The organism is Lysinibacillus sp. COL-1 (assembly GCF_059814265.1).
The window spans coordinates 1,843,359-2,304,731 of record NZ_JCAWSJ010000004.1; the positions used below are offsets into that span (position 1 = coordinate 1,843,359).

Annotated in this window: 452 protein-coding genes, 16 pseudogenes, 10 riboswitches and 4 other annotated features (1 of these 482 cut by a window edge); of the genes and pseudogenes, 308 read left to right on the top strand and 160 right to left on the bottom strand. The window is 37.1% G+C overall.

Annotated features, from left to right (window positions below):
• Positions 1–176: 176 nt before the first annotated feature.
• Positions 177–665, bottom strand: a complete 489-nt coding sequence (locus tag AC6BKE_RS17375) for an aminoglycoside phosphotransferase family protein (protein WP_499857422.1) — start codon at positions 663–665, stop codon at positions 177–179.
• 362 nt (positions 666–1,027) lie between these two features.
• Between AC6BKE_RS17375 and AC6BKE_RS17380 the strand changes: the two genes are divergently transcribed.
• Both AC6BKE_RS17380 and AC6BKE_RS17385 read left to right on the top strand, forming a co-directional pair.
• The gene (locus tag AC6BKE_RS17380) at positions 1,028–1,804 is read left to right on the top strand and encodes an N-acetylmuramoyl-L-alanine amidase (RefSeq protein ID WP_340808879.1); all 777 of its coding nucleotides are present in this window, start codon (positions 1,028–1,030) and stop codon (positions 1,802–1,804) included.
• A 106-nt stretch (positions 1,805–1,910) separates the two neighbouring features.
• Positions 1,911–2,195 (top strand): hypothetical protein, encoded by a 285-nt coding sequence (locus tag AC6BKE_RS17385; protein WP_036122715.1) that lies wholly within the window; start codon positions 1,911–1,913, stop codon positions 2,193–2,195.
• Between the two features lie 40 nt (positions 2,196–2,235).
• Here AC6BKE_RS17385 and AC6BKE_RS17390 read toward each other — a convergent pair whose 3' ends face one another.
• The 5 genes from AC6BKE_RS17390 to AC6BKE_RS17410 all read right to left on the bottom strand — a co-directional run bounded on the left by AC6BKE_RS17390 (position 2,236) and on the right by AC6BKE_RS17410 (position 5,132).
• Positions 2,236–2,826, bottom strand: coding sequence for a copper amine oxidase N-terminal domain-containing protein (locus tag AC6BKE_RS17390; protein ID WP_036122712.1), 591 nt, complete (start codon positions 2,824–2,826; stop codon positions 2,236–2,238).
• A 224-nt stretch (positions 2,827–3,050) separates the two neighbouring features.
• On the bottom strand, positions 3,051–3,392 hold the full coding sequence (locus tag AC6BKE_RS17395) for a DUF2975 domain-containing protein (RefSeq protein ID WP_342545113.1): 342 nt from the start codon (positions 3,390–3,392) through the stop codon (positions 3,051–3,053).
• 5 nt (positions 3,393–3,397) lie between these two features.
• Positions 3,398–3,556 (bottom strand): hypothetical protein, encoded by a 159-nt coding sequence (locus AC6BKE_RS17400; protein WP_342545115.1) that lies wholly within the window; start codon positions 3,554–3,556, stop codon positions 3,398–3,400.
• 96 nt (positions 3,557–3,652) lie between these two features.
• On the bottom strand, positions 3,653–4,360 hold the full coding sequence (locus tag AC6BKE_RS17405) for a DNA alkylation repair protein (protein ID WP_340810979.1): 708 nt from the start codon (positions 4,358–4,360) through the stop codon (positions 3,653–3,655).
• Between the two features lie 151 nt (positions 4,361–4,511).
• On the bottom strand, positions 4,512–5,132 hold the full coding sequence (locus AC6BKE_RS17410) for a hypothetical protein (RefSeq protein ID WP_101966777.1): 621 nt from the start codon (positions 5,130–5,132) through the stop codon (positions 4,512–4,514).
• Between the two features lie 430 nt (positions 5,133–5,562).
• On the opposite strand from AC6BKE_RS17410, the gene AC6BKE_RS17415 reads away from it, so the two are divergent.
• The 5 genes from AC6BKE_RS17415 (at position 5,563) to AC6BKE_RS17435 (ending at position 8,641) form a co-directional block, all read left to right on the top strand.
• Entirely contained in the window at positions 5,563–5,745 is a 183-nt protein-coding gene (locus AC6BKE_RS17415; protein ID WP_499858320.1) for a hypothetical protein, read from the top strand.
• Positions 5,746–5,974: 229 nt separating this feature from the next.
• Positions 5,975–6,193, top strand: coding sequence for a hypothetical protein (locus AC6BKE_RS17420; RefSeq protein ID WP_080717073.1), 219 nt, complete (start codon positions 5,975–5,977; stop codon positions 6,191–6,193).
• Positions 6,194–6,725: 532 nt separating this feature from the next.
• On the top strand, positions 6,726–7,763 hold the full coding sequence (locus tag AC6BKE_RS17425; RefSeq protein WP_499857425.1) for a threonine aldolase family protein: 1,038 nt from the start codon (positions 6,726–6,728) through the stop codon (positions 7,761–7,763).
• Between the two features lie 94 nt (positions 7,764–7,857).
• Positions 7,858–8,409: a DUF1697 domain-containing protein gene (locus AC6BKE_RS17430; protein WP_036122698.1), complete on the top strand. Its 552-nt coding sequence runs from the start codon at positions 7,858–7,860 to the stop codon at positions 8,407–8,409.
• Between the two features lie 22 nt (positions 8,410–8,431).
• Entirely contained in the window at positions 8,432–8,641 is a 210-nt protein-coding gene (locus AC6BKE_RS17435) for a hypothetical protein (RefSeq protein WP_342535634.1), read from the top strand.
• Between the two features lie 311 nt (positions 8,642–8,952).
• Here the strand turns inward: AC6BKE_RS17435 and AC6BKE_RS17440 are convergent.
• From AC6BKE_RS17440 to AC6BKE_RS17450, 3 genes and pseudogenes are all read right to left on the bottom strand, one after another.
• Positions 8,953–9,024: pseudogene (locus tag AC6BKE_RS17440) on the bottom strand (DinB family protein); the annotation flags it as partial.
• A 38-nt stretch (positions 9,025–9,062) separates the two neighbouring features.
• Positions 9,063–9,287, bottom strand: coding sequence for a hypothetical protein (locus AC6BKE_RS17445; protein ID WP_058843081.1), 225 nt, complete (start codon positions 9,285–9,287; stop codon positions 9,063–9,065).
• A gap of 97 nt (positions 9,288–9,384) precedes the next feature.
• A complete protein-coding gene (locus AC6BKE_RS17450) occupies positions 9,385–10,257 on the bottom strand; it encodes a DMT family transporter (RefSeq protein ID WP_499857427.1) in 873 nt (290 codons plus the stop codon).
• Between the two features lie 192 nt (positions 10,258–10,449).
• On the opposite strand from AC6BKE_RS17450, the gene AC6BKE_RS17455 reads away from it, so the two are divergent.
• Positions 10,450–10,662 (top strand): hypothetical protein, encoded by a 213-nt coding sequence (locus AC6BKE_RS17455; RefSeq protein WP_271913191.1) that lies wholly within the window; start codon positions 10,450–10,452, stop codon positions 10,660–10,662.
• Between the two features lie 266 nt (positions 10,663–10,928).
• On the opposite strand, the gene AC6BKE_RS17460 is transcribed toward AC6BKE_RS17455, so the two are convergent.
• The 5 genes from AC6BKE_RS17460 to AC6BKE_RS17480 all read right to left on the bottom strand — a co-directional run bounded on the left by AC6BKE_RS17460 (position 10,929) and on the right by AC6BKE_RS17480 (position 13,033).
• Entirely contained in the window at positions 10,929–11,378 is a 450-nt protein-coding gene (locus AC6BKE_RS17460) for a DinB family protein (protein ID WP_499857429.1), read from the bottom strand.
• Positions 11,379–11,525: 147 nt separating this feature from the next.
• Positions 11,526–12,089, bottom strand: a complete 564-nt coding sequence (locus AC6BKE_RS17465; protein ID WP_499857430.1) for a DUF7010 family protein — start codon at positions 12,087–12,089, stop codon at positions 11,526–11,528.
• A 115-nt stretch (positions 12,090–12,204) separates the two neighbouring features.
• Positions 12,205–12,393, bottom strand: a complete 189-nt coding sequence (locus tag AC6BKE_RS17470; RefSeq protein WP_271913197.1) for a hypothetical protein — start codon at positions 12,391–12,393, stop codon at positions 12,205–12,207.
• Positions 12,394–12,498: 105 nt separating this feature from the next.
• The gene (locus AC6BKE_RS17475) at positions 12,499–12,696 is read right to left on the bottom strand and encodes a hypothetical protein (RefSeq protein WP_271913198.1); all 198 of its coding nucleotides are present in this window, start codon (positions 12,694–12,696) and stop codon (positions 12,499–12,501) included.
• A gap of 133 nt (positions 12,697–12,829) precedes the next feature.
• Positions 12,830–13,033, bottom strand: coding sequence for a hypothetical protein (locus tag AC6BKE_RS17480; protein WP_271913199.1), 204 nt, complete (start codon positions 13,031–13,033; stop codon positions 12,830–12,832).
• Positions 13,034–13,203: 170 nt separating this feature from the next.
• Between AC6BKE_RS17480 and AC6BKE_RS17485 the strand changes: the two genes are divergently transcribed.
• Complete coding sequence (locus AC6BKE_RS17485; RefSeq protein ID WP_499857432.1) at positions 13,204–13,599, top strand: NUDIX hydrolase; 396 nt, start codon at positions 13,204–13,206, stop codon at positions 13,597–13,599.
• 408 nt (positions 13,600–14,007) lie between these two features.
• Here AC6BKE_RS17485 and AC6BKE_RS17490 read toward each other — a convergent pair whose 3' ends face one another.
• The gene (locus AC6BKE_RS17490) at positions 14,008–14,181 is read right to left on the bottom strand and encodes a hypothetical protein (protein ID WP_499857433.1); all 174 of its coding nucleotides are present in this window, start codon (positions 14,179–14,181) and stop codon (positions 14,008–14,010) included.
• Between the two features lie 111 nt (positions 14,182–14,292).
• Between AC6BKE_RS17490 and AC6BKE_RS17495 the strand changes: the two genes are divergently transcribed.
• Positions 14,293–14,667, top strand: coding sequence for a cytidine deaminase (locus AC6BKE_RS17495; protein ID WP_340810986.1), 375 nt, complete (start codon positions 14,293–14,295; stop codon positions 14,665–14,667).
• 112 nt (positions 14,668–14,779) lie between these two features.
• On the opposite strand, the gene AC6BKE_RS17500 is transcribed toward AC6BKE_RS17495, so the two are convergent.
• On the bottom strand, positions 14,780–15,964 hold the full coding sequence (locus AC6BKE_RS17500) for an MFS transporter (protein ID WP_499857435.1): 1,185 nt from the start codon (positions 15,962–15,964) through the stop codon (positions 14,780–14,782).
• A gap of 21 nt (positions 15,965–15,985) precedes the next feature.
• Positions 15,986–16,804, bottom strand: coding sequence for a MerR family transcriptional regulator (locus AC6BKE_RS17505; protein ID WP_340834097.1), 819 nt, complete (start codon positions 16,802–16,804; stop codon positions 15,986–15,988).
• Positions 16,805–17,250: 446 nt separating this feature from the next.
• On the opposite strand from AC6BKE_RS17505, the gene AC6BKE_RS17510 reads away from it, so the two are divergent.
• From AC6BKE_RS17510 to AC6BKE_RS17525, 4 genes are all read left to right on the top strand, one after another.
• The gene (locus tag AC6BKE_RS17510) at positions 17,251–17,706 is read left to right on the top strand and encodes a hypothetical protein (protein WP_271913207.1); all 456 of its coding nucleotides are present in this window, start codon (positions 17,251–17,253) and stop codon (positions 17,704–17,706) included.
• A gap of 118 nt (positions 17,707–17,824) precedes the next feature.
• Positions 17,825–18,088, top strand: coding sequence for a hypothetical protein (locus AC6BKE_RS17515; RefSeq protein ID WP_271913208.1), 264 nt, complete (start codon positions 17,825–17,827; stop codon positions 18,086–18,088).
• 132 nt (positions 18,089–18,220) lie between these two features.
• A complete protein-coding gene (locus AC6BKE_RS17520; protein ID WP_499857437.1) occupies positions 18,221–18,730 on the top strand; it encodes a MepB family protein in 510 nt (169 codons plus the stop codon).
• 156 nt (positions 18,731–18,886) lie between these two features.
• A complete protein-coding gene (locus AC6BKE_RS17525; protein ID WP_340810990.1) occupies positions 18,887–19,651 on the top strand; it encodes a class I SAM-dependent methyltransferase in 765 nt (254 codons plus the stop codon).
• A 504-nt stretch (positions 19,652–20,155) separates the two neighbouring features.
• Here AC6BKE_RS17525 and AC6BKE_RS17530 read toward each other — a convergent pair.
• Both AC6BKE_RS17530 and AC6BKE_RS17535 read right to left on the bottom strand, forming a co-directional pair.
• Positions 20,156–20,803 carry a pentapeptide repeat-containing protein gene (locus AC6BKE_RS17530; RefSeq protein ID WP_499857439.1) on the bottom strand — a complete coding sequence of 216 codons (648 nt, stop codon included), beginning with the start codon at positions 20,801–20,803 and terminating at the stop codon, positions 20,156–20,158.
• Between the two features lie 77 nt (positions 20,804–20,880).
• Positions 20,881–21,816: a bile acid:sodium symporter family protein gene (locus AC6BKE_RS17535; protein WP_036122672.1), complete on the bottom strand. Its 936-nt coding sequence runs from the start codon at positions 21,814–21,816 to the stop codon at positions 20,881–20,883.
• Between the two features lie 1,118 nt (positions 21,817–22,934).
• Here AC6BKE_RS17535 and AC6BKE_RS17540 point away from each other — a divergent pair.
• The 8 genes and pseudogenes from AC6BKE_RS17540 to AC6BKE_RS17575 all read left to right on the top strand — a co-directional run bounded on the left by AC6BKE_RS17540 (position 22,935) and on the right by AC6BKE_RS17575 (position 28,471).
• Positions 22,935–23,087: a hypothetical protein gene (locus AC6BKE_RS17540; RefSeq protein ID WP_244504817.1), complete on the top strand. Its 153-nt coding sequence runs from the start codon at positions 22,935–22,937 to the stop codon at positions 23,085–23,087.
• A 12-nt stretch (positions 23,088–23,099) separates the two neighbouring features.
• Positions 23,100–23,816 (top strand): annotated as a pseudogene (locus AC6BKE_RS17545) (tetratricopeptide repeat protein); the annotation flags it as partial.
• Between the two features lie 37 nt (positions 23,817–23,853).
• The gene (locus AC6BKE_RS17550; protein ID WP_089932270.1) at positions 23,854–24,303 is read left to right on the top strand and encodes a hypothetical protein; all 450 of its coding nucleotides are present in this window, start codon (positions 23,854–23,856) and stop codon (positions 24,301–24,303) included.
• Between the two features lie 19 nt (positions 24,304–24,322).
• Entirely contained in the window at positions 24,323–25,234 is a 912-nt protein-coding gene (locus AC6BKE_RS17555) for a tetratricopeptide repeat protein (protein WP_499857442.1), read from the top strand.
• The gene (locus tag AC6BKE_RS17560; protein WP_499857445.1) at positions 25,227–26,501 is read left to right on the top strand and encodes an ATP-binding protein; all 1,275 of its coding nucleotides are present in this window, start codon (positions 25,227–25,229) and stop codon (positions 26,499–26,501) included. The genes AC6BKE_RS17555 and AC6BKE_RS17560 overlap by 8 nt, the downstream gene beginning before the upstream one ends.
• A 479-nt stretch (positions 26,502–26,980) precedes the next feature.
• Positions 26,981–27,235 carry a hypothetical protein gene (locus AC6BKE_RS17565; RefSeq protein WP_340812693.1) on the top strand — a complete coding sequence of 85 codons (255 nt, stop codon included), beginning with the start codon at positions 26,981–26,983 and terminating at the stop codon, positions 27,233–27,235.
• Positions 27,236–27,436: 201 nt separating this feature from the next.
• Positions 27,437–27,832 carry a pyrimidine dimer DNA glycosylase/endonuclease V gene (locus AC6BKE_RS17570; RefSeq protein WP_499857449.1) on the top strand — a complete coding sequence of 132 codons (396 nt, stop codon included), beginning with the start codon at positions 27,437–27,439 and terminating at the stop codon, positions 27,830–27,832.
• Between the two features lie 15 nt (positions 27,833–27,847).
• The gene (locus tag AC6BKE_RS17575; protein ID WP_499857451.1) at positions 27,848–28,471 is read left to right on the top strand and encodes an HAD family hydrolase; all 624 of its coding nucleotides are present in this window, start codon (positions 27,848–27,850) and stop codon (positions 28,469–28,471) included.
• Between the two features lie 65 nt (positions 28,472–28,536).
• Here the strand turns inward: AC6BKE_RS17575 and AC6BKE_RS17580 are convergent, their stop codons facing one another.
• Positions 28,537–28,830: a hypothetical protein gene (locus AC6BKE_RS17580; protein ID WP_036122660.1), complete on the bottom strand. Its 294-nt coding sequence runs from the start codon at positions 28,828–28,830 to the stop codon at positions 28,537–28,539.
• A 207-nt stretch (positions 28,831–29,037) separates the two neighbouring features.
• Positions 29,038–29,676 carry a hypothetical protein gene (locus AC6BKE_RS17585; RefSeq protein ID WP_499857454.1) on the bottom strand — a complete coding sequence of 213 codons (639 nt, stop codon included), beginning with the start codon at positions 29,674–29,676 and terminating at the stop codon, positions 29,038–29,040.
• A gap of 226 nt (positions 29,677–29,902) precedes the next feature.
• Here AC6BKE_RS17585 and AC6BKE_RS17590 point away from each other — a divergent pair, with 226 nt between their 5' ends.
• Both AC6BKE_RS17590 and AC6BKE_RS17595 read left to right on the top strand, forming a co-directional pair.
• Positions 29,903–30,280: a hypothetical protein gene (locus tag AC6BKE_RS17590; RefSeq protein ID WP_499857456.1), complete on the top strand. Its 378-nt coding sequence runs from the start codon at positions 29,903–29,905 to the stop codon at positions 30,278–30,280.
• Positions 30,281–30,288: 8 nt separating this feature from the next.
• A complete protein-coding gene (locus AC6BKE_RS17595; protein WP_230593824.1) occupies positions 30,289–30,669 on the top strand; it encodes a gluzincin family metallopeptidase in 381 nt (126 codons plus the stop codon).
• Between the two features lie 35 nt (positions 30,670–30,704).
• Here AC6BKE_RS17595 and AC6BKE_RS17600 read toward each other — a convergent pair whose 3' ends face one another.
• Entirely contained in the window at positions 30,705–30,911 is a 207-nt protein-coding gene (locus AC6BKE_RS17600; RefSeq protein ID WP_499857459.1) for a hypothetical protein, read from the bottom strand.
• A gap of 195 nt (positions 30,912–31,106) precedes the next feature.
• Complete coding sequence (locus AC6BKE_RS17605; protein WP_082673667.1) at positions 31,107–31,256, bottom strand: YjcZ family sporulation protein; 150 nt, start codon at positions 31,254–31,256, stop codon at positions 31,107–31,109.
• Positions 31,257–31,520: 264 nt separating this feature from the next.
• Between AC6BKE_RS17605 and AC6BKE_RS17610 the strand changes: the two genes are divergently transcribed.
• The 8 genes from AC6BKE_RS17610 (at position 31,521) to AC6BKE_RS17645 (ending at position 36,560) form a co-directional block, all read left to right on the top strand.
• Positions 31,521–31,943, top strand: coding sequence for a hypothetical protein (locus AC6BKE_RS17610; RefSeq protein ID WP_340808892.1), 423 nt, complete (start codon positions 31,521–31,523; stop codon positions 31,941–31,943).
• A 171-nt stretch (positions 31,944–32,114) separates the two neighbouring features.
• Positions 32,115–32,252: a hypothetical protein gene (locus AC6BKE_RS17615; RefSeq protein ID WP_330494037.1), complete on the top strand. Its 138-nt coding sequence runs from the start codon at positions 32,115–32,117 to the stop codon at positions 32,250–32,252.
• Positions 32,253–32,357: 105 nt separating this feature from the next.
• The gene (locus tag AC6BKE_RS17620; RefSeq protein WP_340808893.1) at positions 32,358–32,738 is read left to right on the top strand and encodes a hypothetical protein; all 381 of its coding nucleotides are present in this window, start codon (positions 32,358–32,360) and stop codon (positions 32,736–32,738) included.
• A 1,319-nt stretch (positions 32,739–34,057) separates the two neighbouring features.
• Positions 34,058–34,345, top strand: coding sequence for an RNA polymerase alpha subunit C-terminal domain-containing protein (locus tag AC6BKE_RS17625; protein WP_036122636.1), 288 nt, complete (start codon positions 34,058–34,060; stop codon positions 34,343–34,345).
• Positions 34,346–34,363: 18 nt separating this feature from the next.
• Positions 34,364–34,924, top strand: a complete 561-nt coding sequence (locus tag AC6BKE_RS17630; RefSeq protein ID WP_089932263.1) for a DUF4256 domain-containing protein — start codon at positions 34,364–34,366, stop codon at positions 34,922–34,924.
• Positions 34,925–35,098: 174 nt separating this feature from the next.
• Positions 35,099–35,332: a DUF3953 domain-containing protein gene (locus AC6BKE_RS17635; protein ID WP_036122630.1), complete on the top strand. Its 234-nt coding sequence runs from the start codon at positions 35,099–35,101 to the stop codon at positions 35,330–35,332.
• A 473-nt stretch (positions 35,333–35,805) separates the two neighbouring features.
• Positions 35,806–36,003, top strand: coding sequence for a hypothetical protein (locus AC6BKE_RS17640; protein ID WP_036122627.1), 198 nt, complete (start codon positions 35,806–35,808; stop codon positions 36,001–36,003).
• Between the two features lie 125 nt (positions 36,004–36,128).
• Positions 36,129–36,560, top strand: coding sequence for a hypothetical protein (locus AC6BKE_RS17645; RefSeq protein WP_499857465.1), 432 nt, complete (start codon positions 36,129–36,131; stop codon positions 36,558–36,560).
• 200 nt (positions 36,561–36,760) lie between these two features.
• On the opposite strand, the gene AC6BKE_RS17650 is transcribed toward AC6BKE_RS17645, so the two are convergent.
• Positions 36,761–37,093 (bottom strand): hypothetical protein, encoded by a 333-nt coding sequence (locus tag AC6BKE_RS17650; protein ID WP_499857467.1) that lies wholly within the window; start codon positions 37,091–37,093, stop codon positions 36,761–36,763.
• 752 nt (positions 37,094–37,845) lie between these two features.
• Here AC6BKE_RS17650 and AC6BKE_RS17655 point away from each other — a divergent pair.
• The 11 genes and pseudogenes from AC6BKE_RS17655 (at position 37,846) to AC6BKE_RS17705 (ending at position 45,976) form a co-directional block, all read left to right on the top strand.
• Positions 37,846–39,093, top strand: a complete 1,248-nt coding sequence (locus AC6BKE_RS17655; RefSeq protein ID WP_499857469.1) for an AbrB/MazE/SpoVT family DNA-binding domain-containing protein — start codon at positions 37,846–37,848, stop codon at positions 39,091–39,093.
• On the top strand, positions 39,077–40,159 hold the full coding sequence (locus AC6BKE_RS17660) for a GTP pyrophosphokinase (protein ID WP_499857470.1): 1,083 nt from the start codon (positions 39,077–39,079) through the stop codon (positions 40,157–40,159). Before AC6BKE_RS17655 ends, AC6BKE_RS17660 begins: the two co-directional genes overlap by 17 nt.
• A 45-nt stretch (positions 40,160–40,204) precedes the next feature.
• On the top strand, positions 40,205–40,906 hold the full coding sequence (locus AC6BKE_RS17665; RefSeq protein WP_499857472.1) for a hypothetical protein: 702 nt from the start codon (positions 40,205–40,207) through the stop codon (positions 40,904–40,906).
• Positions 40,907–40,973: 67 nt separating this feature from the next.
• On the top strand, positions 40,974–41,465 hold the full coding sequence (locus AC6BKE_RS17670; protein ID WP_499857473.1) for a hypothetical protein: 492 nt from the start codon (positions 40,974–40,976) through the stop codon (positions 41,463–41,465).
• An 89-nt stretch (positions 41,466–41,554) separates the two neighbouring features.
• Positions 41,555–41,995: an ArpU family phage packaging/lysis transcriptional regulator gene (locus tag AC6BKE_RS17675; RefSeq protein WP_499857475.1), complete on the top strand. Its 441-nt coding sequence runs from the start codon at positions 41,555–41,557 to the stop codon at positions 41,993–41,995.
• A pseudogene (locus AC6BKE_RS17680) lies at positions 41,995–42,535 on the top strand (tyrosine-type recombinase/integrase). Before AC6BKE_RS17675 ends, AC6BKE_RS17680 begins: the two are co-directional and overlap by 1 nt.
• Positions 42,536–42,792: 257 nt before the next feature.
• On the top strand, positions 42,793–43,221 hold the full coding sequence (locus AC6BKE_RS17685; RefSeq protein ID WP_499857477.1) for a YomK family phage-derived protein: 429 nt from the start codon (positions 42,793–42,795) through the stop codon (positions 43,219–43,221).
• Between the two features lie 468 nt (positions 43,222–43,689).
• The gene (locus AC6BKE_RS17690) at positions 43,690–44,121 is read left to right on the top strand and encodes a BrxA/BrxB family bacilliredoxin (RefSeq protein ID WP_036122610.1); all 432 of its coding nucleotides are present in this window, start codon (positions 43,690–43,692) and stop codon (positions 44,119–44,121) included.
• Positions 44,109–44,897 carry a class I SAM-dependent methyltransferase gene (locus AC6BKE_RS17695; RefSeq protein ID WP_499857478.1) on the top strand — a complete coding sequence of 263 codons (789 nt, stop codon included), beginning with the start codon at positions 44,109–44,111 and terminating at the stop codon, positions 44,895–44,897. Before AC6BKE_RS17690 ends, AC6BKE_RS17695 begins: the two co-directional genes overlap by 13 nt.
• A gap of 312 nt (positions 44,898–45,209) precedes the next feature.
• Positions 45,210–45,434 carry a PF20097 family protein gene (locus AC6BKE_RS17700; protein ID WP_036122605.1) on the top strand — a complete coding sequence of 75 codons (225 nt, stop codon included), beginning with the start codon at positions 45,210–45,212 and terminating at the stop codon, positions 45,432–45,434.
• 215 nt (positions 45,435–45,649) lie between these two features.
• On the top strand, positions 45,650–45,976 hold the full coding sequence (locus AC6BKE_RS17705; protein ID WP_157492947.1) for a hypothetical protein: 327 nt from the start codon (positions 45,650–45,652) through the stop codon (positions 45,974–45,976).
• Positions 45,977–46,145: 169 nt separating this feature from the next.
• On the opposite strand, the gene AC6BKE_RS17710 is transcribed toward AC6BKE_RS17705, so the two are convergent.
• Complete coding sequence (locus AC6BKE_RS17710; protein WP_499857480.1) at positions 46,146–47,942, bottom strand: UvrD-helicase domain-containing protein; 1,797 nt, start codon at positions 47,940–47,942, stop codon at positions 46,146–46,148.
• A 714-nt stretch (positions 47,943–48,656) separates the two neighbouring features.
• Here AC6BKE_RS17710 and AC6BKE_RS17715 point away from each other — a divergent pair.
• From AC6BKE_RS17715 to AC6BKE_RS17805, 19 genes and pseudogenes are all read left to right on the top strand, one after another.
• Positions 48,657–49,460, top strand: a complete 804-nt coding sequence (locus AC6BKE_RS17715) for a nucleotidyl transferase AbiEii/AbiGii toxin family protein (RefSeq protein ID WP_058843099.1) — start codon at positions 48,657–48,659, stop codon at positions 49,458–49,460.
• Between the two features lie 470 nt (positions 49,461–49,930).
• The gene (locus tag AC6BKE_RS17720; protein WP_499857482.1) at positions 49,931–51,886 is read left to right on the top strand and encodes an AraC family transcriptional regulator; all 1,956 of its coding nucleotides are present in this window, start codon (positions 49,931–49,933) and stop codon (positions 51,884–51,886) included.
• Between the two features lie 577 nt (positions 51,887–52,463).
• Positions 52,464–53,051, top strand: a complete 588-nt coding sequence (locus AC6BKE_RS17725; RefSeq protein ID WP_271913249.1) for a hypothetical protein — start codon at positions 52,464–52,466, stop codon at positions 53,049–53,051.
• Between the two features lie 300 nt (positions 53,052–53,351).
• Positions 53,352–53,912, top strand: a complete 561-nt coding sequence (locus AC6BKE_RS17730) for a hypothetical protein (RefSeq protein ID WP_499857484.1) — start codon at positions 53,352–53,354, stop codon at positions 53,910–53,912.
• A gap of 840 nt (positions 53,913–54,752) precedes the next feature.
• Entirely contained in the window at positions 54,753–55,712 is a 960-nt protein-coding gene (locus tag AC6BKE_RS17735) for an ETX/MTX2 family pore-forming toxin (RefSeq protein WP_082673669.1), read from the top strand.
• A gap of 505 nt (positions 55,713–56,217) precedes the next feature.
• Positions 56,218–57,264: a Fic family protein gene (locus AC6BKE_RS17740; RefSeq protein ID WP_058843103.1), complete on the top strand. Its 1,047-nt coding sequence runs from the start codon at positions 56,218–56,220 to the stop codon at positions 57,262–57,264.
• Positions 57,265–57,975: 711 nt separating this feature from the next.
• On the top strand, positions 57,976–58,638 hold the full coding sequence (locus AC6BKE_RS17745; protein ID WP_058843104.1) for a response regulator transcription factor: 663 nt from the start codon (positions 57,976–57,978) through the stop codon (positions 58,636–58,638).
• Positions 58,631–60,076, top strand: a complete 1,446-nt coding sequence (locus AC6BKE_RS17750; RefSeq protein WP_499857487.1) for a sensor histidine kinase — start codon at positions 58,631–58,633, stop codon at positions 60,074–60,076. Before AC6BKE_RS17745 ends, AC6BKE_RS17750 begins: the two co-directional genes overlap by 8 nt.
• A gap of 85 nt (positions 60,077–60,161) precedes the next feature.
• Positions 60,162–61,898, top strand: coding sequence for a methyl-accepting chemotaxis protein (locus AC6BKE_RS17755; protein WP_089932230.1), 1,737 nt, complete (start codon positions 60,162–60,164; stop codon positions 61,896–61,898).
• Between the two features lie 232 nt (positions 61,899–62,130).
• Entirely contained in the window at positions 62,131–63,210 is a 1,080-nt protein-coding gene (locus AC6BKE_RS17760) for an EAL domain-containing protein (protein ID WP_499857489.1), read from the top strand.
• 643 nt (positions 63,211–63,853) lie between these two features.
• Positions 63,854–64,002: pseudogene (gene rpmG, locus AC6BKE_RS17765) on the top strand (50S ribosomal protein L33).
• A gap of 151 nt (positions 64,003–64,153) precedes the next feature.
• Positions 64,154–64,297 (top strand): annotated as a pseudogene (locus tag AC6BKE_RS17770) (GTP-binding protein); the annotation flags it as partial.
• 634 nt (positions 64,298–64,931) lie between these two features.
• Positions 64,932–66,533 carry a nickel ABC transporter substrate-binding protein gene (gene nikA, locus AC6BKE_RS17775; protein ID WP_036122534.1) on the top strand — a complete coding sequence of 534 codons (1,602 nt, stop codon included), beginning with the start codon at positions 64,932–64,934 and terminating at the stop codon, positions 66,531–66,533.
• Positions 66,534–66,538: 5 nt separating this feature from the next.
• Positions 66,539–67,477 carry a nickel ABC transporter permease gene (nikB, locus tag AC6BKE_RS17780; RefSeq protein WP_101966620.1) on the top strand — a complete coding sequence of 313 codons (939 nt, stop codon included), beginning with the start codon at positions 66,539–66,541 and terminating at the stop codon, positions 67,475–67,477.
• The gene (locus AC6BKE_RS17785) at positions 67,477–68,283 is read left to right on the top strand and encodes an ABC transporter permease (protein WP_036122528.1); all 807 of its coding nucleotides are present in this window, start codon (positions 67,477–67,479) and stop codon (positions 68,281–68,283) included. Before nikB (AC6BKE_RS17780) ends, AC6BKE_RS17785 begins: the two co-directional genes overlap by 1 nt.
• Positions 68,284–68,299: 16 nt before the next feature.
• Entirely contained in the window at positions 68,300–69,160 is an 861-nt protein-coding gene (locus AC6BKE_RS17790; RefSeq protein WP_340808911.1) for an ABC transporter ATP-binding protein, read from the top strand.
• Positions 69,157–69,972, top strand: coding sequence for an ABC transporter ATP-binding protein (locus tag AC6BKE_RS17795; RefSeq protein ID WP_340808912.1), 816 nt, complete (start codon positions 69,157–69,159; stop codon positions 69,970–69,972). Before AC6BKE_RS17790 ends, AC6BKE_RS17795 begins: the two co-directional genes overlap by 4 nt.
• Positions 69,969–71,174, top strand: a complete 1,206-nt coding sequence (gene cntE, locus AC6BKE_RS17800) for a staphylopine family metallophore export MFS transporter CntE (RefSeq protein ID WP_330494025.1) — start codon at positions 69,969–69,971, stop codon at positions 71,172–71,174. Before AC6BKE_RS17795 ends, cntE begins: the two co-directional genes overlap by 4 nt.
• Positions 71,175–71,625: 451 nt before the next feature.
• Positions 71,626–72,234 carry a YpjP family protein gene (locus AC6BKE_RS17805; RefSeq protein ID WP_036122522.1) on the top strand — a complete coding sequence of 203 codons (609 nt, stop codon included), beginning with the start codon at positions 71,626–71,628 and terminating at the stop codon, positions 72,232–72,234.
• Between the two features lie 198 nt (positions 72,235–72,432).
• On the opposite strand, the gene AC6BKE_RS17810 is transcribed toward AC6BKE_RS17805, so the two are convergent.
• Both AC6BKE_RS17810 and AC6BKE_RS17815 read right to left on the bottom strand, forming a co-directional pair.
• Entirely contained in the window at positions 72,433–72,882 is a 450-nt protein-coding gene (locus tag AC6BKE_RS17810) for a DinB family protein (protein ID WP_499857494.1), read from the bottom strand.
• 646 nt (positions 72,883–73,528) lie between these two features.
• Positions 73,529–74,272 carry a hypothetical protein gene (locus AC6BKE_RS17815; protein WP_499857496.1) on the bottom strand — a complete coding sequence of 248 codons (744 nt, stop codon included), beginning with the start codon at positions 74,270–74,272 and terminating at the stop codon, positions 73,529–73,531.
• 993 nt (positions 74,273–75,265) lie between these two features.
• Between AC6BKE_RS17815 and AC6BKE_RS17820 the strand changes: the two genes are divergently transcribed.
• The 3 genes from AC6BKE_RS17820 (at position 75,266) to AC6BKE_RS17830 (ending at position 77,250) form a co-directional block, all read left to right on the top strand.
• Complete coding sequence (locus AC6BKE_RS17820; RefSeq protein ID WP_499857498.1) at positions 75,266–75,790, top strand: carbon monoxide dehydrogenase; 525 nt, start codon at positions 75,266–75,268, stop codon at positions 75,788–75,790.
• A 424-nt stretch (positions 75,791–76,214) separates the two neighbouring features.
• Positions 76,215–76,565 carry a PadR family transcriptional regulator gene (locus AC6BKE_RS17825; protein WP_340811035.1) on the top strand — a complete coding sequence of 117 codons (351 nt, stop codon included), beginning with the start codon at positions 76,215–76,217 and terminating at the stop codon, positions 76,563–76,565.
• Entirely contained in the window at positions 76,552–77,250 is a 699-nt protein-coding gene (locus AC6BKE_RS17830) for a permease prefix domain 1-containing protein (protein ID WP_499857501.1), read from the top strand. The genes AC6BKE_RS17825 and AC6BKE_RS17830 overlap by 14 nt, the downstream gene beginning before the upstream one ends.
• 275 nt (positions 77,251–77,525) lie before the next feature.
• On the opposite strand, the gene AC6BKE_RS17835 is transcribed toward AC6BKE_RS17830, so the two are convergent.
• The 5 genes and pseudogenes from AC6BKE_RS17835 to AC6BKE_RS17855 form a co-directional block, all read right to left on the bottom strand.
• A complete protein-coding gene (locus AC6BKE_RS17835) occupies positions 77,526–77,999 on the bottom strand; it encodes a hypothetical protein (protein ID WP_499857502.1) in 474 nt (157 codons plus the stop codon).
• Complete coding sequence (locus AC6BKE_RS17840; RefSeq protein ID WP_499857503.1) at positions 77,965–79,656, bottom strand: site-specific integrase; 1,692 nt, start codon at positions 79,654–79,656, stop codon at positions 77,965–77,967. Before AC6BKE_RS17840 ends, AC6BKE_RS17835 begins: the two co-directional genes overlap by 35 nt.
• An 18-nt stretch (positions 79,657–79,674) precedes the next feature.
• The gene (locus tag AC6BKE_RS17845; protein ID WP_340811040.1) at positions 79,675–79,845 is read right to left on the bottom strand and encodes a hypothetical protein; all 171 of its coding nucleotides are present in this window, start codon (positions 79,843–79,845) and stop codon (positions 79,675–79,677) included.
• 332 nt (positions 79,846–80,177) lie between these two features.
• Positions 80,178–80,336, bottom strand: a pseudogene (locus AC6BKE_RS17850) (alpha/beta fold hydrolase); the annotation flags it as partial.
• Positions 80,337–80,888: 552 nt separating this feature from the next.
• On the bottom strand, positions 80,889–81,287 hold the full coding sequence (locus tag AC6BKE_RS17855; protein ID WP_036122512.1) for a hypothetical protein: 399 nt from the start codon (positions 81,285–81,287) through the stop codon (positions 80,889–80,891).
• Positions 81,288–81,953: 666 nt separating this feature from the next.
• On the opposite strand from AC6BKE_RS17855, the gene AC6BKE_RS17860 reads away from it, so the two are divergent.
• The 6 genes from AC6BKE_RS17860 (at position 81,954) to AC6BKE_RS17885 (ending at position 87,594) form a co-directional block, all read left to right on the top strand.
• Entirely contained in the window at positions 81,954–82,847 is an 894-nt protein-coding gene (locus AC6BKE_RS17860; protein ID WP_340808914.1) for a TetR/AcrR family transcriptional regulator, read from the top strand.
• Between the two features lie 133 nt (positions 82,848–82,980).
• Positions 82,981–83,313 (top strand): hypothetical protein, encoded by a 333-nt coding sequence (locus tag AC6BKE_RS17865; protein WP_499857504.1) that lies wholly within the window; start codon positions 82,981–82,983, stop codon positions 83,311–83,313.
• Positions 83,314–83,388: 75 nt separating this feature from the next.
• Complete coding sequence (locus AC6BKE_RS17870) at positions 83,389–83,835, top strand: HTH domain-containing protein (protein WP_499857505.1); 447 nt, start codon at positions 83,389–83,391, stop codon at positions 83,833–83,835.
• A 318-nt stretch (positions 83,836–84,153) separates the two neighbouring features.
• Positions 84,154–85,470, top strand: a complete 1,317-nt coding sequence (locus AC6BKE_RS17875; protein ID WP_499857507.1) for a spore germination protein — start codon at positions 84,154–84,156, stop codon at positions 85,468–85,470.
• Positions 85,467–86,558 carry a GerAB/ArcD/ProY family transporter gene (locus AC6BKE_RS17880; protein WP_499857508.1) on the top strand — a complete coding sequence of 364 codons (1,092 nt, stop codon included), beginning with the start codon at positions 85,467–85,469 and terminating at the stop codon, positions 86,556–86,558. The genes AC6BKE_RS17875 and AC6BKE_RS17880 overlap by 4 nt, the downstream gene beginning before the upstream one ends.
• Positions 86,536–87,594: a Ger(x)C family spore germination protein gene (locus AC6BKE_RS17885; RefSeq protein ID WP_340811043.1), complete on the top strand. Its 1,059-nt coding sequence runs from the start codon at positions 86,536–86,538 to the stop codon at positions 87,592–87,594. The genes AC6BKE_RS17880 and AC6BKE_RS17885 overlap by 23 nt, the downstream gene beginning before the upstream one ends.
• Before the next feature lie 65 nt (positions 87,595–87,659).
• On the opposite strand, the gene AC6BKE_RS17890 is transcribed toward AC6BKE_RS17885, so the two are convergent.
• From AC6BKE_RS17890 to AC6BKE_RS17900, 3 genes are all read right to left on the bottom strand, one after another.
• Positions 87,660–88,313, bottom strand: coding sequence for a FusB/FusC family EF-G-binding protein (locus tag AC6BKE_RS17890; RefSeq protein WP_499857509.1), 654 nt, complete (start codon positions 88,311–88,313; stop codon positions 87,660–87,662).
• Positions 88,314–88,556: 243 nt separating this feature from the next.
• Positions 88,557–89,741: a tyrosine-type recombinase/integrase gene (locus tag AC6BKE_RS17895; protein WP_499857510.1), complete on the bottom strand. Its 1,185-nt coding sequence runs from the start codon at positions 89,739–89,741 to the stop codon at positions 88,557–88,559.
• Positions 89,742–89,896: 155 nt separating this feature from the next.
• Entirely contained in the window at positions 89,897–90,382 is a 486-nt protein-coding gene (locus AC6BKE_RS17900; protein WP_499857512.1) for a helix-turn-helix domain-containing protein, read from the bottom strand.
• A 182-nt stretch (positions 90,383–90,564) separates the two neighbouring features.
• Between AC6BKE_RS17900 and AC6BKE_RS17905 the strand changes: the two genes are divergently transcribed.
• From AC6BKE_RS17905 to AC6BKE_RS17915, 3 genes are all read left to right on the top strand, one after another.
• Positions 90,565–90,738, top strand: coding sequence for a hypothetical protein (locus AC6BKE_RS17905; protein ID WP_499857514.1), 174 nt, complete (start codon positions 90,565–90,567; stop codon positions 90,736–90,738).
• 158 nt (positions 90,739–90,896) lie between these two features.
• Positions 90,897–91,112 carry a hypothetical protein gene (locus AC6BKE_RS17910; protein ID WP_197412982.1) on the top strand — a complete coding sequence of 72 codons (216 nt, stop codon included), beginning with the start codon at positions 90,897–90,899 and terminating at the stop codon, positions 91,110–91,112.
• 115 nt (positions 91,113–91,227) lie between these two features.
• Entirely contained in the window at positions 91,228–91,443 is a 216-nt protein-coding gene (locus tag AC6BKE_RS17915; protein ID WP_058843123.1) for a hypothetical protein, read from the top strand.
• Here the strand turns inward: AC6BKE_RS17915 and AC6BKE_RS17920 are convergent.
• Positions 91,429–91,776, bottom strand: a complete 348-nt coding sequence (locus AC6BKE_RS17920; RefSeq protein ID WP_499857517.1) for a hypothetical protein — start codon at positions 91,774–91,776, stop codon at positions 91,429–91,431. The genes AC6BKE_RS17915 and AC6BKE_RS17920 overlap by 15 nt on opposite strands.
• Positions 91,777–91,914: 138 nt before the next feature.
• Here AC6BKE_RS17920 and AC6BKE_RS17925 point away from each other — a divergent pair, with 138 nt between their 5' ends.
• The 48 genes and pseudogenes from AC6BKE_RS17925 (at position 91,915) to AC6BKE_RS18160 (ending at position 133,857) form a co-directional block, all read left to right on the top strand.
• Positions 91,915–92,286, top strand: coding sequence for a hypothetical protein (locus AC6BKE_RS17925; RefSeq protein ID WP_499857519.1), 372 nt, complete (start codon positions 91,915–91,917; stop codon positions 92,284–92,286).
• Between the two features lie 34 nt (positions 92,287–92,320).
• Complete coding sequence (locus AC6BKE_RS17930; RefSeq protein ID WP_499857521.1) at positions 92,321–92,671, top strand: hypothetical protein; 351 nt, start codon at positions 92,321–92,323, stop codon at positions 92,669–92,671.
• 289 nt (positions 92,672–92,960) lie between these two features.
• Positions 92,961–93,128 carry a DUF6906 family protein gene (locus tag AC6BKE_RS17935; protein ID WP_499857522.1) on the top strand — a complete coding sequence of 56 codons (168 nt, stop codon included), beginning with the start codon at positions 92,961–92,963 and terminating at the stop codon, positions 93,126–93,128.
• Positions 93,129–93,362: 234 nt separating this feature from the next.
• Positions 93,363–94,274 (top strand): rolling circle replication-associated protein, encoded by a 912-nt coding sequence (locus tag AC6BKE_RS17940; RefSeq protein WP_499857525.1) that lies wholly within the window; start codon positions 93,363–93,365, stop codon positions 94,272–94,274.
• A complete protein-coding gene (locus tag AC6BKE_RS17945) occupies positions 94,271–95,026 on the top strand; it encodes a ParA family protein (protein ID WP_499857527.1) in 756 nt (251 codons plus the stop codon). The genes AC6BKE_RS17940 and AC6BKE_RS17945 overlap by 4 nt, the downstream gene beginning before the upstream one ends.
• Before the next feature lie 44 nt (positions 95,027–95,070).
• The gene (locus AC6BKE_RS17950; RefSeq protein WP_499857528.1) at positions 95,071–96,039 is read left to right on the top strand and encodes a ParB/RepB/Spo0J family partition protein; all 969 of its coding nucleotides are present in this window, start codon (positions 95,071–95,073) and stop codon (positions 96,037–96,039) included.
• A 58-nt stretch (positions 96,040–96,097) separates the two neighbouring features.
• Positions 96,098–96,337, top strand: coding sequence for a hypothetical protein (locus tag AC6BKE_RS17955; RefSeq protein ID WP_499857529.1), 240 nt, complete (start codon positions 96,098–96,100; stop codon positions 96,335–96,337).
• Between the two features lie 32 nt (positions 96,338–96,369).
• On the top strand, positions 96,370–96,915 hold the full coding sequence (locus AC6BKE_RS17960; RefSeq protein ID WP_499857531.1) for a Holliday junction resolvase RecU: 546 nt from the start codon (positions 96,370–96,372) through the stop codon (positions 96,913–96,915).
• Positions 96,916–97,114: 199 nt separating this feature from the next.
• The gene (locus AC6BKE_RS17965; protein ID WP_499857533.1) at positions 97,115–97,426 is read left to right on the top strand and encodes a hypothetical protein; all 312 of its coding nucleotides are present in this window, start codon (positions 97,115–97,117) and stop codon (positions 97,424–97,426) included.
• A gap of 117 nt (positions 97,427–97,543) precedes the next feature.
• The gene (locus AC6BKE_RS17970) at positions 97,544–98,140 is read left to right on the top strand and encodes a hypothetical protein (RefSeq protein WP_499857534.1); all 597 of its coding nucleotides are present in this window, start codon (positions 97,544–97,546) and stop codon (positions 98,138–98,140) included.
• Between the two features lie 24 nt (positions 98,141–98,164).
• Positions 98,165–98,395 carry a hypothetical protein gene (locus AC6BKE_RS17975; protein WP_499857536.1) on the top strand — a complete coding sequence of 77 codons (231 nt, stop codon included), beginning with the start codon at positions 98,165–98,167 and terminating at the stop codon, positions 98,393–98,395.
• A complete protein-coding gene (locus tag AC6BKE_RS17980; protein ID WP_499857538.1) occupies positions 98,392–98,682 on the top strand; it encodes a hypothetical protein in 291 nt (96 codons plus the stop codon). The genes AC6BKE_RS17975 and AC6BKE_RS17980 overlap by 4 nt, the downstream gene beginning before the upstream one ends.
• 35 nt (positions 98,683–98,717) lie before the next feature.
• On the top strand, positions 98,718–99,092 hold the full coding sequence (locus tag AC6BKE_RS17985; protein ID WP_499857540.1) for a hypothetical protein: 375 nt from the start codon (positions 98,718–98,720) through the stop codon (positions 99,090–99,092).
• Between the two features lie 24 nt (positions 99,093–99,116).
• Positions 99,117–99,845 (top strand): hypothetical protein, encoded by a 729-nt coding sequence (locus tag AC6BKE_RS17990; RefSeq protein ID WP_499857542.1) that lies wholly within the window; start codon positions 99,117–99,119, stop codon positions 99,843–99,845.
• A 39-nt stretch (positions 99,846–99,884) separates the two neighbouring features.
• Entirely contained in the window at positions 99,885–100,079 is a 195-nt protein-coding gene (locus tag AC6BKE_RS17995; protein WP_499857543.1) for a hypothetical protein, read from the top strand.
• Positions 100,080–100,117: 38 nt separating this feature from the next.
• Positions 100,118–100,714, top strand: coding sequence for a hypothetical protein (locus AC6BKE_RS18000; protein WP_499857545.1), 597 nt, complete (start codon positions 100,118–100,120; stop codon positions 100,712–100,714).
• A gap of 360 nt (positions 100,715–101,074) precedes the next feature.
• The gene (locus AC6BKE_RS18005; protein WP_499857546.1) at positions 101,075–101,257 is read left to right on the top strand and encodes a hypothetical protein; all 183 of its coding nucleotides are present in this window, start codon (positions 101,075–101,077) and stop codon (positions 101,255–101,257) included.
• A 231-nt stretch (positions 101,258–101,488) separates the two neighbouring features.
• Positions 101,489–101,788, top strand: a pseudogene (locus tag AC6BKE_RS18010) (nucleoside triphosphate pyrophosphohydrolase family protein); the annotation flags it as partial.
• Positions 101,789–102,087: 299 nt separating this feature from the next.
• Positions 102,088–102,636 (top strand): hypothetical protein, encoded by a 549-nt coding sequence (locus tag AC6BKE_RS18015; protein ID WP_249645725.1) that lies wholly within the window; start codon positions 102,088–102,090, stop codon positions 102,634–102,636.
• 645 nt (positions 102,637–103,281) lie between these two features.
• Positions 103,282–103,542 (top strand): DUF2829 domain-containing protein, encoded by a 261-nt coding sequence (locus AC6BKE_RS18020; RefSeq protein WP_499858322.1) that lies wholly within the window; start codon positions 103,282–103,284, stop codon positions 103,540–103,542.
• The gene (locus tag AC6BKE_RS18025) at positions 103,542–103,766 is read left to right on the top strand and encodes an Acb2/Tad1 domain-containing protein (RefSeq protein ID WP_499857548.1); all 225 of its coding nucleotides are present in this window, start codon (positions 103,542–103,544) and stop codon (positions 103,764–103,766) included. Before AC6BKE_RS18020 ends, AC6BKE_RS18025 begins: the two co-directional genes overlap by 1 nt.
• A 37-nt stretch (positions 103,767–103,803) precedes the next feature.
• On the top strand, positions 103,804–104,274 hold the full coding sequence (locus AC6BKE_RS18030; protein ID WP_499857550.1) for a WDGH domain-containing protein: 471 nt from the start codon (positions 103,804–103,806) through the stop codon (positions 104,272–104,274).
• 270 nt (positions 104,275–104,544) lie between these two features.
• Complete coding sequence (locus tag AC6BKE_RS18035; RefSeq protein ID WP_499857551.1) at positions 104,545–105,132, top strand: helix-turn-helix domain-containing protein; 588 nt, start codon at positions 104,545–104,547, stop codon at positions 105,130–105,132.
• 6 nt (positions 105,133–105,138) lie between these two features.
• Entirely contained in the window at positions 105,139–106,500 is a 1,362-nt protein-coding gene (locus AC6BKE_RS18040) for a phage terminase large subunit (RefSeq protein WP_340808944.1), read from the top strand.
• Positions 106,501–106,532: 32 nt separating this feature from the next.
• On the top strand, positions 106,533–106,949 hold the full coding sequence (locus AC6BKE_RS18045) for a hypothetical protein (RefSeq protein WP_058843151.1): 417 nt from the start codon (positions 106,533–106,535) through the stop codon (positions 106,947–106,949).
• Positions 106,950–107,198: 249 nt separating this feature from the next.
• Positions 107,199–107,444: a hypothetical protein gene (locus tag AC6BKE_RS18050; protein WP_058843152.1), complete on the top strand. Its 246-nt coding sequence runs from the start codon at positions 107,199–107,201 to the stop codon at positions 107,442–107,444.
• Between the two features lie 3 nt (positions 107,445–107,447).
• Positions 107,448–109,520 carry a portal protein gene (locus AC6BKE_RS18055; protein WP_499857552.1) on the top strand — a complete coding sequence of 691 codons (2,073 nt, stop codon included), beginning with the start codon at positions 107,448–107,450 and terminating at the stop codon, positions 109,518–109,520.
• Positions 109,517–110,587 (top strand): hypothetical protein, encoded by a 1,071-nt coding sequence (locus tag AC6BKE_RS18060; protein WP_499857553.1) that lies wholly within the window; start codon positions 109,517–109,519, stop codon positions 110,585–110,587. Before AC6BKE_RS18055 ends, AC6BKE_RS18060 begins: the two co-directional genes overlap by 4 nt.
• 19 nt (positions 110,588–110,606) lie before the next feature.
• Positions 110,607–111,761, top strand: coding sequence for a phage major capsid protein (locus tag AC6BKE_RS18065; RefSeq protein ID WP_499857557.1), 1,155 nt, complete (start codon positions 110,607–110,609; stop codon positions 111,759–111,761).
• A gap of 142 nt (positions 111,762–111,903) precedes the next feature.
• A complete protein-coding gene (locus AC6BKE_RS18070) occupies positions 111,904–112,479 on the top strand; it encodes a recombinase family protein (protein ID WP_499857558.1) in 576 nt (191 codons plus the stop codon).
• Positions 112,480–112,539: 60 nt separating this feature from the next.
• Positions 112,540–112,956, top strand: a complete 417-nt coding sequence (locus AC6BKE_RS18075) for a hypothetical protein (protein WP_499857560.1) — start codon at positions 112,540–112,542, stop codon at positions 112,954–112,956.
• A 14-nt stretch (positions 112,957–112,970) separates the two neighbouring features.
• Positions 112,971–113,546 carry a phage adaptor protein gene (locus AC6BKE_RS18080; RefSeq protein WP_499857561.1) on the top strand — a complete coding sequence of 192 codons (576 nt, stop codon included), beginning with the start codon at positions 112,971–112,973 and terminating at the stop codon, positions 113,544–113,546.
• A gap of 9 nt (positions 113,547–113,555) precedes the next feature.
• The gene (locus tag AC6BKE_RS18085; RefSeq protein ID WP_499857563.1) at positions 113,556–116,366 is read left to right on the top strand and encodes a tail fiber protein; all 2,811 of its coding nucleotides are present in this window, start codon (positions 113,556–113,558) and stop codon (positions 116,364–116,366) included.
• Positions 116,367–116,549: 183 nt separating this feature from the next.
• Positions 116,550–118,091, top strand: coding sequence for a hypothetical protein (locus tag AC6BKE_RS18090; RefSeq protein WP_499857564.1), 1,542 nt, complete (start codon positions 116,550–116,552; stop codon positions 118,089–118,091).
• A gap of 45 nt (positions 118,092–118,136) precedes the next feature.
• Positions 118,137–118,394, top strand: a complete 258-nt coding sequence (locus tag AC6BKE_RS18095; protein WP_058843161.1) for a hypothetical protein — start codon at positions 118,137–118,139, stop codon at positions 118,392–118,394.
• A 1-nt stretch (position 118,395) separates the two neighbouring features.
• Positions 118,396–118,554, top strand: a complete 159-nt coding sequence (locus AC6BKE_RS18100; RefSeq protein WP_157492950.1) for a hypothetical protein — start codon at positions 118,396–118,398, stop codon at positions 118,552–118,554.
• Complete coding sequence (locus AC6BKE_RS18105) at positions 118,538–118,852, top strand: hypothetical protein (RefSeq protein ID WP_499857567.1); 315 nt, start codon at positions 118,538–118,540, stop codon at positions 118,850–118,852. The genes AC6BKE_RS18100 and AC6BKE_RS18105 overlap by 17 nt, the downstream gene beginning before the upstream one ends.
• On the top strand, positions 118,852–119,016 hold the full coding sequence (locus AC6BKE_RS18110; RefSeq protein ID WP_499857568.1) for a hypothetical protein: 165 nt from the start codon (positions 118,852–118,854) through the stop codon (positions 119,014–119,016). Before AC6BKE_RS18105 ends, AC6BKE_RS18110 begins: the two co-directional genes overlap by 1 nt.
• A gap of 301 nt (positions 119,017–119,317) precedes the next feature.
• Complete coding sequence (locus tag AC6BKE_RS18115; RefSeq protein WP_499857569.1) at positions 119,318–119,899, top strand: phage adaptor protein; 582 nt, start codon at positions 119,318–119,320, stop codon at positions 119,897–119,899.
• Positions 119,892–121,313: a hypothetical protein gene (locus tag AC6BKE_RS18120; RefSeq protein WP_499857571.1), complete on the top strand. Its 1,422-nt coding sequence runs from the start codon at positions 119,892–119,894 to the stop codon at positions 121,311–121,313. The genes AC6BKE_RS18115 and AC6BKE_RS18120 overlap by 8 nt, the downstream gene beginning before the upstream one ends.
• Position 121,314: 1 nt before the next feature.
• A complete protein-coding gene (locus AC6BKE_RS18125) occupies positions 121,315–122,361 on the top strand; it encodes a hypothetical protein (RefSeq protein ID WP_499857572.1) in 1,047 nt (348 codons plus the stop codon).
• Positions 122,362–122,375: 14 nt separating this feature from the next.
• Positions 122,376–122,819 carry a hypothetical protein gene (locus AC6BKE_RS18130; protein ID WP_499857573.1) on the top strand — a complete coding sequence of 148 codons (444 nt, stop codon included), beginning with the start codon at positions 122,376–122,378 and terminating at the stop codon, positions 122,817–122,819.
• A 71-nt stretch (positions 122,820–122,890) separates the two neighbouring features.
• Positions 122,891–124,546 (top strand): hypothetical protein, encoded by a 1,656-nt coding sequence (locus AC6BKE_RS18135; RefSeq protein ID WP_499857575.1) that lies wholly within the window; start codon positions 122,891–122,893, stop codon positions 124,544–124,546.
• A complete protein-coding gene (locus AC6BKE_RS18140) occupies positions 124,500–125,153 on the top strand; it encodes a VgrG-related protein (RefSeq protein WP_499857577.1) in 654 nt (217 codons plus the stop codon). The genes AC6BKE_RS18135 and AC6BKE_RS18140 overlap by 47 nt, the downstream gene beginning before the upstream one ends.
• 39 nt (positions 125,154–125,192) lie before the next feature.
• Positions 125,193–132,401, top strand: a complete 7,209-nt coding sequence (locus tag AC6BKE_RS18145) for an LPD38 domain-containing protein (protein ID WP_499857579.1) — start codon at positions 125,193–125,195, stop codon at positions 132,399–132,401.
• A 196-nt stretch (positions 132,402–132,597) separates the two neighbouring features.
• Positions 132,598–132,906 (top strand): hypothetical protein, encoded by a 309-nt coding sequence (locus AC6BKE_RS18150; RefSeq protein ID WP_499857580.1) that lies wholly within the window; start codon positions 132,598–132,600, stop codon positions 132,904–132,906.
• Entirely contained in the window at positions 132,896–133,162 is a 267-nt protein-coding gene (locus AC6BKE_RS18155) for a phage holin (RefSeq protein WP_499857581.1), read from the top strand. The genes AC6BKE_RS18150 and AC6BKE_RS18155 overlap by 11 nt, the downstream gene beginning before the upstream one ends.
• Positions 133,156–133,857, top strand: coding sequence for a peptidoglycan recognition protein family protein (locus AC6BKE_RS18160; RefSeq protein ID WP_499857583.1), 702 nt, complete (start codon positions 133,156–133,158; stop codon positions 133,855–133,857). Before AC6BKE_RS18155 ends, AC6BKE_RS18160 begins: the two co-directional genes overlap by 7 nt.
• Positions 133,858–133,958: 101 nt before the next feature.
• Here the strand turns inward: AC6BKE_RS18160 and AC6BKE_RS18165 are convergent, their stop codons facing one another.
• Complete coding sequence (locus tag AC6BKE_RS18165; RefSeq protein WP_089932755.1) at positions 133,959–134,162, bottom strand: hypothetical protein; 204 nt, start codon at positions 134,160–134,162, stop codon at positions 133,959–133,961.
• Between the two features lie 144 nt (positions 134,163–134,306).
• Between AC6BKE_RS18165 and AC6BKE_RS18170 the strand changes: the two genes are divergently transcribed.
• The 5 genes from AC6BKE_RS18170 to AC6BKE_RS18190 all read left to right on the top strand — a co-directional run bounded on the left by AC6BKE_RS18170 (position 134,307) and on the right by AC6BKE_RS18190 (position 138,370).
• Positions 134,307–134,645: a YolD-like family protein gene (locus AC6BKE_RS18170; RefSeq protein ID WP_499857584.1), complete on the top strand. Its 339-nt coding sequence runs from the start codon at positions 134,307–134,309 to the stop codon at positions 134,643–134,645.
• A gap of 180 nt (positions 134,646–134,825) precedes the next feature.
• Positions 134,826–135,113 (top strand): hypothetical protein, encoded by a 288-nt coding sequence (locus AC6BKE_RS18175; RefSeq protein ID WP_499857585.1) that lies wholly within the window; start codon positions 134,826–134,828, stop codon positions 135,111–135,113.
• Positions 135,114–135,203: 90 nt separating this feature from the next.
• Positions 135,204–135,584, top strand: coding sequence for a glycosyltransferase (locus tag AC6BKE_RS18180; protein WP_499857586.1), 381 nt, complete (start codon positions 135,204–135,206; stop codon positions 135,582–135,584).
• 13 nt (positions 135,585–135,597) lie between these two features.
• Positions 135,598–135,864, top strand: coding sequence for a hypothetical protein (locus AC6BKE_RS18185; RefSeq protein WP_499857588.1), 267 nt, complete (start codon positions 135,598–135,600; stop codon positions 135,862–135,864).
• Position 135,865: 1 nt separating this feature from the next.
• Positions 135,866–138,370 (top strand): type IV secretory system conjugative DNA transfer family protein, encoded by a 2,505-nt coding sequence (locus AC6BKE_RS18190; protein WP_499857589.1) that lies wholly within the window; start codon positions 135,866–135,868, stop codon positions 138,368–138,370.
• Between the two features lie 21 nt (positions 138,371–138,391).
• Here AC6BKE_RS18190 and AC6BKE_RS18195 read toward each other — a convergent pair whose 3' ends face one another.
• Positions 138,392–138,946: a hypothetical protein gene (locus AC6BKE_RS18195; protein ID WP_499857590.1), complete on the bottom strand. Its 555-nt coding sequence runs from the start codon at positions 138,944–138,946 to the stop codon at positions 138,392–138,394.
• A gap of 462 nt (positions 138,947–139,408) precedes the next feature.
• Here AC6BKE_RS18195 and AC6BKE_RS18200 point away from each other — a divergent pair, with 462 nt between their 5' ends.
• Positions 139,409–140,047: a class I SAM-dependent methyltransferase gene (locus AC6BKE_RS18200; RefSeq protein ID WP_499857591.1), complete on the top strand. Its 639-nt coding sequence runs from the start codon at positions 139,409–139,411 to the stop codon at positions 140,045–140,047.
• On the opposite strand, the gene AC6BKE_RS18205 is transcribed toward AC6BKE_RS18200, so the two are convergent.
• Positions 140,037–140,282: a hypothetical protein gene (locus tag AC6BKE_RS18205; protein ID WP_211663864.1), complete on the bottom strand. Its 246-nt coding sequence runs from the start codon at positions 140,280–140,282 to the stop codon at positions 140,037–140,039. The genes AC6BKE_RS18200 and AC6BKE_RS18205 overlap by 11 nt on opposite strands.
• Positions 140,283–140,672: 390 nt before the next feature.
• Here AC6BKE_RS18205 and AC6BKE_RS18210 point away from each other — a divergent pair, with 390 nt between their 5' ends.
• The 8 genes from AC6BKE_RS18210 to thrS all read left to right on the top strand — a co-directional run bounded on the left by AC6BKE_RS18210 (position 140,673) and on the right by thrS (position 146,848).
• Complete coding sequence (locus AC6BKE_RS18210) at positions 140,673–141,071, top strand: MarR family winged helix-turn-helix transcriptional regulator (protein ID WP_082673673.1); 399 nt, start codon at positions 140,673–140,675, stop codon at positions 141,069–141,071.
• The gene (locus AC6BKE_RS18215; protein WP_036122492.1) at positions 141,071–141,418 is read left to right on the top strand and encodes a DUF3147 family protein; all 348 of its coding nucleotides are present in this window, start codon (positions 141,071–141,073) and stop codon (positions 141,416–141,418) included. Before AC6BKE_RS18210 ends, AC6BKE_RS18215 begins: the two co-directional genes overlap by 1 nt.
• A gap of 15 nt (positions 141,419–141,433) precedes the next feature.
• Positions 141,434–141,919, top strand: coding sequence for a GNAT family N-acetyltransferase (locus AC6BKE_RS18220; RefSeq protein ID WP_342545163.1), 486 nt, complete (start codon positions 141,434–141,436; stop codon positions 141,917–141,919).
• Positions 141,920–141,967: 48 nt separating this feature from the next.
• Positions 141,968–142,432, top strand: coding sequence for a hypothetical protein (locus AC6BKE_RS18225; protein WP_058843179.1), 465 nt, complete (start codon positions 141,968–141,970; stop codon positions 142,430–142,432).
• 134 nt (positions 142,433–142,566) lie between these two features.
• Positions 142,567–143,073 carry a hypothetical protein gene (locus AC6BKE_RS18230; protein WP_058843180.1) on the top strand — a complete coding sequence of 169 codons (507 nt, stop codon included), beginning with the start codon at positions 142,567–142,569 and terminating at the stop codon, positions 143,071–143,073.
• 121 nt (positions 143,074–143,194) lie between these two features.
• Positions 143,195–143,791 (top strand): hypothetical protein, encoded by a 597-nt coding sequence (locus AC6BKE_RS18235; protein WP_499857593.1) that lies wholly within the window; start codon positions 143,195–143,197, stop codon positions 143,789–143,791.
• Positions 143,792–143,803: 12 nt separating this feature from the next.
• On the top strand, positions 143,804–144,163 hold the full coding sequence (locus AC6BKE_RS18240) for a hypothetical protein (RefSeq protein WP_058843181.1): 360 nt from the start codon (positions 143,804–143,806) through the stop codon (positions 144,161–144,163).
• 768 nt (positions 144,164–144,931) lie between these two features.
• On the top strand, positions 144,932–146,848 hold the full coding sequence (gene thrS, locus AC6BKE_RS18245; RefSeq protein WP_499857595.1) for a threonine--tRNA ligase: 1,917 nt from the start codon (positions 144,932–144,934) through the stop codon (positions 146,846–146,848).
• 129 nt (positions 146,849–146,977) lie between these two features.
• Here thrS and AC6BKE_RS18250 read toward each other — a convergent pair whose 3' ends face one another.
• Both AC6BKE_RS18250 and AC6BKE_RS18255 read right to left on the bottom strand, forming a co-directional pair.
• Positions 146,978–147,448, bottom strand: a complete 471-nt coding sequence (locus AC6BKE_RS18250) for a hypothetical protein (protein WP_058843184.1) — start codon at positions 147,446–147,448, stop codon at positions 146,978–146,980.
• 174 nt (positions 147,449–147,622) lie between these two features.
• On the bottom strand, positions 147,623–147,793 hold the full coding sequence (locus tag AC6BKE_RS18255; RefSeq protein ID WP_036122469.1) for an aspartyl-phosphate phosphatase Spo0E family protein: 171 nt from the start codon (positions 147,791–147,793) through the stop codon (positions 147,623–147,625).
• 902 nt (positions 147,794–148,695) lie between these two features.
• Between AC6BKE_RS18255 and AC6BKE_RS18260 the strand changes: the two genes are divergently transcribed.
• The 3 genes from AC6BKE_RS18260 to AC6BKE_RS18270 are packed head-to-tail and all read left to right on the top strand — an operon-like array spanning position 148,696 to position 150,196.
• Entirely contained in the window at positions 148,696–149,283 is a 588-nt protein-coding gene (locus AC6BKE_RS18260; protein ID WP_036122466.1) for an SMI1/KNR4 family protein, read from the top strand.
• Positions 149,280–149,768 (top strand): GNAT family N-acetyltransferase, encoded by a 489-nt coding sequence (locus AC6BKE_RS18265; RefSeq protein ID WP_051891650.1) that lies wholly within the window; start codon positions 149,280–149,282, stop codon positions 149,766–149,768. The genes AC6BKE_RS18260 and AC6BKE_RS18265 overlap by 4 nt, the downstream gene beginning before the upstream one ends.
• Positions 149,765–150,196 carry a GNAT family N-acetyltransferase gene (locus AC6BKE_RS18270; RefSeq protein WP_036122463.1) on the top strand — a complete coding sequence of 144 codons (432 nt, stop codon included), beginning with the start codon at positions 149,765–149,767 and terminating at the stop codon, positions 150,194–150,196. Before AC6BKE_RS18265 ends, AC6BKE_RS18270 begins: the two co-directional genes overlap by 4 nt.
• A 14-nt stretch (positions 150,197–150,210) precedes the next feature.
• On the opposite strand, the gene AC6BKE_RS18275 is transcribed toward AC6BKE_RS18270, so the two are convergent.
• Positions 150,211–150,948 carry a class I SAM-dependent DNA methyltransferase gene (locus AC6BKE_RS18275; RefSeq protein WP_036122460.1) on the bottom strand — a complete coding sequence of 246 codons (738 nt, stop codon included), beginning with the start codon at positions 150,946–150,948 and terminating at the stop codon, positions 150,211–150,213.
• Between the two features lie 531 nt (positions 150,949–151,479).
• Between AC6BKE_RS18275 and ccsB the strand changes: the two genes are divergently transcribed.
• Positions 151,480–152,649: a c-type cytochrome biogenesis protein CcsB gene (gene ccsB / locus AC6BKE_RS18280; protein ID WP_499857596.1), complete on the top strand. Its 1,170-nt coding sequence runs from the start codon at positions 151,480–151,482 to the stop codon at positions 152,647–152,649.
• A gap of 382 nt (positions 152,650–153,031) precedes the next feature.
• Here ccsB and AC6BKE_RS18285 read toward each other — a convergent pair whose 3' ends face one another.
• The 3 genes from AC6BKE_RS18285 to AC6BKE_RS18295 form a co-directional block, all read right to left on the bottom strand.
• Positions 153,032–153,232: a cold-shock protein gene (locus tag AC6BKE_RS18285; RefSeq protein WP_036122451.1), complete on the bottom strand. Its 201-nt coding sequence runs from the start codon at positions 153,230–153,232 to the stop codon at positions 153,032–153,034.
• A gap of 228 nt (positions 153,233–153,460) precedes the next feature.
• A complete protein-coding gene (locus AC6BKE_RS18290) occupies positions 153,461–154,087 on the bottom strand; it encodes a response regulator transcription factor (protein WP_036122449.1) in 627 nt (208 codons plus the stop codon).
• Positions 154,062–156,260 (bottom strand): ATP-binding protein, encoded by a 2,199-nt coding sequence (locus AC6BKE_RS18295; protein WP_089932200.1) that lies wholly within the window; start codon positions 156,258–156,260, stop codon positions 154,062–154,064. The genes AC6BKE_RS18290 and AC6BKE_RS18295 overlap by 26 nt, the downstream gene beginning before the upstream one ends.
• 189 nt (positions 156,261–156,449) lie before the next feature.
• Between AC6BKE_RS18295 and AC6BKE_RS18300 the strand changes: the two genes are divergently transcribed.
• The 12 genes from AC6BKE_RS18300 (at position 156,450) to AC6BKE_RS18355 (ending at position 167,080) form a co-directional block, all read left to right on the top strand.
• The gene (locus AC6BKE_RS18300) at positions 156,450–157,367 is read left to right on the top strand and encodes a hypothetical protein (protein WP_101966626.1); all 918 of its coding nucleotides are present in this window, start codon (positions 156,450–156,452) and stop codon (positions 157,365–157,367) included.
• An 89-nt stretch (positions 157,368–157,456) separates the two neighbouring features.
• A complete protein-coding gene (locus AC6BKE_RS18305) occupies positions 157,457–158,434 on the top strand; it encodes a thymidylate synthase (protein WP_036122437.1) in 978 nt (325 codons plus the stop codon).
• An 87-nt stretch (positions 158,435–158,521) separates the two neighbouring features.
• Positions 158,522–158,800, top strand: coding sequence for a hypothetical protein (locus AC6BKE_RS18310; protein WP_499857598.1), 279 nt, complete (start codon positions 158,522–158,524; stop codon positions 158,798–158,800).
• 45 nt (positions 158,801–158,845) lie between these two features.
• On the top strand, positions 158,846–159,052 hold the full coding sequence (locus AC6BKE_RS18315; protein WP_036122432.1) for a hypothetical protein: 207 nt from the start codon (positions 158,846–158,848) through the stop codon (positions 159,050–159,052).
• 107 nt (positions 159,053–159,159) lie between these two features.
• Positions 159,160–159,573 carry an Rrf2 family transcriptional regulator gene (locus AC6BKE_RS18320; RefSeq protein WP_101966627.1) on the top strand — a complete coding sequence of 138 codons (414 nt, stop codon included), beginning with the start codon at positions 159,160–159,162 and terminating at the stop codon, positions 159,571–159,573.
• 70 nt (positions 159,574–159,643) lie between these two features.
• Complete coding sequence (locus AC6BKE_RS18325; protein ID WP_036122408.1) at positions 159,644–160,273, top strand: NAD(P)-dependent oxidoreductase; 630 nt, start codon at positions 159,644–159,646, stop codon at positions 160,271–160,273.
• A 151-nt stretch (positions 160,274–160,424) separates the two neighbouring features.
• Positions 160,425–161,846, top strand: coding sequence for an aspartate ammonia-lyase (gene aspA / locus AC6BKE_RS18330; RefSeq protein WP_369802710.1), 1,422 nt, complete (start codon positions 160,425–160,427; stop codon positions 161,844–161,846).
• Positions 161,847–162,020: 174 nt separating this feature from the next.
• Positions 162,021–163,265 (top strand): methyl-accepting chemotaxis protein, encoded by a 1,245-nt coding sequence (locus AC6BKE_RS18335; RefSeq protein ID WP_499857600.1) that lies wholly within the window; start codon positions 162,021–162,023, stop codon positions 163,263–163,265.
• A gap of 605 nt (positions 163,266–163,870) precedes the next feature.
• Complete coding sequence (locus tag AC6BKE_RS18340; RefSeq protein ID WP_036122398.1) at positions 163,871–164,251, top strand: PH domain-containing protein; 381 nt, start codon at positions 163,871–163,873, stop codon at positions 164,249–164,251.
• A 217-nt stretch (positions 164,252–164,468) separates the two neighbouring features.
• Positions 164,469–164,942, top strand: a complete 474-nt coding sequence (locus AC6BKE_RS18345) for an 8-oxo-dGTP diphosphatase (protein WP_499857602.1) — start codon at positions 164,469–164,471, stop codon at positions 164,940–164,942.
• A 244-nt stretch (positions 164,943–165,186) separates the two neighbouring features.
• Complete coding sequence (locus tag AC6BKE_RS18350) at positions 165,187–165,624, top strand: GNAT family N-acetyltransferase (protein WP_499857603.1); 438 nt, start codon at positions 165,187–165,189, stop codon at positions 165,622–165,624.
• A gap of 321 nt (positions 165,625–165,945) precedes the next feature.
• Positions 165,946–166,129, top strand: a riboswitch (cobalamin riboswitch).
• Between the two features lie 228 nt (positions 166,130–166,357).
• Positions 166,358–167,080: a hypothetical protein gene (locus tag AC6BKE_RS18355; protein WP_499857605.1), complete on the top strand. Its 723-nt coding sequence runs from the start codon at positions 166,358–166,360 to the stop codon at positions 167,078–167,080.
• Positions 167,081–167,094: 14 nt separating this feature from the next.
• On the opposite strand, the gene AC6BKE_RS18360 is transcribed toward AC6BKE_RS18355, so the two are convergent.
• The gene (locus AC6BKE_RS18360) at positions 167,095–167,508 is read right to left on the bottom strand and encodes a hypothetical protein (protein WP_499857607.1); all 414 of its coding nucleotides are present in this window, start codon (positions 167,506–167,508) and stop codon (positions 167,095–167,097) included.
• Between the two features lie 76 nt (positions 167,509–167,584).
• Positions 167,585–169,522 (bottom strand): GTP-binding protein, encoded by a 1,938-nt coding sequence (locus AC6BKE_RS18365; RefSeq protein ID WP_499857608.1) that lies wholly within the window; start codon positions 169,520–169,522, stop codon positions 167,585–167,587.
• A 182-nt stretch (positions 169,523–169,704) separates the two neighbouring features.
• Positions 169,705–169,891: riboswitch (cobalamin riboswitch) on the top strand.
• A gap of 163 nt (positions 169,892–170,054) precedes the next feature.
• Here AC6BKE_RS18365 and AC6BKE_RS18370 point away from each other — a divergent pair.
• The 3 genes from AC6BKE_RS18370 (at position 170,055) to AC6BKE_RS18380 (ending at position 173,835) form a co-directional block, all read left to right on the top strand.
• Positions 170,055–171,047: an ABC transporter substrate-binding protein gene (locus tag AC6BKE_RS18370; RefSeq protein WP_036122387.1), complete on the top strand. Its 993-nt coding sequence runs from the start codon at positions 170,055–170,057 to the stop codon at positions 171,045–171,047.
• A 50-nt stretch (positions 171,048–171,097) separates the two neighbouring features.
• The gene (locus AC6BKE_RS18375; RefSeq protein ID WP_499857610.1) at positions 171,098–171,775 is read left to right on the top strand and encodes a precorrin-3B methylase; all 678 of its coding nucleotides are present in this window, start codon (positions 171,098–171,100) and stop codon (positions 171,773–171,775) included.
• A 71-nt stretch (positions 171,776–171,846) separates the two neighbouring features.
• A complete protein-coding gene (locus tag AC6BKE_RS18380; protein WP_499857611.1) occupies positions 171,847–173,835 on the top strand; it encodes a S9 family peptidase in 1,989 nt (662 codons plus the stop codon).
• A 97-nt stretch (positions 173,836–173,932) separates the two neighbouring features.
• On the opposite strand, the gene AC6BKE_RS18385 is transcribed toward AC6BKE_RS18380, so the two are convergent.
• Positions 173,933–175,129, bottom strand: coding sequence for a class I SAM-dependent rRNA methyltransferase (locus tag AC6BKE_RS18385; RefSeq protein WP_036126168.1), 1,197 nt, complete (start codon positions 175,127–175,129; stop codon positions 173,933–173,935).
• A 62-nt stretch (positions 175,130–175,191) separates the two neighbouring features.
• Complete coding sequence (locus AC6BKE_RS18390; RefSeq protein ID WP_499857613.1) at positions 175,192–176,109, bottom strand: alpha/beta hydrolase; 918 nt, start codon at positions 176,107–176,109, stop codon at positions 175,192–175,194.
• A gap of 161 nt (positions 176,110–176,270) precedes the next feature.
• Between AC6BKE_RS18390 and AC6BKE_RS18395 the strand changes: the two genes are divergently transcribed.
• On the top strand, positions 176,271–176,747 hold the full coding sequence (locus AC6BKE_RS18395) for a dihydrofolate reductase (protein ID WP_089932176.1): 477 nt from the start codon (positions 176,271–176,273) through the stop codon (positions 176,745–176,747).
• A 58-nt stretch (positions 176,748–176,805) separates the two neighbouring features.
• Positions 176,806–177,300, top strand: coding sequence for an HIT family protein (locus tag AC6BKE_RS18400; protein ID WP_499857615.1), 495 nt, complete (start codon positions 176,806–176,808; stop codon positions 177,298–177,300).
• A gap of 13 nt (positions 177,301–177,313) precedes the next feature.
• On the opposite strand, the gene trhA is transcribed toward AC6BKE_RS18400, so the two are convergent.
• A complete protein-coding gene (gene trhA, locus AC6BKE_RS18405) occupies positions 177,314–177,949 on the bottom strand; it encodes a PAQR family membrane homeostasis protein TrhA (protein WP_036126159.1) in 636 nt (211 codons plus the stop codon).
• Positions 177,950–178,224: 275 nt separating this feature from the next.
• Between trhA and AC6BKE_RS18410 the strand changes: the two genes are divergently transcribed.
• The 5 genes from AC6BKE_RS18410 to msrB all read left to right on the top strand — a co-directional run bounded on the left by AC6BKE_RS18410 (position 178,225) and on the right by msrB (position 181,984).
• Complete coding sequence (locus AC6BKE_RS18410; RefSeq protein WP_036126157.1) at positions 178,225–179,067, top strand: DegV family protein; 843 nt, start codon at positions 178,225–178,227, stop codon at positions 179,065–179,067.
• Between the two features lie 434 nt (positions 179,068–179,501).
• The gene (locus AC6BKE_RS18415; protein ID WP_230593921.1) at positions 179,502–180,431 is read left to right on the top strand and encodes a GDSL-type esterase/lipase family protein; all 930 of its coding nucleotides are present in this window, start codon (positions 179,502–179,504) and stop codon (positions 180,429–180,431) included.
• 4 nt (positions 180,432–180,435) lie between these two features.
• Entirely contained in the window at positions 180,436–181,017 is a 582-nt protein-coding gene (locus AC6BKE_RS18420) for a YpmS family protein (protein WP_499857617.1), read from the top strand.
• Positions 181,018–181,029: 12 nt separating this feature from the next.
• A complete protein-coding gene (msrA, locus tag AC6BKE_RS18425) occupies positions 181,030–181,563 on the top strand; it encodes a peptide-methionine (S)-S-oxide reductase MsrA (protein WP_499857618.1) in 534 nt (177 codons plus the stop codon).
• On the top strand, positions 181,556–181,984 hold the full coding sequence (gene msrB, locus AC6BKE_RS18430) for a peptide-methionine (R)-S-oxide reductase MsrB (RefSeq protein ID WP_036126147.1): 429 nt from the start codon (positions 181,556–181,558) through the stop codon (positions 181,982–181,984). The genes msrA (AC6BKE_RS18425) and msrB overlap by 8 nt, the downstream gene beginning before the upstream one ends.
• A 771-nt stretch (positions 181,985–182,755) precedes the next feature.
• Here msrB and AC6BKE_RS18435 read toward each other — a convergent pair.
• A complete protein-coding gene (locus AC6BKE_RS18435; protein WP_036126144.1) occupies positions 182,756–184,597 on the bottom strand; it encodes a methyl-accepting chemotaxis protein in 1,842 nt (613 codons plus the stop codon).
• 251 nt (positions 184,598–184,848) lie between these two features.
• Between AC6BKE_RS18435 and AC6BKE_RS18440 the strand changes: the two genes are divergently transcribed.
• Both AC6BKE_RS18440 and deoD read left to right on the top strand, forming a co-directional pair.
• Entirely contained in the window at positions 184,849–185,061 is a 213-nt protein-coding gene (locus AC6BKE_RS18440) for a YozE family protein (RefSeq protein WP_036126142.1), read from the top strand.
• Positions 185,062–185,274: 213 nt separating this feature from the next.
• Positions 185,275–185,982: a purine-nucleoside phosphorylase gene (deoD, locus tag AC6BKE_RS18445; protein WP_036126140.1), complete on the top strand. Its 708-nt coding sequence runs from the start codon at positions 185,275–185,277 to the stop codon at positions 185,980–185,982.
• Positions 185,983–186,403: 421 nt separating this feature from the next.
• Here the strand turns inward: deoD and AC6BKE_RS18450 are convergent, their stop codons facing one another.
• From AC6BKE_RS18450 to AC6BKE_RS18460, 3 genes and pseudogenes are all read right to left on the bottom strand, one after another.
• On the bottom strand, positions 186,404–186,643 hold the full coding sequence (locus AC6BKE_RS18450) for a hypothetical protein (protein ID WP_036126137.1): 240 nt from the start codon (positions 186,641–186,643) through the stop codon (positions 186,404–186,406).
• A 311-nt stretch (positions 186,644–186,954) separates the two neighbouring features.
• Positions 186,955–187,305, bottom strand: a complete 351-nt coding sequence (locus tag AC6BKE_RS18455; RefSeq protein WP_499857621.1) for a hypothetical protein — start codon at positions 187,303–187,305, stop codon at positions 186,955–186,957.
• Positions 187,306–187,611: 306 nt separating this feature from the next.
• Positions 187,612–188,559: pseudogene (locus AC6BKE_RS18460) on the bottom strand (beta-propeller fold lactonase family protein); the annotation flags it as partial.
• Between the two features lie 488 nt (positions 188,560–189,047).
• On the opposite strand from AC6BKE_RS18460, the gene AC6BKE_RS18465 reads away from it, so the two are divergent.
• From AC6BKE_RS18465 to AC6BKE_RS18485, 5 genes are all read left to right on the top strand, one after another.
• Complete coding sequence (locus AC6BKE_RS18465) at positions 189,048–190,646, top strand: helix-turn-helix domain-containing protein (protein ID WP_499857623.1); 1,599 nt, start codon at positions 189,048–189,050, stop codon at positions 190,644–190,646.
• A 118-nt stretch (positions 190,647–190,764) separates the two neighbouring features.
• A complete protein-coding gene (locus AC6BKE_RS18470; RefSeq protein WP_342535677.1) occupies positions 190,765–191,733 on the top strand; it encodes an ABC transporter substrate-binding protein in 969 nt (322 codons plus the stop codon).
• Positions 191,734–192,278: 545 nt separating this feature from the next.
• Positions 192,279–192,659 (top strand): GNAT family N-acetyltransferase, encoded by a 381-nt coding sequence (locus tag AC6BKE_RS18475; RefSeq protein WP_499857625.1) that lies wholly within the window; start codon positions 192,279–192,281, stop codon positions 192,657–192,659.
• Positions 192,660–192,766: 107 nt separating this feature from the next.
• Complete coding sequence (locus tag AC6BKE_RS18480; RefSeq protein WP_499857627.1) at positions 192,767–193,420, top strand: DUF2306 domain-containing protein; 654 nt, start codon at positions 192,767–192,769, stop codon at positions 193,418–193,420.
• Positions 193,421–193,652: 232 nt separating this feature from the next.
• Entirely contained in the window at positions 193,653–194,690 is a 1,038-nt protein-coding gene (locus AC6BKE_RS18485; RefSeq protein ID WP_499857629.1) for a serine hydrolase domain-containing protein, read from the top strand.
• Between the two features lie 436 nt (positions 194,691–195,126).
• Here AC6BKE_RS18485 and AC6BKE_RS18490 read toward each other — a convergent pair whose 3' ends face one another.
• A complete protein-coding gene (locus AC6BKE_RS18490) occupies positions 195,127–195,432 on the bottom strand; it encodes a hypothetical protein (RefSeq protein WP_089933644.1) in 306 nt (101 codons plus the stop codon).
• A 212-nt stretch (positions 195,433–195,644) separates the two neighbouring features.
• On the opposite strand from AC6BKE_RS18490, the gene AC6BKE_RS18495 reads away from it, so the two are divergent.
• Positions 195,645–196,169, top strand: coding sequence for a GNAT family N-acetyltransferase (locus tag AC6BKE_RS18495; protein ID WP_499857631.1), 525 nt, complete (start codon positions 195,645–195,647; stop codon positions 196,167–196,169).
• A 28-nt stretch (positions 196,170–196,197) separates the two neighbouring features.
• On the opposite strand, the gene AC6BKE_RS18500 is transcribed toward AC6BKE_RS18495, so the two are convergent.
• Positions 196,198–197,367, bottom strand: a complete 1,170-nt coding sequence (locus tag AC6BKE_RS18500) for a Ger(x)C family spore germination protein (RefSeq protein WP_342545187.1) — start codon at positions 197,365–197,367, stop codon at positions 196,198–196,200.
• A gap of 145 nt (positions 197,368–197,512) precedes the next feature.
• Here AC6BKE_RS18500 and AC6BKE_RS18505 point away from each other — a divergent pair, with 145 nt between their 5' ends.
• Entirely contained in the window at positions 197,513–198,307 is a 795-nt protein-coding gene (locus AC6BKE_RS18505; RefSeq protein ID WP_036126117.1) for a PhzF family phenazine biosynthesis protein, read from the top strand.
• A 326-nt stretch (positions 198,308–198,633) separates the two neighbouring features.
• Here AC6BKE_RS18505 and AC6BKE_RS18510 read toward each other — a convergent pair whose 3' ends face one another.
• Together AC6BKE_RS18510 and AC6BKE_RS18515 are read right to left on the bottom strand one after the other, a co-directional pair.
• Positions 198,634–200,010, bottom strand: a complete 1,377-nt coding sequence (locus AC6BKE_RS18510) for an MATE family efflux transporter (protein ID WP_058844454.1) — start codon at positions 200,008–200,010, stop codon at positions 198,634–198,636.
• A gap of 20 nt (positions 200,011–200,030) precedes the next feature.
• The gene (locus AC6BKE_RS18515) at positions 200,031–200,510 is read right to left on the bottom strand and encodes a DUF6530 family protein (protein WP_036126112.1); all 480 of its coding nucleotides are present in this window, start codon (positions 200,508–200,510) and stop codon (positions 200,031–200,033) included.
• Positions 200,511–200,799: 289 nt separating this feature from the next.
• Here AC6BKE_RS18515 and AC6BKE_RS18520 point away from each other — a divergent pair, with 289 nt between their 5' ends.
• Together AC6BKE_RS18520 and AC6BKE_RS18525 are read left to right on the top strand one after the other, a co-directional pair.
• Positions 200,800–201,102 carry a hypothetical protein gene (locus AC6BKE_RS18520; protein ID WP_139149525.1) on the top strand — a complete coding sequence of 101 codons (303 nt, stop codon included), beginning with the start codon at positions 200,800–200,802 and terminating at the stop codon, positions 201,100–201,102.
• Between the two features lie 454 nt (positions 201,103–201,556).
• Positions 201,557–201,895, top strand: a complete 339-nt coding sequence (locus tag AC6BKE_RS18525; protein WP_036126110.1) for a hypothetical protein — start codon at positions 201,557–201,559, stop codon at positions 201,893–201,895.
• Between the two features lie 326 nt (positions 201,896–202,221).
• On the opposite strand, the pseudogene AC6BKE_RS18530 reads toward AC6BKE_RS18525, so the two are convergent.
• Together AC6BKE_RS18530 and AC6BKE_RS18535 are read right to left on the bottom strand one after the other, a co-directional pair.
• Positions 202,222–202,317, bottom strand: a pseudogene (locus tag AC6BKE_RS18530) (flagellin); the annotation flags it as partial.
• Positions 202,318–202,663: 346 nt separating this feature from the next.
• Complete coding sequence (locus AC6BKE_RS18535) at positions 202,664–202,807, bottom strand: hypothetical protein (RefSeq protein ID WP_499857634.1); 144 nt, start codon at positions 202,805–202,807, stop codon at positions 202,664–202,666.
• A gap of 200 nt (positions 202,808–203,007) precedes the next feature.
• Between AC6BKE_RS18535 and AC6BKE_RS18540 the strand changes: the two genes are divergently transcribed.
• The 3 genes from AC6BKE_RS18540 (at position 203,008) to AC6BKE_RS18550 (ending at position 204,684) form a co-directional block, all read left to right on the top strand.
• Positions 203,008–203,445, top strand: coding sequence for a hypothetical protein (locus AC6BKE_RS18540; RefSeq protein WP_036126107.1), 438 nt, complete (start codon positions 203,008–203,010; stop codon positions 203,443–203,445).
• 90 nt (positions 203,446–203,535) lie between these two features.
• Complete coding sequence (locus AC6BKE_RS18545) at positions 203,536–204,051, top strand: matrixin family metalloprotease (RefSeq protein WP_271913334.1); 516 nt, start codon at positions 203,536–203,538, stop codon at positions 204,049–204,051.
• A gap of 51 nt (positions 204,052–204,102) precedes the next feature.
• Positions 204,103–204,684, top strand: a complete 582-nt coding sequence (locus AC6BKE_RS18550; protein WP_271913336.1) for a hypothetical protein — start codon at positions 204,103–204,105, stop codon at positions 204,682–204,684.
• 100 nt (positions 204,685–204,784) lie between these two features.
• Here the strand turns inward: AC6BKE_RS18550 and AC6BKE_RS18555 are convergent.
• Positions 204,785–206,132 (bottom strand): annotated as a pseudogene (locus tag AC6BKE_RS18555) (IS3 family transposase).
• A gap of 345 nt (positions 206,133–206,477) precedes the next feature.
• Here AC6BKE_RS18555 and AC6BKE_RS18560 point away from each other — a divergent pair.
• The gene (locus AC6BKE_RS18560; RefSeq protein ID WP_499857637.1) at positions 206,478–209,561 is read left to right on the top strand and encodes a hybrid sensor histidine kinase/response regulator; all 3,084 of its coding nucleotides are present in this window, start codon (positions 206,478–206,480) and stop codon (positions 209,559–209,561) included.
• A gap of 28 nt (positions 209,562–209,589) precedes the next feature.
• On the opposite strand, the gene AC6BKE_RS18565 is transcribed toward AC6BKE_RS18560, so the two are convergent.
• A complete protein-coding gene (locus AC6BKE_RS18565) occupies positions 209,590–210,471 on the bottom strand; it encodes a DMT family transporter (RefSeq protein WP_419185192.1) in 882 nt (293 codons plus the stop codon).
• A gap of 204 nt (positions 210,472–210,675) precedes the next feature.
• Between AC6BKE_RS18565 and AC6BKE_RS18570 the strand changes: the two genes are divergently transcribed.
• Positions 210,676–211,170 carry an Lrp/AsnC family transcriptional regulator gene (locus tag AC6BKE_RS18570; RefSeq protein WP_036126093.1) on the top strand — a complete coding sequence of 165 codons (495 nt, stop codon included), beginning with the start codon at positions 210,676–210,678 and terminating at the stop codon, positions 211,168–211,170.
• 135 nt (positions 211,171–211,305) lie between these two features.
• Here the strand turns inward: AC6BKE_RS18570 and AC6BKE_RS18575 are convergent, their stop codons facing one another.
• Both AC6BKE_RS18575 and AC6BKE_RS18580 read right to left on the bottom strand, forming a co-directional pair.
• The gene (locus tag AC6BKE_RS18575) at positions 211,306–211,479 is read right to left on the bottom strand and encodes a hypothetical protein (RefSeq protein WP_170829867.1); all 174 of its coding nucleotides are present in this window, start codon (positions 211,477–211,479) and stop codon (positions 211,306–211,308) included.
• An 84-nt stretch (positions 211,480–211,563) separates the two neighbouring features.
• Complete coding sequence (locus tag AC6BKE_RS18580) at positions 211,564–212,406, bottom strand: copper amine oxidase N-terminal domain-containing protein (protein WP_058844448.1); 843 nt, start codon at positions 212,404–212,406, stop codon at positions 211,564–211,566.
• Between the two features lie 134 nt (positions 212,407–212,540).
• Between AC6BKE_RS18580 and AC6BKE_RS18585 the strand changes: the two genes are divergently transcribed.
• The 3 genes and pseudogenes from AC6BKE_RS18585 (at position 212,541) to AC6BKE_RS18595 (ending at position 214,063) form a co-directional block, all read left to right on the top strand.
• Positions 212,541–212,705 carry a hypothetical protein gene (locus AC6BKE_RS18585; RefSeq protein ID WP_170829866.1) on the top strand — a complete coding sequence of 55 codons (165 nt, stop codon included), beginning with the start codon at positions 212,541–212,543 and terminating at the stop codon, positions 212,703–212,705.
• Positions 212,706–212,888: 183 nt separating this feature from the next.
• A pseudogene (locus tag AC6BKE_RS18590) lies at positions 212,889–213,119 on the top strand (GNAT family N-acetyltransferase); the annotation flags it as partial.
• Positions 213,120–213,124: 5 nt separating this feature from the next.
• Complete coding sequence (locus AC6BKE_RS18595) at positions 213,125–214,063, top strand: DUF2268 domain-containing putative Zn-dependent protease (protein WP_499857640.1); 939 nt, start codon at positions 213,125–213,127, stop codon at positions 214,061–214,063.
• Positions 214,064–214,086: 23 nt separating this feature from the next.
• On the opposite strand, the gene AC6BKE_RS18600 is transcribed toward AC6BKE_RS18595, so the two are convergent.
• Entirely contained in the window at positions 214,087–214,566 is a 480-nt protein-coding gene (locus tag AC6BKE_RS18600; RefSeq protein WP_036126081.1) for a DinB family protein, read from the bottom strand.
• A 90-nt stretch (positions 214,567–214,656) separates the two neighbouring features.
• Entirely contained in the window at positions 214,657–215,274 is a 618-nt protein-coding gene (locus AC6BKE_RS18605) for a LysE family translocator (protein ID WP_036126079.1), read from the bottom strand.
• Positions 215,275–215,422: 148 nt separating this feature from the next.
• On the opposite strand from AC6BKE_RS18605, the gene AC6BKE_RS18610 reads away from it, so the two are divergent.
• The 3 genes from AC6BKE_RS18610 (at position 215,423) to AC6BKE_RS18620 (ending at position 217,292) form a co-directional block, all read left to right on the top strand.
• Positions 215,423–215,662 carry a hypothetical protein gene (locus tag AC6BKE_RS18610; protein WP_499857641.1) on the top strand — a complete coding sequence of 80 codons (240 nt, stop codon included), beginning with the start codon at positions 215,423–215,425 and terminating at the stop codon, positions 215,660–215,662.
• 72 nt (positions 215,663–215,734) lie between these two features.
• Complete coding sequence (gene fabZ, locus AC6BKE_RS18615) at positions 215,735–216,160, top strand: 3-hydroxyacyl-ACP dehydratase FabZ (protein ID WP_058844444.1); 426 nt, start codon at positions 215,735–215,737, stop codon at positions 216,158–216,160.
• 388 nt (positions 216,161–216,548) lie between these two features.
• Entirely contained in the window at positions 216,549–217,292 is a 744-nt protein-coding gene (locus AC6BKE_RS18620) for a polysaccharide deacetylase family protein (protein ID WP_036126074.1), read from the top strand.
• A 42-nt stretch (positions 217,293–217,334) separates the two neighbouring features.
• Here AC6BKE_RS18620 and AC6BKE_RS18625 read toward each other — a convergent pair whose 3' ends face one another.
• On the bottom strand, positions 217,335–217,601 hold the full coding sequence (locus AC6BKE_RS18625; protein WP_036126072.1) for a hypothetical protein: 267 nt from the start codon (positions 217,599–217,601) through the stop codon (positions 217,335–217,337).
• A gap of 727 nt (positions 217,602–218,328) precedes the next feature.
• Here AC6BKE_RS18625 and AC6BKE_RS18630 point away from each other — a divergent pair.
• The 7 genes from AC6BKE_RS18630 to AC6BKE_RS18660 all read left to right on the top strand — a co-directional run bounded on the left by AC6BKE_RS18630 (position 218,329) and on the right by AC6BKE_RS18660 (position 228,795).
• Entirely contained in the window at positions 218,329–219,843 is a 1,515-nt protein-coding gene (locus AC6BKE_RS18630; RefSeq protein WP_249645691.1) for a lmo1851 family serine protease, read from the top strand.
• A 68-nt stretch (positions 219,844–219,911) separates the two neighbouring features.
• The gene (locus tag AC6BKE_RS18635; RefSeq protein WP_058844442.1) at positions 219,912–220,814 is read left to right on the top strand and encodes a CobW family GTP-binding protein; all 903 of its coding nucleotides are present in this window, start codon (positions 219,912–219,914) and stop codon (positions 220,812–220,814) included.
• A gap of 444 nt (positions 220,815–221,258) precedes the next feature.
• Complete coding sequence (locus AC6BKE_RS18640) at positions 221,259–221,945, top strand: CAP domain-containing protein (RefSeq protein ID WP_036126066.1); 687 nt, start codon at positions 221,259–221,261, stop codon at positions 221,943–221,945.
• A 251-nt stretch (positions 221,946–222,196) separates the two neighbouring features.
• On the top strand, positions 222,197–225,151 hold the full coding sequence (locus AC6BKE_RS18645) for an EAL domain-containing protein (protein ID WP_499857644.1): 2,955 nt from the start codon (positions 222,197–222,199) through the stop codon (positions 225,149–225,151).
• A gap of 119 nt (positions 225,152–225,270) precedes the next feature.
• Entirely contained in the window at positions 225,271–226,704 is a 1,434-nt protein-coding gene (locus tag AC6BKE_RS18650; protein WP_499857645.1) for a spore germination protein, read from the top strand.
• Complete coding sequence (locus AC6BKE_RS18655) at positions 226,701–227,729, top strand: GerAB/ArcD/ProY family transporter (RefSeq protein ID WP_340834217.1); 1,029 nt, start codon at positions 226,701–226,703, stop codon at positions 227,727–227,729. The genes AC6BKE_RS18650 and AC6BKE_RS18655 overlap by 4 nt, the downstream gene beginning before the upstream one ends.
• The gene (locus AC6BKE_RS18660; RefSeq protein WP_058844439.1) at positions 227,719–228,795 is read left to right on the top strand and encodes a Ger(x)C family spore germination protein; all 1,077 of its coding nucleotides are present in this window, start codon (positions 227,719–227,721) and stop codon (positions 228,793–228,795) included. The genes AC6BKE_RS18655 and AC6BKE_RS18660 overlap by 11 nt, the downstream gene beginning before the upstream one ends.
• Positions 228,796–228,837: 42 nt before the next feature.
• Here the strand turns inward: AC6BKE_RS18660 and AC6BKE_RS18665 are convergent, their stop codons facing one another.
• Complete coding sequence (locus AC6BKE_RS18665) at positions 228,838–230,184, bottom strand: MATE family efflux transporter (RefSeq protein WP_499857648.1); 1,347 nt, start codon at positions 230,182–230,184, stop codon at positions 228,838–228,840.
• Positions 230,185–230,356: 172 nt separating this feature from the next.
• Between AC6BKE_RS18665 and murG the strand changes: the two genes are divergently transcribed.
• Positions 230,357–231,433: an undecaprenyldiphospho-muramoylpentapeptide beta-N-acetylglucosaminyltransferase gene (murG, locus tag AC6BKE_RS18670; RefSeq protein ID WP_036126049.1), complete on the top strand. Its 1,077-nt coding sequence runs from the start codon at positions 230,357–230,359 to the stop codon at positions 231,431–231,433.
• A gap of 81 nt (positions 231,434–231,514) precedes the next feature.
• Here the strand turns inward: murG and AC6BKE_RS18675 are convergent, their stop codons facing one another.
• The gene (locus tag AC6BKE_RS18675; protein WP_089933612.1) at positions 231,515–232,063 is read right to left on the bottom strand and encodes a GNAT family N-acetyltransferase; all 549 of its coding nucleotides are present in this window, start codon (positions 232,061–232,063) and stop codon (positions 231,515–231,517) included.
• Between the two features lie 541 nt (positions 232,064–232,604).
• Between AC6BKE_RS18675 and AC6BKE_RS18680 the strand changes: the two genes are divergently transcribed.
• The 9 genes from AC6BKE_RS18680 to AC6BKE_RS18720 all read left to right on the top strand — a co-directional run bounded on the left by AC6BKE_RS18680 (position 232,605) and on the right by AC6BKE_RS18720 (position 244,821).
• The gene (locus AC6BKE_RS18680; RefSeq protein ID WP_036126045.1) at positions 232,605–234,632 is read left to right on the top strand and encodes a diguanylate cyclase domain-containing protein; all 2,028 of its coding nucleotides are present in this window, start codon (positions 232,605–232,607) and stop codon (positions 234,630–234,632) included.
• Between the two features lie 113 nt (positions 234,633–234,745).
• Positions 234,746–235,420, top strand: a complete 675-nt coding sequence (locus tag AC6BKE_RS18685; protein ID WP_058844437.1) for a response regulator transcription factor — start codon at positions 234,746–234,748, stop codon at positions 235,418–235,420.
• On the top strand, positions 235,417–236,802 hold the full coding sequence (locus AC6BKE_RS18690) for a HAMP domain-containing sensor histidine kinase (protein WP_036126039.1): 1,386 nt from the start codon (positions 235,417–235,419) through the stop codon (positions 236,800–236,802). The genes AC6BKE_RS18685 and AC6BKE_RS18690 overlap by 4 nt, the downstream gene beginning before the upstream one ends.
• Before the next feature lie 232 nt (positions 236,803–237,034).
• On the top strand, positions 237,035–239,860 hold the full coding sequence (locus tag AC6BKE_RS18695; protein ID WP_271913357.1) for a 2-oxoglutarate dehydrogenase E1 component: 2,826 nt from the start codon (positions 237,035–237,037) through the stop codon (positions 239,858–239,860).
• A gap of 94 nt (positions 239,861–239,954) precedes the next feature.
• Positions 239,955–241,214, top strand: coding sequence for a 2-oxoglutarate dehydrogenase complex dihydrolipoyllysine-residue succinyltransferase (gene odhB / locus AC6BKE_RS18700; protein ID WP_249645685.1), 1,260 nt, complete (start codon positions 239,955–239,957; stop codon positions 241,212–241,214).
• A 342-nt stretch (positions 241,215–241,556) separates the two neighbouring features.
• A riboswitch (Lysine riboswitch) is annotated at positions 241,557–241,743 on the top strand.
• Positions 241,744–241,861: 118 nt separating this feature from the next.
• Entirely contained in the window at positions 241,862–242,719 is an 858-nt protein-coding gene (locus AC6BKE_RS18705) for a transporter substrate-binding domain-containing protein (protein WP_499857651.1), read from the top strand.
• Positions 242,720–242,889: 170 nt separating this feature from the next.
• On the top strand, positions 242,890–243,615 hold the full coding sequence (locus tag AC6BKE_RS18710; RefSeq protein WP_036126030.1) for an amino acid ABC transporter permease: 726 nt from the start codon (positions 242,890–242,892) through the stop codon (positions 243,613–243,615).
• A 12-nt stretch (positions 243,616–243,627) separates the two neighbouring features.
• Entirely contained in the window at positions 243,628–244,359 is a 732-nt protein-coding gene (locus AC6BKE_RS18715) for an amino acid ABC transporter ATP-binding protein (protein WP_036126028.1), read from the top strand.
• 264 nt (positions 244,360–244,623) lie between these two features.
• Positions 244,624–244,821, top strand: coding sequence for a DUF6501 family protein (locus AC6BKE_RS18720; RefSeq protein ID WP_036126026.1), 198 nt, complete (start codon positions 244,624–244,626; stop codon positions 244,819–244,821).
• 47 nt (positions 244,822–244,868) lie between these two features.
• Here the strand turns inward: AC6BKE_RS18720 and AC6BKE_RS18725 are convergent, their stop codons facing one another.
• On the bottom strand, positions 244,869–245,936 hold the full coding sequence (locus AC6BKE_RS18725) for a toxic anion resistance protein (protein WP_342503808.1): 1,068 nt from the start codon (positions 245,934–245,936) through the stop codon (positions 244,869–244,871).
• On the bottom strand, positions 245,933–246,583 hold the full coding sequence (locus tag AC6BKE_RS18730; protein WP_036126015.1) for a 5-bromo-4-chloroindolyl phosphate hydrolysis family protein: 651 nt from the start codon (positions 246,581–246,583) through the stop codon (positions 245,933–245,935). Before AC6BKE_RS18730 ends, AC6BKE_RS18725 begins: the two co-directional genes overlap by 4 nt.
• A gap of 406 nt (positions 246,584–246,989) precedes the next feature.
• On the opposite strand from AC6BKE_RS18730, the gene AC6BKE_RS18735 reads away from it, so the two are divergent.
• Positions 246,990–247,199, top strand: coding sequence for a hypothetical protein (locus AC6BKE_RS18735; RefSeq protein ID WP_271913365.1), 210 nt, complete (start codon positions 246,990–246,992; stop codon positions 247,197–247,199).
• Positions 247,200–247,306: 107 nt separating this feature from the next.
• The gene (locus AC6BKE_RS18740) at positions 247,307–247,828 is read left to right on the top strand and encodes a hypothetical protein (protein WP_058844433.1); all 522 of its coding nucleotides are present in this window, start codon (positions 247,307–247,309) and stop codon (positions 247,826–247,828) included.
• Positions 247,829–247,980: 152 nt separating this feature from the next.
• Here AC6BKE_RS18740 and AC6BKE_RS18745 read toward each other — a convergent pair whose 3' ends face one another.
• Both AC6BKE_RS18745 and AC6BKE_RS18750 read right to left on the bottom strand, forming a co-directional pair.
• A complete protein-coding gene (locus tag AC6BKE_RS18745; protein ID WP_036126007.1) occupies positions 247,981–248,262 on the bottom strand; it encodes an acylphosphatase in 282 nt (93 codons plus the stop codon).
• 45 nt (positions 248,263–248,307) lie between these two features.
• The gene (locus AC6BKE_RS18750; RefSeq protein ID WP_036126005.1) at positions 248,308–250,035 is read right to left on the bottom strand and encodes a methyl-accepting chemotaxis protein; all 1,728 of its coding nucleotides are present in this window, start codon (positions 250,033–250,035) and stop codon (positions 248,308–248,310) included.
• Positions 250,036–250,123: 88 nt separating this feature from the next.
• Here AC6BKE_RS18750 and AC6BKE_RS18755 point away from each other — a divergent pair, with 88 nt between their 5' ends.
• The 3 genes from AC6BKE_RS18755 to AC6BKE_RS18765 all read left to right on the top strand — a co-directional run bounded on the left by AC6BKE_RS18755 (position 250,124) and on the right by AC6BKE_RS18765 (position 251,739).
• Positions 250,124–250,444 (top strand): DUF1033 family protein, encoded by a 321-nt coding sequence (locus AC6BKE_RS18755; RefSeq protein WP_230593917.1) that lies wholly within the window; start codon positions 250,124–250,126, stop codon positions 250,442–250,444.
• Positions 250,445–250,665: 221 nt separating this feature from the next.
• Entirely contained in the window at positions 250,666–250,866 is a 201-nt protein-coding gene (locus tag AC6BKE_RS18760) for a cold-shock protein (RefSeq protein WP_004230088.1), read from the top strand.
• Between the two features lie 381 nt (positions 250,867–251,247).
• On the top strand, positions 251,248–251,739 hold the full coding sequence (locus AC6BKE_RS18765; protein WP_058844432.1) for a YkvA family protein: 492 nt from the start codon (positions 251,248–251,250) through the stop codon (positions 251,737–251,739).
• Between the two features lie 52 nt (positions 251,740–251,791).
• On the opposite strand, the gene AC6BKE_RS18770 is transcribed toward AC6BKE_RS18765, so the two are convergent.
• Positions 251,792–252,616 carry a S1C family serine protease gene (locus tag AC6BKE_RS18770; protein WP_340808984.1) on the bottom strand — a complete coding sequence of 275 codons (825 nt, stop codon included), beginning with the start codon at positions 252,614–252,616 and terminating at the stop codon, positions 251,792–251,794.
• A gap of 58 nt (positions 252,617–252,674) precedes the next feature.
• Positions 252,675–253,301 (bottom strand): hypothetical protein, encoded by a 627-nt coding sequence (locus tag AC6BKE_RS18775; RefSeq protein ID WP_499857654.1) that lies wholly within the window; start codon positions 253,299–253,301, stop codon positions 252,675–252,677.
• Positions 253,302–253,470: 169 nt separating this feature from the next.
• Between AC6BKE_RS18775 and AC6BKE_RS18780 the strand changes: the two genes are divergently transcribed.
• The 3 genes from AC6BKE_RS18780 to fabF all read left to right on the top strand — a co-directional run bounded on the left by AC6BKE_RS18780 (position 253,471) and on the right by fabF (position 255,843).
• Complete coding sequence (locus AC6BKE_RS18780) at positions 253,471–253,941, top strand: DinB family protein (protein ID WP_499857655.1); 471 nt, start codon at positions 253,471–253,473, stop codon at positions 253,939–253,941.
• Between the two features lie 81 nt (positions 253,942–254,022).
• Entirely contained in the window at positions 254,023–254,580 is a 558-nt protein-coding gene (locus AC6BKE_RS18785; RefSeq protein WP_499857656.1) for a TetR/AcrR family transcriptional regulator, read from the top strand.
• Between the two features lie 27 nt (positions 254,581–254,607).
• Positions 254,608–255,843, top strand: coding sequence for a beta-ketoacyl-ACP synthase II (gene fabF, locus AC6BKE_RS18790; RefSeq protein ID WP_499857657.1), 1,236 nt, complete (start codon positions 254,608–254,610; stop codon positions 255,841–255,843).
• Between the two features lie 453 nt (positions 255,844–256,296).
• Here the strand turns inward: fabF and AC6BKE_RS18795 are convergent, their stop codons facing one another.
• Complete coding sequence (locus AC6BKE_RS18795; protein WP_036125988.1) at positions 256,297–257,901, bottom strand: ABC-F family ATP-binding cassette domain-containing protein; 1,605 nt, start codon at positions 257,899–257,901, stop codon at positions 256,297–256,299.
• A gap of 630 nt (positions 257,902–258,531) precedes the next feature.
• On the opposite strand from AC6BKE_RS18795, the gene AC6BKE_RS18800 reads away from it, so the two are divergent.
• Positions 258,532–260,418, top strand: coding sequence for an FAD-dependent oxidoreductase (locus tag AC6BKE_RS18800; protein WP_499857658.1), 1,887 nt, complete (start codon positions 258,532–258,534; stop codon positions 260,416–260,418).
• Between the two features lie 191 nt (positions 260,419–260,609).
• Here AC6BKE_RS18800 and AC6BKE_RS18805 read toward each other — a convergent pair whose 3' ends face one another.
• A complete protein-coding gene (locus AC6BKE_RS18805; RefSeq protein ID WP_499858323.1) occupies positions 260,610–261,776 on the bottom strand; it encodes an MFS transporter in 1,167 nt (388 codons plus the stop codon).
• A gap of 138 nt (positions 261,777–261,914) precedes the next feature.
• Positions 261,915–262,205: an ArsR/SmtB family transcription factor gene (locus tag AC6BKE_RS18810; protein WP_499858324.1), complete on the bottom strand. Its 291-nt coding sequence runs from the start codon at positions 262,203–262,205 to the stop codon at positions 261,915–261,917.
• Between the two features lie 76 nt (positions 262,206–262,281).
• Positions 262,282–262,500: a binding site (T-box leader), on the top strand.
• Between the two features lie 44 nt (positions 262,501–262,544).
• Between AC6BKE_RS18810 and argS the strand changes: the two genes are divergently transcribed.
• The 4 genes from argS to recQ all read left to right on the top strand — a co-directional run bounded on the left by argS (position 262,545) and on the right by recQ (position 268,683).
• Positions 262,545–264,218, top strand: coding sequence for an arginine--tRNA ligase (gene argS, locus AC6BKE_RS18815; protein WP_499857659.1), 1,674 nt, complete (start codon positions 262,545–262,547; stop codon positions 264,216–264,218).
• 151 nt (positions 264,219–264,369) lie between these two features.
• Positions 264,370–265,545: an MFS transporter gene (locus tag AC6BKE_RS18820; RefSeq protein ID WP_499857660.1), complete on the top strand. Its 1,176-nt coding sequence runs from the start codon at positions 264,370–264,372 to the stop codon at positions 265,543–265,545.
• 254 nt (positions 265,546–265,799) lie between these two features.
• Positions 265,800–266,903: a hypothetical protein gene (locus AC6BKE_RS18825; RefSeq protein ID WP_058844425.1), complete on the top strand. Its 1,104-nt coding sequence runs from the start codon at positions 265,800–265,802 to the stop codon at positions 266,901–266,903.
• A gap of 7 nt (positions 266,904–266,910) precedes the next feature.
• On the top strand, positions 266,911–268,683 hold the full coding sequence (recQ, locus tag AC6BKE_RS18830; protein WP_058844424.1) for a DNA helicase RecQ: 1,773 nt from the start codon (positions 266,911–266,913) through the stop codon (positions 268,681–268,683).
• A 54-nt stretch (positions 268,684–268,737) separates the two neighbouring features.
• On the opposite strand, the gene msrA (AC6BKE_RS18835) is transcribed toward recQ, so the two are convergent.
• Positions 268,738–269,259: a peptide-methionine (S)-S-oxide reductase MsrA gene (gene msrA / locus AC6BKE_RS18835; RefSeq protein WP_089933578.1), complete on the bottom strand. Its 522-nt coding sequence runs from the start codon at positions 269,257–269,259 to the stop codon at positions 268,738–268,740.
• A gap of 174 nt (positions 269,260–269,433) precedes the next feature.
• On the opposite strand from msrA (AC6BKE_RS18835), the gene AC6BKE_RS18840 reads away from it, so the two are divergent.
• The 3 genes from AC6BKE_RS18840 to AC6BKE_RS18850 all read left to right on the top strand — a co-directional run bounded on the left by AC6BKE_RS18840 (position 269,434) and on the right by AC6BKE_RS18850 (position 272,105).
• Positions 269,434–270,384: an LCP family protein gene (locus tag AC6BKE_RS18840; RefSeq protein ID WP_036126458.1), complete on the top strand. Its 951-nt coding sequence runs from the start codon at positions 269,434–269,436 to the stop codon at positions 270,382–270,384.
• Between the two features lie 64 nt (positions 270,385–270,448).
• Positions 270,449–271,648, top strand: a complete 1,200-nt coding sequence (locus AC6BKE_RS18845; RefSeq protein WP_141904389.1) for an AI-2E family transporter — start codon at positions 270,449–270,451, stop codon at positions 271,646–271,648.
• Between the two features lie 91 nt (positions 271,649–271,739).
• A complete protein-coding gene (locus AC6BKE_RS18850; RefSeq protein WP_340811108.1) occupies positions 271,740–272,105 on the top strand; it encodes a cupin domain-containing protein in 366 nt (121 codons plus the stop codon).
• A 71-nt stretch (positions 272,106–272,176) separates the two neighbouring features.
• Here AC6BKE_RS18850 and AC6BKE_RS18855 read toward each other — a convergent pair whose 3' ends face one another.
• Entirely contained in the window at positions 272,177–273,352 is a 1,176-nt protein-coding gene (locus AC6BKE_RS18855; protein WP_058844421.1) for an aminotransferase class I/II-fold pyridoxal phosphate-dependent enzyme, read from the bottom strand.
• An 825-nt stretch (positions 273,353–274,177) separates the two neighbouring features.
• Here AC6BKE_RS18855 and AC6BKE_RS18860 point away from each other — a divergent pair.
• Positions 274,178–274,993 (top strand): AAA family ATPase, encoded by an 816-nt coding sequence (locus tag AC6BKE_RS18860; protein ID WP_036126442.1) that lies wholly within the window; start codon positions 274,178–274,180, stop codon positions 274,991–274,993.
• 44 nt (positions 274,994–275,037) lie between these two features.
• On the opposite strand, the gene AC6BKE_RS18865 is transcribed toward AC6BKE_RS18860, so the two are convergent.
• Positions 275,038–275,832 carry an enoyl-CoA hydratase/isomerase family protein gene (locus AC6BKE_RS18865; protein ID WP_036126440.1) on the bottom strand — a complete coding sequence of 265 codons (795 nt, stop codon included), beginning with the start codon at positions 275,830–275,832 and terminating at the stop codon, positions 275,038–275,040.
• Positions 275,833–276,198: 366 nt separating this feature from the next.
• Between AC6BKE_RS18865 and AC6BKE_RS18870 the strand changes: the two genes are divergently transcribed.
• Positions 276,199–277,074, top strand: coding sequence for a tyrosine-type recombinase/integrase (locus AC6BKE_RS18870; RefSeq protein ID WP_036126431.1), 876 nt, complete (start codon positions 276,199–276,201; stop codon positions 277,072–277,074).
• A 43-nt stretch (positions 277,075–277,117) separates the two neighbouring features.
• Here the strand turns inward: AC6BKE_RS18870 and AC6BKE_RS18875 are convergent, their stop codons facing one another.
• The 3 genes from AC6BKE_RS18875 to AC6BKE_RS18885 all read right to left on the bottom strand — a co-directional run bounded on the left by AC6BKE_RS18875 (position 277,118) and on the right by AC6BKE_RS18885 (position 280,443).
• Positions 277,118–277,972 carry a transglutaminase family protein gene (locus AC6BKE_RS18875; protein WP_036126429.1) on the bottom strand — a complete coding sequence of 285 codons (855 nt, stop codon included), beginning with the start codon at positions 277,970–277,972 and terminating at the stop codon, positions 277,118–277,120.
• A gap of 61 nt (positions 277,973–278,033) precedes the next feature.
• A complete protein-coding gene (locus AC6BKE_RS18880; protein WP_342545210.1) occupies positions 278,034–278,999 on the bottom strand; it encodes an alpha-E domain-containing protein in 966 nt (321 codons plus the stop codon).
• Complete coding sequence (locus tag AC6BKE_RS18885; protein ID WP_499857661.1) at positions 278,953–280,443, bottom strand: circularly permuted type 2 ATP-grasp protein; 1,491 nt, start codon at positions 280,441–280,443, stop codon at positions 278,953–278,955. Before AC6BKE_RS18885 ends, AC6BKE_RS18880 begins: the two co-directional genes overlap by 47 nt.
• Before the next feature lie 76 nt (positions 280,444–280,519).
• Here AC6BKE_RS18885 and AC6BKE_RS18890 point away from each other — a divergent pair, with 76 nt between their 5' ends.
• From AC6BKE_RS18890 to proS, 7 genes are all read left to right on the top strand, one after another.
• Positions 280,520–280,933 (top strand): hypothetical protein, encoded by a 414-nt coding sequence (locus tag AC6BKE_RS18890; protein ID WP_036126425.1) that lies wholly within the window; start codon positions 280,520–280,522, stop codon positions 280,931–280,933.
• Positions 280,934–281,420: 487 nt separating this feature from the next.
• Positions 281,421–282,383 (top strand): tyrosine recombinase XerC, encoded by a 963-nt coding sequence (locus AC6BKE_RS18895; protein WP_499857662.1) that lies wholly within the window; start codon positions 281,421–281,423, stop codon positions 282,381–282,383.
• A gap of 54 nt (positions 282,384–282,437) precedes the next feature.
• A complete protein-coding gene (locus AC6BKE_RS18900; protein WP_499857663.1) occupies positions 282,438–282,935 on the top strand; it encodes a DinB family protein in 498 nt (165 codons plus the stop codon).
• A 175-nt stretch (positions 282,936–283,110) separates the two neighbouring features.
• Positions 283,111–283,260 (top strand): hypothetical protein, encoded by a 150-nt coding sequence (locus AC6BKE_RS18905; protein WP_036126419.1) that lies wholly within the window; start codon positions 283,111–283,113, stop codon positions 283,258–283,260.
• 217 nt (positions 283,261–283,477) lie between these two features.
• Positions 283,478–283,648, top strand: a complete 171-nt coding sequence (locus tag AC6BKE_RS18910; RefSeq protein WP_058844418.1) for a hypothetical protein — start codon at positions 283,478–283,480, stop codon at positions 283,646–283,648.
• 391 nt (positions 283,649–284,039) lie between these two features.
• Entirely contained in the window at positions 284,040–285,746 is a 1,707-nt protein-coding gene (locus AC6BKE_RS18915) for a putative bifunctional diguanylate cyclase/phosphodiesterase (protein ID WP_271913421.1), read from the top strand.
• A gap of 69 nt (positions 285,747–285,815) precedes the next feature.
• Positions 285,816–286,035, top strand: a binding site (T-box leader).
• 135 nt (positions 286,036–286,170) lie between these two features.
• Positions 286,171–287,607, top strand: coding sequence for a proline--tRNA ligase (gene proS / locus AC6BKE_RS18920; RefSeq protein WP_058844416.1), 1,437 nt, complete (start codon positions 286,171–286,173; stop codon positions 287,605–287,607).
• Between the two features lie 238 nt (positions 287,608–287,845).
• On the opposite strand, the gene AC6BKE_RS18925 is transcribed toward proS, so the two are convergent.
• On the bottom strand, positions 287,846–287,992 hold the full coding sequence (locus AC6BKE_RS18925) for an NUDIX domain-containing protein (RefSeq protein ID WP_499857664.1): 147 nt from the start codon (positions 287,990–287,992) through the stop codon (positions 287,846–287,848).
• 219 nt (positions 287,993–288,211) lie between these two features.
• On the opposite strand from AC6BKE_RS18925, the gene AC6BKE_RS18930 reads away from it, so the two are divergent.
• From AC6BKE_RS18930 to AC6BKE_RS18950, 5 genes are all read left to right on the top strand, one after another.
• Positions 288,212–288,898 carry a Dph6-related ATP pyrophosphatase gene (locus tag AC6BKE_RS18930; RefSeq protein WP_499857665.1) on the top strand — a complete coding sequence of 229 codons (687 nt, stop codon included), beginning with the start codon at positions 288,212–288,214 and terminating at the stop codon, positions 288,896–288,898.
• A 585-nt stretch (positions 288,899–289,483) separates the two neighbouring features.
• Positions 289,484–289,810, top strand: coding sequence for an ArsR/SmtB family transcription factor (locus tag AC6BKE_RS18935; protein WP_080717129.1), 327 nt, complete (start codon positions 289,484–289,486; stop codon positions 289,808–289,810).
• Positions 289,807–290,217, top strand: a complete 411-nt coding sequence (locus tag AC6BKE_RS18940; RefSeq protein ID WP_036126406.1) for an SRPBCC family protein — start codon at positions 289,807–289,809, stop codon at positions 290,215–290,217. Before AC6BKE_RS18935 ends, AC6BKE_RS18940 begins: the two co-directional genes overlap by 4 nt.
• Positions 290,218–290,321: 104 nt before the next feature.
• On the top strand, positions 290,322–293,489 hold the full coding sequence (locus tag AC6BKE_RS18945) for an ATP-binding cassette domain-containing protein (protein WP_036126403.1): 3,168 nt from the start codon (positions 290,322–290,324) through the stop codon (positions 293,487–293,489).
• A 163-nt stretch (positions 293,490–293,652) separates the two neighbouring features.
• Positions 293,653–294,606: a nucleoside hydrolase gene (locus AC6BKE_RS18950; protein ID WP_058844414.1), complete on the top strand. Its 954-nt coding sequence runs from the start codon at positions 293,653–293,655 to the stop codon at positions 294,604–294,606.
• A gap of 1 nt (position 294,607) precedes the next feature.
• Here the strand turns inward: AC6BKE_RS18950 and AC6BKE_RS18955 are convergent, their stop codons facing one another.
• Genes AC6BKE_RS18955 through AC6BKE_RS18965 form a run of 3 tightly spaced genes read right to left on the bottom strand, consistent with a single transcriptional unit; the run spans position 294,608 to position 298,377 of the window.
• Entirely contained in the window at positions 294,608–295,732 is a 1,125-nt protein-coding gene (locus tag AC6BKE_RS18955; RefSeq protein WP_036126396.1) for a Ger(x)C family spore germination protein, read from the bottom strand.
• Positions 295,719–296,840, bottom strand: a complete 1,122-nt coding sequence (locus AC6BKE_RS18960) for a GerAB/ArcD/ProY family transporter (protein ID WP_499857666.1) — start codon at positions 296,838–296,840, stop codon at positions 295,719–295,721. Before AC6BKE_RS18960 ends, AC6BKE_RS18955 begins: the two co-directional genes overlap by 14 nt.
• Positions 296,841–296,856: 16 nt before the next feature.
• Positions 296,857–298,377 (bottom strand): spore germination protein, encoded by a 1,521-nt coding sequence (locus AC6BKE_RS18965; protein ID WP_499857667.1) that lies wholly within the window; start codon positions 298,375–298,377, stop codon positions 296,857–296,859.
• A gap of 463 nt (positions 298,378–298,840) precedes the next feature.
• Here AC6BKE_RS18965 and AC6BKE_RS18970 point away from each other — a divergent pair, with 463 nt between their 5' ends.
• The 5 genes and pseudogenes from AC6BKE_RS18970 to AC6BKE_RS18990 all read left to right on the top strand — a co-directional run bounded on the left by AC6BKE_RS18970 (position 298,841) and on the right by AC6BKE_RS18990 (position 302,430).
• The gene (locus AC6BKE_RS18970; RefSeq protein WP_499857668.1) at positions 298,841–299,725 is read left to right on the top strand and encodes a GNAT family N-acetyltransferase; all 885 of its coding nucleotides are present in this window, start codon (positions 298,841–298,843) and stop codon (positions 299,723–299,725) included.
• A gap of 174 nt (positions 299,726–299,899) precedes the next feature.
• The gene (locus AC6BKE_RS18975; protein ID WP_101966653.1) at positions 299,900–300,442 is read left to right on the top strand and encodes a glycoside hydrolase family 73 protein; all 543 of its coding nucleotides are present in this window, start codon (positions 299,900–299,902) and stop codon (positions 300,440–300,442) included.
• Positions 300,443–300,454: 12 nt separating this feature from the next.
• Positions 300,455–300,800, top strand: a pseudogene (locus AC6BKE_RS18980) (response regulator transcription factor); the annotation flags it as partial.
• Positions 300,801–300,880: 80 nt separating this feature from the next.
• Positions 300,881–301,093: pseudogene (locus tag AC6BKE_RS18985) on the top strand (winged helix-turn-helix domain-containing protein); the annotation flags it as partial.
• Positions 301,090–302,430: a sensor histidine kinase gene (locus AC6BKE_RS18990; protein WP_499857669.1), complete on the top strand. Its 1,341-nt coding sequence runs from the start codon at positions 301,090–301,092 to the stop codon at positions 302,428–302,430. The pseudogene AC6BKE_RS18985 and the gene AC6BKE_RS18990, both read left to right, overlap by 4 nt.
• A gap of 467 nt (positions 302,431–302,897) precedes the next feature.
• On the opposite strand, the gene AC6BKE_RS18995 is transcribed toward AC6BKE_RS18990, so the two are convergent.
• Positions 302,898–304,100, bottom strand: coding sequence for an MFS transporter (locus tag AC6BKE_RS18995; RefSeq protein ID WP_342503787.1), 1,203 nt, complete (start codon positions 304,098–304,100; stop codon positions 302,898–302,900).
• Between the two features lie 142 nt (positions 304,101–304,242).
• Between AC6BKE_RS18995 and AC6BKE_RS19000 the strand changes: the two genes are divergently transcribed.
• Together AC6BKE_RS19000 and AC6BKE_RS19005 are read left to right on the top strand one after the other, a co-directional pair.
• A complete protein-coding gene (locus AC6BKE_RS19000; protein WP_036126370.1) occupies positions 304,243–304,797 on the top strand; it encodes a helix-turn-helix domain-containing protein in 555 nt (184 codons plus the stop codon).
• Between the two features lie 560 nt (positions 304,798–305,357).
• Positions 305,358–306,887, top strand: a complete 1,530-nt coding sequence (locus AC6BKE_RS19005; RefSeq protein ID WP_036126369.1) for a DHA2 family efflux MFS transporter permease subunit — start codon at positions 305,358–305,360, stop codon at positions 306,885–306,887.
• Positions 306,888–307,405: 518 nt separating this feature from the next.
• Here the strand turns inward: AC6BKE_RS19005 and AC6BKE_RS19010 are convergent.
• Entirely contained in the window at positions 307,406–308,320 is a 915-nt protein-coding gene (locus AC6BKE_RS19010) for a C40 family peptidase (protein ID WP_058844408.1), read from the bottom strand.
• Between the two features lie 414 nt (positions 308,321–308,734).
• On the opposite strand from AC6BKE_RS19010, the gene AC6BKE_RS19015 reads away from it, so the two are divergent.
• Together AC6BKE_RS19015 and AC6BKE_RS19020 are read left to right on the top strand one after the other, a co-directional pair.
• Complete coding sequence (locus AC6BKE_RS19015) at positions 308,735–309,058, top strand: DUF4304 domain-containing protein (protein WP_330493315.1); 324 nt, start codon at positions 308,735–308,737, stop codon at positions 309,056–309,058.
• A 5-nt stretch (positions 309,059–309,063) separates the two neighbouring features.
• Positions 309,064–309,282, top strand: a complete 219-nt coding sequence (locus AC6BKE_RS19020) for a hypothetical protein (RefSeq protein WP_342503786.1) — start codon at positions 309,064–309,066, stop codon at positions 309,280–309,282.
• A gap of 61 nt (positions 309,283–309,343) precedes the next feature.
• Here AC6BKE_RS19020 and AC6BKE_RS19025 read toward each other — a convergent pair whose 3' ends face one another.
• Positions 309,344–309,967 carry a YczE/YyaS/YitT family protein gene (locus AC6BKE_RS19025; protein WP_499857671.1) on the bottom strand — a complete coding sequence of 208 codons (624 nt, stop codon included), beginning with the start codon at positions 309,965–309,967 and terminating at the stop codon, positions 309,344–309,346.
• A 124-nt stretch (positions 309,968–310,091) separates the two neighbouring features.
• Here AC6BKE_RS19025 and paiA point away from each other — a divergent pair, with 124 nt between their 5' ends.
• Positions 310,092–310,610 carry a spermidine/spermine N(1)-acetyltransferase gene (gene paiA / locus AC6BKE_RS19030; protein ID WP_271913436.1) on the top strand — a complete coding sequence of 173 codons (519 nt, stop codon included), beginning with the start codon at positions 310,092–310,094 and terminating at the stop codon, positions 310,608–310,610.
• 48 nt (positions 310,611–310,658) lie between these two features.
• On the opposite strand, the gene AC6BKE_RS19035 is transcribed toward paiA, so the two are convergent.
• Positions 310,659–311,276, bottom strand: coding sequence for an FMN-binding negative transcriptional regulator (locus AC6BKE_RS19035; RefSeq protein ID WP_499857672.1), 618 nt, complete (start codon positions 311,274–311,276; stop codon positions 310,659–310,661).
• A gap of 168 nt (positions 311,277–311,444) precedes the next feature.
• On the opposite strand from AC6BKE_RS19035, the gene pdxR (AC6BKE_RS19040) reads away from it, so the two are divergent.
• Complete coding sequence (gene pdxR / locus AC6BKE_RS19040; RefSeq protein ID WP_499857673.1) at positions 311,445–312,860, top strand: MocR-like pyridoxine biosynthesis transcription factor PdxR; 1,416 nt, start codon at positions 311,445–311,447, stop codon at positions 312,858–312,860.
• 233 nt (positions 312,861–313,093) lie between these two features.
• On the opposite strand, the gene AC6BKE_RS19045 is transcribed toward pdxR (AC6BKE_RS19040), so the two are convergent.
• The 3 genes from AC6BKE_RS19045 to AC6BKE_RS19055 form a co-directional block, all read right to left on the bottom strand.
• On the bottom strand, positions 313,094–313,459 hold the full coding sequence (locus AC6BKE_RS19045) for a hypothetical protein (protein WP_036126354.1): 366 nt from the start codon (positions 313,457–313,459) through the stop codon (positions 313,094–313,096).
• Between the two features lie 229 nt (positions 313,460–313,688).
• Positions 313,689–314,426: a DUF3888 domain-containing protein gene (locus tag AC6BKE_RS19050; RefSeq protein WP_036126352.1), complete on the bottom strand. Its 738-nt coding sequence runs from the start codon at positions 314,424–314,426 to the stop codon at positions 313,689–313,691.
• Positions 314,427–314,588: 162 nt separating this feature from the next.
• A complete protein-coding gene (locus tag AC6BKE_RS19055) occupies positions 314,589–316,070 on the bottom strand; it encodes an Lsa family ABC-F type ribosomal protection protein (protein WP_342503785.1) in 1,482 nt (493 codons plus the stop codon).
• A 555-nt stretch (positions 316,071–316,625) separates the two neighbouring features.
• Positions 316,626–316,804: riboswitch (cobalamin riboswitch) on the top strand.
• Positions 316,805–316,983: 179 nt separating this feature from the next.
• On the opposite strand from AC6BKE_RS19055, the gene metE reads away from it, so the two are divergent.
• The 9 genes from metE to AC6BKE_RS19100 all read left to right on the top strand — a co-directional run bounded on the left by metE (position 316,984) and on the right by AC6BKE_RS19100 (position 326,415).
• Positions 316,984–319,281 (top strand): 5-methyltetrahydropteroyltriglutamate--homocysteine S-methyltransferase, encoded by a 2,298-nt coding sequence (gene metE / locus AC6BKE_RS19060; protein ID WP_036126347.1) that lies wholly within the window; start codon positions 316,984–316,986, stop codon positions 319,279–319,281.
• Between the two features lie 171 nt (positions 319,282–319,452).
• A riboswitch (cobalamin riboswitch) is annotated at positions 319,453–319,645 on the top strand.
• Positions 319,646–320,031: 386 nt separating this feature from the next.
• A complete protein-coding gene (gene nikA, locus AC6BKE_RS19065; protein WP_231745060.1) occupies positions 320,032–321,645 on the top strand; it encodes a nickel ABC transporter substrate-binding protein in 1,614 nt (537 codons plus the stop codon).
• A gap of 70 nt (positions 321,646–321,715) precedes the next feature.
• Entirely contained in the window at positions 321,716–322,669 is a 954-nt protein-coding gene (gene nikB / locus AC6BKE_RS19070; protein ID WP_036126343.1) for a nickel ABC transporter permease, read from the top strand.
• A gap of 1 nt (position 322,670) precedes the next feature.
• On the top strand, positions 322,671–323,483 hold the full coding sequence (locus tag AC6BKE_RS19075) for an ABC transporter permease subunit (RefSeq protein ID WP_499857675.1): 813 nt from the start codon (positions 322,671–322,673) through the stop codon (positions 323,481–323,483).
• Positions 323,480–324,268, top strand: a complete 789-nt coding sequence (locus AC6BKE_RS19080) for an ABC transporter ATP-binding protein (protein WP_499857677.1) — start codon at positions 323,480–323,482, stop codon at positions 324,266–324,268. The genes AC6BKE_RS19075 and AC6BKE_RS19080 overlap by 4 nt, the downstream gene beginning before the upstream one ends.
• Positions 324,269–324,278: 10 nt before the next feature.
• Positions 324,279–325,079, top strand: coding sequence for an ABC transporter ATP-binding protein (locus AC6BKE_RS19085; RefSeq protein WP_499857679.1), 801 nt, complete (start codon positions 324,279–324,281; stop codon positions 325,077–325,079).
• A gap of 279 nt (positions 325,080–325,358) precedes the next feature.
• On the top strand, positions 325,359–325,724 hold the full coding sequence (locus tag AC6BKE_RS19090; protein WP_141904351.1) for a DUF2089 domain-containing protein: 366 nt from the start codon (positions 325,359–325,361) through the stop codon (positions 325,722–325,724).
• A 13-nt stretch (positions 325,725–325,737) separates the two neighbouring features.
• On the top strand, positions 325,738–326,124 hold the full coding sequence (locus AC6BKE_RS19095; RefSeq protein WP_036126329.1) for an SHOCT-like domain-containing protein: 387 nt from the start codon (positions 325,738–325,740) through the stop codon (positions 326,122–326,124).
• Positions 326,125–326,133: 9 nt separating this feature from the next.
• Positions 326,134–326,415, top strand: a complete 282-nt coding sequence (locus tag AC6BKE_RS19100; protein WP_036126328.1) for a hypothetical protein — start codon at positions 326,134–326,136, stop codon at positions 326,413–326,415.
• A 55-nt stretch (positions 326,416–326,470) separates the two neighbouring features.
• Here the strand turns inward: AC6BKE_RS19100 and AC6BKE_RS19105 are convergent, their stop codons facing one another.
• Positions 326,471–326,956, bottom strand: a complete 486-nt coding sequence (locus AC6BKE_RS19105; protein WP_499857682.1) for an NUDIX hydrolase — start codon at positions 326,954–326,956, stop codon at positions 326,471–326,473.
• A 248-nt stretch (positions 326,957–327,204) separates the two neighbouring features.
• Positions 327,205–327,399, top strand: a riboswitch (cobalamin riboswitch).
• Positions 327,400–327,592: 193 nt separating this feature from the next.
• Between AC6BKE_RS19105 and mmgD the strand changes: the two genes are divergently transcribed.
• From mmgD to AC6BKE_RS19230, 25 genes and pseudogenes are all read left to right on the top strand, one after another.
• The gene (mmgD, locus tag AC6BKE_RS19110) at positions 327,593–328,714 is read left to right on the top strand and encodes a citrate synthase (protein ID WP_499857684.1); all 1,122 of its coding nucleotides are present in this window, start codon (positions 327,593–327,595) and stop codon (positions 328,712–328,714) included.
• 98 nt (positions 328,715–328,812) lie between these two features.
• A complete protein-coding gene (locus AC6BKE_RS19115; protein ID WP_499857686.1) occupies positions 328,813–330,246 on the top strand; it encodes a bifunctional 2-methylcitrate dehydratase/aconitate hydratase in 1,434 nt (477 codons plus the stop codon).
• Positions 330,247–330,420: 174 nt separating this feature from the next.
• Positions 330,421–331,335: a methylisocitrate lyase gene (gene prpB, locus AC6BKE_RS19120; protein ID WP_036126321.1), complete on the top strand. Its 915-nt coding sequence runs from the start codon at positions 330,421–330,423 to the stop codon at positions 331,333–331,335.
• 44 nt (positions 331,336–331,379) lie between these two features.
• Positions 331,380–333,047: an acyl-CoA dehydrogenase FadE gene (locus AC6BKE_RS19125; RefSeq protein WP_499857689.1), complete on the top strand. Its 1,668-nt coding sequence runs from the start codon at positions 331,380–331,382 to the stop codon at positions 333,045–333,047.
• Positions 333,048–333,063: 16 nt separating this feature from the next.
• A complete protein-coding gene (locus tag AC6BKE_RS19130) occupies positions 333,064–333,849 on the top strand; it encodes an enoyl-CoA hydratase-related protein (RefSeq protein ID WP_036126315.1) in 786 nt (261 codons plus the stop codon).
• Positions 333,850–333,863: 14 nt separating this feature from the next.
• The gene (locus AC6BKE_RS19135; protein WP_036126313.1) at positions 333,864–334,928 is read left to right on the top strand and encodes an enoyl-CoA hydratase/isomerase family protein; all 1,065 of its coding nucleotides are present in this window, start codon (positions 333,864–333,866) and stop codon (positions 334,926–334,928) included.
• A 135-nt stretch (positions 334,929–335,063) separates the two neighbouring features.
• Positions 335,064–335,251: riboswitch (cobalamin riboswitch) on the top strand.
• A 200-nt stretch (positions 335,252–335,451) separates the two neighbouring features.
• On the top strand, positions 335,452–335,652 hold the full coding sequence (locus tag AC6BKE_RS19140; protein ID WP_499857692.1) for a hypothetical protein: 201 nt from the start codon (positions 335,452–335,454) through the stop codon (positions 335,650–335,652).
• A 39-nt stretch (positions 335,653–335,691) separates the two neighbouring features.
• The gene (locus AC6BKE_RS19145) at positions 335,692–336,348 is read left to right on the top strand and encodes a hypothetical protein (protein WP_180957801.1); all 657 of its coding nucleotides are present in this window, start codon (positions 335,692–335,694) and stop codon (positions 336,346–336,348) included.
• A gap of 283 nt (positions 336,349–336,631) precedes the next feature.
• A riboswitch (cobalamin riboswitch) is annotated at positions 336,632–336,809 on the top strand.
• A gap of 114 nt (positions 336,810–336,923) precedes the next feature.
• Positions 336,924–337,148, top strand: a complete 225-nt coding sequence (locus tag AC6BKE_RS19150) for a glutaredoxin family protein (RefSeq protein ID WP_036126306.1) — start codon at positions 336,924–336,926, stop codon at positions 337,146–337,148.
• Positions 337,145–337,504, top strand: coding sequence for a class Ib ribonucleoside-diphosphate reductase assembly flavoprotein NrdI (gene nrdI, locus AC6BKE_RS19155; RefSeq protein ID WP_141904342.1), 360 nt, complete (start codon positions 337,145–337,147; stop codon positions 337,502–337,504). Before AC6BKE_RS19150 ends, nrdI begins: the two co-directional genes overlap by 4 nt.
• A complete protein-coding gene (gene nrdE / locus AC6BKE_RS19160; protein WP_340809014.1) occupies positions 337,501–339,594 on the top strand; it encodes a class 1b ribonucleoside-diphosphate reductase subunit alpha in 2,094 nt (697 codons plus the stop codon). The genes nrdI and nrdE overlap by 4 nt, the downstream gene beginning before the upstream one ends.
• A complete protein-coding gene (gene nrdF, locus AC6BKE_RS19165) occupies positions 339,582–340,550 on the top strand; it encodes a class 1b ribonucleoside-diphosphate reductase subunit beta (RefSeq protein WP_036126298.1) in 969 nt (322 codons plus the stop codon). Before nrdE ends, nrdF begins: the two co-directional genes overlap by 13 nt.
• A gap of 11 nt (positions 340,551–340,561) precedes the next feature.
• Positions 340,562–340,999, top strand: coding sequence for a dUTP diphosphatase (gene dut / locus AC6BKE_RS19170; protein WP_101966662.1), 438 nt, complete (start codon positions 340,562–340,564; stop codon positions 340,997–340,999).
• A gap of 380 nt (positions 341,000–341,379) precedes the next feature.
• On the top strand, positions 341,380–342,837 hold the full coding sequence (locus AC6BKE_RS19175) for a M1 family metallopeptidase (protein WP_499857697.1): 1,458 nt from the start codon (positions 341,380–341,382) through the stop codon (positions 342,835–342,837).
• Between the two features lie 201 nt (positions 342,838–343,038).
• Positions 343,039–343,713, top strand: a complete 675-nt coding sequence (locus AC6BKE_RS19180) for a copper amine oxidase N-terminal domain-containing protein (protein ID WP_080717127.1) — start codon at positions 343,039–343,041, stop codon at positions 343,711–343,713.
• Between the two features lie 514 nt (positions 343,714–344,227).
• Positions 344,228–345,352: an ABC transporter gene (locus AC6BKE_RS19185; protein WP_499857699.1), complete on the top strand. Its 1,125-nt coding sequence runs from the start codon at positions 344,228–344,230 to the stop codon at positions 345,350–345,352.
• 16 nt (positions 345,353–345,368) lie between these two features.
• On the top strand, positions 345,369–346,580 hold the full coding sequence (locus AC6BKE_RS19190) for an ABC transporter permease (RefSeq protein ID WP_499857701.1): 1,212 nt from the start codon (positions 345,369–345,371) through the stop codon (positions 346,578–346,580).
• Positions 346,581–346,591: 11 nt separating this feature from the next.
• Positions 346,592–347,518 (top strand): ABC transporter ATP-binding protein, encoded by a 927-nt coding sequence (locus tag AC6BKE_RS19195; protein ID WP_499857703.1) that lies wholly within the window; start codon positions 346,592–346,594, stop codon positions 347,516–347,518.
• Between the two features lie 258 nt (positions 347,519–347,776).
• Positions 347,777–348,286 (top strand): MepB family protein, encoded by a 510-nt coding sequence (locus tag AC6BKE_RS19200; RefSeq protein ID WP_499857705.1) that lies wholly within the window; start codon positions 347,777–347,779, stop codon positions 348,284–348,286.
• Positions 348,287–348,548: 262 nt separating this feature from the next.
• Positions 348,549–349,145 carry a hypothetical protein gene (locus AC6BKE_RS19205; RefSeq protein WP_499857707.1) on the top strand — a complete coding sequence of 199 codons (597 nt, stop codon included), beginning with the start codon at positions 348,549–348,551 and terminating at the stop codon, positions 349,143–349,145.
• 192 nt (positions 349,146–349,337) lie between these two features.
• Complete coding sequence (locus AC6BKE_RS19210; protein ID WP_271913478.1) at positions 349,338–349,949, top strand: hypothetical protein; 612 nt, start codon at positions 349,338–349,340, stop codon at positions 349,947–349,949.
• Positions 349,950–350,441: 492 nt separating this feature from the next.
• Positions 350,442–351,902, top strand: coding sequence for a serine hydrolase domain-containing protein (locus tag AC6BKE_RS19215; protein WP_058844397.1), 1,461 nt, complete (start codon positions 350,442–350,444; stop codon positions 351,900–351,902).
• A gap of 399 nt (positions 351,903–352,301) precedes the next feature.
• Positions 352,302–352,840: pseudogene (locus tag AC6BKE_RS19220) on the top strand (FadR/GntR family transcriptional regulator).
• Positions 352,841–352,861: 21 nt separating this feature from the next.
• The gene (accD, locus tag AC6BKE_RS19225) at positions 352,862–353,710 is read left to right on the top strand and encodes an acetyl-CoA carboxylase, carboxyltransferase subunit beta (protein WP_499857710.1); all 849 of its coding nucleotides are present in this window, start codon (positions 352,862–352,864) and stop codon (positions 353,708–353,710) included.
• On the top strand, positions 353,703–354,659 hold the full coding sequence (locus AC6BKE_RS19230) for an acetyl-CoA carboxylase carboxyltransferase subunit alpha (RefSeq protein WP_036126268.1): 957 nt from the start codon (positions 353,703–353,705) through the stop codon (positions 354,657–354,659). The genes accD and AC6BKE_RS19230 overlap by 8 nt, the downstream gene beginning before the upstream one ends.
• A gap of 644 nt (positions 354,660–355,303) precedes the next feature.
• Here the strand turns inward: AC6BKE_RS19230 and AC6BKE_RS19235 are convergent.
• The 3 genes from AC6BKE_RS19235 to AC6BKE_RS19245 form a co-directional block, all read right to left on the bottom strand.
• Complete coding sequence (locus tag AC6BKE_RS19235; RefSeq protein ID WP_499857713.1) at positions 355,304–359,536, bottom strand: ATP-binding protein; 4,233 nt, start codon at positions 359,534–359,536, stop codon at positions 355,304–355,306.
• A 225-nt stretch (positions 359,537–359,761) separates the two neighbouring features.
• Complete coding sequence (locus AC6BKE_RS19240; protein ID WP_340811141.1) at positions 359,762–361,648, bottom strand: site-specific DNA-methyltransferase; 1,887 nt, start codon at positions 361,646–361,648, stop codon at positions 359,762–359,764.
• Positions 361,649–361,939: 291 nt separating this feature from the next.
• On the bottom strand, positions 361,940–363,052 hold the full coding sequence (locus tag AC6BKE_RS19245; RefSeq protein ID WP_499857716.1) for a DUF5677 domain-containing protein: 1,113 nt from the start codon (positions 363,050–363,052) through the stop codon (positions 361,940–361,942).
• Between the two features lie 276 nt (positions 363,053–363,328).
• Here AC6BKE_RS19245 and AC6BKE_RS19250 point away from each other — a divergent pair, with 276 nt between their 5' ends.
• The gene (locus AC6BKE_RS19250; protein WP_340811143.1) at positions 363,329–364,969 is read left to right on the top strand and encodes a hypothetical protein; all 1,641 of its coding nucleotides are present in this window, start codon (positions 363,329–363,331) and stop codon (positions 364,967–364,969) included.
• A 408-nt stretch (positions 364,970–365,377) separates the two neighbouring features.
• Here AC6BKE_RS19250 and AC6BKE_RS19255 read toward each other — a convergent pair whose 3' ends face one another.
• The 4 genes and pseudogenes from AC6BKE_RS19255 to AC6BKE_RS19270 form a co-directional block, all read right to left on the bottom strand.
• Positions 365,378–366,187 carry a hypothetical protein gene (locus AC6BKE_RS19255; RefSeq protein ID WP_499857718.1) on the bottom strand — a complete coding sequence of 270 codons (810 nt, stop codon included), beginning with the start codon at positions 366,185–366,187 and terminating at the stop codon, positions 365,378–365,380.
• A 238-nt stretch (positions 366,188–366,425) separates the two neighbouring features.
• Complete coding sequence (locus AC6BKE_RS19260) at positions 366,426–366,962, bottom strand: Zn-binding domain-containing protein (RefSeq protein WP_499857720.1); 537 nt, start codon at positions 366,960–366,962, stop codon at positions 366,426–366,428.
• On the bottom strand, positions 366,931–367,314 hold the full coding sequence (locus tag AC6BKE_RS19265; RefSeq protein ID WP_340811146.1) for a hypothetical protein: 384 nt from the start codon (positions 367,312–367,314) through the stop codon (positions 366,931–366,933). Before AC6BKE_RS19265 ends, AC6BKE_RS19260 begins: the two co-directional genes overlap by 32 nt.
• Before the next feature lie 774 nt (positions 367,315–368,088).
• Positions 368,089–368,595 (bottom strand): annotated as a pseudogene (locus AC6BKE_RS19270) (flavoprotein); the annotation flags it as partial.
• A 341-nt stretch (positions 368,596–368,936) separates the two neighbouring features.
• Between AC6BKE_RS19270 and AC6BKE_RS19275 the strand changes: the two are divergent.
• Positions 368,937–369,083, top strand: coding sequence for a YrzI family small protein (locus AC6BKE_RS19275; RefSeq protein WP_080717122.1), 147 nt, complete (start codon positions 368,937–368,939; stop codon positions 369,081–369,083).
• A 580-nt stretch (positions 369,084–369,663) separates the two neighbouring features.
• On the top strand, positions 369,664–370,092 hold the full coding sequence (locus tag AC6BKE_RS19280; protein ID WP_036126241.1) for a HEAT repeat domain-containing protein: 429 nt from the start codon (positions 369,664–369,666) through the stop codon (positions 370,090–370,092).
• Positions 370,093–370,862: 770 nt separating this feature from the next.
• On the opposite strand, the gene AC6BKE_RS19285 is transcribed toward AC6BKE_RS19280, so the two are convergent.
• Positions 370,863–372,224: an amino acid permease gene (locus AC6BKE_RS19285; RefSeq protein WP_340811148.1), complete on the bottom strand. Its 1,362-nt coding sequence runs from the start codon at positions 372,222–372,224 to the stop codon at positions 370,863–370,865.
• Positions 372,225–372,302: 78 nt separating this feature from the next.
• Positions 372,303–372,554, bottom strand: a binding site (T-box leader).
• A 214-nt stretch (positions 372,555–372,768) separates the two neighbouring features.
• Between AC6BKE_RS19285 and AC6BKE_RS19290 the strand changes: the two genes are divergently transcribed.
• Positions 372,769–373,044, top strand: a complete 276-nt coding sequence (locus AC6BKE_RS19290; protein WP_058843557.1) for a YqhV family protein — start codon at positions 372,769–372,771, stop codon at positions 373,042–373,044.
• Positions 373,045–373,951: 907 nt separating this feature from the next.
• Here AC6BKE_RS19290 and AC6BKE_RS19295 read toward each other — a convergent pair.
• From AC6BKE_RS19295 to AC6BKE_RS19305, 3 genes are all read right to left on the bottom strand, one after another.
• On the bottom strand, positions 373,952–374,950 hold the full coding sequence (locus tag AC6BKE_RS19295) for an HAAS signaling domain-containing protein (protein WP_499857726.1): 999 nt from the start codon (positions 374,948–374,950) through the stop codon (positions 373,952–373,954).
• The gene (locus AC6BKE_RS19300; protein WP_036126229.1) at positions 374,937–375,287 is read right to left on the bottom strand and encodes a PadR family transcriptional regulator; all 351 of its coding nucleotides are present in this window, start codon (positions 375,285–375,287) and stop codon (positions 374,937–374,939) included. Before AC6BKE_RS19300 ends, AC6BKE_RS19295 begins: the two co-directional genes overlap by 14 nt.
• Before the next feature lie 385 nt (positions 375,288–375,672).
• Positions 375,673–377,754, bottom strand: coding sequence for a serine hydrolase domain-containing protein (locus AC6BKE_RS19305; RefSeq protein ID WP_036126227.1), 2,082 nt, complete (start codon positions 377,752–377,754; stop codon positions 375,673–375,675).
• Between the two features lie 574 nt (positions 377,755–378,328).
• Here AC6BKE_RS19305 and AC6BKE_RS19310 point away from each other — a divergent pair.
• Both AC6BKE_RS19310 and AC6BKE_RS19315 read left to right on the top strand, forming a co-directional pair.
• Positions 378,329–378,850, top strand: coding sequence for a YwhD family protein (locus AC6BKE_RS19310; protein ID WP_330493301.1), 522 nt, complete (start codon positions 378,329–378,331; stop codon positions 378,848–378,850).
• Complete coding sequence (locus tag AC6BKE_RS19315; protein WP_036126223.1) at positions 378,850–379,086, top strand: DUF362 domain-containing protein; 237 nt, start codon at positions 378,850–378,852, stop codon at positions 379,084–379,086. Before AC6BKE_RS19310 ends, AC6BKE_RS19315 begins: the two co-directional genes overlap by 1 nt.
• A 261-nt stretch (positions 379,087–379,347) precedes the next feature.
• Here the strand turns inward: AC6BKE_RS19315 and AC6BKE_RS19320 are convergent, their stop codons facing one another.
• The 4 genes from AC6BKE_RS19320 to AC6BKE_RS19335 all read right to left on the bottom strand — a co-directional run bounded on the left by AC6BKE_RS19320 (position 379,348) and on the right by AC6BKE_RS19335 (position 382,153).
• Positions 379,348–380,166 (bottom strand): SPL family radical SAM protein, encoded by an 819-nt coding sequence (locus tag AC6BKE_RS19320; RefSeq protein WP_499857730.1) that lies wholly within the window; start codon positions 380,164–380,166, stop codon positions 379,348–379,350.
• Between the two features lie 29 nt (positions 380,167–380,195).
• A complete protein-coding gene (gene adaB / locus AC6BKE_RS19325; RefSeq protein ID WP_499857732.1) occupies positions 380,196–380,729 on the bottom strand; it encodes a methylated-DNA--[protein]-cysteine S-methyltransferase in 534 nt (177 codons plus the stop codon).
• A complete protein-coding gene (locus AC6BKE_RS19330) occupies positions 380,713–381,351 on the bottom strand; it encodes a bifunctional transcriptional activator/DNA repair enzyme AdaA (protein WP_271913498.1) in 639 nt (212 codons plus the stop codon). Before AC6BKE_RS19330 ends, adaB begins: the two co-directional genes overlap by 17 nt.
• Positions 381,352–381,439: 88 nt before the next feature.
• Positions 381,440–382,153 (bottom strand): 2OG-Fe(II) oxygenase, encoded by a 714-nt coding sequence (locus AC6BKE_RS19335; RefSeq protein ID WP_036126214.1) that lies wholly within the window; start codon positions 382,151–382,153, stop codon positions 381,440–381,442.
• Between the two features lie 430 nt (positions 382,154–382,583).
• On the opposite strand from AC6BKE_RS19335, the gene AC6BKE_RS19340 reads away from it, so the two are divergent.
• From AC6BKE_RS19340 to AC6BKE_RS19350, 3 genes are all read left to right on the top strand, one after another.
• Positions 382,584–383,249 (top strand): hypothetical protein, encoded by a 666-nt coding sequence (locus AC6BKE_RS19340; RefSeq protein ID WP_036126212.1) that lies wholly within the window; start codon positions 382,584–382,586, stop codon positions 383,247–383,249.
• Between the two features lie 31 nt (positions 383,250–383,280).
• A complete protein-coding gene (locus AC6BKE_RS19345) occupies positions 383,281–383,814 on the top strand; it encodes a hypothetical protein (protein WP_342534852.1) in 534 nt (177 codons plus the stop codon).
• A 539-nt stretch (positions 383,815–384,353) separates the two neighbouring features.
• Positions 384,354–385,265 carry a DNA glycosylase gene (locus AC6BKE_RS19350; RefSeq protein ID WP_499857737.1) on the top strand — a complete coding sequence of 304 codons (912 nt, stop codon included), beginning with the start codon at positions 384,354–384,356 and terminating at the stop codon, positions 385,263–385,265.
• Positions 385,266–385,422: 157 nt separating this feature from the next.
• Here the strand turns inward: AC6BKE_RS19350 and AC6BKE_RS19355 are convergent, their stop codons facing one another.
• Genes AC6BKE_RS19355 through AC6BKE_RS19370 form a run of 4 tightly spaced genes read right to left on the bottom strand, consistent with a single transcriptional unit; the run spans position 385,423 to position 389,658 of the window.
• Positions 385,423–386,910, bottom strand: a complete 1,488-nt coding sequence (locus AC6BKE_RS19355) for a sodium:solute symporter family protein (protein ID WP_036126203.1) — start codon at positions 386,908–386,910, stop codon at positions 385,423–385,425.
• Between the two features lies 1 nt (position 386,911).
• On the bottom strand, positions 386,912–387,118 hold the full coding sequence (locus AC6BKE_RS19360; RefSeq protein ID WP_036126201.1) for a DUF3311 domain-containing protein: 207 nt from the start codon (positions 387,116–387,118) through the stop codon (positions 386,912–386,914).
• Positions 387,119–387,148: 30 nt separating this feature from the next.
• Complete coding sequence (locus AC6BKE_RS19365) at positions 387,149–388,438, bottom strand: amidohydrolase (RefSeq protein ID WP_499857740.1); 1,290 nt, start codon at positions 388,436–388,438, stop codon at positions 387,149–387,151.
• A gap of 29 nt (positions 388,439–388,467) precedes the next feature.
• A complete protein-coding gene (locus AC6BKE_RS19370; RefSeq protein WP_499858325.1) occupies positions 388,468–389,658 on the bottom strand; it encodes a MalY/PatB family protein in 1,191 nt (396 codons plus the stop codon).
• Between the two features lie 256 nt (positions 389,659–389,914).
• On the opposite strand from AC6BKE_RS19370, the gene AC6BKE_RS19375 reads away from it, so the two are divergent.
• Positions 389,915–390,382 carry a MarR family transcriptional regulator gene (locus AC6BKE_RS19375; protein WP_089932828.1) on the top strand — a complete coding sequence of 156 codons (468 nt, stop codon included), beginning with the start codon at positions 389,915–389,917 and terminating at the stop codon, positions 390,380–390,382.
• Between the two features lie 103 nt (positions 390,383–390,485).
• On the opposite strand, the pseudogene AC6BKE_RS19380 reads toward AC6BKE_RS19375, so the two are convergent.
• From AC6BKE_RS19380 to AC6BKE_RS19405, 6 genes and pseudogenes are all read right to left on the bottom strand, one after another.
• Positions 390,486–390,950, bottom strand: a pseudogene (locus AC6BKE_RS19380) (Type 1 glutamine amidotransferase-like domain-containing protein); the annotation flags it as partial.
• 750 nt (positions 390,951–391,700) lie between these two features.
• Positions 391,701–391,910, bottom strand: a complete 210-nt coding sequence (locus AC6BKE_RS19385) for a hypothetical protein (protein WP_230593923.1) — start codon at positions 391,908–391,910, stop codon at positions 391,701–391,703.
• Between the two features lie 187 nt (positions 391,911–392,097).
• On the bottom strand, positions 392,098–393,537 hold the full coding sequence (gene pdxR, locus AC6BKE_RS19390; RefSeq protein ID WP_089932825.1) for a MocR-like pyridoxine biosynthesis transcription factor PdxR: 1,440 nt from the start codon (positions 393,535–393,537) through the stop codon (positions 392,098–392,100).
• A gap of 133 nt (positions 393,538–393,670) precedes the next feature.
• Positions 393,671–394,963, bottom strand: coding sequence for a glutamate-1-semialdehyde 2,1-aminomutase (hemL, locus tag AC6BKE_RS19395; protein ID WP_499858327.1), 1,293 nt, complete (start codon positions 394,961–394,963; stop codon positions 393,671–393,673).
• Positions 394,964–395,145: 182 nt separating this feature from the next.
• Positions 395,146–395,688: a pyridoxamine 5'-phosphate oxidase family protein gene (locus AC6BKE_RS19400; protein WP_058843546.1), complete on the bottom strand. Its 543-nt coding sequence runs from the start codon at positions 395,686–395,688 to the stop codon at positions 395,146–395,148.
• A gap of 421 nt (positions 395,689–396,109) precedes the next feature.
• Entirely contained in the window at positions 396,110–399,223 is a 3,114-nt protein-coding gene (locus tag AC6BKE_RS19405; protein ID WP_499857744.1) for an MMPL family transporter, read from the bottom strand.
• A gap of 226 nt (positions 399,224–399,449) precedes the next feature.
• On the opposite strand from AC6BKE_RS19405, the gene AC6BKE_RS19410 reads away from it, so the two are divergent.
• Positions 399,450–400,031 (top strand): TetR/AcrR family transcriptional regulator, encoded by a 582-nt coding sequence (locus AC6BKE_RS19410; protein WP_036126188.1) that lies wholly within the window; start codon positions 399,450–399,452, stop codon positions 400,029–400,031.
• Positions 400,032–400,410: 379 nt separating this feature from the next.
• On the opposite strand, the gene AC6BKE_RS19415 is transcribed toward AC6BKE_RS19410, so the two are convergent.
• From AC6BKE_RS19415 to AC6BKE_RS19425, 3 genes are all read right to left on the bottom strand, one after another.
• On the bottom strand, positions 400,411–401,409 hold the full coding sequence (locus tag AC6BKE_RS19415; RefSeq protein ID WP_036126185.1) for an NADP-dependent oxidoreductase: 999 nt from the start codon (positions 401,407–401,409) through the stop codon (positions 400,411–400,413).
• Between the two features lie 31 nt (positions 401,410–401,440).
• Complete coding sequence (locus AC6BKE_RS19420) at positions 401,441–401,785, bottom strand: ArsR/SmtB family transcription factor (protein WP_036126183.1); 345 nt, start codon at positions 401,783–401,785, stop codon at positions 401,441–401,443.
• A 173-nt stretch (positions 401,786–401,958) separates the two neighbouring features.
• The gene (locus AC6BKE_RS19425; protein WP_271909944.1) at positions 401,959–402,555 is read right to left on the bottom strand and encodes an SCO family protein; all 597 of its coding nucleotides are present in this window, start codon (positions 402,553–402,555) and stop codon (positions 401,959–401,961) included.
• A 584-nt stretch (positions 402,556–403,139) separates the two neighbouring features.
• Here AC6BKE_RS19425 and AC6BKE_RS19430 point away from each other — a divergent pair.
• The 5 genes from AC6BKE_RS19430 to brfA all read left to right on the top strand — a co-directional run bounded on the left by AC6BKE_RS19430 (position 403,140) and on the right by brfA (position 407,675).
• Entirely contained in the window at positions 403,140–403,475 is a 336-nt protein-coding gene (locus AC6BKE_RS19430; RefSeq protein WP_058843543.1) for a DUF485 domain-containing protein, read from the top strand.
• The gene (locus tag AC6BKE_RS19435; RefSeq protein ID WP_101966697.1) at positions 403,476–405,029 is read left to right on the top strand and encodes a solute symporter family protein; all 1,554 of its coding nucleotides are present in this window, start codon (positions 403,476–403,478) and stop codon (positions 405,027–405,029) included.
• A gap of 481 nt (positions 405,030–405,510) precedes the next feature.
• Positions 405,511–405,849 (top strand): DUF485 domain-containing protein, encoded by a 339-nt coding sequence (locus tag AC6BKE_RS19440; protein WP_036125957.1) that lies wholly within the window; start codon positions 405,511–405,513, stop codon positions 405,847–405,849.
• Positions 405,850–405,857: 8 nt separating this feature from the next.
• Positions 405,858–407,402 carry a solute symporter family protein gene (locus tag AC6BKE_RS19445; RefSeq protein WP_058843561.1) on the top strand — a complete coding sequence of 515 codons (1,545 nt, stop codon included), beginning with the start codon at positions 405,858–405,860 and terminating at the stop codon, positions 407,400–407,402.
• Positions 407,403–407,498: 96 nt separating this feature from the next.
• Entirely contained in the window at positions 407,499–407,675 is a 177-nt protein-coding gene (gene brfA / locus AC6BKE_RS19450; RefSeq protein ID WP_170829828.1) for a ribosome rescue factor BrfA, read from the top strand.
• 23 nt (positions 407,676–407,698) lie between these two features.
• Here brfA and AC6BKE_RS19455 read toward each other — a convergent pair whose 3' ends face one another.
• From AC6BKE_RS19455 to parE, 7 genes are all read right to left on the bottom strand, one after another.
• Entirely contained in the window at positions 407,699–408,448 is a 750-nt protein-coding gene (locus AC6BKE_RS19455; RefSeq protein ID WP_141905741.1) for a TatD family hydrolase, read from the bottom strand.
• On the bottom strand, positions 408,438–409,187 hold the full coding sequence (locus tag AC6BKE_RS19460; protein ID WP_058843540.1) for an ABC transporter ATP-binding protein: 750 nt from the start codon (positions 409,185–409,187) through the stop codon (positions 408,438–408,440). Before AC6BKE_RS19460 ends, AC6BKE_RS19455 begins: the two co-directional genes overlap by 11 nt.
• Entirely contained in the window at positions 409,162–409,935 is a 774-nt protein-coding gene (locus AC6BKE_RS19465; protein ID WP_036125944.1) for an ABC transporter permease, read from the bottom strand. The genes AC6BKE_RS19460 and AC6BKE_RS19465 overlap by 26 nt, the downstream gene beginning before the upstream one ends.
• Positions 409,935–410,225: a thiamine-binding protein gene (locus AC6BKE_RS19470; protein WP_036125941.1), complete on the bottom strand. Its 291-nt coding sequence runs from the start codon at positions 410,223–410,225 to the stop codon at positions 409,935–409,937. Before AC6BKE_RS19470 ends, AC6BKE_RS19465 begins: the two co-directional genes overlap by 1 nt.
• A 1-nt stretch (position 410,226) precedes the next feature.
• Positions 410,227–411,222, bottom strand: a complete 996-nt coding sequence (locus AC6BKE_RS19475) for an ABC transporter substrate-binding protein (RefSeq protein WP_058843539.1) — start codon at positions 411,220–411,222, stop codon at positions 410,227–410,229.
• A gap of 153 nt (positions 411,223–411,375) precedes the next feature.
• A riboswitch (TPP riboswitch) is annotated at positions 411,376–411,486 on the bottom strand.
• 119 nt (positions 411,487–411,605) lie between these two features.
• On the bottom strand, positions 411,606–414,044 hold the full coding sequence (parC, locus tag AC6BKE_RS19480; protein WP_089932810.1) for a DNA topoisomerase IV subunit A: 2,439 nt from the start codon (positions 414,042–414,044) through the stop codon (positions 411,606–411,608).
• The gene (gene parE / locus AC6BKE_RS19485; protein ID WP_141905747.1) at positions 414,041–416,017 is read right to left on the bottom strand and encodes a DNA topoisomerase IV subunit B; all 1,977 of its coding nucleotides are present in this window, start codon (positions 416,015–416,017) and stop codon (positions 414,041–414,043) included. Before parE ends, parC begins: the two co-directional genes overlap by 4 nt.
• A gap of 559 nt (positions 416,018–416,576) precedes the next feature.
• Between parE and plsY the strand changes: the two genes are divergently transcribed.
• The 6 genes from plsY to AC6BKE_RS19515 all read left to right on the top strand — a co-directional run bounded on the left by plsY (position 416,577) and on the right by AC6BKE_RS19515 (position 421,825).
• A complete protein-coding gene (gene plsY, locus AC6BKE_RS19490; RefSeq protein ID WP_036117616.1) occupies positions 416,577–417,179 on the top strand; it encodes a glycerol-3-phosphate 1-O-acyltransferase PlsY in 603 nt (200 codons plus the stop codon).
• Positions 417,180–417,198: 19 nt separating this feature from the next.
• Positions 417,199–417,489: a HesB/YadR/YfhF family protein gene (locus AC6BKE_RS19495; protein ID WP_036117611.1), complete on the top strand. Its 291-nt coding sequence runs from the start codon at positions 417,199–417,201 to the stop codon at positions 417,487–417,489.
• Positions 417,490–417,641: 152 nt separating this feature from the next.
• Complete coding sequence (locus tag AC6BKE_RS19500; RefSeq protein ID WP_342534860.1) at positions 417,642–419,183, top strand: spore germination protein; 1,542 nt, start codon at positions 417,642–417,644, stop codon at positions 419,181–419,183.
• 25 nt (positions 419,184–419,208) lie between these two features.
• Positions 419,209–420,408: a Ger(x)C family spore germination protein gene (locus AC6BKE_RS19505; RefSeq protein ID WP_036117605.1), complete on the top strand. Its 1,200-nt coding sequence runs from the start codon at positions 419,209–419,211 to the stop codon at positions 420,406–420,408.
• Positions 420,409–420,412: 4 nt separating this feature from the next.
• Entirely contained in the window at positions 420,413–420,646 is a 234-nt protein-coding gene (locus AC6BKE_RS19510) for a hypothetical protein (protein ID WP_036117602.1), read from the top strand.
• 30 nt (positions 420,647–420,676) lie between these two features.
• Entirely contained in the window at positions 420,677–421,825 is a 1,149-nt protein-coding gene (locus tag AC6BKE_RS19515; protein ID WP_089932808.1) for a GerAB/ArcD/ProY family transporter, read from the top strand.
• Between the two features lie 40 nt (positions 421,826–421,865).
• Here AC6BKE_RS19515 and metA read toward each other — a convergent pair whose 3' ends face one another.
• Positions 421,866–422,801: a homoserine O-acetyltransferase MetA gene (gene metA, locus AC6BKE_RS19520; protein WP_036117598.1), complete on the bottom strand. Its 936-nt coding sequence runs from the start codon at positions 422,799–422,801 to the stop codon at positions 421,866–421,868.
• A 109-nt stretch (positions 422,802–422,910) separates the two neighbouring features.
• Positions 422,911–423,021, bottom strand: a riboswitch (SAM riboswitch).
• A gap of 149 nt (positions 423,022–423,170) precedes the next feature.
• On the opposite strand from metA, the gene AC6BKE_RS19525 reads away from it, so the two are divergent.
• Positions 423,171–423,596: a nucleotide excision repair endonuclease gene (locus AC6BKE_RS19525; protein ID WP_170829836.1), complete on the top strand. Its 426-nt coding sequence runs from the start codon at positions 423,171–423,173 to the stop codon at positions 423,594–423,596.
• Between the two features lie 52 nt (positions 423,597–423,648).
• Here the strand turns inward: AC6BKE_RS19525 and AC6BKE_RS19530 are convergent, their stop codons facing one another.
• Together AC6BKE_RS19530 and AC6BKE_RS19535 are read right to left on the bottom strand one after the other, a co-directional pair.
• Positions 423,649–424,035 carry a hypothetical protein gene (locus AC6BKE_RS19530; protein WP_499857749.1) on the bottom strand — a complete coding sequence of 129 codons (387 nt, stop codon included), beginning with the start codon at positions 424,033–424,035 and terminating at the stop codon, positions 423,649–423,651.
• A gap of 21 nt (positions 424,036–424,056) precedes the next feature.
• The gene (locus AC6BKE_RS19535) at positions 424,057–424,839 is read right to left on the bottom strand and encodes a TrmB family transcriptional regulator (RefSeq protein WP_089932801.1); all 783 of its coding nucleotides are present in this window, start codon (positions 424,837–424,839) and stop codon (positions 424,057–424,059) included.
• Positions 424,840–424,965: 126 nt separating this feature from the next.
• Here AC6BKE_RS19535 and AC6BKE_RS19540 point away from each other — a divergent pair, with 126 nt between their 5' ends.
• Complete coding sequence (locus tag AC6BKE_RS19540) at positions 424,966–425,736, top strand: TSUP family transporter (protein WP_089932798.1); 771 nt, start codon at positions 424,966–424,968, stop codon at positions 425,734–425,736.
• 42 nt (positions 425,737–425,778) lie between these two features.
• Here AC6BKE_RS19540 and panF read toward each other — a convergent pair whose 3' ends face one another.
• From panF to AC6BKE_RS19615, 15 genes are all read right to left on the bottom strand, one after another.
• Positions 425,779–427,224 (bottom strand): sodium/pantothenate symporter, encoded by a 1,446-nt coding sequence (gene panF, locus AC6BKE_RS19545; protein ID WP_141905757.1) that lies wholly within the window; start codon positions 427,222–427,224, stop codon positions 425,779–425,781.
• Entirely contained in the window at positions 427,224–427,487 is a 264-nt protein-coding gene (locus AC6BKE_RS19550) for a YhdT family protein (protein WP_036117582.1), read from the bottom strand. Before AC6BKE_RS19550 ends, panF begins: the two co-directional genes overlap by 1 nt.
• 311 nt (positions 427,488–427,798) lie before the next feature.
• On the bottom strand, positions 427,799–428,341 hold the full coding sequence (locus AC6BKE_RS19555; protein WP_342543883.1) for a short-chain dehydrogenase: 543 nt from the start codon (positions 428,339–428,341) through the stop codon (positions 427,799–427,801).
• Between the two features lie 48 nt (positions 428,342–428,389).
• A complete protein-coding gene (locus AC6BKE_RS19560) occupies positions 428,390–429,862 on the bottom strand; it encodes a class I adenylate-forming enzyme family protein (RefSeq protein ID WP_499857751.1) in 1,473 nt (490 codons plus the stop codon).
• Between the two features lie 13 nt (positions 429,863–429,875).
• The gene (gene fabG / locus AC6BKE_RS19565) at positions 429,876–430,607 is read right to left on the bottom strand and encodes a 3-oxoacyl-ACP reductase FabG (RefSeq protein WP_101966704.1); all 732 of its coding nucleotides are present in this window, start codon (positions 430,605–430,607) and stop codon (positions 429,876–429,878) included.
• On the bottom strand, positions 430,591–431,502 hold the full coding sequence (gene phaZ, locus AC6BKE_RS19570) for an intracellular short-chain-length polyhydroxyalkanoate depolymerase (RefSeq protein WP_058843536.1): 912 nt from the start codon (positions 431,500–431,502) through the stop codon (positions 430,591–430,593). The genes fabG and phaZ overlap by 17 nt, the downstream gene beginning before the upstream one ends.
• 12 nt (positions 431,503–431,514) lie before the next feature.
• Positions 431,515–432,519 (bottom strand): 3-oxoacyl-ACP synthase, encoded by a 1,005-nt coding sequence (locus AC6BKE_RS19575; RefSeq protein ID WP_058843535.1) that lies wholly within the window; start codon positions 432,517–432,519, stop codon positions 431,515–431,517.
• Positions 432,516–433,532 (bottom strand): branched-chain amino acid ABC transporter permease, encoded by a 1,017-nt coding sequence (locus tag AC6BKE_RS19580; RefSeq protein ID WP_340809053.1) that lies wholly within the window; start codon positions 433,530–433,532, stop codon positions 432,516–432,518. The genes AC6BKE_RS19575 and AC6BKE_RS19580 overlap by 4 nt, the downstream gene beginning before the upstream one ends.
• Positions 433,529–434,401, bottom strand: coding sequence for a branched-chain amino acid ABC transporter permease (locus tag AC6BKE_RS19585; RefSeq protein WP_058843533.1), 873 nt, complete (start codon positions 434,399–434,401; stop codon positions 433,529–433,531). Before AC6BKE_RS19585 ends, AC6BKE_RS19580 begins: the two co-directional genes overlap by 4 nt.
• Positions 434,402–434,416: 15 nt before the next feature.
• Positions 434,417–435,124 carry an ABC transporter ATP-binding protein gene (locus AC6BKE_RS19590; protein ID WP_058843532.1) on the bottom strand — a complete coding sequence of 236 codons (708 nt, stop codon included), beginning with the start codon at positions 435,122–435,124 and terminating at the stop codon, positions 434,417–434,419.
• Positions 435,099–435,875, bottom strand: coding sequence for an ABC transporter ATP-binding protein (locus AC6BKE_RS19595; RefSeq protein WP_058843531.1), 777 nt, complete (start codon positions 435,873–435,875; stop codon positions 435,099–435,101). Before AC6BKE_RS19595 ends, AC6BKE_RS19590 begins: the two co-directional genes overlap by 26 nt.
• A 61-nt stretch (positions 435,876–435,936) precedes the next feature.
• Positions 435,937–437,175: a substrate-binding domain-containing protein gene (locus AC6BKE_RS19600; protein ID WP_036117673.1), complete on the bottom strand. Its 1,239-nt coding sequence runs from the start codon at positions 437,173–437,175 to the stop codon at positions 435,937–435,939.
• 297 nt (positions 437,176–437,472) lie between these two features.
• Entirely contained in the window at positions 437,473–438,006 is a 534-nt protein-coding gene (locus tag AC6BKE_RS19605) for a GNAT family N-acetyltransferase (protein WP_058843530.1), read from the bottom strand.
• A 217-nt stretch (positions 438,007–438,223) separates the two neighbouring features.
• Complete coding sequence (locus AC6BKE_RS19610; RefSeq protein WP_499857752.1) at positions 438,224–441,409, bottom strand: winged helix-turn-helix domain-containing protein; 3,186 nt, start codon at positions 441,407–441,409, stop codon at positions 438,224–438,226.
• 162 nt (positions 441,410–441,571) lie between these two features.
• Positions 441,572–442,552: a diaminopimelate dehydrogenase gene (locus AC6BKE_RS19615; protein ID WP_036117665.1), complete on the bottom strand. Its 981-nt coding sequence runs from the start codon at positions 442,550–442,552 to the stop codon at positions 441,572–441,574.
• Positions 442,553–442,835: 283 nt separating this feature from the next.
• On the opposite strand from AC6BKE_RS19615, the gene AC6BKE_RS19620 reads away from it, so the two are divergent.
• The gene (locus AC6BKE_RS19620) at positions 442,836–443,153 is read left to right on the top strand and encodes a hypothetical protein (protein WP_036117662.1); all 318 of its coding nucleotides are present in this window, start codon (positions 442,836–442,838) and stop codon (positions 443,151–443,153) included.
• 80 nt (positions 443,154–443,233) lie between these two features.
• Here the strand turns inward: AC6BKE_RS19620 and yeiL are convergent, their stop codons facing one another.
• Entirely contained in the window at positions 443,234–443,896 is a 663-nt protein-coding gene (gene yeiL / locus AC6BKE_RS19625) for a transcriptional regulator YeiL (RefSeq protein ID WP_036117659.1), read from the bottom strand.
• 97 nt (positions 443,897–443,993) lie between these two features.
• On the opposite strand from yeiL, the gene AC6BKE_RS19630 reads away from it, so the two are divergent.
• From AC6BKE_RS19630 to AC6BKE_RS19645, 4 genes are all read left to right on the top strand, one after another.
• Positions 443,994–445,145, top strand: a complete 1,152-nt coding sequence (locus AC6BKE_RS19630) for an MFS transporter (RefSeq protein ID WP_036117657.1) — start codon at positions 443,994–443,996, stop codon at positions 445,143–445,145.
• Positions 445,146–445,472: 327 nt separating this feature from the next.
• Positions 445,473–445,853, top strand: coding sequence for a DUF7668 domain-containing protein (locus AC6BKE_RS19635; protein ID WP_340834375.1), 381 nt, complete (start codon positions 445,473–445,475; stop codon positions 445,851–445,853).
• A 24-nt stretch (positions 445,854–445,877) separates the two neighbouring features.
• Positions 445,878–446,186 carry a hypothetical protein gene (locus tag AC6BKE_RS19640; protein WP_036117651.1) on the top strand — a complete coding sequence of 103 codons (309 nt, stop codon included), beginning with the start codon at positions 445,878–445,880 and terminating at the stop codon, positions 446,184–446,186.
• Between the two features lie 366 nt (positions 446,187–446,552).
• The gene (locus AC6BKE_RS19645; RefSeq protein WP_036117648.1) at positions 446,553–447,062 is read left to right on the top strand and encodes a DinB family protein; all 510 of its coding nucleotides are present in this window, start codon (positions 446,553–446,555) and stop codon (positions 447,060–447,062) included.
• A 208-nt stretch (positions 447,063–447,270) separates the two neighbouring features.
• Here AC6BKE_RS19645 and AC6BKE_RS19650 read toward each other — a convergent pair whose 3' ends face one another.
• Together AC6BKE_RS19650 and AC6BKE_RS19655 are read right to left on the bottom strand one after the other, a co-directional pair.
• On the bottom strand, positions 447,271–447,558 hold the full coding sequence (locus tag AC6BKE_RS19650) for a hypothetical protein (protein WP_338651254.1): 288 nt from the start codon (positions 447,556–447,558) through the stop codon (positions 447,271–447,273).
• 156 nt (positions 447,559–447,714) lie between these two features.
• Positions 447,715–448,242: a GrpB family protein gene (locus AC6BKE_RS19655; protein ID WP_340834377.1), complete on the bottom strand. Its 528-nt coding sequence runs from the start codon at positions 448,240–448,242 to the stop codon at positions 447,715–447,717.
• 376 nt (positions 448,243–448,618) lie between these two features.
• Here AC6BKE_RS19655 and AC6BKE_RS19660 point away from each other — a divergent pair, with 376 nt between their 5' ends.
• The gene (locus AC6BKE_RS19660; RefSeq protein WP_036117640.1) at positions 448,619–449,089 is read left to right on the top strand and encodes a DUF2975 domain-containing protein; all 471 of its coding nucleotides are present in this window, start codon (positions 448,619–448,621) and stop codon (positions 449,087–449,089) included.
• Between the two features lie 202 nt (positions 449,090–449,291).
• Here the strand turns inward: AC6BKE_RS19660 and AC6BKE_RS19665 are convergent, their stop codons facing one another.
• Both AC6BKE_RS19665 and AC6BKE_RS19670 read right to left on the bottom strand, forming a co-directional pair.
• The gene (locus tag AC6BKE_RS19665) at positions 449,292–450,476 is read right to left on the bottom strand and encodes an oxalate decarboxylase family bicupin (RefSeq protein WP_499857753.1); all 1,185 of its coding nucleotides are present in this window, start codon (positions 450,474–450,476) and stop codon (positions 449,292–449,294) included.
• A gap of 225 nt (positions 450,477–450,701) precedes the next feature.
• On the bottom strand, positions 450,702–452,135 hold the full coding sequence (locus AC6BKE_RS19670) for an aminotransferase-like domain-containing protein (protein WP_340834381.1): 1,434 nt from the start codon (positions 452,133–452,135) through the stop codon (positions 450,702–450,704).
• A gap of 111 nt (positions 452,136–452,246) precedes the next feature.
• Here AC6BKE_RS19670 and AC6BKE_RS19675 point away from each other — a divergent pair, with 111 nt between their 5' ends.
• Complete coding sequence (locus AC6BKE_RS19675; protein WP_271909964.1) at positions 452,247–452,849, top strand: LysE/ArgO family amino acid transporter; 603 nt, start codon at positions 452,247–452,249, stop codon at positions 452,847–452,849.
• 598 nt (positions 452,850–453,447) lie between these two features.
• Here the strand turns inward: AC6BKE_RS19675 and ileS are convergent.
• From ileS to AC6BKE_RS19700, 5 genes are all read right to left on the bottom strand, one after another.
• Positions 453,448–456,540 carry an isoleucine--tRNA ligase gene (ileS, locus tag AC6BKE_RS19680; RefSeq protein ID WP_499857754.1) on the bottom strand — a complete coding sequence of 1,031 codons (3,093 nt, stop codon included), beginning with the start codon at positions 456,538–456,540 and terminating at the stop codon, positions 453,448–453,450.
• A gap of 60 nt (positions 456,541–456,600) precedes the next feature.
• Positions 456,601–456,839 (bottom strand) — a binding site (T-box leader).
• 249 nt (positions 456,840–457,088) lie between these two features.
• Positions 457,089–457,265: a DUF2785 domain-containing protein gene (locus tag AC6BKE_RS19685; protein ID WP_231744999.1), complete on the bottom strand. Its 177-nt coding sequence runs from the start codon at positions 457,263–457,265 to the stop codon at positions 457,089–457,091.
• Between the two features lie 258 nt (positions 457,266–457,523).
• Positions 457,524–457,664, bottom strand: coding sequence for a hypothetical protein (locus AC6BKE_RS19690; protein WP_231744998.1), 141 nt, complete (start codon positions 457,662–457,664; stop codon positions 457,524–457,526).
• 54 nt (positions 457,665–457,718) lie between these two features.
• On the bottom strand, positions 457,719–458,366 hold the full coding sequence (locus AC6BKE_RS19695) for a hypothetical protein (RefSeq protein ID WP_058843692.1): 648 nt from the start codon (positions 458,364–458,366) through the stop codon (positions 457,719–457,721).
• Positions 458,367–459,064: 698 nt separating this feature from the next.
• Entirely contained in the window at positions 459,065–459,508 is a 444-nt protein-coding gene (locus AC6BKE_RS19700; RefSeq protein ID WP_036120896.1) for an Lrp/AsnC family transcriptional regulator, read from the bottom strand.
• Positions 459,509–459,649: 141 nt separating this feature from the next.
• On the opposite strand from AC6BKE_RS19700, the gene AC6BKE_RS19705 reads away from it, so the two are divergent.
• The gene (locus AC6BKE_RS19705) at positions 459,650–460,234 is read left to right on the top strand and encodes a DJ-1/PfpI family protein (protein ID WP_499857755.1); all 585 of its coding nucleotides are present in this window, start codon (positions 459,650–459,652) and stop codon (positions 460,232–460,234) included.
• Between the two features lie 280 nt (positions 460,235–460,514).
• Here the strand turns inward: AC6BKE_RS19705 and AC6BKE_RS19710 are convergent, their stop codons facing one another.
• Positions 460,515–461,373: the 3' portion of a DUF6612 family protein gene (locus AC6BKE_RS19710; RefSeq protein WP_499857756.1), read on the bottom strand. 632 nt of this gene lie beyond the right edge of the window; the window shows 859 of its 1,491 coding nt (coding positions 633–1,491); its start codon lies off the right edge, out of view; it ends in the stop codon at positions 460,515–460,517.

Consider the following 461,373-nt stretch of genomic DNA (forward strand, 5'->3'; position numbering starts at 1 on the left):
GTCATTGCCGCATATAAGGCATAAAGCTGCCAAAATGTATCGTCTGGAGTAGCCGAAAAAAAGCCATTGATTTGCCCGATGCAGTAGGGGATGCTGTGACGTCTACTAAATAAGGCAAGATTATAAAAGTCATGATAAGGGTCACAGGTCGATGTTTTAGCAGTGGCAGATGCGCCTCAATAAAGCTTCATCATTTTGCTTCCTGTGGTATGTGATAGGAACCTTGAATAAGCAGAGAATTTCTTGCGCTGTGTCGCCTCCCAATTGAGCCTTGGCGGAGCACTCACTTGATGGATTTTTCTCAATTGTTGCCCAGCAGCAAGACCGAGATGGAATTGCTCAAAGTCAGTGAATTGCTGGATGACATCATCCGCGGGTATTCCTTCTAAAAAACGAACGACCGTTGCGGTTAAATGGGCTTCTTGCAGCACCTTATAGTCAATCGCTTTATGTGTTTTTACACCCTGTTTTTCTAATTCCTGTAGCAACATAAATTCATTTTTGCGTTTTTCACGATGCGCTACATTTGCTAATCGTACAAAATAGCGCGTTTCCCCCACAGTTACGAGATACTTAGTATCAGGAGAATAGCCTTTGTGGACTTTGGTTATTTGCGTAAAACCATCTAAGCTTGGTAATTGCTGAAATATATCTACTATACGCACATGTCATCCCCTCACTTTCAATATTTTAGAAGATACAAAATACTATAGGAAGCAATCTTTGTCAATGTCTTGGATAGTAGGAAGGGGTAAAAAAATCATATATAAAAAATAGTAAAAGAGCACAATTAACTAGAAATCATTGGTATGGGAGCATTTATTAACTATAAGTGAATGTCTTTGTATCATTCACACTCAGAAAGAGAGGTGAAATGATAGCAATAGTCGTATGCAAGAAAAGAACCTGTTAAGTCCCGTAAGGAATACCTCTGATTAATTATCGTTTTTCCCTGAACATCACAAATAGTAGAAATGGATAACATAGCTGTCATTCACAAAAAAATGATAGGAAAGGGTGGTGTAGTATGAGTTATGTTATTGAAAAACAGATCATGTCAGGGTTACCGAATCAAGCGCTCACGGCTATAAAATATGTGGTGGCGCATGAATCAGGTAATAGCAGCAATACTGGTCCAAACGCATTGGAAAACGAGATTGCCTATATGAATAGAAATAAAGCGAATACTTTTGTATCCCACTGGGTAGGCGGTGGAGGACGAATCGTACAAGTAGCCCCCGTGAATCGTGTGCAATATGGCTGTGGTCCAAAAGGAAATCCATATAGCTATGCCCAGGTGGAGCTGGCACGGACTGCTAATAAGGAACAGTTTAAAAAGGATTATGCAGCGTATATTTGGCTGTTACGTAAGCTTGCCATAGAGGCAGGAGTCCCAACTGTTTTAGATGGCAATGGTAACGGCATTAAGTCACATCGATGGATTACGGAAAATCTAGGAGGTACCACACACAAAGATCCTTTTGCCTATTTAAAAAGTATGGGGATTTCAGAAGCACAGTTCCAGCTAGATATTAAAAATGGACTTGAGGAGGGATTAACAGTGTCACAATATAATGAGCTGAAACAAGAAATTGCGACGTTAAAAAGCTTATTAGCTGAAAAAGCTAGCCTACAAGCAAGCAGGGAAGTAGGAGCATCTCATAAAGAGGCATGGGAATGGGCCGTTAACGAAGGAATTATCCGAGGTGACGGCAGTCAGAACATGAATCCGGCAGGCGCTCTCACGAGGGAACAAATGGCGACAATGCTTAAACGTTATTACGATAAATTTATAGCGAATTAACTGGGGAGGATAGAGCTTGCAGGCAAAAGCGAGCTTTATCCTTTTTCATTAAATAAAGGTTTTTTCAAAGTTTTGTCGAATGTAGTAGAAGAGAGGAGGGGTTTTGATGTTAACGAAAATAAAAAAAGTGAAATTCGAGCAAGAAAGAAAAAAACCATTGTACAAGGTGATAATGGAATGTCCAGAGGGGAAACAATTATATGTGAAGTTTGATTATACTTATAAAACGGAAAATTTCTGGCCTTTAGAAGTGAATTATAATAAAAAGAACTATGGTGCGAAACTAGCATGGTATACAAATGAAGTCGAGAATATGACAGTGGCATCATTTTTAGAAACCATTGCTGGGAAAATCAATAAGAAGTACGACTTTGACTTTAAGCAACAATAAAAAACAGCATCCTGAGGAATGCTGCTGTAAAGCCTATCCATTAATTGGTCGAGATATAAACAATCAATGCTACCTCATCAAATGTTACATTTGCACCAAGTGCTTGACTAACAAATCTTAGAGGAACCATCGTTGTTCCTTGATAAATTTCAGCTGGATGGCTGAGGGCGATAGTGGATGTAGTACCATTTGCATCAACATAAGCCATTTTATTCCCCACACCAAGCACAATTTTTTTACTGCCCTTTGTTGCCGTTACTTTTTTCGTTGCACTTTCATAAGCAACTGTTGCTCCAAGTGATTCAAAAATGGCCTTCATCGGCACTAATGTTGTGCCATTTTTCATATAAGCGCCAGGCGTGTAATGTTGCTTTACATTATTTAAATAGACAGCAACTTTTGTCAACACTGGGGCTGTAGTTGCTTTTGGTGTCGGTGTAGATTGGCTTTGACCACCTGAGGAGGACCCTCCATTATGATAATGGTAGCCTGAACATAGCCCTTTCGCTTTGGACTTGTCCGAGCAATTATGCCCACCATTGCCATCTAAACGCCCAGGATGCGCTTCCGCAATAGAGGCTGTAGCGAGAAATAATGTAAACATCGCCATTAATAAAACCAATTTCTTCATAAATACCCTCCTATTATTGAAATATGTAATTATTATACTGTTAAAAAGTAAATTTTGATATGTTTTTATAGTAAAATAGTTGTAAAAGTTGGAGGGAACTAGAGCAGTAGGCATGTGGCGTATAAAATGAAGCCCTTTTACGAAGAACTTTCGAAACAGCGGAAGTAGTAGGACATGTATAGGCGATAAATTGGCACTAACAATTAAAAGTTGTTAGTGCCAATTTATTTTGCTTCAGCGGGTGTTGAAACCCAATAAAACCATTTCTTATGGCAAATCAATATCCTGTGCCTCTGACGGATGGCAATGGTTTTCGAGCAACTCGAAAAAATGTAGATGCAGCGTAAGCGATTATGCCGAATCGTAATGCCAGTTATGTCTTCCTTGTCAGTAAACATGATGATAGATGCTGCAATGCCCAGTGCAAGAAAGAGAACAATCGTGAATGTACAATATTTGATAGTTCTCAAAGCCTTTACAGACGATGCCGAGAACGCTTTATGCTGGTTGATGTTGATTAAGAGACGATATAACGTAATGTAGTAGGGAACACATAGAGCAGACACATAGATTAAAAAAGATAGGACAAATAAGCAGATTCGAGATGTGCTACTGCGTCTCGATTAGCCATGTCAAGTAACGAAAATAGCCCTAAAGCTAAAGCAGGAATACCTAGCAAAATAATGACAATTTTTAAGAAATGGTTGCCCTTTGTTTCTGTTTCATTCAAAGCACCTCATTGGTTACCTTGATTTTAAAATTCATTGTTTTCTATCTAAAAAAGACATCCATCCTTGTGGGAGGGATGTCTTATTAGACACGATGTTTAACATCTTACATATTTTCGTTTAAAACCAAGTCTGCCTCGCTCTACTTCCTTTTGAATCGTTTCATAAGCATTTAGCGTAGTGTTTTTTTTGTTGTCTCTTTTCATTTCCACTGGACCAATTGCCTGTGCCGTTTCAATGGCTTGCTCATGAAGTGGTACATAGGAAATGGCCACTGTGTATAGAAAATTATTCATCGCAGATTTCGTGCGTGCTGGTGCATCATGAATTGTATTTTTTACCACTTCCAGCATGTTGGCTAATTTGCTCATAGAAAATTCGCTATCCTTGCGATTTCCTAAAAGCCAGCAATAGCAGCTCCAGCCCGCTGACATTCTTAGCTCCTCACCGCTGGCAATCCATGCATCCGCAACCTCCTGTGCAATAGGGGCTTCCGCTAACGTGACCGCTACAACATAATCAGACAGCATATAAAAATAAGCCGCATCCATCCAACGATCAAAATCTTCCACAGTCATTGCTTTGGGATCAGCAATAACGCCTGCAAAATACATCGCATCATAGTTACCTGTAGCATAAAGTTCTTCTGCTAGAGCTTGATTGATTTTGATTTTCTTCGCAATAGGCTTCATGGCTCCCGTTGCCACACCAAACAGTGGCTCCTGAGCACCATTTGACAGATACATTTTTTTCGTCCGTTCCTTGCCTAGAGCCTCTAGCTCCTGCATCACCATTTCTGCATTCATCCAGTAGCACTTCCTTTACCTTTAATAGACACAAGCCCATTATCCTATAACAAACACTCATTTGTCATGGAGGATACAGATAAAATCGCCTAATAATAATGATTTTATGTTAGATGAATGCCTTTTGGGAGATTTAGCTTGGTTGAAGAGGTTAGAGCCTATTCCATATAAACATAAATTGGGCTGCATCGGATTCTAGCGCAATTCGATGATCGTCCGTCGACTGATCTTCAGTCAGCAAGCGACCTTTTTGCACGTTTAAAATGGCATGTTTAATAGTGTCAGGGTGTTCTATTTCGTAGTGAGAGTTTTTCAGGAGGGTTAAGGCAGATTGGCATTTATATTTATCAATGCGCTCATTTTTACCTTTGAAATACAGCTTAATCAAGTAGGGGATATCGTCGATGATTAAACCAAGTTCAGGATTGGAACGCACCGTTAATGCATCACTATACCAATTAGCCTTACCTGGTTCAAACCACTGAACATTTTTATTTTTTAAAAATTTTAAATAGGCTTTTACGACATCCTGATAATTTTTCTGACGTGCAGGGAGGGCATTATCAATCATATCGAGTAAATAATTGTCAGGCAAACCCTGTTCATGGTATTTTTTTAAACCATCGCGTAATGCCTTCCAATAATCTTTAATTGGATGATAATCTCCCTGATATTTAATATCTTTCACAAACTTCGTCTTGGCTGTACTTCCCTTCATCGTGAAGTCTGTAAATTGGGTTAAGCCAATGGATGGCTTTGTGATAATCGTCATCATTCCATCGCCCTTCTTTCCTTATCAATGACATGTTATAGATTATATTGGAAAGGGGGACTGTATATGATTTTCTGGCGTGTTAAAAGTTATCAATGAAAAGAATTCTACTAGGCATCGCTTTCTCGTACAATTGACATCTTTACAATGAAAAAACAACATTCTATAAAAGAAATGTACCGCCAAGAACACCTTCTATCGATGCTCATTGAAGAACATGAAAGGAATAGTCAATTTGAGCAAACCACATGGATTCTTAATTGTGCTATACCAAGCAGCATAGCCTTGCGACCTACCATAAATTATATGAGCAACTGTATGACCATCTTTTGAACCAGCAGACAGTGAAATTAGTTTAGCTAGAAATAATCATTTCATACTGTACTGGGAATAGATCAAACCAAATAGGGCAATGTAAGACTACTTGGAGGTGATCATTTTGTCGAAGGGCAAGCAATATAAACGTCAGTCAGAGTTGGCAGAATTAGCGACAGATTTAAGTCCAGATGATTTAGATGTGCGTGAAGAAAATGCTTTAACACAAGAGCAAAAGAAAAATTCGAACGAAGGTACTCGGTCGGAAAAATCTGCAACACGTAAATCGCAATCATAATACTGACACCACAATCATCGTGATTGTGGTGTTATGTTATCCTTCATTTCACGGCCATTAGACCAATGCCAAAGAGAATCGATACCATCATTACATACAATACATAAGACCGATACCTTTCTACAAAACACATTAGCAATAAAAGAAATCCAGAAACAATCCATAGTATACTGTAAACAATAACAATAAATGGTATAATATATAAAATGGTTGAGAGGAGTTGATATAAATGACTTTATTTATCTTGTTTATTGGGATCATCGTTGTCGTCGGTATAGTCAGTATGCTCAATCAACCGTACAATAAATCGAGCGAGCAATCACACCATAGTCACCCAACAAACGATTTTCTAACAAATGATGCACAGATTTCCTCACAGGAAAGCCATCATTGTGCTGATTATAGCGCGTCCACTAGCGATTCCTCATGTGGCTCATCAGGAGAATGAACGAATGGTTTAGATAATTTGCTATATTTCCTTGTAATTCCGCTCAAAGGCAAAATCACAAGAAAACGCAGCCAAAAGCGTGTTATAAAATAACCGAATTGTCAGGAAGCGTCTCAAAATCGGAGCATAAGCATCCACCACGAAAAAGCTGGAAACCGGTAGTAAACTGGTCTCCAGCTTTATTCATATGTAAGGTTATCTTAAATGTCTTGTTTCTGCATCAATCATCTAGTTAGCCAAATTGACACTCGGAGCGATAGTACTAAAGGAGTACTTGATGTTTACACAGGACGCGGTATGAATGATAGAGGAGCCAGTAAATAATCAATATTCGGAGCATTTGTTTCTACAATCTCTATTAGTTGTGCAGAATCATCGGTGAATGCTGATAAAATGACGATTCATTTGGGTCGAACAAAGGGACACCACAATGAGAAGCATCACCCTATCATAAGAACAAACAAATGGCGAAGATGGGGCAATATGGCGTAAGATAGAGTAATAGATAGAGAGAATTTTGGAGGGACTCAATATGATACGATTCGAAAATGATTATGCAGAAGGCGCACATCCACAGATTTTGCAACGATTAGTGACGACAAATGAGGAGCAAACACCTGGCTATGGTATGGATAAGCATTCGGAAACAGCTAGAGCTTATATTAAAAAAGCGATTGCAGCAGAACAAGCAGATATTCACTTTTTAGTCGGTGGTACGCAAACGAATACAATTGTTATCTCGTCTATTTTGCGTCCTCATCAGGGAGTCGTTGCCGCGCATACGGGACATATTGCGGTGCATGAAACAGGTGCAATTGAGGCCACTGGTCATAAAGTGCTGACATTGCCGAGCGAGAATGGCAAAATAACGGCGGCACAGGTGAAAGCATGTTATGAGGCTCATTGGCAGGATAGCACGCATGAGCATATGGTGCAGCCGGGCTTAGTGTACATATCTCATCCTACAGAAAATGGCACGACGTATAGCAAGGCGGAATTAACGGCTTTAAGTGAGGTTTGTCGAGAATGTGGCTTACCGCTATTTTTAGATGGGGCGCGACTAGGATACGGGCTTGTAGCGCAAGAGAGCGATTTATCCTTAGCAGAGATTGCGAAGCTTTGTGATGTTTTTTATATTGGTGGCACGAAAATGGGCGCATTATTTGGCGAAGCGGTCGTAATAGTGAATCCTGCGTATCAAAGGGATTTTCGCTACATGATGAAGCAAAGAGGAGGGCTGCTTGCTAAGGGGCGTTTATTAGGCATTCAGTTTGAAACCCTATTTGAAGAAGACCTTTATATGGCTATTTCTCATCATGCTGTAGACATGGCGATGCTAATTCGACAGGCGTTTATCGACAAAGGCTTTGCATTGCGCTATGATTCGAAAACCAATCAGCAGTTTCCGATTTTACCAAACGACATGCTGACGGCTTTGGCTGAGAAATATTCCTTCTCTACTTGGGAAACCTTTGATGACAACTATACCGTTGTGCGCTTTTGCACAAGCTGGGCCACAAAAAAGGAACAAGTAGATCGCTTGATAGAGGACATTCACCAATTAGCCTAATCAGTGAACTGCACCTGGAATAAAAGGGTGCAGTTTTTTCCTATTATTCCTTAGAGGTTGCTATACTAGAGGATGAAAGGAAAGGTGGAATGGCATGACGAAATATATAGCATTTTTAAGAGGCATTAATGTAGGTGGACACAATAAATTGAAAATGGCTGAATTAAGAGAAGCGCTTATACCGCTGGGATTACAAAACATTCGGACATATATTCAAAGCGGCAATATCCTGTTTGAATCAAGTGAGTCTGAGGTATACCTACAACAGCAAATACAAGCAACCATTCAAACAGTTTTCCATATCACGAGTATCGTGATAATCAGAACAGCCGAAGAACTGCAATCAATCGTCCATAATTGTCCGTTTTCAGAGCAAGATATGGCTGAGGCAAGTACCACAGCTACAGGGGAAAGTCTCCATGTCGCCATGCTACCAGTTGCACCCACTGAAGTGAATGGTGCGAAGTTATTAGCCTACGAAAGTGAAAAAGAGCGTTGTCTCATCAAGGGCAGAGACGTTTATCTGTTATTTTACGAGAGCATCCGCAATGCCAAGCTGGGTCAACAGCTACACAAGCTGGAGATACCTGCAACGGTGCGCAATTGGAAAACGATGAACAAGCTTGTGACGATGATTGACCAGTAAGACGGATAATAGAGGTGTAAGATTGAGACGAGACCAAATAAGTTATTTTATCTATCCTTGTGCTTATTTCATTGTGAGAACGATCAATCAATGGAGAAAACAAGAATCGATTACATGGGGAGAAAATGTCATGACGATGATCGGCCTAATGTTCTTCATCTATCTGTTGATTCTCATGTGGAATTGGTCAAATAAGCCCTATCAATGGGGAAAGAAGGATAAAGAAACATAAAACAAGAGAGCCCTTTCATTTTCTTTTAAATGATTGCTCTCTTTTTTCAGCTCGTCAACATATAAAAAAACCTGCAGCGAAGTTAATCGCTACAGTTCAGAATTGGTTGATACCCTTTGAGTATTCTCATGTATTATAGCATAACTCTTTATTTCCTGTATAGAAATGTTTAAGTCTAAATCAATTTATGCAATTACTGCTTCATCATCACTTGAACGTTTTATAAAAATAGGACTCGATGTGCAGTAATCTCCTCCAAGCAATGCGACCAAAGATGTTATGGTTTGCTGAAGCGATTCAACCGTCAGCTAATCAAGCAATTTTTGTGTAGCAGCAGCTTCACATGTCCAAGAATGTAAAAAATGGTCCATTGTCTGAAACATAAAATCCTCCCCAAAATAGCATAGGATGTTTTATTTTGCTATGTGCCCAAAATAAAAGCAATATAAAGTACCGCATAAAGAGGCAAGGCAATCGAAAGCATGATATACATGGTCCATTCACCAATTGTTAGTGTTCTTTGCCATTTCGTTAATTTTAGCTGTCGACGATATACCATACTGGCAATTAATATGACTAACAAAGCGAGTTCCTTTAAGTTATCGAAAAAGGTAATCACAGTATCAGCTCCTTTAGGCTTTTGCAATATATGAGCCTACAATTGTCAACATGACTAGCTAAGGTAGCGTCCAGATGTCAACATAAAAAGTGCGTCTCTATATAAAATAGAAACGCACGTCCATTTATTCATCTCGAATGACGATAAAAACACCACTCAATATGAACAGGGAGCCTAGCCAAAAGGACAGTCCTATCGTCTCTCTTAATAAGAGCCAGCCTAAAAATGTGCCGACAATGGGCTGGAAGAAGAAAAATAAGCCGCCACTTGACGCATTCATTAATTGAAGCCCTTTATTCCACAATAAAAAGCCACCCGCTGTAGAAACAATGCCTAAGTAAAGCAAGCCGCCTGAAATCGTTGGCTGCAAAATAGTTGTTAGCGCCAAATCCTTTAATCTTGGCAGGATAAAAGGTGTCAACAAAATCACAGCTACTATAGATGAATAGGTTGTCACGACAATTTGTGAGTAGTGGCTAGGCACTTTTTTTACTAATGCCGACATGAAGGCCCATGTTAAAGCAGCGACTAGTAAGTAGAATCCACCTAATTGCTGTGTAATATCGATTTGGCCGTTGCCCACAATGATCCCAACACCAATGGTCGCGAGGACGATGGACAAGCATTTTTTAATCGTAATGTTTTCCTGCAAAATAAAACGAGCGAAGACAACCATAAAAGCAGGGGTTGTAGCAGTAATCATCGCTCCCATTTGAGCAGTGGAGAGCATTGTCCCCATTTCTTGCGTGACAATCGAAATCGTATTCCCGATGAGACCAACAAGAAAAATAATCAACCAATCTTTTTTAGCGATTGTCCAAGATTGCTTCATCACGATGCCGATAATACCGAGTGCAATCACCGCAATCAAATAACGAATCCAAACAAGCTCCAATGGTGGCACAACCTCCACCACTACTTTAACTACTACATACATGGCGCCCCAAATACTTGCAGCAAGCGATAAAAAGATGGCGCCGATACTTTTATTTCTCATGTTTTTTCCTCCGTTTTCATAGATACCTATGCCCTTAACGGAGAAAAAGCGCTTCTACCGTTAAGGAAGAAGGATTGCTGGTACGTCCTGTTCAAATAATGGAGCAAACATCATAATAATCCCACCATCCCCAAGTCATTTTTATTAAGTATAATAGACTATCCATCGTTTTCCTAGGGGAGGTGGATGATAATGGTATTACTTCAATACGCGATGGGAGAGAAGGATTTACCAATAATAAAGGAGGTTTACCAATCTGTTGGATGGAAGAAACATGATGAACAGATTATCAAACAAGTTTTCAATGTAAGTACATATCAAGTATTCACTATGGTGGATGGAAAAACAGTGGGCTTGGCCAGATGGAGTATTTTATGCCGCCATTTACAGTGTGGTTGTACATAAAGCTTATCAAGGCTCATTTACTCCTAGAGGATATGATCGTCCAATGAGGAGAGGTATCCTGTAATCAGTTAATCATTACAACAGAAAATGAACCGTATTTATGTAAAAATGGGCTTTGAAAAATATGAAGCTGGGTATGACCATCTATCTAAATCAGCAACTTGCTCAAGAATATCTGGAGTAAAAGGACGCTTTTTCCCACGAAATTTTTTCAAATTACTGTTCCTCCATTTAAAGAAGTTGTTCTTTTCCTTGCTTTCCCTTTATTAAAATAATGGCTTTGGCAATCCATTAAGGTGCGCGATAACGGAGATTTGCCCAATATGGTAAGCTTCATGCGAGTATACATGATGAAACAACCAGTTAAGTGTAGGTACGGAGGGTGGTGTCCAACCATCGGAAAATTTAGGAACTTCAACTAATTGATTGAGTTGCGAATTGTCCAATGTATGTAGAATATTATCCGTATAATTTCTAATTTCAATATAGCTATCTAGTATTTCCTTCGGCGAACAATCATCGTGAAGGTTTAACATACAGGGTTTTTTAAGTCCAATTTCATTCACCCAATAGTCTTCACTACTTGATAAATGCAAAATAACCCATGCTATATTATTTGGATAAAAATCTGACTTTTTAAACCAAAATGCCTCATCAAGTGTGTTTAGGTAAGGTATTAATGTTTTTCTAAGATCATTCCGATATGGAAACAGCAAATCCATCCATCCTTTCATTTATGAATACGTTTATTGTAAAGGGACAAACAAGGGGTAGAAAATGAATACTTTATTTCTCAGGTTGAAGGAGGTCTGGAATAATTAAACGATAGATAGTGTCCAAAAAAATCACCTAGAGAAAGGTGATTAAATCGGATTGACTTTAAGTTCTCTTGGAATCAAAAGAACGCCCATTCCATACACGATAGAGATTGCTAAAGGTACAAGTGTGTAAGCTTGATCGACAAAGAAGCCACCTAAAATCAGAGCAGAAAAACAAACGCCTAAAGTCACAAATAAATAAGCTTTACTTTTATAAATCCATATGTAAGGTAGAAAATGAGCGCCTGCAAGTAAACCAATTGTGAAGGGAAGGAATTCAGGTATGTTCATATACACAATGATAAATACAGGTATGTAAAAAGCTTGAGGAGCGGCAACGATTCCTCCTAACGTCCCTAAAGGGTTACCAGTAGCGTTTAAATTAACACCAAGAATTTTACTAATGAAGAAGCCGATGGGAAAAATAGCTCCTAAGCCAAATATCCAAATTAAACGTACAACTTCTATTGGCAAAACTAAGGGCATTAGGGTGAAAAGTAAAAAAACAACGGCACCAGAAAGTAAAATAGGGAATCCTTTTTTAACTTCAACGATCATTTCTCTTTGTAAATCTCCCAGCGTTTTATCCATCAACGCACCACCTTTCATGAAATAAATACAACCTATAATATACCAGTAATTATCTATTTTTACCATATATGATTTGACATGGAGTTTTTGAAAGGAAAAGATTGAACATAAAAAAGCCGATTAGCTCGCCTAATCAGCTTCTATTTTTTAGCTTTTTCTCCGTTTCCATACCGACACTGAAAGCCGCGAATACCATACCAAAGAAAAATATAATTTGAACGAATCTGTCTGCGGTCCAATGCCCTAAAAAATTCATGAAGACAAAGATCATAATGAAAATGGTTGAAACCACTTGTATATAGAAACGTAAATTAACAACCATTTGTACACCTCCAATTTATGTAAATCACATCACACTTTAAGGTTAACATGACTAAGGGTGTAAAACCATTATTATTGAATATTGGAAAGATAATGTTATGTAAAGTTATTTATCTTTTTGAGGTTTTACAAAGAATGAAATGAACATAACAGAAACCCCCATGGCAATGAATAGTACTGCAATAGATTTATTTGAAATAAATCTATTGTATTCTAGGGCACCAGTTAATCTCGCTGATCCGATTGAAAGCGATAAGATGCCTAAAACAAATATGATATGTCCAATTTTAGAATGTGTTTTCATTGCATAACAACTCCGGATATTTAGGTTAATAACTTACAAAATGATAACATTATTAGGGAATATTTAAAAATATGGTTCTGTTTGATTGCTGCACAATATAAGGAACATGCTTGAAAGATATTGATTGGTAAAACTATGAAACTTTTTCTTTTTTTGGTTTCACAAAGAAAGAAATGAACATGACAAAAAAGCCCATAGAAATGTATATTAGTGCAACAAATTTATTTGGAATAACTGAATCATATTCAAAGAAACCAGATAATCTTCCCACTCCGCTTATAAGCAAAGTAATGCCAAAAATAAATATGATCCATCCAAGTGTAGACATTGTTTTCATTGCATAACAACTCCTGATATATAGGTAATTACCTATATAAGGACAATATAATTGGGTAATATATGAAAATATGGAATGATGCATTTACTGCACAATCTGAGGATTACAGTAAATAAAAAGGAATTAATAGGACAATTAATTGTTAGGAAATTTGAAAGAAGGTTATAAGCATGAGAGATAGAAGTTCGGTTGTAATAATTGAAAATAAAATGGTTGCACTTATTAGAAGGGAAAGAGATGGTACCGTTTATTATGTTTTTCCAGGCGGTGGAATGGAGAATAATGAAAAACCTGAAGATACTGCAAGGAGAGAAGCATTAGAAGAATTAGGCGTAATCGTTAGGGTCAAGGATTGTATCGCAGAGGAAAAATTTAATGGCAATCAATATTTTTTCTTATCAGAAATAATTGGGGGTAAATTTGGAACAGGACAAGGTGAAGAATACTCAGACAGCAAAAAAGATAGTGGAACTTATCTACCGATATGGATAGAGATTGAAAAGTTGTTGACAATTGATATTAAACCAAAAGAAGTTGCTTTAAAGATTCAGTCTTTATTTCTATAGAGGTCTCTCTATCTATTCAGGATGGACCAATGATACTGTACAATATGCTATTTCTTTTCATATTTTTTACTATCCCATGCCCAATTTAAAAAAGCATAAACAAGTACTGCCCATAAAGAAAAGAAAAGAAAAGATTATTAAGAAAATCCCAATTACCTTTTTTCAAATAATCCGAAATAGATAAAAGTAAAAAAAGGGTAACGAAGTAAACAATATTTAAGTATTTTCTGAGAAATGTCATTAGAATCACCTTAATATGTATTTTGTGTAAATTATAACATAAAAATGCCTTAGTGATTTTGTGGCTTAATTAGTTGTTAGTCAAGAATTCTTTACTGAACACTTTAAGGAGATTATGCAAAAAAGAGATTTAAAATCAAAAAAAGAGCTGTCCAAAAGAACAGCTAATTATTTGGCAGCTTTAAAAAGAGTTTTTCCCTTATTGTAGAGAAATCTTTCCCACTTAGCTAACAACCCATTGCCATTCTCGCCATTTTCTATTGCTAACGCGTGATTTTTATGGAAATCTTTTACTCGTTTATGATGTTCTTTTTGCCATGGGTGCAAAGGTTGATGTTTCATTTTTTAGCCTCCTTTTCGTTACTTAAGTATATGATGGAGTCAGATAAATTAACAGTAAGCTAGATCATCTAGTTAAACAGAAAAAATTAGTTTAATAAGGGGATGGAAATGATGGAATTTGAAGAATTATATACTATAGCAAAAGGTGCTTTAAATCCAAAACAAATTTCAAAAAATCTTATGCAGGTTCTGTTGCTGCTGCCATTTTATGCGAAAATGGTAAGGTATAAAGGGGTGTGTTTCGATATGCCTTGCTCTATGGGATTTTGTGCAGAACACGAAGCGATAGCAGCGATGATTACGGATGGTGAATGTAAAATAAAAGGAATCATTGCAGTTTACAAGGATGGAACAATCATACCATCGTGCGGAAGATGTAGAGAGTTTATTTGTCAAATTCATGATGATGACTATCAATGCGAAGTAATGATAGGAGAGAATAAGATCTTGACGATAGGTGATTTACTTCCTATTCGTTGGGCATGAGGATGTTGATACAAAGGAAGGCATTGCAAAGAGCTGAAAGTGTGAATGGATTAGAAAAACTACCTTTATATTGAATATGCCGATTTTCAATATAAAGGTAGGATAAAAACATTTAATATTTTACTTTAGTCATAAAAGGAGTTTCAGTCCTACTATTCATTTTTTTGAATAGCAAGATAGCAAGGAATAAAGCCATGCTTACAATGCCAAAACCTACCCAATTCAAGTTTAGGACAGAGGTATGGCCGATGACAAATCCACCTAATGCAGACCCTAGCGCAAAACCGAATTGGATAAAGGAGGTATTTATACTTAGGGCTATGTCTGGATTTCGAGGTACTAGCGTGACAAGAAGGAGCTGCTGGGCTGGGGAAATACTCCATGTTGCTACCATAAAAATCATTAAAACTAAGATCAATACAAAGAGATTGATACCAGCTAATGCAAATAAGAGGAGCGTTGTTGCTTGTAGCAGCAAGCCAAAATAAATGGTGAAATGCGAACCCTTTGCATCAGCCAATTGCCCACCCATTCTTGATCCAAGGAAGCTACAGATTCCAGCCAGAAATAGAATGCCGCTAATTTCGGTTATAGAAAGAGTGGATGTGGCTTGCAAGAAAGGCGTTATATAAGTAAATAGGGTAGCGTAGCCACCTACATAAAATAAAGTAATAGCCAGTGCAGTTAGAATTTTTGAATCTTTTAAAATGGAAAGCTGCGACCGGAGGGTAACGGCTTCTTCTTCCCTGATTACTGGAACTTTTTTATAGAGGATAAGCAATGGAAGAATGGTTAATAAACCGATCAACATAAATAAAACTCTCCATCCAAACATTTCGCTAAAAAATGTGCCAATTGGAACACCCAGCACAAGCGAACTGCTTAGGCCCATCAAAATTATGCCGATAGCACGGCCTCTTCGTTCTTTTTCAACTAGTCGAGTAGCTACTGCCATGGCTACCACTGTAGCGATTCCTCCGCTAACCCCTTGAATAATTCGTATCCATAGTGCGAATTCAAACGTAGAGCTTATAAACATTAGCCCGTTGCTAACAATAAACACACTAACGGTAGCCATAAGCAACTTTTTGCGATCCATATTTATGGTGAGCGCAATGAGAATTGGAGCGAAAATGGCTGCGGCTAGGGCAAATAATGTCACTAATAACCCAGCTTCTGAAATTGTTACTCCAAAGTCTACTGCAATCATTTCAATAACGCCTGTAATAATGTACTCAACGGTTCCGATTAGAAAAACAACAAGCGATAGAACATAGATAATTAGATTATTTTTCAACTCAATTCACTCTTCTTTCAGCTATCTATTTGTAATAGGTATTTGTATTTCCATTAATTGGACGTTTTGTGTTGTAGATAATGGTAAATATATTTCTCTACCTGGTTCGTTTTCCTTGATCTGATAGTTATTTTTCACAATCCAGTTAGCTAAATCAACACAGGCCGTACAGGCAAAGTTAGAATCCGAACGAAAGGTCATTGTGGCCATCATCGGCTCTGGAGGAAGCGTCCGTAGTTGAAATGTATCAGGGAATGATGGAAGCTCCTTGGTTAAAAAATAACCGACTTCAAATTCAAACTCATCTTCTTTTTCCTCTATTTCTTTCCATAAAACGACCTGGGGACTTTGAGCCAAATGGCGCATTTCCTTTTTTAATAATTGATTAAATGTACGAAACAGGTCTGGAATATCTTCTTCTCTCCCACGTGCTTTCAATGAAAGGAACTGCTGAACACCTTCTGCCTTGATTCGGATTTCTTGATCTGATTCCACTTGTCCCTCTCGTTCTAAAAGCTGCATACGCTCTTCAATCCGTGCGAGCTTGGCTTGTTCCGTATCGATAATCAGTTGGATTTCACTTTTTTTCAGCTTAAACATCCCTTGAATATCCTTCAACGAAATATCATCGTGGAGCAAACGTATAATCTGTGGCAAGGTGAACCCCAATTCCTTATAGAGAAAGATTCGATTGAGCTCAAGTAACTGGTCTGCTGAATAGTATCGGTAGCCAGTGTCATCGTCCACCTTTCTCGGCTTTAAAAGGCCAATCTGATCATAATAGCGCAATGTTTTTAAGGATACTTTGCTTAGTCTAGAAAATTCACTGATTTTAAACACAATATCATCTCCAATCTAATAACTTAATGTAAGTATACAGTTTCCTGTGCAGGGGAAAGTCAAGTGTGCAAAAGGAACTTTTTAAACAACTTTAAGGAGCCTTACTTCAATAAAATGTAGTAAGGCTCTGTCCCTGTAAGCCGATTTTGCGAAAAGTCCAGTTTTCCTAAAGAACCTTCAACCCTTAGTAGCACATTCGCATCATTTTGAATCAATGTAAATCAATCAAACTACATTTTAAAAATCTTAAGTAATAGTGATTTCACAAGGAGACCATAATTTTTAACATAGGCTATCAAACGATGGTTTGGGGGGCTATATTTCATTCAAATAACGAAGCAAACTACTTTAGCGAAGAAAAATATTTAATACAAATTGACTGAACATGATATGATAAAATGGTTATTAATTCCATTGAGTGATTTTAATTTATATGGAGGGTATTTATGCATGATTTTTATTTAATAAAAAAGACTGAAACACAAGATGAAGAGTTTTTTGAATATTTTTGGAGAGACATAGAGCAATACAAAGATTTAATTGTTGCATACATTGGACTTGAAGACAACATCGTTGATTATATTTTTGATTCGCTTACATGGATTCCATGCAGGAACCCAAGCTTGCCTGGAATGCCTCAACACATAGGCTTTAATAACATTGGTGTCACCCTATTTGATGAACATTCGGCAACTTCCCTTATTTCGATTTTCACTGCTTGGTGTGATTTATTAAAAAATGGTCCAGAAGAAATCCTCAAAATGATTTATTACCATGATTACTCTGAGGATGAATTACTGCGTTTCGATAGAGACTATGCGATAGCCAAATTTGAAAAAATGAGTTCTATATCTAAACAACTGTCTGAGGGCAATTATTATATCTATCACATGGGGATATGAAAATCAAAAACTAATTTTTCTTTGAGCAGAAAGCGATGAGCGTTTATCCTGATTAACAATCATAAAGCAATAATCGTACCACACACGGCTTTGGGGATTTCGGAAGGTGATGTTGTTAATGGAAAACAAAGAAATAATACTTAAAATCTTAAATGAACTCAAAAATGGCAATATACCTGTTCATACAGATTACAATTTTAATATAGACATGTGGGCAGATCTTATTGAGTATATGCATGATAGAGCATATATTGCTGATGTTACAATTTATTGGTTTGACGATGATGATACATATAACGATGAAAGAGTTTACTCTGTCGATCTATCTAAAGTCATAATGACAACTTTTGGAGAAAGATTTTTAACAGAAGAAATGAATTAATTATGTCATATCCTTTTATATACAGCTTTGGTTAGTAAATCAAAATGAAGAGACTAATGGTTTAAAGCCATTACAGTAACAAGTCCGCAGATGATATACTGGTATTCGTCGTATAAGATAGGGAGTAAAACTATGAATGAATTTAATAAAGCGTTAACATATGTAAATGAATTACTTTATGAACCTCATCATTTGACTATAAAAAACATCCAAGAGGAAACTCAAAATGCTGATTACGGGGCTGGGATTTTTCAGTTGGATTCGAAATCTGTTAGATTTAGAGTCGCAAAAATAACGCCTACCACGGTAGGACAGTTTGTTTCCTTTTGGGAAAAGGATGCTGCTAATAAAAACCAAGCATTTTCATATGAGAACGCCACTGATTTACTGGTAATAAACACTTTTCATACTAATGGTGATTTTGGCCAATTTGTATTTCCAAAAGAAGTTCTTTTACAACAAAACATCCTTAAAACGGCTAATACAAAGGGGAAAATGGCTATTAGAGTTTACCCAAGTTGGGATACGCCCACCAGCAAACAGGCAATCGCAACTAAAAAGTGGCAATCACCGTATTTTGTTAAGGTGGACGCTACTACTCGTTTATCAATCCATGAGCTATTAAAATTATACGCCCTCTAAAATTAGATATTTTTAACTGTGTCATTCATTTCGAGGGGAAATGTTGTCGCTTCTTCTATAATCAGACGTCATCCTGTAGCATGGATAAATGTAGGTGTAGGATCATCGAATATTAAAAACTTATCAGCGCTCTACTTAGGAGGAATCTTACTGAAGATGAATGAACAAAGCATAAAAAATAAAAAGGCGTGGGAATATCGAGCATATGAATTTTGGCATAAAAGTAACGGCACTCCAAAGGATTTGGCTATTCATATATTAGAAAACCCTAGCGCATGTCTGAAAAAGCACAAACAATACTTTGAACATATTGAAGGAAAGAAGATTGCCAATATTTGCGGTTCAAATGGCAGAAAAGCAGTACCATTAGCATTATTAGGTGCTGAAGTAACCGTATTTGATATTTCAGCAGAAAACCAAAAATATGCCTTGGAATTAGCAGAGCATGCAAATACCTCTATTCATTATATTGTCACTGATATTGATGAAATTGACTTAACAAAGTATCGATGTCATTTTGATATGATCTATTTGGAAGGTGGCATATTGCACTATTTTAATGATATTGATAAATTTATGTTGATTCTGTTTTCTTTACTAAAAGATGGTGGGGAAATGATTCTCAGTGATTTTCATCCTTTAAGAAGATGTATAGTTAAAGGGCCTAACGCTGAATGCCAATATCAAATCCAACAAGGTTATTTTGACCAAGAATTACAAAATGGAGACGTAGCGTATAAGCATTTCTTTGATGAGCATGAACAACAGGACTTTCCTGATGTATCTATACGATTTTATACACTTAGTGAGATAATAAATGCTGTCATCACATCGGGTTTCAAATTAAAGAAATTTGATGAGCATCGTGGTTGGAAAAATGAAAATATCCCATGGGAATTTACGATTTTAGCTTTTAAATAAAGACAATCGAAGGAGAAGTAACCACGACAGCAGAAGGCTTAGCAGTCGGTTTCTTTCCGATTGGTCGCCTAATTAATAAGGATAGCAGGTGAATTGAATGAATGAACACTTTAGAGGATGGCCCTCAAATAGCAGGAAAGAATTCTAAAAGTGCAGGATAGAACTAAAAAAATAGCGGATAAAACGTTCAAAGTGGAGGATAGCCCTAAATAGAAGGATAGAATTCCGAAAGTGCAGGATAGAATTAAAAAAGTAGCGGATAAAACTAAAAAAGTAACGGATAGAATACTCAAAGTGGAGGATAGCCCTCAAATAGAAGGAAAGAATGCTAAAAGTGCAGGATAAAACTAAAGAAGTAGCGGATAGAACGCTCAAAGTGGAGGATAGCCCTCAAATAGGAGGAAAGACTTCTAAAAGTGCAGGATAGAACTGAAAAAGTAGTGAGCGCTATCCATGAATAAGGATAAGCGCTCCATTTTTTTCCTGAACTTTTAAGTATTTAAACTAGTATTTAACCTTCAATCCTAGTAATGAAGCAAAGCCAATCGCTTGTTCAGAAGATACTTCACAGCCATTTAAACTTTCAGGCGTTACTTGCAGTCTTTTAAATTGACATGTACTGATGTCTATCCCTTTTAAGGAAGTTTGAGAAAAATCAACATCATTTAAATCACTTTCATGAAACGCCACTTTATTTAGTAAACAATCATAATAATTTGCACCCTGTAGGGAGGTGTTATCAAATAATACTTGTTTGAAACGCACTTCAGGGAAATTGCATAAGTTTGCAATACAATTTTCAAATGAAACATTGCCAAGATTAGCTTCAGTAAAATTCAGCCCTAATAATTTACAGTTTTTAAAAGCCACTCTATGAATGATGCCTTCACTTAAGTTTGAGTTAGACAAATCACAGTTTTCAAAAATGACATCCGTTAGATCAATTTTTTTAAAGGTACAATTGATGAATGTGACATTTTTAAACATAACTTTAGATACAATGAATCGTTCAACTTCTTCGTGATCAATGACCGTATCAGCAATCATGCCATTTGTTAAATACGGTTCTTCATCATAAAAAATATCCTGAAAATTTGCCTTTTTAAGATTAGTAGGTATTTTTGGTGATGTAATTTGGAAACTGAATGACATATCAGCACACCCTTCAAATGTAAAATAAAAAGATTTTCTTATTTAGTATAAATGTAAATCTAAAATAAAAACACCGTCTATACAACGGAGCTTTTTGTCACCAACTTACTAAAAACAGAAGCTAGCACCTGTTGAAAGAGCATACCGAACACAACAGGCATAGCGACTTTACCTGGAAAGTATGTTGTGGCAACAATGACCCCGACAGCTATATTTCTCATACCGCCCGTAAAGACAAAGGTCGCCATTTGAGGAGCGTCTTTTAAAAGCGTCCGACCAATTAGATAAGCAAAAGCATAGCCTGACACAGCAAGCAAGAACACTAAAAGTATGACGAAAAATAGTTGTAAGTTTATATTTTTTAAATAGGGTGAGATTGCACTACTGTTAATCATGATGACCGCAAATAAACATAGCTTTGAAAAAGGAGCCAGCTTCTTGCCATACTTTTTAGGTATTTCGCCCTTGGAAAGCTCATTCACCAATATGCCTAAAATCGTAGGTAACACAATCATCAGCAATAAATTCACAATCAGTGAGGCTACATCCAATTCAATTTTTTCACCCGACACGATATAGAGTATGAAGGGAAGAATGAATGGAGCGAGTAACGTATCAATTAAAATAATCGATAAGCCTAACGGTAAATTGCCTCTACAAATATTAATCCAAATCACACTGGTTACACCTGTTGGGAGGGCGACAGCTAAGACAAAGCCAACCGTCAACAAATGGTCATCGAAAATAACGGTGGATAAAAAATAAGCCCATAAAGGCATCAAGAGATGAAGAAAAATGATGGAGAATAAAATGAGTGCAGGATGTTTGGTAAAAATCTTTACATCTTTAAATTTCATGGATAAGCTTCCTGAGAATGTCATGAATGCAAATAGCCATGACACAAGGAATAATAAATGATGTCCAACACTTTCTAAGAACACACCTACAATTAAACTTAATGGTGTCAGGAGCGCTATGTATTTTTGGAGAAATCTATTTAATTTTTCTAACATACAAAGACCTTCTTTTTTTTATCTGATTTTATCACATTATTATAATAGTAATCATGGAATAGTAGGAGTATTTGTAGTAAAAAAAGCAGAAGGAATACTGCCGATGACTAACGTTTATGGGGTAGGGGCGGCCCTGTCCATCAATTGGGGATTCACTGACAATAAAAAAGCCATTTCTTAAATAACAAATCTTTGCCTTTTTGACATCAAAATGTGGATGTGTTGATGAATTGGTTTGCCATGAAAAGTTGAAAAGCGAAGAGAAGAAGTATTGTGAACCGCATTTGGATAGCAAGGTAGGGGAAATATGAAGGGATTTCTTTTGCTATCTTTAGTAAATCTTCTAATTTGATAAAATCATTTGTTGCTTTTCTCTTTTGTTTTTTATCACACGCGTTCCCTAGCCCGATTTTATGATCCTCACGATGAAGCTCCAAGATATATAAACCACCATATGTTTTCCTTATTTCAATTCAATAAAGCAGGGATATCATTTTGCTCCATCTGATCTTATTGCCATTTAAGTATAGTAAAAAACACTGCAATCTTTTACACCTAAGTAGGAAATTATACATTTAAAGAAATAGTTTCCAATATTAATAAATAAATGTATAATACAAAATGTCGAAGGGATATGTAATAAACTAGAAGGAGGCTGATGTATGCTTGCATTCACTTTAAACATCAAGCTTAAATGGTAAGAAAGTTGGCAAGACAAAAAGCTTTATCATACATAATTTAGTCATCGTTGCCTTTATTGGAGGTCTACTTGCTGTTACGATCATTGGGTTTATAAATGCACACGCACTCAAACTAGATAAGCATTACATCAGACTACTGATAGTAATCAGTATAATCCTCAATACAGCTACTATCATCTGCTATGCTTGCCTTCCTTTGTCCGCAGAAATGGATGTACTTATCAATCGATTACTGGCTGGAGTAAGTTATTTTATCTTTTTCATTATTCTAAAGAGACCTTATAAAGAACATTTAGTATTTGTAGGGGACACACAATCCTTGTACTGGCGAGGGATTATCTATTGTTTACTTTCCATCTTTATAGATGGTTTTCTTAGAGAAGGTGTCCTAGCTTATTAAGGAAGGAATTCATGTGCATGAACAGTGAAAAGGAAAATACACCTATGGCTCTTATTGAACATTATTTTACGCTTGGAAAGTACACAAATGTTATTGCCTTAGTGGAACAGGGAATAGCTGATGATATGGAAAATAAGGAATTGTGGTATAAACTAGCTGTCAGTCATTAGGCCAAAGGTCAATATGAAGAAGCGTTAGAGCCATTTCATAAAGCATTTCAGTTAGGTTATGATAAGAGCGCAATTTACTATTTTTTAGGCGGCATCTATGTGGTAACAGAGCAGTGGCAAAAAGCAGAAGAAGCTTTTTTGGAAGCATTACATAATAATCCAAATGATGCGGATGTTTATTCAGCGTATGCTATTTTGATGAACATGACGGATCATAGAAAAAAAGGCAGTTTATTATTAGAAAAAGCTCTAGAATTAGATTCTAATAGCACAGTCGTTTTACACCACTATTTACTTACCGAAATGGCTGCAAAAAAGGAAAAGCACAATACTGCTTTAGCACTTTATATGAATTCAGCGGATAGTGAGTTCGCAAAGTTCATCCATCTAGGCTGGAGTGTTGCCTTTTATAATCGATTTAAGGAAGCTAGAGAATATTATCACCAAGCCTTTATAATAAAACCTGAGGATAAAGGAATTTTAGCAACTTTAGAGGAATTGGAAATTAAAACGCACCCACTTCTACTTCCCAATCGTATAGTAGAGCGATTAGGCGGGATTGGCTTTGTTTTAATGATGTGGATTATACTATGTATCCTTCTTGACACGTTTATTTTAAACGATAACTTTGTCAATCACCTTCTGGGCTTTTCTATTTTTTTAACACTTTATTATTTTATATCTATTCCCATTGTAAAAGGCTTAAGAAAATGGAAGAGTCCCAGATAGGGGAGACAAAAATTGTAAAGGATGAAGATAAGAGATAATGGAAAATATTTATCAACCTAGCTTAATAAGCGAAAATGAGGATCGAACACGAAGTTATAATGTAAACAATTTATTTTTCGTCGCTTTTTTAGGAGGAATTATTGCTATAACAGCATTAGGTATCCAAAATGCTAAGTGGCTAAAACTTGAGAAAAAATATATACGTATACTAACAATTCTTAGCGGTTTACTAATTACAGGAAAACTAATAATGGTATATGCCATCGGACAGGGAATCCTAGCGATTGATGAAAACTACATAAAGGTTTTTGGACGAATTATTGCAGTGGCAGGATTTTTTATTTTTTTCGCCTTTTTAAATAGGCCCTATAAAGATCATCTAGCTGTTGGTGGACAAACTGAGTCCTTATGGAAGCCTGGCTTTCTAGCATGTATGATTTCTGGGTTTATCGAATACCTCGCTATGGCATTCCTATTAGCGCTTTAAAAAGGAGTTTTACTACAGAATGATTGAACATGAAGATATAGAAATGAATGAAAACTATGAAGAAGCAGCATTTGAATTAATAGAACACTATTTTGAAATAGGAAAATATGCACAAACGATTGAACTTATTCATGGAGTATTAGATGAACATCTTGAAAACAGCCGACTATGGTATATATTAGGCTATAGTCATTATGCGATGGGAGATTATAATCGAGCTGAATTGCAATTAAAGGAAGCTCTGAATTTAGGTTTTTGTGAAGAATCGATTTTCCATCATCTCGGCTATATTTATATGAAAAAGGAGCATTGGAAGGAGGCCGAGGAAGCTTTTCTAGAAGCATTACGAGCCAATCCAGATAGTGCTGTAAACCATGCTTCTTATGCAGTTCTAATGAAAAAAATGGGGCATCGAAAAAAAGCGAAACAATTAATTACTAAAGCACGTGAGATGGATCCTGAAAATAGTATTGTATTACGTAACTATTTTATATTAGAGGAGATTAATAGCCCTAAAAAACAACGAGTGCTTGCATTGGAGCAATATATGAATTCAAGTGATAGTGAATTATCTAAACTATTACACTTAGGAATCCATGCTGCCTTTCATAACAAAGAAAAAGAAGCACAAGAATATTTTAGACAGGCATTTCTGCTTAACCCTGAGGATAAAGAATTGTATGAATTATTAGAGGAGTCTGAACTGTCGGTACACCCGCTATTAGCACCTAGTCGCCTCATTGAACATGTAGGAGGCACTGCTGTCATTTGGCTGATGGGAGTGGTCATTTACTTTTCATTACTAGGTTTAGGTTTTAATACGGCAGCGGTTCTATTTATAAAATGTTATATTGCATTAGCATTATATACATGGATTTCATTTCCTCTTGTAAAGGGATTAAAAAAAATAAGGGGCTACAAGTATGGGTAAAATAAAATGGTTACAACAAATGGTAGAGCAAAATCCTAATGATCCACAAGGGTATTTGTGGCTTGGCAAAGAACTTGCTGATCATCAGCGTTGGCTTGAAGCGGTTCAATCTTATTCTACTGGTCTCTCACATTGTACTGATGTGGCATTGCAGAAAGACATCATTCATGAGTTAACAAAGGCTAGTTCACAAATTCAACAGGGTGCTAGCCTTCCTAATGGCAATGAAGACCTAGCCGCATCACCTATTGAAGATGATTATGTGGCCACAATAGCTGAGGAGGAGCAAGATCATTTAGAGGGCTGTTCTGACATTCAGGTGGAAGATGGGAAATTAAAAAACCTTGAGCCGAAGTTTAAGGTAATTGAAGGCGACGTCTCAAAAAAAGTCAAGAAAAAAGTCAACGAAACAGTGACCTTTGCGGATGTTGCTGGTCTGGAGGATTTAAAGAAAACGATCAATTTACGTATTATTAGTCCATTTTATAACAAGGGATTGTTTGCAAAGTTCCGTAAAAAAGTCGGTGGTGGCGTTCTTCTTTATGGACCACCTGGCTGCGGGAAAACCTATATTGCGAAAGCGACAGCAGGAGAATGTAAGGCTAATTTTTATCCCGTTCATATTACAGATATTTTAGATCCCTATATAGGTGTAAGTGAACAAAATTTAAAAGCTATATTTGATAAAGCTCGTTTCCAAAAGCCCAGCATTCTGTTTTTTGATGAAGTTGATACAATCGGGATGAGCCGATCTCAAACAACCTCACACGTTCGAGGTATCATTGATACATTTCTTACGGAGATGGAGGGTGTGGATACTAACAATGATGAGGTTTTAGTGATGGCCGCTACCAATACACCTTGGGACGTTGATAGTGCTTTAAAAAGACCAGGTAGATTTGATCGACTCATTTTCGTTGCGCCACCAGATGAAAAAGCAAGAGAGCAAATTTTTAATTTAAAATTAAAGGGCAGATTCGTTGAAAATGTTGATACAGCCGTATTAGCAGCTAAAACGCCATTTTTTTCAGGTGCAGATATAGCAAATGTAGTGGAATTAGCTACTGAAAACGTGCTAGAAGAAATATTACTTTCAGGTAATGAAAGGCCCATTACTACCGATGATTTAGTAATGGCACTACAAGAACGTCAGCCTTCTACATTAGATTGGCTGCGTACAGCAAAAAATTATGTCAAATACGCAAACCAATCAGGGTTGTACAATGACGTGGAAAAATATCTCCGAGCCCATGCACGTTATATATAAATGGGCACTCGCTCATTTTTGAGAACATTTCAGTAAACATAAAGCTTCTTAATATAAACCTTCTAAACATTCATTGTTTGACAAAATATATGTTTAGAGGGTTTATTTACATATGAAAATATAATTTTCGGTCATGGATCAACCATTAAAGCCATACTTTACAGATGAAATAATTAATTTAATTATTATGAGGAACGTAAGCTTTATTGATATGTCTAAAGTGACGAAAGGCAACAAATATTCATAACTAGCTTTTAGTTTCCTTAAAATCTCGTAATTGTGTAATATATGTAAATAATAACATGTTGGTAATGGGCATGGTGAAGAGTTTACTGGCAAAAACAAGCAGAGAGGAACTAATCTATCAATAAAGATTGCTCAGTTGCTGCTATTGGATAGTAAACCAAAAGGAGTTGTGTTAAAGGTTTAATTTAAATCAACGTAGAGTTTCGTTGAATGAAAGAATTCGGGGTGGAGTTGTGAGCGGGATAGATAAACGAAATAGGCTAAACGAAGAACCATTTACTTATCAAATCACAAAAAAAGGGACAATTGTTATTTATTATGAAGGTAAACAAATTAAAATCGTGAAGGAGAACGAGGCTGAGCATCTTCTAGCAAAAATTCATAAAGTGGAGGGTCAAACAAAGGAAATCCAGTTATTGTTAGCTAAAATTACGGGTAATTTTAAGCGTGGTAACGAAAAATCGGGGAAAAATAAAAGAACATTTTGAATGGGGGAATAACTTTTTAATATAAGAATTATGCAAATTTAGTATGAACATTTTTAAGGAAGAAGGTATGGGAGTTAATTCGAAGTTAATAAATGCATATAGTTCGACTCGCCATTTGAATCCAATTCCTAGACCTTGCTAATGTAATATTCATAATAAAAACATATTGATAGGATTGATTAATGGGAAGAGGAGAGGCAAATGAGGTTATGGCATGTAGATTTAATCGAGTATTTACCGAAAGGGCAGCTACTTTCACAGTGGAGAGAGCTAAATAGCATATTTGTTAAAGAAGACCAGCATATTTTGATTAATTATGTCTACGAATACCCTAAAGAGGACCTGTATGTGTATACCGAAAAAGTCATGGAAGAAATGAAGAAGCGCGGTTATCAAATTAGAACATATGAAAAAATCAATCGTTACTTTGATGGCTTGGGGCCAGTAAAGGATAGGAAACCGTTTCAACAGCATCATGATAAGGAATATCTTGAAATTTGTTTTTATAATTTAAAAGAGAAATATATTCGTGGTCAGAAGGATTATGCAGAGGAACTATATCAGCAATTATGCATGTATGTAAATAACGTGCTTTAACTAGGAGGAACACTCATGTTGAGAGCGATTATTTTTGATGTAGACGGGACGATTTTGGATACTGAGCAAGCGATTTTACAGTCATTGCAAAGAACGTTACGGGAAGAAACGCAAAAAGAGTATTCATTTGAGGCACTACGATTTGCTTTAGGTATCCCAGGGAAAGATGCCTTACAGAGGCTCAAGGTCGATAACATAGAGGCTGTTCATCAGAAATGGTCTGCGGCGGTTCTTGATTTTTCACACGAGGTGGCCGTCTTTGAAAATCTAGAGGCAGTCATCCAGCAGTTAGCAAGAACATCGCTACAAATGGGCATTGTGACTTCTAAAACAGCTCAAGAGGTAGTGGATGAGTTTAATCCGTTTGGGTTAAGTGATTATTTCCAACATATTGTTAGTGCTAGTGATACGGAAAAGCACAAACCACATCCAGAGCCCCTTTTAAAATGTCTGGACACATTGCAGGTAGCTCCAGAAGATGCTATCTATATTGGCGACTCTATCTATGATTTCCAATGTGCTAAGCAAGCCGGAGCCAAATTTGCCCTTGCCCTCTGGGGAGCCAAAACCACTACTGGATTTGAGGAGGTAGATTACATTTTATATGAGCCAAAGGATATTTTGACACTCATTAGCTAAGAAAAAACACCCGAATTATGACAAAACACTTAAGGTATGGAGTGTTTTGTCATAATTCGGGATTTTCATTGCTTACAATTCTTTTGTTCCCGTCCCTTCGATTGCTTATGTAAAAATTGGAGAAACCTTTCTTGCGCTTGCTTATTCTTCATCATTCGCTTGACCCGAACATTACTTTGAAGGTATTTTCTGACATGTCGATTCGCAAAAAATAGGCTGCGGTATTGATCATGATGGTAAATGTCGTGAAACCAATCGCAGTGCTGTAGCCTTGCTATATTTTGATCAATTTTTCTTGTATGTAAAGTTGGTTGACCGACATAGGTATTTGATAAGAAATTAATAATAAATTCTAACATAAATCCACATCCCATAATGACGAATAAATTCTATCATAATGGATGTCGTTGAAGTGTGCAATAGCAAAAAAATAGAAGGGACACTCGATAGAAGTGCCCCTTAGTAACAAATCGGGAGGTGCCATGTTAAACGAATTCGCTTAACACTACTATTTATATGATAAGATTACTTGGTTTTATAGACCATCATCCTGAGTAAGCTAAAATTTACACTTCGTATCGAAGAATGGCTGTTATCCAGTCTTTTACTAAACGTTCCCGCTGTAGCAGTGAGCTATCTAAAGGAAGAGAAAGACTTTGCAACTCTTTGGGGAGCAAGTGTATTTTGTGACGAATCATTTCATTGTCAGGTGATTCTGTATCGATAAATAAAAGATAGCGTCCGATTAAATCTTCCTTGTACATAGATGGAAAATCAAGAGCTTTTAATACACGTGTAGAAAATTCTACACCATTTAGGTTCACTTCAAAATGTCCCCGCACATTAAATTCACAGCGAATATGTGTACCAGGCAATCGATGTAGCCCTTGGACAAAAGCAGCTAATGTGTTTTCACTGATGAAATAGGTTTCAAAATAGTATTGATTCTCTGTATGAAGATTTGAATTAGCATCATATGTATCATATCTTATTTCTAGTGTGTCTTCTGCTGCGTCAGGTTTTTCCGTAGTGAGGTAATGCCGAACAATTTTTTTAATGGTGTGATGATCTAAGTCACATCCATAGCTGAGAATAGTTACTTGTCTACGTTGTGCTTTGGCGAATAACCACATTTCCAAATGTGCATCACTATTTAAATCCCAGCCATAGCGTGGGTTGTAATGGATATATTTACTTTTGTTCATTGCGTCCTCCTTTTTGCCTTGTCTAATAATAGTATAAATAATTTTGTCTAATTTTCCTTATTTTTCTTTTTAAACTTTTGGATTTTAAGTCTCGTATAAACTGGAAAATACTTTTTTAGGAGGTAAACATGGCACAATCCTTCTATGTACTTTGCTATTAACAGCCTGTACAGCGGTAACCGTTCAACCTAAAGAGCAAATACAAGAAAAAAACGATGAAAATATTGTGGTGACAAAGGATGGCAAAATAACTTTTGAGATTAAGAATGATATCAACGTTCCAAAAGAAAAAGTAGCTATCTTAAAAGATGAAATCCTTAAGGCGTATGATAACATTCAGCAATCCATACATACTTCCTATGTGCCATCTGACAAGATAACTATTTATCTTAAAGAAGACGGTCAATCATGGGGCGTAGCATCAAAAATCGAGTTAACTGGCGTTAAAGAAGATATATATCCACTTGTCCATGAAATGACACATTCTTTACTTGGTTATGGCAATAATTTTGGATCTGACCATGGCTATTTTACGCAAGAGGGTTTTGCGAGTTATATGGAGGATCAATATGGAAAAAATAAATTATATTTGAAAAATACATGAAGCATTATATGGATTCAGACAAGTTAATTCCTATTAGTAAGTTAATTGATCCAAATCAAGATGATGCCTATTTTCGCCCAAAACTTTCAAATATAAAAGAGAATCAAATCCTTATGGAGCTGAGCTACACACATGCGGCTTCATTTACAAAATATTTAATTGATACCTACGGACTAGAAAAGTTTGAACAGATCTACAATGAGAAAGATTTAGCAAAAAAAGTAGAGGAAGTTTACGGAAAGAATAGCGGTGAGTTAGAAAAGGAGTGGTTAGCATTTATTCAAAATCAAAAAGGATTTACTCATGAGGAAAAATTTAAGTCGGGAAATTTTTATGATATGAATACAACTCTTATTCAATTAGATCTAAAATATTTTGAGAAAGAATAATTTTTTCTAAATCATCAAGCATACCCAAGTGCTCTTTATTTTGAGTTCCTGGGTTTTCTTTTGTATGAATGTGGATGAAATTGTCTATGTAATAAATGAACGCCCTGTAAAATGGACAGGACACCAATGATTCTTAATAATATATTTTTGAGCCATACCATATCGTCAACCGTAATGGCAATCAACATAGGACCAACCATAATCAATGCGATTCCTAGTAATGCTTTTATTACTCTCAACATGTAGGGTTCACCTCAATTTGCCATTTCAGTTAGGTGGGATATTGTTACAAAGCTAATTCTTCTTCATTATCGCACGTCTGTCTGAAATATAAAAGGGTCACTAGGCTGGTAAAGCGACCCTTATATAATGGTTAAAATGACTTTACACGGCTTTAGCAGCGTGTAAAAGGGTGTTCTAGGTGCTAGTTGGGATGATTAATACATGAAAGAAGCGCCAACGATAACTAATAAAATGAATAACACGACGATTAATACGAATGTTGATCCGTAATAGCCGCCACCGCCAGAGTCGCCGCCATAATAGCAGCTGTTGTTGATATTACCTACGTTTCCACTGTATCCCACTGAAAATCCCCCCTTTCTACAACATATAATATGTATCGATGCAGAAAGGGGAAATGGTATTTACCCTATGATTGCTTTTTTTCTTTTGATTCGCCAGAGATTCACATGACAATATAAAACATAAATAGAGGAAAAACCCTTTATTTGTCGAATGACTAATCATTGAAAGAGGGAGAATATGCAACGAAAAAAGTTAAAACAACGAATAATAAACGAATCCTCTGACTGTAAGGCTATTAGAATAGAAGGGAAGGTATAACAATAATGAAATGGTTCATGACGATAGCTGAATGGTTATTCTTTTTTTGTGTGCTGATTTGTCTATTGATTTTCAACATGATTCACTTTGGTAACCTTCTCTATGTGGATATGCCGTGGGAAGAGCCGATGACTGTGACACCCTCCTTTGCTCAGACAGCACTGTTGATCATAGGGATCGGTGTTGTTTGTTTCTTGTATATGAGATATTTAAGAGGCGACAACGTTCATAAAAGGACGAAAGCGGCAATCTGGGGAGGTTTATTTGCTTGTAATGCGTTGGGAGGTGGTTTTTTTATGTTTATACGACATGGACTGCCATTTAATCAGCTCGAAACTATGGAACTTTTATTATCGACTTTGATTAGTTTCATTCTAACCTTTCAGGCTGTTATGAAATATTACGCGTGTAATATGACCGAAAACTGATTGTGTAAAAAGTGAAAGAAAGTGATTAATGGTATTGAAATCGGCTACTGTTTAATTAACACCCCTGTTCTTCTTAAACTTATGGAGCAGAATACTTGAACTAGCAAGTAGCTTTGAAACGTATGTGGTAGTAAGAAAAGATAAACCAAGATATAAATGGAGGGAATAGGAATGGATTTAATCATTGGAATAGCTATTGTACTAATTGTGTTTTTCTCTTCAAGCATAATTAAAAAAAGGTTAAAATCGATTGAAAAACAAAACAATCGTGTAATAGAAATACTAGAAGAAATAAGAGATAGAAAATAAATTGATATTCCACTAATGGGGTGCGTTAGTTAAAGTATCATGAGATTGCCATAGGTAATGCTAATTTCTTTTTCAAACAACGCAACCGTTTTAAGGAGGAAGTGAATGACAATATCTATTCACGATGGTGTGATAGTTGGATACTCAGTAAATTTTCTAGAAAATGAATTGCTAGTACATATCGAAACAATGGCAGATGAAATTGTAACTGTTACATTCGAGAATTACTTAGCGCATGATTTCGACCATGTAATGGCAGGAAGTATTTTATTCGATATTGATGAAATGGATTTGAATACATTTTTCGTAGAGAACAGAGAGCAGTTTGAATCACATAAATTATACGCTTGGCCGATTGGTTACGAAGATACGAATGAACTTGAACAATACTTACAAAAAAATAATTATAAATGCTATGTTATTAGTGCGTCACTAGGATTATCAGGTTATGTATTCGCTAAAACGCAGAAAACCAAAAGAAATTAAGTTGCGTGAGAAAAGCTAGAGCTTGTGAACAATTCTACTTAAACGAACGGATGCTATTGTTAAAGAAAAAATTTTGATACAGTTTTACTATTAACCCCGTTCCTACTTTGAACGGGGGTATGCTTCTTTGAGGTTTTTACATATATACTTTTAGTAAGTCACATTCTACTGAGGATGTGGCCTTTTTTGAAGTCGACAAACTATGAAGTAATAAAATGCTAGATGTGTTTTCTTCCCTTTTTACTGTTGCAGTAAGGAGTTGAATCTTGTTGATAATAATAAGTGTGCTTATTATCATTGATAAGTGCACTTGCTAATTTGATGTATGGATTATGACTAAGGCAACACCAGAGTCAAATTGAGCGTTATATAGTAATGAAAAGGCGGGTTTGTACAGTTTTGTAAGAAGGTATTTTTCCATTAAAAGGAGATTGGTTAATAAATTATTCGCCAAAGACTAAGTTAAATGACCCAAAGGACAGTACGGATTTTTTATTATGGCAAGTGACACATTACAAAAGAACTCAACAAGGGCGGTTTGACATATGCACAGTTTATACTATTAGCTACATGTGATTACCTCCACACGCACGGAGAGCTCATAAATTAAAAAACTTGCTGAATTCACAAAGTTAAACATCATGATGATTTCAGATATTGCTAGGACGCTTGAAACTAAAGGCTTTAAACGTAGAAATAAGAATCCTTTAGATAAGTGTGAAATCTTACTTTCACCCACTGAGGAAGGAGCGAGTCTCATTAAACACCAAAGTTGATGACTAAAATTATTGGATGAAGCGTTGCTCACGGTGATGGCAAATGGTTGAGGCATTACATACAATTTTGATACCTTTCAGGAAGCATGTTATTTGGATATGTTATGATTAAATTTGTGAAGAGATGTAGCATAGTTAAATGAAACAGGAGGACAGAAGATGGATAACCAATATTTCGCAGGTTAGGGCACATTGGCGTTGATAAATGCTGGGCTTGCACAAGGGAAGAATAGATCGGGGTTAAATTGGTTTTTACTTTCTCTTGTATTAGGTCCATTGGCAACACTCATTTTGTTGTTTGTTGAAAAGAGGCAGTAATACAGTAAAAGCACTATTCTTATGCGAAATAGTGCCTTTTTTGAATCCCTCTATTCTGTTTTCAGAGCCAATGCTATTCAATTTTACTAAAGATATTACATTTTTATTTAAAATGGTGTCGAAACTGAGTATGCAATTAGAAAATGTTAAACATAGTATTGACAATCGAGTTAGAGTTGTAAAGTATGTTAGAATTAGATGCGGGATTTGATGGGAGGACTTAATTTGGCTGCAGAAAAAAAGTTAAAAGTTTGTGAAAAAGGACATACCTTTTACAAAAGCACGGATTGTCCAAGTTGCCCTACATGTGATCAAGAACATAAACCAACTAGTGGCTTCCTTTCAAAACTTAGTGCACCTGCAAGAAACGCTTTAGTACATGAAGGCATTGATACGTTGGAAAAGCTATCTACGTATACGGAAAAGGACATATTAAAAATACATGGTATTGGACCAGCCTCCTTACCCATTATGAAATCTTCATTGGAAGAAGAAGGCTTGTCATTCAAATAAGCGAGGGGGAAGACAAAGATGACAACGAAGGAATTATCACAAGAGCAACGCGAGGAACTAATCCATACTTTGCAAGTTCGTTTTGAGAAAAATACGCCTCGTCATGAAGGGCTTGACTGGGCTAATGTACAGGCTAAGCTAGAGACTAATATGGAAAAACTAGGGTCGCTCCATGAAATGGAAGCAACGGGCGGTGAACCAGATGTAGTTGGCTATGATGCAAATACAGACGAGTTCATTTTTTATGATTGTTCTGCGGAAAGCCCTAAAGGTCGCAGAAGTTTATGTTACGACCGTGAAGCATGGGAAGCCAGAAAAAATCACAAGCCAGAAAATACGGCGATGGATGTAGCCAAGGATATGGGCATTGAGCTTTTAACAGAAGAGCAATATCGACATCTACAAGAGCTTGGCAAATTCGATTTAAAAACATCGAGCTGGGTACAAACACCCGACAACATTCGAAAACTCGGCGGTGCTATCTTCTGCGACCGTCGCTATGACACGATCTTTATGTATCACAATGGAGCAGAATCCTACTACGCAGCAAGGGGCTTCCGTGGCTCATTACGAGTTTAAGAAATAAAGGCATGCGTTCGATATACGGTCGAGCACATGCCTTTTTCTATGGGAAAGAGGGTTCACCCTAGCCTCTAATGCTGAAAACATAAGGAAACAATATTACATAAGAAGCCTCTCGAACGTCTAGTTATCTTACATTGTATGATAAACTAAAAAAGGGGGTGGAAAGTAATGTTAAATTGTTTGAAAATTATTTTCTCAATCATTGGTATTTCTCTCGCTGCTTATGGACTAATCACACGTGACTTCCAACTGAATTACCTCATGATATTGTTCTTAGGTTTATTCTTGTTCACTTTAGGCATTCAAGAATGTCAAAAACAGAGAACCGTTTATGGGTGGTTGCTAATCGGGCTATTTTTATTTTCAATTTATGTGTCCATTCAAAGCTTTGTCTTGATTTAACGGAAGAAGTAAGGTTGTTCCAAGAATCAATTAGTTCGATTAAAGTAGGAATCACTTCTTCATTCAAATAATACATATCGTATAAATAAAACCTTCCTTAATCAAATCCTTCCAGTTTATATAATGGTTCTTCATCTGTATGAAGTTCTATTAAAATGTTGGCGTTTTGCAAGGCATTTTTAATTCGATGTTCACAGCATGTCGTATTTCTTGTCTATTCCCTTCACTATTTGCCCCTTTGTCCCGTCACCATTCATCAGGAAATGCAAACATTGTTACTCTGTTTTCATATTACACCCTACAAGTAATAACAAACTGAATAATAAGAACGTTTTAGTCCTTTTCCGTTTGATTATATACATAATGTTGAAATTTTGAATGGACTGACACGATCCTCAGCGTTAGCTAGAGCGTGTAACGAGATGGAATGATTTATGTTATAATTTACATTAATTACATAAAGAGGTGAGATAATGGGAAATGAAAAGTTAGTTTGCAAGGTTTGCGGTCGAGATACCTTTACAACTGGGCAGGTTGGTGGTACTACGAGTCAAGGTAATATAAGACCTATAGGAGCAATAATGGCGGTAGGGTCACCACTTTTGATGACTTTCTGTAAAAACTGTGGGGAAGTAGCTTCCTTTAAAGTGGTAAAACCAGAAAAATTTTAAATAATTGGTGAAAGGACCACTGAATGGAAAGTGACTCTTTTTATATAGTGAAAGTTTCAGATTACCAGATATAATCAGAGAGTCTCAATAAATTTTACTTTCACTAATGGGAGGGAGCAGGCTTAATGATTGAAATAATTTATGATACGAATTTACTCGAAGGTTCATGTTATATCGAGATTTTGCCAGATCAATACAGGGGCGAATGCTGGAATAGTTCTTCTATTTACTTTACCGAAGACAACTTCGGATACATTTTGCCTGCGATCGACAAGCATTACAAGAAATTCGATTATTTTGCTTTCAATGAAATAGAGGTGGGTATATGGGATCTAATCAATCAGGAATTGGAAAGAATGAAACAATTTTTAAATAGTAAGCCCAATCCTAATTCATTAAAAGATGGTATAGGATTTCTATACGGCTATTCAGAGCAGGAGTTCATAGAAAACTATGATACTAATGTCCAACAGCTAATTACTATGATAACGGAATTTCAATCTTGGATCATGCAAAAAAGATCAACAACCCAGTTCATTTCTGTTTTGGGGATCTAATCTATAAGACAGGTGTGAAACGACACCAATTCAAGCATCTCGCCGTTCATTTCTCCTGAAACCCGCACACTTGAGATTGAGTAATTAATTAATCGAGTCATATGTAGGCTATTCAAAGAGGGTTTGAAAATTAGAAATTTCACTTTGTAAATTTAAAAACACCCTCTAATTATTTGGAGGGTGTTTGAATGCTAATAAAATTAGATTGAATGTCGATAAGCGTTTAATGTTGAATTGTGCTTAGTGTTTGATAAAATTTTTTGGAGATTGTATTTCCCCCATGGTCCTAATGTTTTAGCACTAGAGCCTAACAAACCATCCTTAGCAGCACTTTTAAGTGTTTCAATCTGTTTAGCAGAGAGTCTAGAGGTTTTGCTTTCTTCAATAATTTTATTCACACTGTTAATTCTCTCTTGACCCTTCGTAGAGGTGTTATTAGCTTCATTGCCAGTCTGTTTTGTTAACCCATAATACTTAGATGAAGACCGACGTGCCATTAAATACTGCATGTTTGAAAATTGAGAAGAGATCATAATTGAATTTACTCCTTTCTATTAAATAATTTATGAATCCATTTTGTTATCGAACAAAATCTGGAATAATTTAGTGTCTGTACATATTTTATAGACAAATATGTACATTTATTGAATTGATTTGAGCCTGGGCGTTTTTGTTTTAATGAAAAAGTAATATCGATTGTATAAATTCCATTTTTAGGTGTATGACGACCTTAGATAAAATAACCATCCGTTACACAAAAAAATTCGCATTTCTCTCTAAAACTCATGGAATTGAATAATAAGTATGTCTTTGTGCATTCGTAAAATCTTGCTAAAATATGCTTTGCGAATACATATGAAAGAGGGTAAAAGCATGAATGCTTATGATGAATATAAGCGTTCATGCTTTTTTGATTCTTGATATATCAACGTTTGTAGGAGATTGTTGAAGTTGATTTTTGAAAAAAGTCATGGAAAGTAAACATTTATTTTTAATTCTTCCTTGAGATTAGTATTTTTTTAAAATTAGATTCAAAATTTTTATAAGGGCATTATTTTAAGATGGTCGATACTAAACAACAGTATGGACTATTATTTATTTATAATACAATTTTCTTGATAACGAAAGTCATTCAGAGCATTTGTAGTATGAGTCAAATAGCTCTAATATCATTTTAAATGACTAAAAAAAATGGAGAAAACACTTGACTTAAAACTTACTTTAACTTACTGTTATAAGTAAGTTATGGTAAGTTAAATAAAGTGAGTAAAAAGGAGAGAAGAATATGACTATTGTTAGTATCAAGGGTCAGATTGTATTACCTAAAAAAATTGTTGACACGTTAAATCTAAAAGAAGGTATGGATGTAAATTTTCATTTATCTGAGAATAATTCAGCTTGTACAATTATTTTTAATGAACCTTCTGGATATGATTATCAATCAAAAATTCTTGCTAGAAATCAAGTGACAATTCCTAAAGTAATTAGAGATAAAATGAAAATTGAACCTAATGACTCAATAGAGTTTACAATTTTAGAAAATAAACTAGAATTGAAATTAAAAAATAAATCGTGGGTTAATAAAGCAATTGAAATTTATGAGGCTAATTACGATTTTCTAGGTGTAATCGATTTAGGTAAATTTGAAAGACCACATTATATTGGTGAAAAAGATGAATGTAGATTTTGTGGTAGGAAAAAAGGAGAAGTGAAATTTAAAAAAATTGCACATGCTGTTCCTGAATTATTGGGGAATAAGGTTTTATTTTCTAATGATGAATGTGATGAATGTAACCTGTTATTTGCTAAATGGGAAAGTGAGTTAGGTAATTACCTTCATTTTTGGAGATCAGCAACAATGCAAGCTGGAAAAAGAGGTGTTCCAAAATTCAAAGATTCTTTGTTCCAAATGGGAGAATCTAATGATGGAAGTTTATTGATTAAAGATACTACAGCTAATAAACATTTATTTTTCGATAATCAAAATAAAACAGTTACAATTGAAGGAGTTCAAAAACCGTATATACCAAGTGGCGTCTATAAGTCTTTTGTTAAAATGGCTTTATCATTAATACCTAAAGTACAACTTAAAAACTTTGAAGAAACAATTGAATGGCTATTAGATGATAAGTCAGTAATAAAAACTCAATCAAAATTAATACTAATAGAACAATTTGTACCAGGGCCGAATCCTTATCCGAATATCCAAATATTGGCTTTTTCAAGAAAAGGTGATTCACTTAAAAATACACCTTATTATATATTTTTATTATGTTATTCTAATTATGTTTTTCAAATTTATGTGCCTTTCTGTAAACTCGATAAAGGTTTATTATTAGAAAACATGGAGTATACAGTATTCCCTTCTAATTACGCTTTTGTTCTTCCAGAGGGAACAATTAAACCATTTTTTAAAGATTTATCAAGTGATGAAAAGACTAAGGGAGAACCTATTGAATTAGAATTTACTTACGATGAGAAGATAGAAGTTTCGCCTGAATATTATAAAAATTTAAATGTTGATTTTAAATAAGAGAATTTTTTTAAGACCTAATTTTTGTGATTCGCAGGAGAGACTATATTTAGAATGTGAAAATAGTATTAAAAGGTTAATAGACTCTTTATTAAAAGCAGAGAATATATATGTTCATATTATTGAATCTAGAGTTAAAGAGTTAGAAAGTTTGAAGAAAAAAATTGAAAAAAAGAATAAATATAATTCTATCGCTGATATTACTGATATATTAGGGCTAAGATTGATAACATATTTTGAAAATGATGTAGATAGAATTGCAAAATTGTTAAAACAAGAATTTATTCTAGATGTAGTAAATTCTGTTGATAAACGAGAAAAAGATAATCCTGAAGAATTTGGTTATGCTTCATTACATTATATATTAAAGTTGAAAGAGCCTAGGTCTTCTTTGCCGGAATATAAACATCTAAATGAGATAAATTTTGAAATTCAAATTAGATCAATCCTTCAGCATGCTTGGGCTGAAATTGAGCATGATTTAGGATACAAAAGTAAAAAAGAAATTCCACAATCTATTAGACGTGACTTTTCAAGAGTTTCTGGTTTATTGGAATTAGCAGATATGGAATTCATTAGAATAAAAAAGTTTCTAATCCAACATGAGTCTAATATCGAGAATGAAATTGAAGAAAACAACCTAAACATCTTATTAGATAAAGTGACGTTGAATGAATACCTAGAGAAGTCCAAAATTGTAACTGAAATAATTGCTAATTTAAAGTCTGAAACTAGAGATAAATATAATTCAAACACGAGATACTACCACTTGGACTTTTTAGATTATTTAAGGATTAACACATTAGGGGATTTAGATAATTTACTAAAGGAAAATCAAACTGAAATTTTAAATTTTTTCAAAAGATGGAATAAAGGTAGAATAAAGACAGAAATTCGTTTAGATACACCAATACTATATTTAAATTATGTATTATTGTATCAAGGTTTTAATGGAACTGACTTTGAAAAGTATTTAGAAATAATCGCAATAGATGGTGAACATTTACCAGAAATAAAGAATATACTAAAAGAGATGAGGTCAGAAAACTTCAATCTATTTGATTAATTCTACTGTTGAATTAACAAAAACTTGGTGGAGTTATATAGTAAAATGATTAAAAAGAATACTCTTTTAAATTTACTTTACATAGGCTATTTTTATATTACTGTTTTTTCCGGAACTATGATATTTATGAATATTGAAGGAAAGATAAGGCTTTTATTTATTTTTATAGTATTAATATTAATAATTTTATATGTCATGTATATTTCTGAGAAGTTTGAAAAATTAGTAGATAAAACATTGTCTTTTTATGGAACTTTTATGCTTATAGCAGGTTTATCGATTTTCTCAGTATTTATTGGAACATGGCTTCTTCAATATATTTCAAAAACATTTGTTTACCTGGATCTTGACTCAAGTATAGAAGTTGATATAAAAAAAATTGCATACTATATGGTAAGTATAATAACCCTAATGTTTTATATTATATATAGGGTATTTAAAATTTTAATTAATATATTAGTTACAATAGAATTAAAAGGTAAGAAATTGATAGAAATTACAGATAAACATGAGAAATATTTTGCGGCACTCACAGTTTTTGCAGGATTTATTCCTATAATGACTAATATGATATTAATATCTATGCAAAATAAAGATAGTAATGGAATAGATAATCAAAATTCTGAAATTTTTTCTACTGCAGTTCTAATAAATGAAACGAATAATGCAATTTTATTAATTTTTTTGATGTGTCTAACACCTTATCTTTATTTTTTATTTAATGGAATACCTAAAAAGAAAGCATAATTGAAGAATATTGATATGGTGATATAAATTTTTGTGAAAAATTAAGATTAGAATGAAGGGTGAATCTATGGAAGAATGGTTTGAAGCATTTAGTAACCCAACTATTATGATACCTGCAGTAATATCTGCTTTTTTTACTTTATTGGGGGCATTTTGTGGTGTTTATTTAAGTAACAGATCTGCTAATAAATTATCAAGATTTAACAGAATGATGCATTTGAAACAGGAATTTCATGAGTTTAAAATTATAATAGAAGGTTTTGAGCTCCATATTCCTTATATTCATTCAAGCGATAAAATAGATAGTTTAACAAAAGCAAATCTGTCTAATATGATTGAAAAAATAAAAGATGAAAAGTATATTCCTCGTCTATTGGAAGAAAAAAAACCATCGATAATTGATATTCATGATATTGAAAATTTGATAGTATCGTTTAATACTCTAGAGCATTGTATTGTTGAAAATAAAGATGAAGTAATAACTTTTGGTGTCTATAATAAATATAAAAATGCAATAAATAATCTGAAAAGGTCATTAGATTTAACTTTTAGATTTTAGTTCTACCAGCTCACTGGAGGACAACACTGGATAGTAGCAAAACGCTGCCATCTTTTGTTGTCCTTTTTTATTTAAAGGAGTGAAAGATAGTGGATATTCTAAAAAATATTGATGGTAAGGCAACACAAAAAGCTATTGAAAATGTATTAAGACAATATCGTACTTATCAACTAACAACACCAGAGGATTTATTGCCAACAATTACACCAAAGTATACATTAGAAATGTCGTCTTTTAATGGAAGAATACATTCAAAAGTTGAAAATGCTGCTATTCGGAACGTAGAATATTACAAGCAAGCTGAAAGTTTTTTCGAACGATTTAATAGAGGTTTTTATAAGCTGAACCAAAGAGAGCGTCAGATTATCGTAATGGCATGTTTAGAAGAAGTTCCAATGTTTAATTATCAAATTTCAAAAGAACTTCATATCAGTGAACGAACTTTTTATCGTATAAAAGCACAAGCTTTGTATAAATTAGCATTAGCTTTACGAGTAGAGGTATACCAAGAGGAAGAGGTGACTACTTAATGAATTTTGTCCAGCCGATACGTGATTTAGAAAAGGTTCGAGATGTCAGAAGAACTCTGCAGGGCAATCCACGTGATGAGCTACTATTTTGTTTTGGAATATATACTGGTTTAAGGATTAGTGATATATTACGTTTAAAAGTTGGGGGTGTCCGTAATAAAAACGTTTTTAAAAGTGCAGAAAAAGAAAAAACTCAATAAGATGAAACGCATCCCCATTTTAAATGAATTACAAAAGATGATTGCTCCATATATCGAAGGAAAAGAAGAGCAAGAATATTTATTTAAATCACGACAAGGTAAAAATAAACCGATTACTAGGGTAAGGGCCTACGATATTTTACAATCAGCTACCCTAGCTGATTTGGACGAGATTGGCACAAATACTTTACGGAAGACATTTGGTTATCACGTTTATCAAGAGGAAAAGGACGTTGCATTATTGCAGGATATTTTTAATCATTCAGCACCATACATTACAATGAAATATATTGGAGTAAATCAAGATGCAATTGATAAAGCCCTATCAAAAATTAAATAAACGTTTGAAATTTTAAAATAGCATTGATAATGGTGCTATTTTTATTTTGCTCATTTTAGGAAATGGTACATTTCTTAAAGAGTCGTGCACTTTCATATACTAAAGACATATACAAAATAAGGACATGTAAAACTCATTTTCAAGATAGAGTGTAAAGTGTTTATAAATCTAGGTTTTTAAAGAGTTTCGCAGGTTAACAGAATATAAGATATGTTAAACTAGTAAAAGGTGTAATTTTAAAAAGGAGAAAGATTAGAATGGGAAATATAAATCTTGAAGATATAATTTTACTTGAAAAAGATCAAAAGTTTGTAGAGAATCTTTTGGTTTTTTTTGGCGCAAAGGAGAATAAGAGGACTATATTAGGAGAGCAATATATTAAAAATATTAAGATATATAAACGATTGAGTGAATATAAGAAAAATACGGTGAAAGCTAGATTAAATTACATAATTGATAACAATACACCATTACCATATTTAGTACCTTTAATAACGGCTTTCATTGCAATAGTTAATTTGATTCCTTTAATATTATTTGGAGAGGTAGATGTAGATAAAACACTGCAGTATTTTATAACATTCTTTATAAATTGTTTCGTATTACTTTATTTGTTAATACCATATAGAAAAGAGAAAAAGATAATTGCTAAGTCAAAATATTTATTAAATCTTATAAACATTTAGTGGCAGACTTTTGGCAGGAAGTTGGCACACTTTTTCAAAATAAACGTGCTATTATGGTAGTAGGCAATATTAATTGAACAACATAAAGACAGGCGATATGGCTCATGCTGCATCGTCTTTTTTGTTGTGTTCATAATTCTATAAAAACAAATTTAGGTTCTCCAAGAGTGAAGTGACCCCTAAAAGTTAGACACGGTTATTTCATTTAGGCAGCTTGGGTAAAATGAGTTCGGTACCCTTAATTAATTTTGAACTAGGTCATTTTTTATTGCAATCACAAACTACACATGATTTAGTTTCATTTTTTAGGTGTGTAACAGCCATTAACCAATACATCATTCGTTACACAAAAAAGTCACACTTCCCCCCGAAAACCCTCTAAGTTCAAACAAAAAGCATGTCTTTGTACATTCACACAAAACCTTGCTATAATAAGCTTTGCGAATACATAGGAAAGAGGGGAAAAGCATGAACGCTTATGATGAATATATGAAACAGGTTGTGAAGCCGATGCGTGAGGAGCTAGTGGAGGCTGGATTTACGGAGCTGACAACGGCTGATGCGGTGAATGAGTTTATGGCAGAGACGAAGGGGACTTCGTTAGTGGTCATTAACTCGGTATGTGGTTGTGCGGCAGGACTTGCTCGTCCAGCAGCACGTGAGGCAATTGCTGCGGTGAAGCCTGACCATCTTGTGACGGTGTTCGCAGGACAGGATCCAGAGGCGACTGCAGCAATGCGCGGTTATTTTGAAGAGGTGCCACCGAGCTCACCGTCTATGGCGATTTTAAAGGACGGGGAACTGGCTTACTTTATTCCGCGTGAACAAATTGAGGGATTCCCTGTGGAGCAAATTGTCTCTCATTTAACTGGCGTGTTAGAGCAAACATGCGAGAACTAAAAACGATTGTGACGACAGCGGGCAGACCAGACGAAGTATCGATGGCGCTCGCTGCTTTTGCGTGTCAAACATTAGGTGCTACATTTGAGCCACGGAAAAAGCGCTCTGTTCGTAAGATTTCACAGGAGTTGCAGGCACATGTGATGGTGGCGGGGAAGAATCGCTATGAATATTATGCCTATGGGGCACAGGAGCCCTTTTTCTTTCATCCGAATTCTGCAGCGTTTCGACTAAAGCGTGTTGCTCGTGGTGAGGCAGAGCCCTTTTTGGAAGCGGCACAGCTTCAACAGGGTGATTCGGTGTTGGATTGTACATTAGGTCTTGCGGCAGATGCTATGTTAGCGGCTTATATCGTGGGTGAGACAGGCCATGTAGTAGGGCTGGAAGCAAATCCAAATGTAGCGTTTATTGTCAGTCGGGGGACGCAAACCTATGATACGTCCGAGTTACCATTAACCGCCTGTATGCGACGAATCGAGGTAGTTCAAGCTGAAGCGATTGCTTATTTAAAAACCTTGCCAGACAAGGCTTTTGATGTGGTCTATATGGACCCGATGTTTGAAGAGGTCATCGAAGAGGCGAATAATTTTCTGGCGTTACGGCTCGCGGGTGAGCATGTTACATTAACGGATGAATGGGTCTATGAGGCCAAGCGTGTAGCGAAAAAGCGGGTGGTATTAAAGGCACATTTTCGTTCAGAGTGGTTTGCACAGTACGGTTTCCAGCAATTGACGAGAGTAACCGCGAAGTTTCATTATGGTGTGCTAGAAGTCTGACCGAGCTCCAATAGATATAGAATATATGACAAAAGATGTCCAACCGTTCGAAATGTCTGACTTGGGCATCTTTTGTCATTTTAATTTTTGCGGAAGTGAAGTAGTAGAGGACATTATAATGCATCAGAATATCTGAAATGTGTGAGTGCTACTGAATATTGCTCTCCATGATCCTCGGATAGAGCAAGCCTTTCAACAATTTTAGCTTGCGCAAATTTTCCATTAAGTTTTTTTGTTGAGATGGTTATTTATGAAGACTTAAAAAAGTTTATATTTATAATAGAATATATAAAAGCTTATGGAGGGATTGTTATGGAATTGAAGACATGTCCAAATTGTAATAGTCAGAACATTCATAAGGGTATTATTCGAGCTGGTCATGCTCCGCTCCACATGTTTCCAGAAGAATCATTTAACAAAAACGCACCGCTTAATTCTCATCTAGGAAATTCCTCTAAAATAACCTCATACTATTGTCAAGATTGCGGTTATATTTTAGGCGCATTTGTAGATGAACCGAACAAACTTATTAAATAAGTTAAGGTTAAGAATGAAACTTTTTATAAAAATCTTAGCTATAAAGAAAACGCCACTATTCGGGGCTTTTTGTTCATTTCACAAAAAATCTCATGATACTAAAATATACGAAATGAAGAACGGGAGAAATTAGCATTTCGTGATACTAGTTCACTAACTGACATTAGGCTTGATAATATGGGCAGTTCATTTGGGGGTATTTTTGGAAACAAACAGTGATGGTATCGCCATTCGTGGATTTACAAAATCATTGGCTGTTGGCAATTCTCGTCTTTGCCCTCAATATTTTTGGCTATTATTTAGTCGGCTGGCTGATTGGTGCAGGGTTTTATCGCTATGGCGGCTTGTTTGGTCTAGCTTTTATAATCATGGCTTTCGTTATTGTTTTGGTACAGGCTGTTTTAGTAAGGGCTGTACTTGGTTTGCCATTAAACTCAGCGATTGTATCGTTTGATGTGCCTGCTGTGATTGCAGCCATAGGGATTTTAACAGTCATCAGCCTTGATCCGTCAACTAACAAAAGGGTTGTCATTAAAATGTAGAGTGGAAATGGAGTATGCAATAATAAAATCAGTATGCTAGGTGACATGTCCTACCATACTGATTTTTTGTCATATATCATGATGTGTATGTTGTATATAAATTTCCAATGTTTATCTACTTATAAACTGGCTTTTTTACAGAAATCACAGGTATTTGAGATTGTTCGATTTACTGAACAGGCACTGTTTGTTGAAGTAGAACTTTCATTTCCTGTGCATAGGATTCTTGATGGAAGTTTTCAGCGTGAATGTACAATTGTTCAGAGGCTCTTGTGATACCTACATACATAGTTTTTCGATATTTTAATGCTTCTTCTTTTACAGAAGTAGAGATAAATCGATCTGTATCCAATAAAAATACGATCGGAGCTTCTAATCCTTTTGCTGATTGATAAGTTGTCACAATAATTTTATGCTCAGTGGATGCTTTTTTATTTAATGATTCCGCTTTTGCTTGTAACACCTTTGGAAGTGTTTGGATGAAAGTGTTAGCTCTCTGCCAGTCTTTACAGAGTACCATTATTTCATTTGGATTATAGCCAGCTTTATAAATCAATTCCTCAATTTTTATGGCTACCTCTTCAAGTTCTCCCTCAATCATCCCGATGCCATTTTCAACCGAATTTTCATACTCAATTTCCTTCATAGGGCAATAAAATTTTTCTACCTCGGCTTTTAATTTTTCATCTACACTTAAAAATTGTAGAGCTAAATCAATATGCTCATTGGCTGAACGATAGGCTTTTTTTAGTAATTTACTTCTGCCGCGCATGTCTAAAATAGGGTCAATTTCTGTCCAAGGTGTATCTGTTGAACGGTAGAGACCTTGTAAGCGATCGCCAGCTAAAAATAAATTAATGCTGTTTTTTTCTTCTTTTTTACTATCAATAGTTTTAAAAGTCTTACAGCTTTGAATGGCTAAACGAATCCAATCGTCTAAAAAATCTTGGTATTCATCAATTAAAATTGCATCATACTTCGGTTTAGCTTTTTGTAGGGACAAACTTGGCAAATCATAGTCCCACCATTTTTGCTGTTCATCACCAGGTAGTTTTGGGACAGAGACATGTGCTATATCTAGTGCAAACTTGTGGAAGGTACTGATTTCAATATTCTCAATATGTATATCTAAAAATGATAAATTTTCTGCTAAGCTTTTTACTTTTTGTTCTAGTTTTGTAGCTAAACTTCTATTGTATGTTAAAACGCGAATTTTCCAATCGGGGTTTTCTCTAATCAAATGAATTGCTCTTGCTAAAAGCATAACTGTTTTTCCACTGCCAGGTACTCCCGTCACCATATAATGACCGTATGAAATATTTTTAGCAAATCGTTCTTGCTCAGCATCTAATGCAGCAATTAGTTCCTGCGTGTGGTTTTCACTTGTAGAGAGAATTTGAATCTCTGGGAAGATAATTGCTCTGAGCATCTTTAAATACATAGGGCTTAAAGGCTTAATTTCTGAAAATAAGTCTGATATTTCTAAACCGTTAAAATCCTCCGATAATAGATAGTGTGCGGGTTTCTGATTAAAAACATCTGCTAAGCGATTTTCTTCAAAGGTAGCTCTTTTTAAATGAGGCAAAATAGCAAAGGAAGAGAGCTTCACATCTAGTTCACCTTGCGTGTTGTATAATCTATCATCCATTGAAAATAAGCCTTCCAGAGATTTATAATATTGACCAGCTTTAAATACTGGATTATCTAGTTTTTCCCCATTGATATTTTTAATTTCTAGACGAGTCCAAGAGGCAAGGTAGTCAATACTCCAGTCCTTCACTTCTAAAATACTTACTCCTCTTAAACAATCAATTAGAATAAAATCTGGAATAAGATTTTTAATCTTGGGTTGAATATAGAGATAGGCATCACTTTGTTGTGTTTTATATAAATTTTTAATCTTATTGAGCACACTGCGCTCGCCCTTAGTTAATGTAGGAAGATCATTTGGTATGATATGTAGCAAAATATATTAACCTCCAAATATTAGTGTGTTATACAATATTTATAATACACTATATATTGTAAAAAACAACAACTTTAGTCTTGTGGTAAAAAAGCATTATTATAAGCTAAAACATTGGTTATTTAAAATAAGATCCTTTCTAAAGAGGAATTTTTATGAGTCTTTAGGTATATGAATTAGAAAGAGTAAAGAGTGAAAAAAGAGTGTGAAATTGTATTTTGTATAAAATATTTTACTTATTTAATTCACTGTGCTATAATAAGAGACGTGCTATTTTAGGTAGCATATTTCTGTAATCTGGCATTCTGCTTTTTGTTTTTGTAGATACTTATTCACACTGGCGCATGCTTTGGGGCTGCAAGGACGCAAAAGATGGTAGGGTTTGCGTTGCTTAAGTTAGAAGGCACACAGTGGAATTTTACCGCGGTGATGAAACGAATCTGGTTTCAAGATAATATTCCCCAGACGATTGGGTTGAGACTTTTACAATTTACGAGAATGTTACCTATAAATACTAAAGGGGTAGTTTCGCAATAGCGAGGCTGCCCCTTGTCTAATTTTCCCAGCCTGTCGTCCCTAGCTACGACAGGCTTTTTTGGTATACATTACCGTTTACTCTATACCTTAAATAAGTGATAATAAAAGCATGAATTTTAGTAAGAATCTAAATTCCGACATGAAAAAACTGAAAAATCAAAAAGGTGAGGGATATTTATGGAAACAATGAGCACACAATCCACGAATGTGTTTACACAAATAACAGAAATGGCTGCAGCACGGCAAGAAAATAGGGAACAGCTAGTATCACTTTATTGTCAAGAAAGGCTCCTTTATCGTTTATCTGTCTCATCATATAACGATCAATTTTACTTAGCAGGGGATTTATTATTATTTGCATTAACAGAGGGATTGGTGAAGCCCACAAAAGAAATCACACTGCTAGCGAAGCCGAGTGCTCGTCAACAGGAAATAGTGAAACAAGCATTGAAAGAAATTTGTTCGATTGCAGTACCAGAGGATGGCATTGAGTGGAACGCAGAAAAAATAGAGAGTGCTTTAACAGAAGACGGTATTCATTTCACAATACCAGCTACACTAGGCCAAACAACAACATACATAGAAGTAAGAATAACCTATAAAGAAAGTGTGCCAGTGACACCGAAAACCATTATGTTTCCAACCTTACTAGCCAGCGAGGTGGCTGTGCTTTATACATATCCAACGGAATTCGTGATAGCACAAAAATTTATCGAAATGTATCAATATCCAGCCTTAGAGAAAACATCAAAAGCAATGTTGGAAGTTAATCAACTGTTGCAAACCCAAAACATAGAAGGACGTATCTTACAGGCGTATATAGAAGCATTATTTGAGCGCCATCATTTTACAATTGAGCTAAACACTACACTCGAATTAACAGGCGTACTAAAACAATTTTTCAGCCCAATTCATGAAGTGCTATTGGCTGAGCATGAATTTTTCCAGCAGTGGCACTTTGACAATCAGGCTTGGCAATAACGATAGAAACCCGCGGACATTATGTTGTTCGCGGGTTTCTACGTAGTATAAGTAGTTATATGGGAATAGAATAAACATTTTTAGTGATTATCTAACGCATCAATGCATTAAGAAGTAGACATTATAAACTAAAAAAGGAGAGCGGATTTATCTATTATGACTGATGAATTTTCTCTTCTAGAATCACAATGGAATTAGGTGAAGAATAGGATAAAGCTGGCTAGCTTATGTGTTCAAGAGATTGTTCAAACAGGCGAATTGCTGTGCAGCCGACAAAAAATATGTCTGAGGCGGGGAAAACTTTGCAAGAGGTATAGTTAGATAAAGTATTTTTGCTTGCCTTGACATCCTCAAATAGTATTTGTTATGTTGTAAATCTGAATGAGAATGATAATCATTGAAGCTGTATGATCTATGGGAAGGAGCAATCTAATGGACAGGATCAATAATGTTCATTTCGTGGCAATATTATGAATATAAGCGAAGAAATTCAACTGTGGAATCAAGTCGTCATTCGTGTACTGGACATTCGGGTAAAACGACTTGGGCGTGGTGACGAAATTCGTAATTATGTAACACCAGCAAGCACGTTTATGTTTGTGGCAAATGGACGGGCTGAGCTGTGGGTAAACGATGAAGTATGGCTATCCGAACGGTTTCATTTAATACATATCGGCAAGGGGCAGCGGATAACGGTTCAATCTACTGACTTTCTTGACATCTACATGATTTTATACAATGCTTCTTTGCCAGCTTCAGCATTGCGGGAGTTTCATATGATGATGCAAACAGACAATCCATTTATGAAAAGTTGGGCAGTGTCGCCATCCGAACCGCTCGTTATGTTGGAGAGGCTAGAAACAATGTTGAGCGATTGGCAACAAATAGATAATGGGCAGATAGACAAAGAGAAAGACATGAAGGATGTCCATGAATTAAGAAGATTGAAGGCTAAGGGGGAGTTCATCCGTTTCGTCCATGCAGCGTTACAGGAGCGGATGGAGCTTGCACACGCCCCAACGTTGGCTGAACAAGTTGTCCGCTATATCGCAAGGAATTATCGTGGAATGATTTCCATGGAGCAGTTGGCCCATCAAATGAATTACACCCCACAGTATGTTTCAAGGAAATTTAAAGAGCAGATGGGATGCAGCCCACTTGATTATACGATTCGATTACGCATAGACTTGGCACGAAATTTGCTGTGTGATACCGAAGCGACACTACAAGAAATAGCTGCTTATGTTGGTTATCCAGACACAGTCTATTTTAACCGTATGTTTAAGAAACAAACAGGTATAACTCCAGGGGAATATCGCAGGCAATACCAGTTTGTAGGTTCGAAAGATACTATGAATTGGACAGATTTGTCCATTGTTGCTCCACATCCAGCCATGTATCATTTAAACGGTAATGATATTCATTATCAATTAATGTTAGATGGAGGAAATGATATGGCAATGAGTAAAAAAAATATGTTAGCGATGACACTATTGTGTCTAACAATGGTTACATCGGCATGCGGGACATCATCAGAAGGGACAAAGGGAACTAGTGGCGCAGCCAAATCTGATCAAGTGAATGCAGAAGCACCTGCCAATATCGAAATGCGAACAATTAAGACCGCTCTCGGAGATGTGGAAGTGCCTGCGCATCCACAACGTGTAGCAGCATCGGCATTTTTAGGTACCGTGTTGGCACTAGACGTCCAACCAGTGGCGTCTGATTTTTTATTGATGGAAAGTCCGTATTTAGAAGGGATGCTTGACGGTGTCACTAATGTGGGAGATTCGCTTGAAGCACTGGTTGATTTGAAACCAGATTTAATCATTACAAATATTAATAAAGAAGAAACAGTGGACAAATATTCGCTCATCGCGCCAACAGTGGCTATGCCGTATAATAGCTTTGAAAGTATTCAGGAGGAAATGCGATATTTCGGTGATTTATTAGACAAAAAGGATGTCGCTGAACAATGGATTACCGATTTTGAGAGTCGCACAAGTAAGTTACATGATGAAGTTCAAGCTGTACTTGATGAGGGAGAGACCGTCTCTATCATGCAGGAGTATGATGGAAAGGTATTCTTATTCGGACCGAAGTCTGGACGAGGTGGTCGAATCATGTACGAAATATTGGGCACGAATCCGCCTGCTACGATTCCCGAACATATGCTAGCTGAATCATTTTATGAATTTTCACTGGAATTGCTTCCTGAATATACTGGAGATTATTTGGTTTTAACAACAGAATCGACATTGGAGGAACTACAGGCTGATCCGATTTGGGGTAACCTGCCTGCGATTCGCGATGGAAAAGTATTCTTGTGGACTGAAAGCCAGTCATGGTTCCGAGACCCAATTGCTGTAGAAGGGCAAATAGACAATTTAGCTAATTGGATTCTGGAAGCTGCCAAAACAAAATAAATATTGTAGCGTAAGAACTGACTTACTTAGGCTAAGTAGCTGAAAAATATTGTCTTCTTCATCATCTCGTTTTTCCTCTATTATTTACAATGAATTTAATCCCTTTACAGATTCCTAACAAGGCTCTAGAAAGCAACCGATTAAAAGTTGCTTTCTAGAGCCTTCCCTTGTCACAATTTCCTATGTATAGATACCTCGTCTGCTTTTTGCAAATTTCTTACGAACGTATGATGATAGGTAAAAATTAATAAATTGTGACAATTGATACTACCATCAATCATTTTATTGCATCCTTCTGCCCTAAATACAAAATAAACAATATATTTAGGGAAAGCAACGATTAAAAAACGATGAAAAACAATCCATATGTCTTTATAAAAGATAGTTTAAACCCTTTTTTGTGAAAATTAGTGACATTTAATATTATATGTACATTAGGTAATCTATGAACGCCCCCTAGCCAAAAGATAAAAAGTGTACACACTCATTGGTGATGGCACGTTGTATGGATACGGTTAACGTTCATAAATGGGATAGTATAATCAGAAGTTCTATAGTATAGGAGGTCAAATGAAAAATGAATATTAACAACGTAAAAGGAATGATGAATTACAATAATGTATTACATGGTACAAATAATAAGTCTAAGTTCAATAGTATCTCGAATCAATTTAATCATTTCAAAGATGCAGTAGAACTCTCTAGTACAGGGAAAACAGTGATGGAAACACTTGATAAGGGCACAGCAATCAAAACGACACTTTATGTAGATTCCTATACCTATAACCAAATTTTAAACTACACTACCAATAATCCTGAATGTCAATGGAGTGAAATGGGCTTTGATGGTGAAAAACGTTGGGTTGTTGTGAATGGACAACGTTTTGAGTGTCCATTAAGCGAAAAAGAAAAAGCAGCTAGAAAAAGGGCGCAACTTACACTTTTAGATTACATGGAGGAACATCGATTACAGAAGGAGAAGACTAGGCTAAAACATAAAAAATATGAGCAAATAGACATTGATTTTACTGGCACATCTAATGCTAGTATCCTTGGAATTGATCCTAAAATCGATCATTTATTGAGCAATGAAAAAGCAATAAACATGCTTAAAGATATTTCTAAATATACAAATGGAAAGATCTCTTTATCGTCTAATATATAATTTCTTTTTTAGACCGAATTGTAATTTAGGTAATCGTTGATAACTAATGACAGTTTTCTGTGGATGTCAATCAGAGCTAGTATACTTTAAAGCTTTTACAGTTTGGAACGCCTCTTTTAAAGGCGTATATATTCGCTTTTAACAATATAAAATGAACTAGTAACTATATGCATGAATCAATCAATGTAACAACTAGCTACTAATTTAGCTATAAGGTTCTTAAATACGAAGCATAAAATTTTCGATTCTATCCCATTCTTTGTGTATCAAAATAGTACTTAGAAAGGAAAGGAGATAAACGTGAATATAAATTCCCTTTCTATCGAAAATCTACTTCTCACACAAAAACTCCTTCAAGAATTGCCTGAAAATAAAACATTAAATTTATCAGAAAAACAAAAAGCTTCTTTCAAACAAATATTAACAGAAGCCCTTCTTAAGAGTTCAGATACAAAAAATTTATCTGATTTACAAAACCAACTGTTTTTAAAAAATCCTACATTATTTAATATGATCAATTTAAATAATCAGAGTGGTTTTCTAAATCTACTCGAAGCTCAATTAGATGAGGATCATTATCTATCCAAAGTGCAAAAACAACTATTAAAAAGTACTGATTTAACGAGCGAAGGATTTATCTCACCTTCTTCAAATATAGTTATTAACACGTTAGTAAATTCTAGATTAAAACCAAATAAAATGGCGGCTAAGTCTCATGTAGACAAGCATAATGCAGCTAAAGCAAAAGCATCATATCCACAACAAATCCCAATAATTTTAAGTACAAATATGGGTGAAATGTTCTCAAGAATTCAGCAAATTACATCTTGTTTTTGGTTTAGAAACCCGTTTTCTCTTTGAAGAAACTGAGGTTTAAATATCTTCTGTCGGTTGAAGAGGCGGTACACCACCGCCTTTTTCGAAGGTATTGGTTTTAACCTTTCTTAGCTTAGTAAGAGACGTTTAAGTTGAACAAAATAGACTTTAAAATTTGAATAATTGTTGTATGATAATAATCTGCTGATTCCAAAATAGCAACAAGTATTCGTCCTATTATCGATTGAATCGCTATTATATACCTCGTAAACTTATTCGATTTCTCACAATTAAGCTTTATTAGAGAATTTCCCTATATGAATCTCTTTTTTGAGAATCCTGCATCTTACTTCCCACTTAGCTACATTACTTCCTGCTACTGCACTCATTTTTTACCTCCTCTAACCACTATACCTTCGTTTGTTATACAAGATATACGTCCCAACCAACCAGCAACATATTTTTACTTTTATTCTTGGAAAATAATAAATTAATCCTTATCGTTCAAGTTGAATTCATTTTTTTGACATTTTAATATTTAAACGAATGGACTGATAAGAATTATGCGTATTTAGCTTCTATTTGTGCTGCGTTTATACAGAATAATAAGCGATTTTTTTAATTTCAGAGAAAAATCAAATCAATAAATTATGACAATTTATGCTAATTTTTATTGTTTTTTATATCCTTCTGCCATAAATACAAAATAAACAATATATTTAGGGATAGAAACTATTAAAAAAATAGTAAAATCAATCCATATGTCTTTATAAAAGATAGTTTTAACCCTTTTTTGTAAAAAATTGTGACATTCGATATTATATTTATATTAAATAATCTATTAATATTAGATATTTAATAAAAAAATATTAGGAGGGTTTCACAATGAAAAATAAAATAATACTGTATGGTGTAGTAACAAGTACTTTATTGGCAGGCGGTCCCTTTTCTAATAATGCAAGTGCTTCTGAAAATCAAGGACTGACGGGGAATAATATTGGAGTTGTTTCAAGCAACATAAAAGCGGCTGAACAAAGTCAAAATAAAAATAGTGCCTATCAAGATATTGATGAAAGAGTGAAAAAGATGTTGATCAGTGCTGCTTTTGATGGTACAGAATATAGATACCACCATATAAAAGATACCGAATTAAACGGTAATATTATAGAAGGGTCTATGATTGAAAACGCTCAAATTTTGACAATTGGAGAAAATATTTTAGAAAATAATCTAGGGCATGAGGTAACGTTATTTACTAGTGGATATGAGCATGAATTTAAGGAAATGACTAGTACAACCAATACTTCAGGTTGGACATTTGGATATAACTACAATGCAACCCTATCTGTAATGATGGTCTCAGCTTCGCAAAGTTTTAGTGTTGATTATAATATGTCCACTTCAAACACTACAGAGAAATCACAAGTTAGAAAGTTCACTGTGCCTCCACAAGGATTTCCTGTTCCAGCAGGGAAAAAATATAAAGTTGAGTATGTATTTGAAAAAATAACAATATCGGGCAGAAACAGACTGAATGCAGATTTATATGGGGACGCTACTTATTATTACAATAATTTACCGATGAGCCCTCAACTTTTATATTCTGCCATGAACTTTGCTTCAGATACTCAAGGATTTGAACGCGTAATTAGAGATAATGCAGAAGGAAATGATCGATTTGGAATTAGAGCGACGGGCGAAGGACGATTTAGCACAGAATTCGGTACACGTTTATATGCTAAAATAACAGATATTACAGATTCGAAAAAGCCCGTAACAATAGAAACAAAAAAAATTCCTGTTAATTTTGAAACCCTTTCTGTGGCTACTAAAATAATTGAATAAGAATAGGAGCATGCAATACCCTTAGCGTATTAAAAGTAAGGGTATTGCATTTTTATATTGCCTCTAAAAATTGGATAACATTTTACATTATCAAAATTTTTATAGCTATAGGTATGTTACAATGAATGGCAATCGAAACGATAGATTATCAATCAACTTTGTGAACAAAACGCTCTTGGAAAACACTAAATCAATCCTTATCGTTCAGGTTGACTTCATTTTTTGTGAAATTTACCCTGGGAGAAATACTTCGATATTCTTGCCTAAAGCATATGAATTATTTTTTGTGACATTTTAATATTTAAAGGAATGGACCGATAAGAATTATGCGTATTTATCTTCTAATTGCGCTACATTTATACAGTGAATGAACCAATATAGAATAATAAACGATGTTATTTTTAGTATTTTTGTTTAATTTAATGAAGATTCGCAATTGAAAATAATAATCTGTATGATTGTAACAAAGGAAAAGCAACATGATTTCCAAGAAAGGAGGAACCACATGAGAAATTTTTTCGAAGATCAATATATAAATAGTGGTGAGCAACAAATAATAAACTTAGTTAGTGAAATTAGTGAATATAAAGGAAAGTTGACCGCTTACCAAGAGCAAAGACCTGATATGTTCACTAGGCTTGCAAAAGCGATGCCACTACAATATATAAAAAACTATGTTTCGGTATATGAGGATATAAAAGTTTCCAATAAGCGCTTAAAAGAACTTATTTTAGAAGATATGATACCCCAATCGATCTCAGAAGATGCGATATTTTGTTATTATGAAACGCTGACACTTGTACATGAAAAATCTAGTGCTTTCTCTATTAGTCCAGATACTATACAAGAATTGCATTTTCAATTAGTTCATTTTATTACCTCTGACGGTGCAAAATGGCGTCAAAAGCCATTCTCTATCCCGGGAATTCCGGAGAAAGGGATGCACACGATTGTTTATCGTCCTCTTCCTCCTGAAAATATCCCAATGGCTGTAGAACAATTATGCAACCAGTACAATGTATTAAACCATAAAAAAGAGTTACCTACACTTATATTGATAGCTCGTTTTATATTCAATCTTTATTGTATAATCCCATTTAGTCAAGGTAATGGTAGATTAATGCTTATGTTAATGCAATTATTACTAGTAAAAAGCGGACATACATTTGTTAAATATGTTTGTTTAGATGAATATATCAAGAAAAGAGAGGCAGAATACTATGAAGCCGTCTATCAATCATCGGTAAATTGGTATTGTAATGGGCATAATATGAGCTTCTGGTTAAAAACATTCTTATCTATTATTTTAGAGGCTTATAAAAATCTACATAACAGAATACGGGATTCTATATGCAGACATACTAAGATAGAGCGAATTCAGAATTTTATTCTTAATCAAGAACAACCCTTTACAAAAGAATACATTCGAAGTATTTATCCTGATATAGCCGAAAGTACAATTAGTAAAGCTTTAACTGATTTACAAGTAGGTGGTGAAATTAAACTGATTTCAAAAGGGAGAAATGCGTGCTGGATGAAAGTCAAATCTTGAAGTCGGAGGGCTACTAAGTCAGAAAAAATAGTAGTAATGCGAAAAGGAATATTGGAATTACACCGGCCAAGTCACGTATCCATGCTCCTCGTTCGACCACTGTGCAAATGGTAGGAATGAAAACGAAATGTGCTAAAAACTAACTGAGAAAAATAACAAATTGTATTGGTTGTAAAACGTTGGTCATTTTATGTTATACCACCTCCTAATGATACTCCTCTTGTTTGATGCCATCTAATCTAAGTGGACACGTTTTAGTTTCTATTGACTCACATAAACTCCCTTATTATATCTCTAGATAAGAATTCCACGTTCTCCATATTGACGCCAAATAGGTCGAATTTAGTTGGACGATCAAGGTGATATGAAAATAAATTTTTTCAAACATACATTCAGTATTAGCAGAATCCACTCATTTCTAGCAGGGGGCAACATCTCCTTTTCTTTAATGATTATACGAAGATGAAAGAGTTCCATTTTATAAAAATTCCATGTCATGATGAAGAATACATTCCTCCAAAAAAATCAGCAGATTCAAGATTAAGCCTGTGGATATTTGGGGGAATTTTATTCTATGATGGAACTTATTTTTATGAAATCTAAGTATGACTATAATCGTAGGGTTCATTTATATTTTTTTAGAAAAAACGAGGTATCTTCACATAAACTACAGATTGCGTGGTTATAATGGCTAACTAGGGGGAGATCTTAATGAACTACAAGATTCTTGTAATAGAAGATGATTTAGAAATTCAAGAATTAATTAAGCAGTTTTTGAAGACACAAAATTATACTTTAGCGGTAGCGTCAGATGGAGTAGAGGGAATAAAGAAATTAAATACTCAACCCTTTGATTTAATTCTTCTTGATGTGATGATGCCAAATCTAAATGGATTTGAAGTAGCCAAAATGATTCGTAGTCAATCTAATATACCGATTATTTTCCTAACGGCATTAGAAGAAGAACAAGATCAAATGAAGGGCTTTGATCTTGGTATTGACGATTATATAACGAAGCCATTCTCATTTCATGTGTTGATTAGACGTGTACAAGCCATTCTCAGAAGAAGCAATTATAAAAATCGGGGTAACGATTTACATTTTAATGAACTTAATGTTGATTGTGACGGATACAAAGCTTATGTAAATAAAGAGGAAATATCTTTAACGACAAAGGAATTCGAGATTTTACAACTATTACTTCATAACGAAAAAAAAGTACTTACTAGAGAAATCATTGTAGAAAAAGTCTGGGGATATGATTATTCAGGAGAAACACGGATGATTGATACACATATAAAAAATTTAAGAAAAAAATTAAATATACCCTATATTAAAACAGTCAAGGGTATTGGATATAAAATTGATGAGTAGGATTGTAGACATCATGAAGATGAAAAAAATAACCTATAAACTTTTTATGATTACTTCTCTTATATTGCTATCTTTTGCAGTATTAATTTATTTAACATTATACTTCTTCCTTCCGACATTTTACGAACAATATAAAACAAACCAACTCCAATCAGGTATGATCGACATCATTAAAAAATCAGAAAAAATAAAATTAGAACATGCAAAAAATCTTTTGGACGAGTACTCCAAAGAAAATAATGCCATCATTTACCTACAAGAAAAGGACGGAAATATTATCTACTCGCCTTCGTTCATGATTCAGGGAAATTCGCCGCCACCAATTATTACTGAAAAAACAACACCATTACAAAATGAAGAAACAGTAAATGCATTTCATAAATCTTTCCCCATTCAATTTCTAGATGAAGGTAATTTAATCGTGAATGTATTTGCTACATTTCAACCTATCGATGAAGCTTCACAGGTCTTAGTACGTTTTCTCCCTTATATTAGCATCATAGTAGTGGGTATTGGATTGGGCAGTGCCTATCTATATTCAAGATTTATTACAAAACCACTCCTTTATATAAATGAGCGTGCGCAAAAGATGGCAAACCTTGATTTTTCCGAAAATATAGTAGTTCGTTCCAATGATGAGTTAGAGGAATTATCTAATAGCTTAAATGAAATGTCGAATAACTTGCAAAAGACAATGAATGATTTACAAATAGCAAATGAGCAATTAAAAGATGATATTGAAAGAGAAAGAAAAATCGAAACAAAACGTAGGGAGTTTTTCACTACAGTTGCACATGAATTAAAAACGCCACTCACTGTCATGAAAGGTTATATAGAAGGGATGATTTATAATATCGGACCTTATCAAAATCGTGACTACTATTTAGAAAAAAACCGTAAAATTATTGAAAGAACAGAACAACTCGTCCGTGAAATTTTAAGTATGTCCAAACTAGAACAAGATACATTTAAAATTCAAGCAAGAGAAATAAATCTCCTAGATTTAATTGAGACTATTACGAAGGACCTCGCTTTTTTTGCATCTCAGAAAAATATTAGAATCATTAACAAAATCCCACCAGATAATTACGTATTTACAGACAGTGATTTATTAGAAAAAGCATTAAAAAATATTATCCATAATGCAATTATGTATTCACCACAGGGAGAAACTGTATATTTAGCATTGACGGAGGATTCAAAACAAAACCAGATTCAAATCCAAATCATTAATACAGGTGTACAAATAAAAGCAGACGAACTACAACAATTGTTTCAGCCTTTTTATAGAATCGAAAAATCAAGAAATAGGAACACTGGTGGAAGTGGCTTAGGCTTATATATTGTCAAACAAATATTTCAATCACTCTCTATTAACTATTCAGTGAATAATATGGAGAATGGTATTCAATTTTTAGTGACATTTCCTGAAAGGTAAATAATTGTTACGAAGGGCAGCTCAAATTTTAGAACCGAATGAAACAGGAATCTTGATTCACTTGAAGATAGGAGATAGATAGATAATGAAGATCAGGGCAAAGTTAATTGTGATTACATTAAGCCTCTTATTCATTCCAAGCTTAATTATCGGCGTAAGCAGTTATTATTCTGCTAAAGAGCACTTGGATGATATGGGAGAAAAAATGCTAAAAAATAATGTTGAAATGGCACTTCAGTTAATTGATGCAATGAATTATGCCGTTCAAACGGGAGAAATATCGTTAGAGGATGCTCAAGAAAAAGTAAAACAACATTTAATTGGCGATTTACATAGTGATGGTACCCGTAAAATAACTACTCATGTTGATTTAGGTGAGGACGGCTATTTTGCTATTTACGGATTAGATGGTCAAAGAATAGCCCATCCTTTCTCAGAAGGGAAAAATGCTTGGGAGAGCGTTGATAGTAACGGAATTTATATGATACAAGATATGATAAAAGCAGCAGAAAAGGGTGGGGGTTTTACATATTACGCTAGAGCATTACCGAACCAACCTGATACAGAAGAAGACAAAATAGCCTATAGCGCTTTAGATCCGAACTGGGGTTGGGTGGTAAGTGCTAGTAGCTTCATGGCATCATTTAATCATGGCGTTCAGTTAATTCAACATACGATTATGATTACACTTGCTAGTAGTGTTGTTATAGGTTTAATCGTTATATTTTTATTTTCAAGACATTTAGCAATTCCAGTTCAGATGGTCACTGATAGTGTTCAAAAGATTGCTAATCAAGATTTAACCTTTAAGCATCTAAAAGTTCAAAATAAAGATGAGTTAGGTCATTTAGCGACAGGAATTAATACGATGACTACAAATTTAAGAGGTATGATTGAATCCGTTTCAAGTTCAGCCGAACATGTGGCAGCTACATCTGAACAACTCACTGCGAGTAGTGAACAAACAAGCATGGCCTCAGATGAAATTACTAAGGCTATTCAAGAAATTTCTACAGGGCAAGAAAAGCAACTGGCTGGTATGGAGGAAGCAAATCATTCAGTTTTACAGATATCATCAAGCATCACAGAAATTACGAAAAATATTAAAGAATTAAGCGATCTATCCATTGAAACTTCTAAGGTTTCTCTTTATGGTAATGAAGTCATTACACAGACAGTGGAACAAATGAATCAAATTAATAGCCAGAACATCGTGACGACTGAAGCAATGCAATTGCTTGAAAGTAAATCACAAGAGATTGGTGAGATTATTAATGTCATTACTAGCATTGCAGCTCAAACCAATTTACTAGCTTTAAACGCAGCAATTGAAGCAGCACGAGCAGGAGAACAAGGGAAAGGATTTGCTGTTGTTGCAGATGAAGTGAGGAAATTAGCAGAGGAATCAGGCAATGCAGCTAACAACATTTCTGCTTTAATAGGTGATATTCAAATGAATACACAAAATACAGTACAAACTGTCAATGAAGGAAAAATGGTAGTGGAAAAGGGGATAAATTATGTTGCGAATGCGGGGAAAACATTTGAAGAAATCGCATTTGATGTAGACCTGATTAACAATAAACTAGCATCTGTCTCTACAGAAATTCAAGATATTAGTGGGAATACAGACATTCTTGTAAATGAAATATGGAAAGTAAAAGATGTTAGCAATCAGTCATCAAGCTATACACAACAAGTCGTAGCAGCAGCGGAAGAGCAATCTGCTACGATGATTGAGATGACATTTGCATCCCGTTCTTTAGCAGAGATGTCGCAGGAGCTTCAAAATTTAGTATCGAACTTTAAAACGGATGAATAAATAACGGTTGTAAAGGCAGCCATTTAAACTAAATATAGTGAGCTAGCAAATTTCTTGAAGTGGTGATTTGTTAGCTCTTTTTTTGTGCAAGTAAAAGAGCTGAATTATCCACTTTTAACCAGTTATTAGTGCTCCACATAAACTTCACATTCAATACACGCCAACTACAGATTCACTTTATAAAATATATTATATGTATAGTAATTTTTTGATAATAATTGGAGGAATTAGGATGGAGACTGGGATAACAAAATTTGAATCAAATCGTAAGTTTGTATTGACGAGTATTGAAAATAAAAAATCTTTCGCATTAGTATATATTACAATCATAAGTTGGCATAATGTAGATACTTTTAATTGTATAGATGAGGTTAAGAGAGAATTAGCAATGTATCAAACAGAGGTTGAATGTTACAGAGTATTTGATAAGGAATATATAGTAGTCTGTAATGTTCAGTCGCAGGCTCTTTCCATTATTAATGATTTATCACATATTGATTATGTAAGGACACACTATCTATATGTACAAGATAGAAGGCTTCCAGCGTTAAATTACGTTAGACAAGTCTATTCGCAAAATAAGGATAGTAATGCTGTAAAAGCACCCATTTCACAGGAATGTTTACTATCGAAAGAGTTTGAAATCGTTTTCCAACCCATATTGCACAATGGTGGGCAATTATCCTTTGAAGCACTAAGCAGGTGGAAATGCGAAGAACTAGGTTCGATATCACCAGGTGTTTTTATTCCGATGTTAGATAATGAGAGTTTGATAAAGTTAACTAAGAATATTATTAATAAAGCTGTTGATTTGTTGAAAAGATATAATGAAATAGTTTATGTCTCGATTAATTTAACCGCTTCATTAATCAATGATATCACTTGGCTAATGGAGCATTTGGATGACATAAATTTTACGAACAATAAACGAATTGCTTTTGAATTAACGGAGGAAACCCTAATGGGAATCGAGGCGAGAGAAAATTTAAAAATTATTCGTGAACGTGGTCATATTTTATTAATTGATGATTTTGGTTCTGGCTATTCCAATTTTCAATATATTTCGCTGTTTCCTCTAGATGGGGTGAAATTAGATAGATTGTTTATTGAGGGCAACTCAAATAAAAAGGTAGTTGCATTGCTTACAAAATTTATCAAAACACTAGATTTAAAAGTGATTATAGAAGGAGTAGAAAGCGTTGAGCAGCTTAATTCCTTATCAGAGGCCGAATATGATTCAATACAGGGCTATTACGTATCTAAACCCCTCACTATAAATGAATTGATGCTATTTATGAATCTTACTAGATAGACAAACTATGAAGCAAAAAGGGAACTCCAGACAATCTCCAGTGTAGCTGCACATATAGGATTAACTTGTAAGACAAAATACACCTTAAAAGGAAATGAAATATTATAAAAAGAACATGAGATTGGTTGCTACAACTTTTGATACTATATTTTCTGCATTTGCAGCAAAGTCCCCAACTCAAATTATTGGAAGTAGTGAATTTGTGGTAGATCAAGTGAGTAACCAGCTAACGCTAATGAGATTTCAAAAGAGAAGGTACAAGTCATTTTTAACAAAGCAGAAGCAGAGACATTAACGAAAGAGGAAGCGATAAAACAACTAGGGCGCTTTTCTGAAATAAGAAAACTCCTTTCTCAAATAACGTAAACATTTCTAATATTTTTGTGTATTTATGATGAGAAAAGCGTAAGTTAATAAAATAACCTTTTTATTTATGAGGTTATTTTAAGGGATTTATCAAAATCTATATGGATTGTTAGCTTATCATTCAAATAAGTGACTGATCTAAAATTAATAAGAAACATCTATCAATTCCAATAAGAATTGATAAATTTTATGAAATATGAAATTAGATCCCTTGACGAAGTAATTATAATGAACTGCCATTCAAAGCGTAATCATTACTAATTATGAAGTGTTAGAAATGAGAGTCAATATTACTTTAGCATGTACAGAAACAGGTGATAAAAATTGTATTACGACTAAAAATAAACGAAATAACCCAGAACGATTAGAATTAAAAAAGTATTCTCCCCGACTAAAACGTGTACGTTTCGCCGAGAAACTAAATAATAAAGTAAAAACGCTTTTAGAAAGATTCGTCAGTAATTTTCGAGTCTTCTAAAAGTGTTTTTAATTTAAAAAAATACTTGCAATATGATTAGAAATATGATTAACTAAAATATGTTTCAAATCGTAATGATTACTATTTATTAGTTTTAACATGGATAAAATCACAGTTACATCATTAAGTGGTTATTTAGGGGCTGGTAAAACAACAATACTTAATAATTTGTTATCGAATACAAAAGATTTAAAAATGGCAGTCATTGTAAATGATATGAGTGAAATTAACATTGATGCCGATTACTTTTAGATAGCATTCATCTTACTTTTATATCCCTCATATCATTAAGCTTTGGAATCGTGTGAGATCCATGTAGAATCCTCTGTTATTAAGACTATGAACTGCTTCCCATTGTAAAATACCCATTTTAAAATAGAGTAATTTTTCTATATTTACATTTAGCTTAATAGTGAAATAACAGTCTAAGAGAGGTACATAAAAAGATTATGAAATAGAAATAAAATAAAGTTCCCAGTAGTATTGCGAGAAATGTTATGAAGGAATTTGGCCTAAAGGTAATACTTATTGAAAAGAGGCAGTCAAATCATGAATAGAAGATACTAATTGAAATGTCTAATGGGTTTATTTGTTAGTTTTTTGGAAGATTAATAAATGAAATACAGAAACATAAAGACTTTGGGTGTTTGGAGTAGAATGAAAATAAATAAAAAAATATTGATAATAGTAATCATTACTATTTATAATGGTGGAGCGACCTGTTCAAAGCGTAATCATTACTTTTTGTGAATTTGAAGGAGGGAGGAATAAATAACATTATTTATAAAAAGAAATCAGATTAGAAATTACTTCTTTTTGTGTGGATTGATTTTAGCATCAATTAAATGGAATAACGATGAATTTAAGGAGACTAAACATGTTAAAGAGAAAATATTTTTTATTTATCCCATTATTTGTTTTACTTTTTTTAGTAGCTTGTAGCGATGATACAGCACCCAATGCTGGTGAAGAAAGTAGTGTTAATAAAAATACATTGAAAATGTCTTGGCCGTCAGATATAGGAGAGGCGAACCCTCATTTATATTCACCAAACGAAATGTTTGCACAGGCGCTGCTATATGATCCATTAGTTGCTTATGGAAATGATGGGACAATATCTCCAGGATTAGCTGAGAATTGGGATATTTCTGAGGATGGTAAGGAATATACATTTCATTTGCGAGAAGGAGTAGTATATTCTGATGGTTCTATGTTAACAGCAGATAACGTTAAACGTAATTTTGAGACAGTTATCGGAAATAGTTTAGCGCATAGTTGGTTAGAGGTAGTAACAGTTATTGATGAAGTTGAAGTAATTGATGAGTTAACAATAAAGGTCTCATTAAAAGAATCATATTATCCGTTTTTACAGGAGTTGGCTTTAATTCGTCCATTACGTATGTTAGGTGACGCTGGATTTCCAGATAGTGGCAATACAGCAGATGGAATCAAGAAACCAATTGGTACAGGGCCATGGATTTTAAATGAAGCAGATGAAAATCATGCTGTATTTACGAGAAATGAAAATTATTGGGGAGAAAAACCCTCGATTGAAAAAGTAGAAGTGAAATATATTGCTGATTCACAGATGCGTATGATGGCTTTAGAAAATGGTGAAATTGATTTAATTTTCGGAAGTTCCCAACTTACTCCAATTGAGTTTACCACATTGAGACAGAATGACGAGTATTTGACTGAAGTTTCAGACCCTCTATCAACTCGTATATTATCTCTTAATACCACTTTTGGTGTAACTAAATATAAAGAGGTACGATTGGCGCTTCAACATGCACTAGATCGACAAACTATTATTGATCATATTTTAAGTGGTATGGAGCAAGAGGCACACTCTTTATTTTCACCAGGATTCCCATATAGTGATATTGAAATTGAAGAATATAATTTTGATGTAGAAAAATCTAAAAAAATTCTAGATAAAGCTGGCTGGATAGTTGATGGAAAAACTGGGATTCGTTCAAAGAATGGTGAAAAGCTTGAATTACTAATGGCTTACAATTCAAGCGACCAAATTCATAAAGCAATATACGAGTATTTACAAGGAGCTTGGAAAGAAGTTGGTGCGGATGTGAAATTGGTAGCCGAGGATAATCAAGTGTATTATGCACGAACAAAAGCAGGTGAATACAACATAGTAATGAATGATACTTGGGGCGCACCTTATGATCCTCATATGTATATACGTACTATGACAGGAGAGCAACAAATTGGTAACTATTCCATTATGGGAACAGATTCGAGTGACAAACTTATAGAGGAAATTACACGTGTTATTAGATCTACAGATGTAACTGAGCGGGCTTCATTATATGAAAGTATAATCCAAACAATTCAGCAAGAGGCTATCTTTATGCCAATTTCATATAAGCAAAATTATCTTGTGGCAAATGATGTATTCAAAAAAATCAAATTCTCTCCTCAACAATTTGAGGTACCAATTAATTTATATGAGATGAAGTGATAATAATGGCAAAGTACTTTTTAAACCGCTTTTTTAGTATGACTATAGCAATGATTGGTTTAACGTTAATTGCATTTTCACTCATGCGTATTATGCCTGGTGATCCGATAGAGTCATATTATATGGCAAACCATATTCCAGTAACAGATGAAATACTAGAGCAAGCAAGAGAGGAGCAAGGGTTGGATAAGCCCTTGCTCACACAATATGTAACATGGCTTGGTGGAGTATTAAAATTCGACTTTGGAACTTCATATATGAATGGAAACGCAGTTAGTGAGGAATTATTGTCCTATTTTGGTGTTACAACTCAGTTGGCGCTCGTAGCTTTTCTATTAATATTAGTTATTTCTATTCCACTTGGGATTTTTAGTGCAGTAAAAAAGGGCTCTGCTTTTGATAATCTAACAAGAATGACTATATTTTTCATTGCCTCGATGCCTAGTTTTTGGCTAGGTTTCGTTCTGATTTATGTTGTAGCTTTTAAGCTTAATCTTCTTCCACTTATGGGATGGGGAAATTTAGATGCAATCATTTTACCAGCATTAACTTTAGCTTTGGCCAATGTACCATTTTACATTCGTATGATTCGTACAAATATGATTGAGCAAATGGATAAGCCTTTTATAACGTTTGCACGTGCTAGAGGTATAAGTGAGTCAGTCATTATTCGTAAGCATATTTTTAAAGCTACATTGACACCATTTATAACTTCACTTGCGATGACATTAGGGGTACTTATTGGTGGGGCTGCAATAGTTGAAATTATTTTTTCTATACCCGGCATAGGCCGTTATATTGTTACTGCAATAACAGCGAGAGATTATAACGTAATGCAAGGTTTCATTATGATTATTGGTTTCTTCTACATTATCATTAATTTTTTAGCGGATATAATATGTGCGTTTATTGATCCGAGAATTCGATTAAAGGAGGAATTGTGATGAGAAAAAAATGGGCATTTTACTGTAGTACGTTTCTTGTAAGCATCCTATTTTTTGTTGCGATATTTGGGCCATTGCTTATGCCAAATGATCCTCATTTACCGAATATGGCCATGAAGCTACAAGGTTTTTCAATACAATATCCTCTTGGGACAGATCATTTAGGACGTTGCGTTTTATCAAGGTTAATCGAAGGTGCGAGAGTGTCGTTATTTGTTGCACTCATTGTACTACTAGTCACGCTACTAATTAGTATGGTCGTTGGTATAACTGCAGGCTATGTTGGAGGTTGGATTGATTTAGTCTTAATGCGTCTATGCGATATTTTGCTCGCAATTCCAAATTTTATTTTTGCGCTTATTATTGTTGGTGCACTTGGAGCAGGGATGGGAAATCTAGTAATTGCAATTGTCATTGTAATTTGGGTCGGCTTTGCACGAGTTATACGGAATATGGTTGTGAGTTTAAAAGAAACGAATTATGTGGTTTATGCCAAAATTTGCGGTGTCCCGACTTTGAAAATTATGTGGCGTCATATCGTACCGTTTGTATTTCCGCAAATGCTTCTACTAAAGCTAATCGGTTTAGGTTCAACGATATTAATGATTTCAGAGTTGTCTTTTTTAGGACTTGGGATAACGCCTCCAACAGCTGAATGGGGCATGATGATTAGTGAGAGTAAAACATACTTAATGATAAAACCTGAGTTAATGATCATTCCAGGTGTAATGCTTTCAATAACTGTATTAACTTTTAATGCATTTGGTGATTCGTTAAGAGATTTACTTAATCCAAAATCAGTGTGAGAAGAGGTGAAATAATATGTTAGAGATTAGAAATTTAACTGTATTTATCCATAATAAACAGGTGCTAAATCAAGTGAGCTTATCAGTTCCGAAAGGCAAGGTTGTTGGAATTATTGGGGAGAGTGGTAGCGGAAAATCTGTATTATGTTCGACGATTTTAAATCTTTACCGTAAAGAGCGATCTGCAAAGGGAAGTATTGAATTTGATGGAAAGAGTTTGCTTTCGATAGAGGAGAGAAAAATGCGTGAGGTGCGAGGAAAGGAAATTGGGCTCATTATGCAAAATCCAATGTCCATGTTTAATCCAATTGTGTCGATTGGTGGACATTTCATTGAAACGCTTCAAGCACATACAAAAATGTCTAAAAAGGAAGCAATTGAGAAAGCAAAGGAGCAGCTCGCACTTTTTCAATTAGGTAATGTAGAGATCTTAAACAAATATCCAAATGAACTAAGCGGAGGAATGCTTCAGCGTATCATGATTGCCATTGCAGCAAGCCTTGAGCCAAAGCTATTACTTGCTGATGAACCTACCACAGCACTAGATACTATGACACAACTTGAAATATTAAAGGAATTAAAAAAACTTCATGAGAAAACGGCAATGTCGATGTTGATTGTATCGCACGATTTAGGTGTTATTGCAAATTTAGCAGAAGAAATTGTTGTAATGAGAAGGGGGATTGTAGTTGAGCATGGTCCCACTACCCATATTTTATTGCATCCGATTCATCCTTACACTCAAACGCTTGTTGCAGCACGGGATGAGCATAGTAAGTTAGAAGAGCTTGCTGATAAGTATGAAGGTTCAGTATCAGGAGAGCTTGTCTTATATGATCAGAACCACTGGGTGAGAATGGAGGGGACAAACAGATGATCCAAGTACAGCAAGTATCTAAAAGCTATAGTCAATCACGATTTTTTAGGAAGAAAAATTCGATGGTAAAGGCAGTAGAAAATGTGTCGCTTAATATAAAAGAAGGCAGTTGCTTTACGTTGCTAGGACAAAGCGGTTCTGGAAAAAGTACGCTTGGTAAAATGATACTTGGAATTGAAAAGCCAGATGATGGTGTGATTTTATTTAATGGGATAAATGTACATAAAACAACTATAAATGAACGAAAACGATTGCAACAATCGTTACAAGTGGTATTTCAAGATTGTCATAGTGCAGTAAATCCTAAGCTCAAAATCAGAGACATTATTGTGGAACCAATACTAGTATATGAAAAGCTAGATATAAATCAAATAGAGGATCGTGTAGGAAAGTTACTAAAAATGGTTGGTCTGTCAGAAGAGGATATGATGAAATATCCTCAGCAATTCAGTGGCGGACAATTACAGCGAATTACAATTGCACGTGCGATTTCCACACAACCTCGATTGATTGTTTTAGATGAATCAGTAAATAGTTTGGATGTCTTGGTGCAAATTAGTATTTTAAAACTACTCAAACGATTACAGCACGAGTTAAAACTAACTTACTTTTTTATCACCCATGACATACATGTAGCTCGACTTTTGGCAGATGAAATCGCGATTATGCATAAAGGAAGAATTGTGGAACAACTACTGATAGATGAGTTAGAGAATGCAAAACATGTGGCCACAAAAATATTATTGGATTCACAACTTAAAATCGATTCTATTCACCACCAATTGGACCTAAAAGAGGAGTTGGAATTATGAAAGTAAGTCCATTATCTTTTAGCATGCTACAAAACTACGGCTTGGCAATTTTTTATTTTACGGCTAATTCTGTATTAACTGTCATATTCCCTTTGCAGGCAGCTAATCACGGAATGAAAGAGGCAGAAATCGGTCTGATGATGGGAATCTATATGTTTGTTTGTATGGTGTTACGTCCATGGGCTGGTCAAATGGTATCAAAATACAGTGTCCATACAGTAATGAAATATTTATTACTAGGGCATGTAGCAGCACTCCTTTTGTATGTATCGCTTGGTGTTGAAAGTCTTTATGTTGTGCGCATTTTGCAAGGAATCGTGACGGCATTTTTCTCCATGTCGATGCAAATGGGTATCACGGAGACTTTACGAGATGAAGATAGAGGACAAGGTATGGCAATGTATTCTTTATCAAGTGTCATGCCAGGGTTATATGGACCAGCATTAGCAATGGTTATCTGGGTTCAAGGAGATGTATCTTGGCTATTAATTTTTATTACCTGCTTAGCTTTTGCACCTCTTATGTTTTTCATTAGATCACCATTACCGAAAGTAAAAAAAGAAAATGTATCGTTCACCTTGGAGGATATGAGAAAAGGAATGAAATTAGCTCGTGCGCATAAAGGGTTAATCGTTTCTTCGGGGGTAATGCTTATAGGTGCAAGTATATTTGGGGCAATCTCGACATTTTTACCTCTGTACTTTTTAACTACAAATACAGGGAATGTTGGGCTTTATTTATTTCTGCAGGCTCTAGTTGTTGTAGGGAGTAGATTTATTTTTAGAAAATATATTCCATCTGATGGAAAGTGGCATCCAGGTTTCATAACCCTTATATTGAGTAGCTCTATTATTGGGACAACGATGCTAGCGGCACTTCCTCTTATCGGATCGTTTGTCTATATTAGTGTTTTATTTAATGGAATAGCAGCAGCGATGTTATATCCTACATTAACCACATACATTTCTTTTGCAATTCCGGAGTCACATAAACATGTATTATTAGGGTTATTTTTAGCATCGTATGACTTAGGTTTTTCTTTAGGTGGGATGGTAATGGGTATTATCGTACAATTTGGTTCATATCCAATGATGTTTTCTGCATGTTCAGTAATTGGTTTATTGGCAATTATATATAATTTAACTGCTAGTGGAGAATATACTAACTTAGAACATTGTGATGCTTTTCAAAGGTCCAAGTAAAGAAGTCAATGAGAATGTCCAAAATACCTTCATTTTTAGCGTGACTTCGCTTCAACATCATTATATTTAATTTAAGATTGATTAGGAACTGATATTTTTTAGGATGGTTGAAAGAATGAATGATCAGATGGGTGCTATTTAAGGGCCATACCTAGTAAAGAAAAATGAAAAACCCCAAAAGCTGCATATAACAGGCTTTTAGGGCTTTGTAGGGTACATATTACAAAATAAAAAAATTAGTCCGTGAAGCATAAAGATGATAAGTAACCTAACATTAATAAAAGACCAATACCCATTACGATGCTCATGATTTGTACCTCCTTTAAAAAACCGACACATTATTCATAAATATTGTACAATGAATTATAGAAATATGAAACCTTTTAATGGCGAGAACGTATATAATAATAGGAGAATTACCAATTTGTACATAAAGAGTAGGTGACAAAAAATGAAAACGTGGGTTAAAAAAAGTATAGTTATCATGGTTGCGTTTTTAACATTTGGTTTAATAACGCCTACACATGAAATTTGGGAAGCATTTGATCACAATCCTTCGAACCGTGCATCCATCGGCCCTGAACCGAGGACAAGCACTGCTGTTGCTGCTGAGCATGATGATTATCAAGACGAACAGATACAAATTCAAGAAGAAGAGATCGATTATAATGCCTTACTCCTAGATGCAGCAAGAGAGCAATCGTACATAAAATTTGGCACAAAAGTCGGTCCGAAAATTAGCAATGAATTCGACAGCATCATCTTCCCAAAAATGGAGGAAGCAATTGCGATGACAGTGGCTAATCTTGGCGATCAAAGCGCTGCATCATTAACAATCTCTGAAAAGCCAAGTGGTCATTATGGTGAAAAAATTTTCAATGTCATTAACAATGAAACCGGAGCAGATGTAATCCGTTTCCATGTGCGTACAGAAAAAAGACCACAGGAAGGCTACTACTATAACTTCCACTATCACAGTGCCGAGGACGAATTCATGGTACACCACAACCTTGGCGATATCTATTGGGAAAAAAACACACCACCGAAGTGGTTGTCATAAAAGATGTGAAACACTCGTTTACAATGCGAGTGTTTTTTTATTTGGAAACATTGATATATCAACGTTTGTAGTAAATGTTTTTGTCATATTCTTTTAGAGATATACAGAGTGGGGGAGGTAATGAAATATATGTACCCTAAAATCATCATTTTTTGATTTCCTTAGATTTAAATGAAATCTAAAGTGATGATTTCATCGTTAAAATAATGCCTTTTGAAATCCATTAATGCGGGCGATAAGCGAGATTTGTCCAACATGATATGCTTCATGCGTATACACATGATTAAACAGCCAATTTAGTGTAGGTACTGAAGGTGGCATCCATCCATCTGAAAATTTAAGAATTTCGACTAATTTATTGAGTTGCGAATCTTCTAATGTATGTAATATGTCATCAGTATAGTCTCTAATTTGAATATAGCTATATAATATATCTTTAGGTGAACAAGCATCGTTAAGATTTAAAATACAACTTTTTTTAAGTCCAATTTCATTCACCCAATAGTCTTCGCTACTTGATATATGAGAAATTATCCAAGCTAGATTATTTGGATAGAAATCTGGTTTCTTAAACCAAAATTCCTCATCAAGATTGTTTAGGTAAGGTATCAAAATTTTTCTAAGATCATTACGATATGGAAGCAGCAAATAAATACATCCTTTCACTTATTAATATGTTTATTATAAATGAATTGATAAGAAGGGTTTTTAGAAATTATAAAAATACTTTATTTCATAGTTCAAGAAGTATATGGCTGGAGAATTAAATATTTGGAATGATCAATCGAAAGAAAATGTGACATAGTGAGGTGTAAATAATTGGACGAAAGATTGACTGAGAAATCAGTAGGTGATTTTAAATACGACTGAAAAACTTTAAACATAAATCGAATGAATTCAATGATTATGATACTTTCTTTGCTTATTGCAAAGCTGTTAAAAGGTTGGGAGAATTAGAAGGTGCAAATGAGTCAAAACTAATTAAAGAATGGTGCAAAGATGATGGAGATGTCTCTGGTGGAGTTTCTCTATAGTAGAACCACCGTATGGTAGAACACCTTTAGACAGCGACGTCTCTAATTAAGTTACGCATTCTAGGAGGATTGTGTTGCCAATAGGAGTAAATGAATTTGAATAGTTTAATGTCGCACTTTGAGGATGAAGGATAGCAAATGGAACATTATTATAAAAACCAGTACTCTGTTTTATTGGCACTATTTAGAACTCTATATAAAAAAATCCCCACTAATACGTTTTAAACGTCCTTAGAAGGGATTTTACATTTATTAAATTATTAGTGGATTAGACATACCATAACATGAGAACCTAAACAACTAGCACAAGCAACAGCACCTACAACATTTCCACCAAATATTACTGACGCACATGCAGCACTACATATTTGTTTTGTTAGTTCAGGGGCATCATACCAATAGTTTTTTAAGCATTCCCATGAATCACTCCAATAACCTGCTTTAGCACTATTGGTTGATAAAAGGGAAACTTCTGAATTTTCATCGAAATAAACTTGTTTATCAATTACCTTATTTGTACTTGCTTCAAGAGTCATACCAAGCATGTCTTCGTTATTTAATGTTGCATAAGTAACATTGATTTCATCATTCTCTACATCTAGAGTTGATTTCATTATGATAAATTCACCGACTTCACCAGTTGTTTTATCATAAGTAGTCAGTAATCGTATATCAAAACTTTCATTGTTCTTTTTATAAGGAATCATCAAACCATCTTTATTCTTACCGTAATCCATATATTCAGTATTTTGCCAATCAAAGTCTTCTCTACTGTATTCACTATGTGTGAACTTCTCTGCAATATCTAAATCCTCTTTTACTTCATTTACGACTACTGAGTTATTAAGAAAACCATTCTTTTCAATTTGCAAAGGTGCTTGTTGTGAACAACTATTACAATCATTATGTTCATTTGTTTCTTTAGCCAAAGCACCTAAATTTACAGATAGGGGTTGAAATACTAAAAGCATAATCATTACAAAAAGGATTAATTTTTTCTTCATTTACTACTCCTCCTAACTTTAAATTTACTTTTTGAAAAATTTGTACCACGGCGTACCTATAAAGAAAACAGCAAACAATAGGATGAGAAAATCATAGGTTTGTATCCCATCTGAAAAAAGGATTAGTAATACGGCTATCAATGCCAATACTCTAAGTAGGACTGATTTTTTCATTTAAGACCCCCATTCTTTTCTGATATTTCGGGAACAGTTTATACACATAAACCATTCATAGAAAATTTTAACATTAAAAATGAATGTTTTCCATATAAATTCCAAATGTTTTTCTTTTATATTATGAAATTTATTCTCCTCTATTAAATATGTGTAACATAAAGTTTCTGTTTTACATAAGCAGGTAGTAAATTAGAATAGTAAAATTAAAAGTAGACAAGAAGAGTCAAAGTCTAGTTTTTTGAGAAAAGGAGTGTTTTATTAGAATTTAAGATTTAATAGAGTGATAGATGTCAAAGGATTATTAAAATAAAGTAGCTTGTTTCTACATGTGTAAACATCTCTGAAAAAAGTAGAAAAAAGAGCATACATACCAATTTGAAAAATTAAAGCAGTTGACTTTTCAGAGTATGTTTATGCTCAGAAAGGACAAAAATTAGCAGTTAATAATGAATCTACAGGTCAATTTAACTTTATTACTCAATTGGTAGATTCTAATAATAATAATATAGGAGATGAAGTATATTTCACTGATACTCAATATAGGACTGTACCAATTTCTGGTAATTACAGGGTGAAAGTATATTGTAGTGATACATCAATTAAGGAAAGATGTACTGGAAGAGGTTCAGTCTCCCAATAAATATAAAGAGTAAGGATCTAAGTTCGAGTGTTAGTGAACTTAGATCCTTTTTCAATTATATTTTGTAATACAGCTAAATAATTCATACTTTTATTGAAATACTAAATATCGAAGGGAGGTTTATTGAAAACAGTTCAGAGATTAATGCTTTATTTTATTAATTGGGGTGTAGCAAAATGGTTAAAATAGTTTGTAATATTTTATTTATAATTAGTTGCATTTTTATTTTTACCTTTAGTGTTAATGTTTATGCAAATACTCAATCGTCCTCTTTAGTGGATAAATATTCTGAAGGAGGATATAAATCCCTTGACAGTGCTGTTCATGCGTTTGAAAAATACTACAAAACTGAAGTAAAGTTACCAACAATTCCTTCTACCATTTCATTTACACACAAATTCGGTAAATTTTATGTAGATTCTGAATATAATCTGAATACCACTTTAAACTTAATTTTTGTAAATGAACATATAAAAGAGAATATATTTAAAATTGATATTCGGTCTTTAAAACATAAATTGGACTTTGAAGGTGAAAGTTATCCACTCAAAGATGGTAGTAAAGGAGTTTATTTTGAACATCAAATATATAAGTTCTTTGTCTTTGAAAAAAATAATTTGCAGTATATGTTTGGCATTCATAAAAAAGGTACCGATTCCATCAAACCAGAGTTACTTGTTGAAATGGCAAATTCAATTTAGCTTTAAATAAAAACCAGGGACTACTTGTTTTTATTAAAAGTAAGTTGCAAACGCTGATTTTATACAGAAAGAAACCAACTGTTTTGAAACAAAGTTTGATCAAAACAGTTGGATCTTTATTTATCTAGTTTGGTTTTTATAAAAAAGTTTGGTTATTTCGGGATGTGAATATTCAATTAAAGCTACCCGTTAGCCATCCATGTAGCGCAAAAACCAGCGCTACACCACAGAAAATGAAAGAGGATTACGTTCTTTCATGGGAGTTTAATAAGAACAGCAACGCTTCTTCCACAATCGCGCCCGATTGCATAATACGAATTCTTTATCTCGCATTATGCAATCAGAATTTTTATAATACCTATTTGAACGAATACCTTGCTATATTAGGTAATATATTTTATAACTAATTATGGAGGTGAAAAACTTGGAAATTAACAAAGAGGTTTTAAAAGGACATATTGATACAATAATCCTATCGTTATTGCGTAGCAGAGATATGTATGGATATGAATTAGCAAAATTTGTTCGTGAAAAAAGTGAAGACCAATTTGAATTAAAAGAAGGTACGCTTTATTTGTCTTTAAAGCGATTAGAAAAAAACAAATGGATTTCTTCATACTGGGGTGATGAACAGGGACCAGGCGGAAGAAGAAAATATTATAAACTTACACCTTTAGGTGAAGATGGTTTAGAAGAAAAGCGTGAGGAATGGAGATTTGTAAAAAAAATTATTGATACATTTATCGAAGGGGTAGATAAATTTGAAACAGATTGATAAATATGTTAATTCGGTTTATCAGAATGCAAGTGGAGATAAAAAAGCAATAGAAGAATTAAAGTTAGAGATGAAAAATCATCTTTTAGAAGCTGTAAGTGAATTAAAAGAGTCTGGGAGAACAGAGCAAGAAGCAATTAATATTGCAATTGAACGATTCGGCGAGGAAAAAGAAATGCGTTCTATTGTATCCCAGCTATTTAAAGTTCAAAAGGCATTTGCTAAATGGGTTCTTTATATTGGGATAGCCCTTTTACTTCTTTCAGCTGTTGTTTTTGCATACTTTTTAAATATTGGAAATGAAAGAACGTCGGAGCAATCAATAATATCATACGAAATTGGCGATTTGATTGAAGACGATACTAAATTAACTACATTAACAGAAGAGAAAATCAAAACATTACTAAGTAAAGCTAGTTATATAAAAAAGATGAATGTTTATCTAAATGAAGACAGAGAGACCTCTGTTTATAATTTAGATAAAGACATTAATCATACATTTTCTTTGGTATATAGTGACTTACATTATGGAAGTGATAATAGTTTTGTGGAAATTAAAGTTCTTGATTATCGTAATATTGGATTTCTTGCGATGCTTTTCGGACTTACATGCTTTGGAGTCCTTTTCTTTATTTGGGCTATAATAAATGTTTATCATAAAAGAAAAAGTCATAATGCTATTTGAAGGTTAAGAAAGTAATATTCCATAAATTTCAATAAAAAATAGCAACTGAGCGAATTCAGTTGTTATTTTTTATGTTATTCACATGTCAAAATGTTTGCTAAAAGCAATGAATTTAAGTGTGATTTTTTGTTTTCTCCCCATCAACTGAAACAGTTAAATATATCAATAAAAATGTATACCAACAAAATTAAGAATCCTACGGGAACATACGAACAAATTGTTTAGTAAGAAAAAGAATGGGCAGTCCACTTATTACGAATGCCCATATTTTAAAATTATTTGAACTGTTCAAAATGATTTGCGACCCATCGTTGATGATTTTCAGCCACATATTGTTCAACTGCTATTAAGCGATTCACTAACTCCTCTTTTGAAAGCTGCATATATTTCTTCTTAGCGTTATTTACATCACGTTCAGAAGAAATCCTTCTTAATGCTGTCTCGTCAAATTTAGAAGGTATTACTGTTTTTTTACGAGTATTCTTCACTTTGTACGTTCTGCTATGCTGTTTATAATATTCATGTAGTTCCTCATTACGCTTAATGGTATTCATATGGATGCCTTTACCGTTGTCATCAAAAGATTTGGAATGCTCGCTAATGTTATGATAGGTTACAGGAGTTCCTTGTGCGACAAGAAAGTCAATAGTTTGTATGCCAATAGAAACAGAACGCTTCTTACGTTGCTGATGTACTTTATCAAGCCACTGATGTTTATCTAAATGGATTCCTTTTGGTGATTGGTTCATAGCTACGTTCCTCTCTATATTGTTTAATTAAATCAATCTCTTTCAATTCAATCTTCGCTTGTTTTGCCATCTCTTTCGCTTTTCGAACTTCGACCCCTAATCCCATTTGTTTAAATCGCCTTTCCATATCTTTTGATAATTGAATGACTTCTAATAATTCATCCTCTTGATCTGGTTCGGGTATTTTTGCTTTGCAACCTAAACATTGCATTTTAGTAGGGCAAATGTAATCTGTAGCGCAAGTGCCACCCAATACTTTATTGAATACACCAACTTTTTCTGCATGGGCATCAAATTCTTTTTGTAGCTCTTGTGGACTTCTTAAATACACATCATCAATGTCTACATAACTTGAAATAACATCATGTAACTCACTTACTGATTCTGTTATTTGGGTAGGTGTAGGAGCTGAATAATACGCTGTTACGTTGAAATCCTTTTGATGCAACATTTTTGCGACAATATCAATCGGCATTTTTTGACGTTGAACAGCTTCTGTCGCAAATGCATGACGCAATAGGTGTGTTTTTATAGTTACAGCTTTTCCGTCCTGTATCTCAAACAATAATCCATGAAGTAAAAATCGAATGGAACTGTATAAAGCAAAAATGCTTAATGCTTTCCCTGCATATTGGAAATAATAAGGAATAGGTGTGGGAAATAAGTGCTTTCTATCATCTCTGTATGAGACACTTGGAATTTTATCACTGCCATAATGTGCTTTTAACATCCTTGATACCATTTGAATATGTTCCATCGTTTGTTTACTTATATAAAATTCTTCTAATGAATCTCTTCCTTTAGGAATAGTTCTATAGGAATAATGTAGCTTGTTGTTAATTTTCTTTACCTCAATACATTCTTTTGTATTACTAATTTGAAGTAATTCGTTCAGTCTTGCACCTGTTGTTGTTAAAATATCGATGGCTAATAACCCAAATGTACAAGCCACATAAAATGGCTCTACATCTATTAGTAAGCCTTCTGCTTTGCCCTTGTGTAAAGTGATAAAAGTTAAAGGGGTTAGTATGCCTTTATGCTTCGAATTAAACGGTTCTGTTTTTTGCTCGTTTTCAGACTCGTATCCCCATAAAAACAAGAAATTTAAAATCTTCTCGTGTTCTTCAACTGGTCTGTTGCTAAACCAAGCTCCTAATACATTCTGCTCAATTAATTCATTAAACCAAAACCCTTCTGGTACTGAATCGCTCTCTATTGATTCAGCAAGAATAAACTCAAGGAAATAAGCATTATTTTCATCAGAATAAGTTGATTTTTTATGTTTTGCTCGCTTTATAATAGTCTCTGAAAACTCCTTTTGATGGTTCAGTACAAAGGAAGGTTTATCCCATAAGTGAAAATAAAATACTTCTCCAATCCGTTTGGGTTCTGCATAAGAAAATTCAATAGGCAATGATATTGAATCGGCTTCTACAATCTTTATTTGTTGCTGAAATGCATCTCTTAGTCTTTTCATTTGATTCCATCGTAAATTCGCTTCGGCACGTATTGTTGGAAGATGGGGAACTATGGCATCAGTTTCATTTTTTCTAATATGTTGTGCTTCTTGAATTGCTAATTTGGTAAAGGAAAAGTCTCTTGAATCAAATGAAATAGGAGGAAGCAAAAATTGTTTATAATATAACTGTTCATCCAAAGTTAAATTATTCTCAATCTACTTTTGGGTATAATATAAATCCGCTCTATATGTACTTAATAATTCACTATTCATCCGATTTGATGCGTTAAAGCAAACTGTTAAAGGTAGAAAGGGGTGATTTTCTTTAAATACAAGTAGCTCATACTTACTTTCGATATGCTTTGGACAATACTCAAACCAATACAATAATTAACCTCCCTCAAAAAAACGAACGTTCTTATATTAATTTCCTTTTTAGTCATTGTACAGTGTTTAACTTTTTAATAAATGTAGATGGGAAAGATGGTCAAAATAAAATGCACATCACTAAATAATTTACAATTTAGTAATGTGCATTTTTATTAAATGTGTAACATTATAAATGAAACACTATTGAATAAGACTTCATGTACAATTACTTGTACTTAATCTTACAGAGTAGTACCTGGTTTTTTGAGGAATATCTACATCGTTTATTATCGAACATAACATTACTTCATTTGGTTATTTTTGGTATAAAACTATTCGTTTTAAGTAGAACCAAAAGGCTCAATCATTACAACTTTGTAAAATGGCGATAACTCTTCTACTAGCGGCTTAAAATCAAGTGCTGGTGTTCCTGTCCCAAAACCTGGTAGTAGCACGACTGTTTCTGTGCCTTGTCCTTGAATCAAAACATTCATATTTTTTCCATCCACTAATTTTTCTATCTTTTGAAAATTAATTCTTGATAGTCTTCAAAATGTTCAGTAATGGATAATGGATTAAACTACTATATGAATTTTGAGCGTCTAATTTGTAATAACAGTATACTTAGTCTTCATCTGGTTTGAGAATTAGTGTAAACGGAGGGGGAGGGAGGTTTACTTTAAATGCTGCATCATACCTAATGTTTAAATTCCGTTGAAGCTGCCTCTGTTGGAATTGTTAATGCTTAAGGTTTGTTAGCTGAATTTCAGGTTTGGCTACTTTAAATCAAGACACTTCACCACAATTTTTGCAAAACAACAAAATAAGTGGGGAGCCCGAAGCAATTAAAGATCTTATAGGTCTAACATTTCTATCACTAGATAATTTATCATGACCAAGCTAACCAGTTGCAAAAGAGTTACTACTACAAGCTCTACAGACTAATTTATTATTTTCCATAATATCACCTCATTGTGTAGTAGATGTAAATGATAACGTGAAAAAAGCTATAGCTTTTGCAAAGGCTACAGCTTGAAGTCTTACAAACTCATCGCATTCTCCTAACTTTCAAAACTACCTAAAACCATAAAATCTACAATAACGCCACTTACTGGATTTTCTGAACCTAATACACTAATTCCTAATACTGTGACACCACTAATATTTGTAATATTAGCAGAGACATATTTTCCAGTACTATTCTTTTCTCTCATTTGTACTCTTGGTCTTGCATTGATCGATGAATTTGTAGAATATACGCTTGCCACGGCATAGTCAATCGTTGATAATAGTGGATTGCCATTAGCTAATGCATTGTCTGTAAAATAAAACGTAGCTATACCATTTGCGTCTGATGTAGCTTGCCCATAAACAATGCGCCTTTCTTTTTTGGGATTCGACTCTCCCGCTTTAAACACATGCAATAATGTTGGTGCTAGTGTGATGAATTCAATACTCATAGCCTTACCCCTTGTTATATTTTGGCATTATTACTATACTATGAATTTTTTATTCGTTTATTACTTCTTCACTGTCCTTGATGATTCTTGTTTAGAGAGGAAGTTGAAAGAAATGATTGAGTGAACTACTTTGAACAGAATGTGCATTTAAAAATATTTAGTATTACAGGTGGTGAGCCAATGATGAGTAAAAAATCTGTCTAAAATTAAAAAGCTGTAGCGTTGTTACACGCTACAGCTCAAATCGGTTAATGCTCTTTGTTGGTTTAGTCATATAGCATTATAACATACTGGAGAGCAAAATGGTGTTAAAAGGATAACAGGTAGCTACTACAGATCATTTATGGGTGATAATAGTAGCTATATTCATGCAAAGATAGCCATGTACGAAATCAAGAGGGATGCAAGTGATCAAGTGTTAATTACAGCAGCCTATTTAGTGGTCAAAATTATAAAATGAAGGAATACAAGCAAGCGATTGCAGAGTACAACAGATGCATCCATGATTCCACTTGCTTAACTCATACTGTTGGAGTCAGTGCCTTGATTTCGCAGATTGTCTCCTAGTAGCATTCATGTTAGAGCTTATGCTAGATTTTGAGAAATTTTGTTTTACTAGTATAATTGGAATATATTCGTTATTGTGTTTTGAGATGGGAGAAATGTATGAAAGATCGTAAGCAAGTGGTCATCGAAGCAACATTGCAATTATTTACTGAAAAAGGGTATCAGCACACATCGGTTCAAGATATTTTAGATAAAGCCAATATTTCAAAGGGGACATTTTATAACTATTTTTCATCCAAAAATGAATGTCTTTCAGCTGTGCTCGAACAAAATCGTCTAGAAAGAAATGTTTTAAAAGAGGAAATTCTAGTCGGCAAGAAAATAGATGATATAGAAGTTTTAGTTGAACAATTAATCGCTTCCTTAAGGATTAAAGAAAAATATAACTTAATGCCTTTATTTCGAGAAATCTCTTTTTTGCATGATGAAGAGTTGCAAAAAATTCTTGCTGAACACCGTTTTTATGAAATCACATGGCTAAAAAATAGATTTTATGATATTTATGGGGAGGATGGAAAGCCCTATTATTATGAGTGTGCAATCATATTTTTTGGTACGTTCCAGTATATATCCTTTTATTGGAATTTAGCAACTAAGACAACAATTGATATAAAAAAGGTAGTCTACAGATCGATAAAGTATGTAGAAAGTTTTCTTCCAGAAATGATTGAGAGTGGAGAAATATTATTAGAGCCAAATGATATGTATTTGCTTGAAATGGATTCAGCGTACAAGCCGATCACAAACGATCAAATTCAAAAGAAACTAGAACTGTTTTATAAAAAAATATCGACGGTTGAGCTTCAGCAAAAATCAACGGAACTAACGACGTTACTTTTGGATGAAATGAATAGAGAAAAGCCGCGCATAAGCGTTTTAGAACTCATTATCCAACCATTTCGTAGTTCTTTTTCTGACACAATTTATAAATATGAAGCGGAAGAAATCGCTAATCTTTGCTGGCTTTATATGAAAAGTCCAAACAAAGCATAATGACCAGACCAGCTTTTTCTCATAAAGTTGGTCTTTTTCGTCTATCCATGGCCAAATTAATAGGGCGTTGCAATTACTAATTCAGGAAATATTATTTGCATTTTACATTACAGCTTTATGTAGAAAGGTCGTGATGAAAGTAAGGGGATTATGGTTAACCACAATAAAAGTATTGTTAGAATTAATAAGAATTGTTTTGATTTTTCTCATTTTTGGATGCTTGCTGTGGGGAGGCGTAAGGCTTATTTATACTACTTTACGAATAAATGTCGATGGTACTTACGGAGGCTGGCTAGGAGGAATCGCCATATATTTTTTATTGTTTGTCCTCTATCGTAATAAACTACAATTTTCAGGTTTTTATGATGACCCAAAGCAACAAAAACTACCTAGAAAAATAACTTACATTTTAGTTACTGGCTCTATTTTTCTATTAATACTTCCGCTGTTGCTCTCGATTAAATAGCGTCTTGATTTTATGCATTGCCCCACTTTTACGTGGTATATAATGGATATGACTAAAAGTAAAGGAGTTAGGACGATGCCAGAATTTAAGAATAGGGCAGAAGTATCTTTTATCACGAATATATCCCGATTTGATTACCTGAAAGAACAACTACAAGAAGTAGCTGGAAAATTTAATTTCAATCATCTTCAGCTTTCCAAAATAGTTGATTTACCGATAAATGAGCTGGAAAGTTTGCTAAATGGTAAGGGGAATATTACGACTGACCAGCAGGAAATAATAGAGCATAAATTAGCCAAGTTATGTTTTGGTTTTCAAGGTTTTGATGCAAAAGAAAGAGCAACATTGCTCTTGAATGATCTCGTTAAGGATTACATGTTTTCAACAGCAAGTATCGCAAAAATAATTCATGTAGAAGAAAAGGAACTCAACGATTTTAGACAAGCACAAGTAATGGATAGAGAGGCAGAATTGAAAATATGTGTGAATGTGATTCTGCTACATTTTGTTTTACATAACTAATAAGCCCACATCGCCTTTACACGGGAATTGCCAGAAGAGATATAGAAGGATATTATTATCCATTTCATTATGACGAAATGCAAAATGGTGTATTGACAGACAAACTTTGTATACAGATTAGCGGATGATATTTATAGATCGAAATCCTACCCGTTAGTCTCGCGATGACAACCACTCCTTGAAGAGTGGTTTTTTGTTGTTTCCGACATAATAGTTATAGGCGCTTTCTGTATATTGAATGTAGACATAAGTTTTTGTATAAAAATATCGTTTAACTCTCAAAATAAAAGAAAATTTGATTGATCGTGGGGTACTCTAATGGAGAATATGATGATGGAACTGAGCTCTAAGTTTGCAGATCATGATGATTTTTTCGTGGAGGAAGAGCTAATAGATCAAACAACCATCTATCTTATGGGATTTAAAACATTGATTGATTTTGCCAAGTCCAATCTATACATTCGGCAAATGGCTGCTTCATCTGCCTCAGTAGGGGAGCTTTTTACAAACCTTAGTGATCAACTTGATATGGATATTGAACAAATTGTCAATGCTGTGTTGGAGGGGAAATTGATCGTCTTATCTCAAGAAGGACGCCAAAATGCGATAGTTGATCCTATTTCCATCAATTTAACAAGAAGTATTGAAGAACCGAAAAATGAAAGCCCTATTCAAGCTTCTATGGATGCATTTGTTGAAGATATTCATGTAAATGTTGGACTTATTCGAAAAAGGCTGAAAACGGCAAGGCTCTCTCATTGTACCTTTCAAGTGGGCGAGCTAGAAAAACGTAATTTGTCCATGTTATATATCAATGGAAGAGCATCAAGTGATCTTATTGAAAAAGTCAATCAGCAGTTAAAAGAAATTGACACGGATATTGAATCCATTGATGATTTGAACAAGTATTTTGGTGTTCGGAGAGGGAGTCCTGTTAGTCATTTTTTCCCGACAGAAGTGCCGATACAAGCCATTCATGCATTAAAAAAGAATAGAATTGTCCTTTTTTTAGATAATTACCCTTTCGCCCTAGTTTTTCCACATCTATTGCCAGACATGTTTAGTATTGTGAATGATCGAAACTTCCCGTATGTGCTATCAGTTATGCTTCGCGTTCTTCGGGTCGTAGGCGCTATACTGACGCTAATTCTGCCTGCATTGTATGTCGCGTTAGTATCTGTCAATCCTGAGATATTCAAATTTGATCTTGCATTATTTGTGGCAAAAAGCAGAGAAGGGATTCCTGTTCCTGCTTTGCTTGAAACGATTATCATGGTCGTATTAATTGATTTAATATTGGAAGCGATTGTAAGACTGCCGAAAAGTATTGGACCGACCATTTCAATGGTAGGAGGCGTTATATTAGGCCAAGCAATGGTTGAAGCGAAATTAGTCAGTACCTTATTAGTAATTGTCATTACAGCCATTGTTATTTCAAGCTCGGTCGTAGCAGGTATTCAAAATTCGTTATACATTCGTTTATTAAAATATCCTATTTTAATTTTAGCATCTATTTTCGGCATTCTTGGTATATTTACTGGTTTAGCACTTACTGGCATTTATTTGGCGAGTTTAACTTCATTTAATATTCCGTATACGACATTTCGCTTGAAAAGAGAAGGAGATACTAAGTGACCCATAGGTTTCAAATTGGTATAGTTTTTTTTATTATCCATTTAAGCTTTGGTTTTCTGCTTTACCCTGATCTCATCTATTCGTTGACAGATGCGGGGCATTGGTTAGTCATTTTGTGTCAGGGTGTATTGCAATTAATGTTAATTTCACTCTACATTAAAGGTTTGAATTTTTTTCCTAATCAAGATATTATTGATATTTATTTAAAAATGGGACGGTTGGTTGCATTCATCATCCTGCTACCATTTGTCCTGAATTTAACGGTACTTGTTGCGCTTAATATCCGTACCTATACAGAGGTAATTAATTCTTTATTTTTATTACGAACACCGCATTGGCCAATAGCCTTATTGCTTTATTTTATATCGGCTTATACGGCAACAAAAGGCTTAGGGACAATATTGCGATCTTCCGTATTTATTTTTTTTATGATTACTCCTTTCATACTGTTTATCATTGTCTCTTCCATAGTAAATTTTGATTTTCATAATGGATTCCCAATACGAAATTCATCGTTTGAGTTCTTACTAGATATCCATTTTTACTATCTCATTGGATTTTCAGCATTTTTATTTTTAGGATTTATGGTTTCTAAAAAACCATTGGTATTTCGAGATATTTTTATAGCCTGGTTTTCTGTCATCATGGTTTACTTAGCCTTTGTTTATATACCACTTTTTATTTTTGGACAAGAAACAGTTGTTACCATGTCCTTACCCTTTGTAGTAGCGATGGACTCAGTTGATATTCGTTGGCTAGCTTTTAACCGCCAAACGATGTTCTTTGGTATTTCTTCAATTGGCTTTATGTTAATTTTTAATGCTGTGATGCTTTGGATGATTAGTCAAATTATGCAGAAATTATTCAGCAGGCTTCACGTAAAATCAGCATGGTGGATTATGATCTTTTCACTTATTGGATATACTGCAGGATTATTTATTCCGAATCAAGTTTGGACAAATACATTGATTTTGTTAAATAGAGGGGCTCAAGTTTATTTTATGCTTATGATCCCTGTAACGGTATATATCTATGGCATTGTGATAAAGAGAAAGGTGACGAACGATGAAAGAAAATCATCCTTGTAGCATGCTCATTATATGTATGTTTTTGCTATTACCTTTTCTTGGCGGATGCTGGGATGTGAAAGATATCGATAAAAGATTATTACCTTTGGTTATAGGTATTGCTAAGGAGAATGAGGACTATCATGTGACGCTGCAAATCCCCATTACACAAAAGGAAAATGAAGTATCAAGAATTGTAACAGGCAAAGCTGATACGGTTTTAAAGGTGCTAGGGGAAGTTCGTACAAACTCTGAAGAAGCAGTGGATTACTCCCATATAGAATTAATTGTCATTCAAAGCAACTTGGCGGCCGATCAAGCGGAATTAAGGGAGCTCATAAAATTTTTAATGGATTCGGAAGAAATCCCTTCGAGAGCATTGTTAACCATAACTGATGATAAAATCGACAAAGTCCTTTCCAACATTAACGATAAATTAGGGGTGAATGCGACTTCCATTTACAATTACTTTAACAAAGGGGCAGGGTGGGCACCTGAGATAACAAGCATTCATATTTGGGAAGTATACCGAAGTCTATTTTCTTATACAAAAGATATTACAGTTCCAGTTGTTCGTGCTGGAAATGATACAGTGTTAGTCTATGAAGGCTCTATGGTGTTGAAAAATGGTGAATTAATGGCAAGAATTAATTCAGATGAAAGCCAGCTAAGTAAGCTATTTCAAAACGCGAATGCAAAGGGGAAAATCGAAAGCCTTGATTTAGCGAGTATTATGGTGGTCAACAGTTCCCTTAAAAATAAAGCCTCTTTGAAGAACAATAAACCCGTTGTGGCAAGTCATTTAAAATTAAAAATCGATATTTTAGAGAGAAAAAAAGATGTGTCAAATGACCAAATTATGAAAGAGCTAACAAAGCTTATGGAAAAACGGTTTTATGATATGTTTGAACAAGCCCAAGCAAATGGGGTGGAGATTTTCGGATTTGGACAACTCTTTCGTGATCAGCTTTCCTATCAAGAACTAAGGAACTGGAGAGAAGGCTTCTATCCTCACTTGAAGGTGGATTTCCAGGTGAATGTGAGTGTAGACTCGTAGCTATCTTGTGGCATAAAGAAGGGCAGAAATGTTGCTTGCACAACACTTCTGCCCTTAATCAATCGCTATTTTTTCGTAATGCGCTCGAAAAATTCGACGGTTTTATTCATATCTGTAACATGTTCATTGCACGTCTTACTATCCGCACAAATGTAATTGCTATGGGAGGTAAATGTGCCAATGACCTGTCCTTTGATCGAGGTAGTAAACAAGCCAACATCTGCATGGCGATTACAGATGGCGCAAATGCCGCGTACAGTGCTGTTGGCAAATGTGCCTTTAATACCTGCTAACTGTCCATTTTGATCAAGGACAACGTATTTTCGATGTGTGCCGGGGTCATCCCATGCAAGATAACAAATTCGCTGGAAATCGAGTGCTTCTAGATTTGGTAGCTTTAGCTTTTTCTCCTTTTTAAATAAGGTTTTAAGCGTACTGGCTGTCACTGGCTTGAACGGGATGACATATGGCTTTAATTGTTCTAAAAAGGCATCCCCTTGCGCCGGATCTGTTATAGCAAAAAGTTGTTCAATCAGCTTTGTTTCCGTTGCTGATAACTCTAATTTTGTCGTTACCTCTGTATCCACAAGGCCCCGAACTGCTAGGATGACGTTTTTATCGTTCGTTGTCGTAAGAGCATGTAAAATTTTATTTAATTGCTGTTCTAGTAAATGATAATTAGCGACCGTTAAAAACGGCTGAATTGTTTGTTGTTCCATTTGAAATCTCTCCTGTTTAGTAGGCTATTTTATAAACTTTTGGCCTAAAGAGATCATTCAATTTTAGGTTATTTGTATAACTTAATCTAGACCTCTTTGACCTAAAGAAGACGTTCTAGAGCAAGCATTACAAGTGAATGCTATCATTTCGATCCCTCCTTTAATGGAAACGTTGATTTATATAGGTTTTATATGAGGTTTTATAATAGGTTGAATTAGACAGGTGACCAATAAGCGACCAATCTACATTAACTTGTTAAATATCTTCAAATCTTTGGCTTTATCTTCATCAGTCAGGTGACCGTAAGTGCCTATAGACATATTAACATGTGAATGTCCCAATTGCTCTTGTATTGTTTTGAAATTTACTCCCTTTACAATGGCATAAGAAGCGAAGGTGTGTCTCAAACCATGTAAGTTTATATATTTCAGTTTATTCAGTTTTACAAACTGTGACCATGCTCTGGATAACGAATTAGGCAGTACAGGATATCCGAAATTGTTGGTATACAATAAATCCATTTCGATTCCATCCTCAGTAAAAGCAGGACACCATTCATTTTTTCTTTTCTTATCTAATTTTTGTAATCTGTGATGAATGGCATATTCTTTAATTTCACACATGAACAATTCAGGTACGATAATTGTGCGAGATTTTTTATTTTTTGGTGGGCCAAATGAAAACACCTTGTTTTTCTCATCAAAGTGTAATTGTTTATTAATATAGAGTTTGTTATGATCGTAATTTATGGAATCATGCGTTAGCCCAGCTATTTCCGAGCGCCTTAAACCTAACATGAAAGCTAATTTGAATGCTATGCGATGTTTAGGGTTAGCATTGTGTAATTTATCAAGCAGCAATGCTAAATCTTTTTCGTCATAGTGTTTTAATTCACGCTCTTTTTTTTCAATTTGAGGTAACTGTATTGTATCCGTAGGATTTTCACCGATTAATTTCATATTTAATGCAAATGAAAATATGCTTTTCAATACAATATACTTGTTTTTGAAATTTTTATTGCCTGCATCTAATTCATGCTTGAAGTATTTTTCAATGTTAAGTGGCGTAATTTTATCTAAAATGTGTTTTTCAAAATACGGATAGATGGATTTATCAACGATCTTTTTATATTCTGTCTGGGTACGTGGGGCTAATTTACTCAAATGTAAATCTTCCCACAACTCTTTAATGAATCGTCCAACTGTCATCCCTTTAATAATGTTATTGTTCTTTTTCAAATTCTCGTGAGCTTGAATCTCAGCTTCTTTGATTGCATTTTTAATTGCTCTAGCAGACAAACTTTTTAATCGAACAGTTTTAAAAAGCCTTATACGTTCCCCAGTCGTTTCGTCATACCCTAGTTCGATAGTTATTTTGATACCTGGCTCTCCCTTTTTATTGGGAGGCAATTCAACGTAACTAGACATATTAATTCACCTCATATTAAACTTCATACTTTAAAACAAAAGAGCAAGACAAATGGCTTGCTCTTTTAATTAATTTGCAAATTAATTAAGTAGATATAAAAGAATCTTATCTAAGTATTCAAGTGTTGTGACAAATTATCATTTACTTACTTTTCTTATCCTATCAAGCCTTTTCTTAGCTCTTGTGAAGCTGATGACGTTCTCACTTTTTTCTCAGCTTCTAATTCTTTTCGATAGCTTTCTAATTCTGCCTCGATTTCATCCTCCACGGTTGTAGCAGCAGTTTCGGTATGCTTGCTAAATATCCCGCTGAATAAGCCCATAAGTTCGTTACGAGTTTCAGGTGGTAACTCCATATAACCTCTCATAATATCAATTTCTAAATCAGAAAGATTATATTTTTTCGCTTTTTCGTCTAAAGAAAATGTTTCTTCTTCTAAAAACACTTCACCTTCACCAGTGCGTAGCCATACCTCATTAACATTAAATTCACGGCAAATATCTGAAAGTATCCTGTCCGTTACTTCTCTAGCGCCATTTTCTAAAGAAGAAATATGCGTTTGGGATAACCTCATTCTATCGCCCATCTCTTTTTGATTTAAACCTAGGCTTTTTCTAAGGGATTTTAAGCGTTCATTCAATTGGCATCACCTCCTTATTTAAAATCATCGTACATCATGAATTAACTCATTGCAATATTTTTCGACAGAAATATGTTGACTAATAACTCAAAGAAATATATATTTAACTCAAAGAGATATGCAGAATAGAAAATACTGTATAGCGGTAGTAACTCTAATCACATTTGAAAGGAGTGAGACAAGTGGATGTAATCTATGACATCAAAGATGAAGCGGTTTTCGACAATTTAGCAACCAAATTGGAGGACATGACTGAGCAAGAAAAACAAGCTTTCATGATGTTGCTTCAGGGGTATCAAGCTGGTATTCGGGTGGGTCTGCGCATTGCAAAAGGGAATCAAGAAGAGCCAGCTTAGAAAAAATTTATGGCTGTTTTAAATTTCAGAGGATAAATAGTGCATGTCGAGTCTGTAGTAGAAGGAAATAATTTAGTTTAATCCTTAACAATAGTAACTATTAATTTCTTTGGTGCTATAGACAAGGCATGAACACATCAATTGATGGAGGGAAGAGCATGAGAACTGTTAGAGGCGTAAAAGCAATTGTGGAATACCTAGCAAGTGTTAATTGTCCGATGGGGAAATCAACGGTAGACAAGCTAATACGGACTAAGGAAATTCCGCACATGCGTTTTAGTGAACGGGTTATAGTTTTTAACCTAGATAAAATAGATGAATGGCTAAAAGGTGCAGATAATCAATCAGAATCAGACCAACAAAAGTTGGGTTGAACCTTATTACAAACAAGTGAATGCGCTGTGATACCAAGCCAGTGACGGTATAGTCGTAACTTATAGCTGATGTGACGGTAGCAATGTTAATCCATTTTGAAGGTGGTGAGAGTGAATGACTTTAAAAGAAATGTACGAAATAGGGAAAGTAGAACGGGCTGAGATGCAGGAAATGAATGAGCAATTCATGCAATATAGAAAAGCTCACTCATTGGGTGAAATGAGTGAGCAGGAATACGAAAACAAACGCAACGCACACATAAAGAAAGCAAGAGAGTTGATGATGCAGATTTCTAGAAAGGAAGCAGAAATGCGTCTAAACACCCACTAGAAAATCATCAAGTTTTCTTCCTATTTTTTTAAAAGAAGCATGCATTTTGTCAATGGTTTCTTCATCATCATAAGCACTAATCTTGTAAGTTATTAATTCGGTGTGAAAAAAATGGGTGGCACTATTTAGTGCAAGTAGTTCATCTTTTTCGAAAGTGTAATTTTCGGCTTCGAATTTAAATTTAGCTAATGTCGTGTTACTTCTGGTATGTCTTTCATCAGATTCGCTACAAGAATATAAATGGCAATTCTTGATAGCCCAATCAAGAGCGGTATTTACTAGTGTTTTATCGTAGTCATTCAAGTCTTTAAAGATGCTAGATGCGTTTATCACTGTATATCACCTCACTTTCTAGGTGAATTATACCAAATATTTGAAGTGTTGTGATACCTAACCGACGAAGGTATAGTCGTAACTTATAGCTGATATGACGGTAGCAACGTCAAACCATTCAAAAGGAGGTGAACCAATATGTCAAATGAAGTGACGCTTGAAGCAATTAAAGCATTTGTCAATAAAGTAAATGAGAGTCAACAAACAATGAAAAAACTATTTGAGTTAGAAATGAAAATGTATCTTTTTAGTACTACTTCTGAGTATCACAATTTGCGTGAAGTGTTAAATAAAGATGCTAAAGCTCTTGGCATATCTGCAATTCGTCAGAGCAAGCGTGGGCTGATGGTTGCTTTAACAACACAAATTTTTGACAGTTTAAATTTAGAAATCACTAATACAAAAGATTCGGGCATTTTTATATATTGTGAATCTGATGTAGGTGAGATGGTTTTGAATACTTATAGACTTCAATTAGCTAGACTTCAATCAGATATTAAAGGGATGTAAACATCGAAATCTATTTAACATTGGAGGAATGAAAATGCTCAATCAATTACAACAAGCATACAACAAAGGACTGAAAAATTTGGTATTCGTGGATTTTTCGAATAAGAATGTTGCTGGTGAAATGAAGAAATCCGAGTTGGAACTTGCAAATCAAAAGGCATGTTGTGAGGATGTCATGAATGCCATTGCATTATTAATACGTAAAGGTGATTTTGATTCCGTTCGTGAGCGATTGGGAGCTTTAGAAAAAAGCGTTGATTATATGGAGCGGTTGGAAAATCACATAAAAGAACAACATCGAAGTAGATTCTATGAAATTGCTAGTAGTTTAAGTGAGCAAGGTTGGTCTGCGAAAGTGGTGAAATCCAATGCGAATCAAAATTAGAGCATGGAGAAATATGACGGTGAAACAACGTATTAATTGTTTGAGGTATGTATCAAATAAAAAACTGCTCAATCGTTGGAGCGATCAAGCAGCTTAAATAATACATCTTGGTTTAGTCAATGGAAACAGTATATCAAGAAACGGTGCGAGTGTCCACTCGCTTCCGTCAAGCAGTCTATAAATCTATAAATTTCCCCTTTAGGTGCAATAAAAGATGCACTAAACATTTATAGGCTGCTTGATGGGACAAGTTATCAACCATCAAAAGAATAATGGAAGGAGCATTGTTATGAGAGTAAAACGTCCACGAAAATTCACTCGTGAGGAAAAAATGTATCTCAGCAGTATTCGGCTCAATTGTAATAACTGGCTGTTTGTGTCTGCGGACGAGCAGTATTGGCAAATCAAAAATAGAGAAAAGGGGCACATCAAAAAAGTGCCAGCACCGACAAAATAAAAAAGTTGCTAAACGCTGGAACGTTTAGCAACTTGGTAAAAATTGAAGCGCCCACGACAGCGCAACACGTTAATTGACTGATGAAAAGTGTATGTATAAAGCATACCACGCACATATAAAACAGTCAATTGACGTCCTTGTATGGAGTATTAAGTTTACGACCACGAAGAAAAAAGTGTAGTGACTCTAACAAACATACTAGGTGCTATACATGATTGACTGGGGGATAGGCATATGAAGAGTGCTCCGTTTAATGCGCTTAATAATAGAATCGACATAGAAGATTATGAAGAAATATTCACAGTAGATGAAGATGCAATTGAAGATCGTATAGAAAACCTACGTGATAAGCAAATAGTTAAGTGTCGAAGAAAGACAATTAAGAGCGGAAATATACTTGAATGTGAAATCTATCCTATTCGTTCTGATATGGGTAAGTGGGAGCGTGGAAAAAAGAAGCAAGATGGCAGAAGTAGATTGGCGCAAAAAAATTTGAATTTGAAAAATGCTGTAAAGCACTTTGTAAGATTAGTGAATAGAAATTTCACTTCTGAAGATATTACATTGCATCTTACGTATGACAATTTTAATTTGCCTGAAAGTTACGAGCAAGCAAAAAAAGATGTAACAAATTATATACGTCGTATCAAACGTTATATGCAAAAGATGGGATTAGGAGAGCTTAAATACATCTATGTTATAGAGTTTGCTGATACGGAAGGGAAAAAGGTAAGGGTACATGCCCACATTATCATGAATTTCAGTGACCGCACTATAGCAGAGGAATTATGGGCTAAGGGGCGTGCTAATTCACGGCAGTTGCAACCGAATGAAAGTGGATTAAAAGGGATTGCTCAATACATGATGAAGCAACAGCGCAAAGACAGTACAAAACGTTATACACCTTCTCGCAATTTGAAACAACCAATTATCACAATAGCAAACAACAAAGTAACAAGAAAACGTGCGGAACGAATTGCGCTAAATCAAAATACTGCTCATGAAATATTCGAAAAAATGTATCCAGGTTATCAATTTAATGAAATCAAAGTTAAATATAGTCCTTTTGTTTCAGGTGTCTATATATATGTGGAGATGATACGAATTGATAACCCAGTAAAAACTAAAAGGAGATTAGATATATGAAAATAATCAGCATTATCAACCTAAAGGGTGGAGTAGCTAAAACAGTTTCGGCTATTAATATCGCACATATATTGGTGTCTATGCATGAGAAGCGTGTATTGCTCATTGATAACGACAAGCAAGGTAACACTTCGAAGTTCTTTGGTTTGTATGATCCTGTAAGTGATGGATTATCAGAGTTATTAACAGTAAGGGGATTAGATGTGGATAATGTCATTCGTAAAACAGCCTATGAGGGGCTAGATATTATCACCGCAAATATGAATTTGCTACGTGCTAATAAAGAAATCTTGATGGACGTATCGCTACCACAGCAAACGAGATTACGTAAAAAGCTAGAGCAAGTGAAAGAACGATACGACTATGTGATTATCGACAATGCACCCGATTTAAATATGACTGTGGTTAATGCATTAGTAGCTTCTAATGATGTGCTCATACCAATCAAAATCGACCAATTTAGTTTCGATGGATTAGAGCAAATCTTAGAGCAAATCGAAGATGTAAGCGAGTTTAACGGGGATATTCGTTTTGCTGGGTGTTTTGTCACGATGTATCAGCGTAGCAGTGTTAACACGCAAGGAGCGGAGCTATTAGAGCAACAAGGTTATCCAGTGTTTGCTACACGGATTAGAAAGACTGTAAAAGTAGATGAAATGACCTTCACTGGAAAGCCGTTGTTAGAGTATGCGAAGCGGTCAACGGCTTGCGTGGATTATGTAGCCCTAGTGAATGAATACTTAAATATGTGACACATTCGGACACATTACACATCTTTTAAGAAAGGAGTGAGCAAATGTCGAAATTCAATCTATCACAACTTATGAGTAAGGAATCACAGAAGCAAAGTGTAGCGTTTAAGGTTGACCATATTCCACTCGAAAAGTTGTTTCCGTCAGAAATGAATAAGTACGTAGTAAAGGATGTAACAGAGCTTAAAGCTAGCATTGAACTTCAGGGGCTACAACAAAATTTAGTGGTACGTGAAGTTGAAGGTGGTTATGAGGTTATAAGTGGTCATAGACGTTTAAAAGCCATGCAAGAGCTTTATGAGGAAGGTAACGAGGAATTTAAACGTATACCTTGCAAAATCCAAAAATCAGTAGATGACATTCAAGCTGAATTGCAATTAATTATGGCTAATTCTACTGCTCGTGAATTAACAGATTACGAGAAAACATATCAAGCAGCCAGACTGAAAGAATTGCTAACTGAACTGAAGAAAAGCGGTGTTCCGTTCTCTGGAAGAAAGCGAGACATCATTGCACAACTTATGAACGTTTCCCCTACGCAAATTGCTCGAATGGACAGTATTAACAATAAGTTAATTCCTGAACTGAAGGAAGAATTTAGCAATGAAAAAATTAATTTTACCACAGCATATGAAACATCGAGACTGCCAGAAGAACAGCAACAAGAAGCGGTTAAGGAATTTAAGGAAGGTAAACCTTTAACGCCAACTATTGCAAAAGAGATGCAGCAAGAAATCATTGAGTCTGAGCAAAAGGAAAAACCGATGACCCATGAGTTAGACAGCTATACACCGCAATTTGAAGGGATAAAAGCTGGATTAAAAACTTTTATGTACGGTTTTAATAATCAAAGCTTTCGAGTGGGTGACAAGTTGAAAATAAATGAATTTGACTATGACAAACAAGTATATACAGGAAGTTTTGTCGAGGTTAGAGTCATCTATTTGCAAGAAGGTGGAGAGGATGACATACCAGAGGATTACATCATCATGAGTATTAAAAAAATTAGATAACAAAATGCGGTTCATTTATTGGACCGCATTCAATTGGTCTTGTAAGGAGCGTTAAGCCATGTCAATTGTGCAATTAAGTATGTTTGAATGCGATACAAATATTCAACGTAACGACTATGTTTATCGGCAATTAGAGGCGTTACAAACTGATGGCACGTTGCGCATTGGGGATATACAAGTAAGTCGTAATGAAAAGTTCTATGTCGTAGCTAAAGAAGCGGAATTTGAAGAAGTTTTTAACATTTATAAAATTCAAAAATGCTATGAATTTATCAATGAAAAATTAATGAATAAATAAATATAGAAAATCAAGTGAGGGGTTGAGATGTAATGAGGAAACAAAAGCAATCTTATTCACGCAGCCATGCGAACAGAGGAAAAGTCTTCGAAAATTTAATTGACGGGACAAACAATCAATATCGTAATAACAACTTTGCTGACGTCCGAAAAGTACCAACGCCAGTGAAGATTGCAGAAGTAAAAGGAAAAGATGTTGAGGGTAAATTTGGTAGTGCGACATGGGTAGATTATAGCGGTGTGTACAAAGGGCAAGCCATCATATTTGATGCAAAGGAAATCCGTCGTGGTACTAATTTCCCTTTGAAAAACTTAACTAAAAAGCAATATGAGCAATTACGTTCTTGGCATTTTAACGGTGGGAAATCATTTTTATTAATTTGCTTCTGGCTAGAAGGAAAAAATGAACCTGAAATTTATCTGCTTAAATTTGAGCAATTAGAAACTGCTTGGGTAGCTGCGGAACAAGGTGGTGCGAAATCCATACCACTTCAATTTTTCCGAGATCATTGCCCTCGAATCAGATCAGGGATATATACAGTTCATTATTTAGAAGCGGTAGGGGTTGATAATGGCTGAATATTGGAGCGCTAAACAAGGATGTTATATCAAGTGTCCAGTGAAGGACTGCAACCACATAGGCATTGTTATTACTGAAGCGCATTGTCGCATGGAACACGGAATGACTCGTGAAGAAATACGGAAAGAATATGGGTTGCCGCACAATGTATCCAGACGTAAAGCAAATTCAAAAAAATAAAAAGGGTGGGGCTAAATAATGTTAGAGGTTATAAACAAGCGTATAGTCGTAACTCGAAAAGCTCATACGTGTTTTGGCTGTGAAAATGAAATAGAAAAAGGTAAAAGTGCGGTTTACGTTAATGCCAAGGAAGATGAGCAGCGTATACAATTTCATTTGCATGAGGAATGCAACAAAATGATTATGAAAGATTTATGGTTTGCTGGTGGCGGTCTTTACCGTGGGTGTATTAAAGATGCTAAGAGATCAGAAGCTGTGAACGGGATTAAATTTTCTCCTGATGAAGGGCTGCCATTCCCAATGAAATTCAATAAAAGGGCGGAGGCGTGAGGATTGAAATTTAAAAAATGGTTCTTGTCGATGCCTCTAGAAAAAAGGTTGTATTTAATCAGTAATGCTATTAATGCTGTCGGAATTTTCAAAAGAAGCGGAAGGGGATGAAAATAAATGGAAACTACAGGAGAAACGATTGTTCACCAAATGCACTTTCACTATGAGCCTCTTGTATTAACTAAGTTGCTTATGGACATCCATATTGAGAAGTTTTTTGATTCTGAGGAAGGTAAGCGTAAATCAAAAGCTCATAGATTTGCTATCTTTGAATTTCTAAGAACAATGGAAGATGAAGAATTAGAATCCATTCTACATGTCTTTGTAAAAAAAGAAGGTTATGAAGAAATAACATTTAAAGACACTGAACATGATTTTAATTCGATATACGAAATTGTTTGTGGATTACAACGTTTTAAAGACTTAGAAAATCACTTCATCAAAAAAGGATATGCAGGGAAAGGTGTGTTCGATGAACAGGATAAGAAATTTTATCCTTGTAGCTTTGCAGGGCATTGGGCAACCATTACCGCAGTTATAGAAGCGCAATACCCTCACTTATTTAACGCATTCAGTGAGATGTCTATTTTTAATGACAAAGATAGTTTTGAAGGAGATAGTTTTGAAGGAATTACAAGAAAAGAGATTGATGACTTCATATTGTCCAACTTCATTTTGATTGGTGAGACAAGGCAAATATCGGATTACCTGTAAGTTATATATTCAGGAGGAAGTGTTATGGATAATCCTGTTTTAGTCTTTAAAGGCGAGAAAATCGAGGTAAGGAAAGTATTTAACTGTCTTTTTAAACACGAAATAACTGAGGAATTAATACGTGTTTGGTATCAAGATTTTGACGGCTACCTCGTTTATGAAAAATGTCTGGATAGTCTGCGGAAGAAAAGAAAAATTACATTTGGTGAATTATTCAGAGACTACGAAAGAGTTTGGGAGGATGAGTGTACGTGAAGATTGTTGTATCAAAGGAGCAATTTGAACAGGTACGCCAAGTTGAAAAGGTGCTAGGGATAAAAATAGCTTTAGCACCTGAAGAACAGCAACTACGTGTCGTTGATAATGTAGATGGACAGTGGGGGATTTATCAAGTGCTACGTTGTTATAGGGTCGCAATGAATTACTTTGCCGAAGTGAAATTGATTGAGCCAGCCAAATCAGAACAAGAAGCGGTTATGAAATTTATGGCGAATCAACACAAAATGGCGAAAGAAGGAAAATTAAAAGTCGTACTTTATTGAAAGATATTGTGCAGTAACTAGGAAGGGGAAAAGAGATGCCGAGTTTTACTTTAAAAGTTGTAAATGAACGCCTTGTTATCGATTTAAATAAAATGACGGACGACTATTCGGAATCGTATGGGTATGATGGCAAACCAAGTTATTACGACGTTGGCGAGCTTGCTACTACAGCGTCATTCGCAGAAGTAGAACTAACACCACAGCAATTAGATAAAATCATGGCTGAATATGAAAACGGCGGTGAATGTGGCTGGTGCGGAGAAATAGCGACGGAATTAAGTGGGCCGCATTTAATGGATTTTGTACCGGGTGAAAAAATGTGTCGTGGCTGTTGGGAACATGATCGTGATATGTATTTAGGTTCTGTTGGTACAGATATTGGAGAATTTAAGCCGATAGGGAGCAAATGAAAGAAAATGTGCAGAGGTGATACCGTGAAAGAATCAGATTTATTTGAACCGTTAAGAGAGTTCTTGTATCAAAAAATGGGTTGCCAGCAAGTATATGCTGAGGTCAGTGATATTGATGTGGTAGGCAAACATGGAAATGTTTATGTAGGTGTAGAGATGAAAACATCGCTCAATTTCAAAGTGATTGAGCAAGCAATAAGTCGCAAGGGTCTAGTTGATTATGTATTTATTCTTGTACCAGAGCCGAAAAATCAACATCATCGCAAATTTATCTTAGATTGGATCAAGGGATTAGGTATCGGGTTAATGTATTATACAGCCAATCGAAAAACCTTAGCAGAAATAAATGGTGTAAGAATAGTTCATTGGGGAAAGAGGCAGCGACCATCCGAATATTTTCATATTGCAGATCGTATCAACGATGAAATTCATTTGGTGAATATCGGTGGTTCTAAGGGTGGGGAAACAATAACGGAATATAAGCTCACAATTGAAAAAATAAAAGAATGTTTATATTTTCACCGTACAGGAATGACTATTGATGAGCTGTTGGATAACGTGCAAACCCATTACGCTAATCCTAAACCGTCCACAATGGCTACATTAAGAGCCAAATGGAATGAAGATTGGCTAGAAATTTTCACAACAGAGGATAAAAAACTAAAATATCGCATGAAAGAATCTTATCGTGAAGGATACTGGAAGGAACATAAAGAACGACGTGTAGAAATACGGGCTAAGAATCGTTCTTAATTTTTTCAGAAGGAATATTGCATAGGAAGGGTGAAATGAATGACGCAAACTCTATCAATAAATCACGGTGAATATGATTTTACTAGATTTGAACAAGCGGTAAAGACTCTACAAGAAGAATACGGTTATGAAGGTCTTGCTTGGGATATGGTTGTAGCAAGTGATGACTTTGAAATATTAGCGGATTTTTTAGAAGCGGATGGGTTACATGTTGAATTGGAAGGTGACTATTGAGTGTAGTGCCAATTTTACAGAATAAAGGGGAGATATAAATGGAACAGAGAGAATTACAATTGTACCAGCTAAAATTTAATACAGCACAAATGACAGTTGAAACAATCCGAGATATGTATACGACAACGCCGCCAGCTAATGAAGAATTAGAAGCGTTGCTGAAAGCTTATCATAATTTACATGGTAATGAATTTCTAGGTCTATGTTTTGGTTATGCACCAGATTCATGGTCAATTCATACGTGGAATGATGAAAACGACGATGCCATTCGTGATTTTGTCTATCAAATAGAACAAGATGAGATGTTTGGCACATATCATGATGCACGTGAGGAATTTTTATCAAAATGGGCAAATGGCGAATATGAGCCGAGTGCTTCATGGCATATTCCGAAAGCATTTGTTGAAGTCATTGAGCCATTCAACAACTTAGAACGTGCGAAAGAACAAATTGTCGAAGGACTAATAGCAATGGAACGGTTAGATGATAATAAAAACTTACACACATATGTAATAGAACGCGATTTAACTGATGACCAAGCAAAGCAATTACAGCAATTATTTTTAGCAGATGAAAATAATAATGCTGTTGAAATACGCAAAAGCGAACAGGGTAGATGGGAAGCTGTTTATTAAACACAATGAGGAACATATCAAATTTTTATATGTTCCTCAGCTGATATTTGCAATATTTTTACTAAATAAAGCCCTTAGGAGAGTATTCTCGCACAAAGAACTCCCAAGGACTCATCATAAAGCAAAGGAGTGTACTCCTTTATAAAAAAATATACTCTATTGCATTTATTTTATAAATAGTAAGGAAGGAGAGTTAAGAAATATGAGTATAAATGAAAAGTGTAAGAAGTGTGGGAAAAAAATGGTGGCTACAGGCGATATTTTTGTGCTTGCAGATGGATATGAAATTGAGGAATTTAAGTGTAAGCAATGTAAAATCACTTCGAATTAGAAAGACATTGTACAGGAAGGAGAATATTTATGGGGTGGCAATTAACATTTCATTTCGAAGATTTTCCAAAAATAAGCATGTGTGGTTTTGTTACAGCATTAAACGAAAAGGAAGCAATTGAAAAATTCAAATCAGATTACCCGAACTTAGCAAGCTGCATCATTACAAAAGTAATTCAATATGAGGAAGGGAGCAAGTTGTTTACGAGTTAAAACACTGCGGTGTTATCTTTTGTTTATAAAACGTAAACAAAGTCAGGAGGAATGATGAGTGAACGCAATACGTAAGGAAATAAGAAACCGTAGAGCATATAAACCATCCCAAAAATGCAGGGGTTGCAAAGTGTATAAGCAGTTAAGAAGCGTAGGGAAGGAATTAGAGCAGATTAGCAAGGCTCGTAGGTGTTCTAAGCAAAATAAAAGTAATAAAAAGGGAGAAAAACAATGAACTTAAACGATTATCAATCATTAGCGTCGAGAACAGCAGCATCACATGGTAATGAGCTAGTAAATTACGGTCTAGGCATAGCTGGTGAATCGGGTGAGGTAGCTGATTTAATCAAGAAAGCAATGTTTCATGGACATACTATTGATATAGGAGAAGTTAAAAAAGAGTTAGGAGATGTGTTATGGTATCTTGCTAATATTGCGAGAATAGCAGGATTGACATTGGATGAAGTTGCAGAAGCAAATATATCGAAATTACAAAGACGATACCCTGAGGGATTTAGTACAGAGGCAAGTATCAATAGGGAAGAGAAGAATGTTATAGAAACTGAAAATCCAACGAGAAAAGAAATGATAGATTACCTTAAAGTATTCGGGCGAGTAGTACCAGAATACTATGAGAAATTGGACGATGAGAAACTAAAAAGGGAATACGAAGAAACAAGAACGGCATAAAAAAGAGCAGCAGATACACACCTACTACTCAGCCAAATTATACAAGGTAATTATAGCATAAAAAAGAATGTGTTGTAGTTACCTTGATATGCAAACGAAAGATAAGTCGAAAATTTGAACACTTCATAGGAGGTAAAACTATGACAGAACAAAAGACAGCAGTTTTAACAACTGAGCATATTGAGGTGATTTCTAGGGCTGCGGCAGTAGTAGCAATCGAACAATACAAATTAGAAGCACAAAAAGAAGAAAAACAAAGACATGATCGTCGATTACGTAACGTAAAGCTGTTATTACGTAATTACCGTAGTTTCGTAAAACTTGTTGCTGACGTACAAAATGACATTGTGAAGTTAGACCGCAAACTCATTATTGATGAACTAGACACGGATGATTTCGCTGTAGAAGCAATAAAACGTTCTAAAAGACGAACACTAGCCATAATTAAATTTCTTGATCGGATGTTAAACGTTTATAAAGAGATGTGCGAAGAAGCGGTATTAGATGAAGAAGTGAGGCGGTATGATACCATCTATCATTTATACCTTGCTCCTGTTAAAAAAACACATGCAGAAATTGGTGAAATTCAGTTTTTAACTGAAAGAACTGTTTATAATGATGTTAAAAAAGCCTATGAGGACTTGACAGTATTGATTTTTGGGGTGGATGGTTTACGATTTCGACTCTGATATTTCTTTTCGAAAACACTTCATATTATTTTCATTATTAACAATGTATGATGATAGTGTAAGACTAATGTGTATATCTGGTAGCGGAGGAAATTAGTATTTTTATAACTGGAAGGGGTGGTTATCATGTGAATTATGAAAACGCCTTTTTTAAAAGAAAAACTTACTACTGTTAAAAGTGCACGGAAATGCACCTAAACACAAGCTATCGTTGCAAAATAACATGGTGTCGCTCTACCATGAGTCAGAAGTGAACATCAGAAGTGAACACTCGACAATTAAATATTTTACCGCAGTAGACAAGCCTTATCCCTAGCACGGTAAGGCTTTTTGTTATGTTTAAAATTAGAAGCGGAGGTAAATGAAATGAATTATGAAGTAACATATGTTGAAAATGGACGAGTGATTAAAGGGAAAGTAGAAGATGTTATAAGCGTAATTTACTCAGGTATAAGCGTTGAATTTTCAGGTGCAGAAGGTGCGATGTTAATTATAAATAATCGTGACTTCATGAGTGCTAAGGAAATTGTTTTGTGTGGTAAAGATGAAGGAGGACGTATGGGGACGACTCCTCCTACAGAAAACCATAAAATATGCAACTATGGTCAGTCAGATTCATGTTCTGGTGAAGCGGTGGAGGCTGGATTGGATTTTGGACAAGCGATTGAAGCTTTAAAAGTAGGTAGGAAAGTAGCTCGAAAAGGTTGGAATGGAAAAGGTATGTTTGTTTATCATGTGCCTGCTGCAACGTATCCGCCAGCTACAGAAGTTATGAAAAGTGCATTTGGCGGTGAGGAAGTGCCATATCGTGAGTATCTTGCATTAAAGACAGCACAAAACGATGTAGCCACATGGTCACCTAGTACATCAGATGCTTTAGCTGAAGATTGGGAGGTAGTTGAATAATGCCAGAGAAAAACAAATCTACTAACGAACAAATTGAAAATAATTATAAGTACCACGCTCCGAAAGAGGGACAACCAGAAAAGTATGAAGCAATTCGTGAAAAGGCGAAGGAACTAGCTTATTTGATTGATGATCTATGCCCGCACAGCAGAGAAAAATCAGTTGCAATGACTGAATTGGAAACTGCCATTATGTGGGCGAACGCTTCAATTGCACGAAATTAAAGCATATTGTGAGTGCTTTAGAAAGAAGGGATAAGAGGTGTTAAAAGAATTATTTTGTTCACATGACTACCGTTGGAATTCTAATACATTTGGTGATGCTATTAATGGTTGTAATGGTAAGAGAACCATTTTGAAATGTTCTAAATGTGGTAAATATAAAGCAATCGGTCAAATGTTAGTTCCAGCTCTAAATGCACCTGAGTACACGTCAGACGGCTATCATTCTTTTAAAGAGTTATATCTTCATCGGATGGTCTTATTTGCAGCTATATGCAAGAAAAATAAATCAATTTGTTGGAAGTCTAAAAAGCATCATGATGACACTATGTATGACAATTATTTTATTGTTGGAATAGATACTCCAAATGGTCAGTTTACGTATCATTATCATATTAAACATTGGAATATGTTTGATGTGAAAGAACTAGAATACGCACCTGTATGGGATGGTCATACCAGCGATGATGTTATACGTCTTTTACACTTAGTTGATTATTTTGAAGGTTAGTAAGCCATTCTATGCGAGTGGCTTTTCCTTTTTATTTTGAAAAGTGAGTATCGAGCAAGGCTTACCCCCTTTTCCTTGCAGTACGGTACTTGCTTTTGGGAATAAAATACTGTTTATCAATTCAGAAGCGGATTAACAGGAAATCAGAAAGAATGTGAGAGTAATTGAGACGGACGATGTATCACCTACACGTATCTCGATTGCTCTCATTGTTGTTTGATAGATAGAAATAAGAGCAAATAGCGCAAAGAGGGTGATGCCATTGGGAAAATGAATAAAGTTAAGACTAGGGGTAAATATACCGAATGGCTTACAAAAGAAGGTTTATTAAAGATAGAAAGTTGGGCTAGGAATGGCTTAACAGACGAACAAATTGCCCATAATATGGGAATTAGTCGTTCCACGTTGAATGAGTGGAAAAAGAAGTATTCGGACATATCGGACACCCTTAAAAGAGGTAAGGAAGTCGTTGATATAATGGTAGAAAATTCCTTATTGAAGCGAGCTTTAGGATATGAATACACTGAAAAAAAATTTGGACAAGTGGAAATGGCGGAGGAAGAACATCATTTAAGGCAGAAGGTTGCTGTTAATCAATACAAGCTAGATCACCCAGAAGCGACGTTAGAAGAAATAAAGCTTGTTGAAATGAGTGTATCTAAATTTAAAAGTGTATTGGTGGAGGAAAAAACCAAAGAAGTAGCACCTGATGTAACTGCTCAAATTTTCTGGTTAAAGAACCGCAAGCCTGACGATTGGCGAGATAAGCAGCAAAATGAACTTACGGGTGCTGGTGGCGGTCCAGTAGATGTATTGTTTAACATTCCTAGACCTCCTAAAAAGGGTGAGAAGGGGTGATGAAGGATGACGCAAACCATAACCATTGATTATGAACCAAATGAAAAACAAGCCCTGTTTCATGCGTCTGACGCCGACCAGCTCGTATACGGCGGTGCAAAGGGTGGCGGTAAATCATGCGCTATTGTCATGGAGGCATTAGCGTATGGTATCGAGTATCCGGGGGCTAAGATATATCTATTCCGTGAGACTTATGACGACTTAGAAGCCAATCTTATCAGTGAAATGAAAGCTAAATGGCCCAGCGAACTGTATAAGTACAACGAGTCAAAACATATAGCTACTCTTTATAATGGCACGAAAGTTATGTTTCGTTTTATAAGTAGTAAGAAAGATGCTGATAGGTATCAAGGGCGTTCAATGGACTTTGTAGGAGTAGATGAGTTAACGAAGTTTGATAAAGCTTGGATTCAAATACTCTTATCTTGTTTACGTTCACCAAAAGGATTTCCACCACGTTTTAGAGGTACTTGTAACCCTGGTGGTCGTGGTCATGCGTGGGTAAAAGAGGATTTTGTCCTTGGAACAAACTATGGTGAAAAAATTTTAATTGACCCAATTACAGGTGGAAAAATGCAGTTTATTCCTGCATCGGTATATGACAACGTTGTTTTAATGGCAAATGACCCTAATTACGTAAAGCGGCTAGAGCACTTGCCTGAAAATGAGCGTCGTGCTTTCTTGCATGGGGATTGGGACATATTCTCAGGACAATACTTTACGGAATGGATACGTGAAAAGCATGTCATTAAGCCGTTTGAAATACCTGACCACTGGCGTAAGTGGCGTGCAATGGACTGGGGCTTTAATGATAATTGTTCTATTGGTTGGTATGCAGTAGATGAAGAAGGGCATGTTTACAAATACCGTCAACTATACGTGCGTGAAATGCTAGCATCTGATATAGCTAAAAAGGTTGTTGAACTATCGCAAGGTGAAAAAATTAGATATACGGTAGCGGGGCATGATTGCTGGCAGAAGCGAGGTAATGACAATGCGCAAGGTGAGTCGATTGCTGAAACTTTTGCGCAAAATGGTGTACCGCTAGAAAAGGCAGATATTTCTCGTATCGTTGGATGGCAAAGGTTGAGGGAGTATCTTAAAGATGCGCCAGATGGAGAGCCTTGGTTTATGGTCTTTGAAAATTGTGCGGATACAATACGCACCATACCAATGATGATTTATGATGAAAAGAATGTAGAAGATTTGGATGATTCATTAGAAGATCATGCGGTAGATGAAACAAGGTACTCGCTTATGTCTAGACCAATAAAGTCTAAGACTGCACCAAGCAATGAAACTACAATAGGTAAACTTAAAAAACAAGCAATTAAAAAAAGTAAGCAGCACACTAAGCGATTGATTTAGTGTGCTGCTTTATGTTTTAAGGAGGAATTGGTTTGAAGGTTAATCAAGTACAACTATTCGAAAGAGGTTACATTAATCGCTGTTCAACGTATGCTTGCGGTGAAAGGGCAACTAAATACGTTGGTCGCCCTGATGCACCGTTAAATGTATCCTATGTGTTGTGTGATAAGTGTATAGATGAGTTAGTGCAATCAATTCGAGCGCAATATCCAGTCGAAACCGAAGCTGCAAGCCCTTCAGTAATTGAAGATGAGTTGGTTGAAATGGCGGATGATGCTACAAGCCCTTCTGTAAATACAGAAGGATTAGCAGAAGCGGTGGCTGATGCTCGTACACATGCGGAAGTAGATAAAGTCGTAGAAAAATACGGCTTGCAAGATATACCGACTAAGACAGAGGGCGCAACTGTCCAAGTACGCAAAGACGCAATCTTAAAAGTGTTGGGCTGATATGTTTTTCTGTAGGAAAAATACAAATATTTTATGCATGAAATATTGGGAAATAATTTTGTGTAAGGCTTCTGAAGCCCTACAAATCAACAATGTATAAAATAATGCATAATCAATAAAATTGGAGGTTATAGAAACGTTGATATAACAGCGTTTATAAAAATTCTAGCTTCCTGAAACTATTATTATGTAAACCTAAAACTAATATCATATTCAAAATTTGAATAAGAAAACAGAGGGATGATGCACATGATTAGCTCGATTGTGATTATTGTACTGTTACTTGTTATTTTGCTACAAGCGATTATCCATAGCAGGGAACGAAAGGACTTATACACTCGACTCATGGCTCGTGATCTCCACGAATATACGTACATTACAAAAAGCGGTGGAGATGATGAGGACAGTAACAAACCAAAGCGAGGCACTAACTTACTGCAAAAACGAATTAAAACTTCATACCGACGGTTATATGGAGAAGATAGGGAGGTGTGATGATTGGTAGTAGGTGCGATTAAAAAAATGGTTACAGGGATTAAAAACGTTGGTAGAAGTCATGAGGACAAGTACGATGACCAAATAGCGGAATTTGTTCAACAAGAATATGAGCGTCGTAAATCAGAACGATTGCCTTTTGAGCTTCAGTGGCGACTCAATACTGAATTTTTAAATGGTAATCAGTTTTTAGATATTGACCCTACATCTGTTTCTATTCAGGAAATCCCGAAACTATATTGGTATCAGGAAAGAGAAGTATTTAATCAGATGGCTACTATTTATGAAACGCGTGTGGCTCAATTATCAAGAACAATCCCGATGCTTAAAGTACGTCCAGCCTCACAGGAGGACGGCGACATTTCGGCTGCGAGGGTATCGTCGAGTTTATTGCAATCAACGTGGTATGACGGGAATATGGATGTCATATGGGATGATTTATGTGCTTGGACAGAGCTAACGGGTACAGCACTCATTAAGAATGCTTGGAATAAAGATAAAGGTCGAACGGTCATGATTATGAGAGTGCCGAAAGAGCAGCAAGAAAACAAGGTTTCAAATGGAGATACAGAACAAGCAAGCGAAATGCTTGAAGGTGAATATGAAGAAGTTGAATTGAAAGAGGGAGATATGGACGTCTGTATTGTATCGCCATACGAGTTTTTTCCTGACAATAACTATGCTGCTTCTTTACAAGCCTGTCATAGCATCATACACGCTAAAGCATATGACATAAGGGACATAGAAGAAATATGGGGCGTCCGAGTAGAACCTGAAAAAGTCGATGTTATGTCGCTACAACAAATGCAAGCAGGATTGGGAGGCGTTGGTTACAGTGTCGGTGGATACCGAGGGAAATCAATGCAATTAAAAAATCATGCAGTTGTAAAAGAATACTACGAACGCCCAACAAAGAAATATCCGAACGGGCGTTTTATTGTGGTTGCAAACAAGAAAGTGTTGTCTTTGAGCGAGTTGCCTTACAAGGTAGGTGACGATGAGAAGCGGGATTTCCCATTTGTTTTGGCACGATCAATTAAAAAGCCTGGTCAATTCTGGGGTGCATCTGTGCTTGAAAGAATTATACCCATACAGCGTAGATACAACGCATTACGTAATCGAAAAGCTGAGTATCTAAATCTTGTCGCTATTGGGCAATGGTACGAGCCTGAAGGGGCGTTGGATGAAGATGTTGAGTTAGATAATAGTCCGGGCAACATAATCCGTTATCGTCCAGCGAGTGGAAAACCAGAGCCTGTATCATTCCCTAACTTACCAGCATCATTCGAAAATGAGATACAGACACTTTTAAACGAATTTACAGCTATTTCGGGGGTGTCTGAGCTTTCTCGATATTCCCAAGCTCCAAGTGGAGTTAAGTCAGGTGTGGCACTTTCCATTGCCAATGAACAGGATAATACACGTATAAGCAATACCGCCGCAAATTTAGCTCAGTGTGTAAAACTCATGGGCAAACAGTGGTTGAGATTGTACCGTCAATTTGTTCAAGAACCACGAGTTTTACGTACAGTGGGACGTGATAAGGATGTGGAAGTGTCCGATTGGACCGTTTCGCAATTAAAATCCGATGACGTAATTATTGAAAATAGTTCAGCGCTTGCCGAAACACCAGCTCAACGTAGACAAATGGTGTTTGACATGCTTGGTGGAGGTTTGTTTAACAAGGAGGAAGCGTCCCCTATAAGCAACGAAGCCAGAGAGAAAATACTTGAAATGCTCGAATTTGGGAACTGGGAAGGTAGCATGTTGGAAGTGCACCGCTTGCAGGAGCAAAAAGCGAAGCGTGAAAACATGAGATTTAAGCAGGCTCAACCAACCTTGCTAAATGATTATGACGACGATGCACTACACATTGAAGTGCATAATCGTTTAAGAATGAGTGCGGAATATGAAGATTTATTAAATTCGCCGCAGGGCTTAGAGATTGACCAAATGGTAAGAGAACATATTGCTATGCACGAACAACGTATCGTGATGCGACAAATGCAACAGTTACAACAACAGATAGCCATGCAACAGCAGGCTCAACCAATTAATGGAGGTAAAGAAAAATGAAATGGAATTGGATGAAACAACCGTTTGAAACGTATATGACATTGGATTTACAGTATTTTGCTGATGGGGATGGACATCCGTTTGCGGCAGAACCAACACCGCAAGAGCCACATCCTTTTGCTGATGATAATAACAGCACATTTTCACGTTTTACAGAGCAACCTAATCCTTTGGTTAGTGATATTCAATCTCCTGAAACTCCTACATTGCAAGGGGGTGAACAACAGCAACAGATTGTAGGTGATGGACAAGAGCAACAAATACAACAACAGCAACCACAGGATGAAGTATTAAAGTTTGGTGAACGTGAAGTGAAAGTGTATGGTGACGATGTAAGAGAGTTGTACCAAGACTACACTCAATTAAATCAAAACCTCCAAGCGCAATCGCAAGAATTAGAACAAGCTCGTCAGTTATTGGGGCAATATCAGACATTGATGCAACAGCAACAGCCAATAGAGCAACAACAAGTCCCGCAACAACAAACGATTGATCCAACACGTATGCAACAACTTCATGAAGAATATCAGGAACGTATGTATGAAAATAAATTTGAAGCGGATAAATGGTGGAACGAACAGCCTGAAGTCCAAGAAATGGAACGTCAACGGATTGAGGCACTTGTTCAGCAACGTGTAAATGAAGTAGTTGGGCCAATACAACAGGAACGTGAAATTAACCAACAAGTAACAGATGCAAAAGCACGTTATCAAGATTTTGATGATTACACAGATACTATGCAGACATTATTGCAAGAAAATCCACAACTAGCAGAGTTGCCTAATGCAATTGATAATCTGTATTTTATGGCTAAAGGACGTGCAGCCCAACCATCTCCGCAACCAGAACAACTTTTGAATGATGCAAGCTTCCAACAACAAATCATTCAAAATGAACAAATTCGTAATATGGTATTACAAACCTATCAACAAACAAAGTTACAAACTCAACCCCCATTAGTTATGGCGCAACAGGTATCTCAAACTCCTACTAGTTTAGGAGAACATCGTCCACGCACAATAGCTGAGGGGTCAAAAGCGGCTAGAAAACACTTTGGAATGGAATAATTATAAGAGGTGAAGGAATATGACAAACATGAAACAAGCGCAAGAAGCATTAAAACTTTATTACTTACCGGGACTTCAATACCAACTAAATAACGCAAACCCGATTCTAGCAGTTATGGATCGTGACCAAAAATCTGTTGTGGGTTCAGAAATTCGAATGGCTCTTAGATATGGTCGCCATGGTGGCATTGGTAACCGTACAGATGATGGGGATTTGCCAACTCCACGTTCACGCCAAACAAAACAAGCCAAATGGGAAACAAAGAATATATTTGGGCACATTCAAATTTCTGATAAAACAATGCGAGCGTCCAGAGGTGATGGGGCTTTCATTTCTTTATTAGAGGCAGACTTAGAAGATGCGTTAACTGATGCGAAGGATGACATAGAACGTCAGCTATTTGGTGATAGTACAGGGAAAATGGCTACGTGTGGTGTAAATACGGCTTCTAATGAAATAGAGGTTGACGATACTAGGTTTTTTGCGGAGGGACAAATTGTTGACATTGTAACGGCTGCTACGGGTGTTGTGTTGGCAGATAATCGTGAAATCACAGTGGTTGACGATGCAAATAATACTATTACAATCACAGGTGCGCCAGTAACAACGGGTAATACAGATATTGTTACTCGTGCTGGAAACTTTGGATTAGAGTTAACGGGGTTAGATGCTATCTTTACTCCTGATAACGTGTTGTATGGTATCGACAGAACTAAAAATAAATGGTTTAATCCAACTGTTGTTAATAACGTGGGTACTATTAGTGAAGTGAAGATTCAAGAAGCGATTGATGAAGCGGATCGTCGAGCTGGTGGTAAAGTTAACTTGATGGCAACGACGTATGGTGTGCGTCGTGCATATCAAGAGTTGTTATTAGCTACTAAACGTACTACAGACACGATGAAGTTAAAAGGCGGCTATGATGTATTGCTTTATAATGATAAACCAATGACAGTTAGTAAATATGCTCCTGAAGGTATTCTTTACGGTTTAGATATGGATACATTTAAGTTGTATCACATTATGGATTGGAATTGGTTAGATGAAGATGGTGCAATTTTATCACGTGTACCAAATAAACCAGTTTGGTCAGCAATCTTAGCACGCTACATGGATTTGGGTATGAACAAGCCTGCTGGTTCATTTAAAATGAGTGGTATTACAGAAGCATAATTTTAAAAAGGAGAGGGGAAACCTTCTCTTTTTTCATAATATCATTGTCATAACTCAATAGTTTTGACAATGTACTTCCAACTTGATAAGATAGGGTTATAAATATTGTCATAACTTATTATCATAAGTGGAGGGAGTTAATATGACCAAATATGGTTATGGGCGGGTATCTACTGTTAACCAAGATTTAGAGGCGCAAATACAAGCTTTACAGCAAGAAGGTTGCGAAGAAATCTTAACGGAGAAATTTACTGGTACGACTACAGAACGTCCCATTTTCAATGATTTGTTATCACAGTTAAACGAAGGTGACACGTTAGTTGTAACAAAGCTAGACCGATTAGCACGTAATACACGTGAAGGTATTGAGGTAATTGAGAAATTATTTGCAAAGAACGTGAAAGTACACGTGCTGAATGTAGGGCTGCTAGAGAACACAACAATGGGTCGTTTCTTCCTTACTACGCTTTTAGCGGTTGCTGAAATGGAGCGGAATCTTATCATAGAGCGAACGCAAGAAGGTAAGGTAATTGCTAAACAGCGAGAAGATTTTAAAGAGGGTAGACCTAAGAAATTTACAAAGAAGCAGCTTGACCATGCGTTAAAGCTTCTGGAAACCAATAGCTACAAAGAAGTTGAAGCATTAACTAATATTTCTGTTGCGACTTTAGCAAGGGAACGTAGAAAAAGAAAAGAAACTGAAATGATAAACGATTGAGCTTAACATGTTCAATCGTTTTTATTTTGTACATAAACGACAAAGGGAAGGTGTTTCTAGATGAAAGAGACAAAAAGAAATCAGATACAGGCAGTATTATTCAAGGATCATGATTTAATTCTTGTTGAAAATGATGTATTCAATATATCTGGACGTATTGAGGAATATGACAAAGATATGTTTATTGTATTCAATCAAAGAAAAAAGGCTTTTGAAATCCATAGCCTTGAATATGCTCCTATGATTGCTTCTCCTAAAGACACATTCCAAACAACCATACCATATAAAGAATTAGACATTAGAACGCTACATCACGTTTACGATAATGACATTAAAGTACACGGACGAAAGATATTTGAACGTATTGAAAGACAAGAAGAACTCAATGAAAAACAAAAGAAACGAGATTATAAAAACTGGTTACGTGCTGTGGCGAGTGAAACAAAATCCATGTTTGCTAAAGATGCTTGGCTATAGGAGGGGGTGAGAAGATGAAGTTGAAGGATATTTTGCTGGATGTAAATTTAATGATTCCGAACAGCATTAGCGATGAAATTAAAGTGCGCTGGATCAATGAAACACAACGGCAATTGTATCGTGATTTCGGCTTTCCAGATACATCCTACGCCTTTGCTCAACAGCCTAATGTAGACATATACCCACTCCCTAATAATTGCTCTAGGGAGCGGATTTTAAGTGTGACAGTTGATGACTTAGAGTATGAATATGTTTCTATGACTGAAGATTTACAAGGTAGATGTTGGACAATAATTGACGATAACATATGGTTTTATCCTATGCCAGTACAAGAAAAGCAAGCGTTTATCGTGTATAAACCAGAACCACAAGATATGCGGCTGGACATGCAAGAAGAAGAACCAGAATTTCCGAAAGACTTTCATGAGATTCTAACTTATGGTGTAGCGTTTCGGGTGGCACGGTCATTGCAATTGCTGGATATAAGCGTGCAAGTACAGCAGCAAATGTATGCGTTGCAAGAAGAAGCGAAACGGAAGCTACGCCCGAATAATCGGAAAAGGGTTGTACAGACAAGATTATGGAGGTAGGTGAGAAGGATGACAAAGGTAGCTGCTGCAACAAGTAAATCAGCTCAAAGATTGCTAGAGTTCCAACAAAACAACGGATATTTAAATGATGTTCGTTTGGAGTCTTTTGGATTTTTCTTAGACGACTATGTTATCTATGGTGGAAATTTAACGTTTGATACGGTAGATGTTTATAAAATTTTACTGGATGAAAGTATTGTTTCATTGAATGACCAACTATGGAGAGCTTTTATAAAAGAGTTTCGTATCACAAAGTACAACACAACTTATTATGTAGGTTTTCTGGACGAAAAGGGTTATGTGTTTGGTGAGACAGAGCCATTTGAAAACTACATGCGACTATGGACTATTCCAGTAGATGCAAATGGAGTTGTGGGTGTACCTGTTGACCACAGAAATTTATATAGTTATTTGAAATTGAAAGCTAAATATGATGGTGTTTATTTGAATGTAGATGAAGTGCGTGAAGCAATCACAAATGCCAATAGTGCTGCTGATAAGGCTAATCAAGCTGCATCGGATGTTCAAAGTGCTGTAGATGCAGCACAAAGAGCTGCTGAGGAAGCTCAAGAGGCAGTTATTGAAACTGAAAGAGCTATCGAAAGTGTTAATTCATCATTAAATCAAATAGATCAAGCTATTGAAGATGTCAATGTAGTTATTAACGAATCTAACTTAGCCACAGAAAGTGCTCACCAAGCAGTACGAGATATTAATGTTGTTAAAGAAGAATTGAGTAGTACGGTGACTGAAAAATTGAATGAAGCGGATATTGCTATTGCCAATACAATTGAATCGGCAAATATTGCTGTCACGAACGCAGTTGAAGCTACGGAAGTTGCTATTGCCAATGCAGTTGAAGCGACAGATACAGCTAATCAAGCGTCAGAGGCAATAAAGGGTTGGGGCAATAAGCGGCAATGGAATAATACAACTGTGTATGAAAAAAATAATATTGTGACATTCAACGGCTCTACTTGGCAAGCAGTACGTGGGAATCAAGGAGTTGTACCGACAGAAGGGGAAGATTGGTCTTGTCTTGCTCAAAAAGGTATTGATGGTACTGGGGCGGTTAGTTCGGTAAATGGAAAGTATCCTGACGAAAATGGCAATGTCGAGTTAGAGCTTCAGCAAGATGCTGTTCAGAAGGTCAATGGTAAAAGTCCTGATGCAACAGGTGGAGTAACCTTAGATGCAACAGATGTTGGGGCATATACAAAAGGCGAAACAGAAACTCACATTCAGAATCTAAAAGATTTACTTGCGGAGTCAGGGTATGCAGCATCAGATTTAAAAAACATCACAGAAACTGAATACTCTCAAATGGCAATTAGTGGTCAGTTTTATGTCACTGCCGATAATACTGCATTCCTTCCAACGCAAGAACCATACTTTGGCAGTGTGTACCTAAATGAAAATGGCGTTAACACGTTGAAGTTGCTTGAAGTTGTTAAAATCTCATCAGGCATTACTTATACACGTGTTATCACTCATGACGGTACAACTAATACTGCTGATACAGGATGGATTGAGGGTGGAGGTGGTTCAAGTGGAAGTGGCGGCGGAATTACTAATGTAAACCCCATGAAGCTTACTACAACTACTGAAAATCAAAAGTCATGGAATATACCTAATGGTAACTATGACCCTTCTACAGACTCGCTATTAGTGTTTCACAATGGGGTGTATCTTCCAACTTTATCATGGTCAGTAACGGGTGTAGCACCAAACTATGTACTCAATATTCCTGATAACCCAATGGTAGCTATTACAGATAACAACGTATCTATTGCAATCTTTAGTAACATGCCGTTCGGACCTACTGAAACAATTACTGGTACGCGCATTACACCATTGACTATAGGCATGGATCGCTTAGAACAATCAGTACAAGATTTAATTAATAGTGGTGGTGCTGAGATTGCTAATAACTTAACTACTGATGACCCTACTAAAACGTTATCTGCTGCAATGGGTGTAGAAATAAAACGTCAGTTGGATGCGATACCTACAACATACTTTAGTTCTTCTTTGACGCTTGATGATGAAACTAAAGCAGCTACATCTAAAGCAGTAAAACAGTTGAATGATGAAAAATTAAATCTTACTGGTGGTACAATGTCGGGTGATTTAATCATTGATAAAGGGAATGCTACACTTTCTTTAACTGGTACAAGTATTAGTACAGGTAGGAAAACGTCAATTATACGTTCTAGGGTTAATTCGAGTAATAACCAAGTGGGTATGGAAATGTTGGTTGATGGTAACGCATCATTTAGAATACTAGGTGAGAAAGATGTACAGTTCCTAGATAACAATGGTGAATGGAGCAGCTTACAAAGTTTAAAGACATCTGTCGTTAATGGGAAAACATCTATTGCTGCTGCCATTACGACAAAAGGTGTACCAACAGCAGCAAATGCAACCTTTGATACAATGGCAACTAATATAGGTAAAATATCTACTGGTAAGAAATTTGTAGAAGGAACAATTGTTGCAACACCTAACGGTTTTACTTCTGAATATGCTAACGGTACGGCAGCAGGTACACATCCAAACGTTAATTTAACATTGCCATTTAGCCCATCGTTGGTATTTGTGACAGCATTTGGTTCTACCATATCACAAACAATATTCAGTAATACATCTGATGGGTTATTTACTGGTACAGCAAAACTATCAAGATTCTATACTAGTACATTAGAAGATACAACAAAGAACTTTAAAGCTGTTGCAACTTGGACAGCCCCTAACACCTATCAGTTAATTTTGCCAGTAGCATACTCTAACTTAACCTATACTTACAAGGCATATGAATAAAGGAGGCATTACATGTACACTCGTGGGAACAGAATTCACCTTGAAACTGAAACAGGTAATATTAAAAGCAGTAGAATATAAGCCAACAAAAGAAGAGAAAGAAATTGAGCGTCTAAGGGAAGAAAATGAACTGTATAAATTGCACAGCGAATTAGGCGGTATAATGTAAAGGAGGGTACACACATGGCATACGAGGGCAGTCAGTTAGCGATCAGGAATATGAATCCTGAATTGCAAGAAATGATTGAGCAGGGTGGTTTATATAAAAACATAGATCCTCTTGAAGCAACTAACGGACCTAATGATTACCCTACAGGAGAATCATTTTTTGCAGACACTAACCCCAATATTGAATCATGGCAAACAGCATTAAACGTAGATACAATATTCACTAGATTATTTGTAATCACACGTATTGATAAAAATAGATTACATGCTTTTCAGGATATTATTGTTGCATCAGATACAGAAACAAAACGTTTTACACGGTACAATTTGAATGACGTGTGGTTGGGTGCTAGGGAATCAGGCCGTAGTGCAATAAAGCCTTATGGTGTTGAAGTAATTAATGAAAATCATGCTATCAGACGCTTTGAGCCTTACAACGAATGGAAAAATAATACCTTACCAGAACTATTATATATAGTTTTTAATCATGATAGATTAGATATTGAAGGAGAGTTTAGGGTTAGAGCAACTACGCCTAAAGGTACAGGTGGCAAACTATTCGGTAGTTTTGAGTCAATGACCACAATACGCCAGTTCAATACTGATACTTCACCTTTTGCAACCAATACTGATAATGGAGTACTAAGGACATCAGATGGTTTTGCAAGTCAATTTTATTGTAGTGGTAGTATTGGTGTCACTCATATAGAACCATTTAACCTTAGACCATATATATCATTTGTCAAAATCTTAGCACCCAATGAGCTGAATATTGAGGTAGAACTATTTACAGCAAATGGTAAAGCTAATGAAATACTGGAAAGCGTTGAGTTTTTGCACGATGACACTACTTATACTACTCCGTGGTCACTACCTAGACAAAAATCAATTTTCGAAAGAGCAAAATCGGCATTAGTAGAGTCTGATAGAGGTTACACTGCTTATGTACATCCTCTCGGTAATGACTTAACTGCCGAACTTAGCAATTCAAGCAAGGCATTTAAAACTATACAAGCGGCTATTAATGCTTTGCCCAAATATAGTAATATTAATAATACTGTTACTGTCTTTCAAGGGACGTATGAAGAAACCGTTGTAGTGAATGGATTCACAGGCTCAGGCACACTTACTATAAACGGAGCAAATTCAACAAATGATGCAACTCTATTCAAAGTTAGAGGTTTTATTATGAGAGGTTGTTCATCAAGGATTAATATACGAGGGTTCCATTTAAATAACGCAGGTATAGCAGGGGTTCAGGCGTTTGACTCCCAATTAGTGGATGTTGGTATTTGTGACTTTAACGCAGGTTCAACAGGACAGAATGGTGTTCTTTGTTCTAGTAGTAAAGTTTACCTTTCATCGTCAGTTATAAGCAATAGGTCTCATGCTATAGTTTGCGAGTATATGGGTTCGGTGCTCTCTTATTCAAATACAGGCACAGGTAACATAAATGTATTGACGGCTACCACAGGTGGAACAATCGTAAAATATAGTACACAGCCATCTGGTACAAATTTAGAAAACGCAAGTTCTGGTGGTTTAATTAGGTCATAGGAGGAATGACTCCAAATTGATTAATAAAGGAGTGCTGATTTGCTCATGAAAACATTGCATTACGCAAATGAAACTTTCCAAGCTGAGGAAATTGTCAAAACTAAAGATAGCATCATCGGCTACAACGATGGCAATGAAGTTTTCTCACTCAGAGGTATATCGGATTTTAGTCATTTTACACTAGACGAAGGGCAAGTGTTCGATAAACCCAAATTGACAGATGTAGAAAACTTGAGATTGGAACTGGCTAGAAGTAATACACAAATGATGGAACATATAATTGCACTTACAGGGGTGAAATGACATGTTTACAAAAGAGAGTCAAATAGTTAAAGACTATGTGTTGCTAATAAAATTAGGTGAGAAAACGGTAGAAGATGTACCCGACTTCCACAACCTTAGAGCCTATGCAATTGAGGTATTAACAGAAGTAGAGGAGGAAAATTATGTACAATCGTGGTAATCGTATTTTTTATGACTCTGCGACTGGAATGAAATTATGGGAAACAGGAGAAGTATGGGAATCATCAGAGCCTATGGAACATCAAGAAATCGAAGGTGAAATTATGTATGTAGATTTGGAGGTTAAATCATATGACTCAATGAAATGTTTCATATCTTCAATAAATCGAGAAACAAAAGAACCTATTTTTGAATTTTATCCAGTTCCAGAACCGACAGAAGATCAGTTGCGTATTAAAGAGTTAGAAGATGATATTTTATTATTAAAAACAGACAGTGAAGTAGGAGGAATTTTATAATGAATGGAATTAATCAAGTTGTAGTACGAATTGCAGCAGAACGAATTATGCTAGGTGGTTTAAATCCAAAAACAAATGCTGTTTATGTGATTGATGATGTTACAAACGAAGATTACCGTGTCGCTGTTGAGGATTATATCCTAGCAAATACTGAAGGTATATAGTTTGACAAGTCAGGTGTCCTAAATTGAAGGATGCTTTTTATTTTACCTATTTAGAGGCGATTGAATTGATAAAGTGAATATTGAATGAATAATTATTCGTTCTAGCTTCCCAAAAGTACAATTATGTAAACTAAAACAACTATTAAAAAGCTGTTAAATCAACGTTTTGTAATGTAGTTTGAAGTAGTGTTTATACAATATTTTATACATGACTTTCAAACGTAGTATTTATGCATGGTTACTTAATGTAACTATAACAGAGCAATTGATTACAAATGTATAAAAGAATGGGGGTGTGATGGTGTTCACCTTGCAACAAATTATTAAAGAAGCGGATGTGCGTGTACCTAACCCTTTTGATATTGCGCAAAAAATTTCTTGGTTGAACGAGATCAATGTAGAATTTTTTGAAATTGTTCGTATACCCAAAGTGTTTCGTTTCATGATTACAGGTGGAACAGACACTTATTCATTACCACCTACGATACGCAGTCACGCTATAGAAAATGTTCGTAATCAATCAGTAATGTACGAATCCATCCAATATGAGAAAGTGCAACCAGGTCGTAATTATTGGAATTTCGATGATGACACGCAGCAATTAACGTTATTTCCGAGACCAACTGTAAATGCTGAAGCAATCATTAGTTACCGTAAAAAAACCGAGTCAATATATTTAACGAGTGATTTATCAGCAAAGCCAGATGCTCCAATAGAATTTCATTGGGCATATATCTTGGCTTTGTGTGAGCGCATTGCTAAGGCAATGAATGATGTGCCGTTAGCTAATAACTATGCTAATGACTATCGGGGGCAATTAAGTTTAGCGCAGGAAAGATACAAAAATCGTTCTGAAGTTACAGGGGGCGGTGTAAATGGTTAATCCTCAACGATTGTGGGGAGAGATACAAGGTATTCAATCACCTGAAATCATTCGTCAATTTGGGGGCATTAGCTCAGGAGATGCCTTTTCTTTGAATGATAACATCATGGTGAAGAATAAAAATATTAGTACCAAAGGTGTTCCAGCCGCTAAAGTCCGTTCGGGTTTTATTAAACTAGGAAATTTATCTGCACCAGTGACAGGGATTGGTTTGTATAAAGAAAATCAATTGAATGTAATATCAGGCGGTGTCTGGAAGTGGTGGAATGAATCGTCTTGGAGTGATTTAGTATCGGGGCTAAACAGTAGTGCGAAATGGAGTTTTACTAACTTTAAAGGGAATTTTTCAGATGTGGCATTGATTGCATCTAATGGTGTAGATGCAGTTAAAGTGTACGATGGCACAACGATAACTGATTTAGAAAATGCGCCAACAGGCTTAAATTTTGTGACAAGTCATGAGAACCGTTTATATGGAGCGGTAAGGAATGAATTGCATTACTCAGCTTTGAGAAAACCCACGGATTGGAATACAGTTGACCAGTCAGGACAAATTGTAATTGAAAACAAGGGTGGGGAGAATATAAGTTGTGTGGTAGGAGGGACGGGAAAAATTGTTGTATTTTTACCGCACTCCATGCATGAACTATATGGAACAGGCCCAATTAATTTTAGGTTGCAACTCATAACTGAAGAAATCGGATGCGTAAGTCATCAAAGTGCCGTCATGGTAGGAGGAATTTTATTTTTCCTTTCGCATGACGGTATTTATCGTTATGCAGGAGGGGCAATACCGAAAAAGGATTTTTCCCTAAAAGTGCAAGAAATCGTAAATCGTATAAATAAAAATGCTTGGTCTGCTGTAGCTGCTGGAACTGACGGAGAGCGATATTACATCAGTCTACCTCTAGATAACGCAACAGAACCGAGTATAACGCTAGAATATGATCCTGCATACGACATTTGGAATATTTGGGACGTGGGACATGTTCCAATGGTTTATGGCAGAAAACAAGAGAAGATGTGTATTGGTGTGAAAGATGCGGTATTGCAAATGGGTGGTACGGATGATGCTGGAATTGCAACACCGTACATGCTAGAGACAAAGCCCTTCTCATATGGCTCATTAGCTGCTCATGCTCGGTTGTATCGCTTGTGGATTGTTGCGGATGTGCCGATAGGAGCAACTATGAATATTTATATTTCTAACCAACAACAAGGCGATGTGGATTGGTCATTGGTTAAAACAATAAATGCTGATACAGCCATTGTAGCTATGCCGATTTATATTCCTGTTGACAAGAGTTTTTATGCGAATTGGATGCGAATAAAGATTGAGGGGCAAGGGCAAGTGGCCATTCATGAAATAGCTCGACAATCGAAAATGTTCCGTTTTGGAATAGGAGGGGGATAATATGCCTGTTCCTAATTTTTCCCCTGTTATTGGTACGAACTCTGAGGAAATACTGGATTCCTTAGAAAAGCAAAGGAAAGAATTGCAATGGCTGTTACAATCCTTAGATACTACAAATGTAAAAGAACTCAATGCAGAAGTGATTAATGCGGGGAGAATTTTGGCAAAACATCTAAGGGTTGGTTCAGACACAGAATTTGAAGAAGGTTATGATACTCGTGCGCTTTTTGAGGTAACGAACGATAGGATCACAGCGAGTGTAGAAGCAATAAATGGTGAGATAGCAACTTTGACAATTGAATCAAACCAGATTAAGACCAGTGTAGTCGATTTAGAAAATAACTTGTCATCTAAAATCACTCAAACAGCGAACAGCATTAGGAGTGAGGTTGAAGCGGAAGTTACAACCATTAACGGAAATATAGCGACAACTAATTATAACGTTTCGATGGTGAACCAAAAAGCGGATGAAATAAAGGCTACTGTATCGTCTCAATCGACATCAATATCCAATTTGGGCACACGGGTTACTAGCGCAGAATCTACAATAAGTCAGCAGTCTTGGCAGATAAGTCAAAAGGTATCGCAAACGGATTATAATGGCAACACTATCGCATCATTGATTAATCAGACGGCAACTAGCGTTAAAATTCAAGCGCAAAATATTGACCTCTATGGTGCTGTAATGATAAACGGTAGTATTGAAGGTTCTACTGATATTCGAGTAAATAGGGATGCGTATATAGGTAATAACTTGTACTTAGGCACATCTGGTTGGGGTGGTAAATCAGTTAACTTTGGTGGTGGTAACGGGATTTACTACAATGGAGAGCAAATGACTTTTTCAGCGCCTTATCTAAACTTTGATAGTGTTAATAGTACCTTAAATGGTTATAACACGATTTACGGCACATTGAACGTACCTTCAACAACTAATCTAACAGGTCTTGTTCGTGCTGAATCATCAGGGATTGGAATCTCCGTTTCTGGTGGTTATTTATATGTAAAAGTCTATGGTAGTACAGTAGGTTCTGTTAAATTAACTTAAAAGGAGCGTTTTTTATGGATGAATATATTATTCTAATGCTTAACGGTAGTGTTCCAGTAAGAGTTTCAGGAGTGAACTTAAAATCGCTAGAAATCATAATTAATAAACCAGAATCTTTTGCTGTTAGAATCGGTAAAAAGAGTATGGTTAAAAACCTAATTGCTGCGGTTGTGAAAAAAGAGGCAATTGCTGAAGCGGATGATCGTAACCTAAAAGTGGTAGTTAGGGATGCTGTTACGGATATATCTTTCTTTACTTCAGCCCAATCAGATGTAATTTTAGACTCGTTAACAAACGATATTAATAAAAAAGCTTTTGCTCTTGTTGGTGATGAAATATTAATTAATCGTGGTTGTTATCAATATGCTGAATTTAATGATAGGCTTACCGAAAGTGATGATAAAGAAGTTGAAAAATCATATAGTGTTGGTGGAGATGAAACGCAAGCGGATGCTTAGCGTTATTTTTTATTTTACAAGACGGATTAGGAAGGTTGGTGAGTGTGGTGGTAAATAGTAGCGCAGACCTAATGCAACAAAAATTAAAAGAAGCAGCACAAAGGCTTAAAGATTCTAAGGCGAAAGTAAATGCAAATCAGGGAACAGATATGGCGAATGGCGGATTAGCATCGAATAATCAAAATGCCATTAATAACAAACTACCTAATCAAAGTGTCCAATCGGTCACAAATACCCCGAGTGTCGATGAACGATGGCAGTCTAAGCAAACTGTACCAGATTATCTAGGGATGACAACAGATATGATACAGAAAGCATTATCAGGAGCTACCAGTGGTTCGCAATACTATGACCCTGACCAAGACCCTGTTTATAAATCTATGGTGGAATTAAGTCAGAAACAAGCGGATGCCGCAGGGTTGCAAGCTATGGAATTGCTCAATGAAAGAGGTATCTTAAATAGTGCTGTGACTACAGATCGTTTAGGACAAATAAAACAGGGTGCGTCAGATGCAGTATTAGCATCCATTCCGGGGCTTGCTGCAAACTTTAACAACAAGCAGTCACAAAGCGCAGCGTCATTACAGAATCTATTGAGTTCAGTAATCGGAGCTGGTCAATTCCAACAAACTTTTGCTGAAGATAATCTTCGATATGACAAAGGTTTTGATGAAGATAAACGTCGTTACGATAAGCAATTTGCTTTAGATGAAGCGGCGGTTACGGGTAAATATTTAACTCAGGGAACACAAGATGCGGTGCAAGCAATATTAAATGCCAAACAGATAGCAGAGAACCCGAGTGCATCATTAGAACAGCGTAAAAAAGCGAATGCAGACGCAAATGCAGCTCGTCAATTATTAGTTTCGCAAGGTGTCGATGTCAGTATGCTTGGTGCTGATTCTTCGTATCGCCAAGCGATGAATGCCTTAAATAGTCTTGGTGGTGCAGGGATGAATACTATGGAAAATCAGAAGATGAAAGCCAATAATGCTCTTGCGGTTGGAGAAATGACAGGTAGTTATACACCGACTGGTGCTCAATCTTTAGTAAATGAGTTGTTACGACTAAAACAAGAAAATGAAAAAGGTGGCATTACTAAAAGTGAGAAACTAGGTAACTCGACTAGAGCGCAACAACTTCGTTCTCAATTAAGTTCCATGGGTATTAATGCAGATACATTATTTGGTGCGAATGTAACTGCACAACAAGCGGCTGCTAACGCAAGTCGAATGAGTACGCAAACTGAAGCGGCACGTCAATTTAATAGCGAGCTAGGATTGAAGAAAGATCAATTAGCATTTGAACGGGATTCATTTGGGCGCAAAATGGATTTTGAGGAAAATTCATTTGATAGAAAAATGAACTTTGAGGAACAGCAAGCAATGATAGAAGCGGATTTAAAATCTAGAGGTTTAGATTTAGATGCAGCTCGCATTGAGATTGATCGCTTTGCTACACAATCAGAAGTACAGTACAAGCAACAATTAGCAGACCTCGAAATCAATGCTAAGACAGCAGAACAAAATACCAATGCAGCCATTGGTGAAGCGTTAAAAGCTAAAAATATAGGTGAGGCGATAGCTTTTATTGCTGAATCAGCTTCTACATGGTCACAAAATGGTGTCAATGTGAAATCGGTATTAGATTCGTTGGAATATAAATTCCCAGGAATCAAAGATGCTGCTACTTCTGGTTCAAGTAAGTCTGTTTACGGTACTCCCTAAGCAGTCCTCCACTTCGAGTGGAGGCTCTCATAGTGGTTTAGGTTCGCTTTCGGCAAAGTATGAATCTAGTGGAAATCCGGGTACTGTAGCACATACAAAAGGTGATATAGGTGGAGCTTCATATGGAACATATCAGTTAACGACTGCTAGTGGACATGCTCAAAAATTTGCTAATCAATATGGTGGTGCATTAAAAGGGTTAAAAGCGGGTACGGCAGCATTTGATAAAGCTTGGAAAGCTGAGGCATCTAAAAATCCCGAAAAATTCCAAGCGGCGCAACATGATTACGCAAAACAAACTCACTATGATCCTGCTGCTTCTAGATTCCAAAAAGCTACAGGTATAGACCCTAGTAAAGTTCCAGCAGCTATACAAGATATGATTTGGTCAATAGGTGTACAGCACGGTGCTGGTGGAGCGTTTACGATTTTCAAAAATGCAGGGGTTAAAAGTGGTATGTCTTGGGAAAACGTTTTGAAGCGAGTCTACAATGAACGTATGAAAGTGAATGTTTATTTCAAATCTTCACCACAAAATATAAAAAACAGTGTATTGAATCGCTTTAAAAAGGAGTTAAACGATGCTTTATCTATGTTAAAACGTTAGCAGATTGCTAGCGTTTTTTCTTTTGAAGGAGGAATAGGGATGGCATTTAGTTATGAAGAATGGAAAAAACGTGACCGACAACGTTTGAAGGCAACACCTACTATGCCTTCGATGGAAGAGTTTAATAGCACTCGTTCTAAGGCGCAATTGATTTCAAAGGGATTAGGTGATGCTACTTATGAAAATCATGCGGCTAAACAATTAGCGAAAGCAATGCAAAAAACAGCAGGAGAACAAGGTCGAGCAGCAAACACGAAAGCGTTGTTAGAGGATAATAAAAAAAGTTCATCTCAACAAAAACAATCAGTCTCTCAAAAGTCAACTGAGAAAACCGACAAAAAAGAAAAAAAGAAAACATTTTGGGAGAGCATGGTTGATGGGTGGAATGCAGCAAAGAAAGATACAACAGAAAAATTACCTAGTGATTCCATGTTGGGAGGAGCTCTTGTTCATGATAATAAAAACGAAACTCTTCCAGCGAAAATAGGAACAAATTTACGAGCTGGTACAGGCGATTTTATCGGTCAAATAGGCGGTGCTTTAGATTATTTGGGTATGGATACAGTTGGTAAAGGGGTTTCTGACTTTGGTAAAAATATAGCAGAAGGATATGGAGAAGCGTATAAAAATGGCAAGGAATTTACATGGAGTAACTTGCTTGACCCAGAATACTACGCAACAAATGTAACTAGACAGTTACCGCAGTTAGGAACAATGTTGCTTGGTGGTGGTGTTGGTATAGGTATTAAAGGAGCTACAGCTTTAACGAAACTACCTACGCTTGCTAGGACAATTGCGGGGGTTGCAGGTGGTACAGCGGCAATGACAACGCTAGAAAGTGCAATGGAAGCGGGTTCTGTCTATGAAGAAGCTAAAAATCGTGGGATGGATGAAAAGGCGGCAAAGGAAGCGGCAGATGAGACATTCAAAAAGAATTTAGCTTTAACGGGTAGTACAAGTGCGCTTGAACTAACGCTTGCTATGACTCCTTTAACGAAAGGTCTTTCTAAGGTTGGGCTTGGGCGTGTTGGGCAATTAGGTGCAACTACAGCAGGGGGAGCGATGACTGAAGGTGTCCAAGAAGGACTCCAAAATAAAATCTCAGCAGAAGCATTGGGAGATGAATTTAAATGGACTGACCCTAGCACAGTTGAAGCTATGGTAATAGGTGGTTTACTTGGTGGAGTAGGTACAGGTGGTATGTCGTTATTACATTCAGAAAGTGTAAAAGGGGCAAGTAATCCATCGGAAACCCAAAGTAATTCGCCAAATAGTAGCTCGTTAGATGATATTACCCAACGCACTATTAACTCCTTATCGCAAGAACGTAGAACGGAGTTTGACGAACTAGTAGATTCAGCAAGGCAAGGTGGGAAGTCATTTAAAGAAGCGCAATTAGAAGCTTTAGAAGAAATGGCTAGCAAGTATGAAGATGTTCAGGAATCGACGGGACAGAGCGCACGAGAGTATATGATTGATAAGGAACTGGAACGTCAATCTGGTACTTTAAATGGTGTGTCAGCTATGGAACGTAATTTAAAAGAACAAAAGCAAAGAAATACACTAGAATATACATTCGATGATAATTCACCGAGCTATAAATTTAATCCCCTTGCAATAGCTGAAAAAGGGCAATCAATTGAATTACCTGGCGTAAGGCAAGCATCGTTACAACAGCCGAATGTTAGTAATGAACAAGTGGCATCGCCCTTGCAGTTGTTGCAACAAGCTTTGGGGCAACCTCAATTAAGTAATCAGGCAGGGCTTACACAAGATGTTGCGGCTACTATGAATTCTCCATTACAAAATGAGCAGATTCAACCAAGCCTGCAACAAGGGATAAGTGAAAATTTGAATATTAACATGCCTGAGATGACTAGTCCTGTTAATAATCCTGCGCAAGAACAAAGTGATATTCAGGGGAAGGAAAGTGCTTCTAAACAACCAAGAGAGTTGTTTGAAAGCCTAGAAGCAGGAGATGAAATAAAGTTAAAAGGTACACGAGCAGACACTACTTACACTGTAGTAGAAGATGATGGAGGAAAACACATTCAAGTAGAAACTCCGAATGGTCGTACTATAAAGGTTGCACGTGCCTCTATTGAACAAGTGAACATGCGAAGAAGTGAAGCGAATGTGTTGGCTGATCCGATTGAAGAAATTGAATATGGTGACGAATTAGATAATGACAAGTATGAATCTCAACAACCTATGGATAAAGAAACAGTGGGGGACATTCAATTACCTCCAAATTTCAAAAAAGACCTAGTTGATTCTGTAAATGAGATGATTGAATCAGATGGTATGACTGTAGAAGAAGCTGTTAATGAATTGCGTAATGATGAATATTACCAAGAAAATGCGGATTGGTTAAAAGCATTTGATAAAGTAGTTGAGAAAACGTTCAATTATCGCAGTAAAGAAGTACATTCACCGCAAGACAATGAATCAACTATGCAGAAGGAAAGTGAAAACATTCTTTCGAATGAAGTTGAGGGAAATCAGGAAAAAGCTGAGCCTTTAGTTGAAAATCGAAATGAACGAGAGAAAGTAAATACGCAAGAGGTATCGCAATCTAAAGTGGTCGGTGAATCTGGTAAGGCGTATACGGAAGCGGGTACAGAGATTAAATTCCGTTATGAGGTTATAGATGCAAAACAATTAATAGCTTCACATGATACGGCTCTACGTACAAATCCTGATTATCCTGCTGAGTTACAACCACGAGACCGAAGTCGCCAAGCGTCAAAACAACAAGTAACAACGATGGCACAAAAGTTAAATCCTGAATTAGTAGTAGAGTCGGCTAAGGCTTCAGATGGTGCACCGATTGTATCCGAGGACTACACGGTTGAAAGTGGTAATGGTCGTGCAATAGCGATGCAAAAGATGTATCAGGAGAACTATGATACGGCAAATGATTACAAGTCTTATCTAGAGAGCCATGCAGAAAAATATGGTTTAGACAAGGCTTCAATTGAACAAATGGAACAACCCGTTCTGGTGCGTGTGCGTACAAATGAGGTAAATCGCCAAACGTTTGTTGAAGAAGCAAATGTTTCTAATGTTGCGGTTATGAGCGCAACTGAACAAGCTGTCTCAGATGCAAAAAAACTAACTAATAAAGTTATGTACTTGTTCAGTCCTTCAGAAAATGGTGATTTGAATGTAGCGAGTAATAGAGCTTTCATATCACAATTCATTCAATCTGTAGTGCCACAAAATGAACGAGGGTTATTAATGACTGCTGAAGGTAATCTTAGTCAGGATGGTTTGAGACGAGTACAAAACGCCATTCTAGCTAAAGCCTATGGTAATAACGATGCGTTGTTATTAATGATTGAATCGAACGATAACAATGTTAAAACATTAACGAATGCCATGTTACAAGCAGCTCCAACTATTGCTAATGTAAAAGAAAATATAGACGCTGGTACTTATTTCAATGAAGATGTATCACCCGATTTCGTAGCTGCTGTAGAAAAGTTTTCTGAGTTACGAAAAGAAGGTGTAACAGTCGAAAACTTTTTAAATCAAGCTTCTTTATTTAATGATGGTCTATCTAATGTGTCAAAAGAGTTGTTACAACTATTTGATAAGGGAGTTGTAATAGAAGGGAAAGCAAGAAAGAGCACTAAGGCATATAAGAGCTTGTTAGAATCATATGCAGATGTGTTAAGAAATTCGGGAAATCCTAATCAAATTAGTTTATTTGAAAAGAATGCACCTACTAAAGATGAATTATTTGAAGCGGCCATAAAGAAAGTGAGTGCTGAGACGGACGATGTACAAACCGATTTATTTGGTGGCGAGACCAGAAATAGTGAAGGAAATAATAAACCGAGTGGACGAAGCGCACAAAATTCAAATACAGAAACATTCGTTAACGCAAGGCAAGGGAAAAGAAAAGAAGATCAAGTAACACAAGGGGAAACTACACGAGTTGATATTCTTAAATACATTAAAGATAAATTCCAAGTGCGTTTAGATGTTGGGCAATTCCGTCAAAAAGCAAAGGGTATTTATAAAAATAAATTTTCTATTATCCGTACAAAAGATTATGGAGATTTTGAAGTTATTGCTCATGAATTGGGGCATCGTTTTGATATTCGACACGGATGGTCAAGCGATCCTGAATTAAAGCAAGAGTGGATTAATTTTGCTGAAGCCAATTTAGAACTTCCTGAATCTATGACGCCTTTGCAAAAAGCTAAAGAAGGTGTTGCGGAATATTTCCGTCAATACTTATATGCTGAAACGGAAGCGAATGTAGATTATCAGGAACTAAGTGACCAACTGCATCGAAAAGTCGCTGAAGGACTTGAAAAAAGTAAATGGTCAAAACCATTAGAAAGCCTGCAAGCTAAGATGATGGACTGGATGAATCGTGATGCTGAACAAGAGTTGCGAGGTGTTGTATCTTCCATTGGAGAAGGAAAGAATAAACGATTAACACCAAAACAATTTATTACAAAATGGTATGCCAGAGTGTTTGAAAAAGAGCATCCAATATACAATGCCTTAAAGCAGATAGAAAAGGAAACGGGAATAAAATTTGAAGGACGTAACAATGCATATGAAATGGCTGTATTGACACGTGGTACTGTAGCGAGGGCTGCAACGTTTATTAAAAGAGAAACATTTAATAGTGTCACAGGTGAACGTACAGGAGAGTCATTAGAAAGTATTCTAAAGGATGTTGATGATGTTGAATCATTTGGGCGTTATCTTGTGGCGAGACATGGATTGTACTTGATAGAGAAAAAAGGGAAAACCAAAACGCCATTAAGTCCAGACTTGATGAAACAGTATTTAGAGTCAGGCAGTCGATACGAAGCACAAGCTGAAAGGATTTATCAGTATCAACATGAATTATTGCAAGTGTTAGTAGACGGCCATCTAATTCCAGAAGAATTGCCAGGCAAGTTGAAAGAAGCCTATCCATACTATGTGCCGTTTTATCGAGTGATGACTGAAACGGGAGAAAAAGGTAAGGGAGGTTCTGGCGGAGGAAGTAGCCAACAATACACAAACCAGCAACAAGGGATAAAACGAATGACGGAAACGGGGTCAGCGAGGAATATCGTAAATCCTATCGAAAGCATTATACGTAATACGCACCTTTATTTCGGTTTAGCTGATAGAAACGCTGTTGGTCATGCAATGGGAGAGTTAGCGAATCCTGATAGTGAGTTTGCGGCAGAAGTAACAAGAGACATCATAGAAGAAATTCCTAGCAAAATGAAACTTTACGAGGGGCAAATTAAGCAAATTCAAAAGTCACTTTTAGATGCGGGCTTAGAAGCGGATATGCTAGAAGATTTGGACATGGAACAAACGTTTAAAGTGTTTGAACCAATGTTCAAACCTAGTGCTGCCAATAACGAAATCCTGGTTTGGAAAGAAGGTAAGCCAAGACTTTATAAAGTCCATGATGATATACTGTATAATTCTTTGATCGCATATGACAACCGTGCTATTTCTGAAGCAATGGGTATTTTCTTTAAACCGTTCGAAAAGTCTAACAACCTTATTCGGTCAGGGATTACAGCGAGTCCGTATTTTACTGTACGGACATTTTGGCGTTCTTTAGCTCAAATATTAGTAAAGACGGAGGCGACAGGGTTTAATTATGCTACTCACCCAGCACGTGTAGCAAAAGCATGGGGGTCTGTTTTGAAATCAGTATTTTCAGATGTAAATTCGAAAATTCCTGAAAGTAAGGCTGTTTCTGAATGGTGGAAATCTGGTGGTGCTCAATCTACTTTTATATCAGTAGAACAACAGTATTTAAACAAAGAGCTTGATAAAATTGCCTTGAACAAGAAAGCTTGGCACTATCTAAAAAGCATGAAACAAGGAACTAGGAAAGAACGACTGGCTTTAAATTGGTATATAGCAAAATCTACAGTCAGTTTACCATTTAAAGTATTACAAACTTTTAATGATACGTTAGACCAAGCATTGAAGTTAGCAGAGTATCAAGTTGTAAAGAAGCAAACAGGTAGTAAACAAAAAGCCGCACTTGCCTCACGTGAAGCAGATGTCGATTATAAACGTTTTGGAAGTGGTGTACGAGAATTTAATAAAATCACATTATTCTTTAATGTATCTTTGCAAGGTCCAGATAATATTGCGAGAACATTTGCTAAACATCCTACACGAACATCAATTCGTGCGTTGACACTAGTAACATTACCTACCTTGTTATTGTATGCCATGAACCGTGACGACGAAGAATATCAAGAATTAGATTCATGGGAAAAGGATATGAACTGGATGATACCTATGGGCGGAGGAGAATTTGTAAAAATACCAATACCTTTCGAATTAGGTGTATTATTCAAAACGATTCCTGAAAAACTATTTGGTGAATTTTTAGATTCATCAAGAGAAGAAGATAAACAAAGTTGGGATAAAATCTATGGGAATGCTCTTTCTACAATGACACCTAGTTTTTTACCAACGCTTGCAACGGTGTGGTATTCTTATGTATTTGAAAAAAATGCAAACTTCAAAAGAGATTTTGTACCGATGTCTTTACAAAAGCTTCAAAAGCCTGACCAATATAACGAAAATACATCCGAAATAATGAAGTTTCTAGGAAGGAAGTTAAATAAATCACCAATGACACTTGAAGAAACATTTAAAGCGCAATTTGGGCAAATGGGGCAAGGTTATTTGTGGGGACTAGACAAATTACTTATTACTGCGGGTGTTGTTGAAAAGCCAGATACAAAGGGCTTGAGAAGGAGCTATACAGAAAGATATCTAACTTCTAGCGTCAACGACGGTGGTACAAATTCTATAACGCAGTTTTACGAAGAACTAGATGAAAAAGAAAGGGATTATGCTTCAAATGGTATTAGGTATTCCCCTCCTGAAGATTTAAAGCTATATCGAAAAGTGCAAGATGATATGAAAACGTTAAGGAAATTGCGTGATGGAATGATGTATGATCGCTTAAAAGATGCAGACGGTCAATCTTTCTCGAAAGAAGTTAAAAAAGATCACATTGATACAATTAATTCTGCTCTCCGAGATATGACGAGAATTGCACGTGCTCAAAGTGACAATCCTAATAAGTCTGAAGAAGATATTAAAAAAGATTTAGACAAAGCTGTTTTAAATAAAGATAATCTGGACAAAGCAATAAGTATGCTAGAGGATTATGAAAAGTATTTAAAAGCAGTTGAAAAAGAACAACGTCAAGAAGCGAAAAAATTACAGAAGGAACAAAAATTTTAGCAATGAGTAATGCAATAACTTTCCATAATCATGACATAAAAAGCGTTATGGTTATGTTTATATAGATACTTTTAAACACTTTCGTTTACGAAGGTGTTTTTATTATGCGCTATCTGAGTAATAGGGGCAGGATGGAGAGTGGATTAAATCTTAAACTCTTGTGGCAACCAAAAAAGTAAAGGATTGGTGATGACGATTGACAGTAGAATTAGGTGTTGTATTAACAATTTTATCGCTTATTGTAGCAATACAAGGCTATCAGCTCAATAAAACAAAAAGCATTAAAGATGACGGAAGACAATCAGCAGAAGTAAGTGCACAGCTACATTACATCAGTAAAGGTGTAAGTGATATTCAATTGGATATGAAAGATATTCGTTTGGATATGAAAGCAAACGATGAGAAGGTACAAGATGTTGTGCAGCGTGTTACACGTGTAGAGGAATCAGCGAAATCAGCTCATAAACGATTAAACAAAATGGAGGGAATTACAGATGAAGATTAATTGGAAAGTACGTTTAAAACACAAGCCATTTTTAGTATCACTGTTCGCATTTTTATTATTACTCATTCAACAAGTAACGGCTGCATTTGGATACAGTTTACCTGAAGCGGTTGGTGAACAAGCCACTGCTATTTTTAATACCATTTTAAGCATTTTGATTTTGTTAGGTATTGTAATAGACCCGACGACTAGTGAGGTTAGTGATAGTGTGCAAGCTTTAAAATATGAAAAACCGAAGGATGATGAAAAATGGTGACAATTAGAAAACAACTAGTCTCGACAAATGTTGCTACAAAAGTGACGTCAGGGCGTAAAAACATTCGTAAGAAAGTGTGTATTCATGAAACTGACAATATAAAAAAAGGTAGTGGAGCAGACAACCACGCTCGACTTCAAGCTAACGGTAACAGTCGTCAAGCAAGTTGGCATTGGTCTGTGGATGACAGAGAAGCAATTCAGTCTTTTACACATGATTATCAATGTTGGGCAGCAGGTAGTACACAGGGGAACAATGAGGCTATCCATGTAGAAATGTGTGTAAATAGTGATGGTAATTATGTAAGAACTGTACAAAATACAGCAGCACTAGTTGCGAAAATTTTGAAAGACGAAAATCTTACAATCAAAGATGTTGTACAACATAACTATTACAGTGGGAAAAATTGTCCTCGTATTATGCGCTCGGGTAATGCTTCTGTTTCGTGGAACGATTTTTTACAAATGATTAAAATTATTATGGAAAATAATACTATTTCAAATAATAATGAAAAGGATGATAGTACAATGAAATTTACAAACTCGACAACAAAAGCAGCAGTCCGTGATTTAATAAAGCAAGCCGTGGACAAAAAAATAATTGATAAGTCATGGATAGATAAATTTGACGCTGGTACATTGACTGGTGGCGATTTCGAAGGTCTTAAAATTATCATTGCGCAACGAAGTAAATAATTATCATTGCTCAGGTACTCATTAATTTGAGCCTAGGCTTTTTTATTTTCACAAATTAATTACTTAATAAAATACAAATCAAAATAAATAAGCCAAGACAGCTACATGCCATCTTGGTTTATTTTCATTTCTAATAATACTTGTTTACGTTCTAACATTAATTCCATGAGCTCGTCTAAATCTTCCTCTAAGGCGTGGTTTCTTATAAAGCTACGTGCTCCAGATCGTGCGCTAAGGTATTTTGCACGTTCTTTATTCTTCGCTTGCCAACGCTTATTCGCCTCAGTCTGCGGATTCTTCTTCATTAAATCCTCCTTTTTTTATATACTACGAGGATCTTCAAAAGGAAGTGCCTGATTTTTTCCCATATTTTACATTTGATAAAACGTAAACATTTGTTCTATTATATATAAAAACAAACGTTCTGTTTTAGCAAAGGAGAGGGAACAATGTTAAATGATCGAGGATCAATGAAATGGACAGCAATGATGCTACCAGAGCATCTAACATTGTTGAAGGAGTGGAAAAAAGAGCAATTTTATGATAAAAAGCGTGAACTAACTGATTGGGAGCTTGAAGAAATCGAGCAAACCATCCAGCGAGCGTTTAAATTGAGGAAATATGTTAAATTAACGCTGTGGGACCATAATAAACTACATGACAAGGTAGTGTTGATAACAGGCACTGATACGCATAAAAGGGAGTTACTATTAGATACAGAGTTTTCAATAAAACGAATTTCATTTGATCGCATACAAAAAGCATCATTTGTAGACGCAGATGAATAAAAATGTTGATAAAAAACATTTGCAAATTGTTCGTTTGGACAGACATTATTATGAATATACGAGCATAAGCTATATAGCAGCAAGCGCTATTAGCTTTCATGACATGGCGGACTCAAAATCCCTCATTTTTTATGTATAATACGCTAATATCGCTCATATCGTTAGTGAGGAGTGGTAGTCATGGAAAAGAACAGATTTTCAAAACCTGTAGCCTTTAACCGTAACAATGAATCAGATAAGAAAATTTTAGACCACGTAAAGAGACGGAATTTTTCTGGCTATGTAAAAAAATTAATACTTGCAGACATAGCTCTAAAAGAAGCAACAAAGGTAACATCTGAAAAAAATAAAAACGAGCAAGTATCATCGCTTGAAACAGCAGAAGAAAAGCTTGCTCGTATGCAGGAACAATTAAAGAAACGCTCCAATAATGTTAGTGGCAATTCCGATAGCAGCTCCGATACCTAATCTAATTATAAAAGGCATTTTATCCGTCCTCTCAATGTTTTGATATTAGTTTTACCATGAGGTGAATAATAAATACGTGGAGGCGATTAGATGATTTTAAACCCTGCTTATGATTTTTTAAAAGAAGATTATAAGAATCCGAACTTGACTAAGGTGCTAGTTGAAATTGATGAAATCAAAAAGAAATCATCCTTTATAATGCCTAAATTAATTACATTATCAATTCCAATTACTTTTGTGACAACACCCATTACTGTGTTTGCTGCTACAACGGATAGTACATTCAAAAATGTGTATGATGCAGTGATGAACATTTTTGATGCGGGAGTAGTACTAGTAATCATTTTTGCAGGAGCTGCATGGACTCTTGGACATCGTTCAAAGGCTATTGAGTTATTGATTGGTGTATGTTGTGGCTACTTACTTGCTCGCCATGCTGTAGATATTAGAGACTTCCTAAAATCAATATAGAAGGGATGGAGTAATGAATTTTATCGACAAATGGATTGAAGAAGTAGATCGTAAATTAATTGCCTATATTAAAGAGTCGGTAATTGAAACGACTACCAGTGTAATAAGTACATCATGGGATTGGTTTATAGGGATTTTACCAGACTTAACTGGATATGCAACTTTAGCTACAGGTGCAGCAGTTATTGTTTGTACAGCAGCAGGGCAAGGTATGATAAAACCCTTAGGTGTGTATTCATGTGTATTAATTTCATCGCTTTGTATATTGGCAGGTGCTTAATATGACAATGTACTATCCAACTGTGATAAATGAGTATTTGCCTGCATTACGTGAGGAAACGTCTAAATCTATATTTACATTCAAAAATCTAAAAAATAAATTAAAAGTATCAAATTATTTTGAGTATGTGCGGAATAATATGATTGTATATCGCATTATTCCGCATGCAAATGTCACAAATAACAATAAACGCTTGTGGCGTGCCTTGTATAAAATGTATGAGATGTATGAAAAGCCCGGATCACGTATAGAAAGAGAAGGTTTCAAATTCAGATTCCGAGAAAAGGATTTGTTTTGGTTTGAAGTACTATTCAAACAGCGAAATGGCAAGAAGATTATAGAGTTTTATGTTGCGACAAGTGAATTTCAGGCTCAAAAATTGAAAAGAAAAATTGAAAATAAAATGAGTGTCACTTTTAATGAAGCAACTATGGAAGATATACATATACCGATTGAAAATACAATAGTCCAAGAATTAAGATACTTAAAGCATGACATATTTAGTTTAAATAGCAATTCCAACGATGTGAAAACACCAATATCAAACATATTAAACGTAATCGAAGAACTTCAATATGATGGGGATACAGCGCGTTTAAGTATCTGTAACGAGGTCGAGAACCGTAACAAGTGGGTGAAAAATGCTCAATGGACGTATGAAAAAGCAACTAAAGGAAAAGTACCTCAAAGAGCTACAGTGAATAGTAAACGTATTGGCAACGCATTTAAATCAGGTGCTAGTGCTCTTATTAATGAGATAAACGATTTAATCACAGACATCTTCCAAGCATTCAATAATTCTTTTTTTAAATCAGATAAAAAGATTGAAAAGAAAGATGTGATAACAAAAGCTCATTCTTTAGAGGATGAAATAGGTACGACACACCTGAACCGAGAAAAAGGTAACTTACCTGTTTTTCGTTCTCATATACGTGTAGCTTCTCACTCTGCCGATAGATTGACACGAGACAGCGTGGCTGAATCTATCTCGCTTGCTTTGCAAGATTTAGCAGAAACGAATGAGCTGCACAACGTGAAAGTATCAGCAAAGAAAAAACGAGCAAAAATCATTGATGAAATGAACTCTTTAAAGCTCAATACTACAACTCGTCATGATCCAAATGTTAATTTAGTGAGTACAGATGAAATGAGCAAACTGGCGATGATGATGCCCAATAAAGAGCTGCAAAGGAAGTATGCTGACGCTTTAAACACTAAAAAGCAGGTTGAAGTGGATATTTCTAAAGCTATGCAAGATCAAAACGGCATACATTTGGGAGTAGCAGAAGTTAAGGACTCTAAAATAGATGTTTTCATGCCAACAAATAATCCCGATGAGTTTTATCGTGGGTATACCTTTATTGGTGGTCAAGGTGCAGGAAAGGACACAGCTATAGTTAATTGGGTTGTTGAATGTAATTCGAAAAATAACGTTAGCTTCGTTATTCCAGATGCCATTAATGAATATGGTAGGGGTATGGCTGACAGCATACGTGATTCGATACCTCCTGATAAGATTATAGATATTGACCTTTCTGACGATGAATACAAAGTGCCAATGGATTTAACAGAGGTCATTAAGAAGCTTGGTCGTAATGGGGCATCTCGTTTTGCAGATGAAATGATTGACTTTATGCAAATTGATGGACTCACTCGATCACAAAAGTATTTAAAAGTAGCTGCTAAAGCGGCAGGAGGTTCACTATTTAAAATAATGCAAATAATTGAGGATGAAGATTTTAGGATAGATGTCATTGCGCAGCTCATTGAGTCAGGCAACCAACGCTTAGCGAAAGAGTTAATGACTTGGGGCACAAATGACACTTTGGGCAGTAAAGCAGATGCTATTTTAAATCGACTAGATCAATTTTTTGGAAATGATGTGCTTTATGATATTTTCGCTCAAGAACCTCTAGAGAGCGTAGATTTTGCTAAATGGATGCGTGAAGGTAAGGTCATAATACTACGTATCCCTAATCGCAAGTTAGGTGAGTTAGCAACCAAAACACTAGTACATTGGGTTACGCTTAAAACATTTATGACTCGTATGTTGATGTCGAAAGAAGAAAAGGAAAATGGTTGTTTTATGGTATTTAATGAGCCTGAACAGTATCAGACAGATGGATTAAGCAAGCTAATGGGACGTATAAGTACAGAAGGCAGGAAAGAGTGTTTAGGGAGCTTGTATGCATTTCATCATTGGAATAAACTATCACCATCTTTACAGGAAAACTTACAAGGTGGAGGCGTGCAACAATTTCTATTCATGAACGACCATATAAAAACTTTTGATTTAGCTAAACATCGATTTGAAGATACTATACCAATTGAGGAAGCGGTCAAGTTACCCGCACACCATGCAATTGTGAGTATTCGAGCAGCAGGAGAGTTACAATCGGCATTTATATGTAAAATGTCACCACCTAGTAAGAAACTATATAATAATTCTTATTTAACCAGAACGCATACAAAATTATATGGAAGGTTATGGAGTACACTGCAATAAAAATGGATCTTCTTCATGAATTTAATATATCTTTTTCCATTCATCAGTGAATGTTTTATCTCCAAAAAGTCTATCTAAATATACTTCTAATCCTTCTAAATCTAACATTTCATAAGCACCAAAATGAATATAAAAATATTCATAACTAAAATCGCTAACCTTTCTTTTAAACCTTCCTGAAAAGATTTTAACAAGTTCTTCAAAATCATCAGTTTTAACTTCTAAATAATCTTGAATAGCAGAGTAATGATACCAAGAAAGTTCATCATGAGATTTAAAACCGAAGTTTCTAACTAGAGATATATCTTGCATATTCAAAATATCTAGATAATATTTGAAAACTTTATTTCTAGTTTGAAGGTTAGGAGTTTTTATGACCATTAAAATAAAAGTAAAAAGAAAGATTTCGTTTCTTAAAAAGTCCTCCTTTTTAATTAACTTCTGTCTGAGTATGTACCTTTGCAACTTATTTGAGTTAGGTATTTTCTTGTAACCAAAAGATTTCCATATATGATAGGATTTAGTGTATTTCAATGACTCATCCATAATATTCTCAGTATAGTGAACTAATTCCATAGTGCAACACCACCTAAAAAGTATAAATTCGTGCATATTCAATAAAGGTAAGACCACTCTTTCTAAGAGTGGTCACTTAAAAATTGAGCGACCAAAAAGGCGACCAACTAGAAAGATTTAAATAGTTTCAAACAACCTATAACAAACAAAAAAATAAGAGAAAACTTAACATATATCAGAAATGTCAACCTAAAAAGTGTTAAAAACCTTCAAGTAACCACTAATGAGCATTACAAGTGAATGCGTTCATGTCGATTCCTCCTTGAAAGAAAACTACGATTATTATAACATCTTTTGACATTTTGATAAATGCTAAAGTTCTACTTATTTTCTGAATTGTTTGATAGGTAGAAAATTGGTATAATGGTCTAAATTGGTTGACAGAGGGGGACTTTTTATGAAACAGATGACTGCATGGAAAACAACGCTTACTTGGAGAATTTATCAATTGTAGGAGGCATTATGATACTCAATAAACAAGGCTTTGATTTATGGGCGGACGGGTATGATCAAACCGTGCAACTAAGTGAAGAAAATAATCAATATCCATTTGCAGGCTATAAAGCGATTTTAAATAAAATTTTTAATGAAGTAATGGAGGTTCCCGCTTCCACTGTTTTAGATATTGGCTTTGGGACAGGTGTATTAACAGCGAAGCTTTATGAACATGGGCACGCCATCAATGGCCTCGATTTCTCATCCAATATGATCGCCATTGCGAAGGAAAAAATGCCACAGGCCAACTTAATCGAGTGGGACTTAACGAAAGGCTTGCCACCAGCGCTATTACAGCAATCATACGATGCCATTGTTAGTACGTATGCACTTCACCATTTTACAGATGAGCAGAAGATTACGTATATTACACAATTACTACGGCAGCTAACGCCAATTGGTAAAATATTAATTGGCGATGTTGCCTTTGAAACAAGAGCGCAGCTGGAACAATGCCGTCAAGACAGCAAAGGTTACTGGGATGATGATGAATTTTATTTTGTCCATGAGGAGCTAAAAGCCTCGTTACAGGATATTTGTCAGCTTATATTTTATCCGCTATCGCATTGTGGTGGGGTTTTTGTGATAAAAGCTATTACGAGATAAAATGACAGTTCTTCTCCACATAAAAGGAGCTATCGAATGGATAGCTCCTTTTCCCTGTTAAGCAAACATCGACAAAATATATTTGCCAGATAGAATAGATAGCGAGTGCACTCATGACAGAGATGCCTGGTTTAAACCAGCTAAAGGCTAGCATAGTAAATAACAGCATGCCAACCGCTCCAAAAACGGTGTTTTGTAAGACGGTATGAAAGGTATCTTCCTTCCTATTTTTCATTTGCATGCCTATATTAATTATAAGCGTGAGTATTGGCAGGCTGTACAAAAATCAATACTTAGATTGGCTTAGCAGCAGCGCTAACACCATAATGGTGCCACCTACTAAAAAATAGAGAAAGTATAACATAGGATGCTTTCAATTAAATTCAGAAGAAAGTAATGATACTGTGGAAAATGCTTGTGTACAATTACCTCTTCATCCTATTTAGCAAAATATGCAGAAAGATAGGTGGGGACAAAAAATAGAGAGACTATTTCTGAGAAGGCGTGTCTCACTCAATCTATTCAAAAGAAATATCTGAAAATATAAACTTTAATAAGCTATCTTTTAATATATCGCTTTATACGATATAATCGCATAAAGCGATATATCAAAGGAGTTAGCATGATGATTAAAGAGATAAATGACTATTTTACAACGATATTCTATCATCTACATACAACACATGAGGATGTTATTTCCCATCAAAGCGTACGTATTTTACAGATGATTCAAAAGGAAGAGGAAGTCACGGTGCGTGATATTGCAGGATTATTAAATATTTCTCATAATACAGCATCAGAGCATGTGAAAAAGCTAGAGCGTCATGGGTGGGTGACGAAAGAACGAGGGCGTGACGACCAGCGTAAAGTGATACTTCATTTAACAGCACAAGGTCTACAGGTGCTGAAGAAAAACTCGGAGTTAGATGATGCTAAGCTACAGCAAGCCCTTCATCAGCTAACTGAACAAGAACAGCAAGCCATCCTCCAGGCATTTCGACGTCTAAGTGAGGTGGCAAAATAATGTATACATTTTTTAAAATCCTGAGCTCAGCAGCCATCATTGGTATTGTGACAGAGGTGGCACGAAGGTTTCCTACCTATGGCGGAATTATTGCCGCATTACCATTGGTCAGTATTTTAAGTATTATTTGGCTAACGGTGCAAAGTGAGCCAAGTGAGCATATTCAGCGCTTTACAGTGGGTGTCATCGTTGGTTTACCAGCAACGATGTGTATGCTTTTTGTTATTTATATGGCGATGAAATCCTCGATGCATATTGTACTCGCGATTGGTCTCGGTGTGCTGTCATGGGCTGTGTTCCTAAGCATACAAAAGGCCATTGCAGGTGTTTTTCATATTTCAATGTAAAAGGGGGAATTTTATATGACAATTATGGCTATTCATCAAGTGCCAAAACAAGAGGTAAACCAATTTTTTCAGGAGCATTGGGGTTCGAACGAGATGGTCATTTCCAGTGGTATCTATAACTGTAGTGAATTAGACGGCTTTGTTTTTGTAAATGAGCAACAAGCAATGATTGGTTTGATCACCTACATTATACGAGAAAGGGACTGTGAAATCATTTCATTAGATAGTACAGTCGAGGGCAAAGGCATTGGGACAGCTCTTGTGAAAGCCGTCGAACAGACAGCGGTGGAACAAAACTGTGCAAGCATTTCTTTAATTACCACAAATGATAATTTGCATGCCTTAAAGTTCTATCAAAAACGAGGGTATTGTTTAATAGAAATACTGCGTAATGCAGTTGAAAAAGCGAGGGTCTATAAGCCTTCTATCCCATTACTCGGCGATGACGGCATTCCGATACGAGATGAAATACGTTTACAAAAACAACTTGACTTCCAATAAGTCAGGTTGTTTTTTGTTATACTGTGGATGAGGAAAGAGAGGGAAAGCATGAAAAAAATACTATTTATTTTAGTACTGAGTGTGCTTGTGGTCGGAGCTGTTTTTATGATTTATCTCAAAAGTAATCCACCACTCGCCATCGAAAGCTATACAAGTAAGCAGGGGAATGAGGCAGTCAAAATCATTGCACTTGAGAATAAGGGCTTGCGTGATATCAAGCTAACACAGCTACTTGTCAATGACCGGCTTCCTGAGAGTACAGAGCTTGTCATTAGTAAGTCAGAACCATTCGAGGCGGAAACTAAGCTAGAGGGAAATGAGCATCTATCCTTTCATAAGTTATCACAGCGTACGATTTTACCTCGGCAATACATAGATCCACAAGCCATTGGCAAGGAGCCTCAGCATTATGCGGTTCAAGTCCAAGCTCCTGATATCAGGAAAATAACGATTCAATATGAATATTTAAAAATACCCTTTACGCTAACTGCCGAGCTACAAGCAAACAAATAACCAATTGCAGAGCAAATTTTGTCTTATCCTTTATGCCTGTGTCAATTCCTAAGATTGTTTGATGAAAAGCACCTATCCCTCCTAAATCATGGTAATCTTATAGTAACAGCAATTGTGATACTAGGAGGGACCTAATGGCATTTATCATTTGTAGTATAGTACTATTTATCTGTGTTATCACTGTGGCTTTAGTGTTTAGGAAAAAGTTTTCAAAAAATGATATTATGCTTGACGTGACAGCCACCTGTGAAGGGAGAAATGAAGACAATCAAGCAATTATGAAAATATATTTTACGTATTCCATTGGCCGTCTTGTCACAAGGAAACGAGATATCATAGGTAGTATTGAGTGGTCTGAAGGGTGGATGCCTGTCAGCTATAACTTAAAAGAGCATGGTGTTTATCGTGAGGAAAAACTTCTCTATGCAACGAACGAGCAGTCTTATTCTACCTTTGAAATCAATGCGATGAATGCTATTGATGAACAAGGTCGAGGAGAGGGCTATGTTGTCCTTGTACTGGAAAAGCCGAATCCTTCTCATATGTCCAGAGCAGGTGTTGTACTAGCTGTCACTGCCAATATGGTTACCTATCAATTAGCAGACTCGACCAGCTGGCACAATGATGTGGTAGTCCATTAGCTATCCAATTTATTGGATAGCTTTTTTGGTGCTTAAAAGTAAATTTAGGCCGTTTATGGAACCAAATGGTGGGAATATCGTATAGAAAGAGGAAGGACTTGTAGGGTGAAGGAGGATATGGATGTCCAAATGTTCAAGCAATAGCTATGACTTAAAGCTAGTCGCAATCGATGAGCAAATATGTGCACTTTTACAGCAACGTAAAGAGGTATGCAGTCATACCCCAGGTTTTCCCTCAGATGGAATCATTTCGGAATGGGCACAGCAATATGGTTTCGATCACACTTTTTTAGCTATGTTCTTTCACTTAATGAGAAGAGAAAAATACTATAATCCAAAAGTAGAACCAACAGGCTTCCGTCACTATATCCCTGTGTTACAAACGGTAGAAAAGGGAGGGCGATTGTATACGCTTTCTTCTATTCGTCAATATGAAAATGCCAGTATTGTGCAGTTATTAGTTGATTGGGATGAGCAGCAAGAACCAGAGCAAACGATTCAACAAAAATTAGAGCGAAAACATCTTGGTCTATTCATTGATGAGTCCTATGAATGCCAAATTAGAGGTACAAGAGGCTCGAATGGGCATGAAAGCAGTACATTTATTGTGACACCACCCTTGCCAGAAGATATCCAAGGATTTGATTTTGTTTTTACACAATACGAAGATGTTTTTGAAGAAAAACCTACAGGATGGGCTGTCACCATACATGGTTAGGAGGAATGTTCAATGAAAAAATGGCTTTTTCCATTGGTCATCGTAGTCATTCTAGTAGCGGCCTGTCAAAGCCCTGAGCAAGAGGTGCACTATATTGCCAAAAGTGAGCATTGGAAAGCGATCTATCACAGTAATGGTGATGAGGGTTTACGCTTATTTTATCTAGGGAATCATGATGATCTAGGACCCTTAGAAATCACGATTGAGGGGACAAAAGAATCCCAAAGTTTAAGCGATGTTCAGTTAAATAAAGATGGCTATTATTCCTTCACAAAGAAAGAAAGTGAGAAAATTTTTAAACGAGAGACAAAGCCAATGGTTCATGTGCAATGGCAATCTGATAGCGAGACTTTAGAAGTGAAAAATCATTAGGAGATAATAAAAATATGCGAATTGAACAACGCGAGGATGTAGTCATCATAAATGGATTGGAGATTAGTGGATCTATTCAAAAAAACAAAAAATGCACCACATGTCAAAGTCAGATTATTTATGATGACACGTTCGATAGTTATTTTTGTGCAAGCTGTAATGAGTGGCTTGAGGAGGCATGTGAAGATCCGCATTGCACCTACTGCGTCCAACGACCAGACTCCCCATTGTCAGACAATCGCTAAATTTTTTTATTTTCATGTTTGACAAAAAATCCATGATTCGTTATAGTAATTAACAATTTCATACAAAAATGAAATAAGCAATGATAAGGATAAGAGATTCGATTAACCATTTTCAGAGAGGGAAGTACTGGCTGCAAGCTTCCTAATGTTGTGATCCCATCTTACTACCTTGGAGCTGTGCTTGGAAACTTGCACCGTCTTTTGCTACGTTACAGCAAAGTCAATGAGCCACTAGCACATAAACTAGTGGGAATTTGGGTGGAACCACGGGTAATAAACACATACTCGTCCCTTCTTAGGGGCGGTTATGTGTTTTTTTATTTTGATTCAGCAAATATTTTTTGTATCGAAAGCATAGCGGCAGATATAGAAGGCCCTTTCCGAAGGGGAACGGAATCAAGATAAAAAGCCTCTGGCGGATGTCCTAGATTTTGAAGAGTAGCTTTTCGAGCTTGCTTGAAAAAAATCAGGACACAATTACCCTGAGGCGTAAATGATTTTATAACAAAAAGGAGTAGAGAACATGTCAAATCAAGATATTCACATTCAATTTCCAGATGGTCAACAGCAAACTTTTACAAAAGGCGTGACACTAACCGTTATTGCGCAAGCTATTCGTCCTGAGCTTCGCAAAAAGGCAGTAGCAGGAAGTGTTAATGGAACCATCGTTGATTTGACGCACCCGATTACAGCAGATGCTCAAATTTCATTGTACGATGCAAGCTCGAAGGAAGGGATCGAGGTTATTCGCCATTCAACAGCTCATCTATTAGCTCAGGCGATTAAACGACTTTACCCCCATGCCCAATTTGGGGTAGGACCAGTGATTGAAAATGGTTTTTATTATGATATAGAGATTGCAGATACGCTAACACCGAGTGATTTGCAGCGAATTGAGAAAAAGATGAAACAAATTGTGCAGGAAAATGTCCCGATTCACAGGCGCGAAGTGTCACGACAAGAAGCCAAACAATTATTTGTGCATGATGCGTTAAAGCTAGAACTGTTGGAGGCAATACCTGCGAATGAGACAGTAACGATTTATGAGCAAGGAGAGTTTTACGATTTATGTCGCGGCCCTCATGTTCCATCCACAGGTAAGTTGCAGCACTTTAAATTAATGCAAGTGTCAGGTGCGTATTGGCGTGGCGATAGCAACAATCAAATGCTCCAGCGTATTTATGGAGTAGCTTTTGCCACAAAAGAAGAATTGCACAATCATTTTGTATTTTTGGAGGAAGCGGAAAAACGGAATCATCGCAAGCTAGGCAAAGAACTATCGTTATTTATGTTTTCAGAGGAAGCACCTGGCATGCCTTTTTATTTAGCAAACGGTCAAATTTTACGCAATGAGCTGGAATCGTATTTGCGCAATCTACAAGCGAAGTATGACTATAGAGAAGTACGGACTCCACTGATGATGAACCAACGTCTCTGGGAGCAGTCGGGACATTGGGACCACTATAAGGATAATATGTATTTTACACAGGTCGATGATCAGAGCTTTGCCTTAAAGCCTATGAACTGCCCTGGTCATATGCTGATTTTTAAAAATTCCTTACACTCTTATAGAGATTTACCCATTCGTATGGCGGAATTTGGGCAAGTGCACCGACATGAATTTAGTGGAGCCTTGAATGGTCTATTACGTGTACGTTCATTTTGTCAGGATGATGCCCATATTTTCGTAACACCACAGCAAATTGAAGATGAAATTGCCTTGGCATTAAACATTATTGATGAAGTGTACAACGTCTTTGGCTTCGAGTATACGATTGAATTATCGACACGACCAGATGATTATATGGGTGACTTGGCTTTGTGGGATCAAGCGGAGGGGGCACTGGAAAATGTCCTCAAGAATTTAGGTATTGCCTATACGATTAATGAGGGCGATGGGGCATTCTATGGACCGAAGATTGACATCCATATTAAGGATGCCATCCAGCGCAGTCATCAGTGTGCAACGGTTCAGCTTGATTTCCAGCTACCGGAGAAATTTGATTTAACGTATATTAATGAAAATAATGAAAAAGTAAGACCTGTTGTTATTCATCGGGCAGTGTTTGGCTCGATTGACCGCTTCTTAGGTATTTTAATTGAACATTTCAGCGGAGCATTTCCGACTTGGCTTGCACCACAGCAAGTACTAGTGATTGGTGTAGCAGACGTGCATCAAGCTTATGCTAAGCAAGTAGTAGAAGCTTTACAACAGGAACAAATTCGTGTGCAATTAGATGATCGTCAAGAAAAGCTCGGTAAAAAGATACGCGAAGCCCAATTGCAAAAAATACCGTATATTATTGTTATTGGTGATCGAGAGGTTGCCAATCAAAGTGTAGCTGTACGTAGACATGGTCAGCAAGATTCCACTGACAAAACACTACAGCAGTTACGAGATGAAATAAAGACAGCCATCCAACAAAAAAGTTTATCTTAATAGTCAGCTATAGAAAAGAAAGCTTGCTTTGAATGAAGAACATTCGAAGCAAGCTTTTCAATTATTAAAATTATTTATTTCTATTTTTTGAAATGACTACTAGAATCTACATGATGTGCATACAATGAATTAAAGGTGCTTGGTACTTTCTTGAAAATGCGAATGTCCCAGTAAAATTTCCTGGGTTTCAGCGTCGATGACAAGAAATTTGCGATAGGTCTCATCGGTATTGTGCTGAAAGGATGCTAAAAAATAAACTTGTCGATTGGGATGAATAAAAGTATGTTGAGAGAGGTCTATTGTTTCCTGTTTACCATCTGTTTGTAAATAAAAGCTCTGTGTCGCATTTGCTACATCTTTAAAAGCCATCTTTTGACGAATATTCAATGAAGCATTGGTATATTCCTCATAAATTGCACGATTAAGCTGCTGATAAAATTCGTCCTCATCACGAAACGATTGAAATTGGTTGTTTGGATATTGATATAGTGTGTTTATTTCAGTTGGTGTGCAAAGTGTGGGTGTTGTATGGTCTACTGAATGTTGAGGTGGCAATATTATTTTGGAAACAACCATAAAAGTTAAGAAAAATACGTGCATCGTTCAACCTCCAAATGTTTTCTTATCAAAAACATCGCCTAGTTTTTCTTACTCTATACATAAAAACGCTGGCTAGAGGGAATGCATGTATCATCCTGGATAAAACCAGCCAAAGAAAGTTGGTCTGGCTTTATCACTATCTATTCTTTCTTCTATATATATGCCTCGTTATGATTAGGAAGCTTGTGCTTGTTTTAAATATCTATTAAGTAGGACATCCAATTCTTGACTGTAATCTACTACGGTAGGGTGGGTGAAACCAAGATCCTTTGCTTTTTTATACATAATTCTACGTTTGATCTCAATTTCCGCCTTCAAGAATTGTTTAAGTAATAAGTTTACCAAGATATTTTCCTCCTAATTTTTTTATCCATATTCTTGAAATACATTTTTTATGACCTCGATTCAACTTTCTCATTGTATATCACTTATATTAAAAAAAATGTCATATTGTGTATCATTTCTCAAATTCGTAATTTAGTCATAGATAAGAACCTTCATCCTATTTGATTTTAAAGAAAAAATTTATCTATAATAGATAAAATATACTAATAATTCCTCCCTTTATTGAATTGAATATGAGACTTAAAACCCTATCGGCGGAAAATGGTGGGGTTTTTAGCTTGCTGTAATTTAGAAAGTATTAAGAGAAAAAATGAGAAACTTTAAACCTTTTATACTATGCAAAAAGTTGCTGTTAGAGATCGAATTTTCCGATAATTCAGCGTGTTATTCATATCTTGTCACATTTTAGCAAATTCCCTTTGATGTTGTTTAGAAATGTGGACATTTCATTTTGTATGGTGAAATGTTGAGAATTTTTGAAATTAATGGAATAATAAATGAGAGGCTTGAGGTGATGAGGAGTATGGTGAAAAACACGTTTATATCGTATTTTTTCAAGTTTACTAGCCGTATGTAAAAGAGAGGAGCCTTCACAGGAACCGATCATTGTGTATGACATGCAGACGATATAGCTGTGTAGCGGATGTATCCTTGGACAATAGGGAGCGCTATGATGGGTTTCTAAATGATGGGAGAGTAAACCTTTTCACCAGAGGAAATATTGCTAATAATGTTCGAGTTTGTGGAAGAACCTCGTGTTGGTAACTTCCCGTCTACTGCGTTTTTGCACTCATCGGCACAATGCCTTCTTCATGAATACTTACATAATAGCAGGTAGCGTTTAGAGAATGGTAAATGTTTATGCTAAAATATGTCATAGATTACGAGAGAGAGGGATTACCATGCGTACCACTTATTTTAAAAATTTATTACAGCACTTACCTGAAGAAGAACAACAACAATTGCAACAGGCAAATGGTGCAACTGACGCCCATATTGAATCATTGCTAGAGATATTTCCGCTTTGCCCGCAATCATTGCTGGAGCTATTACGGGATGTCAATGGTACTTATTATTGTCGGCATGGTCAAGAAACAATCTGTGCCCTTGTGCTAGGCTCTGATTTAGGGGATTATCCGTATTATTTAAAGTCAGTGGAGCAAATCGTGGCAGACTATCATGACAAGCGTGAAACGATTTATGAACGTTATCAAGATTTTTTAGATTATGTCGAAGTGAATGACAAGATTAATATGCATGTGCCGATAAATGAACGTTTATGCTTTGCTGATTGCATGAATAATGGTGGAACCTCTAGCCTGTATATTGATTTTTCACCAAAGGAAGGCGGACAAGTTGGGCAAGTGGTCCGTTATGTGCATGATCCTGATAGTTTTGAGGTAATTGCCGCTTCCTTTGAAGATTATTTACAGCAACTTGTAGAGGGAGGTTATGAATTCACTGCTATTTACGAGGAGGAATTCGAATGACCATGCTGCTCATGTTCCATGAGGACAAAGCACAAACTTTAGTAGAACAATACACCCTAACAGAAGAACAGCTGCGTTATACAAATTCCCCAAAAGATAGCATTGAACTTGCGAAGCAGGATAATAGTCGACATGCCATTTTAGCGCTGGTCAGTAACAAGCTAGTCACTTTTTTTGTCTTACATGAAAAAGAAGGAGTGAAGCCTTATTCCTCCAATGAACAGGCGTTGTTAATTCGCTCCTTTTCTACGGATTATTATGAGCAGGGCAAAGGCTATGCTAAGAGGGCACTCCAATTATTACCTGATTTTGTTCGCAAGCATTTTCCACATATCAATGAGCTAGTACTAGGTGTAAATGTGCCAAATATAGCAGCTCAGAAACTTTATAAGAGGTGTGGTTTTGTGGATGAAGGCAGACAGGCAAAGGGGATTCGAGAGGAGCTAAAAGTAATGAGCTATTATATGAAGGAGACTCAAAATTGAGCCATATAAAAGAGGCAAGAATGGAGCATTTACAAGTACTTTGCACAATCGATCAAGAAGTGATTGGAGATGCATCCAGAACGGAAGAAATTCAGCAAGCAATCGAAGAGAAACGCTGTCTGCTATACCAATCCACCGATAATATTGCGGGGTTTCTGCTATTCACCAATGACTTTTTTGGCTATAGCTTTATTTCCTTAGTCATTGTTAAGCCGTCAGAGCGTAGAAAAGGCGTCGCGTCTGCCTTAATGAAGGCTTATATGCAAATGGCTAAAACGTCAAAAGTTTTCTCCTCTACAAATCAGTCCAATAAGCGGATGCAACAACTTTTTCACAATTTAGGCTTTGTCAAAAGTGGTGTTATCGACAACTTGGATGAGGGAGACCCAGAAATTATTTATATGAAACAAGCCTCACCACAAGCATAGGGTGAGGCTTTTGTTTATTTTTTGACTTTAATAAATAAAAAGGATGGTCTGCGTAGCTCCTTTTCAATAGAAGGAAGCTGTTGAATGGCCTCTTTGCTTGGGATAGGTTCAACGATTTTGTCAATGGATAACCCGTGCGTAATTAAGGTATTCATCATCGTTGCTATCGTGCGATGATATTTGACAACGCCATCCACCAACCATGTTTGCTGACGTAAGCCCTCTTCATGGTAATGATCCACTGCGTAATGCAAACGGTTATGGCTTTCGTCATAAATCCAATTATCTTCCATAGTGTGACGAGCCGTAGCAATAGGATGCTCCACAGAGAAAATAAATACCCCATTTGGCCGAAGCATTTGCGCAATTTGACTAATTACCTTATCGAAATCTTGGACATAATGAAGAGAAAGGGAGCTGGTTATACAATCAAAGCTATTTGAAGGCGCTTCATAATCCTCTATGGCTTGCAGCTGATAGTCAATGTGTGGATGAGCATGCTTCTGTTTGGCAATAGCTAACATATTGCTCGAAACGTCTAAGGCTGTCACATGCTTAGCGTGATGCTCCAGACAATATTGTGCGAATTCACCCATACCACAGCCAATATCAAGTATTTGTAAATTCGTTAATGGTGGTAGTAAGGACTTCATAGTGGGTTGCTCCAAAAGACCATTATAGTTATACGTTTTTTCTCGTAAAGCCTTGTATTGGTTGAAAAAAATAGGATTATCATAGATATTTTGTTTCATTAATAACCTCCATTTTGTGAAACATAACGTTATGTCAAGTGTGCGCATTACAATTGTCTCATGTGGCAATAAAAAGATATAGACTTTTATTACAATTTTTTGTAAGATGTAGATAGAGGCATATCATTTTTTGATAACAGTTAATTCCCATCTATTTACAAATTAGATGGTTTATTTTTTTAGAGAGCACTAATGAAAATTAATTGATGTCCATCCTAACTAAGTCGAGCAGTTTCTCCAAGTTTCCTACATCGTTTTTTTCTTCACTATCACTATTCTTTGCAGCAACCGAGTCACTACTTCTGTTTATAGTATCCACCAATGTCCATTTGCGAATGGGAGTGAAGTCCAGCATATGACAGGCTGATTTCATACCTTCTATGGATAGATTTGTTTTCCCTTAATGTCATAAAAATGTAACAATTCAAAAAAATAAATTGATTTAAAGGGAAAAGATGACACTTCTTGCAATCTATAACGTTCTTAATAGTTGGAAGCAAATTCCGAAATAGAGACGTTGGAGGGATTCGATTGAATCAAGAAAGCTTATTATCCATTAGTAGCAATGCTTTATTTATTGCCTTTATTCTCTTGCTTATAGCAATTGTGCCATTAGGGCTTGCTGTCAAATCAAAGAGGAAAATGTTCGGCAGGCTAGGTCTGCTTCTCACTTCTGTAGCCTTTGCCTTACAGCTTGTGTACTTTGTTGTGAGGTGGGTGGCGGTGGACCACGCACCCGTGAGTAATATGTATGAATTTATGACATTCTTTGGCATTATGCTCACAGGAAGTTATTTGATTATCCATTTTTTATATAAGCAGCTCGTCGTCGGCTTATTTACCATTCCTGTGTCATTAATCATCCTTGGCTATGGAAGCGTTTTCGCAAAGGAGGTCTCACCGCTTGTGCCATCCCTACAAAGTCACTGGTTAACCATTCATGTGATGACGGTAGCTTTTTCCAGTGCCATTTTATCGGTATCCTTTGCCACAGGTTTGATTTATTTACTAAGAACGTTGGATGTTTCTAAAAAATCCATCAGTACATATAGTTTAGAATTTGTCTTGTATTGTTTAGTTGTCGTGATTGGCTTTATTGGTGTATCAACGGTTTTCAGCGTTGCCGCAGAAGAGGTTCAAGTTCAATTTGACAATTCACAAGGACAGCCAGAAAAAGCCACCTACTCCATGATGCCCTTGATTGTTAACAAGGGTGCGGTCACAAAAAATGGTGAAGGAATAGGCATAGTAGAAATAACGAATAAAATAGATGCCAAGAAATTAAATTCAATTGTCTGGGCATTTATCGTCGGCACGATTTTATATGGTGTGATTCGATTGATTACAAGAAAATCGATCAGTGCCGTATTAAAACCATGGACAAGCCGTGTACAGCCACAATTAATGGACGAAATATCCTATCGCGCTGTCGTCATCGGCTTCCCATTATTTGCATTAGGTGGTCTTTTATTCGCCATGATCTGGGCCCAAATTGCCTGGAGTCGCTATTGGGGCTGGGACCCTAAAGAGGTTTGGGCATTGATTACATTTTTATTCTACGCAGCCTTTCTTCATTTCCGCCTATCCAAAGGCTGGGAAGGGGAGAAAACGGCTTGGTTAGCCATTATCGGCTTCGGCATTATTGTGTTCAACCAAGTGTTTGTCAATTTAGTGATTGCCGGCTTACATTCCTATGCGTAGGCAGGGGTGAGCTGAGTCTTTCATGTGATTTTATGGAGGGGTTATGGGTGACATGATTCTCGTTGTGGGAATGAAATGATCCTAGTTATGAGGGAATTGCTCTAAAGAGTGTGTCAAGTACTCAAAGCCACTCCAAAGTGTATGAAAAGCGCTTAGAAAACCCGCTCCATGGAACAGTGCTTATTTTATAAACTGGTGGTTTCATCGTTGGGCATTGTCGTTTTGTTTAGGGCACTGCCGGAGATACGGTGCTGTTTGCTAGGCAGTTTCCAATTGCCCATCAGGGAGAAATGTCTGTACCTTTGCAATCATAAGACAAACAAAAAAGAGACATCCGAAAATGGATGTCTCTTTTTATACGCACGTCTATGTTAAGTGAAGATTATAGTTTCACTACATTCGTTGCTTGAGGTCCGCGGCTGCCTTCTTCTACTCCGAATTCAACTTTTTGGCCCTCTTCTAAAGTTTTGAAGCCATCTGTTTGAATCGCTGAGAAATGTACGAATACATCATTGCCACCTTCAACTGCGATGAAGCCAAAACCTTTTTCTGCGTTAAACCATTTTACTGTACCTTGTGTCATGTAAACACCCTCCCAAAAAAATTCAACAATCAATTGCTTCCATCACATATAAAAACGTTTTCAAAAGCTCTTATACCAGTTGAATCTGCGTTTTTAATCATCGCAATGAAGTAATGTAATTATTAACTATATTATAGTACAGAATTGTTTGTATATCCAGTAAATTCCGTTTTTAGTAAGAAAAAATTTACATTTGTCATCTATTAGTAATATAACGATAGCGTCTCACTAATCTATCCATGCTTTTTCTTTGGCAACAATCACAGCCTCTGCGCGTGATTCTACACTTAGTTTCACAAATAGCTTTGATAAATAATTTTCTACAGTGCGCTGGGTGACACCGATAGCAGAGGCGATGGCTTTATTCGTACAGCCTTGGGCAACGAGCTGTAAAATTTCCTGTTCTTTGTCGCTCAGTAATACCTCCTGTTGAACATTAGGTAGGTTGGCTCGTTGCTGGACAAAGTCTAAGAAATCAGCTGCCAGTAATATTTCGCCTCTTAGCGCTGCCTGAATCGTTTGGATGACCTGCTCCTTTGTCGCCAATTTTGATAATAGACCATCAATCTTTTTTTCAATTAACAGCTCATAGTAATCAGAAAGCTCGTAGCCTGTATAAAGAATAATAAGTGCCTCAGGTTGCTTTTTCCTAATCATTTCTGATAGTTGAATGCCATTAATAGGCTTCATATTAATATCGATAAGAAATAATTGAAAACTTTCCGTCTCCATTCTTGGTAAAACGGCGGCACTATCCTGCTCCGTTTTGATTTGAACATTGGCTAAATCCTGTAGCAATGTTTTCGTACCATCTAAAACGACAGGATGGTCATCTATAATAAGTATGTTCATCATATGAATCACCGTCCTCTTGTATTTGTATAAAAATATGCATGCCTTCCTTGTGGCTCGATTGGATGGTGATGTCACCATTAAAAGCACGGACACGTTCACGAATGCCATTAATGCCCATTGAAGCAGAGGACTGAATTAAATCGTCAATGTCACAGCCAATTCCATTATCATCATATTGAAGGATAAAGCCCTGAGGCATCGCCTGTAATTTTAGTGAAACCTCGGTTGCCTCGGCATGCTTGATTGCATTATTGAAAAGCTCCTGAACGAGGCGATAAACCACAAGGTGGAGCGTGACATCCTGGAAGTGCACCCGGTCAATTTGAGCGTCTAATAAAAAGTCAGCACGTATTTTTACCTTTTGAATCAGTTTTTTTAATGCCATTTGTAAGCCAAAGGTATCCAGGAGTGGGGGACTTAAGTTCTCGCAATATTCCCGTAAGTCCTTTGTTGCATTTAATAGCTGTTCCCGAATAGCTAGTACGGTCTCCTTTTGAATAGTAGGAGAGCTAGCAAGAACATCGAGTTCTCTAGCTAAATGCAGTTGCTCCTGCAAAATGGTATCGTGTAATTCTTGTGCTAAAATACTCTTTTCCTTCTCAATAATATTCCATAGCAATTTATCGAGCCAAGGAAGCGGCGTATCACTGGTGTTTTTCATATGCTGAATTTCGCGTACTAAATCTTCAATTTGCTGTAAATTATTAATAAACATCGATACATACAGTGCCAGCAATTCTAACCAAAGAAGCTCTTCCTTTTGAAGGGCATGCCGTATTTCTAGTAAAATTTTTTCATCCCCAGCATCGTGCAACAACAATTGGGTATAGTTGCTACCAAACTTTGGAGAAGGGGTTTCTTCTGTTATCGTACAGATATGGAAGGCAGTTGTGCCTAGCTTCTCGGTAATTTCATATTTAAAACGATCCAATAACTCTTGTTGGTTTTTGGCTTTGCCCATACGTTGCACTGCTGCATATAGATTATGTACATAATTTCCAGTAGAAGAAAAGATAATTTTTCTATACTTAAAATCGATGCGTTCTTTAATATAGAAGCTAGCAATGATCACCATGAAAATTAGTAAAAATATACTTGTGACATGGACGATGGATAATTGACCTAAGAATAAGAGGGCAATCCCCGCAGTCGATAACAAAGCGCTGAAAAAGGCCAGTGTGGAATAATAGCGCAAACGTGATAATTGGTATTCAATATCAAATAATCGTTCGTTTACCTGAATGAACAGAAACGAGAACGGTATAAATAATAGAAATAACGCAGCAATTTCGGCATGTAGTAATGGCCTATGCCCTAAAATTTCAGGTGTGACGAAAAATAATAAAAAGGGTAAAAATGGTACAATAAAAGCAATGGCAATCAAGCGAATTTTCGCCAATTTCGTGCGTAAATAACTCGTTAATAAAATATAAATAGCATAAAGCACAAGAACCGCAAATAAGCTTAAGTTCAAGATAGGCATTATTTCACGTAAAGCTGGCACGTAGCTTTCAATAAGAGAACAGCCAGGAATGATAAACGGTAGAACATAAAGCCATTTGCTGTGAGGATAGGTCCATCTGATTTGTAAGTAACGGAAAAAATGCTGTAAAAAATGGATGAAGAGCACTAAACATAGCACAATACTAATGCCAATGGTAATCATTCCAATCAGATTGCCTCTTGCCGAAGCGCCAGTGCTTATATAGCCCATGGAGCAGGTTAATAAAAATAAGACCAATAAAAATGTCGGGATGTTATCTTGATTGCGTCGCCAGACATAAAGTGCAACGCTGAAAGCTAAAAGAAAATAAAAGATCGGAAAGAGAATTTGCAAATATAATTCTTCTGGCATATCACTGTGCTTCACAGCAATGCTTTCAATGGTCCCATCAGACTTTTGAATCGTTAAGGTATTGGCACTTCGAATGATGGCATATAACTGAACAAAGCGATTCTCCATGGCTGGTTGTCCATCAATGGCCACAACGATATCGCCTTTTTCAATATTTTTTTGCGCAGCCCAGTGAGGATAGTAGCTATCTATAATGACTGGTTGACCGTTTGTCGTATCGAGAGTGAGGCTAATAAAGGGTGTTTTGATAGTAACGCCTAATACATAAATGCCAAGTATTAAATATGTAAGAAAAATAAAATATGTCCATTTTTTCATTGGGAAACCTCAAATTTGTGTATGATAATAATCTCCTATATATTATCGCTAATTATTGATAAATTTGGAATACCGAAATAACGTGTTTCGGAAAACCACTATTGCCTTTTCGGAATAACGAAATAGTGTTTTCGGACATGGCTATGATACGGTGAATTTAATTATTGTGACGAACAGGGGGTCTATTGCGTGAAAAAAGGCATTTGTACATTTATTCTTTTTTTCCTCATCGCTATGATTACCATTCCATTGACCACGAAGGCCAAAATGGTGAATCAAGATAAAGTCGAGGTAGAAATCGGTCTCATTGGTAGTGATCATCATTTTGTCTATAAGATTCCGAAGCATTTACATAAGGATATGCCCTATACAGACATGAAAAACGGTATTCAAGCTTCCTTAGCTAGTCATTGGAACATTGAAGAGGCCCGTTACGAAGCCAATAAGTCGGATGTTGCCTATACCTTTTATATTCAGGATTTATTTCAAGAAAAGCGAGATGGCCAGCTAAAAGTAGCAATCCCATATCGTAATTTAGTAGGCATGTTTGGGGAGCAAGATCCCATTCAATTGCGTATTTTAGCGAGTAAATTATCGAGTTGGACTGTCAATACAAAGGACTGGACAGCGTTTGGCTTTATGGAGCCTTTTACTGTTTTAAGTGAGCGTGAATATGTTTATGAGGGAGCAGTTAATGATTTATTAAACCAGAGGGTTGGTCATTTTGATGGCACGATACAAAAAAGTCAATTGCTATTATACAGCATCATTTATTTTTGCTTTATGGCAGTCCAACTGCTTGCTTGCATGATTTTGTCTAGGCGTTTAAAAAGAAAAATCATCGAAAATCCAGACAATATGCACCAGTTCCGTAAACTTAATTATCTGTATCAATTGTTACCGATTTTGATTATAGTTGCCCAAATCGTATTCCTCGTGTTATCGGGCTTGATTACAGCATTCGGGCTTTACTTTAGCCCTGGCATTGATTTATTAGTCATCGTTGGACCGATTTTATTGAATATTATCTTACTGCCCACTTTTTTCGTCACAACCGAGAGTGAAATTTCACGGGAGCTCAATAACAATTCCTATCATTCGGGCTGATGACAGCTTTATTCAACATTTGACATACGAAAATCCGCCATGTAATGGTATAATGGTCAACAGCAAAAGTGAGGAGTTGTTGAACAAAAATGATGCATCCAGAAATGGCGTACTTAAATTTACTACAACATATATTAGAAAATGGCACGAAAAAAGAAGATCGGACAGGGACAGGTACATACAGTGTCTTTGGTTATCAAATGCGCTTTGATTTAAGCAAAGGTTTCCCACTTTTAACGACAAAGCGTGTCCCTTTTAAGCTGGTAGCGAGTGAATTATTGTGGTTCATTAAAGGGGATACGAATATCCGTTATTTATTGCAACATAATAATCATATATGGGATGAATGGGCATTTAAAAAATGGGTGGAATCAGATGCCTATACAGGACCTGATATGACCGATTTTGGCCGTCGCTGTTTAGTGGATGAGTCGTTTAATGCCTTGTATCAAAAAGAGCTGGCTTCATTTTGTGAGCGTGTCTTAACGGATGACGACTTTGCGCAGCAATACGGCGATCTCGGTAATGTCTATGGCAAGCAATGGCGTCATTGGACTACATCTGATGGCCAGAGCCTTGACCAGCTACAGGATGTTATTGATCAAATTAAGCATAATCCTGACTCACGACGTATGATTGTCAATGCGTGGAATCCTGAGGATGTTATCAATGCGGGGGCAAAGGGCAGTAAAGCGGCATTACCGCCATGTCATGTGATGTTCCAGTTCTATGTGGCGAATGGTAAATTAAGCTGTCAATTAATGCAACGAAGCTTAGATACATTATTAGGCTGTCCGTTCAATATTGCTTCTTACGCTTTATTAACGCATTTAATTGCACATGAGTGTGGACTAGAGGTTGGCGAATTTATTCACAGCATTGGGGATGCTCATATTTATGCGAATCATGTGGAACAAGTGAAAGAACAGTTATCACGGGAGCCAAAGGACCTACCGACATTGCACATCAATCCAACTAAAACATCGATCTTTGATATAGAGCTTGAGGATTTATCCATTGAAGGATATGATCCGCATCCAGCTATTAAAGCACCGATTGCCGTATAATCCTAGCAGCAGCCGTCTTGGTTGCTGTTTTTTTCGAACGAAGCACTAGGTCTAACGATTTGTTTTACTAAATAGGTAAGCAGTTGGATGACTGGACGAATAGTAGTTGATTATAGTAATTATGGGATTACTAGCATTATTTGGAGCGAGTCAGTCCATTATCGTGTAGAGGTGAAAGTTGTGAAAAATACAATAGTACTTCAAGCAGATGAATGTGAGCGGCAGCCGAGTCATCAACGGCAAAAACAGAGTGCTACACAACAGGTGTGTTCTTGTAACACGAAGAAATTATCACAGCAGCAAATTCACGAAATGATGCAAATCATCGAAGAAATTCGTTTGAAAGGCTATAAAGAAACACTATAAATGTAAGCGCCTTCTAAGCTATAATGACTATGGAGGTGTTTTTTTATGAATGTAATTTTTGTCGATTCATTTTCTGGAGAAGAGTTATTACATACGGTGTCACATGATGTGGCAGGTATATTGGCTGCAACTCAGGGAGAAAGTGTGACATTTCCAGTCGGTCATTTCAAATATGAATTTCATAACTTAGATTTTTATGATGACAATGGACAAATACGTCAGGAATTAGTGATATATGTGAAGAAAATATAAACGGCGTATTTGATGTAACATAACGGAGAAAATAAATACAGGTGACAAAAAGGGCTTGCTTTTTTTTGCACCTGTAACTATAATGGTTACAACAGGTGGTGATACATATGGTGAACAGTCGATTTTCGGTGGCGATCCATATTCTTTCTCTCATTGCTACAACATCTGATAAAAGCTTACTCACGTCCGACTATATGGCTGGGAGCGTGAATACTAATCCCGTTGTTGTAAGACGTATGATTGGCGTTCTAAAAAAGGCTGGCTTACTGTCATCACATTCGGGCATGGCTGGCTATGAGCTATTAGTCGAGCCAAAGGATTTAACACTTTTAGCTATTTATCAGGCGATGAATGGGCCAGAGCAGCTTTTTGCGATTCATGATGAGCCAAACCCAGCGTGTGCAGTAGGGCGGAAAATCCAACATACATTGGAAGGTGTCTATACATCTGTTTGGCAGGCAATGGAGGAGCAATTACAAGCACAGACGCTACAGGATGTGCTGGATCAACTTCGTGCTTAGACGGAGATGGTCTTTTTGTATCCAACCTGTAACTAAAATAGTTACAACTAAATTTGAGGAGGAATAAATAATGAAAATTGCCGTAATTGGTGCAACAGGGAAAGCAGGACAAAAAATAGTAGAGGAAGCGTTACAACGAGGTCATGACGTAACAGCTATCGTTCGTTCAGCAGCTAAAGTGACAGCCGCTATTCCAGTGCTTGAAAAAGATGTCTTGGATATAACAGCAGAAGATGTGAAGGGCTTTGATGTCGTTGTGAATGCATTTGGTGCGCCAGCAGGACAAGAACAGTTACATGTAAAAGTGGGCCGTCATTTGATTTCGATTTTCAAAGGGATTGCTACAAAATTAGTTGTTGTAGGTGGTGCAGGTAGTTTATTTGTGGACCCAGAGAAAAAAGTGCGTGTGATGGAAACACCAGATTTCCCAGCAATGTACTTAGCGACAGCGCAAAATCAAGGACAAAATCTAGAGGATTTACAACAATCCTCTATTACGTGGACATTTATCAGTCCATCAGCATTTTTTGATCCAGAAGGACCACGTACAGGTCACTACACAGCAGGTGTTGACCATTTATTAGTCAATGACGCGGGTGAAAGCTATGTCAGCTATGCTGATTATGCGGTTGCTGTCGTAGATGAATTAGAAAATCCACAGCATGTAAATAGCCGTTTTACAGTGACATCGAATAAATAATAAAGGCAACCGAGCGTAGGAAATGCGCTCGGTTTTTAGCGATTTCTTTGCTTTTTTGAAGGATTTTTTTCGTTTACAGAAAAATGACTGTTTACAATACGACTTTTATTAGCTACTATCAAGTGTGAGTATTACATAAAAGGAGACGACAATGATGTCAACACAACGTATAGAAAAAGATTTTTTAGGTGAGCGCGTATTACCAGCAGAGGCTTATTACGGAATTCAAACATTACGTGCAACGGAAAACTTCCCAATTACAGGCTACACAATTCACTCTTCACTTATTAAGGCGATGGGGATTGTGAAGAAAGCAGCGGCTTTAAGTAATATGGAAGTACACCTATTATCAAAAGAAATTGGTGAGGCAATTGTCGAAGCAGCACAAGAAGTAATTGATGGCAAATGGGATGCAGAATTTCTTGTAGACCCAATCCAAGGTGGAGCAGGTACATCCATCAATATGAATGCTAATGAAGTCATCGCCAACCGTGCCCTAGAAATTTTAGGGAAAGAAAAAGGTGACTATCACACAGTAAGCCCAAACAGTCATGTTAATATGTCCCAATCAACAAATGATGCGTTCCCAACAGCTATTCATATCGCTGTTTTAAATTTAATAGATGAATTATTAGTAACGATGGATTATATGCAATCGGTTTTCCATCAAAAAGCAGAGCAATTTGCACATGTCATTAAAATGGGTCGTACGCATTTACAGGATGCCGTGCCAATTCGCTTAGGACAAGAGTTTGAAGCTTATTGCCGCGTGATTAACCGTGATATCGTACGCATTCGTCAAACACGTCCAAATTTATATGATGTGAACATGGGTGCAACGGCTGTTGGAACAGGTTTAAATGCCTTCCCAGATTACATTAAATCCGTTGATGAGCATCTTGCTGAAATTTCTGGTTTACCATTAAAAGGTGCGACACATTTAGTGGATGCAACACAAAATACAGATGCTTATACAGAAGTATCAGGCGCTTTAAAAATCTGTATGATTAATATGTCTAAAATCGCTAATGACTTACGTTTAATGGCTTCAGGTCCTCGTGCAGGCTTAGGAGAAATCCTTTTACCAGCTCGTCAACCAGGATCTTCGATTATGCCAGGTAAAGTCAACCCAGTTATGCCAGAGGTACTGAACCAAGTTGCCTTCCAAGTGATTGGTAATGACCATACGATTTCACTAGCATCTGAAGCTGGACAATTAGAATTAAACGTAATGGAGCCTGTTTTAGTGTTTAACTTAATTCAGTCCATTAGCATTATGAATAATGTTTTCCGTGCGTTTACGGAAAATTGCTTAAAAGACATCGAAGCAAATGAAGAACGCATGAAAGAATATGTAGAGAAAAGTGTAGGGGTACTAACGGCTGTCAACCCACATATTGGCTATGAAGTAGCAGCACGTCTTGCGCGTGAAGCAATTCTAACAGGTCGTTCTATTCGTGAGCTTTGCATTGAAGAAGGTGTCTTAACAAACGAACAATTAGACTTAATATTAGATCCATATGAAATGACACACCCAGGTATTGCTGGCTCTAGTATCATGAATTTAAAATAATTCCAACATCAAGACTGTAGACATGCTTTACGAGCTGTCTATAGTCTTTTTTTATGCAGTCATCAATAGACTTGTGTCTTTGTTCTTATAAAAGAGAGCGTATCCTTATGATTTTTAGGATTTTTCAACTATAATAATGGTATGGAAGACATATTTTAGTTGGGGGAATTTGGAATGAGTTTGCGAAAAAAGAGTTTACTTGGCTTTGCAGTTTTAAATGTCTTAATGATTATTATTCTCTTTATTGATTTAGCCAATGTAACGACATTAGAATGGCTTTCGACTGTATTAACCATCGTAGGAATAGCCATTACATTAGCTTACACCGTATATGTTCATTACAAAGTGATACAGCCTATCAAACAATTAACAGAGGCTGCACAGGGTATTACGGCAGGCCAATTAGATACAGTTGTCATCGAGGTTCGTGACAAGAGTGAGATTTCTCAGCTAGCGCAATCCTTTTTAGAGATGCAGGAACAATTACGCACAATGACACAAAAAATTGCGCACAGCTCTACAGATTTATCAGCAAGCATCGAAGAATTATCCGCAAGTACGAATGAAATTACGGTAGCTGTGGAAGAAGTCGATCAACAAATGGAGAAAACGTCAGAGGGCTTGAAGCAAGCGGCACAATCTGCCAATGATAGTGCTAATGCTATGCAAGAAACGGTCGATGGAATCGGACGAATTACGGAAGCCACTCAGGATGTGTTTGATCATGCAAAAGATGCCAATGAGATTGCAGGAAATGGAGCGAATATTTTACATGTGGCGAAGGAACAAATGAAATTTATTTCTTCTTCAACCGAAAAAACGAGCGGACTCATGCAGCAATTATCCAATAAAATGACAGATATTAAATCGATGACTGAGATGATTACAGCTATTACGGACCAAACGAATTTATTGGCATTGAATGCCGCCATTGAAGCAGCTCGAGCTGGAGAACATGGGAAAGGCTTCGCAGTTGTGGCAGAGGAAGTGCGTCAATTAGCAGAGCAATCCAAGCATTCTGCTACACAAATCGTGGACTTAGTAGTGGGCATTGAAACTGACACGAAACAGGTAGCATCCTCAGTGGAGGAGGATTTAAAAAATGTTCAGCAGGGTGTCTATGTCATTGATGAAGCAACAAAATCCTTTGGCACGATTTCACAGCATGTTAGTCAAATGACGAGCCAGCTTGAAGATATTTCAACAACAGCTGAACAGCTTTCTAGCAGTGCCAATGAAGTAGCTTCCTCTGTGACAACGATTGCTAATGGTATGGGTAAGCTATCGCATTATACAGAGGCTGTTTTACATTCAATGGATGAGCAAACAGCCTCAATGCAAGCTGTCAATCATGTGACACAGGATTTAAGCGTACAAGCTGATAATTTACAAAAGCTAACAAATCAATTTCAGGTTTAAGCAAGAAAAACATATTTTCAAGGTTTTTTAGCCCTGAATAGTTATCTAAGAACAAGATGATTTTGCCTCCACAGATAGCTATGCACAAAGGTGGTTTCAGGCGATAGATAAGTAATTTGAAATGCACTTCCTGTCATTAGAATGGGAAGTGTTTTTTATTGGCGGACCAACGTAATTAATTTCTTAGTGAAATCCTTAGAGATCACGTAGATTGTATGCGTAACCTTAACCTACATTCAGCTACTGATTTGTCCTTTTTCACCTTACCAAAGGTGATAGCCATATTTGTTTCTAGCCGTATCCTCTATTTACACCATATTGACAACACCTTCATTTTTGACAGCTGTTGCCATCGCTTCTTGGAATAATATGAGTGATTCTTCATTCCCATACTCTTTAAAAAAATCGCTATTTACCTTACCAAAAGAGATGCTAACCTTAACTAGCTCGCCCTCTCTTCATCACAGCCTAAACAATAGCTAGTAGAGAGCCTATGATTACGTGCAATGCTTCGCCTTTATAGACTCAATAAAACCATTATTTCCTGTCGTAGCGCTATCTTCTTTGTAATACATTAAATAAATGACAATGAAAGGGGCCAGGAGATGGGCTTATTTGATGGATTAATCGGCAATGCGAGCGAGGTGAATTTAGAAAAATTACAGGAGGAGGTCCGTGATTTATTGATTCCAAACGAAACAATCAAAAATGCCTATAAAATTATAAGAGACACGTTTATTTTTACGAATAAACGATTAATCCTTATCGATAAGCAAGGGGTGACTGGCAAGAAAACCGAATATCATTCCATCCCCTATAAAAATATCGTTCATTTTTCAGTAGAAACAGCCGGGACATTTGATTTAGATGCAGAGCTCAAAATATGGGTGTCAGGCAGTTCGTTACCGATTCAAAAAAACTTCAACAAGGCGACGAATATTTACAAAGTGCAAAGTGTTTTAGCGCAGTATGTTTTGGGGACGTAATGTATGGTACTAAAAGCCCGCATTTATGCGAGGCTTTTTTGTTGTGCAAAGAAAGGATGATAAAGATGAGGAAATACCTTGTGAAGGGTGTAAGGGATTCCAGTTCCGATTACGAAACAGGCACATAATGTAGAGAAGGTGTTAAGAGATAATAAAGTTGTTTAACTAAGAAGGACACATATATGGTAATATTTATTTAAAAAAGATGGAGTGAATTATGAGTAATTCTATTAATTATAAAATATGGACGGTGTGTATGATTCAAAGTGAAGAGAAGGTTTTACTTCTGGATAGACAGCACGACCATTTCAAAGGTTTTATTCCACCGGGTGGTAAAGTTGAATTTCCTGAAAGTATTGTAGAAAGTGCTATCAGAGAAGTAAAAGAAGAAACGGGGTTAGAAGTTAGAAACCTTATTTATAAAGGGCTTTATGAATATGTTAATCCAGTCGCAAAAGATAGATATATGATATTTAATTACATAACAAAGGATTTCAAGGGTGAACTCTTGAAGGATGCTCCAGAGGGGAAAGCGGTTTGGGTAGATATAGAGAACGCATATAAACTTCCTATGCAGCCATCGATACGGAGAAGATTTCCTTTATTTTTTCAAGATGGAACATTTGAGATTCAAGTTGAATGGAACCACGAAGAAAATAAAGAAGGGAAAGTTACTATACGTCACACCTAAAACTTGTTATTGGACTGACAGGGGGCAATCGTTCAATAGAGCAGTCGCTTTTCAATAACATCGAGGTCAGTTCAATACATATATATGTGAAGAATAAATAATGGGGCTTAAATTTACCCACTTTGTTAAATAGTTTAACTTTCAATATCTAAATGGTAGAGAGGGATTAAGAATAGCTAGAGAAAATTCTAAAATAAAAGGTGCTTGACCGTCCTTTTGTTTATTTAACGAACGGTGCATATTGTTGAAGAAGAAATTTTATAATAGTGATTTATTAAAGAATAGGGAAGCGGCAGTAACCATGAACTACATAATCAGATTAGCGAATGAAAACGACTTATCGGGTTTATGGGATAGTAGAAATAATAAAGATCTATTCACGGATTATTTAAAGCAATTTGCAAAAAAGGAATTATATTTGGTAATTGCTGAACAAGACGCACTTATATTAGGTTTTGGAGTTCTTAAATTAAAAGGTACTTTGCTTCCTAAATTAAGTGACCTATATGTAAAAGAGGATTATCGTGGTAATGGTATAGGTTCAGACTTAATGAGGTATAGAGAAAATATTGCAAAGAGTTTAGGACATTCTGAAATATTTGTGAGTGTTGGCCCGATAGAAAATCCCAACATGATAAAGTTAATTAGCAAACACGGTTACGAACCTATCTCTTACCTATAATAAAACCTACACAAGAATTGATTTCAAGAAGTTGTTGAACTAACGGGGCTAGTTGAACAAGATTTAAACAACTTTAAAGAGCCTTCTTATAATATAATTTTTGTATTTTTTGATTAGAAATAACTTTATTATCATTTTACAGAAAGCAATTAAAGAGATGCTCAGTGTGACATGAGGAAAACCTAGTATTCTATGCATCCATTTTACATGGAATTATTTTGAAATAATTAGTATTTTCTAGCATAAATTGACTTTGGACATACAATACTTTACAATGATTAGCTAAGGAATAGAGAATTTTCGCAAATTTCCTTACCAACTGAATAGCGTGTAGTAATAGGTGTAAATTGCGTGCAATTTGCTTAAAAGGGAAGTCGGTGCGAATCCGACACTGTCCCGCAACTGTAAATGTGAGCGACTTTTCAGCAACCACTGTCAAATGATGGGAAGGAGAAAAGTGGCAATGACCATGAGTCAGGATACCTGCCTGTTACGAGTACACACCAGTAACCTACGAGGAATAGGAGGTGGCATGTTGACAAAACAGAATGCTCTGTTCGTCACGGTACGTCAAACGCCCAAAGTAAATGAAGGGGTTCGCAATCGGGCTCATTTACACATACTTAGGGTTTGTTTGGCATTGGGTGATGAACGAAGATAAGCGAAGGATTTCCTCAAAAATGGTAGGAAGTCCTTTTTGTTTTGACATTATGTACGCAAAGGGGATGCATGTATGACTTCTTTAGATATGACCATTTGTAAGCAGCCACGCACAGAAGTTGCCAAGAAAGCGAAAACAAGAATGGCGGTCGAATCATTGATTGACCAATTATTAGCAACGAAGCTGATCCGCAATGATCGCTTCTTTGAGCAAATTTTATATAATAAAGAAATTATTTGGATACAAAATGGGGATGTGGACGGGCATCTTTTTGCGAAGGCAGCGGTAACCGATCAACTGAAAACGAAGACCAATAGCTTTATGATGTATATGCCGACTAACCCGATTGTCTATGAGGTTAACGGGGAGCCATACCATTTAATTACACGCATTGATTCCACACGTGCCAAGCCCAATCTTGACCGTCTGTCACTGGAGCCAAAGCCTGTTTTAAGTGCAGCACGTGTCAATGATGTATTATGCTCGATTGTGATGCGTTTTTATGAAACATATATCCACGATTTAGCGCCTCAACATGATAAGTTAATAGCCTTTGTGCAGCAGGAATATGCCCAATTTATTGAAGCGGTTCAGGCATTAAATGATTACCATTTCAACTGGCATCCACGTGGCAACGGTCACGAGCTATTGCTGCAATTAATTGATCAACTGCAAATTTTAAAAAGTTATCCTGGTAAAGTGCTAGTTGATTTCACAAACACGCATGACTACGTGATTGTCGAGCCTGCATACCTTGTGCACAGTCCTACAAAGAAAGCAGTAGGTGCATTATAAACTCAAGCCCTCCATCAAACGGAGGGCTTGTTTTTATTTATTTGAAGGGTAGGGGGTAAATACTCTCGTTCGAGCAAGGAATACTCGCGGAAGGAGATGAAATACTCTCGTTCGAGCAGCGAATACTCGCGGAAGGAGATGAAATACTCTCGTTCGAGCAGCGAATACTCGCGGAAGGAGATGAAATACTCTCGTTCGAGCAGCGAATACTCGCGGAAGGAGATGAAATACTCTCGTTCGAGCAAGGAATACTCGCGGAAGGAGATGAAATACTCTCGTTCGAGCAGGGAATACTCGCGGAAGGAGATGAAATACTCTCGTTCGAGCAACGAATACTCGCGGAAGCAGATGAAATACTCTCGCTCGAGCGGGGAATACTTGCGGAAACAGATGAAATACTCTCGCTCCAGCAAGGAATACTCGCGCAAACAGGGTAAATACTCTCGCTCGAAGCAAGTAAACACCCGCGCAAGCAAACGGCTTCGCTCGAGCAGGATCACCTACTTACAGACAATGCATGGCTGCTTGTGCCTCGTGCCAAGGAACAGAATATCCTTTGCCCTTCGCACAAAAGATGCTGGAGGAGCTGTATTCTGGGTCGGCATTTTTATCGTAGCCAATCTGTGCAATAACTGCCTCTGCATTATGACACACATCATAGCCATCAAATTGGAGTGTGAGTGCGCCCTTACCATTGGTATAGGCCGCAAAGGTTGTGCTATAGCTCATTAGGGTGGCGACGGGCGCTCGTCCCGTTAGCACAACATCTGTTTCGGATAAGATGGGGTCATCGAATGTGCCAGCAGCTTGCTGTATGTCGCTCATCATGCGGCCGATAAAGTCGTTCGAAGCCTTCATTTTAAAGCGATAATAGGGTTCAAGCAGGATGTTCTGTGCTTGCTCAAGTCCTTGACGTAGCGCACGGAAACTAGCTTCTCGGAAATCGCCGCCCGATGTATGTTCATTATGTCCGCGACCTGTTAGCAGTGTAAAATGAACATCTGTCAGAGGGAAGCCTGTGAGTAAGCCATGGTGATCACGCTCAAACAGGTGCTTTTCAACAAGGCGTTGGTTGCCTACCGATAAATGATCCGCATGGCAGGCATTGCTAAATGTATTACCTACTCCTCGCGGATTGGGCTTCATTAGTAAATGAACTTCTGCATAATGCTTGAGGGGCTCAAAATGACCATAGCCTGTCACCGTCGTCACAATGGTTTCCATATATAAAATTTGGGGCTCGCCAAAGGAGACCGTTAATGAAAAACGCTTCATTAACACTTCTATCAGTACCTCCAACTGAATAACGCCCATAATGTGCACATGGATTTCCTGGAACTTTTCCTGCCAAACCACACGTAAGGAAGGCTCTTCTGCTTCTAGTAAACGGAAAATTTGTAACACTTCCTTGATATGCTGATGGCCCTCATATTGAACCTTTGCCTGTAGCGTTGGGACAAGCTCATAGGGCTGTGACAGCATAGTAGTGCCGATGCGGTCTCCAATATTGGCCTGACTAAGTCCTTTAACAGCAAAAATCTCTCCCGCTTCAACCTTTTGGACGGTATCAAAGCGACTGCCATTATAGAGGCGAATTTCAGTCACTTTTTCTGTCACTTCTTCAAACGAAAATTCATCCCGAACATGTAAAACGCCCTTGATAGCCTTCATAAATGTTAAACGCTGGTGGCCGTCATGACGAATTTTAAAAACCTCCCCCTCAAACGGTGCATTCACTTCAAAATGGGTGTCTGTTAATAGAGGGAGCTGGGCAAGCAATTCCTTGATGCCCTCATCCTTTAGGGCAGACCCTGTAAAGCAGAGGAAGGCACATTCCTTTTGAATCATGGTCTGTAGCTGAGTAAGACATTGCTCATGCTCCAATGACTCATTCAAAAAGGCATCGAGCAGCTCTTCATTACGCTCAGCCAACCATTCCATGATGCTGCTTGAAACATAATCAGTACGAAGCGGTTCATCGACGAACAGCACCTGCTGGGAACAATCCTTGCGGAGCTGTGTCATAACGGCCTCCACATTGGCTCCTTCGCGATCAATTTTATTGATAAAGAAGAATGTTGGGACATGGTATTTGCGTAAAAGCTGCCACACGGTTTCCGTATGACCCTGTACGCCCTCGACCGCACTAATGATAACAATGGCATAATCCATCACACGAATGGCGCGCTCCATCTCAGGGGAGAAGTCGACATGCCCTGGTGTATCAATCAACGTGTATGTATCGTCGCCTATGTTCATGCGACCTTGCTCGGCAAAAATGGTAATACCACGCTTGCGCTCTAGCTCATGATGATCGAGAAAGGTATCCTGATGATCCACTCGACCACGAGCTTGAATGCTTTGTGTATGAAAAAGTACTTGCTCAGAGAAGGTTGTTTTACCTGCATCCACATGCGCAAGTACACCAATTGTTTTGTACATAACATATCCTCGTTTCTATCTATAGCTATCTTTTCATTGTAACAGAATACTAGCCTATATATTTCTTGTAAAATAGTTCGTATTTTTGTCGAAATAGTGCTAATATAATGATGATTATATATTTAGCAATATACTACTGATTGAGCTACAAATTTTCTTCTGCTAGTCTATCAATAGTATTAACCATTATAGAACGTATTGGTGCAAATGGCATTTGTCATTTGCTTAAAAGGGAAATCGGTGCAATTCCGATGCTGTCCCGCAACTGTAAATGGGGAGTCTGTACAGCATGCCACTGTAGTTTAACTATGGGAAGGCGTATAGATGATGAACCTAAGCCAGGATACCTGCCAGTATGTGTTTTTTGACTAAGAACCACGAGGATGGGGATAGTGATAAAGGTAATGTACCGTTTTTTCACTATGCTACTCTCTTGGCGACAAGAGGGTTTTTTTATGCCCTTCCCACGAATCCTGGTAGCAAAGAAGTCTTTGATTTCTTTCTATAGATGAACAACAAAGGAGAAAAGGACATGAAGAAATGGAAAAGTTTATGGCTGGTGATGGTCATTGCCTTGGTCGCTGTTTTAGGGGCTTGTAATGCAAAGGACAAACCTGAATCAGCAGCGCAAGATGAGAAGGTTGAGCCATCTGAGGCAGCAACGGAAGTAACCATTGACAATAATGAAACAACTCAAACATATAAGGAAGCACCTACAAAAGCGATTAGTTTAAATCAGCATGTGACAGAGATTATGCTAGCGCTAGGCTTAGAGGATTCCATGGTAGGCACAGCTTACTTAGATGATAAAATCTACGAGCCCCTACAAGAAGCATACGATAAAGTGCCTGTGCTTTCTGATCAATACCCAACGAAGGAGCAAGTAATTGATGCCGAGGCTGATTTCTTATATGCAGGCTGGAAGAGTGGCTTTGGTGAAAAGGGTGTTGGAACACCGGAAGAGCTTGAGGAGTTAGGCATTCATACGTATTTACATACGGCTTCCAATATGACAAAGCCAACACTAGAGGATATTTTCACTGATATTCGTAATATCGCAAAAATTTTCCGTATTGAGGATCGTGGAGAAGCCTTAATTGAGCAAATGACGCAAGATGTGGAGGCAATTCAAGCTAAATTACCAAAAGATAGTGAGAAATTACGTGTTCTCGTATTTGATAGCGGTGAAAAGGATGTCTTTACAGCTGGTCAAAACTTTATGAATGAACTAGTGTCAATCGCTGGTGGTCAAAATATTTTTGGTGATGTGGAATCAGGCTGGACAACCGTGTCGAAGGAAGATGCGGTAGACCGTAATCCCGAGGTAGTTGTCGTGATTGATTATGGTGAAACAACGGCCGAACAAAAGATTCAATTCTTAAAAAATGATCCAGCATTAAAGGAGATGGAAGCTGTTAAAAATGATCGCTTTGTCATCCTGCCACTGTCAGCTGCGTCTGAAGGCGTTCGTGCGGCAGAGGCTATTGAAATTTTAGCGAAGGGCTTCTATCCTGATAACTTTTAAAATTCCGAGCTAGCATTGTGCTAGCTCCTTTTTCATAAGGAGCGATATCAATGAATGCATTTCAGAAAAACGTACCAGATCAAACATTTGAAACACTTAATCGTCATGGCGAATTTACACGCTTAGCTGTCAGCCCAGGTATTATTAATAAGCATTATACGCCTGCACAATTTCAAAAAATAGCAGAGATTGTTGGCGAAAAGGGGGCGATTAAGTATTCGGCCTCCTATAGTATTTTAGTGTCCATTCCAACGAGTGCTGTGACAGAGGCTATGCAAGCCTTACGAGAAGTGGGTCTTTATGTTGCACCATCAGGACCCATCATCGCGATGAAGGCCTGTGATTTTTGTGATGGTGAAAAGATGGAGGCTGCTCCGATAACCGAACAGCTTTATCATGCTTTAGAGGGGATCGAGGTACCTGCAAGAGTACGTGTTAACATCAATGGCTGTGCGTCAGCCTGCTACAATGCAGTCTATGATGATATTGGACTCGTTTATCAGCAGGAGAGCTTTGATGTTTACTTAGGTGCTGTACCGATGGGGGCAAAGGCGCAGGCGGGCACGTTATTTGCGAAAAAGGTAGGTGTCGAGCACATTGAAGATTTTTTGCTACAAATGATGAACCTTTATAAGGAACATGCTCGTCCGAATGAACCCTTTTTTAAATTTTATCGCAGAACAAAATCAACCGAATATTGGGAATTAGTAAAAAAATCAATTAACTAGCAGGAATATTACTTAGGGTGTCGAAGTATTGTAGTAGAGTACAGAAAATGACAATACAAAGGAGCAAGAACATGACATCGAAACAAGGGATTCAAACAGAAGATCTTTACCACTTGAAATCAGTAGCCGATCCACAGCTCTCACCTGACGGGACTGAGGTAGTTTATGTTGAGACACGTATTGATGAGAAGAAAAAAGATTATGTCTCGAATTTGTTTTACATAAACCTGAAGAACAAAACACCACAGCAATGGACATTTGGGGAGGATAGAATAAGTTCTCCTATATGGTCACCTGATGGTAGTCAAGTTGCGTTTTTATCCACTAGAACAGGCAAGTCGCAAATTTATATTCTTTCAAAAGCAGGCGGAGAGGCAAAGCAGGTGACATATTGTAAAAATGGTGTGACATCACCTGTGTGGTCACCATGCGGCAAGAAAATGGCCTTTTCTATCAAGCTAGGTAAAGATGAAACGATTTTGGATAAGGTAACGGATGAAAAGAAAGAAGAAAAAGAACTAAAGCCTCTAGAAATAGACAAGATGAAACATAAATCGGATGCTGCAGGTTTTTTGGATATGGAGCAGTTTAGTCAAATTGCGATCGTCCATTTAGAATCGGGCGAGTTAGAGCAAGTGACGAAAGGAAACAATCATGTCCATCTTGGTACATGGTCACCTGATGGTCAATATATGACGTACTTAGCTGATGTAGCAGAGGATACAGATTTTTCATTTAAGAGCGATATCTATTTATTAGATGTAGAAACAAAGCAAGCGCGTCCGTTAACAGAGGGAACAGGTATGTATTACCAAACGTCATGGTCTCCAAACAGTCGCTTCATCTCTTTCATAGGTAGTGAAAGAGAATTTGAAAATGCTACACAAGCAAAGCTATGGCTCTATGATTTGCAACAAAATCTGCTGACATGTGTAACAAGTGAATTTGACGCCCCTATTGGGGATTTTGCAATCGGCGATTTTCTTCAAGGTGTGGTGTCACCACGTGTTCAATGGTTGAATGATAATCATAGCTTCTACTTCCAAGTAACAGATCACGGTAATGCTGCGATTTATTTCGGAAATATAGATGGTGAAATCTATCCAGCTATTCACGATGATCAATATGTCTATGGTTTTTCACTTGATGCACAACATGATCAAGCAGTCGTAGCCATTAGTACAACGACGAATCCTGGCGATTTATTTTTCGTCAACCTAAAAACGGGTGAAAAAGAACAGCTGACGTCCATCAATGAAGAATTTTTAAAGACGAGAGCATTAGCTGTTCCAGAAGCCATTGAATTTGAGGGAGCAGAGGGCTGGAAGGTAAATGGTTGGATCATGAAGCCAGTTGGTTATGAGGAAGGGAAAAAATATCCTCTAGTGCTTGAAATTCATGGCGGGCCACATGCGATGTATGCCAATACTTATTTTAATGAGTTCCAAATTCTAGCTGCACAAGGATTTGCGGTGCTATATACGAACCCACGTGGCAGTCATGGCTATGGTCAAACGTTTGTTGATGCAGTGCGTGGTGATTATGGTGGCAATGATTATGAGGATCTAATGGCGGCTGTGGACTATGTGCTGGAGCACTATGATTTTATTGATGCAGACCGTCTCGGAGTGACAGGTGGGAGCTATGGCGGCTTTATGACCAACTGGATTGTTGGCCAGACGAATCGCTTTAAAGCAGCTGTGACGCAGCGCTCTATTTCGAACTGGATTAGCTTTTACGGTGTCAGTGATATTGGGTATTACTTTACAGATTGGCAAATTCTTGCGGGACTTGACGATATCGAAAAGCTTTGGCATCATTCACCGCTGAAATATGTCAATAATATCGAAACACCATTGCTCATTTTACACGCTGAAAAAGACTATCGCTGTCCAATTGAGCAGGCGGAGCAATTATTTATCGCCTTAAAGCATCGTAAAAAAGAAACAAAATTCGTGCGCTTCCCTGAGTCCAATCATGAACTGTCAAGGAGCGGAAAACCAACTTTAAGAATCAATCGACTTGAATATATTCGCGATTGGTTTGTGAACTATCTATAAGCAGTATTCAGGGGTGACTTAAGAAATGAATTTCTTAGGTCACTTTTTTATATAAAAAGACAGAATCATAAAGAAATGATTCTGTCTTGAATTCCTGTTAGTCCATTTTTTGAATAAAGACGACCTTCAAATAATTAAATTCAGGGTATTCACGTGAAACACGGAAATCCTTTGGTAAACCGTATTCCTCTACAATTTTATAGCGTGTACGGGTTTCTTTAAATGCTTGGTCAATAAAGCCTTTGAACTTTTTCATCCCAAAGCTAGCATTATTTGTGGAAGCGACAATGATGCCATTTTTAGCGGTAATAGCAATGGCATCCTTCAGTAATTTAGGGTAGTCCTTTGCTGTTGAAAATGTCATTTGCTTCGTACGGGCAAAGCTAGGTGGGTCTAATACAACAAGATCAAATTGTAAGGCGTGACGCTGCGCATATTTAAAATAATGGAAAACGTCCATTACTTTAATATCCTGTGCTTCATAATCAATTTGATTCACACTGAATTGCTCAATGGTTTTGGCAAGACTGCGTTTAGCTACATCCACACTTGTTGTTTTCATGGCGCCTCCTAGAGCAGCTGCCACTGAAAATGCTCCTGTATAGGAGAATGTATTAAGCATGTTTGTATGGTTTGCATAACGTTCACGAATAGCCAAACGTACCTCGCGTTGATCTAGGAAAATCCCCGTCATCGCTCCGTCGTTTAAATGAACTGCGTATGTCATACCATTTTCCTTCACCATGATTGGAAATTCACCAGGCGTGCCCGTCACAAAATCATCCTGTTCAATATACTGCCCTTTGCTATCAAAGCGTTTTTTCTCATAAATAGCTTGGTAGTTCACCGTCTCAGCAAGCGCCTCATACACGACATCTTTCAAGGAGTAAATGCCCTCACTATACCAGCTCACCATGTAGTAGCCATTAAAAAAGTCAATCGTGAGACCGCCGATGCCATCTCCTTCACCATTAAATACACGAAAGGCTGTTGTGTTTTCATTGTTGAAAAATGCTGCACGATTGTCGATGGCTTTTTTGAATTTTTTCATGAAAAAAGTCTTATCGATGGTTTCGTTCACATCAGTTGTTAGCACCCAGCCAATCCCTTTATTTTGAATACCGTAGTATCCTGTACCAATAAAACGATTATGGTGATCCATGAGCTTGAGAAGCGTACCTTGCTCAGCAGGTAGGCGTCTTGCATCGACCGCATCCTTTGAAATAAGTGGATAGCCTTTTTTTAATTGCTCGGAATAGGGCAGTTGTATTTGTAATGTCATTGTTTGTGTCATCATGTCATCCTTTAAAAAACGTTTTGCTCTATTATCGCACTGTTTGAGCTGGATAGCCAAACTTATTTCAAGAATTCCACAATTTTTGCTACCGTTTCGTTTGTGGCATCTTCAAAATAATTCATTTTACTGAAATAACTATGAATTAAACCTGGCATTGTGACATGTTCTACTGCAACGCCACTAGCTTTTAGTTTTTCTGCATAGCTTAGTCCTTCATCATAGAGAACATCGGCCTCAGCAGCTATGATGATTGTTTTAGGCATGTTACGAACATTCTCTAGCTGAAGAGGGGACACGAGCGGGTTTGTAAAGTTTGCTTCATCTGTATAATGCTGAGAGAACCACTGCATGCCCTGTGCATCTAAGCCGTAGTTTTCACCAAAAAGCTGATAGGATTCCGTTGTAAAGTCGACATTTGTCACGGGATAGATTAGTGCTTGAGCTTGTAACGCTGGACCACCCAATGTAGTAGTTAAGTAAGCAACAACGGTAGCTAAATTTCCACCTGCACTGTCCCCAGCAACAGTTAAGCGATTGACATCTCCACCAAAGGCTTTGATATGCTCAGCCACCCATACTAAGCTATCGTAGGCATCATATAAGGGAGTTGGGAAGGGGTATTCTGGTGCTAAACGATAGTCTACTGATACGACAATCGCCTGTGCTTGGTCTGCTAATAGCTGACAGCCTGCATCGACAGACTCTAAATTGCCGTAAACCCAGCCACCACCATGGTAATAAACAATGACAGGTAATGTTTTGTCAAGGACAGGCGTATAGAAACGAAGTGTAATGTCAGCTCCATCTCGCACCGTAATATTGTAATCTTTGATGGATGCTAGCTTTGGTCTGTGTGGTGATTGCCAAAGCGTAGCTGTGCGCATTGCTCTTGCTTCCTGTGGGTTAACTTGGTAATAAGGTGTGCCCGTATGCTGGGCTTCAATATAATGAACAGCTTCTTTTCTTAAAGTAGTCATCTTCATCATTCCTTTATCGTGACGTTGGATATCTCTATTATAAACTATTCATATAATTTTACTAGGATTTAATTTTATAAAAAGAAAATTCATTCATAAATGAGGTGAAATACGCTCATTATGTTTATAATAAAAAAGATGAAAGTATTTGGAGGGACAGTATGATTTCTTTAATTGTGGCACATGATGACAACCATGTCATTGGTTATAACAACGGGATGCCTTGGCATTTACCAGGAGATTTGCAGTATTTTAAAGAGAAAACAATGGGTAAGCCGATGATAATGGGACGTAAAACATTCGAATCCATTGGTCGTCCACTTCCAGGGCGTCGCAACATTGTCATTACGCGCGATGAGAACTACCAAGCGGATGGTATTGAAATCGTGACAAGCTTAGAGGAAGCATTAGCACAAGCTGGAGATGTATCTGAAATCATGATTATTGGTGGTGAGCAAATTTTCCGTTTAGTGATGGAGAAGGCAGATCGTTTATATATTACAAAAATTAATCATGCCTTCCAAGGAGATACCTATTTCCCAAGCTATGAGCAGGATTTTATTGAAATATCATCAGAAAAGCCTGAAACAGCACCAGAAGGCTATACATTCCAATATCAAATTTTTGAACGTAAATAGTGGTGAGACAAGCGCGGTTTTAGTAGACCGTGCTTATTCTGCGTTTAGGGGAGATTCGATGGGAAAAATAACATTATTGAGTGGAGAAATGGCTCATGTTGATTGTTTGAGCTGTGCAATCACAAGTGGACAAATTGAACCCAATGGAGGTGTTGTCGTTGAAACGGATTATTTTCACGCTCACCAGGATGTAGCGTACCCCATAAAGGGATTAGTCATTTTAGCTTCAAAACGTCATATTCATGGCTTCGATGAATTAGAAGAACATGAAAAAATGGACTATATTAACCTCTTAACAACAATTAGAAAGGCTCAAAGGGAAGTATTAGGTATAGAATATGTTTATTACTTTTACAATGAAGATACGACACACCACTTTCATACTTGGATGGTGCCTCGCTATGAGTGGATGAATGGATTTGGGCGTTCTGTTGAATCCCTGAGGCCAATTTTACTGCATGTTAGGCATAAATTGAATGATGAAGAGAATGACAAAGAGGTAAAGGAAGCCATTGCGCTTTTACGAGAATCCATAAAAAAACGCTCCTTATGAAGGGAGCCTTTTTTTATAAATAGAAATAGACACAAGCATACATAGAAGCACAGCCCGCCAGTACAAAAAGGTGCCAAATCGCATGGTTGTAGGGTAGGGAGCGCCATGCATAAAACATTGCTCCAATGGTATAGAATAGCCCACCTGCTAGCAGCAAAGCAAAGCCATAAAAACCTAAGTAGAGATAAACGGGCTTAATGGCGAAAATAATTAACCAGCCCATACCAATATAAAAAATCAAGGAAAGTACTTCGAAACGATTAATAAAGAAACATTTAAACAGTACACCGAGTACAGCGAGTGACCAAATAATACATAATAATGTCAAGCCTAGTGTGCCACCAACAGCAATTAATAAAAACGGCGTATAGGTGCCGGCAATTAAAATATAAATGGACGAGTGGTCCAAAATAGCAAAAAAGTGTTTATATTTTCCTGGCATACTGTGTAGCAATGTAGACATTAAAAACAAAATGATGACAGACGCACCAAAAATGCTAAAGGTTGTAATATGTAGTGCATTTCCTGTTTGGACGGCTGCTAACAATAAGACAACCAGTGCCGGAATACTAACAACGAAACCAATACCGTGTGTAATGGCATTCCATAGCTCTTCTTTCCATGATTTATAGTCAAATGAATCCACCATTTGAAACACTCCTTTCGTTCATGTATTTACTATACCCCAATAATTTATTCTTGAACATTTACATTTGTCATATATTTCATATCAAAAATGTCATAAGGCTGTCATATTCTTTGAGGGGCATTGATAGACAAGAGGTGGGCGAAAACGCTATAGTATCCAAGGTAGCGTTTACATGCAAGTTAGGACAGGGCATTACCTAATGACAAATGTCATGTTTACATAATGATTCATTAGTCTATATAATAAATTTTAATGAAGTAAAAGGATGTGTCGAAGTGGGACGAATTCATATAATAACGGACTCAACTTGTGATTTAACAAAAGAAGAAGTAGCACAACATGGCATACATATCGTGCCTTTAACGATTCAAATTGATGGTCAAACATATACAGATGGTGTGGATTTAGAGCCACAGTCTTTTTTAGGCTTAATGAAAAATGCGAAAAATTTACCGAAAAGTTCACAGCCAGCTCCAGGGAAATTTAAAGAATTATATGATGAGCTTGGAAAAGATGGGGATCGAATTATCTCCATCCATATGACAGGTGGTATGAGCGGAACAGTGGAATCGGCACGCCAAGCGGCACAAATGACAGACGCTGATGTAACGGTCATCGACTCACGCTTTATAGCGATTGGTCTCGCTATTCAACTACGTGAAGCCATCCGCATGCGTGATGAGGGCGCAACCGTAGAGGAGATTGTGGCACGTCTGGACAAAGTACGTGACAATACCTACCTATATGTTATTGTAGATACGCTTGAAAACCTAATTAAAGGTGGTCGAATTGGTAAAGGAAAGGGCTTTATCGGTTCACTTCTAAACATCAAAGTCATTGCCAACCTTGAAGGCGGCGTTTACAACCCTGTATCAAAAGTACGTAGCCATAAGCAGGTAGTCAATTACTTATTTAAACAATTTCAAGAAGACACAGCTGGAAAAACAGTCAAGGCAGTGGGCATTTCCCATGCAGATGGCCTATTAACGATGGGCAATCCATTAAAAGCCTTAATCGAAGAGACGGGTTTTAACGATGTAGAAATTGCATTCACATCCCCCATCATCTCGACACACACAGGCCCAGGAGCCATCGGTTTTATTTATTTTGCAGAATAATAGTGAGGAGCTACTACATAAGTAATTGTAGTGGCTTTTTTTCATGCTTAGATCATATTGGACACATTCGAGAGATGAGCGTTTTGTACGACTGCACTCTAAATAAGAGCGCTTTACCGCTAAAGAAGAGTAGCTTCGCATTTGCCTCAAGGCTGAGCGGCTTCGAATGAGGCATGAGCACATTTGCCTCAAAGCTGAACGTCTTGGAATCAGATGAGAGTACTGCCATCAAAGGTGAGCGACTTTACTCGAAATAAAAACACTTCACCACCAATCATGAACAAACACTAGCTATTCCTATTATAAAGCCACATTACCCAGTGAAGAAACTTGGCGGGAGCACAAAATTATGGAGAACTAAGGGTTAGTCACTTTTCATTGCGGCATGAACTATTCTATAATAGAAGTAATAGAAAGGGATGGAAGGTGGTCAAATGGACATTTGGCGATTTATGTTGTCGTGTTTGACCGTCTTAGTACTAAGTGGTTGTGCAATATCAATCGATGAACCGAATCCGCAAGCAGAACCTGACGGTGAGCAAGCAGGGACGGAGCAAGATATGACGCAGGATGAGCAACAAACAGAGGATGAGGAAAAACCCTCTAAGAATATGTTGACACAAATATTTGAACATTTTTTTGAGCCATCAGCAGAGGATTTATCGCAAATTGATGAAGAACAAGCAAAGCAACTACATTACTTGGCACTTGGAGATTCATTAACAGATGGTGTCGGTGATGAGTATAGTCAAGACGGTTATGTTGGAAGATTAGCAGATTCATTGCTCGCATGGCCCTCGATTTCAGATGTAGATGTTGATAATCGAGGCAAACGAGGTAGACGCAGTGATCAACTACTAAAATTAGTGAAAAAAGGGCATTATGATGAAGAGTTGCAAGAAGCACAGCTAATTTCCTTAACAATGGGTGGCAATGATGTCATGAAGGTCGTCAAGCAGGATTTATTTAACTTGAAGCGGGACGCTTTTGATAAGGAGCTGCGAGCATATAAAGAACGTTACAGCAAAATCGTAGAAGGCATTCGTGCAAAAAATCCGACAGTGCCCATACTACTCATTGGTTTTTATAATCCATTTTCAATTGTAACCAATGAGGCGAATGAATTTGATACAATTATCACAGAATGGAATAATGTGATTGAAGAAGTAGCAAGCAAGGATTCCAATGCTTGCTATGTATCAGTAGAAGATTTATTTGATTCAAATGAAGAGCTCGTCTATCATACAGATTTTTTCCACCCGAACGCAAAGGGATATGAAAAAATGACAGAGCGTATATTAGCAGCAATGGAGCAGTGTGGTATGGAAAAAAAGATTAACAAGGCAATAGGCTTCGAGGAGTGACAAAATGAATAAATGGAAAGTCGCGTTTTTCGCCTTAGCAGGCACAGTGCTTTTTGCAATCCTCCTCGTCGTTTTTTTAGCAACTAGACCAGTGGATGGCGTCAACGTTGCGAAGAGTTCAGCAGGTGAAAGTGAAAGCAAAGGGAATGTACTCGTTGTGCAAACAACAACAAAGGAATTAGAATCGATATCGAAAAAGTATTTAAAGGATGCAGCGAAGGGCTCACCTTTACCGCTTGATTTTACAATTGGCAATGATATTCAATTAAGAAGCACCCTAACGGCATTTTATACGGAAGTTCCGATTTCCATGAATTTTGAACCGATTGTAGATGACAAAGGCAATATTATTTTAAAGCAGACGAGAATGAATGTTGGACTACTGAAAATTCCACCAGAAACGACTATGAAAATTATGCGCGATTCGGTGAAATTTCCTTCATGGATTACGGTGCATCCGAATGAAGCGGAAATTTATATCGATTTATCCCGCATCAACATCGCTTCAGGATCACGTGTCCGTGCCAAAGAATTAGACTTACCAAATGATAAAATTCTATTGGAAATTATTGTTCCTGGTGAATAAGGAGTGAAAACAATGGCAAAGCAATACGCAACCTTTGCAGGGGGCTGTTTTTGGTGCATGGTCAAGCCCTTTGACGAAACACCTGGCATTGTCTCAGTGCTATCAGGCTATACAGGTGGACATGTTGTCAATCCTACCTATGAACAGGTATGCTCTGAAACGACAGGTCATGTAGAAGCTGTACAAATCGTTTTTGATGATGAATTATATAGCTACGAGCAATTACTAGCGATTTTTTGGACATTGATTGATCCAACTGATGCAGGAGGTCAATTTTTTGACCGTGGAGAGTCTTACACAACGGCCATTTTCTATCATAATGAGGAACAACGTGAGTTAGCAGAACGCTCGAAGGCAGATTTAGCAGCGTCTGGGAAATTTGATAAACCAATCATGGTAAAAATCCTGCCAGCCAGCACCTTTTATCCGGCGGAGGATTATCACCAGCATTATTATAAGAAAAATCCAATGCACTATGAGCGCTATTCGATTGGATCCGGTCGCAGAGCGTTCCAAGCGCATCACTGGGGGAATAAACATGAGTAAAGAACAACGTTTAAAAGAATTAACAGATATGCAATATTACGTCACACAGGAAAATGGCACTGAGCCCCCATTCCGCAATGAATACGATGATCATTTTGCAGAAGGCATCTATGTAGATATTGTCTCAGGGAAACCATTATTCAGCTCACTGGATAAATACAACTCAGGCTGTGGGTGGCCAGCTTTCACCAAGCCGATTGAAAAAGAGCAAGTAACCGAGCTTTTCGATACATCCCACGGCATGCGTCGTGTGGAGGTGCGCAGTAAAGAAGCCGATTCCCATCTAGGACATGTCTTCCCAGACGGTCCAAGTGAGCAAGGAGGCTTGCGCTACTGCATTAACTCAGCAGCGCTCCGATTCGTCCCCAAAGAAGATTTAGAAAAAGAAGGCTATGGCGAGTATCAATCGTTATTTAAATAATCCAATCCTAGCAAGGTAGCTCTTGCTAGGATTTTTTTGTTTTAATCTTAAGGTGATGAATTTCCTGATGAGGAGGAACTTGCAAAGTGGAAGGATAGACTTTGCAGATTGAAGGATAAAACGCTCAGATTGGTGGATAGAAGCAGCAAAGTAGAGGATAGAACCCATAAATCGATGGATAGAAGCAATAAAGTGGAGGAAAGCCCTGCAAAATGAGAGGAGAGTCAGCAGAGTGGAGGATAGAACGCTCAGATTGGTGGATAGAACCAGCAAAGTAGAGGATAGAACTCATAGATCGATGGATAGAAGCAATAAAGTGGAGGATAGCTCAGCAAAATGAGAGGAGACTCAGCAGATTGAAGGATAAAACGCTCAGATTGATGGATAGAACCAGCAAAGTAGAGGATAGAACTCTCAAATCGATGGATAGAACCAATAAAGTGAAGGATAGCCCAGCAAAATGAAGAGAGACTCAGCAGATTGAAGGATAGAACGCTCAGATTGGTGGATAGAACCAGCAAAGTGGAGGATAGCTCAGCAAAATGAGAGGAGAATCAGTAGATTGAAGGATAAAACGCTAAGATTGATGGATAGAACCAGCAGAGTAGAGGATAGAACTCATAAATTGATGGATAGAATCAACAAAACGAAGGATAGCCCACCATTTCAACAGAGAATCCTTTATTTGAATGATCGAATCTTCAAATTGAAAGGATAGCCCCTCAAAATGAAGGAGGAACCAGCAAAATGCTGGATCCTCCTTCGAGTGGCTTATACTTTAAATTCGCTCACTAGGTTACGTAAGCTATCTGCTTGTTGGGCGAGCTCGGTGGCTGCTGCGTTGATTTCCTGCATGGATGCGGAGCCCTGTGTTGCGGCTGCCGCTGAGGTTACCGTGTTGGCTGCTGATTGCTCGGCATAGGCATTGACATGCACGAAGTCACTTGCTACGGCATTGCTAGAGTCAAGTGTAGTCGCAATTTTATCTACCATAGCTGCGATAATCGTCGTTGTTTCCTCTGTATGCGTTAAAATATTGGCTAAGGATTGGTTCGTTTCATTTGTTACTTCCACGCCTCGGATAACAGTTGTCACTCCTTCATGATTTTGGGCAATGATTGACGTAACTTCCTGCTGGATGGACGTCACAATCGTTGTTACTTCTTTCGCTGCGCTTTGTGATTGCTCTGCAAGCTTGCGAACTTCATCTGCTACAACTGCGAAGCCTCGTCCATGTTCGCCAGCGCGTGCCGCTTCAATGGCCGCGTTTAATGCGAGAAGATTTGTTTGCTCAGAAATGGCTGTGATGGTGCCGATAATCGATGTGATGTCGGCAGATTTACGACCTAATGCTTCGACCGTGGACGTTGTGGAAGCCATCGTTTCTTCAATGGATTGCATAACAAGCGAGGATTGTTCCACAGAGCGGCTGCCTTCATCGGCTGCTTGCTGCATAGCGACAGAGGCACGATGGACGGCACTTGCTTGTTCATTTAATTGATGGACGGCATGCTCTAAGTCGCTCATCTTTTGCTGGGCACTATTCATACTTGAAATCGTATTGTCACTATCACTGGCAATATCAGCTGTGGCATCAGCAATATCCTGAATCGTTCGTGCATTTTCATCAGCTAACGACATCAGCTCCTGGCTACTGCTTGATACATGATCCGCTAATTCACTGACACGGCGAATTAAATTAGAAATTGACTCGATTAATGTATTCGTCGAGGCCGCAATGATTGAAAATTCATCACGATTACGTACTTTTACACGTCTTGTCAAATCGCCTCCTGCCTGTGCAATATCAAGGATGGAGTCATTAATAGCCTGTGTATTTCGTTTAAGTGATTTAAAGAGCATATAACCAAAAATGATGATTGCTAAAAAGCCAACAATTGACACGATAAAGAACGTAGTAATGGAAAGATTGACCTGTTGATTAAGCTTGTCTAATTTGGTTTTATTCGACTCGTCCATGACCACATTAATAGATTCAATATTGTTATCGATATGTGTTTTCATCGTTTCCCCGGTGGCACCCATCATGAGCTTACGGGCTTGTTCAAGTCCGAGTTCGTCGCGCATCGTCATGACTTTGTCTGAATAATCTAGGTAATTTTTATAATATTGCTCAATGGCCTGCATATGACTTAGCTCTACTTGTCGTTCTTGAAATTGTTCTTTTAAGGCAGACAGCTTTTTGTTAATAGTATCAATTTTCATATGATAAGAAGTAGAATAAATACCATTACCTGTAATTAAATAGGATTGTTCTAAATTTGTTAGTCGAGCAATTTCATACGCAAGCTGATTGACAGTTAACTGCTCTTGGACGTTTTTCTTCGTAAAGTCTTCCATTTGCTGCTGCAAATTTTGTATATTGACATAAGACAATATACCCATGATGCCGTTAATCACAATAAGCAGTGCAAACATAATAAGCACTTTGCCCCGAATTAAATGGTAAAAACGTTGTCGTTTTACTTTAATAGGAGGGGGATTGTTCCCGGGTTCTTCTTTTGTAGCAGCTTGCCTTTTCCTCAAAAAGCTAAGCATAAAGAGAGACGGGCGTTTTTTCGCTGTATTACGAGTTTTTTGAGTTTTTTTCATCGCCATCACCTTCCTATTTTTTTCAATAATCGATTTCAATTTTATCTTATTTTACTAGATATTTCTATTATTATTTCTAAAAATTTAAATTTTTCAGATAAAATACACCGTGACTAAAGTCAGTATTGTCCGAGAAAATAGTTCTAAAAGCATGAATAGGTAAAATATCTTAGTGGTGGGAATTATGACGAAAGCTATTTTTTTTGATACACTAGCGAAAAGCCATTGTTTTAAAAAGGGGAAATTGTTTCATGAAAAAAAGTTTTTATTTGTATGTATTAACATTCCGAGGAGGTGATTGGTCAGACCCTAAAGTTCGCTTTGCAGAGGAAATGTTTCAGGAGCATAATTTTCCAAAACAGAGCACAGACTTTCATGAGCTGTCCGACTATATTGAATCCTACGCTACGGAAAACTTAACAATCGAAACATTCGATACTTTATGGGCGCTTTATGAGGAATAAGCTTGCTTGTATGAAAAGATCGATGATGCTTCGGCGAATTGGCGTCCAGATTTTTCGGGCAAAAGAGTAGAAGTTAACCTAAGCGCTTTATGTTCTGAACTGCGTTGCTGAATCAAGATAAATATTTTTAGTTGCTAGACGTCTAGCATTGCGTAAATGACAGAAACACAGTATTATTTATAGTGATAACTGACAGAAAAGAGGGATTGTAGTATGAGTATTCATATTAATGCAAAAAAAGGTGAAATCGCTGACACAATTTTACTTCCAGGAGATCCATTGCGTGCAAAATACATTGCAGAAACATTTTTAGAAGATGTAATTTGCTACAATGAAGTACGTAATATGTTTGGTTATACAGGTACGTATAAAGGTAAACGTATTTCTGTACAAGGAACAGGTATGGGTGTGCCATCTATTTCTATCTATGCAACAGAATTAATGCAAGAATATGATGTGCAAAAATTAATTCGTGTAGGTACTTGTGGTGCAATTCAAAAGGATGTTAAAGTGCGTGACGTCATTTTAGCGCAAGGCGCAACATCAGACACACGTATGAACCAAATCATTTGGGGTGGTGCTATCGACTTCGCACCAATCGCTGACTTTGACTTATTATTAAAAGCTTACAACGCAGGTAAAGAGGCTGGTCTTAACTTACAAGTAGGGAATATCTTCACAGCAGATTTATTCTACTCAGACGAGCACCAAAACGAAAAACTAGCACAATATGGTGTGCTAGCTGTAGAAATGGAATCAGCAGCCCTTTACACATTAGCTGCCAAATTCGGCCGTAAAGCACTTGCAGTTCTAACAGTAAGTGATCATATTATCACAGGCGAAGTAACAACTTCTGAAGAACGTCAAACAACGTTCAATGACATGATCGTGGTAGCGTTAGACGCAGCGATTCAAGACTAAGCTTACCAAGGGTTTATTGAATTGGACTAAATTTCAAAGGACTAACCTTTAAAGACTTATATGAATGGCCTATTAGGTGACTGAGTAAATCAGAGCCTAATGGGCTTTTTAAATCGAAGTGATTTGAGGAAGCATTACATAAGGACTTGTCTGTAACGACTGCTATTTTAATTTTTGGATAGGTTGAAAGTCACTTCTGATTACACTTTCATTTTTATCGCTTTACTAATTAGTAAAATTCCTAAAATACATAAACTCCCAGATAAAGCATGAAGGATTATATTCCATCCTTCACTGACATTCTGGAAATATTTGATAGATAAAGCTACACCATATAAGCATAATAATATACCCCAAATTCCTCTAAACAATTTCATATAATTCCTTCATCCTTCTTTAATTTTTAATAATGGCTATTACTTTAATTACTCTTATTTTGATTCGTACTAAAAATACTGATAAACGATACTACGCACAGCAGGAACAGTAAAAATAATCTTAACCAATCCATGGAATGCCAAAATTCTCCACCACTAACAATAGAAGGACTTGTACCATACTCATCAACATAAATACCTAAATTCCAAAATAATTTAAGCGAAATAAGTAATGAGAAAAAACTTAGTAAAAATACAGCGATTGATAAAATCGGTTTCTTCATTTTAAATCCCCTTTTGAATAAAATTATTAACTAAATACCACCTAATTTTACCATAAATAACCGTTGTATCAATAAGCTGGTGTGCTTCTTCTTTTTCAAGTGCCACAGAACAGCATTGAGCGAATCGAGATACATTAAGATGGATAATTAGTTACGTAATTTGCTCTCTGCTGTTACATTAAAACCTTGCATTAATGGCTTTATTGGATTGACACAGCAAGCGGTTTATGGACTGATATGTGAGAGAGCCTGTGCGAGCATAACAAAAGGACTTGCCATTAGCAAGTCCTGTTTAAATAATAGAAAACTCATTATTGTAGACCAAATTCTTCTTTCATGCCTAATGTACCGTTATAAAAAATTAATTGAGCAGAACCGCCACTAGCTCCTTCATACCAATAGGTCTCTGTTGTAGCATTGGGTGTAGTCATATCTCCTCCAAATTCACCTATACCTAAAATGGATTCTACTTCCTCGAGAGACATTCCCTTCACAGTTGCCTTAACTGCGTTCACGATAAGATTTTGTGCTATTTCCACCCAAAATTGATTTGCTTCATCCAGTGCAGACTCTAAATAAAACTCGGATTCAAGTTCAGCAACAGCAACTTCTTCTTTATTAACAGCCTCTATTTTTTTTAAAAACCTATCAAAGAACCCCATTAATTGCACACCCTCTAATTTTATTGATAAATGATTTTAGTCATTCTGCTTATTTGCTAAATAAACATTTTGTCTATTATAGATGGTAACATAGAGGAACATAAAATAGTATATAAATGGTAAAAACGAATGAGACTTACTACTATTCCAAAACTAGATGAGCATTCAACGTTTTAGCATTCGCTCATTACATCATGATATAGGCAACCAACTCTAGACGACCATTTGATTAAGATGGTCGTCTAGAGTTGGTTGCTTTTTCTTTAATTTGACTTGCTACTTCTTGTTCGCCAAGGGTGTCAAAAGCTAGTTGCAGATGGTGCCCGTTTTTATACCAGTAGGACCGTTAAATCCAGGGATTGTAGCAATGACCATATTGGTCGCTATATCGATAACAGACACTGTATTGTCCACTTGGTTCGTGACATAGGCAAATGTTCCATCAGGCAAAATCGTCACTTGGTCAGGAGATGATCCTACAGGAATTGTAGCAATCACCGTATTAGTAGCTATATTGATAACCGAAACCGTATTGCTACCTTTATTGACAACGTAAATAAGTGTTCCATCTGGTGTAATGGCTGTTCCTACAGGTCCTGTGCCCACAGGGATTGTAGCAACTACTGTATTGGTTACAGCATTAATGACGGATACGGTGTTGCTATTTTCATTTGTCACGTAAGCAAACTGTCCACTCAATGTGAAAACAATGGATCTTGGGCGAATGCCGACAGGGATTGTAGCGACCACCGTATTAGTAGCTGTATTGATAACAGATACTGAATTTGAATTTTCGTTTGCAATATAAGCAAACGCGCCATTTGGAGTAAAAGCAATGCCTTGAGGCTGGAGCCCTACTGGGATAGTTGCGGTTACAGTATTAGTGGCTGTATTGATAACAGATACCGTGTTAGATCCATGATTGGATACATAAGCAAGTGTTCCATTCGGTGAAATGGCGACACCTAAAGGATTAACCCCTACTGGAATGGTAGCGATTGGTGTGTTTGTGGCAGTACTAAAGACCGTAACATTATCCGAGAAGAGCGCTGGAACATAACCAAATGCTCCGTTTGGTGTAATCGCTACTTCGAGAGGAGCAGATCCTACGGGTATGTTTGCGACTATCGTATTTGTCGCCGTATCAATCACAGATACTCTATTATCAGGCAATACTAGCTGACCAGCGTCTGTCACATATACGAGATAGTTACAACTTGGTGGTATCGGTAAAAATGGTGGTTTACATTTACAACGACAACAAGGACAGCAACAACGACAATGACAATTTGGATTTGATTTTAGCTTGAATTTTTTTAAAGATTGATGTTTTTTCTCCACACGAACACCCTTCCTAACATATAGTGATACTATATGCGTACAGAATTGGGCTTACTGTACGTTCACCTAATTCAAATACTTCTGAAAAATATGGTGGTTGTATAGGATGGTTTGATGAAAGTGATAAAGATAAACTTCCAAAATCAGCATTTTGCCTATTAGGTGAAGGAATTTCTTTCAGTATATTGGGCTTGTATTTCCTTCTAGCAGTATGCCCATCAATGCTTTCACCTTATTATTAATAACGGGTTTTGTTGAAAAATTCCAAATATCGAGAATATACCATATATAAGCAAAGCTGATTGATTTTAAAAGCCTTTTGGATTTTTTATGGTAGATTATAGTTTAGTTGTTTTAAAATAATATTCAGCACTATATATGACAGGGGAGGGTCTAGGAAGATGCTAACATATGAGCTTCTGGATTTAAGACTTCTAGCGGACGAGGGAACACTGAGTCCCGCTACGCTGACAGGGTTATTTCCAATGATTATCATTCCTACACAACCGATAGTTATTCGAACAGAGCAACGTACTTGTCGTATAGGAAAAGGGCAATTCGTCTTGCTTTTGTACCCAGAGAAGGACAGCCATATCGTCCCGAGCACTAGCGAAGGATTTGCGCCAGTTTACAGCATCTCATTTAATAGTTATCGATTGGCTAAACGTGAGAAAGAAGCGTTATTATATGTGATTGATACAGCCCATTTGCCTGCGCATGGGCAGGTCATGGAATTTCCTCGATATGCGGTAGGGCTGCTGAAAAATTTGATAGGGCAGTTTTCTCAAACGCAGAAACTAAATGCTGCCCCTAAGCTCCATTTGCTTCTGCACGAGTTCCTCGATACGATTTTTGAAAGAAAGAGTATTGATAACAGTTTTGTGACGAACGATCAAGCTATTCAGCAGGCTGTTACATATATCAAACAACATTTTGAAGCACCGCTAACACGTTCTTTTATGGCCAACATGACAGGCTTTAACGAAAGCTATTTCTCCTCGCTGTTTAAGAAGGAAACAGGGTGGAGCTTTGCTGAGTATGTGAATCAAATTCGGGTTGACCAAGCGAAGCTTATGCTACTTGGAACAAATGACAAATTGCAGGATATTGCGTTGAAAACAGGATTTGCAGACGGCTCGTATTTGGGAAAAACTTTCACCAAGTATGTTCATCTTTCACCTAGTAGCTTTCGCAAGAGGAAGCAGAGCAACCGTATCGTTAGTATACAATTTCTTGGGGCATTACTCGCATTGGGAATTCAGCCTCTCGCTACAACACGAGAGCTGCTTCAATCATCCCAGCTATTGCACAGACGATTGCCGAACATAGTAGAGATAGAATCTTTTGACCAAATAGAAGTGATACATCAACTAGCCCCGGAGTTAATCGTGGCACCAACCTATTTTTATAACTACCCTGAAGTAATGAAAGCACTCGAACAAATTGCTCCTGTTCTGACGATTCCATGGGGACAGTTAGACAAGCTTGAAGAGGTGCGACTGCTTGGGACACTCCTTGGGCGAACACAAGAGGCTGAAGATTGGATTGCGCAGCTACAGCAGTCCGCCATAGAGGCAAGAAAAGTCATCACACCATTTCTTCAGTCAGGCTCAACAGCAGGTATCTTTGAATTAAGTCACGATAACTTATGGCTGATCCCTTATCTATCGGTGCGCTCCGCCTACACTTTATACCAGCTATTAGGACTACGAGCTCCTCAGACCATTCAACAGGAGGTACTTCAACCTGGTAAACATCTGAAAGTTAAAGAGCAGGATTTGCCCCTGTATGCGGCCAATCATATGTTTTTGATCGTACCTACTGATGATACAGAATCTTTCCGCACCAAACTGATGCAGCGTTCCGTGTGGCAGCAGTTAGTGTATGAACAAGGCTGCCAATTACACTTACTTAAGCTTAATGAATTTTGGTTTGATGATGGTCTGTCTTTGGAGATTCAACTTGATGTAATAGTAAAATTGTTCACTAATCAAAGTTAAATCCAACAATTTTCCCTATGCAACATCCAATTTATAGGCGTTGTCCTTGTATAAGACTGCCTCTATAATGAATATATCATCGCGAATGATAATCATTATCAAACAAGGAGGTACAATCTTGTACTTACATAAGGTGTTAAAATCAATAGTATTTCTTGCTTTACTCGCTATACTGACGGCTTGTGGCAATGCCAATGACAGCGCCGATTCCAATACTAATAAGGACATTTCCAAAACAGCTGAAACAACAGAAGCAGCTACAAAAATAATCAAAACACAACGTGGTGATATTGAAATACCACGTCAAGCAAAGCGGATTGTAACAGACGGCTATTTACCAGAGTTACTTGTGTTAGGTATCAAGCCAATCGGCTCTACCCAATGGGATTTGGAGAACAAAGTAATTCAAGATCAGATTGATGGCATTGAAACCACTGGGGAAAGATCATTGGAGACAATCGTTCAGCTGAAACCGGATTTAATCATCACTTGGGTGGGTGATGAAAAGATTCTTCAGCAGTATGAGAAAATCGCACCTACGCTTGCGCTCCCTTATAGCTCTTCAGGTGATATTTATGAAATAATGCGTCTTTTGGGCGATGCTTTGGACAAAAAAGATGAAGCCGAGCAATGGATTAAGCATTTAGATAAGACCGCAGAGGAAGCACGAGCACAGCTTGCGAACATTATTAAACCCGACGATACTTTTGCACTTATGGGCGTTTTTGTAGTAGATAAAGGATTTTATATTTATGGTGACGGAGGCTATAGGGGTGGTGAAGCCATCTACAAACATCTTCAATTAAAGCCACCAGCGAAACAACAGAAGGAAATGATTGGGAAAGAGTCCTATCGACAAGTTTCGTACGAAGTCATTCCTGAATATGCTGGCGATTATATTTTCATCGATCAGGGAGATTTAATCTCAGAAGTATGGGGTGAGAGTGAGGGACTTTGGAAGTCACTAGACGCCGTGAAGAATGACCGAGTGTTCAAGCTGGACCCAGATTTATTCTGGGGCAATGATCCAATATCATTAGAGCTGCAAATCAAAGAAGTAGTAAAAATGTTAACTAATAAACAATGAGAATGACATACATCATTAAAGGCCGCTCGTGATGAGTGGTCTTTATTGTTGTTAGATAAAAAATAAATATACATTTATTTGTAAAAAAAATGAAGCTTTACGGTACAATGAAAAGAGGCTTACTAATAGCAACTCTTTTGGCAGTAAGTGCAATCTTTATTTATTGTAATAAATTATTTTATCCTCCTTTGCCAATCGACTCCCTCACATCAAAGGAAGCCATACAAAAATTAAATACATTTCCCTTTGATTTAGTGGCGCTCTTCGATGATAAGAATGTAACTTGGTACATCCCAGCAAAAATAAGAATGACAAACAATAGGTCCATCATACACCTTCTTTCTATTTTTACGATCATTGTAACAGGTATTTAGTAGTTAGATGGAGGTGCTTTTAATGGAGAGAGACGGTTGGTCAGGAGCTGAATTCATTAGATAAACAACGGTTTCGTATAGATAAAATAGGTGACTATTAAAATGGTAGAACATGATAGTAATTGACACATTATTCAATGACTACTGATAGAAATAGAGAGGTAGCGTTTTATGAAACAAATTCAATCAAGCAATATCCAACCCGAAGTGAAAGTACTATTATCCTATGCCACTTCAGACAAGAAAGTAGCTAGAGAGTACCAATTATATATGGAAAGTCCAGAAAGAGAGTTATATGGCTATAGCATCGAGCAAGACATGGTGGGGTGTATCGGAATCGCAAAGAGGGATGGAAATCACTGTGAAATTAAACATCTTGCTGTATCACCAACGAATCGTGGAAAAGGGATTGGACGTGAGCTGATTCGATATTTGAAAGAACACTATTCATTTTCTACGATTTATGCAGAAACGGACGAAGAAGCAGTCCATTTTTATAAAAATATTGGGTTTCACATTACAAGCTTAGGTGAAAAATACCCAGGTGTGTAGCGTTTTGCCTGCCTTTACAACTGCACTACTAATAGTCTGTAACGGCTATTTTTATGTCAGAGCGTAGTCAATTGCAATATTAGGTTTCAAAAGAAAGGAGCTACAGAATGAGAAAAAAATGGTGGTTTATTGTAAGTGGCTTGGCGATAATGATAGCGGGCTATTCGGTCGTTCAATATATCGTATTCCATGCACAACAGGCTGGGTTTGTTCAATTAAAGCTCATGCTTAGCGCTACATTGAATTCCTTTTGGTATAGTATGCTTTACATTCATATCATTTTTGGTGTATTAGCCCTCGTAATCGGCCCTTTTACATTGTCCTCCACCTTAAGAGAGAAAAATATGAAACGTCATAAACGATTAGGTAGCATCTACATGGTTAGTATTTTGTTCGGTGGTGTGGCAGGACTTTATTTAGCATTTCACGCAACTGGGGGATGGGTAGCACAGCTAGGCTTCGCTTTATTATCTATAGGCTGGCTCATCACAATGTTTCAAGCACTAGCTAACATTAAAAAAAGAAACATCCAAGGACATCAAAAATGGATGCTAAGAAATTATGCTTTAACCTTTGCGGCAGTGACATTGCGAATCTACCTCCCCTTATTTACTGTATTATTTGGCTTTGAAAATTTCCAGTATAGTTATGCCGTCATCGCGTGGTTATGTTGGGTGCCAAATTTATTCGTGATGGAATGGTATATTCAGCGCAAGCTTCATATTTTTATAGACAATCCACATGTAACAAAGACGACTTGATTTGCAATAGATTAAAGAGAATGTAAAGCATAGTGAATTCAATAATCACTAGTAATAATTTCTGTGCTTGTAAAGATAGGATACCAGCAATTGACCCTTTAGCCATTCCTCAGTATGCACAGCCTTCTCCTCATAATTATGCGAATATTCTCGACAAGGTAACAGTAGTAGAGTATTGTTTTAGTAAGAGAAGTTATTATTTAGTTACTTTGGAGAAATAAGGGGAATGACTATGCATACAAAATTGCAAAATATTATAGTGGACATACAACAGAATCTTGATTTTTCGGGAACAATTCTAGTGGAAAATCAAGAGAAGGCTGCCTTAGTCAATCAAAGCTTTGGCTATGCAAATCGCTCGGAGCAAATTGAAAATAACACAAAAACGCGTTTTGGTATTGCATCTGGCTGTAAACTTTTTACTGCAATTGCTATTTGTCAGCTTATCGAAAAAGGAAGGCTTTCTTTGGATAGTAAACTAAGTGACTGTTTAAACCATCATTTTAAGCATTTGGATGAGCAGATTACTATTGAACATCTGCTAACGCATACTTCAGGAATTGCAGATTATTTTGATGAGGAAGAAATGGAGAATTTTGAAGAATTATGGGTTGAAAATCCAATGTATCAACTTCGAACATTGCGTGATTTCTTACCTTTATTTCAGGATCGACCAATGAAGTATGGAGTAGGGGAGAAGTTTCATTACAACAATGCCGGGTATATTTTATTAGGCTTAGTTATTGAGCATATTTCTGGTATGAACTTTTCTGACTACATGCAAAAAAATGTATTTGATCCAGCGAATATGAAGGAATCGGGCTATTTCTCGTTAGATTCTCTACCATCTAATACCGCAATAGGATACATAGATAACCCGGATGGTACATGGAAAACAAATATCTACTCCTTACCTGTAAAAGGAGGTTCGGATGGAGGAGCATTTGTAACGGCGAAGGATATGTCAAGGCTGTGGCACGCGCTGATGAACTTTGACCTTTTAAGTGAAGCTGTCACAACACAACTGCTAACACCTCATGTTGAGATGAATGAAAGTGATAGTTACGGGTATGGTGTATGGATTAAGAAAAACAGTGACCAATCTATTTTAAAATATCATGTGATGGGATATGATCCAGGTGTGTGCTTCCATTCAGCTTATTATCCTGACTGCTCAACCAAAGTAGTTGTCTGTTCAAATAAATCGAGTGGAGCTATGAACATCATGAAGGGCATAGAAGCAGCATTATTATCAGCTCAAACCTTATAAAATAAATAGAGCCTATGTGGAAACGGCTCTAATGTTTAATAGCATTGGTCGAATATCGCCCTTGTGTGTAAGTGCTTTTTCTTCTCATTACCTATGAAGCTATTGACTGCTTGCGAGTGTATAACTAATACTCCAAACAATTAATATAAAGGTTATTATGACAATCCTCGATTCAGTCGTTGTCGTGTATTGTCCCTTACTGAATTTTTTGAGTAGCTTAATAAGGTAATAGCTAAACAAAAAAGCGTAGAGGGGCATTAAATAAAAATTACTAAAGAAAAAGAACATTTCCATAGCTGAACAACCTTTCTTATCTTTATTAAAAATTACAGGATTATTGTGCAAACTGATTAAAAAGGAGCTACTTTAATAAGTAGCCCCAAATTTGTTAATATTAGTATATTATTTTGTCTCTATTCCTGCAATCGCTACATTCTTATGGATCGCTATGTTTCTGTTTTTGGAATTTCTTTTGTTTGTAGGTAATATAAGATGTTTTCAATGAAGCGTAACTACCAATGGCTGCGTAGCCATAAAACCAGCCCATGAAAAGCCCAGCAAGAAGGTTGTGGCGATGGCTGATGAAAATGGAAATGAATAAGCCGACGATTAATGCAATGGTCGGAACCCAAAAAGGTTTGATATGACCCAATTTCTTAATTAGTTGCGTAACAATCATCACGACAGGGACTGCAATGACGGCATCCCAAAAATTTGTATGTATTAGCGGAAAATGCTCCATACCTCTCACCTCAAGTAGACTGACTTAGAACTTATTGTGGACATGAAGTAAGATTTTATGCAAAAGGAGATGAGGAGCGCTTGTAGGAATAGGCAACCAAAAGAACATGATAATTAGCTTTGTCCTTTTAAGTGTCATCAAATGGAAATAGAGATTGAAATAGTTCGTCGAAAAAAATTTGTTTAACAAATCCATGATTAAAGAGGTATGCTATGTTTCCTATATTACAAACTGAACGATTAGTATTAAGAGAATTAGGGAGTCCTGATGCACAAGCTCTTCTTGATTGCTTTTCGAATCCTGAAGTTTTGCGCCATTATGGGCAACAACCCTTAACGCGCTTAGTACAAGTGCAACAAATCATTAAAAATTTTGCAAACCATTTTACCGAAAAACGTGGTATTAAATGGGGTATTGCATTAAAAGAACAAGAAGGCATTATTGGTACACTTGGCTTTCAAGAGTGGTCAATGGAGCATCGAAGAGCAGAAATCAGCTACGCACTATTTCCTGACTATTGGGGAAAGGGCTATGCTCAGGAAGCTGTGAAAAGAGCCATTTCCTATGGTTTTGAAGAGATGGATTTAGTACGTATTGGTGCTATTGTTTTTACAGAAAATGAAGCTTCTCAGCTACTATTGCAAAAAATAGGTTTCGAACAAGAAGGATTATTAAAAAAATATATGCATCAAAACAATATGCCACATGATACATATATGTATTCACTCATAAAATAAAAATTTTTTTAAGACCAGATTCCCTAAGTTAGGGCTTCCGGTCTTTTTTTATAGTTTCTGTGAATGTTTTGCGACCTGGATTGATTTTAGCTACTTCCACATGAATTTTACTGATAGAATCCTCTGTTAATGGAATTTTTCCATCCTTTTCTAACCTTTTCCATGCTTTGACGTTGTCCCGATAAAGAGACTCTGATAATCGATAGATATCAACATCTAATTTTAAGCCTTCATTGAAGGTTTCATGGATTTCCTTTTTCACCTGTGTGATTATATGTTTTTCCAGCTCTTTTTCCGTTGTTTTTCCTTTAAAGCCATTAATGGTCGCATTGATTTTTAATTCGACTTCAAATGAAACATCTTCCTTTTTGATATGTGGTTTCACATCGACATGAATTTTTTCAATACTCACGGTTAATTCTTCCTGACCATTTGTTTTTAATTGGAAGGTAATCTCACCGCGATTTGTATAGTTATGCATCCATTGATTGCCTCTTGCTGCATTGTCTTGCAAAAATCCTTTAAAGCCATCTTTTGATAGGACACCAACCCCTGAAAAATAAGTTTCTTCTGTTCGATCCTCATCTGTTTGCCAATCTTCTTTAATGGACACATATGGGATGGTCACTTCATGGCTTGGTTCATTTAAACCAATGACGATATCTCTTATATTTTTGGGTTCAACAAAGGTTTCTTGTTCAGTTGGGTTAATCGGGTTACTTAATTTTGATGAGGACAAAGAATTTCTTAGGATGGGTGTGACAAGCAGCACTTCATCTACCGGATTTTTTGTACAGTACACCCAAATCTGGTACCTTGTATCGCGAAAACGTATCAATGTATCAATGACTGGAATAAAATGTTCATTTTCCATGGCCCGCTCTGAAAAGAGAAGAAACCTCATATGACCCCAAAATATTTCCTGATCGGAGGAGCGATACAATTTGTAAATCGCTTCTTCTACTGTTTTACCAGTGGCACGACCCACCTCCGCAGGAGCCACATCTGCACTGGGCTGAATCGATTTCGCAACATCGGCAAAATTAATCACCTGTAAATAGACAACATATTCATCGTTTTCATAGTCTACACCTACTGCATTAATATAGTACATTCTCTGTGGTTCAGTAATATCCCAGCATCCAGCGAGTAAGGTCGTCAATCCAATAATCATTAAAATTTTGAAATATGGTTTCATCGTTTCTCCACTCAAAAGCTCTACCATTGTATTTTATAATGTTAGCTTAGACAAAAGGTGGTTATTTTATAAAATGATTATTTGTTTGAGTGTGTATATTCAGCACTTGCTTGTTTGCGTTATGATGAGAGAAGAGGTGAATAAGATGACGACTATTTCCTATTCTATAATAAATACCTTTACAACAGAGCTATATAAAGGGAATCCAGCAGCAATATGTCTTGTAGATGCAGATGTTTCTGAAGAGACGATGCAAAAAATTGCACAGGAGGTACCTGTCCCGACAACAGTCTTTATTGAAAACAAACAGCTTGATTTTTCGATAAGATGGTTTACCCCAGAGACAGAAATCCCGATTTGTGGTCATGGCACCCTTGCTAGTGCTTTTTTGCTTTGGCAGCAGGGGATCGTGCCTAAGCATCAGACCATCACATTTCAATCAACAAATGGCCCTTTGCAGGCAAGATGGCAACAGGAGCGAGTGGAAATTGCCATCAAAACGTATCCAATTGATGAAATAGTGTGTCCTCCAGCATTGGAAGACTGGTTAGGAAGTAAACCGATCTATGTAGGGAGTACCGAATTGGATTATATCGTGGAACTAAGCAATGAAGACCTTATTGCACATTTCGAGCCAGATTTTTCTGCGATGGAACAATTTCCTGTTAGGGGGATATGTGTGACCAGTAAGTCGAGGGAAGAGGGCATTGATATAGTATCCCGCTTTTTTTCTCCAGCACAAGGAATTGACGAAGATCATGTTAATGGGTCTAGTCATGGCGCACTTGGGCCATACTGGTGTGAAAAACTATTGAAAAACCAGCTAGTAAGCAAGCAACTTTCCAAACGGGGCGGTATTTTATACGTAACACCCCAACGCGAAACAGTAGCGATAGCGGGTTCAGCCGTTCTCGTGTTGAATGGAAGATTAAGCATTTAAAAGCCGCTTAGATAAGAGAGATGAATGAAAGTTTACAAAAGGATTGTTATTTGCATCCTATTCATAAATACCAACGCCTTTTTGATGTTTGTCAATTTTTATCAACTGACGATGGTTTGCACTATTTGCAGGAAAGAACTAAAAAAATTTTAAATTGGTTGTAACTTTTCGCAATGCTATACGACTACTCTATTAGTAGAATACAAAAAACTAAAGCAAAATAGTAACATTCACTTTTCACAAAATGACCAGGGCTCAATTTCTGAGTGCCTGGTTATTTTGTTAGATACAAAAAGGACATGCATTTTTTGCATGTCCCGTGTCATTTATTCGCTAAGCATCGCTTTTAATGTTCGCTTTTGCCAGCCTAGCTTGAAGTAGGCATATTGCATAATGAAATGGACGCAGAAGGTAATTGGATAGGCTAACCAAACACCGTTTAATGCGAGTGACGTATGGTGGGACAAGAAGTACGCTAATGGCACTTGCACGACCCAAATCGTTATGACTAAGAAGATGGTCGGCCATAGTACGACACCAGTGGCACGCATCGTAGCGGAAACGGTTTGCGTATGTCCAAATATTAAATAGCTCCAAAAGGCGATATATAAATAATTTTTGGCAATGAGCACAGTATCATGTGAATCGATAAAGAAAGCCAAAATTGGCTCTGCAAATAGATACATGATGAGAATGATTGCGCCACCTAAAAGATAGTTAATACGCACACCCATTTGACGAATTTTTTTAATCATTTCTGTAGAATTCGCTCCTAAAGCCTGTGCTACGAAAACGGATGTAGCAATAGCAATACTCATCGCAGGCACTTGTGCATAGCTAGCTACCTGATTGACAACGCCATAAGCAGCAGTGGCATCAGATCCATAGGCATTGACAAAACCAATAACGGCAATTTCTGCAACTGAGATGGCAACCATACTAATACTTGATGGAATCGCTAGTTTTAATAATGATGTTAAAATATCTTTCTTTAATTTAAAATGCTGTAAGATGGATTTATCAAAACGTAGTAAATGCTTTGTTTTATGCAAATAAGCTAATAATAAAATCATGGTCACTAAGTTTGATAACACAGAAGCATAGGCAGCACCATTTAAACCAAACGCGGGTAATCCGAACCAGCCGAATACCAGCGGTGGGAGGAAGGCAATATTTAACACCACACTAATTACTAAAAAGAGAAAGGGTGTTTTCGAATCACCGACGCCGCGCATAAAGGTTGTATACACTAAATACCAAAACATAATGGGTAATGTGAAAAATAAAATTTGTGCATAGCTAATACTCATGTCTAAAATATTTGCTGGTGTTTGCATAAAGCGTAAAATCCATTCAATGAAAAAGCCGCCAAAGAGCGCCACGATAATCGATAAAATCGTAGTAAAGGCAAGGGTTACCCCAACTACCTCTTTCATCTTTTCATGATGACCAGCCCCAAACGTTTGCCCAACTAAAATAGAGCTTCCCGAACCTATGCCAATTGCGAAGGCCATTAAAAAGAAGAAAAACGGGAAAAATGCGGAAATGGCAGCGAGTGCATCGACACCTAAATTGCGCCCGACGATAAACATCGCAAATACTTGGCCGACAGATTGCAGTACATTCGCTAGCATCACCGGGATTAAGAAATTAAAAAAGGCCTTTCGTAGTTTTTTATCATCCTGTAACATTTGTTCATTCATCGTTAAAATCCTCTTGAGTTTTAATAACCCATTTCTTTTAAGATTCGTGATAGTGAGCGAAGGCGTTCACCGATTAGCTCACCATCATTATTTAATGCTTGCTGAAAAAGCTGAATATCCTCTTTAATTTGTTCATTTTCTGTGCATACTTCCACAGTCATAGCATCACCTTGTAAGCCTACTCGATTAATAACAGGGTTTGCTTCATCATATAAGTGCTCGTAGCGGTATGCATCCTTAAAATAAAGTTGTGTCTCACATACTAGAATAGCGAGGTCAAGCACACGATGGAGGGGTAGTTCTTCCGACTGACGTGACCATTTGCCACCTGTATGTCGCCAAACCTTCGCAGAAATATCAACCTTTCCTCGATCATTCCATTGTGCCAACCCAAGTGAAAGTCCTTGTGTATCAGTTTGATAAGCTGTACGCCCATCGATATTGGCATAGTTTTCAGCAACGATTACAGGTTTATGTTTTAAATGTGTTGGAATTTTCATTGTTAAGCACTCCTTGTTATTTGAATTTAGTAATTTAGTAAATTACTGCTTTAGTAAATTTAGCATTCACCTAAACAGAAGTCAATAGAAATGGCAGTGTAACTTTTTCTGCTAGGCTAAGTCTAATATGTAAGATGATGGAAAGGGTGATGTGATGAAGGGCTATCTGCGGAAGTTTTTGTTTTGTATAGTATGTCTCGTAATAATACCTGTGAACACTGTCGCAACAACTTGGGTCTATCCTTTCGTAGTTTGGGATGGTTATATATATGAGGTAACGGAGGAGAAAGTGCACGCAGTTGAGAATGAAATAGGAAAGGTAACGAAGTATTCAGATATGGAGCAACATGGAGGCAATTTTTCAAATGCATATCCAAAAGGAACCAAGTACTTTGCGATAAAGGGAACCGATACAAAGGTCGCCATCGCGGTACAAGTTGACAAAGGAGCATACCTTAAAGCGGTGAATGATGGAGAATATACGTATCAACGTAAAGCAAACATTGCCTTATATCTTTATAAAGCATTAGGAATCCTCGCCCTGTTCATCGTTATTTATCTATTGTTCACGAGTTTACGCAAGAAGCGTTAAGCTAGCAAATTCGTACTTTATGTAGGGATGTTGCTTCTCTATACAAGAAAACGATTATTGCTACTTTGCTTGTTTTTTGCGGTATCGTATTTTTGAAGGAGTTTAACTTTAAACGGTTCAAAGAATAACAGAAGTATGATAAACGTGAAGGGTTAATTTTTTTCAAAATTCCTTCAAAAACCTGTAACCTTTGCAAAGCTGACACGACTACTGTAATAGTAGAATACAAAAACTACAGCAAACTAGTAAGTTTCACTTTTCACAAAAAGACCAGGACTCTGTTTTTCGAGAGTTTCTGGTCTTTTTGTGTGCTGGAAATAACACCGTTTTATAGTTTATGTTCTTAAAAAAGGGATTTCTTAATCTCTTATTGACAATATATTTATAAAAATGAAACTTTTCCTAGTAAACATGCGTAAAACTAGTAAAAGAACAAGGAAGGGAGCTCTTAAAAATGCGTTGGAAACACTTTATTATGATGGTTATTGCCTGGATTGTGGAGATAGCGTTAACCTATTGGATTGCCACAATGTTCTCTGTTCGATTTATAGAAGTGATGTTTTTCACTGGTGTTGCCTTTACGTTAGGCACATTCTATTTTTCCAGCAGTGGTGGAGCCATGTCTAGGCTTTATGCATCTCAGGTCAGTGCACAAACAGGAATCATTCATGAGCGAGAACGATTCCAGGTAAAACTTGGTCCCATGTTTAAAGCCTCGTTCATATTTTTCCTCATTGGTTTGGTGTTCTTTATTTTACTTGTAACAGGCATCATTCCACCTCAAAGCATGTAATATCTTGTGTAGGTTTGATTTAACTGCTCTTATACCTTTAAAGCTTCAAATAAAAAGTCGGCTATTCCTTATCGGAGTAGCTGCTTTTTATTATGCACAATTTTTCTTAAAAACTTATTCTATTCCATTTTTACTATAGTTTTATGTGAGGTGTTAAAAGGGGAGTTCAAAATTACAAATTCCTGACTGAGGTAATACTTGGTTAGATTAGAATATGTAGTTCAACATTTAGTGTAATTATCAATTGAATGTAAAAAAATCCTTACATTCTACCTCAACAATTATAAAATATTATTTGGAACTTGATTTGCTTGAGTTAATAACAATTATGATGCTTTTGTTATGATATTATTTTTAATGAAGAGCATCATTTCTTTAGCCATATCAGTATCACGTATTTGTGATTCAGCAGCTTGAAAATTTTCAGATGTGTTGAAGTTAGTATTTAAAAGCCGCTTCTAAGCGATTTTTGGATAGTAACTAGTTTTGAATGTTCGTTCGATAAAATTTCTGTGGAATTATCGAGGGAATTTAGGGAGGTGGTTATTGCATTTAAACGAAATTAAACAGCTTTATTATGCATTTTCAGTATCACTAAGTGATACACCTGTAAGATAAATTTAATCCCAAATCCGTATTCTTGAAAATCTTGTCATTCTTAAGTAATCCAGCTTTGGACCGTATGTACTGATCACGATATACGACACTTAGAAAAATTCCCCTTAATCTTCTTCTATACCGAGAATGTGGCGTCTAAAATCTTTTTTTCTAATTTTCGTTTACAATTCTAGTTCTAACATTATTCAGAATTGCTACCCCAACAGCTAAAACTGTAGCAGCAGTACTTAATCTACCAATAATCTTTTCATCATTTTCCTTTAGGTCATTAAAAGAATCAATAAGCCCGTTCATATCAACATTTTTCCATAGTATGAATATCCATGAAGCAGAAATAACTAAATTACCAAATCACAAACCTTATCTCGTTCAGTCGGCTCCTTGCTTCTTCATATGCATTTAAATTACAAAAAAATAATTATATGGTAAAATAAGTTGATAAACGGAATATAAGACTTTTTCTTAATTTCAGAATACTAGTTTGGAGGGTTTATATGAAAGGCATAAAGATAAGTATAATTACTTTATTTATTATCGTATTTGTGTTGATTATCATGTTACTTAATGCTGGTCCCCCTAAGCCAATTGTATTGTCAGGAAATAATAAGATAACAATAGTACAAGGTTCTTATTGTTGGAAAAAAATAACTGGCACTGAATGTGTTGATAAAATTTCACCACCAGAAATTCTTGATAATAATAAAATTGTCCCTTTTTCAGTATCCCCTCAAAGTAAAATAAAAATCAATTTTAAGAAACAACCTGAAAAAGTAGAAGTTGAGAAATGGATGAATAACGATGAAAGCGAAAAAGTAATAGTGGAAGATAATAGTATTTCTGTACCGAACGAAAAAGGCAAGTATATATATATTATCTCTGGAAGATGGGACAAAGGGAGTTCTTCTTATATCTTTAGTATAAAAGTAAAATGATACCAAATTACCCTTTATATTGTATTTTATTATGTTTATAATTTATGTGTGTTTGTTCCATGAATGTAAAAATAAAGGGGAGTTGGTAAAATGAAGTGGAAATTTAAAGGCTTTTTAATTATGCTATTACTTTGTGTTGTATCTCTACCAATTACAGCTGATGCTTATCAATTACTAGGATTTAAAAAGAAGGATAATTTAGATTTGTATTACAATATTAGTCAAGAGCTAATTGATATGGGTTATAAGCAAGATATTCTAAGAGGATTTACTGCGTGGCATTCAACTAATAAAGTTAAGTTTACTAAAGAGGTCTCGGTTAGTGGAAATGTTAATGTTGATTATGTAAATAGTAATTATGGTGATGCATATGCTACTCATCGTAATGGTTCCTCTACTTTATCAAACATAACAATGTATAAATCATGGAAGGGATTAGATCAAACTCGTAGAAGGGAAACTGCAGTTCATGAAGTAGGGCATGCTTTAGGTCTTGATCACACTCAAACAAAGAATAATTCCATATCTGTTATGAGGACAAAGGGTTTTAATGATAAAGACTGGCCGTTACAAGACGACATTGATGGTATAAAAGCTTTGTATTAATTACATACGGCTATTACTCACACAAAAATTGTCGACAAAGGGGCAGGTAGTATGAAAAATAGAAAGTTTCAAGTGTTTAGCTTTTTTTTAGTGTGTTTTTGTTTAATATTCTTTATAAGCATTAAAGATAATAAAAAAATAGAGACTATTAATTTTGAAGGTAAAACTCTAGGTTTTGATAATTTAGAAGAGATGGAAGAAGCATCACCTGTAATTGTTCTTGGTACAAAAACAAAAGAAAATGATACTGAAGTTTTTAGATCAGACATTAATAACGATGTAATTGGTGGATATACTAAATCAAGTTTTTTAATTTCAGAAGTTTATAAAAATAACGATAATAAAGAAGATATAAAAACAAATTCTCAAATTACTGTGTCAGAAATGGCTTTTTATGATAAAGAAACAAATGCTATGTATACTGTGAATGATTATGAGAACATGGAGTTTGATAAAGAATATTTACTATTTTTGGTTCCAGTAGATGATGGTATGTATGCCCCTAGAGGTGTAACTACTGGTAAAGTGCCAATGTTTGGATCTAACTCTTCTCTTAACTCTTTAAATACTGTAGATAGTGATAATTCTGATCTAGCCATTATGAGAGATGCACAGCTTAAGTATAAAAAATAATAAAATTTCGTGGTCTACTAAAATGTAGCGTATTTATATCATTTAAAAATAAGCAGCCTATGAGTGAAGTGACCCCTAAAAGTTAGACACGGTTATTTCATTAGGCAGCGGTTAGGGCATGGGTTCGATATTGTATCGGACTCATGCCTTTTAATTTTGCCTTAATCCTTTTTGTATTGTAATACGTTATATACTTTTCTAATTCAGTTTTAAAATGGTCTACACTTTCAAATTTTTTGAAGTATAAAAACTCAGACTTCATAATCCCGAAGAAATTCTCCATTACAGAGTTGTCGTAACAGTTTTCTTTACGAGACATACTTTGGAGAATACCCCTTGATTGAAACGCATGACAATATTGCTTCATTTGATAGTGCCAGCCTTGATCTGAATACATGAGAAGCTGATGGCCTTCTGGTAGACGCTCCAAAGCTTTATCTAACATCTCTGAAACAAGTGAATAAGTTGGTCTAGAGCCAATTGTGTACGTAATAATTTCACCATTAAATAAATCTAAAACAGGTGATAAATATAATTTTTCGCCGAATAATTTAAACTCCGTAATATCGGTTACCCATTTTTCATTCGGTGGGTCCGCTGTAAATTGGCGGTCTAAATGATTAGGCGCAATTTTACCGACTGTTCCTTTATAGGATTTATATTTTTTCATACGCACAAGGCACTTTAATCCAAGTTCTTTCATGATGCGTTGGATCTTCTTGTGATTCACGTTCTTACCACGATTAGCTAGCTCATCACGAATACGACGATAGCCATAACGTCCTTCATGTTCATCGTAAATTGAATTGATTTCTACTTTTAAATCGGCATCTGGATCTATTCGGTTCATTTTCTTTACTAAATCATAATACGTGCTACGTGGAATACCAGCGAGTTTCACAAGCGCCTTCATCGAATATTTATGCCTTAACTCAAAGACTACTTTTGCTTTGTCTTGTTTCATGATTTTTCCTTGTTTTGAACTAAGGCATTCAACTTTTTTAAATACTCGTTTTCCATTTCAAATTGTTTAATACGTGCTTCTAGTGCCTCGACAGATCCTTCAGCCAGGATTGTTTCGTCGATTGTTTTTTCATCGATGGACGCCCCTTTTGTCTTGATTCAAGGGCATCTAAACCGCCAACCTCCATTTGTTTTTGCCAAGTATACACTATTGTATAACTTGAGATTTTAAAAAGAGCTGCGGTATCCATTAATGACGAACCAGATTGAACCATGTAATTTAATACGTCTAGTTTAAATGGTACAGAATAATTTGTATAGGTATTCCTAAACCCTTCATCTCCATGTAATTCATATAACTTTAACCAATATTGAAATTGTGCTCTTGTTACTCCCATCTGTTTTGCATACTCTTGTTGAGAAAAAATCTTTGAATTAAAGCCTTGAATAATCTTTAACTTTATCTCGCTCGTAAATTTAGTCATAAAAAAACTACACCTCCAATTGTTAAATGCTGTGTCTAACAATTGGGGTGCAGTTCATTCCTTATCGGAGTAGCTGCTTTTTTTATGGCAAAAAGTTCAAAAAACCCGACTTTACTTACAGGCATTGGATAGGAAGGGTTGTGGAAGTATATGAAATGTTTTGGCGAAATGGCTCAACCAAATCAGAGCCTGTTGTTCGATTAGGACTATATTAAGAATTTGTTCAGAATTTGTAGAGATGTGCTTGGTAGAATTGGAAGGTTGTAAGATCATTACTCGATCAAGACCTAGGAGGTGGCGTTCGCAAAGGAGAAATACTATGTTGCCCTTTGACGAGATTCACTTATGAAAAAGAAAAAAATAGCGATCATTATTCTCTTATTTTTTATTTTGTTAACGAGCACACGCATATTGTGGTTGCATTTATTTACTCAGCCAGACCAACCCTACGCAGAAAAAGGGCAAATCGATGTACGGGATTTTGATTTTCAACAGAATGCTTTGACGCTGGATGGTGAATGGGCATTTTATTCTTCTCACTGGTTGATGGATAGTAATCAACCACCTTTCCCCCCCACGTACATACAGGTTCCAGATGGTTGGGATCAAATTTTTCAAGAAGGTAAGCTGACGCCATATGGCTATGGCTCCTATCATTTGAAAATACAGGTTAATCCAGAAGAAACAAAAACATTTAGCATAAGGGTGCCTAGCATTCGTAGTGCAGCAGAAATATATGTAAATGATCGTTTAGTTGCGAAGGCTGGTGAGCTAGGTGAAAATCGAGCGCAAACGATGGCCAAAAATGTTCCATTTACAGCTTCTTTTGACACAAAGGGCCAAAGTGAAATCGACATTGTTGTGCAAGTGGCTAACTTTCAAGATCCTCGTAATGGGGGAATTGTGCGGTCTATAAAATTTGGATATGAAGATGTTATCTATCGCGAAACACAATTGTCTATTACCATGCAGCTATTAGTGGCAGTCGTTTTACTTTTACATGCCCTTTACTCGATCATCCTATATTTAGTTGGAAATAAGGAAAGACCTTTACTGTTCTTTTCACTCTTAACCGTCAGTATCATGTTTTATTATCTATTAGGGAGTGACGATAAGCTTCTCTCATTTTGGTTTCCAATCAATTATGATTGGGGGTTTATATTGGTTCACCTTTCGATGATTGGCATTGGCTATTCCCTGCTACAATGTATCGATCCATGGCTACCGCGCCATTTTCACCGTTATCAGCAGGGATTTGCCCTTGTATGTGCCTGTGCAGCTGTGTTGGCTATTGTACTACCAACACGATATGTAGTGTCGATACAAAGTGTTTATATTGTCATTTTAGGCGTTCCCATTGTGATCACCATGATGATGATGCTAGGAAAGGCGCTCAAAGATATCCGTCAGCATGTTTTTCTACTTTTAGCAATCCTTGCATTTATTAATAGTATTCTTTGGGATATTTTGCTACTGATTTCAGGAATCAAGGTGATTTCATATCCCTTTGATTTGATAATGACCATTGCTTGTTTAGCGACATTGTGGTTTAAAGATTACGCAAAAGTGCATGCGGATACAAAAGACCTTGCCCAAAAATTGCAAGAGACAGATAAACTAAAGGATGAATTTCTGGCAAGCACCTCCCATGAATTACGCAATCCGCTTCATAGTATTATCAATATGTCCAAGGCTGTTTTAGAGCGTGAGTCTCATGCACTTAGTCATAAAAGCGTCCATGATTTAGAAACGGTGCTGTCTGTTGGGCAACGAATGTCGCATTTATTGAACGATTTACTTGATGTGATGAGCCTAAAGGATAATACTCAAAAATTGCATCTGACCACGGTTTCCATTCATACCATCGTGGCTGGCGTCTTCGATATGCTACGTTTTATGATTGAAGGAAAGCCAGTTCAGTTTGTTCAGCAAATTCCAGCAGACTTTCAAAAAGTATTGGCAGATGAAAATCGGGTAATCCAAATTATTTTTAATTTGGTACATAATGCCGTGAAATTTACTAATGAAGGTACTATTACGATTTCGGGCTATACCGAGGCTAGCATGGCGAAGATTGTGGTGGCAGATACGGGCATTGGCATAGATGAGGAAACCATGCAGCGATTATTTGAGCCATATGAGCAAGGTACTGTCAGTAAGACGATAGTAGAGGGCGGATTTGGGCTAGGGCTTAGTATTTGTAAGCGACTGGTTGAACTACAAAGGGGAACATTGGACGTACAATCAGTGGTGGGACAAGGCACCACCTTTACCTTCACATTACCACTATCTGACGAAGCGGAAGCTCAAGAGGTAACGCTTGCACAGCAGACTCATCAAAAACAGGAAAGCCCTGAGGTACAGCAAGATGGAATGAACGATGTAGGAGATGCGTGGAATCAACCACGAATTTTAGTAGTGGATGATGAGCCCATCAATTTAAGAGTGGTGGAAACCCTCTTGGCGAATGAGCAGTATGATGTCGTCACGGTGACAAGTGGTTTGCAGGCACTTGAATATATACGGTCCCAGGAATGGGATTTAGTGATTTCAGACGTAATGATGCCGAAAATGAATGGCTATGAATTAGTACGAATCATCCGTAAGCAATTCTTCATGACGGATTTACCCGTACTATTACTAACTGCACGTAGTCAGCCACATGATATTGAAAATGGCTTTTCAGCGGGGGCCAATGATTATGTCGTCAAGCCTGTTGATGCCTTAGAGCTTCGATCTCGCGTTGAGGCATTAACAAAGGTGAAGCGATCTATTCAAGAACGACATCGTATGGAGGCAGCGTGGCTTCAGGCACAAATCGAGCCCCATTTTCTCTTTAATACATTAAATGCTATCTTAACGTTAAGTGAATTGGACAGTGAGCGGACAGCTAAATTAGTAGAGGCATTAAGTGATTTTTTAAGAGAATCCTATAATTTTCAAAACGTAGAAGCGCTTGTTCCATTAGAAAATGAACTTCGGTTAATTCAAGCCTACCTCTATATTCAGCAGGAACGTTTTGGTGAACGTATTCGCGTCGTATGGGACTTAGATACAGCGACGAATGTATGGATTCCATCGCTAACCATTCAACCGCTAGTTGAAAATGCATTAAAGCATGGTATTTTAAAGCGTGTTGAAGGAGGAACCGTTCACATTCGTATCATTAATTGTGGTACTCATATCGAAATTAGTGTCTCAGATGATGGCGTTGGTATGGACGAAGAGCAATTGGCGAAGCTACTACAGCCGAACAAACGTCCATCCAGAAGTATTGGCTTATCGAATACCCATAGACGTCTGCAACAGCATTACGGTCAAGGCTTACACATAACAAGCAAGCTGCATGAAGGAACTGCTGTTTCATTTGTTGTATTACCAAAGAAAACAACTAATCAATTAGATGCCTTCTCCCTCAGCGAATACTGAGAGGGGGGAAGGCATCTTGCATCTTATGTTAATGACAAACTTGATTCTGTGGCATTTTGGTTTTAAAGTGCGTAAATAAATAACAGCCCATAATAACGATCAGTCCTCCAATGCCTTGAAGCCAACTCAGCTTTTCTCCGATAAAGAAGAACGCGAGCAGGGCAGTGAAAATTGGATTGAAGTTTAGGAAAATGCCAGAGGTTGTGGCTCCTAATTGCTGTACGCCTATATTCCAAAAGACCATACAAACGACAGTAGAGATAATCCCTGTATACAGAAGAGAAAGGATGAAAGATGGATTGATATTAGAGAAGGTGAATTCCGTACTGGTGAACGGGACAAGAGTAAGAACACCGAACACTCCCGCATACAATGTGGCCATTAATGGAGAGGTTGTTTTCATAGCCCACTTACTACAAACCGAGTAAAGTCCCCAGACACAAACCGCAGCTACCATCCATAAATCCCCTGTATTCAATTGAAAATCCAGTAACTGCTGCAAATCTCCTTTCGAAAGGACGAGAACCACCCCCATGAAAGAAAGAGTCATAGCCAAAAGCTGCAAGCCATTTATTTTTTCTTTGAGAAAAGCAAATGAAAAAAGGGCTATGGACATCGTATTCATCGTTGAAATAAGGCCTGCATTCGTGGATGTTGTTCGCTCCAACGCTAAAAATTGAAAAATATTAAACAGGGCGACACCTGTAATACCCATGAACAATAACGGCACAAGAGCTGCTTTTGCAGGGACTAGCTTCTTTTCTTTCCACCAGACTAATGGTATAAGGACAATCACCGCAATGAACCATCTTGCCATCGTTAAAGTCATCGGAGAGGCATGTGCCACAAGCGTCTTGGCCACAACAAAATTGCCTCCCCAAAGTAAGCTTGTGACGAGCATTAAGCCCATATAAAATTTGACCAAGGTATGTAACCCTCCTATGATTTTATGTATATTAAGAATCATAGCATTATTGAGGTTTTAGCTGTATAATATTTTGTATAATTGTACTAATTTGAAATAATTAAAATAAATTTAATAAATTTCAGAAGAATATTCTGAAATAGAGTCTAATATGTACTTGCCGAATAACAATCAAAAGGAGAGATAACAATGGAGGAGATTAAAAATAAAGCATTAGACAGTGTGGATCTTCAAATTTTAGCGATTTTGCAGAGAGAGGTGCAACTTAGTAATGCAGAATTGGCTAGACGAGTAAACTTGTCTCCACCAGCAACTCATACAAGGGTCAAACGCCTTGAAACAGAAGGATATATCGATCAGCAAGTGGCTATTTTAAATCAAGAAAAGCTAGGATTTGATTTACTGTGCTATGTCTTTATGAGCACTAATATTCACCAAGCGAAGGAAATCGAGGAATTGGAGGACAGCTTAAAAACGATGACCGAAATCATGGAATGTCATTGTTTAACAGGTGCATATGATTATTTGTTAAAGGTTGTCATTCGAGATCGCAAAGAATTAGATCAATTCATCCGCAAATTAAATAAGCTAGGGGTTTCTAGAATTCAAACGAACTTATCCTTGAGGGAAATTAAATATTCTACTGTGTTACCTATAGAAGAAAACAGCAAGTGTGAGTTTTAGGCTCAAACTTGCTGTTTTTTTTAGTTTTCAGGATGACCTATTAAAGGTTTTCTACGATACTTGTGGCATACTTTTTCAGGTTAGACAACGATAGAATTTTATAGAAGCGTGTTTGGATGCTCTCTACTTTTCTCGTTATTCATCCTTTGCTGGGAGTTGGTCATATCCCAAAGTATTCAGGTTTTCTTGTGGCTGCGCATTGACGGTTTGTTCTTTAGCTTCCGCTTCTTCGCTAGGCGGAGCTTCTTCCGCAGAACAGGCAGCTAAGAGGGAAAATAGCACGCAACTTAATAACAGTAGCTTCTGCATGAGGCAAACCTCCATATATTCGATGTTGATATGAATATTTTGTCCATTTTCATGCAGAATATGTTGAACATCGCTTACAAAAAATTATGCTACTGTATTACTAATAATGGTACTAAAGCCATTAGTGGCAGCATTGTTTATAAGCTGTTTTATAGATTGAACTGCTTGATCTGTGAAAATATACCAGCTATCTTCAAACACATCATGCAGTAGATGATGGGGATGACCTTGTAATAGTTCATCAGGGAATGCAGTATTTAATGAATAAATATCAAATTGTTTGACTGTGTTCGTATCATCGCTCATAAAACGATATTGCCCACGTTTAGAATAGGAACCAGGTATGTCTAAATTAATTTGCCATGAATATTCTTTAGGTGCCTCTACTTTGTTTCCTTTTTGCTGGAAAACTTGATAAAGCGCTTTATGATAAGCATTGCCTTTAATGTCTTGAATAACACCACCCATTGTCATTTGATATTCATAGCGGAGGGCTTTTATTTTTTTATTGTCAAGTAGTAGTGGTTCAGAAGTGATACTGACTGTACCTTGATTGTATTGGACCTGACTGCCAAATGTTTCCGCAATAAAGCGAATCGGTACATAGGTACGATTATTTTTCATGTATGGCTGTACATCCAATTGCTCTGTTTTGTCATTTTTCATGACAGTCTTGTTGTTGAGATTTAATACAATCAATGTTTTATTCATGGCAAGGGTAATTTGTGAATCCTTCCAATGCACTTGCGCACCTAGATTTTCACTGATTACACGCAATGGCACCATGATTCGATTGCTTCTTTGCTCGGGTGCTGTATCAGATTTTACTATTACGTCATCTATTTTAATTTGTGTAGTGGCAGCATCAGCCGGAAAAGCCACAAAAAACATAGATGTTAACAATAGTCCAGTGAAGACTTTTTTCATGGTAGTCAACCTCCTATATTCGAGTTTTTAGCATCTTCAATATTTTACCATAGTTATTGGCTATTGGTCGCTAATTTTTTACAGCTATATTCCGTAATTGTTCTCGAATACTAACGGTGAAGGGAGGTTTTTAAATGAAATTATTGACCTGGGGTATTGTTGGTGCAGCACTGTTTGCTGCCATGAAAGGTTATGGGAAATCAAATCAAGGACAGAAGGATAGCTCTCAACAAACGACGACGCCTGTACAATTGGTCGCCAATGCGAATCCACTGACAGCCAATACACCGAAACAGTAAAACGAAGAGAAGCTTATAGATTACTTTGATCTATAAGCTTTCTATAATTTTACATAAATATCATATCATTGGTATAATAGATTGGGAGAAAAGGGGTGTATAGATGCTTGATTTTACAAACTATCATGACGATTTAGAAGAAATTCTGCAATTATTTAACGAAACCGTACATACTTTTATGTCCATAAGGATTTTCAAAGACAGGGGATTGCAGCAGCCTTAGTAGATTTACTAGAAGCGGACGCAAAAAAGCTTGGTCTTACCCATATCTACACAGATGCTAGTCTTACAGCGAGACCCTTCTTTGAACGAAAAGGAGACCAAATCATTCAAAGACAAACTGTCGAGCGTCAAGGCATATCGTTCATGAATGTTAGCATGGGTAAATTATTTATTGATGAAAAGGACGGATGAAAAGGATGCATTATGTAAAGGGTTTTGCCGTATTAATGATGCTATGCTTCATGCTGAGTGCCTGTGCACAAACAGAAAAGCCTTCCCATGAAAAACCAGATGTAGAAAGTATCACGGTTTCATTCGAACATCCAGAAACGAAGCAACCATTTAAAATAGTTCATGCTTTTGAGCTTTTTCAAAACTATACGGAAAAGGTAGAAAGTAATCCAGATCGTTCACCATTGGACATCTATCGAGAAGAGGTCATTGATCCCGTTTATAGTGCATGTTTTGAGAATGGTGAATATATAAACATGGCTGAGACGGTGTTAAATAGCACGACCAAACAATTGAAAGAAAATCAATTATTAAGCGAAAAAATTGATAGGGAAGCAACAGAAAAGAGTATTAAGGAAGGTCTGTTCAAATCTTCTGAACTCCTTCCCACTAAAAATGAAACGACGGTATGTGTTTTTCCAGCCACAGATGTAAACGCGAATATGGTAACGATTGGTGCAGGTAAAATAACAACCCTCTATAATAAATATTATACAAATGAATTTATTAGGGCTGTAATTGCCCATGAATATCATCATAGTGTTGCAACTGAAAAACGCCCGCGTAGTGAAGGGACAGTGCTAGATCATCTCATATTTGAAGGAAGGGCAGTGATGTTTGAAAAATTAGTTTATCCTGATTTAAATTTTACGCGAATAGATTTGGATTACAACAAAGTTTATTGGTCTGATGTTGCAGCGGATTTGGAAAAGCATAACTTGATTCGTGCCCTAGAAATAATTAGAGGTGGAAATGGTCTACCCTTTAGTTATGGCTACAGCGAAGGCTATAAAATGGTTAAATCTTATCTCGATTTGCATCCCAATGTATCGATAGATGAGTGGACTGCCTTAAGTCCGAAAGAAATTTTTGAAAAAGGAAAGTATCTCGAAAATTATCAATAAACAAATAAGCAACAGACCCTGTATTAAACTCGGTCTGTTACTTCGTTTAGGCATCGATGAATGGTGACAATTGCTTGTAAATGCATACCTTCATGAAAGATGGTACGTAGGAGTACTTGTTCAATGGTCTGCATACCCATGTCGATAGGTGGGAATTTCTCAGCCAATCGATGACCGTATCGTTCCTTTATCTGTGAAGGCTGCTGAGCCAAGTACTTTTTTAACTCCTCGAATGTGGGCGTTTTTTCGTCAAAATGCTTAGGCGACGTACCAAAGCTAAACCATTTCATGAGAGCTACTAATGCTGTATCCTTTTCTTTTGTTAACGCCTCTAGCCATAAATATTGATCGAGATAAAGATGGCCCATATTCCAGCGAATATTATTATGAAAACCAGCTGGAATGATATTTGCCTTTTCTTCTGACACATGCTCTAGCAAATGGAGTAACTCGCTACGGTAATGTGCTAACTGCTGAAATAAATTTTCTTGACGTTCATTCAAGTTCACCCCTCCTTTTTAGTATGTATTGGCTAAAATTCTCCATTTTCCTGCAAAAAAAAAGAAGAACACTCTTTGGTGTTCCTCTCCAGATTATCTACTTTGTGTCTGTAGTGCTAAACGGACACCGAGACCGATATAGACAAAGCCGACAGTTTTTTCAAGCCAACGTGAGCTACCACTTGTTTTCGTAAAGATTTTTTCACCAATGAAGCTTGTAATAATTGCTAGTAGTATTGTATACAAAGCACTCATCACAACAAAGGTGATGCCTAGTGTTAGCAATTGGCTTGTGACAGATTGCTCGTTGTGCTGTACAAATTGTGGTAAGAAGGCAAGGAAAAATAAAGCTGTCTTCGGATTTAAAATTTCTGCTAAAAAGCCTTGGCGGAATGATGTACTAGCAGGGCTTTGTTCCACAGTTGGTTGTTCAATTTTTTTTGGTTTTGTGAGGAGCATCTGAATACCTAAATAAACAAGGTAGGCCACCCCAATATATTTCACTACCTCAAAGGCTGTGGCTGATTTCATCAAAATAGCAGAAAGACCTAAAACAGCCGCTAACGTATGAACTAAATCTCCAAGACCGATGCCTAAAGCGGTATAAATACCATTCTTTTTGCCACTTTTTAATGTTTGTGTAATCGTGATAATAACAGCAGGACCTGGGATTAAAAATAATAAAAGTACTATTGCGATAAAAGATAACATGCGAAACCTTCCTATTCTAATAAACTAATCAATCTAAGGTGAATGCATGAAATATTATATTCCAGCGACTATAGGGCTGTCGATAAAGAAATATTGAAAAAGGAATGAAAAAAAATTCAGAAAATAATTTAGTGAGGAGATGATCGGCATGAAATGGTCCTATTGTCTACAACTATTCATATTTATCCCAATCATGGTGACGAGTGTGTATGGTCTTATTACAAAAGATTTTTCATTCTTACCAGTTACTTTCATGTTATTAGGTTGTACATTTTTACTCATTGGTATGAGAGCGTGGCAAAGAGCCAAACGATCTGCCATTAGTATTCTTTCTTTTGGTACGGCCATTTTTCTATTTGTCATTGTCGGACAGTCATTTTTTAACTAACTTCATTTTTATTACTAAGTACTAATATTTAGTGTTAGAATAAGGTTATAAAAATGCTGTGGAGGAATCAATATGTTAACAAGTCAACAATTGCAAGAAATATTACCACATCGCTATCCGTTTCTTTTAGTAGATCGTATTTTGGAATTAGAGGAGGGAAAGCGTGCAGTCGGATTGAAAAATGTGACAATCCATGAGGAGTTCTTTCAGGGACATTTTCCACATTATCCTGTCATGCCAGGTGTGCTCATTGTGGAAGCGTTAGCGCAAGTCAGTGCAGTCATTATGCTGACAAAGGCAGGGAATGAGGGGCGGTTAGGCTTGCTTGCGGGCATTGATCATTGTCGCTTTAAAAAACAAGTAAAGCCTGGTGATCAGCTACGGCTTGAGGTAGTAATCAACCGTGTGAAAGGGACAGTCGGTAAAGGAAGTGGGGTTGCCACAGTGAATGGAGAAATCGTTTGTGAAACAAACCTTGTTTTTGCTTTTGGCCAGTAAAAGGAGGTCCTTTTATAAATGATAGTTTCATGCATAGTGTTTTTGTCTTGACTTTGCTTGATGACGTACTACATACCCATCTTATCCTCATGATTCAACTGAAGACTCCCTTCTCTATAGGGGCAATGAATACTTTTTGGCGGGTGAGCGCCACGTGGTAATAATGGTGAAAGCATGTCACAGGATGTAACGATCGGCAAAAGTGAAGCGTCTGCGACAAATACACCATGGTGTGATTGAATGTTGTGGACAAGCTTCAACAAAAAAATTATATGAGCCTGGAAAACATACGTTATGATAAATTTTAATGAAATAAAGCTAAACATAAGCATTTTTTTATGAAATCCACAAATAATAAAGTACGAAAATTATTTGGGGACGTGAAAATGTGAAAAAATTTTTACTGTTTTTACTACCACTTTGTTTGATCACGGTGTCGTTTTTTTATGTCAAAGTAAGTTCTTCTGAAAATAAAGGGAGAAAGTATTATGAAGAAGCAGGACAAATTCTTTGGGAAATCCAAACAGAGGAAAAAATCATTGCCTTAACGTTTGATGATGGTCCACATCGTACCTATACAGCGGATGTTCTTGATGTATTAGAGAAATACAATGCGAAAGCTACTTTTTTTATTGTTGGTCAAAATGCAGAAAAAAATCCTGAATTGATAGCAAGAATGTATGAAGAAGGGCATGAATTGGCCAATCATACCTTTACACACCCTTTAAAAACAAATGTACCTAATTTAATGAAGGAAATTCAACAAACAGATGAGGTAATTGCAGGAATTACGGGCTATCAGCCAACCTTATTTCGCCCCGTTGAAGGGCAATATACCGATGCCATGATAGAGGCGATTGCCAAAAAAGGCTATAAAGTCGTTATGTGGTCTTGGCATTTGGATACGCTCGATTGGAAGAATCCTGGGGTCAATCGCATCGTTAATACGGTTTTAAAAGGTGTAAAGGCTGGCAATATCGTGCTGTTTCATGATGGTGGCGGAAACCGAGCCCAAACCGTCAAAGCATTGGAGCAAATATTGCCAGAGCTTGAAAAGCAGGGCTACCAGTTTGTGACGGTTTCTGAATTGATGGAACTACAAAGGACTCATCAGAAGATAAAAAAACAGTAGTGTGGTAGGTATTTGGCTTCCACACTACTCTTTATGTAAAGGTTATTTTAACATTTTTTTGATTTGCTTTAGTTCAGCAATTAAATAATCGATTTGTTTCTGCATGTTATCGACTTTGGCTGTTTGATCACCATTATTTGTTGGAGAAGAATCGTTCTTCGCATTTTGTAGTGCCTCTAGGGCTAGACCAGCTGCGATGGTCTGAATGCCATCCCCTAAAGTTGAAATGGCTGTGCCGATATAGGCTAACTTTGCAATATAAATATCCATTGAATCATTGTTCTGGTTCTGTTTATTATTTCTTCCCATTTTCCTGCCTCCTTACAATTGTCATTACTTGCATCATATGCGACAACAATGGAAAAGGCGATTCACGAGGCATTTGAATGATTCGCTAAAATGGTAATGTTAGCTCAGCAAAATTATTGGAGGAAAATAGCATGGCAAATGTAGAGCTTGTTGAAATGGATAGTGCGTTGCTAGAGAGAATGGGCAGGAGCGATTAGCAAACTTTCAATCTTCCTATGTAGACGTTGCGACGGAAACATTCAAATGGCTGCACGAAAGTTAGGATTGTAGCCTAAGTTGATCGAGCTTCAAGAGATGAGCTAATGGAAAAAGCGCCTACACTGTATGGTAATTTTTCAGTCGTATATAAAGGGCAACTGCTTTCCTTCCGTCGATTAACTGTTCATATGGTCTATAAAAAAGGTGAAAAAGAATGAATAGTTGCTAAGGAGCTGCAACTTTTTTCGTCACTTGTACGTTATATTCTTATAGCATTTCTATGATTCTTTGAGTTTTTGGTTGACTGCAACTAGGAAATGAGTAAAATTAAAAGGCAGTACCATTATATACCTAAACTTAACAGTATGATGAGTAAATAGGTGCTAGGATGCTAGATAGGATGAAGCATGATAGGTTAAGGTTTGTCATGAAGTTTTGGCAGTCTTTTTCTTTTCGTCTTCTGGATAACCTGTTAAGATGGTAGTAGTGTGACAACAAGTTAGTGTATATGAGAGTGGTGACAATCAAGATGGATGAACAGAAAAATGAAAGTACAGAACAGCAGCAGGAGCCGACTCCAGCAGAAGTAAAGCCGGCAGGACAATTTATACAACTGAAACCGTTTAAATTTATCATGCTAATGTTCTTTACAATCCTTATTACGGCAGGGTTAACGATTTTTGCGTTAACGTTTGGTGATAAGAAAGTAGTAGAAGTGAAAGTTCCGACTGAACGTGAGGAATTTACAAAATTATATGAAGCATTTGATTTACTGAAAAATAACTATTACCAAGATATTGATGATGGAAAAGTAGTCGATGGTGCTATTAATGGTATGTTCGATGCATTAGGCGATCCTTATTCTGATTTCATGGTAAAGGAAGAAGCAGATCAATTTAATTCTGGTTTATCTTCTAGCTTCCAAGGAATTGGAGCGGAAATCCAAGAGCGTAATGGTTATATTACAGTTGTGTCACCTATCAAAAATTCTCCTGCAGAAAAGGCAGGCTTATTACCAAAAGATATCATCTTAACGGTTGATGGGAAAAGCATTCAAGGCTTGAGTGCAACAGAAGCGGTTGCTTTAATTCGCGGTGAGAAAGGAACACCAGTGAAATTAACGGTGAAACGCGGCGAAAACACAGAGGCTATTCACATGACCATTGTTCGTGATGAAATCCCAGTAGAAACAGTTTATGGGGAAATGCTCGATGGCAATATTGCCCATATTCAAATTACATCATTTAGTGAACAAACAACGAAAGAGCTTGAAAAAATCCTTGCTGAGTATGAAGGCAAAGGAATGAAAGGCATTGTTTTAGATTTACGTCAAAATCCTGGTGGCTATTTAACGGCTGCTGTCGATATTTCTAATTTCTTTGTACCAGAAGGAAAAGCGATTGTTCAGGTACAAGAAAAAGATGCAGAGCCTCAGATTACTAATGCCATTGCAGGTAAAAAATATAACCTACCAATTACAGTACTTGTCGATAGTGGTAGTGCCTCTGCCTCTGAGATTTTAGCAGGTGCATTAAAAGAATCTGTAGGTGCCAAAGTTGTAGGTGAAACATCCTTCGGTAAAGGGACTGTCCAAAATGTAACACCATTAAAAGACGGCTCTAATCTGAAATTTACAACAGGTAAATGGTTAACACCGAATGGGAACTGGATTAACGAAAAAGGCATTGAACCTGATGTCAAAGTTGGTTATCCATCGTATGCTACTTTACCTTACTTGAATGCCTCTTTAGAAATGAAGACAGGCTTACAGTCGGACTCTGTAAAAGCAGCGGAGGAGATGCTTCAAGTGCTAGGGTATGAGCCTGGTGAAATAGATGGTATTTTCGATGACAATACTGCACGTGCTGTAGAAAAACTACAAGCAGCGAATAACCTTGAAGAAACAGGTATTTTAACAGGCAATACAACGTATGCGTTAATGGATGCTTTACGTGCAAAAATGAAAGCCGATGATCCTCAGTTATTAAAAGCGAAAGAGCTTCTTTCAGGAACAGCCGAAAAAACAGAGGACACAACAAACTAACAATGTAGCTGTCGCAACGGTCGTCTTTCACGGCATTTGCGACAGCTTTTTTTATAGGAGGAAAAATGATGAAAGATGTATACCTATTTAGTGGCTTTTTAGGGAGTGGCAAAACATCCATGCTTACGGATGTCATTCGCCAATTAAAAGAAAAGAATCTAAAACCTGCAGTTATTATGAATGAGCTAGGAAAGCTGCCATTTGATTCACAGGCAGTGGAGAAAGATATCCCGCTCAAGGAGATGCTAGAGGGCTGTATTTGCTGTTCAGGTGCTGAAAAAACGGAGGCACAAATTCAATCTCTTCTATTAGATAGTGATTTTGATGTATTAATTATTGAAACAACGGGAGCTGCTCATCCTGTGGAAGCATTAGATGCTGTGTATTCACCACTTTTTGCAGATCAGTTAAATGTCAAAGGCATTATCACAGTGGCTGATTCCAAGCTCTGGCTGCACCGTGATACGTTAACACCGCAAGTACGCTCTTTATTTATGGAGCAAATTCGACATGCGCACTTATTATTAGCAAATAAAACAGATTTATTAACAGAGGCAGAGCAAGGACAAGTGGTCTACGAACTCCAAGGCTTAAATCCACATGCCTTTATTTTGCAAACAACGAATGGGCGAGTCCCACTTCACTTACTTGAAGGCTTAAAGGCAACGGCACAGGTTGATAAAGCTGACATTGTCAAAGCGCCAATAGCCTCCATGCAGCTTGGCTCACGCTTAGTGGAATTCACAGATAGCGAATTTACACAGGAGCAATTTGAAGATTGGATTCGTACATTACCAGAAACGATTTATCGTATGAAGGGCTATGTGCCGATTGAGGGCATTAAAAATCCGATGCTGTTTCAATATGCTTATGGAATGGTCCAATGGCTCCCTGAGTATATCAAAATGCCAGCAAAACTTGTCATTATTGGAGAAAATGTCAGTTCTTTACCTATCATTGGGGGACAATGAATAAATTTGATAATCTGCGAAATGTTGCATATGTACGTCATATGTAGCTTTACGCAGGTTATTTTATTTTTATGTAAATGAATTGTAATGCCTTTGTAACATAACTGTAATATTGAATAGCAATAAACACGCGACACTAGCTATCTCTAGGCCTATTCCATAATTGAAGGTAAGAAAATAGGCTGAGAATCTAGTGCATAAAACCATCATTTTTTATTCATTTTAAATGCGTATTTTCGAAAATAGTAACGAGTTTAAGAGGGGTGTCAACCCTCTTTCAAACGTAAGTATTTCATAGATTGGCGAAAACTAGTAAAAAATAGTGCAAAAAAAACGCGATTTTTCGCGCATTTCTTTCTTCGTTGGAGACGTTAGCAAATGTTGGTAAGATTTTTATGAAAATCATCCTTTACGATTAGTTGCAGAGAAGGAGGAATTGCAAACATGAAAAAAACACTCACTGCAATTTGTGCAACAATTCTTTTAGCAGCTCCAATTCAAATAGCTTCAGCTGCTGCTAATACAACAGAAGGGGATTCTGTACAGCAATCAACGAACTGTAAAGTTTATTATTATAAATGGTCAAACAATCATAAGTGGAATATCAAATTACCACAGGCATCTACACCATCTAAAGAGGTGCCAACAACAAATAATAATACACAACCAACGCCAAATAATAATCAATCATCACAAAACGAAAAACCAGCAACACCACCAGCTACTTCAACACCATCAACAACAACTTCAGATGTGAACGCATTTGAACAGGAAGTAGTAAAATTAACAAACGCTGAGCGTACAAAAGCTGGTTTATCACCACTTCAAACAGATGCGAAATTAATGGCTGCAGCTCGTGAAAAATCACAAGATATGCAAACAAACAAGTATTTCTCACATACAAGTCCAACATTCGGTTCACCATTTGATCGTATGAAAGCTTTAGGCATCACTTATAAAGGTGCTGGAGAAAACATTGCTCAAGGTCAACGTTCACCACAAGAAGTAGTACAAGCGTGGATGGACTCACCAGGTCACCGTGCGAACATTTTAAATGGTAAATTTACGCACATCGGTGTAGGTTACGTGAAATCAGGTAACTACTGGACACAACAATTTATTCAAAAATAATCACTGCTTACACAAAAGATACCTGATAAGTCTCTAATGGCTTATCGGGTATCTTTTTTTATTTGCAAAAGTTAAATGCTAATGGACTGTTTAATTATTGAGCAAATCACAGGCTTCATCACTCATACATCAACCTTTATCGTCCAACTTTTAAATTTTATCGTCTAACCATCAAAATGATAGTTTTTAAACTATGTTTTTGGGGAATTACTAAATTAGTAGTAGGTAAAAAGTAGGGAAGGGTGAGGTTGATGAAAAAGCCGAATTTATTAAAGCAATTTTTTGCAAGAGAAGAAAGTACACAGGCAATAGCGCTGGCTACAGTTCAAGATCATCGTTTATTCTCATATGCCATGTCCTTTGCGAAGTATCACCCTGATATGATGATTGTCTTTGCAGCGGATGGAGAAATTATTTATGTAAATCAAGAGGCACTCTATCAACTATTACACTATCGACCAAGCCATGCAGAGGATTTTAAGCGAATTTTGACGGTCCCTGATTATAAGCGGCTAAAAAGAGCATTCAACCAAACATTGCGGGGGAAATCGGTCAAAATTGATATAGAAAGGCTACAGCATCAAGGTCAACAGCTAAGCCTTGTACTAACATTTATACCGATTAAAAATGGTGAGGATCAGGCAGAGGGGCTTTATTTAATTATTGAAGATATGTCTACCTATTCTGCGATGAAGCATCAATTATTGCTTCATGAAAAGCATTTAAATTATGCTCAGCATATTGCCGCAGTAGGGAGCTGGGAATACTTTATTCAGCATGACAAGCTGTATTGCTCCGATAATTTTTATCAAATTTTTGGCTTTAGCCGTTCAGAAAACGACGGTATTGATCGAGCTTTCCAATTTATCCATCCAGATGACCATGAAAAGACCTACGATGCATTTAACAATGCCCGAAAAGGCATCAACTTGAATAGTGAATTTCGAATATATCATGGTGAAACTCATGATTTGCGTTATGTACAAGCAGCGGCAGAAGTAACTTGGAAGGATAATAAGCCCTTTAAGATGGTTGGGGTTGTAAAGGATCAGACAGCTTTTAAACTGCTTGAGCAGGCATTAAATGATACACTCGCCAACTATCATTATATTTTTAATCATTTAGATGCGGGGATTTGGATGCGAGATTCCATTCGGGGAACAATGCTTTTTGCCTCAAAAGGGCTAGAGGGAATTTTAGGCATTCCACTAGCGAAGCTTTACGAAGACGCCGAAGTATGGATTAACATGATTCACCCTGCACATCGCGAGGAGGTACTAGCGTACACCGATTATCTTGCTATCGGCAAGAGCTACCAAGTGATTTATCGTATTTTTACAGGTGAAAACCAAACAAAATGGTTGCTTGAGCAAATTGTACCAAGACTCGATGAGGAGGGAGAAGTAAATCAAATTTTTGGCTTAGTAACGGATATTACAAAGGAGGTTGAACGAGAAAAGAAGCTCAATTATTTAGTGTACTATGATGAATTGACAGGCTTACCAAATCAATTGAGCTTGCATGATAAAGTGGACACACTCTGTTCGGCAGGCGAGCCATTTGCCCTTCTCTATATTTCCATTAATCGTTTTCATGTGTTAAATAATGCATTAGGTTCACAAATCGGTGATGAGCTTCTTCGAGTGGTGACCCAGCATTTTGCCAAGCTTCTCGATGATACTAGTTACTTGGCACGCCTAGACCATCAGCATTTTATTTTGGTCATGAAAAAATATGTGAGTAAACAGCATATTTACGCATTGGCTAATCGTTTACTGAAAATCTTTGATACCGCTCTGACGATTAAAGACTATCAATTGCATCTCTCTGCTAGCATTGGCATTGTTTTTTATCCTGAGGAAGGTGGATCGAGAAATATCTTATTAGAAAATGCTTACTCTGCTTTGTGCTATGCGAAGCAACAAGGGCGCAATCGCTTTCATATTTATGCCTTTACAGAAGATATTACTTCCTATAAGCAATATGTGCTAGATCGTGATATGCGTCAAGCGATGTTAAATGAAGAATTTGAGCTATATTTTCAGCCATTGGTAGAGCCACAAAAAGGCAATATTTATGGGGCAGAGGCGTTAATTCGTTGGCATCATAAAGAATGGGGGCTTGTGTCACCTGGTGAATTTATCCCTTTAGCGGAAGAAAATCATATGATCCATATTATTACAGATTGGGTCATTAAAAAAGCATGTGCTTTCTTGCGGAAATGGAAGCAAGATGGGCATGTACTGCGTACGATTAACATCAAAATTTCACCTATTCGTTTGATGAAAAGGGGCTTTGTCCCATTTCTTCAAGAGCAATTGCAGCTCAATGAAATCCCTGCTCACTATTTACAATTAGAAATTACAGAAAGGACCATTTTAAAAAATAGCGCAAGTGTTATGACGGTATTAAAGGAATTGCAAGAACTTGGTGTCAAAATTGCTATTGGTGATTTTGGAACAGGCTATTCATCGTTAGAATCATTGCGCACGTTTCAGCCAACAACGCTTCATATCTATGAGGCGTTTATTCGGCAAATTCGCCATGATCATCCTATTGAAAATGGGCTTATCTCAACAACGATCTATTTAGCAAAAATGCTAGGCATTCAAGTAGTGGCAAAAGGGGTCGAAAGCTATGATCAATATATTTTTTTAAAGCAGCATGAATGTCATTATCTACAAGGAAGCATCTATTCAAAAGCAGTTCCTGCGAAGGCTTTTGAAAAAATGCTAGCTAAAGGCTTCTTAGAACCGCCGAAAGCGATTGTCCATCACAAGCCAGCTGTGGAGCGTCGCAAGTATTTTCGCTTTCATTTCCCAGCCTATGTGAAGGGCTCTATGACCATTATTGAAATGAACCAGCAAAAGCTTGCTATCGGTCATACGCCAATCGTGATTGAAAATATTAGCTTAGGGGGAATGAAGATTCGCTCTACACTGAAGCTACCAATCAATCAAACGATGAAGTTTCAATTTAACTTTGTGTTGATGAACCAGTCATTTACTATAGAAGGTACATTTAGATGGACATTAGAGGAAAAGTATCAAATTTATTCATACGGAGTAGCCTTCAATCTAACGCAGGAAAATGAGGGGAAATTAGCGCCTATCATCAATCGTATGACAGCTTTGCATAATCAGCATGAAAAAATAGAGGGGACGCCCTTTATCTATGAAGATATTGAAGCTTATTTTAAAAAATAATCCATTTAAAGATGCCCCTCTGTTTTAACGGGCATCTTTTTTATGGCTATGAATCCCCCTATGCAAGCGTTTGAAAATGGAGAAAAATGTTTATACTCTCCAATAGAGGGGGGCGTTTTATGGATAAAGTGGAGTATATGATGAAAAGCCTACAAAAAGCATTCTACCATTCCTCGGATTTGACAGTCAGACAAGTAGATTGGCATGAAGGGGATACGGCTATTTTATGCTTTTACGCTTCTCTAGTTGATGCGAAGGAAGTACAAAAAGTACTGGATACCATTTATGCCCGTTTAGATACAGATAAACCTTTTTGGAGTGAAACGTTAATTACGACATTGCAAGATTTTTCCTTACCGCAAGCGATTGAAAGAGTCTGTCAAGGGGAAACGATCGTGATATTGCCTGAAAGGGGAGAGATGCTGACACTTAGCATCATAAATGAGGTGCGTCGAAATCTCGAAGAGCCGATCAACGAACATATTCTTCGAGGCTCGCATGAGGGCTTGATTGAGCGTGCAGACACCAATTTAGCTTTGATACGAAAGCGAGTGAATAATCCCGCACTTGTCGTAAAATCTTTTTCGATTGGCCATCAAACGAAAACAAAGGCCTATTATCTGTATATGGATGGGGTCATACAGCCTGAGACCTTACAGGAGGTTGAAAAGCGGATTGCAGCGATTCAGATCGACTATTTTTATAGTATTGGTCAATTAAGCGATGCGTTAGAGGATTCGGTGTTATCGCCCTTTCCACAATTGTTAAATACAGAGCATCCAGATCGTGTAGTAGCCAATTTAGTGGAGGGCAAGGTCGTGGTCATGACAAATATTTCACCATCTGCCTTAGTTGGTCCCGTGACCTTTTTCTCTTTCTATCAAACACCCGATGATTATAATGGTCGGGTTGTTGTTGGCTCCTTTTATAAAATCGTCCGCTTACTGTCGTTTATAACCGCGGTTTTTTTACCAGCTTTTTATATTGCAGTAGTTAGCTTTCATTTTGAGGTACTGCCACTAGAACTGAGTAATCAAGTGAAAAACGATGTGAATGAAATCCCTTATCGACCACTAATCGAAGCGCTCATTCTTGAAATCATTATGGAGCTTATTCGAGAATCGAGTATACGTTTGCCGCAATCTGTAGGGCAAACAATTGGAATCGTTGGGGGGCTAGTAATAGGAGATGCCATCGTTAATGCAGGGTTAGTGTCTAATTTAATGGTCATTGTCGTTGCCTTAACGGCTATTTCAAGCTATGTCGTTCCATCCGTTGAATTGAATAGTACCATACGTATGTTACGCTTTCCGTTTATGGTCCTAGCCTCATTGTTTGGGTTTTTAGGGATTGTCATAGGGGTTGTTATTTTACTCATTCATCTAATCAGTTTAACTTCTATTAAACAGCCGTATTTTTCACCCATCGTACCTTTTCAGCCAAAAGCGGTGTATAAAATTTTTTTACGCTGGCCATTCATTAAACCGACTGTGCAAGTTACTTCCTTTGACCCACCAGAGGATGAACAGCTAAAAAATGAGGATACGCCATGAAGTTTTCGCTATCTAAGGCTCAATTTTTTTTAGTACTATTTATTATTCAAACAGGTGTCGTCTATATTGCCTTCCAAACCCCTTTAATCATTTACAGTCAACATAATGCTTGGCTCGTTTTTATTTTAGCAAGTGTCATTCATTATGGTCTGTTGCTCCTGTTTGAACGCTATTATGCCTACTTTTATTTAAATCGATTTTTTCGCTGGGTCTATCAGCTTTATTGGATTTTATTAGCGGCTGTACTGATTGCCTATATGGGATATGTTTTGGCCACATGGGTATTACCACAAACCCCTGAATGGCTCGTTGTTGTACTGATTGTCGCACTATCCTTGTATGCCAACCTAGTAAGACCAGAAACGGTCATTAACATCGGTGTCATGCTCATACCAATCATTTTCCTTTTTGTGCTTTTTTTAATGCTGGCGATTCCCGATTTAACATGGAGTAATCTATTTCCTATTGAATGGAATCATATGAGACAAATCATGGGGGGCTTGATTCATAGTACCTATGCTTTTTTTGGCATTGAAATGTACCTTCTTTATCGACCATTTCTAAAACAAGATACACAGGTGAAAGGGCGGCCTTTATTCATCTACCAACTGGTCATTTTTGTATTTTATTTGATTTCCGTGCTTTTTACGCAAATGTTCTTTGCCTTAGATGAAATCAAGTTGATCCCAGAGCCGATTATGTATATTTTAAAATCACAGGAAGTGACATTTGTTAAACGACTTGATATTTTCTTCGTCTATATTTGGCTATCATGGTCTATTGTCACGGTCATGATTTTTGGTCTGTCCTTTCGAGTGCTGTATCTTTCAAAAAAAAGGAAGCATCCGAAATGGAGTATTATTATCTACCATCTTTTACTGGCAATACTACCGCTCTTTATGATGCAATTTCAGCGCATTGAGTTTATTAAAAATTCTTTGCACTATGTATTATTCTTTTTTACTTTTCTACTACCGCTCATCATTATCTGTTGGAATAAATGGAGGGGAAAACGTGTATCGTAAAGGGAGTATAATCATCTTATCTATAGTGCTTTTAGCGGGATGTTGGGATGAACGCCTTTATAAAAATGCGTCTGTCGTAACACTCGTTGGTGTGGAAGGCTATGTTGGGGAGTACAAAGGCTATTATGCTTATCCGAATACAACAGCACAGCAAAATGAAGTGATTGAAGCGGAAGGGATTTCACCGAAAGATGTACGCAATAACGCCAATTTGAAAGTCGAGCAAACGCTTGATCTATCGGAGCTATCAACGCTCCTAATAGCGGATCAAACAGTGAGAGAGCCCATTTATGATATTTTGGATATTTATTTTCGCGATCCTCAAAATCCGATATCCATCAAAGTGGCGATAACAGAAGGGGATGTCAAACCATACGTCGACTTAACGAAGGATTTAGCTGGAAGCGCAGGCGTTTATTATGAACGCTTTATCGAAAGTACAGAGGAAAATACCTTTTTTCCGAAATTAGATTTACAAACGATTGGCTCGATGTTATTTGAACAAACAATCGATATCACGCTACCGTATATTCGGCTAGGTGAGGATAAAAAGCACGTTGTTGCGGCTGGTTTAGCTTTATTTTCTGGTCAAACCTTTACGGGCACAGTATTAACGCCAAAACAATCCCTCATCATGCTCATTTTAATGAATCAAACTAATAAGCAAGCACGTATGAGTTATATGTGGAAGCATGACGGGAAAGAAATGCCGATTACGGCAGATGTTATCCATGTGAAGCGTAAATGGATAGTGGATGAGGAACTGAGACGAATAACGATGGATTACCAACTCGAGGTCGGAATTGAAGAATTCGCCCAAGATCATTTGTATAAAGAAACCATTTTTAAGGATGTTCAACAATTGATTCAAAAGCATTTGCAGGCGGAGTTTGAGGAGGTCTTACGTATACTTCAAAATCAAAAGTCTGATACATTAGGAATTGGTCGCTATATTCGTGCCTATCACCCGAAGATGTTTAAGGACGACTGGCATGCGGAATATACATCCTTACAGCTCGTGCCGTCTGTTCAAGTGAAAATCATTCGTACAGGTGTATTACGCTAAAAAATCGCCTTTCTCAAGAGGGAGAAAAGCGATTTTTTGTCGTTAGACGGTAACTCTTTTTTGAACAATTAGCAGACGGATAAGCAGGGTGATTGCGCCCATTGTTAAACCAGCAACAAGTCCAATCCAATATCCAAATGGACCAAAATCAGTATGCGTAGCAAGGATATAGCCCACGGGCAAGCCAATGATCCAATACGAGATAATTGCCATCATAAATGTGATCATAACATCCTTATAGCCACGTAATGCCCCTTGTACGGGTGCTTGAATCGCATCCGAGAGCTGAAAAATGGCTGCATAAACTAAAAATTGTACAGCATACTCAAGTACTATAGGATCTGTTGAATACATATGAGCTACAGGCTCACGTAAAATAAATAAGATACAAGCAGAAATAAAACTAAATAAAATGGCTGTGCCGACACATAGATAACTATAAATACGAGCATCCCGCATGCGACCAGCACCAATTTCAAAGCCTACTAATATGGTAACACCCATGGAAATACTAAGCGGCACCATATAGAGCAGGGAGGTGAAATTTAAGGCAATTTGATGAGCAGCAATAATTTCTGTACTAAAATTACTCATCATCATGGTAACGGCAGAAAAAATGCTTGTTTCTGCAAATAAGGAGATGCCAATTGGCACACCAATCAGTAAAATTTCCTTCCATCGAAGCCATTCCAGCTTCGGCCAATGGTGGAACAAACGGAAACGTTCGAACGGTACTCGTTTGGCGATAATCCATACAGTAATCAAGAAAATGAGCCAGTACGTAATTGCTGTTGCGACACCTGCACCAATCCCGCCAAGCTCTGGTGCGCCGAATTTACCGAAAATAAAAATGTAGTTAAGGACGATATTAATCGGCGTTGTCAATAATGTAATAATCATTGTGACACGTGTCTGCCCAAGGGCATCAATGAAACAACGCATGACAAAAAATAAGAATAAAGGTAAAAGACCAGCACACATCGCATAGATGTAGCCTTTTGCAATGCTATGTACAGCAGATTCTAAATTCATCTTGCTAAGTATCCAATCGATGCCAAAAAAGAGCCCTGTGAAGATGAAGATTGCCAGCAAAATGGCTACATAAATACCTTGCTGAACGGCCTTTTTGGCATCCATCTCTTGTTTCGCTCCGACTAGCTGTGAGACAATCGGTGTAATGGCAAGGAGAATACCCGACAGTCCTGTATAAATCGGCATCCAAATGGAGGAGCCGATTGAGACACCTGCTAAATCGGCCGTCCCATAGCGACTGGACATTAAAATATCAAAAAATGAAATAAGATAAATGGCTACTTGTGTTACTAAGATGGGAACAATCATTTTTAAAAGTAGTGCATATTTTTCCTTAATTGTGGATGTTTGGTACATATTTGATACTTCCTTCGTGAACATAATGAACAAGTATAGCATATGTAAAGAGAGAAAAGCTTGAAATTTTCGTGCTTCATCTATATCTTTTCTTCAGCATATAGTAAAATAGAACACTGTAAACAAAAAGTAGTGCGGACTACAATGGTTTTTAAGGAATAGGAGAATTAATGTGAAACAACAAACTATCATTTTAACCGGTGGTGGGACAGCTGGCCATGTATCGTTAAATCAAGCGATACTCCCGTCTTTACTTGAACTTGGTTATGATGTCCACTATATTGGTTCAGAACAAGGTATTGAAAAAGAATTAATAGGCGAGGCTTTCCCCGATGTTCCGTTTTATGGCATTGCGAGTGGTAAATTGCGTCGTTATTTCTCAATGAAAAATTTTACAGACCCATTTAAAGTGCTTGCTGGAATGATGCAGGCTTTTCGTATTATTAAAAAAGTAAAGCCACAGGTTGTCTTTTCAAAGGGTGGCTTTGTTTCAGTACCTGTTGTTATGGCAGCAAAACTGGCAGGTGTGCCTGTTGTTATACATGAATCTGATGTGACACCTGGTCTTGCCAATAAAATTGCCCTGCCTTTTGCCTCTCATGTGTTCACGATTTTTGAAGAAACACTAAAGCATTTACCACAAGAAAAGGCAACTTGCACAGGCTCCATTATTCGTCCGGAGTTGTTTGAGGGCGAACGGGCAAAAGGGTTATCATTCTGTGGCTTTTCAACATTAAAGCCTGTTTTACTAGTGATGGGCGGAAGTTTAGGCTCTGTTGTTCTAAATGAGGCATTGCGTCAAAACTTACCAGAGCTTTTAAAGCAATTTCATATTATTCATTTGTGTGGGAAAGGGAACTATGACCAAGCACTAGAGACAATGCCTGGCTACAAGCAATTTGAGTATGTGACAACAGAGTTACCTGATCTATTGCATGCAGCAGATTTTATCGTGTCACGAGCAGGCTCTAACTCCATTTTCGAATTTTTGGCACTACACAAGCCGATGCTATTAGTGCCGCTATCCGCACAAAAAAGTCGTGGGGATCAAATTTTAAATGCCAACTTGTTTAAAAAACAGGGCTATGCGGAAGTGCTGCAGGAAGAAGAATTAACAAAGGAATCTTTTATGAAGTCGGTTCATACATTAACAGAGTGTAAGGCAGAAATGGTCGAGAAGATGTCCAAAACGCAAAAACCAAAAACACCAGACGAAATGGCAACATTAATTTTGCACTACAAAAAATAAAGGCTCTTTGAAAAAAGAAAAGAAGCTATGAGGCAGGTCAAAGATGACAAAACCTTATAGCTTCTTATTATATATGACACATTACATGGCTTGCTCTTCGCCTTCTTGCATTTGATGTGCTGTTATTAAGTAGAATAAATCTTTTTGAATTTTGAATAAATTAAATTGAGCTTCACCGCTATTGACCTGTTCTAATAAAGTCGGATGACTTTCATTAGCACTCACCACATAAGGTAGCTTTAATGCGGCACGCTGTGATTTTAAATTTTCAACTCGTATACGGAGAAATACCGTATGGAAATTATAATCAAAAAATAACTCATTCAAAAATAGCATTTTTGCCTTTTGATTATAGCCTTTACCCTGGTAAGGGAGTCCAATCCACGTTCCTAAAAAGCCTGCACCGTCCTCCACATCGTGAATACTAATGGTGCCGATTGGTTGACCCCAATCATCAGTAATGGTCCTCGAGATAGCGAGTCCTCTCGCTTCCTCTTCAATCAGTTGTTTTGTCATAAACCAATACTCATCAGCGGATGTGGCTTTCTGACGGACAAAAGGGAATACAGAAGGGTGTGATAATAGCTCATAAAGCTCTGTACATTCATGCAGGTCTCGATGTTTAAGCATACGAAACGCCTCCTTTACTAGGGTAGTTAAAACAATTCCGTTGAAGCATAAAGAAGAAAACTAAAATTCGTACTGGAATTAAAACCCAAAGAACTAGACGTTATAACTATGATATTCCATAATCTCCCGCTGTCTTACTGATTTCGACCATACCGAAAAAAGGCTAGTTTTTTAAATATAATATAACACGAAAGCTGTTTGATGCAATCATTTTGCTCGAAAAAAACAAAATTTGAGTTTAGTAGTCAGTAAATTCTGACAAAAGAAGAGGCGTTGGCGAAAATATTGTTGTTTTTTAGCATTAAGTCTATCCTATCAATTTTATCTAATATTAATCATTTATACACTTCTTTAGTAGGATTTAAATGTTTCTACAATAGGTAATATATCAAAAAATATCCTAAAAAGGATATAATTTATCTTATTCTGTAAGGGTAATTTTTGATTTTTATGTTATAATAGTAGTATTATATAAAATCGAACAAAACATACATACTAGCATTTTTATCATGATTGCAATGGCTTTTCTGGAGGTGACAGCATGGAGTATCTTTTAAGCGAAGATTTTTTTAATTCATTATTTATTGGCAAAGATTTTGCTTTTCTCATGAAAAAAGTAGAGGATGATTATCAATATATTCGCTTAAACCAAGCAGCTCGTGACCTGTTATCAAATGAGGCGATTGGAAAAATGATTTCAAGCGTTACCTCAGAGCGCATTTTTTCGATCATTCAGAAAAACTACGATCAAGCGATTAGGGAGCATAATCAGGTTGACTATGTAGATTATGCGTATTTTCAGTCGGAGGTTCATAAATACGAAACGTCTGTCAGACCGTTGAAATATAATAATGAAGACTATATATTAGCCATCACAAAGGAAATCCTCTATGACCGCAATATTGAGGATAAATTTTTATTTATGCGGTCCATGTTTGACCATGCCTTTTTCTCCACGGTCATTTTATCGGCCGAAGGTATGGTATACGAAGTGAATTCTTGCTTTATGGAAGATTTCCAATTAGATAATGAAACTGTCAAGCAAAAATTGTTTGTTGATTTACCGATCATCCCGAAAGAAGAGGTTGAACACATTGAAGCTTGTTTACAAAAAGCAGCGAGAGGGGAAAACCTTGATAAAAAGCTGATCAAGCTGTTTACGTCAGAAGGTCAGGAGCGCATGTATTTAATGTCCCTATCGCCTGTAATGCAGGATGATAATTCGTTTGCTATCTTTCTAATCATGCAGGATTTTACTCAATTTACTTTACAAAAAGCAGAATTACGTTCGAAGTCTCATGGTTTAGAAGTTTTTAAGTCTGCCTTAAATTCAGCTACAGCCATTGCTGTATTGGACCATAAAGGCTATATTACGGAAGCAAGCGATATGTTTTTACAGGCTTCTGGCTACACTGCGGAGGAATTAATAGGTCAGCCCTATTCATTAATGGAGCCAAGGTTCAATGCGCAAAACTTTTTACAATTAATCGAAGGCAAGCTGGATACAATGGAGATTTGGCGAGGAGAACTGTGCTATCGCACAAAATATCATGCCGATTATTGGGTGGAGGCAACCATTGTGCCGTTAAAAAATGAGTTCGGTAAAATCGAACAAATTTTAACCATTAACTATAATATTACAGATAAGAAAAAAATGTTCACAGAATTAAAAAATATTGAACGTACTTTCCGACTCATTACGGAAAATACAAATGATTTAATCGTGATTACGAATGAAGATGGCATTATTCTTTATGCGTCTCCATCCTATGGGATTTATTTAGGGTATGAAAATGAAGAGCTACTTGGGCAGTTTTACAGTGATATTTTAGATCAAGAAAGTAAAAACGAATGGCAAACATTTTTAAACAATTTTACAGGTCAGCCAGAAACACAGTTTGAGCTTTTACTAAAGGCGAAGGACGGTACACCGATTTGGACAGAGGGCAATGTCACGGTTGTACATGACCCTGAACGTGAAAAGGTTTCACAAATTATGATGGTGTCTCGAGAAATTACTCATCGTAAAGAAAGAGAAAATGATTTGCTCTATTTAGCCTATCATGATGCGTTAACACAGCTACCTAATCGACGTTATTTACAAAAAGAGTTTCCGAAAATACTGGCTAAAGCAGCTGAAAATCAAACCTGTGTCGCCATGCTCTATCTAGATGGTGATGATTTTAAAGAAGTCAACGATCGTTTTGGTCATGACACAGGGGATGCGTTTATTCAGCGCTTTGGTAATGCCTTAAATCAAACGGTTCGAAGTCATGACATGGTCATTCGAATTGGTGGCGATGAATTTATCGTCATCCTAACAGGTTTAACAAGAGAAGCTGATAAAAGGCATGACCAAATTATGCATATTATTCGTCGAATCCGCGATGAACTAGCAGAAGGCTGGATGATTGAAGACCATCATTTTACTCCTACAGCCTCAATCGGTATTGCCTATTATCCAGATCATGCACAAACTTTGGATGAGTTAATGGATTTAGCCGACCGAGCTTTATATCGATCAAAAGAGTTGGGAAAAAATAATCTTTCCATTTCGGGAATACAATAAAAAAGTCTGTCCACAAGGTTTCCCTTGTGAGACAGACTTTTTGTTTGATGTTATGCTAGAACGTGAGAGGGATAAATATCCTATATCGTTATTTTAGAATAGAAGGTGATACAATGCCTAAGAAGATATTGTTGGTAGAAGATGAGAAGCATATTGCGCGTTTTGTTGAACTAGAATTACAGCATGAGGGCTATGAGGTGAAAACAGCCTTTGATGGACGGGATGGACTGGCTTTGGCCACTACGGAAAATTTTGATGTTCTCTTATTGGATGTGATGCTGCCAGGCATTAATGGCATTGAAATTTGCCGCCGTATCCGAACGCAGTCACAGGTGCCAATTATTTTATTAACGGCGAGAGATGCTGTAATGGACCGTGTAGCGGGCTTAGATGCAGGAGCCGATGACTATATCGTCAAGCCTTTTGCTATTGAAGAGCTGCTTGCTAGAATACGGACGATTTTACGTCGTGTCACACCAGAGCCTACTAGCAGCGAATCTTTATGTTTACGAGATATTGAAATAGATGTGGCAGCCTATGAAGTTTTTGTTCAAGGGAATAAACTTGACCTAACAAAGACAGAATATGATTTACTAAAACTATTAATCGAGCACAAAAATAGAGTGTGTACGAGGGAGCATATTTTAACGTCAGTTTGGGGCTATGATACGGATATCGAGACCAATGTAGTAGACGTTTATATCAGACATTTACGCACAAAGCTCCCTGGTGATATGAACGCTTATATAGAAACTGTTCGTGGTGTTGGGTATGTGATGCGTGAATGAATAAATTAAAAAATTATGTACGTCACCAATCTTTACAGAAAAAATGGATGCTGACATCAAGTAGTGTCATCTTTATTAGCTTTACAATTATTTGTATAGTCGTTTATCTTTCGCTTCATACATGGCTCTTAAACGATGAGGAAGGTAAGGTCAAACGTACAAGTGACGATATTATCTCCTTTTTAGAATCACAAGGTCCTAATGTTACCATTCAGCAAATACAACAAAATACAGGTTTGCTCAAATCCATTGCCGATCGCGATGAAACGGTCAGAATATTTAATAGAGATGGAGTGGATATTTTACGTATCAATGATACTTCAGCTGCTGCACCGCTACAATCGATGCAAGAAGTTCTGGAAATGACCATCGATAAGAAGGATGTACTCGTCATCAATGAACCGATACGGATCGGCTTTTTTCAAGGCTATATCCAAGTTATTCATCCTTTGACTAGCTTTCAATCCCTTATGCATTACCTTCTGACAGCGATGCTAATAGCGGGGATAGGGGCATTGATACTATCAGGCTCCATTGGCTATTATTTGGCCAATTATTTAATGAAGCCATTACATGAATTGCGTGCATCCATGAAGACGGTGGTAGACCAAGGATTTAATCAGCCTATCCAGCTAACCTATACATCACAGGATGAGATTGGTGATCTGTTAAAAATGTACAATGCGATGATGAATGAGCTGCAAATTTCCTTTACCCAGCAGCAACAATTTGTCGCAGATGCTTCCCATGAACTGCGAACACCGATTCAAGCCATTGAAGGGCATCTCTCCTTGTTAAAAAGATGGGGCAAAGATGATCCAGCCATTTTAGAAGAATCCATTGATACTTCACTAACGGAAATTGCTCGGATGCGTAAAATGATTGAGGAATTATTAGAGCTTGCACGACGTGAGGAAAAAGATGAGGCAAGTGAGGCAAATGCACTAGTAGTAATAGAAGCCGTCATGGAGGAGCTACAGCTTGTCCATCCACAAGCACGAATATCGCTGTCGAAAAATGGCGAAATCGGTCCGTTATTTATTACCGAAAATGCACTAAGTCAAATCGTTCGTAATATAATAGAGAATGCAATTCGTTATTGTGAAAAAATTCCTGAGATTGAAATTTCTCTTACAACTGCTGGAAAAATTGCATGTTTAGAAATTGCTGATAATGGTATAGGAATAGCAGAAGAGAATATGCCGTTTATCTTTGATCGATTTTATCGAGTGGATGAAGCAAGAAATCGTCAAATTGGTGGAACTGGCTTAGGACTTAGCATTTCGAAGATGTTACTTGAAAAATACAATGCGACAGTAGAAGTCAAGAGTGAGGTTAATATTGGAACCGTTTTCTCGCTAAGAATACCGCTAAAATATTAAGAAAAATTCACGCTTTATTTCATTATTCTATCCTTTGCGAAAAAAATTGCTTAATTTGCTAAAAAGAGTTGTATTTTTTGTGAAGAGTAGTAAGATTGAGATGGAAAAAACGTTCTTTAAAATATGGAAAAGTAGTGTGAAACTTTCTTTTAAAGAACGGCTAAATATTATATAATTAATTGTAATTTAATTAATGGAACTGCCGAAAGGCAAAATTTGGAGGTCATTTTTCATGTCGAACAACGTTACAACTGTAAGTTCTCCATGGTCAGCTTTCTCTGGTCCTAACCTAGGATATGTGATGGAGCAATACGACTTATTCTTACAGTCTCCTGAAGAAGTAGAACCGGAGTTAGTTTCTTTATTCCAACAATTTGGTGCACCAGTAGTAGTAGAAGGTGAAGTAGCTGTAGTTAGTCATACAGCAGCGGCTCCTGCTGGCGATTACAAAAAAGTGTTAGCCGCTGTGAAATTAGCAGACGCAATCCGTTCACACGGTCATTTAGCGGCAGATATTTATCCTCTGAAAAACCGTGAACTACAAACAGCTCAAATTGAAGAAAGCGCGTTCAACTTAAGCGCTGCGGATTTAGCTGAAATTCCTGCAGCAATCTTCTTCAAAGATGTGCCAGCAAACGTGAAAAATGGTAAGGATGCAATCGACTATCTAAAAGCTGTTTATACAGATAAAGTGGCATTTGAATACGGTCACGTAGTAGCTACAGAAGAACGTGATTGGATTCAAGCGCAAATTGAATCAGGCTTATTTAAACAAGCATTATCTTCTGAAGAGAAGAAAGCCTTATTAGATCGTTTAACTCGCGTTGAAAATTTCGAAAAATTTATTCATAAAACTTTTGTAGGGCAAAAGCGTTTCTCTGGTGAGGGCTTAGATACGCAAATCGTTCTATTTGATGAAATCGTTAAAACAGCAGAAGCCAAAAATGTAGAAAATGTACGTATTGGTATGGCACACCGTGGTCGTTTAAATGTTTTAACACACATCTTAAACAAACCTTATGACATGATGTTCTCTGACTTTGCACATGTTTCAAATGAGTTATTTATGCCTGAGCATGGCCGCCTTGAAATTACAAAAGGTTGGACAGGTGATGTGAAATACCATATGGGTGCTTCTTACAACCGTGAATCGGGTATGAATGTTAAATTGGCTTACAACCCATCTCACTTAGAAGTTGGCAATCCAGTTGTACTTGGAGCTACTCGTGCAACACAAGATGATACGTCTAAACCAGGCCAAGCGGTACACGACCGTACTAAAGGCTTAGGTATTTTAGTGCACGGTGATGCTGCATTCCCAGGTCAAGGGATTGTGACTGAGGTTTTAAACTTTGCTAAAACAGAAGGCTTTACAACAGGTGGTACAATCCACATTATCGCGAACAATATGATCGGTTTCACAACTGAGCATTATGATTCTCGTTCTTCTGTGTACTCTTCTGACCCAGCAAAAGGTTACGAGGTACCAGTAATCCATGTCAACGCAGATAGCCCAGAGGCAGTAGCGCAAGTGGGTCGTTTTGCTGCTAACTACCGTCAAAAATTCGGCAAAGATATTATTGTAGACTTAGTTGGTTACCGTCGCCATGGTCATAATGAAACAGATGACCCAACTGTGACAAACCCAGAAACATACAAATTGGTTTCTAAACATGAAACAGTGCGTGCTTTATATGGAGCACAATTAGTGGCTGAAGGTCTTCTATCTGCTGAAGATGTAGCTGCCTTAGATACAGCAATCTATGCAGAAATGCAAGCAGCCTATGACCATGTAAGAGAAATGGCAGATAAAGATGATCATCAGCATTTAGAAATGCCAGCAGAATTAAAAGTAGAGTTCCCACAAATTGATACAGCAGTTGGTGCGGAACGTTTAGAAAAAATCAATGAAGAGCTTTTAGTGTTTGAAGAAAACTTCGAGCCACAGAAAAAGCTTGGCAAAATTTTAGAAAAACGTCGTGATGCCTATGCATCAGCAAAAATTGACTGGGGCCATGCAGAAACGTTAGCATATGCGACAATTATCCAAGACGGCACACCAGTACGTTTTACAGGTCAAGATGCTCAACGTGGTACATTCTCTCAACGTCACTTAGTACTTCACGATAAAAACAATGGGAATGTCTTCACACCGCTTCATCATATTTCTGGTGCGAGTGCATCCTTCTCAGTACACAACTCTCCACTGACTGAAGCGGGAGTAGTAGGCTTTGAGTATGGTTACAACCTAGAAAATAGTCATGTTTTAACAGTGTGGGAAGCACAATTCGGTGACTTTGCGAACATGGCACAAGTGATGTTTGATAACTTTATTTCAGGGGCACGCTCTAAATGGGGCCAAAAATCTGGATTAGTGATCCTTTTACCACATGGTTATGAAGGTCAAGGTCCAGAGCACTCTTCAAGCCGTATGGAACGCTATTTACAAATGTCAGCTGAAAACAACTGGTTTGTAGCGAACTGTTCAAATGCAGGTAACTACTATCATTTATTACGCCGTCAAGCAGCGTTATTAGGTACAGAAGGGGTACGTCCACTTGTAGTCGTATCACCAAAATCACTATTACGTCACCCATTAGCGGCGGCGAATGCTGAACAATTGGCAAATGGTTCATTCCAAGAAGTGATTGAACAACCAGGTTTAGGCGCTAAACCAGAAGCTGTAGAGCGTATCGTTTTAGGAACTGGTAAAGTGATGATCGACTTAGCGGATCGCGTAAAAGACGGAGAAGGCTTCGATCATTTACACATTATTCGTGTAGAACAACTTTACCCATTCCCAAAAGAGCAAGTTGCTGGTATTATTGCTAAGTATCCAAATGTGAAAGAAATTGTTTGGGTACAAGAAGAACCTAAAAACCAAGGCTCATGGAATTATGCATTAGAAACATTATATGAACTTTCAGAAGGTAAAAAACTTCGCTATGTAGGTCGTCCTGCAATGAGCTCAACTTCTGAAGGGGATGCAGATTCTCATAAAGCAGCACAAGCAGCATTAATTGAAGCGGCAGTTGCTGAGCCAGTGAAGGTTAAATAATCACATATAAATTTTTGAAAAAACCGGGCTACTTGCCCTCAAGCAGTAGCCCTTTTATGTGCGTCATGCACGTTAATCAAAGGAGGAAATGAAAGTGGCTGAAATTAAAGTCCCTGAATTAGCAGAATCGATTACAGAAGGTAGTATCGCACAGTGGGTAAAAAAAGTGGGCGATCGCGTTGAAAAAGGTGAATTCATCGTTGAACTTGAAACAGATAAAGTAAACGCTGAAATCATTTCTGAAGAAGCAGGTGTATTAACACAAATTTTAGCTGAAGAAGGCGATACTGTACTAGTTGGTCAAGTTATCGCAGTAGTAGAAGCAGGCGAAGGCGCAGCACCTGCACCTGCAGCGGCTCCAGCTGAAGCAGCTCCGGCTCCAGCAGCGCCACAAGCAGCATCTGCACCAGTAGCAGCGGCTCCAGTTGTAGAAGAAACTTCTGGTGAGCGAGTAATCGCCTCTCCAGCAGCACGTCGTCTTGCTCGTGAAAAAGGTATCAACCTTGCAGCAGTATCTCCAGTAGATCCACAAGGACGTGTACGTGTACAAGATGTAGCAGCTCATGGTACAGCTCCAGCTGTAGCACCAGTAGCAGCACCTACATCAGTAGCAACTTCAGGTGGCCCAGTAGTATTTACACCAGCAGCTAATTCTGACCGTGTAACAGTTGAAAAAATGAGCCGTCGTCGCCAAACAATTGCTAAACGTTTATTAGAAGTGAAACAATCAACAGCAATGTTAACAACATTTAACGAAATTGACATGACAAATATCATGGCACTTCGTAAACGTAAACAAGAAGAGTTTGTAAAAGCAAACGACATCAAACTTGGTTTCATGTCATTCTTCACAAAAGCTGTTGTTGCGGCACTAAAAAAATACCCATACGTAAACGCTCAAATCTCTGGTGATGAAATTCATTTAAATAACTTCTTTGATATCGGTATTGCTGTATCAACTGAAGAAGGTTTAGTTGTACCAGTTGTACGCGATGCAAACAGCAAAAACTTTGCAGAAATCGAAAAAGATATCGCTAACTTAGCGACAAAAGCTCGTGATAAAAAATTAGGCTTAAATGACATGGCTGGTGGATCATTCACAATTACAAATGGTGGTGTATTCGGTTCATTAATGTCAACTCCTATTATGAACGGTACGCAAGCTGGTATTTTAGGTATGCACTCAATTGTTAACCGTCCAGTTGCAGTAAATGGTGAAGTTCAAATCCGTCCAATGATGTATGTAGCACTTTCTTACGATCACCGTATCATCGATGGAAAAGATTCTGTAGGATTCTTAAAAACAGTTAAAGAATTAATCGAAAATCCTGAAGATTTACTATTAAATTCATAATGCGATTCAACCCTGCGAACAATGTTCAGCAGGGTTTTTTTATGCATGACGAAAGATTTTGACCGATTCTATGTTTGAAAGAGTACTAATGTTATATCGTTTAGAGGAGCAAAAAAGACATAAACACAACTTTTCTCACATAGAGCACATACTCTATAATAAAAATTTGTTTTAATTTTCAGAAATATCGATAGAAGCTTAACGATTTAAAATGAATAGAGAACGAACAATATCCTAATATTGTCATTAGTCAGAAAAATGTTAAAACTGTCTTGACGAGTGTACTAGTTTTATAGTAGTATCTAAATATCAATTAAATAAACAAACCTCACTAACGTTTACCAGTGAGGTAGAGGCGCGGTATTTATTAGTTCATTGTTGAGTTCAAGCAAGCGAAGACGCAATGAAGAAGGAAATATCGCCGAAGTATAAAAGGAGCTCGTACTTTTATGCTGGGTCTGCAGTGAATAAGTGCAGGACTGTCCTAGTAAATGGATTTCCAGATTTACTAGGTTGTGCTATCTCGGAAAATGGAAATTATAGTGAGGATTTGGGCAACTGTCATACAAGGTAAGACCTAAGTTCAATATACTTAGGTCTTTTTTATTACAGTTGTCTTATTTTTTTACAGAAAAGGGGAGTTTTTTATGAAAAGAAAATGGTTGTTAGTAATGATCTCTATCATGACAGCAATTGTGCTAGCTGCATGTGGCACTAGCGACAAAAATGATGGCGGTTCAGGTGATGCTGGTGCTGACAAGGAAGCAAGTGGCGGTGAATTCCGAATCGGAATGGAGGCTGGCTATCCACCATTTAACTGGACACAGCAAGGTGATGCTAATGGTGCAGTGAAAATTGCTGATAATGCAGAGTATGCAGGCGGCTACGATGTCCAAATGGCAAAAAAAATTGCTGAAGGCTTAGGCAAAGAGCTAGTCATTGTCAAAATGGAATGGGACGGATTAGTACCAGCGCTACAATCTAACAAAATTGATGCGATTATCGCGGGTATGTCACCAACTGAAGAGCGTAAGAAAACGATTGATTTTACAGAAAACTACTATACTTCTGATTTCGTTATGGTTATTAAGAAAGGTAGCAAGTATGAAAATGCAAAATCGATTCAAGATTTCTCTGGTGCTAAAATTACTTCACAATTAAATACATCGAACTACAACGTTATTGATCAAATTAACGGTGTAGAAAAACAAACAGCAATGGAAAGCTTCCCCGCAATGCGTGTCGCTTTAGAGGCTGGCAAAATTGATGGCTATGTAGCAGAACGTCCAGAAGGTATTTCCGCTGCTGCTGCCAACGATAAGTTCACATATGTCGCATTTGAAGAAGGCTTTGATACGGATCTTTCCAATACTTCGATTGCTGTAGGCTTACGTAAAGACGATGCAAACCGTGAAAAAATCAATGAAATCCTAAAAGGTATTTCGGAAGACGATCGTCAAGCGATTATGGAAGAAGCGATTTCTCAACAACCAGCAGCACAATAATGACAAGGCACGGGCTAGTTGCTGGTCCGTGCATGATCATTTCATCATTATCAAAATGAGAACCTCTCTACATAATGATAATGTCCTAGCGTAACAAATCATAGAATAGTAGAAATAGCTAGGACACGAAGGAAATAAGCAAGCAACATGACATTGTTAGGAGGAACATCATGAGTCTTGAATGGATACTTTCAATTATTGAAAACAACTGGCAAATGTTTTTACGAGGTGCGTATTATACGTTACTGATTTCGATTATTAGTACAATTATTGGTGCATTCATCGGATTTTTCATTGGAATTATGCATACGATTCCAGTTCGTAAAAAAGGTTTAAAATTTTATAGCTTAAAGCTTATTAATTTTATCCTGACATGCTATGTTGAATTTTTCCGTGGTACACCAATGATTGTACAGGCTATGGTAGTCTACTACGGACTAGATATTGCATTTGGTATCGATATGCATTTTATTACAGCAGGTATTTTAGTCGTTTCCCTTAACACAGGGGCCTATATGGCAGAAATTGTTCGAGGTGGTATTGTCTCGATTGATAATGGTCAATACGAGGCAGCGTCGGCAATTGGTATGAATCACTTCCAAATCATGCTGCATGTTGTTTTACCACAAGTAGCACGCAATGTCTTGCCGGCGACAGGTAACCAATTAATTATGAATATTAAGGATACAGCCGTATTAAATGTCATTGGGGTAACGGAATTATTCTTCCAAACAAAATCAATTTCAGGTAACAACTTCCGTTATTTTGAATCATTCTTTGTTGCATGTATTCTTTATTTTATCATGACATTTACCGCATCTCGCATCCTTCTCTATGTTGAAAAACGTCTAGATGGACCTGATGCCTATCAAAAAGAACAAAAAGAAGCTGTATAGGGGGACGCACAAATGGCAGTGATTAAGATTGAACATTTAAGTAAATCATTTGGACGTAACCAAGTGTTAAAAGATGTAAATTTCCAAGTAGAAAAAGGCGAAGTCGTTTGTTTAATTGGCTCTTCTGGTTCGGGTAAATCGACATTACTTCGTTGCATCAATTTATTAGAAACGCCAAGTGGTGGTCAAATTATTTATAAAGGGGAAGACATTTTAGATGATAAGCACAATATTCAAGAATATCGTACACATCTAGGAATGGTATTCCAGCAATTCAATTTATTTAACAATCACAATGTGTTAAACAATTGCACAGTGGGCCAAATCAAAGTATTGAAGCGATCAAAGAAAGAAGCAGAAGAAACGGCGCTTAAATATTTGAATATCGTTGGTATGGATCAATATGTGAACGCCAAGCCTCGTCAGCTTTCAGGGGGGCAAAAGCAGCGTGTGGCTATCGCTCGAGCATTGTCAATGAATCCAGATGTCATGCTATTTGATGAACCGACTTCGGCATTAGACCCAGAAATGGTCGGTGAGGTATTAAAGGTGATGCGACAGTTAGCCACTGAGGGGAATACAATGTTAATCGTGACACATGAGATGGAGTTTGCCAAAGAGGTGGCAGATCGTGTCGTCTTTATGGATAAAGGCATCATTGTCGAGGAAGGCCCGCCATCACAAGTATTAGTAAACCCTCAGCATGAACGGACAAAAGAATTTTTAAAGCGGACATTAAAATAAGCATAGAAAAAGTGAGTCCGATTTATTGGACTCACTTATTTTCTAGAATTCCATTCTGCATAAAGAACAAAGCAGATTGCAAATGCTACAGCAATAATAAAAAACCATTGCGGTACACCACCAAAACTCATCATAACACCTCAAATAGTCATTTTTTTTGGATAGAATAGCTATAGTCTTTCTTTTTTCTCCACAAAAGCCCAAAAATATTATAAAATAAGCAATAGACATTAGCTTCGGCTAGTAAAGAGAGGTAGAGAGAATATGTTACATTTAAAATGGAAAGATGCGCCAACACTACGAACGATAACTTGCAAACATACAAATGCATCAAAATACTTAGTGTCCAATGTATTAACAGTAGGGAAAGAATATGAAGTAAAAAATGAAACAGAAGAGTTCATTTTTATCATCGATAATACAGGTAATGTCGGTGGCTACTATAAAGATTATTTTGAATAACATAAAACAGGGTGGTTCAGATTATATGCTGAGCCACCCCTTTTTTGTTAATCGCGCTGATAGCCTCTGGCACCTGCCACATCTTGTAGCTGTTGTTTTTCTTGTTCAGTTGCTGTATGCAGGGCAAACACATCTTTAATCGCGGTTTGCAGTTCTCGCTGCGTTTCTTTAAATTTCGAAACCTGTTGTTCAAACGATGGACTAGAGAAGCGATCATGTGCCTGAGCTAATCGTTCTTCTAGCTGTGCATAGTGATGATCCATATGCATAGAAAGCATCATCGCCAGCTGATTTTTCCAAAGAGGAATCAAAGTGACAATCGAAAATTCAATTTTTTCCGCTAACATTTGATTCGCCTGTTGAATCATGCGTATTTGAGGAGCCGTTTGCAGCGCTACTTGCTGTGATACTTGTAAATCATAAATACGTTGATCCAACCTTTCAATTTGTGCGGCAAAGTCATTGAGCTGCTGAATAGCAAGCGGTTGTTTCGTTGCTTGAACACTCGTTATTTGTGTGGGTAACTCAACCTCAATGGCTTGCTGTTTTTTCATTTGACCTGCTGCAATGGCAGTAGCCAGCTCCTCAAAAAATCCACGATTATGAGCATAAAGCGCTTCTAAGTTTTCGACATCCTTGATCAACTGAAGCTGTGCACGCTCTAGCTGAACGCCAATACGTTCCACCTGAATACTAATACGCTCAAATTCTGTTAATGTTTGCTTCACAGTCGGCTCTGTTTTTCCAAAGATTTTTTTGAAAAAGGTTTGTTTCTTTGGTTCTAAAGCCGTCGGGTCTATTCGATCTAACGTGTGCATTAAGGAATCAAGCATTTGACCGATTTTTGAGACGTCCTTTTGCTTCACTTGCGCAAGCATGCGATCAGCAAATTGAGACAGGGCTCGCTGTGAATCTTGCCCAAGGGACAGCAATGATTCAAAATCTGTCAAATCAATTTGACTAGCATAAAGTAAGGCACGACTTTGTGCAAGAGGCGATAGCGTTTCATAAGTCGCCATCGCCTCATTTTGTGGAGTTGTTTCTAAATAGGATTGGACTAGTGGAGAAAGCCCTGGTATGGTATTCAGTTGAAATGCGTGTTCATTTGCTGTCATTTATCGTCCCCTCGCCAATCCAATTGTTCTCTACGTCTAAGATTAGAACGATTTGCGAATTCAATCTCCATTTGTAGGGTATCAATATCATTAGCAAGCGCGTCCTTTAAATCAATTTGAATCGTATCATTTAAATCAGTTAGCGTTTCACGTGTTTTTGATAATGTTAATTGAATTTCTTTATCCTTCACAGGCTGCTTCGAAAGCATTGTATACTTATCCGTTAATTCCACAGCAGAAGGTAAGTGTGCATAGAAAAAGGGCTCTACATTATAAAATTTTCGTGGGTCTGTCTTCACAATTTTGACGATATTTTTAGAAATACGCGTCATTTCAAGTAATTGTTTAAAAGCAGATACAGAACGTACGCGTAAATAGTTTTGACTTAATGTTTGAATATGCTTATTAGCTGCTGATAATTGTGTTTCAATATGCTTGAATTCTTCTTTTGTAATACCTGCTATTTGCATGACTTTCTTTTTTTGTCTATGTTTCAGCAACGCTGTACTCGTCGCGTAGGAACCCGCAAACAGTAAACCACCAAGGAAGAATCCAGGATTTGCCGCAATTGCTGCGATAGAAACGGTCGTAAGCGAAATAAGAAAGCTGGCAGAATGTCTAGAAAAAAACTGTCCGACACTAAGCATTGTTTCATCCTCCTTGCTTTTCAATATGTCTATCTTCTTATACGAAATAATCGACATAAAGTTTCATTGAAAATGATCCCTTACATAAATTTTACTGCTATTTGTTAACTTTCTCAATGATAATACATAGAATAAGTGAATTGTTTCTCCAAATGCGTCGATTTTGTCCTCCTAATGAACGATTGTGGCATTGGCATGAGCGATTCAACGGTCATTTCCCCATATCAGTACTAATAACCATTCAAGCGTTAACTAAAACAGTAGCATCCATTCATAAATAGGATGACCCAACCCCAAAAACATTATGAATGGGAACAAAATGATAGGTCTTAGCTCAAGGGCACGTCTTTTTTAAATTGAAACTTTACCCAAATAAATTCGTAAAATAGTTAAAGGGGGAAAGAGCATGACAAAAATTTATATGATGTCGATTACTAAAAATATAGATGAACAAGTATGGGAGCAAAAGGTGATAGAAAAGATCTTTGAGAAAAAATCAAAGCTAAAAGCGTATTTATGCAAAGAGGGATATTTGAAGGAATCCAAAAATCAATATGTGAAAATCAATGAAGCATCTATCTATGTTGCGACGATTCAAAAAATAAAAATTAAATAATCGTCAGAAGTCTGAACGTGGCTTTTTGTTGCCTTTTATAGTTCTTACAATAATGCGGTGTAGTATTAATTTAATAGAAGTAGGAAGAAAGGTATGGAGATTATTTGATGAAGAAAGATATTCAAGAGTTGCTTGATGATCACAATTTATTTGCGAGACAAATTGCTAATGTAAGGTTATCGAATTTATCATTTGATGTATATGAATTTAGAGATAACTATGTTATGCAAGTCGATTTAATATTTGCAGAAAAAAGTCAATTTGATACTATTCAAGAGGCATTTTCAGCGATCTTTAAAAAGGAATTGTTTGATGGAGAGGAGTGGGAAGTTAATGATGACCCAGACCCTTCAGATGAACAATGGATAACGGCGTTAGAAATGGGCTGGATTAATGAGTATTACCCCAAAAAATACAGTTATATGGAGTTAGTGAACAAAGATGATTTTATCAGTAGATTTAAAAATGAGTTAGCATACCTTAATGCTCAAGAGGCCATTGTAAAAGAACTTTTAACTAGATTGAATAATGTCGAAATTATTCAAATAAAAAAGGGACATACATATGATTATATATTTGGAAAATCTGATAGTCATTATTTTTTATTTGAATGGGGAATATATGATTAGTATGTTGTTGACTATTACGAACATTAAATAACGCTCAAATGAAAAGATGTTCCTAGTTTTGGGGAATGTTTCAAATCAATATAGGGCGAAAAGGGAATGCTTTCTTTACTCTTTTTGACGTCCCGTATAACAGTACAAAAAAAAGAGCCAGACTAAACAATGTCTGACTCCATACGTACATATCCTTTTAACTCATCGTACAATTCTAATGAAAATGAATTGGAATCTGCTTGAGGGCTGACGCCTTTTTGGACAAAAAGGAGGAATTCATTAAGCGCTTTTTCAGAGCCTTCCACTTCCACTTCAATTTGCTCTGCGTCATTCAATCGGCAGTAGCCTTTTAACCCTAATTCAATAGCTTTTTGTTTGATGAAAAAACGGTAGCCTGTGCCGTAAACATCACCAAAAAATTTGATACTTGCTCGTTTGTTCAAGGGAATACCTCCTAGCTAATGGGGGAGAGGGATGAGCCTCTCCGTTTATTGCATGACACGTTCTTTTTCTAAATAGGCAATTAAGTTATTAATATAATAAAGAACATGCTTAGATGCCTCATCTACTTCCTTTAAATGGACATCGGCTTGCTCGATATGGCCAGCTTTATGGGCTTCTGCAGCAAGCTTCGCTGATTCATGGACACGTAAATGATAGCCATCCAACTCATGATAGTCCTGTAAATGGCCGAAACGTTCTACTGTCCGTGGCGCTGTGTACCATTTGCCAAGTCGGCAATCTCGATGAGAAGAAACATCGCTTGGTTCCACTTTTTCTAGGCCAAGGAACATATTATAAATGCGCCATTTCCATAAAATATGATCAGCCTTCGATAATTGTAAAAGAGCAATAGATGAAAGCTGCACATTATTGTTGGCAATAATATCATTACGGAAACGGTTAATTTCTTTCCCTAATAAATGAATGTCACTGGATGTATTATGGCTATAATCACGAATATCTTCCTGCAAACTTGAAATTTCAATCATTCTCGCAGAGACTTCATCAATTGCAGCTGCTTGTTGTTGTGAAATGGCTGCTGTATTTGTAACATCTAAATTAATGCCTTCAATCGCATGCACAATGGCATTTAATAATGGTAATGAATCTTTTGCCTCGACAGTAGCTTCTTTAATGATGGCTGTCGTTTCTGTAATGGAATGAGACACATCATTGGAATAACTCTTTAAATGATGAACATTCGCAGATACTTCGCTTAGAGCAGAGACCGTGTTTTCAGCTAGCTTTCGTACTTCTTGTGCTACGACCGCAAAGCCTTTTCCATGTTCACCTGCACGTGCGGCTTCGATGGAGGCATTGAGAGCAAGTAAATTCGTCTGATCTGCAATTTGGTTGATTAACGTGACAACCTGCTCAATATCATTTACCCGCTTTTGCAATTCTGAAAATGATTCTACGATAGAAGTAAACGTTTCTTCCGTTTTAAAAATTTCTGATAAGGCATGCTCAATCGCATTTTTCCCTTGCGTTGCATGGTCAACAGATTCAGTCGTTTTCTCAGATATATGAGAAGACATACGCGCTACCTCATTAATAGAAGCGGCAATCTGTTCTGTTGCAGCAGTGGAGGATTGAATTTCCTCATTTTGTTTATCTAAGCTAAAGACCAAATCTTTCATGTACATAATTTTGGCATTAACATCCATTAAAGAGGATACTTCGCCCACTACATTTTCAATAATGCGTTCCGTCAAGACTTCCACTAATAATTCTTGATCGACATTGACAGCGGATTGGAATGATTTCATAAATTGAAATGCCTTATTCGGCTTGATACCAAAATTGTGTAAAATATATGTCGTAATATAAAATGCGAATTGATTAAATACGACAATTAGTTTACCAGGCTCATATTGATGCTTGCGAAATAGATTGAAAAATTTGACAGTTTCGTCTACATAATTATCATCACGTGTTGCTAAGAAAAATTGTGTTAAGTATTGATTGATATTTTCTTCACTAATGGTTAATTGAGAGGTAGGGGATATCTCGCTTAAATAATGATGAAAAATGGCATTCATGGAGGGGGTAATATCTTTTAGCTTTTGATAGAGTGTCCTCAAATGCTCCTCATCCTGTGAATGAAAATGGTTGAATGCCAGTGTTTGATGGAATCGGCCTGTTGCATGCAAATCCGTACCACGTTTTAGAAGTTCTTCTAACTCTGCTTTAGGTCGAATACTTGAAAACATAAAAATTCCTCCCAAAAAGTATGTATAATAAGGTAATAATAGCATAATTCAGGTGGTTTTAATAGACATTTCAGATGTGTTTGCTAAAATGAAATTATCTAATGACAGCAAGGAATGGGCAAATATGTATACAATTATTTACATGAAAGCGGACTACGAGCCTTGGTGGAAATTTGAAGGCTGGGAAGCTTTTATTCAAACACAAGATACATTTGAAACGAAGGAGCTTTTTGAAAGTGCATTACAGCAAAAATTAGCACACTTTCGTTCCTCTTATGACAATGAAATGACGAAAGAAGGGCAGTATTGGGCTTTTTGGTCTGATGACGAAAGCTTCTATTGTGAGGCTTGTGATGACGATGCACAAGTTTATCATGGCATTATTGCTTGTAAAATCGGAGAGTTGTAAAAAGATTTTGAAATAAAGTAAAAAAACAATTTCTTTATTTGACAAAATTATGAATGGCGGTTATACTTAGGTTAACAATTTAATTGCTTCACCGGAAACATGAATTCACATATTACAAAAAGTGATCGCGTTAGTTCGGTACTCTTTGTAATATGTGAATTTTTTTCATTCCTTGAAGAAATTACATATTGTTCACTTTTATTTTTTGGAGGTTTTCTTAAATGAAACAAGGTACAGTAAAATGGTTTAACTCAGAAAAAGGTTTTGGATTCATCGAAGTTGAAGGTGAAAACGACGTATTCGTACACTTCTCAGCTATCCAAGGCGAAGGTTTCAAAACACTTGACGAAGGTCAAAAAGTGGAATTCGAAGTTGTAGATGGCAACCGCGGACCACAAGCTGCTAACGTAACTAAACTTTAATTCTCAGTAATTAAAAAATACTTTCGTTAAACCCAGACATCCTATGCAAATAGGATGTCTTTTTTTGTAGCATTTAAAAGTTTAAGGGATTACAAATCATTATTTAGGTTATATATAGAGTAGTGGATAGAATGAGCAAAGTGAAGGATAGCCCGCAAAATTGGAGAGCATCTGAGCAAAGCGGTGGATAGGATAGCAAAAGTAGCGGATAGACTGCGTAAAGCGAAGGATAGCTTTATGAAAGTAGTGGATAGACCACATAAAGTGAAGGATAGCCTGCAAAATTGAAGGGCAACCGAGCTAGTAGAGAAAAGACTGCACTTAATAGTAGCGAATACCATGGAAAAAATTCTAGATTGTTTGTAATAATGAAGGAGGTAGATGGATTTGCAGAATGTAGAAAAATTGCCTGAGGAACAGGAGCAGCAAGATTTTTATCAGAAGTTGCGTATGAAATTAGTAGCTTTTCTTGGATCGAAGAAGGGGAAAAAGAATAAATTTACGTCTTATTTAATGTTTGTGCCTGATTTATTTCATTTATTAATTAAAACAGTAACCGATGCGGGTGTAGATAAGAAAAGTCGAGCTTTAATAGGGGCTTCTATTGCGTATTTTGTGCTACCGATTGATCTGATGCCAGAGGGATTATTAGGCTTTGGTGGCTACTTAGATGATGTGGTGCTGGCGACTTTTGTGATTAATACGATCATCAATAAATTGGGGCCAGAAGTAGTGGAAAAGCATTGGACGGGGGATGATAAGCTGTTACATGTGCTACAAAAAGTTGCAGAAGTGAGTGATGAGGTAGTCAGTAAGATTCCTGTGAAATCGCCAATCGCTCAGTTTGTAAAGCAAGAAAGTAAGGATAAATAATAATATTATGTAAACTCTATTCCCCCAAAAAATGAACCTGCTTACCACAAGTTCATTTTTTATGTTGCGCTTCTAATAAATGATGGAGCTGTTGAACGGGTACGAACAGGCCGACACGACCAATCGGCTCATGTTTCATCGTCGCAAAGATAATGCCAATGACCTTCCCCTGTTGGTCGATTACAGGGCTACCACTATTCCCTCGATAAACCGGGGCTTTCAGCATCATAACGGGCTCCTGCCAATCCTCTAATTGAATGGATTCTAGTAGTGTCCCTTCATTCGCAATACCTGTAAAGGCGAGAGGGTTACCAATAAAATAAATATGTTCATCCGCAGAAAAAGGTGGATCTTCTGCTAGTGGGAGATAGGGGAGTTGCTCGGCCTCCACTTGTACTAGAGCTAAATCTACTGCTGGATAACTTTCGATTAACGTTGCCTCCATCAATCCCTCGTCTGGAAATACAACAGATAATGAAGTGGCATCTTCTACTACGTGGGCATTGGTGACAATAAGCCCGTCAGGAGAAATGGCAAAACCAGTGCCTTTACTAGAGCCAGTCGAGATTTCAACGACTGCCTTTTTATAGGTTTGTATATCCTCTTGTGCCGAGAGCCGGGTTGAAACTTTGATGAATTCAATCGCTGGAATGGAATAAATTTGAAAAACCAAGGCGAATGTATTGAAAAACAGGACCATTGCCATGCTCCACACCATCCAGCGCACAAGAGGTTTTTGTTTTTTGGGTTTTTTTCCATGAAGCCGTTCTTCTCGTTCTCGTGCTAATGCTTTTTGTTGTTCTTCGAGTACGAGCTCAATGAATTCTTCTTCCGTCAATTCTTCTTGCTTGGATGTTGCATTATGTATGTCACTCATATAAGACCCCCTAAGCTAAAATAACAGGTGCCCAAGCTGGACGCCTGTTATCATCAAACTATTCTATCTTTTGCAAGGTGGATGTTACAACAAATGGTTCATCTTGATCTGTCTCCATCGTATCCTCTATGCGAATTAGGCCTATATCTTTCACAAAATATTTGGTCGTCGTCATTTGATCTTTAGAGCGGGTTAGCTGGATCACATCTTGATAAATGTTTGTTCCTGTATCAACAGTGGCGGTCGTTGATTGAATGGTCCAGCCTTGAAAACTTGTCCCAACTTGTAATGGCTTTTGAAGAATTGTTTCCAGTACAGGATAAGAAGCTGCCTCTGCTGCACTTGGCAAACTTGGATTGCTGTCAACTGGTTCCCGATAGACAAGGTCAATATTTGTATCCGTTATGCGATAGATTTTTAAGAGAGTCACACCACCATTATCCTCTGTTTGTGCAATATGCTGTGGATCGAGATAGGTTGTACGCAGTGTGAAGCTAGCAAACTCATTTCCTTCTCCTTGAAAGTAGGCCGTAGACCCATCAGCTGGAAAATAGGAGAGAAGCGATGTTTGTTTCTGCTCAACAGGCTGTTTGTCCTCCGCAGTTGGCGTGGGCTCTACTTTTCCTTCTTCATTACAACCGGTGAGTAAAAATGCAAGAGAAAATACTAGGACAAAGTGTCTCATAGGCATACTCCTTCGCTATTTTCTTTCATTATACGTGAATGCGAGACGTTATACGAGTGATATGAGGTTAATATAAATAATTATATTATGTAAACTATAATCAGAAACTTGTCTCCCATGGGAAAATTAACTATGATAGAAATGAAGTTGAAAAGTGGGGGGCAAAGATATGTATAGACAAATTGATGATTTTTTACAGGAATGGTCGAATGCATCTAAAGGAACACTGCAAGTATTACAGGCTCTAACAGATGATAAGCTAAATCAAAATATTGTGGAGGGCCACAGTACACTTGGCTGGCTAGGCTGGCATTTAGTTGGGGCTGCAGGCTATTTTAGTTATCTGGCAGGCTTAAAGGTGCCAATGATTCGACAAGAAGATCCCGTACCAACGACAGCTGCTGACATTGTGACTGCCTATGAAAATATTGCCAATGATATTAAAGAGGAAGTGGCAAAGCTTTCTAACGAAGATTTACTAGAGGTAGTCAATGGCTTTACAGCGCCAATGCCAAAAGGGGCTTTATTACGTGTATTGATCGACCATCAAACACATCATCGTGGACAAATGACGGTTCTGCTACGTCAAGCTGGTTTACCAGTACCTGGTGTGATGGGACCAACAAAAGAAATGCAATAATTATGCAAGCGGCAGATAAATCATTTATCTGCTGTATTTCTAAAAATTGACACTTACCTACTAGTAAGTTAGTATAAAACCATGACAAATAGAAAAACGCAAATTATAGAATTATCATTGAAGCATATTCAGGAAAAAGGTTTCACATCATTTAGTTATGACCATTTAGCTAAAGAGCTTGGCGTTACGAAGGCAAGTATTCATTATCATTTTGAAAAGAAAGGAGACTTAGGGGTTGCGGTTTGCGAAAGGATTCAACAAGGGCTAAAAGGGACGTATAAAACGATTCAAGATTCCGCTATACCAGTGGAGGAAAAACCGTTCGCTTTTATTTTGCAACGAGTAAAATGCCTAGAAAAAGAGGGTGTTTGTCCTATTTCAGCTTTACAGGCAGATTATCAAGAATTACCACAACGGATGCAAGACAAGCTACAACAGCTTAGTCAAATGGAAATCGATGTTTTTGTAGCCCTATTGAAGGAAGCCAAACAACAGGGTGCACTCCAAGCGACGGATGATTTAGAGTCTCTAGCCATATTGCTTATTTCTAGTACAAAGGGTGCGTTACAATATAAACGCGTTTTAGGAGAAGCGTTTTTTGTAAAAATGCTGGAGCAATTAAAGGCGTTATTAAAATAATTTTCTAAATAAGAAGGAGAGATGTGCATGGTACGAAGAGTCGTTGTGACTGGATATGGTGTTATATCTCCATTAGGGAATACAGTTTCAGCCCTATGGGAGAATATAAAAACTGGGAAATCAGGAATTCAAAAAATTCAAGGAAAGCAATTCAGCGGTATTAATACGCAAATTGCAGGGACGATTACAGATTTTGACGCAACACAGTATATGGATAAAAAAGAAATCAGTAAGTATGATTTATTTGTGCAATATGCAGTTGCCGCTTCTCAACAAGCTTTAGAGCAAGCCAATTTAAATATGGAGCAGATCGATAAGGAGCGTCTAGGTGTTTATGTTGGCTCAGGCATTGGTGGTATTGAGACGATTTTAGAGAATCATCAGGCAATGCTCGATAATGGGCCTAGAAGGGTGTCCCCATTCATGGTGCCAATGATGATTAGCAATATGGCCGCGGGAATACTAGCGATACAAACAGGCTTTAAAGGGCCAAGCTTTTCACCTGTCTCAGCCTGTGCAACAGGAAACCAAGCGATTGGAGAAGCCTTCTTAGCTATACGACATGGCTATGCGGATGGCATTTTAGCAGGTGGAGCAGAGGCGCCCATCAATCCACTTAGCTTTGCAGGTTTCTCACGAATGAAAGCAATGTCTACCAGAAATGATGAGCCAGCAAAAGCAAGCCGTCCCTTCGACAGTGAGCGAGATGGCTTTGTCATGTCAGAAGGAGCTGGCATCGTATTCTTAGAGGAATATGAACATGCCAAACAAAGGGGCGCAACGATTCTTGGTGAGATTGTAGGCTATGGTGTCACAACAGATGCTTACCACATTACAGCACCTGATTATACGGGCGCTGCCAATGCGATGAAATTAGCCTTAAAAATGGGCGATATAGATGTATCGACTGTCGATTACATTAATGCGCATGGTACTAGTACACCAGAGGGCGATAAATCCGAAACAAAGGCAATTAAAAGTGTCTTTGGCGAACATGCCTATCACTTAAAGGTGAGCTCTACAAAATCGATGACAGGGCATCTCTTTGGAGCGGCTGGGGGCATCGAAGCCATTGTTACATTGAAAAGTATAATGGAAGGCATCATTCCGCCAACCATTAATTACGAAACACCAGATCCAGAGTGTGATTTAAACTATGTGCCGAACAAGGCACTGCAACAACCTGTCAATATTGCGTTATCCAATGGTTTTGGCTTTGGAGGTCATAATGCCGTACTAGCGTTTAAAAAGGTGGAGGAATAAAAATCGAGTAATCGTGGATGAAAAGAATGGTAGGAGCATCCAGCTTCTTACCATTCTTTTATTTTTGCCCCTCCTAAGAAATCGTTTCAATAAGCCTTTCTTATAATAAATAAATCAATCAAAAGCTATATTATGGTAATTGGAAAAGGTAGAGAATTATCAGCAGGACAAGCAAATCTCTATGTCGTGGGGGAGTGGTTGTATCAGGGCTTTTCAAGGTTTCGATCAAAACTAGTTATTATCATCTAGACAAAAAATTCTTTCAATCTTTCTTAATCAAATGTCCTTTACCACTGCCTCTAATGCTGTTTTATTTCCGTGGACATCCGAAATAATTGCAATTTTGCCCCTCCTAAATCATCTTTTGTATCTTAATAGCATTCTATAAATTATGACAGCATCCGCTACAAAAAAATCCTCTACCTAATGCTGGTAGAGGATTTTTGGTAGAAATTAGCTTAAGCCTTGGCTGTCTTTCCACTCTAAGAATTCATCATATGTTAATTGTTTATCTAAAATTGAGCCGTCTTCACGGATTTCGATGACACGGTTGGCGATTGTTTGGATAAACTGATGGTCATGTGATGTGAAAATCATGGCACCTTTGAAACGAATTAAGCCTTCGTTCAATGCTTGAATGGATTCAAGGTCAAGGTGGTTCGTTGGTTCATCAAGTAAAATCACGTTTGCTGTCGCAAGCATCATTTTTGATAACATACAACGAACTTTTTCGCCTCCTGATAGAACAGCAGGGGATTTTTTCACTTCTTCACCAGAGAATAGCATACGTCCTAAGAATCCACGTAGGAAGCTTTCTGTTTCATCGTCTGGAGAATATTGACGTAGCCATTCCACTAATGTTTTCTCAGAACCTTCAAAGTACTTGTCATGATCGTTTTCGAAGTAGCTTTGAGATGTTGTGACACCCCATTTAAATGATCCAGCATCTGCTTCTTTTTCTTCCATTAAGATATCAAGAAGGGCTGTTTTCGCCATTGGGCTACCAAGTAAAACGATTTTGTCTTCTTTGTTCATAGAGAAGCGAATGTCTTTGAATAATGTTGCGCCTTCATGACTTGCTGTCAAATCTTCTACTGTCAGTACATCATTACCGATTTCACGACCGATTTGGAAGTTGATAAATGGATATTTACGGCTTGATGGCTTAATATCATCGAGCTCAATTTTATCCAGCATTTTTTTACGAGATGTTGCTTGTTTTGATTTAGAAGCATTCGCAGAGAAGCGTGCGATAAACGCTTGTAATTCTTTAATTTTTTCTTCTTTTTTCGAATTTTGATCTTGCGCCATTTTTTGCGCTAATTGAGAAGATTCATACCAAAAATCATAGTTACCTACGTATAATTGGATTTTAGAGAAGTCCAAATCCGCAATATGTGTACATACTTTGTTTAAGAAGTGACGGTCATGGGATACTACGATGACTGTATTTTCAAAGTTAATCAGGAATTCCTCTAACCATTGAATCGCCTTTAAGTCAAGGTGGTTGGTAGGCTCATCGAGTAAAAGGACATCAGGCTGACCAAATAGTGCCTGTGCAAGTAAAACTTTGACTTTGTCAGAACCTTCAAGATCGCCCATTAGCATGTAATGAAGATCATCTGAGATACCTAAACCGTTTAATAATGTTGCAGCTTCTGATTCAGCTTCCCAACCGTTTAGCTCGGCAAATTCACCTTCTAGCTCAGCTGCACGCATGCCATCTTCATCTGAGAAGTCTTCCTTCGCATAGATAGCGTCTTTTTCTGTTTTTACGTCATAGAGGCGTTTATTCCCCATAATAACTGTGTCGAGCACTGTATGCTCATCGTATTCAAAGTGGTTTTGTTTTAGGACAGATAAACGTTCGTCCTTGCCCATGGATACGTTACCTTCTTGGGCTTCAATTTCACCAGAAAGGATTTTTAAAAATGTTGATTTACCAGCACCATTTGCCCCAATTAAACCGTAGCAATTTCCTGGTGTGAATTTTATATTTACGTCTTCAAATAGTTTACGATCGCCATAGCGAAGACCTACATTACTAACTTGAATCATGCAAGTTCCTCCTTTTTTCACAATGGCTCTAGTATAGCATGAAATATGTTCCATAGTCTATAAACATTATTAAATCAAGGTTTGGCGTTCTTTCAATAGTTGTTGTTAAACAAAAACTGAATAAAGATACATTTTTAAAATTTTTCTTGCTGTAACTTTCTTTTTGGATGAGACGTCTACATTGTAGTGTGATTAACTGTTTTTGCAAAAGAATAGAAAAATGACATCATTTACCACATGGATATTATTTGCTTCTTCACAAAGCTATCAACTAAAATAATGCTGATTGTTTACATTCAAGGAAACAGCGTCCTGATCATCACTGGTGTGTAGGCACGTCATCCCCGATTTGATTGCTAGCCGATCGTTCCTTTCAATCATCCCAGTTTTCGCAACTAGCATTGTCTAACAGATGGACAAAAAACATCCAATCCTCAAAAAATGATTACATTCATGAGTTTAGGTGAATCCTTTCAAACCAAAGAATTCCGTAGATGAGGCGTTTTAGTTAGCTTTACAGACATGCTTTCATATGGATGCACAGAAAATAGGACATTCAGCTCTTCCAAGAGGCGGAAATGATGATAAAATAAACATGTTTGTGGAAATATTAGTTATCGGAGGTACTTTATGGGTAAGGGCTTATTATGGACAGCCACTTGTGTAATAGTAGTTTTACTTGGGTTTGGAAGCTACTATTTTATAAAAGAAATGACGAACTCTATGGCATACAATAAATTAGTGGATGAGTATAAAAAGCCAGAGCCAATCAAAAATATAGAGACAGAGTATGATGTCATTGTCATTGGTGGTGAACCTGAGGGAGTAGCTGCGGCAGTGGCTGCGGCACGAAATGGTGCTAAAACTTTATTGGTAGAAAAACGACAAGAGTTAGGTGGATTATTTACATACGGTATGTTGAATTTCCTTGATATTCCGCGTGATGGTCGTAACAACTCAATTAGTGAAGGTATTTTTAAGGAATGGCATGAGCTGGTGACAGGGAAAGATGCGTTTGGCATTGTTGGTGCTAAGGCTGCCTTTAAAAAACTGATCGATGAAGAACCTAATTTAACCTTGTCGGTGCAAACCGAGGTCGTGAAAGCGAATGTTCATCAACAACAATTAACGTCAGTGGAATTAAAAAATGAGTACGGTACATATGTAGTGACAGGGAAATCATTTATAGATGCCACGCAGGATGCTGATTTTGCGGCCATGTCCAACGTTCCTTTCTTTGTGGGAGGAGAAGATATTGGCATAAAAGATAAACGCATGGCTGTGACATTAATGTTGCATTTGAAAAATGTCGATTGGGATGAAGTAAAAAAAGCGGCTAAATCCGATGTGTTTGGCGGTGCTAATTTGAATCATACCGTGATGTGGGGCTTTACAAAGCTCCATGATGAATACAAGCCTTTGCAAGAGGGTACAAGATTAAGAGGGTTAAACTTAGCTCGTGTAGATGATGAATATTTTATTAATGCATTACAGATTTTTGGTATTGATGGCTTAAATGATAACTCGAAACAAGCTGCTATTGTCGCAGGAAAGAAAGAAACGTTACACATTCTAGAATATTTACAAGCGAATTTTCCAGGGTTTGAAAAGGCTGAAATTATTAGCTATCCAGAGGAACTTTATGTAAGAGAAACGAGACATATTTGGGCGGAATATCAATTAACGATGGCTGACCTGTGGAAAAATAGTGACCAATGGGATAGCATTGGGATTGCTTCTTATCCAGTCGATGTGCAAGCACAAACGCCGCATGATTATGGGTATGTCATTGCAGCGCCAAAGCAGTATGCTATTCCTTTCCGTTCATTAGTACCGAAGGACATTGATGGCTTATTGGTGGTTGGACGCTCTGCAGGGTATTCATCACTGGCGGCAGGTAGTGCGCGCATTGTTCCGACAGGGATGGTGACAGGTGAAGCGGCTGGGACTGCGGCTGCACTAGTCACGGAAGAGGATGTAACCTTTAGAGATATGAGCAAGGATAAACAGTTCATTGCTACGTTAAGAAAACAGCTCGACAAACAGGGAGCCTATGTTGATTCATTTTCTATGGAGTACCCATATCAAGGGAAATGGTATGATGAAGCTATTCAAACACTCATTAACTATGGCCTAGTGGTGGGTGGTTATGATAATGATTTAAAAGTGGACAGCCAGGCGACAAAAATAAAGTTTGCTAAAATGTTAAAAGAGAGTATGCTACGAGCTGGTGGAGAAAGTGCAGCAGGTATGAGTGATCAGCTCGAAACTGTCATCAATAAAGTTTATAATAATGGCGAAGAAGCCATTGAACGTGATGAGATGGCTCAATATTTGGCTGATGTCCTCATTGGTGAATCCAATGCGACTAGCTGGGATACATTAATGGAAAAAGGAATTGTCACTGAAAAAGTAGCAAAGAAAATTTCAGACAATAAGAAATTAAAATTAAAAGAGATGTACGCCATCATGGCTGATGTCATTCATTATGTAGAAAAGAAGCATTCCTCTTCTTGAGGAATGTTTCAGACTGTAGACAAGCTCGAAAAATTTGAGCGTTTGCCTACAGTTTTTTTATTTTACAATAATATAAAGCCGTTGATTTCCACTATGGGCAGCCTCACTCAGTCAGAGATCTCCTTTTGTTTCAAGCAACCTTTACATATAGTGTTAAACGGAAGTATTAAATTTGATCCTTTTGATTTAATCTATAGCTCATAAATGTTAACACTGAGGCTATGAGCGCTAAGATTCCACCAGCCCACGAAAGTTTGTCTAGACTGCCAGAAGCTACGACAAATCCTCCTATTGCAGAACCTAATGCCAATCCCCACATTAACAGCTACAGGGGTTAATGAGGATGCAAAGTCTTTTGCAGAGGGAGAATATCTTTCAGCTAAATCCATGAAGTAGAGTTGGACAGTTGCATTAACAGCATATAGCATGACAGCCATTAACATAATAGTCAGTAGCCCTAACCATATAGAGGACATCGTAAAATACAGAGTAAATAAGATAATGGCCTGAATAATGAACGTATAGCGCAATTTACCTAAACCGTTATGCTGAGCAATCTTGCCAGCTAAAAGATTACTAAAGATTGAAAAGAAGCCATAGATTAAGAGAACAATACCTATGTATTTCGTTTCAATACCAAGTTTTTGTTGTAAAATTGGCGTAATAAAAGTATAGATTGTGTATGTTCCAGCAATCGTAAAAACAGGAATGAAGAATGCTAGAATGATTTTAGGTTGCTTAAATAAACTTAATTGCTCTGATAGTGAACTTTTTGTTGCTTTGATATTTCGAGGTAGCACAAACATGCTGATGATAAAGGCAATCCCGCCTAAAGCTGCCGTTAACCAAAATGTCATGTGCCAATTACTCCATTGTCCAACCATTGTTCCTAGAGGTACACCCATGACGTTGGCAATGGTAAAGCCCGCAAATATGAAAGCAATGATAGAGGATCTTTTTTCTTTTGGCATACTATCATTCGCTATGGACATGGCGAATGCTGTAAGTACGCCGCTGACAACAGCCGTAACAACTCTGGAAGTTATTAAAATACCATAGGAACTAGAGAGGGCACTTACAATATTTCCAAGTATAAAGAGGGAAATCAATACTAACATGAGTGGATATTTTGCAAATCTACTAACAAAACCGGTTAAGATGGGTGTACCAATCGCATAGGCGATAGCAAATCCAGAAATCAAGGAACCAGCTGTGGCAATTGGTATACTTAAATCTGTAGAGACCTCCGTTAATAATCCTACAATAACAAATTCACTTGTTCCCATGACAAACGTTAATAAGGTTAATGTGAAGGCTAAAATTTTATGTTTATTGCTAAATGCATTTTCTTTATTCATAATCAAAAAACATCACTCCTTTATATCAATATATCGAGAAATTTCGATATATTGTGCAAATGTATACGAAACCTAATAACTATAACGTATCTATTTATCGTGAATAATCGATATGGCATTTTAAACAGAAACCCAATTTTAATCATTTTGGGTATCTGATACAAGAAACGAGGCAATTTGATGAATCGTTTCTTCTTTTAATTTATAATATGTCCATTGACCAGGACGAAAAGATTCGAGAAGTCCAGCCTTTTGCATCATATTTAAGTAGTGAGAAACGGTTGATTGAGAAGTTTTAGCTTTCTCCTGAATATCACCAACACATACGCCTCCTTCGATACTCACTTTTGGGAAATGTTTCTCAGGTTCCTTCAGCCACTGTAAGATGTTTAGCCTAGTCTCGTTTGATAACGCTTTGAAAATTTCAATTGCTAAATACCGTCATTATATTTTAAAAATGGTTGACGCCAATAAGGAAGTCCTGTAATATATGTCAAAATCATAGAAAAATTCGATGAAGAAGAGAGTAATTGATGGACAACTGGCAAGCGAGTTAGGGTTGGTGTGAGCCTAATGCAGAACCCATGAATGAAGCGCACTTTGGAGAAGATTCTCGAACAAGTAGTAGAGAATAGCGGGGCGTCACCTCGTTAACAATGGAAAGTGGTCATATTAAATGGCAACTAGAGTGGTACCACGGGATTATAATGCTCTCGTCTCTAATTTTAGAGACGGGGGCTTTTTTATTTGGACAGGAGGAGGATTAAGATGAATAAACAAATCGCTGAAAGTATGGCAGAAGTAGTAAATCATCAATTAACAGCAGATGATATTGCGTCATTATTAGAAAAACCAAAAAGCTCGGAGCTAGGGGACGTGGCATTTCCTTGTTTTACCTTAGCAAAAAGATGGAAAAAGTCACCACAAACTATTGCAGCGGATATAGCAAGTCAATTAAACAATGACAATATCCAGCGTGTGCAAGCTGTTGGAGGCTATGTCAATATTTTTCTAGATCAACAAAAAGTGACGCAACAAGTGCTAAGCAACATCATGCAAGCAAAACAATCATATGGAACTAATCAAACGGGGATGGGAGCTGTCGTCCTAGATTTTTCATCTCCTAATATTGCGAAGCCATTCTCGATGGGGCATTTACGTTCAACAGTCATTGGGAATGCTTTAGCAAATATTGCAGAAAAAAATGGTTATCAAGCGATTCGCATCAATCATTTAGGGGACTGGGGTACACAGTTCGGTAAGCTTATTGTGGCTTATCAATATTGGGGTGATAAGCAAGCCATTACAGCGTCTCCAATTGAGGAGCTATTAAAGATTTATGTGCAGTTTCATGAAGAGGCAGAGCAAGACCCAGCACTGATTGAACAGGCACGTGCCGCCTTTAAAGCGTTGGAGGATGGCGATGCAGAGGCACTGGCATTATGGCAATGGTTCCGAGATGTATCATTAGTAGAATTTCAATCAATATACGAGTTGCTAGGAATTCACTTTGATGCTTTTACAGGAGAAGCCTTTTACAATGACAAAATGATGCCTGTTGTGACAGAACTACAAGAAAAAGGGCTCCTAGTGGAATCAGATGGGGCGTATGTTGTGGAGATGGAGGAAATGCCCCCATGCTTAATGACGAAAACAGATGGAGCCACGCTTTATGCGACACGCGATTTAGCTGCTGCCCTGTATCGCCAACAGCATTACCAGCCAGAAAAGATTTTCTACGTTGTTGGCAATGAGCAATCCCTCCATTTTAAACAACTTTTTCAAGTCATCGAAAAAATGGGCTATGCTTGGGCCAAAAATCTACAGCACGTCCCATTTGGGATGATGCTCAAGGATGGCAAAAAAATGTCGACCCGTAAAGGCAAAGTGGTGTTATTAGCAGATGTGCTAGCAGAGGCCATTGCGACGGCGAAGCGTAATATCGAAGAGAAAAATCCCCATCTTCCTAACAAGGAGCGAGTAGCCCAGCAAGTTGGGGTTGGCGCAGTTATATTTAATGATTTGAAATACCATCGCCTCAATGATATTGAATTTTCGATCGAGCAAATGATGAATTTTGAAGGTGAAACAGGTCCTTATGTACAGTATACGTATGCCCGTCTTTGCTCCATTTTAGAAAAAGCAAACGCCCCAGCTGAAGTGATGACCTTCCAGCCATTAGGAGAGCAGGCTTGGCCAATTGTTTTATTACTGGAGCAGTTTCCGAAAGTGGTAGCTACGTCTTTTGATCAGGCTGACCCGTCCCAAATAGCGAAATATGCCTTACAATTGGCCCGTTTATTGAATAAATATTATGCCCAACAGAAAATATTAGCGGATGATGAATATCAAGCGTCACGTCTAGCACTTTGTTCATGTGTTGCGATTGTCTTAAAAGAATCATTCGCCTTATTAGGCATTGAATTACCTGAAAATATGTGACATCTACTGAATCAAGATAAAAAACAGCCATTTTCAAGAAACTGTCCCAAGATTGACCGTTTATCGAAAACATGGTAAAAGGAGAGAGGAATAAATAAACAAACTCTTTCAGCAATGAATGTTGAGTGGCAGTAGAGAGGATATTGAATAAATGGCAAAAAAACAATGGACCCTTTCACTTATACTAGTGGTCATCAGTATATTTTTTGTTGCACTCAATATGAGACCTGCAGTAACAGGGATTGGCCCACTTTATAATGTACTGATGACATCCTTACATGTCTCCAATACAAGTATGAGTTTTCTGACATCCATCCCCGTTTTTTGTATGGGTTTATTTGCACCTTTGGCTGTACCGCTTCAGCGAAAGGTTGGCACGAAATCCGCCATAACATTTTTAGTGGCTATTCTCGTCCTTGCCAATGGACTACGCCTTTTACAAGAAAGCTACGCTTTGCTCATTGTGACAAGCTTTGCAGCAGGCTTAGCTATTGCGATGATTGGTCCTATTTTAAATGCCTTTATTAAGAAAAAGTTTCCACAGCGTTTTACGACTGTGATTGGCATTTATTCCTTCGGCATTGGCGTAGGTGCTACATTAAGTGCGGCCTTAACGGTGACATTTTATCAAATTTTCGGCAATAGCTGGACCGTCGCTCTGGGGATATGGGCTCTACTTGCATTAGGGGCGCTAGTTATTTGGTTATGGGCCATACCATCACAGCAAAATGAACAAGTTCTAAAGATAACGACGACTGAACATGCTCGTAATCCTTGGACATCTGGACGTGCTTGGGCGATCTTACTGTACTTTGGCTTACAAACCTCGCTGTTTTTTTCGATGATGGCGTGGCTTACACCGCTGTTGCAGGATAAAGGCTTATCACTAGAGACAGCAAGTGCTATGCTGACGTTTATGTCTATTGTGCAAATGATCGGCAATATTGCAGTGCCGATGCTCATGGAAAAATGGTCAAGTCGAATGGTATGGATACTGGCACTAGGCTTTGTAGGATTAATTGGTTTCACGCTATTATGGCTTACGTCAGGCGTCTATTTATGGCTTGCTGTTTTATTAATCGGCATTGTTCTAAGTGGTCTATTTCCAATTGGCTTATTGTTACCGCTGGATGAAGCCAAAAATGATCTGGAGGCTAATAGCTGGTCATCCATGGTGCTATCAGGTGGCTTTATGCTGAGTGCAATTATTCCCATTATGATCGGGGTTTGCTATGATATCACAGGCAATCATACATGGACTTATATCATCTTTTTACTGTTGATGGTGGGCATTATCGTATCGACAGGACTGTTAAGAAAAAAATAATCGAAGAAGACATGTGAAGCAATGCGCATGTCTTTTTTAGTGAAAATTATTTTTAGGTCCAGTTATCCTCCAATCCTCATAGCAAATTTCGTATTTCATAAATAATAATAGGTAGAATGAAATATATTTAGCGGTGTTGTCGCATTTCCCTAACATTATTATAGAAATAATAATATTATGTAAACTTGAAACATCACAAATCCTTGATTATGATAGATAATAGAGAATGTTGAATAGAAAGTTTTGGTGAAGGTATGTATAAAAAAATGCTCGTGTTAGGAGCGACGGCTTTCCTCGTTACAGGCTGTGACAGTCAAATAGGCACAGGCTGGTTTCAAAGTAAAAATGCGGAGGTTCAAACAGAGGGGGCAGTGACTAAGCAAGAGGAAAAAATTGTCCCAGAGGTCAAAGTCATCGGAGAGTATGGTGTTGGGGCAGGCATTATTATCAAGCAGCAGGATAATCAGCTGTATATTTTAACAAATGGTGCATTAGTTGCTTCCAAACCGACGGCCCTTGTTCAATTTGGTCAAGACAAGCTAATGGCAGCAAATGTACATGTCATGTCAACAGCTCATAATCTAGCACTTCTACAAGTAACGTATAAAGCGAATGTGCATGTGCCAAAAACGTATGAAGGTGAGCTGAATCAGCTAGCCGTTTATGTGAATGGCTTGCCCTACACGATTCAGAAATATCAAGATAAGGTAGCGGCCTATTATATAGATGTGAAACAAGCTATGCCTTTAGGAAGTCCTGTGATGGAGGCTGAAAATGGAGCCATTGTTGGACTATATTTTAATCGTCAACAGCAAGGAGAGTCCCAGCCATACATATTGCCGATGAAGGAAATCCAATCATTCGTGGATAAATGGATTGAGGATGGCATGAAAGCCAGTGTACGATTGTCCCAATCCAAAAATTTATATCCCTATATAGAACAAGGTGACAAAGAAGCTGTACAGCAAGCAATTGAGCAATATGGTGAGAATGTGTTTGCGTATAATACAGATGAAATCAAGCTGTTTTTAGATACGTTCCATAAGCATTTAAAGGCGGCTGTGGCCATTCAGGATGCGAGTGTCATGAAACCAATTGTCGGAACAGAGGATTTACAAGAGACCTTGAATAGCATGGTTGCTTATTATGCTTCCAAACAAGCAAAGATCCATTTCTCTAATACCGATATTCAAGCTATTCGTATAGAAGGCCAGCATCTTATTCTACGTGCTAAAACGGAATATGTTTTGACGAATGCTGCAGGGCAGGAGGCACTTGCCCATTCCATCATACTGTATGAAATCGAAAAAAATGAACAGGGCGAGTACATGCTACTTCGTCTAACAAACGAGGAGTGAACTTTGCATGGAGCAAGCAAGACAAATGCTACAGCATCATTTTGGCTATGAAGCCTTTCGCCAAGGACAAGCCCAAATTATAGAACAAACATTACGAGGGCAGTCGAGCCTGTGTGTCATGCCAACTGGTGGAGGGAAATCCATTTGCTATCAAATTCCTGCATTAATGCTAGATGGGTTAACTATTGTCATTTCCCCCCTTATATCTCTGATGCAAGATCAGGTGGAGGCTTTACGTGCGGCGAACATTCCTGCCGCCTATATTAACAGTACGTTGTCGGCACAGGAAGTAGATGAAACGATGCAACTAGCGAGCGCAGGTTATTTAAAACTTCTCTATATTGCGCCTGAGCGATTGGAAAGTGTATCCTTTCTGCAAGCACTATCCTATTTACCTGTGCCGTTAATAGCGGTAGATGAGGCACACTGTATCTCGCAATGGGGGCATGACTTTAGACCAAGCTATCGCTCCATTCAAAAGCTGTTTACACTATGGTCACAAAAGCCCACGGTTTTAGCGCTGACAGCCACTGCGACACCAGCTGTCTGTGATGATATCCGCCAATTACTAACAATTGATGAGCAAGCGACAGTCATGACAGGCTTTTCACGTGAAAATTTGGCGCTGTCCGTACTAATTGGTGAAAATAAAGAACGTTATGTAAAAAATTATGTACAACAAAATAAACAGGAAGTCGGCATTATTTACGCAGCCACTCGAAAAGCAGTAGACGCGATTTATGACATGCTGAGTCGCTCTGGTGAAGCGGTTGCGAAATATCATGCGGGTCTGTCAGAGGACTTGCGAATAGCTGAGCAGGAGCGGTTTTTAAAAGATGAAGCACGTATTATGGTAGCAACGAATGCTTTTGGTATGGGGATTGATAAAAGTAATGTGCGCTTTGTGTTGCATTATCAAATGCCTCGTAATATGGAGAGTTATTACCAAGAAGCGGGTCGTGCAGGACGTGATGGTCTGCCGAGTGCCTGTATTTTATTATATGCTTCTGGGGACGTCCAAACACAGCGTTTTCTAATTGAACAAACACAGGATGAAGCACGTATAGCCCAAGAATTAGCCAAGCTCCAAACGATGGTCGATTATTGCCATACAGAGGGCTGCTTACAAAATGCGATTTTATCCTATTTTGCTGAAGAGCCAGAGGAGCCTTGTGGGCGCTGTAGTAATTGCAATGATGGGCGAGCAGTGACAGACGTGACTGAGGATGCACAAAAGGTGTTAGCCTGTGTGGTACGCATGGGACAAAAATTCGGCAAGACCATGGTGGCTCAGGTGTTGATTGGCTCCAAAAATCAAAAAATAACGGAATTTGGCTTTGCACGTTTATCGACCTATGGCATCTTAAAAGGAAAATATGCCTCAAAGGATGTTTCGAACTTTATTGAATTTTTAATTGCGGAAGGTTTACTTGCTGTGAAGCATGGGACATTCCCAACCATATATGTATCAGCGAATGGCAAGGAAGTACTTCTTGGCAATCGACAGGTTATGCGCAAGGAAGCTGTAGCAGTGAAGAAGCTGGTGGACAACGATCCTTTATTCGAACATTTACGCGTATTGCGCAAAGAGATTGCAGATGAAGAAAAGGTGCCACCATTTGTAGTGTTCTCTGACAAAACATTGCGTGATTTATGTGATAAGAAGCCAGCCGTACTGGAGGATTTACGACAGGTGAGCGGTATTGGTGAGGTGAAATTTGACAAGTACGGTAAGCGATTCTTTGACGCATTACAATCGTTTTTAGAAGCTTCCGTGTAATAGTGCTTATTACGTAGAAAGAGGTGTCTCTCCATTGTGAGACACCTCTTTTCATTATTGTTCCCAGTGCTTTGTTATGAATGTATCACGGCCAGAATTGGCACGATCTTGCTGATAGTGTTCCGTCTCTTTTTTATAATAATCTTGGTGATAGTCTTCTGCTGGATAGAAGCGTTCAGCATCGCGAATTTTGGTTACAATAGGTTTATCAAAGCGTCCACTATTGGCAAGCTTTTCTTTTGAGGCCTCTGCGATTTGCTTTTGCTCATCTGTGTAGGTAAAAATAGCTGTTGTATAGGATTCTCCACGATCATGGAACTGTCCATAAGCATCCGTTGGGTCAATTTGCATCCAGTAAATATCCAGGAGCTGCTCATAACTAAAAATAGCAGGATCGAATTCAATTTCGACCACTTCTAAATGGCCCGAAGATCCTTCCTTAACATCTTCATAGGTTGGGTTTTCTAAATGGCCGCCCATATAGCCAGAAGTCACTTTATGTATACCGTCCCACTCGACGAATGGCTTCACCATGCACCAAAAACATCCGCCAGCAAATGTAGCTTTTTCGATCATTTACATCATCCTTTCTTTTGTGAAAATATTATAGCATTGTTTTGCTCGAAACTGAGTAATTAGGTGTAAAATAATGATGAGATAGAAAAACATGGAATAGCTGATTGCCAAAATGAAACTTTCTAGCTAATCAATCGTTACATTAACTATATCAAAATAGAGGAGTTAGTTGTTATGGAAGAGCAAGATTATACGAGACGCTCCCAACGTCCTAAAAAACGTAAATTACGTAAAGGGAGAGCAATTTTTACACTATTATTACTGTGTATCATTGTCATCGTCGGATATGCTGTCATGCAATATCGCAGCGGGCTTGAGCTGGCGAATGATACGAAAGTAGCGCAGGAGGATTTTTCTGGAGATACAATCAAAGGGGATATTGAGAACTATTTAATTTTAGGAGTCGATACACGTGGCGAGGAAAAATCTCGTACAGATACGATGATGGTATTATCCTGGAATAAAGCAAACAATGATATTAAGCTTGTGTCCTTTATGCGTGATATTTACGCAGATATCCCAGGCTATCAATCCTATAAACTTAATACAGCTTACTACCTAGACGGTGTACAGCTATTAAAGGATACATTGACAAATATGTTTGGCTTACCGATTCATCATTATGCCCTAATTGATTTTAAAAACTTTGAATCATTAGTGGACATTTTAGCGCCAAATGGTGTGGAAATGGATGTAGAAAAGGATATGTCTGAAAATATTGGGGTAGAGTTAAAGCAAGGTGTTCATCATTTAAATGGACAGGAGCTATTAGGCTATGCTCGTTTCCGTCACGATGCTGAAGGAGATTTCGGTCGTGTTGCCCGTCAGCAAAAAGTCATTGAGGCTTTAAAAACAGAGCTATTAACGCCTACGAACATGTTAAATTTACCAAAATTTGTTGGAGCTGCACAGGGCTATATAACAACCGATTATTCATCTGCTGAGGAAATGCAGCAAGTGCTTAAATTGCTATCTAAAGGTAAGGTCAACATTGAAAAAGCAACGATTCCCATCGAAGGTAGCTATCAATTCCAAAACTTTAGTCATGCAGGCGATTCCATCGTCATTGATGTGGAGCAAAACAAAGCCTTTTTAAGTGAATTTTTAGGTATTTCACTGGAGTGATGTTTCGCAAAAACCAACATTATCCTGTAATATAAAGGTAGAGTATTTGGATTGGGGTGGATATATGGAAAAAGAAAGACCAAAAGAGCGTTCAAGCCTATTAGCAACCAAGTTTATTCGTTTTTTAGGTGGTAGAAACCTATTATTTATGCTGGTGATTTTATTACTAGTTGCATGTGTTATTTTTATGTTTAATCAGGTTTCCTTTATCTTTACCCCGTTACAAGTATTATTTGAAGTAGTGATTTTACCAGGGGTACTAGCCGTCATAGGCTACTATTTATTGCGTCCATTGTTGGCGATCTTGGTCAGATGGCGAATCCCAAGAATTTGGGGGATTTTAATACTATACATTGCGGTTATTGGTGTCATTACACTACTCGTTGTGTTGGTTTATCCATTTTTACGCGACCAGTTCACGAACTTAGCACAGGAATTCCCAGAGTATTTCATGAAGTTTACACAAAATATCGTTGCATTCTTGAACAATTCACGTTTTAACGATTATTTAGATAAAATTAATTTTGATTACAATGAAGTGGTTAAAAACTTCACTACAGATATGGTGAAAACTGTAAGGGAAACAGCTGCAAATGTAGCGCAAGGTGTGGCCACAGGTATTACGGGCTTCCTTTCAACCTTAACAGGTATTGTGCTATCACTTGTAACGGTGCCATTCATTTTATTTTACTTATTAAAAGAGGGCGAAAAATTACCGAAATTTATGCTGAAAGTGTGCCCACCACGTATGCGTAAAGAAGTCACTGAAATTTTCCATGACATGGACAAGCAAATTAGTTCATACATACAGGGGCAAATTTTAGTATCTATGTGTATTGGAGCAATGGTGACCATTGGCTTTTTAATCATTGGCATGAAATATGCTTTATTGCTTGGATTCCTAGCGATGATTACAAGTGTAGTTCCTTATTTGGGGCCAGTCATTGCCATTACACCAGCCGTTATTATTGCCCTTGTCACATCTCCATTGATGTTGATTAAGCTGGCGATTGTATGGACGATTGTTCAATTAATCGAAGGAAAATTCATTTCTCCTCAAATCATGGGGAAATCACTCAGTATTCACCCAATTACGATCATTTTCGTCTTATTAACGGCAGGCTCATTATTCGGTGTTCCTGGTGTTATTTTAGGGATTCCAGGCTATGCGATCTTTAAGGTGCTGGTGACCCATTTATTCAAGCTCTTTAAACAGCGTTACAACCGTTACGAAGATGATGTTCATCAAAAATATGATGTGTGATAAAAACAGCTACTGCCGTTTGACAGTAGCTGTTTTTTTAATGTGTGTTATCCTTATTAGTAGATTCATCAAAAGGATGGGGGAAAAGGGCATGACATACATACCGATTAATTTTCAAGAAAAATTAACTAAGTTTCAAGAGCATTGGTCTCCGAAAGTGATTGCTGAAATGAATGATTATCAATTTAAATTAGTTAAAGTACAAGGGGATTTTGTTTGGCATAAACATGATGATACGGATGAAGTGTTTATCGTCATTGAAGGGCAGCTAATCATCGAATTCAGAGATGGAGAAGTGCGTTTAAATGAAGGAGAGATGTTTGTCGTACCACGCCATGTTGAACATAAACCTTATGCGGCTTCTGAGTGTAAAATTCTACTTGTAGAGCCGATGGGGGTTGTCAATACAGGCGAAGCACAATCAGAGCTAACTGCTGAAAATGATGTGTGGATTTAACATTCCTGAATAGTCATAGTAAAACCCTTCTAACAGACAAGGTTAGAAGGGTTTATTATTTTTCAAAAGCACTAGCTTTGTGCCAGTAATTGCACTTGTGCTAAGCGATCAACAGCTTCTTGAAGAAGTTCCTTTGGTTGCACCAATGCTAAACGTAAATAGCCTTGTCCAGCCGTACCAAATACGGTGCCAGGAACGGTTACAACGCCAACTTGTTCAATTAATTGAAAGGCTAGTTCTGTACAGTCCATATCGAACGGATATTTTGCCCATACGAACATTCCACCATCAGATGGTGCGGCTTCCCAGCCTAATGCTTGTAAGCCGTTCATCAGGGTTTTATGACGTTCTGAGAATGTGGCACGTAAGCTTTCCGTAATTTCTTCTGCGTTATCAAGTGCGACGACAGCTGCATCTTGAATAGGCTCAAAAATACCGAAGTCTAAATTTGATTTTAATTGCTTAATAACGGCGATCATTTCAGCATTTCCTGCGATATAGGCAATACGCGTTCCTGCAAGACTAAAGCTTTTGGAGAGGGAGTTAATCTCCATGCCGACTTCTTTTGCACCTGGTGCTGCAAGGAAACTAATCGGACCGTCACCTGTAAAATAAAACTCGGAGTATGCCGCATCATGAAGGACGATAATATTATATTTTTTGGCAAAGGCAATGACTTTTTCAAAATACGCTAAGGACGGCATCGCTGGTACAGGATTCCCTGGTAAGTTTAAAATCAATAGCTTTGCTCTCTCAGCAATTTCTTCTGGGACAGCGTCTAAGTCAGGTAAATAACCATTATCGGCCGTTTGAGGCATGTAATAAGGTGTTGCCCCTGCTAAGTGAATTCCTGCATCATAGGCAACATAGGCTGGGTTTGTGGATAACACGATGTCTCCTGGGTCACAAAAGGCTATCGGTAAATGGACAAGGCCTTCTTGAGAGCCAATAGTTTGAATAATTTCCGTAGCGGGATCTAAATCGACATGGCTACGACGCTTATAGTAGCGACTAACGGCTTCATAAAAACGCTGTGTGCCTGTCAGTGTGTAGCCGTAAGATTCAGCTAACCCTGCGCGATAAGAAAGATGCTCACGTATTTTGGCATGTGGAGGAAGATCAGGGCTTCCTAAGCTTAAGTCAATCAAGGTCATGCCCTTTGCTTGCTGCTCACGGGCAAAATTTTTCAAATCTCCGAAAATTGCTGGTGTAAATAATGACATTTTTTTAGATGGTACGATTTTCAAAACTAGTACACTCCTTATCGTTGTATAAAGTGCAACGTCAATCCGTAGATGATTCTCTTGTCTACGCTAATTGTTTGTTTGCACAAATCGGGCTTTAACAGACCATTGTTTGCTTACGGGCCTGTTTATGCGAGATAACAGAATAGTAGTACACATTTTATCATACTAAAGCACAGAAATGGGCAGATATTCTGAAAAAAGAAAATATTTATATAATGTAGAGGATGTGTGCATAGGCTAGCGAAAATAGATTGTCTGATGTTGGGATAAGCGACTATAAATACCTTCAAAGAGAAAATTGTATTATACTGAGTATAAAGTTTTTCAGGTGGGGAGAGCATGCATCTTAACGATTGAATAGCTGACTCAGTAGTGAACGATATGTTGCAAGATTTCACTATTGTCTGCGCCGTAACAGAAACAACCTCCTTTTTACAAGATCGGACATAGACTTTGCTTACAGCTATACATACTGAATAGTATTAAAGGATAGCCATCGTATTGATGTTCCCCTATTATTGACAGTGGCAATGCTGGATGAGTATGGGCAAAACAAGCTGCCTATGCAAGTGTACGACGAGGCAGTCTTTACAAAACATGCTGAATCGTTCAGCATTACGATTTTCAATTGTCTACAGCCAAGATAGGGAGGTATTAAAAAAGCTATATGCCAGCGGACTAGCGGGCATTGTATGTAAAAACCTACGCAGCTGCTGACTATGATACTATGCGGAATACCATAGTTGCGGCATGCACACTATTTCGAAGCATGTATGAATGATACTACCTGATACGCAAACCATTTAGTAAGGGAGGGAGAGGGCAGTGAAGGTATATTCGTTAAGTGGACCAAGCGGCACAGGCAAAAGTACGAGTGCCCTTGCCTTTGCTCATAAATTAGGAGTGGAGGCTATCATTGATGATGGTCTTCTCATTGTCAATGGAATAAGAGTTGCTGGCATTTCTGCCAAATTCGAAAAAAATACAATTACCGCTGTACGACGTGCCATTTTTACGGAACAGGAACATCGTGAGGCTGTCAAAAAAGCGTTAGCAAGTCATAAGGTGCAGTCCATTTTACTGATTGGGACATCCACTAAAATGACGAATAGTATTGCTAAGCAGCTAGATCTTGGACCCATTGAACATTATTACGATGTGGAGGATGTTCGTTCCTTTAAGGAAATTCAAAAAGCTCGTTTTATTCGTCAAACGCAGGGCAAGCATGTGATGCCAATTCCTTATCGACAAGTGGAGCAAAACTTTTTTAAACGATTGGTACAAAAGGGCATGGAGATTTTTTCATCAAAGCGCGAAAAAATCGGGGAAACAACGATAGTGCGACCTGATTTTCAACGGGAGTACATTGAAATTAGCAAGCATGTTTATGTTCAGCTACTGACGTATTGCTGTAGTCAACAAGCAATTGTACAAAAGGTGGAACAGGCCCAATTTTTGTTAGGAGATCAGGCTCAAGCTATTCTGACCATACAAGTAAAGCTACCGATAGATTATCCATTAGCAGCGCGTTTACTAGAGCTACAGCAGGCGGTGCAGAAGGCGTTTTATTTACAATTTGGCTATGAATTAGATGCGATTCATGTTCATGTCAAGACGGCTATACAAAAGAAAAAGTCGTGAAAAACAGGTACTCCCAACGCACTTTGCGACGAGAGTACCTGTTTTTATTTTGGTTGACGGCTGAACTGTGGCTGACGTTTTTCCACAAAGGCACGACAGCCTTCGGCGAAATCGCTGCCTACAAACGGTGAAGAGCCTTGCCATAATGTCGGCACACTATCGAGACATTCTTGAACGGATTGCTTCACAGCAAGCAAGGACTCTGGTGACATGCCTGCCACAAGCTTGCCCATGCGAATCATATATTTATTTAAATCCTTTTCGGCTACTAAGTAGTTAAGCATCCCAAGCTTGAAGGCTTCCTCCGCTTTAAACATGCGTCCTGTAAAGACTAAGTCCTTTGTGGTCGCAGGGCCAACGAGCTGTACTAAACGTTGCGCAAATTTATTGTTTATGGTGATGCCTAATTTTCCGACAGGAATGCCGAGCTTGGCTTTGTCTGAGCCAATGCGGATATCACAAGCTAATGCCAATTCTAAACCAGCCCCCATCGCAGGCCCGTTGATGACGCCGATTGTTGGAATCGGAAGGCGCTCAATTGTGGAAATGGTTTTTTCCATATGTACAAACGCCTCCTCGGCTTGTTCAAGTGAGATGGCATTGAATTCTTTAATATCAGAGCCTGCGGTAAAGCTTTGACCAGAGCCTCGTAAAATGAGTACTTTATTTTTCGGATTGTCTAATACTTGTAGTGCAATCTTTGCTAATTGATCCCACATGTTTGCGGTTAACGCATTTTTTGCCTGTGGTCGGTGAATCGTAATTATCGCTAGTCCAGCTGTTTCTTGATAAATGATTTTTGCATCTTCTGCTTCCAATCGTGTCGTCTTTACTTGCATAGTGGAAAGCCTCCTACGTATTAATGTCTATCTTTATTATATAACACAATCAACTATAAACATGAAATGATATGAATTTTCACATAAAATTGCGTTGTTATACAAGAATGTAGGGAATAGTTAGCATTTATTGTTCTATAACAGAGGAGCGGAATTTACTATTGTAAGAAAGCAAAAGATATGAGAAACTACTGTAGGAACATATGTTTCTTATGCACGTAAGGGGCATTTGAAGACTGGAAGCGGCTTGTGTATCGATATTACAGATTATCCGACACTAAATTATTATAAAATGAATTGAAACACACGCACCCAAAATATAGTAAAATAAAATAACATGACGCACAGCAAACAAGGAGGGGCTATATGGTCACACTCAAGGAAGCATGGAATAGTTACATCTTACTGCTGCAATCATTGAAAAAAAGTGCTGCCACAAAAAAGCAGTACAACATAGATGGACAGCAATTTTTAACGTTCGCCCATGAACACCAATACTTGTATGTGGATCATCAATTAAAAAATCTATTACAGCTTTATTGTGACTATCTCAAGGAAACCTACTGCAATATCAATACATTTAACCATAAAATAGCGACATTGAGAGGCTTTGTAGACTTTATTTTTTTACGAGAATGGGTGACACCTTTTGATTATCAGCCCATTTTACAGCCGAAAAAAAGGCAAAAAGAGGTGCTGCAAGTACTGACCAATACGCAGATTATGCAAATTGCCAACGTTTGGCCAACCTATTTTCAATATGCAAAAACAGAGGAGCATGCTTGGCTGGCTAGACGCAATGGCTGTATAGTCCAAATGTTGATGGAAACAGGTTGTAAGCCTGCAGAGCTTGTGCGAATGAAATGGACTCATTTTAACGAAGAAAAGGCAACCCTTTTTATTGCGAATCGAAATGGCCGTCGAGAAATAAAATGTTCTCCTGTACTAATGGACATGCTAGCTCAGTATAAACTAGCGACAACAGTTTTACATGGGCAAGAGGTAGGGGAATGGGTTTGGGTAAGTGAGGCAAGTATTGTGAAGCCAATTTCAACGAAGACGGTGGAGCGTATTTTTCAAACGATGTCACAAGATATAGGAAAAAACATAAGAGCAACCGATTTGCGATATACCGTTATGCAACGGGCTTTTCAGCAGGAAAAAACGCTGGAGCATATCCAACAAGAAATGGGCTATGTGAGGAAATGGGTGCTGACAGAAAGACAGCAACGCTTCGAATAAAAGCGTGCAGTAATCGCGATTTATCACCATTACTGCACGCCTATTATAAATGATTCAATGCTTTGACACTCACTTTGACCGTTAAATCATGCTTGCCTCCACTATAAACACCTTCAACAGGGCTAATATCACTATAATCGCGACCTATACATAAAATAATATGATTTTCTAAAACTTCTACATTATTTGTTGGATCAAGACCAATCCAGCCAATACCTGGTATCATGACTTCCACCCAGGCATGTGTAGCACTATCACCAATGAGGGCTGAATTTTCATCCACATATAAGTAACCACTGACATACCGAGCGGGAATGCCTTTAGCTCGCAAAACAGCTAGCATGACATGGGTGAAATCCTGACAAACACCCCGTTTTAATGCAAATGCCTCACTTGCTGTTGTCGTTACAACTGTCGCTGTAGGATCATACTCAAAGCTAGCATATAAATATTGCATTAAATTAAGTGAAAAGAGCACTGGATTTTCAGCATGACCAATCGCATGATAAACTTCCTCTAATTGCTGATCGGTCATAAAAGTAAAATGAGTTGCTTTTAAATACGGTAAATAATGCTCATAAAATAGCTGTGAATGGAAAATGGTCTGCATTTCGGGCGAATATTGAATACGATGAATAAATGGTGCACGCTGAATACTAACAATCGAAGATGTATGAATTTCGAGTATTTGATGCTGCTCCGGTATATAAAAAGAACCAACTGTATTACCCCAAATATCCGTATGCTCACGGGTCAATGAGGAGGGCGTAATGGCAATTCGATACGATAATAATCGCTGCCGCTCATCACTGCGAGGCTTTAAACGAATCGTATTCAAGCTTTGATCGACTTCAGACTCATATTGAAAAATATTGGTATGCTGAATTTCAAATTTCATCGTGTCCGCTTCCTTCTGCTTACTGACTTGCCTGTTGAAAGGGAGCTGTGGTGGGTTCCTTTCAAGGTTGTATGCTGGGTTCATATAAATGATAAACTGTCGAAAAGGTATCACTAAAAGCTATACATTGCGACAGTCTTTCCTCCATTATAGTCATCGTTTCTTCAAGAGTCATTTGCCAAAAATCAAGATGATTGATTGCTAGGATGAGGCTACGAATGCTTGTATGCAGTGTTAAAAATCTTGAGGATAAAGAATCATGTTCAATCGCCGTAATAGCTTCCTCTATTTTCTTTAGACAAAACATCACAGAACATGGGAAATGCTCATCCTGTACTAAATAGCGAATAACCGCAAGTAAATTCGTCTGGCAATGTTTCCGCATATAAGACTCTCTTGCTGCTGTAAGCGCCAATAAAAAGCTACCATCATCCTCTAACAGGGATAGGCCCGACAGCTTCTGTTGTTCCACTATACTTAACGTCATCCGCAACGTTTTTTCTGCTCGTTCAAGCCATTTGCCAACCTGCATGAAATAAAAGGGAAGATCACGATCCATCGTGCTCTCGATTAACCCGTTCTCCATCCATAGAGTTTTTCTTACTTCCTGTAAAAATGCTTGAAGTTCAATAAGTGGGATTGGGCGTTCTCTTGTCAGTATGGCCTGTTGCTTCGTTAAATAAAAGGCATTTTGTATTTCCCATAGCTCAGTTGGTATACTATCACGCGTAACCCGTGCATTTTCTCGTATGGCACGTAATGTAACGTGGAGGGCATTGCCATTTTTCTCGGAAAAAAGTAGATAGTCAATCAATGGGTTGACACGTATGGCTGAGTAATTCGCTAAATATCCCTCCTTAGAGGCACAAATAGCTAAGACAGCCTCCCAATGATCAAGATAAGCATGTTCTTGCCCCGATTGCTCCAACATATTCAACAGCTGTACCTGTAATATATGTGCATTTGATTGTGTGCGTTCACTATACCGTGCCATCCAGTACAGCGCGTCGGCTACTCGACTTAGCATGCTGCAACTCCTCCTTTAGTATCCACGTATCCTTAGCACCACCGCCTTGTGAGGAATTTACGACAAGTGATCCTTCTTGTAGTGCCACTCGAGATAAACCGCCAGGCAACACATAACAATCCTCACCCTTCGTGACATAAACTCGTAAATCGACATGACAAGGATAGAATCGTCCATTTTGAAAGGCAGGGGCTCTAGACAATTTAATCGTTGGTTGTGCAATATATTGAAATGGCTGCTTGCTAATTTTTTGCTTAAACAAAGCAATCTCTTCCTCACTAGCATGCGGGCCAATCAACATATCATAGCCGCCAGAGGCACTCACATTCTTAATGACTAGCTCTTGAATATGTTCTAGCACCCATGCTCGTTGCTTATCATCTCCTAAATGATAGGTTTTCACATTCGGTAAAATAGGCTCCTCCTGCAAGTAATACCGAATCATCTCTGGTACATAGGCATACATTGCTTTATCATCAGCAACCCCGTTGCCAACAGCATTTAAGATGGTGACATGCCCCGCTTGATAGGCAGCCATTAAATGAGGAACACCCAATAAAGAATCCTCACGAAAGACAACAGGATCTAAAAAATCATCATCAATACGACGATAAATAATATCTATTTGCTGTAGACCATAAATAGTTTTCATATATACTTTCAAATCCTGTACCACTAAATCACGACCCTCTACGAGCTGTATATTTAAATGCTGGGCTAAAAAGACATGATCGTAATAAGCTGAATTGTACATGCCAGCTGTTAGTAGCACGGCTTTAGGCTCTCTCTCTGCTTGCATGGAAGGTGGGCGGTGCACAAGAAGTGCTTTTTTCATATAAGCGATGTGTTTATCAAGTGGTTGGATGGTATGCTTAGAGAAAAATTCAGGATACACTTCCTTCATGACATCACGATTTTCAAAGACATAGGAAATGCCAGAAGGGTTGCGTAAATTATCTTCCAATACATGATAATCACCCTTTTCATCCCGTATTAAATCAATGCCTGCTAAAAATATATGATTCGCAATCGGTACTTGGAAACCCATCATTGTTGCCGTAAAATACGGATTATTTTCAACAAGCTGTCTTGGAATAAAACCGTCTCGAATAATCCTTTGTTGCCCATAAACATCCTGCAAAAATAAATTGAGGGCTTGCACACGCTGTTTGACGCCTGCCTCAATCATGGCCCACTTCGTTTGAGGAATAATAATGGGGACACAATCAAAGGGCATTGTACGCTCAGTTCCATCTTGCGCTCCATAGACCGTAAAGGTAATTCCTTGTCTGAGAAAGCTTGCTTGTGCTTGTCGATACTTTTCTTCAAGTTGCTCCTGAGAAAAAAAGGATAGCTTATGATGAAAAGATTGATAATGAGGCTTCGGCTGATTGCCATCAAACATTTCATCGAAAAACAGACTAGAATCATATAAATTCATCATATGGATCGCCTCCGAATTCAAGTAGTAGTGAAAACATGTTACACTGTGAATAAATACATATAAGGAGCTAACAATCATGACCATCATTAATTTAATGCAAGCTTATGAATTAGATAAACTATCTAAATTAAATTTTTCAGAAGAAGAGATCTTACGCGCTTTACGTACGGGGGATGTATCAGCTTGGCAAGAACAAGTACCAAACTATGAATTTAATGAGACAATGGCTCTTTATAAAGAAGGGGAACAACAATTCTTAGAAGCGTACCATGGCCATTATCGAATCAAGTATGTAACATTGCCAGGCATCCAACGTTTATTGCAACTTCGCTTTCAATTAGAAGAAGGGAAGGATTACCAACTGTTAGAAACAGGTATCCAGCATTTAACGTGTAATGAGGAGACAGTCGCAAGACTTCAGCAAATGTTATCGACAAACTGGTCACTAACAAAACAGGCAGACGGTGCTTATTCAGTTTTTGTAAAATAATACCATTCTCGTTGTGAGACGAATCGACATGGGTAGTGACCCATCTTCTATTTTTTCGAAGCTTCTCACAGGGCAAGCAAATTGCGACTCCTCGTAATGGCTGCTGACTCTTTGTTTTCAAGTAAATAAACAATACTCAAGCTACCAAGTAGAAGTTACTTGATATTAATCACACCGATATTGCCATAAGACATAGCCCTTTTTGACGGTTTAGTAGAAGGTGGGCAAGACCAGCATTTAAGCTGAATCAAGATGAAGTATACTAGATTTTAATATTCATTTAACGTGAACTTTATGACTATTTTCCTGCAACTGTCACAAAAGATTTAAAAGGAAATCCTCTTTTTTAAAAAAGGGGATTTTTTTATTGCTTAAAAAGAACATTTGTTCTATATCATGAAAAAGGGCATTTTTTTCAATAAAGTTCCCAAATTTATATTTGGGAACGTTTTTTCGTGGTAAAATAGAGCAAATAGAGGTGATTAGCATGCAAAATACCAAGCAACCGAAATTCATGAAGGATTTTCTAGTTTATTTGACGACCATCAAAGGAAAATCACAGCGCACAAGAAAAGAATATGAATATGACCTAACCTTATTTTTCCGTTTCCATAAAGCAATCCAGGAGGATCTGGATATAGAAAATTTAGTAGCCATTGATATTGCCACTATTACAATAGAAGAAATTCGTGATATTACATTAGAGGATCTTTATTACTTTATGGAGTACTGTGAAGTACAGCGAGGAAATTCTGCTGCTTCGAGGGCACGAAAAGTGGCGACATTAAAATCCTTTTTCAAATACTTAAAAGGAAAACGTCGACTTATTGAGGAAAATCCAGCAGAAGAATTAGAAACACCAAAAATTGGCCGAAAAAGACCAATTTATATGAATCTTCAAGAGGCTACTCAATTTATCGATGGAATACCGATAAATCAGGCATCACCAAGAAATTACTGTATGATGATGTTTTTCTTGAATTTAGGAATACGTGTGACGGAGCTTTGCCAGCTCAATAAAACATCTATTCAAGGACGTTATTTAACGGTTGTCGGGAAGGGCAATAAGGAGCGTACTGTCTACTTAAACGATAGCTGTTTGCAGGCACTCGCAGATTATGAAAATAGTGGGAAAACGCCTTATAAGGGGGACGGGGATGAGCCTCTTTTCGTCTCACAAAAAGGAACACGCTTTACGCGCCAAACTGTTGCCAAAATCGTGAAGCGCATTAATCAACAATCAGGTCTTCAAAAGGAACGACTTACACCACATAAGTTGCGTCATACATCTGCGACTATGATGTATAAAGCAGGTGCAGATATTCGGAGCTTACAGCATATCTTAGGACATTCAAGTGTAGCGACGACTCAAATTTATACGCATATAGAGGACGAGCAGCTACAACATGTTTTAGAAAATAATCCCTTTAATATTGTGCGCGAGAGATGATTTTTACCCCTCTCTGTCGAATATAGTAGTATGCCAAATGAAGGGGGTTAACTTATGATGTTAGTAGCAAAAGAACAATTCGACGCAACAAGGGCGCAATTACTTCAAACGATTCAAAACTTAGACAATACAACCTTTAATGACAAACCAGATGCACAAAGCTGGAGTGTAGCACAAATCTGTCATCATCTTGTGTTAGTAGAGGAAGCAGCCAAAAAAGCCATTACATGGGGATTACAAGCCCAAGAACAATCATCACCTGCAAGAAAAAATGTTCAGCTTGTTGTTTTGGATAGAACAAAAAAATTTCAAGCACCAACTATTGTGGAGCCAATAGATCAGCCTTTTACCGTTCAGGAGATGCTAGATTTACTAGCCACAACAAGAATGAATTTTCTCGCTTTTTTACAAACAATTGAAGAACCTGAAATTTTAACAAAATATGCTGTGAAGCACCCAGCCTTAGGTACATTGCCACTCGATCAATGGATTGAAATGGTGTATTTACACGAGCAGCGTCATATCGAGCAAATACAAGAAATAATGAAATAAACATATGGCAAGTAAGTATAGAGGGATTTGAGCACACAAGTGTGAGCCAAATTCCTTTTATTGTTATATGCTTTTTCTATCATAACCTCTTGACGTGCTACATAATCTGTTATATATTAAATAAAAATAATAACAACTGTTATAAAACAGTTTTCAAATCAAGGAGGAATTTTTAATGACAAAGTATCGAGACGGCTATGAATTTTATTGTGAAATGTGTGAGCGTTATGGGTTAGAGCCAATTTCTTTCCGCTATTATGTATTACAGTTATCACAGCAACAACTGTCTGCTTATAACATGCAAGCAAAACAATTAGGCATTTAAAGGACGTGGTTATGACGGAAGCCGACGTGAATATTTTATGAAAAGCCCAGCCATACTAAATACAATGGTTCGGGCTTTTGCGATTTTTAAAAGAAATTTCAGATAATTTATTGACAAGCATCATACTCTGTTATATATTTTTAGAAAATAATATTACTGTTATATAACAAAAATCAAAAACCACATTTAGTAGCAATCATGAAAGGAAGTTAGAAGGGTGACAGATTATCGAGAGGGTTATGAATTTTACCGCCAAGTATGTGAGGAGCACGGACTAGAGCCTATTAATTTTCACTATTATATTTTAAATTTATCGCAAGAGCAGTTACATGCATATAACCAATATGCAAAATCATCAGAAGAGTCAATCGAATATGAGGTTTCTTAACTTGTAAAATACCTTATTACCTCTGTGGGTTCGTAAGGTATTTTTGCTTTCACAAAAAATTTACATAGCTGCATTCTCTTTATCTAGCATAATTGAAATTTGTATTTAATAGATAAATAGCCTAAAGAAAGCACTTTCAATAGTACAAAAGTATCAAAAAACTTTACAATTAGGTAAATTTAGGGTGTTTATAACCGCTATTTTTTGGCTATTTTCTCATAAATCCTCAAATAGGGCTTTAGATGTTTTTGATATTTGGGTTGAATTAACTGCTTTTCTAAGACTATAATATAATTACATAAAAAAGGGCGATATACCACAACTTTATACCTCGCTGTAAGATAAAGCAAAAGTACCAAACCCTTCATATTTTAATGAACGGAGAATGAAAATGATGAATATCACGCCTAATAGCATTAATCAAATGAACTATAGTCTAAAAGAATTACAAGATATCTTTTCCGCCATGAATAGTTCCATCATTGTAGCGATTACCGATCGTACCGGGAAAATTACGTTTGTTAATGATCATTTTTGCAAAATTTCGAAGTATACGCGTGAAGAATTATTAGGTCAAGATCACCGTTTACTTAACTCAGGCTTCCATCCTAAATCTTTCTTTAGAGAGATGTGGAGAACAATAGGTAATGGTGATATGTGGAATGGCGAGGTGTGCAATCGTGCGAAAGATGGCAGTTTATATTGGGTAAAGACAACGATTTTCCCATTCCTTGATGAAAAGGGAAAGCCTTATCAATATATCGCCATTCGCGTCGATATTACAGCGCAAAAGGACATAAAAAAAATTACCCATATTGCCTATCACGATGAATTAACAGGACTGCCAAATCGTCGTAAACTAGAACAGCGTTTAGAAAATGAATTCCATCAATCTCGACGTACAGGAGATAAATTTGCGTTATTTTTCATTGATGTGAATCGATTCAAACACATTAACGACGGGCTTGGTCATATTATCGGCGATATGTTTTTAGTGGAAATGTCGAATCGTCTACGAAATGTTGATTATACATCTAATTCATTCTATCGCCACAATAGTGATGAATTTGTCATGATTTTAAATGACGTCAGTCGCATTGACGAAATGGCCAAAGAAATCATTAATGTCTTCAATGAAAGTTTCATCGTCGATACCTATGAATTTTATGCAAGCATCAGTATCGGCATTAGTATATTCCCAGATCATGCAAACTCTGTAGAAGAATTATTGAAAAATGCGGATATTGCCATGTATGCAGCAAAATCTACGCGTGGAAATCAGTACCGTTTATACCGTGACAATATGGATGAAGCCAACGATAAATGGCTTCTATTAGAAACAAAATTACACCAAGCATTAAAACAGGACCGCTTAGAATTACATTACCAGCCTAAAATTGATTTAAAAACAGATACGGTCATTGGCATGGAAGCCTTGCTACGCTGGTATGATCCTGAATTAGGTCATATTCCACCAGATCGTTTTATTCCATTTGCAGAAGAATGTGGGCTTATTAATGATATCGGTGTTTGGGTATTACATAAAGCCTGTGCTCAAGCTCGTTTTTGGAATGAAGCACATAATTTAACATTGCGCGTAGCCGTCAATATTTCTCCGATTCATATTAGTACAAGTAGCTTTGTGGACATGGTGTGTGAAGTCATTGCAGAAACAGGCATTGACCCACACTTATTAGAAATTGAAATTACGGAAATGAGTATGCTTGATTATACGGAAGATTTAATTGATACCATCAAGCAATTACGGGCATTGGGCATTACGATTTCATTAGACGATTTCGGGACAGGCTATTCATCGTTAAACTACTTAAAAAAATTCCCTGTGGATGTCCTTAAAATTGACCGTGCCTTTGTCCGTGACATTGTGCCTGAAAAATCAGGGATTGCGATGATTTCAGCTATGATTTCCTTAGCACATGCTTTAAATCTTCAAGTAGTTGCTGAAGGTGTCGAGGAAGAAGCTGAATTGAACGTACTTCGTGAGCATGGCTGTGAGTATGTGCAGGGTTATTATTTCAGTAAGCCATTGTCTGTAGATGATTTTACAGATTTAATCGTTAATTCTGTGACAAAATAGACCAGTTATGAATTGCTATTCCTGAATGATTTTGCTAAAGTGGGATAAAGCCAAACAGTTCATACAATATTCAATTTGATGATGTGGCCAAGTAAGTAAGAATTGTGAGACAGAAAATATAGCAATTGCTGAGAGCTATATCACCGCTTCTTTACTGAACACCTACCACGGAGATGTTATGCAAACATAACCGAGTCGTTTTCGTTACCAAACGTGAGAGGGTTTTAAGTTCTACTTAAAGCTAAATCAAGGTGGTACCACGTCTATCCAGCACAAAGACGTCCTTATTCAGAGGACAGCTTTGTGCTTTTTTCATTCAGCTTGATAGTAACAGCTCGCTGAAACAAGCTAAACGCCCTGGTAGATGGCACTGTTTTTCTTACACCAAGGCAACAATGATTTAACAAAAATTGGAGGAGATCACATGTCAAAACAATTAGAAGATTTTTCGAAATGGTATATTGAGACTATCCAAAAAGCTGATTTAATGGATTATACACCTGTTCGTGGCTGTATTGCCTTTAAACCTGATGGCTATGAGATTTGGGAGCATATTCAAGAGGAAATGGATCGTCGCTTTAAAGAGACAGGGCATCGTAATGCCTATTTCCCAATGCTTATTCCTGAATCTTTCTTCCAAAAAGAAAAGGATCATATCGAAGGATTCTCACCTGAGCTACCTTGGGTAACAGAGGCAGCAGGGGAACAATTAGAAGAACGTCTGGCACTACGTCCAACGTCTGAAACGATGATTGGCCATCTTTACTCCAATTGGATTAAAAGCTACCGTGACCTACCCGTTTTGATTAATCAATGGGCAAACGTCTTCCGTTGGGAAAAGAAAACTCTTCCTTTTATTCGCACATCTGAATTTTTATGGCAAGAAGGACATACAGCGCACGTCGATGAAGAGGATGCTCGTCAAGAAACGATGCAAATGCTTGAAATCTATAAAGAAGTTGTAGAACAAGTACTAGCAATTCCAGTTTATGACGGACAAAAAACACCTTCTGAACGTTTTGCAGGTGCTGTCGATACGTATTCGATTGAGGCGATGATGAAAAATGGCAAGGCTGTGCAAGCTGGTACATCTCATTATTTAGGCACGAAATTTGCAGAAGCCTTTAACATTAAGTATTTAAATAAAGCGAACCAGCATGAGTATGTACACACAACATCTTGGGGTACATCTACGCGCTTAATCGGCTCGGTAATTATGGTGCATGGTGATGAGCAGGGGCTTGTTTTACCTCCTCGCATCGCGCCAACTCAAGTTGTTTTAATTCCAGTGGGACCATGGAAAAAGAACCCTCAAATTATGGAGCATCTAGATGAAATTTTTGTCGCTTTAAAAGCGAAGGGCATTCGCGTACGCCTTGACGATTCGGACCAATCACCAGGCTTTAAGTTCAATGAATGGGAGCTAAAAGGGGTGCCAGTTCGCATTGAATTAGGACCTCGTGATCTTGACAACAATCAAGCTTTACTTAAAGCCCGTGATGAAGAGGAAAAACGAACAATTGATTTAGCTACGATTATCACAGCCATTGAAGAAGAATTAACAACCATGCAAGCGCGCTTACTCGAAAAAGCACGTCAGTTCCGTGAAGCAAACACACATACAATGATTGATTCATTACCACAATTACAACAGCATATTGAAGCAGCCAAAGCAAACGGTACAATTCCTGGCTGGGTACTAGCTGGTTGGTGTGGAGAAGATGCATGCGAGGAAAAAGTGAAGGAAGAAACAAAATATACATCTCGTAATATGCCGTTTAATCCACCAACAACAAAAACAACATGTATTGGCTGTGGAAATGAAGCTAAACATACGGTTTGGTTTGCACAAGCCTATTAATAACGACTACAACAGCCTCCTATTTAATTAGGAGGCTGTTGTTATGAGGTGGTGATCGATTACATCCTTTGCTTTCGGGAAGTAGTCCAATTTTAAGCTTTCGCCATCCATCTGTCTGATCAGTTAAAAAGACTGCCGTTACGCCCCCATTAGGATATTTAAAATAGTCCTGATAACCTGATAATATCGTTAAAAACTGAAGATTGTTTGCATGCAATTCTGTCTTTTCATACAGCTCTCACTTCGCTGTTTCTTCAAGGGTTTCCCCTGGCTCCATTACTCCTCCAGGTAATCCCCACATTTCGATATCAGCACGAAATTGAAGTAGAACTTCTCTCGTTTGATTTAAGACAATTACTGTAGAACCTACTAAAATAACAGGCATTGTCCCAATTAGTTGTCTTAATTATGGTTACATAATCACTCATAGCGCCCCTCCAACATAGTTAGCCAGATTTTTATTCTACTTATGATAAAATGAAGGGGTGTTATATCTTGAAAATTTCCTGAAGAAATGGGGATATAGCGATTAAAAATGATGCTACTATGACTCAATTTTTTGATAAGGATGCTAACAGACTATTTTTGACAAGGAGATAAGGGAATGACAGATACAACAGGCTGGAAACAGAATGCACAAAATCGTCCATTTATTGCCTCATTTAGTGGTGGAAAGGACAGTACTTTAGCTTTATATAAAGCATCCCAGGTAGGTCAGGCTGTAGGACTGCTTGTGATGCTAGAGGAGGAAGGGAAACGTTCGAGGTCACACGGCATGCCACCTGAGCTTATCCAGGCGCAGGCTGACTCGATCGGATTGCCTGTCTTTACGGCTGCAGCTAGTTGGGCAGACTACGAAAGTGTCTTTATGCACCTTTTAGAAAAGGCAAAACAGCAGGGGGCAGAAGTGTTAGTGACAGGTGACTTAGATATGCCTGCACATGGCTGCTGGCATGATAAGGTCACAAAAAATGCTGGGTTACAGCTAGGCATGCCATTATGGGAAATGGACCATCGCGAAGCAGTCGATGAATTTATTAACTTAGGATTTATCACGATGATTGTCACGGTCAACTTATCCTTAGGAATGACTGAGGATGATTTAGGGCGAATACTTACCCCTGAATATGTATTAGAACTAGAAGCTCGTAAGATTGACCCGTGCGGGGAGGGAGGAGAATTCCATACAACCGTCATTGATGGCCCTCTTTTTCAGCAGCCAATAGCTGTGCGCAAATGTCCAATTATAAGAGATGGAGACTATGCATTTTTACCTTTAGAACTAGCGTAAATCCACAGCCTTTCTTGTGATGATCATGGTTTTTCCTTTTAATGTATATGGTCGTGTGTAATAAAATGATTACAGAGGAAAAATACATTAAATGGGGATGAATTACTATTAGTATTAAGTGCTTTGTCAAATCCTTATCGTTGAAAAATGATTGCCACTCTTCATCAAGAAAAGCAATATGTTAGCTGGCTAGCGCGAGAGTTAGGGAAGCTAAATTGATTAATGGTTATCACGAAATTTCTGAAAGTGGCAAAGCATTGAAAAAATACTGAAACAAGTTGATTAGACAAATGAGCGTTTCTTAAATAAACGATTTCGAGTAATAGAGAAAACAATGAGTCAACATATAGGCTTACTACATACTCTGGTTTTCATGGCTCTCATAATAAATTTAAAGAAATAGATACTAATAATGAACGAAAAGTACAAAGGCTCTCACCTCTGTACTTTTTTTGCATTTTGGCTGTTTCTTCTTTATAGGTATAGAATCCATCTCATTTTGTCCAAAATAATCATTGACCGGACACTAAATGGTGTCATATAATTAAGACACCATTTAGTGTCCTATTAGAAAGGGTGGTGGTTTTGAATAATAATCATCAAGAGCGTGACGTTTATGTAGCCATTGCTGACCCTACAAGACGAAAGTTGATTCGTTTACTGGCAGAGACAGATGAGTTACCGCTTCACGAATTAACCGCTCAATTTGACATGGGGCGTACCGCTGTTTCGAAACATTTAGCCATCCTGAAAGATGCAGGTCTTGTCGTTGCTCGCAAGGAAGGTAGAGAGACAAGGTATCGGCTGAATGCGGCCCCGTTGAAAGAAATACAGGATTGGGTATCGTTTTATGAAGGATTTTGGAAAGAAAGAATCGCTAAATTACATCTATTATTGGAGGAAAAAAAATGAAACCAGATGTATCATTAGATTTTACATTTACAAGTTCAATCGAGCAGGTTTGGCATGCTTTAACCGATTCAGATACGCTAGCAAAATGGATTTGGAATAATGACTTCCAACCAATCGTTGGGCATAAATTTCAATTCCGTGCTGAACCAAATGAATGGTGGGACGGCATTGTAGACTGTGAGGTACTTGTAGTAGAAGAGCCTCATACATTATCTTACACTTGGACAAGTGCTGGTGAAACAACGACTGTTACATGGACATTAACACAAGATTCAGATGGCACGACTCAGCTTCATCTTGATCAAAGTGGCTTTAGCGAAGAAACAAAAGCTCGTCAAGGGGCAATCGAAGGGGCAACATATGCTTGGACGAATATGAGCACACAGCTTGAAAAAGTACTAGCCTAATACAAATCAAACGATAACAAGGAGAGCGCAATTCCGTAGCAAGAATTGTGTTCTTTCATTTTCACTCAAATTTTTTAATTTACTAGACATGGAAGGATAACTAAATGAAGATCAATCAACTAATTGCCAACAATATCAACCGTTTAGATGTCGTCTTACCAGAACATCAATCATTGGGTATAGCCGGTTTGTCTGGCTCAGGGAAAACGACATTTTGTCAAACGATTGGGGAAGAATCCAAAAAACGTCTCGTTTCTTTATTACCTAAGGCGGAGTATCAATATTTATTTCCAAACATTATGGAAACGAACTTCAGTGCCATCAAAATGGAGGATATGCCCCTCGTACTTTTTTTAGGAAAATCCTCTATCTCCAGCAACCCACGTTCAACGATTGGTACTCATACGGGTGTTTTTAAAGAAATTCGTAATCGACTGGCGGATGAATTTCAACTTTCTCCAGAGATGTTTTCCTTTAACAATGCATTAGGCTGGTGTCCTGCATGTAAAGGACGTGGCACGACGAAAAATGTAGAATGTAAAAAATGCTCAGGTAAACGCTATAGTCCTGAAGTGGAGCAACATAAAATAGCTTTATGGAATGAATCATACAGTATTTCTGATATTCACAATTTCAGTATCGAAACGATCTATTCCTTATCAAAAGAATTAAATATAAGTGAAGAGAAGCAACATATTCTTCAAAATATTATCCAGATGAATATTGGCTATTTAACATTAAATCGTATTATGGGGACATTGTCGGGCGGAGAATTAACAAGACTTTACTTAGCAGAATTCATGGCTACTAGCGAAAACACGGTCATTATTGTCGACGAAATTTCTGTTGGTCTTGACCATGACACATTACTAAAAATCTTAGAGCAAATCCAACAGTTGGGCACTAAAAACCAAATTTGGCTTATTGATCATTCAGATACGGTGCTAGACACGGCAAATAAGCACCTATTCTTTGGACCAGGGAGTGGGAAATACGGCGGTAAAATCGTGGAAGAATCTCCTCGACCACAGCCTATCTATTCAGAACGAAACCCATCAAAGCCAACATCCTTTTATCAATTCCGAGACTTATATTGCCGCAATATACAAATGGACGAAATAACCATTCCGCAAAACCGACTTATTACTTTTACTGGGGAGTCTGGCTGTGGGAAATCAACGCTTGTGAATGAGTGTATCGCTAAAGATTTTGTCAAACGCTATCCAAAGGACAAACTAGTGATGGTCGGGCAGGATCGGAATCAGTCCATTACTAGTCGATCAACTGTCGCAACTTTCCTCGATATTAAAAAGAAACTAACCAAATATAGCGAGGACATTGATGCTATTTTCCAACGCTCGATTGAAGACATTATTGATGAACTTCCTCATGAAGATATCGCCCATAAACGTTTAAGCTTACTAATTAAACTAGGGCTAGGCTATTTGACACTGGAAAGAAAAACACAATCGCTGTCGACTGGTGAATTCCAATGTGTGCATTTAGTATCGGAGTTATTTGCGAATTCGCGAAATCCACATACACTGTTTATTTTTGATGAGCCTTCTAAAGGATTATCTCAAAACATTTTAAACCAGTTTATTGATAGTGTAAGGGACATCCTTGAGGATGAAGCTATCTCTATCATCATGATTGAGCATAATACCTATATGTTAGAGAGCTCTGATTTCATTGTAGACTTTGGTAAAAGACAGCAGGAGCCTGTGACACATCTTGAGGTAGTTTGTCATGAGGACTATTATAATCAGGTTAACTATACAAAAACGGCTCCATTACAAATCGCGTCTACGCTCGCATCAAGAAATGGTATTCAATACTTAGAAGACCAACCTATCAGCTATTTTAAAAAGGCTGAAAATATTTATAAAGGTGGCATTTTAAAAAGCCTATCTTCAATGGCACGTCTCATTTACGGTGACTACGAATCCAATAAAATAGCGCCTGTTATTGCGATCGACTTGGAAAGACATTTATATAGTCAGTATAGTTTTCTGTATGAAATGGGTGGTCTGATTAATCATATTGTCGCTGCACACCCAACGAATAAGGATACAAGAAGCTTCGATTTCTATAGCCAAGACAATCATTGTCCAAGCTGTTCAGGGAGATTGGAAATTTCCAAATTCGATTTTGATCTAGTCGTACAAGATAAAAACGTGCCATTTTGGGATGGCTTATTACACCCAGATATTATGGAGGTCTTAAAATACTATCAACATGCGAAGCTGGAATTTCTTTTTGAAGAAATTAAAAATGAACTTGGTCAAGACATTAGTAAAAGTTACAATGCTATGACTGAGGAAGAAAAGCATACATTTTTATATGGGTATTGGGATAAGTCCTTTTATGATAAGGCAACAAAATCTTCGAAGAAATGGGAAGGTTTTAACTTTATCATTGGTCGCTATATCGTCATTTCAAAATCCTTTATTAAGGAGCAAATGAAGGAAACAAGAGAGATGATGCCTTGCCCAATTTGTCATGGCACTGTGCTTAACCACCAGAAAAAATTACAATTTGGGGACACAGATATTCGTGACTTGATTCGTCAACCTCTTGATGTGGTAATAAAAACTGTAGGGAACTTACCACAACTTGAAAAATTGAAAGCCATTGTAGGGGGTGACATGTCACTTCTACAAGATGTCTCCTTATTGCCAAGAGAAATACAAGTAGCGTTGAAAATGCTGGAATTAGAGCTAGCAAGCTTTGTTGGCTATGAAATGGTCCTACAAAATGCACTTCCATTCTGGGACAAAATCCAAGATTATATAAAGAACATCAGCCTAAAAAACCAAGTAACCATCTGTGATTTTGCCAATATTTACGAGACAAGAGAAAATATCATCGACCAGTATTTTACGAATGGAAAATACAAAAAATTAACGTATGTTTATGAAGCATTTGGCTATAAAAAAATTGTCACTCAAATCAATAAAGTAAAAGCTAGTCATAGTTGTCCATTCTGCAAAGGGAAAAAGGTGCTTTCAGAGGATGGATTGCATGATGGGGTCCATAAATTAACCGTTCCATGTGTCAACTGTGGTGCAAGTGGTATAAACGATGAAGGTCGCCAGCAAATTGTTGATGGCATTGATGTGGAAACGTGGCTAACTGGTACTGTCAGTGATGTAGTAATAGAAGGCTCTCATCTTGAGGCAGTTGCCAATATTCCTATTTTCAATCGCATTCGTGAGCTGAATAAACAGGAAATGATGGCGGTTTATCAGTTCTTACAGCATAATAATTAAAGCTAATATGTTAGAAAGCCCATTTGCACTGAGCAGATGGGCTACTTTCATTTGACTAGAATCACACACTAATTTTTCCAAAAACATTCAAATCTGTATCGTCTTTGAGCTTTTCATCGTACTATAGGAATAGCCAGATTGGCAGGAAAAGGGAGGATATTCTTTGGTAAAAAAAGTGCTGTTATTTGGGGATATTGGCATTGATGATACCGTAGCATTAATTTATGCCAGGCTCAATCAGGAAATAGAAATTGTTGGGTTAGTGGCAGACTACGGCAATGTATCGCGAGAAGATGCGGTATCCAATATTTATTATGTCATGAGATTGTTTAACTTCCCTCAAGGGATTCCCGTTATTTTAGGAGCAGAAGTACCTTTAACTGGTGAACAGCCGACTTACTATCCAGAAATACACGGCGAACGGGGATTAGGACCCATTATTCCAAATGATGATCATGAATTAAAAATTGAAAACTTTTTTGAAATCGTCAATATTATAGAAAGATATAAAAATGATGAACTAACAATTGTTAATATTGGGCGATTGACCTCGCTCGCAACAATGTTTATCCTCTACAAAGAGCTTATGAAACATGTCAAGGAATTTTATATTATGGGTGGAGCGTTTTGGGTTCCTGGCAATGTCACAACAGTGGCAGAGGCAAATTTTCATGGTGATCCGTTTGCGGTTAATATCGTGCTTACCTATGCAAAGAATGTCACAATCATTCCCTTGAATGCTACACAAAAGGCGATTGTCACGCCAGGTATGGTAGACTATATTGATTCATTTGGACAAACAAAAATCCTCAAGCCATTAATGGAATACTATACTCGCTTTTATCAAGAACGGGACCCCTCACTTTTAGGGAGCCCTGTGCATGATGCGTTAACGCTGATGGCTATAATGGAGCCTGACATGTTTATATATGAGTCCTATCCCGTAACTGTTGTCGATAAATTAGAAGGCCCTGCAAGAGGGCAAAGCATTGCTGAAACACGGCCTTATGAAAGTATAAACAATGGCGAGAAAAAACATCGTATTGCCTTTGATATCCAATACGAGAAATTTTTCCACCACTTTTTGACGATCATGACAGGGCAACCATTGCAGTAGCTTATTCAAAAACACCGTTCCGTAAAATCACAAAATCAACATGGACATTTACTTTCATATCTTTATACATCTTATGCCATTTTTCTTTAGTGAGTTCAGAATGTCTCACAGAGCTTCGGTATTTTTCACCGAAACCAAAAATATCGGATTCGACTTCCTGACTATGGGCAATCACTCTTGATACTTCCTTCGACAATTTTTTCTCAATCGCTTTTTCTAGTGCCGATACACTTTTTGGGTCACCTTGGTTAATATCTGGGTACACTTCTAATACTCTTGACTTGATTTTGATGTTTAGGTCAAATGTTGGTTTATCCGCATCGATTAATTGTATTTCTCTTTTCGAATGAATCGCATCAAAGGCTACTGTGATTTTGTTGGCTTTTTTTTGAAGGATCTTGGATGGAACATCTTCGTTGTCCAGTATAGTTTCATATAGTCCCACTTTGAATGTGTCTCGAACGATTTTTACGTAAAAGCTATCTTTAACTGGTAGGGTGCTGACCATTTTACTTCCTTTAAAAAGAGCGACACCACTTAACTCCACTAGCTCATCATCTCTTTTTAATATGGGCATAGCTAAATCTTTGCCAATTGAATAATAATCGTGGGCAATTTGATGAAGCGTGGACGAAATCATATATTCCTGCTTGACGTTTTGTTCGATGAGCCTAAAAATATGCTGCCCAATGTCCTCGATATTTTTGTATTCGTATTTCAGTAATGGTGCTGCTTCGCCTTCCACAACTGCCATAAAGATTCCATTGCTGACACTTGCATTTTCTAGATTTGTATCAAGATAATAACGAAGATCATCTTTCGCAAGTTCTTCACCGAACAAAATTACCCTCATTTGACCAACCATGATTTTTTTCGAAAGCTTGCGATTGGCTTCCATTCGATTCCCTTTACTTGTATCGTTTTCCGTTGTTAGAACTTCCACATTGCTTTGGAATTCAGGATTTACTTCACGTATGACGGCTGTCGTTGCAATTTTTTCTTCTTTTCCTATATCGTAGCCGACTAAAGTGGTTAATCCTACTTTATCCAAAATATTCGTTTGGGCACATCCATATAAAAAAACAATCGATAGAAGAACCAACCATTTTCCTTTAAGCTTGTTCATTCTTTTTCACCTTCTTTGATGTGAGGTTCTTCTTCAGTAGGGCGATTGGCCATAGCACAAGAGGGTAGACAAAGATCACAAAAAATGCCACTTGTCCAAACACCGTGTTGATTGTATTGATCTGTGTGCGTGTTTGAATAAGTAATGTTCCAATGAAAACAAAGAACGAAAGTATCCAGACAAAAGTCGTTCCACTTATATTGACTAATCGAATTGCTCCCCGATAGGCCGCCCATAAATACAGACAAAGATTAGGTAAAATAATCAACATCCAAAAACAAACGGCTACAAATTCAAAGCGTTCCATGAAAGGGAAGCTAATAAAGCTAAACAATGTCAAGGTTGCCCAAATTGTTTTCAGTAGTTTGCCTTCACTGTAGTAGGTGATAGACACCAGCATGACGGCTAAATAGATGACCGTTGAAGCCAATAACCCTAAATGGACAGGTTTTCTAACATTTTCCTTGTCTTTCACAAAGGGATAAATCACGTTCAAAATTTCAAAGCCAATGATGGTAAAAGTCATCGAATGGGCACCCTTTAAAATCGAGCGAAAGTCGTTTTCTAAAATAGGAAAGAGACTTTCTGCTGAGGAATACTTCAAAGGGAAGGCTAACATCGGCATAATCCATAACGATAGGATGATACTAAAAAAAGACACCCCAACAATTACTCGAAGCCCACCCGTAAAGGCATAAATAATAATGATTAATAACGTAGCAGATAGAAACCATGTCCCAATACTTGGGAAAATCCATGCTTGTATAACTTCTATATAGTTTCGCAAAACGGAAAAGAATGCTACAGAACAATAGATGACATACATAACATTAAAAAAATTGCCAATCCATTTGCCAAAAATATCGATTTGAATTCCATATAAATCATTGGAGCCATAGATTTCTAAAGTTTTAATCATACAAAATGTGACGATATGTGTAGCAATACCAGCCAGTAGAACTGAAATCCATGCATCTTGTCTTGCATCCTGATAGATAATGCGTTGAAATCCCTGTATACCAACCCCAATTTGTGCACCGTGTACCACAAAAAAAAGCAAATAAGCATTGATCATATCTTTAGGGCTAAGTTGTATAGGTTTTGCCATTTATCTCACCTTCAGTTCAACTTTTTTCCGGTGTTACAGGCTCAGGCTCGAATTTATAATCATCCTTCGGTCTTGTTAAAGCAGGTCTTTTTGCTGTTAAGGGAATGGGCATTCTGATAATACTATCCCGCATTTCCTTCAATCTTGGTGGGTAGAAAGGAGACATATATGGTGCCCCCAAGCTTGTCTGGCGTAACAGATGAATAAGAATAAAGCAAAAAGCCAGCATGATGCCATAAAAACCCCAAAATCCTGCAAGTATAATAATAGGGAAGCGAATAAGACGAACCACATTGCCCATCATATAACTCGGTGAGGTAAATGATGCTAAAGCACTTAGTGCAATAATAATCAGTAAAATATTACTTGTTATACCTGCCTGTACAGCTGCTGTCCCGATAACGATACCGCCAACGATACCAATCGTTTGTCCAATTTTAGTTGGCAATCTGGCTCCAGCTTCTCTCAATAATTCAATGATAATTTCCAGCAGTAAAGCTTCAAATATCGGTGGGAACGGAACCAAAGCCCTCGATTCACTTAATGGTACGAGGAAGGCTTGCGGAATTACCTCGTAATGAAAGGTCAAAGCTGCCACGTAAAAAGGTGTTAAATAAACGGACAAAAAAAAGGCAGTAAGTCGCAATAAACGGAGAAAAGTAGCAATTTGCCATCTTAAATTTTGATCTTCCTGACTTTGGAAAAACTCAGTAAAGGCTTGGGGGCCAATGATGGCCATTGAGCTACCATCTACAAGAACGCCCACCTTGCCATCTAAAACCGCATCACAAAATCTGTCAGGTCTTTCTGTCAGCAGCATCTGTGGGAAGACTGATAATGAATTATCATCAATCATTTCTGCTAGAACCGCACTATCGAGCAATTCATCGATCGTAAGGTCTGTAATTCGCTGGCGTAACGTCTGGACCATTTGATCATTAGCAATCCCATGCATATATAGGAGTGAAACAGACGTATTGGTGCGCGCGCCAACTTTTATTTTTTCATTGCAAAGATTCGGACTTACTATGTAGCGACGAATTAAGGAAATATTCGTTGAAAGACTCTCATTGAAACCAACCTGTGTACCAATTACTTGTGATTCATTTTCAGGAGCTGACAAAGCTCTAGATTCTCGGCTAGCGATATTGGCTAAAATCACTTGTGAGCTACCGTCTACATGAATCACAACAGATCCATTGACCATTGACGCTACAGTTTCCTTTAATAAACTGGCTTGACTTACTTCAGCAATAGAAATAGCCATCACAATGTCCTCTGGTGTTTCATGTGGCTTGTTCTGTAAACAGGCGATAATATCATTATTCAAAGTTTGATCATCAATTAAGTTATCGATATAAATAAGGGTCAAGTTTGGAGGAAGTGATTTAATAATTAAATCAGCTGGATCATTTGTTGCATTTTTGATTGATTGAATAAAATGTTCTGTTGTATGTGCAACCCTCACAAGATTTTCTTTAGGTGCCTCTTTGATGGAAGGTGGCTGTTGTTTATTGAAAGGTAGTTTAAATTTCATGATGAATTGTAGGCTCCCTTCATTGCTAACTTCTTTTATAGAATTGTCTTGAAAGGGGTATTCTATACTTATTTCCTTCATTTTCATCATCAAGTAGACAGTACTTAACAAAAAGTGGTAGTATAATAGTATTCTTAAAAACAGAAGGGAGATCAGCCGTTTATGCTAAAACTAATTATCGCAAATTAAATTCCAATGAATTTAATAAAGGGGCTATTCTATAATTTTTTGTGAATTATAGGGTTTATTTAGTATGGCCCTCTTGCGATAACGAAGAGCAGCATAATCCTGTCTGATCCATGTAAACAGAGATCATTGGTAGTTACTTAAGTGGCTAGCATTATTTTCTGTATATAACAAAGGACTTTATGAGTTTGTTCTCATAAGGTCTTTTTTCTGTTTTTTGGAGGTGAGTATTCCCACAATAATGAGCTAATAAAACATAAAATCGGAGGGAATAGACGTGATAAAATATGAGTTAATGAGTAATTATCGTCATGATGAAAAATTGAAGGCCAGCTTTAATGATTTAGCCATCGAAACATTCGGCTTAGATTTTAGAGGCTGGTACAACAAAGGCTATTGGAATGATCGATATATTCCGTATTCTTTTGTTCAGGGAGGAAAAGTGATTGCCAATGCCTCTATTCATAAAATGTCTGTACTAATAAATGGTCAACAATTAAAAGGGATTCAAATTGGTACGGTGATGACCGATGAAAAGTATCGCCATCAAGGTTTGGCTAAGCAGTTAATGCAGCATATTCTCAAGGAATACGAAGATGCCTGTGATTTTATGTATCTTTTTGCCAATGATACGGTACTAGATTTTTATCCAAAGTTTGGCTTTACACGAATTCATGAAAGCGAATTTAGCTTAGACCTCACGGAAAAGCCTATTCCACTGAGGGAGGATGCCATCGTCCGACAGTTGACAATTGAACAGGATCTAACACTCCTTGAAAACTATGCGAAAAATCGTCATATCCTTTCAAATATTGTAGATGTTGAACAAAACGAGAGTTTATTAATGTTTTATTTCACCCTAGTATTCCAACATGCCATTTACTATTTAGAAGATTTAGCAACCATTGTGTTAATGGAGGAAGAGGACGGGATATTAAATATTTACGATATCATCTCCCAGCAGGCAATCAATGTGGAGGCTGTGTTAGCAAGCATTGTGAAGCAAACAACGAAAAAGGTGGTATTTTATTTCACCCCTAACTTTGCGATGGACGGCATGACGGCAACCATCACACCAAATGATGACGATGCCTTATTCATCCTATCGAAAAAGCCACTCCTACAAGGTAACTTTATGTTCCCTTTAACATCCCATTGTTAGTCTGGACATGAGTGCTTTTAACAAAAATTCATCAAAGCAAAAATAACATGAATGCTAGCCCGTATCTTCAAAGGTGCGGGCTTTTTTTAGCCATTTATGATATTTTGTCAAATGGCTGTAACATTGTTGTTTTACGATACAAGCATCACATGAATGGAATTGAGGTTAAACACTATGAAAAAAATAATCATCATCTTATTTGCAGTAATGATAAGCTTGTACGTAGCCAAACTATGTGGGCAGGACAATAACGATGAAATGAAATTTGTCGACGACATTGCGCCAATCGCTGTTGCATTACATCAACAAAACGGAGAGATATTGCCTAGTATAACAATCGCGCAGGCTATTTTAGAATCCAATTTTGGACGGAGTGAATTGGCTGTCAATGCTAATAATTTGTTTGGGATAAAGGGACGGTATCAAGGGAAGTCCATCAAAATGCCGACAATGGAATATCAAAACAATAAAAGCTATACAACCGAAGCTGAATTTCGAGCCTATCCTGATTGGAAAAGTGCATTAAAGGACCATCGTCAGCTATTATTAAATGGAACGAGCTGGAATGCCCATCAATATGATGAGGTGCTGAAGGCAACCAATTATCAAGAGGCAGCCTATGCCTTGAAAAAAAGCAATTACTCGACAGACCCTTTATATCCTGAAAAATTAATTGCGATTATCGAACAATATCATTTAGGAAAATATGATCAATAGGAGTTCTATAAAATGAATATACTCATTGCTGATGATGAATTAGATATGTTAAAGATTTTACAAAGCTATTTTCAAAGGGAGGGATTCACTGTCTTTACTGCTACAAATGGGGAGGAAGCACTTGCGATATTTTATCAACAAAAAATTGATTTAGCGATTTTAGATTGGATGATGCCTAAAATAGATGGCATTACAGTTTGTCGTGAGATGAAAAAAACACAAAAAATCAAGGTTTTAATGCTTACAGCAAGGGACACTGGTGAGGATGAATTTCAAGCGCTAGCAGATGGAGCTGATGATTATGTCCATAAACCATTTTATCCAAAAGTACTCATTATGAGGGTGAAAAAATTGCTGCACATAGAGTCTGTCCAGCAACTAAAGGAAGTATCCTTCGATATCGCCAGCAAACGCGTTTGGCGAGCAGGGACAGAAATTGAGTTAACCAAAACAGAATTCGAGCTGTTACGCGTTTTTAGCCAGAATCGCAGACAAATCTTAACGAGAGATCAGCTCTTAGATTTAGTGTGGGGACTGGAATATGTCGGAGATCCTCGTACCGTCGATACACATATTCGACGATTACGAGAAAAAATAGGAGAGGACATTATCCAAACACATAGAGGTGTTGGCTATAGTACAAGCGAATGAAGCAAAAAATCGGCACTAAATTAACCATTTATATCACATTCGTTGTGATTGTCACGTTTACGATTTCGCTTGTCGTCAGCCAATTTTTTCTGCCTAAATATTATCTCTATCAGTTAAATAAAAAAGTAGCAGACGCTTATGAAACGTATCAGACCAAGGATGAACCTAGCCTAGTGGAACGACAATTTGATGTCACAATCATCACTGTGCCTCTTGAAGGCTCCATCGATAATCTGAACGAAAATTTAAGACTACAGCTGGCGAGAGAACAGATCGCTCTTAATAAATTTTGGGTTTCAGAAGAAGTGCTACAAGACATAGCTGGAGAAAAAATAGTAGGCAAACTGTATGATCAAGGAAAACAAAAATCGAGCTTTCTTGTACATTATGCCAAAGAGGGAAATCAGCTTATAATGATTGGGGCCTCTATGGCTCATTTTACGGATATTGCTTCTTTTATCAATCGCTTTAATTTCGTCTTTTTAATTGCCAGTATTTTAGTAATTATCATGGTGACAGCCCTCTTATCTCGCAAGCTGACCAATCCATTAAATGAGCTACAACAAGTGGCACAGGAAATTGGCGCACTAAATTTTCAGCAGGCAAACATTCAAACAGGTGATGAAATCGAAGAATTAGCCAAAAGTATTAATAAAATGAGTCAAACACTGGAATCAGCCCAACAGCAATTAACGCAACGCAATCTGGATTTGAAGCAATTTATGGTAGGCTTAACACATGAGTTAAAGACGCCTCTTGCCTTAATCAACGTATATGCAAGTGGAATGGAAGATGGGATGGATGATGGAACCTATTTAACCGTTATTCATCAGCAAATAGATCGAATGGAAAAAATCATCACAGATATGCTTTATTTCGCTAGAACTGAAGAAAACGATTCGAAAGTATCCAGCTTTGATGTTATTCAGCTACTGCAACAAATCATTCATAGCTATCAGCCGGTGCAGGGAGATAAACAAATTTTTCTTCAATCAGAACTAACCGAATTCATGCTAAACACCGAGCAAGAGAAAGTCCATTTTATTGTAGAGAATTTGATCAGTAATGCTGTCAAATATACCTCTGGTCGTGACATATTCATCTGCTTCGATTCACATGGGAGGCTAGAAATTACGAATGATACTACACTGCCAGATATCTCTAAAATATGGCAGCCATTTTATGTAGGGGAAAGCTCTCGAAACAAGCATATTTCAGGAACTGGTCTCGGTCTCGCCACAGTGAAAAGTCTTGCTGAACAATTAGGCTACAAGACTAAATCCACATTAGCCGATGGGAAAATCACCTTTACAATTAATTTTTGGCAGAGGGGATAGTGCCTTACTCTTTACAATGATGTAGATGGGGACTATTTCCTCCAATAGAGGAGCTAGACAATGGATTTTCTTTACATGTAGAGGTATTTGCAACAGAGTAAAGTGGGGGTAGCCATTATCTATGCTGATTGAAACTCAATAAAAGTGGTATCTTTTTAGCAAAGGTTGCACAAATAAAATGAAGGTGTTCATCCCTCATTTTATCGATGGCTGTTGTGACTAATACTTCTTCACATTGAAAATAAGAGCGTATTCTTCTCCTAATGATGTGCTATTTTATTCATTACTACTTACTAGTAAGAAAGACAAAAAGCCACTTTAGATTGGAGTAGAGCAAGCATCACTCTTAGGGGATTAGCATCATAGATGAAGTAGCTTATCGGATGCTGACGGAACAGAAATCAAATTAACATCATCTTTCAACATGAAAAGGGGGAGGTCACATGAAGTGACTCCCCTTTTGTTTATTAGGAAAGTATACGAATAGTTGAATCGGTTTTTGTTCTCACTTTTAACGTTAGCAGCATGAGAACAAACATTACCACTAATAGGGCGAAAAGGGCAACGTCAAATGTATTAGTGACATCTTTTATGACCCCAACAAGCATCGGAATAATTCCACTAATAATATAGCCACCAAATTGAATCATGGCTGTCCATTCGCTTGCAGCTTTTGGTGTAGTCGTTGCATCTAAAGGCAGAATCATAGCTAATGGGAATAAACCACCAGCACCTATCCCCGTTAATGCGGCACAGAGAATTGGAGAAGTCCCGCCAATTATTAATAATAGGATGCCGATAAAGGAGCTGAAAGCACATAGTAGCATCCAAGGTTTTCTCTTCACACTATTATTAATGATAATTGGAATAATAAAGCTACAAATCATTTGCATAACAGAAAAAATAGTAACCGTTGTTGCGGCATATGCATCACTATAACCCATGTCCTGTACTTTTGGCGCAAGCCATGTTGCCAAGGAATAATAAACACCTGATTGTAAACCAAACATCACCATCAAAAGCCAAACATAACGATTTCCCCAAGGTAGTCGGCTTTTTTGACTGACAGCTTGCTCTGCTATGTTTTGTGATTGATGTGATTTTTTTATAATAGGAATCCAAACGATGATTCCTACTAGTGCAAACAAAGACCAGATCGCTAAAGCGATGTTCCAAGATTGGTGAAAAGCATGCATAACAGGCACGACTAAGCCAGCACTTAAAGATGCACCAATCCCCATGCCAGCTGAATACACACCAATCATCGAGGATGAGGATTTAGGAAAATGCTTTTTAATATAACCAGAAATTAGTGGACCTGTAATGGCAATGCCTATTCCGCTAAAGACAGCTGTCAATAATAAAAGAAAAGGGAAAGTCGCTACTAAACGTAATGCAGTTGATACGCCAATTAATAAAATGGATAACGCAATCGTCAGCTCAATGCCCCACCGTGCACTTAACTTTCCAGCCAGTGGTGCAAAAAGCCCCATACAAAAAACGGGTAAAGCCGTTAGTAAACTGACGACAACACTCGACATCTGTAAATCGGCCTGGATATTTTTCAGCACGGGTGAGATGGATGTAATGGAAGCTCGTAGATTCATAGAGAGTATGAATAAAGAAAAAACGCTCCAAATAATATATAGATTTTTTGATTTTGCTATCATTGAAAGCACACCTCTTTTTGTCAATATAGATGATTATTTGATATACTATAATTAACTTTTTATTTTAAAAATAAACTATAATTTATCGACTTGTATACTATAATATACTTAATATACAAAGTCAATGAAAGGGGTGCGCATAATGAATGAGGAAAATATTGACTTATCTGGTCAAGTCGGGGTTAATCTAAGAGAAATTCGAAAAAACAAAAGGATGAGTTTAGAGGAGCTAGCGAATGTCAGCAATGTTAGTAAATTGACATTAGGGAAAATTGAAAGAGGGGAAACAAATCCAACCGTCAATATCCTTTGGAAAATATGTAGAGGGCTCAATATTCCACTCGTTTCTTTATTAACATTTGAAGAACATACAGAAGTCCATCGATTCGGCTCGGAGTATCAATTTGCAGGGCATAATAACGACTGGTTTGTCGAACCATTATTTAAAACACATGGATCAGAGTGGTATAGAGGCTGTATCGAGCCAAATAGTAAGTACAGTGAATGTCACTTAGCAGGGTCTGAAGAAATTGTACTTGTGTTAAATGGACAATTAGAGCTGAAGGTCGGAGAAAAATGCCATCAGTTAAACCAATGGGATGTCATTAAATTTAAAGGTGAAGAACTTCACACTTACATCAATCGCTCAAATGAAAAAGTACATTTAATGCTGTCGTTAACGTATACAACGCCCTAATTATCCCACAAAAACTAGGCAGAAACCTGACTCTAAAAAGGTTGATGTAAAAAATAGAAAGAACCCACTTTTAATAAAGAGGTTATACAAATACACAACAAGTATCATTAATTTTCTCAGTTATACCTGTTCTAAAGCAACCCCTTATCAGTATCGCCACAACCATTTACGAATGAACGGGGGAAGGCTTAATAAAAATATAATGAAAAAAGTCGCATTCCTATAGTTTAGGAATCGACTTTTTTGTGAAAATAATTATGTAAAACACATTGAAATAAAGCATGTCTTATGATAAATTTATATAGATAGACATTGTATATTTATTATACAGCGCATTATCCCTATTTTAATTATATAATACATTCTATTCTTTCGTCAACACTTTTAATAGTCTTTTTTTTTGAGGGGTGGTTTTGATGAAATCAACAGGGGCAAAACAGCAGATTGGGGGAAAAATGAACGAAGCAGTTCAAATCTTTTAAGGACTTAAAGGTAATCGAAAGGCTTCCTAAACATGTGAATGAAATTGAAAAAGATAAAGAAAGTAGGACTGATACTATATGTCAGAGAAAACCATTTCAGTTGAGACAAAAACGCCATACGGCATGATTGCCATTTTATTTATTGGGGCTTTTGTTGCTATATTAAATGAAACTTTACTAAACATTGCGCTTCCAGCCATTATGATTGAATTCGATGTGAATGCAACGGCAGTACAGTGGCTTTCAACAGGTTATATGTTAATTAACGGTATTTTAATTCCCGCCAGCGCGTTCTTCATTCAACGCTTTACGGATAAAAAATTATTTATTACCGCGATGGCCTTGTTCACATTGGGTACATTTTTAGCTAGTATTGCACCTGCATTTGGTGTGTTACTAGGGGCGCGAATGATTCAAGCTGCAGGATCAGCGATTATGATGCCTCTATTAATGAATGTTATGCTGACTGCATTTCCGGTCGAAAAACGAGGCGCTGCAATGGGGATGTTCGGTCTCGTAATGATTACAGCTCCAGCTATTGGACCGACTCTTTCGGGGTGGCTAATTGAGCATTACAGTTGGAGAATGTTATTTGATCTTGTACTACCAATTGCCATTCTAACATTAATTTTCGCAGCCTTTAAATTAAAGAATGTGACGCCACAACGTCCTATTAAGCTCGATGTAATTTCACTTATTTTATCAAGTATTGGATTTGGTGGCTTGCTTTATGGCTTTAGTTCTGCTGGAGAAAAAGGATGGGATAATGCCCTTGTATACGGAACGATCATTATTGGAACGCTCGCTTTAATTACCTTTATCCTTCGTCAGCTACGACTGGAGGAACCAATGCTTGAGTTTCGTATTTTCAAATATCCAATGTTTGCCTTATCATCAGCCATCTCCATTGTCATTTCGGTGGCAATGTTTTCAGCTATGATTTTAATGCCGATTTACGTTCAAACAATCCGTGGTATTTCACCAATGGATTCAGGTCTACTCATGCTACCTGGTGCGATTGTGATGGGGATCATGTCACCTATTACAGGGAAGCTTTTTGATAAATATGGGGCAAGAAGCTTGGCCGTATTTGGCTTGATTATCACCATTGTGACGACGTATTACTTTAGCAAAATTAGTATGGATACGGCTTATTCTACACTAGTGGTGCTGTATACATTACGTATGTTTGGGATGTCCATGGTAATGATGCCAGTAATGACAAATGGTTTGAATCAGCTACCAGCGCATAATAATCCACATGGAACAGCGATGAACAACACATTACAACAAGTTTCAGGCGCAATAGGTTCAGCAGTATTGATTACGATTATGAACAATAAAACAACTGTCAAAGCAGAGGAATTAGCTGCAAGTGCGATGAACAATATGAGTGCTAATGCAACTCAAACAACGTCACAGTCTGCTGCGGAATTAAAGCAACAATTGATGAACGAAGCCATGCTACATGGTATAACTTATACATTTTTCCTGTCAACATTGATTGCAGCGATTGCACTCGTCCTTGCCTTCTTTATTAAGCGAGTTAAACCTAGTCATGAAAATCATGCTAGTGGGGAAGTTAACGAAAAAATAGTGGAAGAATAAATAAACGGGCGTTGCTAAGCTTAAGCAACGCCCATTTTTATTTGGATAAAGAGGATTTATAAAAAAATTATCGATACAACTCAATAATTTGGCCGGCTATCTATTCAGAGCTAAAATGACTCCCATCTTTGAGCAACTCCTAGTACAGAAGAAGCAAGAATATCCATTGATAATGTTATTTCTTTAGGATTCGCAAACTCTCTCTATCACGATCAAGTCCGTTAACATCATATAAACTTTTCTTTTGAAGCAAGGGTGTCAATCTGCAAAGTCAGCGTTATTTTTACCGACAAATCGTTGGAAATATCGTACACTACTTGTTTTAATAGATCGTTCATATCTATAAAATGCAAATAAAAAGTGGCTCGATTTAGCTCTGTACGTTCGGCTAATATAGCGTTTATCTTAATCTATTTATATAATTTTGATGTGAATATAATTAGTGCGGCTTTGGAGGTGGGGAGCTACAGAACAAAAAAGGCGTCTCATCCATAGATGAAACACCTCTTTGAAGTTAGTTATTGAGCTAATCGTTGGATAAAAGCATCTAATTGTACGAGTGTAACATTGTCATTCACCCCAAATACATTGTCACCTTTACCAACTGTAACTTTATTGGAAGCGAGGATGGATACATAATTGTTTGCCCAATGCGCACTTGGAACATCGACAAATTGTTCTGCCGCTCCTTGTTGTTTTAAATGAAATGCTTCCACTAAAACTTTCGATAATTGACCGCGTGTCATAGGAGAACCTGGATTGAATTTGCCATTTTCATCCCCCGTAAAAACGCCGATTTTTTTAAGTGCCTCAGCAGCACCCGCATATTTAGACGATGGTTTTACATCAGGAAAACTTGAATTGGTGCTACTAGTATCTAATTGTAATTGCTTAGCCAGTTTAAGAGCTACTTCTCCACGTGAAGCATAAACGCTAAAGTCGATTTCAGCATCTTTTACTTCTCCAAACTCATTTTCAGTGAAGTTCGCCACGCGTTTTGCCCCTACGTAACGAGATCCCCAGTAATAAGGGTCATTGATGTTATCAATTTTAACACCAGAACTTGTAGTAGCTGAAATAAAACTGTTGTCACCTATGTATATGCCGACATGGGAGATACCACTTCCCGAAGTATTAAAAAATACTAGGTCACCAGTCTTCAATTGATCTTTAGCAATCGAAGTACCTTGCTGATATTGAGCTTTGGATGTACGTTCTAGTGAAATCCCTAGCTTTGAAAAAACAATTTGTGTAAATGCAGAGCAATCCACACCTGTCTTAATATTTGTGCCCCCGTATTGATAAGGAACACCTATATATGCTTTTGCTGTATTTGTTATATCTGCTATTGTTGCCGCTTTCGCTTCATGAACACCTATGCCTGTGAAGAACATAAATGAGGCGAAAATGGGTAGTAACCATTTTTTCTTCAATTAAATCTTACTCCTTTCAAAAAACTTTCGCTTTTGAACTAAAGTAAGAATAGCATGAAAGAGACAAGCGTTATTTTTCAATAATATTACCGATTACCCCTAAACAGCTAAATTGAAACCTTAATTTTAACTGTGTAAAACTTCTGCAATAATCACGGGTAATTTTACCAGAAATATATGAAATTATTGGATGTGTAGGGATATAAGTGCTATTTTATATATTTCATCTATATTAAAAAACCAAAAACCATTGAACAAAATATAAAAACATAGAATTATAACAAATGATTTGGGAAGAATTAGTCGATAATCAAGAGGTGAAAAAATCCATTCAAAGAGAGGGACATCATTTTAACAGGAAATGAAATTAATCTGTGAACCTCATTACTTAATAACCTGATAGGAGGGATTCTATTGCAGCAGATTTTTAATAAGTTAATAAAACAGAACATCAAGCCATTTCTTTCGATGCTTGGCTACAACAAGAAAAGTTTGAATTTCTATAAAACAACCGACAATCTTATCTATATGTTCAATTTCCAAAAATTCGCTAATAATGTCATGTTTTATATGAATTGCGGTATTTACGCAACCGAGTTGGCACACGTTCAATCGAAAGAGATTCTGACAGCATCAAAAGAAGCAGAATGTCACTTCCGAGCAAGAATTGAATCAATTGTCGAAGGTACATTTAATCTCGATTTTCCATCCATCCTACTACGAATATGGATGGTCTAAGAAAAATGCTACTTCGTGGGATGAAAGAGGCTCATCATTTCTTTGAATCGATGACTAATGCCAGATCCATTATAAACTATTACACGTCTGGCCCATTTCTACATTTAAATGATGTAACAGCAGCTAAGCGTTATTATCATGAATGGCAGAAAAAGCATGGAACTGAACAGCGATGGGCCATTTTCGAAAAAAATATAAGGCTATCTTCAATCAATTTGGTGTGAAACTTGATGAAGAGTAGCTATCATAAAACTAGAATTCCTTCTTCATCGAATAGCCGGTTTTTTATTTCAGTTTCCCATTTTGATCATTTACAGTCGTATTCAGTAGAGTATCTAGTATTCTTCCAGTAATGGGCATAAAGAAATGCAGGATAAAGCCACCTAAGCAAACCGTTAATAATGTACCGACACCGATTGCTCCTTTACACAACATCGCCAACACTAAGAAAAAGAGGTAAATAACCGTTCTTGAGAAAAAAATCGATTTGTTTGTTAGCTCTTTTATAATTAAGGTTAGTCGGTCTACAGGAATTGGCGCAAAATTTGTATGTAAATAGGTTGCCGTTCCTAATCCTGTCACAACTAGCCCTATGCCAAAATAAACCACCTGATTATACCATAGTATTGCTAAATCATTTAATAGCAGTAACCACATATCAATTCCTATACCTGTGATAAATGCTGTGATCAGCCCTACTATTTCAGGCTTTTGTCTAGCTAATATGGAATTACTACCGACTAATAGGATAGCCAAAATGATTTCCCAGCTTCCTACAGTTAGACCTACATGATTAGACAATCCGACTAAAACCGCATCAAAAGGGGAAGTCCCAAGGTTGGAATGAATTGTTAGAGAAATACCTAGCGTTAAAATGAAAATGCCTACTACATAAAAGATATATTTCAAACGAAAGCCCTCTTTTCATTTTTATTGCAAATACAATAAAATTACGTTAAATTGACTATATACTCTTTTTGTTGCATTTGCAATATAAAATCTAGAAAGAGTTCACGATAAGGGAGTGGAAGCAATGACCGTTAAATTAGAGGAATGTAGTCTAGCAAACTTAAAAAAGCTTCAAGAAATAAGCATCGAAACATTCAATGACACGTTTAAAGACCAAAACTCGCCTGATAATATGAAAGCTTATTTAGAGCGTGCATTTCATGATCATCAGCTAGAGCAGGAATTGACCAATGTCGATTCAGCCTTCTATTTTATCTATGATGATGAAGAAGTAGCTGGCTATTTAAAAGTAAATGTCAATGAGGCACAATCCGAACAAATGGGGGATGAGTCACTCGAGGTGGAGAGAATTTATATTCGACATAAATTTCAAGGCAAAGGGCTCGGTAAATACCTCATCAATAAAGCAATGGAAGTAGCTATTGCACACAACAAAATAAGCATTTGGCTAGGCGTTTGGGAGAAAAATGACCATGCTATCGGTTTTTATAAGAAACTTGGCTTTGTTCAAACAGGTGCTCATTCTTTTTATATGGGGGATGAAGAACAAATGGATCTCATCATGACCAAAACGCTCGAATAAAGTGATAATGGCAGAAACGTTGATAAAACAACATTTCTGCCATTTTTATTAGTCATTTCTATTTTTCTTCATGGCATCTGCCAATGCATCAGCTTGAGGTTGTTGTTCTTTATAAAGCTCGCTAATAATATTGGCATAATCATTAGCATTACGATTTTGGCTTAATTTATAGGCAGCCTGCACTTCGTCTATCTTTATTTTAAATCCTTTAATCCCTTTTATTTCTTGCTGTAAAAGCTCAGGCGATAGTTTATCCCACAAAACAGAGTTTTCACGGAATTTCTCATATTTTTCTAGTAAGCTAGTCAAATCTTGCTTTAACTCTTTTCCGTTCATAAGGCTTGCTTTTCCGTATATATGGACAGCTTGATAATTCCAAGTTGGCACATTTTCATGCTCATACCAAGAGGAAGAAATATAGGCATGAGGCCCATTAAATATGACGAGAAGGTCATTCACGTCCTCAAAGGTCTTCCATAAAGGATTTCCATAAGCTAAATGACCTGTCAGGTAATAGTCATCCTGAATTTTATTCAGCAGTACAGGGATATGGGCTGCTATTGGTTTACCTTTTCTAATTGAAACAATTGTCGCAAAGGCATTGTTTTGAATAAAATCTTTGATTTCTTCAAAATCTGTTATTTTGTAGTACTTTGGAACATACATGCAAACCTCTCCTTATCTCATCAAATCATTGTGAGCTTTTTGAATAAACAAACTATTGTGATTACACGTCTTTACATTTTCCCCTCTACAATGTAGATTTTATTATAATCAATCACTGGTACCTCTTAAAAGTGCCAGTAAAGCTATTTTCAAAGGAGCCAATAAGCCATGCTCGAAATGACACCTAACTTGCATAATGAAGAACCACTTTATCTTCAGTTATATAGCTATATAAAAGCTGAAATTCAAAATGGAAATATTTTAGCTCAAACCAAATTGCCGTCTCAGCGCAGCTTAGCTAAACATTTACAGATTAGTCGCAACACGGTTGATGCAGCTTACCAGCAGCTCCTTGCAGAGGGCTATGTAATTAGTAAAGAACGAGAGGGGCTTTATGTTGTAGAACTCGAAAGGGGCTATTTTCAAACAAGTTCTAATCATTTTGAGCCGCAGTTAGCAACGCCGCAAGAACAACAACTACCTTCAATTAGGTACAACTTTAATTATGGAGATATCAATTTAAAAGATTTCCCCTATAAAATATGGCGTACATTAACACTGCAAAGCCTGAATGAAGAGCAGGCTCATCTGCTTTTATATGGAGATCCGCAAGGGGAGCTTGAATTAAGGAATTACATTGCAAGCTATCTTTATGAAGCAAGAGGGGTACAATGCCAAGGAGACCAAATTGTCATTGGTGCAGGTTTGCAATTTCTAATGGGCATCGTATGTAATTTAATTGGAAGAAATGAGCTTTTTGCTATGGAAGATCCAGGGTATTATCGCGTTCGTTACTTGTTTAAGGATCATGGTATAAAGGTGAAACCTATCCCTCTCGACGAACATGGCATTCATATCAGCCAGTTAAGAAATAGTAGGGTCAAGGCTGTTTATGTCACCCCTTCCCATCAATTCCCCATCGGAACGGTCATGCCGATTTCAAGAAGACTAGCATTATTAGAATGGGCCAAGGATGAAAATGCTTATATTATTGAGGATGATTATGATGGGGAGTTTCGATATGCAGGTAAACCTATACCTGCTCTACAAGGATTAGATTCGAATGACCGCGTCATCTATATGGGCACTTTTTCAAAATCATTGATTCCTTCCATCAAGCTAAGCTATATGGTTTTACCAAGGGAATTAACCCTTTTATTTAATAACAACAACTACTATGTTCAAACTGTATCGAGACTTCATCAGCATACCTTACAGTTATTTATGGAAAGTGGGCATTGGGAGAGACATTTGAATAAAACACGAAATGGCTATAAAAGAAGATATGAGGCTTTACTAAAGTCCATTCATCAAATATTAGGGGATAACGTGAAAATACATGGGGCTAGTAGTGGCTTACATATTCTACTCGAACCAAATAATAAAATGTCTGAAGAAGAACTAATTGAAACAGCAAAACGGGTAGGTGTAAAAGTATACCCAACCTCTATTTTTTACGCCAATCCTTCCGTCATACAGCACGCAAAAGTTTTGCTTGGATTTGCAAATTTAGGGGTAGAAGAGATTGACAAGGGGATTAAGCTATTAAAACATGCTTGGTTTGATAGCCCCAGCATGTCGTGACTGTCTTTGAAAGCTCTATTTCTATAGATTAGTGGAAGTGGAGAGGGACTTATGCATGTAACAGCAAAAGTTATGTTAAATCATATTATTGCGGAATCAGCATATTTTATTGGCATTGCACAAACCATCTTTTTTCAACATAAATGGTAATACTTGGCGAGTTAAAAAATGGAGTTTGGTAGAAGAAACTCTTACCAAATTCCATTTTTTATAACGCTATCTCTGTCACAATATTAACTATTCGGAATTTTCTCTTTATACTTTAAGGAAAGAAGGCTTAAAGAATAATTCTTAAGTGTATCTGTGTTAATAAAATCATTTAGAATACCTTCAATGGAACTACAATGCTGATTAATTAAATTGATTTCTTCTATATAATTTGAATCAATCGAAGCTTCTCTTAACGTTTTAAACACTACTTTCTGTTCATTAAACAAATAGACCAATTCAAACCTAGCATTCAGTATCAAAATAGTAATCTCTGGAAAAACAATTCGATCTTTTAAAACTTCAAGAATGCAATCGACAGACTTTACGCCTTCTATCGCATGCAAAGATGAAAAAACACCATGTAATAATTCTTCAAAATCAACCTTCATTTAAATCCTCCATCAATCATAAATCCTTTCTGATCATAACACTTTCTCAGAAAAATTTTAATGCTTAATATTTTCCTTCAATAATGTGGAATGGACTCATGCAAACGATAAAGATAATAAAGATTTAGCATTAAGGAGTTCCCACAAATGGGATGATAGAAAAAATGTTAATTATAAAATTATTTAACAAAAGAAGAAGAATCGGAAAAATTAAATTTCCCATTCTTCTTTATATATACCAGGGTAATTGATGCTGCATTTTCTTACCTGGCTTACTTGCTTTATTTATTACGGTCCATGTGCCGTCTTTCTTTTGCAGCTGATAGCTTACATTGGTCCCATCTGCCCTTTTAAAGAGCATATAGCCTGTATTGTCTTTGATAAAGGTGACAGGGTCAACTACATTTTTATAGGGTATCTTTCGCTCAGGAAATAAAATATTGTTTGCTATTTCATCTGCAATCGTAGCAAGAGGCTTCATTTCATTATTTATTTCAGCCTTGTATTGCAATTGATTGTATCGATAGGAAATGAACGAGGCTAAATTCAAATTAAAGCTCTGCTGTATGTCTAAAAGTGTTGTGCGATAGAATGCATCTATTGCTTTTTCTACATTATCTGCCTCATGTTTATAGTGAAGGGTGTTCACATCAGTTGGACTGATTTCAAACGTAATGATTTCCTTGCTATACGGTGGGGAATGGGCATGTTCAAAAGTAGTAACTTGAACGTTAACCCTAAAGCTAAACTGACTTTCCCTAATAACGTTCAAAATGTTCGCATCATACAAGCCATACTGCTTAGGATAGCCGTAGTAATGGTCAATTTCCTTTTCTATAAATGGATTAAGGATTGTTATCAATGTATCAGTGATGAGTTTCTCATCAGCTTGTTCGCTTTGTGCATAAATCTTACTGGGCATAATCAAAATAGTGACTATAGTCATTAAAGTAGCGATTTTTTTCATGGGATTGCTAGCCTTTCTATAAAATATTTCTTTATAGTGTGCGTCGATCACAGAAAATTATTAAACGTTTTATAGTTAAAGATAAAAATAATAAAGGTGTCACTTGGTTTCATTAAAAAGAAGAATCCATTTTGAAAATGGACTCTTCTCTAAATGATTCCTTTATGACAAAGCTATTGTTTTCGTTGCCACGGTTTGTTGAAAGGCTTGGTCATGCTCCACAAAAATCATTGTAGGATTAAAACTTTGAATAAGCTCTTCAATCTGCATGCGCGAATAAATATCAATAAAATTTAAGGGTTCATCCCAAATATAGAGATGTGCTTTTTCACACAAACTTTTGGCAATCAACAGCTTTTTCTTTTGCCCACCTGAATAATGTGAGATGTCTTTATCAAATTGAATCCGCTCAAAGTCCATCTTTCGCAGAATAGATTTAAATAACGTCTCATCTATAGCATGCTCTTCAATAAAATCCGATAATGCTCCCTTCAAATGAGCAGTATCCTGTTGAACATAGGAGATAATAAGGCCAGCAGCTAAATGTATAGAGCCTGTATGCTGTATAGGCTTGCCAAGAAGCAGCTGTAGGATACTACTTTTTCCGCTTCCATTTTTGCCATCGAGAACAATGCGATCACCTTGCGCCACTTTGAAGCTAATAGGCTGATTCACAAAGTTGTCGTCATACTGAATTGATACATCCGTTACAACAACCATGTCTTTTGATGGAAATGCTAATGGTTGTACTTTTAAAGATTCCGTTTTTTCAACATTTTTTAGCAGTTTTGATTTTTCATCAATCGCTTTTTGCTGCCTAGATTCCAAGTTCTTTGCTCGCTTCATCATCTTGGCTGCTTTATGTCCAACAAAGCCTTTATCTAGCTTAGAACCCGAATTCGTAGTTCCATTTTTGGAAGCCTCAACTTGATTAGACCAACCTACCGAACGCTTGGAAGACTGCGTTAAACGGTCGATATCTTTTTGCAGACGTTGATTAGTTGCTTCTTCATGTTCCTGCTGTCGATCAAAATTTAACTTCCAAGTTGAGTAGTTACCACTTTGAACATCAATATTGGCTCTATTGATCGATAAAATATGATCAACACAGCCATCTAAAAAGGCTCTGTCATGCGAAATTAAAATAAATCCTTTTTTCTTGCGTAGATAATCAGAGACCGTCTTTCGTGCATCTGTATCGAGATGATTGGTTGGCTCATCAATTAATAGAAACTGTCCCTCTGTTAAAAAGAGCGCTGCAAGCAACACCTTTGTTTGCTCTCCATTAGATAATGTTTGAAAAGGGCGATACATGACCTCAGCATCGACATCTAGATAGGCTATTTCACGAATATATTCCCAATCTTCTGCCAGAGGGCAAATTTCTTCAAAAATTTCGTACGTATATTTATTTGGGTCTGAAACAGGATAGGGGAAATAAGTAAATTCTACTGAAGAAATGATGTTCCCACTATACTCATAATTCCCTAATAGCAAATTAAAAAATGTTGTCTTCCCACGACCATTCCTACCGATAAATCCAAGTTTCCAATCTGTATCAATCTGAAAGTTGACACCCTCAAAAATATAATCAAAGCTGCTTGGGTAAGAAAACGTTAAGTCTTGTACTTGTATCATTGACATGATAATTCCTCCTTTGTATAGCAAATCATTTTTCTTTTATACAAAGTCGGTACATCCATCTATGCTAAATTTCTCCGTATAAGTTGATGGATGCTAACGACTTATACGGAGCATCACATGCGTCACAATAGGTTCAGAATCGCTCATTTTTTTCTCTCCTTTATTAGGTAGATGAAAGATACAGAATAAACTATGAGAGCAAGAAAAAATCCCCCCAATTGGATATTGGAAGGATTAGTCTCTCACTGAATAAACTTTATTTGCCAATGACATCATGACAAATAAACGCAAACTGATTGTTAAAAATGGATAGACTAATCCTATATTTTGTCGTTTGAAGTGATTCATTTCAAATAAAAATATAGATTAGTTCATCATTGTCCATTCATCAGTCCTCTCATAATTGTATTTTTATAGTAACAAATTTTTTTATGGAATACAATGTAGCCTTATCTTCTTAAACCAATCCCTACAATAATTATAGAAATAATTTAGATAATCGTATAAAAATTATTTCTACTATTCTGAAAGATATGTTATAGTAGGAGCATAATTGAATAATGTGTAAGAATTGGTGCCAAATGAAAGTTTGGCTTAAAAGGGAAGTCGGTGCAAATCCGACGCTGTCCCGCAACTGTTATTCGGAGCAAATCACAAAGGCCACTGGGAAACCGGGAAGGCTGTGAGGCGTGTTGATGAGAAGCCAGGAGACCTGCCAATTTCTAGTACACACCAAATACCTACGTGGAAATAGGTGGTGAAAAGTGACCAAATCGGCACTGTGCGATAACAAATGATTTATGCGAAAGTAGATACTTTTTTCGTATTGTTTTAGCATTAAAAATTTCAACTAGCAGCCATTCTCCTCCTTGGAAAATGGCTTTTTATTTTTTTCTGAAAAGGAGATATAAAAATGACCTATACAAGCACACTCATTGGTTACCCGTATATCGGGGAAGATCGCGAATGGAAAAAAGCATTAGAAGCATTTTGGCGCAACGAGCTTTCTGAAGAGGATTTTGAGGATAGTTTAAAAAAAATCCGTTTAGCTAGAATTGACAAGCAGCTACAGCTTGGCATCGACATGGTGACAGTTGGCGATTTTACGTATTACGATAGAATGTTAGATACAGCATTAATGTTTGGTCTCATCCCAAAACGCTTTAACTGGCAGGGAGGGAAAGTAGATTTATCTACCTACTACAGCGTAGCAAGAGGGAATAAAACAGCTGTAGCTAGTGAGATGACAAAATGGTTTAATACAAACTATCACTATATTGTTCCTGAATACGAGGGACAGGCCTTGAAACTAACAGAAAATAAAGTGTTGGCCGATTTCTTAGAGGCGAAAGAAACGTATGGTATTATTGCAAAGCCAACATTGATTGGTCCCTATACATTCTGCAAGTTAACAAAAGGCTATAGCAAATTCACACAGGTTGAATACTTATTAGCTCTAATACCGCTCTATACGCAAGTATTAAAAGAATTAGTGGAGGCAGGTGCAAATTGGATTCAACTAGAAGAGCCATCACTTGTCACATCCCTTGATCCGGAAGACATCAAGCTTGTGCAAGAGATTTACGACCAGTTAGCCGTTGCGGTTCCAGAAGCGAAAATCATGCTGCAAACTTATTTTGAAGCATTATGCGGCTATGAAACATTGATGACATTGCCTGTAGAAGGATTTGGCCTAGACTTTGTTCATGGCTATAAAGGAAATATGGCGTCACTTCGTCAATATGGTTTCCCTCAGGACAAAGTATTGGCAGTCGGGGTTGTTAATGGACGTGATATTTGGCGTTCCAACTTAGCGGAGGTCAATGCTACAATTCAGGCAATTGAGCATTTAAGTAATGCAGCAGAGCTATGGATTCAACCATCCAGCAATCTACAACATGTACCGATCACAACTGCTCTTGAAAATGAGATTGACCCTGTTCTGAAGCATGCTTTAGCCTTCGCAGATGAAAAGATTGTAGAAATCACGGAGCTAACTAAATGTAGACGAGATACAGAGGGTATCTTACAGCATAATTTTTCTGAAAGTATGAAGGCAATTGAGGCTCTAAAAAACCATCCAATCCGTCAAAACAAGTTGATTCATCAAGCAGTTCAAACTGTGACAACGCAAGATTTTGAACGACATAGTGAATTTGCTCAGCGTCAAAAAATGCAGCAGCAAGCGTTAGCGTTACCGCTATTCCCAACAACAACAATCGGAAGCTTCCCACAATCCGATGAGGTGAAAAGGAATCGTAATGCTTGGCGTAAAAAACAATTATCGAATGAAGCCTACGAGGCATTTATAGAGCAGGAAACAAAACGCTGGATTACGATACAAGAGGAACTAGATATCGATGTACTCGTTCACGGTGAATTTGAGCGTACAGACATGGTCGAATACTTTGGTGAAAAGCTGACTGGCTTTGCCTTTACAAAAAAAGCATGGGTCGTTTCCTATGGCTCACGCTGTGTTAAGCCACCGATCATTTATGGAGATGTAGCGTGGTCTTCAGCAATAACTGTAAAAGAGTCAGCCTATGCTCAAAGCTTAACAAAGCGCTTTGTAAAAGGTATGCTGACAGGACCAGTGACGATATTAAATTGGTCCTTTGTACGAGACGATCTGTCACGTAAAGATGTCGCTTATCAAATTGCATTAGCACTTCGCAAAGAGGTTGAGGCACTCGAAAACGCAGGTATTTCAATTATTCAAGTGGATGAGCCAGCTCTAAGAGAAGGTTTACCGCTACGAAAAGAAGAATGGGGAGCTTACTTAGAATGGGCTGTTAATTCCTTTAAGCTGGCTACAGCTAGTGTCAAAGATGAAACACAAATCCATACACATATGTGCTACTGCGAATTTAACGATTTCATCGAACCGATTAGTGCACTTGATGCAGACGTGATTTCCATTGAAACATCAAGAAGTCACGGGGAGCTCATTACATCACTGCAAGGGCAACCTTATCAAAAGGGCATTGGCTTAGGCGTTTATGATATTCATAGTCCTCGTGTGCCAAGCAATGAAGAAATGCTAACTATTATGAGAGATAGTTTACAGGTGTTAGATCCCCATCAATTTTGGGTGAACCCAGATTGTGGTTTAAAAACAAGAAAAGAAACTGAAACTGTTGCAGCTTTAGCTAATATGGTTGCTGCAACGAAAACATTACGCCAGGAAGTACAACAATCTATCTCGAGATAACGACATCATTTTATAAATCTACTACAACTACTACATCTTCTCTCCGAAATACAACAAAGACCAGGAAAAAAATGGACCTGGTCTTTTGTTGTTTCATTCTTTTAAGATTTTTATTATATTCAGAAAATAAAATTGACGTGAACAATCGAGCATGTTATGTTTATAACGAATTTCATAGCGATCATTACAAGTTTGAGTGAAAAAGACTTTCATTCAATTAAAAGGAAAATGGGTGTAAATCCCATGCTGTCCCGCAGCTGTAAATGAGGAGTTTTGTTTCAAATACCACTAAGTGATTACTTGGGAAGGTGAAGCAAAATCATGATTCATGAGCCAGAATGCCTGCTTGTAAGGAGATTCATTGATGATCTACGAAAGATAGGGAGATGGATGGAGGCTTACTCATTGTAAGTTTTTCTGTCCTTATTCTTTTTTAGAATAAGGTTTTTTTAGTTTGATTCAGCAAATGTTTTTGTAGTAGCACATACAGAAGACTTCTTTTTCTGAAGAAGATAAATAGTCAATGGCTGTTTAAATGCCCTCTGAACGTCAAGAAGCACCACGTCCTGTGGCAATGTCGGTGTGTCTAAAGCCTCTAGCTGATATCACAAACTTTGAAAAGGTGTCTGCACAATGCAAATCAACTTCTACTCGTTAGCTCGAAAAATTTGAACGCATTGTTGATACCTTCTTTCCATCTATCTATAACTAGATTCATTTGTACCACGAATAGAGATAGGAGACAGAAAAATGAGATTGACTAAGTATGTACTTCCCTTCATCCTTGTGTTAACTTTCAGCGTACTTGCTGGTTGTACAAGCACAGATCAAGAAAAGGGAGAGACAGGAACACAGCAAACAAATGAAAAAATGATAACAATTGGGTGGCCATTAGATGTCGGCCCATTGAACCCCCATACATATTTACCCAATCAAATGACCGCACAAGCGATGGTCTATGAATCCTTGGTGGAATACAACGACGATGGAACTGTTAGTCCAAAGCTAGCAGAAAGCTGGGACATATCAGAAGATAAAACTACTTATACTTTTCATTTAAGAAAAGGTGTTAAGTATTCAGACGGAACTGCGTTTAATGCAGATAATGTGATTCGTAATTTCAATGCAGTATTAGCGGATCGGGAAATGCATTCTTGGATGGGTATGGTCAACCATATGAAAGAGGTTGTGAAAGTGGATGATTTTACAATTCGCTTGCAATTAGATGAACCTTATTATCCTGTCTTAAACGAGCTTGCCTTTGTAAGACCATTCCGTTTTTTAGGGGATAATGGATTCCCAGCCGGAGATGCGACACAAGATTCGATCAAGGCACCTATTGGAACAGGTCCATGGGTATTAACCGAGTACAAAAAAGATGAATATGCTTTATTTAGTCGCAACGAAAACTATTGGGGAGAAAAGCCTCTCGTAAAACAAATTAAAGTTAAAATTATCCCAGATTCAGAATCGATTTCATTAGCATTTGAAAACGAGGAATTAGATTTAATTTATGGTCGTGGCATCATTAGTTTAGATAACTATACGTATTTAAAAGATAGCAGTAAATACAAAACCGCTACCTCTGAGCCTTTGTCTACGAAAGCGTTACTCTTCAATACTCAGTCGGGACCGTTAGCCGAATTAAAGGTTCGTCAGGCCATTCAATATGCTATCAATAAGGAACAAATGGTTGACAGTATTACACATGGTACAGAAAAAGTGGCTAACACATTATTTTGGGATGCCATTCCTTATGCCAATATAGAGTTAGCGCCAATCTTATATAATCCTGAAAAAGCGCAGCAACTACTAGATGAGGCAGGGTGGACGTTACAGAAGGGCGAAAAAATTCGTTCGAAAAACGGGCAACCATTATCATTAGATTTAATCTACATCGCAACAGATGCAATCCAAAAGCCAATGGCGGAATTAATGCAAGGTGAACTAGCAAAAATAGGGGTACAGTTGAATTTAGAAGGTGCAGATGTGATGGTCGGTCTTCAAAAATTAATGGATGATCAGGTGGATATTAATTTCTGGCGTACAAACGGACCACCAACCGACCCACATAGCTTTGCAAATGAGTCAGCTACGCCAAATGCTAGTGGTGTTTATGAGGCAAAATTAGGCTTACCTAACGCCACAGACATCGATACGAAAATCCATCAATTATTAGTGGGAACAGATGAAGAGGAACGAGTGCAGCTTTACACGGATATTTTATCCATATTCCATGATCAAGCACTTTTCTATCCTATCTCTTACGAAACAAATAATGTAATTTATCAACCATATATGAAGGATTTTGCTCCACGTGCATCTGAATATGATATTCCCTATGCACAAATGGATAAAGAGTAATAAAAAAGAGAGAGTATGTCTTGCAAAGACAGCTCTCTCTTTATCATAGGAGTGAGTAGGAAGTGACAGCATGTATGAATCGACATGGATGTTTTGTTTAAAAAGAATTTTGACTTTGCCGTTTGTCTTACTAGGAGTTTCCATCCTAACCTTTGTATTTATTCGTTTTGTACCGATAGAGCCTGCTGAGGTCATCCTACGATTGGCAAGAGTTGCTCCAACCGAGGAAGCTGTTCAGGCATTACGCGAAGAACTAGGGACGGACAAACCTTTCGTTCTTCAATATTTGCTATGGGGAAAAGGCGTTTTACAGCTAGATTTTGGTACATCCTTTGTGAGTAAATTACCAGTAGCACATGAGCTATTCGCGAAATTACCTGCAACAATTGAATTAGCTCTTGCCGCATTTGTCCTCATTTTAGTATTCAGTATACCATTAGGGATTATGAGTGCATTGTCTAAGTATGCCATCATCGATAAAATCATTAGATTCTTTAGCATATTGAGCGTATCCATTCCAACATTTTGGTTAGGTTTCCTACTGCTCTATCTATTTAGCTTAAAATTAGGGCTCTTTCCGACAAACGGAAAGGGCACACTCGCTCATTTAGTTTTACCAGCCTTCGCACTGGCATTGCCAACCATTGGTCTGTTCATCCAGTTTATTCGTTCCACTATCCAGGAAGAATTACAGCAGCAATATGTTCAATATGCGCAGCTAAGAGGATTAAAAAATTCTGTAATCCTCAAACGTCATGTGTTACGAAATGCTGCCATACCTTTGACTTCCTTATTAGGTATGACGCTCGGTAGTTTACTAGGTGGAGCTGTAATTGTGGAGCAAGTTTTTAGTTGGCCAGGACTCGGTAGGTATTTAATCGAATCCATTACGAACAGGGATTACCCCGTTGTACAATGCTATGTATTGATTATTGCTGTGATCTATGTGTTGACCAATCTATGCACAGATGTATTGCATCGTCTATTGGACCCTCATCTGATGATGAAGGACAGGAGAGATTGACATGAAGCGATTACGAAAAAGAAGAGATCCTATTCTAGGGTTATTTAGCTTATCCCTCCTTGTAATCATTGTCTTACTGGGATTGTTTGCACCCATTTTAATGCCACATGATCCGTTAGCTGTCGATATAACTAAGAAATTTTTAGCCCCTTCCTGGGATTACCCATTCGGTACAGATCACTTAGGAAGATGCGTCTTTTCTCGCATGCTTTTAGGTATTCGCTATTCATTAGGATCAGCACTCTTCATTCAAGTCGTTGCTATTGTTTTAGCTGTCCTACTTGGTGCCTTTGTAGCGTTGAAAAGAGGTATAATCGATGTGGTATTTATTCGAATATGTGATGTTTTATTAGCTTTTCCGACACTGGTACTTGCATTTGGACTTTTAGGTGTATTAGGCCCTAGCTTAAAAAATGTTTTAATAGCCCTTATTTTTACACAGCTTATTTATTACTCCAGAATGGTTCGAAGTTTATGTATTGGGATGAATGAAAAAGACTTTATTCAAGCTGCTAGGATTACTGGCACTACAGGCATTAAATTAATCATTCGCCATTATATCCCTAACATACTGCCAGCTATTGTCACGATTGTGGCGTTAGATATCGGGAAAGTCATTTTAGAAATCGCTGGCTTTTCCTTTATAGGTCTGGGCGTGCAGTCGCCGATTCCAGAATGGGGCATGATGGTAAATGAAGGGAAACAATATATCCGTCAGCATCCCGATTTAATGCTTTATCCTGGGCTTGCCATTGTCCTAGTGGTGTTATTGTTTAATCATTTAGCCAATCGTTTAAAGAAGTTTGATTCGTGAAAGGTGAAGTTATGGAGAAGGTTTTAGAAGTGAAAGATTTAAACGTCAAAATTGGGGAGAAAAATGTATTAACCACTATCAATCTGACAGCCTATAAAGGGCGTGTCTTAGGAATCATAGGAGAAAGTGGTAGTGGCAAGACCATGCTTTGCCATGCCATCATGCAAACATTACCATCTATCGCACAGGTGACACAAGGGGAAGTTCTTTATCAGCAGGAAAATTTAATGAATGTTTCGGCTACTCAATTAAGAGCATATCGTGGGCGGCATCTTTCGATGATTTTGCAAAATCCATCCGCTGCCTTCGATCGTATCCAAACGATTGAAAGCCATTTCAGAGAAACATTAAAGGCACACTTTAAGCTGACCAAAAAAGAAATGAGACAAATAGCTCTTGATGCCTTACATAAAGTGCATTTACCAAATCCAGAGCAGCTTTTACACTATTATCCTTTTCAGTTGAGTGGTGGCATGCTACAGCGAGTGATGATTGCCTTATCATTGGCGCTACAAGCCTCCCTCTATATTGCTGATGAACCAACGACAGCTCTTGATACGATCAATCAAAAACAAGTATTAACACTATTTGATCGTATTCGCGTAGAAACAGAAGCTGCCATACTTCTTGTTACACATGATTTAGGTGTTATTGCTGAACTAGCTGACGATGTGGCTGTTATGTATCAAGGAAAAATCATTGAGCAAACGAATGTCTATGATTTCTTTGATGCACCTCAGCATGCCTATACAAAGAAACTATTACAAGCAAGAATGCTATTTTAGAGGTGAAAAAATGACGCTGCTAGACGTGAAAAATATTGATATGCATTACGCTCAAAGACCATTTCTATTCCAGCGTAAGCAGGAAGTTCCCGTATTACAGAAGGTGTCATTCTCACTTCAGGAGGGGGAATGTCTAGGAATAGTCGGTCAAAGTGGTTCAGGAAAAAGCACATTAGGTCGTATTATTTTAGGAATCGAACGACCAACAAACGGGGAGTTGCTCTTTCAAGGTGTCAATTTATACGAAGCACCAAGCAAGCATAAAAAAAGAATACGTAGAGATTTACAGGCAGTTTTTCAAAATAGCTATCATTCATTTAATCCGAAACAGACGATTTTTGAAATACTCGAAGAACCGTTTCTGAATTTCGAAGATTTTAGCAAAACAGAGCGACAACATAAAGTAAGAGAATTACTAGACTGTGTAGAGTTAGAGAGGGCAATGGCTCAAAACTATCCTTCGCAGCTTAGTGGGGGACAACAGCAACGAGTCAACATCGCTAGAGCTCTTGCGCTAAAGCCAAAATTAATTGTCTTAGATGAAGCGATTAGCAGTCTTGATATGATTTTACAAAAAAAGATTATACAGTTACTACAAACACTTCAAAAAGAGCGACAGCTTGCTTACATTTTCATTTCGCATGATTTACAGGCAACACGTTTTATGTCAGACCGTATCCTTGTCATGCAGCATGGTCGGCTAGTGGAGGAGATTGGAAAGGATGGAGCATATCAGCATCCCGCTTCACAACAATTATATCATGCTATTTTGCCTTCACACCCGCGAGAAAGAAAACATAAAACGAAATGATCATAATATAGAAAACACGTATACAATGGTCATGGAGGTATGGGCTGGGGAAAGGTAATGATAGGGGCCAGTTGGATTACCTCATTTGCTCCAAACATTAGTAAGAGTCATCTATTAAAGAAACGCCATTTTGCATTAGAATGGCGTTTTTCTTTTTATTAATAATATTAATTAACAAATTAACTTTATTGATATTTTCATTGAATAAATTAATTTTATTATTTACTTTTTTAAATTATTTGGTATATAATCAATTTAACTTAAAGGAAGGAGTTCACTATGGCTTATCAAGTAATCACAAATTGTCCTGTCTGCAGTAAAACATTGAAAATTACGAAGTTACAGTGTTCTCATTGTCAAACGACGATTGAAAATGAGTTTGAATTGTCGAAGCTAGCATCCTTATCACAGGATCAGCTTCATTTTGTGGAAGTATTTTTAACATGTCGAGGGAATATTAAGGAAGTAGAAAAGGAACTGGGCATTTCGTACCCAACTGTGCGAGGCAAGCTAAATGACATTATCTCATCCCTTGGTTATGTCCAAAAGAAGAAAAATGAAGTAGACGAGAAAAAAATTGTAAGCATGTTGGAAAATGGCGAAATAACAACTGATGAGGCCATAAAACTCTTAAAAGACGAATAGGGAGGAATGCTACATGAAAGAGGAAATTACTAAAGTGTTAACCATGATTCAAGAGGGAAAAATTGATGCTGATAAAGGGTCAGAGCTGATTCAAGTGTTACAAGAGAAAGAGGAGTCAGGTAATAAATTTCTGGAAAAAACGAAGTATTTAGATAAAACGTTAAAGGTTCGTGTGGTGTCCACTGAAAATGATAATGTCACTGTGAATTTGCCTATAAAACTTGTCAAGGCTGTGTTAATGGCTGGACACAGTATCGCTGCGAGTATTCCGCAATCGGAAAAATACGTGAAAGATATCGATATCAATCTTCTTCTTGAAGCCATCGAAAATGAATTAGATGGACAAATTGTGGACATAAAATCGGCAAACGGAGATACCGTTTCAGTTTTCATTGAGTAGAGGCGACTTATGATGCATGTAAAAGTGAAAGCAAAAGACGTTCGTTTTACCGTTCCTGTTCCATATGCTGTGCTAACCATTGTTCTTTCCATTTTGACTTCAAAATGGATTCAGCAAAGTGTCAACAAATGGACAAAGGCATACTTCGACAGAAAAAAAATCGACTTTTCCTTTCCATTCATTGACAAAGAAATGCTCAAGCCTATTATCAAGGAACTACAAAATTATAAAGGGCTCGTGCTAGTAGATGTCAAGGCACAAGACGGTACAGAGGTTAAGGTTAGACTGTAATAACCTAATAGTTAAGATGGGAGCATGTTTTCATAAAAAGCATGCTCTTTGTTATTTAAAGAGAATTCTTTGCAAAAGAACTATCTAAATTCCACAATTTGTCCTCTAGATTGTCTAAGAGTGTTTTTGTTCTTTTCTCAAGATGATCTGGTAGCTCATTTTTACTGAAATAGGTAAGATTCAAACTCTCACCATCCCTCATCTCTAATACACCACTGACATTTTTCGCACTATAAAGATGAATAACTGTATAGATTTCATCTCCATTTGGATATTGAAAATAATAATTTGGCCCTGAAAAAACACCAATCAAGTCCAATTCATTCGCTACCAGTCCTGTTTCTTCATGAAGTTCACGGGTAGCAGCTTCTTCTAGCGTTTCATTCAGTTCCATTGAGCCACCAGGTAATCCCCAATCCAACGTATCTGAACGATGTTGAAAGAGAATTTTCTTGTCATCGTTGACTACAAGAATTGTCGCCCCGATACTGATAATCGGTCTACTGCCGATGTATTTCCTTAATTCTGAAATATAGCCCATATTGGCTCCTCCTCTATATTATAAAATAACTATTCGCCTTTCTTATTATAAAGACCTCTATTTCACTTGTAATCCTTGAAAATGGAGTTATTGGTATAGATGAACAATCTTTTTTTGTACAAAATAATGCTCAAAAATGCAGAATAGTCAATCAAAAATGAAAAATAGCTTTTTATAATCAGTCTTTTCTGAATTTTACCTATATTGATTGTTTTGAAAACTCTATGTTAAGGTAAATAGACAAATTGAATATGCTAAATTTTGGTGGTTCAAATGGAGTCCATTCCATTTGATTAAAAGGGAAGTTGGTGAGAGTCCAACACTGTCCCGCAACTGTATTTAGGAGCTCGATAACAAGGCCACTGTTTTGTTTGTCAAAATGGGAAGGTGTTATTGAAGTGTTGATTATAAGTCAGGAGACCTGCCACAAAATAAGCATCAATTGACCTACGAGGATAGGGAGGTGTTAGCTACTGCATGATTTTTGTGAATTCCTATAAATTCACTGTTATTTGGTCTGTCATGCTTTTGTAGATTAACAACTTCTAAAAAGGGGTAGAAGTTGTTTTTTTGTTGTTCTTTCGTGTTGGAATGGTAACGCTTACAAGAATAATTAAACAAAGGGGCTGTCATTGAATGGAGTTAACTTATTCACCAGGTCTTGATGGGATCATTGCTGCTGAAACAAAATTATCTTTTTTAGACACTGTAGGAAGTCAAATTGTTATTCGAGGCTACGACTTGATTGAATTATCACAAAGATATTCGTATTTAGACATTGTCTACTTGCTACTGCATGGCGAAATTCCTACTGCCGAGCAACAGGCTGACTTACAGGACAAATTAAAAGCACATTATCAGGTTCCGCAAGAGATCTTCCAAATCTTCAAGCTCTTGCCTAATGAAACACATGCGATGGATGGACTGAGAACTGGAATTTCTGTTTTAGCAGGCTTTGATCAGCACATCAATGATCGTTCTACTGAAATGAACTTGACGCGAGCTTATAGACTTTTAGGCGGTATGCCTAACATCGTAGCCAATAGCTATCGTGTCTTAAACGGACAAGATGTTGTGGAGCCAGATAGTCAGCTTTCCTATAGCGCCAATTTTTATTACATGATTACTGGTAGAAAACCAACGGCGTTAGAAGAAGAAATTTTTGATCAGTCTCTCGTTTTATATAGTGAGCATGAGATGCCAAATTCGACGTTTACAGCTCGTGTTATCGCCTCTACACAATCTGATTTGTACGGTGCTTTAACTGGAGCTGTCGCATCATTGAAAGGAAATTTACATGGAGGGGCCAACGAGGCAGTCATGTACATGCTTCTAGAAGCCAAAACAGTAGCAGGCTTTGAAGCCTTGCTGAAAAATAAACTGCAAAATAAAGAAAAGATTATGGGCTTTGGTCACCGTGTTTATATGAAAAAGATGGACCCAAGAGCACAAATTATGAAAGAGGCTTTGCATAAATTATGTTTGGCACAAGGGGATGATCGCTTATATCACATGTGTGAAGCTGGTGAGAAGGTGATGGCACAAGAAAAGAGCTTGTACCCAAATTTAGATTATTATGCAGCACCAGTATACTACATGCTTGGCTTGCCAATTGAAATCTATACACCTATCTTTTTTGGCTCACGAACGATTGGCTTATGTGCTCACGTCATTGAGCAGCATGACAATAACCGATTATTTAGACCTCGTGTCCATTATATTGGCGAGCGTCATAACCTTGAAGAATTGTCGGTATAATCAAGTTTTAACAACTCGCCATAGAGCTGATGGGCATTCTGACCAATGCCTATCAGCATACTAGTATATCAAATTCATGCCTTGAAAGGAAGATATAGATGATTAAAACAAATGACATATCTAAGACAGATCAATTACTTACAGATATTGCGGATTACGTAGTAAATACAACTATTACAAGTGAAGAAGCATACGAAACGGCACGCTATGTATTATTAGATACATTAGGGTGTGGCATTTTGGCCTTACAATATCCTGAATGCACGAAACTTCTTGGCCCAGTAGTACCAGGCACAGTCGTTCCCAATGGTACACGAGTTCCAGGCACTTCCTATGTTCTTGATCCTGTAAAAGGTGCCTTTAATATCGGTTGTATGATTCGTTGGCTGGATTACAACGACACTTGGCTTGCGGCTGAATGGGGACACCCTTCCGATAATTTAGGGGGCATATTAGCTGTGGCTGATTATTTGAGTCGCGTGCGTGTTGCTGAAGGGAAAGAGCCACTTAAAATGAAAGACGTATTAGAAATGATGATACAGGCCCATGAAATACAAGGTATTCTCGCATTAGAAAATAGCTTAAATCGTGTTGGGTTAGACCATGTACTGTTTGTCAAAATTGCGACAACAGCTGTTGTGACAAAGGCATTAGGTGGCACTCATCAGGAAATTGTCAACGCCTTATCAAATGCTTGGATTGATAATTCGAGCCTACGAACATATCGCCATGCACCGAATACGGGTTCTAGAAAATCATGGGCTGCTGGTGATGCAACAAGCAGGGCAGTACACTTAGCCATGATGGCTGTGAAAGGCGAAATGGGCTATGCAACGGCCTTATCTGCACCTGGCTGGGGCTTCCAAGATGTTCTCTTTAATAAGCAAGAATTAAAGCTTGCTAGACCACTAGCATCTTATGTGATGGAAAATGTTCTATTTAAAGTTTCTTATCCAGCTGAATTCCATGCACAAACAGCTGCCGAATGTGCCGTTCATTTACACAATGAAGTGAAAAATCGTTTACAGGACATTGAACGCATTCAAATTACGACCCATGAATCCGCTATACGAATTATCGATAAGGAAGGACCTCTTAATAACCCAGCTGATCGTGATCACTGTCTTCAATACATTACAGCAATAGGGCTTATCTATGGTGATATTACAGCAGACCACTATGAAGATGAAGTGGCTGCAGATCCACGTATCGATAATTTAAGAAATAAAATGGTGGTTGTGGAAAAACCCCAATATACAATTGATTACCTAGATCCTGAGAAACGTTCGATTGCCAATGCTGTTCAAGTTTATTACAAAGATGGCACATCATCTGAGCTTATTGAATGTGAATATCCTTTAGGACACCGTTTCCGTCGTGAGGAAGCATTCCCTCAAATCATCCATAAGTTCCAGCAAAACATTAGCACCCATTATTCTCAAAAACAACACAGCAAGATTAATGAAGTTTGTGCTGATCAAGCACTTCTTGAAAATAGTGCTGTTCATGAATTCGTTAATTTATTTGTTTAACTTCTTTCAGGAAATTAAAGCCTCTGGCGAATGTCACGAATCGGGAAGGAGTTAATAAAGGATGTTAGCCTAAAATCCTCCCATCCTTGCGATAACGGCTAACTGACCTGCATCACAGCCGCTTTCGGACGTAAATATGCCGAGGCATCATTGATTATTAGGAGGTTTTTATAGATGGCGTGGATTGTAAATGAAGCAATAGCACAAAAACAATTGGCTGAACAATTTCGAACACTCATTACTCGTTCAACGATTTTACAAATCCCAGGAGCTCATGATGCAATGGCTGGCTTAATGGCTAAAAAAGTTGGCTTTGAGGCATTATATCTTTCTGGCGCTGCCTACACTGCCAGTAGAGGCTTACCTGATTTAGGCATGATTTATTCAAATGAAGTTGCACAGCGTGCGAGCGAAATTATTCGTGCGACTAATTTACCGCTGCTAGTGGATATCGATACTGGCTTTGGTGGTGTCTTAAATGTTGCCCGCACAGCTCGTGAAATGGTAGAGGCTGGAGTAGCTGCTGTACAGCTAGAGGATCAAAATCTTCCAAAAAAATGTGGTCATTTGAATGGGAAAACACTCGTTGCTCAAGAGGAAATGATACAAAAAATAAAAATGATTAAACAAATAGCTCCTACGTTAGTAATTGTTGCCCGCACAGATGCAAGGTCTGTAGAAGGTTTAGAGCAGGCTATTTTAAGAGCTAAAGCTTATGTGGCAGCTGGGGCAGATGCCATTTTTCCAGAGGCTCTCCAAACAGAAAAGGAATTTAAACATTTTGCTAGTGAGCTAGATGCTCCGTTATTAGCCAATATGACTGAATTTGGACAAACACCGTATTATACGGCTAAGGAATTTGAAAAGATGGGCTATTCGATGGTTATATATCCCGTTACATCGATGAGAGTAGCAGCCAAAGCCTATGAGCAAGTGTTTGGCTTAATAAAAAAGACAGGGACTCAAAAAGAAGCTATTGAGGATATGCAAACAAGAAGTGAATTATATGAAACCATCTCCTATTACAAATTTGAAGATTTAGATAGTGAGCTGGCGAAAACCATCTTACCTAAAGAGGAAATAAAGTAGGAGAAAAGTTTACTTTTCTCCTCTTTCTTTCAAGGAGGACTAGCATGGATACATTAGAAAACAAAAGGACCATTTTTACACCTGAGGACTTTCAGGAGGAGGAAGGGCTCATAGCAAAAACCGCAGAGCTGTTCATCAAACAAGATGTTGCCACTAATATGGCAGCTATTGAGCAGCATCAATATGACATCACTCGGCGGTTATTTCAAAAAGCTGGTGATCTTGGTTTACTAGCCATCGAAATACCCGAGGCCTATGGAGGGCTAGAACTTAATAAAAAAATTTCCGGGTTAGTTGCAGAAAGAATGGGCTATGGCAGCTCATTCAGTGTATCTTACAATATTCACGCAGGAGTCGGCACATTGCCCTATGTCTATTTTGGCGATGCGTCCCAAAAGCTGAAATACCTACCAAAGCTGGCTTCAGGTGAATGGATTGGTGCTTACGCTCTGACGGAGCCAGACGCAGGCTCAGATGCACTACATCCCAAAACAAATGCCATTTTAAACGAGGACGGCTCTGCATGGGTAATAAATGGTGAAAAGCAATGGATTACCAATGCACAGCTAGCAGATCTCTTTGTTGTTTTTGCGAAAACGAGTGAAGGCATGACTGCATTCATTGTAGAACGTACATTTAGCGGTGTATCTATTGGACAAGAAGAGGAGAAAATGGGCATTAAAGGATCCTCGACAGCTACGCTTATTTTACAGGATGTTGTCGTGCCGAGGGAAAATGTTCTTGGCGAGGTTGGAAAAGGCCATAAAGTAGCGATGAATATATTGAACATGGCACGCCTAAAGCTAGCTTTCTCCAACATCGGCACTTCCAAGCAGGCACTTCAGTTAGCTGTAACGTATGGTAGGGAACGGAAGCAATTTCACCAGCCAATCGTTCATTTTACCATGATACAGGAAAAACTTGCGGATATGGCAACCTCCATCTATGGGGCGGAAAGTGCTGCATACAGGACAGCAGGAGAAATAGATGATGCGATGGAAGTTACGGATAAAGAGTCAATGGTTCAAAAAATAGCTGATTTCGCTCTGGAATGCGCACTCAATAAAGTCAATTGCTCAGAAGTGCTTGGGAAAATTGTAGATGAAGCTGTACAAATCCATGGTGGCTATGGCTATATGCAAGACTACGAGGTTGAACGCTTATATCGTGACGCTAGAATTAGCCGTATTTTTGAAGGAACAAATGAAATCAACCGTTTAACAATGGCGAAGCTACTATATAAGAAGTATTCACAAGCAACCTCTACCGAAAATGCTCCAGTAGCATATCAACCAGCAGAAAAGAATCAGCAATACATCCGTCTTGCCAAGTACTTAATGCAAATAGCCATCGCTGTCATTGCTGACGCACAGATTCAATTGGAGCAAGAGCAGGAATATATGCGTCTGCTAGCTGATATAGTAAAAGATATTTATGTTATGGAAGCTTCTTTACTGCGGACGGAAAAGAACGCATGTGACAATATGAAACATTTGATGACAGATATTCTTTGTCAAGAAGGCTATCGTAAAATAGAAAAAAGGACAATCGACATTATTTGTGCTGCTGAAACAAATGAACAAAAGCGAAAAACAAGGTTAGATCATATTCAGCGCTTAAACATCCCACTCCATCAGAATCTCTTTATGAAAAAGCGAGAGATTGCAAGAGGGATCATCAACAATCCAAAATCGATCAGTTCATTATCATAAACAGGAGGGAAAAATCATGGTTGATACATTTGCCAATGTTAGTAAAGAAGATTCCATCACGCTTATTCATTTAAATCATCCACCAGCAAATACGTTGTCATCAGCTTCTATTGAACATCTTCGTGTCATTTTTAAAGAATTAGCTGAGGATGAAGAGACGAGAGCCATCATTGTGACCGGCTCTGGACGATTTTTTGCTGCGGGAGCAGATATAAAGGAATTTGTTGCTGCCTTTGGGCAACAGGATAGAGCATTACAAATGGCTGAGGCAGGCCAAGCGCTATGTGATGAAATTGAAGCCATGAAAAAGCCTGTTATTGCTGCTATTAATGGGCCAGCCCTTGGAGGAGGACTAGAGCTAGCGTTAGGCTGTCATTTCAGGATTGCTTCAAGTAATGCCATTGTTGGTTTACCAGAATTAAAGCTTGGCTTACTGCCGACATTCGGAGGCACTCAACGACTGAGCAGAATAACAACGCAAGCAAAGGCTCTACAATTAATTTTAACAAGCAAGCAATTAAGTGCTGATGAAGCACTACAACTAGGTATTATTCAAGTGGTGACGGAGCCAGATGAGCTTCTGCCAACTGCCAAAGCCCTTGCTCAGTCTTTTGTTGAGGGCAAAAGTATGACAAGTGTATCCCGTACAATTGAATGTATAATTCAAGGTGGGAAGGATCATCTCCAAAAAGGGTTGGAATTAGAACGAACACGCTTTGCTGAGTTATTTTTAACAGCGGATGCTAGAGAAGGCGTTCAAGCGTTTATAGACAAAAGACAGCCCAACTTTAAACATTTGTAAGGGAGGAAACTACTATGACAAATGAAGTAATATTTTCCGTCAGTGAGGGTGGCGCAGCAAGCATTACGCTGAATCGTCCTCAAGCTTTAAACTCACTTTCTATAGAAATGCTAAAGCCCATTGGTGAGAAACTAAAGGAATGGCAGGCGAATGATCAAATTCACTTGATTATTCTAAGAGGTGCTGGCGAAAAGGGCTTTTGTGCTGGGGGTGATATTAAAACACTCTATAAAGCTCGCTCCAGTCAGGAAGCTTTCCAAAATGCCGAAATCTTTTTTGAGGAAGAATATCACATAGATAGGGCAATCTATCACTACCCAAAGCCTATCATTGCTTGCCTTGATGGCATTGTCATGGGAGGTGGGGTTGGTTTAACGTATGGGGCTAGCCACCGAATTGTGACAGAGCGAACAAAATGGGCTATGCCAGAAATGAATATTGGCTTCTTTCCTGATGTTGGAGCTGCCTATTTTCTAAATAAAGCGCCTGGCTATGTAGGATATTACTTAGCTTTAACAGCTTCGATCATCCAAGCTGCAGATGTTCTCTTTGCTAATGGTGCAGATAGCTATATGACGAGCGATCATTTACACGCATTCCTCACACGCATTGAACAAACGAACTGGCATACAGTGGAAACTAGCACAGCTCTAAAGCAATTAATAGAGGACTATTCAAGTACACCAACAGCAAACAGTGAGCTTGCCAGCCTTCAAAATGAAATCGATCAACATTTCTCAAAACATACAGTGGAGAAGATAGTCGAATCCTTAGACAATGACCCAAGCAAATTTGCACAAGAAACAAAGCAGTTGCTTCTATCTAAATCTCCATCATCCTTAAAAATTACATTAAAGCAGCTGATAGATGCTCAACATAAAACGGTAGAAGAATGCTTTGCGACTGATTTAATCTTGGCAAAAAACTTTTTAAATCATGAGGATTTCTATGAAGGGGTTAGGTCTGTCGTCATTGATAAGGATCGAAATCCTCAGTATATCTATCAAACATTCGCTGATTTTACAGATGATATACTTGAAAAATTCTTTCAAGACAGTAGTGAAACCGTAAAGAAGTAAGAACAATGACATCTTCGCTCAATAAATGCTGAAACCATCTACTTGTTAAGAGGTAGGTGGTTTCTTAAGTGTTGTTCTGTAGATTTTCATAGGGTTTTGTCAGAGAACGTAGAATGATATGTTATACTATAAAAAACGGAATAAAAGGATAAAGGTACAAATTCAATAGAATTTGTTTAAAAGGGAAGAACGGTGAAAAGCCGTCGCTGTCCCGCAACTGTAATTGGGAGCACATTTTAAAAACCACTGTTATGTATGTAATGGGAAGGGAAAAATGTGTGATGATCATAAGCCAGGAGACCTGCCTTTATCTAGTACAGCCAAAACCTACGCGGATAGGGGGTGTTGAGTGTGACGAATTACCTTCATCATACTCATAGTGCGACAACCAAAAAAAGAGTCTTTATTCAATATAGACGACTTATTTTATATTGGTTGAAGAACTATGAAGTATGTCAGTCATAGCTAGCATCTTCCCATTAGGGCAAGATGTTTTTTTTATGAATAAATAGGGGTGAACAAGATGACATCACATTCAATTTCATTTTATATAAATCAGTTAAAGCAGCAAATTATGAACAACCTTTCTGGTGAGCATATTAGGCCATTACAGCTTTATATTAGGAAGTTAATAGAAGAAAACCCAAATGATTATACATCTATTAATGATGCCTATTTAACGATCAAGCATGAATTAATCGAGACATGTCATGATAGTAGATAAAAAATCTGAAGTGAAGTGAATAATTAAATGGAATGCAAAATGAACAAATCTGAAGACATAATGGACAACATAGATATGAATCAAAAAGTTTTATATAGAAAATTGGATCATTTTGAAATGGAAAGAGGCTTGGTATTAGAAAGTTTAGACATTTTTCTAAGATGGAATCAACAAACACAATACCTTTCTGAAGACAAGCTTCAAAAGCTTTGGATGAAACTGGTAAGGAAGTATAAATTCTCTCTCGATGAATGGGAAAGAACTGCTGGTCATACAAATATCCATGCTTATCTAGTGAAGGAGCAAGGACATGGGTTACAAAAGTTGATGCGCTTTTACAAAGATCGCCACGGCATAAAATGGTTGGAAAATGCATTTCATTATGGAATGTCATTGCTCATTGAAGTTGGAAAAATGCCTGGATTAGAAATGTTTTTCCTAACAAATTTAATATGTTACAGATGGGAAAAGGATTATTTAGAGGATGCAGATGTTCAACAGTTTTTTTGTCATTCAATAAATGGTAAAGTGAAGGAGGTCTATGAAAGTTTCAGGGCTTTCGATCAAGAACAGAATCTGTTAACCGCAACTACTCTCTATAAACTTTTATCAAAATATAATCCTCATTTTCAAGTGAATTCGGCAGCAACGCCTGAATTTTATAAGGAATTGTCCTTATTTGTCGAAATCGAGTAATCCATACGTTCGACATGTCAAACAGTCTATTATTCTTTAGAATATAGGCTGTTTCTATGTGAAATACGCTAGTATATTTAATGCTCATAGATCCGTAGTAACAGAAAATCTCGTACATAGTTTAGATACACAATGAATTAAGATATAAATAATAGATGGAGAAATTCCTTCGAAAGTTATGATTAAAAATAATGAATAATCAAAAAATAAAGAAGTTTAGAATCTAGATTTACTTTTTATATGAAGGATGGTACACTTAAAACTATTGAACAACAACTATATATTGTGTTCGTTTTATATAGGTGCTACTATATGTAGTTTAAAAGGGAAGTTCGGTACAATTCCGACGCTGTCCCCGCAACTGTGAAGCTGACAATGATTACAACCACTGTGCATTCGCATGGGAAGGGAATCAGAGGATGAAGCAAAGCCAGGAGACCTGCCTCTATAAAACAATTAATCATTTCTTCGGGGATTAAGAAATGGGAACGTCAGTATTTTTGGTATGGTAACGTTTCCATTTAGCTATCTCTCTAGAGGAGATAGCTTTTTATTATATGAAAAGAGGGATTTCTATGAAACTTTATACGAAAACAATCTGTCCAAAATGCCTTTGGGTAAAATCTGAATTACAACGTGCAGGACTTGAGGCAGAAATCGTCAACATTGATCACGATGAACAAGCTAAACAAACAATAATCGATGCAGGTTTTTTAAGTGTGCCTGTTTTAGAAATGAATAATACATTTATAGGAGATGTTAAGGACATAGTTTCTCATATTGAGATGATTGTTCTATGATCGTTTACGCAAGTCGTACAGGAAATGTCCGGAATATTGTTTCCAAATTAAGGGCAGAGTCTGTTGAGCTCTCTGAGGAATTACAATTGAATAAGCCTTATCTTTTAATTACTTATACTGATGGCTTAGGTGATATCCCTGCAAAAGTGGAACGTTTTTTAGAAAAAAACAGAGATTTTTGTAAAGGTGTAGTTGCCAGTGGGAATAGTAACTTTGGGCACAACGTATTTGGGGCTGCTGGCGAGAAAATCGCTGCTACCTATCATGTACCCTTAGTAAGAAAATTAGATTTACGAGGCAATCAAACAGATTATGAAGCCATACAAACGTTTTATGAAACGAGGGTAATAAGATGAAAACCTATTTAAAGCTAAATAATGACGTACTGAATCGTTATAGTTCAACTGGGCTACTTGAATTAGAAAAGGATCGTGAAGCTACACGCCGCTACTTTTTAGAGTATGTCAACGTGCGTTTACGTTACTTTATTGATATTGAAGAAAAAATCCGTTATTTAGTTGATGAGGGCTACTACGAGAAAGCATTTATCGACATGTATGAAATGGAATTTATTAAGAAGCTGTACAAAAAAGCATATGATTATAATTTCCGCTTCCCATCCTTTATGAGTGCAAGTAAATTTTACGATAGCTATGCTATGAAAAGTCGTGATGGAGAAGAGATTTTAGAAAAATATGAGGACCGTATTGTCATTATCGCCTTGTATTTAGCACAAGGGAATACGGTGCTAGCAGAACGTTCTGTCGAAGCAATGATGGAAGCTTATCAGCCTGCTACACCAACAGCATTAAATAGTGGTAAAAAAGCACGTGGTGAATTAGTGAGCTGCTTTAAATTATCGATGGATGATTCCATGAATAGCATTGCTGAAAATATTGGTTATTGCTTAGAGCTATCAAGACTTGGCGGTGGGGTTGGAGTTAACTTAACTGATTTACGCCCTTTAGGTGACCCTATTAAAGAGATTCTAAATCGTGCCAGTGGTGTCATCCCAGTTGCTAAACTGTTAGAAAATTCTTTCAGTTATTCCAATCAACTAGGGCAGCGAAATGGCTCTGGTGTTGTCTATTTAAATATTTTCCATGCAGACATTGAAAATTTTATTTCATCTAAAAAACCGAATGCCGATGATAAAATTCGCCTCGCAACATTATCAACAGGAATAATTATACCAAGTATTTTCTTCGAACTTATGAAACGTGATAAAGATATTGTCTTGTTCAGCCCATATGATATTTTCAAAGAATATGGCAAACGCATGTCTGAGATTTCCATTTCAGATATGTACTATGAGCTACTTGATAACCCTAAAATTCGTAAAATTAAACGTTTGAATGCACGTAGGCTGTATACAGAAGTGAAAAAAGCACAATTTGAATCGGGCTATCCGTTTGAAATTTTTGATGATAATGTCAATGAAGTGCATCCTTTAAAAAACATCGGTCGCGTAAAAATGTCCAATCTATGTACCGAAATCCTGCAAGTTCAAGAAACAAGCATTATTACAGATCAAGATCAACCGAATGACTATGGATTAGATGTATCCTGTAACTTAGGATCGATTGATATTCATGCAGCAAGTAAGGTCAATGATTTCGAAGCCTTAATCGATACGGCTATGCACCTATTAACAAATGTGTCGCAAATGACGCACATTAAAAATGTACCGTCTGTTGCAAAAGCCAATCAATTAATGCATTCAGTAGGACTTGGTTGTATGAACCTCCACGGCCATCTTGTGACGGAGGGCATTTTATATGGCTCTAAAGAATCGATTGATTTCATGGATCGTTTTATGGAAGCAATGAACTTTTATTCACTCAAATCATCGATGGAAATGGCTAAAGAAAAAGCTGCAACTTTTTATCGATTTGAGGACAGTGATTATGCATCAGGTAGCTACTTTGACCAATATGTCAATAAAATCGACGAAGAACTATCACCCGTTGTGTTAAAAGCACTTGGCAATGTTCCAATCATTACGAAAAACATGTGGGAAACGCTTAAGCAAGATGTGATGCAATATGGTCTATTCCATTCCTATCGTTTGGCTATTGCACCAACTGGCAGTATTTCCTACATACGTAGCTGTACGGCTTCTATTGCGCCATGTACTGAGCGTGTAGAGGTTCGTGATTATGCAGATAGTAGAACGATTTATCCAATGCCTCATTTAACAAATGATAACAGTCATTTATATGTAGAGGCATATGATGTTAATCCGTATGATTTAATTGATTTGTACGCTGCTTCTCAAAAACACGTTGACCAAGGTATTTCCATGACGCTTTATGTAACAGATAATTGGACAACTGAACAATTAGCTAAAGTATACATTTATGCATGGGTAAAGGGCATTAAGTCCGTTTACTATGTTCGTCAACGATTACAAAGCTTAGAGGAGTGTGTAGCATGTCAAATATAATTTATGAGGCGGTCAATTGGAATAAGGCAACGAGTGAACTTGCCCAAATATTTTGGGACCAGCAATGGAAGCAAATTTGGTTTCCTGAGGAAATTGCGGTCAGTAAAGATATCAAACAGTGGAAAAGCTTTGAGCATCAAGACACGTATAAAAAAGTGTTCGCGGGATTAACGTTACTGGATACAGTTCAGACCAATATAGGGATGAATCGTGTGGCCGCTTATACAGACGATTTACAAGAGAAGGCTGTCCTAACCGTTTTTGATGCATTTGAGGCAATCCATGCCAAATCCTATTCTTATATTTTTACAACGCTTTGTACAAACGAAGAAATAGATGAGTTATTTGAATGGGTCAAAAAAAATGAATTTCTACAATATAAGGCCAATAAAATTGCGGATATTTATAATAGTATCGAAGAAAACGATCCAGAAAGCTTATGGAAAGCGATGTTCTCCTCCGTTATGCTCGAATCTTTCCTTTTCTATTCGGGCTTTTTCTACCCGCTGTACTTAGGAGGACAAGGCTTCCTACGAAACAGTGCTGAGATTATTTCACTTATTTTACGCGACGAATCCATCCATGGTGTCGCAGTTGGATTTTTTGCTCAAAATCTATTCAAGCAATTTTCAAAAGAAAAACAAGAAGAGCTAAATTTATGGGGCTATGAGCTATTATTAGATTTATATCAGAATGAAATGAAATATACAGATGATATTTATGCGGAAACAGGATTATCACCTGAAGTGAGAGCCTATGTACGATATAATGCTAATAAAGCCTTAATGAATGTTGGTTTTGAAGCAATGTTTCCAGAAGAAGAAGTCAATCCGATTGTGATGAACGGTATTCGTAATGAAGGCTCCACATACGATTTCTTTTCACAAAAGGGAGCTACCTATGCTAAAGCAAAAGTAGCGCCAATTACAGATGACACATTTAATTTTAATCGTTAGGATGGAGAACAATGAACGTAGAAGTAAAAATCAAAAGAGTACACGCGGATGCAATACTACCAATGCAAGCCAATCCTGGTGATGCGGGCATGGATCTCTACTCCATTGAAGCAGTAGAAATACCAGCAGGCGTAGCCAAACTTATTAAAACAGGTATACAGATTGAATTACCTAAAGGAACGGAAGCCCAAATTCGACCAAGAAGTGGACTAGCATTAAAGCATAGTATAACCGTACTGAATAGCCCAGGCACAATTGATGAAGGCTACAGAGGGGAAATCGGCGTTATTTTAATCAACCACGGTCAAGAACCGTTTATCGTCGAAAAATCTATGCGTATCGCCCAAATGGTCATTCAATTTGTCCCATCCATTCAATTAGTAGAAGTAGATGAATTATCACAAACGATCCGAGGAGCATCTGGATTTGGAGCAAGTGGTACTAAATAGAATTGATTAGTTTAAAAAGATGACAAAGAAATCCTGTGTGTATATACATGCAGGATTTTTTTGTTGTCAGTAAGGATAGTCTGTTTAAAGCTTAGCAGAACTACACATGAAAGCAATGGACATTAAAAAAGATGACGTCGGTTACTTACCAAAGTCATCCCATTACGGCATAATCAACAACTACATCTAAAAATATAAACAGCTTTTAATTTTCATCTGTCTACCTAATAGGCAGCATATCACCACGAATATGTGCTCTTCTTTCTTTGTTCATCTTGGTAATTAACTAGATTCCAGATGAAAGATCGAAAGTATATGGTTTAAATTGGGATAATAATATAAAATTTATATATATACCATTTTTATTGTAGCTAATAGTGTTGGGATTGGGGGCGGAAATTATAAAGAAGAAATTATGGAGTACAGGTTTATTACTAGTATGTATTTTTCTCGTTGCTTGTGAGTTCAATCAACAGGAAGGGAAAGAAGCGTCTACTATTGCTCAAAAGGTGAATACAGAAGAATTTATACCAAAGGCGATAAGCCCTGGTAATTTTAGTGAATACGATATGGCACTTAAGATGGATAATGACGGGAAATTTCAGCTAGAATCAACCGTTGTCGTTAAAAACCTCTCTACCGATGATTGGGAACAATTGATATTTTATTTTATACCTAATATGTTTACAAAAGCTGTCTCACCCGAACTGGAGCATCCATCGACCATTGCGTTCCATAACATTACCATTGATGGAAAAACGGCAGCTTATACTCTTGAAAAAGATTCACTCAACATTCAGCTTCAAGAAAAATTGAAACCTCATCAAGAAATGAAAGTTTATTTTTCCTATGAGTTCACTCTGCCTGAAGAGGGCTTAAGATTTACGAAGAGTAATGGTAATTATCATTTAGCTCAATTTTATCCGATGCTTGCCACATATAGAAACCATCAATGGAACAAAGAAGATTATCGTTTTAGAGGAGAGACGTATCATACTACATTCAGCAATTTCAAATTAACCTATGACATTCCTCAGGAGTACACGTTGGTGTCTTCATTTGATCAAGAGGCATTTCCAAGCCCAAACAAAGGGTTACTTGAAGTTGAGAACGTGAAGGAAATATTTGTTGCTCTAGTAAAAGATCCAATACTAGTGGAAAAAGACGAAGACATCGCCATTAGAGTATTTGGATTTGAGGAAAATAAAAAGGAATTATATCAAGAAATAGCAGACGAGGCTTCAGCTGTCATAAATTATTTTGAAGAAATAATGGGGCCGTATCCTCTCAAACAACTAGATATTATCATAGATGGAATGGGCATGGAGTACCCAGGAATTGTAACAGCCCATACGATTTACAACAGTGGTCCTAGTAGTTCTGAGCAGATTAAAAGTACAGTGGTTCATGAAATTGCCCATCAATGGTTTTACGGGGTCATTACCAATGATCCTTTTCATCATGCCTGGTTAGATGAAGGCTTCGCGGTATTTGCTACAAATCTATTCAACTTTAAAAAATTGAATCTGAGCAAACCCTATACGATTTACAGCATTGATCCAGACCTAGTGCTTCCAGTCAATTTACCACTTGATCAATACCAATCTGATATGAGTGCATATGTCTATGGAAAATCGCCTGCAATGCTCTTGAATTTGTTTGATGATAATGAAGAAATCAAAGACATTGAACAATTTTTAAAAAGTTACTATCAATTTTATAACTATAAAGAAATCGATTCCACAGAATTCGCGCGATTCACAAAATACTATTTTGATTTAAAGGACGATTCTATATTTGAGGGGTGGTTAGATCTAGATAACACTAAAAATGAATGATTTAGCAATAGGTTCTCCACGAAAGAAAAGGGATATTGTGCAAGCAGTATCTCTTTTTTATGTTCAAAATATAACAGCTTCACGATCAGGATTTAACCACCTTTTAGAGAAAAAAACATAAATTGAAAATTAAGTATTCTCTTAACGCTAATAATAAACTATACTTACAATTAATTATAATTATAGAACAGGAGAATTGTCATGCTAAAACGGTTATTTTTTGTAAGTTTTGTATTTTATCTATGCTCTTTGATTTATGTAGAGGATAGTAGCTATGTCCATGCAATTAACAAAGATGTAGTATTTTTTGATAGTGGTACTGCTATAAATGGTAGGACGATGTTACCAATGAGAAATATATTTGAATCATTAGATGCAACTGTTGCCTGGGATTCCTCAACCCAAACCATAACAGCAAGTAAAGGGAATACAACTATTCAATTAAAGGTAAATTCGTATAAAGCAATTGTTAATGGGAAGGAGACTTTTCTAGACAACCCACCTACCATTATGAACTCAACTACAATGGTACCCGTAAGGTTTGTTAGTGAGTCTTTAAAACTACCTGTTGAATGGGATTCAACACTAAGAGTAGTTAATATAATCACAGAAGGGAAAAATATTTTTATTTATGTTAATGATCCTACAATAAATACAGATAAGAATTCTAAAATTAATAACTATAATCAATTGGTTGATTTACATAATAACCTTTTATTTGTACTACAAAACTTGGAATATGAAAAATCGTTGTATCCTAATTATTCACAAGATTACCGTAATATATTAGAGAAACAGTTAACATTGTCTAAGCTAAAATTAAAGGTAATGCAAAGAATGGAAGTAATATTAACGGAAATTATAAGACAAGGATAGACAGACAATTATTCAATCAAACGGATCCTCAACTGACATAAAAGAAGGGTTGAGCATTTGGCTTTGTTATTAGATATGTAATAAAGCGTTAGAAGTTTATAAGGGGAAACTAACTCTCCATTCGCTGGCTATGAATTTTAACGCTAATTTGTTAGATTGAAGTGTGATAAGAATTCATTTTGATTAACCATTTCTGCAAAATGGACTCAATAAAGAGCATAGACTTATCAATGATTTGAGTGAAGAATGCAGCTATTTCTTAGTCATTGATTCAACTTAAAGTAAGAACTAATTATTAGCGAATATTACATTGGAAAGGCTACTTTAATATAAAATCCATGAAATTTTTTGACCATTTGAGGACTGTAAATAACAGTCCTCTTCTTTTTGTCGCTTACACGCGTACCAAACTTGAATAATAGTAAGAAGTTTTAAAAGTTAAAAAAATTTAAAAATTGAAAAAATATCCACAATATCTTATCATAGTAATAGCTAACATTGAGAAGGGAGGAGGATGCCGGTGTTACGTGCATTAAAAGTAGGACTAGTAATTGAGCGAGCCAATCGGAAAAATTTAGTTGCGTTAGTCGCTGTTGTCATTATTGTTTTCGGCTTTATGTTTTATTTAAAGGCACAGGCCGTTGGTAATCAAATCGTTGAAAAAAAGGGTGACTATTATTCCATCCAGGCTGTACTATCAAAATTTCAAGTGAAAGATGCTTCAGAATCAGGGGATGGCAGCGATTTATATAAAAATTTAACTAAACAAAAAAGCAAAATTGCTTTACAAATAGCAACATTAACAATGGATAGACAATCTATGTATTATGAGGCTTCACTTCAACTCGCTAAATTAAGGCAAGAGGCATTCGAATTAGAAGGATACGAAAATATTGCCGAGTTATTACCCTCTAAATTACAAAATTCGATGGACTACCTTTATTTTAAATGGATGATAGATGAGGGAAAGGATACACGATCTGATCTATTTCAATACATACCGTTTTTATTATTTTTATTTAGTCACGTAGGTGCAGGCTGGTACATATTTATTAGCTTCCATACGAGCTCTATTTTACTGGATGACTTTGAGCATTCTAGTTTAATTCAAGGCTTTCCTGTGCGGTTTGATACCTATATTTTATCTAAATGTCTTATTTCTTTGTTATCCATAGTGACAAGTATTTTACTCATTTTTATTTGTGCAAGTCCGTTATGGATACTAAATGGACTTGGTAACCCACTAGAACCTGTCGGGATTTATCTAGGAAATGCCACATTAATATCTACGCTTCAATATATCGCAATAAGTGTTGGCTATATGTTCTTCATTTCAATTTTTGTCATGCTGTTGTCCATTATTTTAAATGTGCTACTGAAAAATATGTATTTAACATTATTTGTACACTTTATTGTATTCTTTTTACCTATGATTTTTCCATCTCTTATTAGTTTATTCCCCTATAATCCTTTTAATTTCATGAACTTTAATGATATTTTACGAGGGGTACCGGTAGATTTAGCAGAGCCTGTTGCTATTACGATGAATCTAGGCTTAATCATCCTATGTTTAAGTATTATTTTAATGTTGTTTGTAATTAAAACATTCTTCTCAACAGGAAAAATCAATAGGGCATAGGGGAGGGAAAATAAGCATGTGGAGTTATTTTAAATTTGAATTCAAGCAATTTTTTTTGAATAAGAAAAACTTAGCAATCTACTTTTTACTTGCTTTTGCAACCTTTTTTTATGTATTTAAAATAGCACCAGCTTACGATCCGATTGAAAGTGTAGACTCTGAGGAGATTGAGGCGCGCTATTTAACACGTCAGGAATTTTTAGATCATATGGAAGGAAGAAAATTACATGGTCTGCATCCTGCCGTTATTTTTGCTATTGAAATATTTAGCGAGATTAACCCTATAGATAAAGCAAGATTAGATGCATTAGAAAAGGGCAATTTAAAAAAATATGCAGATTTAACGCGTGATTGGTACTACTTTACCAATGCGATTACCTATAAAAGTGATTCATTTTCATATAACTCAAAGTATTTTATAAAAAATAATGAGTATGCAGAAGATGATGCCTTTTATGCTTATTTAGAGCATGCAGTCCGTTATGATGCATATTCGAAAGCAGATTATGAATTATCAACGGAAATATTTGAACAACGCACGGCACTACAAACGCTCGAACGCTTATTAAAGGGTATACTGCCCATTATATTGATTGTCTGTGTGCTACTTTTAGCAATTGATATGGTTGCCAAAGATAGACGCCATCCATCCATTTTGAAGGGGTTTCCGATTAATGATTGGAAAAAGCTCCTGGTGAAAATGGTCGTTGTGCTACTAGGTAGTGCCGTATTATTTATACCGCTTATTGTTGGCTTCTTTATTGTAGGACTACAATCTGGCTTTGGGAATTTCCATTTGCCCTCTCCAGTATATGCGCCGCATCTCGACTGGCGTATGGAAGGTAAATTTGAAATGATGACTTTAGGTACGTTTTTAGGACAATCGCTGGCTTTGCTTTTTACCTGGTTCATCGTCATCATCAGCATTGTACTATTATGCAGTATGCTATTCCGCAATGAGATGGTCAATTTCGCTGTTGGCATACTTCTTATTTTTGGTGAAAATTTTTATTTCAGCCGTTACGTTGGCTTTTTCTGGGACGTTCAAAATTATCCAACATCCTATATTCAAGTCGGACAAATTATTTCAAAACAGCGGAATTTTTATTATATGAATGATCATTTAGATTTTACTTTAGGATTACAGTTATTACTTGGACTAGCTGCCATTGTCATTTTTTTCATCATACTGACGGCATCGAACAGGCGATATAAGCTAATTAAATAGGGGTGGTAAAGATGATTGATATTCAAAATATTACCGTGCGATTTGGAGACATGAACGTGTTAAATAATATTTCCATGACCTTTAAGCAAGGGCAAATGATTGGGCTTGTTGCACCAAATGGAACAGGAAAATCCACATTTATGAATGTGTTGATGAATTATGTGAAACCGTTGAATGGCAAGATCGTTTTTAAAGATGGACTATGCTACTCAAATAAACAAAATGAAGTGAAAATCCACACATTCGTGTCAATGATGCCAGACCAAAGTGACTTGTATAATCATTTAAGTGGGCGAGAGCATTTAAAAATGTTTGCTACGATGTGGAAATCGGATTTAAAACTGATTGACGAAACAATCGAAGCATTAAATATGGGGCATTATGTGAATAAAAAGACAGGTACCTATTCTCTTGGGATGCGCCAGCGTCTATGCTTTGCCATGCAAATTGTTACAAATACAGACATTATGATGATGGACGAAGTGATGAATGGGCTTGATCCAAATAATGTGGAAATTATTTCGAAAATATTATTAAAGAAAAAGGCGGAAGGGAAAATTATTATTATTGCCTCCCATTTACTTGATAATTTAGAGAAATATGCAGACCGAATTTTCTTATTTAACGAGGGAAAACTAATAGATACCAATCAAATAATCGAAGATTTTAGTCAAGCACATATTAAAACGATTCGCATAAAAAATATGGAAAGTAATACGAAAAAACAGCTTCATGAGCTATATCCAAATATCAAACTTCAAACACTGACAAATGACATGACACTCATCCATTTACTAAGTTCTGAAGCCAGCTTATTAAGTTCACTTACGTCTTTTTTAGTTGAGAGAAACGTAGTAGATTTTGCTTTTGGGAAAGTTACATTAAATGATTTGTATGCAATGTATTATCACGAAGAAAGCAATGTGACAGCTAGTTAAAGAGGAACAATCACTTTTATTGTTAAATTAGTTCTTGCCGTAAAATATAATGATTATTTACGGAGCAGCTTTTGACTTACTCTAGTTTCCAAAAACATAGTATTTACTACCTTTTCAGTTAAGATTACATCCTCAGATAATTATTTATTGTTTGGTCATCATTGTTAAAATAATGTGAGACATATGATTGAAAAATTACGGTGACAGGTCCACAGGTGATATACTGGTATATCTTAGGATAAGAAAAGGGGTAAAACTATGAATAAATTTAATAAGACATTAGCATATATAAATGAATTACTTTATGAACCTAATAATTCAACAATAAAAGATATCCATGAAGAAACTCAAAACTCAGATTATGGGGCTGGGCTATTTCAGTTAAATTCTAAATCGGTTAGATTTAGAGTCGCAAAAATAACACCTAACAAAATAGGACAGTTTGTTTCCTTTTGGGAAAAGGATGAAACTAATAAAAACCAAGCATTCTCATATGATAATGCCACTGATTTATTGGTAATAAACACTTTTAATGATAATGGTGATTTTGGCCAATTCGTTTTTCCAAAAGAAGTTCTTTTAAAACAAAACATCCTTAAAACCGTTAATACAAAGGGTAAAATGGCAATTAGAGTTTATCCTAGTTGGGATACTCCCACTAGTCAACAAGCGCTAGCAACACAAAAATGGCAATTACCCTATTTTATTAAAATTGACGATGCTAGTAGTTTGTCAATACATGAGCTATTAAAATTATACTCCAACTAATTTTCTTAAACAAATGAATAAGCAACAGATTTATTACAGAAATTGCGCTATTCATATTTACTGAACAGTTTGAGGGAAGCAATAAATAAGGTATCAACTACTGATTACGATTATCAAGATTTTGAAAAGGATCTATTTAAAATAAGAGCCTTTCTACGATAAGCAAACACAGGGACGATTATTCAATTAACGCAGTCTCTTCTTATATTACCAGGGCAGTTTAGTTATTCTTTAATATTACGTGAAGCAAGGATGTGATTGAATGTTTCAAGATGGATTTCCCAAACATTTAAATGAGGATGTGACGACAGTGGTTGGAATGATTCCTCATAAAACTTATAATCATGTCACGATTGCTGTGTCTGAGGATACTATCCACTATTTTCAAAATAATACCGTGATTAGATTTCCTTATCGTACCTACTACATTGATAGTTCAGATGAAGTTATAGAAAAACTAAGTCTACAACAAAAAATGATTTTGCATTGTATATATTCAAGAAGTTGTGATGGATTTGTACGTCAAAAGCATATTTATTCGTTGCTACAGATGGATTACGAAGACTGGGCTATTCCTTATATCGTCAAAATATGTGATGAATATGTCGTAGAGATAATAGAATTAGCCTATGATATTTTAAAAGAGCAGGATACAGAACGGATTAAGAGATTTTGTCTTGAAAATATTGTGCCATTTTGCAAAAGCTATAATCGAATGATTAGCTATTGGAACGAATTTTACCGATATAGATACAATCATTTTCAAACATACATTGGCAGGAAGTTATTTAGAGATTGTTTTGGTTACTCTAAAACAATGGAGCGCAGGGCAAAGAGAATTGTGGAGCACTTAACCTAAAGTAACTGGGGCTTTAATTGAATAAGACTCATTTCATTTTACTAACGGGCCAGATTGTTGAGGAACATTTTCAACAAAATTGATATTATTGTTGAACTATCGAGTAAGGTTGTGAAAATTATTACTTAAACTAACTGCTCAGGATAGTTAAAGTATATTTAGGGCACGTTACTTCAAAAAGGAGTAATCTAAATGAAAAACCCATTCTTAATTAGTTCATTTGTGTTTATATTTTTGTTCAGCTTTTCTATGTATTTAGGAAGTCCAGTTTATTCACAAACTACACCTTCAGATAAAAATGAGTATTTACATCCTGCAAATAAGGAAAAAGTTATTGATGAAACTGTAGATGAATTTTATCTTGCATTAAGAGACCTAAAATATCCTATACATCAGGAGGTTTTTCAAAGATATAAGCAGAAGTCAAAGCAGCAGCAAAGGCATTTGGATACTGCTCTTTTTAAAGAAATGCCTGATGCATCTGTAAATGTTAGAAAAAAAATATTGTTCAATGAGGTAGAAAAATTAAATTATATTACTTTTGATGGAAATATTCTTCGTACCTACCCTAATATAGATATTAACTACCATCAGACAGTTAGCCCCGATAGGCAAGTTTATTTCTTTTATTCCTTTAAAGACACTGAAAAAGAATTTAAAGGTAATTATGCAATTTATGATGTGGAAACAAAAGAAATGGTGGCAGGTGGAAGTACTTATATGCCAAAGCTCAATCTTACAATGAACACTTATGATAAAGAAAGTTTAGAGAAAGTTGCAAAAGGGATGTATTCGTCTAGTTGAACTAACTGTAGCGATAGTGCAACTTCCTATAAGCAATTTTAGACATACTTTAGTTATTTCATTAAAGGCGCAATTCTGCAGCAAGAATTGTGCTTTGTGTAGAATTGAAATAAAGTTACGATGTTTTAAAAAAAGATACGATGTTTATAAATTATCAAGACCTAATTTTAAAAAAGATAGAAAAATTAAAGGGGCTGGGACAAAAGAAAAAATGTTAGACCATTTACAAGTTTGGTCTAACATTTTTTTGCGTTATTAGAACACATATACTTTAATAAATCACAAAAATAACATTCATTTTTTGCTTTTTCTCAATAAAATGAGTTATGTCCCAGCCTCTTTCTTCTTTTACTAAAGCACCCGTTAGTTTAAGTGTAACTCTTCACAATTACTTGATATTATATAGTTAAGTAGAAATATAAATTAGAATTTAGTTTATAGTTATAAAAATAAGTTTTTTATACTCTTATAATTCTTCAAAAAGGAGAGTTTATGAAAAAGACTATTGTTTTTGTATTAACGATACTTATATTATTCTCGGGATTCGCAACACAAAGTTATGCGTTGTCAGATTCGAAATCTGTGGCAATACAAGCGTTGCTAGATGATGCCTCTCGTACATCAGGTGTGCCTGGAATGTCAATCTCAATACTTGCTAATGATGAAGTGTTCTACTTTTCTTCTGGGTATGCAGATCTTGAAAAGGGGTTGTCTGCAAGTGAAAATACACTCTATGAGTTGGCCTCGGTGAGTAAAGCTTTTACTGGTATGGGGATTCTGCTATTGGAAGAGCAAGGGCTGCTATCAATGACTGACCCTATCCAAAAATATTTACCTTGGTTTACGTTAAAGTATCAAGGTAAACCTGTTGATATGCAAAGCCTTACACTAAATAACTTCCTTCACCATACCAGCGGCTTAACAAATATTAGACATACTCAAAATATTCCACAAGGCAATACGCCTGATATGTTGCAAAAGACTGTGGAAACGCTGGTAGATGCTGAATTGGCGTTCTCTCCCGGTGAACAATATAACTATGGAACCGTTAATTATGACGTATTGGGTTTGGTTATTGAGATTGTATCACGACAAAGCTATGAAGACTTTATGAGGGAACAGGTATTTCTACCCTTAGGTCTTCACCAGACGTATGTTTATAAAGAAGATGCTCAAGCCACTGGACAGTTAGCACAGGGCTACCGTTCTTCCTTTTTCATAACAACTCCATTTAACGCTCCGGATTATGCTGGGAATAAACCTGCCGGCTATATCATTTCTAATACAAAAGATATGGCGCGTTGGATGGGCATACAGATGGGTATCGTGCAGGACATACCCGAAATATTTCACAGGGTTATCGAAAAATCACATAGGGGTGATATGTCTGTTTCGGCTGTCAACGATATGTATTATGCGGCAGGTTGGTCGGTAAACGCCGAACAAACGTTTATAGAACACACTGGGGGTAATCCGAATTTTAGAACCGAAGTAGCTATACTGCCAAATGAACGAACAGCCATCTGCTTACTGAGCAACGGCGCAAATACCAATATAAACCTGGTACTAAAAGTTAAAGATATATTAGACGGCAATCTAACTCAGTCATATGAGATAAGCGGCACACAGCTTTTGGACATCATTTTGTCGTCTACCACAATTATTCTTTGCCTATTGGCCGTTCTGTTATTTCTCTTAGGATTAAGAAAAAGGAAAACGAATGAGCAGCAGCCAATTACAAAAAAGAGAACAATCGTAACAATTATTTTCCTAATCGCTACGATTGCCCAGTGTATAATGTTTTTTGCCTTCGATTGGTCAACGATACTTATTTGGCAAACATATAGTGTTCTTACAGCTTTGATTTCGTCAACATTATTAACAGCAAGCATTACTTGGTATATACTCACCGATAAGATGCCTCGCTCCGAAAATAAGTATAATGTTAAGTAATTAAATTCCACTTTATCAATATTCTTAATTAAAAAAACATAAGACACCTCGGTGTCTACAGTCTGAAACTGCATAAATTTTTATGCAGTTTTTTCTTTACTTTCAAATAATTATTTTGTAAGATAAAGCCAACTTCAAAAGTGGCCAGACCACTTTTGAATTCATTCAGTAAGAGACGCCATCATCTGAAGATGTTGGATTTTGTTTCTTTTTAGTAGGTACCCAAACACCTACTGAATGAAGATAAAGCCTTTGGATACATTGTTTATCTGCGCGAAAGGAAAGCGACAGCAATAATTATTCCAAGGCAAATAGATTGACCGAGGAGTTGATCGTATGGATAAAAAAACCGAACAAAAGAAAGTGTTTTTAGATATCGTCCAATAATTACGACAACTTATTAAAATAGAAAAAACACAGGCTGGTGAAAAGTCACCTTCCGAAAGAGTCTTTTCAGAACGTCTAGGTGTCAGGCGATCCTCTGAGAGAGAGGCATTGCGAAGTTTAGAGTTATTAGGTCTTATTGAAACGAGACATGGGGAAGGTATGTTTCTAGCTTCTACATAAAAGCATCAGCTCGTAGAAATATTGTCGATGTTTATATTAGAAGACATGAAAAGGAAGCCATTCGCATTATAAGTTGTACAGAAACTCTGCAAACACTACCAGTGTGGGGCAGTTTTTTTGTAAAGCTAGAGATAGAAAGTACGATTAATTGTCGGGATGTTTTACGAGAAATAATCATCACGTCAGGAAATCGTCTTTCACTAAAAGTCTAGTTTCAGTTAGCAGTTTATGCTGATGACCGTTTAAATCGAAACTCAACAGAAGAAGAAAAATTAATCATTCAAACTATGTTGAAATCGATGCAGCTTGGCTATGAAAAAGAAGCATTAAAAGCTTACCAACAGTGGATGAATGCTGAACAAGGCATTTAGACAACAAAGGGGGAGTAAAACATGGTAATACGTAGCTTATTTAGTAAAAAGAAAGAGGACGGACAGGAAAAGGGATTTCCAGAAGGACTTATGACAAAATGTCCAGAATGCCGTCACATTCAGTTAACAAAGGAATTAGAAAAAAATCATAAAGTGTGTACAAAATGCGACCATCATTTCAAAATGACTGCACAGGAGCGCGTAGCATATTTCTTAGATGAAGGTTCATTTGTTTCAATGGATGATCATTTACAAACAAGTAATCCACTTAATTTCCCTGATTATGTAGAAAAAATTTCAGTGGCTAAACAACAAACGGGATTAAGCGAAGCTGTACTAACTGGGTTAGGAACTCTTGATGGAGAAGAAATTGTTGTAGCCATTATGGATTCTCATTTCCGTATGGGCTCAATGGGCTCCGTTGTAGGAGAAAAAATCACACGTGCCGTTGAAAAAGCTATTGAATTACGTGTACCGGTTATTATCTTTACTGCTAGTGGTGGAGCGCGCATGCAAGAAGGTATTCTATCATTAATGCAAATGGTAAAAACGAGTGTGGCATTAAAACGTCATAGTGAAGAAGGACTATTATTTATTTCGATCATGACGCACCCTACATACGGTGGCGTTTCAGCAAGCTTTGCTTCTGTTGGAGATATTAATATTGCAGAACCGAAAGCATTGATTGGCTTTGCTGGTCGCCGTGTAATCGAAGAAACATTAAGAGAAAAATTACCAAATGATTTCCAAAAGTCAGAGTTTTTACTAGCGCATGGTCAGCTTGATGCAGTTTTCCATAGGAAGGATTTACGAAACCAAGTAGCAATACTTGTAAAAATGCATACAAAAGGCGGTGTGCAACATGTCTAAAAATTTAGCTTTTGAAGAACCAGTAGTACAATTACGAGAAAAAATTGATGAATTAAAAACGATTGCTACAGAGGCAAATGTAGACATGACAGGCGAAATCGAAAAGCTTGAAACACGTCTAACACAGCTAGAACAATCTATTTATGCCAATATGAAGCCATGGGATCGTGTACAGGTTGCTAGACATCCAGAACGACCAACAACTTTACAATATATAGAAGCTATGTGTGAAAACTTTATTGAGTTACATGGAGATCGTACATTTGGTGATGATGCAGCTATTCTTGGAGGAATTGCTCTCTTTGAAGGACAGCCCGTAACAATTGTTGGACATCAGCGCGGAAAATCAACTAAAGAAAATATTAGACGAAATTTTGGTATGCCACACCCTGAAGGATATCGTAAGGCATTACGCTTAATGAAGCAAGCTGAGAAATTTAAGCGCCCAATTATTTGTTTTATTGATACAAAAGGAGCCTATCCGGGTAAGGCAGCCGAGGAACGCGGCCCAAGTGAAGCCATTGCTAGAACTCTCTCTGAAATGGCGATTCTAACAGTACCAGTTATTAGTATTGTTATTGGGGAAGGCGGAAGTGGAGGTGCCATTGCATTGGGGGTAGCTAATCGCGTCTTTATGTTAGAGAACTCAACGTATTCGGTTATCTCGCCTGAAGGGGCTGCATCGATCTTATGGCGAGATGGTAGCCTAGGGAAGCAAGCTGCAGAAGCAATGCGGATAACAGCACCTGACTTAAAAGAGCTTGACGTTATTGATGGAATAATCCCTGAAATAACGGGTGGAGCACACCGCAATGTTGTGAAGCAAGCATTTTATATAAAAGAATGTATAAGCGTCACACTAAAAGCATTGAATTCCCTAAATGGCGAACAATTAATTGAAGATCGCTATGAGAAATTCAGAAAGATTGGACAATATACAGAAGCTTAAATTCATTTTTAGGTTTTTGGACATGTGAATTTGTTCGTAAAGAGAGAAAAATTGTTTCTTAAATTAATTAATATCCCAATGAATGATGGAAGAAAAAAGAGTTGTAGTTTGTAATATAGTTTGAGAAAAATAATTTCGCATTTAAATAAAACCCACGCATTTTGATCAAACTTTTATCAAAATGCGTGGGTTTCTTCTATAAAATCAACGTTTGCAACAAACTTTTAATCAAACTTTATTCCAAACCAACATGAGCTAATATTATGTACAAGTCATTTCGTCTCACTATTATTAGTATACTTTTCAATGAAATATAACTTCCTATAATTTATATTATGTAAACTAAAATTATTTGGCGTGGAGGAGGGCTTAGATACGTCAACTACCCATAATATCTGTACTTTTCGATTAGGGTGATTGTGACGGAATTCCTCCTAAGTTAGTCCAACGTCGCACTAATTGGATTTAGATCGTCCTAGATATTGAAAAAGTTGTCATGTTGGAGACAAATCCATGGATGATAACCCTCGTCATGGTCGTATGTGGAACGGAAACCCTCTATTAAATAAAATGAATTAATTTGGTTTAAGAATACAATATAATTGAAGAGTGCAATAATAGTAATTATCACACTCTTCAACTGCTTAAAATCTATCTTTCATTTCGAATTTTTGATATTGATCTAAAATCGTGTGTTTTATATCTGCTCCATTACCAGTCCAACATATAAACCACTCTTCTTTTCTACTTCGCTCAGACATCTTCTCCATATAGAAATCCCATACCACTGATAGTTTATTTTCCCTTAAATACTTTTCTATATAATCAGCTCTAAATAACAAGTTACTTTCATATCCCATATACTGAGCATCAAAGGCAACTAAATTTTTCTCACTGTCTTTCCAAATTCCCTCAGATATTTGAAATAAATTAAAAAAATTCACTAAATTAGCATTTGGCAAAAGATAGCTACAAGAATTTCTTTCTCCAGAATCAGGATTGATATCTGTTTCCCACAGATATTCCCATATTGCATCTTCACAATCTACATCTTCAAATTCATTTTTATAAAACATATCTGAGAAGGATGGATGCCAATAGTATTCAAATGCAAATATACTATACGTATTTGCCCAAGAAACACTTATATCTCCTTTATTTTGTAATTTCAAAGCAATATATTTTTCTTTATCATTAATAGGTACAAAAACTGCTTTTGACTTTATGAAAAATTCATCTTTGTCTACAAATTTCTTTCCATTTTCTCTTTTTTGGAGAAGCATTTGTGCTAAAGAGATATATTTATTTCCCTCGTACTCAATAAATATAAAATCATCTAGATTATTAAACTCATCTTCACTTTGCGCCCATTTTTTATTTGGTTCATATGGTAAAAAAGATTTAATTAAATCTTTTTTACTGATATCTTTTGTGGGGTACTCCAATAAACTAGGATCAATGTTTCTTAGGAAGGGATCCCAGGGACCGTTATACCTCTTGTAATATTCTTTTTCAACTCCAAGGAAGTGGTCTTCTTCTTTTAAAGTTTCTTCGTTTTCTTCGACAACCGCTTCTATGTCTTCTCCTGATTTAATTTTGAATATGTTATCCATAAATGAATACATTTTTTTATTTTGCAACTCCTTATATTTTTGATATTCAGGAGTATACATCTTTATTTCTTTGAATATAGGATAGTTATCTGTTAATTTGGCTATTAGCTCATATAGCGCAATCCATTGATATTTTTTACCAATACGCTCCACTATATTTTCATGTCTATTATAATTTCTTAAATTCCTATCATAATATCCATGTTTTTTTTCATCATACCCATAGTCAAGAGTCCTCATTGTAGCAATATTACTTAAATCTTGGTCGTCAAATTGATTTTTCCAATCAGATAATGCACTCCCAAAAACATACCTTCCAAAATCTCCATAACCCCCTGTTCCTCTTCCGTATTCAGTTGTCATAGATCTTATTATCGCATGAAATCCACTAAACTCTTCCCCTGTGACTTGCTGCATTTCTATTAACTTTTCATCGACTTCTTGTAAAGAATATATTTTTTTATACCAGTTACTAGAATATGGTGGATTAATCTTTTTATATTCTTCAAGCTCAATAATTCCTTTATTAGCAGCAAATAAAATAATACTTCTCGCATAATCTCTAATTAAAACATTCGGATAGACTTCATCTTGATCGAATATTTTAGCATAAATAATATCAATTATTTTTTCTAATTGTGGTACTTCATTAGACCTTAGAATTGCTCCATATGCACTTGCAAATAGTCTTTCCAATATATATGGGTCATTAACATCAATAAACCTATTAATATTCTTTAAAATAATCGATGGTTCATTAATATATAGTTTTACTAAAGCCTTCGTAGAAGTATCTCTTAGCTTACGGTCTGTACTTGTAAACAACCAAGTAATGGTCAAAGACAGCAATTCAAAATTCTCATACTTGAAGTGTTGAAAACTTAAATTTTGTTTTAGAATAATTTCTACCAATCTCGTAGGCACTTCTGGATTATTATTTATAGATATAGTCCAACCTCCGTCCCTTGTACACATTGCTAAAGGATAGATGTAATTATTTAAGAACTCGGCATTTAATGGTGATTCTAAAATATAAGACTGTTTTAATAAGCTTTCATAAACTAAACTTTGTAAATCTTCGTTTTCTTGTCTTAGACATAAATCAATCCAATAAAGAGTTCTTTTATTTATTTTTTGAACATTTCTCCATGATATTCCTCGAGCAAAGGATTCTACTGCATTAAAAGTTATAGATTCACTATCAACTAAATCAAATAATTCCATGTTTAACTTTTCAGGAACAATTATTGATAGACTCTCATTAACTCCATAAAAATAAGGATTATCAGATGACAATATCTCGTCAAATAGTTCTTTACCTTCTTGCTGATACTTTTCTAATAAAACTAAGGATATATATATATCTGCAAATCTTTCATAAGTAAAATATACTAAACTTTCACCACGATACCCTGAATTTATTGATAAAATATTTTCTTCTTCTAACCCTAAAATTATCTCTCTATAACCAGATGTATAAGGACTCGCTGTTCTTTGCAACACTTCGGAAAGTTCACTCAATTCTATATAATGACTTTCACTTTCAATAAATCTCGCAGCAATTTCCTTCAATATTTTATCAACCAAATTTAAAGAGTTTGTGTACGGAAACCTTTTATCAAGTGACAATCTGCTATTAATCTTTTCCACATATCTTTCTAATACCTCGACTATACTCCAACCTCTATATCCAACATATTCTTCTTGGATTGCTTCACAATAAATTTGTAAGAATAAAGGGTTATAGCACTCATTCTCTAAAGATGGGAATATTAATGGATTTATTCTATAGTAATTAAAAAAAGGCTCTAATGCTTCTAAACTTAAATCTTTAAACCCCTTGTGTTCTAATTTATGTAACGGAAAGTCTTCCTCAATATTTTCAGGTAATACGCTTCGAATATAATTACTTCTAACAGATAAGGCTACAGCAATATTGTCAAATTCATTAATGGAATTTAAAAAGTTTAACAAATAATTTTTCCAAAAATGTTTACCTTCACCCTCATTTAAAGCATCTATTATTATTACAGTTCTTTTATTTTTATCATTAAATTCTTTAAGAAAAGACTCTTTAGAACCTTTATATTCAATCAAATCAAATAATTGTTTGAAGGGATGATCGTGCGTATTTAAATGTTGGCCTAAAAATAAAAAAACACTGTGACCTGCTTCTTGCAATCTTTTAGCGTTATCGGCTAATAAATGTGATTTACCTATTCCCGCATCTCCATAAATTAACAAATAAGGCTCGTTAATTAAAATTGGTTTTACCAAGTCTATATAATCATTTAATTCGCTTTCAAATCTATTTATTGTTTGGATTGAATTAATTAACTCTTCCCTAACATTCTTTTTTTCTTCTTCATATAGCTTGTATCTTACACCATTTAATTCTGCCATAAAGCCATTAATCTCTTCAGAAAGACATTTCAACCTACTATGCAAATAGAATTCTTTATCTTCACAGTCAATCTCTTTTAAATAATTTATAACCTTTTCAATAAACTTTGTATCATCGTATCCTAAAACTTCTTTATGCTTATTGAAAGCTTTACTGAATTCCATAATACTCATTTGCAATTTATCTAAAAACCTACTGAAATGCTGAAAAACTTGATTATTACTTACTAAAGAATTAAATATTGCATTAAAATCCGTTTCTACATTTGCCTCGGAATTATACCGTTTTCCTAAATCCAATATGTTTTGATCTAATATTTTCTCTAGATGTTCATCCGTGTATTTTTCTAAATAGGCTCTTTCTTGAATTTCTAATAAATTTCTTTCGAAATATTCCTGTAAACTCTTATTACCTTCTGCAATACTATTTTGAATATTAGATAAAATACTCATTTCATTTGATTTAAAACTTTTATCTCGGTACTCTTCAAGATATGTAATTAAATCATAAAGATATTGCTCTACAACAGGATGATTTTCTATTTCTTTTAACTTCATAGAGTTTCTATAATGATTTATTTCATCTATTGCTAGCTTAGATAATTGCTCTACAAATGCAGCTTTAGAAACAGAGTTATACGTAGCTCCAAATACATAGTTAAATATTAAAAGCCCATTCTTTTCATCATTTAAAAAATTTTGAAATGTATTTGAATCCACAAATGTACCTTCATAATCCTTTTGAAACGTTTTTATCTTCTTAAATCTCCATTTTATCTTCAGTTTGTCTAATAATGTTACACTTGCTAAACTCACTAAATTCCTAAATAAAGGTTTTATCATAAATGAAATATTAACCATTTTTAATCCCCTTTTAGTAATAAACTTATCATTGAATAAACTTATTAAAAGTATCAAAATACAGTTTTTTTGAATTGCAGCTTTAAAGAATACAAAATAACTTAAAAAACATGAATTAACCGTTTTTCAATTAGCAATTTGTTAACGCTCATTTTTCTATGTAACGTTTATTCCACTTGGAATTGCGAATAATCTTAATTGTTTATTGATGTTGTTTAAGTACGATTACCCATTATAATATTTTAGTAATTCAATAATCTTTTGTTTTGTAATTTCTTTTCCTTCTTTTATGCGTTCTGGTGTAACGATGTTTGGATGTGCTGAATCATTTCTAAGCTTCACGACAATATCTAATTTTAGTAAAAAGTCATTATTAAAAATGCTGTCCTCAAAATGTTTCTCCAGGTAATTTTTAAAGTCACGATATATTCTTCCTTCTCTTAGCAAGGAGCTTGCATCCTTAAATACCCTTTTCAAAACATATTCCATTGTTCCTAGCTCAAAGCGCCATTCAGTCTCATCATTTTTCAATTCTGTTGTAAAACGTTTAAGTGCCACTGCAAATCTCTTTGTTTGTATCTCATTAAAGTCTTTTTTGAATTTGGTTTGGACATTTGTTCCACATAATATTAAATATTTAATATATCCACTAAACATCTTTGTAAACAATTCTTTTTCCAACGTTTTACAATATGGCATAATAGCAGTAGATAAATCAAAGTCACTTGTCTCTTTATATTCTTGAAACAGAAGCTCTGCAGTGGGAAGAAATCTTTTAGATTCATCTTCTAGCTTATCCCAATAGGGTTTTATCCAATCTTGAACAAGAGGAATATAATATTCAATATCAGACTTTTCTATGAGTTGATTTATTTTTTCTTGTATTTTTTCAGTGATTGCTTCTTCATTAATACCTTCTAAATTTAGTTGATTTTTTATATCAACAACTGAAGTATTTAAAGTTATGAGCCTTGATTTTATATCATTTATATCTTCTATATTCTTCAGTAATTTTTTATACTCAATTACAGCCGTGTTACCTTTTATTTCAGAAACTTCATCATAGTCTTTTAGAAACTCTCTATAATTTTCTACTTCTTTAGAAAATGGATTTATCGTTACCCAATTTCTTTTCAAATTATGAGCTACTACTGGCAATTTTTGATCAGGATCATATGGTGCAAAGATCCAATCATTTTCATTTGTGACCATAGTAACTAAGTCAATAAAGTTTTCGGCCATCAAAGTAAAGGAACACTTCTCCTTAATATTAAAAAAACTACTCCAATTAGCTTTCCAAACTGAGGATTTTTCTCTTGGATTCTCCTTCAAGTAACTTTTTAAATATGCATTCTCTCCCTTAATTACTATCCGATTATCTTTAAATAATTCATTTAATTTATCTTGATTATATCTCCATTTTAAATTGCCGTTTGGCCTGATTCCTCTCCAAGTAAAATCAAATCGGCCCCTAGAATCCATAGGAAATACACGCATTAATGGGTCTAATCTATATCTATCTTTCTCATCTTTTAAGTTATATTGTTCTTTATAAGACTCAAATTTTTCGTAGACTTTATTTAATGTATAATCATTAGATTTTGAGTAAAAATATAACAATTCATGATTTATGGCTGGAGTCTTAATAAGCATCGGCCTCTTCCGCTTTTCAAGAGTTATTTGCATAACATATGAATTTGAGAAAACCTGATCCAACATGAGCTTATAATCTATTACTGAGTTTATAGGTGCTTTAAACACCAAAATTCCACAATCGTCTAGAATCCTTAAAGCGTTTTCTAATATTTTTGCAATAAAAGCTCCATATAAATCTAGCTCATTTTTTTGTCTCAAAGCTCTTCTATTTAAACGCTCTTCTTTTATTTCTTCAATGGAAATGTCTCTCTCTTTACACTTTTTTAGTTGAGCAAGATACCTTTTAATTTCTAAATTAGAATCTTCTTTTACCGTTTCTAAGCTATAGATGAAATCGTCCTTTCCTGTGAACCATGGTACATCTAAATATACAAAATTAAATTGGTTATCATTTATAGCTTCCATAATACTTATAACATCTTTATTGTAAATTAATGTATTCTTATTAAATTGCAACTGTATTTCTCTCCTTTCAATCAATAATTTTAATATCTCTTTTAAGTGAATCTTTACTAGAAGTTTATAAAATACAACTTAGAAAAGTCCTTAATGTATGCTGCCAATATTATAACATCATTTACCAACATTTTACTTTATTAGTAAATAACAATCCCCCAATCTAGTTACAGATAATTTTTGCTTACAAACAACAAAGAAAGCACTCCACTTCTTAGGATAATAAGACTGGAATACTTAAATCTGCTCCCCTGAAGTCTTTTGGAAAGCTAAATTCAATTTAATCACCTTTTATACGTTATTTTCCTCACTAAAACTTAACTCATCATTAATTATTTCTTCTTCTACTCTTTCAAATTCTTCGAACGCCTCATTCATAAATTTCCCAAGCGTTTTTATATATATTAAATTGTCAATTGAAGGTGTTGCATTAAGGTATGTTACTATAGTTTCGTACAATGTAAATATTTCCAGTTGCCCAGGGATTCTTAACCCTAAATTACTAGGCCCAAAAATATACGGTGGTGATTCTAGACCTTCTATATCTATTGTACCTAAACTATCAAACGTACCTAATGGACTTGAATGAATCTGATAATTTGCTTTCTGATAAAAAGATAGTGTTTCTTCATGATTCCTAACATGAATTTCTAAATCTTTAAAGTAAATGCGTCTGCTAAGACTATCAAATATTGGTCTTGCCCACTCGTAGTCAAATTTAAAACTATCTCCATATTTTTTTAAAAGATTTTTATAATTCTTTTTTAAATCTTTAAAGTAATTATCATTTGAATTGTTATACCATCTGCATTCTTTATATTCTTCAACTATTGATGCATCATTAAACCGAGTTAAAAGTTCATTCATAATTTTATCGTTATCGTAGTATTTTAAAAATATAAACAGAATAATTTTGGTTTCATGAGCTGTTCTCCAACGAGAAAGTGCTGCGTCAGCAAAACCTCCTTCTAAAAGATAATGTATTTCCTTTGCTAAAAGTATTTGTTTTGCAAGTAATTTCATGAATGTATAATATTTCAAAGAATGTTCAGATGTATTTTCATCTAATATCTTGATTTCATTTGATTTATTAATATCATTAGTACAAATCTCTTCCGTGATAATAATTAAACTATTAAATAATGCTAATGGCCTTATCCAACGCTGTTTAATACGTGATCTAAATTCAGTATGTATTAACCTTTCTAATTCCAAGGGTTCATACATATTGTCTTTCAAGATTTGATAAAAATTCTCTGCAATATTATTAAATAAGTCATCATCAAGTGAATTATGAATGGCTTGTGTCAAGATTTCTTCAGAAAGAGATTCGCCCTTTTCTTTATAATCCTCAATTATTTTTCCTAATGCCTTATTGAATAAACGCTCAAAAGATAGATTCATTCTATTACCCCCTCAATAAATGTTGATATATCAATGAGTTCTCGTATGTTTGAAATATCGCCTAGATTTATTCCTTATTTTATAAGTATTAGCCCTTAAAAAGAAGGATATCCTTTCCATTATAGCGAACTGTAATAGTAGATTCAAAATGTAAGCTATCATGAAAATATAACATCTAAGTTTTAGTAATATTTTATAAGCTACATGTACTAATGAATAAGTCTGAACAGGCTCGAATCCTGTAAAGCACACATATCAATATGGAGGGATTAAAAAATGAGGCAATTTAACAAGACCCAATCAGTAGCAGTAATTGGACCAGCACGAACAGGTAAAAGCTCATTAATAGCAATGTTTTCGGCAAATGAACGTGAAATTAGAAAAAGTATCTCGGGTGATGGTCTTGACAAGACAAAAAGTCTTATGCGCTTAGTGGTACATCGTGAGTTGGATAAAGAAAAAACTAAAGTACACCTTTCCATAATAAATGATTATGAAAATTTAGAAGTATTAGATCCTGAACTCTATAGACGAATTCAAGAAGCAGAGGAAGTAATCAAGAGTCCTATGAGTTTACAAGACAAGGTAAAATATTTAGTAGATGTCGAGGGGCTAAAATGGAGCCTTACTACTGAAATGTCTGAATGGGCGAAAAAAGTCATCCATGAGGACGTTTCTGAACTAGTAATATTTGATACAGAAGGAGTTGGACTAGATAATAATCCATACATTCCTATCGTAGATAATTATCTTCTTATAGTTTCGAGTAAGAATCGTTTGGAATTAATGAATTGTTTAAAAACGTTAGAAGATTATCTGATTTCTAGTAAAGTTACTTACCTTTTTGCAACTGCAGATGCAGAATATATAAATGATGTAGAATTTTTGGATTATAAACGCGATGAAGTAGATAATATTATGAACGATATTCAGAAAAAAGTAATTAATAAATTAATACCTAATGAAGCAATGGAGCAGCTTGATGCTTATCGATTAAGTTCTAATTATATTGTATACCCAAAATTTAGAGATGCTATTCGCGAAAATGGTAAGCTTGTAAAAGGTGTAGCTTCTGCAGTTGAAGCATCTAAAGGTGATTTCAAATTAGAAAGGTTTACAAGAGACTTAAAAATAAAGCTATCTAATCCTAATAATTTAGATACGAAATTAAAAGAATTAGAATCCCTGAGTGTTGAAGAACGTGAAAATATTATTGCATCAATTAAAGAAATTTTATTTGGCGGTCTAAAAAGTGAATTGGGTATATCCAAAAATAATGAACCCCTTACACTCGAAAAGATAGAACGTATTCTTATTAAAGATAGAAATGAAGATATAGATTTTGTGAAAAAAGAGAAATATATTACAAAAGGCCGGACTAGAACATACGACTATACTTCACTTCCATATAAAATTCCTGAATATTTAAAGAATGATGCTAAAGATATAGCGAATGCTCTCAAACAAGAGCTAGAGAAAATGTATGAAAATAATCATAATTTTGAAGCTGGGATACTTGTATTAATTATTCGAGATCTTGTTTCACATAATTTTAATTTTGATCCGATACAAAATGGACACCATTGGGATGAATTCCCACGAAATCTACAATCTATCTACTCACGTCTTTATGTGCCTCTATTAGTTTCAACATCAGATAACCGTGACTATGTTTTTAAACTGGAGAATTACGGTATTAATAGTGGATCATGGAATTATACTACTAGTGGTGAACGCTTGGAGAAAATACGTGAAATAGTTCTGTTTGCTAAGGACTTATATCAGACAGACAACTTTTGGGCAAACAATATCGAAGAGTTAGTTCGAAACTATGCTATAAGTATTTATAGAATTGCCATCGCAATTCAACTGTTTTCAAAACACGGTTATAGCTTATTTGAAGAACAAAAAGCATGACAAATAAAAGCGGATACTTATGAAATTACACACAAACAAGTGAAATGTACCGCGCTTTTAGAAATGTCTATAGAACTGATTGCTAATTGAATATTACTTTTTGACTTAGTTTTACTGATTTAAGCTAGTCTGTACAAGCGTAAATAAAATAACTTTTTCGTTTGTATTTAGTGTTAAAACTACCATATGTATGCCTTACTAAAAAAGAACCCCAAAACTAGCACATTTAAAAACATGCTAGTTTTGGGGTTCCCTTATTTATATATTTCACCATGACCAAATAAAAAACTCATAAACGATATTCAACGGTAATTATACAGTAATTAATCGAATTTATTTTAATCTACATACATTACTATGTAGAATGTACATTTACAAATTATTTAAAATACTAAAAGGTACTTTTGATTATTTTGTTGATAATGCATCAACAAAATTTTGACGTAAGTAAGCAAAGTAACCTTCAATATCTAATTGAGCAAACGGATTAGGATTATTTATTTGCGCATTTTGGCAAATAATTTTTTTGAACGAATGGATATTTATCATAGTATTATTAAATATAGATTCACGTTCAAAATACTTTAATGATAAAATTTCAAAAATTTTAACACTTAGATTATAAATATCTAGAAACGTATTTAAATCAACTTTTACTCTTTCAATTTCCTCTTGCTTACCTATATCATAATGTGCGATTTTACTGTTTCTTAAAAGACCTATGCTATTTTGATCGCTAATCCTTTCGAATTCTTTGAATAGTGGTTTAACTTCTCTTAGTTTATTGCGTATAATATTTTTGGTCTCTTCAGTGTTTAAATGTTTAGAATTAACTAGGGCCTTCAAATAAGATAATCCACCATTCTTTTTAGAAGCAAGATTTGCATTGTCTAATACCAATTTATATGTCGTTAAAATCATAGAATCAACGGTATTAGTAATAAAAAGATTAAGAAACGTCAAGTCCCATGGAAAAACTCCGTTACTCTTAAATTCTTCATTAATAAAATGTACTATTTTTTCCATATAAACTAGGTTTGTATGGAATAGTTTCAGATCAGATTGAATAGACTCTAACACCTGCACAAATTCACCATGATATTCATTTGATAAAAGATTTATATAATAATCTTCTATTTTTAAACTCTCATTGGAAAATTGAGCATTTTTGTCCTGCTGCATTTTTTCATACATCTCCATTTCCTCATCATAAGACATAAATATCACCTACCATATTATGATTCGTTAGCATAAAAAAGCACCCTCTTAAATTGATACTTCTATCGTGCTAGTGTTGCCTGGGTGTTTATATGCGTTATTTGGTTGAGAGCTTACTATAAAAAACATGCAAAGTATAATTGCTCTCTTCTTTCAAATATTTAGATAAAAGCAGAAGTACTATCTAGTAATTTTCTATACGGTACTTCTGCTTAAAACAATAATACTTAAAGGTATTTTAAGTTAATAATTCCTCAAAAAATCCAACCTGAACATCAGGCGTAATGTTTAACAATAAACGACAATCAAGTAGCTGATTACCCCATTCACATGACGTTTCTGATACGTGCGCAGAACTATGACATGCAGCGGCATTGGCGTATAAATTGAATTGGAACTTTCCATCTGAGCAATTTGGATTGGAAGAACAGTGCTGCATGCGCTCAATGGCACGTAGCACAATCGGGTATAATACATCAGGCTGCGCAAGTGCTGTTAAACCACCTAAACTACCTTCTGAATCCCCATATGCATTATAAATGAACACACCGTGCATTGATTGGTCCACATATAAGCGTTCCTTTAGCGAAGTCGTTGCGTAACCTGAATGTGCTGCAAGTTCCTTTAATAACACATGGCTAAATGTATGCAGTAATAAGTGGCGTCCTAACAACGGCAATGGGTCTTTATCAAACTCATCCCGGTGATTGTTATATTTTTCAATGATTTCTTTCGTAAGTGTTTCATTGTTCCCACTTATGAAGCTTTTGTGCATCGAACACAAAGAAAATCCCTTCGCCGTAATTTCGAACAGCTGGTAGCCAGTTATTTTTCGGATACTGAGTTACGCGATTTATATGTACATCGCTTTCTTCGAAACGATCGATGTAATCAATGCGGCTAAACCCTTTTAAGACTTGTACTTCTGGTACCGAGTCTACGCGATTAATGGCAGAAAAATACGGTTGTAATGCTGGGTAGATATCGACGCTTTCAGATTTATAACGAATGGCTGTGTCGTTAAAGTACGGCTGAATGAGTGTATTCCATTCTTGTTTTCGAATCGATTCAAACGTTGGTTCCGCGCTCAGTTCGTTTCCAAGTAGTAATTGCTCTAATTTAGGCATGCTCTCCCCAGCCAAATGATAACGCTTTGAATAGAGCTAACATTATATTTATTATTAAAGATACACACAAAAGTATGAAAACCAACCCAATTTTACCATTACCTTTGTTAACAAGAGAAGCTATATTATATATAATATAAAAAATACATAAAAAATGAAATCATAGACATCGTACGTATATCAAATGGAACAAAATTGGAGATTACTTAAAATTTGAAATTGAACTTTCAAAATCCCCACCAAACTGCTGCTTCTTTCAAGCCTTCAATAAACTTTTCTAAGGTTTGAATGGTAATCTTCCTATCCCCTCTTTCAACCCCAAAAATACGTAGTTTGCAGTCAGCATCTTTCAGCTTATTCTTATTGATTGAGTTTTCCAATTTAAGTATTTATTTAATGTTGCCACCAAATAATTTTACTAAACTATCCACAAAATCATTTTATGATAATAAAAAAATTGATAAGGAGAAATACTCCATATCAACTTTTTTTCTTTTGTTAAGATAAGGTATCAAGCAGCTTAGTTTGTTCACACTTATGAATAATTTTCATAAATATTGGACAAATCTACATTAAACGATAATTAGCATTATTTAAACGAATAATCCCCTTTTGAACGATAAATTATAGGAACCATCCGATAATTAGAAAATTGTGACCAAGGTATTTATATTATGTAAACTAAAATTATTTGGCAAGGAGGATTTGGATACGTCAACTACCCATAAGCTGTTGTATATGGACAAAACTGTGTCTCCTCTTTAGTGAATTTGTTTAATTGGCAAGATTTATACTGCATATACTGTTTAAGGTAACTCCAATTCCACACGTTTTGAAGCTTCTTCATTATCTGATAAATAAACTGTTATTGAACGAACTTGTTCGTAGCCAGTTGCCATTAAAAATGTTGGAGCGCGTCCATAACTTTTAGCTCCGACTATATAGAAGTCCTTTTCTGGTTGGCGCAGAATTTTTTCTCCATGCGCTCTTACTGTGCCACAACTATGCTTCACCACCATAGGCTTCTGCTACAAATTTTTTACGCATAATCCACACTAGCTTTGTTGCAGTATTCTCTGCTTGTAATTCAGCGAGTACCAATAATGTATTACTAGCCGAATGACCACCACCAATAACTGCAATTTACTTATTGACATATCTCTTAGTCTTCTTATTAATGTATAGGATACCATATTCAATGTGATCTACTAATGCTTTTTCATTTTATAGCCATCCCCCTTTAGAATTTGCTGGGTTTGGATTTCCCCATGCACCCGTTGCATAACAGCTCTCGCTTCAATAATCAGGAAATCTTAGTAAAAGATGTTTACAAACAACTTAAAGAAAGATATACTTACGAAGTAAACAAAAAATTCTTAAGGAGGTCGAATGAAATGATCGTTATCGTTAAATTGATTTCATTGGTAGCTACAACTTCAGTAAAAATGAAAATCACACATTCGACCAGATCGGAATGGATCGCTTAAGTTTTTTGTAATTAAGCATACCCATACCGCAGGGAGAAGTGTGCCCCTGCGGTATTTTTGTGCCTTTTTTTACCGTAGAGGAGTCTCTCTACGGTTTTTTTCATTTTTCATGGTAATTTAAGGAGGTGATAATAAATGATATTAAACATTTTTGCTCTCACGATAACTATTACAAAACGTAAGATCTCTCGTGAGCAAGCACTTCATAATGAAAATGTGAAAAAAATCTTTGAAGAGAACCAAAGAAAAATTGAAAGTTATATTCGTATTCGTCAATATTAATTTTGTTAATTAAAAAACAAGAAAGGTGGGAATTGAAATGATTTATATGATTAAAAGACGTCATGCAGTTTTATGGCTGGAGAAAGACACAACCACCAGATGAAGTAATATAAAGTGACAATTAATCACAGTAAAGCAACCCGTTCTAATCTAGGACGGGTTGCTTTAGGAGTCACTTTTTAAGCGATGTTTTATACATACAACTTGATGTAATTTAAGAAAATGCTGAATTACAATGTTAGGGAAATTCTAATTCTAAAAAGCGGAATTCCTCGATACTAAAATTGAACTTGGCATTTTTTATCTTAATTCCATTATTCCGTTAGCCATCCATGTAGCGCAAAAACAGCGCCCCATTGTGGAAGATCCTAAGCAGATGTCTTCTTAAATTAAAGCCCTCGTTAGTTTAAGATAGTACATAATTATAATAAGGTTCACCTTCTTTTCTTAATGTAATTAGTTTCTATATATATATCCTTACCAGCGATTTATCGCTATTTTCATTAAGACAACGTATAATAAGAGAAGCAGAAGAAAAAGAATTCATTTTTCCTCTAGTTAAAAAAAGAGGTGCAATTATTTGAAACAGTTTGAAACAGCATTACCTGAGCAGTATGAAACATTAAAAAAACAGGCAAATTATACGTCTAGCTGGCGAGAGCGTTTAGACGCAGTCGAAAAGTTATCGGCTTATCAACATGACAAAATCATAGATTTATTAATAAATCGTATGCAACATGATACTGTCTACAAGGTGCAAGTAGCAGCCTATGAAGCACTTGCGGCGCTTGGCGAAGACGTAGAGAAGCCATCACCTGCACGTTTTGATATTATTAAAGGAACAGACAAAATTTTCCTGCGGGTTAAAAAGAGCTTGCCGAAGGATCATACAGTGGCAGACTTTGCGGATAAACTAAAACGTATGCGTTTAGATGTCTTTGATGCGTATGAAGGCGATAAAGGTGTACAATTTATGAACTGGTTAGAGGAACGTTGGGCAAAATTGTAATCAGTAGTTTTGCGATTTATGAAGGAAAGTCATTCTCTCCACTTGTGGAGGGAATGGCTTTTTCTTATCTTACGCTGCGGTTCATCGAAACTAATATTAACTTGTATTACTTCTTTTCTTTGATCATCTATCTTCTTTATTGTTTAATGATAAAACAAACACCTTATTAAACTAATTTGCTCCTTTAATTTAAGTGAAAATCTTCACAATTTCATTACTCCATAACAATTTTCTTTAAATATGTTACTCAAGAAAATTGTTATGGAGTAACAAGTTAAACAACACTCTTCAACTAAACTGCCCCGTTAGTACAATAATAAAGAAAAAGATGGTTGCCTACCCTACCCTACCCAACTTGAAGTCGTTGCTAGTTCAAAAAATGTTGGCAGATGACATTTAAAATTTTCTTAGAAATTAATCAAATAGCCTCCATTTTTAGAGAGCTATTATTTATCAATATATTAAAAAAGGGTAACCTATCACCCATAGAACCCTTCCAATTTCTTTTTACAACCATTTTATTCAGATAACATACTCTGCATAATTACTATCGTAGCCCTTTGCATAAAAAGCTGTAGAAACAATATTCAAAGGAAAATCCAAGAAATGTTGGTTTAATAGCATTTCTTGGATTTCGGTTTCTTTCCAAACTTTCATTTGATATTGTTATTAAACGTTTACTAGTGGATAAAAATTATTAATCTTACCAATCAAGCAAACTAAAAGGACTGTCTCCGTTGAAGAAGTATCATTTAAATGCAATGATTCAACTACTTTTTAATATTTATTACTTTGTATCCAATAAATAAAATTAAAAACCAAACTGGGGCGACATATAGAGCAACACGCATATCTGGAATAAACGCCATTAACACAATAACCATTAATAAGAACGTAATGGCAATGTACGTAGAAAGTGGATAAAGCGGAATTTTGAATTTCAGTTCAGCTACTTCCTCTTTCGTTTTTGACTTTCTAAATTTCAATTGTGCTAATAAAATAATCATCCAGCTTGTAATGACTGCAACCGTCGCAACAGCAGAAATATAGATAAACACTTTTTCAGGTACTATATAGTTTAAGACAACCGCCATTAATAATACCGCTGAAGAAAATAAAACTCCTCTATGCGGACTACCGTTTTTGCTTACTGTTTTAAAATATTTCGGACCATTTTTTTGTACCGATAAGTTGTGTAGCATACGCCCTGAACCGTATAAACCACTATTAAATGCAGACATTGCTGCTGTAATAACAACAAAGTTAATAATGTGAGCCGCAGCAGGGATGCCGACATAATCGAAAATTTGAACGAACGGGCTACCTTCTGAACCAACTTCGTTCCAAGGATAAATAACCATCATAACGCCTAATGCACCAATATAGAAAATTAAAATACGCCAAACGATATTGTTAATAGCTGAAGGAATGGATTTGCTAGGATTTTTAGCTTCGCCTGCAGAAATACCAACTAATTCAACCCCACCAAATGAGAACATAACCAATACTAGTGACATTAAAATACCATGGAAACCGTTTGGCATGAAGCCACCGTGTGCCCATAAATTATCGAAGCCAATTGCTTCACCATGGTTGCCAACACCGAAGAAAATAATGGCTAATCCTAGAACGATCATACCGATAATCGCAACAACTTTAATCATCGCAAACCAGAATTCGAATTCTCCGTAAGCTTTTACATTTGCTAGGTTTACAAGCGTCATAATAACAAGGACTACAAGAGCAGTTACCCATTGTGGAATATCAGGGAACCAGTAGTTAATGTATACACCGACTACTGTTAATTCTGCCATGCCAACGACAATCCACATGAACCAATACGTCCAACCGGATAAGAACCCCGCAAAGCGTCCTAAATATTTATTCGCGTACGTGCTGAACGAGCCTGATACTGGTTCCTCTACTGCCATTTCTCCTAATGCACGCATAATTGTGAAAATAACTAATCCACCAATTAAATAAGCTAGTAGAATAGATGGTCCAGCCATTTGAATTGTTGAACTAGAGCCATAAAATAAACCGACCCCAATGGACCCACCAAGTGCAATTAATTGCATGTGACGAGTACTTAATCCGCGCTTTAGCTGTGAATCTTGATGATTATCTTTCATAATGTCTTACTCCTAATACGTTTAGATTTTCAAATACTTGCTCAAAAAAGGAATAAAAAAACGCCCTTTTGGATTAACCAAAAGGACGATTCAACTCGTGTTACCACCTTTAATTTATAAGCAATTCACATTACTTACCTTAAGAAGTACGGTCATTTGACGATACTCTCGCACATGATTACGGGTGCTTACCGACGTAGCCTACTTAGAATAATCTTTTCGGTACGCAGCTCCAAGATGAATTCCCAATCGTTTTACATGCACCTCTCATCAACCGGTAACTTTCTGTTCGTAAAAATAATTGATACTATTTCTTTTCATAGCCTTTGCTCTATACAAATATTTTTGAATTATTTTTCATTTTACACAAAAAAAATATTTTGTCAATAAAATTTTTAAATTAAAGCTATAAAGCATAATATAACAAGAATATTTGATATGAATCATACATATATTGATTTTAATATTTCATTAAAACAGAAGTCTATTATGATCCTAAGAAGGATTTATAATAATATATGCGAGAATTATCTATAAAGATAGGATGATGACAATTATTGAAAAATCGGTTCTTGCTATGGTTATTTTACGTGTATTGTCTGGAAGTATTGAAGTAAGTGCTGGCTTATTGATGCTAAAGTTGAATAATTTAGAAAAAGCATTCTATATTAATACAATGCTTGCATTGGTTGGTCCAACAGCTTTAATCGTAACGACAGCAATTGCACTATTTGGACTAGCTGATAAAATTCCTGTGACGAGAATCATTTGCTTATTTACGGGAATAACACTTATTATTATTAGCTCACATATTAAGTAATATAGACATTCCGCGTTCTAATGCTAATTAAACTCTTTCTTACAAACATCACATTTATGAGGCATACCTTTTCGCCCTTTTTAAACAATATCTTTTAGATTATTTAGTTTGCTGTAGCGTGTGACGACGCTGCGTTTTTTTTTATGTATAAGTAACCACTACCTGCACAAATTTATATTAAGTGTATCGCACGCACTTATTCGGTTGTGGCGTTGGTTGACCGCCACAACCTCCCTCATTCAGGGTCACCGTAACTCAGTGACCCTTTTCTAATTTCTATTGTCAGATTGTTTAGTAACATTACACTGCATCAGGCAGTTTTCTACTTGAATAAAGAATGCATCTATAAAGCAATTTCTTTCGGCTTAACATCGATCAACAATATTTCTTGACCTCTACCCATGTTGATAAATAAGTTCTTCTATCTTTGTTTTTGTCAGTTGTACTCTGCCTTGCCTAGTTCCAAAAACCCCTTAAATTATCGATTGCCAGTAAATTGAACTTTTGTCTGACTATTACCTTTATACACAACTCTTCTAGCGCTTCTCTTCTTTGCTGCATCAGCTTCGCTAATCGTGCCTATTATACTTTACTTCATTACCAAACAACGCTTGCCTCAGCTCTAAAAAATGATGAAATTTGATTTTCTATACCCCTAATTTTTTTGATTCCGTATATTGCAGAAGTAATTTTAGAAGTAACAAATGTTTATTACGTTACCACCATATAAGAATATAGAATCTAAGGATTAAATTTCCACTCCAAAGACAATTTGTCCAAGACTTATTGTCTTTAAATAAAAAAGCCCAAAACTATTAGTCCATTGTTAAGATAAATAGTTTTGGACAAAATATTTAACAATCCTTACAAATTGCTCATGTACTACTCTTTTATAAACAACTATGAATTAACGGATTCGAGCCTTACGGAATCCATCGAAGATACTGAGTGTTGCAGATAAAATGAATACGATGATGACGCCGACGACTATCCATATTTCCAATTGCTTAGTTGTTATGGTAAATAATTTACTCATGTACGTTATAAATTCTTGGTTCATTAAATTTGGATTGCTTAAGATAACAATGAATACAATGGTTGCGAAAAGCTCAACAATAGTATTAAAGATTGCCATTTTTTTCGTCCATTGTCCTTTCAATAATTTGTAGAGAGCTAACCCAATTTCGAGAGCGATGACAGCGATAACAATTGGCCAATAACGAAGTAAAACATCCTGATTGAAAGCTGGCATTACGAAGTTGAGGCCATCACCACCGCCTTCATATATACCTACAAGGTGATTTGCATAAAAATAAAGAGTTGCCCAAATCGCCGTCCACATTAAATAGCCAAATACTTCAAGCTTCGTAATCGCTTTTTTCTTTGGAATATAAATAATGTTTTTCAAATCTTCAGGGGTCCATTTTGTTAGGTTTGCTGACAACGGATGCTGATCTTTTCCTTTATCTGTTCGTTCAATAATGACGAATACGAGTGTTAGCCAGAAAAAGACATGTATTCCTACTTCGATGATTCTCCATATTCCTTCACCCATAATCGTGAGGACGGCATTAATAATCACTTCTTCCCCACCAAAACCAATAAAGTATTCGGCAATAATCGAAATTAACGCAATGACAGCGGCAATTGGGACAATCATTTTTAATAACGATAAATATACATCAAAATAGTGTGGACCAATTAAATGCATTGGTTGATCTCGATAACCACTCGCTAATGCTGCTGGGTTCCCTAATTTTTCAAGTACATCCTTTACATCATCCTCACTGTAATCGTCAGGTAGCATATCCTCAATGGTTGATCGTAACTCAAGTGCGATATCCTCACGATTTTTTTCAGGCAGCCTCCGAGTGACCTCTTGAATATAAATCTCAGTCAGATTCATCTTGATCATCATCTCCTTGTAATAACTCATAAAGTTCTTTTGAATTGTTAATCCATTCTCTTTTTAATTGCAAAAATACCTCTAATCCATAGTCACTTAATACATAATACTTACGCGGTCTACTCTCTGATGTATCCCAGCTGCTCGTCACTAACTCTTGTTTTTCTAAACGGCGAAGCAATGGATATAAGGTACTTTGATCGATGTTAATGCCCGCTTCCTCTAATAATTGAACAAGTGAATACCCATACTGGGGTGTTCGTAATTGACTTAAAACGGCTAATGTCAGCGTTCCTCTCCTAAGTTCTGTCGTTAATGAATTCAGTAACGTACTCATTCACTCACCTCAATTCCACTTACTATATGACATACACTGTATAACTTATACTATGTATCGTACACTATTATTGTTACAACAACAAGCAAATTCAAATACCCTTGTAAGAAATAACATGAAAATGATTTAAAAGAGTGCATAAAAACAATGTTTATATTCTTTGTTAAGAAAACTAAAAAAGCCCAATTTCTCTGAATTGTAGGAGAGAAATTGGGCTTTGACTGCTACACAAAACTTGCCGAACTGTTGCATAAGATAGTCGAGCTTAGTTTAAAATGATCAGTCCTTATATAAAATTATAGAAATGATAGATAAATAGCATACGTGATTCGGATCGTCCTGGCTTCATCTAGTCAATATTAAACATTTTTGTGGAAGTCCATAGTTAGTTCAGTGTGATAGCAAACTCCGAGTTCGGCGCACCAGCAAATACAACCGTTCCATTCTTCGGTAGCTTTACTTTGTTATTGCCGCTTACAACGGTAAAATTCACGCATACGCCCTTCTCATCATAAACCGCAAACGAACTGTTCGATGACAATTCCACGTTCATTGTTTTCCCAGCTATCGCTTGTGGGATCGTAAACCATTTCGCATGTCCTTTTGCTTGCAAAGTTACTTTGGATGACTGCCCTGTATAAAGCGGTTTTACGTTAGTTCCACTTACATATAAAAATCCGGACATTTCCATATATTCATTCCCGCCTTCCGTATAGAAACGAGTCTCTGTCATATCACGGCCATTCATCACTGGGATTTGAAGCTGATGCGCCGACATGTTTGGACCTATAATTTTTCTGCCCTCCCAATAGCCCGCTAGGTCTTCCTGACGATTAATTTGTTTGGTAAGCAGCATTGGTACGAGATATTGAGCAGAACTATATTTTTCGTTCACAAGATAGAACTTCACGCCCTCCCGTTTCTTCCATGCAGCAGCAGTCTCCTTCGATAGTACATTGTCTTCAAGCTTCTCAGCTAAATATTGAGTCATCGCAACTTGCCCAAAACCTGGTGCTGTTTGATAGGTGCTCTCTTTTAAATAAGTACGTCCGTTCTTCTCAGTGACAAAGTTGAGCTTGGATGTACCCTCCTCATTAATAAAGCTTCCGTCCGCAGTATATACATACTTTTCTTCGGGATTAAGGGATAAGAACAGTTTTCCGTTCTTCATAATTTCAAGTTTGAAATGACTGAAACTATTCCCGTAAAAGCCTGCTTTCTCTACTAAATCTTGAGGCATCTGAGTCGTTACTGGCTTGCCAAAGGATTTGTTTGGCTTAATATCCTTAATTGTGCCCTTCTCTTTAAGTGCAGCAAGCAGTAAGTCAGTCGCCATCAGTTGATTAGTAACACTACTACCGCTGGATGACACCACAGCAGCGGCCATCTTCTGTTCTGGTAGAACGACCAGTGTCGCATGTTGTAATATTGTGTCACCGCCCTTAGCCAAACCCTTTATCCCATATTCACTAAATGGATATAGTTTCACACTATCCCATCCAAGACCATAGTTGAAAATATTATCTCCATCCTCTGGCCACATTCCTTTTTTATATTCCTCTTGCTCCATAGCCTTGACTGCCTTCTCAGAGAGAATCTCTTTTCCCAGTCCCATAAACAATTGTGAGAACCTTACCATATCTTCTGCTGTCGAAGAAATCCCTCCCGAACCAATCAAATTCACTGATTCAATAGGAAGTTGCCCTTGATAGGATGGAAAATAAAGTTCAGCCCGTTTATCGTCTGCCCATTTATCCTGCGATGTTTTCGTATTATTGAGCTCTAGGGGCTCTGTAAAACGTTGATGTAGAAATTCGGTGAAGCTCATACCGCTAACTCTTTCCACCAAAATCTCGGCCAGCGTATAGCCGTCATTACAGTATACTGAGAACGCGCCAGGGTCTGCCTTTAAGCTCTGGTTTGACAACTGCTGTAACAAGGTATCATGGACATAGGTATCATTATCTTTAAATAAAATTGCATTACTATACACAGTTCCTTGTAAGCCGGAGGAATGGTTCAACAGCATACGCGGTGTAATGCGTTTGTATCGTTCATCCTTCATCTTAAAATCAGGAAGATAGTTAACAACAGGAGTATCTAAATCGACTTTTCCTTCATCGACCAATTTCATCATAGCCGCTGCTGTATACACTTTACTGACCGATCCAATTCCATATTGGGTATCTTTGGTTAGAGACTGTTCCCCTTTTAAATTGTCCTTGCCTTTCTGTCCCGACAAAATTAGCTTGCCATTATCAATTAACGCATATTGCACGCTAGCCGTCCCATAGGATTCCGTGAGTAGCGTAGCCTTCTCTGCTGCAATCTTCTCCAGTTTTTGATTAGCTACAACTTGATTAGCTACAACTGTAGTCTTATTGTTAGAAAACGCCATTGCCCCTGTTGGCAGGAACATCGTTAGCGCTAATGTAGCAGCTAATACCCCAGATAGTTTACTTTTCATAACAGAATTTCCTCCTTAGATAAGCAATTGATTTCATCGCTTACGGTTATTTGGACCAAAGAGTTCTCTTTGTTGTCCTTATTAGCAGTATACTTCAATAAAACCAAATTTAGGAAAAATAAAGTAAACAAAAGGGAAAATTTATAGCAACTGCCTTTCATTTATTAAAGGATGAATAACTGTATTATAGTTAATTTACCAGTACATAACATTTCAGACGTTAGTCTGAAGACAAGTAATGAGATAAATTGTATATTTTATTTATACTTTTTAACTATAAAAGTATTAGGAAAAATCCTAGACAACCATTACGTATAGATAAAAAATACTACTAAAACGTTCAAGTACATTTATTTGTACAAAACTATACGTAATGCGTTTGTTCTATTGGCATCAGAAAAATTATCAATCTGTATAAATTAAAGTCCAATGATTTTCTCATGTCGTTTTAGCTTTATGCAAATATTCAGACCGTTGACTAAATTTATCTGTCAATCATTGATGTTTCTAAATTGGGGCATTGTATTAAACATTTATTAATGAAGGGATATAAAAGTGTGTCGAGGTGATTTCTATGAAAAAGAAAATGCATTTTACAATTTTAAGTAACGATTCAACAGACGGAGATGGCGGTTACGGAGTAGGAACCCTTGATTTAAATAATGTAACGTCGATTATTATAGATTGTGAAAAAGAACAGGTGTTTATAGATTTAGAAGCCTTACATGGACGAAGTATAATCGAGAAAAAAGTTCGTTTTTCCTCTGATTTAGCTCATGCTAGTGACGATTATTATCGTTATTGGATAGTTTGGGTAGCTATTCAAATTTCTCAAAATGGTCCTTATTATGCGGGATGTACTGCAAGTGAAGTACGGGTATCAAAAGAAGTACGACGTATTAAACTTGGCTATAAATCTTTGCCAGAACAAGTAAATTATTTAGATAAGGCACTTAAAGGGAAAGTTCTCTTGAAACATGTAGATAGTAATTCAAAAAAACTACTTTATCAGTTTTTATCTGCATTTAATGAAGACTATTGGAAATACTCACCTGAAGAATTAAAACAACAATTGTCTGGATGGGAGGATTTATAATGGCATTTGTAATTACAGAATTATGTAGGGATGAAAAAGCGGCTGTCTGTTTGGATGTCTGTCCAGTAAATTGCATTGTTATGACAGATACCCAATATGTAATTAATCCTGATATTTGTATTGATTGTGGAGCTTGTGAATTAGTTTGTCCAGTAGAAGCTATTTTTTTTGAAGATGAATTGCCTGCTGAATATGATTCAGCAACCCTGCTAGCTCTCAATCATTTTCGAAACTAAAATGGATTAGGATTTTATACTTCATATCATAATAGTGCCGTTTGCCCAAAACACCCTCCAGACTTTTTTCACCTTTATAATATTATGCTAAGCAATTTCCTATCTAAAAAAAGTCGGATTCCTAGACAATAAGAAATCGACTTTTTTATATGGCTATTTACAATACCTGCAAACTAATAGTCGTTCGCATGAATGAATTATTAGGTACAACAATAAGGAAAAATATTTAAAAATGCTGGTTTCCTTTTACCCATCTTAACGCTAGGGTTCAAAACCCTTCTGGCTAATGAAAAGTTCTTCTTCCGAAAAATACTGCCTCATTCGTTTATAAACCATTTGATAGACGGATGGATGATACCATTCTTCCATTTCCAGTTTTCTATATAGCGCCTGTAAGCCCATCTTGTGTGTGCGTTTACCACCGCGTCCGTCCCCCATAAAATAATCGTCAATACATACTCGGTTAACCAAGGGACGCAATATTTCTGCAAATCGCTCAGTACTTGGTAGTAAGGGGGCGATGGCAACCTGTGCAGGAATACCAAATTCAGCAAGCTGTTGGAGTGTTTTAAGCCTTGCTGAAATAGGTGGAGCATAGGGCGTAAAATGCTTGCGAATATCTTCCCTATCCGTCTCTATGGTCATACTTACCCGCACTTTATCTTTTAAAAGTTGCAGTAAATCGATATCTCGACTTACAAGTGGGCTTCTAGTCTGTACTAATAGGAAGTCAGGAGGATTCTCTACCATAACTTCAAGTAAAGATCGCGTCACTTTTTCCTTATGTTCTATTGGTTGATACGGATCTGTACTTGATGACATAAAAATGGTTACATTCCCTTTTGCTTTGGCCCGATGGAGTTCCTTTTGTAATACATGCGCAGCTCCGTTTTTAACATCGACCCAATGCCCCCACTCACCTTCCCTGAAAAGAGATACAGGCATTTCGCGAACATAACAATAGGAACAGCCAAATGAACAGCCTGTATAGGGATTTAGTGAATGCGTATAGCCAGACAGAAAGCCAGTTCCTTTATTTAGAATGGTTTTCGGATTTTTATAGAATATTTCATGTTTCATAATGGCCCCCATTCATTGTACGGCAATAATTATTCATTATTTGATGAAGCTCGCTTTTCAAGATCCAGGAGCAATGTCTTCATTTCTAATCCACCCCGATAGCCAGTTAAAGAGCCATTCTTCCCTGTTACGCGATGGCACGGTACCGTAAGTAATACTGGATTAGCCCCAATAGCCGCTCCTACAGCACGAACAGCAGCTGGTTTATTTATAGCATTGGCAATATCGGAATAGGATTTCGTCTGCCCATAAGGAATTTCACAAAGTGCATCCCAGACGGCTTGCTGAAATGGCGTACCTACGTACTCAAATGGAACAGTAAAGGTTTTCCGTTTTCCTTCTAGATACTGAGTAATTTCAACAACATAAGGTGCAAGCATTTCATCATCTTCCACAAGAGTACTTCCTGGAAAGCGTTTTTTTGCCCATTCGACTAATTCCTCGAATGGTTTGTTCTGTGAACCTACAAAGACAAGCCCCTTTGAAGTTGACGCAATATATAATTGCCAATCCTTAAACTTTAGTAAAGACCAATATAGACTTGAATTATTCTTTGTTTCCATTGTACTTCTCCTCCACTTTACTCATTTGACGAAATTGTGCTGGCGTCTGTCCCGTTTTCTTTTTAAATAAAGTAATAAAATAAGGCGTATTAGCCATCCCCACACATAAAGCAATATCTCCAATCGCTTTATTTGACTGAATCAAATACTTTTTAGCTACGTGTACTCTAACTTCCTGTATATATTCAACTGGCGTCATGCCTTTGATCTTTTTAAATGTTCGATGCATATGATACGGACTTCCATGACAAATATTTGCTAACGATTCTAGCGTTAATTTTTCTGTGAAATTTTTATCAATGTATTCCGTAATTACATCCACCCACTCGCTATCAGGCAGATTTTCATTAGTGGGCTTGCAACGTTTACAAGGGCGAAAATTTGCTTGGAGGGCTTGTTCTGCGTTTGAAAAAATGCATACATTTTCTTTTTTCGGAACGCGAGATTTACAGGATGGTTTACAAAATATCCCTGTCGACCTTACAGCGTAGAAAAATTGGTTATTGTACGCTGCATCATTATTTATAATGGCTTGCCACTTTTCCTCTGTTATCATTTCTACTTCATTTATCATTCTAGGATGATGGCTCTCTCGATGTCCGTTATCGATACTATCCGACATTTATCTCACCTCTCCTTACAATATACTCTCTATAAATTCAGAATGGACAATTCTAGGAATAGAATAGCAAGATATTGAAGTTTAATTTTTACTTAGAATCGTGAAAAATGATTCCAAGTCCGTAGCGTTCTCCAGCAGTAACTGTGCTTACTCCGTGACGAACCGTATTTTTGTAATATCCTTTTTTACCTAAAACAGGTCGATGGTGAGTAGGAAAGATTAACGCACTGCCTTGTTCTAAAGTAATGACATGCCCTCTACTCTGAGCACGCGGAATTTGTTCCACTAATAGAGATTCACCACCACAAAAGTCTTGATCTCGTTGATTTAATAAAAATACTACTTGAAACGGGAAAAATATATCACCATATAAATCTTGATGTAAACAATTAAATCCGCCTGTTTCATACTTTAATAGTAAAGGTGTTGGTCTCGTTTGATTATACTCTTCACAGGTGTTCAAAAAATCTTGAAGTTGTTCTGGATACTGTTCTGTCTTCTTTAAATAGCTCAGCCACCGATTAGCTGTTTTTGCTAATGCCAAATAAAAAGCCTCTCTTAAATGTTGGATGATGTCAGGTAATGGATAAGAAAAATATTTGTACTCCCCATTCCCAAAGCGATATCTCGTCATATTGATTGTCGTTCTGTATGACTCTTCCACACCATACATGTCTATGAAGAATTCACACTCCTCCTTTGTTAAAATCACAGGAAGCTTTGCAAATCCTTGCTCATCTAATTCATGTTGAATGGTCTCCCAATCTAAGCTCTCAACACGTGTTTTTATATGTTGGACCATTTTTATACCCTCCTTTACATTCCTGATAACTAACACTATAACCTCATAAATAGAAAAAAATAAGGAGTTGAGAATGTAAGAGCAAGATAACAAAATCAGTAAGGGCTATGGTGTGATTGTTATTACATTACCTACAATTTTCGATATGATTGCAAACCTAGGCGATCTAACAAGGGGGAAATTGAATGCATATATGAAATAGAGAAAGATATCATGACAAAAGCTATAGCCAATGGGGAAATTTGGACCTTAGTATAGGTAAGCGTAATAAATAATAAAACATCACTGAATCTCTTCTTTAAAAAATACGGAAAAGCATAGATATCTTTATGCACTCTTCTTCAATAAGCAAGAGATGTATTGACAGTATTTTCTATTATATATATATTTAGGTTGAATAGATTAATCATCAAAAAATGGAGGGATTTTTTTGAGAAAAACATTGATTTATTTTCTAGGATTCGTTTTGTTTTTATCTTTCTTTGGTTCTGAAGTAAAAGCTACGGAAAGGGTTGATAGTAAAACATTAGAGATAATAGATGGAACAACACTTAACTCAAAGGAATTGGAAGACCTACTTAACTCAAATAAAGAGTTTACTGTTGAATTATCAGACCAACAGGTAGCTGAGCAATATGCAAAAATAAAAAGCGTCACAATTCAAGAAGCTTACTCTAAATTAGCTGAATATAACAAACTTGATACCTTTTCTCCAAAGGCAGAGTCCTGTTCATGGTTTGGAACAAATACGGAAATCCCGATTTTCGGAAAAACTTACAGACCCCTCTTACAAGTATATGTACAGATATGTAGCTCAGGCGGCACACCAAAATATATTAATACAAACCAAGCACCGCTTTTACAAGAATTTGTAGCTAATCCAATCTCTTTTTCAGGCACAATCAAAGTGGAACTTCATAATGGACATTTCTTATTCCTAATCAATGGAAACTTTTATAATTCAACTTCAACCACTCATACTGGTACAATAGGAGTTGGAAACATTTTCACTGCATCCTACTCTGTTGCTTCTTCAAGTAGTTTTTATGCATCATTAACAACAGGTCTAACAAAACGTGATGTTTTAGGTTATTAACCCATTTTTCACCATTATCGGAGGCTGGTCCATGAAAAAAATACTTTCTATTATTACGCTAGCTACTCTTTTGATAATAGTCGGCTGTGATACTAACATATCAAATAACCAAATGTATAATGGGAATGATTTAAAAGTCGGGATTATCGGTCCATTTCCTGATTTTAGTGAGGAAAAAGTTGTCTTTGAAAAAATAACTTTTGATGATTTGAAAGGAAACACACAAAAAATTTCACACGACTTAGACGCTGTAATTATAACTAAAGAATTTCTTTCAGAAGCAGATGATGACCAATACGTTACTGTTTATAATGAATTAGAAATTCCGACGTTCTTTATGCAATCAACTAAGGCTCACATTCCTTTTGTCAATGAGGGAGTGGATTATGATACATTTATTGACATCCAACCCTTGAGTTATGCAACTGGTTATTTAAATACCTCAACTGATAAAGAAATCAAGTATGAAACTTGGAGGTATGAGCTTATCGATCATAAAGAGAACAATTCGAACATACAAGAGTTGTATTCAAGAATTTTTAAAACGATTGATTCACTTAAATAGAAAATGTATTCAAAATCATGGTGACATCCAATATCTGCATTCTATATAAATATACGATGCATATAAAGAATTGGTCTTATAATATCCATGTCTAGGATACAATAAAAAGAGATTAAGGAACCTGAAGCTGGTTGGTGCTGCGCCCCGATTGTTAGACACATACTAACAATTGGAGGTGCTGTTTTTCTATGGGAAAATTTAAGCAGCAAAGAAAGAGAAATCGAGAAGTCAACAAATGTAGATCATAAACCCCTTTATTCATAATTTTTTACTTTCAACATGAATATCCACGCTAGGGTTCGTAACTTTTTTCGCTATTGAAAAGTTCATCTTCCGAAAAATACTGTCACATTCATTTATAAACCATTTGATAGATGGTTGGTACCTTTCCCCATATCGATATCTCGTCATACTAACACTATAACCTCATAAATAGAAAAAAATAAGGAGTTGAGAATGTAAGAGCAAGATAACAAAATTAGTAAGGGCTATGATGTGATAAAGTAAAATTACTCTTAATAGGACGAGGAGAATGAAAAGTGACATGGTATGAAGTCAATGATGATATTGTTATTACATTACCTACAATTTTCGACATGAATGCTAACCTAGGTTATTTAACAAGGGAAAAAAATGAATGCATGTACGAAACAGAGAACAATATTATGACAAAAGTTATAACAATTGGGAAAATTCAATCCTTAGTACAAATAAGCATAATCAATAATAAACAAATGGTGATTCAATTCCTAAATGATTCTAAACCTATTGAAAAGTGGAAGCGGCAAGAAATTGTAACATATATTCATGAATGGTTTGATCTCGATAATGATTTAACGTCATTTTATGAAATGGCAAAAGCAGACCCATTACTTAAAATACCTGTCCAAAAATTTTATGGATTACGAGTAATCGGCATTCCCGACTTATTTGAAGCTTTATGCTGGGGAGTTTTAGGCCAACAAATTAACTTAGCCTTCGCGTACACCTTAAAGAGGAAATTTGTAGAAAAATTTGGCGATTTCATTGAATGGAATGGTAAAAAATATTGGGTGTTCCCTTCATACGAACGAATTGCACAATTAACCCCTGCTGACCTAGCAAATATTAAAATGACGGTGAAAAAAAGTGAATATATCATTGGCATTGCGAAATTAATGGCAGGTGGAGAATTATCGAGGGAAAAATTAATGGAAATGGACTTTAAAGATGCTGAAAAAAGCTTAATGAAAATACGAGGAGTCGGCCCTTGGACAGCCAATTATGTTTTAATGCGCTGCCTTAGGTTCCAAACAGCCTTTCCAATCGATGATGTAGGACTTATTAATTCGATAAAACTATTACAAAATATGAATCGAAAGCCGACAAAAGATGAAATCATGGAATTATCGATACCGTGGAAAAACTGGGAATCCTACGCTACCTTTTATCTATGGCGTGTCCTTTACTGAATAAGTTTAAGATGAGAACAATTATAAAGAGCATGCTTTGAAACAAATGAATCAAAACATGCTCTTTTCAACTATTCTTTGCGAGCTTTCATATAATCACAGGCTCTATTATAAATGTAAATCTATCCTACAATTCATCAATAATATCAATGTGTTACTATGGTAAACTCTCCACGATTTCCTCGTTGGAAGCCCCATCATGCTTTATGAAAAGTTTTCTTGTAAATGCACTAACTGCTAAACTCACTACAATATTAACGCCTAATGCAAGGAACCCAATGTTGATATCTTGTATAAATGTTGGCCAATTCGGGAAAAGGGTACTTAGATTTGCGCCTGTAGCGGCTTGCCAACCTACAATCATAACGCCAACAATTATCCCAGCGAACACACCTTGTAACGACAGTGGATTTTTTTTCATGAAACTACAAACAACAGCAGGTGCAAATTGTGTAACTAATCCATATCCCATTAAGAATAATAGAGTTATAGCACCACCACCACTAAAAGTAAAATAAAGGGCAATTAGGGCAACCAATGGAACCGTATAACGAGCAATAATACCAATTTGTCGATCCGTAATTTGAGGACGAAACGGCTTTATTATATTTTTTGCAAAAAGTGTAGCTGCAGACATCAAAATTAATGAGCCTGGAACAATTGCCGTTAACAGCCCTGCTGCTCCAATAAAGCCTACTATTACTGGGCTAAACGTTTGTGTGGAAATTTTGAATAATGCTAAATCAACATCGCCTCCCGATAAATTCGGGACTTGTAGAATAGCTGCTGCTCCGGTAAATAGGACAAATAATATAAATAATGCATAGATAGGTAGAATAATCGCATTTCTTCTTAGGGCATTTCCACTTTTAGCTGAAAAAGTAGCAACAAAGGTGTGGGGCCACATGTAAAATCCTAATGATGTCAGCATCATTGTTGAAACATACCAAGACGCACTTAAACCTGAGTCTGGAAGCGTTAAGAACCCTGGATTTGTGGCTTCAATAGCTTCCCACATTGGTTGAATACCACCATAATAATGAAATGGTAAGTAGATTCCTAGAAATAAAACAACACCAAGTATAAGGAAGTCTTTAATGACTGCTGTCCAAGCTGAGCCATGAATACCTGAAACCATAACATAGACAATCATCGCAATGGTTCCAATCCAAATCGTGATTTTGGAGTCAATGGCTCCATAAGAAGCTTCAGAAACAATAATGCCAAGACCTTTCAATTGAATGATTAAATAAGGAATTAAAGCCGCCAAACCGACTATTGCTACAACCATTCCAAGCGCTTTACTTTTATATGCCTTCTCAAAAAAATCAGATTGAGAAAGTAAATTATGTTTCTTTCCATAGCTCCATATTTTTGGCGTTAACCAGTAAGCAATGACATAGTTCAGCATCATGATGTTGTAGAATGCTGCTCCACCTTTTCCATACATCCAACCACTTATCCCTAAAAATGCACTTGTAGTATAAATTTCTCCGGCCATTAGCAAGAAAATGAAAATAGAGCCAAAACCCCGACCGCCAACACTCCATTGCTCTAGGCTCATATCCTTCCCTCTACTCGCCATAATGCCTAAAATTAATGCAATTCCTAAAAACACAGCAATAATACCAATAGATATTGTCATGTTACTCCACCTCTGCTTTTACGTCTGGATTTAAGCGATGTACTAAAAGCATGATACCTGTCCCTAATAAAATCCAAAGAACCATCCAAAATAACAAAAGCGGAAGTCCCAAGATATAAGGTTCGGTACTTTTAATAAAGGGAACTCCCAAAGGCATTCCAAAGTATGCAATGAATGATAGTAAATAACAAAGTCTTTTTCGAGTCATTTTATCTATCTCCTTCTTTTATAAGATGGCCTATTGTTTTATTAATTGGGCAAATCCATTATCAATAAACAAGCTTTTGACATCCCTTTTGTCAGCCGCAAATACGATTTGATGTTCATTATTTAGAAAATCAATGGTGTATTGTACAGTGGAAGCTACACCTAGCTTGAGAGCATCTTCATCTAGATCGAAGAAATCATTATGATGCTCTGCCCCAACCCCTTTTTCAAGATTTTTTATTCCAACGAAGGCAAATACACCTGGAAAGTATTTTTCATAAAACGCAAAGGATTCTGAGCCCATCCATGCTGGTGAAGAATATAACGTCTTTACACCTAATGCCTTTTCTACAGCAAGTGATGCTATGTGTGCGCAATCGTTTTGGTTGTAAACAAATAAATCCGATTCAATGGGCTCTGTAATAAATTCATATGTGCAACGATGTAGGTCGCAAACTTTTTCTAGGATTCGTTTAAATTCGCTTGCAGCATGTGAACCTTGATCATCATCTAAATATCTGGCAGTTCCTGAGAATTGTAAGCTTTCTGGAATGATATTTACGGCAGAACCGGAATGAATCATGCCAATAGAATAGGTAATGGTTTTAAAAGGATCTAAAGTATTTATTCTCATAGCTTTTAAATTGCTGTAAAAATCTGTAAAGCAATCTAATGGAGCCACCGATAAATCTGGTCTGGAGCCATGTCCACTTTTTCCTTTCAATAGCACATTAAAACTAAAGGAAGCAGCCATTCTTGGTCCTGGTTCAACAGATATTTTCCCTGTTGGAATATCAGATTTTAAATGGATGCCCCAAATGCCGTCAGCCCCTAATTCATATAAGCGTGTTAAAAGATTGTAAATGCCTCCGCCCATTTCTTCTCCTTGCTCAAAAGCAAGAAGTACTTTTCCTTTTACCTTATCTTTATGTTGAACCAAAATCTTCGCTGCCCCTAGAAGCATTGCTGTATGTCCATCATGACCACAAGTATGAGCAGCTTGACTAGTACTAGAAACGACTATTTTTTTCATTTTTAAATTATTTTCGTTTTCTTTCATCGGAAGTGCGTCTAAATCAGCTCTAAGTATCAATGTTTTCCCTGGTTGTTCCCCATGAATAAATCCAATAATTCCACCATTCGGGACGATCTCGTAATCAATGCCCATTTTAGTTAATTCCTCTGTAACTACTTTAATAGTCCGTATTTCCTGTAACCCAATCTCCGGATGCTTGTGAAGATCTCTTCTTATATTAATGACATAGCCTTCGATTTCTTCTGCAGCCTTTAAAGCATTAAGTTCAAACTCGATTGTTGTCATTTTATACACCCCTATTTTAATGGATTATTCTATTCCAAATCCTGAAATTCAACAGCAATCCGTTCAAGTGCTTGCTTTATAAGTGGTCTTGGCGAAGGGACACAAATTCTTTGAAAACCTTCCCCTTCTTTTCCGAACATCCATCCATCTTCTAGAAGAACATTCGCTTTATTATAGATACGATGATGAATCTCTCGATCGGAAAGACCATATCCATTAAAGTCCATCCACATCACATATGTGCCGTCTGGAATTCTTACTTTAACTGTAGGCATGTTTTCAGCTAAAAAGCTTTTTACAAACTCCATTGTGCCGTCAATATATTGCGTAACTTGTCCCAACCATTCATCTCCCTCGTTATAGACGGCTATAAGAGCTGCAATGGTAAACGGTGACGGTAACTGCATCCCCATTATGTCATTAAAGTTTTTTCTGCGTTCGGGGTTGGAAATGATGACATTTGTACAATGAAGACCCGCAACATTAAATGTTTTGTTAATGGCTGTACAAGTGACAATATGATCAGTATTTTCTACAACCTTACAGATTGGTGTAAATCTTTTATTTTTCCTAATTAAGTCACCGTGGATTTCATCTGCCACAATGATTACATTATGTTCCTCGCAAATTTTTGAAAGCCTTTTCAATTCTTTATTGGTGAATATATTTCCAGTTGGATTATGTGGATTACAAAGAATAAACATGGTTGTGTTTTTATCCTTTGCTTTCTCTTCAAAATCTACGAAATCAATTGAAAAAGATCCATCTGATTCACATTTCATTGCGTTATTTTGAACAATTCTACCATTACGCTCTATCGCAGTAGTGAACGGTGGATAAACTGGCCGTTGTATAATGATTCCTTCCCCAGGCTTAGTAAATGCTTGTACAGCTATATTCAAAGCATGAACCGTTCCAGGACTATATACGATTTCCTCTCTTTTGATCACCCAATCATGCCTTTTTTTAAACCAATGCTGAATGGATTCAAAGTACTCATTCGGAAAAATAGAATACCCAAAGATTCGATGATCAACCGTTTGATGAAGTGCATCTATCAAAGGCTGCATGACGGGTAAATCCATATCAGCTGTAAATAATGGAATCGTTTCATAATCATATCTTTCTGTATAACCGATGTCTTTAATTAATTCTTCCCCGTCCCACTTTAACGAATAAGTACGACGTCGACTAATTATTTCATCAAAATCATATATCATTCTTTCTCTCATCCCCCTTCCTCGTCATTGCTCGAAAATACGTTTTTTCCGTACCTGAGCAATTATTTTCATCAGTTTAGCACCTTAACTGTAAAATCGTCAATAAAAAAATAGAATTTTCCGAAAATTACAATTTGGATGTTTGATCCCCTTCACAAAAATTGATTGGTTGTTGAAGCTTCATGATTAATTGAAGGAAATTATTTATGAATATGTTAAAATAAAGGGATGTTTGTTTACTAAGGGGGAATGATCTGTGGAGAAAGAAGAAATCTTTTATGAGCTAATGGAGACACTTTTTGAAACATCTCGATCCATTAGTACCTATGAAAGTATCCCGAGAAAGTACGGTACGGAAGATGAACTATATATGATAGAGGCTCACACACTCAATTTAATAGGTGATAAAATCAAAACAAATACTACTGAAATTGCAGAAATCACACACCGTACAAAAAGTGCAGTTTCTCAAATGATGGATAAATTAATAAAAAAAGAATTAGCATTTAAATATAGAAATCCTGAAAATTATCGAGAATTAACGATTGAATTGACACCAAAAGGTCAACTGGTATATGAATATCATAAAAAACTCGATAAAGAAGAGTTTGGCAATTACTTAAAGGATTTAGAAAGATTCACCATTGAAGATTTTCAGAAAATCATTACACTTCTTAACCTAATTAATGAGCGAACAAAAAGTACACTTCATGAAAAAGCCTAAACCTTCTGTTGCCAAGGTTTGATCAAATTGATACTTTAAAAAAAGAAAAGAGCGTGTTTTGGAAAAAAGATTGATCCAAACACGCTCTAGCTATTCACCACAGCTAGAGCGTCTCATCCAATTTCTGAATTTTGGGAGTGGGAAATTAAATAGACATAGCCTAAAATGTCGATGTTGCCTCTCTTTACACGTACAGCGCAATCTTTGTTCGACGTATAAATATCTATTTCTTTCGATAAAGTTTATTTTCAAGATCAAAATGCGACAGGACGGAAAAATTGTCAAGACCGATCCCTTCGTATAAAAAGCTTTTTTCAACTGGATAACCAAAGTTTTTCGAGCATAACCATTTAGCGGACATATTGATTGCTCCTGCGCTTGCCCCCATTACAACAGCTGTGCTTTTTTTAATCAAATCCGTCAATTCATAGTCTATCAAAAACTCATTCTGTTTAAGAGTATCTCCACCTAACAAGAAAATAGCTGACGCATTTTGAAGTATGGTTTGGGCATCTTCCTTCTGTACATGATAATTAATTAAATGATAGTCATCGAACATAATACCTGATAGATGTCTATGATTTCATTTTTAAATATAAAATTCAGTTTTTCAGCCTCTTCCAGAAACAGTTGAATCTATTGCTCATCGTACAAACTGACTACTAGTTTTCGTAAAGTATTTCCTCCTAATCATTTCATTAACAAAGCTTTATCTATAATGTTCGTTTTTTACGCAAAAGTAAAAGTGTCTAGCCAGTGGATGATTCGCATTTCACCGTTAAAAACACGAACGATTAATTAATTCTCGAATATTAACATACGTTTTTATTCTCTTTACGGATTTTCACCAATAATTACTCCCAACTATATATCTCACTCTACATACCTTATTGATTAAATAGAGTCAACCAAAACAGCATTGTACGTGTTCACGATTTTAAAGGTTAGCTTAAGAATGAGTTTTTAAAAAGTGTATAAATGGTTGTTCGATTAGATCGGATTTCCGCGAGCAAATATATAAACTTTGCTGAATATCTGCTTGCTGAACAGACACTTTCTCTTTTATTATTTTACTGGCATTGTTAATTGGGGAATTGCTATTCCTGTTTCAATTGGCTATATTGTTGGCTCTTTCTTAGGCTTAAAGATTATTCCGTACATCCAAACAAGATGGGTTCAAATTATATTACCAATCATTTTTTGTTCTTAATTGGTCAGGTCGTTTCGGATTTAATAAAATAAATCACCCTTATTACTAAGATACCAAGTGATAACAACATACAGTTTAATAATTTAATATGATTTTAAAAAGGGTATGTTAAGAAGCGATTGCTCTTATTGAACAATCGCCTCTTCCCCTTACCTGTATGTATTGGAAAAATGAAACACTATAATGAATCATCCATTTATCTTGTTTTATTGCCTCAGCAATTTTTTTGATTAATTCTTCAAGTTCTGCTGATTGATATTCGACATTGGCTTCACTCACCATATTTAAAAATTGTCTATGAAAGCTCGGTGGTGTCAAGGTTATTCCCCAATAGACGAGACTTTTAAACGGTCTATTTGTGTTGTGGGCGAATGTTTCAACGTGATGTATTTTTTACTAAAAACCTTAGAAAGTTATACAAGAAATGATTCCAAACTCGTGAATGTATGGCATAGTATCACTCCACCCCATTTCTATAATAATTTCCTTTATGACCCGCTAATGATTACGTTTCTTGCAAGAGGATTTTTGCGAGACGAAAAATACCTTCCTCAATTGCTAACTCATCCATTTTAGCAAATCCGAGTACCCATCCTTTTCGATTATTTTCTAAGCAATACTTACTAAGTGGATAAACACGTATCCCCTTTTCGAGTGCGAGGCTCGTCATTGCTTCTTCATCAAACGATTCTTCCGCTTCAAGAAGCATATGCAAGCCCGTTTCAATGCCACTTAGCTTGAAACGTTCCGCTAGTCCTGACGCTATGATTGCCTTCGTCATAGCTTCATGTCTACGTCGATAGACATTTCTTGCTCTCCTCATGTGACGCATAAAATGACCGTGCTCAATAAAATGAGCAAGTGTTAATTGCTCCATAATTGGGAGATGTCGATAAGTTAATTGTTGTACTTGCGCAAGTTGGCGAATGGCATCTTTTGGACCAATGACAGCCGAAATTCGTATGCCAGGAGCAACCATTTTAGAAAAACTCATCATATATAATGTGTTTTGGGGTTGTTGGCTAAACAAGGTAGGAAGCGGGCCACCCCGATACCTAAATTCACCATCATAATCATCTTCTACAATCCAAAATTGATCTTTCACAGATTTTTGCAGCAATTGTTGTCGGCGTGGCTCAGACATAATGACACCAACTGCACATTGGTGAGAAGGTGTAACAAAAACGAGCTTGGTTTGTGGATGAATAGAATCCACTTGTATTCCGTACTCGTCAACAGGCACAGCAATAACATTCATGCGCCGATATTTCATGGTCATCCAGGCAGCAGGAAATCCAGGATCTTCAACAGAAACTGTTTCTCCTTCCTTTAAAAGAGCTTGGGCAATCAGATCGATGCTATGCTGTGCGCCAGAGGTTAAGATGATTTGGTCAATATCTACATGTACACCTCTTTCAAATGTCAGGTAACGTTGAATCTGTTCACGTAGCGGTGTAAAACCGTAGGCATCGCCATAACCCCAATTGGTCAGGTCTGTTTCTGCTGAAGCCTGTAAAAAAGATTGTCTCCATTTTTTTCGGAAATGCTCGTCCAAATACGGCTCATGGGGGCAAAAATCGATTGCAACGTTTTGATTTGCTTTACCTCTAAACCAACTGTTTAACTCATCAACTGCCGCGTTTAATAAAGGTAATACTGGCGTAGATGGTCCCTGAAGAATGACCTCTTCTGACGAGTTCTTTTTATATCCCCATTCACTTACCCTTGTTCCACCACGCCAATTTGTCACGGTATATCCACGACTAAATAATTCCTCATAAACAATTTGTATAGTTGAGCGTGAAACACCTACTAATAAGGCGAGTTCTCGGGATGGAGGAAGCAACTCCCCTGGTGGCCATTTTCCTGTTGTAATATGATGAATAGCTTGGTCAAGTAACTGCTGCCATATAGGATTTTTATCGTCTCGGTTAACTTTTAACATTCAATTCACTTCCAATTAGAATAAAGATTGTTAAATTAAGTGAAAATTAATAGTTTCGTACAATCAATCATTATTATACTATCAAATCGATAATTTTATAGGAATAGGATGGTTTTAGTATACTTTGCTTCATCTAAACAAATGCTATTATTCTTTTAAATGCTACTTCTGCAGCATGAATCGTTCTATCAATATCATGTATGGAATGGGCAGTCGATATAAATATGCTTTCATATTGAGACGGAGGTAAAAGTATACCCTGTTTAAGCATTTCCCTATAAAAACGACAAAACATCTCGGAATCTATTTTTTGAGCATCATCAAAATCTTGTAAAGGATGATCGATGAATGCGTATCCAATCATTGTCCCAGCTTTTGTTGTTTTAAGGGGAATATTATAGTTATGAGCTACTTTGGATAAGCCTTGAATAAGCCTATTAGATAACTTTTCTATATACTCGTAACTGTTAAGATTTAATTTATTTATTGTCGTATACCCCGCTACCATCGCTATTGGATTACCTGATAAGGTTCCAGCCTGATAAATATTCCCTTCAGGAGCGATTTGATTCATAATCTCTTTTCTTCCACCATATGCGCCAACAGGCATCCCCCCACCAATGATCTTACCTAAACAAGTTAAGTCTGGTTTTATGTTATAAAGCCCCTGAGCAGAATGATAATCTATCCGAAAGCCAGTCATGACCTCATCAAGTATAAATAGCCCACCATATTTTGTAGTGAAAGAGCGTATCGCTTGAAGAAATTCAGGATTAGCTGGTATTCCTCCCATATTGCCTGCAAATGGTTCTACTATAACGGCTGCAATTTGTGAGCCATATTTATCAAATATTTTCTTCAAGACTTCGATATTGTTATAGGGAATGGATATTGTATTTTTAGTTATTTCTAAAGGTACACCTAGACTATCAGGGAGGCCTAATGTAGCAATTCCTGAACCTGCCTTTACTAATAGATGATCACTGTGTCCATGATAGTTTCCATCAAATTTCACAATCATGTTTTTGCCAGTAAAGCCTCTAGCTAGTCTAATGGCGCTCATTGTCGCTTCTGTACCTGAGTTAACCATTCGAATCTTCTCTATGGAAGGAATACGAGTAGTTATTAATTCAGCTAGCTTATTTTCTTGTAAAGTTGGCAATCCAAAACTTGTCCCACTATGAATGGCTTCAAGAAGTGCACCTAAAACCTCCTTATCTGCATGTCCATGAATTAATGGTCCCCAGGAAAGAACATAATCTATATAGCTATTGCCATCAATATCATAGATTTTCGAGCCTTTCCCATGGCTAATAAAAATGGGCTTCATCCCAACCGATTGAAATGCTCTTACTGGGCTGTTTACGCCACCAGGCATAAGCTTTTTTGCTATTTCAAAGGCTTCTATTGATTTCATCGTATTTATTTTAAAAACCGCCTTTCTTATTGAACGATCTTAGCATAACGTATTACGGATTGATAAAAAACATCCAAAAATGCGAATTTTAACAGTCCATAAAGTAGGTACACTAAAAAACCACTAACCCTAGATAACTAGGATTAGTGGTGCTTAAAGTGATTTGATTTAACAAGTTTTGAAAACCAGTACTATGTATGTGGGATTTTTTCAATATTGAACATTTCCCCTAGTGCAATTGGATTTTCTTTCGCGGTAATATGTTGCGGAACAATTCGGTAAACTTGAACCGGCCCTCCGAAAACAGCTGATCGATATTTGTCCACATGTTGCTGGGATAAGGGACGATTATAATAACCAGGTACATATTTATTTATCATTTCTTGCAACATATGTGTCGCTTCATTTAGATCGACGATAGGTTGAGCCTTACCAAAAACCATGACACTCATATAAGCGGTGTCCGTTTTAGCGGGTACTGGATTAGTAATCGTTCCATATTCTTCGCAAACTGTAAAGCAGACCTCTGGATTCTCTTCCATCACTTGATTTCGTCTCCCGCCAGTGGCTCCATGGAAATAAAGCACCCCATTTGTCCACACAAAATTAAGTGGGATAACATATGGCAAATGACCGTCAACCATACCTAGATGCCCAATGCGAGCTTGCTGCAAAAATGTATCTATTTTGTTCTTGTCCAACACTTCTCTTACTTTGTAACGTACCTTAACCATGGTTATCACTCCTACTTGTAGTATGATGTGATTTTATCAGCCTTTGGATTGAATAAAAACGTCCATAATTATAGCAATCAAGCAATCCATTTTCAGAGGAGCGTTAAATTTTAAAAATTATGATTAACTATTAGCTGGTATAGTTCAAAGTTTTATTATGTGTAAAAGAAATGAGAGTGAAATAATGCTCAGTCCTTTTGCCATTATACAATTGAAATTCACAGAAAATTCTAGAACTACAATCGCATGCTAAGAAAAATTATTTATTCAAAAAAGTGAAATGGAGTTTGCTTTCTATTTCACTTTTTTATCATTTAATTAACTAAATAGGTCTCCACTTGCCTTCCCCGTCAGCACCAGAAAAAAGCTGTCTGAAATGGCAGCTTTTTTTCTGGTGTAACTATGGTTTTTTATAAGTTATCTATTGCTTCCTTTCCTTTCTTCCAATATTGCGAATTCGCCCCACCCCGCTTAACAAAGCAGGAATTAGAATTGGCAACATGACAAAAGTAAGTAGAACAAGCCCTAGAATAACCGTTATGGCTATTTCAATAAGCGTTATGACACCTGAAGGCATTAATGCCGCAAATGTACCTCCAAGAATGATCGCTGCTGATATCACCACACCTCCAATTTGACGTGTGGCATCGATAATAGTTTTTGTCGAATTCCCCTCCAGCTCTCTATAACGCATCATCAAGAAGATACTGTAGTCTACTCCTAATGCAACAATCATGATGAAACTAAAGAATGGTACATTCCACGCTAGTTCACTCATATTGAGAAATTTAGCGCTTATAATGCTACTCATACCTATGGCAGTATAGTACGTTATGATTAAAGAGGCTAAAATAAAAATTGGTTTTAGGAAAGAACGAGTAATAATGATCAGAATGATACCAATGCCTATTAGCATGATGGCTGCTGTTCGAGTGAAATCCCCACTCGCAATTTCTTCAAGATCCACATTTTGCGATGTTCTTCCACCGATTGCTACCTTCGCATCACGAAACTCACTACTTTTAATGATCGCTTGTAGCTCTTGCTCAATTTGGTCAACAATTATCATGGCTTCCTTTGAATAAGGATTCACATCTAAAATAATGCCCATCTGAGTTATTTTCCGATTATCGGACATATACATGTTCAATGATTTTTGGAACTCATCACTCACTAAAACATCCTTTGGCATATATAACTTTTCAGAAGCCTCTGATTCACTAAGACCTGTTAAATAGTCTTGCACATCTGTTAAACCTGTGCTGACGTCTTGTAAACCTTTTGTGCTTGCTGATAATCCTGATTGTAAGGTTGCCATTTTATCAGCTAAATCCGTTAGTGCTGTTTGCAGTTGCTTTTGTCCCTCGTTAATCGTCATTAATCCTGATTCAAGGGAGGGTACTTGGCTTGCGATTTGGTTAGACCCCTTTGCTGCAGATTGCAAACCATGCGTTAAGCTAGAAGATGCTTCATATAGTTGATTCACACCTGCTTGTAATTGGGAGAAGCTACTGTTCACTTTGGCAAGTGAAGCATTTACTTCCCTAAATGATGTCATGGCCCCTTCGAATTGAGCTGTCACTGTGTGTAATTTCTCTGATAATTGCTCTAATTGCTGCCTTTCAGTTGATGCAATGCTAAGCGTTGTTTGTACATTCATATCATTAGCTAACTCTGGTTTTGACTGTACGAGTGCATGCATTGCACTTTCAATTTGTCTATATCCTTTTTCTGCACTTTCAATCCCTTGCCCAATGCTGGTAAAATTCGTACTAAATGAGGACAAACCTTTTTCAAGTTCCGTATAACCATTTAATAATTGTGACATCGAAATGGATAAAGTGTTCGTATTTTCTTTTACAGAAGCTAAACCATTTTCTAGTTCTTGGACGCCATTTGCTCCTGCACTTACGCCGTTTGTTAATTGATCAATAGCAGTCCCTAAACTAGAAACACCTTTTGTCATTTCATCTGTTCCTTGAATTAATGCCTGAACATTTTGAGCAGCATTTGTATCTGTTTGTTGGAATTGTTGCTCAGCTGAAGACAAACCATTACTAATCCTACCTACACCTTCATTCGCATCACCTAAGCCACTCTTTATTTGTTTAGATTGCTCCGTGATGTATAGGTCATCCATTTTTTCTCCAATTGGTCGTGTAGCTGTTAATACTTTAGATACACCGTCAATCTGCGAAATCTTTTCAGCTATTTCATCTAATGCTTGTAATGATCTTGCATTATCCAGTGCTTCATTTGACTGTAAGGCAAGTGTAGTAGGTGATGAAAAACCTGCTGGGAAATGCGCTTCAATCACATTAATCCCTTGCTTTGAAGCATAACGATCATCGATTTCCAACAAGTCATTATAGCTTAGAGAATGACTAGAATTCATGATAAAAGGAACGCACAAAATCGCTGTAAAGACTAGTGCAACGAAAGGTCTTAAAACAGATAGCCTCGCTAAAAATCCCCAGATTTTACTGTCATTATGACCAGTAAAAGTTTTCGCTGGCCAGAACATCTTTTTCCCCAGTAAAGCCATAAAAAAAGGATTTAAGGTCAATAAAACCAATAAGAGTACAGCTACGCCAATTGCTACAGCTGAACTTGCTCGGTATAACCCGAATTCCGCCAAATAAAGAGCCATAAATCCAATAAACACCGCAAGCGCACTATACAGAACCGTTTTTCCAGCTGTTTTATATGTGCTGCGCACTGCTTTCCAACGATCTTCCTGCTTCACCAGTTCTTCCTTAAATCGAGTGAAGAGTAAGATATTATAATCTGTGCCGATACCGAATAAAATAACAACTAAAAATACTTGAGTAAAATTCGAAAATGGGTAATTAAACTGATCTACTAAGTGTGCAATGATTCCTAGTGACACTACGTAAGCTACTCCAACCGATAAAAGAGAGACGAATGGCACTATTGGTGATCGGAAAACAAGAATGAGCACAGTGATAATAAAGATAATCGCTATTATTTCTGTTTTCTTAATCCCCTCTTGTGTGGATTGAACGAAATCTTCCATTACCAGACTGTTTCCTGTTAGATAGGTATCTACATTTTTACTATCTATAATTTTAGTAAGCTCCTTCGTTATCTCAGAAATTTCTCTATTATTCTGCTCAACAGAAAGCTGAGCTAGAATGGTAGTTCCATCTTCAGAAATGAGCTGTTTTTTCGTTTGCTCATTATCTAAATGAGTCATAATCTCCTTCATACCAAGCTGAGTTTGTTCTTTTTTTAATTCTTTAATGATTTTTCCTACTTCTTCTTTTTGTTCCTTTGTTAATGCTTGATCATTCCCACTATTGAAGACAGCAATAATTTGATACCTTTCCCCACTGTCATTATCCATTTGATTAAGCAGATCTTCTGCAATATTGCTTTGAGCACTTTCGGGAATAGTAATTTGCCCTTTTTCTCTAACCAATTGATCTAAATTAGGCATCGTCACGACCATAAGGACTGCCATGACTATCCATAAAACGAACGATGCTACTCGCCAATTCATGATTTTCTTCATCATCATTTCTCTCACTTTCACTTTACTAAATTAATAATTATCTAGAGAATGCTAGCCTCTAGATAAACGATTATAAAATCATACAAGTGTATACTTTTATTCGTAAATCAAGTATACTTAGCCTCAGAAAACGGGACAATGTTCAATTTTCGTCTATATGTACAACTTTGAACATTGACATATCAATGTGTTCAACTTTAGAAAAATATTTTAGGAGTGCAAAAAAATGAGTGGGAAAGCAGAATACAAAAGCGCAATTCGCTCAAGAAAAATGATTAGGCACGCATTTGTAGAATTAGTGCTGGAGAAGGATTTAGAAAAGATCACCGTAAAAAATATTGTTGAACGAGCTGAAGTAAGTAGAGGAACATTCTATGCTCATTACTCGGATATTTTGGCGGTTATTGAGGAAATTGAAAATGAACTAATGGGCAAAATGGTAGAGTTTCTGAATGATTTTAAAGCGGTCGAAATCATTCAAAATCCGATGCCTTTCTTTTTAAAAATGGTGGACTTTTTACAACAAGATATTGAATTTTACCGAAAGTTAATCTTTGTACAAGGGGCCTCTTGCTTTGTCGTGAAATTAAAAGACATTCTGATCGAGAAAATCATTAGTTTTCAAGAAACTATTCATCCCAGTCAAGAACGTCAAGAATTTGTATTACGTGTCCATTTCTTAGTAGGTGGGCTAATGTCGATGTATCAAGATTGGTTAGCAGGAAAATTCGATTGTTCATTAGAAGAACTCACAAAGTCCATCAGTCGAATGATGATACAAGGGCTACAATCTTATACGTTCAAATAAAGTGCTATTTACTGCAAAAAAGAAGCTGCAATCACAGCTTCTTTCATATTTACCTCTATACATCAGCTAGCTTTTGCCCATAAGCACTTGCATAAATTGCTTAATGAATTTTAGCTTGTAAGAGGAAAATCTATTTATGCCAAAATATTCAATGTGAATTCAGCGAAAAAACAACGAAGGAATCATCAAGATCGAAATATCATTTTCTAGCATAGGCATTTTTGGAAGCATGTGCCAACACCATTATATTTTCCTTCACCATGTTCATATTAAGCGTGGTCACTCCGAAAACTAGTTAAATTGGCCATTAAATAAGAAGGAAACACCCCTCTATACATTTAATAATTCAGATCAATAGTAACCAAGATAGCTTAGATGACTACTTGATTTTCACAATTATCTTCCCCTTTGCCCTTCCAGACTCAGCATATTCCATCGCTTTTTGAGCTTCTTCAAATGTAAAAGTTCGATCAATGACGGGTTTGATTTTACCAGATTCAATATAGTCCGCAATTATACGTAATTGATCACCGCTTGGCTTCATAAATAAAAAGGAATATTGCGCATGATGCTTCTTTTCAAGTGCAGTCAGTTTATAACTTGCTGCTGAAAATAATAGGGTTTTGAAAAATCCTGAATCATTTTCTTTAGCAAAACGGGCATTTGGCATGCCAGAAACAGAAACAATTTTCCCTCCATTTTTGATGATCCCGAAAGATTTTTCAAGCGTCTCACCCCCAAGTGTATCAAAGACGGCATCATAATTTCCCAATATTTCTTCAAACTTCTCTGTCTTGTAATTGATCACTTCGTCTGCACCAAGAGATGTGACTAAGTTTGCACCAGCTTCACTAGCAGTTGTTGCTACTGTGGCACCCATTACTTTAGCCAGTTGAATAGCAAAAGTGCCTACACCACCAGACCCTGCATGAATTAAAATCTTTTGTCCTTTTTGTAAGTGCATGATGTCATGTAATGCTTGATATGAAGTTAACCCAACGAGAGGGATGGATGCAGCTTCCTCAAAGCTCAAGTTTTTAGGTTTTAGGGCTATATCATCTTCATGTATTGCGATAAATTCGGCAAAAGTACCGATTTTACTTTTACGTGGACGTGCATATATTTCATCGCCCACTTTAAAACGAGTTACTTTTGTGCCAACCTTTACCACAACTCCCGAAAAATCATTTCCAAGGATTAGAGGCATTTTATATTGTATTAACAACTTCACTTTCCCATCGCGTATTTTAAAATCAATAGGATTAATACTAGCGGCATGAATTTCTGCAAGTATCTCATATTCACCAATTTCAGGTGTAGGTATTTCTGCTAACTGCATCGGGGCTTTGCCATATTGATTGATAACCATTGCTTTCATCGTTTATTCCTCCAAATAACTTATCGTATTCTCAATAAAATTCCTTTAATAGCGTCTCAATATCCGTAACAAGTGTTTTTAGTAAACCTAATTTTGTGCGTATATCTATATAATAAAAGTTTTTTGTCCCTTCTTTACGCATTAAAATAACACCGGCATCACGTAAAATTTTAAGGTGATGTGACACAGCAGGTCTAGACAGATGGGTTTGTTCTGTGATTTCGCCTACACGTAATCCTGTTTGACAATCCGTAGCCATTAACACAAGTAAAATAGATTGACGTGTTTCATCACCAATGGCCAATAGTACCTTTTGACAGTTGATAAAATTTTCTTTAATGGTGTGTAGTTGGTCCTGTTTAGTCATGTAAATAATCCCTCCTTTAATTAGTTGAATAGTTTAAGTTATTGAACCATCCTATGGATACAACCATAAAGTACAATGCTATTCTGTGCAATATTGAGAAAGAAAATCGAGACGAATCCAATCTTTGGAGGTGAATTCTTTCTCGACAACAAAAAAACACAGAAGTCACATGGACCTCTGTGTTATTTGCTTTCCTTAATGAGTGCCTTCATATCTCCAACAATAGTTTCAACTGGTACGTTTGTCGCGCCATCATAGTCTTTTACAACTGTGCCGTCTGCGTTCACTAAATAATAGCTCGACATATGTATGACTTGGTCTGAGTTTGGATCATTTTTGACTAATGAATTGAATGATTTACGTGCAAATTGTTCGATAAATTTTTGTTGATAGCCCGTTAATAGCTGCCATTTGCTTTCATCGACAACATTATACGTATTTAAATAGTTCGTTAATACCTCAGGCTTATCCACCTCTGGATCTACACTAAATGCGACAATTTGATAATCCTCAAGGCCTTCATCCTGTAGTGCTTGCTGGACCTCTGTCATATTAAATGTCATTGGTGGACAGATTGTCGTACAGTTTGTAAAAATAAACATTGCTAGCCAAGGCTTACCTTTTAAATCTTCTAGGCTCACTTGTTCACTTTTTTGATTCATTACATTGAAATCTTGGACCTCAATGTTTACAGTTGGCTCAAATTTGTAGCTTCCGCAAGCAGCTAAAATGCTGCTGAATGCTAGAACTAAAACGAGCAGTATACTTTTCTTTTTCATTTGCGGTACCACTTCCCTTCATTTCATCATCTTATTTTATTCATTCTAGAAGCCAAATACAAGATAATGGACTTACACCCAGATTGCTATTTGTATAACATGTGAACATTAACTGATTCTGGTATTTCATTACACTACATCTTCCAAATGACACATCCTTTTCAAAATTTTTTTGAAAGCTTTTTTTTATTATTTTCGTTATTTCCCAAGAGAAAGAACGGTTGTTATATAACAAACTATTTCTACCTTTTACACTTCTCTGGGTTTTAATAGAAGAATAATAAAATACAGAAAATTCTCTTTTGTGAATATATTTTCTCCTACATTCAACTTTATCAGCAACAAACTATTTCAATAATATTATTTCACTCGAAATTCTCGTTCTCTTTAATACCATTTTATTCTATTAAACACTTAATATTTCTATGTTATTTCTACGTAACTAAACTGACTAAAAATTATAAAAACTCAAAATTTAGTATTGCATTATAAGAATATCCCCCATAAAATAAGTGAATATAACGACGAAAGAAAAAGAAATATGTCGTTTAAAACAGAAATATATAACTTTAGGGGGAATAATAATGGCGAATGTTTCTAGTGAAAAACAGGCTCAATCAATTGATTATCATGCAATTGAGGCAATGGAATCGTTTAATACCTTTGTGAAAAAGAAAAATACCTTTCTTTTCTCGATTACAGCAGTGTTTCTAATTCTTTATATTTTGCTTCCGATCCTTGCCTTCCAACCTGTACTACAACAAAAATTATTCGGAAATATTACGGGTGTATGGGTATATTCTGCAGGGTTATTTATCATGACCATTGTGCTCTGTACAGTATATGTAAAAAAAGCTGCTTCATTCGATAAAGCTGCGGCGGCTGTGCTAGCCGAGTATCATGCGAAAGGTGGTAACTAAATGAATATTGTATCTGTAGGTTTCTTTTTAGCCATTGTTGGATTAACACTTGTCGTTACCTATATTGCAGCAAAACGCACTTCCTCGGCTGCTGATTTTTACACAGCCGGTGGTGGATTAAAAGGGTGGCAAAACGGCTTTGCGATTGCTGGTGACTATTTATCAGCAGCTGCCTTTCTTGGGGTGTCTGGTGCGATTGCCTTAACTGGTTTTGATGGTTTCTTCTTCTCTGTTGGCTATGTTGTAGCAAATTTAGTGCTTCTTTATGTCATTGCTGAGCCTATGCGTAATTTGGGGCGTTACACATTAGCAGATATGTTAACGGCTCGTTTTAATGAAAAACGAATTCGTGGCGTGGCTGCATCAGGCACGATTATTATTGTAATTCTTTATATGATTGCACAGCTTGTAGGTGCTGGTGCATTAATTAAACTACTATTTGGAATTGAATATTGGATTGCTGTGTTAATTGTCGGCGTTATGATGACAACATATGTATTGTTCGGCGGCATGACAGCAACTTCATGGGTACAAATTATTAAAGCAAGCTTGTTATTATTTGGGACAGGTCTATTAGCGGTATTAGTGTTAATGAAATTTGATTTCTCTCTTATGAAAATGTTTGACACAATTGCAATGGATCATGGGGAAGAATTCCTTGTGCCTGGGATTAAATACACAAGTACAATCGACTCCGTTTCGATGATGATGGCTTTAGTTTTAGGAACATCAGGTTTACCACATATTTTAATGCGTTTCTTTACCGTAAAAGATGCCAAGACAGCACGTTCTTCTATTTCTTGGACAACTTGGATTACAGCTATTTTCTTCTCACTAACGATCTTCTTAGGGTTCGGTGCGCTAAACTTTGTTGGATTAGATCAAATTCTTGCTGAAAGTAAGGCTGGTAATACGGCTGCCCCACTTCTAGCGCATTATTTAGGCGGAGATGTCTTGATGGCATTTATTGGCGCCGTAGCCTTTGCGACGATTTTAGCTGTTGTGTCAGGCTTAGTGTTAACGGGGGCTTCTGCTATTTCTCATGATATTTATGGAGAAATCATAAAAGGAGGGAAATTAACTGAAAAGCAACAGGTTGTAGCTGCACGTACAGGCTCTATTTCGATTGCGATTGTGTCTATTATTCTTGCATTGTTTGCCCAAAGCTTAAATGTTTCGTTCCTAGTATCCTTTGCCTTTTGTATCGGTGCCTCAGCCAACCTACCTGTGATCCTTTATACAATCTATTGGAAGAAATTTAATTCCACAGGAGCTGTAACAGCTATGGTAACGGGTTTAGTGTCCTGTTTAATTTTAGGCGCAATGGGACCGAATGTCTGGAGCCCCGTTGAAGGTGCAGCCATCTTTGTTGGTCAACCGCTTGTACCACTTGCTGTTCCTGCGATTATTACGATTCCATTAGGCTTTATTGCTGGGTACCTTGGTACAGTTTTGACAGCTAGCAAAGTACCACAGGAAGAAGCTGAACGTATTTATCAAGAAATTCGTGTGAAAGCGAATACAGGCGTATCAGTTTCTGATATTTCTCATTAATATTTATTCACCTCTTGCATAATGAATTCTAATTCAAAAAATACAAAAAAATAGGCAAAAAATTCGATTTTCCATCGAGTTTTTCGCCTTTTTTGTTATTCAATATCTACTAATTTATTTATTGAACAATACTATTTCTCTTCCAAAAAACAGAAAAAATCCAATTCCCACTAGGTAAATGGTGTTTAATTTTAATTGAAAAAAAAAGATTTTCTTGTAAATTTACCCTTCTATTTTTGTCAAGAATCTAGATTTCCCTTTGCTTTATTTATTTATCTGAATTTTCTAAAACCCCCTATATTCTTGAGTTTGTGCCATTTTTTCTCTCTCAGGACTATTTTCTGAAAAATTTTTTTTGCATAATTTTTCTGAAATGTATTGCAATTTTGTGAACTGTTTCATAAAATGAAAATGTGAATTCACTAAACTAGCAAAATCAAGTCTTGAGGTAGAAAAAATATACACAAAATGGGGAATGTTAATGGCGAACAATCAGGCAAAAAAAGGTATCGTGATTGACTATGATGCAATTGCAAACCAAGAATCATTTAAATCTCTTGTACGCAGAAAAAATTCTTTTCTTTGGTCTATAACTGTCATATTTTTATTGGCATACATGTTGTTACCAATTCTGACATCGTACACGACAATTCTACATCAAAAGGCATTTGGGGAAATTACTTGGGTGTGGATCTATGCAGCGGGGCTATTCATCATGACATGGGGGTTATGTCATTTATATGTAGCTAAGGCAAACAACTTTGATAGAGAAGCAAAAGCGATTATCGCTGAATACGAAAACGGAGGTGGCCGCCGATGAGTAACGGAATGAGTTTTACAGCCATATTCTTCTTCGTAGCCATAGTTGGTTTAACATTAGTTATTACATGGTGGGCATCTAAACGTACATCTTCCGCAAGTGATTTCTACACGGCAGGTGGTGGCTTAACAGGCTGGCAAAATGGACTAGCTATCGCTGGAGACTATTTATCAGCAGCCTCTTTCCTAGGTATCGCTGGTGCAGTCGCATTATTTGGATTTGATGGATTCTTCTTCTCTATTGGTTATTTAGTAGCTTACTTAGTGGTGTTATACATCGTTGCTGAGCCATTACGTAACCTTGGGAAATTTACATTAGCTGACATGATTACAGCGCGCTTCAATAATGCAAAAGTTCGTGGAACAGCTGCTTTAAGCACGATTACAATTGTTTTATTCTACATGATTGCACAACTAGTTGGTGCAGGAGCACTTATTCAATTACTTTTAGGAATCGACTACTGGATTGCCGTGTTAATCGTAGGTTTCATGATGACAACATACGTATTATTCGGTGGTATGACAGCGACATCTTGGGTGCAAATCATCAAAGCTTGTCTGTTAATGCTTGGTACAGTGATTATTTCGTTCTTAGTATTAAAAGAGTTCGGCTTCAGTATCTCGACAATGTTTACAGAAATGACAACAGCTACTGATAGTGGTGCTGCTTATTTAAATCCAGGTCTAAAATACACAAATGGACTTGATACAATCTCTATGTTAATTGCCTTAGTATTGGGTACTGCGGGTCTTCCACATATTTTAATGCGTTTCTTTACAGTAAAAGACGCAAAAACAGCTCGTTCATCGGTTATTTGGGCTACTTGGATCGTAGGTATTTTCTACGTTCTAACAATTTTCTTAGGTTTCGGTGCAGCAGCATTCGTTGGGAAAGAAGATATTATCGCTGCAAACGCTGCTGGTAACATGGCTGCCCCACTGCTTGCAGAAGCACTTGGTGGAGACATCCTATTCTCATTCGTTTGTGCGGTAGCCTTCGCAACAATCCTAGCGGTAGTAGCAGGCCTTGTACTTTCAGGTGCATCTGCCCTATCTCATGATATTTATGGACAAATTATCAAAAAGGGTAAAATTACAGAAAAAGAGCAAGTTCTTGCAGCTCGCATTGGTTCCATTACAATCGCTGTTATTTCTATCCTATTAGCACTTGGCGCACAAACATTAAACGTTGCATTCTTAGTATCTCTAGCATTCTGTATTGCGGGATCTGCTAACCTTCCAGTTATTATCTATACAATTTATTGGAAACGCTTTAATACAGCTGGTGCTGTAACGGCGATGTTAACAGGTTTAATTTCTGCATTAGTGTTAGTTGCTATTTCACCAAACGTATGGAATCCAGTTGAAGGTAAGGCGATTTTCGTTGGTGAACCATTAATCATGTTAACGAACCCAGCCTTAATCTCTGTACCACTTGGTTTCCTTGGTGGTTTCATCGGTACATTACTTTCTAAAGAAACGGATGACGCGAAGTATCGTGAAGTTGACGTTAAAGCAAACACAGGTATTTCTGTACAGGACGTATCTCACTAATCACTCAACACCCTCGTAAGCATCTCGCTTACGAGGTTTTACTTTTTCTTCCCTATTCGCTACTATAGAATGAGAAAAAGATTGGAGGTTATGCTCATGTCACAATCAAGGGCTAAAAAGAAACGGATGCATGTTAAACGAACTGTCGGCAAGGATGTTGAAAAAAACCGTCAATCTATATCCTTCAGTACACACGAGCGCATAACAAAAACAAAGAATGAAAAACTCGATCATGATTTCACAAAACATAAAAAGCAGTATAAGGACGACTAACGTTCCCTATACTGCTTTTTCTTTTAAAGCCGATAGAAGGCATTGGTGTTTTGCGTGATAATTTGAGCCACTTCCTGTGTCGACAACCCCTTGATGGACGCTATGACCTCAATGGTCGAATGCATCATCCACGGAGATGTACGCTTATTTGTAAACGGTCCTTCAAAAGGCCAAGGACCATCCGTTTCCACCATCATTAGTTCAATGGGATAAGCTTGTATCAACTGTTGAATTTCTTGTTCATACAAACAATCAGGGGTGATCGAAATAAAATAGCCATGCTGAATCATGCGTTTCACCACAGCCTCATCCCCTTTAAACCAATGAAAATGTGCTTGGCGAAGCTGATGTTTGTCAAGTAAATCACAAACGATGCTAGCATCCTCATAGACAGCGTGTAACACTATTGGCTTATCCAATTCCTTTGCCAAGACTATAAAACGCTCTAATAGAGCCACATAAAGTCGGTCATCTATCGTTTGCTGTTGTCTTAAATAATAAGGTAAACCGACCTCACCAACAGCTACCATATGTTCTTTATGTGAACGGATCCAATCAAATAATGCCTCCTCATCGCTTGGATTTGGTAAAGGCTGTTCTGGATGAAAGCCAAAAGCGGCTTTCACTGGCTGATAGTTATTCGATAAATGCAATGTTCTTTTACAGGACGACAACTGCATGCTAACCGCAATCACCGTCTCTACCTCTTCAAGTAAGGCTGGAATTTCCTCATCTCGATACTGATCCAAATGAATATGAGCATCAATCAACAAACATATCACCCTTTTCTTCTTGTAAGTACATAAATAATTGTTGCTTTAACTCGGTGAACGCTGCTGAATGACGAATTTCCTCTTTTCGGGGTCTTTCAAAAGGCACAATGATTTCCTTTTTAACCGTCGCAGGACGTTTGCTTAAAACAAGGATCCGATCCGCTAAAAAGAGTGCTTCCTCAATACTATGCGTGACAAATAGTATTGATTTACGATAGGCTTCCCAGATGGATAATAGCCACGCTTGCATTTCCAGTCTGGTGAATTCATCCAGCGCAGAAAATGGTTCATCTAAGCATAAAATAGGCTTATCACTGACCATCGCACGTATAAAAGATACACGCTGTTGCATGCCGCCTGACAATTCGTTTGGATAAGCATGGATAAATGAACCAAGCCCCACCTTTTCAAGCCACTCTATAGCACGTTCAGCATTTGGTTGATGCTGTAATTCCTCTACGAGTGTGACATTCTCTAAAATCGTGCGCCAAGGTAGTAGACAAGGCTGCTGAGGCATATAACCAATCGTTCCTCTTTTTCGTTGAATGTCCTCCCCATTTAATAAAATGGACCCTTGATCAACCGCAGAAACGCCACCAATTAATTGAAAAAGGGTACTCTTACCACTGCCAGAGGGACCAACAATGGCCACAAACTCTCCATCTTTAACGTCAAAGGATACATCTTCAAGAACTTGCAGGGTATCAAAGGATTTAGCGATGTTTTGAATGCTGAGCATGATAGCCTCTCCCCTTCACCATGAATTTTTCAAGTAAGCGAATACTGCTAAACAACAGTAAGCTTAATAAAACAATCGCAAAAATGGCTACGAATACACGATCAGTGCGGAACGAGGACTGTGCTAAGGTCATATAAACGCCTATTCCTTTTTTTGCACCAAGCCACTCCGCAATAACAGCGCCCATCACACTATACGTCGCAGCAATTTTTACACCTGAAAAAATCGTTGGGTATGCATGAGGCCATTCAAGCTTCCAAAAAGTTTGCGCCTTTGTAGCACCAACCATGGCAAAATAATGCTTTAACTCAGGTGCTGTTTGCCGAAATCCGTCCATTGCCGCAATAACAATGGGGAAAAAGCACACGAGGCAAATAATGATGAGCTTTGGTAATAAACCAAAGCCAAACCAAATAATGAGCAATGGCGCTAAGACAAGAATAGGGATATTTTGCGACATAATTAAAATCGGATAAAACAACTCCCGAATAAATGTAAATCGATGCAAGACAATCGCCACCATTAATCCACAGGCAATACCAATGGCAAGTCCTAATAAGGCTAATTGCATCGTAGCCCAAGCATGTGGTAAAAAGGTTTGATAGGCTTTAAAAGCTTCCAACAAAATACGACTTGGTGCAGGTAATAACCAATGAGGAACTTCAGCCACATGCACAATGAGCTCCCACACGAATAAGAGGAAGGCGATAAAAATAATCGTCCTTCCCTTTTGCAAAGCTTGTTTCATTACTGGTATTTCTCCGTTAATGTATCCATTGTTATACCAGTTGGCTGATATAATATTTTCACTTGTGTAATGACATTGATAGCACCAAGCTCAATCATCTTGTCATTCATTTTTTCAATGATTTGCAGCAACATTGACAGCTCACCTTCCATCGTCGTTTCCAACGGATGTACCTCATATTTCACACCAGCAGCATCTATCACAGCAATCGCCGCATCGACATACGGTATAACATCCTCAAATTTCTCTGTTTTTGGAATGATTTGAACACTGATTAATGAATTCGCCATCTTATTTGGCCTCCTTTTTAGGTAAGAAATCATTTGTAAAGGCTTGTTTCGCATTAAATTCGCCCTCTAACACGTTGTTGCTAGACATCCATTTTGCATAGTTTTCCCATACAGAAAGCTTTTGCTCTCCCCATTGCTTGGCATCATCCTGATATTTATCGGCTAGCCATTCCTGACTTTTATGCACTAACGCTTGATCTAAATCGGGAGCCGCTTCTATTAAAATATCAGCCGCCTCACTTGGATGTGCTATGGCGTATTCATAGCCCTTCGATGCAGCCGCCACAAACGCTTGAACTAGGTCAGGATTGTCCTGGATCATTTTTTCATTTGTAGCTAGAACAGGTGTATAATAGTCCAGCTGATCACTATAATCTGTTAAGTACAGCATATTAATCTTTTCACCCCGTAGCTCAGCTTCAATACCTGTCCACGCGTAATAAATCCAAGCAAAATCAATATCCTTTTGCATCATCGTGAAAAAATCTAAATCTCCTGCATTGACGATATCTAGTTTATGAATGTCTGCCTTTTCTGTTTGCATCAATGATTGTAGGACAGCTTGCTCTAGTGGAGCCCCCCAACCGCCATAGGTTTTACCTTCGAAATCCTTTGGTGATGTAATACCTTTTGATGCAATAGAAGCAAAGCCAGATGTATTATGTTGAATAATAGCAGCAATGGAGACAAGAGGCACATCTTGCACACGAGCCTGTGTAATCCCTTCCTGATAGCTCACACCAAACTCTGCCTTGCCAGAAGCAACAAGCTGATCGGCTCCTGCCTCCCCAGGCATAATAATGTCAACATCTAAGCCCTGCTCCTCAAAATAACCGAGTTTTTTTGCGACATACAGTCCTGTATGATTTGTATTTGGTGTCCAATCTAAGACCACTGATACTTTTTTCAGCTGATCAGTAGCCTGCTTGTCCTCCTTGTCACTACAGCCCACTAACGTTAAAAGTGCAGCCACTAGAATAAATAACCATTTTTTCATGCGAAGTCCTCCTAGTTGATAATGTGAAAGTGTTCATGATTGAATGTTGTCACCAGAAAGAAAGCGTATGCGTTTGGCAAGATATTGCTTGAAAACATAAAAAAACGCCTAGGATTCCTCCCAGACGTATTGCAATCAATCTTCAAAACTTTGCTTTTTTGAATAGATGTTCCCTACGCTGGTACGAGCCAAATCAGGTTCAAAGGGTCAGCGTCTATCGGACACAATCTCAGCTAGCAACTACTAGCCCCCCTACATTCTTGTGCTATGAACTTTTCGTTGATTATTATACCCATAGTTACGCTAAAATGACAAGATGCTATTTTTGACTAACGACTGCTCTCGTAAAAAAACCCAGCACTCCTAAGAGACTGGGCTTATCATTAGCTTAGTTTCTGTTCTTTTTTAGCCGTTAAAACATGGGAAATGGCCCCATCTGTTGCAATATCCACTTTAAACGAACCGTTGGAATGGCGATCAGCACGCGTCAATGTTTGGACATCAATGAGCTCTTGTACACCTTTTTCCGTTTCAATCACTATTTGCTCCTCATTCGTTGCTTGAATAACTGCCACAATACGGTGAGGATTTGCTTTTAATTCTGTTAATACTTTTAGACCACGTTTTGCACGACTTGCCACTTCAACTTCTGCAACATTCATTTTCTTCACGGCTCCACGCTGTGTGACGATTACCACATATTGTGTAGCATCAGGCTGTAGCACATTGACACCGACTAAGGCTTCTCCATCCTTTAGCGTGATGCCTTTGACACCGCCTGTTTTCACCCCTGTAACTGGTAATTCTTCCAGTGGGAAACGAATCGCATAGGCTGTATCCGTTGTTAACATCAGTTCCACATCATCTGTCACAAACGATGCATAGATCATCGCATCGCCCGCTTTAACATTCATTGTTTTTATTGGCTTCGAATAACGCGTCACCGCATAATCTGCCAGTGGGGAGCGTTTAATTTGACCATCTTTTGTAGCTGTTAAAATATACGTATTTGGCTGCTCGAATGTTTCAAAGCCATACACTGCAATAATAGACTCATCTTCCCCTGTTGGCACAATACTTGAAATATGCTGTCCAAGATCCTTCCAGCGAATATCAGGTAGCTCATGAACAGGCTGGTAAATATAATTGCCTCGATTTGTGAACAGTAACAGATGATGCTGTGTATTTAAGGTTGCTTCATACAATAAGTAATCCGAATCCTTCATCGCAAAATCCTGACCATTGGAAGCGGCATGTGAACGTGTGGATGTACGTTTAATATAGCCATCCTTTGTCACCGTCACCACAACCTCTTCACTTGGCACAAGGACATCTAGCGTAATTTTAATTTCTTCTATTTCCTGCTCAATTTTCGAGCGACGTGGCTCTGTGAAGCGTTTCTTAATCTCTAGTAACTCTTGTTTAATGACACGTACAAGCTTGGCTTCACTTTGTAAAATTCCTTCTAGCTTCGCAATCAACTTATTTAACTCGTCTTGCTCTTGACGAAGCTCTGTAATGTCTGTATTCGTTAAACGATATAATTGTAAGCTAACGATCGCCTCGGCTTGTACCTCTGTAAAATCAAACTTCGCTTGTAAATTAAGCTTCGCATCCTTCTTATCGTTAGAAGAACGGATTGTCGCAATCACTTCATCTAAAATGGAGAGTGCTTTAATTAACCCTTCTACAATATGAGAACGATCCTTTGCCTTTTGTAAATCATAAATCGAACGGTTCGTCACCACTTCTTTTTGATGCGCAATATAGGCATCTAGCAATAATGGCAATGTCATCATCGTTGGACGACGATTATGAATAGCAATCATATTAAAATTATAAGCTACCTGTAAATCTGTTGTTTTAAATAGGTATTGTAAGATTCCTTTTCCCGGAACATCCTTTTTCAGCTCAATTACAACACGTAAGCCTGTACGGTCTGATTCATCTCGGATTTCCGCAATACCCTCTAAACGTTTATCTACACGTTGCTCATCAATTTTTTTCACAAGATTCGCTTTATTCACATCATATGGTAATTCCGTGATGACAATTTGCTCTTTGCCACCCTTGATCGGTTCTACTACGGCTTGCGCACGGACAATGATTTTACCTCGACCTGTTTCATAAGCCTTTTTGATGCCATCTACCCCTTGGATAATCCCACCTGTCGGGAAATCCGGCCCTTTAATCACAGTCATCAATTCATCTACTGTCACGTTCGGCTTGTCTAAGCGCATTAACACAGCATCTAGCACTTCATCTAGCGCATGCGGGGGAATATCTGTCGCATAGCCAGCCGAAATCCCTGTAGAGCCATTGACTAGTAAGTTTGGAAAACGTGCAGGTAAAACAGTTGGCTCCATATCTTGATCATCAAAGTTTGGTACAAACTCGACCGTTTTCTTGCCAATATCTCGTAGCATTTCACCAGCAATAGCAGACAGTCTCGCCTCTGTATAACGCATCGCAGCTGGAGGATCACCATCAACCGAACCATTGTTACCATGCATCTCAATAAGCATATGACGTGCCTTCCAGTCCTGACTCATACGTACCATTGCTTCATAAACAGAGCTATCACCGTGCGGATGGTAATTACCGATTACGTTCCCGACAGTTTTTGCGGATTTTCGAAACGGTTTATCCTGTGTATTGCCTTCTGTAAACATTGCATATAAAATACGACGCTGTACTGGTTTAAGACCGTCACGTGCATCAGGCAACGCGCGGTCTTGAATAATATATTTACTATAGCGACCAAAACGATCACCCATCACTTCTTCTAGCGGTAAATCTTGAAACTTTTCTGTACTACTCATGCTTGGTCCTCCTCTTGTTGGATGAATTCATTTTCTAAAATATTTGAATCATCCTCCATACCGAAGTCAACATTGGCTTCGATCCATTTACGACGCGGTTCTACTTTATCACCCATTAACGTCGTGACACGTCTCTCTGCACGTGCACCATCCTCGATTGTGACACGAATTAATGTCCGTGTCTCAGGGTTCATTGTCGTATCCCATAGCTGGTCAGCATTCATCTCACCAAGACCTTTATAGCGCTGCAATATGTAACCCTTTCCAACTTTTTTGATGGCCTTTTGTAAATCGTTTTCTGTCCAAGCATATTCAATCACTTCTTTTTTTCCAGTACCTTTTGATACCTTATAAAGTGGTGGTAAAGCGATATAGACTTTGCCTCCTTCAATGAGTGGACGCATATAACGATAGAAGAACGTTAAGAGCAAGACTTGAATATGTGCCCCGTCCGTATCCGCATCGGTCATAATCACTACTTTATCGTAGGCTGAATCCTCCACAGCAAAATCCGTGCCAACACCTGCTCCAATCGCATGGATAATTGTTGAAATTTCTTCGTTTTTCATAATGTCCTGTAGCTTGGCTTTTTCTGTGTTGATGACCTTACCGCGCAAAGGCAAAATCGCTTGGAATGTACGATCACGACCTTGTTTGGCAGAACCACCTGCAGAATCACCCTCAACTAAATACAACTCATTCTTGGCCGCATTGCGAGACTGAGCTGGTGTTAATTTGCCTGATAGAATCGTACTACCTTTTTTGCTTTTCTTGCCATTCCGAGCGTCCTCACGCGCTTTACGAGCCGCTTCTCTTACTTGCTGCGCACGGATTGCTTTACGTACAAGAGAAGCCGATAACTCTGCATTTTCCTCTAGCACATACAAAATTTGCTCAGACACTACGCTATCTACGGCAGAGCGAGCCTCACTTGTACCAAGCTTGCCCTTGGTTTGTCCTTCAAATTGTAATAAATGCTCTGGAATACGAACAGACACGATTGCTGCTAAACCCTCACGAATATCTGTCCCTTCAAGGTTTTTATCCTTGTCCTTTAGCAAGCCGATTTTTCTTGCATATTCATTAAATACACGCGTCAATGCCGCTTTTGCACCCGTTTCATGTGTGCCGCCATCACGAGTACGTACATTATTAACGAACGACAAAATCGTTTCTGAATAACCATCGTTATATTGGAAAGCGAATTCTACTTCAATATCATCTTGTATGCCTTCTACATATTTCACAGGATGAAGAACATCCTTTTCTTCATTCAAATACGCAACGAAAGCTTCAATGCCATTCTCATAAAAGAATACATCTTGTTTGCCTTCCTCGCGCTCATCGATTAATTCAATTTTTAAGCCCTTTAATAAAAAGGCTGATTCACGTAAACGTTCTGCTAACGTATCATAATTGAATTTTGTGACAGAAAAAATCGTTTCGTCTGGTAGGAAATGAACAAGTGTACCTGTTTGCTTCGTTTGCCCAATTTCTTCAAGTGTTGTGACAGGATGTCCACCATGCTCAAAGCGCTGACGATACTTTTTACCATCACGATGGATCGTCACCTCTAAAAATGTTGATAGTGCATTAACTACAGAGGAACCTACACCATGCAAGCCACCACTTGTTTTATAACCACCTTGTCCAAATTTACCACCTGCGTGTAGCACCGTAAAAATAATTTCAGGGGTAGGTTTACCCATTTTATGCATACCTGTTGGCATCCCACGGCCAAAGTCGCGCACACTCATACTTTGATCCTTATGAATTGTGACAATAATATGAGATCCAAAGCCGGCCAGTGCTTCATCCACCGCATTATCTACGATTTCATACACAAGGTGATGAAGTCCACGGCCATCCGTTGAACCGATATACATGCCAGGTCGTTTGCGTACCGCTTCTAATCCTTCTAATACTTGTATAGCGTCATCATTATAAACGCTAGTTGACTGTTTATTCGTCAAAAAATTCCCCTCCAAAAAACAAACACATGTTCTATTTATGTTCTCATCCTAATAATAATAGCATTTCCTGTCAATAGCTAGCGACAGGTCCATTAAATTTTTAAAATTTGCTCACAGTTTTGATCATCTTTATCAATAGTAAACATCTGCAACAGTTGCTTAAAATTGGTATTTAAGCAGGGCAGACTGCTACTAGTATCCATAAACGTTTGACGCATAGTAGCCGATTTAGTTTCAACATACATAGAATCTAGTTCAGTGTAAACGCTACAATGTTTATTACGGTTAAACTGGATAAAGTTAGACTTCTATTCTACCAAAGGAATGAAGGATTGACAAAATTGCCTTTTTGCCTATATTTTTATAAAGGCTTTTTTTCACTTTCTAGAATCTCATGTCTGAAAGCCTACCCCTTATTAATAGGTTTTCTTTTGTATTGAATTCAAGGCTCCTAATGAAATCTCCTTCATAACATTGTAGATTAGCAAGAAAAAGTGTAAAATACTTGTTACAAACTATTAGTACCAAGTGATGGACTATGAATGAAAGGAGTCCAGCTATGATCAATGGACTTATTATTTTATGTGCTTATCTAATCGGCTCTATACCTTCTGGATTATGGATAGGTAAAATTTTTTATAATACCGATATTCGTGAACACGGGAGCGGTAATCTTGGTGCAACCAACACATTCCGAACATTAGGGAAAAAAGCAGGTATTGTTGTAACCGTAATGGATGTGCTCAAAGGAACAGCTGCGGTTTTATTAGTAGCACTTCCCGTTTTCTCTGACAGCACACTGCATCCCTTATTACTTGGTCTTGTTGCCGTAATCGGTCATATGTTTCCGATCTTCGCCAATTTCCGTGGTGGAAAAGCAGTGGCAACATCCGCAGGTGTTTTATTAGGCTATTCGTGGCCACTCTTTGTCCTATTATTTATTACCTTTATTGTGACATTAAAAATCACAAAGATCGTCAGCCTAACATCGATGATAGCCGCTTTAGTAGCACTTATCTATGCAATCGTTTATTATTTTGTTACGGGTGACTTTGCATTAGGCATCTTGGTAGCCTTTTTATTTACCTTTATTATTTATCGTCACCGTGCCAATATTACACGTATTAAAAACGGCACTGAGCCAAAGGTAAAATGGCTTTAGGAAGAGAGGAGCATTCGAAATGAACATTGCATTGACAGATGAAGCACTCCAGTGGTTCAAACACGAAATGGAAGTAGAACCAGGTGATACGATTCGTTTTTATGCACGCTATGGTGGCTCTAGTCCTTTTCATGAAGGTTTTTCACTTGGCATGACTCGTGAAGAACCTATTGCTATAGGCGTACAGACAGTGGTTGATGATGTAACCTATTACATTGATGAGAAAGATCTCTGGTTCTTTAACGATCACAACTTACATGTTGACGTTGATGCTAGTAATGATGAATTGCAATATGACTATCGTACATAAAACAGTCTATCCTTTCAGTCCATGAAAGGATAGACTGTTTTTTTATTTGGCTCCATCATGCCAATAGTTAGATTTTCACCCTCACCTCGTTTATCTCTCCAAAAAATTGTCCACTCTATAAATAATGAGCGTATATTTGAGGAGGAAAACACATGTCTATGTCTAACAATATCGATACCTCCCCATCCCATACAAACGATTTGTTGTATACATCCCTAGCTAAAAATAAAAAAATCATTGAACAGGCGCTTGGTCACAGTAATGACATCATCATACGTGAAATCACAATTGGTGAATCTCCCCCTCATAACATCGCTATCATTTCGATTGATGGCTTGTCAGATAAAACGACAATCTCCGATTCTGTTATTGATAAGCTTATGGCAAATATCGAGGAAGAACAAGACATTGAAATAACGACCATTAATCAATATGTACGAAACTCCTATTTAACAGTTGGGGATGTGTCGAATATCGAGCATTTCACAACACTCTACAATGCCATTCTCAATGGGGAAACGGTTATTTTATTAGATGGGTTTGCAGAAGGGATTGTGACAAGTACCAGAAGTGCAAAGGATCGAGCCGTTACAGAGCCATCGACTGAATCTGTTATTCGAGGTCCTCGGGAATCCTTTACAGAAACCATACGTACCAATACAGCGCTCATCCGTCGCAAAATAAAAAGCCCGAATCTCTGGATAAAGTCACGAGTTATCGGTGATGTGACACAAACAGATGTAGCGGTTATGTATATAAATGGCATTGCCAGTGACAAAATCGTCGCAGAGGTATTAGCCCGATTAGACCGCATTAATATCGATGGCATACTGGAAAGTGGCTATATAGAGGATTTTATTCAAGACTCTAAAAACTCTATGTTTCCAACAGTTTACAATTCAGAACGTCCAGATGTTATCGCTGGTGAATTATTAGATGGCAAAGTGGCGATTCTAGTTGATGGTACTCCCTTTGTCTTAGTAGTACCAGCGTTATTTACATCCTTTTTGCAATCAGCGGAGGATTATTATCAGCATTGGATGATTAGCTCACTTGTACGCATACTTCGCTTTTTTGGCATCGGTCTGGCATTAGTCGCGCCATCCTTATATGTGGCTATAACTACCTTTCACCAGGAAATGCTGCCAACACCAATGTTGATTAGTATTGCTTCACAAAGAGAAGGCGTTCCCTTCCCCGCAGTTGTGGAGGCACTCATTATGGAGATTGCCTTTGAGGTATTAAGGGAGGCTGGGCTTCGTATGCCTAGAACAATCGGCCCAGCGGTGTCTATAGTCGGTACTTTAGTTATTGGTCAGGCGGCAGTTGATGCGGGTGTGGTATCTGCTGTAATGGTCATTATTGTAGCTTTAACAGCAATTTGTAGTTTTCTTTTCCCTGCCTACGGTTTGTCGAATACGATTCGTGTGTTACGTTTCCCATTAATGATTTTAGCTGCTATGTTTGGTTTATTTGGTGTTATGTTCGGTATTATGGTCATTATTCTCCATTTATGTAGCATTCGTTCATTTGGTGTACCTTATTTAAGTCCATTTGCACCGTTAGTTTTAAAGGATCAAAAGGATGCCTTTCTTTTGTTCCCTCGTAGAAAGTTACTAACACGACCTCGTTTAGTTAATCAAAAAAATATTGTTAGAGGACATAAATATGTCAATGTAAAGGGCAGGAAATAACTACTGGATAAATGAGGAATGGAATATGGCAAAAATAAAAGTGATTTGCTTACTATGTATCCTCACTTTACTGTTAAGTGGCTGCTGGAGTAAGCGTGAATTAAATGAATTAGCCATTGTCGTAGCACTGGGTATTGACAAAATAGACGAAGAATATGAGATTACCGTTCAAATTGTTGATCCAAGTGAAATTTCGATGCGACAGGCTTCCACGCAACGCTCTCCTGTCGTTAGCTATCATTCGAGAGGCGAGACCATCTTTGAGGCAATTCGAAAAATGACAACCAACGCTGCCCGAAAACCGTATTTTGCCCATCTTCAAGTGGTTGTTTTAGGGGAAGATCTAGCAAAAGAAGGAATTAGTGATTCACTTGATTTAATTGTAAGGGACCATGAATTTCGTAAGGATTTCGATGTCATTATGTCTCATGAAGCGACAGCGAAGGAAGTGTTAAATGTACTAACGCCCATTGAAAAGATACCCGCTAATAAAATGTTAAATTCCCTTGATGTCTCTGAAAAAGCTTGGGGCGCCACAATAGCTGTCAATATAGATGAGTTAGTCAATACATTAACGAATAAACATAAAGGGGCATTAATTACTGCTATTGAAGTACATGGTGATAAGAAATTAGGTGTAGATCAAACAAATGTGCAACGAGTTAAAACGCCTGTGCTGTTGCAGTATGCAGGATTAGCGGTCTTTAAAGGGGATAAATATATTGGGCTATTGACTGAGGGAGAAAGTAAAAGCGTTAGTTTCCTGAATGATAAAATACAGAGTACGATCGAAATCATAGCCTGCCCAAAGAAAGGAACTCTATCATCTGAAATCACTCAATCCACAACAAAAGTGAAAGGGTCTTTTGATAACGGAATGCCGAAAATTGATGTCCGTATTAATGTTGAGCAGAACATAGGAGAGGTCGAATGTGATATCGATCTTACAAAAAATAAATCCATTGATTATGTCAATAAAAAAACAGCTAAGGGCATTGATGAACGAATTCAAAAAACATTGGAGAAAATACAACAGCAATATGAGGTTGATGTGTTTGGTTTCGGTGATGCCTTACATCGTGCAGATCCAAAACAGTGGAAAAAAATTAAGGATGAGTGGGCTTCCATCTTTCCAGATTTGGCGGTAGATGTGCAAGTGAAAGTAACGACACAAGGTTTAGGTACGATGCAAAATTCATTATTAAACAAGCCAAAGGAGGAGTAACGAAATGGTGCTAGCTGTAGCCATCTTTATCATTTCAATGATCCTAGCACTTATTTTTATACCAAAGCTAAAAAAGCAGCATGATTCAAAAACCATTGTCGTATTTTCTATTTTGCTTCTCATCGGAACGGCTTTGAATATGGGAAATGCGCTAAAAATCCATATTCCAAGCCCATTGGATTTGATTACCTTTATCTTTACACCAATTAAAGATTATATTGTGTCATTAACAAAATAGATAGAAGGATAAAAAATGGAGGGTTGCTCGATGGAAAAAGAGATTATTAGTTCAAGACAATTTACAATCATTACATTCCTCTATTCTATCGGAACGGCAATTTTAATTATCCCTTCTAGTATTACGGGTGCCGCTAAGCAAGATGCATGGATTGCCGCCTGCATTGGAGTTGTCCTTAGCCTGCTGGCCGTTAAATTATTTTTAACACTAGCCAACCAAACACCGTCACTTAATTTTGTAGAGGCAAATGAAAAAATTCTTGGTCGTTTTTTTGGAAAAATCACAGCCAGTTGTTTCCTAATCTTAACCTTTCTATCTGCTGGAGAATTACTCTATTTTATCGGTATTTTTATGAAAACCGAAGTCATGCCGGAGACTCCGACATTAGCATTTGCCTTGATGTTTAGTATTATCATTATGTACGCTGCTTATTTAGGCATTGAGACCTTTGCCCGTTCAGCAGAAATTATTTTTCCAGCATTTGTCTTTATTTTTATTTTTTTTATGGTTTGTATTACGCCTCAAATTCATTTTGAGAACATTCAACCCTTATTAGAAGCAACCAAAACATCTATGCTTTATAGTATTGCACGCTTTATGAGTATCTTTTCCTTTCCACTACTGGTGTTATTAATACTGTATCCTGCTGGTGTCAATGTACAGCCATCTGCACAGAAAGGGTTATATTTTGGGACAATCCTCGGTGGCATCGTCTTAATTACGTTGATTGTGCTATCGATTCTTGTTTTAGGACCTGAGAATACGTCATCTAGAACATTTCCTAGCTATGCCTTAGCGCAAAGAATATCGATAGGGAATTTTTTGCAGCGCATTGAAATCATCATGGCCTTTATGTGGATTTCATCTATTTATATTCGCACATTTATGTATTTCTATACGACTGTTGTCGGTCTTGCGCAAATTTTAAAAATCAAGGATCATCGCCCTCTCATATTACCGATGGGTCTAATTGTCATTGGGCTTTCTCAAATTATTCATCCAGACATTGTACATTCAACCAATTACAATAATGAAATTTGGCCAATCTTTTCTTTTATAATCACCATTTTATTACCGATACTTTTATTGATTGTCGCAGTTATACGAAATCGCAAAACCAAAGCTCAAAGTACCGAAACGCCTAATACAGAAACAACGAATGACAATCAAAAAGTCTAATTTCTTTTATGGTGAGAAAAGAAATTAGACTTTTTATTAATTAAATATGATATTCAATTTCATCTACAAAATCCCATTCGTATGGTGTTTCTTGGTAAACATAGTAGTTCAACCAGTTAGAGAATAATAAATGCGTATGGGCACGCCATGTATTCATTGGCTCCTGTGATGGATCATCATTCGGGAAGTAATTCACAGGAACAGCGATATCTATGCCCTTTGCGACATCACGGCTATATTCATCGGCTAATGTTGTCGCATCATACTCCAGATGCCCTGTAATCATAATGTTTTTATTATCTTTTGATTGGACGATGAACACACCTGCATCCTCTGAATAGGATAATAATCGTAAGTCTGGATGATTGCGAACCTCGTCGATCGAAACAGAAGTATAGCGTGAATGTGGAGCGGTAAATAAATCACTGAAGCCACGTACTAAATCCACTGTTAAATCGGTGATTACATGGGAATAGACACCTGAGCATTTAGCTGAAAGTTCTACCTTTCCTATCCCATAATGATGATACAGTGCCGCCTGTGCCCCCCAACAGATATGTAAAACGGATGTCACATTCTTTTTGGACCAGTCCATAATTTCTGAAATTTCCCGCCAATAGTTAACTTCTTCAAAGGCCATTTTTTCTACAGGTGCTCCCGTAATAATCATCCCGTCATAGCGACGGTGACGAATTTGGTTGAACGTTGTGTAAAATAGCTGTAAATGTGATTTACTGACGTTTTTCGACTCATGTGTGGCCGTATTTAAAAAGGTGATATTTACCTGTAGCGGTGTATTCCCTAATAAACGTAGTAATTGAAGCTCCGTTTTTTCTTTTTCAGGCATTAAATTCAATATTAATATGTTTAACGGACGAATTTGCTGTGTTTTCGCACGGTCCTCTTCCATGACGAAGATTTTTTCCTCACGTAAATGTTCTCCAGCTGGTAAATTTTTCGGAATATTAATTGGCATCTTGCGTTCCCCTCTCTTTGATCACTCTCTTTTAGCAAACCTTGCTGACAAATTAAAAAATCCTCCTCATTCCATACGAGATAGAATGAGAAGGATTTTTTCACGTCCACTCTTATCTCTCAAAGGAAAAATCCTTCGCTGGAATTAGCACCTTTCTAACAATTGTTAGAGGTTGCTGAAGCGTCATCGGGCCAAATCCCTCAGCTTCTCTTGATAAGATTATTTAATTACATCGAATTGTAGCATGAATTAGTTAGAATATCAATAATTCATAGAATATTTTGTGATTCAAATGCATGTTCCTCGTTTATTTGATGTACACTAAGCTTGCTATAAGTAGTGTTTCTACATTTAAAATTTATGGTAAACATGCCGTATTTATGTTACCATATAACTTTAGTAACAGAGAGGAACGTGAATACTTTGATTAAAATTGAATTTCCAAAACCTGATGTAGTCATCCGTCAACGTGAACAAGAAGTAAAACCTGGTGATGTGCCTATCACACCATACTTTGGTTTTATTGACTTCCATAAAATCACACGTGATAAAGGCGGCATTTTTTTATTCTATAATGACAAGAATGAGCTATTATTTGTCGGCAAAGCACGTAAAATTCGTCAACGTATTAAAAAGCATTTCGAGGACAATGTATCTCCGATGAAAAATCATCGTGATGAAGTGTTCAAAATTGAGGTCTATGAAGTAGAAGATCCAATGGAACGTGAAATTTACGAAACATATGCGATTAACACTTTCCGCTCCAAATACAATGTAGAGAAAGTCTTTTATTAAGATATCTTGTAAAGAAACCGAAATCTCATTTAATGGGATTTCGGTTTTTGTCTTATATAGAGGTTACGCGATCTATTGGCGTACTCTCGCCGTTTATTCGCAAATCAATCGTGTCTAGCTCAGGATCTTTGGTGATGATTTTATATACATAGGGTTGAGCCACTTTTCGTTGCTCGCTACCTTCTTTCAGTTGGATAACTTGACTATTTTTTTCAGCCGCAATACTTGCCAGCACATTCCCTTTCGAATAATAAACAAGATAATACGTAGAGTCATCTTCATACAATAATTGAATCTTATCATTAGCCTCAATTTTTTGTTGAATATTGTCTGGAACGACAGTTAGCTCATGAATCATTAGTGGTTTGGTAGGCGTTTTAGCGTTACATGCTCCTAACATTAATAAGCTCATTAAACCTAGCAACACGAATTTTTTCACGTTACTCCCCTTCCCTTATGACTATTCTAAGAAAAAAGCTTTACGCTCCTTAGCAATCCAGTCTTCTAATTCCTGATCATCACGTTTTACCAATCGATTGATAAGGACATCATGCCAAACATAATCCTCTAACAAATAAATATGGACAGGGTCATTGGTGATAAAGGCCATTTCTTGCGTAGATGGAGAGTGACCATAAATCATTTCCTGACCATCTACCGATAAAATAAACCAATGTGGTGTAGACGTTTTTTTCGTGTAGTGTGTAGCTCTATGCTGGTCAATCGACTCTAGCTGTTCCCCTACATATAGGGTAATACCATGAATAGGAACATGCTGTGCCACTTCTTGAATATCTCCCCTTAAAGTATCATACATATCTTCCCACATCGATAGAATCACTTTTTTCTTGGCTTTTTTTAAAAGTGACTGGCAATAGTTGATGATCGCCTCCTTGCCCTTTAGCATGACTACTTTTGGCTCCACTTCCTGCACTTTTTCCTCTAATTTTTCTAATTTCGTACTCATGGATGTAAAATTCGATTGCCAGCGCTGCTGCATTTGCTGTAAAAACACAGACACAGGCATAGCCGCATAGGTCGTTTGTTCAGCCGTTTCTTCTTTTAGCACAATTCCCTTTTCTACAAGGACGTTTAAAATATCATAAATTCTTGCGCGTGGTATACCAGAATTTTTACTGACCTGATAGGCACTAACATGACTTTGCTGCACAAGTGCCGTATAGGCCTTTGCTTCATACTCTGTAAAGCCCATGTCTTTCAACTGGGCGATTAATTCCTCCATGTAATCCCTCCATTATCTTTATTATAGGCTACTGTTGTGAAGATTTGCCAATGAAAAAATGAGGGTTTACAGCGCAATTAAAATTAGTTACTATTTCAGTAGTAACTAATTTAAAAGAGGTGTAATATGTTTTTTGAAGTCGATGTACATATTCTTATCTTGTTAATTTCATTTGGATTTCTGGCGGCTTTTGTCGACTCAGTAGTGGGAGGAGGCGGTTTAATTTCATTGCCAGCTTTATTGTTTGCTGGCCTCAATCCAGCCGCTGCTGTTGCAACCAATAAACTTGCCGGGACAATGGGCTCACTGACATCTTCCATTTCCTTTTATCGTTCTGGTCAGCTTGAAATACGATCCGTTCTCAAATATTTCCCGCTTGCCTTTGTCGGCTCCTTATTTGGTGCATGGACCGTGCATTTAATCAATCCAGCATTACTAAAGCCATTAATGCTCGTGATGCTGGCAGCCGTTGCGGTTTATACAATTTTCAAAAAGGATTGGGGCGCTGTCTCTAGCGTAAAAACTCTCTCTAGAACCCACTTACTATTATTTATGGGATTATTATTTGGCATTGGTTTTTATGATGGGTTTCTTGGACCTGGTACAGGCTCTTTTTTAATCTTTAGCTTCTTGTTGATAGGCTTTGATTTTTTAAAGGCGGCAGGAAATGCAAAGTTTTTAAATTTGGCAAGTAACGTGGCAGGCCTTTGTATGTTCGCCTACTTAGGTCAAATCCATTTTGTTTATGGCTTCGTGATGGGCATTGCTCAAATTGGTGGCGCTATGCTTGGTTCCCGAATGGCGATCAAAAAAGGAAGCGGTTTTGTTCGTACGCTCTTTATCGTAGTGACAGTGACATTGCTTGCGAAAAATGCCTATGATTTTATGATTCATTAAACACAAAAACGCCACAGACTTGTATCTGCGGCGTTCTTTGATTTAAATCATGAGTTGCTCATTTTTGAATTTATGACTTGTGGCTAAGCTAACGAGAATAAAAATAATGAAGGATGCAACAATGGGAATCGTAACCGTGTGCATACCAAAGACGGAAGGATAAAAGCGATCAATCATAATATACAAGGACATGCCTGTAATCATGGACGCCATCGCACCATATTTATTGGCTTTTTTCCAATACAATCCTAAAACTACTGTCCAGATAAAGACAGCCTCTAGCCCACCAAAAGCAAATAAATTCAACCACACTAATAAATCGGGTGGGTTGAGCGCAAAGATAATAACAGCTAAGCCAATAACCGTTGTCACAACAAAGCTTGCACGTTTAATCTCTGCATCACTAGCTTGTGGCTTCATGTAATTTAAATAAATATCTTTGACAACCGTGGAGCTGACCAGCATAAGCAGGGCATTGACAGTTGACATGGTAGCAGCCATTGGCGCAGCTAAGACGATCCCCGCTAAAAATGGTGGCAATACCTTTAATGTCAGAAGCGGCATTACTTTATCACCAATCTCAATGCCAGGTAAGACAGGTCGTGCTAATACACCAATTAAATGCATGCCAAACATGATTGTCCCGATGGCAATCGTGCCAATAATGATGGCTAAGTGCATACTTTTAGAATCCTTATAGCTCATGGCACGGACAGCAATTTGCGGAAGCCCTACAACCCCTACACCAATTAAAATCCAAAATGTCGAAACATACAATGGTGTTAAATCTCCTTGCGCTCCAAATGGTGACACAAAATTAGGATTTTCAGCGACAAGTGAGGCCATAATATTATCGATGCCACCACCTGCAATAATAGTGCCGATTAATAGAATAATTGTGCCAACGACCATAATCGAACCTTGCACAGTATCCGTTAAAGCAACAGCTCGGAAACCACCAATAATGACATACACTAGCACTGAAATCGCAAAAATAAATAGTGCCGTTGTGTATTTTAAGCCTGTTAATGACTCAATTAAGCGTGCACCACCTACCCATTGCGCCATCATAGCCGAAAATAGAAAAACAATGATACTAATGGCTGATAAAATGACAATGACATGGCTTTTGTAGCGCTCTCGTAAAAAATCGATTAACGTAATAGCTTGGTAACGACGAGCAATAATAGCAAATTTCTTGCCTAAAATCATCAGTACAAAATAACCTGCAGGCAGCTGTGCCATTGCCAATAACACCCAGCCAAGCCCTTTCGTATAGGCCACACCAGGTCCTCCGATAAAGCTGCTCGCACTGCCGTATGTAGCAATCATTGTCATCGCCAGGATAAAACCACCCATTTCACGACCACCAAGAAAATACTCCTGTAGGAATGAATTAGAGGACCGAATATGCTTATTGGACCAAACACCAATTCCGAAAATAATAATTAAAAATAATAGCAATGGAAATACAACTTGCCAGTGCATTAGCGATCCCCCTCCTCATCATCAAATGGCACCTCTTTGAAGAAGAGCTTCATTACAATCCAGATGAGTAGGATCATAAAGCCTGTCCCTGCAATACAGCTATAGAAAAACCAAGCAGGGAAACCAAAGACATATGAATAATTTTTGGGGTCTCCCGAACCTAATCCATAGGCAAAGCCAAACCAAATCGTAAAGTTGACAAGGACTAGTCCTATCCCAATAAGCGCCTCTCGATGCGCTATTTTAAAGCGTTGATCTTTCACATGCAATCCCCCTAACCTTCTCTATTTTACTGATATGTTGGTCTGATGGGAAGAGATGCGAAAAAATTAGGGTAAGCTTACAAGAAAAATCTGTCTAAGGAAATCAAAAGTAAGAGCCTGTGGATGAACATGCATTCTTCTAAAAGCTTAGTACGCCACCATTTGAATCAAAAACAATGCATTTTTTATGTAAAAATATGGGATATTATTTTACATCCCATATGACATCTAAATGCTTTTCAACACAATCGTTTATGATGATAAAAAATAATAACCTTCGTCACACTAGTTGGACGAAGGTTATTTCCTATTTATAACGGGCGTTGTTCCCAAGGCTGTAGCGTGCCAACGATATTGATAGATCGATCATGCTGAATAGCATCGATGACTCCTTGTGAAATTTCCTTATGTGTAAGCCATCTTGACTGACCGTTTTCCATTATGAAACCTGGCTGGACTTGACGATAGTGAGTGATATCAAGTAGATGGATTTTATCTTTGATTTCATTTAGATTAGCGCTACTGCCTAATACATGAAACAGCTTCCATATTCCTGAAATTTCACTAGCTATGCTCTCTAATACAGTTTCAGCATAGGAGTGAATCCAAGCAATGACCAATTCAATGGGTCCATTATGCGCTATCGTTTCTTCTAGCTTCTCTTTTAATAAGGCTATATCAAGATAATCAACTAAAATTGGTGTGCCACGTGATGGATTTGATGATTTACTTATGAAACATCCCATTCGATTGGCATTACGTCCAATTACCGAAACGTCATATCCGTTCTTCACTAACCAAAGGGTTGTGTCAGCTAACATTCCTGTCCCACCAATAACTAATGCGTGTGCCATTCATTTGTTCCTCACTTTTAATTCTTATTTAAGAGAGACTCATCATACTTAGCAGGTGGAATCGACTAGCCTATGCAATGCCTTTTTATCAATTTTACCAACACTTGTTTTCGGTAGTTGATCTAAAAAAATGATTTGTTTCGGAATCTTATAACGTCCTAATTGTTGATGACATAGTTCGTTAAGTTCATCTAAGATAGTCGCTACTTGATGACAACAAACAATAAATGCGGTTACAATCTCACCCCAATAATCGTCTGCTACACCAATCACGGCAACCTCCTGTACGTCTGGATGCTGCAGCATACATTGCTCCACTTCCTGAGGGTAGACATTTTCACCACCGGAGATAATCATCTCTTTTCTACGACCGACGATATAAAAATCACCATCCTCATCCATCATCGCCAAATCACCTGTTTTTAACCAGCCATCTTGTAGGATATTGGCGGTTTCTTGCTTGGTATTCCAATAAAAACGGAACATATGCTTACCTCTTACCAGCAGCTCGCCCACTTCACGAGGTGCACAACTTTGCCCAGCTTGATTAATGATTTTCGCCTCATTAAACTGCATGCTTTTCCCAACAGCCCCTTTTTTCGCGTAAGCATCTTCTCTCGCAATATAAAAGTTATTAGGTCCCGCCTCTGTTAAGCCATAGCCCTCCTTAAAGAATAACCCCTTTTTATGAAAGACATCATAAATGGGATGTGGGCATGGGGCACCACCAGATAAAAATACGTTCATCGAGGGGAAATGATTTTCTCGAAAGTATTCCGTAGCAATCATCGCTTGATACATCGTTGGGACAAAAAGGGAAATCGTCGTTTGATATTGATTCGTTGCCCGCAGTGCGGCTTCCGCTTCAAACTTATCGCCAATGATGACGGTTCCTCCCACCATAAGAAGAGGTATGCATAAAGCATTTAAGCCACCTGTATGAAACATCGGCATATAATTTAATGTCCGATCTTTCTCCTGTAAACCCCAGCTAATAATTGTATTGATTGCGTTCCAATTGACCGACTGAAAGGATAGCACAACACCCTTTGGACGACCTGTTGTGCCTCCGGTATAAATCATTAGCCATGGATCATTCAAGTCCACGTCTTGCCTACTTGGTAGCGTTGCCTTCTCGTGCTTGATGAGATGAAGTGGAAACATTTTTTCTACCACCAAAGAACAATGACTCTCTTCTTCATACAAGAGAATGGAAGGGGTCGCATCCTCCAAAATTTGTGTTAATTCCTCTCTACTTAATCGCCAGTTTAATGGCACATAAATAAGCCCTCGTAGCCCACAGGCAAATAGAATAGCAAAAAGTTGGATATGATTTCTCGCAAAAACTGCGACTCTACTGCCTTTTTTTAGCTGCTGACGCTCGAAAAATTGACTCCATTTGCCGATTTCCTCTGATAATTGCTGATAGGTCCATTGCTCCTCTGACGCTAGATTAATCAAGGCGATGTGATGAGGCGTTAAGGCGGCACGTTTTAAAATCCATTCTTGCTCAACAAACATCTTGACACCCCCATCACATCATAATGGCGCCATCTACATGAAGCGTATGGCCATGAACATACGATGCCTCATCAGATGCTAAAAACAAATAGGCATTGGCTATATCCCGTGGGGTTCCTAAACGTTGTAACGGCACGATTGCCCGCATTTGAGCCAAAATATTTTCAGGCATCTTTTTGACCATAGCTGTTTCTGTAAAGCCAGGTGCCACTGCATTGACATTGATGCCTTTACGCCCTAATTCCTTTGCCCATGTTTTGGTCATCCCTACAATGGCAGCTTTCGTCGCTGCATAATTCGTTTGACCAACATTGCCATAGACCCCACTAACCGATGATGTATTAATGATTTTGCCACCTCCAGCTGCCACCATATGGGGAATGACCTCCTGTGTGCAATGAAAAACGCCTGTCAAATTGACATCTAACACCTGCTGAAATTGGTCATCTGTCATCTTTGTTAGCATTGCATCTCTTGTAATACCTGCATTATTCACTAAAATATCAATGCGTCCAGCCTGTTCGATCACTGCTGTCACCAGCTGGTTAACGCTCTCTCTACTTGCCACATCCACCTGTATAAATATAGCGTTTCCGCCTAGTTGTTGAGCTGCGAGATTCCCTGCCTTCTCATCGAAATCAGCGATAAATACCCATGCCCCTTCTTCGATGAAACGCTCGGCAGCCGCATAGCCGATGCCATTGGCTGCACCTGTAATAATGGCTACTTTATTGTTTAAACGCATACTGTCTTCCTCCAATTTCTAAAAAAGCCTCGATTTCAGCTGTTAATTGTGCTAAATCATCCATCAATGGTGAATGTCCACAATCTTTTAAGCTAACAAACTGTGCCGTTTTGCCTAAGTCTTGCAGTAATTCCGCATTCATTTCCTCTGTAATAACTAAGTCACGATCCCCTCTCAGTACTAAAATCGGTATCTGGAGTAGGAGAGCTTCGTGTGACCCTTTTGTCACATCATTGTCAACAGCACTTATATTAAATGTATTGAGTGCATGATACACCTCTGCTAAGTTGCGCTGTGTTAGCATATCCTCTATATATTCTTGGTATTTTTCCTCGTTTGGTTGCTGATGGGTATAAATTAAAGCATTCCATATCGACCGTAAACCTTCGCCGTTTTTTGTGTCATAAAAGCCTTGGATAAGCTTTGTTTTCGATGTATCCACAAGTACATCTTCATAGTTATAGGCTCGCTTAAAGCAGGCTGGATCGCCTGTTCCTAAATCCGTATAAAATGGATAGCCACGTGTAGAAGCGGAGGCCAGTAAGATTAATTGCTGGCAATAACCTGGATAATTGGCTGCAAACTGCATACAAACAGCTCCGCCAGTTGACCAGCCAATCATGTCAAAGCTTTGCAATTGCATCGCATCCACAAATAGCTTAACATCATCACTAAAATCTTTAATGGTATAGATTGGCTGATGATAGGATGAACCTCCAAAGCCTCGTAAATCGATTGCATAGATGGTATATTTATCATCTAAAGCATCTATCAGCACATCCCAATGCTTAGAGGAAGTCATATTGCCATGAACCAACACTAAAGGATGACTTCCTCCAGCTCTTTTGCGATATGCCATCGTCTCACCATTTGCTAGTTGAATTGTTTGTAACATACCATTTCCCCCTTATCCCCAACGTATTGTGATAGCCCCCCAAACATAGCCAATGCCTGCACTCACTAGTGTCACAAGAGCACCTGCTTGAATACGATTTTGCTCCTGAGCTAGCTGTAAGGACAATATTTGATCGATTTGCCCAATATGTCCATAGTCTTGTAAATAAATAGACTGTTCCTGCTGTAAGCCAAGCTCTGCTAAAATATAATCATGTGCAGACCTTTTCATATGCAGCATCGCTAAGTAGTCGAGCTGTTCTTCACTGTATCCACTTTTCGCTAGAGAACGGCGAATAACCTTCAAAAAATGGCTTAATGATTTTTGTTCTAACCTCTCCTTCATCCCAATCGGGTCCAAAACGTCAAGCTGATATAAATTTTCTGTTAAATGGAATGGTGTTAACGGTGTTTTCGTACCTCCAACTGGTACAACTACATCCTCTGAGAAAGAACCATCTGTTATAATTTCCGCCTCTAAAAGCTGATTTTTTTCATAGTTTTTTTGTAGCAATATGGCACCTCCACCAGCCGCCAAATTGTACATAAAGCGCGTTCGTGGATTGCTGTAATCGATAAAATCCACATTGCGATAGCCACCTGCTAAAAGAATGGTATGAATTGTGTCATCTGATGCCATTAAACTTTTCGCTACTTTCAATGCCATGATCGTCGTGCCACAGCGCAATTGCACATCAAATGCCCATGCATTAACCGCACCAAGCTCCTCTTGCATTTTGATGGAGGCTGTCCATAGTGGGTATTCCTTATGCTCTTCACCCATATAGATGATCACATCAATATCTTTCGGGTCCAGATTTGCTTTTTTTATCGCATCCTGTGCTGCCCATATGCCCATTTGCACGGTATGATCATGCTCACCAGGGATTGGCTTTTCATGAATACCCATTTTTTGACGGATAATGTCCTCTGGAATATTTGAAAGAGCCGCAATGTCCTGCGAAGTCATTTTATTTTGAGGTAGATAGATACCTGTACTGACAATACCAACAGTCATTCAAATCGCTCCTTTTCCTGGGGCAGAGCTACGGGCTTTTTTCTTTGCTTTAGCTTTGCTCGCCATTTCCAAAACAGCAGTCTTAGTGAGCCAATAATACCTTTCGGGAAAAAGATAACGGCTAAAATATAGAGAATCCCAAAGAAGATAATCCAACGTTCAAAAATAGGGTAATCTCGTGCTAGCCCTGATAATGCATGCTGTGCATATTCAATCACTGCTGCTCCTAGTAATGGCCCTACTAAAGTGCCGACCCCACCAATAATCGTCATTAATAGCGCATCGAGTGTAATATCCATCGCCATCACACTCGTGTTAACGAAGCGTAAAGAAATCGCATATAAGGAGCCTGCAAAGCTCGCAACAATGCCTGCAACAACGGAGGCAATCACTTTATAGTGCAAGGTATTAAAGCCTAATGATTTCGTCCGTTGTTCATTTTCCCGAACAGCAATTAGTAGTCGACCTGTCGGCGAGTTAACAAAACGGTGGAGCGCTAAAAAGATGACAACTAAGCTTGCTAACACAAAGAAATAGAAGGTCATCCGATCTCTAAAAATATCTGGTGCTCGAAAAGTAAAGCCATCATTGCCATACGTGACAGAGCGCCACTTTTCAGCTACTACTAAAAATAACCCCGAGAAGGCTAGTGTGAGCATCGCAAAAAAATGACTTTTCAAGCGCAAGGTTAATAAACCTACTAAAAAACTAACAAAGCCTGCTATTACCATGCCTATCACGATGGACAACACAAAGATGAATAGTGTGTTATCCATTTGCTTGAGCATGACCGCTGTCGTGTAAGCGCCAATACCAAAAAACATAGCGTGCCCAAAGGAAACGATTCCTGTATAACCGAGCAAAATATCATAGCTCATCGCCAGTATGCCAAAAATGAAAATTTGTGTCAGTAAAATAAGCAGCGTCCTTGAATCATTGACAAAAGGGAGTACGATAAAAATCGCCAATAACAGGAAAAAAGCGATAGAGCGTAAGGACATTTTCTTGTTCATGATGTTCGCTCCTTTCGCATCGTAAACAGCCCCTGTGGACGGAAAATTAAAACGCTGGCCATTAAAATCATATTGACTGCTAGTGATAGCACAGGCACATAATAAGCCATAAAGCTACCTGCTAGCCCTACTAAAATAGCAGCCAACAATGAGCCTGAAAAACTACCCATTCCGCCAATGACGACGACAATAAATCCTAAAATGGCGTACTCCATGCCCATCTCCGCATAGATGACGCCCGAATACGGAGCCATCAACATTCCACTAAGTGCCGCAAGAGCCGCACCCACCATAAAGACATATAGAAATACACGCTTAATATGAATACCAAGAGCCTGTGCCATTTCCTTATCCTGCACACCAGCTCGAACGATCAACCCAATCTTCGTGCGTTTCAGCATATATTGAAAAACACCAAAAATCACAAACCCTATAACAATAATAAATAGTCGATATTTGATGATAATCACGTCACCAAATTCCCAGCTTCCCGCTAAATAGCTCGGCGTTTTTACGGCCACACCATTTGGACCAAAAACCACCTTGATGAATTCCTGCAAAACGAGCATAAGCCCTAACGTAATTAAAATTTGCTGAATATGATTGCCGTAAACAGGCGTAATAATCAATTTCTCTGTAAGCAGTCCAAGTAACGCACCTGTCACAAGCGCACCTATAATTCCTACGATAAAGCTTTCTGTCCACATATAGGTAAAGATTCCCGCATAGGCTCCCCAAACAAATAATCCACCATGCGCAAAATTCAACACATCCATTAAGCCAAAAATTAACGTCAAACCTGCCGCCAGCAGAAATATCAACATCCCTGTTGCCAAGCCATTAATGAGTAAATTGATGAAAAGCTCCAATGATGGTCACCCCCTTTATCCAATTCCTAAATACTTGCGTTTTAGTTCTTCATTGACAATCAAATCCTCCATCATGCCCGAATTTACTGTTCTGCCATCATCGATCAAAGTATAGGTATCACCAATCCGGCTAGCCATCATAAAGTTTTGTTCAACAAGAACAATGGACGTTTTCTTTTTCATTTCCATAATCGCTTCCATCACCTTCTCCACCACTATGGGCGCAAGCCCCTTGGAAGGCTCGTCAATTAATATTAATTGGCTATCATTGATAAAGGCTCTTGCCATGGACAGCATTTGCTTTTGCCCTCCTGATAAATGCCCGCCAGCCTTTTTCCAAAACTTCTTCAAATCGGGAAACAGCTCCAGCACATATTGCTGTCGTTCTAACGTGGCAGTATCTTCCTTATACATGGCTACCTTCATATTTTCCTCTACCGTTAAATCTGCAAAAATCCCTTGATTTTCAGGCACATAACCTATCCCTAATTTAGCCACCTTGTATGTTGGGCTTTTTTTAATGGAGTGGGAGCGAAAGGCGATTTCGCCATTTGTCGCAGGTGTTAATCCCATAATTGTTTTCAAGGTCGTTGTTTTACCTGCACCATTTCGTCCAAGCAGTACGCTAACCTGTCCCTCCCTCGCTTCAAAATTAACTCCCTGCAAAATGTGATATTGGCCGATATGCGTGTGAACCTCATTTAATGTCAGTAAGGTGGTCATCGTACAGCCCTCCTAAATATGCTTGTTGTACGGTATCATTATTCATAATTTCCACGGGTGAACCATCTGCTAGTAGCTGACCATTAAATAACACCATAATGGAATCCGATAAATCTAAAATCATATCCATTTTATGTTCAATGAGCAGAATGGTTTTATTCCCTTGATTTTTAATGGTCCGAATGACCTCTAAAATCGTAGGTACTTCCTCTAAAGACATACCAGCTGTTGGTTCATCGAGTAGCAGAATTTCCGTATCCAACGCAAGTAGCATGGCAATCTCAAGCTTTCTTTTCTCTCCATGGGATAGCATCGTTGTCAGGGCGTCCCGTTTATTGTCGAGTAAAACGAGTGATAATAGCTCCTCCGCTTTGTCGGTAATCGCCTTATAGCTTTTGTAGTGTCGAAATAGCTGATAACGAATCTTTTCCTTTGACTGCACGGCTAAACGAACATTTTCGAGAACCGTTAAATTTGGAAAGACATTCGTGATTTGAAAGGATCGACCCAACCCCATACGTGTTCTTTCGATGGCCGACTTTTGGGCAAGTGATTGCCCTTTAAAATAAACATCACCCGCAGTTGGTTTTAGCTCTCCACTAATCAAATTAAAGAATGTTGTTTTCCCAGCACCGTTCGGCCCTATAATGGACTTTAAATGCTTTTCAGGCATTTGAAAATTAACGCAATCCACCGCCGTATGTCCCCCAAACTGAATCGTTAAATTGTCTGTGTGTAGTATTGGCTCCATCCTCTACTCCCTTCTCCTCTAATAGTTATGTAGAAAGACAGCCATGCTGCCTCTCATTTGTTTAATTCATAACAGGTGGTGCTGTTTCCTCAGGACTTAACTCCCGAATAAGTACGGGTACTGGATAATCCACGCCATCCTGTTGCTCTAAGCGAATCGAATACATCGATTGAAGGGCTTGATGGTCCTCTTCACGGAACGTCATCGTACCTTTTGGTGTCTCAAATGACATCCCCTCCATTATGCCGATCAGCTTGTTGGCATCTGCATCTCCCTCCGATTTTTTCAATGCCTCCATAATGGCAATCGCCGCAGACATGCCGCCAGGTGTAAATAAGTCAGGTACTTCATTGAAACGTTTTTGATGTTCCTCAACTAACCATTTATTGACATCATTTTGCGGTAGCGTGTGGTAATACACCGAAAAACCTTCCATACCAACCAATGGATTCATAAATTGAAGCGCTATAATATCAGGTGCTCCCGTTGAAATTTTAATGCCCTTTTCTTGAATTTTAAGATCTGCGATTTGATTCCATGGTGAATTTGCTCCTGCCCAGACAACGAATAAATAATCAGGCTTAGCATCTAGCACCTTTTGTAAATTAGACGTAAAGTCTGTTGCTGCTGGGTCTGCATACTCCTCTAACACAATGTCAGCACCTAATTTCTCCGCTGCCGTTTTAAACGCATTCACCCCATCCCAGCCAAACGAATAATCTGGGGCAAATGTAGCAATCTTCACACCTTTACCAGCAATAGCCGCCGCGGCTGCATAGGCATCCTGTGATGAATTACGACCTGTACGGAAAATATACTCATTAAACTCAGAACCTGTAATACTGTCAGCCACCGCAGGCTCCACCACCATAATTTTTTCATACTCCTCTGCCAGCGGTAGAACAGCAAGGGTATCACCAGAACTTGAAGAACCTACTAAAAAATCAACCTGGTCATCTTCTAATAGCTTTGTTGCTTTCTGCACGGCCACCTCCGGCTTTGTCTCCGTATCCTCATACACAACCTCGATTTTCTTACCATTGACCTCCATCGTCCCACCAGTCGCATACTCAATCCCTAAATCAAATCCCCGCTGCGTCTGCTTCCCATATGATTCAAGCGCCCCCGTTAACGAAGCAAGCACCCCAATCTTAATCGTGCCTCCTTCCGCCGTCACCGCTTTTGTCTCACCATCGGAGGAATCTGCATCTGTTGCATCATCCTTCGTATCCTCCCCACTACAAGCTACCAACACCACAGCCAACATTACTAAAAGAAACCAATACCACCGCTTCTTCATCCTATACCCCCCTTTAAAATAAGCTCCATAGAAAGCGCTTTCTTGCTATGACAACACTATACAAAAGTCCAGTTACAAATTAGTTACAAAAAATGCTTTGCACAAAAGTACAAAGCATTTTTCTGTATCGATGTTATGGAATTATTTATTAAAAATTTAAAAGTGTTAAAAGATTTATCGCTACGCTACTAATTACATCAGGTAAAAAGAAAGACAAAAACGTTGAATATACAACATTTTTGTCTTTTGTATTAGGAACTATTTTTTAGTGTTTCAAACTGCATTCTGTAGTACGCTTCATGAAGACCATTCCTGCTTCAATACACTATACAAGAAGGAATCTCGCCAAATACCGTCTTTCATTAACATATTTTCACGTAATATTCCTTCTTTGGCCATTCCAACCTTTTCTAAAACCTTTGATGATCCAATGTTTCTTGGGTCACATGTTGCATAAATACGATGGAGCTTTAATGTGTCAAAACCGAAAGTGATCACTAATTTAGCACTCTGCGTTGCTACTCCCTTCCCCCAATAGTCAGGGTTAACAATATAGCCAATTTCCCCCACCTTATTCGTGAAATCCCTAATCATTATCTCAACCGAACCTATTAAAGTTTCTTGATAAATAATAGCAAAAACATATCTTTCCCTTGGTGTTTGTCTTGCTTCATCGAGTGCATCCTGAATGAATTCTTTTGAATCCTCCTCTGTATTCGGTCCCCATGTTTGATACCTACAAACAATCTCCTGTGAGGCATATTTATGAACATCAATCCAGTCATGTGGCGTGAATTCCCTTAAAAATAATTTTTCATTTGCAAGTATCACTTTAATTCATCTCTCCTTCTACACGATTCAACCATTCACTCATCTTGTTCAATCTGCAAATTGTGGCCAGCCTTTTATTTGTCTGACAAAATGGCATTTAAATATGTTGCTTTTTTTAACTTGTTCATATAGTTCATTTCTACTTATGAGTGGCTCTCCCTACACTACAAAGTAGTACCACCCGAATAAGATTCCCTCATTTAAACGACGGCACTAGCTATCCCATAATTAAATCATAGACAGCCATGGTCGACTCCATAGGGGTTGTATTTAATTCGCTCTGTAACTGCTGTACACATTTTTCGTACCATTTGTATGCTAGAGAACGGTTTTGGAGTTGGTAGTAGCTGTACATAAGCAGGCGATAGCCCTCCTCCCATAGTGCATCCTCTCCAATTATTTTCTCTGCATAGTGGATGGCTTTTTTATATTGCTGCTGCCTTGTGGCATTTTGTGCCAAACGTTCTAGAACTTCTATATATAAAAATTGTAGCTTTTCGCGATCTTGAGTAAGCCAGTCGATTTGCTTTTTTTCTGCATATAAGGCGTCTGGATAACTCGCTTCCGCTAACAGTAGCCATTCATCGGACAACTGTGGATCAAATTCCTCCATTCCTAGGTTGTAATAATAGTGAAATCGTTCCACGTCAATTTGGAGAAAGGCAATATTTTGCAACTGATACATATTATTCTTACGTTGAATAAAAAAGCTCTCCTGCCTTGCATGTCGTTGTGGCTCCAACACTTTTAATAATGTATTTAAGACCACTTTAAAATCCCGATCTAAAGACTCGATAGTGCGGTCTGGCCATAATGCCTGCGCTATCTCTTCCTTTGGTGTAAAACGATTGCGATGACAATATAGATACACGAACAATTCCTTCGATTTATCACGTTGCCATTCTTTATCTTCGAGCTTTCTTTGTGCTCGAATTAAACTTAAACTCCCAAAAAGATTGATTTGTATTGCATCATGCGGATAATTGATACTGTCCTCCACTTGAAAATAGCTTCGTAATGCAAGAATGGCTGCATGTTCCACACCTCCTGTTTGGCTAAAATGCAATAGCTCATAGAAAATCATTCGATCACTTGGACCAAGTATCATTTTCCTTTGTAAAAAATAGTCATAGCCATTTGCCAAACATAATTGCGCAAACTGTTGAAAATACGGATGAAATTGGTCTCTATTATTTTCTTGAAACGCGATAACGGATTGATAGAATAGAACATGCATCAAGCCATTGCGATCTCCGCATTCCTGAAATAGTTGTTGTGCCTTCCTTACTAATTGCTTCGCTCGTTCTGTTTCTTGCTGGGAGAGAATGATTTTCACTTCCGCTAAAAGAATGAGGCCTGTCATCCAAGCATCTTGTACTTGCTCGGTTTCTCGTAAGCCCAATGCCAAGTATTTCTTAGCCGCTACTATATCTCCTAAATAATGTTTAGCAATCGCTAGCCCCATATAAGGTTCGGCCTTGACTCGAGAAATATTAATGGCATTCAATAAAGTCAACGCTTTTTCATAGGCTTGACATGCCCCTTGATAATCTGGGAAATCCATTAATAGTAGCGCATGTGCTTTTCTGATATAACCAACCGCCTCTATAAAAATAGACTTCTCTCTTAACCCCCTGCGTATCCCATGCTGGGCTGCATACCAAGCTTCCTTTCCTTGTCCTAACAATGCATAGACAAATGCTGCTAGTAGTTCACTTTCACGATGGGTTGCCACAAGCTGAGGTGGCAATTCAAGGCGCTGTGCTAATAATTCCTTCGCCTCTCGTAATTGCCCAGTCCGTAGTAAAACTCGGACATCCACATTCGCTCGTTGCATGACATCCGCTGGCAATGCCACGTCCTCCATAAATAACTGTGCACCCTTGGCCTTCCCTAAGTTCACTAAGTTTTCAGCATATTGCCGTTGAAGTTCTAATAATTCCTCTTTTAGTAAGGGGGTATATTTGGCAAGCTCTAATGCTTTTTCTAAATAAGGCTCTGCTAATGCAGGCTGTATAGTGTCTAAGTAAATATGTGCCAAACCTGCTTGAGATTTTGTCATAAATAGGTGATCCTGCTGCTGCTGTGCGATCATTGCACACTTGTCGTAGGATTGTTTCGCCTTTTCATAATAAGCACGGTAGCGATGGCATTCGCCATCAAAATAATATAATCTATAAAATGTATCTTTTTCTTGTACAGTAAATCGATTGATTTTTTCTAATAACCATTCAAATTGTCCAGCACGTACTAATGGCTCTGCATGACGCTGTAATAGCTCTCCACAAAAATCATGGTCATTCGTTTTAAAGGCATGATAAAGCACAGCTTGAATATTATGCCGTTCCATATAATAGAATGCCGCTTGTTTATGAAGGTCTGTATAGCAACTTGTATGCTGACGCCATTTCATTTCTAAAAACCGACTAAACAAAGCATGGAAGCGGTATAAACCATCTGTTGTCACTGGTTGAATAAATAAATGACGCTGTGATAAAGTATTCAACATTTGTGCCATCTCAAAGCCATAAAAATCTTCCAATAGCTCCGCTGAAAATGTAGGAAAAATAGCTAGTTTTAAAATGGTCTCTTGCTCCGTTGCAGTCATCCTACTATAAACCTCTTCTGACAAATAGGTGAAAAGATCATTCGGAGAAATCATTAGCCAATAATCTAAAGAAACATGATGCCATTGCTCTGCTAACAAGGAAAGACTGATGGCCCAGCCTTCTGTGATCTCCAATATCTTGGCCATTTCAGCATCGGATAAATGCACGTCTACATATTCTTCAAAAAAAACAGCAATTTCCTCAGTTGAAAAGGCCAGCTCGTCCTCGTTGATCACTAGCCACTTCTTTTGCAGCTTTAATTTTCTCATAATATCCCAATTCGGTAATGTTCTAGATGCGATAATAAAATGAATCGCTGGTGGAGCAAATTCAATAACTTTCTCCATAAAATAATTAATTGAAAAGACGTGATCCACTAAATGAAAATCATCAATGACAATTAGAAATGGCTCCTCTATGCTACATAGGCAATTGACAAAAAGCTTATACCAGCGATTCAGCTCCTCCATTTTAGGGAAGCGTGACAATTGATTCCACTCATCGAATGTAGGACCAAAATTCGGCACAGCTCGCTGTATGCTAAAAAAAAGATATCTTAAAAAGGGTAATAAATTATCATCTTCTTCGGAAATACTATACCAAGAAAATTTATTCGCTTCGTTCGAGAGAAATTGTGTGAGGATGGTCGTTTTACCATACCCTGCACCACTATGAATAAATGTACAAGTATGGTGATGGCTCTTCTTTAATGTCTTCATAAGTGCGGCTCTATTGATACAATGAGTGGATGGACTTGGTGCCATACATTTTGATTGAATAATAATATCTGTCATGTTAACGATAACCTCCAAATTTGTGTAAGGTTACAATAGCTCCATTTTTTCACAAAAATTCAGATTATTAAATTATTGACAGTTTACCATATTTTATCGAATGAATGGCAAAAATAAAAAACCCGATAATCAAATGAATGATAATCGGGTGATTTTCTATGATTATAGTAATTCTTTACGTAATTCAGCAGCTGATTTTGGTGAAAGCAGACTGAATGGAATATCAAATACTGTTTTCGCTCCTTTATCACCAGCTTGACTTAGACGATGCGCAGCACGTGCATAAGCCACTAATATACTAGATGTGAAGTTTGGATTACTTTCAAGTTTTAATGAGAATTCGAGAATTTGTTTATCGTTTGCTCCACTGTCACCACTGCGAATGACAAAACCACCATGTGGCATACCTGTGTGGTTTGCTGTAAATTCATCTTCAGAGATGAAGTTAACTGTTGTGTTATATTCATCGAAATAGTTAGGCATTGTGACAATTTCTTGTTCCACTTTTGCAGCATCTGCACCGTCTTCTAACACAACCCAACATTCACGTGCATGTTTTTCACGTGTTGTTAATTCAGGGTTTTCACCATTACGTACACGTTCTACAGCTTCTTTAATTGGCAATGTGTATTGAACAGCATTTTTAACACCTTCGATACGACGTACTGCATCTGAGTGACCTTGACTTAAACCATCGCCCCAGAATGTATATGTTGTACCAACTGGTAATACGGATTCTCCTAGTAGACGATTTAAGGAGAATAAACCTGGATCCCATCCAACTGAGATAACAGACACTTTACCAGATTTTTGTGCCGCTGCGTCTACAGCATCGAAAAATTCAGGAATTTTCGCATGTGTATCGAAGCTATCAATTGTATTAAACCATTGTGCAAAATGTGGTCCTTGTTCTGGTAAATCCGTTGCAGAGCCACCACATAAAATCATGACATCAATGTCGTTTTGGAATTTTTCGGCGTCATCTACTAAATATACGCTCGCATTGCTTGCTACGTTTACTGTTGAAGGATCACGACGTGTGAACACCGCTACTACTTCCATATCTGGATTTTGTGAAATAGCATACTCCACACCACGTCCTAAATTTCCATATCCTACAATACCTACTCGAATTGCACTCATTAAAATTCCTCCTAACGATTTCGTGACTTTGTGAAAACTTTCACGTTAAATCTAATTACAATAATACTTTGTGTTAGAAAAATTCACAATAGTTTGAGTATGAGTTTTTCAAAAAGAATTTATATCAGTTTTCTATGGTTTTTATCCAAAAACGGTATGAATGCGGTTACAAATTACTAAATATTCCATGAATCTTAAAGTTATTGTAAAAGCCTTGTAAATAACGGCTATTTTTCCAACCAGTCTTGTACAATAAATGTAACGACAAAAGGGGGCATGTTGAATGAAAAGTACTGGTTACTCATCAAGCACGGCATTGGCACAAGGAGAACTACTTGCATTCCATATGACACAAAATAATACGGCGAACAAGCACCTTGAAGCGAAACAAACTGTTCGTAAACCACATGAAAGTCTTTTACCAAACAATCCTTTATGTATCGGTGTTTTACCTTTTGACGTTATGGAAAACACGCTAGACATCACCATCCAAAAAAATAAGGTGCATGAGGTAGACTTCTACCATAGTGGTAAGGACATCGCTCGCTGGTTCATTAAAAAAAGTGAATACAACAAGCCAAACCCAGACTTCTTTATATGAAGTCTGATATGGTACTTCGTAAGCGTTCTGCTAACTTAATCGGGCGCTTCCTTCTAGCACGATCTCCTGCAAGTCCATCGCTATTGTATCTCCTGAGCCAACTGTGCAAGACGTTTTTCATCAATAATATGGTAGCCTGTCTTACGTTTTTCTAATATCTTCTCTTCACAAAACTGTGCCAATACATATAATAAATGGCGATAAGAAACCCCTAAATACTCACAGATTTCCGTATGCTTTTCCTTATAGACACCTTGATCAGCAGATAATTGAATAAAGGCTGCTAAGCGATTCTCAAACGGATATGCTTGATTTTGTGTATATTTAGATGTCATGTTCGTGGCTTTTTCCCCTAGAAACACACAAAGTCTACGTAAAAACAAGGCATCCACAAGTAACTTTTCCTTACATGCCTGTGTAATGGAGTAACAAATTGTCTTGGTAACAGTTTGTATCCCCTTTGTATACCTCGCCTCATTAAGCAATTCAATTTCCCCCATAAAACGAGGAGCTTCCAAATATTCAATTAGTGAAACTTTGCCATTTTTATGCGTCATATAGAGCTTCGCCTTGCCTTCTATCATGTAATACAATGTATCTGGAAAGGAGCCTTCCTGAAAAATCCACTCTCCTTTGTCAAATTGACACACTTCCAGATAAGGATCGATAGCAAATGAGAAAAAATCATCTATCGGATATTTTTCAAGATATTGGGTACGTGCTTCAGCTGTTAGAATATGCATTTTTTACTCTCCCCTCTAAAAAATATGAGATATCTCACATTATTGTAGCGATGAACATGCTATTATTCAACTTAGTTAATGGAGGTACGGTAATTATATGAACAATCAACGATGGCTTTCTCAGAATTTCTTTACATTTTTCATCACCTGGGGCATTTTCTTACCCTACTGGACAGGTTGGCTTGTGGATGCAAAACATCTGACAGTATCGCAGGCAAGTGTTGTAATGGGCTGTGGGCTACTAGCTCGTGCCACGTCCAATCTTTTCTTCTTTCCAACCCTTGCAAAATATGTACACAATAAACGTCTTATTACGATTTTAGCAGTAGGTGCTCTACTAACTGCATTACTTTATATTCCAAGCACTGGCTTTATCGCATTATTAATCGTGACCATTTTATTTAGTGTCTTTTATCCAGCACTATTACCTGCTGTGGAAAGTAGTGCAGCAACGCTTGTCCAGCATGGCAATATTCACTACGGCAAAAGCCGTTCCTATGGTTCCTTCGGGTTTGTGATTGCTGTATTAATTATTAGTATGTTGACGGGCGTTTTCGGCAAAAACATCATCTTTTGGAGCATGATTATTGGGTTGATCGGCATGTTACTTATGCAGCAATTAGCCACTCCAAAGGAATTACTTGTTGTGCCAACAAAAGAACAACGTGCGAAATCATTATCGATGAAGACTTTATGGACTATCAAGGGCTTCCCGATTGTCTTATTTATCGTAATTTTATTACAGGGTGCACATGCCTCTTATTATAGCTATGGTTATATTTATTTAGAAGACTTACAGGTTGACCCATTCTATATGGGCATGATTATTAACATCGCAGTAATTTGCGAAATCCTATACTTTATGAAGGCCGATACATTATTGACGAAGTGGCGTTCATCGTCATTATTGCTCTTAGCAGCAAGCGGCTCTTCCCTGCGCTGGTTACTCATCTTTATGTTCCCGAATGTCTGGGTGTTTATTGCTTCACAAACCTTGCATGCATTATCCTTTGCACTAGCACATTTCGCTTTTATCCGCTACTTAACGAAAGCTCTACCAAAGGAACAAATTCCAAATGCACAAGGTCTCTATTCCGCATTAGCCATGGGCTTAAGTACAGCAATCCTTACGTTTTTAGGAGGATATTTATACGAAATATCTCCTGGCCTGTCCTTTGCAGCCATGCTTATTTGTACAGTGCCTGCCATCGCTATTTTGCTGCTGACGCGCAAAAAATATCAATATTAACAAACAGCAGGTGAGAATTTCTTTTATTAAAATTATGTGTTTGATTAAAATGTCACACATATTATAGTAGGTAAAAAGAAAAGGATAGATGAACAGGAATTATACCTGTTTACATCTATCCTTTTTGGACAACATATGAACCCATTTACTACTACAACATCTACCACAATACTACAATAAATAATCATTGGCTTCTTCCATGATCGCGCCAGATTGTGGAAGATCGTTATTGAACTAAAGCACTCCGTTAGTTTAAGTGAATTTTCTCACAAATTTATGATATTATACAGTTGAATAGAAAGACAAATTAGAATTTGGAGGTTCACTATGAAAAATGAAGATAAACAATATGCTTTAACTGTTATTACTAATATATTAAAAGTAATGCACAATAAAGAATATGAAAACATTTTAAATTATGTGGATGAATGTGAAGTGGATCATATTGGTGAGTTATTCTATTATGTTCAAGAAACATTAAACTTAAATGGATTTGATTCATTTGATGAATATGGCGCTCCATGTAATTTCCACCCAAAATACGAATATTCACAAATCAACTTCTATGAATTCAATGATAATAGTGGATTTGCTGTTGATTATGCTTTAACTTCAAATTCAAAATTGGCAGATATGTGTTTACAAATGGAGTTTTTATATACGGATGACGGATTAAAAAGTGTTTTTATCACAGTTGACCCACAGTAAAACAATATATTAAAAGGAGAACATATGGAAATATACAATATTAATTTGAATATTCATTATTCTGCTCCACAAGAAGTTTGGGATAAGTTAGAGCGTTTATATAGAGAAATGCCTAACTGGAACAACTTTGTAAACGGCTGTCCACAGTGGTATGGTTCAGATGATAAATTAATAGAAGTAAGTATTGAATCAAGTGGATTACAATTCTATGCTAAGTTACCATCAGAAGAATGGGATGAATGGATTACAATATTTAAGAATAGAGCTACAAAATTATTGGGATATGAAGTTGGCGAACCAGAAGACGGTTTTGAATTTCACTATTATGATTAACCCCACAAATTCCAAGTTGTCCATAAGCTTAATTTGAAAATACATATGACACTTCGGTGTTTTTTATATCATCTCCAATTCTTCCAGTCACACCTAATTGCTATTCAACTAAATGCATCGTTAGCTTAAGTACATTGCTTCACAAACTCAAATCAAGATTAACATAAAGCCCCATTTTTAATTCAATTAAATGGCCCTATTAATGAAAAAGGCACAATTCCTTTTCAAGAATTGCGCCCGATTATTTAATATGTCTTCGAAACAGCGGTAATGAAAATAAATAAATATTATATAAAGGAAATATCCGCTTGAAAGTAGAATATTACCCTACAACCATAATTAACTATTCCGATGAGGAGGATTCATGTGCGTCCACGACCATTATTTATTGAAAATCCAGAGCATGATAGGTATGTTAGTCTTGTGCCAGATGGAGATATTGAAGAAATACTTAATAAGCAACAAGCTAAGACCCTTACCCTCTTAGGCAGCGTATCAGAGGAGTTAGCAAGTAAGACGTACGCACCAGGGAAATGGACTTTAAAAGAAGTGATTGGGCATATGACCGACTCGGAACGTGTGATGTCGTATCGAATACTTGCCATTGCACGAAATGAAATTGCACCACTCCCAGCAATGGATCAGGATCAATACGTTTCTGCGGCAAACTTCAACAAATTATCTTGGGAACAGTTACTAGCTGGTTTAGACACCGTACGTTCCAACACATTAAGCCTGATTTCAACTATTGATGAAGCTGCGTGGGTTCGTAAAGGAACTATAATGAACAGTCCAGTTTCAGTAGGAACCATTGTATATGGCATTGTCGGGCACGAGTTACACCATATGAAAGTGATTAGCGATAAATACTTATAAATCTCTTTCTATTAATGAAAGAACCTAATTTTTCATTTCATACTGAGAAATTAGGCTTTTTCATAGTGAACCTTACTTAGCGTTATAAATCCGCATTTTCCTGACGTTATCCCTATTTATACATTATAATTTCTTATTCAATTATATGTCCCTATAATGATCGAGCACTGATCCTTATTACAGAACCGCGCCCGATGGTGGAAGAACTTTATCTACTATATGAAGTCCAAATTCTATACATTTTTTTACAATCTACCTCAATCTTATCTCTATGCATTGTAACATATACATTCATGTATTCCGCCCATTGTGGTATTAGTTCCGTTAAACAATCAATGACCTTTATATCAGGAGTTGCATAACCGATATTTTCTTTTCTCAAAAAGCCATTGGAGAAATCTTGATATAATGAGTCCGTCCATTCATAAACTTCAAACTGAGAATCAAAAATCTGCTCATCTTCTTGATATTGTCCGTTTACCCAGTATATTTCCATAACAATGCCCCCCTAATTAAATGCAGCGTTCCATAACACTTTGTCCTATAAAGATACTTTCCTAGTTTTCCATGAAAGCGCCCGATTGCTGAATAGCAAGACGGTGATTTGTCTTTTGCTTGTTAAAGTAAAGCATACTGTTAGCTTAACAAGAAATTATTTCCTTTTCTCATAGATTCCTTTTACGAATTGTTCCTTATAATCTGTGTATTCATTGATCCCACCATTTTTCTCTTCTACAAATTTCATTTTCAGTTCTCTGTACTCTTCCCTTGCTGTTTCGTTTGAAATTAAGTAGTTCCTAAAAAAGATTAAATTTTTCCAGAGTTCTTTGTTGTATTCTACTAAGTGAATAAAGTGTGTCTTTTCCTCGTAATGATCATCATTAAACTTCGCAAGCACAATTTCATTAGGGCGTTCCACTTTGAGCTTTAAAAAACCAACTTCCTTTAGCCCTTGAAATATCGATTTATCAACATTTTCAATATCATCAACACCAACGACTAAATCCAATATTGGTTTGGCAACGATATTCTTTATGGCTGTGCTACCAATGTGTTCAATTCTATTCTCTTGAATCGGCGTTGCATTTAAAATATCCTGTTTCACCCTAAAAAACTCTTTTTTCCACTCATCACAATGTGCTTCTAACCTTACCTCATCTCGTTTTAACCCTAATCTCATTTAGTCACCTCATTTTCAATATAGTTAACTAATTCGTTCGATGATTTCTTTATCCTTCTTAAACTCAACTGCAGTGTTAGTTTAAATACACTACTTCACAAGCTAAACTGAATTCTAATGTAATTTTGCCGAATTTCTTTACCATTTTAATCGCCCTTTAGATGATGAAAGACGCATTCCCAACTTTAACAATTGCGCCCTATTGTTCAGTTACTTCATCATAAAACTTACCATAACGGAAGTACGATTCCCACATGATTTTTAAATAATCATTTGAATAACAACAATAATATAATAAAAAACGAAATAAATATATTGATAAACGATAATAAATAGACTAATATCATATTATCATTAAATCGGTGAGGTGCTTCAAATGAATGTTAAACTAAGTTCAACTTTTTTCTTAAAGATCATTGCTTTTCTTATTGGAATTGCGGTACTTGCTGTGTGTATCTATTGGTTACCTCAAGCAGCTTTACGAGATGCCAAAGTGCGTCCAGGAGATTACTCGATATATCCATTGTTAATATGTGCCTATGGAGTATGCATTACGTTTTCTGTTGCATTGTATCAAGCCTATAAACTATTGAGTTATATCAATATAAACAATGCTTTTTCTGAGCTATCCCTTAATTCCTTACAGATTATAAAAAAATGCGCTTTGACAATTATTTTCTTCATTTTGTTTTTAATAGTTTACTTAAGGGTTTCTGCTATGTTCACGGGTGAAGACGCAGCAGGTCCGATAGCACTTGGTCTAATAGGGATTTTAGTAACAGCTATCATCGCTGCCATTATAGACGTACTTCAAAAACCCATAAAAAATATCCTAGAAAATATGTAGGTGTTTCATAATAACCATTTTTATAAAACTCCCTTCGTTGTTGTAGTAATAAATGAGGTCTACTAAATAAAAAAGTACACCACTACTATATAAGTGATGTACCAACTATCCTATAATGTGTGACATTAAAGATAAGTTACTGTTTTAAAATAAAAACATGCGTTCACTTATCTTTAATTTTACAAAGTATTCACCTGCATTCTTATTTTGGATAATACGAAAAACCAGGGTATTTCACCACTGGCCATTTTTCCTTTCTAAGAGCCTGTAGCAACTCAGGGCCAACCTGCAAATTACTTTGCACCAATTCTGTTGGCGTTAAGGCCATCCATTGATTCAAAGATACATCCTGGAATCGGTTACTTTTAAACATTTCTAAAAACCATAATGGCTCTGTGCCAGTATTTTCAACATAATGCCCCGTCGCAAACGGCACATACCCAACATCACCTGCACGATAATCAAATGTTCGTGCTGTTCCATTCCCTGTGAAAACAGTCATTCGCCCTTTTCCTTGTAGATAATATTGCCATTCATCGTTGTTCGGATGCCAATGTAATTCGCGCATCGCCCCAGGTTCAATTTCCACCAGTGCCGCTGCGATATTTTGGGAAATCGGAAAATTAGTTGAATCCACAATACGCACACTGCCACCTGGTGTTTTCAGTGGTGGCTGTGCTAATAAGCGATGCTTAAAAGTTTGTGGAACCTGCCCATAAGGAGACTCCACTTTTTGTGAATTGATGGGACCAGGAACCTGATCCTGATAAATATACACTTGCTCATTCGGAATATGATCAAAAGCACTAATTGGAACCCCAAAATTGGCAGATAGCACATCCTTCGGGGTATGCGCAAACCAATCTGAAATCGACAATGTATTCAGATCTGAGAAATTGCCATCATCAAACACTAATAAAAATTCACAGCCATCCTCTAACCCCTGAATTGAATGAGGAATGCCAGGTGGAAAATACCATAAATCACCTGGTCCTACATCGGCAATAAAATTACAGCCATTTTGATCAACTGCCGTAATCCGAGCATGACCGAGTAGCATATAAGACCACTCCGCCTGCTGATGCCAATGCAGTTCGCGCACGCCTCCCGGTGTCAAGCTCATATTTACACCCGCCAATGTCGTAGCAATCGGTAATTCACGAACCGTAATTTCCCGTGACCACCCACCTTGATTTAATGTCATATGCGTGTCTGAAAACGAGAATCGTAGGTTAGGGATCAAACCCGCATCTGTCGTTGGTGGCACCAGCATATCCGGATTTTCTAAATCCCTCATAATATCGCGTGGCCCCTTATCCACCCCTCCAGCTCCATCATTCCGAATAGGCTGAGGCACTTGAAAATAACCCGGCGGCAAATTGTCCAATCGTTCACCTCTTTATCGTAGAAATTTAAAAAATACTTTCATCCTTCTAAATGTATGGGCACACAGCTTGTACTATTCACTTGCTTTTCTGTTGGGCGAGTGCATGAGAATGGCTATTTGGTTACGAGGAATGATTACTTTTTTGACCGCTTTCCTCACATTATGGAGCGGAGGCATCACTCCTCTAAACGTAGAGCAAATTCATTCCCATGAAAACATAATCAGTTACTGTAGCAAAGCCTCCACTACACATTTATGCAAGATTTGGAGGCCTTCCTGCAATTCGTCATATGTTGCATAGGCATAAGATAGACGAATATGATGATGATCTTGTGGGTCATAAATATAGCCAGGATTGATTAATACTTGTTGCTGCAATAGCTTCATAAAGAATTCTTTGTCTATAAGTGGCTCATGAAACTTGAGCCAAATATAAAAGCCTCCCTTTGGTTTGCTCCAAGTAGCAATGTCTTTAAATTTTCCCTGTAAAATTTGCTCAGTGAAATGGGCTCGATCCTGCAAGTGCTGACGTAAAGATGCAAGATGCGATTCATATTTTCCTGATTGTAGCCAATGTAGGACAATTTCTTGTGAGATAGCACTTGAGCCATAGTCCGTTTGCATTTTTATATCGGCTAATCGTTCGATGACGGTGGTTGGACCAATAAGCCAGCCAATGCGTAGCCCAGGGCTTAAGGTTTTGGAGACACTCCCAATATAAAGGACTTGTCCGCTGCTATCCATTGCTTTAATAGGAGGAGAGGTCGCTTCAAAAAGTAATTCATGATAGACATCATCCTCAATAATTGGAATACGTGATGCCTGACAGGCTTCATAGAGCTGCTTTTTTTCCAGAGATGTCCATACTTGGCCCGTTGGATTATGTAAAGTTGGGATAGCGTAAAATACGGCTTGTTTTTTCCGTTTCCTTTGAGACAATGTTTGGGCAAGCTGTTCATCGCGGTGAATGCTCACCATTTGCATCCCTACTGATTGAAATGGATGGACAGAATTTAAATAGGAGGTTGGCTCCTGAAATACAATAGACCCTTGTTCTAGTAAACCAACGGCAATTAACTGCAATGCCTGAAGTGCACCTGAGACAATGCAGACCTGTTGAGGCTCAGCAACGATGCCTCTGTTTCGTACATAGTCACAGATAGCTGCACGAAGGTGATCATTACCCTGTGGTGAGGAATAGCCCAATGCTTTGGGCTGAAAAGATAGCTCCCTTAGTGAAGCTTCTATGGCCTCTGTGGGCAATAAGCTTGGTGCTAGCTCACCCGTTCCTAAACGAATGACATCCTCACGCTGCTCGTATTCATTAATTAATTGGATAGTGTGATAGTTTGGCTTATGGATACTTGTTTCGATATAGGTTTGCCAATTCGGCTGTGTTTGTTGAATTAATGCATGCCATGAATTATGCGTAACGTAAACCCCAGAGCCTATCTTTGATTCAAGGAGACCTATTGCTTTTAATTCCTCTAAAGCCTGTTGAACCGTGCTACGATTGACGCCAAACTGCATGGCTAACTGTCTTTGGGTGGGCAGTTTTGTTCCTGCTACCCAGTCTCCTTGTTCCACCAGTGCTGTTATCCATTGCACAATTTGCTGTTGTAATGAGGTATCTCTTTGTCTATTTGGCTGCCAGTTCATTTATCCATCACCTTTCCTGCTAGAAAATTGGGTGGATAAAAAACCATCCAATTGGTCGTTTTCTTTTAGTTATACCATATCTAAAATGAATAGTGAAAGGAGGGATGATTGTTGGAAGCTTTTCTTCATGGCATCATTTTAGCATTTGGACTCATTTTACCTTTAGGTGTACAAAATGTTTTTGTTTTTTCTCAAGGTGCTACACAACCCAATTTATTACGCGCCCTGCCAGCAAGTGTAACAGCTGCCCTCTGTGATACAATGCTAATTGTGCTTGCGGTATTCGGACTATCCTTAATTGTTTTACAATTTGAGTGGCTACGTATCGCTTTAATGACTGTTGGTATTGTTTTTTTACTTTATATGGGCTATACCATCTGGCGCTCAAATCCGAGCACTACAGAAAAAAGTGAACCACTGCCCATAAAAAAACAAATTCTCTTTGCCCTCTCTGTGTCGTTACTTAATCCACATGCTATATTAGATACAATCGGCGTCATTGGTACGAGCGCATTAAAATATAGTGGTACAGAGCAAATGATTTTCACGGTAGCCTGCGTGCTAATTTCTTGGCTATGGTTTTTCGGTCTCACGTTGACTGGTGCCTCGTTCAAAAAACTCGATAGCTCTGGTAAGTTGATGGGCATCTTGAATAAATGCTCAGCCATCTTTATTTGGGCAACAGCGTGTTATCTCGCAAGTGGCTTACTGTAGCCTACATAGAAAATGCTCAGGATTCCTCCTGAAGCATTTCATGTTGTTGAAAAAAGATGATGTCAACGGCAGAAAAAGCAAATTTGCAAGGTGAGAGGTTGATTTCCGTTCCGTCAGCGCCCTTTCCAGGGGGCGTCCGATGAGCCGCTTCACTCACTTACGCTCGTTCCAGGGTCTCATCTGTGACGCTGGCTCCACTCCAATCAATCATTCTGCAAAGTGTCTTTACTTTTTTTCATAGTAGTATAGCGATCAAATAGCCCATTATCTGTATTCTTAGAAGGGATAAACTTTTATTTTCAATATGGAGAAGTGATGCGTGACAACACCTCTTCATAAAAAGTAGTGAACACCTTCACTTTATTTGAAAACTTTGCTAAAAAGGTAACACTTTTGTGGGGTGGAGTGGAAGGCTACTTGACTCCCATGGGATAGCGAGACAGGCGAACCTCTAAACGGAGCGGTAGCGGAGGAAGCGGCTAGGCGCTCGCCCACAGGAAAGCAAGTAGCCTGCAACGGAAATCCATTTCTCCCTTTCAATTGACTGTTTTGTTTTTCAACACTAAGAAATGCTCAGGATTCCTCCTGAGCATTTCTTTTAGAGTGAGACAAATACCGTGAGCTGTTCATTAAACAATGTTGTTTCAACGGATTTCGCTTTAGACCACGCTTCACCATAATGAATAGCCTTGACTAATACATTCGCTTGTAATATTGCTTCATGCTGTCGGATGATAGAAAGTACCTTTGTACTACCGTTAAAGGCAATCGACACATATTGGACCACTGGTAGCTGCCATTTTTTCCTTGCGTCTTGAATTGTGCGAATTAATTCTCGCATTTGCCCTTCTTGTAGCAAGCTTTCTGTTAGTTGAACATTCATCAATACACGACATGTGCTATCCTCAGCTAACCTATAATACTCCTTCACAACCGCTTCAGCAACAACATGGGCTGCTAATAATGTTAGCTGTTGTCCTTCCATCTCAAAATTAATCGAACCATTATGCTGAAGCTTTTGCTTTTCTTCATTCGTTAATGCCATCACATATTCTTTTACTTGATTAACCTTTGCACCAAATGCAGCTCCAGCAGTTTTAAAATTCAGCTTATATTGGATGCTTTCATAGGCTGAAAAATCATGCGCCCACCTACAGGCTTTGATGTTTAACTCATCTTGAATGAGCTCACTATAGACTTGAAAATCCATCAGGTCTCCTTTTACGGCAACAATGAGTTCACTTAAAGGTTGCTTAACCTTCATTCCCTGACTATTGCGAATGCTGCGTCCAAGTTCCACTACTGTTAAAACCATTGCCATTTCTTGTTCAAGCTTGACATCCACTAATTGTTCGTCACATGCTGGGTAGTTCTCCAGATGAACACTTTTCCCACATAATTGACGGTAGATGTCTTCAGCAATAAATGGCGTAAACGGTGCTACCAATTGACAAATAGATGTAAGCACTTCATAAAGCGTACTAAATGCACCTCGTTTATCTGCTGTCAGTCCATTTGCCCAAAATCTAGCTCGTGAACGGCGAATATACCAATTGCTTAACTCCTCTACCAACTGAGCAATTTCTCGTGTAGCCTGTGTAAATTGATAATCATCCATGAACGTTGTGACAAGTTGGATAGTGTGATGGAGACGAGACAAAATCCAATGATCTAGAGGTGATCGACTCCCTTTATTTGTAGCATCATACGTAAAGCCATCGATATGGGCATACATTGCATAAAATTTAAACGTATTGTCAAGTGTATCCACTAGTTTCGATTTCGCATCTAAGATAATTTTCTTAGAAAAACGCTTCGGATTCCAAGGGGAGCTGTCGACTAAAAATGCCCACCGTAAAGCATCCGCTCCATATTGCTCGATTAATTCAACAGGCTCTAAAGCATTACCTTTACTTTTTGACATCTTCTGCCCATGCTCATCTAAGACATGCCCTAACGATAGAACATTTTTATAAGGTGGCTTGCCTGTAAATAACGTCGATACCGCTAATAAGCTATAGAAAAAGCCTCTTGTTTGGTCGATTCCCTCAATGACGACATCTGCAGGGAACTGCTGACGAAAAGTCGTGACATCTTCAAAAGGATAATGCTGCTGGGCAAATGGCATCGAGCCACTGTCAAACCAAACATCAATAACTTCTGGCGTCCGCTTCATGTCTCCTTGACAGACAGGACATGTACAGACAATGTCATCAATAAATGGTTTATGAAGCTCTAAATTTTCATCGAAAGCCCCTTTAGCTAATTTTCTTAATGCTGCAACACTACTTGGAGCCACCTCATGAGCACACTCCCGACAAACCCAGACATTCAATGGTGTACCCCAGTAACGATTACGGCTAATATTCCAATCCACTAAATTTTCTAGGAAGTTGCCAAATCGACCGTCCTTAATATGACCTGGATACCATGTCACTTGCTGATTATTTTGTAAAAGCTGCTCCTTTAATGCTGACATCTTGATAAACCAGCTATCTGTTGCGTAGTACAGCAAAGGTGAATCACAGCGCCAGCAATGTGGGTAGCTATGCTCATATTTCTCTTTAGCAAATAGAAGTTTTTTTGCCGCTAGCATTTTAATGATATCAACATCACAATCTTTTACAAAGCGTCCGACAAGCTCAGACACAGCTTCTGTATAACAGCCTTTTAAATCAACTACATTGACAAAGGACAAACCATGGTACTGTACTGTTTTATAATCGTCCTCTCCATAGGCTGGAGCAATGTGCACAATTCCTGTTCCACTATGCTCCGTCACGTAATCCGCCATAACGACAACTTGCCCTTTTTCGACCGTTACATAAGAAAATGGTGGTTGATAGGAAACACCCGCAAACTCTTGCCCATCATGCTCACTTAGTACTTCGATAGGCTCTGTAAAAACCTTTTCTACCAGTGATTTAGCGAGGATGTATATGTTATTCTCATGCTTTACACGTACATATTGAAGAGATGGATTCATAGCCAAGGCTACATTAGCAGGTAATGTCCAAGGCGTCGTTGTCCAGCCTAAGAAATATTCGTCGCGATCCCGAAGCTTAAACATCGCTGTAACGGATAAGTCTTTGACATCCTTATACCCCTGTGCTACCTCATGTGAACTTAAGGATGTTTGGCAGCTAGGGCAATAAGGTGAAACACGATGCCCTTTATATAAAAGTTGTTCCTTGTGTACATGGCTTAAAATATGCCACACAGATTCGATATAATCATTGCTTAGTGTCAGATAAGGATTATCCATATCAAGCCAGTAGCCAAGCTGCTCGGTAAAGGTACGCCATTTTTGCTCATAGGTAAAAACGCTCTTTTTACATGCCTGAATAAATCGCTCTACCCCGTAATTCTCAATTTCCTGCTTCCCAGAGATGCCTAATGCCTTTTCTACTCCTAATTCCACAGGCAATCCATGTGTATCCCAGCCTGCTTTTCGTTCAACGAGATAGCCTTGCATCGTTTTATAGCGTGCCACAACATCTTTAATTGTTCTGCCAAAAGCATGACCAACATGTGGTAAACCATTCGCTGTTGGCGGTCCCTCGTAAAATACAAAGGGCTGCTGTCCAGCACGATTGTTGATGGACTTTGCCAAGGTTCCTTCTTGCGCCCACAACGCACGAATCCTTGTTTCTCGTTCAACCACTGTTTCCTTCTTTTGTTCTTCCTGCATATGAGTTCCTCCTATACAATCCATTTTGTATAAAAGGCATACAAAAAACCCCGTCCCAAGGAAAGGGACGGGGTTAACCGCGAATACCACCCTAATTCTATTGACACAATGGTCAATAGCGCTCAGCAACGTACAATCATACGTGTTCTTTTTAACGGTAGACACCCGGATTGGCTTACTCTATTCAGCCAATCTTCTCAGAGAGGATTTTCATGTAACACCTGCACACCGACTTCCACCAAATGTCGGCTCTCTGTAGAACAAAATGAAACACTACTCTTTCTCATCAACGAATTTGTATGCTTTTATTGTCACTCATCGTAACAAATTACCAATTGTCTGTCAACAGTGGACAACCTTAAAAAATTTCGTTGAGACAAGTGACAATACTTTGATGGAGAGTCATATATTAAGATTGCGGATTGGTTTGAATAAAGCTCTTCAGCAATATTTTGACATTAAATAGCCCGATATAAAAGTTTACTTCATCCAATTGCCCCTTTAATGTGGCTACTGTTGACAGTGTTTGCTGCAATATTTGGATGATTTCATTTTTCCAACATAGCGAAAATCAGGACTAACAACCTTTCCTCCTCATCATGAATAAATACATAAGCAGGTTGTAAATAGAAAAACCAAAGTGCATGTAACATAGCGACATAGGCTGATCCATTCATTTTAGGATTTTTCACTAGTTCATCAATAGCATCCGATACATGTGCCACACTATGTGCCCATCCTTTGCCAGGTACATAGCTTCTTACATCCTTTTCAGATGATATGTAAGTTCATAACTTCGTTTGACAAGCCTCATGCTATCCTTAGATAAAAAAATATCTGTGTAGATCCCTAGCTAAAATAAGTACGAGCAATAAGATTGTAAACGAGTGAGTAAAAAACCCAATCAGATTCCTTTGAATAATAAATGGTTTAAGCTTTAATCCCAAAGTTCAATGAAGCAACGATGATTCAGCAAATTTTTTCTAAAATCCATTCATAAAAGCTGCCCTAAATCCATGTATCTCGTAGCTCACTTCAGTAGAACCGATATGTGCTAGCATGGCATGCAAAACCTGCTGTTGATGCTCTTGCTGCCAAGTAGCCTGACCCTTTTTCAATGCCATTAATCTAGCCTTCAATTCATCTTCCTTCAATACAACTGGCTAATTCCACTTTGCTTATTCATTGTGATACTCCGTACTACTTTCTCGGTATAGCCCATCCAGCTTCCATCCATTATAAAAACGGACATAGGTCAATTCCTTTTGCCAATTATCTAGGTGCACAATCACCTTGCTGCTCCAAGGGAAAGTGGCTGCATAAACCCGACCTCTGCGTACCTCAGCTATGTCATCCGCTACACCAAGAAGTGTAGAAGGTGCATTCGCATTATACATTAAATAATGCTGTCGATCTGAACTGATCTCAAGTTCTTCCATGACCTCCTGATGAAAAACAATCACTTGCTCATTTGCCTGATGAAGTGAATAGATGAGAGCTCCCCCAAATAGCACCATCAATGAAGCCACAATGAGTACATGCTTTTTCTTTAATCCTATGTAAAACGCCCACTGCTTTTCCTTATTGTATAAATGAATATATATTGCTAGACTTATTGGCCATAAAAATAATAACTGCCAACAAAGGACAACCCAAAAAATCTCGCCATCCGAGACAAAATATCGAATGACATTGTAATTCAACAACCATAAAGGCATCGACCACCGCCATAAGGATTCTTCCTGCGGTATACTTTTTAAATAAATCAGTAGAAGAGGTAAGCTTAGGAAAAAGGCTGTCGCATTATCTAATAGAGCAAATACCAATTCAACACCTCCTGCATAGAAAAATGTTACAACTATTGTATTTTAATCCAATTGTACAGAAAAGGCTAGACATTCTAAAACGTTGAATATCTAGCTTCCTTTTATTGAAGTTCCTCCACTATTTTCATCTCTAGGAAAATCGATGAGAGGTTGAGAGGCATTGTTCCCAATCACCTGGCTATATTGTACTTTGATAGCGTTTTGGGACATCCACTAAAGGAAAACGTGTACCATTGCTATGTTTTTGCACCAATTCATCTACAGATAATTATATCCACCACAGACATTGTTTTAAAAATGACCTCACGCTGCTTGAATAGGAGTGCTAGAATCACATTTTCAATCAAAATGCGTTCGTCTTGCTGTACAAGTATATCCTTCTAGTGGTAGTTTGCTTTGCAAAAAGCTTCTGTTGTACTTGAATTTTGCAATAGGCCCAACTGCGTAAATCTTTGCCTCGATGCTTCGATAAATAAGCCTTTAGTTCGCCACGTTCCTCATAGTTTTGTTGGTTATCATAAAATTTAATTAAGACATCCTGCACGATATCTTCTGCACTTTGTCAATCTCTTCCATAGTAAAAGGCAAGACGAATAAGCCTCTCTGTATGCTGTTCCATTATTCTTTCTAGTTCGTAAATGAGCCCTCTCTTTCCTATAAACGGTGCTCATAGCTTCGAGGTTTGCTTTTTTTGTCATTTATTCTAAATCATTGTCAGCAAACGGGCTAATAACCTTTTTTTCCGTTGAAGATAACACGATATTGGTAGAAGGTGTACCATAGGGCATAGCTGCATCAATAAACTGCTCTAATGTTTCTACTGAATAAGTCGCTAGTTTGACAATATAGCTAATTTCCCCCGCCACTCGATAGCACGCCAAGACATCAGGATGAGCCTTACAAAATGCAGAGAGGCTTTTACAATCAATGGATTTAAATAAAATAATGGCCTCAATAGTGCGCTCCATCTTTTTCAAATTCACCCTTGCATGATACCCTTCAATCACACCTTGTTCCTCCAGCTTTTTGACCCGTTCAATAACAGCGGGAGAAGATAAATGAACAATTGCTGCTAATTCCTTCATCGAGATTTTTGCATTGTGCTGTAATTGCTGTAATATTTGTATATCAATTTGATCCATGGTCCTTCACCTTTCTAAATCAATTATTTTTTCTATAATACCTTTTCAAATAAAGTTTTTTATCCAAAATACATTATACAGCTTCTGTTAACATTCAGCTCTTTTGATTACAATAAAAGCAATAAAGGAGGCAGAATCAATATGAAAAAAATATTATTACTTTTAGCAAATGGCTTCGAGGCCCTGGAAGCCAGTGTTTTTACAGATGTGCTTGGCTGGAATAAATGGGAAGGCGATGAATCAACAGAAGTCATTACAGTCGGGTTACATAAACAATTGCAATGTACATGGAATTTTAGCGTCATTCCTGAAAAATTGCTGCATGAAATTGATTTAAAGGATTTTGATGCTTTAGCAATCCCAGGGGGCTTTGAGGAAGCAGGCTTTTACGAAGATGCCTTTAGCGAGGAATTTCAAACAGTTGTGCGTCATTTTGATGAACAGAAAAAGCCTATTGCAACAATCTGTGTAGCCTCCCTAATATTAGGGCATAGCGGTATTCTACAAAATAAGAAGGCGACAACTTATAATCATCCAACAAGTAAACGATTAGAGCAGCTTCAATCCTATGGTGCAAATGTTGCTAATGAACGAATTGTCTACACAGAGCACATTATTACATCTTCGAACCCAGGCACTGCATTCGATGTCGCATTTGGCTTACTTGAAATGCTAACATCACCTGATAATACATTGAAAGTAAAGGATTTAATGGGCTTTAAATAATTTTATAAAGCTGTCCAAAAGAGTTCATTTTGGACAGCTTCATTATGTACATTTGTTTTCTGATATTGATTGTAATAACTTCACTCCTAACTCTTTACTTCTTGAAACTAATGATATAGTTCTGATTAAGGATCAATATATAGGTGTCAATCACGAACCGCTAAGGCACTGACTACCAGTTTTGAGTTATTAAACATCGTTTAAACATGATTTACAGCAGGATAAAAAGCAGGCTTACACCAAATATTATGATGTAACCCTACTTTTTACTTTATTGCTATTATTTTTCTAATGGTGCTGTTTCTGATGTGTTAAAATCCATTTCCTTCGCGTTGTCTAGCACATCTTTTGGAATCGTAATCGTTGTTACCGCATTGAAATCATGATATTTAATTGTAGTTTGCTGTCTTGTTTTGATCGAATTGCCTTCCACTTTCATCTTTAAGGTCATATCCATAGCAATTTCTTCTACATCAAATGTTTCTTTATTAATCAATAATTTATATGTGAGACTATCAAAGGACATGTTACCTAATTGTGCCTCTAGATCGGCATCCATTCCTAAATTCATTGCGCCAAGCTGCTGCTTCACTAGCTCTGTGAATTTATCCCCAGCACCCTTTAGTGTTAATTCATAACGATTTGCTGTTTCAACTAATGTGAAATCTTCAGCAAATGCTTGTAGCATCTCCAATTGTTCCGTTGCATCTGGCTGTATCCCTGTTTGGCTAAGTACATCCTCAAATAATTGTTTCGGGAACTTTATCCAAGCCTTTTGCTCTGCCTCATACATATACATACCATCTTTAGCCGTCATATACATTTTAATCGGCAAATTAATCGCTTCACCACTTGTTGGATCTGTTAGCGACATTGTACCATCAGCAAAGAATTGCATCGGCTCTGTAACAATTTCCATCTTCATGTTGCCTTTAGAATCCACTTTCATGGTTTCCTTGCCATCGTTTGCCTCCACTGACTGAGAGATGGTCATGGTAGCCTTCATGCTTTTTAGCTCTTTTTGCTTGGCTACTGTTTTAGTAAATACTTCCTCTAACAAAGCACTATTTTTTGTTGTAGTAGACTGTTCTTCCTTTACCTGCTCCCCTTTAGGGTCTTCCCCTTTTTCTTCCGGTATA

What these genes read in the sequence shown, in the direction of transcription:
- AC6BKE_RS17380 (WP_340808879.1), top strand. Translation starts at nt 1,028, where the DNA reads ATGAGTTATGTTATTGAAAAACAGATCATGTCAGGGTTACCGAATCAA.
- AC6BKE_RS17385 (WP_036122715.1), top strand. Translation starts at nt 1,911, where the DNA reads ATGTTAACGAAAATAAAAAAAGTGAAATTCGAGCAAGAAAGAAAAAAA.
- AC6BKE_RS17390 (WP_036122712.1), bottom strand. Translation starts at nt 2,826, where the DNA reads ATGAAGAAATTGGTTTTATTAATGGCGATGTTTACATTATTTCTCGCT.
- AC6BKE_RS17405 (WP_340810979.1), bottom strand. Translation starts at nt 4,360, where the DNA reads ATGAATGCAGAAATGGTGATGCAGGAGCTAGAGGCTCTAGGCAAGGAA.
- AC6BKE_RS17410 (WP_101966777.1), bottom strand. Translation starts at nt 5,132, where the DNA reads ATGACGATTATCACAAAGCCATCCATTGGCTTAACCCAATTTACAGAC.
- AC6BKE_RS17420 (WP_080717073.1), top strand. Translation starts at nt 5,975, where the DNA reads ATGACTTTATTTATCTTGTTTATTGGGATCATCGTTGTCGTCGGTATA.
- AC6BKE_RS17425 (WP_499857425.1), top strand. Translation starts at nt 6,726, where the DNA reads ATGATACGATTCGAAAATGATTATGCAGAAGGCGCACATCCACAGATT.
- AC6BKE_RS17430 (WP_036122698.1), top strand. Translation starts at nt 7,858, where the DNA reads ATGACGAAATATATAGCATTTTTAAGAGGCATTAATGTAGGTGGACAC.
- AC6BKE_RS17450 (WP_499857427.1), bottom strand. Translation starts at nt 10,257, where the DNA reads ATGAGAAATAAAAGTATCGGCGCCATCTTTTTATCGCTTGCTGCAAGT.
- AC6BKE_RS17455 (WP_271913191.1), top strand. Translation starts at nt 10,450, where the DNA reads ATGGTATTACTTCAATACGCGATGGGAGAGAAGGATTTACCAATAATA.
- AC6BKE_RS17465 (WP_499857430.1), bottom strand. Translation starts at nt 12,089, where the DNA reads ATGAAAGGTGGTGCGTTGATGGATAAAACGCTGGGAGATTTACAAAGA.
- AC6BKE_RS17470 (WP_271913197.1), bottom strand. Translation starts at nt 12,393, where the DNA reads ATGGTTGTTAATTTACGTTTCTATATACAAGTGGTTTCAACCATTTTC.
- AC6BKE_RS17475 (WP_271913198.1), bottom strand. Translation starts at nt 12,696, where the DNA reads ATGAAAACACATTCTAAAATTGGACATATCATATTTGTTTTAGGCATC.
- AC6BKE_RS17480 (WP_271913199.1), bottom strand. Translation starts at nt 13,033, where the DNA reads ATGAAAACAATGTCTACACTTGGATGGATCATATTTATTTTTGGCATT.
- AC6BKE_RS17485 (WP_499857432.1), top strand. Translation starts at nt 13,204, where the DNA reads ATGAGAGATAGAAGTTCGGTTGTAATAATTGAAAATAAAATGGTTGCA.
- AC6BKE_RS17490 (WP_499857433.1), bottom strand. Translation starts at nt 14,181, where the DNA reads ATGAAACATCAACCTTTGCACCCATGGCAAAAAGAACATCATAAACGA.
- AC6BKE_RS17495 (WP_340810986.1), top strand. Translation starts at nt 14,293, where the DNA reads ATGGAATTTGAAGAATTATATACTATAGCAAAAGGTGCTTTAAATCCA.
- AC6BKE_RS17510 (WP_271913207.1), top strand. Translation starts at nt 17,251, where the DNA reads ATGCATGATTTTTATTTAATAAAAAAGACTGAAACACAAGATGAAGAG.
- AC6BKE_RS17515 (WP_271913208.1), top strand. Translation starts at nt 17,825, where the DNA reads ATGGAAAACAAAGAAATAATACTTAAAATCTTAAATGAACTCAAAAAT.
- AC6BKE_RS17520 (WP_499857437.1), top strand. Translation starts at nt 18,221, where the DNA reads ATGAATGAATTTAATAAAGCGTTAACATATGTAAATGAATTACTTTAT.
- AC6BKE_RS17525 (WP_340810990.1), top strand. Translation starts at nt 18,887, where the DNA reads ATGAATGAACAAAGCATAAAAAATAAAAAGGCGTGGGAATATCGAGCA.
- AC6BKE_RS17530 (WP_499857439.1), bottom strand. Translation starts at nt 20,803, where the DNA reads ATGTCATTCAGTTTCCAAATTACATCACCAAAAATACCTACTAATCTT.
- AC6BKE_RS17535 (WP_036122672.1), bottom strand. Translation starts at nt 21,816, where the DNA reads ATGTTAGAAAAATTAAATAGATTTCTCCAAAAATACATAGCGCTCCTG.
- AC6BKE_RS17540 (WP_244504817.1), top strand. Translation starts at nt 22,935, where the DNA reads ATGAACAGTGAAAAGGAAAATACACCTATGGCTCTTATTGAACATTAT.
- AC6BKE_RS17550 (WP_089932270.1), top strand. Translation starts at nt 23,854, where the DNA reads ATGGAAAATATTTATCAACCTAGCTTAATAAGCGAAAATGAGGATCGA.
- AC6BKE_RS17555 (WP_499857442.1), top strand. Translation starts at nt 24,323, where the DNA reads ATGATTGAACATGAAGATATAGAAATGAATGAAAACTATGAAGAAGCA.
- AC6BKE_RS17560 (WP_499857445.1), top strand. Translation starts at nt 25,227, where the DNA reads ATGGGTAAAATAAAATGGTTACAACAAATGGTAGAGCAAAATCCTAAT.
- AC6BKE_RS17570 (WP_499857449.1), top strand. Translation starts at nt 27,437, where the DNA reads ATGAGGTTATGGCATGTAGATTTAATCGAGTATTTACCGAAAGGGCAG.
- AC6BKE_RS17575 (WP_499857451.1), top strand. Translation starts at nt 27,848, where the DNA reads ATGTTGAGAGCGATTATTTTTGATGTAGACGGGACGATTTTGGATACT.
- AC6BKE_RS17580 (WP_036122660.1), bottom strand. Translation starts at nt 28,830, where the DNA reads ATGTTAGAATTTATTATTAATTTCTTATCAAATACCTATGTCGGTCAA.
- AC6BKE_RS17585 (WP_499857454.1), bottom strand. Translation starts at nt 29,676, where the DNA reads ATGAACAAAAGTAAATATATCCATTACAACCCACGCTATGGCTGGGAT.
- AC6BKE_RS17595 (WP_230593824.1), top strand. Translation starts at nt 30,289, where the DNA reads ATGGATTCAGACAAGTTAATTCCTATTAGTAAGTTAATTGATCCAAAT.
- AC6BKE_RS17600 (WP_499857459.1), bottom strand. Translation starts at nt 30,911, where the DNA reads ATGTTGAGAGTAATAAAAGCATTACTAGGAATCGCATTGATTATGGTT.
- AC6BKE_RS17610 (WP_340808892.1), top strand. Translation starts at nt 31,521, where the DNA reads ATGAAATGGTTCATGACGATAGCTGAATGGTTATTCTTTTTTTGTGTG.
- AC6BKE_RS17615 (WP_330494037.1), top strand. Translation starts at nt 32,115, where the DNA reads ATGGATTTAATCATTGGAATAGCTATTGTACTAATTGTGTTTTTCTCT.
- AC6BKE_RS17620 (WP_340808893.1), top strand. Translation starts at nt 32,358, where the DNA reads ATGACAATATCTATTCACGATGGTGTGATAGTTGGATACTCAGTAAAT.
- AC6BKE_RS17630 (WP_089932263.1), top strand. Translation starts at nt 34,364, where the DNA reads ATGACAACGAAGGAATTATCACAAGAGCAACGCGAGGAACTAATCCAT.
- AC6BKE_RS17635 (WP_036122630.1), top strand. Translation starts at nt 35,099, where the DNA reads ATGTTAAATTGTTTGAAAATTATTTTCTCAATCATTGGTATTTCTCTC.
- AC6BKE_RS17640 (WP_036122627.1), top strand. Translation starts at nt 35,806, where the DNA reads ATGGGAAATGAAAAGTTAGTTTGCAAGGTTTGCGGTCGAGATACCTTT.
- AC6BKE_RS17645 (WP_499857465.1), top strand. Translation starts at nt 36,129, where the DNA reads ATGATTGAAATAATTTATGATACGAATTTACTCGAAGGTTCATGTTAT.
- AC6BKE_RS17650 (WP_499857467.1), bottom strand. Translation starts at nt 37,093, where the DNA reads ATGATCTCTTCTCAATTTTCAAACATGCAGTATTTAATGGCACGTCGG.
- AC6BKE_RS17655 (WP_499857469.1), top strand. Translation starts at nt 37,846, where the DNA reads ATGACTATTGTTAGTATCAAGGGTCAGATTGTATTACCTAAAAAAATT.
- AC6BKE_RS17660 (WP_499857470.1), top strand. Translation starts at nt 39,077, where the DNA reads ATGTTGATTTTAAATAAGAGAATTTTTTTAAGACCTAATTTTTGTGAT.
- AC6BKE_RS17665 (WP_499857472.1), top strand. Translation starts at nt 40,205, where the DNA reads ATGATTAAAAAGAATACTCTTTTAAATTTACTTTACATAGGCTATTTT.
- AC6BKE_RS17670 (WP_499857473.1), top strand. Translation starts at nt 40,974, where the DNA reads ATGGAAGAATGGTTTGAAGCATTTAGTAACCCAACTATTATGATACCT.
- AC6BKE_RS17685 (WP_499857477.1), top strand. Translation starts at nt 42,793, where the DNA reads ATGGGAAATATAAATCTTGAAGATATAATTTTACTTGAAAAAGATCAA.
- AC6BKE_RS17690 (WP_036122610.1), top strand. Translation starts at nt 43,690, where the DNA reads ATGAACGCTTATGATGAATATATGAAACAGGTTGTGAAGCCGATGCGT.
- AC6BKE_RS17695 (WP_499857478.1), top strand. Translation starts at nt 44,109, where the DNA reads ATGCGAGAACTAAAAACGATTGTGACGACAGCGGGCAGACCAGACGAA.
- AC6BKE_RS17700 (WP_036122605.1), top strand. Translation starts at nt 45,210, where the DNA reads ATGGAATTGAAGACATGTCCAAATTGTAATAGTCAGAACATTCATAAG.
- AC6BKE_RS17715 (WP_058843099.1), top strand. Translation starts at nt 48,657, where the DNA reads ATGGAAACAATGAGCACACAATCCACGAATGTGTTTACACAAATAACA.
- AC6BKE_RS17720 (WP_499857482.1), top strand. Translation starts at nt 49,931, where the DNA reads ATGAATATAAGCGAAGAAATTCAACTGTGGAATCAAGTCGTCATTCGT.
- AC6BKE_RS17725 (WP_271913249.1), top strand. Translation starts at nt 52,464, where the DNA reads ATGAATATTAACAACGTAAAAGGAATGATGAATTACAATAATGTATTA.
- AC6BKE_RS17735 (WP_082673669.1), top strand. Translation starts at nt 54,753, where the DNA reads ATGAAAAATAAAATAATACTGTATGGTGTAGTAACAAGTACTTTATTG.
- AC6BKE_RS17740 (WP_058843103.1), top strand. Translation starts at nt 56,218, where the DNA reads ATGAGAAATTTTTTCGAAGATCAATATATAAATAGTGGTGAGCAACAA.
- AC6BKE_RS17745 (WP_058843104.1), top strand. Translation starts at nt 57,976, where the DNA reads ATGAACTACAAGATTCTTGTAATAGAAGATGATTTAGAAATTCAAGAA.
- AC6BKE_RS17750 (WP_499857487.1), top strand. Translation starts at nt 58,631, where the DNA reads ATGAGTAGGATTGTAGACATCATGAAGATGAAAAAAATAACCTATAAA.
- AC6BKE_RS17755 (WP_089932230.1), top strand. Translation starts at nt 60,162, where the DNA reads ATGAAGATCAGGGCAAAGTTAATTGTGATTACATTAAGCCTCTTATTC.
- AC6BKE_RS17760 (WP_499857489.1), top strand. Translation starts at nt 62,131, where the DNA reads ATGGAGACTGGGATAACAAAATTTGAATCAAATCGTAAGTTTGTATTG.
- nikA (WP_036122534.1), top strand. Translation starts at nt 64,932, where the DNA reads ATGTTAAAGAGAAAATATTTTTTATTTATCCCATTATTTGTTTTACTT.
- nikB (WP_101966620.1), top strand. Translation starts at nt 66,539, where the DNA reads ATGGCAAAGTACTTTTTAAACCGCTTTTTTAGTATGACTATAGCAATG.
- AC6BKE_RS17785 (WP_036122528.1), top strand. Translation starts at nt 67,477, where the DNA reads ATGAGAAAAAAATGGGCATTTTACTGTAGTACGTTTCTTGTAAGCATC.
- AC6BKE_RS17790 (WP_340808911.1), top strand. Translation starts at nt 68,300, where the DNA reads ATGTTAGAGATTAGAAATTTAACTGTATTTATCCATAATAAACAGGTG.
- AC6BKE_RS17795 (WP_340808912.1), top strand. Translation starts at nt 69,157, where the DNA reads ATGATCCAAGTACAGCAAGTATCTAAAAGCTATAGTCAATCACGATTT.
- cntE (WP_330494025.1), top strand. Translation starts at nt 69,969, where the DNA reads ATGAAAGTAAGTCCATTATCTTTTAGCATGCTACAAAACTACGGCTTG.
- AC6BKE_RS17805 (WP_036122522.1), top strand. Translation starts at nt 71,626, where the DNA reads ATGAAAACGTGGGTTAAAAAAAGTATAGTTATCATGGTTGCGTTTTTA.
- AC6BKE_RS17815 (WP_499857496.1), bottom strand. Translation starts at nt 74,272, where the DNA reads ATGAAGAAAAAATTAATCCTTTTTGTAATGATTATGCTTTTAGTATTT.
- AC6BKE_RS17820 (WP_499857498.1), top strand. Translation starts at nt 75,266, where the DNA reads ATGGTTAAAATAGTTTGTAATATTTTATTTATAATTAGTTGCATTTTT.
- AC6BKE_RS17835 (WP_499857502.1), bottom strand. Translation starts at nt 77,999, where the DNA reads ATGAACCAATCACCAAAAGGAATCCATTTAGATAAACATCAGTGGCTT.
- AC6BKE_RS17855 (WP_036122512.1), bottom strand. Translation starts at nt 81,287, where the DNA reads ATGAGTATTGAATTCATCACACTAGCACCAACATTATTGCATGTGTTT.
- AC6BKE_RS17860 (WP_340808914.1), top strand. Translation starts at nt 81,954, where the DNA reads ATGAAAGATCGTAAGCAAGTGGTCATCGAAGCAACATTGCAATTATTT.
- AC6BKE_RS17865 (WP_499857504.1), top strand. Translation starts at nt 82,981, where the DNA reads ATGAAAGTAAGGGGATTATGGTTAACCACAATAAAAGTATTGTTAGAA.
- AC6BKE_RS17870 (WP_499857505.1), top strand. Translation starts at nt 83,389, where the DNA reads ATGCCAGAATTTAAGAATAGGGCAGAAGTATCTTTTATCACGAATATA.
- AC6BKE_RS17875 (WP_499857507.1), top strand. Translation starts at nt 84,154, where the DNA reads ATGGAGAATATGATGATGGAACTGAGCTCTAAGTTTGCAGATCATGAT.
- AC6BKE_RS17885 (WP_340811043.1), top strand. Translation starts at nt 86,536, where the DNA reads ATGAAAGAAAATCATCCTTGTAGCATGCTCATTATATGTATGTTTTTG.
- AC6BKE_RS17890 (WP_499857509.1), bottom strand. Translation starts at nt 88,313, where the DNA reads ATGGAACAACAAACAATTCAGCCGTTTTTAACGGTCGCTAATTATCAT.
- AC6BKE_RS17895 (WP_499857510.1), bottom strand. Translation starts at nt 89,741, where the DNA reads ATGTCTAGTTACGTTGAATTGCCTCCCAATAAAAAGGGAGAGCCAGGT.
- AC6BKE_RS17910 (WP_197412982.1), top strand. Translation starts at nt 90,897, where the DNA reads ATGAGAACTGTTAGAGGCGTAAAAGCAATTGTGGAATACCTAGCAAGT.
- AC6BKE_RS17915 (WP_058843123.1), top strand. Translation starts at nt 91,228, where the DNA reads ATGACTTTAAAAGAAATGTACGAAATAGGGAAAGTAGAACGGGCTGAG.
- AC6BKE_RS17925 (WP_499857519.1), top strand. Translation starts at nt 91,915, where the DNA reads ATGTCAAATGAAGTGACGCTTGAAGCAATTAAAGCATTTGTCAATAAA.
- AC6BKE_RS17930 (WP_499857521.1), top strand. Translation starts at nt 92,321, where the DNA reads ATGCTCAATCAATTACAACAAGCATACAACAAAGGACTGAAAAATTTG.
- AC6BKE_RS17935 (WP_499857522.1), top strand. Translation starts at nt 92,961, where the DNA reads ATGAGAGTAAAACGTCCACGAAAATTCACTCGTGAGGAAAAAATGTAT.
- AC6BKE_RS17940 (WP_499857525.1), top strand. Translation starts at nt 93,363, where the DNA reads ATGAAGAGTGCTCCGTTTAATGCGCTTAATAATAGAATCGACATAGAA.
- AC6BKE_RS17945 (WP_499857527.1), top strand. Translation starts at nt 94,271, where the DNA reads ATGAAAATAATCAGCATTATCAACCTAAAGGGTGGAGTAGCTAAAACA.
- AC6BKE_RS17950 (WP_499857528.1), top strand. Translation starts at nt 95,071, where the DNA reads ATGTCGAAATTCAATCTATCACAACTTATGAGTAAGGAATCACAGAAG.
- AC6BKE_RS17955 (WP_499857529.1), top strand. Translation starts at nt 96,098, where the DNA reads ATGTCAATTGTGCAATTAAGTATGTTTGAATGCGATACAAATATTCAA.
- AC6BKE_RS17960 (WP_499857531.1), top strand. Translation starts at nt 96,370, where the DNA reads ATGAGGAAACAAAAGCAATCTTATTCACGCAGCCATGCGAACAGAGGA.
- AC6BKE_RS17965 (WP_499857533.1), top strand. Translation starts at nt 97,115, where the DNA reads ATGTTAGAGGTTATAAACAAGCGTATAGTCGTAACTCGAAAAGCTCAT.
- AC6BKE_RS17970 (WP_499857534.1), top strand. Translation starts at nt 97,544, where the DNA reads ATGGAAACTACAGGAGAAACGATTGTTCACCAAATGCACTTTCACTAT.
- AC6BKE_RS17975 (WP_499857536.1), top strand. Translation starts at nt 98,165, where the DNA reads ATGGATAATCCTGTTTTAGTCTTTAAAGGCGAGAAAATCGAGGTAAGG.
- AC6BKE_RS17985 (WP_499857540.1), top strand. Translation starts at nt 98,718, where the DNA reads ATGCCGAGTTTTACTTTAAAAGTTGTAAATGAACGCCTTGTTATCGAT.
- AC6BKE_RS17995 (WP_499857543.1), top strand. Translation starts at nt 99,885, where the DNA reads ATGACGCAAACTCTATCAATAAATCACGGTGAATATGATTTTACTAGA.
- AC6BKE_RS18000 (WP_499857545.1), top strand. Translation starts at nt 100,118, where the DNA reads ATGGAACAGAGAGAATTACAATTGTACCAGCTAAAATTTAATACAGCA.
- AC6BKE_RS18005 (WP_499857546.1), top strand. Translation starts at nt 101,075, where the DNA reads ATGGGGTGGCAATTAACATTTCATTTCGAAGATTTTCCAAAAATAAGC.
- AC6BKE_RS18015 (WP_249645725.1), top strand. Translation starts at nt 102,088, where the DNA reads ATGACAGAACAAAAGACAGCAGTTTTAACAACTGAGCATATTGAGGTG.
- AC6BKE_RS18025 (WP_499857548.1), top strand. Translation starts at nt 103,542, where the DNA reads ATGCCAGAGAAAAACAAATCTACTAACGAACAAATTGAAAATAATTAT.
- AC6BKE_RS18035 (WP_499857551.1), top strand. Translation starts at nt 104,545, where the DNA reads ATGAATAAAGTTAAGACTAGGGGTAAATATACCGAATGGCTTACAAAA.
- AC6BKE_RS18040 (WP_340808944.1), top strand. Translation starts at nt 105,139, where the DNA reads ATGACGCAAACCATAACCATTGATTATGAACCAAATGAAAAACAAGCC.
- AC6BKE_RS18050 (WP_058843152.1), top strand. Translation starts at nt 107,199, where the DNA reads ATGATTAGCTCGATTGTGATTATTGTACTGTTACTTGTTATTTTGCTA.
- AC6BKE_RS18060 (WP_499857553.1), top strand. Translation starts at nt 109,517, where the DNA reads ATGAAATGGAATTGGATGAAACAACCGTTTGAAACGTATATGACATTG.
- AC6BKE_RS18065 (WP_499857557.1), top strand. Translation starts at nt 110,607, where the DNA reads ATGACAAACATGAAACAAGCGCAAGAAGCATTAAAACTTTATTACTTA.
- AC6BKE_RS18070 (WP_499857558.1), top strand. Translation starts at nt 111,904, where the DNA reads ATGACCAAATATGGTTATGGGCGGGTATCTACTGTTAACCAAGATTTA.
- AC6BKE_RS18075 (WP_499857560.1), top strand. Translation starts at nt 112,540, where the DNA reads ATGAAAGAGACAAAAAGAAATCAGATACAGGCAGTATTATTCAAGGAT.
- AC6BKE_RS18080 (WP_499857561.1), top strand. Translation starts at nt 112,971, where the DNA reads ATGAAGTTGAAGGATATTTTGCTGGATGTAAATTTAATGATTCCGAAC.
- AC6BKE_RS18085 (WP_499857563.1), top strand. Translation starts at nt 113,556, where the DNA reads ATGACAAAGGTAGCTGCTGCAACAAGTAAATCAGCTCAAAGATTGCTA.
- AC6BKE_RS18090 (WP_499857564.1), top strand. Translation starts at nt 116,550, where the DNA reads ATGGCATACGAGGGCAGTCAGTTAGCGATCAGGAATATGAATCCTGAA.
- AC6BKE_RS18095 (WP_058843161.1), top strand. Translation starts at nt 118,137, where the DNA reads ATGAAAACATTGCATTACGCAAATGAAACTTTCCAAGCTGAGGAAATT.
- AC6BKE_RS18100 (WP_157492950.1), top strand. Translation starts at nt 118,396, where the DNA reads ATGTTTACAAAAGAGAGTCAAATAGTTAAAGACTATGTGTTGCTAATA.
- AC6BKE_RS18105 (WP_499857567.1), top strand. Translation starts at nt 118,538, where the DNA reads ATGTACAATCGTGGTAATCGTATTTTTTATGACTCTGCGACTGGAATG.
- AC6BKE_RS18110 (WP_499857568.1), top strand. Translation starts at nt 118,852, where the DNA reads ATGAATGGAATTAATCAAGTTGTAGTACGAATTGCAGCAGAACGAATT.
- AC6BKE_RS18120 (WP_499857571.1), top strand. Translation starts at nt 119,892, where the DNA reads ATGGTTAATCCTCAACGATTGTGGGGAGAGATACAAGGTATTCAATCA.
- AC6BKE_RS18125 (WP_499857572.1), top strand. Translation starts at nt 121,315, where the DNA reads ATGCCTGTTCCTAATTTTTCCCCTGTTATTGGTACGAACTCTGAGGAA.
- AC6BKE_RS18130 (WP_499857573.1), top strand. Translation starts at nt 122,376, where the DNA reads ATGGATGAATATATTATTCTAATGCTTAACGGTAGTGTTCCAGTAAGA.
- AC6BKE_RS18135 (WP_499857575.1), top strand. Translation starts at nt 122,891, where the DNA reads ATGCAACAAAAATTAAAAGAAGCAGCACAAAGGCTTAAAGATTCTAAG.
- AC6BKE_RS18140 (WP_499857577.1), top strand. Translation starts at nt 124,500, where the DNA reads ATGCTGCTACTTCTGGTTCAAGTAAGTCTGTTTACGGTACTCCCTAAG.
- AC6BKE_RS18145 (WP_499857579.1), top strand. Translation starts at nt 125,193, where the DNA reads ATGGCATTTAGTTATGAAGAATGGAAAAAACGTGACCGACAACGTTTG.
- AC6BKE_RS18155 (WP_499857581.1), top strand. Translation starts at nt 132,896, where the DNA reads ATGAAGATTAATTGGAAAGTACGTTTAAAACACAAGCCATTTTTAGTA.
- AC6BKE_RS18160 (WP_499857583.1), top strand. Translation starts at nt 133,156, where the DNA reads ATGGTGACAATTAGAAAACAACTAGTCTCGACAAATGTTGCTACAAAA.
- AC6BKE_RS18165 (WP_089932755.1), bottom strand. Translation starts at nt 134,162, where the DNA reads ATGAAGAAGAATCCGCAGACTGAGGCGAATAAGCGTTGGCAAGCGAAG.
- AC6BKE_RS18170 (WP_499857584.1), top strand. Translation starts at nt 134,307, where the DNA reads ATGTTAAATGATCGAGGATCAATGAAATGGACAGCAATGATGCTACCA.
- AC6BKE_RS18175 (WP_499857585.1), top strand. Translation starts at nt 134,826, where the DNA reads ATGGAAAAGAACAGATTTTCAAAACCTGTAGCCTTTAACCGTAACAAT.
- AC6BKE_RS18180 (WP_499857586.1), top strand. Translation starts at nt 135,204, where the DNA reads ATGATTTTAAACCCTGCTTATGATTTTTTAAAAGAAGATTATAAGAAT.
- AC6BKE_RS18185 (WP_499857588.1), top strand. Translation starts at nt 135,598, where the DNA reads ATGAATTTTATCGACAAATGGATTGAAGAAGTAGATCGTAAATTAATT.
- AC6BKE_RS18190 (WP_499857589.1), top strand. Translation starts at nt 135,866, where the DNA reads ATGACAATGTACTATCCAACTGTGATAAATGAGTATTTGCCTGCATTA.
- AC6BKE_RS18195 (WP_499857590.1), bottom strand. Translation starts at nt 138,946, where the DNA reads ATGGAATTAGTTCACTATACTGAGAATATTATGGATGAGTCATTGAAA.
- AC6BKE_RS18200 (WP_499857591.1), top strand. Translation starts at nt 139,409, where the DNA reads ATGATACTCAATAAACAAGGCTTTGATTTATGGGCGGACGGGTATGAT.
- AC6BKE_RS18205 (WP_211663864.1), bottom strand. Translation starts at nt 140,282, where the DNA reads ATGAAAAATAGGAAGGAAGATACCTTTCATACCGTCTTACAAAACACC.
- AC6BKE_RS18210 (WP_082673673.1), top strand. Translation starts at nt 140,673, where the DNA reads ATGATTAAAGAGATAAATGACTATTTTACAACGATATTCTATCATCTA.
- AC6BKE_RS18215 (WP_036122492.1), top strand. Translation starts at nt 141,071, where the DNA reads ATGTATACATTTTTTAAAATCCTGAGCTCAGCAGCCATCATTGGTATT.
- AC6BKE_RS18220 (WP_342545163.1), top strand. Translation starts at nt 141,434, where the DNA reads ATGACAATTATGGCTATTCATCAAGTGCCAAAACAAGAGGTAAACCAA.
- AC6BKE_RS18225 (WP_058843179.1), top strand. Translation starts at nt 141,968, where the DNA reads ATGAAAAAAATACTATTTATTTTAGTACTGAGTGTGCTTGTGGTCGGA.
- AC6BKE_RS18230 (WP_058843180.1), top strand. Translation starts at nt 142,567, where the DNA reads ATGGCATTTATCATTTGTAGTATAGTACTATTTATCTGTGTTATCACT.
- AC6BKE_RS18235 (WP_499857593.1), top strand. Translation starts at nt 143,195, where the DNA reads ATGTCCAAATGTTCAAGCAATAGCTATGACTTAAAGCTAGTCGCAATC.
- AC6BKE_RS18240 (WP_058843181.1), top strand. Translation starts at nt 143,804, where the DNA reads ATGAAAAAATGGCTTTTTCCATTGGTCATCGTAGTCATTCTAGTAGCG.
- thrS (WP_499857595.1), top strand. Translation starts at nt 144,932, where the DNA reads ATGTCAAATCAAGATATTCACATTCAATTTCCAGATGGTCAACAGCAA.
- AC6BKE_RS18250 (WP_058843184.1), bottom strand. Translation starts at nt 147,448, where the DNA reads ATGCACGTATTTTTCTTAACTTTTATGGTTGTTTCCAAAATAATATTG.
- AC6BKE_RS18260 (WP_036122466.1), top strand. Translation starts at nt 148,696, where the DNA reads ATGCGTACCACTTATTTTAAAAATTTATTACAGCACTTACCTGAAGAA.
- AC6BKE_RS18265 (WP_051891650.1), top strand. Translation starts at nt 149,280, where the DNA reads ATGACCATGCTGCTCATGTTCCATGAGGACAAAGCACAAACTTTAGTA.
- AC6BKE_RS18275 (WP_036122460.1), bottom strand. Translation starts at nt 150,948, where the DNA reads ATGAAACAAAATATCTATGATAATCCTATTTTTTTCAACCAATACAAG.
- AC6BKE_RS18285 (WP_036122451.1), bottom strand. Translation starts at nt 153,232, where the DNA reads ATGACACAAGGTACAGTAAAATGGTTTAACGCAGAAAAAGGTTTTGGC.
- AC6BKE_RS18290 (WP_036122449.1), bottom strand. Translation starts at nt 154,087, where the DNA reads ATGATGAACATACTTATTATAGATGACCATCCTGTCGTTTTAGATGGT.
- AC6BKE_RS18295 (WP_089932200.1), bottom strand. Translation starts at nt 156,260, where the DNA reads ATGAAAAAATGGACATATTTTATTTTTCTTACATATTTAATACTTGGC.
- AC6BKE_RS18305 (WP_036122437.1), top strand. Translation starts at nt 157,457, where the DNA reads ATGATGCATCCAGAAATGGCGTACTTAAATTTACTACAACATATATTA.
- AC6BKE_RS18310 (WP_499857598.1), top strand. Translation starts at nt 158,522, where the DNA reads ATGACTGGACGAATAGTAGTTGATTATAGTAATTATGGGATTACTAGC.
- AC6BKE_RS18315 (WP_036122432.1), top strand. Translation starts at nt 158,846, where the DNA reads ATGAATGTAATTTTTGTCGATTCATTTTCTGGAGAAGAGTTATTACAT.
- AC6BKE_RS18320 (WP_101966627.1), top strand. Translation starts at nt 159,160, where the DNA reads ATGGTGAACAGTCGATTTTCGGTGGCGATCCATATTCTTTCTCTCATT.
- AC6BKE_RS18325 (WP_036122408.1), top strand. Translation starts at nt 159,644, where the DNA reads ATGAAAATTGCCGTAATTGGTGCAACAGGGAAAGCAGGACAAAAAATA.
- aspA (WP_369802710.1), top strand. Translation starts at nt 160,425, where the DNA reads ATGATGTCAACACAACGTATAGAAAAAGATTTTTTAGGTGAGCGCGTA.
- AC6BKE_RS18335 (WP_499857600.1), top strand. Translation starts at nt 162,021, where the DNA reads ATGAGTTTGCGAAAAAAGAGTTTACTTGGCTTTGCAGTTTTAAATGTC.
- AC6BKE_RS18340 (WP_036122398.1), top strand. Translation starts at nt 163,871, where the DNA reads ATGGGCTTATTTGATGGATTAATCGGCAATGCGAGCGAGGTGAATTTA.
- AC6BKE_RS18345 (WP_499857602.1), top strand. Translation starts at nt 164,469, where the DNA reads ATGAGTAATTCTATTAATTATAAAATATGGACGGTGTGTATGATTCAA.
- AC6BKE_RS18355 (WP_499857605.1), top strand. Translation starts at nt 166,358, where the DNA reads ATGACTTCTTTAGATATGACCATTTGTAAGCAGCCACGCACAGAAGTT.
- AC6BKE_RS18365 (WP_499857608.1), bottom strand. Translation starts at nt 169,522, where the DNA reads ATGTACAAAACAATTGGTGTACTTGCGCATGTGGATGCAGGTAAAACA.
- AC6BKE_RS18370 (WP_036122387.1), top strand. Translation starts at nt 170,055, where the DNA reads ATGAAGAAATGGAAAAGTTTATGGCTGGTGATGGTCATTGCCTTGGTC.
- AC6BKE_RS18375 (WP_499857610.1), top strand. Translation starts at nt 171,098, where the DNA reads ATGAATGCATTTCAGAAAAACGTACCAGATCAAACATTTGAAACACTT.
- AC6BKE_RS18380 (WP_499857611.1), top strand. Translation starts at nt 171,847, where the DNA reads ATGACATCGAAACAAGGGATTCAAACAGAAGATCTTTACCACTTGAAA.
- AC6BKE_RS18385 (WP_036126168.1), bottom strand. Translation starts at nt 175,129, where the DNA reads ATGACACAAACAATGACATTACAAATACAACTGCCCTATTCCGAGCAA.
- AC6BKE_RS18390 (WP_499857613.1), bottom strand. Translation starts at nt 176,109, where the DNA reads ATGACTACTTTAAGAAAAGAAGCTGTTCATTATATTGAAGCCCAGCAT.
- AC6BKE_RS18395 (WP_089932176.1), top strand. Translation starts at nt 176,271, where the DNA reads ATGATTTCTTTAATTGTGGCACATGATGACAACCATGTCATTGGTTAT.
- AC6BKE_RS18400 (WP_499857615.1), top strand. Translation starts at nt 176,806, where the DNA reads ATGGGAAAAATAACATTATTGAGTGGAGAAATGGCTCATGTTGATTGT.
- trhA (WP_036126159.1), bottom strand. Translation starts at nt 177,949, where the DNA reads ATGGTGGATTCATTTGACTATAAATCATGGAAAGAAGAGCTATGGAAT.
- AC6BKE_RS18415 (WP_230593921.1), top strand. Translation starts at nt 179,502, where the DNA reads ATGGACATTTGGCGATTTATGTTGTCGTGTTTGACCGTCTTAGTACTA.
- AC6BKE_RS18420 (WP_499857617.1), top strand. Translation starts at nt 180,436, where the DNA reads ATGAATAAATGGAAAGTCGCGTTTTTCGCCTTAGCAGGCACAGTGCTT.
- msrA (WP_499857618.1), top strand. Translation starts at nt 181,030, where the DNA reads ATGGCAAAGCAATACGCAACCTTTGCAGGGGGCTGTTTTTGGTGCATG.
- msrB (WP_036126147.1), top strand. Translation starts at nt 181,556, where the DNA reads ATGAGTAAAGAACAACGTTTAAAAGAATTAACAGATATGCAATATTAC.
- AC6BKE_RS18435 (WP_036126144.1), bottom strand. Translation starts at nt 184,597, where the DNA reads ATGAAAAAAACTCAAAAAACTCGTAATACAGCGAAAAAACGCCCGTCT.
- AC6BKE_RS18440 (WP_036126142.1), top strand. Translation starts at nt 184,849, where the DNA reads ATGAAAAAAAGTTTTTATTTGTATGTATTAACATTCCGAGGAGGTGAT.
- deoD (WP_036126140.1), top strand. Translation starts at nt 185,275, where the DNA reads ATGAGTATTCATATTAATGCAAAAAAAGGTGAAATCGCTGACACAATT.
- AC6BKE_RS18450 (WP_036126137.1), bottom strand. Translation starts at nt 186,643, where the DNA reads ATGAAGAAACCGATTTTATCAATCGCTGTATTTTTACTAAGTTTTTTC.
- AC6BKE_RS18455 (WP_499857621.1), bottom strand. Translation starts at nt 187,305, where the DNA reads ATGGGGTTCTTTGATAGGTTTTTAAAAAAAATAGAGGCTGTTAATAAA.
- AC6BKE_RS18465 (WP_499857623.1), top strand. Translation starts at nt 189,048, where the DNA reads ATGCTAACATATGAGCTTCTGGATTTAAGACTTCTAGCGGACGAGGGA.
- AC6BKE_RS18475 (WP_499857625.1), top strand. Translation starts at nt 192,279, where the DNA reads ATGAAACAAATTCAATCAAGCAATATCCAACCCGAAGTGAAAGTACTA.
- AC6BKE_RS18480 (WP_499857627.1), top strand. Translation starts at nt 192,767, where the DNA reads ATGAGAAAAAAATGGTGGTTTATTGTAAGTGGCTTGGCGATAATGATA.
- AC6BKE_RS18485 (WP_499857629.1), top strand. Translation starts at nt 193,653, where the DNA reads ATGCATACAAAATTGCAAAATATTATAGTGGACATACAACAGAATCTT.
- AC6BKE_RS18490 (WP_089933644.1), bottom strand. Translation starts at nt 195,432, where the DNA reads ATGGAGCATTTTCCGCTAATACATACAAATTTTTGGGATGCCGTCATT.
- AC6BKE_RS18495 (WP_499857631.1), top strand. Translation starts at nt 195,645, where the DNA reads ATGTTTCCTATATTACAAACTGAACGATTAGTATTAAGAGAATTAGGG.
- AC6BKE_RS18500 (WP_342545187.1), bottom strand. Translation starts at nt 197,367, where the DNA reads ATGAAACCATATTTCAAAATTTTAATGATTATTGGATTGACGACCTTA.
- AC6BKE_RS18505 (WP_036126117.1), top strand. Translation starts at nt 197,513, where the DNA reads ATGACGACTATTTCCTATTCTATAATAAATACCTTTACAACAGAGCTA.
- AC6BKE_RS18510 (WP_058844454.1), bottom strand. Translation starts at nt 200,010, where the DNA reads ATGAATGAACAAATGTTACAGGATGATAAAAAACTACGAAAGGCCTTT.
- AC6BKE_RS18515 (WP_036126112.1), bottom strand. Translation starts at nt 200,510, where the DNA reads ATGAAAATTCCAACACATTTAAAACATAAACCTGTAATCGTTGCTGAA.
- AC6BKE_RS18525 (WP_036126110.1), top strand. Translation starts at nt 201,557, where the DNA reads ATGCGTTGGAAACACTTTATTATGATGGTTATTGCCTGGATTGTGGAG.
- AC6BKE_RS18535 (WP_499857634.1), bottom strand. Translation starts at nt 202,807, where the DNA reads ATGAACGGGCTTATTGATTCTTTTAATGACCTAAAGGAAAATGATGAA.
- AC6BKE_RS18540 (WP_036126107.1), top strand. Translation starts at nt 203,008, where the DNA reads ATGAAAGGCATAAAGATAAGTATAATTACTTTATTTATTATCGTATTT.
- AC6BKE_RS18545 (WP_271913334.1), top strand. Translation starts at nt 203,536, where the DNA reads ATGAAGTGGAAATTTAAAGGCTTTTTAATTATGCTATTACTTTGTGTT.
- AC6BKE_RS18550 (WP_271913336.1), top strand. Translation starts at nt 204,103, where the DNA reads ATGAAAAATAGAAAGTTTCAAGTGTTTAGCTTTTTTTTAGTGTGTTTT.
- AC6BKE_RS18560 (WP_499857637.1), top strand. Translation starts at nt 206,478, where the DNA reads ATGAAAAAGAAAAAAATAGCGATCATTATTCTCTTATTTTTTATTTTG.
- AC6BKE_RS18565 (WP_419185192.1), bottom strand. Translation starts at nt 210,471, where the DNA reads ATGGGCTTAATGCTCGTCACAAGCTTACTTTGGGGAGGCAATTTTGTT.
- AC6BKE_RS18570 (WP_036126093.1), top strand. Translation starts at nt 210,676, where the DNA reads ATGGAGGAGATTAAAAATAAAGCATTAGACAGTGTGGATCTTCAAATT.
- AC6BKE_RS18575 (WP_170829867.1), bottom strand. Translation starts at nt 211,479, where the DNA reads ATGCAGAAGCTACTGTTATTAAGTTGCGTGCTATTTTCCCTCTTAGCT.
- AC6BKE_RS18580 (WP_058844448.1), bottom strand. Translation starts at nt 212,406, where the DNA reads ATGAAAAAAGTCTTCACTGGACTATTGTTAACATCTATGTTTTTTGTG.
- AC6BKE_RS18585 (WP_170829866.1), top strand. Translation starts at nt 212,541, where the DNA reads ATGAAATTATTGACCTGGGGTATTGTTGGTGCAGCACTGTTTGCTGCC.
- AC6BKE_RS18595 (WP_499857640.1), top strand. Translation starts at nt 213,125, where the DNA reads ATGCATTATGTAAAGGGTTTTGCCGTATTAATGATGCTATGCTTCATG.
- AC6BKE_RS18605 (WP_036126079.1), bottom strand. Translation starts at nt 215,274, where the DNA reads ATGTTATCTTTTATCGCAATAGTACTTTTATTATTTTTAATCCCAGGT.
- AC6BKE_RS18610 (WP_499857641.1), top strand. Translation starts at nt 215,423, where the DNA reads ATGAAATGGTCCTATTGTCTACAACTATTCATATTTATCCCAATCATG.
- fabZ (WP_058844444.1), top strand. Translation starts at nt 215,735, where the DNA reads ATGTTAACAAGTCAACAATTGCAAGAAATATTACCACATCGCTATCCG.
- AC6BKE_RS18625 (WP_036126072.1), bottom strand. Translation starts at nt 217,601, where the DNA reads ATGGGAAGAAATAATAAACAGAACCAGAACAATGATTCAATGGATATT.
- AC6BKE_RS18630 (WP_249645691.1), top strand. Translation starts at nt 218,329, where the DNA reads ATGGATGAACAGAAAAATGAAAGTACAGAACAGCAGCAGGAGCCGACT.
- AC6BKE_RS18635 (WP_058844442.1), top strand. Translation starts at nt 219,912, where the DNA reads ATGAAAGATGTATACCTATTTAGTGGCTTTTTAGGGAGTGGCAAAACA.
- AC6BKE_RS18640 (WP_036126066.1), top strand. Translation starts at nt 221,259, where the DNA reads ATGAAAAAAACACTCACTGCAATTTGTGCAACAATTCTTTTAGCAGCT.
- AC6BKE_RS18645 (WP_499857644.1), top strand. Translation starts at nt 222,197, where the DNA reads ATGAAAAAGCCGAATTTATTAAAGCAATTTTTTGCAAGAGAAGAAAGT.
- AC6BKE_RS18650 (WP_499857645.1), top strand. Translation starts at nt 225,271, where the DNA reads ATGGATAAAGTGGAGTATATGATGAAAAGCCTACAAAAAGCATTCTAC.
- AC6BKE_RS18655 (WP_340834217.1), top strand. Translation starts at nt 226,701, where the DNA reads ATGAAGTTTTCGCTATCTAAGGCTCAATTTTTTTTAGTACTATTTATT.
- AC6BKE_RS18665 (WP_499857648.1), bottom strand. Translation starts at nt 230,184, where the DNA reads ATGTACCAAACATCCACAATTAAGGAAAAATATGCACTACTTTTAAAA.
- AC6BKE_RS18675 (WP_089933612.1), bottom strand. Translation starts at nt 232,063, where the DNA reads ATGCTTAAACATCGAGACCTGCATGAATGTACAGAGCTTTATGAGCTA.
- AC6BKE_RS18680 (WP_036126045.1), top strand. Translation starts at nt 232,605, where the DNA reads ATGGAGTATCTTTTAAGCGAAGATTTTTTTAATTCATTATTTATTGGC.
- AC6BKE_RS18685 (WP_058844437.1), top strand. Translation starts at nt 234,746, where the DNA reads ATGCCTAAGAAGATATTGTTGGTAGAAGATGAGAAGCATATTGCGCGT.
- AC6BKE_RS18690 (WP_036126039.1), top strand. Translation starts at nt 235,417, where the DNA reads ATGAATAAATTAAAAAATTATGTACGTCACCAATCTTTACAGAAAAAA.
- AC6BKE_RS18695 (WP_271913357.1), top strand. Translation starts at nt 237,035, where the DNA reads ATGTCGAACAACGTTACAACTGTAAGTTCTCCATGGTCAGCTTTCTCT.
- AC6BKE_RS18705 (WP_499857651.1), top strand. Translation starts at nt 241,862, where the DNA reads ATGAAAAGAAAATGGTTGTTAGTAATGATCTCTATCATGACAGCAATT.
- AC6BKE_RS18710 (WP_036126030.1), top strand. Translation starts at nt 242,890, where the DNA reads ATGAGTCTTGAATGGATACTTTCAATTATTGAAAACAACTGGCAAATG.
- AC6BKE_RS18715 (WP_036126028.1), top strand. Translation starts at nt 243,628, where the DNA reads ATGGCAGTGATTAAGATTGAACATTTAAGTAAATCATTTGGACGTAAC.
- AC6BKE_RS18720 (WP_036126026.1), top strand. Translation starts at nt 244,624, where the DNA reads ATGTTACATTTAAAATGGAAAGATGCGCCAACACTACGAACGATAACT.
- AC6BKE_RS18725 (WP_342503808.1), bottom strand. Translation starts at nt 245,936, where the DNA reads ATGACAGCAAATGAACACGCATTTCAACTGAATACCATACCAGGGCTT.
- AC6BKE_RS18730 (WP_036126015.1), bottom strand. Translation starts at nt 246,583, where the DNA reads ATGCTTAGTGTCGGACAGTTTTTTTCTAGACATTCTGCCAGCTTTCTT.
- AC6BKE_RS18735 (WP_271913365.1), top strand. Translation starts at nt 246,990, where the DNA reads ATGACAAAAATTTATATGATGTCGATTACTAAAAATATAGATGAACAA.
- AC6BKE_RS18740 (WP_058844433.1), top strand. Translation starts at nt 247,307, where the DNA reads ATGAAGAAAGATATTCAAGAGTTGCTTGATGATCACAATTTATTTGCG.
- AC6BKE_RS18750 (WP_036126005.1), bottom strand. Translation starts at nt 250,035, where the DNA reads ATGTTTTCAAGTATTCGACCTAAAGCAGAGTTAGAAGAACTTCTAAAA.
- AC6BKE_RS18755 (WP_230593917.1), top strand. Translation starts at nt 250,124, where the DNA reads ATGAAATTATCTAATGACAGCAAGGAATGGGCAAATATGTATACAATT.
- AC6BKE_RS18760 (WP_004230088.1), top strand. Translation starts at nt 250,666, where the DNA reads ATGAAACAAGGTACAGTAAAATGGTTTAACTCAGAAAAAGGTTTTGGA.
- AC6BKE_RS18765 (WP_058844432.1), top strand. Translation starts at nt 251,248, where the DNA reads ATGGATTTGCAGAATGTAGAAAAATTGCCTGAGGAACAGGAGCAGCAA.
- AC6BKE_RS18770 (WP_340808984.1), bottom strand. Translation starts at nt 252,616, where the DNA reads ATGAGTGACATACATAATGCAACATCCAAGCAAGAAGAATTGACGGAA.
- AC6BKE_RS18775 (WP_499857654.1), bottom strand. Translation starts at nt 253,301, where the DNA reads ATGAGACACTTTGTCCTAGTATTTTCTCTTGCATTTTTACTCACCGGT.
- AC6BKE_RS18780 (WP_499857655.1), top strand. Translation starts at nt 253,471, where the DNA reads ATGTATAGACAAATTGATGATTTTTTACAGGAATGGTCGAATGCATCT.
- AC6BKE_RS18785 (WP_499857656.1), top strand. Translation starts at nt 254,023, where the DNA reads ATGACAAATAGAAAAACGCAAATTATAGAATTATCATTGAAGCATATT.
- fabF (WP_499857657.1), top strand. Translation starts at nt 254,608, where the DNA reads ATGGTACGAAGAGTCGTTGTGACTGGATATGGTGTTATATCTCCATTA.
- AC6BKE_RS18795 (WP_036125988.1), bottom strand. Translation starts at nt 257,901, where the DNA reads ATGATTCAAGTTAGTAATGTAGGTCTTCGCTATGGCGATCGTAAACTA.
- AC6BKE_RS18800 (WP_499857658.1), top strand. Translation starts at nt 258,532, where the DNA reads ATGGGTAAGGGCTTATTATGGACAGCCACTTGTGTAATAGTAGTTTTA.
- AC6BKE_RS18805 (WP_499858323.1), bottom strand. Translation starts at nt 261,776, where the DNA reads ATGAATAAAGAAAATGCATTTAGCAATAAACATAAAATTTTAGCCTTC.
- argS (WP_499857659.1), top strand. Translation starts at nt 262,545, where the DNA reads ATGAATAAACAAATCGCTGAAAGTATGGCAGAAGTAGTAAATCATCAA.
- AC6BKE_RS18820 (WP_499857660.1), top strand. Translation starts at nt 264,370, where the DNA reads ATGGCAAAAAAACAATGGACCCTTTCACTTATACTAGTGGTCATCAGT.
- AC6BKE_RS18825 (WP_058844425.1), top strand. Translation starts at nt 265,800, where the DNA reads ATGTATAAAAAAATGCTCGTGTTAGGAGCGACGGCTTTCCTCGTTACA.
- recQ (WP_058844424.1), top strand. Translation starts at nt 266,911, where the DNA reads ATGGAGCAAGCAAGACAAATGCTACAGCATCATTTTGGCTATGAAGCC.
- msrA (WP_089933578.1), bottom strand. Translation starts at nt 269,259, where the DNA reads ATGATCGAAAAAGCTACATTTGCTGGCGGATGTTTTTGGTGCATGGTG.
- AC6BKE_RS18840 (WP_036126458.1), top strand. Translation starts at nt 269,434, where the DNA reads ATGGAAGAGCAAGATTATACGAGACGCTCCCAACGTCCTAAAAAACGT.
- AC6BKE_RS18845 (WP_141904389.1), top strand. Translation starts at nt 270,449, where the DNA reads ATGGAAAAAGAAAGACCAAAAGAGCGTTCAAGCCTATTAGCAACCAAG.
- AC6BKE_RS18850 (WP_340811108.1), top strand. Translation starts at nt 271,740, where the DNA reads ATGACATACATACCGATTAATTTTCAAGAAAAATTAACTAAGTTTCAA.
- AC6BKE_RS18865 (WP_036126440.1), bottom strand. Translation starts at nt 275,832, where the DNA reads ATGCAAGTAAAGACGACACGATTGGAAGCAGAAGATGCAAAAATCATT.
- AC6BKE_RS18870 (WP_036126431.1), top strand. Translation starts at nt 276,199, where the DNA reads ATGGTCACACTCAAGGAAGCATGGAATAGTTACATCTTACTGCTGCAA.
- AC6BKE_RS18875 (WP_036126429.1), bottom strand. Translation starts at nt 277,972, where the DNA reads ATGAAATTTGAAATTCAGCATACCAATATTTTTCAATATGAGTCTGAA.
- AC6BKE_RS18880 (WP_342545210.1), bottom strand. Translation starts at nt 278,999, where the DNA reads ATGCTAAGTCGAGTAGCCGACGCGCTGTACTGGATGGCACGGTATAGT.
- AC6BKE_RS18885 (WP_499857661.1), bottom strand. Translation starts at nt 280,443, where the DNA reads ATGATGAATTTATATGATTCTAGTCTGTTTTTCGATGAAATGTTTGAT.
- AC6BKE_RS18890 (WP_036126425.1), top strand. Translation starts at nt 280,520, where the DNA reads ATGACCATCATTAATTTAATGCAAGCTTATGAATTAGATAAACTATCT.
- AC6BKE_RS18895 (WP_499857662.1), top strand. Translation starts at nt 281,421, where the DNA reads ATGCAAAATACCAAGCAACCGAAATTCATGAAGGATTTTCTAGTTTAT.
- AC6BKE_RS18900 (WP_499857663.1), top strand. Translation starts at nt 282,438, where the DNA reads ATGATGTTAGTAGCAAAAGAACAATTCGACGCAACAAGGGCGCAATTA.
- AC6BKE_RS18905 (WP_036126419.1), top strand. Translation starts at nt 283,111, where the DNA reads ATGACAAAGTATCGAGACGGCTATGAATTTTATTGTGAAATGTGTGAG.
- AC6BKE_RS18915 (WP_271913421.1), top strand. Translation starts at nt 284,040, where the DNA reads ATGATGAATATCACGCCTAATAGCATTAATCAAATGAACTATAGTCTA.
- proS (WP_058844416.1), top strand. Translation starts at nt 286,171, where the DNA reads ATGTCAAAACAATTAGAAGATTTTTCGAAATGGTATATTGAGACTATC.
- AC6BKE_RS18925 (WP_499857664.1), bottom strand. Translation starts at nt 287,992, where the DNA reads ATGCCTGTTATTTTAGTAGGTTCTACAGTAATTGTCTTAAATCAAACG.
- AC6BKE_RS18930 (WP_499857665.1), top strand. Translation starts at nt 288,212, where the DNA reads ATGACAGATACAACAGGCTGGAAACAGAATGCACAAAATCGTCCATTT.
- AC6BKE_RS18940 (WP_036126406.1), top strand. Translation starts at nt 289,807, where the DNA reads ATGAAACCAGATGTATCATTAGATTTTACATTTACAAGTTCAATCGAG.
- AC6BKE_RS18945 (WP_036126403.1), top strand. Translation starts at nt 290,322, where the DNA reads ATGAAGATCAATCAACTAATTGCCAACAATATCAACCGTTTAGATGTC.
- AC6BKE_RS18955 (WP_036126396.1), bottom strand. Translation starts at nt 295,732, where the DNA reads ATGAACAAGCTTAAAGGAAAATGGTTGGTTCTTCTATCGATTGTTTTT.
- AC6BKE_RS18960 (WP_499857666.1), bottom strand. Translation starts at nt 296,840, where the DNA reads ATGGCAAAACCTATACAACTTAGCCCTAAAGATATGATCAATGCTTAT.
- AC6BKE_RS18965 (WP_499857667.1), bottom strand. Translation starts at nt 298,377, where the DNA reads ATGAAATTTAAACTACCTTTCAATAAACAACAGCCACCTTCCATCAAA.
- AC6BKE_RS18975 (WP_101966653.1), top strand. Translation starts at nt 299,900, where the DNA reads ATGAAAAAAATAATCATCATCTTATTTGCAGTAATGATAAGCTTGTAC.
- AC6BKE_RS18990 (WP_499857669.1), top strand. Translation starts at nt 301,090, where the DNA reads ATGAAGCAAAAAATCGGCACTAAATTAACCATTTATATCACATTCGTT.
- AC6BKE_RS18995 (WP_342503787.1), bottom strand. Translation starts at nt 304,100, where the DNA reads ATGATAGCAAAATCAAAAAATCTATATATTATTTGGAGCGTTTTTTCT.
- AC6BKE_RS19000 (WP_036126370.1), top strand. Translation starts at nt 304,243, where the DNA reads ATGAATGAGGAAAATATTGACTTATCTGGTCAAGTCGGGGTTAATCTA.
- AC6BKE_RS19005 (WP_036126369.1), top strand. Translation starts at nt 305,358, where the DNA reads ATGTCAGAGAAAACCATTTCAGTTGAGACAAAAACGCCATACGGCATG.
- AC6BKE_RS19020 (WP_342503786.1), top strand. Translation starts at nt 309,064, where the DNA reads ATGCTACTTCGTGGGATGAAAGAGGCTCATCATTTCTTTGAATCGATG.
- paiA (WP_271913436.1), top strand. Translation starts at nt 310,092, where the DNA reads ATGACCGTTAAATTAGAGGAATGTAGTCTAGCAAACTTAAAAAAGCTT.
- AC6BKE_RS19035 (WP_499857672.1), bottom strand. Translation starts at nt 311,276, where the DNA reads ATGTATGTTCCAAAGTACTACAAAATAACAGATTTTGAAGAAATCAAA.
- pdxR (WP_499857673.1), top strand. Translation starts at nt 311,445, where the DNA reads ATGCTCGAAATGACACCTAACTTGCATAATGAAGAACCACTTTATCTT.
- AC6BKE_RS19045 (WP_036126354.1), bottom strand. Translation starts at nt 313,459, where the DNA reads ATGAAGGTTGATTTTGAAGAATTATTACATGGTGTTTTTTCATCTTTG.
- AC6BKE_RS19050 (WP_036126352.1), bottom strand. Translation starts at nt 314,426, where the DNA reads ATGAAAAAAATCGCTACTTTAATGACTATAGTCACTATTTTGATTATG.
- AC6BKE_RS19055 (WP_342503785.1), bottom strand. Translation starts at nt 316,070, where the DNA reads ATGTCAATGATACAAGTACAAGACTTAACGTTTTCTTACCCAAGCAGC.
- metE (WP_036126347.1), top strand. Translation starts at nt 316,984, where the DNA reads ATGACCTATACAAGCACACTCATTGGTTACCCGTATATCGGGGAAGAT.
- nikA (WP_231745060.1), top strand. Translation starts at nt 320,032, where the DNA reads ATGAGATTGACTAAGTATGTACTTCCCTTCATCCTTGTGTTAACTTTC.
- nikB (WP_036126343.1), top strand. Translation starts at nt 321,716, where the DNA reads ATGTATGAATCGACATGGATGTTTTGTTTAAAAAGAATTTTGACTTTG.
- AC6BKE_RS19075 (WP_499857675.1), top strand. Translation starts at nt 322,671, where the DNA reads ATGAAGCGATTACGAAAAAGAAGAGATCCTATTCTAGGGTTATTTAGC.
- AC6BKE_RS19085 (WP_499857679.1), top strand. Translation starts at nt 324,279, where the DNA reads ATGACGCTGCTAGACGTGAAAAATATTGATATGCATTACGCTCAAAGA.
- AC6BKE_RS19090 (WP_141904351.1), top strand. Translation starts at nt 325,359, where the DNA reads ATGGCTTATCAAGTAATCACAAATTGTCCTGTCTGCAGTAAAACATTG.
- AC6BKE_RS19095 (WP_036126329.1), top strand. Translation starts at nt 325,738, where the DNA reads ATGAAAGAGGAAATTACTAAAGTGTTAACCATGATTCAAGAGGGAAAA.
- AC6BKE_RS19100 (WP_036126328.1), top strand. Translation starts at nt 326,134, where the DNA reads ATGATGCATGTAAAAGTGAAAGCAAAAGACGTTCGTTTTACCGTTCCT.
- AC6BKE_RS19105 (WP_499857682.1), bottom strand. Translation starts at nt 326,956, where the DNA reads ATGGGCTATATTTCAGAATTAAGGAAATACATCGGCAGTAGACCGATT.
- mmgD (WP_499857684.1), top strand. Translation starts at nt 327,593, where the DNA reads ATGGAGTTAACTTATTCACCAGGTCTTGATGGGATCATTGCTGCTGAA.
- AC6BKE_RS19115 (WP_499857686.1), top strand. Translation starts at nt 328,813, where the DNA reads ATGATTAAAACAAATGACATATCTAAGACAGATCAATTACTTACAGAT.
- prpB (WP_036126321.1), top strand. Translation starts at nt 330,421, where the DNA reads ATGGCGTGGATTGTAAATGAAGCAATAGCACAAAAACAATTGGCTGAA.
- AC6BKE_RS19125 (WP_499857689.1), top strand. Translation starts at nt 331,380, where the DNA reads ATGGATACATTAGAAAACAAAAGGACCATTTTTACACCTGAGGACTTT.
- AC6BKE_RS19130 (WP_036126315.1), top strand. Translation starts at nt 333,064, where the DNA reads ATGGTTGATACATTTGCCAATGTTAGTAAAGAAGATTCCATCACGCTT.
- AC6BKE_RS19135 (WP_036126313.1), top strand. Translation starts at nt 333,864, where the DNA reads ATGACAAATGAAGTAATATTTTCCGTCAGTGAGGGTGGCGCAGCAAGC.
- AC6BKE_RS19140 (WP_499857692.1), top strand. Translation starts at nt 335,452, where the DNA reads ATGACATCACATTCAATTTCATTTTATATAAATCAGTTAAAGCAGCAA.
- AC6BKE_RS19145 (WP_180957801.1), top strand. Translation starts at nt 335,692, where the DNA reads ATGAACAAATCTGAAGACATAATGGACAACATAGATATGAATCAAAAA.
- AC6BKE_RS19150 (WP_036126306.1), top strand. Translation starts at nt 336,924, where the DNA reads ATGAAACTTTATACGAAAACAATCTGTCCAAAATGCCTTTGGGTAAAA.
- nrdI (WP_141904342.1), top strand. Translation starts at nt 337,145, where the DNA reads ATGATCGTTTACGCAAGTCGTACAGGAAATGTCCGGAATATTGTTTCC.
- nrdE (WP_340809014.1), top strand. Translation starts at nt 337,501, where the DNA reads ATGAAAACCTATTTAAAGCTAAATAATGACGTACTGAATCGTTATAGT.
- nrdF (WP_036126298.1), top strand. Translation starts at nt 339,582, where the DNA reads ATGTCAAATATAATTTATGAGGCGGTCAATTGGAATAAGGCAACGAGT.
- dut (WP_101966662.1), top strand. Translation starts at nt 340,562, where the DNA reads ATGAACGTAGAAGTAAAAATCAAAAGAGTACACGCGGATGCAATACTA.
- AC6BKE_RS19180 (WP_080717127.1), top strand. Translation starts at nt 343,039, where the DNA reads ATGCTAAAACGGTTATTTTTTGTAAGTTTTGTATTTTATCTATGCTCT.
- AC6BKE_RS19185 (WP_499857699.1), top strand. Translation starts at nt 344,228, where the DNA reads ATGCCGGTGTTACGTGCATTAAAAGTAGGACTAGTAATTGAGCGAGCC.
- AC6BKE_RS19190 (WP_499857701.1), top strand. Translation starts at nt 345,369, where the DNA reads ATGTGGAGTTATTTTAAATTTGAATTCAAGCAATTTTTTTTGAATAAG.
- AC6BKE_RS19195 (WP_499857703.1), top strand. Translation starts at nt 346,592, where the DNA reads ATGATTGATATTCAAAATATTACCGTGCGATTTGGAGACATGAACGTG.
- AC6BKE_RS19200 (WP_499857705.1), top strand. Translation starts at nt 347,777, where the DNA reads ATGAATAAATTTAATAAGACATTAGCATATATAAATGAATTACTTTAT.
- AC6BKE_RS19205 (WP_499857707.1), top strand. Translation starts at nt 348,549, where the DNA reads ATGTTTCAAGATGGATTTCCCAAACATTTAAATGAGGATGTGACGACA.
- AC6BKE_RS19210 (WP_271913478.1), top strand. Translation starts at nt 349,338, where the DNA reads ATGAAAAACCCATTCTTAATTAGTTCATTTGTGTTTATATTTTTGTTC.
- AC6BKE_RS19215 (WP_058844397.1), top strand. Translation starts at nt 350,442, where the DNA reads ATGAAAAAGACTATTGTTTTTGTATTAACGATACTTATATTATTCTCG.
- accD (WP_499857710.1), top strand. Translation starts at nt 352,862, where the DNA reads ATGGTAATACGTAGCTTATTTAGTAAAAAGAAAGAGGACGGACAGGAA.
- AC6BKE_RS19230 (WP_036126268.1), top strand. Translation starts at nt 353,703, where the DNA reads ATGTCTAAAAATTTAGCTTTTGAAGAACCAGTAGTACAATTACGAGAA.
- AC6BKE_RS19235 (WP_499857713.1), bottom strand. Translation starts at nt 359,536, where the DNA reads ATGGTTAATATTTCATTTATGATAAAACCTTTATTTAGGAATTTAGTG.
- AC6BKE_RS19245 (WP_499857716.1), bottom strand. Translation starts at nt 363,052, where the DNA reads ATGAATCTATCTTTTGAGCGTTTATTCAATAAGGCATTAGGAAAAATA.
- AC6BKE_RS19250 (WP_340811143.1), top strand. Translation starts at nt 363,329, where the DNA reads ATGAGGCAATTTAACAAGACCCAATCAGTAGCAGTAATTGGACCAGCA.
- AC6BKE_RS19255 (WP_499857718.1), bottom strand. Translation starts at nt 366,187, where the DNA reads ATGTCTTATGATGAGGAAATGGAGATGTATGAAAAAATGCAGCAGGAC.
- AC6BKE_RS19260 (WP_499857720.1), bottom strand. Translation starts at nt 366,962, where the DNA reads ATGCACAAAAGCTTCATAAGTGGGAACAATGAAACACTTACGAAAGAA.
- AC6BKE_RS19265 (WP_340811146.1), bottom strand. Translation starts at nt 367,314, where the DNA reads ATGCCTAAATTAGAGCAATTACTACTTGGAAACGAACTGAGCGCGGAA.
- AC6BKE_RS19275 (WP_080717122.1), top strand. Translation starts at nt 368,937, where the DNA reads ATGATATTAAACATTTTTGCTCTCACGATAACTATTACAAAACGTAAG.
- AC6BKE_RS19285 (WP_340811148.1), bottom strand. Translation starts at nt 372,224, where the DNA reads ATGAAAGATAATCATCAAGATTCACAGCTAAAGCGCGGATTAAGTACT.
- AC6BKE_RS19290 (WP_058843557.1), top strand. Translation starts at nt 372,769, where the DNA reads ATGATGACAATTATTGAAAAATCGGTTCTTGCTATGGTTATTTTACGT.
- AC6BKE_RS19295 (WP_499857726.1), bottom strand. Translation starts at nt 374,950, where the DNA reads ATGAATCTGACTGAGATTTATATTCAAGAGGTCACTCGGAGGCTGCCT.
- AC6BKE_RS19300 (WP_036126229.1), bottom strand. Translation starts at nt 375,287, where the DNA reads ATGAGTACGTTACTGAATTCATTAACGACAGAACTTAGGAGAGGAACG.
- AC6BKE_RS19305 (WP_036126227.1), bottom strand. Translation starts at nt 377,754, where the DNA reads ATGAAAAGTAAACTATCTGGGGTATTAGCTGCTACATTAGCGCTAACG.
- AC6BKE_RS19310 (WP_330493301.1), top strand. Translation starts at nt 378,329, where the DNA reads ATGAAAAAGAAAATGCATTTTACAATTTTAAGTAACGATTCAACAGAC.
- AC6BKE_RS19315 (WP_036126223.1), top strand. Translation starts at nt 378,850, where the DNA reads ATGGCATTTGTAATTACAGAATTATGTAGGGATGAAAAAGCGGCTGTC.
- AC6BKE_RS19320 (WP_499857730.1), bottom strand. Translation starts at nt 380,166, where the DNA reads ATGAAACATGAAATATTCTATAAAAATCCGAAAACCATTCTAAATAAA.
- adaB (WP_499857732.1), bottom strand. Translation starts at nt 380,729, where the DNA reads ATGGAAACAAAGAATAATTCAAGTCTATATTGGTCTTTACTAAAGTTT.
- AC6BKE_RS19330 (WP_271913498.1), bottom strand. Translation starts at nt 381,351, where the DNA reads ATGTCGGATAGTATCGATAACGGACATCGAGAGAGCCATCATCCTAGA.
- AC6BKE_RS19335 (WP_036126214.1), bottom strand. Translation starts at nt 382,153, where the DNA reads ATGGTCCAACATATAAAAACACGTGTTGAGAGCTTAGATTGGGAGACC.
- AC6BKE_RS19345 (WP_342534852.1), top strand. Translation starts at nt 383,281, where the DNA reads ATGAAAAAAATACTTTCTATTATTACGCTAGCTACTCTTTTGATAATA.
- AC6BKE_RS19355 (WP_036126203.1), bottom strand. Translation starts at nt 386,910, where the DNA reads ATGACAATATCTATTGGTATTATTGCTGTGTTTTTAGGAATTGCATTA.
- AC6BKE_RS19360 (WP_036126201.1), bottom strand. Translation starts at nt 387,118, where the DNA reads ATGACTCGAAAAAGACTTTGTTATTTACTATCATTCATTGCATACTTT.
- AC6BKE_RS19365 (WP_499857740.1), bottom strand. Translation starts at nt 388,438, where the DNA reads ATGACAACAATCGAGTTTGAACTTAATGCTTTAAAGGCTGCAGAAGAA.
- AC6BKE_RS19370 (WP_499858325.1), bottom strand. Translation starts at nt 389,658, where the DNA reads ATGATATATGATTTTGATGAAATAATTAGTCGACGTCGTACTTATTCG.
- pdxR (WP_089932825.1), bottom strand. Translation starts at nt 393,537, where the DNA reads ATGTTAAAAGTTAACCGAGACGATAAAAATCCTATATGGCAGCAGTTA.
- AC6BKE_RS19400 (WP_058843546.1), bottom strand. Translation starts at nt 395,688, where the DNA reads ATGGTTAAGGTACGTTACAAAGTAAGAGAAGTGTTGGACAAGAACAAA.
- AC6BKE_RS19405 (WP_499857744.1), bottom strand. Translation starts at nt 399,223, where the DNA reads ATGAAGAAAATCATGAATTGGCGAGTAGCATCGTTCGTTTTATGGATA.
- AC6BKE_RS19410 (WP_036126188.1), top strand. Translation starts at nt 399,450, where the DNA reads ATGAGTGGGAAAGCAGAATACAAAAGCGCAATTCGCTCAAGAAAAATG.
- AC6BKE_RS19415 (WP_036126185.1), bottom strand. Translation starts at nt 401,409, where the DNA reads ATGAAAGCAATGGTTATCAATCAATATGGCAAAGCCCCGATGCAGTTA.
- AC6BKE_RS19425 (WP_271909944.1), bottom strand. Translation starts at nt 402,555, where the DNA reads ATGAAAAAGAAAAGTATACTGCTCGTTTTAGTTCTAGCATTCAGCAGC.
- AC6BKE_RS19430 (WP_058843543.1), top strand. Translation starts at nt 403,140, where the DNA reads ATGGCGAATGTTTCTAGTGAAAAACAGGCTCAATCAATTGATTATCAT.
- AC6BKE_RS19435 (WP_101966697.1), top strand. Translation starts at nt 403,476, where the DNA reads ATGAATATTGTATCTGTAGGTTTCTTTTTAGCCATTGTTGGATTAACA.
- AC6BKE_RS19440 (WP_036125957.1), top strand. Translation starts at nt 405,511, where the DNA reads ATGGCGAACAATCAGGCAAAAAAAGGTATCGTGATTGACTATGATGCA.
- AC6BKE_RS19445 (WP_058843561.1), top strand. Translation starts at nt 405,858, where the DNA reads ATGAGTTTTACAGCCATATTCTTCTTCGTAGCCATAGTTGGTTTAACA.
- brfA (WP_170829828.1), top strand. Translation starts at nt 407,499, where the DNA reads ATGTCACAATCAAGGGCTAAAAAGAAACGGATGCATGTTAAACGAACT.
- AC6BKE_RS19460 (WP_058843540.1), bottom strand. Translation starts at nt 409,187, where the DNA reads ATGCTCAGCATTCAAAACATCGCTAAATCCTTTGATACCCTGCAAGTT.
- AC6BKE_RS19465 (WP_036125944.1), bottom strand. Translation starts at nt 409,935, where the DNA reads ATGAAACAAGCTTTGCAAAAGGGAAGGACGATTATTTTTATCGCCTTC.
- AC6BKE_RS19470 (WP_036125941.1), bottom strand. Translation starts at nt 410,225, where the DNA reads ATGGCGAATTCATTAATCAGTGTTCAAATCATTCCAAAAACAGAGAAA.
- AC6BKE_RS19475 (WP_058843539.1), bottom strand. Translation starts at nt 411,222, where the DNA reads ATGAAAAAATGGTTATTTATTCTAGTGGCTGCACTTTTAACGTTAGTG.
- parC (WP_089932810.1), bottom strand. Translation starts at nt 414,044, where the DNA reads ATGAGTAGTACAGAAAAGTTTCAAGATTTACCGCTAGAAGAAGTGATG.
- plsY (WP_036117616.1), top strand. Translation starts at nt 416,577, where the DNA reads ATGATCAATGGACTTATTATTTTATGTGCTTATCTAATCGGCTCTATA.
- AC6BKE_RS19495 (WP_036117611.1), top strand. Translation starts at nt 417,199, where the DNA reads ATGAACATTGCATTGACAGATGAAGCACTCCAGTGGTTCAAACACGAA.
- AC6BKE_RS19500 (WP_342534860.1), top strand. Translation starts at nt 417,642, where the DNA reads ATGTCTATGTCTAACAATATCGATACCTCCCCATCCCATACAAACGAT.
- AC6BKE_RS19505 (WP_036117605.1), top strand. Translation starts at nt 419,209, where the DNA reads ATGGCAAAAATAAAAGTGATTTGCTTACTATGTATCCTCACTTTACTG.
- AC6BKE_RS19510 (WP_036117602.1), top strand. Translation starts at nt 420,413, where the DNA reads ATGGTGCTAGCTGTAGCCATCTTTATCATTTCAATGATCCTAGCACTT.
- AC6BKE_RS19515 (WP_089932808.1), top strand. Translation starts at nt 420,677, where the DNA reads ATGGAAAAAGAGATTATTAGTTCAAGACAATTTACAATCATTACATTC.
- metA (WP_036117598.1), bottom strand. Translation starts at nt 422,801, where the DNA reads ATGCCAATTAATATTCCGAAAAATTTACCAGCTGGAGAACATTTACGT.
- AC6BKE_RS19525 (WP_170829836.1), top strand. Translation starts at nt 423,171, where the DNA reads ATGCCGTATTTATGTTACCATATAACTTTAGTAACAGAGAGGAACGTG.
- AC6BKE_RS19535 (WP_089932801.1), bottom strand. Translation starts at nt 424,839, where the DNA reads ATGGAGGAATTAATCGCCCAGTTGAAAGACATGGGCTTTACAGAGTAT.
- AC6BKE_RS19540 (WP_089932798.1), top strand. Translation starts at nt 424,966, where the DNA reads ATGTTTTTTGAAGTCGATGTACATATTCTTATCTTGTTAATTTCATTT.
- panF (WP_141905757.1), bottom strand. Translation starts at nt 427,224, where the DNA reads ATGCACTGGCAAGTTGTATTTCCATTGCTATTATTTTTAATTATTATT.
- AC6BKE_RS19555 (WP_342543883.1), bottom strand. Translation starts at nt 428,341, where the DNA reads ATGGCACACGCATTAGTTATTGGTGGGACAGGAATGTTAGCTGACACA.
- AC6BKE_RS19560 (WP_499857751.1), bottom strand. Translation starts at nt 429,862, where the DNA reads ATGTTTGTTGAGCAAGAATGGATTTTAAAACGTGCCGCCTTAACGCCT.
- fabG (WP_101966704.1), bottom strand. Translation starts at nt 430,607, where the DNA reads ATGCGTTTAAACAATAAAGTAGCCATTATTACAGGTGCAGCCAATGGC.
- phaZ (WP_058843536.1), bottom strand. Translation starts at nt 431,502, where the DNA reads ATGTTACAAACAATTCAACTAGCAAATGGTGAGACGATGGCATATCGC.
- AC6BKE_RS19575 (WP_058843535.1), bottom strand. Translation starts at nt 432,519, where the DNA reads ATGACTGTTGGTATTGTCAGTACAGGTATCTATCTACCTCAAAATAAA.
- AC6BKE_RS19580 (WP_340809053.1), bottom strand. Translation starts at nt 433,532, where the DNA reads ATGAACAAGAAAATGTCCTTACGCTCTATCGCTTTTTTCCTGTTATTG.
- AC6BKE_RS19590 (WP_058843532.1), bottom strand. Translation starts at nt 435,124, where the DNA reads ATGACCACCTTACTGACATTAAATGAGGTTCACACGCATATCGGCCAA.
- AC6BKE_RS19595 (WP_058843531.1), bottom strand. Translation starts at nt 435,875, where the DNA reads ATGGAGCCAATACTACACACAGACAATTTAACGATTCAGTTTGGGGGA.
- AC6BKE_RS19600 (WP_036117673.1), bottom strand. Translation starts at nt 437,175, where the DNA reads ATGAAGAAGCGGTGGTATTGGTTTCTTTTAGTAATGTTGGCTGTGGTG.
- AC6BKE_RS19610 (WP_499857752.1), bottom strand. Translation starts at nt 441,409, where the DNA reads ATGACAGATATTATTATTCAATCAAAATGTATGGCACCAAGTCCATCC.
- AC6BKE_RS19615 (WP_036117665.1), bottom strand. Translation starts at nt 442,552, where the DNA reads ATGAGTGCAATTCGAGTAGGTATTGTAGGATATGGAAATTTAGGACGT.
- AC6BKE_RS19620 (WP_036117662.1), top strand. Translation starts at nt 442,836, where the DNA reads ATGAAAAGTACTGGTTACTCATCAAGCACGGCATTGGCACAAGGAGAA.
- yeiL (WP_036117659.1), bottom strand. Translation starts at nt 443,896, where the DNA reads ATGCATATTCTAACAGCTGAAGCACGTACCCAATATCTTGAAAAATAT.
- AC6BKE_RS19630 (WP_036117657.1), top strand. Translation starts at nt 443,994, where the DNA reads ATGAACAATCAACGATGGCTTTCTCAGAATTTCTTTACATTTTTCATC.
- AC6BKE_RS19635 (WP_340834375.1), top strand. Translation starts at nt 445,473, where the DNA reads ATGAAAAATGAAGATAAACAATATGCTTTAACTGTTATTACTAATATA.
- AC6BKE_RS19640 (WP_036117651.1), top strand. Translation starts at nt 445,878, where the DNA reads ATGGAAATATACAATATTAATTTGAATATTCATTATTCTGCTCCACAA.
- AC6BKE_RS19650 (WP_338651254.1), bottom strand. Translation starts at nt 447,558, where the DNA reads ATGGAAATATACTGGGTAAACGGACAATATCAAGAAGATGAGCAGATT.
- AC6BKE_RS19655 (WP_340834377.1), bottom strand. Translation starts at nt 448,242, where the DNA reads ATGAGATTAGGGTTAAAACGAGATGAGGTAAGGTTAGAAGCACATTGT.
- AC6BKE_RS19660 (WP_036117640.1), top strand. Translation starts at nt 448,619, where the DNA reads ATGAATGTTAAACTAAGTTCAACTTTTTTCTTAAAGATCATTGCTTTT.
- AC6BKE_RS19670 (WP_340834381.1), bottom strand. Translation starts at nt 452,135, where the DNA reads ATGAACTGGCAGCCAAATAGACAAAGAGATACCTCATTACAACAGCAA.
- ileS (WP_499857754.1), bottom strand. Translation starts at nt 456,540, where the DNA reads ATGCAGGAAGAACAAAAGAAGGAAACAGTGGTTGAACGAGAAACAAGG.
- AC6BKE_RS19690 (WP_231744998.1), bottom strand. Translation starts at nt 457,664, where the DNA reads ATGGCATTGAAAAAGGGTCAGGCTACTTGGCAGCAAGAGCATCAACAG.
- AC6BKE_RS19700 (WP_036120896.1), bottom strand. Translation starts at nt 459,508, where the DNA reads ATGGATCAAATTGATATACAAATATTACAGCAATTACAGCACAATGCA.
- AC6BKE_RS19705 (WP_499857755.1), top strand. Translation starts at nt 459,650, where the DNA reads ATGAAAAAAATATTATTACTTTTAGCAAATGGCTTCGAGGCCCTGGAA.